Genomic DNA, 461373 nt, shown 5'->3' with positions numbered 1-461373 from the left:
CGCGCGGGCGCAGCGCCAGCCTGGCCAGATGATGGTGCACGGCGCCGGTCGCCAGCAGCGCCTGGATCGGCTGCTTGCCTTTTTCGAGTTCGGCATCGGACAGCACCAGGATCACCTTGCCATCCCGAGCCGCCTGCTCGGCCTGCTGGCAGAGCGCTACCAGCGCCTGGCGCAGCGAGGTGGTTTCCGGGTCGTAGTGCAACGGCAGCCGGATCGAGGTGAACGCCGGATCTTCCTGTGTCACCAGGGCGGTGAACTTGCGCGGCGACAGCACCGGCGTGGTCAGGATCAGGCGATGCGCGTGCTCGGGGGTGGCCTGGAAGACGTTGAGTTCCGCGCCCATGCAGGTTTCCAGCGACATCACGATCGCTTCACGCAACGGGTCGATCGGCGGGTTGGTGACCTGGGCGAATTTCTGACGGAAGAAATCGGTGAGCAGACGGTTCTGCCGCGACAGTACCGCCATCGGCGTGTCGTCGCCCATCGACCCGACCGCTTCCTGACCGCTCTCGGCCAGCGGCCTGAGCAGCTGATCGCGCTCTTCGAAGGTGACCGAGAACATCTTCTGATAGACGTTGAGCTCGTCGGTTTCCATCGGCTGGAAGCGGGCCAGCTCGGTCAGCGCCGACTCGAGATAGTGGGCATGCTCCTTGAGCCAGCGGCGATACGGGTAGGCGGACTTGAGCCGCTGATCGATATCGTCGGTGTGCAGCACTTCGCCGGTCTGGGTATCGACGGCGAGGATCTGCCCCGGCCCGACGCGGCCCTTGGCCACCACCGATTCGGGGGAGTAGTTCCACACCCCGATCTCGGAGGAGAGGGTGATGTAGCCGTTGTCGGTGATCACCCAGCGCGCCGGACGCAGACCGTTGCGGTCGAGCATGCAGACGGCATGGCGGCCGTCGGTCATGACGATACCGGCGGGGCCGTCCCACGCCTCCATGTGCATGGAGTTGTATTCGTAGAAGGCGCGCAGGTCGCCGTCCATGGTCTCCACGTTCTGCCACGCCGGCGGCACCATCATGCGCACCGCGTTGTAGAGATCCATGCCGCCGGTCAGCAGCACTTCGAGCATGTTGTCCATGCTCGACGAATCGGAACCGGTGGTATTGACGATCTCGTCGAGGCCTTCGATCTCCGGCAGCAGTTCGCTGACGAAGTTGGCCTTGCGCGCATTGGCCCAGCTGCGGTTGGCCTCGATGGTGTTGATCTCGCCGTTGTGCGCCATGAAGCGGAACGGCTGCGCCAGCGGCCAGCGCGGCGCCGTATTGGTCGAGAAACGCTGGTGGAAGACGCAGACGGCGGTTTCGAGACGTTCGTCGCCCAGATCCTGATAGAAGGTCGGCAGATCCACGGGCATCATCAGGCCCTTGTAGGACACCACCTTGGACGACAGCGAGCAGACGTAGAACTCTTCTTCCTGACGCAGCTTCTGCTCGGCCAGGCGACGAGCCATGAACAGCTCGACATTGAACGCGGCGTCGGACTGGGACGCATCCCCTTCGACGAACACCTGACGAATGCGCGGCAGGCACTCGAGCGCCATCGGCCCGCAGACGCTGGGGTCCGTGGGCACGTCGCGCCAACCTATGACGCTCAAGCCGCGCTCGGCCAGCTCGCCTTCCAGGATTTCCCGTGCGTGCTGCTCGCGAGCGTCGTCATCGGGGAAGAACACCATGCCGACCGCGAAACGCTCGCCCAGGGTCACGTCCAGTTGCTCCTGGGCCAGCGCTCGCATGAAGCTCATCGGCATCTTCAGCAGCAGGCCGCAACCGTCGCCGGTCTTGCCGTCCGCCGCGATACCACCTCGGTGGGTCATGCATGTCAGGGATTCGATCGCCGTCTTGAGCAGATCGTGACTGGCCTGCCCCTCCATATGAGCAATCAGGCCGAAACCGCAGTTGTCGCGGAATTCGCCGGGCTGGTGAAGACCTCTCATCATGGGCGTGCCTCACAAAGCTGTGTCAGAATACAGATCTTGCATTCGATCGAATAAAAAGAGATAATTTAAGGTTTTGTTATTTTTATGACCGAATTGATGGCTGAATATCCGGCCTATTTTCGTCTCGAAACACCGACAATATTGCTACTGGCGGTCGCCAAAAGGCCGGACAGAATAGCCAGTTACCCGTCACAGCGCAATTGAGCCGTCGGGCATTTCCCCCGCAAACGCATTTAAAATCGAATACTTAGCGGAATACTGGCCAAAATACGCTGTTAGCTCAAAGGCTTAGACATGAGGGTAAGACTAAAGTCTTAATCTTTTGAGCCGTGGCCCGATCAGGGTGGGATCGTGGCGCGAACCCCATACCGATACGGCATGGAGCATACCAATTATATCGTCAACGCCTCGAAAAAGCAGCAGCGATCATCCAGATTGTCGACATGCGGCATCGCCACCGCGCATGTGCCGGCAAGATAACGGAGCGACAAGGCAATGGGGCGGCAAAGTAATGGGGCGGCATCGATCACACGGATCCGGACGACAGCAGTACCAGACGATGGCTTTGAGGAGGCGACAGGAAACGGACGCCGCCAATCGGCGCCGACAGGGCAAGGTGATCGGCAAAGGAAGGGAAGTAAGTCAGCCAGGCTGGCCAGGGGATCGGGATCGAGGGCCGAATCACGGACGATCCGGCTCCCGAGAACGGATCCGATCAGGCTCGCGGAAAATTCGCCAGCAGCCGCTCGAGCCGATCGGCGTCCGTATCGTCTCGAACGCACGCCTTACCCAGCGCTTCGAGCAGAATCAGCCGCAGCCGGTCGTCGAGATTCTTCTTGTCGAGCCGCATGCGAGCAAGGAAATCCTTTGCCTGCATGTTGGCCGGCGCCGTAACCGGAAGATCCGCCGCCTTCAGAATCGCAGCGACACGTTCGACATCGGCCTCGCTCAGCCAGCCGCGCTCGAAGGAGAGCTGTGCGGCCATCATCATGCCGGCACCCACCGCTTCGCCGTGCAGCCAGTTGCCGTAGCCCTGATGCGCCTCGATGGCGTGGCCGAAGGTGTGCCCCAGGTTGAGCAGCGCGCGCACGCCCTGCTCGGTCTCGTCCTCGGCCACCACTTCCGCCTTGATCTCGCAACTGCGCCGGATGGCATGACGAATGGCGGCTTCCTCGAGCGCGCGCAGTGTAGGCAGGTTGTTCTCCAGCCATGCGAGGAAGGCGGCATCCCAGATCAAGCCGTACTTGATCACTTCCGCCAGTCCGGCGGAGAGCTCGCGTGCCGGCAGCGTCCGCAGGGTATCGGTATCGACGATCACCGCCCGGGGCTGCCAGAACGCACCGATCATGTTCTTGCCGCGCGGGTGATTGACACCGGTCTTGCCGCCCACGGAGGAGTCCACCTGGGCCAGCAGCGTGGTAGGAATCTGGACGAAAGCGACACCGCGCTGATAGCTGGCGGCGGCGTAGCCCGTCATGTCACCGATGACACCGCCGCCAAGCGCGATCAGGGTACAGCGGCGGTTGAATCCGGCCACCAGCAGGGCGTCCCAGATGCGCTCGACCGAGGCCAGCGACTTGGTCGCCTCGCCATCGGGCAGAATGACTTCCCGGACATCCAGATCGGCATCGGCGAGCGTCGCCTTGAGTGCCGCGAGATAGCGGGGCGCAATCACCTCGTTGGTCACGATCATGACCTGACGCCCGGCCAGATAGGGCAGCAGATGTTCCCGACTCGTCAGAATGCCCGCGCCAATGTGAATCGGGTAACTGCGGTCACCCAGCGAAACGTTCAGCGATTCCACGGGAAGCGACGAAGCGGAGGACATGGGCATTACCTTTGATGTGGAAGACGGATATAGGAAGACGAACGTAGATAAAGACGGCCCGCGGGAAAGGCCGACGAGGATGAGACGTCACCTCTGGTGCGAGAGAGATACCGATTCGCCGAGCGGCTCCGTCAGATGCGAAACCCGACGCAGGATGTCATTCACCACACTCCTGGGGCCTCGACGGTCCGTACGCACGACGATATCCGCCGTTGCGCGATAGAGCGGATCGCGAACCGCGAACAGATCCCGCAACACCTGCTCGGGGTTGGCTGTCTGCAGCAGCGGCCGATTGCGATCCCGGGAAGTGCGCCGGATCTGCTGTTCGACGGTGGTGGCGAGATAGACCACCGTCCCCCGCTCCCGCAGCAACTGCCGATTGACCTCGCGCATGATCGCGCCGCCACCGGTTGCCATGACGATGTCACTGCGCTGGGTGAGCTCGTCGATCATGGCCGTCTCGCGGTCCCGAAAGCCCTGCTCACCCTCGACATCGAAAATCCATGGGATATTCGCCCCGCAGCGAGCCTCGATCTGATGGTCGCTATCCAGGAATTCGCGCTGCAATTCGGCCGCCAGGAGGCGGCCGATTGTACTCTTGCCGGCCCCCATGGGGCCGATGAGAAAAAGATTGGGAAGCGACCGCATCAGCGAATGGCCAGTCCGTCCTCGATGATCTTGGGCGTGATGAATACCAGCAATTCTACCTTCTCGTTGCTGTTCTGGGTATAGCGGAACAGGTTGCCGATCACCGGCAGGTCGCCGAGGAACGGTGTCTTGAACAGCGTCCGCAGCTGTTCGGAGGTCAGGATCCCGCCCAGCACCACGGTTTCGCCGTTATTGACCAGCACCTGAGTCTGGATCTCGTTGGTATCGATGGCCGGCGCGTCGTCGTAGCGGGTGTCGGAGATATCGTCGTTGTTGATGCGCAGATCCATGATGATGCGGTCGTCCGGAGTGATCTGCGGTGTCACCTCGAGCGACAGCACGGCCTCCTTGAACTCGGTGGAGGTGGCGCCGCTGGACGAAGCTTCCTGATAAGGCACTTCCTGGCCCTGCTTGATGATCGCCGTACGCTGGTTGGCGGTGATCACCTTGGGCTGGGAAATGGTCTGGCTCTTGCCTTCGCTCTCCAGCGCCCGCAGCTCCAGATCGATCAGGATGTCGCCGGAAAGATAACCGAAGCTGAACGCGCTGGCGGGATTGGTGGCATTGCCCAGATCCACCGCCAGGCCGCCGCCATACGTATCGGGGTCGTCCGACGTGGTCGGCACGGTCGAGGGATCGCCATCGGCCGCCCCGCTCAGATCGAGATGTCGACCCGCCGGAGAAGAGAGCCCCCAGTTGACGCCGAGCTCGCGGGTCGCGCTGTCACGGGCGATCACGATTCGCGCCTCGATCTGCACCTGGCGCACCGGCACGTCGAGATGCTCAAGAGTTCGCCGAATGGCATCGAGCTGCGCTCGCGTATCCTGCAGGATCAGGGTGTTGGTGCGCGAATCGACGGTAACACGCCCGCGCTCCGACATCATGCCGACACCCTCGCCACCGCGCAGCAACGCCGCCAGATCCTCGGCCTTGGCGTAACGGATCTGCAGAAACTCCGTGGTCAGCGGAGCCAGCTGCTTCGTCTGTTCGCGGGTTTCCAGCGTCTGGCGCTGCAGATTGGCCAGCTCGCCGGTCGGCGCCACCATCATCACGTTGCCTTCCCGTCGCGCCGACAGGCCATGGTTGCGCAGCACCAGATCGAGCGCCTGATCCCAGGGGACATCGGTCAGATTGAGGGTCACGTTGCCCTGCACGCTATCGCTGGCGACCACGTTGAGTCCCGACTCCTCGGCGATGATCGACAGCACGTCACGCACCGGGATGTCCTGGAAATCGAGGGTAATGCGGTGACCGGTATAGCTGGGGCCGGCGTCCGTCTCGGGACGCTCGATGCTGCCCGCGGGCGCCAGTTCGATCGTGAAACGGCGCCCGTTCTGGGTCACCAGCGGCTCCACGGCATCGGATGCCACGATATCGAAGGTGACGCCGTCGGCGCTTCGACGCGGCACGATACGCTCGACGGCAGTGCCGAAATCGCTGACATCGAGCGTCTGATACTGCGCGTCGGGCAAGGTCACGCCGGGTAGCGAAACCGAGACCTGACGCCCCTGCCCGGAGACTTCCGCCGCCACTCCGGCGCGGTCGAGCGCCAGATCGAGCTGGCCGGCCCCGTCTTCGCCCCGGCGAAAATCGATCGAGGTCACCTCCGGCTGACGCGGCAGCGCCGCCGCGGACCGCTCGGGCGATGCGTCGGTCGCAGCCGACCCGGTGCCGTCACCGAAATGCACGATGACCTTGTCATCCAGACGCTCGAGTCGATAATCGATGGGCGAGGCCAGATCGAACACCAGGCGCGTACGCGCCCCCGCCCCCAGCACTCTGACGGAATCGACACCGGCACTGCCGATGGCAAAGCTCGATTGCGTCAGGCCGCTCCGGGCCTGCAGCAGATCCAGCGCCAGCCGTGGCGGTGCCTCCGTGCGATAGCCGCGAATCTCCGGGACGCCGCCGACGAAATCGAGCCCGACGTCCAGGCGGCCGGCTCCCTGATCGGTGAAGGTCATCGCCGTCAGCGTCGGTGTCGTCAGTGCCGGTGCCGCCCAGGCGGAAAACGCCAGTCCCCACAATGTCAGTGCTGCCAAGCCTGCGGCCAGGCGCCGTCGAGAAGTCATGTTGTCCCCTGCTACTGTTGCCGCCGGCTGGCACCGTCGGAGTCTTGTCCTGCCATTTCCAGGCGCTGGCGACGCTCGGTCCATTCTCCCCCGGGGCCGCGCACGGTCTCGACGAGTGTCAGCCCGCGGAGTTCCACGCTGATGATGCGGCCGTAGTCCCGGCCCAGATAGTCTCCCTCGAAGAGCCGATGGACCCTGCCGTCCGGCGCAGCGACCAGCGCCGAGGGCGTCTTGCCCACGATCATCGTGCCGACCAGGCTCAGGTTATCCAGCTCGAAGGCCTCGAGCGGCTGGCGCGGACGATCGGCATCCGGCAGCGGCGTGGCCTCGCTCGGGTCAGCGGCTGCCGCAGCCTGCTCGGCCACGAACGGGCTCCGTCGCTGCTGCTGGTCGTAACTGGCCGTGGTGTACCGGGGCATCTCCGGCAACGAGGCGATCTGCCCCTTCGGATTGTTTCGCAGGGTATTCAGTCGCGCCTGCAACCCCTCCAGGTCGGCGTCCTCGCACCCGCTCAGCACAATGCTTGCGAACAGCAGCCCGATGAGAACGAATCGATGCGATCTCACGACTTTCCGCCCCCCTTGCCTGGATCGACATCCTCTCGATAGCGGTACGTTTTCGCCAGCATCGTCAGCTGAAGGCGGTCACCCACCGGCTTCAGCGTGAAATCATGAAGCGTGACGATCCGAGGCATCGCGGCGACACGAGCCAGGAACGACGCGATCTGATGAAAGTCGCCGCGCACCTGAATGTCGAAAGGCTGCTCGATGTAGAACGCCTGCTCGACTGCCGGTCGCAGCTTGATGCTGTCGATATCGAGCTGCTGCTGCCGCGCCGCATCACTGATGGCGTCCAGCAAGGCGGGAACTTCCGCATCGCTGGGCAGCATTTCGAGAACGCTCTGCATGCGCCCCTGGAGCTCCTCCATCTGATGCTCCATCGCCGGCAGATTGACCGCCTGGTAAGAGAGCGTCTCGAAGCGCTGCAACGCTTGCTGCTGCTGCATGACCAGGCGCTCGTGCGTTTCCCGGGGGGTGGAGGCGAGCAACCACTGCGCGGCCCATATCGACCCCATCAGCACGCCCAGCGCAATCAGCCATTGAAGACTGACCGGCCAGCTACCCGCCTCCCTGATATCGAGTTCACGCCACTGCAGCTCACGCAGCTGGCGCCCTTGCTCTGTGAACGCCTCCCGCAAGGCATTCCATCGCGGACCATTCAGCGTCGGTCGCTTCATGGGCCAGCTCCAGCCTGGGTGTCGTCACCAAGATGCTCATCGACACTCAGGTGAAAGCGCTTGGCCGCTGCCGGCCCTTCTGCGGACTGCACGTCCGAGAGCAATGGCGTATCAAACGCAGGACTACTGTCGAGCGCTCGCATCTGGTCGGACACCTGACGATTCGAGGCTGCGACACCGCTCAACTCGAGCCGGCTACCCTTGCGAGCCAACTCGGTGTAGTAGACGCCATCGACCAGCGTGGCCGTGAGCTGATCGAGAACGTGGATGGTCAACGGGCGGCTCGACTGCAGCTCGCCGATCAGATCGATCTGTTTCAGCATGCGCTCCCGCAGTTGACGAAAATTGCGCATCTCCTGGATATCGCGAGTGAGCGAATCGGTTTCCCGCTGGATCAGCGCCAACCGGGCCTGTCCCGCCCGCACCATGGATTTTTCGTACTGGGAGATGCCCCAACCGACCAGCAGCCCGAGCAGCAGCACCAGCAGCAGCCCCTGCTTGAAGCGTCGGGTCTTCCGCAAGCGGCGCTGCTCCCGCCATGGCAGCAGGTTGATTTCGATCGTCATGGCAACGCCCGCATGGCGAGGCCACAGGCCGTGAGCATGGCCGGCGCATCCGCGGCCAACGCCGTGACATCCAGCCGCGGATGGATACGCATATGCGTGAAAGGGTTGGCGAGCGTGGCTTCCAGCCCGCTCTGGGCGCGCAATCGCTCCGCCAAGCCCGGCAATGCGCTCGACCCGCCGGCCAGGATCAGGCGTCGAATCTGCTGCTGGCCCGCGGAGGTGTAATAGAGCTGCAGCGAGCGTCCAATGTGCTGGATCAGGGTATCGATGAAAGGCAACAGGACTTGCTGGCGATAATCGTCGGGCAATCCGCCACGCTTCTTGGCGCGACCGGCTTCGTCGAAACTCATGCCGTAGCGCTTGCTGATGGCATCGGTGAGCTGCCGTCCGCCACACAGGCTGTCGCGGCTATAGACGATCCGGCCCTCCTTGAGCACATGAAACGCGCATAGATTCGCCCCGATATCGACCAGTGCCGTGCTATCCCCTTCTTTATCCTCGGAGCCCTGCAAAGCACGACAGACACGCTCGAGCGCGAAGCCTTCGACATCGACGGCCACCGTCTCGAGCCCCACGGCATCCAGAACCGACGACAGCGTATCGATATCCTGCAGACGACAGGCCACCAGCATGATTTCCTGCTGGTCGTCGTAACGCGAATGGCGACCCAGACGCTGGAAATCGAAGGCGACTTCATTGAGCGGGAACGGGATGTACTTGTCGGATTCCATCTGGATCCGTGCCTCGATGTCATCGTCGCTGAGCGACGAGGGCAACGACAGCACGCGGGTAATGGCTGCCGAGTTGGGCACCGCGACCACGGCGCGCCGAGACTGCAACCGGGCGTGATCGACCGCCCGGCCCAGCGTATCCACGACTTCGCTCTTGTCGCGAATGCGCCTTTCGACCACGGCCCCCTCGCGCAGCGGACGCACCGCGTAACTATCGATTCTCAAGCCGCCGACGCGATGTTCCAGCTCCAGCAGCTTGACGGTGGCTGACGTGATGTCCACTCCCACCAATCCTTTCGAGGATCTTTTCAAGCGCAACACTGTCTCACCTCGCCAGAACTGGAAAAGCCTAACCGGATTTAACGGCGGCGACACGGACAACTTGAACGTTTCGTTACACTTATTTCGCTTTACTTGCAGGAAGCGAAAGGGGCGAAACTGGCCCCGGCTCTACCGCATCCATATAATGCTCCGATGCTGAATCATCCGACGCCAGGGATAGCGAACACGCGGCCGGACCGCCACCAGTCAAGGATTACCCCTTTATATGAAGCTTTTTACCCGCCTACTGACGACTGTCTTCTGGCTCCTGCTGTCGCTCTGCGCAGGCATGGTGCTGGCAGTCATTGGCGCCGGGCTCTACTTCGCCCCTGGCCTGCCCGACGTGCATCAACTCCAGAATTACGAGCTCCAGACGCCGCTTCGCATCTATACGGAAGACGACAAGCTGATCGGTGAATACGGCGAGGAACGTCGCATGCCCGTCAGCTACGACGAGATTCCCGAACCGCTGATCAACGCCCTGCTGGCCGCCGAAGACGCCAACTTCTACAACCACCCCGGAGTCGATCCCAAGGGACTTCTGCGCGCCGCGATCGAGCTGGCTTCCTCCGGCGACATCCAGTCCGGCGGCAGCACCATCACCATGCAGGTCGCGCGCAACTACCTGCTGACTCTGGACCAGACTTTCACGCGCAAGATCCGTGAAATCCTGCTGGCGCTGCAGATGGAACAGATCCTGAGCAAGCCCGAAATCCTCGAGCTCTACGTCAACAAGATCTATCTGGGTCACCGCTCCTACGGTATCGCCGCCGCAGCAAACACCTACTACGGCAAGCCGCTGGCGGATCTGACCCTGCCGCAGTACGCCATGATCGCAGGGCTGCCCAAGGCGCCGTCGAGCTTCAATCCGCTGACCAATCCGGAACGCGCCCTGATCCGCCGCAACTGGATTCTCTACCGCATGCGCGAGCTCGGCTCCATCGACCAGGCGAGCTACGACCAGGCCGTCAAGGCGCCGATCACGGCCAGCAGCCATACGGCGCGCTCGGAAATCGATGCCCCCTACGTCGCGGAAATGGCCCGCGCCTACGCCGTCGAGCGTTTCGGCGACAAGGCCTATACCGACAACATTCGCATCACCACCACGCTCGATAGCCGTCTGCAGACCGAGGCCCGCGATGCGCTGGTGCAAGGCCTGATCGACTACGATACCCGCCACGGCTGGCGCGGCCCCGAAGAGAAGGACGTACCGCCGAGCCTGGTCGAAGCGCAGGACCGAACCGAACACCAGGGCCTGGAAGAAGAGCTCTCGGAATCCCCCGAGGTCATCGAAACCGCCCGCCAGGCGGCCCAGAGCAGTCAGGCCACGATCGAGGGTGTCGACGGTGACGTCAGCAACTGGCTCAAGGTGCTCGAGCGCACGCCGTCGTTCGGCCCGCTCCAGCCGGCCATCGTCACCGCTACCGACGGCAAGCAGATGCGCGTGCTCAATGCCGACGGCAAGGTGATCACGCTGGACTGGGACGGCCTCAAGTGGGCCAGGGTCTACCACAGCGCCAAGTGGCGCGGCGAGGTTCCCGCCAATGCCGCAGCGATCGCGAGCCGCGGCGATCTGGTACGCATCCTCAAGGAAGGCGATCACTGGCGCCTGTCGCAACGTCCTGGCGCCGAAGGGGCCGTCGTCGTCCTCGATCCGCAGACCGGTGCCATCGAGGCGCTTCAGGGCGGGTTCAGCTTCGCTGCCAGCAAGTTCAACCGCGCCATTCAGGCCCAGCGCCAGGTCGGCTCCAACTTCAAGCCGTTCGTCTATCTGGCTGCGCTGCAGGAAGGCGGCATGACCGCGGCGACCATCATCAATGACGCGCCAGTGGTCATGTCACAGTTCAGCGGCGACGATTGGCGCCCGGAAAACTCCGAGCGCCAGTTCCAGGGGCCGACACGTCTGCGCGTCGGGCTCTACACCTCGCGCAACCTGGTGACCATCCGTGTGCTGCAGTCGCTCGGACTCGACAACGCGCTGAACTTCCTCGAGCGCTTCGGTTTTGCACGGGACCGCCTGCCGCACGGCCTCTCCCTGGCTCTCGGCAGTGCCTCGCTGACACCGCTGGAGATCGCCAACGCCTACGCCGTGCTCGCCAACGGCGGCTTCCAGGTATCGCCCTGGTACATTCAGAAGGTCACCCAGGGCAGCCAGAATACCGTGGTCGAACAGGCCAATCCGCTGGTGGCATGCCGTGACTGTGCGCCCGGCGCGACCCAGACCGTCATCGATGGCGAACCGCGTCGCATCGCCCCCCGCGTGGTGGAGCCCGACGCGCTCTACATCCTGCACAGCATCTTGCGTGATGTCATCGAGCGCGGCACCGGACGCGCCGCCCTGACGCTCGATCGCAGCGACATCGTCGGCAAGACCGGCACCACCAACGATCAGCGTGACGCCTGGTTCTCCGGCTTCAACAGTTCGCTCGTGACCACGGTCTGGGTCGGCAAGGACGACAACACCACCACGGCGGAATACGGCGCTCAAGCCGCCCTGCCGATCTGGAAAGCCTTCATGGGCCCGGCACTGGAAGGCACGCCCGAGGTGATTCCGGAGGCCCCCGACGATATCGTTCAGGTTCGCATCGATCCGGATACCGGCAAACGCCTGCACGATGACCAGCCCGGCGGCATCAGCGAGATATTCCGCAAGGACAACTTGCCTGAGTATCAGCCGCGCGGTATCCGTCCGGAACTGGAAGACGAGAGCGGCTCGCAGGGCACCGGCACTTACGAAGCGATCTTCTGATACATGAAGTCGAGTCGGGGTCCTGGCCCCGACTCTTTCGTTCCACACTCGCTCTTCACCGCAACAGGACGTCGCAGCGACGCTGAGAGAAATGTCATGTCCCTGCCTAGTTGCCGTTGGTGGCTGTTGACCACCTGCCTGATGGCATCACCGTCATATGCAGAGCTTTTCTACGCACCGCCGGCGCCGGAAGAAAACGCCCCCAACTTCAGCGGCAGTGCGGAACTCGGTTATACGAAGTTGACCGGCAACACCAATACCCAGACGCTGCTCGCCAAGGCTCGCCTGACCTGGCTGACCGGGCGCAACACTCATACGTTCCGCGCCGAAACCCGCAGTGTCCAGGACAACGACGACACCACCTCCGAGCGGTATCTGGTCGGTGCCCGTGAACGCTACGAACTGGAGAACAACAACTACCTGTTCGGCTTTGCGCGCTGGGAGCGCGACCGGTTCAGCGGCTACGACTCGCAGCTCACCACCATCGCCGGCTACGGCCGTCAACTGCTGACCGGGCCAACGCATACGCTTTCCGCCGAAGTCGGCCCGGGCTATCGTAAAGACACCTACGCGGACGGCGGTAGCGACGATTTGTCCCTGGTCTACTCGGCGCTGGACTACACCTACAACTTCAGCGATGACATCTCCTTCGATCAGGAACTGTCCGCGGAAGCAACGCATATCAGCGTCACGACCCGTTCGCTATCGACGATCACCTCGCAGTTGAACTCCCATCTTGCGCTACGCGTCTCCTACGATGTCAGGAGCAACACGCACCCGCCGCCCGATGCCGAAGCGCGCACCGATACCACGACATCGGTATCGCTTCTCTACAGTTGGTAACGAGCCACGAGCCACGAGCCACGAGCCACGAGCCGCAGAATTGTAGCGAGACAGCGTGGAAGGCCTGCATTGGATACCACAAACGACGATGCCGCCCCTAGGGGCGGCATCGTCGTCTGGAGATGACCGGCTCGCGATCAGCCGTAGATCTCCTTGACGCTCTTCAGCGGGTAGTGCGCGGGATACGGCTTGCGGGCCACGCCGGATTCCACCGCGGCCTGGGCGACGGCCGCCGGAATCTTCTCGAGCAGGCGCGAATCCACCGGCGTCGGGATGATGTAGCCGCGACCGAACTCCAGCGAGTCGAGCTCGTAGGCATCCAGCACTTCCTGGGTCACCGGCTCTCGCGCCAGATCCTTCAGGGCATGAACGGCCGCGATCTTCATCTGCTCGTTGATGGCCGTGGCCCTGACGTCCAGCGCACCCCGGAAGATGAACGGGAATCCCAGCACATTATTGACCTGGTTGGGATAATCGGAGCGCCCCGTGCCCATGATCACATCGCTCCGGGTCGCCCGCGCCACGTCGGGGTAGATCTCCGGGTCCGGATTGGAACAGGCGAAGACCACCGGGTTCGCGGCCATTTTCTCGAGCTGCTCGGGCTTGAACAGGTTCGGCCCGGACAGACCGACGAAGACATCGGCGCCTTCGATCGCGTCGTCCAGCGTACGTAGCGGCGTTTCGGTCGCGAACTGCGCCTTGTACTGGTTGAGATCGTTGCGGCCGCTATGGATGACGCCGTTGCGATCCAGCATGAAGATGTTCTCGGCCTTGGCGCCACACTCGATCAGCAGCTTCATGCAGGCGATGGCGGCAGACCCGGCCCCGAGACAGACGATGCGCGCCTCGGCCAGCGTCTTGCCGGCGATATCCAGCGCGTTAAGCAACCCCGCCGCGGTCACGATCGCGGTACCGTGCTGATCGTCGTGAAACACCGGGATACTGCAACGCGCCTTGAGCGCCGCCTCGATCTCGAAACACTCCGGCGCCTTGATGTCTTCCAGGTTGATGCCGCCCCAGGTGTTGGCGATGTTGGCCACGGTATCGATGAAGGTCTGGGCAGAATCGGCCTCGACCTCGATATCCACCGAATTGATGCCGGCGAAGCGCTTGAACAGAACGCCCTTGCCTTCCATGACCGGCTTGCTCGCCAGCGGGCCCAGGTTGCCCAGCCCCAGAATGGCGCTACCGTCGGAAACGACGGCCACCAGATTCCCCTTGCCAGTATAGAGGTAGGCGTTTTCCGGATCCAACGCAATTTCCCGGCACGGTTCCGCCACGCCGGGGCTGTAGGCCAGTGCCAGATGCTTGGCGGAGTTGGTCGGCTTGGTCAGCTCGACCGACAACTTACCCGGAATCGGCTTCGCGTGGTAATCGAGCGCCGCCTGTCTCTTATCGTCACTCATGAGGATTTTTCCAAAGACAATGGTGGGAATTTTCGGCAGTGTCTTGCCTGAAGTCGGGTCAGACTATAGAAAAACATTACCTCACACAACTTTTGCCCATTTCCTATCTTTCGCGACTTTTAAGCGCTTGTTTGGATCACTTAGATGCATTTGGCGACACTTATACCTGATCCCCCAGCCATAAAACATTCCTTATCCATTTCCTTGGGGCAGTCGATGAATCTCGGGTACTCGCTATCTTTTGCAGCTTGAAAAGCCATCGAGCAGGCACAAAAAAGCCCGCCATCAAGGCGGGCTTCGACAACCAATCGGTTGTGGTGAGACGCGCTTTTAACCGCGACGCACTGCAGCACCGAAGCGCTTGTTGAAACGCTCGACGCGGCCACCGGTGGTCGCTTGCTTCTGCTTGCCGGTGTAGAACGGGTGACACTGCGAGCAGACGTCGACGTGGAAGTCTTCGCTGGCCGTGGTGCCGATCGAATGGGTCGCGCCACAGGAACAAGTCGCCGTGACTTTCTTGTATTCCGGATGAATAGACTGTTTCATCGTGAAGCCTCGCTTTGCGGTGTACCGCCACCTGATCTCTTGCCAGGCACCGTACACGGATAGGGAATCGCGGTTCACTCCCGCGCGACCGGCCCGCCTAGAATCCCGTAGCTAGCGTCATCAAGGATGACGAGACACCACGGATAAGAGACACACCCTACGTCGGAAGGCGGCGTATTTTAGCAGAACTCTTCATGGAGGCCAATTGGCAGATTCCCGTATCGCCCCCGAGAGCGCGCCACCGCCCCCTCGGATTCTTCGCGTTGCCGTGCCCACGCCGCTGAGGCGACTCTTCGACTATCGCCCCGCTGGTCAACCGCCCGCAGGCGGGTGGCGACCAGGGCTGCGCGTCAAGATCCCGTTCGGCCGGCGCTATCTGGTCGGGATCGTGATGGAATGCACAACGCACAGCGAACTGCCCGCCCACCAGCTCAAGCCGATCACCGAGCGCCTCGACGACGAGCCACTGCCGGCGGACTGGCTATGGCTTTGCCAGTTCACCGCCCGCTACTACCAGCATTCGCTGGGGGATACGCTGCATCACGCCCTGCCCGGCCCGCTGCGCCAGGGGCGGCCGCTCGAGGCCCGGATTCGCGAACGCTGGCAGTTGAACACCTCGGAAGCCCTCGCCCTCGACGCACTGGCTCGCGCGCCGCGCCAGCGCGAACTAATAAAGCTCCTGGCCCAGCATCGCCACGGCATGATCACCTCCGCGATAACCGCGCAAGGTTACACCCGTGCCCAACTGCAGGGGCTGCTCGACAAGGCGCTGATCGCCTGCATTCGGGAGCCGCTGACCGCCGGCGAAGGGTGGTCGGGAGCGCTGCTGGCCGAGCCCGCCCTGCCGCTCAATCGCGAGCAGTCGACAGCGCTGGCCGCGTTGCACGAAGGGCTGGACCGCTTCCACCCCTGCCTGCTCCATGGCGTTACCGGCAGCGGCAAGACCGAGGTCTACCTGCAACTGATCGAAGGCGTGCTCGGACAGGGCCGCCAAGCACTGGTACTGGTGCCGGAGATCGGCCTGACACCGCAGACGCTATCGCGCTTTCGCAAGCGCTTTCGCGCGCCGGTCGTGGCACTGCATTCCGGGCTGACCGACCTGGAGCGGCTGGATGCGTGGGAGGCCGCCCGCAGCGGACGCGCCCCGATCATCATCGGCACCCGCTCCGCCATCTTCACGCCGCTGGCGCGCCCCGGCGTGATCATCGTCGACGAAGAGCACGACGGCTCGTTCAAGCAGCAGGACGGCCTGCGCTACCACGCTCGCGACCTGGCGATGGCACGCGCGCAACGCGATGGGGTGCCGATTCTGCTGGGGAGCGCGACGCCATCGCTGGAAACACTGGCCCAGGCACGCAGCGGCCGCTACCGGCACCTGCGCCTGACCCAGCGCCCCAGCCGTCACGCTCCGGCCAAGCTGGAACTGGTCGATCTGCGCGGTCGCCTGCGCCAGGGCGGCCTGATTCCGCCAGTGATCGACGCCACCCGCCAGGCACTGAAGGCCGAGGGGCAGGTACTGGTATTCATCAACCGGCGAGGATTCTCGCCTTCTCTGGCGTGCCACCAGTGCGGCTGGATCGCCGAGTGCCGCCACTGCGACTCGCGCATGACCCTGCACCGCCAGCCGCCCAGGCTGGTCTGCCATCACTGCGAACACCAGACGCCGCAGCCGGACGCCTGCCCGAGCTGCGACAGTGCGGACCTGAGGCCGCTCGGCGCCGGAACCGAACGCACGGAGGAGACGCTGACCACGCTGTTTCCGGACGTCCCGGTCTATCGCATCGACCGGGACAGCACGCGGCGCAAGGAAGCCTTCGACCAGCTGCTGACCGAGATCCGCCGTGGCGAACCGAGCCTCCTGGTGGGCACCCAGATGCTGGCCAAGGGCCACCATCTTCCCCACGTGACACTGGTCGTCGTGGTCAATGCCGACGCCGGCCTCTACGCCAGCGATTTCCGCGCGCTCGAGCAGAGCGCCCAGCTACTGGTACAGGTGGCCGGACGCGCCGGGCGGGCGGACCGAGCCGGCCGCGTGCTGGTCCAGACACTGCATCCCGACGACCCGAACCTGCGCCTGCTGGCGGATAGCGGCTACGACGCGCTGGCCTATCAGATGCTGGAAGAGCGACGCCTGGCCGGGCTGCCGCCCTATCGCTATCTGGCCTTGGCGCGTTTCGAAGCCACCCGCGAGGAAGACGCCCGCGAGACCGCAGACACGGCCGGTGATGCCGTACGCGCCTGGCTTGCCGAACGTCGTCTGGCAGTCCACTGTCTCGGCCCCGTGCCGGCGCCCATGGAACGGCGCCAGAACCGGTATCACCTGCAACTGATGCTGTCGGCGGAAAAACGCAGCGCCCTGCACGAAGCCGGCGCCTGGCTGGTCGGCTGGCTTGAGAACGCCGCCTCGCGACGCGTCCGCTGGTCGCTGGATATCGACCCGATGACGTTGAGTTGAAGCCGCGAGCCGCGAGCCGCGAGCCGCGAGCCGCGAGCCGCGAGCCGCGAGCCGCGAGCCGCGAGCCGCGAGCCGCGAGCCGCGAGCCGCGAAATTCAGGATTCGATCACGCTGAAAGTTCGCAATCCCTTTTTCGAAGCTCGAAGCTCGAAGCTCGAAGCTCGAAGCTCGAAGCTCGAAGCTCGAAGCTCGAAGCTCGAAGCTCGAAGCTCGAAGCTCGAAGCTCGAAGCTCGAAGCTCGAAGCTCGAAGCTCGAAGCTCGGTGCTTAGGGTTTAAAGCCATGCCGCAATCACCGATAATGGCTGCCTTTTTCCCGCGTCGTGACGGCAGGTTCACGATGCCCAGATCCGCGGCACCCCGCGCCGGGTCGGGCCGAGAGCCCCAAGCCCAGGCCCCACGACTACGAAGTAACCCATGAAAGAGACGATTACAGAACTGCTCGAAGCCGCCATCGCCAAGCTGCAGCAGACAGGCGATCTACCGGCAGACGTGAGTCCGGCGATCAAGGTCGACCCGACCCGCGACAAGGCCCATGGCGACTACGCCAGCAACCTGGCGCTGGTGCTCGCCAAGCCGGCCGGCTGCAAGCCGCGCGAGCTCGCCGACAAGCTGGTCGCAGCCCTTCCCGACAACGACGCGATCCGCAAGACCGAGATCGCCGGGCCGGGCTTCATCAACTTTTTCGCCGCGACCGATGCCATCGCGGGCATCGTCAGCCAGATTCTGGATGCCGGAGACACCTTCGGGCGCAGCATGATCGGCGCCGGCGAAAAGGTGCAGGTCGAGTTCGTCTCCGCCAACCCGACCGGGCCGCTTCATGTCGGCCATGGCCGTGGCGCCGCCATCGGCGACTGCCTGTGCCGGGTGCTGGAAGCCACCGGCTTCGACGTGACCCGCGAGTTCTACTACAACGACGCCGGCGCCCAGATCAACAACCTGATGCGCTCCGTGCAGGCCCGCGCCCTCGGCCTCGGCCCCGACGACGAAGGCTGGCCCGAGGACGGCTATCGCGGCGATTACATCAAGGATGTCGCCCAGGCCTATCTGGCCGGCGAGACCGTGACCGCCGACGACCGCGAAGTCACCGCCAAGGCCGATCCGGAAGACGAAGATGCCATCCGCGCCTTTGCCGTGGCCTACCTGCGTCGCGAACAGGATCTCGACCTCAAGGCGTTCGGAGTCGAGTTCGACGTCTATTTCCTGGAATCGTCGCTATATGCCGAAGGCCGGGTCGAAGAGACGGTCGAAGCGCTGGTATCCGGCGGGCATACCTACGAGGCCGACGGCGCGCTCTGGCTTCGCACCACCGACTTTGGCGACGACAAGGATCGGGTGATGCGCAAGAGCGACGGCGACTACACTTACTTCGTGCCCGATGTCGCCTATCACTACAACAAGTGGCAGCGCGGCTTCACCACCGTGATCGACGAACAGGGCGCCGACCACCATTCGACCGTCACCCGCGTGCGCGCCGGCCTGCAAGCGCTGGAAGCCGGCATCCCGCAGGGCTGGCCGGACTACGTGCTGCACCAGATGGTGCTGGTGACCCGCTCCGGTGTCGAGGTCAAGCTCTCCAAGCGTGCCGGCAGCTACGTCACGCTGCGGGATCTGATCGACGAAGTCGGCCGCGATGCCACGCGCTACTTCCTCGCCGCACGACGCGCCGACTCCCAGTTGACGTTCGATATCGATCTCGCACGGTCGCAGACCAACGACAATCCGGTCTACTACATCCAGTACGCCCATGCCCGCGTCTGCAGCGTGCTGCGCAAGGCCGAAAGCGACGATCTCGCTTTCGACCACGCCATCGCGATGGCCAATCTGGAGCGTCTCGATGCCCCCCAGGAGAAGGCGCTGATGAATCGTCTGGCGCGTTATCCCGATGTCGTCGAGCGCGCCGCCCGCACCCGCGAGCCGCATCAGATCGCGCAGTATCTGACCGAGCTCGCCAGTGACTTCCACACCTGCTACAACGCCCAGAAAGTCATGGTAGACGATGCCGAGCTGCGTAACGCACGCCTGGCACTGGGTCTGGCGACACGCCAGGTCATCGGCAATGGATTGGCGCTACTCGGCGTCAGCGCCCCGGAGGAGATGTAAGACATGGCACGCCGCCCCGCTCAGAACAGCCGCCCGTCCCCCTCCCGTTCTTCGCCCAAAGGTGCAACGACGAAGGCTCGCCCGCGCCGATCCGGCAGCAGTCCAGGCGGTGGTCTCGGCGGCATTCCGGGGTGGCTGTGGGCGATTGCCGGCCTGATCGCCGGTTTCGCCCTGTCGCAGTATCTGGACCGCTCCTCGCCGGAGCCCGTCGCTGCCGTCGTGCCTCGCCCGACCTCCACTCAGACCAGCGGCGGTAGCGAGGGCCAGCAGAGTGGTGGCAACGCCGATGCCGGCGACAGCACTGCACAACAGCCGGCCACGCCGACGTTCGAGTTCTACACGCTGCTGCCGGAAACGGAAGTCATCGCGCCCAGCAGCGATAGCTCGTCGCCGGAGCCGACCGCCAAGGCGACGCAGGAAGCCGCTGCCGACGACGCCGCGAACCAGACCAAGCAGCCGACGCCCAGCGGTGGCCGCTATGTCCTGCAGGCCGCCTCGTTCCGGGATCTCGGCGATGCCGAGCGCCTGGCCAACCGGCTCAAGGACTTCGGCCTGCTGGCCAAGATCACCGATGTCCGCGCCAACGGCGATCAACTGTGGCACCGGGTTCAGGTCGGCCCCTACGAGGACAAGCGCGAACTCTCGCGTGCCCAGGACCTGATGGTGACCCAGGGCATCGAGCCGCTGCTGCTGCGCCTGCAGAACTGAGCCCCGCAGGCGAGACGTCTGCAACGTCGCGAGCACGAGACAGAACACGGCCGGCACTCTTCGCCGGCCGTTACGCCTTCGCGGTTTTCCCTCCTGTCTTTCTCCCCTGCGTCTCTCCCCCTATCATTCTTCCCGTCTTTTCCCTTCTTCTGCCCTTTGTGTTCTGCCCCTCTGTGCCTCGCCGCTTTCCCGCCGTTGCTCGCCGATGGCTTGATTTCCGAAGGTCCTGCCCGCACTTGATGATTCATGCTGCATCGCGTCGTACCCGTCATCCTTGATTCGGACGCGATGACACCGGTTTTTCGGCGCCGTCGGCCAGACTTGACGGCGCGCCATTGGGAGTTAATTGCATGACCACAATCGTATCCGTGCGCCGTGGCGATCAGGTTGCCCTGGCCGGCGATGGCCAGGTGTCGCTGGGCAATACGGTAATGAAAGGCAATGCCAGCAAGGTTCGCCGCCTCTATCGCGGCCAGGTTCTGGCCGGTTTCGCTGGCGGCACCGCCGACGCCTTCACCCTGTTCGAGCGCTTCGAGGCGCAACTCGAGAAATATCAGGGGCATCTGACCAAGGCCGCGGTCGAGCTGGCGAAGGAGTGGCGCACCGACCGCGCGCTGCGCCGCCTGGAAGCGATGCTGGCCGTCGCCGACAAGACTGCCTCGCTGATCATCACCGGCAACGGTGACGTGGTGGAACCCGAGCGCGGCATCATCGCCATCGGCTCCGGCGGCCACTTCGCCCAGGCCTCGGCGCGGGCACTGCTCGAGAACACCGATCTCGGCGCACGCGAGATCACCGAGAAGTCGATCAACATCGCCGCCGACATCTGCGTCTTCACCAATCACCAGATCACGCTCGAAGAGCTGTAACGAGGCCCCATTCCCATGTCTCAGACTCCTTCCCAGGAAACCGCCAGCATGCAGCCGGCGCTGACCCAGTCTTCGATGACGCCGCGTGAGATCGTCCATTCGCTCGACCAGTACATCATCGGCCAGCACGACGCCAAGCGTGCCGTCGCCATCGCGCTGCGCAACCGCTGGCGCCGGATGCGTCTCGACGAGAACATGCGCGGCGAGATCGTGCCCAAGAACATCCTGATGATCGGCCCGACCGGCGTCGGCAAGACCGAGATTGCGCGGCGTCTGGCCAAGCTGGCCGGCGCCCCTTTCCTCAAGGTCGAAGCGACCAAGTTCACCGAGGTCGGCTATGTCGGCCGCGATGTCGAATCGATCATCCGCGACCTGATGGAAATGGCGATCAAGATGGTCCGCGAGCAGGCCAAGACCGAAGTTCGCCATAAGGCGCAGGATGCCGCCGAGGATCGTATTCTCGACGCCCTGCTGCCGCGTCCGCGGGGCAGCGAGTACGATGCCGGTCGCGACGACTCCTCCACCCGTCAGGTTTTCCGCAAGAAGCTGCGTGAAGGCCAGCTCGACGACAAGGAGATCGACATCGAGGTGACGCCGGCCAGCCAGGGGGTCGACATCATGACGCCGCCCGGCATGGAGGAGATGACCAACCAGCTCCAGAGCCTGTTCGCCAACATGGGCAAGCAGAAGTCCGAAAACCGCCGCGTGACGGTCAAGGACGCCTGGAAGCTCTTGCAGGACGAGGAAGCCGCCAAGCTGGTCAACGAGGAAGAGATCAAGCAGCGCGCGCTGGAAGCGGTCGAACAGAACGGGATCGTGTTCCTCGACGAGATCGACAAGGTCGCCAAGCGCGGCGAATCCGGCAGCGGCGGCGATGTCTCCCGCGAGGGCGTCCAGCGTGACCTGCTGCCGCTGATCGAGGGCTCCACCGTCTCCACCAAGCACGGCATGGTGCGTACCGACCACATCCTGTTCATCGCCTCCGGCGCCTTCCACCTCGCCAAGCCGTCGGACCTGATTCCGGAACTGCAGGGCCGCCTGCCGATCCGGGTCGAGCTGACGGCGCTGACGCCGGACGATTTCAAGCGCATCCTGACCGAACCGTCGGCCGCGCTGACCAAGCAGTACCAGGCGCTGCTCGGCACCGAAGGGCTGGAGGTGCAGTTCACCGAAGACGGCATTTCCCGCATCGCCGAGATCGCCTGGCAGGTCAACGACGGCACCGAGAACATCGGTGCCCGCCGCCTGCACACGGTGATGGAGCGGCTGCTCGAGGAAGCCTCGTTCCAGGGCGGCGACTTCGCCAGCCCGCTGGTCATCGACGCCGATTATGTCAACGACAAGCTCGGCGAACTCGCCGTGGACGAAGACCTGTCGCGGTATATCCTCTGACGAGGAGCCGCGAGCCGCGAGCCGCGAGCCGCGAGCCGCGAAACGATGACCGCCGCTTGTCGCATCGACAAGCGGCTTCACTCGAAGCTACTCTCTATCGCGCCCCAACTCCGGCGCGGTCGAAGCTAGGAGTCTTCCAATGCCTGCCCCCGTTCCCAACCGCGTTCACTACCACAAGGGCGATCGCGAGCTCGAGCTTGGCTATCCCGATGGCGAAAGCTATCGCTTGCCGATCGAGTTGCTGCGCGTCTATTCGCCTTCGGCGGAAGTCCAGGGTCATCACCCCAGCGAAGCCGTGTTGCAGACGGGCAAGCGCAATGTCGGTCTGCTGGATATCTCCCAGGCCGGTCGCTACGCGTTGAAGCTGCATTTCGACGACGGACACGATACCGGGCTTTACACCTGGGAATATCTCTACGACATGGCGACTCATCGGCAAGCCTGGTGGGACGACTATCTCGCCCGCCTGCAGCGCGCCGGCGCTTCGCGCGAGGCCAGCGTGATCCAGATCCATCAGGTCTGATGCCAGACCCTTGAGCGTGACGGCGGCCAACGGGCCGCCGTCTTTTTTTGGTGCGTCATGATGCGCAAAGACAAGTTTGCGACCAGACGCTACAATGCGGACTCGGTCGATTCACATCGATTTACCCCGGCCGCGAGCGCGCCTTTCGCACCTGCTCGAGCCGCCTGGCAGCACACCGCCCAGACAGCGACATCACCGCCCCAATGGCGCACGATCGCCGCTCGCGTCATCTCGGAGGAAAGCACATGGACAAGCGCACGACCGACTTCGGCTACGAGAAAGTAGCGATCGACGAGAAAGCCGCCCGCGTGGCGGACGTCTTCCACTCGGTGGCCGCGCGTTACGATGTCATGAACGACCTGATGTCGTTCGGTATCCATCGTCTCTGGAAGCAGTTGACGCTCGAGCGCAGCGGCGTTCGCCAGGGCCACCGCGTTCTCGACATCGCTGGCGGCACCGGCGATCTGACCCGACAGTTCGCCAAGCGCGTAGGACCCAGTGGCCGCGTCATTCTCGCCGATATCAACGAATCCATGCTGCGCGTGGGACGCGACAAGCTGATTGATCATGGTGTCGGCGACAACGTCAAATACGTGCAGGCCAACGCCGAAAGCCTGCCGTTTCCGGACAACAGCTTTCACTGCATCACCATCGCCTTCGGCCTGCGCAACGTCACCGACAAGGACGCGGCGCTGCGTTCGATGACGCGGGTTCTCAAGCCCGGCGGTCGCCTGCTGGTGCTGGAGTTCTCCAAGCCGGTCAACGGCCTGCTGTCGAAGGCCTACGACCAGTACTCCTTCCGCCTGCTGCCGCAGATGGGCCGACTGGTCGCCAACGACGCCGACAGCTATCGCTATCTGGCGGAGTCGATCCGCATGCATCCCGATCAGGAAACGCTCAAGGGCATGATGCAGGCTGCCGGTCTGGAGCGCGTCGAATATACCAACATGACCGGCGGCATCGTCGCGCTCCACCGCGGCATCAAGCTCTGAGGGCTGGCGTCATGCTGGATACATTCGCCCTGGTCGCGCTGGAGCGCTCGCTGAACAAGCTGCTGCGACGTGACCCCGCATCGCCCGCGAGGCTGGCGGCACTGGCCGGTCATACCCTGCGACTGACTTTCGCCGAGGCCCGGCTCGGACTGCGCGTGGCCTTTCATGACGATGGCGTCACGCTGGGGCGCGTGCATGACTGGCACGACGCGGACGATCTCGAGATCACCGTCACCCGAGACGTCCTCACCCGCCTGATGGCGGGCGACTCGCCCGAACGGCTGCTGTTCAGCGGGCAATTGCCGGTTACCGGCCAGACAGGGCTGTTGGCTCCCATCCAGACCCTGTTCATGGATCTCGACATCGACTGGGAAGGCGCGTTGGCCAGCATCCTGGGCAATGGCACCGCGCACGGCGTGGCCAGCGGTATCCGTCATCTCGACCGTCAGGCCCGTTTTCTGGCCAACGAATGGCAACAGGACATGCATGAGTATCTGTTCGAGGAACGACGCTGGCTGGCGGGACGCGACCAGTTGGCCGTCGCCCGTGACCATCTGACCGAACTCCAGCAGGCCGTCGATCGCCTCGGGGCCAGAGTGGCTCGGCTGCAACGTCGCCGGGAGTCGCATTCATGAGTTTGCGGCTATTTCGCATCGCCTGGACCGTCTCCCGTTATCGCCTCGACAGCCTGGTTCCCCAGGAACGCCTGCCACCGGTCATTCGCTGGCTGTGGCGCTTCGCTCCCGTTCGCCTGATCCCGATCGGCGACCATTCGCGGGGCAAGCGACTGCGCCTGGCGCTGGAATCGCTGGGCCCGATCTTCGTCAAGTTCGGCCAGATGCTGTCGACGCGACGCGATCTGCTGCCGCCGGATATCGCCGATGAACTCAAACGGCTGCAGGATCAGGTTCCGCCCTTCCCCGGCGAAACCGCCCGCGCCATGGTCGAGCTCGAGCTGGGCCAGACGGTCGAGGAAGCGTTCGCGGCGTTCGAGACCGAGCCGATGGCCTCGGCGTCGATCGCCCAGGTGCACGCCGCCGAGCTGCACAGCGGCGAGCAGGTCGTGGTCAAGATCATTCGCCCCGGTATCGATCGCATCATGCGCGAAGATATCGGGCTGCTGTATACCTTCGCGCGCCTGATGCGCCGGATTCCCGAAGCGCGTCGCCTTCGGCCGGTGGAAGTGGTCCAGGACTACGAAGCGACGCTGTTCGACGAGCTCGATCTCAACAAGGAAGCCGCCAATACCTCGCAGCTCAAGCGCAACTTCCAGAGCTCGCCGCTACTTTACGTGCCTGCCATCCACTGGTCGCTGACTCACCGTCAGGTCATGGTCCAGGAACGCATCAACGGCATTCCGGTGGCGGATATCGATGCCCTGCGCGCCCAGGGCACCGATCTCAAGAAGCTGGCCGAGCGTGGCGTCGAGATCTTCTTCACCCAGGTCTTCCGCGACAATTTCTTCCATGCCGACATGCATCCCGGCAATATCTTCGTCTCGCGGGACAACCCCACCGAGCCTCGTTACATCGCCATCGACTGCGGTATCGTCGGCAGCCTGACCCGGGAAGACCAGGATTATCTGGCGCGGAACCTGCTCGCGTTCTTCCGCCAGGACTATTACGAAGTCGCGGTACTGCATATCGAATCCGGCTGGGTCGGCGAAGGCACGCGAGCCAACGAGTTCGCGTCGGCGATCCGCGCGGTGTGCGAGCCGATTCTGGAGAAGCCGCTCAAAGACATCTCCTTCGGTCAGGTGCTGCTGGGGCTGTTTCAGACCGCGCGGCGCTTCAACATGGAAGTCCAGCCACAGCTGGTACTGCTGCAGAAAACGCTGCTCAACATCGAAGGACTCGGTCGCCAGCTCTATCCCGATCTGGACCTATGGAGCACGGCCAAGCCCTATCTCGAGCGCTGGATGCGTGAGCGCGCCGGGCCCAAGGGCTTCTGGAAGACACTGCAGAAGCACGCGCCGGAACTGGCGCATCAGATTCCGGAACTGCCGGTGCTCGCGCACCAGGCTCTCTCCGACCGCGAGCAGCAGCGTCGGCTCAACCGTCAGCAGACGGAGGCGCTGACGAGCCTGGAAGCCCGCTTCCAGCGAGCCGCCCCCCGCGCCCGACGCCTGCGCCTGGGTGCCGTTCTGCTGGCGGTGGCGCTGGCCTGGCAGCCGATGCTGGCGTGGGCGGAACAGCAACCGTGGCCGGTGCTGGTCGCGGCCGGCCTGGGCGTAGTGCTGCTGGCGTGGCGCTGAGTGTATGATGATGCCCCGTACGTCGAAGTCATCGAGCTCGAAGCTGCTTTTTACAGCGCCCCGAAGCCGGCGCCCGAAGCTCGCGACTTGGTTTTTCTTATGGCTTAAAGCTTACGGCTTACAGCTTCCGACGCAGTCGGGGCGGCTCGAAGCCAATCTAGCCTCAGAAGCAGGAATGTCATCTCATGAGTGATACTCTCGAGCAACTGGCGGCGGTACTGGACGCCCGTCGCAGCGCGGACCCGGATAGCTCCTATGTCGCGCAACTGCATCATCGAGGCCTCAACAAGATCCTGGAAAAGGTCGGCGAGGAAGCGACGGAAACGCTGCTTGCTGCCAAGGATGTCAAGGCGGATGATGCAAAGAGCCGTCAGGATCTGGTCGGCGAAGTGGCCGACCTCTGGTTTCACAGTCTGGTCATGCTGTCGCACCTCGATATCGACCACCGTGAAGTACTGGCGGAACTGGCCCGGCGCTTCGGCGTTTCGGGGCTGGACGAAAAGGCATCGCGCCAGCGAGACTCATGAATCATCATCGCGCCAACGCGCATCGGTAAGGAGAAAGTTATGCTGGGCGGGATTAGCATCTGGCAGCTGTTGATCGTTCTCGGGATCATCATCCTGATCTTCGGCACCAAGAAACTGCGCAACGTCGGCAGCGACCTGGGCGGTGCCGTCAAGGGCTTCAAGAAGGCCGTCGGTGAAGACGAAGACGAGAAAAAAGGGAGCACGACGCAGCATAGCATCAACCACTCCCAGGACTCGGCGAACCACACCACCCAGGACAGCAACTTCGATAGCCGCGCCGACGAGACGCAGACGTCCAGCGACAAGGCCGAGCGCAAGTAACCGACATGTTCGATATCGGTTTCTTCGAACTTCTGCTGATCGGCATCGTGGGCTTGCTGGTACTGGGGCCGGAGCGCCTGCCCAAGGCGGCTCGTACCGCCGGCCTCTGGGTCGGCCGGATCAAGCGCAGCGTCTCGACCATGCAGCGGGAGATCACCTCTCAGCTCGAGGCCGAGGAGTTGCGCCAGAAACTGGCCGAGCAGCAGAAGAAACTGGACGAGGGCGTCAACCAGGCGCGCCGAGGCGTCGAGAAGCACTTCGAAAGCGACTCGAAAGGCGGCTCGTCCCCCTCGACATCGACGCCCTCGACATCGACGCCCTCTTCCGGGAATGACCGGCAATCGGCCGGGGCAACCTCCGACGCCGACCCGCAGCCGTCGTCGTCCCCCGAGTCGCCCCCCGCTGCCTCTTCTTCCTCCCCCGCGGACAAGGATTCGGCTTCCCGATGAGCGATGCCTCTTCTCCACCGCCAGATGAACAGCAGCCACAGGCGCCACTGATCGAGCACTTGATAGAGTTGCGCTCCAGACTGATGAAGGCCGTGATCGTCGTCGTGGTGATCTTCGTCGGGCTCTACGCGTTCTCCAACGAGATCTACCGCTTCGTCGCCGACCCGCTGGTGGCCCTGTTGCCGGTGGGATCGAAGATGATCGCCACCGAGGTCACCTCGCCGTTCCTGGCACCGTTCAAGCTGACCATGGTGGTCGCGATCTTCGCCGCGATCCCGTTCATTCTCTATCAGGCCTGGGCGTTCATCGCGCCGGGGCTCTACAAGCACGAAAAAGCGCTGGCATTCCCGCTGCTCGCCTCCAGCATCCTGCTGTTCTACTGCGGCGCCGCCTTCGCCTACTATGTCGTGTTCCCGCTGCTGTTCAGCTTCTTCGTGCATACCGGGCCGCAGGACGTCACGGTAATGACGGATATCAACGCCTATCTCAACTTCGTGCTGAAGATGTTCTTTGCCTTCGGCGTGGCGTTCGAAATCCCCATCGCCACCTTTCTGGTCATCTGGACCGGGATCACCGACGTGAAGAGCCTGAGCAAGAAGCGCCCTTATGTGATCCTGATCTGTTTCATCATCGGCATGCTGCTCACCCCGCCGGACATCATTTCGCAGAGCCTGCTGGCCGTGCCCATGTGGCTTCTTTTCGAGGTCGGCATCGTCTTCGGCCGTATCGTCCAGCGTCGCCGCGCGGAAGATCCGACCGGCGCGGACTGATCCGTTCGCGCGGCACTGCCGTGACAAGCCGCTGCGACAACCGCCCTCATCCTGTCGGCCCTCACGGTTGTTATACTGAGGCATCGAACCCACTGTCATCGTTCTGTCATTCGCCGTCGGTAGAGTAGCTACCGGCGCCGCGAACGTGCCGCAAGACATGTTCGCCGTCCACCGTGGAGAAATTCATGCGTTACAACCTTCCTCGTCAGTACCCGGCCACCCGCCTGCGTCGTCTACGCAAGAGCGATTTTTCCCGCCGCCTGGCCAGAGAATCGACACTGACGACTGACGACCTGATTCTTCCCGTCTTCGTGCTCGACGGCGAGAAGCGCCGCGAGCCGGTCGCGTCGATGCCGGGCGTCGAGCGTCTGTCCATCGACGAGCTGCTGCGCGAGACCGAAGAGCTGGTCGAACTCGGCATCCCGGCGATCGATCTCTTTCCCTTCACGCCGGCGGAAAAGAAGACTGTCGACGGCGCCGAAGCGTGGAATCCGGACGGCGTGATCCAGCGTGCGATTCGGGCGTTGCGCGAGCGCTTCCCGGATCTCGGCATCATCACCGATGTGGCGCTCGACCCCTACACGACCCACGGTCAGGACGGGGTGCCGGACGAGAACGGCTATCTGATGAACGATCGCACCATCGAAGCGCTGATCAAGCAGGCGCTGTCCCATGCCGAGGCCGGAGCGGACGTGATCTCGCCATCCGACATGATGGATGGCCGGATCGGGGAGATTCGTGCCACCTTCGAACGCGAGGGGCTGCACGAGACGCAGATCATGGCCTATTCGGCCAAGTACGCCTCGAAGTATTACGGCCCGTTCCGCGATGCCATCGGCTCCAGCGGCAACCTGGGCAAGGCCGACAAGTTCAGCTACCAGATGGATCCGGCCAACACCAACGAAGCGCTGCACGAGACGGCACTGGATATTCAGGAAGGCGCCGACATGGTCATGGTCAAGCCCGGCATGCCGTACCTGGACGTCATCCAGCGCGTGAAGGACTCCTTCGGTGTCCCGACCTTCGCCTATCAGGTCAGCGGCGAATACGCCATGCACATGGCTGCCTTCGAAAAGGGCTGGCTGGATGCCGACAGCGTGATCCTGGAGTCGCTGACCTGCTTCAAGCGCGCGGGCGCCGACGGCATCTTGACCTATTTCGCCAAACGCGCCGCACAATTGCTCAATTCCTGAGGGCCGCGGGCGTGTCTGCCCCGGTACCGGAGACTTTCGATGACAGACTCAGGCACACCAGACACGCCCAATACTATCGATACACCCGCCGCCTCAACCGATACGCCATTATCGGTTAGCGGGGAGGAGATCAATGCGACCCCCTTGCGCGTCAACCGCACGCGCAAGGGGATCCACGCCAAGGAGGCGCCCTCTTCCCAGGCGGATCTCGACGACCCCGCGCTCTATTTCAACCGCGAACTGTCACATCTGCAGTTCAACATCCGCGTGCTCGAGCAGTCTCTGGACACTTCGCATCCGTTGCTCGACCGCCTGATGTTCCTGCTGATCTTCTCCTCCAATCTCGATGAGTTCTTCGAGATTCGCGTGGCCGGGCTCAAGCATCAGCTTGCTTCGTTTCGCGAGGAGACCGGCGCCGACGGCATGGCGCCCGCTCGCGTCCTGAGCGAGGTCTCACGGATCGCTCACGAGCAGGTGGAGCGCCAGTACCGCATTCTCAACGATGTGCTGGTGCCGGCGCTGGAAGAGCAGAAGATCCGCTTCCGACGTCGTGCCCAGTGGACCCCCGAACAGGCGGCCTGGGTCGCCGACTATTTCGAGGAGGAGATCGCTCCGGTCATCAGCCCGATCGGGCTCGACCCTTCCCATCCGTTTCCGCGACTGGTCAACAAGAGCCTCAACTTCATCGTCGAGCTCGATGGCACCGATGCCTTCGGCCGCGAGGGCGGCATGGCGATCCTACCCGCGCCGCGCTCGCTGCCGCGCCTGATCCGGCTGCCGGATGCGCTCTGCGAGGAAGGCTTCACCGACTACGTCTTTCTGTCGTCGATGATCCACGCCCATGCCCACGAGGTCTTTCCCGGCATGGAAGTGGGCGGCTGCTACCAGTTCCGGCTGACGCGCAACGCCGATCTGTCGGTCGATCCCGAAGAAATCTCGGATCTGGCCTCCGCGCTGCGCGGGGAATTGCTGGCCAGACGCTACGGCAGCGGCGTCCGCCTGGAGGTGGCAGACAACTGCCCCGACAGCCTGATCAGCTTCCTGCTCAAGCAGTTCGAGCTGGGCGAAGAGGATCTCTATCGGGTCAACGGTCCGGTCAACCTGACCCGGATGATGGCGGTGCTCGGCGACGTCCAACGCCCCGACCTGCGCTATCGCCCCTTCACTCCCGGCCTGCCCAAGCCGTTACGCGGCGAGGCCAACCTGTTCTCCGCCATTCTGCAGGGCGATATCCTGCTGCATCATCCTTTCCAGTCGTTTACCCCGGTGGAGGATCTGCTGCGCCAGGCGGCACGGGATCCCGACGTGCTGGCCATCAAGCAGACCCTCTATCGCACCGGCGCCGACTCGTCGATCGTCGGCGCACTGGTGGAGGCCGCGCGCGGCGGCAAGGAAGTGACCGTCGTCATCGAGCTGAGGGCGCGCTTCGACGAGGCCGACAACCTGGCCCTGGCCTCCCGGCTGCAGGAAGCCGGTGCCATCGTCATCTACGGTGTCATGGCCTGCAAGACCCACGCCAAGATGATGCATATCGTGCGCCGCGAGAAAGGCACGCTCCGTCACTACGCTCATCTCGGCACCGGCAACTATCACGCCAAGACCGCCAAGCTATATACCGATTACAGCCTGATGACCGCCAACGAGGCGCTGTGCGAAGACGTGCACAAGGTGTTCCAGCAACTCTCCGGCATGGGCAAGCCGCGCAAGATCCAGACGCTGCTGCATGCGCCGTTCACGCTGCACAAGGCGTTGATCGAGATGATCGAACGCGAAGCCAGACTGGCGGAGAACGGCAAGAAGGCCAAGCTCGTCCTCAAATGCAACGCGATCACCGAGCCCAAGCTGATCCGCGCGCTCTATCGGGCTTCCCAGGCCGGCGTGACCTGCGAGCTGATCATTCGTGGCATGTGCTGTCTTCGCCCGGGCATACCGGGTATCTCCGACAACATCCGGGTACGCTCGATCATCGGTCGCTTCCTCGAGCACACCCGCGTCTATTACTTCCATAACGACGGCAAGCACGAGGTGTGGTGCTCCAGCGCCGACGCCATGGAGCGCAACATGTTCCATCGGGTGGAGACCTGCTTCCCGCTGCTGGACAAGAAAGTCGCTCAGCAGGTACGCAAGGATCTCGATACCTATCTGCTGGACAACTGCCAGAGCTGGGAGCTCGACACAGAGGGGCAGTACCATCTATGCGACTCGGGCGACGCCGAGCCGATCAGTGCGCAGGAGACACTGCTTTACGCCTACGCCAGCCAGGCGTGAGCGCGGCCACCGGATCATTGCGCTGATCGCGGCGATGATCGGTGACTGCCGAGTTGGCGAGTTGAATAGTGGGCGACCCGATGACAGAGGCCGGATGCTTTCGCATTCGGCCTTTTCCATGCTCGCGGCTCTCGATCGATCAGAGGCCGACCTGGCCGCCGTCTTCCTTCCAGATCGCTACCGTCGCCGCGCGGGGGCGAACCTGACCGTTCGTGGCTCGGGTGGCGTCCTGACTCAGGGCATCACCATCCGCCGGCCAGTTGCCCGGGTGCTGGATATTGATGAACAGCGCGGTGCGGTCCGGCGTAGCGAAGATACCGGTCACCTCGCAGCCATTCGGGCCGACGGCGAAGCGTTTGAGATGGCTCTGGTTGCCGGCATCGATGACCGAGCCGGCACCACTGGCGTCCTGGCCGAGCGCGCCCGGCACCACCGCCAGCAACTGGTCGTTGGTGTATTCGGCCACGGCATTGTCGCTATTGTCCGTCTGGAACCAGAGAATGCCCTGCCCTTCGCCACGCTCGTCGTACCATAGGCCGTCGGGGCTCGCGAACTGGTTGTCCTCGGTCAGGCCGGAGCGATTGTCGCCCGCGCCGGCATCGCTGCCGAACACGAAGATTTCCCATGCAAAGCGATTGTCCGGCTGCTCTCGCCAGCGAATGATGTGACCGTTCTCGTTGTTGGCGCGCGGGTTGGCGACATTGGCGGGCGCCGTGGCATAGCCCACGCCGCCGGCATCGATCGCCGTGCCGTCGTTGGTGAAACTGGCTTCGGTATCCGCCGCCGTGCGTTTCGAGTTGTTGGTCAAGGTGAAGTAGACCTCGCCGGAGACGGGATCCACGCTGGACCATTCCGGCCGATCCATCGGCGTCGCGCCCATCAGGTCGGCCGCATCGCAGGTGTGGATGATGATGCCGGCGGTATCGTCGGCCGCCAGGCCCAGCGCCGCGGCCAGCGTCTGGCCGGATGGCGTTTTTGCGTCCGGCGTCAGCGGCAGCCACTCGCCTCGTCCGTCTTCATCGAAGCGCGCCGCGTAGAGCGTGCCTTCGTCGAGATATTTGCTGCCGATGGCCAGACGATCCGCTTCGTTGCCCGGCCGAGGGGCATCGGCGGGATCCCACTTGGCGGCGCTGACGAACTTGTAGATATATTCGTTGCGCGAGTCGTGACCGGTGTAGAACGTCAGCGGCTCGCCGGCGCGGACCGGACCGGGCCAGCACCCCTCGTGGCGGAAACGCCCCAGCGCCGTGCGCTTGACGGCCATGGCCTGGGTATACGGATCGATCTCGACCACGTAGCCGAAGGTTCGCGCCTCGTTGCGATAGTCCTCGCTCGCCTCGCCCGCCCCAGGCGTGACGTCGAAGCGCGAGAATTCGTCGTCCTGTTCGCCATCGCCGGCCGCCGTTTCCCATCCGTAGCGCCCGCGATCGGTCGGCAATCCCAGGCGGGCATCGTCGCTGAAACGCTCGCCGGTATTGACGAAGACTTCCGGCCAGTTTTCCTCGCAAGTCAGGTAGGTTCCCCACGGCGTGTAGCCGTTGGCGCAGTTGTTGTTGGTGCCGCGCGTTCGAGTACCGTCGGTCGAGTAGCGCGTCCTGACGTAGTCGCTGCCTGCGACCGGCCCGGCCAGCATGACCGGCGTGGCGGTCGTGATTCGGCGGTTGTAGGGAGAGTCGACCACATGCGTCCAGCCACCGTCGTCCTGGCGGCGGATCTCGACGATAGTGACGCCGTGAGCGTTGATTTCGGTACGAACCTCGTCGGCCGGCCGCACGCCGTCCGGCCGGGTCGGGCCGCCCTGGGGCGCCCATAGGGCATCCTGGTCGATGTACTCGTTGTTGAGCGCGAGCAGAAAACGGCGCGAGCCGCTTTCCGAGTCCAGGGGGAAGGCATGCATGCCGTCATGATGCATGCCCACGCTGTTCGCCTGCTGCTCGGGCGTCATGGCGAGATCCTTCTGCCAGGCACCGGCCCGGGCATTGAGCGGCGTTCCCCACGGAATCAGCACCTGTGCCCGATATCCGGCTGGCACCACGACCGCATCGGTGTGCGAGCCCTTGATCGATTCGAAGGCCAGCGCCAGCGGCGTCTTGTCCTGGGCCCAGGCGCCGTTGCTGCCGCCGAGTCCGAACCCTCCCATCATGGAAAGCGCGGCCAGCCCCAGGCCACCCTGGAGAATCTGGCGACGCGAGAGGTGGCGCTCGATAACCTCACCGAAAGGCAGGTTCTGGCTGTTGTTGTGAATTCGATGATCTTCGACATCCCGGCTCATGTTTGTCTCCCTGGCTCGTCACGGATTGATCGTCGTGACGAGGCTAAGCCGGGAATATGACGAGATGATGTCCACCCCGGCGACCGCCGGGGGCACGGTTCAGGCCTGACCAAGCCGCTCCGCCGCACGCAGCAACAGCTGTTCGGTGGTCTCCCAGCCCAGGCAGGCGTCGGTGATCGACACGCCATAGCGCAGCGCCGCGGGATTGAGCGCCTGCTTGCCTTCGAACAGGTGGCTTTCGAGCATCACGCCGATCAGGCTGCGATCGCCGGCCATGCGTTGTTCCAGCACATCATAGAGGACTTCCGTCTGACGCCGGTGGTCCTTGTTCGAATTGGCGTGGCTGCAGTCGACCATGATCCGCGCCGCGAGCCCGGCCTGCGTCATCGCCCGGCGGCTGGCCGCCACGCTCTCGGCATCATGATTGGGCCCGTTGCGGCCACCGCGAAGCACCAGATGCGTGGCGGCATTGCCCGGCGTTTCGATCATCGCCGGGCCGCCGTCGGCGGTCACACCGAAGTGGCGATGCGAATGGGCCGCCGATTGCATGGCAGCGATAGCGACATCGACATTGCCCTGGGTTCCGTTCTTGAATCCGACCGCCGCCGCCAGCCCGCTGGCGAGTTCACGGTGAATCTGGGATTCGGTGGTCCGCGCGCCGATCGCCACCCAGCTCAGCAGATCATCGAAGTAGGCGCCGGCCATCGGCTGCAGCAGCTCCGTCGCGACCGGCAGGCCCAGTTCGGCGATATCGCGCATCAGCCGTCTCGCCATGGCCAGGCCCGCGGCCATGTCGTCGCTGCCGTCGAGGTGGGGATCGTAGGCCAGCCCTTTCCAGCCGACGGTGGTACGCGGTTTCTCGACGTAGACGCGCATCACCAGCAAAAGCCGGTCCTCCACCGCTTCATTGAGTGCCGCCAGACGCTCGGCATACTCCAGCGCCGCGGCAGGGTCGTGCACCGAACAGGGGCCGGTCACGACCAGCAGGCGATCGTCCTCACCTTCGAGGATGGCCCGTATGGCTTCGCGGCTCGCGGCGATCCGGGCCTCGAGCGCCGCGCTCACCGGCAACTGCCGACGCAGCTCCTGCGCCGTCGGCAATGGCAGCGCTCTGATGGAAGACGATGATTTCGGCGTCGATAGGGCCGGTTTCAATTCAAATGTGGCAGCGTCCATAACGATCTCATTCCAGGTGATGTTCAAGAATCGAGACCCGAAAACGCGAGAACCCCCGGGTGGGCCTGCCATCCGGGGGTTCTTGATGCGAAGAGGAGGCAGCCCGGTTCCGGGCGTGCCTCGCGGGTTCAGGTCACGTTGACCAACCGGCGGGCACGCCAGTCCTAAACCAATAGCCATAACCGAAGAACGCAAACGCCATCGCACCGCCAACGGCGTTGGCGGTGTCGATGAAGCGTGAATCGTTGCGTTCGGTCATGATCTTTCTCACAGACGTTCTTTCACAGACGTTCTTTCGCAGACGTTCGTTTGCAAACATCGTTCGTCACGAAGACGTGATGTCGCAAATTGTCTCTCTATCCTAACGCCCCGGCGCGTTTTGACAAGTCTTTTGAGACAAACGCTGGCCGCCGAGCTTTACTTGTTCTCGCCCGTTGACGAGACTGGGAAATCAGAAAAAGAAAGGATTCCAAGGACTTTCATGGCCTACCCACCTCATGACGTGCTGATCGACAATCTTCACGCCAGCGCCCGTGGCGATGGTCTCGCTTTCGAGAAGCTCTACCGCGCGACCAGTCCGCATCTATACGCCCAGCTATTGCGTATCGTTCGGCAGGAAGCGGCCGCGCAGGACTGCCTGCAACTGGTCTACCTGCGGGTATGGCAGGTGGCCGGACAGTACGATGCTTCCCGCGCCCGCCCGATGACCTGGCTTTCGACCCTCACGCGCAACATCGGCATCGACTGGCTCCGGCGTCAACGCCCCCAGGAAGCCGATAGCGAAGCGATCATCGATTCACTGCCCGGCGAATCCGATGTCGAGAGCGAGAGCGACATCAATCAGCAGGCGGAATCGCTGCAGCAGTGCCTGACCGAATTGACGGCGCAACAGCGCCAGGTGCTCGAGCTCGCATTTTTCGAAGGATTGACCCATCAAGATCTGGCATCGCATCTCACCACGCCGTTGGGAACCGTCAAGAGCTGGGTCCGCAGAGGCCTCGAGAGGTTGAAGGCATGCATGACACGTTTGACTTGAGCGACCCCGAAGCGCGCGAGCTGGCCGCCGGAGAGTACGTTATCGGTACGCTGGATAGAGCCCAGCGCGCCGAGTTCGAGGCATTGCTGGCGGTCAGCACGGATCTGCAGCGTAGCGTCGATGCCTGGCGAGAGCACCTGCAGATCTTCAACCAGCAGCTGGAACCGGTGACGCCGCCCGGCCACCTGTGGCCCGGCATTGTCGCGCGCCTGGGACTGAGAGTGGGCCTGCTGCAGCGTCTCGGCTTCTGGCGGGCGTTCAGCGGTTTCGCGACGGCGGCGGCGCTGGTTCTGGCAGTGATCGCGCTGACGCCACGGGAGCCGGCGATGATGCCCGGTGAATATGTCTTCGTGATCAACCACGCCAGCGGCCAGCCGGCCTGGATTATCAACGCCACCCTCGACGGCAAGATGATGGTTCAGGCGGTCAAACCCGGCCCGATGCCCGCAGGCAAGGGTGGCGAGCTGTGGATGATGGAGAACGGTACGCCGGTTTCGCTAGGCATGTTGCCGGTTCAGGGCCAGGCCACCATGCAGTTGCCCGCCAAGATGCTGGGCCTGATGAAGACCGCCGATTTCGCCGTCAGCATGGAGCCGAGCTCCGGCGCACCGGGAGGCAAACCATCCGGCCCCGTGATCGACGAAGGCAAACTGGTACAGATTCGCAACAGCACCGTCTCGCTATAGACGAATCGCGGCGCTTTCAGCCCAGGTGGCTGCCGCCGTCAACCGGCATTATCGTGCCGGTGACGAAGTCATTGTCGAGCAGGTAACGCAGGGTCTGGTAGATCACCCCTGGCCCCGGCACGCGCCGGTCGCGGCCGCCATCCACGTCGTCGCCCTCGGCGAGCATCACCAGACCGGGCGCGATGGCGTTGACCTGGATCGTGGGCGCGAACCGGGCGGCGAACGACCGGGTCAGGCTTTCCAGCCCGGCCTTGGTGGCGGCGTAGGCGGACTGCCCCGCCGCGCCCCGCTGTACTACGCTGTCGGTGATATGCACGATGTCGCGCTGCGGCTCCTGGCAGGCGTCCAGCAGGCTGCGGGCATGGAGATTGATCAGATACGGCGCCTGCATGTTGACCCGGAACAGACGCTCGAAGGTTTCACCGGCCGCCTCGGGGCCGGGGTCCGACAACCACTCCCCAGCGTTGTGAATGATGGCGCGCAGACTCGCGGTGTTATCCCGCAGCCGGGCGATGAAGTCGAGAATACCGGCTTCGGTGGCAAAGTCCGCCGCCAGCGTCACCGCGCCACGCTCCCGTAGCGCCGACAGCGACTCCCGCTCGCGGCGATAGGTGACGATCACCGGATGGCCGTCGTCGAGCAGCCGCTCGGCACAGTGCAGCCCAAGGCGTTGGGTGCCACCGGTGATCAGGATCGGGGATTGGCTCACGACTTCTTCTCCGGTGACGAGGCGATCTCGCCCGGTGTCAACGGCGCCTGCGCCGGGTCGCTCTCCGGCAGTGGCAGAAACGGCACCCGCGGGGCATAGCTGAAGACGTCCGAATGGACCTGCGATTCGACCAGCCCCAACGGGGCCAGCGTATCCACGCAGGCATAGACCATGCCGGGAGATCCGGCGAGGTAGATCTCGACGCCTTCCAACGTATCCAGCTGCGATGCCAGCACCTCATCGATACGCCCGGTATGCCAGCGCACGCCGGGCAGCGCCTCGAGCGCGGCCTCCGGGGTTTCGACCACAGCGTGAAAACGAACGTTCGCATACGCCTGGGCCCATTCCCGCGCCTGGGTTTCGGCATAGAGATCGCGGCGCTCGCGCACGGCCCACCAGATCGAGATGTCCCGTTCGGGATTCTCGGTCAGGGCGGCTTCGACGATGGCCTTGAGCTGGGCAAAGCCGGTACCGGCGGCGATCAGCAGCAGCGGCTCCGAACGGCCTGCAGGTAGCGTGCACTCGCCGCTGGGCAGCCGGACCGACAGCCGATTGCGATGGGTCAGCAGCTCCCGCAGGCGCGCCGAGTGGGTGCGTTCCGGCCAATGCTGAATGTGCAGCTCCAGACGGCCGTCGCCGGTTTCGGCGCAGGCGATCGAGAACGGCACCCAGGTCTCTTCATGCAATTCCAGTTCGAGATACTGCCCGGGCGCATGGGCAATCGCCTCGGCACGCCCTTCGAGCACGACCCGGAACACATCGGGCGTCAGATCCTCGACGGTTTCCACCTGGCAGGTCAACGTTCTGACCGTCATGTTCACCTCATCGTTTGCCGTCATGCCGCCCCGCCGTCCGAGGGTTTTCCGGTTCGCGCCTGTGGTGGCGCGATATCGATACCATAGCTTTCCCAGCGCTCGTCGACCCGTGATTTGATCGCCGGATCCATGACGATGGGTTCTCCCCACTCCCGTGTCGTCTCGCCGGGCCACTTGTTGGTCGCATCCAGCCCCATCTTCGAGCCCAGCCCCGCCGTCGGCGAGGCGAAGTCGAGATAGTCGATCGGCGTATTCTCCACCATCACCGTATCCCGGGCAGGGTCCATCCGGGTGGTGATCGCCCAGATCACGTCTTCCCAGTTGCGGGCATCGACATCGTCGTCCAGCACGATCACGAACTTGGTGTACATGAACTGGCGCAGGAAGCTCCAGACGCCCATCATGACCCGCTTGGCGTGACCGGGGTATTGCTTCTTCATGGTCACCACCGCCATGCGATAGGAGCATCCTTCCGGCGGCAGATAGAAGTCGACGATCTCGGGAAACTGCTTGCGCAGGATCGGCACGAACACTTCATTGAGCGCCAGCCCCAGCACCGCGGGCTCGTCCGGCGGGCGGCCGGTGTAGGTCGAATGGTAGATCGGATCACGCCGATGGGTGATCCGCTCGACGGTAAAGACGGGAAAGCTTTCGACTTCGTTGTAGTATCCGGTGTGATCGCCATAGGGCCCTTCGGGGGCCATGTCGTCCGGATGGATGAAACCTTCCAGCACGATCTCGCTGGAAGCCGGGACCTGCAGGTCGGCGTGGCCGCATTTGACCAGTTCGGTCCGCGAGCCGCGCAGCAGGCCGGCGAAGGCGTACTCGGAGAGCGTGTCCGGCACTGGTGTCACGGCGCCCAGGATGGTCGCCGGGTCGGCCCCCAGCGCCACCGCGACGGGAAAGGGTTCGCCGGGATGCGTCTGCTGCCATTCGCGAAAATCCAGCGCCCCGCCGCGGTGACTCAGCCAACGCATGATCAATCGATTCTTGCCAAGCTTCTGCTGACGATAGATCCCCAGGTTCTGGCGCGACTTGTGCGGCCCCTTGGTCACCACCAGCGCCCAGGTCACAAGCGGCGCCACGTCGCCCGGCCAGCAGTGCTGAATCGGCAGACGATCGAGATCGACCTCATCGCCTTCGAGAACGACCTGCTGGCACGGCGCCGAACGCAACGTCTTCGGTCCCATGCTCATGACCTGCTTGAAGATCGGCAGCTTCTCCCAGGCATCCTTGAGACCTTTGGGCGGGTCGGGCTCCTTCAGGAAAGCCAGCAGCTTGCCCACCTCACGCAGCGCTTCGACGCTTTCCTGCCCCATACCCATGGCCACGCGCTCCGGGGTACCGAACAGGTTTCCCAGCACCGGCATCTCGCTACCCTTGACGTTCTCGAACAGCAGCGCAGGCCCACCGGCTCGCAGCGTGCGATCACAGATCTCGGTGATCTCCAGGTAGGGATCCACCTCGACCGTGACACGCTTCAACTCACCGCGCGCCTCCAGCGCCGCGATGAAGTCCCGCAAATCGTGATATTTCATGGCGTTGCCCGCATCCCGCTATCCAAGAACGCAAAAAGGGCAGCATAACATGCTGCCCTATTGCATCTCTGCTCGATTTCCAAATCTCGATCCCATCAGACCCGAACATCGGATCGAGCGATGGCAGGACAAGGCGAACGACGACGAGCCAGCGGAGTGTACTGTCGTACATGAGCATGGCGAATCGGCGTTCAACGCCGTACTGCCGAGCGCAGACCGATGTTATCTACGCTTCATGGCTTCGAAGAATTCCAGGTTGGTCTTGGTATCCTTGAGGCGATCGATCAGGAACTCGGTAGCGGCTACGTCGTCCATCGGGTTGAGCAGCTTGCGTAGGATCCACATGCGCTGCATCTCGTCCTCGGAGGCGATCAGATCCTCGCGACGGGTGCCGGAACGGCGAATGTTGAGAGCGGGATAGACGCGGCGCTCGGCCAGCTTGCGGTCCAGGTGGGCTTCCATGTTGCCGGTACCCTTGAACTCCTCGAAGATCACTTCGTCCATCTTCGAGCCAGTATCGACCAGCGCCGTGGCGAGGATGGTCAGGCTGCCGCCCTCTTCGATGTTGCGCGCGGCGCCGAAGAAACGCTTGGGCTTCTCGAGGGCATGAGCGTCGACACCACCGGTCAGCACCTTGCCGGAAGACGGCACTACGGTGTTGTAGGCGCGCGCCAGGCGAGTGATGGAGTCGAGAAGAATGACCACGTCCTTCTTGTGCTCGACCAGACGCTTGGCCTTCTCGATGACCATCTCGGCCACCTGGACGTGACGGGCCGGCGGCTCGTCGAAGGTCGATGCCACGACTTCACCGCGCACCGTCCGTGACATCTCGGTCACCTCTTCCGGGCGCTCGTCGATCAGCAGCACGATCATGTGACATTCGGGATTGTTACGCGTAATCGAGGTGGCGATGTTCTGCAGCATCAAGGTCTTGCCGGCCTTGGGCGGCGACACGATCAGGCCACGCTGGCCCTTGCCGATCGGCGCGGTGAGATCGATGACCCGCGCGGTGATGTCCTCGGTGGAGCCGTTGCCGATCTCCATCACCATGCGCTCCTGCGGGAACAGCGGCGTCAGGTTCTCGAACAGGATCTTGTGCTTGGCGTTTTCCGGCTTGTCGAAGTTGATCTCGTTGACTTTCAACAGCGCGAAGTAGCGCTCGCCTTCCTTCGGCGGGCGGATCTTGCCGGCAATCGAGTCGCCCTTGCGCAGATTGAAACGGCGAATCTGGGACGGCGAAACGTAGATGTCGTCGGGGCCGGCCAAGTAGGAGGAGTCGGCGCTACGCAGGAAACCGAATCCGTCCTGCAGAATCTCCAGGACGCCATCGCCGTAAATGTCCTCGCCACTCTTCGCGTGTTTTTTCAGGATGGCGAAGATGATGTCCTGCTTGCGTGAGCGCGCCAGATTATCGATACCCATTTCGCGGGCGATATCCAGCAGTTCAGGAACGGATTTTTGCTTGAGTTCGGTTAGATTCATGAGTTCGGTCAGAGAAGGCTCGTGTCGCAGGCAATGACTTTTGCCGAGATAGAAAAGAAGGACAAGAGGCGGTCAGTTCAAACGCCGCGCGGCGCGTTCAGTCGTCCCAGGATGTCAGGCATTCGTATGGTCTGTTGGCCCAGCGTCGACGCATGTCGGGATGCCGACTGGCCGTGTGACGAAGGTGCCGGGAGAGCGGTTCGATTCGCCTGCCATTCTCGCGGAAAGCGTCATCCGAGAGAGTGGTCACTGTCCAAAGATCGGTACTGGGATTGACTGACGACTTGGGGGACCGCGACGCGGTCGAGAAGCATTCGGAACAGGCGAACGTCCAGATGGTAGACAAGCTATCTTCCGAAAGCAAGTATCGATATGGCGATCATCGGCCGCATTATCAAGTGCCCTCGACTAATGGCGCGCACACTCTTCACCGATCTGCAGCAGTTGCTGTTCCGACAACGCACCGACACGCGTCAATCTGGGTTCGCCGTCGACGAACAGGATCAGTGTCGGCGTTCCCTTGACACCGTAGCGCTCCGCCAGCGCCGGCTCGCGATCGACGTCCACGACCGCCACCGACAGCGCACGGATCGACTCCTGCGAAGCCGAAGCGAGCCGGGACAGCAGGGTTTCACACGGCTGGCACCAATCGGCAACGAAGACCGCCAGCCAGGGTGATTCCGCTTCTTCGCGCTGACGCTCGAACGTCTCGCTGTCCAGATGGCGCCGCTGTGGCTGCATGGGTTCGATTCTCGATGGGTAGTGCCAGTGCCGCCAGCATGCCTGCCGCCTCGGCGATTGACAAGGCCGCGCCCCCACCGCAATCTTGAGGCATCCTGCGCGCTGGACTCCTACCTACCCGAACATGATTCGATATCGGGACGCTCAGCGCTCGCCCGTCTACAGCCAGCTTTCGAGGACGCCACGCCATGAGCGGGAATTCGACCGCCGAAGACGCGACGCGCCGTCTGGCCGCTATCGATCTCGGTTCCAACAGCTTCCACCTGTTGGTCGCCAATTATCAGCACGGCCAACTCCAGGTCGTCGCCAAGATGGGCGAAAAAGTGCAGCTCGCCGCCGGCCTCGATGCCGACGAAAATTTTACCGAAGCCGCCATGGATCGTGCGCTCGGCTGCCTCGAGCGCTTTGCCCCTTTTCTCGAAGGCGTCTCGCCCGCCGACCTGCGTATCGTCGGCACCAACGCCCTTCGCGCAGCCCATAACGCCCACGCGCTGATCGATCGCGCCGAAGCGCTGATCGGACACACCATCGAGATCATCGGCGGCCGCGAAGAGGCGCGCCTGATCTATCTCGGCGCCGCTCATTCGCTGGCCGAAGTACACGGCAGGCGCCTGATCGTCGATATCGGTGGCGGCTCCACCGAGTTCATCATCGGTGAGGACTTCGAGCCGCAGGCGCTGGAGAGTCTCCATATGGGCTGCGTGGCCTATACCGGCGCCTTTTTCACCGACGGCGAGCTCAGCGAAAAGCGCTTCCGGCGCGCCGAGATGGCCGCGCTTTCCGAACTGGCCAACATCCAGCGCCATTACCGCCAATTGGGATGGCAGGATCCGATCGGCTCCAGTGGCACGATCAAGGCCGCGGCAGCGGTCATCGCTGCTCGAGGCGATGGCGACGCTACGCTGATCGAGCGCGAAGCCTTGATGAAACTGCGCAAGAAGCTGATCGGCTTCGGCCACCTCGACAAGGTCGCGATGGAAGGTCTCAAGGAGGATCGGGCGCGGGTCTTCCCGGCCGGTGTTGCCATCCTCTGTGCGGTCTTCGAAGCCTTCGACCTGGAACGCATGCGCTATTCCGACGGCGCACTGCGTGAAGGCGTGCTGTTCGACCTGATCGGACGCAATACTCCCGAGGATTCCCGCCGCCACAGCGTCGACCTGTTGATGCGGCGCTACAGCGTCGAGACGGCCCATGCCGAGAATGTGGCAGCGACCGCCATGGCCGCCTTCGATCAGGTCCGGGATGCCTGGGCACTTGGCGAAGAGCAGCGCCTGTTTCTCTACTGGGCAGCTCAGGTGCATGAAATCGGCCTGGCGATCTCCCACAGCCAGTTTCATCGCCACGGTGCCTATCTCATCGAGTACTCCGACCTGACCGGCTTTTCCCGCCCCGAGCAGCAGGCGCTGGCGTTTCTGGTACGCGCCCATCGGCGCAAATTCGCCCAGAAGGAGCTGGAGGCGCTGCCCAGCGCCGTGCAGGCGACCTACCAACGACTGGCCCGCCTGCTCCGGCTCGCCGTGATGCTCAACCACGCCCGGCCGGAACAGGCGATCATCGACTTCCGTCTCGCCTGCGACGGCGACACCCTGCATCTCACGCTGCCCGAAACCCGGCATCAGGCGTTGCTGCTCAACGATCTGGAACAGGAAGCGGCCTACCAGAAGGCTGCAGGACTGACGTTGAACTACGACGCCTGATGCCTGCGTCGTGATCGTCGGGAGACACGTTCACGTTTCTGCTTCGGGATCAGGCGATGCCGGCGATTGATGCCAGCCTTCGGCCGAAACGATGCCGAGCACGGCCACCAGCTCGTCTCCGCACCAGATCAACGGCAGACGGTCTCGCTGCCACGGCGGGATGCCCGATTCCTGCAGCAGGCGCTTGAGATCGCGGCTGCCACGCCCTGCCAATCGCAGGCTTTCGCCTCCGTGACGCAGCCCGACCCGCAGCGCTGGCGTGGCAGCCCCGTGCAGTCGATGGAGGCTCACGCGGTGCACGCCCCAGGGGGTGACGAGCGGCGACTGCCCGCTCCACGCCGTCTGCCAAGCGGGATCCACCGGCGACAGCGGCGCCATCAGATAGAGATGATGCCGCCACGCCCGAGCCTCGCCGCCCGGCCAACGAATGACCGGCAGGCGATCCGCCCCCGCCATCGTCAGTTGCCGTTCGAGCTCGACCAGGCGCGCAGCCGGCGGCGCGGGGATGCCCAGACATTCGAGCGCATGACGGATCAGCAGGCGACGGCGAGAAGTGCTTAGCGCGGCCAGCGTCGCCAACCGCAAGCGACCGGGCTCGCCCCCGGCCTGATCCAGATCGATCGCCGCCAGCTCTGCCAGCAGCTCGTCGGCTTCCTGCAGCCACTCGGCACTCTGTCCGAATGCCCCGGCCACGCCCGGCCAACGCTCGCGCAATGGCACCACCACACGATGGCGCAGGTAGTTTCGATCGAACGCCAGGTCAGTATTGGTCGGATCCTCGGACCACTCGAGCCCACGCCGCTGCGCTTCTGCCATCAAGGCCGACCGGGGGAGGCTCAACCAGGGCCGCTCGATCTGGATGCCTCGCCACTCGCGCCGGGAAGGCATACCGGCCACCCCCCGCACGCCGCTACCGCGCAGTGCGGCCAGCAGAAAGGTCTCGACCTGATCGTCCGCATGCTGCGCCAGCCACAAGCGGTCACCCGGAGAGAGATGCGTCGCGAAAGCCTGGTAACGGGCCTCCCGAGCGGCCGCCTCGATCCCCTGCCCCGCGGCGTCGACCCGGACCGAAGCCACGGTCAACGGCACGGCCAGCGAATCGCACAGTTCGCGGCAAGTCGTCTCGAAGCCGCCCGCCGCCGCCTGCAGACCATGATTGACGTGAATCGCGCGCAACTCGACCCCGGCCTTGCGCGCCAACGGCGCCGCCACGCTCAACAGCAGGGAAGAGTCGAGACCACCGGAAAGCGCCACCCAGACGACACGCCCCGACACGTGACGTGCCAGGGCGTTATCAATGAGAGCTTCTAGAGAATGCTGCAACGCAAGGCTCCTGAACGCTCGACCTTTCGACTCGACAAAATCCCATACCGCCGCGTGACCGTGCGAGCGATACTCAGACAAGGCGAGCGCGATCGAGGGCGCGCAGTGTAGTTCACTACATGAGCAGACCGAATGAGCGCTCAACGCCGTATGAGTGAGCGCAGCCGGTCATCTTCATGAAGGGGCGCCGTAGCTCATCAGGCGCTCATACCGCCGCTCCAACAGCGTCTCGGTATCCATCGCCCGCAGCCGATCGAGGCTATCCGTCAACGCTTCCTTGACCTGATTGGCAGTCTTGCGCGGATTGCGATGCGCGCCACCCAGCGGCTCTTCGATCAGCGAATCGACGAAGCCGAGCTCCTTCAGCCGCGAGGCGGTAATGCCCATGGCCTGAGCGGCTTCGGAGGCCTTCTCGGCACTCTTCCAGAGAATCGAGGCACACCCTTCCGGCGAAATCACCGAGTAGGTGGAGTATTGCAGCATCTGCAGTTCGTCGCAGACGCCGATGGCCAAGGCGCCGCCTGAACCGCCTTCGCCAATGACCGTGGCGACGATCGGCGTCTTCAGGCGCGACATGACGGCGAGGTTGTAGGCGATCGCTTCCGACTGGCCGCGCTCCTCGGCATCGATGCCGGGATAGGCGCCAGGGGTGTCGATGAACGTCAGTACCGGCATCTTGAAGCGCTCGGCCATCTCCATCAGACGACACGCCTTGCGATACCCTTCGGGGCGCGGCATGCCGAAGTTGCGGCGTACCTTCTCCTTGACGTCGCGCCCTTTCTGATGGCCGATGACCATTACCGGCTTGTCGTCGAGACGTGCCACGCCACCGACCAGAGCGGCATCGTCGGCGAAATTGCGATCGCCGTGCATCTCGTCGAAATCGGTGAAGATGCTGTCCAGGTAGTCGAGCGTGTAGGGACGCTGCGGATGGCGCGACAGCTGCGTCACCTGCCAGGCGGTCAGGTCACGAAAGATCTGCTCGGTGAGTTTACGGCTTTTCTCTTCGAGCTTACCGATCTCGTCACTCAGGCTGATGCGGCTATCGTTGCCGACCAGTCGCAGCTCTTCGATCTTGGCCTGGAGTTCGGCAATCGGTTGTTCAAAGTCTAGATAATTGGGATTCATAGAGCTTCTACTGTGTGATCCTGGCAAGCTTCGGTGTCTGAATACGAGCGAAACACGGGCGACTGGCGTGCCGCGAAACGGATTATTATCGCACCTCCACGAGTGTTAGCAAGGAGGCGCCCTGCTTCGGCGGGTCAGCCACCTCGATAGCGTAGCGCAACCTTTTCGTAACCCTCGACTTCGCGCAGGGCCATCATCAACTCGTCGCTGGGCGAGACTTTCCACGTCTCCGCAAGCTCGAAGCAGCCACTGGCCTTGGCGTTACGATAACGCACGCGGACCGGCAGGCCCGATTCGCTCAGCCATGGCGACAGGCTATCGTGCAGCGAACGCGAGAACTGGCCGTTGAGACGCCCGCCATCCACCGAAAGCTCCACCGCCTCGCCGAAGCGGGCACGAGCGTCGGCCATCAGGGTGACGTCCTTGCTGCGCAGACGCAAACCGCCGGAATAGTCGTCGCTGGAGACTTCGCCTTCGATGATCAGCACCTGGTCGGCGGTCAATTTCCCGCGGACCTGATCGAACAGCTCACCGAACAGCGAGGCCTCGATGCGCCCCGTGCGATCATCGAGAGTGACGAACGCCATGGTGTCGCCACGCTTCGACTTCATGGTCCGCATCGCCACGACCAGCCCGGCGACTCGCTGCGGTTCGCGAGAAGGCTTGAGGTCGACGATGCGCGTCGCCACGAAGCGCTTGAGCTCGTGCTCGTATTCGTCGATCGGATGGCCGGTCAGGTAGAGCCCGAGCGTGTCCTTCTCGCCGGCCAGGCGCTCCTTGTCGCTCCACTCGCGCGCGTGGCGGTAGTCGGCGTAGATATCCTCATGGTCGTCGGCGTCGGCAAAGGCCTCGCCGAACATGTCCATCATGCCCAGGTTCTGATTGGTCTGGTTCTGCGACGCGGCCTTGATCGCCGCGTCCAGCGACGCCGCCAGCACCGCGCGGGATGGCCCCAGCGTATCCAGCGCGCCGGAGCGAATCAGTGCTTCGAGGGTGCGCTTGTTCATGCGCTTGCCATCGATACGCCGGCAGAAATCGAACAGGTCCGAGAACTCGCCATCCGCTTCGCGCGCTTCGACGATGGCACCGATCGGCCCTTCGCCGACGCCACGGATCGCGCCCAGCCCGTAGACGACCTGGCCGCCTTCGTCGACGGTGAACTTGTAGGCTCCCACGTTGACGTTGGGCGGCGTTACCGTCAGCCCGATATGACGGCACTCCTCGATCAGCGGCACCACCTTGTCGAGGTTGTCCATCTCGGTCGAGAGTACCGCTGCCATGAAGGGCGCCGGATAGTGCGCCTTGAGCCAGGCGGTCTGGTACGACACCAGGCCGTAGGCGGCCGAGTGGGACTTGTTGAAGCCGTAGCCGGCGAATTTTTCCACCAGATCGAACAGGTTGCCGGCCAAGTCCTTGTCGATGCCGTTGGCCGCACACCCTTCCATGAAGCCGGCGCGCTGCTTGGCCATCTCCTCGGGCTTCTTCTTGCCCATGGCGCGCCGCAGCATGTCCGCTTGGCCCAGAGTGTAGCCGGCCAGCACCTGGGCGATCTGCATGACCTGTTCCTGATACAGGATGATGCCGTAGGTCGGCTCCAGTACCGGCTTGAGCAGTTCATGCTGGTAATCCGCGCTGGGATAGGCGAGCTCGGCACGACCATGCTTGCGGTTGATGAAGTCGTCGACCATGCCGGACTGCAAAGGCCCCGGGCGGAACAGTGCCACCAGCGCGATCATGTCCTCCAGCGAATCCGGCTGCAGGCGCTTGATCAGTTCCTTCATGCCGCGGGATTCGAGCTGGAAGACCGCCGTGGTCTCGGCCTTCTTGAGCATGTCGAAGGTCTTGGCGTCGTCCAGCGGAATGGTGCTGATGTCGAGCGGGCCGACCCCGTCGCGGGCGCGCACCACGTCCACCATCTCCAGCGCCCAGTCGATGATCGTCAGCGTGCGCAGACCGAGGAAGTCGAACTTGACCAACCCGGCATCCTCGACATCGTTCTTGTCGAACTGTACCACCAGGCCGGAGCCGTTCTCCTCGCACAAAAGCGGCGAGAAATCGGTCAGCTTGGTCGGCGCGATGACCACGCCCCCGGCGTGCTTGCCGGTGCCGCGCGTGATGCCCTCGAGCTTGAGCGCCATCTCCCAGATTTCGGCAGCCTCTTCGTCGTACTCGAGATACTCCTTGAGCTGCGGCTCCTGCTCGATCGCCTTGGCCAGCGTCATGCCGACCTCGAACGGAATCAGCTTCGAGAGTTTGTCGCCCATCGAATACGGCTTGCCCTGGGCACGTGCCACGTCGCGCACCACCGCCTTGGCGGCCATGGTGCCGAAGGTGACGATCTGCGACACCGCGTTGCGGCCGTATCGATCGGCCACGTAGTCGATGACCCGGTCGCGTTTCTCCATGCAGAAGTCGACGTCGAAGTCGGGCATGGAGACACGCTCCGGGTTCAGGAAGCGTTCGAACAGCAGGTCGTATTCCAGCGGATCGAGATCGGTGATCTTGAGCACGTAGGCCACCAGCGAACCGGCACCCGACCCCCGCCCGGGACCGACGGGAATGTCGTTGTCCTTGGCCCACTGGATGAAGTCCATCACGATCAGGAAGTAACCGGGGAACCCCATCTTGAGGATGATATCGAGCTCGAAGTCGAGCCGTTTGCGATATTCGGGCTCGTGCTCGGCCAGCGATCGCCCGGGATAGATCGGGGTATCGCCGCCGAACAGCTGGTTGAGACGATCGGTGAGACCATCGTGAGAGATCTTGCGGAAGAACTCGTCCTGGGTCATCCCTTCCGGGATCGGGTATTCCGGCAGGAAGATCTCGCCCAGACGCACGCTGGCGCTACAGCGCGCCGCGATCATCACGCTGTTCTCGAGCGCCTCGGGGATGTCGGCGAAGAGCTCGGCCATCTCTTCGGGCGTCTTCAGATACTGTTCTTCGCTGTAGCGTCGCTCGCGCCTAGGATCTTCCAGCGCCTTGCCTTCGCCGATCGAGACCCGGGTTTCGTGGGCCCAAAAATCCTCGCGCTCGAGGAAACGGACGTCGTTGGTCGCCACCACCGGTACGCCGCTTTCACTGGCCAGCCGCACGGAGTGGTGCACGCACTCTTCGTCGTACTGGCGGCCGGTACGCTGCAGCTCCAGATAGAAGCGGCCGGGGAAGTGCTGCTGCCACTCCGCCAGCAGCTGGCGTGCGGTGTCGACGTGCTCGGCGATCAGAAACCGGCCGATCTCCCCCTCCCGGGCGCCGGATAGCGCGATCAAGCCTTCGCTCTGTTCGAAGATCCAGGCCTTGTCGAGGATCGCCATGTTCTGGCGCTGCCCCTCGGTCCAGGCTCGCGAGATCAGCTCGGTCAGGTTGCGATAGCCGACCTCGTTCATCGCCAGCAGCGTCAAACGATAGGGATGGCTTTCGTCGTGCGCGTTATGCAGCCACAGGTCGGCGCCGATGATCGGCTTCAACCCGGCGCCCTGGGCCGCCTTGTAGATCTTGACCAGGCCGAACAGGTTGGTGTCGTCGGTCACGGCCACCGCCGGCATGCCGGCCTCGGCCGTTGCCTTGATCAGCGGCTTGAGCCGGACCAGGCCATCGACGAGGGAGTATTCGCTGTGGACACGAAGATGAACGAAGGGTGTTGTCATGACGAACTCGAGTCAGGCGGCGAATGAATTCCGGCTTGAGCAGAGCATCAGCATGCCCAAAGCCGCGACGGCTCACAATGGTCGATCGATCCGATTCTTGACTTGCCTTCAGATCAGAACCAGTTGCTCGCGCACGGGAGCGAAGGAGCGGCGATGTTCCTCGAGCGGCCCCCATCGAACCAGCGCCTCGAGATGCTCGGGCGTCGAATAGCCCTTGTGGCGGGCGAAACCGTACTGCGGATAACGCGCATCGAGCGCGACCATTTGTGCATCGCGGACCACCTTGGCCAGAATCGATGCCGCGCTGATCGCGGGATGGCGCAGGTCGCCCTTGACCACGGCCTGCCCCGGGCACGCATGTCCCGGCAGCCGGTTGCCATCCACCAGCAGATACTCGGCCGGTGTCGGCAGCGCATCGATGGCACGACGCATCGCCAGATGCGTCGCGTGGTAGATATTGAGCGAATCGATCTCCTGTGGCGTGGCTTCACCGACGGCGAAGGCCAGCGCGCACTCCCGGATCTGCCGATCGAAGGCTTCGCGCCGTGCCGCGCTAAGGCACTTGGAATCGGTCAGCCCGTCGATCGGGCAATCAGGATCCAGAATCACGGCGGCGGCGACCACCGAGCCGATCAGCGGCCCTCGCCCGACCTCGTCGACGCCGGCAATCAGATGCCCGTCGTACTCGATGACGATGTCCGGCCAGGCGGAAATCGGAGACTTCGATGACATGACTTCTCTCGTCAGACCTTTCCAGTTTCAGGGTCCAGCGACCCGTGCTCGACCAGCGAGGTGACGGCCGTGGCGGCTCGCTCGCTGGCACCGCGCTGGAGTTCGGCGTGAAGTGCCGCGAAGCGCTGTTCGAGCGTCGAGCGCGCCTGTTCATCCTCGAACCACGGCAGCAGAGTCTCGACCAGCCCGTCGGCCGTCACGGCGTCCTGGATCAGCTCCGGCACCAGCGTTTCCTGCGCGATCAGATTCGGCAACGAGATCCAACGCGTCTTGACCATCCGCCTGGCCAGCCAATAGGTCGCCGGTGCCATGCGATAGGCAACCACCATGGGACGATGACACAACATGGTTTCCAATGCTGCCGTACCGGAGGTCAGCAACACGGCATCGGACGCGGTCATCACTTCACGCGAACGCCCCTCGACGACGACCGTGCTGGCCGCCAGCTCCGGGAAGCGCTTGAGCAGGGAATCGAGCTCCTGCCGACGCTCCGGCGATGCCGCGGGGATCGCTACCTGCAGCGCGCCAAGGCGCTCGCGCAACGCGGATGCTGTCCGCAGGAAGATCTCTCCCTGGAAGCGAATTTCATTGCCGCGAGAGCCCGGCAGTACGGCCAGGGTCGGCACATCGAGCGCCAGCCCGAGAGCCTGCCGCGCCGATGCCCGGTCGTTGACCAGAGGCAATTCGTCAGCCAGCGGATGACCGACATAAGCGACCGGCACATGGTGATCAGCGTAGAAATCCGCCTCGAATGGCAGAAAGGTCAACATGCCATCGACCGCCTTGGCGATCTTCTTGACCCGCCCTTGGCGCCAGGCCCAGACCGACGGACTGACGTAGTGTGCCGTACGGATGCCCTGGTCGTGCAGTTGACGCTCGAGTCCGATATTGAAGTCCGGGGCGTCGATGCCGACCATGATATCCGGCCGCCACGCCAGGGCATCGCGCTTGAGGTGACGACGCACCTTGATCAGGCCCGGCAGATGCTTCAACACCTCGACCAGGCCCATGACCGACAAGGTTTCCAGCGGATAGAGCGACTCAAGCCCCTGCGCCTGCATCCGCGGACCGCCAATGCCTCTGAACGCGATCTGCGGATGGCGGCGCTTGAGCGCCTGCATCAGGCCGGCACCGAGAATATCCCCCGAAAGTTCGCCCGCGACGAGATAGACGCGCATGCGCCCGCCCTAACGGGTGATGCCACGTTGAGAGGCTCTCAGCGAATCGACGAAGCGGCGCGTCTCGTCGAGCGAGAAGCGGCTTTCGATTTCGCTGATGGCCTGCTCGAGCGTCAGCCCCTTGCGGTAGACCAGACGATAGCATTCGCCCAGCGTCCGCACCGCCTCCGCCGAGAAACCGCGACGTTTCAAGCCAATGGAGTTCAGGCCATGCGCCGCGGCGGGGTTACCGTTGACCATGACGAATGCGGGAATATCCTTGGTGATGATCGATCCGCCGCCTGCCATGGCATGCTCGCCCATGTGGGCAAACTGATGGATGGCCGAGAGCCCCCCCATGATGGCGAAGTCACCCAGCGTCACATGACCGGCCAGCGTGGCCTGGTTGGCGAGAATGCAATCGTTGCCGATCAGGCAGTCATGACCCACGTGGGAGTAAGCCATGAACAGGTTGCGGTTGCCGATGGTGGTCACGCCGCGATCCTGAATGGTGCCGCGGTGAATCGTCACGCTCTCGCGAACGACGTTATCGTCGCCCATCTCGAGCCGTGTCGCCTCACCGGCGTACTTCTTGTCCTGGCAATCTTCTCCGACCGACGCGAACTGGAAGATCCGGTTACGCTTGCCGATTCGAGTCGGCCCCTTGATCACCACGTGCGGTCCGATCACGCAGCCGGCGTCGATTTCGACGTCGGGTCCGATCACGCTGAAGGGACCGACTTCAACGTCATCGGCCAGTCGGGCGGAGGGATCGACGATGGCGGAGGGATGAATCAAGCGACTTTCCTCTCGGCACAGATGATTTCGGCTTCGCAGGCCAACTCGCCGTCGACCGTGGCTCGACAGGCAAACTTCCAGATGCCTCGCTTGCCCTTGATGACATTGGCTTCGAGCCGCAGCTGGTCTCCCGGCATGACCGGACGCTTGAAGCGTACGTTATCGCTACCGACGAGATAATACACATAGCCGTCGGCCGGCAGCTTGTTGACCGTCTTGAAACCGAGGATGCCGCAAGCCTGGGCCATGGCTTCGATGATCAACACACCGGGCATGATCGGATGATGGGGGAAATGGCCGTTGAAGAAAGGTTCGTTGATGCTGACGTTCTTGTACGCCACGATCGATTCGCCCAGCGTGATCTCCATCACGCGATCTACCAGTAAAAATGGATAACGATGCGGTAGATATTCGCGAATCTGGTTGATGTCCATGATCATCAATACAACCTCTGAAATAACGAAATGCCTGCCCCTACTCTTTGACCAAGGGCAGGCACAGGGCGGTAAGACAGCATTCACCCGTGTGGGCGGGCATTATACAGGCGCACCGGTCGACTGCCAGCTTCGGGGGTGCGATCGAAATGGCCCGGAAGGGCTGCCCGGAACCCTCAGGCGTCGCGGATATCACGCTCGAGACGGGTCAATCGCTTGGCGATTTGATCGAGCTGCTTGAAGCGTACCGCGTTCTTGCGCCACTGACTATTCGACATCGAACCGGTGCCGGAAGAGTAGACACCAGGCTCCAGAATCGAGTTCGTGACCAGACTCATGCCGGTCACCTGGACACCATCGGCCAGCGTCAGATGGCCGGAAAGCCCGACCCCGCCGCCCAGCAGACAGTGGCGGCCGACCTTGGTGGAACCGGCGATACCGACGCACCCTGCCAGCGCACTGTGATCGCCGATCTGCACGTTGTGGGCGATCTGGACCTGAGAGTCGATCTTGACCCCATTGCCGATCCGCGTGTCGCCCAGCGCACCGCGATCGATACTCGAGCAGCTGCCGACTTCGACATCGTCGCCCAGAATGACGCCACCCAGCTGGGCGATCTTTTCCCACTGCTTGCCGTCGTGGGCGAACCCGAACCCGTCAGCGCCGATGACACAACCGCTGTGCAGAATGGCGCGCTCACCGATGACCACACCGTGATAAAGCGTCACGTTGGCATGCAGCCGGGAACCGCGGCCGATCGCTGTATCGGCGCCAATGAAGCACCCTGCCCCGATGACGCAGTCATCGGCAAGGACGACGCCGGCTTCAATGACACAATGGGCGCCGATCTCGACGCCCTTGCCGAGGGTTGCCTCGGGCGATATCACCGCCGTCGCATGCACGCCTCGAGAGGCCTGATTGACCAGCGGATCGAACAGCCGCGACAGCTTGGCGTAGCCCAGATAGGGGTTGTCCAGCTCCAGTCGCGGACAGGGACAACTGTCGCCATGAGCCGGATTGACCAGTACGGCACCGGCGCGAGTCGTGGCCAGATACTTCAGATAAGCCCGATTGGCGAGAAATGCCAGATCCGACGGGCCGGCATCGGTCAGCGTCGACAGCCCGCTGACACGCAGGTTCGCGTCACCGACCACGCAAGCGTCGATCCGCTCGGCGAGTTCGCCAAGCGTGTAAGAGGTAGAAGCATCTCTCTTCATGAACGGGCGCCGGTTTGAACCATTAGTTGAGCGAATTGAAGATCTTCGTGACTTCGGAGGTAATATCGAGGCTGTCACCCGAATAGACCACGGCATCACGATCCACGACCACGTCCAGATCGCGCTCGTCGACGACCTGCTGAATCGCCTGGTCGAGCTTGGGCTTGGCGCTCTTCAGGTACTGCTGTTCGGCCTGCTGCTGCGCCTGGGAAATCTGGCCCCGCAGCTGCTGGAACTGGCCGCCCTTCTGGCGCAGCTGCTGGGTTACCGAGTTCCGCTCGGACTCGGACATCACGTCCCCATCCTTCTGCAGACGCTGCTGCAGCTGCTGCAGCTCCTGGCTCAACGACTGCGCCTGCTGCTGCTGAGCGCTGATACGGTTTTTCAGCTGATTCATCGATGCCTGGGCGGAATCGGAAGACATCAGCGCTTCACGCCAATCGAGCACGCCCACTTCCGTCGCCATCGCCGGTACGGAAACCATCGTCAGCAAACCGAGTCCGAGAACTCCTGCTATCTTGCGCATGCGGCATCTCCTTGAAACTAGACAGACCAACTGTCTGAAAATCGGTCTGGACTCACGACGGCGCCAGGACGCCGTGAGTCCAGGGCATGATATTAGAACGTCTGACCCAGCGAGAACTGGAACACCTGCGGATCGTCGCCGTCCTTCTCGTTCAGCGGTTTGGCCACGCTGAACGTCAGCGGCCCGACCGGCGTCAGCCAGGAAAGCCCCAGGCCGACGCTGTAGCGCAGGTCATCGAGATTGACCCCACTGTCGCAGCTCGACGTGTAACCGTCCGGGACGGCATAGCAGTCGGTCAGATAAGTATTACCGCCATCGAGGAAGATGCTGGTCTGCAGGGACCGGCGATCCTCGATCCACGGGAACGGATAGATCAACTCGGCAGAGCCTTCGACCAGGACGTTACCGCCCAGGGTATCGTCGTCGCCATCGCCACGCTCCGTCGTCTTCGGCCCCAGCGTGTTGCCGGTGTAGCCGCGCACCGAGCCCAGGCCGCCCGAATAGAAGTTCTCGTAGAACGGGTAAGGATCGTTGGAGCCGAGCGTATCGGCATAGCCCAGGTTGCTGCTGAACTTGAGCGACCAGTCGGGATTGAGTTCGAACAGCTTCTGGCCACGGTAGCGCAGCTTGTAATACTCCGCATCCGACCCCGGGATGGCGGCTTCCAGCGAGACCCGCTGATAGCTGCCTGCCGTCGGCATGATCCCGCGGTTCAGGTTGTTGCGGGTCCAGCTGGCCGTCAGCTTGTAGTTGAAGAAGTCTTCGCCCTGATCGTCGGTGTATTGGACGATCTCCGCCGGCGTGTCGTCGTAGGTATCGATCGACAGACTCTCGAGTCCGACACCGAAGTTGAGACGCGACAGATCGTTGATCGGGTAGCCGAAATTGATGTTGCCGCCGAAGGAGTCGGTCGAGTAGGTCGAGATGTCGGAATCTTCGTAATCCGTCTCGCGATAGAAGACGTTGTAACCGCGCGAGATACCGTCGAGCGTCCAGTACGGGTCGGTGAAACCGAAGTTGATGTTGGTGAACGTGTCGCTTCGCTGCGCGCCGATGTTGACCCGGTTACCCGTCCCCAGGAAGTTGCTCTGGGACAGCGCCGCGCCGTAGATGACCCCGGCCGTCTGAGAGAAGCCGACACTCGCGGAAATGGAACCGGAGGGCTGCTCCTGAACGTTGTAGGTCACGTCCAGCTGATCCGGCTCGCCGGCCACCGGCCGGGTATCCACATCGACCTGCTTGAAGAATCCGAGCCGCTCGAGACGCTGACGCGACTGCGAGATCTGATCGGTCGAGGCTGGCGCCCCTTCCATCTGGACCATTTCACGACGCAGCACTTCGTCCTGGGTCGTGGTGTTGCCTTCGAAGTTGATCCGGCGAACGTACGCACGACGGCCGGGATCGACACGGAAGGTGATGTCCACGGTGTCGCCGGCTTCGTCCACGGTCGGCACCGCCTGGATGTCGGCGAAGGCAAAGCCCTCGGCGCCGAGCTTCTGACGCAGCGCTTCCGAGGATTCGGTCAGTTTGCTCTGGGAGAAATATTCACCCGACTTGGCCGTCACCAGCGAGCGCGCCGTCGACTCGTCGATCTTCAGATCACCATCGAAGCTGATTTCGTCGAGCTTGTAGCGCTTGCCTTCATCGACATTGACGGTGACGAAGATCCGCGACTTGTCGGGGCTGATCGACACTTGGGTCGAGGTGATCGCGAAGTTGACGTAACCGCGATCGAGATACCAGGAACGCAGCGTCTCCAGATCGCCGGACAGCGCTTCACGGGAATATTCGTCATCGGAGAACCAGCCGAAGAACCAGCCCGGCTTGTCCTCGAGCTGGAACAGATCGCTCAGGGTATCGTCGTCGTAGGCCTCGTTGCCGACGACGTTGATCTGGCGAATCTTCGCCACTTCCCCTTCGTTGATATCGATGTTGACGCGGACTCGATTACGCTCGAGCTGTTCGACCGAGGTCTTGATGTTCGAGCTGTAACGCCCCTGAGACTGGTAGAGACGCTCGAGTTCACGTTGCATCTCTTCCAGCGTCGAACGCTGCAGCACCTGACCTTCGGCCAGACCGGCGTCGGTCAGTCCCTTGCGCAGATCATCGTCGGAAATCTGCGAGTTGCCTTCGATATTGATCTCGGCAATGGACGGCCGCTCGACCACGTTGACGATCAGCACGTCGTTATCGCGGGACAACCGAATGTCATCGAACAACCCGGTGTCGAACAGCTGCTGAGCAGCCTCGCCCAGTTGCTGCTCATCGACCGTCTGGTCGGCGCTGACGGGGAAAGCGTTGAAAACGGATGCGGCCGAGACGCGCTGCAGCCCCTCTACACGAATATCCGAAATCTCAAAAGGTGCCGCCAGCGCAACGGGAGAGCTGGCCAGCAGTAGTCCTGCCAATCCGATGGTCTTGAGTTTCATGCAATCAATCGCTTCTGTGGGGTCCGCCCGCGTATCGAACAGGCACCTTATACATTTCTCCCTATGACTGACAAGCTCACGGCTTGCCACTCATGGGGTCTTCCCGTGCGCCGGCATTCTCGGCGCTGACCGCTAACGGCATCCCGTCGCTAGCGTCGCATCAAATCCCTGTCATCACAGTCGCATCAGATCGAAGTAGAGCGCCATCATCATCAGGCACCCGACCAGCGCCACGCCGACGCGCAGGCCCATCGCCTGGGCGGTTTCCGACACTGGCTTGCCTCGAACCAGCTCGATCAGGTAATAGGCCAGATGCCCCCCATCGAGTACCGGAATCGGCAATAGGTTCAGAACCCCCAGGCTGATCGACAGATAAGCCAGGAAGCCGATGAATGTCTCGACCCCGCTGCGTGCCGAATCTCCGGCAATGCGAGCAATGGTGATCGGCCCCGACAGGTTCGAAGGCGATATCCAGCCGACGATCATCTTGCGGATCGAGTCCGCTGTCAGCCACGTCATCTCGCCCGTCTTGGTCACTGCCTGCCCGATCGCCTCGATCGGACCATAGCGAATCTCCCGGCGATAGGACTCAGGCCACTCCACCGCTTGTGATGCGGCACCAACGTAACCGATGTGCTCGCCATCTTCGGCCTGCCTCGACTCGGGTATCAGCGTGATGCTGCGCGTCACGCCGTCTCGCTCGACCTCCAGGGACAGATCGGTACCGGGATGGCTGCGAACGACATCGACGAACGCCACCCAATCGGCAACCGGTTCGCCGTCGACGCTGACGATCCGATCGCCCGCTTCCAGTCCGGCACGGCTCGCCGGGCCATCCTCGAGCACGCGCCCCAGCGTTGCCGGGACTTCAGGGCGCCACGGGGTAATGCCGAGTGACGACATCGGTTGCGGCGGATCCTGACGCACCAGCCACTGCTGCACCGGCACGGCGTGCGTTCGCGTCGCGCCACCCGAGGGATCGCGAGTCGTGAACTGAAGCGCGCCATCGGCGCCGATGGCCGCGATCAGCTGCAGATTGACCTCGTTCCACGACGGTGTCTCGTGGCCCTCGACACTGACGATCTCCTGGCCACTGCGCAAGCCGCCCTGGAACGCGAGCGAATCCGGCGCCACGTCGCCGATCACCGGCGCTACCGTGGTCGACCCATAAACGAACAGTGCCCAGTAGGCCACCAGCGCCAACAGGAAATTGGCAATCGGTCCCGCCGCCACGATCGCGATTCGGGCCCAGACGCTCTTGCGATTGAAAGCGCGATCGAGCTCTTCCGGCGCTACCGGCCCCTCGCGCTCGTCGAGCATCTTGACATAACCGCCCAACGGAATGGCAGCGATGGCATATTCCGTGCCCTGCCGATCGAAGCGCGACCACAGCGGCTTGCCGAAACCGACCGAGAAGCGGAGCACCTTGACGCCACAACGACGGGCCACCCAGAAATGCCCGAACTCGTGAAACGTGATCAGCAGACCGAGTACGACGATGACCGCCAGTACGTTCTGGATCGTATCCATCACGCCCGCCCCTCCTGGAAAGACCGTTGACGCAGCAAACGCTCGGCCAACTGCCGTGCTCGTGCATCCTCGCACAATACCACGTCGAGCGAATCCGCCGCGCGCACCTCGGTCGCCTCCAGGGTCGCCTGCACCAGACGGGCGATACCCAGAAAAGGGAGTCTTCCATCGAGGAACGCCTGCACCGCCACTTCATTGGCGGCATTGAGACTCGCGGGTGCCGTACCGCCTGCCGCCATGGCTTCCCGCGCCAGGCGCAGGCAGGGGAAGCGCGCTTCGTCCGGAGCCTCGAAATCGAGCCGGGACACCGCGAACAGATCGAGAGGCTCGACCCCGGCTTCGACTCGCGCCGGCCAGGCCAGACCATAGGCGATCGGCGTCCGCATGTCCGGATTCCCCATCTGCGCCAGCACCGAGCCGTCGACATAACCGACCATCGAATGAACGATGCTTTGCGGATGGACCACCACCTCGACCTGCTCGGGCGCCGCATCGAACAGCCAGCAGGCCTCGATCAATTCGAGCCCCTTGTTCATCAAGGTCGCGCTGTCCACCGAGATCTTGCGCCCCATCGACCAATTGGGATGAGCACAAGCCTGATCCGGCGTCACCGCTTCCAGCGCCTCCCGAGACCACTCCCGGAACGGCCCGCCCGAGGCGGTCAACAGTAGCCGCGACACGCCGTGACGGGACAACCCGCCACGATGCTGCATAGGAAGACACTGATAGATGGCATTATGTTCCGAATCGATGGGCAAAAGAGTCGCGCCATGACGCGACACGGCATCCATGAAAAGCCCGCCGGACATCACCAGCGCTTCCTTGTTGGCCAGCAGCACGCGCTTGCCGGCTTCCACGGCTGCCAGCGTCGGCAGCAATCCCGCCGCCCCGATGATCGCCGCCATCACCGTATCGGCCTCGGCGGCGCGCGCCACGTCCAATAGCGCTGCCTCTCCATGGCCGACATCGACATCACCACGCCCGGCTTCGCGCAACTGCGTTCGAAGCCATTCGGCATCGTTCTCCGTGCCGATCACCGCTCGGGCCGGGGCAAAACGCAAACAGATATCGAGCAGCGACTCGCGCGAACGATGCGCGGTCACCGCATAGAGTTCGTAAGCGTCGGGGTGTTGAGAGATCACGTCCAGCGTGCTGCGACCGATGGAACCGGTTGCACCCAGCAGGGTGACCTTGCGAGAAGATGAGGGCATCAGCGTGCTATCCCAGCCAGGGGAGGATCAAAGCGAAGAGCGGAACGGCAGCGGTCAGGCTATCGATGCGGTCGAGAATGCCACCGTGACCCGGTAGCAGACGACTGGAATCCTTCAGGCCACGAAAGCGCTTGAGCATGCTTTCGAGTAGATCCCCGATGACGGAAATGAACGCGACGACCAGCGCCACGGCCAGCAAGGCCAGCGTCTGACGACTGTCGAGCGAGAGCCACGCGGCGTAGATGAAGACTAGGATCGCCACGGCTACCCAGCCACCATAGACGCCTTCCCAGGACTTGCCCGGACTGACGTGCGGCGCCAGCTTGCGGCGGCCGAAGCGCCGACCGGAGAAATACGCACCGATGTCTGCCACCCAGACCAGCAGCAGTACGAACAGCAGCCACTCGCTACCGTCCTGCCGCAACTGGTAGAGCCCGACCCAACAAGGCAACAGCACCCAGGCTCCCATGCCCAGGCGCAGCGCCGGCGGCTGCCACTGTTCGGTCTTTTGGGGATAGCGCGAAACCCACCAGGCGTTGATCGACCAGCCAATGGCGCCGATCCATAGTGGCCAACGATCCAGCATCCAATCCGCCCACCAGGCAATCGATAGCAACAGCCCGAGACCGGCAGTGTAGAGCAGCCTCGACTTGACGTCATCGAATCCGGCGAGACGCGCCCACTCCCACGCGCCAAGCAGCACCACCAGGGCGGTAAACGTCGCAAAGCCGCCCCCCGACAACCCGAACAGGCCACCGAGTGCCAGAGGCGCCAATACCAGCGCCGTCAATATGCGCTGCTTAAGCACCCTGGGCCTCGATCTGCTGCTGGCTCATGCCGAAACGGCGCTGACGTTGCTGAAAAGTCTCGAGCGCTGCATCGAATGCCGCACCGTCGAAATCGGGCCACAGCTCCGGCGCAAACACGAACTCCGCGTAGGCAAGCTGCCATAACAGGAAATTAGAGATTCGTTGCTCCCCACTGGTGCGAATGCACAGATCGATCGGTGGTTCCTGACTCAGGCATATCTCGCGATCCAGCGCCGTCTCGTCGATGGCATCGGGACTCATCACACCCTCGGCAACCTTGCGCGCCAGGCGCTGTGCTGCGGAAGCGATGTCCCAACGGCCACCGTAATTGGCCGCCACCACGAGATGCATCCCCGTATTGTCGCGGGTCAGTGCTTCGGCACGACTCATCGACTTCTGCAAAGACGACGAGAAACGCTGACGATCGCCAATGATGCTGAGACGAATATCGTTTTCGTGGAGCTTTTTCACCTCGCGCTTGAGCACCAGCATGAAAAGTTCCATCAGCGCGCTGACCTCGGCCGAGGGCCGGCGCCAGTTTTCACTTGAAAAGGCGAAGAGCGTAAGGGTCTCGATACGTTGCTCTGCCGCACGCCGAATGACCGCACGCAGCGATTCGACGCCAGCACGATGTCCTTGCGCGCTGGAAAGCTCTCTGGCGCGCGCCCAGCGATTGTTGCCGTCCATGATGATCGCCACGTGGCGAGGCATCGGCGACATCGCTTGAACGTCACGCGACTGCATGTCTGTCATGATAGCTCGCAAGACAGGTGGACAGTGGCGCCCGGCCCCTGTCGAGACCGGACGCCCCGGTCCTCATACCTGCATCAGGTCGTGTTCCTTGGTTTCCAGGAGCCGATCGATTTCAGCGACGTGCTTGTCGGTCAGCTTCTGGATTTCCTCTTCACCGCGGCGTTCCTCGTCTTCGTTGATCTCCTTGTCCTTGAGCAACGTCTTGAGGTCGCCATTGGCGTCGCGGCGTATGCTGCGGATCGCAACGCGCGCGTTCTCGGCCTCGGCACGCGCCTGCTTGATATAGTTGCGGCGCGTCTCCTCGGTCAACGGCGGCATCGGAACCCGGATCACGTTGCCCGCCGTGGCAGGGTTCAGTCCCAGATCGGCCATCATGATCGCCTTCTCGACCTTCGGCACCATCGGCCGCTCCCAGGGCGTCACCGCCAGCGTGCGAGCGTCTTCGATCGTGATGTTGGCAACCTGGTTGATCGGCATGTTGCTGCCGTAATACTCCACCATCACCGCGTCGAGGATACTCGGGTGTGCCCGCCCCGTGCGGATCTTGTGAAAATTGTTCTGGAGCGCTTCCAGGCTCTTCTTCATGCGCGCGCTAGCGTCTTTCTTGATATCGTCGATCATGTCCTAAACCTCAATCAATCAGCGTGCCTTCTCGCCCACCGACTACCAGATTCAACAGCGCCCCAGGCTTGGTCATGTCGAAGACGCGAACCGGCATGTCATGGTCCCGTACCAGGCAGATGGCGGTCAAATCCATGACGCCAAGCTTCTGGTCCAGCACGTCATCGTAGCCCAAACGCTCGTACTTGACGGCTTCCGGATGCTTGACCGGGTCCTTGTCGTAGACGCCATCGACCTTGGTTGCCTTGACCACCACGTTGGCGTCGATCTCGATGCCTCGCAGGCAGGCGGCAGAGTCGGTCGTAAAGAAGGGGTTACCCGTACCGGCGGAGAAGATGACCACGTCACCGGACGTGAGATAGCGAATCGCGGTACGCCGATCATAGTGTTCGACGACACCGCTCATGGGGATTGCCGACATCACCCGCGAACGAATGTTGGAGCGCTCCAGCGCATCGCGCATCGCCAGTGCATTCATCACCGTGGCCAGCATGCCCATATGATCGCCGGTGACCCGCTCCATGCCCGCCGCATGCAACGCCGCACCCCGGAACAGGTTGCCGCCGCCGATCACGATCCCGATTTGAACACCGATGCCCACCAGTTGACCAATCTCCAGCGCCATGCGATCGAGCACCTTGGGATCGATGCCAAAGTCCTGCTCACCGGTCAGCGCCTCACCTGACAGCTTCAGCAATATGCGCTTGTACTTTGACTTATCGCCACGTTCAGGCTTATCGCCACGCTCGTTGGGCTTGTTGGGTCGATCGATGACTTCAGGCATGACGCTTTCTCCTGGTTTGACGAGTCGGGTTCGGCAGGTCATGACAGATGCATTTCTCATCTGCCGGATACGCGATGGCGTGCGCTTTCGCGCACGCCATCGATGAGGCTGGAACCAGGCGATGATACCTGATCCTCAACCCCAGGCATTACAGGAAACTCAGCTGCGACGAGCCTGTTCCATCACTTCCTTGGCGAAGTCGACTTCTTCTTTCTCGATGCCTTCACCGACCTCGAAGCGCGTGAACCCGACGACTTCGCCACCGGCAGCCTTGGCATATGCCGCGACGGTCTGATTCGGATCCTTGACGAACGGCTGCTCGGTCAGGCTGTTTTCCGCCAGATACTTCTTGAGACGGCCCTGGACCATCTTCTCGGCGATTTCCGCCGGCTTGCCTGCCATATCCGGCTGCGCCAGGATGATCGCCTTCTCGCTGTCCAGCTGCGCCTGCGGCATGTCTTCCGGACGCGCGACGACCGGGTTGATCGCGGCCACGTGCATGGAAATGTCCTTGGCCACTTCCGGGTTGCCACCGTTGAGAACGGTCAGCACGCCGATACGGTCACCATGGACGTAGGCACCGACGACGCCGCCTTCCGGTGCTTCAACGACGACCGCACGACGCACGGAGATGTTCTCGCCGATCTTCTGCACCAGCTGGTTGCGGGCGTCTTCCAGTTCACCTTCCATGATCGTGGCGATGTCTTCGGACTTGGTCTCGAAAACCTTGGCCAGAACCTTAGCGGCGAAACCCTTGAAGTTGTCGTCGCGAGAGACGAAGTCGGTTTCCGAATTGACTTCCAGCATCGCGGCGCAGCTGCCGTCTTCGGCGACCTGAGTCAGGATTGCGCCTTCAGCGGCGATACGGCCTGCCTTCTTGGCGGCCTTCAAGCCGGAGTTCTTGCGCAGATCTTCGATCGCACGCTCGATATCGCCGTCGGCTTCGGTCAGTGCTTTCTTGCACTCCATCATGCCGAGACCGGTACGCTCACGCAGTTCCTTGACCAGAGAAGCGCTGATAGCTGCCATGTTCTACCCCTGAGAATCGTGTTTCGTCTGACGAGCGGCGCCAAAGAGCACCGCTCCGGGTGTAAGTGTAAAAAGGGGGCTATAAGCCCCCTTTTATCTGCGCCGAGATCGGCAAACGACTGCCACTCTGCGGGAGCATGCTCAGCGCAGACTCGATGCCGCTTCCCTCTTGCTTACTGGGCGGCGTCGCTCGTCTCACTTGTCTCGCTCACCTCGACGAACTCGTCGGGGCGACCTTCCTTCGCTTTGCCGCAGGCATCGGCGATCGCCTGCACATAGATCTGGATGGCACGGATGGAGTCGTCGTTACCCGGGATGACGTAATCGACGCCGTCCGGATTGGAGTTGGTATCGACCACACCGATCACCGGAATGCCCAGCTTGTTGGCTTCGTTGATCGCGATGCGTTCATGGTCGACGTCGATCACGAACAGCGCATCGGGCAGACCGCCCATGTCCTTGATACCGCCGATGGAGCGCTCGAGCTTGTCCTGCTCGCGAGTCGCCATCAGGACTTCTTTCTTGGTCAGTTTCTCGAACGTGCCGTCTTCGCGCATGGTTTCGAGTTCGCGCAGACGCTTGATCGACTGACGAATGGTCTTGTAGTTGGTCAACATGCCGCCGAGCCAGCGATGGTTGACGAACGGCTGACCCACACGATTGGCTTCTTCCTTGATGATCTTGCTGGCGGAACGCTTGGTGCCGACGAACAGGATCTTGTTGTTGGAAGAGGCCATCTTCTCGACGACGCTCGTCGCTTCCAGCAGTGCCGGCAGCGTGTGCTCGAGGTTGATGATGTGGATCTTGTTACGGGCGCCGAAGATGTACTGACCCATCTTCGGGTTCCAGTAACGAGTCTGGTGACCGAAGTGTGCGCCTGCCTTGAGCAGGTCACGCATATTGACTTGTGCCATGATGACTCCTGAAGAATCGGGTTAGGCCTCCACACACCCCATGGATCCGACCGTTCGGCCAAGCCGTCGCGGCACCCGGGACCATGTGTCGGTGCGTGTGTGTTTTTGATGACGAGGCAATCATGGGAAAGCCCTCGTCGCTACGGGCTCGACTGCCGTGATGGCAACGACATGATGCATATCGCATGCCAGCTTGCCTGCCCCTAAAGACAGGGCAATTGCAGTCGAGCGCGCGGATTTATACCATAGAACGCACGCAAGATGAAGTCGCCGGTCGTCCAACCCTCTCGCCAAGGGTAGCCTCTCATCGACGCCCGAAACGACTCGTCACCCTATCGCCCCTATCGAGAGAGCGCATGAACATTCCACGCAAGACCCCCGAAGAAATCGAGAAAATGCGCGAAGCCGGACGCCAGGCCGCCGCCGTACTGGAAATGATCACGCCACATGTTCGGGCAGGCGTCAGCACCGGCGAACTCGACAAGCTCTGCGATGACTTCGTGGTCCAGGAACTCGGATCGATCTCCGCCTCGCTCAATTACCACGGCTTTCCCAAGTCTATCTGCACCTCGATCAACCACGTGGTCTGTCACGGCATTCCGGACTTCGACAAGAAGCTCAAGAATGGCGACATCATGAACATCGATGTGACCGTGAAGACACCGGACGGTTACCACGGCGACAGCAGCATGATGTTCGTGATCGGCGACACGATCCAGGGCGAACGCCTGTGTCGCATCACTCAGGAGAGCCTATATAAAGGTATCGCCGAGGTTCGACCGGGCGTCAAGCTATCCACCATCGCCCGCGTCATCCAGGCGCACGCCGAGAAAGCCGGCTACTCGGTGGTGCGCGACTTCTGCGGCCACGGCATCGGCGCCGGTTTCCACGAAGAACCGCAGGTGCTGCACTACGACGGCTATGCTCCGGAGGCCGACGTCGAACTCGCCGAAGGCATGTGCCTGACCATCGAGCCGATGCTCAACGCCGGCGGCTACCGCACCAAGGTATTGAAGGATGGCTGGACAGCCGTGACCAAGGACAAGAGCCTGTCTGCACAGTGGGAACACACCCTGCTGGTTACCGCCACTGGCGTGGAAGTCCTGACGGCACGTTCCGACGAAGACTTCAGCTTCCTGGCGTCCTGATCGTCCAGCCAACGCCTCGCCATCGGAGACGCACGTCGCATGCTGCTGCATCACTATCGCTTTCACCCCGACCCGACGCTATTCGATGCAACGGCCTTTCGCGAGGCGCTGGCGCGGGATCGTCAACCGATCCCGCTGTTCAAACAGGCCCTCAGGACGATCCGGGAGCGCCTCGACGAGCGCTTCCGCGCCGGTGCCGACGTACGCGACCTGGTCTACGGTCGCGCCTGGTGCCTGGACCGGTTGCTCGAAATTGCCTGGGAGCGATTCGAGTGGCCGGACGACAACGTCGCGCTCCTCGCCGTCGGCGGTTACGGCCGTGGCGAGTTGCACCCCTACTCCGACATCGACCTGCTGCTGCTGCTCGGCACCGACGATGACACGCCGTATCGCGAGTCGCTGACCAGCTTCATTACCTTCCTCTGGGACATCGGCCTCGAGATCGGCCAGAGCGTACGCTCGCTCAACGACTGCGAACGCGAAGCCCGAGGCGACATCACCGTCATCACCAACCTGCTGGAAACCCGGACGCTGGCGGGGCCGGAAAGTCTGCGCGAGGCGATGCGGGAACGACTGTCGACCCGGCACATGTGGTCATCGGCCACATTTTTCGAGGGCAAGTGGCAGGAGCAGATTACCCGCCACTTCAAGCACAACAACTCCGAGTATCATCTCGAGCCCAACCTCAAGAGCGCGCCAGGCGGGCTGCGCGACATCCAGATGATCGGCTGGGTGGCCAAGCGCCATTTCGGGCCGCTGCGCTACGAGGATGTCGTCGCCCAAGGCTTCATGAACGACGCCGAACTGCGGATTCTGAGCCAGGGCCAGGCCTTCCTGTGGCAGGTGCGCTATGCGCTGCACATGATCGCGGAGCGCGCCGAAGACCGCCTGCTGTTCGATCATCAGCGCGCCCTGGCCAAGCTGTTCGGATACACCGACACGCCGCAGCGTCTCGCGGTCGAGCAGTTCATGAAAGCCTACTATCGCCATGTCACCGCGCTGGCCGGGCTCAACGACATGTTGCTGCAGCATTTCGACGAGGTGATCCTCCACGCGGGCGAGTCGCTCGAGGTCAAGCCGATCAACGCACGCTTCGAGATTCGAGGCGGCTACATCCAGCTGCGCCATCCCAACGTCTTTCTCCACCGCCCCGGCGCGTTGCTGGAGCTGTTCCTGGTGATGGCGCAGCATCCGGAGATCGAAGGCGTGCGTGCCGACACCATCCGTCAGATCCGCGATCACCGCCATCTGATCGACGACGCCTTTCGCGACGACCTGCGCCATCAGAGCCTGTTCATGGAGCTGTTACGCAGCGGCGGCGATGTGCCGACCCAACTCACCCGCATGAACCGCTACGGGGTGCTGGGCAAGTACCTGCCCGAGTTCGGCGAAGCCGTCGGCCTGATGCAGCACGACCTGTTCCACATCTATACCGTCGACGCGCATACGCTGCGTCTCCTGAGCTTCCTCCAGCGCTTCCGCGAGGAACGGGATACCGATGAATACACCGTCGCGATCGACGTGATTCAGAAACTGCCCAAGCTCGAACTGCTGTGGATCGCCGGGCTCTACCACGATATCGGCAAGGGCCGCGGCGGCGATCACTCGGAGCTCGGCGCGATCGACGCCGCCGAATTCTGCCAGCGCCACGCGCTGTCGAACTGGGATACACGCCTGGTCGCATGGCTGGTGGAGCATCATCTGCTGATGTCGAAGACCGCCCAGAAGCGCGACATCTCCGACCCGGACGTGATCCACGCCTTCGCCCGCACGGTGCGCGACGAAACCCATCTCGACTATCTCTACGCACTGACCGTCGCAGACATCAGCGCCACCAACCCGACGCTATGGAACGGCTGGCGCGCCTCGCTGATGCGCCAGCTCTACACCGAGACCCGTCGCGTACTGCGCCGGGGGCTCGACAACACCGTCGATCGCCAGGGCTGGGCCAGCGAGACCCGCGAGGAAGCATCGGGCCTGCTGCGGGCCATCGGCGCCGACATCGCCCGTGTCACCGCGCTCTGGCAAACCTTCGGCGAGGACTATTTCCTCCAGTACACGCCCAGCGAAATCGTCTGGCAGACCCAGGGCATTCTCGCCCATCGTGACGATCATCTGCCGCTGATCCTGGTCAGCGCGCCCAGCGCGGACATGACCGAGGGCGGCACCAAGCTGTTCATCCACACCCGCTCGGCCGATGACCTGTTCGCCGCCACGGCCGCCGCCATCGAGCAACTGGGCCTGTCGATCCACGATGCGCGCATCGCCACGTCCAGCGACGACTGGACGCTCAATACCTTCATCCTGCTGGATGACGACGACGAAGCCATTCGCGATCCGGAGCGACTGGAAACGATCCGCCGCCATCTGGTCGAGGAGCTCGACGACCCGGACGACTATCCGCAGATCGTCAGCCGCCATACCCCGCGACAGCTGAAGCATTTCCGGGTACCGATCGAGGTCATCATCGAACAGGATCCCGCCAATGCCCGCACCTCGCTGGAACTGATCGCACCGGACCGCCCGGGGCTGCTGGCTCGTGTCGGACGCATCTTCATGGAGCAGAACATCGCCTTGTCGGCGGCCAAGATCGCCACCCTCGGCGAACGCGTCGAAGACGTCTTCTTCATCACCGACAAGCGCGGGCAGCCGCTGACCGACCCGGAAGCCCAGGCGCGCCTGCGCGAGCGCCTGTACGAAGTGCTAGACGTATGAAGTGCCAGGCGTATGAAGCCCCGAGGCATGGCTCACGGGGCAGCCACCAACACCCTCAGTCGACCGGTGCAGGATCGGCGTTGGCTTTCAGCCACGCCTGCATCTGTTCTATTTCTGCCTGCTGGGCCTCGATGATCTTTTGAGCCAGTGCCCGCATCTCCGGGTCATTGCCATACTCCAGCTCGACCTGGGCCATCGCGACCGCCCCCTTGTGATGCGCCAGCATGCCGGTGGCAAAGTCGACATCGGGGTCGCCGGTATTCGCCTGCTCCATGTCATGCTGCATGATCGTCGCCGCCTCGCGATAGGCATTGCCGGCCTCGCTGAGGTCGGCATGGATATCCGAGCCGGAGTGGACCTGGTGGTCCCCACTACCGCCACCGGACTGGGCAAAACCCCCAACGGCGAAAACCAGCGAGCCAGCCGCCACGATACCGGCCATCCAGCGCTTTGAAGTCATCATTCGTTATCTCTCCCCAGGAAAAATGCGACATTAGCACCGAGGTGTAACTCACAGGTCAAGCGCGACCTGACGGTTCCGATTATCTCACCGCCCGGGCCAAGCCAGCCAAGTTTTCCCGGCCTGTAACCTGCGGCAAACCGGCGCGGTTTGAGCCGCCGTGCACGGACGCCTATAATCGTCCGCTTCTTCAGAGACGCGCAACGGCCCGCTGCATGACCATCATCGTTTACGGCATCAAGACCTGCGATACCTGCCGCAAGGCCCGGCGCCTGCTCGAGGAACAGGGCATCGCCTATCGCTACCACGATCTGCGCGAGGACGGCCTCGATCCACGGCAACTGGATGCCTTCCTGAGCCTGGCCGACTGGAAAACGCTGCTCAACACCCGCAGCACGACCTGGCGCCAGCTCGATGCCTCGGACAAGCAGCCGCTGGATGCCGAGCGGGCGCGGGAGCTGATGCTCGCCAATCCGACATTGATCAAGCGACCGGTACTGCAAAGGACGAACTCCGAAAACGACGACACGCTGATCGTCGGTTTCGACCCTGCCCGCTACGCAGCGCTGGCTTCCTGAATGGCCCTGGCGCGCCTGATCCACGATCGTCTCGACGACACCTTTCGACAACCATCATGAGGAACCTGCGATGCTGAGCTTCGCGCTAGGAATCGGCACCCAGAACAGTCAGGGCGACTGGCTCGAAGTCTACTACCCGGCCCCGTTGCACCAACCCGACGCCAGGCTCGTCGCCGCTGCACGCCAGGCGCTGGGTGCTGACGAGGCCGAGGAAGTCGTCAGCTTCCTGCCGGAACACGCAGCCCCCCTGGCCAAGGCCCTGCGCGACGCCGGTGCCACCGACCAGGCCGATATCGCCGAGACCTTCGCCGACGCACAGCGTCCGCTGGTCGCCGTCTTTCTGAGCGAGGATCATGCGCCGACCAGCGTGCCGGAGGTCTATCTCAAGCTGCACTTGCTCTCCCATCGCCTGATCAAGCCTCACGGCACCCAGCTCGACGGCATGTTCGGCCTGCTCAAGAACATCGCCTGGACCAACGAAGGCGCCATCGACGTCGAAGAGCTGCCGGCACGTCGTCTCAAGGCCCGTCTCGCCGGACGCGCGCTCTCCGTGGACTGCGTCGACAAGTTCCCCAAGATGACCGATTACGTCGTGCCCAAGGGTATCCGGATCGGCGATACCGCCCGCGTGCGTCTCGGCGCCCACCTGGGCGAAGGCACCACGGTCATGCACGAAGGTTTCTGCAACTTCAATGCCGGCACCGAAGGTCCGGGCATGGTCGAAGGCCGGATCTCCGCCGGTGTCTTCGTCGGCAAGGGCTCGGACCTAGGCGCCGGCTGCTCGACCATGGGCACGCTCTCTGGCGGCGGCAACGTGGTGATCAAGATCGGCGAGAACTGCCTGATCGGCGCCAACGCCGGCCTTGGCATTCCCCTCGGCGACCGCTGCACTGTCGAAGCGGGCCTCTATGTCACCGCTGGCTCCAAGGTGACCGTGCTCGACGACAAGGGCGAGGCCGTCAAGACCGTCGCCGCCCGTGAACTCGCAGGCCAGGACGACCTCCTGTTCATTCGCCACTCGGTGACCGGGCGCCTGGAGTGCCGCACCAACAAGAGTGCCGTGGCGCTCAACGAATCCCTGCACGCTCACAACTGATCCGGACCGACCGGCCGCCTGCCCTGGAGAACTGCATGCCTAACGCGTCACAGACGACCGCGCCTTCCGACACGCTGGCCCTGGCCCTGGAGCTGCTCAGGCGACCGTCGGTGACGCCGGACGACCATGGTTGCCAGGCATTGATGATCGAGCGGCTGGAACGGATCGGCTTTCAGATCGAGCGCATGCCGATCGGCGGCATCGACAACTTCTGGGCTACCCGCGGCCAGCACGGGCCGATGCTCGCCTTTGCCGGCCATACCGATGTCGTACCCAGCGGCCCGGAGAGCGAATGGCAACATCCGCCCTTCGAGCCGTTGATCGACGAGGCGGGCTTTCTCTGCGGTCGGGGTGCCGCCGACATGAAGGGCAGCCTGGCGTCGATGGTGACGGCGGTCGAGCGCTTCGTCGCCGCGCATCCGGATCATCACGGCAGGATCGGCTTCCTTATCACCGCCGATGAAGAAGGGCCAGCGGTACACGGCACTCGCGCGGTCGTCGAACGGCTGCGCGAACGCAATGAGCCGCTGGATTACTGCATCGTCGGCGAGCCCTCCTCCACCAGCCATCTCGGCGACGTGATCAAAAACGGGCGCCGCGGCTCGCTGGGCGGCGTGCTTCGCGTGCGCGGCATCCAGGGTCACGTGGCCTATCCGCACCTGGCCCGCAATCCGATTCATCAGGCGCTGCCGGCCCTGTCCGAGCTGGTGAACGAGTCCTGGGATGCCGGTAACGACTTCTTCCCGGCGACCAGTTTCCAGATCTCCAACCTGCATGCCGGGACCGGCGCGACCAATGTCGTTCCCGGCGAGCTGGAAGTAACGTTCAACTTCCGCTATTCCAGCGAAGTGACGCATCTTCAACTACGCGAACGGGTCGAGCGGAAGCTCTCCGCTCACGGACTCGACTATCAGATCGACTGGACGCTCAACGGCGAACCATTCCTGACCGCGGCCGGCGAGCTGCTCGAGGCAACACAGCAGGCCTGCGAGAGTGTCACCGGACACCGGCCGACGCTTTCGACCTCGGGCGGCACGTCGGACGGCCGCTTCATTGCTACACTGGGCACACAGGTAATCGAGCTGGGTCCCGTCAATGCCACTATTCACCAGGTCAACGAACGCATCCGTGCCGACGACCTCGATACCCTGAGCCGCATCTACGAAGCGACACTCGAGCGGCTGTTCACCTGAGGAACCCATGGAGCGTTTTCCTGACATCGAAATCTATCTCGCCGTCGCTGACGTCGACGCCATCACCCGATGGCTCAGGGCCGCCCTGGGCGATGAGGAGATGACACTGGGCCGCGCCGGCAAGGGGATCTGGCGTGGCAAGGCGGCGGGCACCGAGCGCGAAATCGGCATCATGCTCGTCGAACGGGCCGCTGACGGCTACGCCAGTCTGTGGTTCGATTGCGATGCCACGCCCTGGCCCAGGGATACCGACTGTGCGCGTGACGCCGCTGGCGAGCTGGGCTGCGAGGCACGCTGCTCTCTCGGCGGCTGGCAACCTGGCGATGATCCCGATCGCTTCTGGCAGGTACTGCCGGACGGCAGCGAGAACATCATGGAGTGGCCGGACTCGGGCCGTTAATTGCGCCCTGGCCGCCGAAATGCGGCCCATCTGACAGGAAGTCGATCGAATGGCGGAATCCAAACCAGTCATCTATGCCGCCATGGGCGGCAACCTGCTCATCGCGGTGACCAAATTCGTGGCGGCCACCATCACCGGCAGCTCGGCGATGCTATCCGAAGGCATCCATTCGGTGGTGGATACCGGCAACCAGATTCTGCTGCTGCTGGGCATGAAACGCGCCAAACGGCCTCCGAGCCCCCAGTTCCCGTTCGGCCACGGCAAGGAAATCTACTTCTGGAGTTTCGTGGTCGCACTGCTGATCTTTGCGATCGGCTCCGGTGTCTCCCTGTACGAAGGGGTGATACATATCCTGCACCCCGAACCGATCGAGTCGCCGCTGGTCAACTATGTCGTGCTGGGCCTGGGCATTCTGTTCGAAGGTGCCTCCTGGGCCTTCGCGCTCAACGAGTTTCGCAAGACCAAGGGCAAATGGGGCTATGTGGAGGCCGTGCATCGCGGCAAGGATCCGTCGATGTTCGTGGTGATCTTCGAGGATTCGGCGGCGCTTCTGGGGCTGATGGTAGCCCTGGCCGGCGTGGCGCTGTCGCAGTGGACCGGCATTCTGCTGTTCGATGGCATCGCTTCGGTCATCATCGGTCTGCTGCTGGGCGGCACCGCGATCTGGCTGGCCAAGGAAACCAAGAGCCTGCTGATCGGCGAAAGCGCCAACCAGAATGTGGTCGAAAACATCCGGCAACTGGCGGGGAATGCCGATGGCATCGATGGCGTCAATGAAGTACTGACCATGCACATGGGGCCCAATTTCATTCTGGTCAATCTCAGCGTCCGCTTCGCTCGCGGCGCTACCGCAGAGCAGATCGAGCGAACCATCGCCAGGCTCGATCGGGAGATCAAGCAGGCCCACGACAGCGTCAAGCGCGTGTTCGTCGAGGCCGAGGCCCGTGCCGGGGTCGACGAGATACCGCCGGAATCCCACGCCGCCAGTTGAATCAGTGGCAAAAAAATACCCCTCGGAGGGCTTGCCTGCGAGGGGTATCGATCGTTCGGCTATCGGCTCAGGTGATGACGGTCACGTCATCCGCCTGCAGCCCACGATCGTTTTCGATCACGTGATAACGTACTTTCTGACCCTCGGCCAAGGTTCGATGCCCCTTGCCGCGAATCGCGCGAAAATGCACGAAGACATCTTCACCATCGGCTCGGGTAATGAAACCGTAGCCTTTATTGACATTGAACCATTTGACCTCGCCCAGCTCGCGATCGTCGTTTTCGACATCGGCAAGCATGGCTGCGGTGACCGTCTTCGGGGTCGCCGGCGCCAACAGCGCCATGGCCAGAGTGCCCAGCCACAGCACGATGAAGACGGCGATCACCGTGGCAGCGTACATGGCCGAGACGCCTTCCACGTTCAAGAACCAGGTCAGGTCGGTGGCCAATACGCTACTGATCAGCGTGATCAAGAGACCAATCAGTAATGGCGAGGGTATCGAGAGGAGTAGACTGATCAGCGTACAACGCAGAATTACCTTGCTATTCATGGATTCTCATATCTCTAGACGTCGGAACAAGGAAAACGCCCTACTCCTAGCTTCGGGCAGGTGCAGTTTTCTTACCTGATATCATTAACTTACTTTTATTAACCAACCTATTGTCACTAAAGGTGCCGTGAATGAAAGATGACACACAGCCTCGGAAGTCTAACACGGTAGAGCCGCCCTCGCGCACGTCCCTGGAAGCCCGGCTCGATGCCCTGGAGAGCCGTGTGGCGTTCCAGGACGATTGGCTGGAGACACTCGACAGGTTGGTCAGAGAGCAGGCAAGCGAGCTGGAAAAACTCACCCGTCTCAATCAGTTGATGCGTGAACGACTCAGCGAACAGCGCCAGGCAATCGACGACCTGGGCGGGGATACGCCACGGCCTGAAGACGAGCTGCCACCCCATTACTAAAGCCACGAGCCACGAGCCACGAGCCACGAGCCACGAGCCACGAGCCACGAGCCACGAGCCACGAGCCACGAAAATCAGGATGCAGCAGCTCCTAAACGCAAAAATGCCAGCGACGATATCGTCCGTCGCTGGCATGTTTCGTTCGAAGATTTTGACCTTTCTTTCAGCCTATCTCTCTCAGGCACGCACTGCCGCTCTTCAAACTCCGAGCGCAGCCCGGCTTACAAATCGTCCAGGAACCGCTCCGCATCGAGCGCCGCCATGCAGCCGCTGCCCGCGGAAGTGATGGCCTGACGATAGACGTGATCCATGACATCACCCGCCGCGAATACGCCGGGGACGCTCGTCGCCGTGGCGTTACCTTCCAGCCCGGACTGAACGCGGATGTATCCGTTGGCCATATCGAGCTGGCCTTCGAAGATACCGGTATTCGGCGTATGGCCAATGGCGATGAACACACCCATGGCATCGAGCTGCCTGGTTTCGCCGCTCAGCGTGGAACGCAACCGGACACCGGTAACGCCGCTGCCGTCGCCCAGCACCTCGTCAAGGGTGTGATTCCACTCGATTGCCATATTGCCGCTCTGGACCTTTTCGTGCAGACGATCCTGCAGGATCTTCTCGCCACGAAGGCTATCGCGCCGATGAACCAGCGTAACTTTCGAGGCGATATTGGAGAGATAGAGCGCTTCCTCCATCGCCGTATTGCCGCCGCCAACCACGACGACATGCTGGTTGCGGTAGAAGAAGCCATCGCAGGTAGCACAGGCGGAAACGCCCTGCCCCATGAACTGCTGCTCCGAAGGCAGCCCCAGATATCGGGCGCTGGCACCGGTGGCGATAATCAGCGCATCGCAGGTGTAGGTGCCGTTGTCCCCCTTGAGTGTGAACGGCTTCTCGCGCAGTTCGACCTCATTGATATGATCGAACAGCACTTCGGTCTGGAAACGCTCCGCATGCTTGCGCATGCGTTCCATCAGCTCGGGACCCTGGACACCTTCCTCGTCGCCCGGCCAGTTGTCGACGTCGGTGGTCGTGGTCAACTGCCCGCCGGCCTGCATGCCCGTGATCAGCAACGGCTTGAGATTCGCCCGCGCGGCGTAGACGGCGGCCGTGTAACCGGCTGGCCCGGAGCCCAGGATAATCAAACGTTCGTGGCGCGCGTCGCTCATGACTACCTCGATTCAATCAACGATTTGGTTGGCGTATATCGATACTCAACGTCCTGTGGCATGACTCCGCTATCGAGTCACGCCCGCAGCCGGGTCATGCCACAGGACACTGCAATCGGCGAAATGATACCAGAAACGACAAAGGCGGCCCGACGGGCCGCCTTCGATGATCACGCCGCTTACAGGTTGCCGGCGTGAGTGCCCAGGTACTTGGCCACGCCTTCGGCGGTGTCCTTCATACCTTCCTGGCCTTCTTCCCAGCCTGCCGGGCAGACTTCGCCGTGAGTCTGGTGATACTTGAGCGCCTTGACCATGCGCAGCATCTCGTCGACGTTACGGCCCAGCGGCAGGTTGTTGACGGTCTGGTGCTGGACGACACCATCTTCGTCAATCAGGAAAGAGGCGCGCAGTGCGACACCGGCTTCCGGGTGCTCGATGCCGTATGCCTGGCAGATCTCGTGCTTGACGTCGGCCACGACCGGGAAGCCGACTTCACCGATGCCGCCAGCGTCCGGAGACGTCTTGCGCCATGCGTGGTGCGTGTACTGCGAATCGATGGAAGCACCGATCACTTCGACGCCGAGTTCCTTGAACTTCGCCAGACGGTTGTCGTGGGCGATGATCTCGGACGGGCAGACGAAGGTGAAGTCCAGCGGCCAGAAGAACAGCACGCGCAGCTTGCCGTTGCTGTCGGACAGGCGGAAATCGTCCTTGATGGAACCGTCAGGCATCACGGCTGCCGTTTCGAAATCCGGGGCTTGGCGTCCTACGAGTACGCTCATGAGCTTCTCCTGAAGTGGGTTGTCGTGGGTTACGAATCTGGAACGACTAGACTAATGGCTAATCGCCCATACTCCAATTTAATTGCCGTAATAGATCGCATAGCAATTAACTATCAGGTCTTTACAGTATCTCTATCGAGGCCGCTCACACCACATCGTCGTCACTGGCCAGGGTGACGGTAGCCAACTCGCCTTCGTGCGTCGTTTCCACCACGACGTGAATCGGCTGGCAGCAGACGGCGCAATCTTCCCAGGTGTCGTAACCGCCCTCGCTCACATCCAGCAGTAGCGAAAAAGGCGCATCGCAATACGGGCAGTGAACCGGCCAGTCGATAACTCTCTCCTGCGACATGAGCAACCTCCCGAAACACAATGGGTAGCGTCTACAGGCTGCCAGGCAGGTAGCGCTGCAGAGTCTGTCGCCACGGACTACGCTGAAACTGGTGGCAACGACAGCCACTTTCAAGGCCGTACCGGACGATAGTCGCGAAGCCTCCGATTGAAAATGCGTGTTATCGTGCCCATGATTATTGTCGACAACCCGATTCGCCCGGCAAAGTCTGCGCAATGGCGCTTGCCGGGTCGCCGAATGACACCGTGCGATTTCGTTCGACATGGCGAAGCGGATTGGCAGTAACCGAGACAAGAGCGGTGTAAAGACACCCCATCGACAGGCGAGCGACGGTCAGAAAGCAGAAAGGCTGACGTATCGCCGTTAAGGAACCGGACAGGCTCGCTGGTGCCGAGTATCGGGCCCAGCCGCCGCCATGAGGAGGACCACCCTGATGTCTACAGACCCGAGTCATACGCTGGCGACGCTCGACGTCAAAGGCACGACCTTTCACTATTACAGCCTGCCCAAGGCGGCCGAGACGCTTGGCAACATCGACAAGCTGCCGATGACGCTCAAGGTGCTGCTGGAAAACCAGCTGCGCTATGCCGACGACCCCACCGTGGCGAAGGAAGACATCCAGGCATTGGCCGACTGGCTCAAGGAAGGCAAGTCGACTCGCGAGATCGGCTATCGCCCTGCGCGCGTACTGATGCAGGACTTCACCGGCGTGCCCGGGGTAGTCGATCTGGCCGCCATGCGTGACGCGGTCAAGAAGCTCGGTGCCAAGGCCGACCGCATCAACCCACTCTCGCCGGTCGACCTGGTCATCGACCACTCGGTGATGGTCGACCACTTCGGCGACGCCTCCGCATTCAAGGACAACGTCGCCATCGAGATGGAGCGCAACCGCGAGCGCTACGAATTCCTGCGCTGGGGCCAGAACGCCTTCGATAATTTCCGCGTCGTGCCGCCGGGTACCGGCATCTGCCACCAGGTCAACCTGGAATACCTCGGCAAGACGGTGTGGACCAAGGAAGTCGACGGCAAGACCTACGCTTTCCCGGACACGCTGGTCGGCACCGACTCCCACACCACCATGATCAACGGCCTGGGCATTCTCGGCTGGGGCGTCGGCGGTATCGAAGCCGAAGCGGCAATGCTCGGCCAACCCGTCTCGATGCTGATCCCGGAAGTGGTCGGCTTCAAGCTGACCGGCAAGCTCAACGAAGGCATCACCGCCACCGACCTGGTACTCACCGTCACCCAGATGCTGCGCAAGAAAGGCGTCGTGGGCAAATTCGTCGAATTCTACGGTGATGGCCTCGATGACCTGCCGCTGGCGGACCGCGCCACCATCGCCAACATGGCGCCCGAATACGGCGCGACCTGCGGCTTCTTCCCGGTCGACGACGAGACGCTCAACTACCTGCGCCTGACCGGCCGCGACGAAGACCAGATCGAACTGGTCAAGGCTTACACCCAGGCTCAGGGCCTGTGGCGCCAGCCGGGTGCCGAGCCGACTTTCACCGATGCGCTCCATCTCGACATGGGCGAGGTCGAAGCCTCTCTGGCCGGTCCCAAGCGCCCGCAGGATCGCGTCGCCCTCACCGACCTGAAAGCCACGTTCGAAAGCTTGATGAACGGCGACAATCCGGATGCTTCCAAGGAAGAGCAAGGCAAGTGGATGTCCGAAGGCGGCGATACCGCGGTGGGCGCCCCGCCTGCCGACGGCGAAGCCTACCGGACCGGCCACGACTATCGCACCGGCGACAGCCAGGAAGTCGAGTACGAGGGCGAGACGTTCTCTCTCAACCATGGCGCCGTGGTGATCGCCGCGATTACCTCCTGCACCAACACCTCCAACCCCAGCGTGATGATGGCGGCCGGCCTGCTGGCGCGCAAAGCCCATGAAAAGGGCCTGACCACCAAACCCTGGGTCAAGACTTCGCTCGCCCCCGGCTCCAAGGTGGTGACCGACTACCTGGCCGCCGGTGGCGTCCAGGATGATCTCGACGCGCTGGGCTTCAACCTGGTCGGCTACGGCTGCACGACCTGTATCGGCAACTCCGGCCCGCTGCCGGAACCCATCGAGAAAGCCGTCAACTCTGGCGATCTCACCGTTGCCTCGGTGCTCTCCGGCAACCGCAACTTTGAAGGCCGCGTCCATCCGCTGGTGAAGACCAACTGGCTGGCATCGCCGCCCCTGGTCGTCGCCTATGCCCTGGCCGGCAACGTGCGCAAGGATCTTTCGAAGGAGCCGCTGGGCAAGGATCAGCAGGGTAACGACGTCTACCTGAAGGATATCTGGCCCTCCCAGGCGGAAATCGCCGAGGCGGTCGAGAAGGTCAAGACCGAGATGTACCGCAAGGAGTATGCCGAGGTCTTCGACGGCGACGAGATCTGGCAGTCGATCGAGTTCCCCGAGAGCGAGGTCTATGCCTGGTCCAAGGACTCCACCTATATCCAGCATCCGCCGTTCTTCGAAGGCATGGACAAGGAGCCGAAGCCGGTCGAGGACATCACAAACGCCCGCGTTCTGGCCAAGCTTGGCGACTCCGTCACCACCGACCACATCTCGCCGGCCGGCTCGATCAAGCCGGACAGCCCCGCAGGCAAGTATTTGCAGGAGCACGGCGTGGCGGTTAAGGATTTCAACTCCTATGGCTCCCGTCGCGGCAACCACGAAGTGATGATGCGCGGCACCTTCGCCAACGTGCGGATCCGTAACGAGATGCTGGAAAATGTCGAAGGCGGCTACACCCGTCACGTGCCCAGCGGCGAGCAGATGTCGATCTACGATGCGGCGATGAAGTACGCCGAAGACGACACGCCGCTGGTGGTGATTGCGGGCAAGGAGTACGGCACCGGTTCCTCCCGCGACTGGGCAGCCAAGGGTACGCGTCTGCTCGGCGTTCGCGCCGTACTGACCGAGTCCTACGAGCGCATCCACCGCTCCAACCTGATCGGCATGGGCGTGCTGCCGTTGCAGTTCCCCGAAGGCGAGAGCCGCGAAACGCTGGGCCTGACCGGTGACGAGACCATCTCCATCGAAGGACTGGCGGACCTCACTCCCGGCGGCAACGTCAAGGTGACCATCGCCAGCGACAAGGGCGAGAAGAAGATCGACGCGCTCTGCCGCATCGATACCGCCAACGAGCTGGAGTACTACCGCCACGGCGGCATCCTCCACTACGTGCTGCGCAGCATGCTGTAAACCCGCCTCAAGCAGTCAAGCAAGTCGCGAACGAAGCCCCACCGACCGGTGGGGCTTTTCGTGTCGGGTCACAGGCAAGCCGCTTTGCCGCCATTGACGTTGCGGTACCTCGACCGAACGCCGGGGTCCGGTTCGGCGCCTTGCCAACGGCTCGCTTGCAATAAAAACACCCCGAAGGCTGAATTGGCATCCAGCTTTCGGGGTGCAGTTCATCGAGGCAGGCTCGATAAGTCTTTCAGTGACGCTGACCTAGAACTCGCTCCACTCCTCCTCGGTGGCAACAGTGCGCACGCTCGTCTTCGGTTTGCGCGATGGGGCCGGCAAAGAAGACTGCGGGACGTCTTTGGCCAGACTAGCCGTCGTGGCCGGAGCGGCAGCACCGTTGACGCGGAACGTGGCAATCAGCTCCGCCAAATGCTTGGCCTGGCTCTCGAGCGAGGCAGCCGCGGCGCTCGTCTGCTCGACGAGAGACGCGTTCTGCTGGGTTACCGAGTCCATTTGCGTCACTGCCACGTTGATCTGGTCGATACCGCTATTCTGCTCGCGCGTCGCCGTAGCGATTTCATTCATCAGTGTGGATACCTGGCGAATCGCATCCACGGTCTCGTTGATGGTCTGTCCGCTGCGCTCTGCCTGCTCGGCGCCGACTTCGATCTTGGAAGTGGTCTCCTCGATCATGGTGCGGATCTCTTTGGCGGAATCAGCGCTACGGCTGGCCAGCAACCGCACTTCGCTGGCGACCACCGCGAAGCCACGCCCCTGCTCGCCGGCGCGTGCCGCTTCGACGGAAGCATTCAGCGCCAGAATGTTGGTCTGGAACGCGATGGAATCGATGACACCGATGATTTCCTGGATCTTACGGGAACTCGCCGCGATTTCACGCATCAGGTCCGCCGTGCGCTGAACTTCCTTGCCACCTGTTTCGGCGGCCTGCGAAGCACCGGAAGAGAGGCGATCGGCCTCAATGGCCGAATCGGTATTCTGGCGCACGGTGGAAGCCATTTGCTCCATGCTCGAGGCCGTTTCCTGAAGTGCGGAAGCCTGCTCTTCGGTGCGCGTCGATAGATTCTGACTGCCGCTGGCAATCTCGCCGGCGCCGGTGAAGACACTATCGCTGCTGTTACGCAGGGACAGCACCAACTCGCTCAGCTTGACCTGCATGTTCTTCAGCGCGCCGAACAGCCTGCCGATCTCGTTGGTTCCGCGATTCTCGATCTCGGCTGTCAGGTCGCCGTTGGCTATACGGTCGAAGTGATCGACGGCTTCCTGCAGCGGGTTCACGACGGTTCGAATCATCGCGATACGCACGAGCAACGCGGCGACCAGCGCCAGCAGGAGCAGCGTGATGGATACGATTTCCACGATCAGGGTCGACTGGGCATCGTCGGCAATCAGCTCATCGCCCCGTTCCTCGACATAGCGGACGAACGCGCGGGACGCCTCATCGAAAGCGGCGAAATTATCGTCGAGACGTTGCTCTTCACGCCTGATCTCGTCCGGATCACTGTTGGCCAGCAGAGGTTGCAACGTCTGTGGAACCAACTCCGTATATGCGGCATTGATCGCATCGACATAGGGGTCGCGACGACTATCCTCACCCGTAGGAACCCGCTGGAACTCGGCATACCGCTGCATCGCTCTGTCCAATGCCTCTTGAGCACGCTGCTGCATAGCCAGAGCATTTTTATCTTCTGACTGCCGGCTGAGAGCGGCGGCTTTCTCCAGCATGATCCTTACGCCGAGCAGATTGACCTGTGTGCGGTTCAGTGTATTGGTCTGCTCAATATTGATTTCTGATAGCTCGTCTATCACGTCCGAACTGGTGCTGTTGGAGTAGAACCCTACCCCACTGATCGCTCCAATCATTGCCACCAGTACGACTAGAGCCAGCGTCAGGCTTCTTCTGACAGATAGGTTCTTCATTTTCGCCTCGTCTCACCATGCATGCACGCGAGCGCCAATCGCATGCTTGAGTTACTCCTATCGGCATCAGTACTAGAAAAATAAGCCCCACTTCAAAATAATTCAGCATGCCTCGGGTAGGCAGGCGCTGACTTCGCTCACGCTGCCTACCACCTGCACTGCGCTGCTCGTCGTGTCTGCCTGTCATAAAAACACCCCGAAGGTCGGACTGAGTGTCCGACTTTCGGGGTGCAATCGTCAGCGGCCCGACTTTTGATGGGCGTTACTATCAGATCGAGCGACGGCGATACTGACGGTAACGCGGATACCAGAAGTGGCCATGAATCGCGTCCCACAGGACTTCGTCGCTGGAAGAAAGCGCGACGCCATCCTTCTGGGCCTGCTTGCCGACGGCGAAGGCGATCGCCTGGCTGATCTCGCGGATATCGCCCAGCGCCGGCAACAGTGCACCTTCACCGGTCTTGACGATCGGCGCACTGTCGGCGAGCGCGTTGGAGGCCGCCATCAGCATGTTGTCGGTAACGCGTGTCGCATTGGCCGCAATCACGCCGAGGCCGATACCCGGAAAGATATAGGAGTTGTTGCACTGGGCGATGGGAATCGTGCGCCCATTGATCTCGACAGGCGGGAACGGGCTGCCCGTCGCCACCATCGCCTGGCCGTTGGTCCATTCCAGCACATCCTGCGGCACCGCTTCGACCTTGGAGGTCGGATTGGAGAGCGGCATGACCAGCGGATTCTCGCAGTTGGCGTTGAGGGTCTTGATCACCTCCTCGGTGAACAGCCCGCGCTGACCAGAGACGCCGATCAGGATCGTCGGCTTGACGTTGCAAATCACGTCGATCAACTGACGCGCATCGCCATCGAAGCTCAATTCGGCGGGATCGTGTGCCAGACGCTGCTGGAAGCTGTGAAGCCCTTCCATGTCGGTGGTCAGCAGGCCGTCCTTGTCGACCATGAAGATCCGCTTGCGCGCTTCGGCTTCCGAGAGCCCTTCGCGGGTCATCGCCACCACGATCTGCTCGGCGATCCCGCAACCGGCGGAGCCCGCGCCGGCAAAGGTGATCGTCTGCTCGCTGAGCCTGGCATTCTTGGCTTTGCACGAGGCCAGCAACGTCGCCACGCAGACCGAGGCCGTACCCTGGATATCGTCGTTGAAGCAGCACAGCTCGTCACGGTAACGCTCCAGCAACGGCATGGCATTGGTCAGGGCGAAGTCCTCGAACTGCAGCAGCACGTTCGGCCAGCGACGCTTGAGCGCTTCCATGAACAGCGTGATGAACTCCGCATACTCGTCCGGCGATACACGCTGGTGGCGCCACCCCATGTACATCGGGTCATCGAGCAGCTTCTGATTGTTGGTCCCCACATCCAGCGTGATCGGCAGCGTGTAGGCCGGGCTGATACCGCCACAGGCGGTGTAGAGCGACAGCTTGCCGATCGGAATGCCCATGCCGCCGATACCCTGGTCGCCCAGACCAAGGATGCGCTCGCCGTCGGTCACGACGATCACCCGCACCTTGTCCTTGGTCGCGCTACGCAGGATGTCGTCCATGCGGTGACGATCGGGATAGGAGATGAACAGGCCGCGATGGTTGCGATAGATGTTGGAAAACTCTTCGCACGCCTCCCCCACCGTCGGGGTGTAGATGATCGGCAGCATCTCTTCGAGATGCTCTTCCAGCAGGCGGAAGAACAGCGTCTCGTTGTCGTCCTGAATCGCTCGCAGGTAGATATGCTTGTCGAGGTTGTTCTGACACAGCGTGTACTGGTGGTAGGCGCGCTCGAGCTGCTCTTCGATGCTCTCGACGTTCTGCGGCAACAGCCCCACCAGATTGAACTCGATACGTTCTTCGTTGGTGAAAGCACTACCCTTGTTGAGCAGCGGCGTTTCCAGCAGCGAAGGTCCAGCGTAAGGAATGTAAAGCGGGCGCTTGGCGTGATCGGACATGAATCGACTCTCGCGGTAACCAACGAATGAAACGCGCCTGTCGGACGGGCGAGCTCACCGGTCGTTGGTGCAGGCCCGATGGCGCATTGTCGTTATCGCCCACACGGCTGCCACGCAACCGTATGAACGCCGAGCCAGCTCATGGCTGGCCAAGGATCGACCAGTATGCCATCTGCCGCCGCCGATGGCATGTCCGCCATGAGACCCCTGTCCAAAAGACTATCCGCCAATGAAAAAACCCCGCGCTGGCGGGGCTTTCGTCATGGCATTCATGAGTCGTCAACAGCTGGCCGCGACGGGTTTGGCCGGGCCGGGAAAGAACAGCGGACGCAGCTTGACGCCAAACATGTTGCCGGCGAAGGCTGCCACCAGCCACAACCAGCCATGCAGGCTGCCGGACGCAATGCCACTGAAGTAGGCGCCGATATTGCAACCGAACGCCAGCCGAGCACCGTAGCCGAGGAACAGGCCGCCGATCACCGCCGCCGCCACGGAACGCAGCGGAATACGGAAATTCGGGGCGAACCGGCCCGCCAGTGTCGCCGCCAGTCCGGCGCCCAGAATGATGCCGATATTCATTACCGTGGTGATGTCGCTGAAGACACTGCCACTCAATGCCTGGGCATTGCCCGGCTTCTGCCAGTATCCCCAGCCGGTGACGTCGCCGCCAACGGCCTGAAACACCTTGGCGCCCCACAGCGCGAACGCCGAGGTGATTCCCCAGGGCCGGCCGGCCAATGACAGCGTCAGGAAGTTGAGCAGTGCCAGGCCGATTGCCCCTGCCAGGATCGGCCACGGCCCGGTCAGCCAGCGGCCGGGCCCGGCGGAGACCGAAGGTGCCTGTTCCAGCTGGCCGTGACGCCGCTTTTCCATGGCAATGGTTAATGCCGCGATAGCCGCGAACAGCACCAGGCTGGCTGCGATACCGCCGCCCGTACCGAAGAGATCGATCATCGAGGTCGGCTGGAAGGCCGGCAGGCTCTGCCACCAGGCAAAATGCGCCGTACCGATCACCGAACCGACGATGAAGAAAAGCAGCGTGATGACCATGCGCGCGTTGCCGCCACCCACGGTGAACAGCGTGCCGGACGCACAGCCCCCGCCCAGTTGCATGCCGATTCCGAACAGAAAGGCACCGACGATCACGGACACGCCAATCGGCGAGACGAAGCCCTGCACCGGATGACCGAACAGCGTGCCGGCGCCCAGCGCCGGAAAGAACAGCACCACGGCCAGCGCCAGCATCACCATCTGTGCCCGCAGGCCGCGTCCGCGGCGTTCGGTGATGAACACGCGCCAGGCGGAAGTGAAACCGAACGAGGCGTGATAGAGCACGATCCCCAGCGCACCGCCGACCAGCATCAGCCAGCCCTGATTACCACCGAATGCCAGGCCAACGGCCAGTGAACCCACCGCGAGCAGTACCGCCGCGATCCAGGCCTTGGGCGATAGCCGTCCAATCCCCGGAGGCGCCGTACGTGTCAGCGTCGTCATAAGCGAAGCCCCTTTTTAGACTAAAATCGAATGGGCAATACTTTAGTCTTTTAGTCGGGAATACGAAAACGACAAAAAGTGCTTTTCTTAGATACTATGGCTATATAGAGAAATCCAAAAAAGCCGGCCCGAAGGCCGGCCTGCCGGTCGCGAGAGGTGCTTACTGGAAGCGGCCCAGCCCTACCGCGATGCGCAGCTTTTCCATCAGCGCATTGGCCTCGGCGCGGGCTCGCTCGGCCCCTTTTATCAACACCTGCTCGATGTGAGCGGGGTCGTTCATCAACGCCTCGTAACGCTCCCGCGGTTCGCGCAGGTGGGCATTCAAGTACTCGAAGACCTCGTTCTTGGCATCGCCCCAACCGATGCCTTCCGCATAGCGTCGACGCATGTCCAGGCTCTCTTCCTCCGTCGCGAAGGCAGAGTAGATCTGGAACAGTGTGCAGGTATCCGGGTCCTTGGGCTCGCCCGGCTCCAGCGAGTTGGTCTTGATCTTGCGCACCAGCTTGAGCAGCTTCTTCTCGCTGACGAACAGCGGAATGGTGTTGTCGTAACTCTTCGACATCTTGCGGCCGTCGAGACCACGCAGCACTTCGACCTTCTCGTCGACGATCGCCTCGGGCAGCGTGAAATAGTCGCCCTTGTAGATATGGTTGAAGCGCCCCGCCATGTCGCGGGCCATCTCGATATGCTGGATCTGGTCGCGCCCCACCGGCACCTTGTGGGCATTGAACATCAGGATATCGGCGGCCATCAGCACCGGATAGCCGAACAGCCCCATGGTGATACCGCGATCGGCATCGCTCTGGCCATCGGCCTCGTTGTCGGCCACCGCTGCCTTGTAGGCGTGCGCCCGGTTCATCAGTCCCTTGGCGCAGACGCAGGAGAGCAGCCAGGTCAGCTCGGGAATCTCGTGGATATCGGACTGCCGATAGAAGATCGCGTTGTCGGTATCCAGCCCCAGCGCGAGCCACGTGGCCGCGATCTCGAGCCGCGACTGCTGCACTCGCTGCGGATCCTGCGCCTTGATCAGCGCATGCAGGTCGGCAAGAAAGTAGTAGGACTGGACATCGGGATTCTGGCTCTCGGCGATGGCCGGCTTGATCGCGCCGACATAATTGCCCAGATGCGGCGTACCCGTGGTGGTGATACCGGTAAGAACGCGTCGCTTGCTCATGAACTCTTCGAATCGCTAGGGGAAAGTGACAGTGCGGGCAGTTTACCTTGCCACTCTCCCCATAGCGAACACGCTTATCCGGCGATGATAGCTCCTACCAACAAATAAACTACTAACGAGACTAGCGCGACAGCCAGAGCATAAGGGATTTGGGTACGCACGTGATCCATATGGTCGCAGGCCGATCCAGTAGAGGCTAGCACCGTAGTGTCAGACAGTGGCGAGCAGTGGTCGCCGAACACGCCGCCGCCCGCCACCGCCGCGATAGTGGCGTAGATCAGTGGCGTCAGCATATCGCCGGTGAAAACGAAGGCCACTGGCACCGAAATCGGCATCATGATCGCGAAGGTGCCCCACGAGGAACCTGTGGCGAAGGCGATCAGTGCCGCCAGCAGAAAGGTGATCGCCGGCAGCAGGGTCGGCGAGAGCCAATCGCGGCTGACTTCGACAATATAGTTAGCGGTGCCCATATCTTTGGAGAGCTGGTTGAGCGAATAAGCCAGCGCCAAGATCAGAATAGCCGGCATCACACCCTTCATGCCTGCCGTGGCGGTCTTCATGATGTCGTTGAGCGGGATGCCCTGCAACCGCATAATCGCCCCTAGCACCACCGCCGCGGCAAGGAATGCTTCCATCGTCTTGGCCGAACCCACCACCACGAAGGTGCTCACAGCGACACCGATCACAATCAGCACTGGCAATACGAAGTTCAGAAACAGGTTGGTCCTAACGCCCTCAAACGGAGCCAGATCGGTTAACTCCTCGCCCAGCAGCGGATCCGCACCATCTCGGAAGACCTTACCTTCTTCCTGCGCCCTGGCCTCGGCGCGCTTCATCGGCCCGAAAAGCGGCACCACCCCGACGATTACTAGCCCTACCACCAACACAGATAGCCAGGCATAGAGATTGAACGGCACTGCGTAGATGAAGGCCTGCATGGCATCTCCCGCGTCCTCGATCGGTCCCATGCCGATCAGCAGCCCTGAGATGAACACGGCCCAGCCAGTGATCGGCACCAGCACGCTAACCGGCGCCGAGGTGGAGTCGGCGATATAGGCTAGCTTCTCCCGCGAGACACGGTAGCGGTCAGTCAGCCCGCGGAGCGTAGAGCCAACAAACAGCGGGCTAAAGTAGTCGCTAAAGAACACAAACATGCCCATGAACCAGCCCACCAGTTGCACGCGCACACGTGATAACGCCTTGGCTTCGACCCAGGCGGTAAAGTTGCGGATCGCCCCGGTACGCTGGAAGAACGCGATTACCGTACCGATGAACAATTCCAGCAGCAGGATCCAAGAAAAGTCCGTAGTGCCCAACGATGTCTTGAGCAGGTTGGGAAAACCGAACAGCCCCCGCCCCATGATCGTCACGCCGACGACACAGGCTACAGCTAGCGAGAAGATCGTGTTACGCGTCGTGAAAGCCAGAACAATGGCGAGAAAAGCCGGCAAAAGCGACAGTATGCCGTAGTGCAGCTGAGGGTCCATGATGACTCCTTGATTGTTGTGTATTGTAGGTCTCGATGCGCATCGCTGGTGTTGTGGCTGAGCGCGGTTATCAAGTCTCGTCGCGCCCTTTGCGCTGCTCGATTGTGCGAATGGTGTCGAAGGCCAGCCTGCGAATGGGTTCGGGCGGCATCCAACTAGGCTTGCCAAAAAGACCAGGGACATCGACTGTCGGTTGTTTCAGCGCCAAGCGCGCCAGAGCATCGCCCAGCAAGGTGCCCTTGACGATGCCGCCGCCGTTGCACCCCGCCGATACGAACAGGTTTTCCGCCACTTCTCCCCACAACGGGGCGCCGTTGTAGGTCAGGCCAGTGGTTCCACCCCAGACTCGCTCGAATTCGACAGCCGCCAGCTCTGGATAACGTGCGACCAGGCTCGACTTGAGACCGGCGGCGACGGTTGCGTTGTCCCTTTCAGCCTCGTAGCTGTACTGGGCACGAATCATCAAGCGGCCGTCTGCCGTGGTACGTAACGTGCAACCCAGCCGGTGCGTTGGCAGCAGCCCCCAGGGTTCAGTTCCGATAGCAGCCGTCAAATCGGAATCAAGCCTTGCTGTCAGCGCGGCGTAAGTATAAATGGCGGTAAGCCGCGAGCGATCGGCGCCCAGTGCACGCGCGAAGGCATTATTGGCCAATACCACCTGCTGAGCCCGAACCGATCCTTTCGAAGTACTGACCCGCCATGCTTCCTTGTCTCGTTGCACTGCCAGCACCGGACTCCGTTCGTGACAATCAATAGCTTCCGGCAGCGAATCGACCAGTCCACCGATCAGTGCGGCTGGCTGAACGAGATAACAGTCGGGGGAATAAAGCCCTTCGGCGTAGTAGCGGGTGCCCAGTGCGGTGTCTAGCTGCTCGAGGTCCAATCGCCGATAGGACAGCCCAGCGGCATCCAAAAAGTCTTGATACCGTGCCAATGCACGACGACCTTCGTCTCCCCGGGCTGCCCGATAAGTACCGGTACGCTGGAGTTGGCAATCGATATCGTGCTCATCGACCTGCGCCTTGAGCCTAGCCATTGTCTGTCGGCTCAGCGCATTGAGCGTCGACATTCGCGCCAGTTGATCAGCGGACGCATCATTGGCCAGAGCGATCTCCAACATGAAGCCGGAATTACGGCCCGGGCTGCCTTCGCCGACCGTCTCGGCATCGAGTACCACAATGCGGCGATCCGGTGCCAAGGAATGATAGGTTTGCGCCACGGCAACGCCGGTATATCCCGCGCCTACGACCACAAGATCGGCGACCTGATCACCACAAAGAGCCGGTCGCGGCGTTACGGGGGGCAGCAATGCCTGCCAGCCGCAGGGACGAAGATGAGACGGCTGAGCCGCTTTCGACATGAGCATCACTGTGCCTGCAATAGACCGTGGGATTCCGACACCAGGCTTTCGGCCTGTTCCGCCATCATCGCCAGCACTTCTTGACGATGATCCTGGGTCATCCGTGATTTGAGCATCGAGCAACTGAACGCACCGAGACAGCGCCCGCTGTGATCGAGAATAGGGATCGCCAACCCCGTGAATTCAGGTAGGCTTGAACCCTCCACACCCCGGGCATACCCCTCCTGATGGAAGCGCGCAATTTCCTGTTCAACGGCATCGACACTGATCTCGTAGCGGTCTTGCAACGGATCATGGTTGGCCGCAAGGATCCATTCACGCTCCCGGGACTCGAGCGAAGCCAGAAGCGCAATCGATGCTTGCCCCACTCCCAGAAGCACGCGGCCGCCGATCGAGGCCACGAAACTGCCAACCGGATAGGCACCGTTCTGGACTTCGAGGCAGACCGCATGTCGACCGTCGTGCGCGAACAGGTAAAAGCTGTCCCCAAGGCGCTGCGCCATCGCGAGCAGTCTGGGACGAGCCAGATCACGCAGGCTGCCGCCATTACCCGCCTCAGCGCCGAGCACTAACAGCTCATAACCCAGCAGATAGCGATGTCGCAGCGGAGAGGGTCGCAGAAAACCCTCTTCGCGCAGCCCCTTGAGGAGGCGGTAGATGGTCGGCCGACTCAGTTCGGTCGCATCGAGATAATCATCAATACCCGCGCCACGGGTACCGCACGCCGCGGTTGTCCGCAGCAGCGCCATTACATGGCGTAGAGTGGAGGGAGTCTGGGAAGATTCACGCGAAGCTGATGGCACGTCGACGGCTCGAAGCTGGGATCTATCCCGAGCATACCGAGACACCTTGCCGAGTTCGTCTCACATGGCGAGATTCTTTCTAGATGCGTCGAATATAAAAGCATATGACCGAAGCATCAAAATAAAGCGGCGCCGACAACATCGGCGCCGACAATGAGTATCAGTCCTGCTGTTCGTATCGCTATGCTTGGGCTCAGGAAGAACTCGGTATGAGTTCAGGCCTGCAAGCAGAGTTCGGCACTAACCACCTCGAGCCCGAAAGCCTCGCCCACGGCGGCATAAGTCACCTGGCCGGCATGGACATTGAGTCCGCTTCGGAAATGGGCGTCGTCGGCGAGCGCCTGCTTCCAGCCCTTGTCGGCCAGTGCGATCACGAACGGCAGCGTCGCATTGGTCAGTGCCTGGGTCGACGTTCGTGCGACCGCACCGGGCATGTTGGCGACACAGTAGTGGACGATGCCATCGACCACATAGCTGGGCTCGGCATGGGTGGTCGGCTTGCTGGTCTCGAAGCAGCCGCCCTGGTCGATTGCCACGTCCACCAGCACGCTTCCCGGCTTCATGTCGGCGAGCATCGCACGGGTGATCAGCTTGGGCGCGGCGGCACCGGGCACCAGCACCGCACCGATGATCATGTCCGACTCGCGTACGGCCGCCTCCAGCGTCTCGGTGGTCGAATAGACGGTACGGATCTGGCCCTGATAACGGTGGTCGAGCACTTCCAGCCGAGGCAGAGACTTGTCGAGAATCGTCACCTCGGCGCCAAGCCCCAGCGCCATCCGCGCGGCGTTCTCGCCAACCACGCCGCCACCGATCACCGTTACCTTGGCCGGCGCTACACCCGGCACGCCCGGCAGCAGGATACCGGCACCGCCCTGGGCTTTCTCCAGGCTGTGCGCGCCCGCCTGTACGGCCATGCGGCCGGCCACGCGACTCATTGGCGCCAGCAGCGGCAAGCCGCCAAGGCCGTCGGTAATGGTCTCGTAGGCGATGCAGGTCGCGCCACTGTCGATCAGACCGCGAGTCAGCTTCTCCTCGGCCGCCAGATGAAGGTAGGTGAACAGCGTCTGCTCCGGGCGCAGCCGGGCGACCTCTTCCGCCTGGGGCTCCTTGACCTTGAGGACAAGATCGGCGGAAGCCCACAGCGCCTCGACATCGGCCAACACCTCGGCGCCGGCTTCCCGATAGGCCTCATCCGGATAGCCGCAGCCACTGCCCGCTTCCGCCTGTACCGAAACACGGTGGCCTCGCGCCACCAGTTCACGCGCGCCGCCCGGTGTCAGGGCGACGCGGTATTCATGGTTCTTGATTTCCTTGGGAACGCCGATGTGCATGGCCATCTCCTCGATCGCTGGTTGTCATTGAAGGGATCGAGCGAATTACAGCACAACAGCAATAAAGGCGGGATAGGGGCAGAAAAAAGACGAACAAGACCTGAATGACGAACTCTTTTTGAAAGAAAATCTGGAATTGCATCGATAGGCAGAAATATTTTCTACTCCCGCGCCACAGCCCCGCCGTAGACCTCGACGAATCGCGGCGGCATTCGCTTGGGCCGCCCGCTGGAGAGTTCGATGCAGGCGAAACGCGTCTGCGCCCGGAGCAACGTCCGCGCACTGGCGCCATGGCACAGCTGAAACCGCCGCGTCAGCGTCAAGCGGCCGTCGCAGGCGACGATCCACGTGGCAAGCTGGAGCGGGTCGCCCTCGAAGGCAGGTGCCAGATAATCCAGTTCGTGGCGATGAACGACCATGCCGCGATCGAGCGCTCGATAGTCGTCGAGACTCAGCCCGAGATGACGGGAGTGGGTCCAGCTGGCGCGCTCGATCCAGCGCAGGTATTCGGCGTTGTTGACGTGCCCGTAGTGATCGATGCTCGATGCCTCGACCTGGATGTCGATCACGAACGGGCCGGGCAGATCCCATGTCATATGGACCTCCGAACTGTCAGCGGATATTTCGACCATGCCTGGCGAGACGCTTTTGGCCAACCGGGGTGACCCTGAAACGTCTCGCTTCCCCAAATCAGCGTCTCGCTCTCTGAACGTCATACCGGATCGTCGGCCGGGCGAGCCCGGCCACACTGCCAGCAGCGATCGAAGACTCCTTCCAGCCGCTCACCGCAGCCGGGGCAATGCCACGGCGGCGCGACCACGGCCGGTCCGTCGAGCGCTTCCCTGACCAGTCGGCTCGCCTGCGCTTCGGCCTCGGCGGCCACCCAGACCTCCGCCTCGCACTGATCGGGCGGCAGCTCGCCCGCCCCGCCAGCCAGGGTCATGTTGCGCAACGTGGCGGAGATACCGGCGCTCTCGATCACGTTACGAACATGACTGACCAACAAGACATTGGGATGACGGAATACGCAAATCCGGTCGGCAGACATGTCAGCGGTATCGCTCCATTGCGATCATCAGTTGCGGAAGACCCGCACGCCGAGGGCTTTCAGATAAGCCGTCTCGGGAATCGACGGATGGATCGGGTGATCGCCCGCCTGGCCGCCCCGGTAGATGATCTGGCCGTGGCGATCCTGGTGACGCACCGCGCCACGCACGCACTCTACCAGGCGCTCCTCGTACAGATGCATGGAGCAGGACGCCGACATCAGCAGCCCGTCACGACCCAGCAGCCGCATCGCTTCACGATTGAGGCGTGCGTAGGCGCGTTCGCCATTGGCCAGATCCTTGCGCTTCTTGATGAAGGCCGGCGGATCGAGCACGATCACATCGAACTTCTCGCCCTCGGCGCGCAGCGCGGTCATGGCTTCGAACACGTCGCCGTGACCGACCGCCACCTGCTCGTGCAATCCGTTGAGCGCGGCGTTCTCGGCAACCCGGTCCAGCGCGACCTCGGAAGCGTCCACGCACAGTACCTCGCTGGCGCCATGCGCCGCGGCCTGCACGCCCCAGCCGCCGATATAGCTGAACAGATCCAGCACCCGCTTGCCGGCAACCAGGCCGTTGAGCCAGGCGCGATTGGCGCGGTGATCGTAGAACCAGCCAGTCTTCTGGCCATCCAGCACCGGGGCGACGAAGCGCACGCCATTCTCTTCCAGCAGCACCTCGTCGGGCAGTTCGCCGTGGACCACCGCGACTTCGGATTCGAGCTGCTCCAGCCGGCGCCCGCTGGAATCGTTCTTGAACACGATGGCGCGGGGCGACAGCACCTTGTCCAGCGCCGCGATCACCTCGTCGCGTACCGTTTCCATGCCGAGCGTATTGAGCTGAACCACGAGCACGTCATCGAAGCGGTCGACGATCAGCCCCGGCAGCAGATCGCCCTCGCCATGGATCAGCCGGTAGAATGGCTTGGCGAACAGGCGATCACGCAGCGCCAGCGCTTGGTTGAAGCGGTGCACCAGCAGCGAACGATCCAGCCGGACATCGGCATCGCGGGAGACGACGCGGGCGCAGATCAGCGAATGCGGATTGACGTAGGCGACACCCAGCGCCTTGCCATTGGCGGCCTCGATGGTCACCTGAGCGCCTGGCTCGAGCTCCTTGAGCGGCGTCGCCTGGATATCGATCTCGTTGGAATAGAGCCACAGATGGCCCGCCTTCAGACGTCGATCGGCGTTTTTCTTGAGGCGCAGGGTCTGGGTCACGGTTGACTCCATGTGCAGGGCTCCATCGGCAAGGGAAATCAGAAAAAGCGTATTGAAGAAACATTTCGAACGAGCGTCGCCGAACAGCAATCTCGGCGCATTCTAACCCGCATGCAGCCATCCATTGATCCGTCGGGGCAAATCGCACGCCGCCCCGGTCGGATCTCGAGCCCGATCGGGCAGAACATTCAGGTCTGGCAAAGGGTGCAGTAAACCGTGGCGCGCTGGCCGAGTACCATATGGCGCAGCTCCAGGCCGCAGTGACGGCAGGGCTCGCCGGCACGGCCGTAGACGTTGAGCCGCTGGGCAAAGTACCCCGGCTCGCCGGTGCCGCTGACGAAGTCCCGCAGCGTGGTGCCGCCCTGGGTAATCGCTGCCGCCAGCACCGTCTTGATCGCTTCGGCGAGGCGCTCGAAACGCTCGAGCGAGACACGACCCGCCGCGCGACGCGGATCGATGCCGGCCATGAACAGCGCCTCCGTGGCATAGATATTGCCCACCCCCACGACCACGGCATTGTCCATGATGAAGGTCTTCATCGCCGCACGGCGGCCGCGAGACAGCCGGTAGAGTCGCTGACCATCGAAACCCGGCGACAGCGGCTCCGGCCCCAGGCGGGAAAGCCGGGTATCCGTCGCGGCATTCTCCTTCAGCCAATCGACGAACCCGAAGCGCCGGGGATCGTGATAGCGCAGGATATGGCCACCCTCGAAGACGATGTCGACATGGTCGTGCTTCTTGGGCGTATCGCCGACGCGGGCAATGCGCAGACTGCCGGACATCCCCAGATGCCACAGCAAGGTACGCTCGCCCAGCGGCAGCAGCAGATACTTGGCGCGACGGGAGAGCTCACCGAACCTTGCGCCGATCAGCGTGGATTCCAGGTCGTCAGGCACCGGCACGCGCATACGGCGCTGACGCACGATGACCTCGACGATCTCTTGGCCTTCGACGTGAGGCGCGATACCGCGGCGGGTCGTTTCGACTTCGGGAAGCTCGGGCATACGTCGGACTCTCGCGATTCATCCATCACAAACGAGAAAACCCGGTCGAGGACCGGGTTTTCCGTACTGTCATTTCAGCGCTGGCATTTCAGCACTATCAGAAAGCTAGATCACTTGATCTTGGCTTCCTTGTACATGACGTGCTTGCGAACGACCGGATCGTACTTCTTGAATTCGAGCTTGTCCGGAGTGTTACGCTTGTTCTTTGCCGTGGTGTAGAAGTGGCCGGTACCGGCGCTGGACACCAACTTGATCTTGTCACGCATCTCTCGACTCCTTAAAGGCTAACGCCGCGCTTGCGAATGTCGCTGAGCACCGCTTCGATGCCCTTCTTGTCAATGATGCGCATACCCTTGGAGGACAGGCGCAGCTTGACGAAACGCTTCTCGGACTCGACCCAGAAACGATGCGTATGCAGGTTCGGGACGAAACGACGACGTGTCTTGCGCTGTGAGTGCGAGACGTTATTACCAGTCACCGGACGCTTACCGGTAACCTGACAAACTTGGGACATGGAAGCCTCCGACCACTGGCGGGTTGGGTTGTTCGGTTTATCTCGGACACGCAGTTCGGGAAGAACCCATCCATCTCGATTCCATCATGGAAATGGCGGGTATCATTCGCTCGACTGCCATGGTCCAACGCCTTGATTCACTGGATCAATGCGCCGACTCAAAGGTGCCCCGATTCAAAGGGCGTACTTTATACCAGACGCCTCCGTTCTTCGCAACAATCGACGACAACTGCCGCCGTGCCAGCGAAGCGTTGGCCGATCGTTTCCGACAGGCCATCGAAGGGCGTCACCCCAGAACATGGCGCGATATGTTACCCGAATCCGACACGCGTTCCCATTCGAATCTCGAAACACTGTCCATTTACCACAATCCATTCACTGCCCATTCCGCCAATCTGGCGCGCGTCGCCTGCTCATAACCAGCCGCGCTCGGCGAACGAGATTACCTCGCCGTCGCCGATCACGAAATGATCCAGCACCCGAATATCGAACAGCCCCAGCGCCTCGCGCAGGCGTTCGGTGATCCGACGATCGGCATCGCTCGGCTCGGCCACGCCGGAAGGATGGTTATGCGCAAAGATGACGGCGCCGGCATTGTGCGCCAGCGCGCGCCGGGCGACTTCACGCGGATAGACGGAGGCGCTGTCCAGCGTGCCTTCGGACAGGATCTCGAAGCGGATCACGCGATGCTGCGTGTCCAGAAACAGGGCCGCGAACGCCTCGTGATCGAGATGGCGCAATTGGGCACTCAGGAATCGACGCACTAGTGTCGGGGAAGTCAACGCCGCATCGCGCTCGAGCAGGCTGCCGAGATGACGACGCGACAGCTCCAGCGTCGCCTGAAGCTGCACGAAAGTCGCCTCGCCCAGGCCATGCTCGGCACAGAATCGCTGGCGATCCGCTTCCAGCAGCTGACGCAGCCCGCCGAAGCTGCTCAACAGGTCACGTGCCAGATCCACCGCCGAGCGCCCCTTGACCCCGACCCGCAGGAAGATTGCCAGCAGCTCGGCATCGGAAAGTGCTGCGGACCCTAGCGTTAGAAGTTTCTCCCGTGGCCGCTCCCCTTCCGGCCAGTCGCGTATTGCCATGCCCCTTCCCGTCCATTCGCCGTGAATTATCGAACCTCTGATCAGGTCATCGGCCGGTCCCGTCAAAACCTGACCGATTTTCATTGGCGATGACGTTCTACCTTTCATCGGCGATGACGCTCTACTCCCAAAGTCGAATCGTCAATTTCCGGCGACCCACTACCATACTAGTCAGACAAGAACGCCGGAGCTCTCGTGACCTCAACGACCCTGCAAACCCTATGGAACGAGTCGGATGCCGGCCATGTACGCCAACGCCTCTATCACGTGTTGCGTCACGCCATCATTCGTCTCGTGCTGGCGCCGGGCCAGGCGCTGTCGGAGAAGGAGATCGCCGATACCTTCAAGGTCAGCCGCCAGCCCGTTCGCGAGGCCTTCATCCGCCTCTCGGAAGCAGGGTTGGTCGAGGTGCGCCCCCAGCGCGGCACATTCGTGGTCAAGATCTCCCCTCAGGCGGTCTACAGTGCGCGCTTCGTGCGCGAGGCGATCGAAGTGGCAGTGGCCAAGTCCGCTGCGGAAGAAGGCCTGTCGTCACGCGGGCTGGATGACCTGTTCGAACTGGTCGAGCGCCAGCGCAGGACGATCATCGGTGGCGACTACGACCGCTTCTACGTGCTCGATGAGGAGTTCCACCAGACGCTGTCGCGGGAAGCCGGACACGAATCGGCCTGGCGATTCACCGAAGAGGTCAAGGCGCACTTCGACCGCGTGCGCTACATCAGCGTGCCCGACGGCACGCCACTGGACACTCTGGTCGAGCAGCACGCCCGGATCGTCGAAGCGATCAAGCATCGTGATCCGGATGCCGCCGAACGCGCGGTACAGGCCCACCTGCGCGAACTGCTCGTTTCACTGCCACGCCTGATCGAGCGTTTTCCCGATCTGTTCGACAACCATTGAAGCCGCCGTTTTCCCTAGCCGGAGATTCCATGAAAATCATCGACGCCCGTGTCATCGTCACCAGCCCCGGACGCAATTTCGTCACCCTCAAGCTGATTACCGAATCCGGCATCTACGGGATCGGCGACGCCACGCTCAACGGTCGTGAAATGGCCGTCGCCGCCTATCTCGAAGAGCACGTCGTGCCGGCATTGATCGGTCGCGACGCCAGCCGCATCGAGGACACCTGGCAGTATCTCTATCGCGGCGCCTACTGGCGTCGTGGCCCGGTGACCATGAGCGCGATCGGCGCCGTCGACATGGCGCTGTGGGACATCAAGGCCAAGGCCGCCAACATGCCGCTCTACCAGCTGTTGGGTGGCAAGAGCCGCGAGCGGGTGATGACCTACGCCCACTGCACCGGCAAGGACATCGACAGCTGCCTGGAAGAAGTCGCTCGCCACGTCGAACTGGGCTACAAGGCGGTGCGTGTTCAGGCCGGTGTCCCCGGCATCAAGACGATCTACGGCGTCGCCAAGCGTGAAGGCGAGCGCTACGAGCCGGCCGATGCCGAACTGCCCGCCGAGCACGTCTGGAGCACGGAGAAGTACCTCAACCATGTGCCGCAGCTGTTCGCCGCCGTGCGCGAGCGCTTCGGTCACGACCTGCACCTGCTGCACGACGTCCACCACCGGCTGACGCCGATCGAGGCCGCACGGCTGGGCAAGACGGTGGAGCCCTACCACCTGTTCTGGCTCGAGGACTGCGTCCCCGCCGAGAACCAGGAGAGTCTGCGCCTGATCCGCGAGCACACCACCACGCCGCTCGCCATCGGCGAAGTTTTCAACTCGATCCACGATTGCCGCGAGATGATCCAGAACCAGTGGATCGACTACATCCGCACACCGCTGACCCACGGCGGCGGCATTACCCATCTGCGCCGGATCGCCGATCTCGCTTCCCTTTACCACGTGCGCACCGGCTTCCATGGACCAACGGATCTGTCGCCGGTCTGTCTCGGCGCCGCGATCCACTTCGATACCTGGGTGCCCAACTTCGGCATTCAGGAACACATGCCCCACGACGAACTGACCGACAGCGTCTTCCCCCATGACTATCGCTTCGAGGATGGTCACTTCCTGGTCGGCGAGAACCCCGGGCACGGCGTCGACATCGACGAGGAGGCCGCCGCCCGCTATCCGTTCAAGCGCGCCAGCCTGCCGGTCAACCGGCTCGAGGACGGCACGCTGTGGCACTGGTGAGTATGCCAATGGCGAACATGACACTGGCGAACGAGCGATACCGGCAACCGTGAGAATTTCAGGAGAGTCATCGATGCAAGCCTTTGAAGTCAGCGCCCCACATGCGTTCGCCGTCGGCGACCAGCCCGCACCGAGCGCGGCACCGGGAGAAGTGATCGTCGACGTCGCGTTCGCCGGCATCTGCGGCTCGGACATGCACATCATCCACGGCGACAACGCCTTCGTGCGATTCCCCCGCATTACCGGGCACGAGTTCGCCGGCGTGATCCGCGCCGTGGGCGATGGCGTCGACGCGGCCCGCGTCGGCGAGCGGGTCTGTATCGATCCGGTCGTCAACTGCGGCCGGTGCTATCCCTGCCGGATTGGCCGCCCCAACGTCTGCAGCGCGATGCAGGTGATCGGCGTTCACAGAAATGGCGGCTTTGCTGAACAGGTCAACGTGCCGGCCGCCAATGCCCACTGCATTCCCGACGATCTCGACCTCGATGCCGCTGCCCTGGTCGAGCCCTATTCGATCGCCGCCAACGTGCTCGCGCGGATGGAGCCGCACCCGGGCGATCGTCTGCTGGTGATCGGCGCCGGCGTGATCGGGTTGACCGTACTGCAGATGGCGCGCGCCATCGGGCTCGAGGAGGTGATCGTCACCGATATCCTCGACGAACGCCTCGCCACGGCGCGCGAACTGGGAGCCAGCCACGTGATCAACGGCCGCAGCGAAGACCTCGAACAGGCCGTACTAGCCGCCACCCATGGTGAAGGCATCCCGTTGATCGCCGATGCCGCCTGCGTACCGGCCATGCTGCCGGCGATGCTGCGGATGGCCTGTCCAGCCGGGCGCATCGGCCTGCTGGGCTTCAGCCCGACGCCGAGCGATCTGATCCAGCTGGAAGTGATCAAGAAGGAGCTGACACTGGTCGGCTCCCGTCTGAACAACCGCAAATTCCCGGAGGTGATCGAACATATCGCCGCGGGTCGTCTCGATCCCAAGGCGCTGATCAGCCATCGCGTCGCACTGGCCGAGATGCCCGACGCCATCGATCTGCTCGAGAACCACCCGGAACAGGCGCGCAAGGTGCTGGTGAAAATCTCGCCCTGAACGCCCGATCGAGTCCGCCACTCATGCCGGGAGAGACCCGGAACAGCGCTGGCCCGGACAACAAAACCGACGCGTATCAACGCGACAGGAGACTCACGCCATGTTGACGACGACAACCTTCAAGAACTTGCTCGCTGGCGCTGCCCTCGGCGCCACGCTACTGGGTAGCCAGGCGGTCATGGCCGCGGACTACACGCTGAAATTCGGCCACCTGGCCAATGAACAGAATATCTGGAACAAGGCGGCGCTGAAGTTCAAGGAACTGGTCGAAACCAATTCCGAGGGCCGCATCGAGGTCCAGGTCTTCCCCAACGAGCAGCTCGGCAGCGAAATGGATGTAATCAACAGCATTCAGCTTGGCACCGCCGACATGACCATCACCGGCGAGAGCCTGCAGAACTGGGCACCCAAGGCGGCGATGATGGCCGTGCCCTACCTGTTCCGCGACTCAGACCACATGCGCAAGGCCGTGGAAGGCGACGTCGGCAAGCAGATCGAGGCGCAGATCACCGAACGCACCGGCCTGGTCCCGCTGGCCTGGTTCGAGCGCGGTCCGCGCGAGTTGACCTCCAACCGTCCGATCAAGACGCCGGACGACCTCGACGGCCTGCGGATTCGCGTCCCCAACGTGCCGCTGTTCGTCGATACCTGGGAAGCGCTAGGCGCCCGCCCGACGCCGATGGCCTTCAGCGAAGTCTTCACCTCGCTGCAACAGAACACCATCGAGGCCCAGGAGAACCCGCTGAGCCTGATCGAAAGCGCCAGCTTCAACGAAGTCCAGCAGTACGTGGACATGACCGATCACGTACGTAGCTGGATCTACGTCGTCATCGGCAAGCAGAAGCTCGAGTCGATGCCGGACGATCTGCAGACCGTGGTGCGGGATGCCGCCAGCGAGATGCAAGCCTACGAGGAAAAGCTGTTCGTCGAGGACCAGCAGCGTCTCGAACAGGCGCTCAAGGACAAGGGCATGGAGTTCGTCGAGGTGGATCAGGCCGCCTTCGCCAAGAAAGCCGAACCTGCCGTGCTTGATTCTTTGAATGACGAGCAGAAGTCGCTCTACGAAGCCATCCAGGATCTGTAATCCCCCGACGGATTACCGAGCCACGGCATTCGGGGGCGGCGCGACGATCGCCGCCCCCGTTTCTCATCTCGTTCGGAGACCGCCATGTCGGAACATGAAACGGACATTCATCAGGATATCCAGGAAAACCTCGAGATACTGACTCGCGTTCCGCGCCTGGGCGGCCCTATCGGCCGACTGGCCGGCGCGCTCGACCGCGTACTCCTGACGCTGGCCGTGATCGCGCTGGTGGGGCTGTCGCTGACGGTGCTGCTCCAGGTCGCCTCGCGCCTGTTCCTGCCTATCACGCTGTCGTGGACCGAGGAACTGACCCGCTACCTCTTCATCTACATGGTGGCGATGGGCGCCGGCGTGGTGCAGCACCGCCACCGCCACGTCAACGTGGAGCTGTTCCACGGCTGGCTCGGTTTTCGCGGTCGGGCCGCCTATCTTGCGCTGATCTCGGCGATCACGTTCGCCTTCACGCTCATGGTACTGCCCAACGCCTGGCAATTCGCCCAGATCGGCGCGTTCCAGACCTCGCCGACGCTGCGCATTCCCATGCTCTACATCTTTTTCTCTTCGGTGGTGCTGTTCGGCACGCTGCTGCTCTACAGCCTGATCGGCCTTGCCGAGGGCATCATCGCCATGGTTCGTGGCGAACGCGTCGACACCGCTCGCCAGGAGGCGCTCTGATGGAAATCGCCGTTCTCTTCACCACCTTTCTGATACTGCTGCTGATCGGTCTACCGATCGCCTTCTGTCTGGGCGTGTCGTCACTCGCCTATCTGATGCTCGGTGGCATCTCGTTGACCATCGTGCCGCAGCGCATGTTTTCCGGCATCGATTCCTTCGTGCTGCTGTGTATCCCCGGTTTCGTGATGGCCGGTAACCTGATGAACGTGGGCAATATCACCCAGCATATCGTGCGCTTCTCCAACGCGCTGGTCGGCCATATCCGCGGCGGCCTGGGCCTGGCCAACGTCGGCGGCTCGATGATCTTCAGCGGCATCTCCGGCACCGCGGTGGCGGACGCCGCCAGCATCGGCTCGGTGATGATTCCGGGCATGTCCAGGGCCGGCTACGACAAGCCGTTCGCCGCCGCCGTGACCGCCGCCTCTTCCACCATCGGCCCGATCATTCCGCCCAGCGTGCCGATGATCATCGTCGGTTCGCTCTCCGGCATCTCCGTCGGCCGCATGTTCCTCGCCGGTGCGCTGCCCGGTCTGTTGCTGGGCGTGGCGATGATGATCACCGCCTACTGGCTGGCGGTGCGCCGCGGCTATCCCAAGGAGAAGCGCGCCTCCTTCAAGGAGTTGCTCAAGGAAGGCCGCAGCGCGTTCTGGGCACTGCTGATGACCTTCATCATTCTCTACGGCATCATCGGCGGCCTGTTCACGCCGACGGAGGCCTCGATCGTCGCCAGCCTCTACGCGTTGCTGGTGGGCACCTTCGTCTACAAGGGCATCAACTGGCGCAATCTGGGCGGCATCCTGTCGGACACCGTGATCACCTCGGCCTCGCTGATGCTGCTCGTCGGCCTGGCCAACCTGTTCGGCTGGATCCTCACCAGCCAGCAGATTCCACAGATGCTCGCCGACGCCATTCTCGGCATCAGCAGCAATCCGATCGTGGTCATCCTGATCCTCAATCTGATCCTGCTGTTCGTCGGTGCGTTCATGGAGACCATCGCCGCGCTGATCATCCTGTTCCCGGCCCTGCTGGGCGTGGCGACGGGCGTCGGCATGGATCCGATCCACTTCGGCGTGATGGCGGTACTCAATCTGATGATCGGCCTGACCACGCCGCCAGTGGGCGTCTGCCTGTTCGTGGTGTCGAGCATCGGCAAGCTGCCCATGCTGCGCGTCGCCAGGGCCATCGTGCCCTTCCTGATCTGCAATCTGATCGTGCTGATGCTGGTCTCTTTCGTCCCGGCGCTGTCGCTGTGGTTGCCCAACCTGCTGATGGGGAAATAGCGTCATGGCCGAAACTCGAATCCAGATCGAGCGCCAGCCGGCCCGCCATGTGCCGAGCGGGATCGGCATCGTCCACCTGGGCCTGGGCGCCTTCCATCGCGCGCACCAGGCGGTCTATCTACAGCGCTGTCTCAACCGGGTGCAGGGAGATTGGGGCATCTGCAGCGCCAACATCCGCTCCAATCGGACGCTGGTCGACCAGTTGCGAGCGGGTGACCTGCGCTACCACGTCGCCGAATACAGCGACAGCGAGCACGTCACGCTGCGCGAGATCACAGTGATCGCCGAGGCGCTTTACGCCGGCCCGGATGGCCCGGACCGGGAAGCGTTACTGACGCGCATGAGGGATCCCGCTGTCCGCATCGTCACCCTCACCGTGACCGAGAAGGGCTATTTTCTGAGCCCGAGCAGCGGCGAACTGCTGACCGATGCCGCGCCGATCGCCCATGACATCGCAAATCCCGAATCGCCGGACACCGCCCCGGGCATGCTGGTGGAGGCCCTGGCTCGACGCCGAACGGCCGGGGTCGCACCCTTCACCGTGCTCTGTTGCGACAACATGCCCCACAACGGCCAGCGCACGCGTCGCGCCGTCATCTCGCTGGCCCGTCACCGCGAGGCCGCGCTGGCCGACTGGATCGACGCCAACGTCGCGTTCCCCTCGAGCATGGTCGACCGCATCGTCCCGGCGATGACCGACGCCGATCGCCAGCGTCTGTCGGCGCTGGGGGTCGACGACCCCGCTGCCGTGGTCTGCGAAACCTTCAGCCAGTGGGTGGTCGAGGAGGATTTCCCGCTAGGCCGGCCGGACTGGGAAGCCGATGGCGTCGAGATGGTCGCCGATGTCGCTCCGTTCGAAACCATGAAGCTGCGTCTGCTCAACGGCGCCCACTCGCTGCTCGCCTATCTGGGCGCGCTGGCCGGCATCGAGACGGTGGATGCCGCCGTCGCCCGCCCCGCCTTTCGTCAGCTACTGCAGCACTACTGGCAGCAGGAAGCGATCCCGACACTGTCACTGCCGGCGGGCGCCGATGCCAATGTCTACACCGACAGCCTGCTGGCCCGCTTCGGCAATGACAGCCTGCGTCATCGGCTCCAGCAGATCGCCATGGACGGCTCGCAGAAACTGCCCCAGCGCTGGCTGGCCAGTGGCGTCGAACGTCTGACGGCGGAACACTACAGCGACATGGCCGCCACCGCGCTGGGCGTGGCCGGCTGGATCCGCTATACCGCGGGCACCAACCTCGCCGGCCAGCCGCACCCGGTCGACGATCCAATGGCCGGAACCTTCGTCGAGCTGCACCGCCGCCACGGCGACGACCTGCCGGCGCTGACCGTGGCGTTCCTCGCACTCGATGCCGTCTTCCCCACTGCGCTGCGCGAGGACCCCATGTTCGTCAAGACCGTTACCACGGCACTAGAGCACCTGGAAGCGGGTGGCGTGGAGGCCGCCATCGCTGCCCTGGCTTCAGCCAATCCCGAACTCGGAAAATAGATCTATGGAATACACTTGGCGCTGGTTCGGTCCGGCCGATCCCATCACTCTCGGCGAGATTCGCCAGGCCGGCGCGACCGGCATCGTCACCGCGCTGCACGAGATTCCCAATGGCGAAGTCTGGCCGGTGGAAGCGATTGCCGAGCGCAAGCGGCTGATCGAAGCCGCCGGTCTCGTCTGGTCGGTCGTGGAAAGCGTGCCGGTACACGAGGCGATCAAGCAGGGACTGCCGGAAGCCGAGCGCTACATCGACAGCTACTGCCAGACGCTGGCCAATCTCGGCGAATGCGGTATCGACGTGGTCTGCTACAACTTCATGCCGGTCCTCGACTGGACCCGCACCGATCTTGCCTGGCCGCTGCCCAGCGGCGGTACCGCGCTACGCTTCGACCAGACGGCATTCGCCGCCTTCGATCTCTATCTGCTCGAACGCGACGGCGCGCAGGACGATTACAGCGATGCCGAGCGCGACGCGGCCAGCGCTTATCTGGAGACGCTCGATGCGTCGGCACGATCGCGACTGATCGACAACGTGATCGCCGGCCTTCCCGGCACCGAAGAGCACTACACCCTCGAGAATTTCCGCCAGGCGCTGGATGCCTATCGCGGTATCGATGGCGAACGGCTGCGCGCCAACCTGGCGAGGTTCCTGCGCGCTATCGTCCCCGCGGCAGAAGAAGCCGGCATCCGGCTCGCGATCCACCCGGACGATCCGCCCCGCGAAATGCTGGGACTGCCGCGTGTGGTGTCGACCGCCGAGGATGCCCGGTTCGTGATCGACAGCGCCCCCAGCCCCGCCAACGGCCTGACCTTCTGCACCGGCTCCTACGGCGTACGCGCCGACAACGACCTGGTCGCCATGGCCCGGCGGTTCGCGCCCCACATCCACTTCGTTCACCTGCGTGCGACTCGCCGGGAAGCCGATCCACTGAGCTTCCACGAAGCCGAGCATCTGGACGGCGACGTCGACATGGTCGGTGTCATCGGTGCTCTGGTCGAGGAGCAGCGCCGGCGCCGACACGAAGGCGGTCACCGCCTGCCGATGCGGCCGGATCATGGTCATCACCTGCTCGACGACCTGACGCGCGACAGCCGCCCGGGCTACCCGCTGATCGGCCGGCTCAAGGGGCTGGCCGAGCTGCGCGGGGTGGAGCTCGCCGTCCAGCGTCTGTTGCCGCTGAGTACCGTCCACACCGAGGAGTCGTGAGCTACGCAATCCCCGGCGCCGGTGGTAAGGTGGATGCCTGCTTTTTCAGGACGTCGACCATGGTTTCACCACTCGGGCCGGGACTGGCCGGAACCCGCATTCTGCTCGGCATCAGCGCCGGTATCGCCGCCTACAAGAGCGCACATCTCGCCCGTCTGTTGAAGAAGACGGGCGCGGAGGTGCGCGTGGTGATGACCGAAGGCGCCCAGGCCTTCATCACGCCGTTGACCCTGCAGGCGCTCACCGGTGAGCCGGTGCGGACCTCGCTGCTGGATCCGGAAGCGGAGGCCGGCATGGGCCACATCGAGCTGGCGAAATGGGCGGACATCATCCTGATCGCGCCGGCCACCGCCGACCTGATGGCGCGCCTGGCCCACGGTCACGCCGACGACCTGCTGACGACACTGTGCCTCGCCACCGAAGCCCGCTGCCTGATGGCGCCCGCCATGAACCAGGCGATGTGGCGCCACCCGGCGACGCTGGCCAATGCCGATCGACTTGGCGAGCTGGGCTGGACGCTGCTGGGTCCGGATGCCGGCGATCAGGCCTGCGGCGATGTCGGCCTGGGTCGCATGCTGGAGCCGGAAGCCATTCTCGCCCAGTTACTGAGCGAGCTCGAACCCACCCGCGACGAGTCGCCAGAGGTGATGCCTCTGCAGCGGGATCTGGCCGGCAGGCGGGTAGTGATCACCGCCGGCCCCACTCGCGAGGCACTGGATCCGGTGCGCTATCTCTCCAACCACAGCTCCGGCAAGATGGGCTACGCGCTGGCCGCGGTCTGCGCCGAGCGCGGCGCCAGCGTCAGCCTGGTCAGCGGCCCGGTGACGCTCACGACGCCTCCCGGCGTCGAGCGGATCGACGTGACCTCGGCCACGGAGATGCTGGCCGCCGTCGAGTCCCGGATGCCTTGCGACCTGTTCATCGGCTGTGCCGCCGTGGCCGACTATCGCGCTGCGTCCATCGGCGAACACAAGTTGAAGAAAGCCAACGACGACAGCGGCCTGACCCTCGAACTGGTGCGCAACCCGGATATCGTCGCCACGGTCGCCGGCCGCGAGGATCGCCCGTTCACGGTCGGTTTCGCCGCCGAGACGCAGACGCTGGAAGCCCACGCCGGCAGCAAGCTCGAACGCAAGCGGCTGGATCTGATTGTCGCCAACGATGTCTCCCGAGAGGGCATCGGTTTCGGCAGCGACGACAACGCCGTCACGCTGCTCTGGAAGGCGCATGACCAGACGCAGCGCCATTCGCTGCCGGTTCAGCCCAAGGCCGCGCTGGCAGGCGCGATCATCGACCATATCGTCTCCCGACTGCCCTAACGGGCGTCGGCATCCGGTTCGCGCTCGAGCAATGGTAAGCTAGGCCGCTCTCTGGCCTTTCATTTCATGCTCTTTCAGGAAGTCACTTTTCATGCCATCCAGCACTCCGTCCGCAGCACCCTCTTCGACAGCGACTGCCAGGCCGAAGCTTTCGGTCAAGGTTCTCGACGAGCGCGTGCACGACTATCCGCTGCCGCACTACGCCACCACCGGGAGTGCCGGCATGGACCTGCGCGCGCTGCTCGACGAAGCGCTCACCCTCGCCCCGGGCGACAGCGCGCTGGTGCGCACCGGCCTGGCCATCCACATCGGCAATCCGGGGCTGGCCGGCGTGGTGTTGCCTCGTTCCGGCCTCGGCCACAAGCACGGCATCGTGCTGGGCAACCTGATCGGGCTGATCGATTCCGATTATCAGGGCGAGTTGATGATCTCGGTGTGGAACCGTGGCCAGAACACCTTCGTGCTCGAACCCGGCGAACGACTGGCACAGTACGTGCTGGTGCCGGTGGTCCAGGCCGAGCTCGAGATCGTCGAGGATTTCATCGCCACCGAACGGGCAGGCGGCGGTTTTGGCCACTCTGGTCGAAAGTGAAGCGGCGAAACAACGCGCCGGCAATGATCACCGAACGCTCGCTGGTCTCGGTCAATCGAGCTCTCTGCAAGGAAATGTCGCGTGGCGCTAAGCGCAACCATCTATAAAGCGAAACTCAACGTCAGCGATCTCGATCGTCACTATTATGGCGATCACGCGTTGACCGTGGCCTGCCACCCTTCCGAGACGGCGACACGCCTGATGGTGCGGCTGCTGGCGTTCATCGCCAATGTGCACGCCACCAGCGGCGACAACGATCTCGCCATGACTCGCGGACTGAGTACTGACGACGAGCCGGATCTGTGGCTCAAGGCGCCGGACGGCCGCATCCTTTCGTGGATAGAATTGGGCGAACCGTCGCTGAAGCGCATCAAGCAGGGACTCTCCCGAGCCGAACGCGTGCTGATCTATCCCTACGCACCACGCAGCGCGACACAGTGGTGGAAAAAGCTGGAAAGCGACATCCGGGCACAGCCGCGGATCGAGGTCTGGAATCTGCCGGCAGAGCCGCTGGCGGCGCTGACCGCCCTCGTCGACCGCAACCTGAGCCTGGGCGCCACGCTGATGGAAGGCCAGTGGCTGATCACCGACGGTCAGGCGTCGGTGGAACTCGAATTCGAACGGTGGGCGTGACGCCGACCGGATGTGATCAATGACAAGGACTTGCCGATGAACGACCAATCCGGTGCCAACGTACCCGCCTCGATCTTTCGGGCCTACGATATTCGCGGCGTCGTCGACGACACGCTGACCGAGGAAACGGTGGAATGGATCGGCCGCGCAGTGGGCAGCGAAGCCGCCGCCCGCGGCCAGCAGTGCGTGATCGTCGCCCGTGACGGCCGCCATTCCGGCCCCCGCCTGCAGGCAGCGCTGATCCGCGGCCTGCGCGCGTCCGGTCGCGACGTGATCGATATCGGCCGCGTACCGACGCCGGTGCTCTACTTCGCCACCGCCACGCTCGATGAAAGCCGCAGCGGCGTGATGGTGACCGGCAGTCACAATCCGCCGGACTACAACGGTTTCAAGATCGTGCTGGACGGCGTCGCGATCTCCGGAGACGCGATTACCGGGCTGCTCGAGCGCATCCGCAGCGGCGACCTCAGCGAAGGCGAAGGTACGCTGACTCAGATCGATGTCGGCGAAGCCTATCTTCAGCGCATTCTGGGTGACGTGACCCTCGACCAGAGCCAGCGCGAGCGCGAGCGCCCGCTCAAGGTGGTGGTGGATTGCGGTAACGGCGTCGCCGGCGAACTGGGACCCAGGCTGATCGAGGCGCTAGGGGCGGAGACCATTCCTCTGTTTGCCGAGATCGACGGGGACTTCCCCAACCATCATCCCGATCCCGGCAAGCCGGAGAACCTGGTCGACCTGATCGCCAAGGTCAAGGAGACCGGCGCCGATATCGGGCTGGCCTTCGACGGCGACGGCGATCGCCTGGGCGTGGTCACGCCCTCGGGGGAGATGATCTACCCGGACCGGCTGCTGATGGCGTTCGCCACCGACCTGCTCGAGCGCGATCCTGGCGCCCGAATCATCTTCGACATCAAGTGCACCGGCAATCTGGCCCAGATCATCGAACGGGCCGGCGGCGAGCCCGAGATGTGGCGCACCGGTCACTCGCTGATCAAGGCGCGGATGAAGGAAACCGGGGCACAGCTGGGCGGCGAGATGAGTGGCCATATCTTCTTCGCCGAGCGCTGGTACGGCTTCGACGACGGGCTCTACTCGGCCGCCCGGCTGCTGGAGATTCTGTCGCGCCAGCCGGTCGACGCCGATCGCTATTTCAGCACGTTCCCGCAGGATGTCAGCACGCCGGAACTGAACGCGGCAGTCACCGACGAAGAGAAGTTCGCAATCGTCGAGCAGCTGGCCGAGAGCGGCGACTTCGGTCAGGATGGCATCAAGACGACACTGGACGGCATCCGGGTCGACTATCCCGATGGCTGGGGCCTGTGCCGCGCCTCCAACACCACGCCGATGCTGGTGCTGCGCTTCGAGGGCAAGGATCAGGCGGCATTGACACGCATCCAGCAACGGTTCGGTGCCGCGCTGCGTGCGGTGGCGCCGGAAGTGGAACTGCCGTTTTAACCCTGCGTCACGACACCCTCGTGTCGCTGGCGGCACGTGTCATCGATAACGCAGCAGACAAGACCGTCCCGTGCACGGGCCATCGCCTCGGCGGGAAAGCGCCATCAGCGGCGCGCAGATAGTGGAGACATGACGCCTCATGAACGAAAGCCCACGCGACCCACGCCAGGTGGTCGAGATCCTGTCCGAGGCGCTGCCTTACATTCAGCGCTATTCCGGCAAGACCGTCGTGGTCAAGTATGGCGGCAACGCCATGACCGAAGACAAGCTGATCGACTCCTTCGCTCGCGACATGGTGCTGATGAAGGAAGTCGGCATCAATCCGGTCGTGGTCCACGGCGGCGGCCCGCAGATCGGTCAGCTACTGGCACGGCTCGACATCGAGTCTCGCTTCGTCAACGGCATGCGCGTCACCGATGCGGAAACCATGGACGTGGTGGAGATGGTGCTGGGCGGGCTGGTCAACAAGAACATCGTGACCCAGATCAACCAGTGCGGCGGCAAGGCAATCGGCCTGACCGGCAAGGACAACGCGCAGATTCTGGCTCGTCAGCTCAAGGTGGAGCATCGCACGCCGGAGATGACGGCGTCCGAGATCATCGATATCGGTCACGTCGGCGAAGTGGAGCACATCTCCACCGACCTGATCGAGATGCTGGCCGAACGCGACTTCATCCCCGTCATCGCGCCGATCGGCGTCGATCGTGAAGGAAACAGCTACAACATCAATGCCGACCTGGTGGCAGGCAAGGTCGCCGAAGCGCTGAAGGCCGAGAAGCTGATGCTGTTGACCAACGTCGCCGGCCTGCAGGATGCCGAAGGCAAGGTGATGACCGGACTCTCCACCGAACAGGTCGATGCCCTGATCGCCGACGGCACGATCTACGGCGGCATGCTGCCGAAGATTCGCTGCGCGCTGGACGCCGTCAAGGGCGGTGTCGGCAGCGCCGTCATCGTCGATGGCCGCGTGGTGCACTCCACGCTGCTGGAGATCTTTACCGATGCCGGGGTCGGCACCCAGATCACCGACCATCGTGACTGATTCGCGCTACTCTGATTTCAATCACTGCGGGCCTGGAAGGCCCGCCCCGACCGCCGAACGGAAGACAGGCCGTCCGGGCCGCTCCAGGAGGGAGCTTCGACAACACGACCGATAAGAACCGTCATGACGCAGGCAACCCCACAGCTTTCCCGCCGTGAACAGATCCTTCAGGCACTCGCGTTGATGCTCGAGGAGGACAGCGGCAAACGCATCACCACCGCCGCGCTGGCCCGCCAGGTCGGCGTCAGCGAAGCGGCGCTCTATCGCCATTTTCCCAGCAAGGCGCGCATGTTCGAAGGGCTGATCGAATTCATCGAAGCCAGCCTGTTCGAACGCATCCGGCGCATCCTGGACGACGAGCCCTCGGCGCTCGCTCGCTGCGAGACGATCGTCCAGCTCGTGCTGGCCTTCGCCGAGAAGAACCCCGGCCTCAGCCGGCTGATGGACGGCGATGTGCTCACGGGCGAGACAGCGCGTCTGCGCACTCGCATGTCCCAGCTGTTCGAGCGTCTGGAGACCCAGTTCAAGCAGGTTCTGCGCGAGGCGGAGCTGCGCGAGGGCTTGCGTCCCCAGTTGCCGGTGCCGGCGGCGGCCAACCTGTTGTCGGCCTTCGTGGAGGGCCGGATCAGTCAGTACGTACGCAGCGACTTCCGCCACCGCCCCACGTCACACTGGAACGATCAGTGGCGCCTGCTGGGCGACGGATTGCTGACCGTATCGCCACAGGCCGCCTCGATCTGACCCCTGCGGCAAGGCATTTCGCCCCAACGCAAAAAGCCCGGCTGATGCCGGGCTTTTCGTATCGTCCTTTCGTATCGTCCTTTCGTATCGTTCATCGGTCATCGCCGACCGCCTCGCGCCATGAGCGAGTATCTTCAGCCAGCCATCACGCGGCGATCGCGTCACCCAGCTGCTGCTTGATCTTCTTCATCGCGTTCTTCTCGAGCTGGCGAATGCGCTCGGCCGACACGCCGTAGACATCGGCCAGCTCATGGAGCGTGGACTTGTGCTCGGAAAGCCAGCGACGCTGCAGAATGTCGCGAGAACGCTCGTCCAGTTCGCTCAGCGCCTCTCGCAGACGCCGCGTATAGTCGGCTTCCCAGTCATCCGCTTCGAGCTGCGCGGCAGGATCGAAGCTGTGATCCTCAAGATACTGCGCCGGCGCCTGATAGCCCTGCTCTTCCTCTTCACCGGGGCTGGCATCGTAGCCCGCGTCATAGGAAGACAGACGACCTTCCATCTCGCGCACGACCTTCGGCTTGACGTCGAGATCCTTGGCGATCGCATCGACCTCGTCGTTGCTCAACCACGCCAGCCGCTTCTTGGCACTGCGCAGGTTGAAGAACAGCTTACGCTGCGCCTTGGTCGTGGCGATCTTGACGATGCGCCAGTTGCGCAGCACATATTCGTGGATCTCGGCCTTGATCCAGTGAACTGCGAAAGAGACCAGACGAACGCCCTGGTACGGATCGAAACGCTTGACCGCCTTCATCAGCCCGACGTTGCCTTCCTGGATCAGGTCGGCCTGGGGCAATCCGTAACCGGAGTAGCTTCGCGCGATATGCACGACGAAACGCAGGTGGGACATGATCAGCCGGCGGGCCGATTCGAGGTCGTCCTTTTCGTAAAGACGCACGCCCAGGTCATGCTCTTCTTCCGCCGTCAGAACGGGGATGCCGTTGACGGCCTGAATGTAACCGTTGAGATCGTGACCCGGGGAAAGGTTCCCAATGGATTGAAGACTGGTGCTCATGTGCGTTGTCTCCATGCTAGGCGGCGTGTCGGAGCGAAGAGCCGGTATTGGCTCGATCCGCCTGGAACACGTCGCGACAGGTTGTTCTGCCTGTCTACGAGAGTGCCTGATGAGACCCTCAGTGTAGACAAAAGTTCAATAACCACGCCAACTTCAACGGGCCTGAAATCGGCCATTCGCTGGGCTGACCGATAATACGATGAATGGCGGCGAATGGCATCATGGCCGCATCTCGACACCGTTGACGACTTTTCGAAACCGCTGGTTAGCCTAGCGTGGCTTGATGTCCGATAGATGACGCCCCACGGCAAGCCATGCTCCCAACCAGCCCAACAGTGTACTAAAAAGCAGCAGAAAAACCGAATTCCTGCCACCCAGCGACGGCAGCGCGAAGTGGGCGCCGTAGCTTTCCGCCAGCGCCGCGACCGGCGACGCCAGCCAGTTCCCGCCAAGCATGAGAATCACCAGCGCCAGAACACCTCCGCCCAGCCCATACCAGGCGCCACTGTAGAGAAACGGGCGCCTCACGAAAGCATGCGTCGCACCGATCAGCGTCACGACCTCGATTTCCTGACGCCGACTCTCCACGGCCAGCCGTATCGTGTTGCCGACCACCAGCAGCACGCCCAGGCCAAACAGCAGCGCCAGCGCCAGCGCGACGCGCTGCCCCAAGTCCGCCAGCTGTTGCAGCCGGTCCAGCCAGGCCAGATCCAGCCGGACTTCATCGACTCCCTCGATCGTCTGCAGACGCTGGCTCAGCGACTGTACGGCAGCGGGCGCGGTATCGTCCGGCGTGACCACGACGCTAGCCGGCAGCGGATTGGCGTCGAGCTGGGAGAGCGCATCGTCGACGCCCAGTGTCTGCTGGAACGCCGCCAGCCCCTCGGCCGCCGTCACCAAGCGCGCGCCGGCCACGCCGGGCTGCCCGCCGACCTCGGCGGACAGATCCATCGCCTCGGACTCATCGATATCCGCCTGGAAGTAGACCGTCAGCGTGGCGCTTTCGTCGAGCTCGGCATCGAGCAGCCGGGCGCTGTCCAGCACCAGCCACAGACCGGCCGGCAGAATCAGTGCAATGGCGATCGCCAGCATGGTCAACAGCGTCGAGAACGGGCGCCTGATCAACCGTAACGCGCTGTCGCCCATCATCGCGCGGTGATGGCGCATCCAGGCGCGACCGCCGCCCCCAGCTCGGCGTTGCGGCTTCTGCGCTCCGCGCCGCCCTTCGACACGACGCTCGGCGGAGGGTCGACGCTCGCTCATGCCGCCTCCTCGTCGCCGATGAGCCTGCCATCCCGCAGCTTCAGCACCCGATGGCGCAGGCGAGCGATCAAGGCCAGATCGTGGCTCGCCACCAGGACCGTGGTGCCGATACGGTTGAAGTCTTCGAACAGCCGCATGATGTCGGCGGAGAGCTGGGGGTCGAGATTACCGGTCGGCTCGTCGGCCAGCAGCAGCGCCGGCTTGTTGACCACGGCTCGTGCAATGCCCACCCGTTGCTGCTCGCCGGTGGAAAGCTCGATCGGCAGGGCCCGCTCACGATGCAGAAGCCCGACCTTGTCGAGCGCGGCGCGCACGCGTCGCGCGGCATCGCCTGGCTCGACGCCCTGTATCGTCAACGGTAATGCCACGTTGGCGAAGATGTCCCGATCGAACAGCAGCTGGTGATCCTGGAAGACCACGCCGATCTGGCGCCGATAGTAGGGAACCTGACTGATATGCAGTTGATCGAGGTCGTGACCGGCGACCAGCACCCGGCCACGTGAAGGGCGTTCGAGACGCATGATCAAGCGCAGCAGCGAGCTCTTGCCGGCACCGGAGTGGCCGGTCAGGAACAGCATCTCGCCCCGCTCGACGCGAAAGTTGATATCGGCGAGTGCCTCGAAGCGTCCGCCGTAGCGCTTACCAACGTGCTCGAAGGCAATCATGAATCGGCATCGCCGTCCCGACCGAACAGCGCCTTGACGAAGGTCTGCGCATCGAACGGGCGCAAGTCCTCAAGCGACTCCCCGATCCCGATAAAGCGGATCGGTGTCCCCATCTTCTTGGCCAGAGCAAAGATGATGCCCCCCTTGGCGGTGCCATCGAGCTTGGTCAAGGTGATCCCGGTGATCGGAATGGCTTCATCGAAGGTGGTCGCCTGGGAGATCGCGTTCTGCCCCGTCCCCGCATCGAGCACCAGCATCACCTCATGCGGCGCGTTGGCGTCGAGCTTGGCCATGACACGCTGCACCTTCTTGAGCTCTTCCATCAGATGGCTCTTGTTGTGCAGCCGGCCAGCGGTGTCGGCGATCAGCACGTCGACCTTGCGCGCCCGGGCCGCAGCGACGGCATCGTAGATGACCGAGGCGCTGTCGGCACCAGTGTGCTGGGCGATCACCGGAACCCGGTTGCGATCGCCCCAGACCTTGAGCTGCTCGACCGCGGCGGCACGGAAGGTGTCGCCGGCTGCCAGCATCACGCTACGGCCTTCGTTCTGGAAACGCTGGGTGAGCTTGCCGATGGTCGTGGTCTTGCCGACTCCGTTGACGCCCACCATCAGGATCACGAACGGGCCCTCGCCCTTCGGCGGCAACTGCAACGGCTGGGAGACCGGTTCGAGCAGCGCTGCCAGCTCTTCCTGAAGCGCACGATAGAGCGCATCGGCGTCGGCCAGCTCCTTGCGCGAGACTCGCCCGGTCAGCCGCTCGATGATCTCGGTGGTCGCCTCGATCCCCACGTCGGCCAGCAGCAGTTGGGTCTCGAGGTCCTCCATCAGCTCGTCGTCGATCTGCTTCTTGCCCAGCAGCAGATCGGCGATGCCATCGGTCAGGTTGGCGCGAGTGCGCCCGAGCCCGGCACGAACGCGCGCCAGCCAGCCGCCCTTGGGCTTCTCTTTGGGGGCCGGTGCGGATACCGGTGATACGGCTGCAGGCGGCTCGGGTTCGGGTTCGGGTTCGGGCTCGGGCTCGGGCTCGGGCTCGGGCTCGGGCTCGGGCTCGGGCTCGGGCTCGGGCATCGAAGCGGGTTCCGGCGCCGGCGTCACGTCCCTCGCCAGATCGGTCGCGCGCGTTCCCTCGGCCTGGTCTTCCTGCAAGGCCGACTGCGGCGACTCCTGCGACAGCGGCTCGCTGAGCGCTTCCCTGGCGGCCGTTTCCTCGAGCGAAGAGGGCTCGTAATCCACGGTGGCCGGACGCTCGGGATCCTCGGCCTGGACGGAAGGCTCATCGGGCGTGACGGTGCCCGACACCGAGGCACGCTCCGGCTCCCGATCGGCAGGCGCGTCACCCCGGCCGGAGTTCGCCTCGGCAGGGGTCTCGTCACCCTGGTCAACCGCTGGCTTCGGCTCGTCCGAAGGCGTGTCGTCGCCCGGCTCTTCCTCGCCGCGCTCCGCTGCCGCCCTGGCCTCGGCTTCCTCGGCCTCACGCCGGCGGGCTTCCTCTTCCTGCTGCTGCTTTTTACGACTCTTGAATAGTCCGAACATGGATGGCTTCACTGATGAAAAAGCCGTGCTTGCGTCGCTGAATCAGCGCCGATCATCACGGCTTCGGAGAATATCGATAACGAGACATCATCCTATCACCGCGAGGGTTGCGGGGGTACAATTGCCCGCCATGAATCGACGTCGTTCCCGTCGGGCCGCCAACGGCGCTCGCAATCACGCTCACAGTCCTCGAGGCCACGCCAATGACGCCCGCGCTCCCCAGGGCGCTCGGCAGTCCGCGCACCGTGGCAGCGGCCAGTTGCGTCTGATCGGTGGCGATTTCCGCCGCCGCAAGTTGCCGATCCCCGAGAGTCCGGGCCTGCGCCCGACACCGGACCGGGTTCGCGAAACCCTGTTCAACTGGCTGGCCTTCGATATTGCCGGTCGGCGTGTGCTGGATCTCTATGCCGGCACCGGCGCGCTGGGGCTGGAAGCGCTGTCGCGCGGCGCAGCGCAGGCCTTGTTCGTCGAGTCGACCGCTCACGTGGCCGCCGCGCTGGAGGCGAACATCGCCATGCTGGGGGCAGCGGGCCAGGTGCATCGTACCGATGTGGAACGATTTCTGGCGGGCACGCCTGCCGCGTTCGATATCGTCTTTCTCGATCCGCCGTTTCGCCAAGGGCTCGCGCAGCGTACGTGCCAGGCGCTCGAATCGGGGGGCTGGCTGTCGCCCGGCGCCATGATCTACGTCGAGACGGAACACGAGCTTGACTGGCAGGCGCCGGGGCACTGGCAATTGCATCGCGACATCGTCGCCGGAGACAGCCATGGCCGGCTGTTCCGGCGCCAGCCAACGGCCAAATGACGTCGCCGCTTCGAGACGCTTGTCGTTGGCCCTGACGCCACGTACGCTGGCTCCCATCAGGTCACCAGTCGTTTTATGGTCATGGTATCGAGACCACCGCCACGAACTTTCAAGGCCCAAACTTTCGAGGCCGAACTTTCAAGGAGAGAGTGCAGATGAACGGAGAAATCTTCGCCAAGCTGGAACAGAAGATTCAGGATGCCGTCGACAGCATCGAAATGCTGAAAATGGAGAACGAAGAGCTCAAGGCAGAGAATGCCCGCTTCCAGCAGGAGCGCGAAGAGTGGGAACAGCGTCTCGGCGGCCTGCTGGACAAGCTGCAATCACTGGATAGTACTGGCGACAGCACCAACCAGAACGGCTGACGCGAATCGGCGGGGCGGACTCTCGCAGACTGCGCAGACTGCCCCGTCGAGCCACCTGTCCCGCCACACTGCCTGAGTTTCGCGCCTATCCAGCCTCCGATCCTGCCCTCGTTTCTTAAGCTGCCACAAGGTAACGCGCTACCGGCGAGACTTCACCCCAGCTCCCGCGACATCAACAGCGCATCCTCGCTGCCACCGTCATCGCGACGATAGTAGCCACGCCGCTGGCCGTCGACCGCGAATCCGGCACTCTCGTAGAGCCTTCGGGCCGCCACATTGGACGCGCGAAGTTCCAGCAGCAGGCGTTCGGCTCCCCGCTCGATGGCACACTGCGTGATCCACCCCAGCAGTTCACGCGCCAGCCCGTGGCGTCTGTCGCTCGGCCGGACACAGATCGACTGCAGCTCGGCATCGAAAGGCAGATAAGCCAGGACGGCAGCCGCTCGCAGCTCGACGCCTTCCACCGCCCAGATTCCCCAGACGTCGAAGTCATCGTCGAGCAGCGCCGCGCTCAGCAGCGCTTCCGACCAGGCGTCATCGTTGGCCTGACGCTCGAACGCCATCAAGGCCGGCAGGTTCTCGATCGCGAGCCGGGCCGGGGCCGTGCCGACCGGTGAACTCTTGGTTTTGCAAACGTTGATCGACATGGAAAGCGCTACTCGAGGAAAGCATTTGACGTCGACGCGTCGGTCATCGGCAGAAGCCGATCACTCCGGCGCGGCAAGCCCTTGCCGCCAGGCTTGCCCCATCGACTGCAACAGCGGCCAGCATTCACGCTTGGCCTTGGCGGAGGTCAGCAAATCGTCGGGGTGAGGCAGAGCGTGGCAGATCCAGCCGGCCTCGTCCGCCGGATCGCTCAACAGCGGCGACCAGATCTCGTCGCCGACGACGATGGCGCCATCGATGTGCATGCCGTGGCGCCGCGCCTGCCCGGCACAGAATACCTGAATGCCCTCGCGGGCCTCGTCGACCGGGTCACTGGCCGGCACGTTCATCAACGGCCAGGTCAGGCTCGATAACGGCGCGCCGTTGACGGGAATACCGACGCTTTTCAACATCTGCCCGAGTAGCGCCTGGCCAGCGGCGGAAAGCGGCCGTTCGCCGGGCAGCAGCAGCCACCAGCGCTCGCCGATGACGGACAACGACAGCGTGAAACGCAACGGTTCGGTCGGCACCGGGGCAGCGGACTGGGCGACGGATTGGAGAGCATCGTCCGTCCGGCCCTCTTCCGCCGGGCGGGAGACAGGCGCCTGGCGAGACGTGGGCTCGGGGTTCGACGCTGGCGCACGAGGCTCCGTCGCGCCTCCGCCAGAGGCGCCGTCGAGCAGAGCTCGGGCTCGCGACAGCGGCGCGACGGTCTGCTGTGCAGGCGCCGTTTCTGCCGCGGGCCGCTCACGCTCGACCTCGACCGGACGAGCCGGCGTTTCCAGCAGTGCGTGCAGCCGCTGCCCGGGCGCGGGCTTCTCCGGTGCGGGAGCGGTTTCCCACTCGACCTGCTCGGTCGGCCTGGCATTGACGAAGCGGTACCGCGAGGTCCAGGTGGTGATACCCATGGCCTCGAGGTACTGAAGGCGTTGAGGATCGCCGATCACCGCCCGCCACCACCACGACAGTTGGGCGAGTCAGGGCTCGCTTCGCCGCGCGCCGACCACTGCTGCGGCGTGTAGAGATGCAACGCCAGCGCGTGCACGGGCCCCGCGAGCTCGTCCGCCAGCAAGCTGTAGATCAGCTGATGTCGCTTGACGGGCATCAGCCCCGCGAACCGCTCGGAGACCAGCGTCACCTTGAAGTGGGTTTCCGAATCCGGTGGCACATGGTGCATGTGGCTCTCGTTCTCGACCACCATCTGGACCGGCTCGAGCGTCGCGAGTTTCTCTTCGATACGGGTCTGAACACTCATGACAGTTTCTCCTGTGCCAACCGAATCATTGTAACGTCTCCCCGGCCCATCGAGCGACGACCGGGGATGGGCGCTGTCGCCAGAGGCGAAACTCAGCGCCGTCGTCCCTTGGCGGCCATCGGCGTGCGATAGAGGCTCAGTGCCAGCGCAATCATGGCAGAGACACACCCTACCCACAGCGATAGCGTCAACGATCCGAACGAAAGACCGAGAATCAGCCCGACCAGCGCCGTTCCCAGCGACTGCCCGAAGGTGCGCACCGAGGCCAGCACGCCGGAGGCGTTGGCGCTCAACTCCACCGATACGCTGCCGATCATCTCGCGATTGTTCGGCGCCTGGAACAGCCCGTACCCCACGCCGCACAGCGCGGTTCGCCAGATCACGTCGAGGTAGCTCGAGCCGCCGTCCAGGCCGGTCAGTGCCAGCATGCCCAGCAGGAAAAGGCCCAGCCCGGTCGAACTGATCAGCGCCGGATTGCCCTTGTCCGCCAGACGTCCCGCCAATGGCCCGATGACCATGATTACCAGCGGCCAGGGCGTGAACAGTACCGCCGACATGATCGGCGACACGCCCATGACGGTCTGGTAGAGGAACGGCAGCCCCACGAAAGCCACGCCCTGGGCCAGAAACGCAAACATCGACACCACCGCGGCGAACGAGAAGCGCGGTTCGGTGAAGAGTGCCAACGGCACCAGCGGCCTGACGGCGTGACGTTGGCGGTAGATGAACCCCAGCAGACAGACCACGCTGAGCGCCAGCGTCGACAGCGCCAGCACGCCGCCATTGCCATGGCCGAACTGATCCAGAGCAAAGACGCTGCCACTGAGCATGACGATCGACATCAACGCGCCCCAGATATCGATTCGTCCGGGGATGGGCGCTTCCCGCGGCAGCGCGCGCACTCCCAGCGTCAGCGCCAGCAGCCCGATCGGCACGTTGATGGCGAACAGCCACGGCCAGCTCGCCACGTGCAGGATCAAGCCGCCCAGCGACGGCCCCGCGGCGATGCCGAACGCGACCGTCAGCGCGCTGAGCCCGATGGCCGAGCCGAGCAGACGCGTGGGAAAGATGATGCGATAGAGCGACGGCCCGATACTCAACATCGCGGCGGCACCGACCGCCTGCAGGCCTCGCATCGCGAGCAGGAACTCGAACGAACGCGCCAGCGCACAGCCCAGCGATGCCACGGTAAAGACCAGCAGGCCACCGATATAGAGCCGATGACGCCCTACCCGACGGCTCACCGCGGCAAAGGTCAGCAGCAAGGCGGCGGTCACCAGCTGATAGACGTTGGCGATCCAGATCGACTCGGAACCGCTGATCGACAGTTCCTGGGCCAGGGTGGGAAGGGCGATATTGACGATGCCATTGTCCAGCACCGCCAGCTGGGTACCGGTGATCATCGCCAGCAGCGCCAACTTGCGTTCGCGCCCGGGTAGACCGTCGTCCCCCGGGCGCTCCTCGAACAGGCGCTTCAGCATGTCTTCGGGTAGCGGCAAGCACCGCCGTCATGCAACATCCGACCCATCACTCCTCATCGGTCTCCATCAGCAGTTCGTCGTCGACTTCGGACGTTTCCAGCTCGGCCTCGTCGTCGAGGTCCACCGCCAGATAGCTGTGCTCGAGGGTGAGAAATGCCTGGAACAGCGACCAGTCGAGGTTTTCCGGCCACTGGCGCTCATCCTCTTCCCACGCCCGCAGTTCGGTTTCGAGAATGTCGTAATAACACTCCCCGACATAGGCATGCAACGCCTCCGGCGTATCCATCTCGGGGATAAGATAAACGGTATTTTCACCAGCGATGTCGTCGAGCGTCAGGTCGTCTTCACCGACGGTCGGCTCCAACGAGTTGACCCAGTCGACGAACGCCTGGGTCGGCTTGACGCTCAGCGCGGAACGATTGAGCAGCTTCATCGGTGTCACCTCTTTTTGGGAACCGCACGGGGTCGGCGGAATTCGAACCGCAGCCATTATGGGCGCTAGACACGCCCCTGACCAACAACTCTTGCCCGGCTACGCCGGGAGTTATAAGCCGTAAGCTTTAAGCTGTAAGAAAAACCCCAAGGTCCAAACCGATGGCTTTGATCGGCGAGACGATAGCATCCCGCTTTTCGTAGCTCGTAGCTCGTAGCTCGTAGCTCGTAGCTCGTAGCTCGTAGCTCGTAGCTCGTAGCTATAGATTTTGACCTTTCTTCCAGCTTACAGCTTCTGACTTACAGCTCTGGGCGAAGCCCAGCCTTACTCCGGGCGCATCGCCGGGAACAGCAGCACATCCCTGATCGATGGACTATCGGTCAGCAGCATCACCAGCCGGTCGATACCGATGCCTTCGCCGGCGGTCGGCGGCATGCCGTATTCCAGCGCGCGCACGTAATCGGCATCGTAGTACATCGCTTCCAGATCGCCGGCATCCTTCTCCGCCACCTGGGCGGCAAAACGCTCGGCCTGGTCCTCGGCGTCGTTGAGCTCGGAGAAGCCGTTGGCGATCTCGCGCCCCCCGACGAAGAATTCGAAGCGGTCGGTGACGTGAGGGTTGGTATCGTTGCGCCGCGCCAGCGGGCTGACTTCGGCCGGATATTCGGTGATGAAGGTCGGCTGATCGAGCCGATGCTCGGCGACGGCTTCGAAGATTTCGGTCTGCAGCTTGCCCAGGCCCCAGGTCGGCTTGACCGGGATATTCAGGCGCTCGCAGGTCGCCTTGGCCGCCTCGAACGTATCGATGTCGGCTTCGCCAATGGCATCGCCCTCGATCTCGGCGCCGTATTCGATGATCGACTGGCGCAGGGTCAGGCGACGGAACGGCTGGCCCAGGTCGTAGTCGGTGCCCTGATAGGTGACGGTCGTGGTGCCCAGCACCTGTTCGGCGGCGTCCCGGACCATCGCTTCGGTCAGGTCGAGCAGATCCCGGTAATCGGCATAGGCCCAGTAGAATTCGAGCATGGTGAATTCGGGGTTGTGCCGCGTCGACAGACCTTCGTTACGGAAGTTGCGGTTGATCTCGAACACCCGTTCGAACCCGCCCACCACCAGGCGCTTGAGGTAGAGCTCCGGAGCGATGCGCAGATACATGTCGATATCCAGCGCGTTATGGTGCGTGGTGAACGGCCGCGCGGTGGCGCCGCCGGGGATCGGCTGCAGCATCGGCGTCTCGACTTCCATGAAGCCGCGTTCGACCATGAACCGGCGGATCGCGGCAATGACGCCGGAACGCACCTCGAACACGCGTCGAGACTGCGGATTCATGATCAGATCGACGTAGCGCTGACGATAACGCGCCTCGAGGTCGGTCAGACCATGAAACTTGTCCGGCAGCGGACGCAGGCTCTTGGTCAAGAGCTTGGCCTCGACCAGCATGACGTAGAGATCGCCCTTGCCGGACTTGTGGACCGGGCCGCGGCCAGCGACGATGTCGCCGATGTCCCAGCTCTGGATGTCTTCCAGCAGCTCGGCGGGCAGCCCCTTCTTGTCGATGTAGAACTGGATCTGGCCGGAAACGTCCTGGATCACCACGAACGGGCCGCGCTTGCGCATGACGCGCCCGGCGACGGCCGCCTGGCGATCGAGCGACTCGAGTTCGGGCTTGTCCTTGTCGCCCAGCTCCGCCTGCAGATCCGCCGCCAGACTGTCACGCCGGAAGTCGTTGGGGAAGGCGCTGCCGCCCTGCTCCGCAGCCTGCTCGCGACGCGCTGCCAGCTTGGCACGGCGCTCCGCGATCAGCCGGTTTTCTTCATGCGCTTCATTGTACGCATCGGAAGGAGATTGCGGGTTGTCCTGGTTCGCCATGTCGTCGCCTGTCGAAAAATAAAGTAAAGCCGCGAGCCGCGAGCCGCGAGCCGCGAGCCGCGAGCCGCGAGCCGCGAGCCGCGAGCCGCGAGCCGCGACTACCAGAATGCGGTCGTAATGAGATTCGCAAGCCCTTTTCTCGTAGCTCGTAGCTCGTAGCTCGTAGCTCGTAGCTCGTAGCTCGTAGCTCGTAGCTCGTAGCTCGTAGCTCGTAGCTCGTAGCTCGTAGCTCGTAGCTCACGATTAAAGACCTTGCTTGAGACTCGCCTCGATAAACTGATCCAGATCGCCGTCGAGCACCTTGTCGCAGTTGCTGCTCTGCACGCCGGTTCGCAGATCCTTGATCCGCTGGTCATCGAGGACGTAGGAGCGAATCTGGCTGCCCCAGCCGATGTCGGCCTTGCTCTCTTCGGCCTGCTGCTTGGCAGCGTTGCGCTTCTGCATCTCGTGCTCCCACAGCTTCGCCTTCAACTGCTTCATGGCGAAGTCGCGGTTGGCGTGCTGGCTGCGCTGGCTCTGGCAGGCCACCACGATCCCCGTCGGCTCGTGGGTGATACGCACCGCCGAATCGGTGGTATTGACGTGCTGACCGCCGGCACCGCTGGAGCGGTAGGTGTCGGTTCGCAGATCGGCCGGATTGATCTCGACCTCGAAACTGTCGTCCACCTCGGGGGAAAGGAACACGGACGCGAACGAGGTGTGGCGACGCCCGCCGGAATCGAACGGGCTCTTGCGCACCAGACGGTGAACGCCGGTCTCGGTCCTGAGCCAGCCGAAGGCGTATTCGCCCTGCACGTGAATGGTGGCGGACTTGATCCCGGCCACTTCGCCCGCGGAGACTTCGGTCAGCTCGGCCTTGAAGCCATGATGCTCGGCCCAGCGCAGGTACATGCGCAGCAGCATGTTGGCCCAGTCCTGGGCTTCGGTGCCGCCGGAGCCGGCCTGGATGTCGAGATAGGCGTTGTTCTCGTCCATCTCGCCGGAGAACATGCGCCGGAATTCCAGCTTGTCGAGCTGGCCTTCGAGATACGCAAGCTCCTTGCGGACCTCGTCGATGGTCGCGTCGTCCTCTTCCATCACCGCCAGCTCGAGCAACTCGCGATTGTCGGTGAGGCCCGCATCGAGGGTATCGATGGTCTCGACCACGGCTTCCAGCGACGCCCGCTCCTTGCCCAGCTTCTGGGCATAGTCGGGATCGTTCCAGACGTCCGGGTTTTCCAGCTCGCGGGAGACTTCTTCTAGCCGGTCTTTCTTCTCGGCATAGTCAAAGATACCCCCTCAGGACGTCTGTCCGTTCGGACAGGTCCTTGATGAGGTTGTTGATCGGGTTGATCTCTTGCATGGGATTCCTGCCAACGTAGCCGCGGGCGCTCCCTCGGCTCGACGAATGCTGAACCGGAAAAACGAATCGAGAGAACGCCCCAAAAGGGCGCTCATTGTAGCCAACTGCCGGCATAGCGTCATCCCGCCAGACGCGGGCAAGCGCAAAGCGCTGTACGGCCGGGCTCGATGCGCTAAGGTTGGAAAATCATGAGCCATCTACCAATAACCATTCGGTCATCGATCACTCGGTCTTGACCCTCATTTCAGGGATAGCATTTCCATGTCACCGACTCGCCTTGCTGCCGCCATCGGTTTCGCTGCCACACTCACTGCCCTGCCGCTCCAGGCCGCGACGCTGCAGGTAGGCATTTCCGGCGATCCCGCCTCGCTCAGTCCGGCCAAGATCACCGGCGGCGTGTGGGAAGAGGACGTCCTGCGGGACATCTTCGAAGGCCCGATCGCCATCGATGCCGACGGCCAGATCATCCCCGGCGCTGCCGAAAGCTGGGAGATCTCCGACGACGGCAAGACCTACACCTTTCATCTGCGTGATGGTCTCGAATGGTCCGACGGCGAGCCGTTGACCGCCGACGACTTCGTCTACGCCTATCGCCATCAGGTCGATCCCAAGACTGCCTCCAACTACGCGCATCGGCTTTACCCGGTGGTCAACGCCCAGGCGATCAATGCCGGCGAAAAGCCGCTCGAGTCGCTGGGCGTCGAATCCCTGGACGACGGCAAGACGCTCAGGATCACGTTGAACGCGCCCACCGTCTATTTCCTCAAGACGCTGGTACTGCCGTTTGCCTATCCGATTCCGAAGCATGTCGTGGACGAATTCGGCGACGACTGGAGCGATCCGTCCCACATTGCGGTGAATGGCGCGTTCAAGCCGGTGAAGTGGGTCTCCAATACCGAACTGGAAACGGTCAAGAACCCGAACTTCCATGATGCCGACAACGTCAGCCTGGACGGCGTCGACTACTATCCGCTGGAGGACAAGAACGCCGGCATCCAGCGCTTCCGAGCCGGCGAGCTCGACATCCTGCGCGACTACCCGGCAGCACAGTACCCGCGCCTGTCGGAGAACCTGCCGGACGCCACCCACCTGTTTCCGTCGCTGGGCACCTACTACTACGTGTTCAACCTGCGTGACGGCTCGCCGGTAGCGGACAAGCGCGTGCGCGAAGCGCTGAGCCTGGCGATTCGTCGCGACGTGATCGCCAAGCAACTGCTGAAGGGTGGCGTCGAACCGGCCACCTCTCTCGTGCCCCCGGGCACCAGCGACTACGAGGCCCAGTCCCAGCCGGGGCTCGATGACGACATGGACAGCCGTCTGGCTCGTGCCAAGTCGCTGATGCAGGAAGCCGGCTACGGCCCGGACAAGCCGCTCGAGCTGACGCTGCGCTTCAACAGCGGCGACGAGCACCGCCAGATTGCCGTGGCGGTCGCCGCCATGTGGAAGCCGCTGGGGGTCGACATCGAACTCAGAAATACCGAAGCCAACGTGCACTACGCCGACCTGATGGAAGGCGATTTCCAGGTCGCCCGCGCCGCGTGGATCTCGAGCTACGACGACGCCCAGAATTTCCTGCAACTGTTGTCGGCGGAAACCAACAACTATGGCGGCTACCAGGACGAGGACTACAACGACCTGATCAGCCAGTCGGATGCCGAGCAGGACCCGGGCAAGCGCGCGCAGCTGATGCAGCAGGCCGAAGCCCTGGCGCTGGCCGACTATCCCCTGACACCGATCTATACCTACAGCTCGCGTAATCTGGTCAACCCTGCCGTCGATGGGTGGAACGACAACGCGCTGGATATGCACGCATCGCGCTGGGTGCAGCTTCCAGAGTCACGGGACGAACGCCCAGAGTGATTCGACTAACGTCTATCTGTGACTAGAATCACAACGAAGGCGGCGTCGTTGCCGCCTTCGCTCGGCCATATGCATGAAATGAAACGGACTATCGAGCATTTGAATTAGACGATGCATAAGCTTCACGCGAAGGTATCGCATCCGTTTCGCGGGCGTCCTCGCCAGTCGATAGTTCAGGAACGCATTCGGCCCGAGCCCCTGGCGAATGTGCCACAACAACAAGTCGGAGTTTCAACAGATGTCCAAACTGCATCTTCCCCGCGCACTGTTTCCGCTCAGCGCATTGGCGCTGGCCACCTCCCTGGCAGCCTCCCCGGCACTGGCAGAGACGCTCAATATCGGCGTTCAGGGCGAGCTCGCCTCGTTCGATACCTCGCAGGTTTCCGGTGGGGTATGGGAGTCCCAGGTGCTGATGGACGTCTACGAGGGTCTGGTCAAGCAATCACCGGACGGCGAGCTGCTGCCGGGCATGGCCACCGAGTGGGAAGTCTCCGACGACGGCAAGACCTATACCTTCCACATGCGGGAGGGAGCAAAGTGGTCCGACGGCGAGCCGGTCACCGCCGAAGATTTCGTGTTCGGCTGGCAGCATCTGCTGGCGCCGGAGAATGCCTCCAAGTACGCCTACATGCTCTATCCGATCGTCAATGCCGAGGCGATCAATACCGGCGACAAGAAAGCCGACACCCTCGGCGCCGAATCGCTGGACGGCGGCAAGACGCTCAAGGTCACGCTCAACCATCCGACGCCCTACTTCCTGCAGTTGCTGACCCACTACACCTCTTATCCGGTGCCCAAGCATCTGGTCGACGAGTACGGCAAGGATTGGGTCAAGCTCGACCATATCGCCTCCAACGGAGCGTTCAAGCCGGTGGACTGGGTCTCGCAGTCGCGCATCAGCGTCGAGAAGAACCCGGCCTACTACGATGCCGACGAGGTCTCGCTGGATGGCGTCAACTACTACACCGTCGAGGACCGCAACGCGGGTATTTCCCGTTTCCGCGCCGGCGAACTCGATGTGCTGTCCGACTATCCCTCCAGCCGCTATCAGTGGCTGAAGGACAATCTGCCCGATGCCACCCACATGAGCCCGATGCTCGGCTCCTACTACTACGTGCTCAACAATCGCGACGGCAACCCCACCGCCGACAAGCGCGTGCGTGAAGCGCTCAACCTGGCCATTCGTCGCAACGTGCTCTCCGAGCAGATCATGGCCGGCAGCTTCAAGGCTTCCACCGCCATGGTTCCGCCCGGCACCAGCCACTACGACGCCCAGCAGATGGACCTCGGCAGCGACGACATGAACGATCGCATGGCCCGCGCCAAGGCGCTGCTGAAGGAAGCCGGCTACGGTCCGGATCATCCGCTCGAACTGCGCCTGCGCTACAACACCAGCGACGAGCACAAGAAGATCGCCATCGCCGTGGCCGCGATGTGGAAGCCGCTGGGCATCAACGTGCAGATGATCAATTCCGAAGCGACCGTCCATTACCAGACCATCCAGCAAGGCGATTTCGATGTCGCCCGGGCCGGCTGGATCGCCGATTACAACGACGCCGAAAACTTCCTCACCCTGCTGCATACCGGCGTCGGCAACAACTACGGCGCCTACTCCAATCCCGAGTACGACAAGCTGATGGATCAGGCGGCGCAGACCCAGGATCTCGACGCCCGGGAAAACATTCTCGAGAAAGCCGAGAACGTGGCGCTGGACGACTATGCGTTCATTCCCATGCTGACCTACGTCACGCGCAACCTGGTGAATCCCAAGCTGGAAGGCTGGGCAGACAACGTCGAGGACGACCATCCGTCGCGCTGGGTCCACTTCACGGAGTAACGGCTTGAGTCGCTGCCAGGAGACGCCGAGGTGAGCTGTATAGGCGTTACCGTCGCCGGTTTATGGACTTCTCCCGAAGCGCCGCGGGCCATCGATGCCTCGGCGCTGGGCAACCCGGCTCTGCTGGAACACTGGCTGGCCGCGCTGGATGACGATACCCGGCTCGCGCTGTGCAAGGAGAAACGGCTCGCCACCCAGGTGCTGCTGGATACGCCAGTCGAGATACTCGAACGCCGTCGGGACAGCCAGGGCAACGACTGGTGTCGAGTGATAGTCCCGAGCCAGCCCTCGTCGCTCGATCCTCGCGGCTATCCCGGCTGGATTCCGGCCGCGCAGCTCGCCGAAGGGGATGGCTGCCTCGCCGTCACCGAAGCGGTAACAGTGGTCACGCCTGTCGCCTGGCTTCAGGAGCTGCCCCGGGGTCGATCGCTCAAGCTGAGCTTCCTGACTCGGCTGAGACTGGCTCATCCGGTCGCCAAAGACGCCAACCGCGTCTGGGTCGAGAGTGCGCTGGGGCGGGGCTGGCTGCCACGGAATTGTGTTCATCTGCCGGATGAACGCTTCCCGGCAACCGCCGCCACGCTGGAAAGGCTCGGCAGACGTTTCGATGGCCTGCGCTACCTGTGGGCCGGCAACTCGAGCTTCGGCTACGACTGCTCGGGGCTGGTGCACAGCCTGTTCGCCGCCATCGGCATCGCGCTGCCCCGCGACGCCTCCGATCAGATCGAGACGGGGCAGTCGGTCGAGAGTGGCGAGCGCCGACCCGGCGACCTGCTGTTCTTCGAAAAGCCCGATGACGAAGGCCGATTAGTGGTCGATCACGTCGCGCTCTATCTCGGCGACGACCGCATGCTGCACTCGCCGACCAACAACGCGCGTGTCGAATGCCGCCGACTCGGTGGCAGCCGCTATGCCGAACAGCTCTGCGCGGTGCGCCGCTACCTGTCCACGCCGGAAGCGTCCTGAGTCGAACCGCTGGCAAGATCAAGGCAGCAATGCAGAAAAGCGCCGCTATTGGCAACGAATGGAATACGATCGAGACGGGATTCCCGTTTCCGGCAACAAGCCCGACGAGAGTCCCGGCAACTAGGCCAGTAACAACAATCGTCTGATAACGGATGGACTCGATCATGCGTCAACCGCTCAAACATGGATCCCATCGGCGGCCCGGCAGATTCGGCCTCCCCCTGCTGCTGGGGCTGAGCCTGCTGGCCGGTACCGTTCAGGCCGCTACGCTGAGCATCGGTATTCAAGGCGAGCCCGCCTCGCTGGATACCGCCCGGATCGGCGGCAGCACCTGGGAGAACGACGTCCTGGGAGATCTGTTCGAAGGCCTGGTCACGCTGGACCCGGCCGGCGAGTACATCCCCGGCGCCGCCAGCGGCTGGGACCTCAGCGACGACGGCAAGGTCTATACCTTCAAGCTGCGCGACGATGCCAACTGGTCGGATGGCGAACCCGTGGTCGCCGAGGATTTCGTGCTCGCCTTCCAGCGCCTGTTCGATCCGGCCAATGGCGCCGTCTATGCCAGTCTGTTCTATCCGATTCGCGGCGCCGAGGCGCATACCAAGGGCGAGAAGGATGCCCCCGAACTCGGCGTCGAAGCCGTCGACGCCAAGACCTTGAAGATCACGCTCGACCAGCCGACGCCCTACTTCCCGACGCTGCTGGCCCATATCGCCGCGTCTCCGGTGCCGTCACATCTGATCGAGCAATTCGGCAACGACTGGACGCAGATGGGCCATATCGCGACCAACGGCGCCTTCACGCCGACCAGTTGGGTCTCCCACGATCATATCGCGGCGCGCAAGAACGTCGAGTTCCACGCCGCCGACGATGTCGCGCTGGATGGCGTCGACTACTACCCGGTCGAGGATCGCAGCGCCGGTCTGCAACGCTTCCGCGCCGGCGGTCTGGATATCGTCCGAGACTTCTCGCCGGATCGTTACCAGTGGCTGCAGGAGAATCTGCCCGACGCCGTTCATCTCGCGCCGCAGCTGGCCAACTACTACTTCGCGCTCAACCAGCGCGATGGCCACCCCACCGCCGACAAGCGGGTGCGGGAAGCGCTCAACCTGGCGATCCGCCGCGACGTCATCGCCGACAAGATCATGGGCGGCGTGGTCTCCCCGGCCAGCGGCTTCGTGCCGGAAGGGGTCAGTCATTTTGAGGCCCAGACCATGCCCGGCCTGGATCGGACGATGGAGGAGCGGGTTGCCGAGGCCAAGGGCCTGCTCGCGGACGCCGGCTACGGCCCCGATCATCCACTCGAGCTGACGCTGCGCTACTCCACCACCGAGGCCAACAAGCGCATCGCCGTGGCGCTGGCCGCGATGTGGAAGCCGCTCGGCGTCGAGACGCAACTGGTCAACGCCGAGGGCGCGGTTCACTACGCCGAGCTAGCCAACGGCAACTTCGATGTCGGGCGTGGCAGTTGGGTCGCGGACTTCGACGACGCCAGCAACTTCCTCGGCATCCTGCAGAGCGACTCGCCCAAGAATTACGGCGGCTATCGCAGTCAGGCGTTCGACGAGCTGATGGCCAAGGCCAGTCGCGAGACCGACATGGCCGCCCGCCAGCAACTGCTGCAGCAGGCCGAGCGACAGGCGCTTTCAGACTATGCGGTGGCACCGATCTACGTCGACGTCTCGCGCAACCTGGTCAACCCCAAGCTGGAAGGCTGGGAAGACAACGCCCTCAATCGGCATCTGTCGCGCTGGCTTTCGCTGCCGCAGGGAAACTGAGTCCCATCCCGAGCTGCGCCGGCAGAGGATGCACTCACGACAACAACAAAAGACACCGCTGGAGCGAGGGCGGAATCAGGCATGACGAAAACAACAGTCAGAAAACTGCTCGTTATTGCGGGCTGCGCGATTCTCACACTGACGCCGCCGATGGCAGTAGCCGATATCGAAGGGGGCAAGCAGATCCTGCGCCGCGCCAATGGGGCAGAACCCTCGTCACTGGATCCGCAGTTGATGACCGGGACCTGGGAGTCGGCCATCATCTCGGATCTGTTCGAGGGATTGCTCACACGAGACGCTGGTGGCAGCTCGATCCCGGGCGTTGCCGAGTCCTGGGACATCTCCGACGACGGACTGCACTACACCTTTCACCTGCGTGGCGATGCAAAATGGTCGGACGGAACGCCGCTGACCGCCGACGATTTCGTCTATGCCTGGCGTCGAATCCTGAGTCCGGAACTCGCCGCCCCCTATGCCTACATGCTGTATCCGATTCTCAACGCCCGCGCCTATAACCAGGGCGAACAGCCGGCCGACGCGCTGGGCGTCGAGGCCAGCGACGACCACACGCTGAGCGTAACGCTGGCCCGCCCCACGGGCTATTTCCTGGAGATGCTAAGCCACGCATCGACTTACCCGGTTCCACGCACCGCCATCGAGCAGTACGGCAGCGACTGGACCAAGCCCGGTCACATGATTTCAAACGGCGCCTTCGAGCTGACCGAATGGATCTCCCACGACCACATCGCAGCGGTGAAGAACCCCGACTTCCACGACGCCGCCAATGTCGCGCTCGACGAGGTCCGGTTTCTGCCCATCGACGACGGTCGAGCCGCCCTCAATCGCTTTCGCGCCGGCGAAGTCGACATGACCAGCAGTGTGCCGACCGATCGCATCGAGTGGGCACGCGAGAACCTGCCCGACGCGCTGCATGAAACACCGACGCTGGCGACGTTCTATTTCGCTTTCAATCAGCGGCCGGACAGCGTTCTTGATGATCTCCGTATCCGCGAGGCGCTCAACCTTGCCGTTCGGCGTGACATCATCACGACGAAAATTACCCGACTCAATCAGCCCCTCGCCTACAGCCTGGTGCCCACCGCAATCAGCAATTATGACGGCCCCGAGTTCGACTTTGCCCAGGAACCGACGGATGAGCGGCTTGCCGAAGCGAAAGCGCTCATGCAGGACGCCGGCTACAGCCCAGATCACCCCCTGCATCTGACGATCGACTACATCACCAACCAGGACACCAAGCGCATCCCGGTTGCCATGGCCGCGATGTGGAAACCGCTCGGGGTCGAGGTCACGCTCACCAACAGCGACGCCGCCGTCTATTACTCGAAATTGCGCCAGGGCGACTTCCAGATCGGCATGGCGCCGTGGAACGCCGACTACAACGACGCCAGCAACTTCCTGGATCTGTTCCGCACCGGCGTACCCAACAATCACTCCGGCTATAGCAACGCCGACTACGACGCCATGATGGAGCGCGCCTCGAACGAGCTGGATCTGGACAAGCGCGCGCAGCTCATGGCCGACGCGGAAGGCATTCTGCTGGACGACTACGCCATGTTGCCGCTCTATTTTTACATTCGGCCGGCACTGGTCTCGCCGTCGCTTTCCGGCTGGGAGGAGAGCCCGATGGACGATCATCTGAGCCGCTGGATGTACTTCAAAGATGCCGAATGACGATGCCGACTAGAGAGTTATTCATGACCGCAGCCAAGCCGAGAAGAGGCCGCAACACATGCTGATCTACACCCTCAAGCGCCTGCTGCAGGCTATCCCCACCCTGCTGATCGTGATCACGATTTCGTTCTTCCTGATGCGGGTGGCGCCGGGCGGCCCGTTCGACGGCGAACGCCAGCTGCCGCCGGAGATCGAGGCCAATCTGATGGCGGCCTATCATCTCGACGAGCCGTTGCCGATGCAGTACCTGCGCTACATGGGCAATCTGCTCCAGGGCGATTTCGGGCCGTCGTTCAAGTACAAGGACTTTTCGGTCACCGAGCTGATCATTCAGGGCTTCCCGGTAAGTCTGGAAATCGGGGGGCTGGCGATACTGCTGGCGCTGATCGTCGGACTGCCGCTGGGCATCGCGGCGGCGCTGAAGCGCAACTCGACGATCGACTATCTGGTCATGGGCACGGCGCTGACCGGTATCGCGGTTCCCAACTTCGTGATCGCGCCGATCTTCGCGCTGGTGTTCGGGGTGCTGCTGGGGTGGCTGCCGGCGGGCGGCTGGAACGGCGGCGCCCTGCCCAATCTGGTGCTCCCGGTCGTGGCACTGTCGATCCAGCAGATCGCCTATATCGCGCGGATGATGCGCGCCAGCATGATCGAGGTCCTGGGTAGCCACTTCATCCGCACCGCCCGCGCCAAGGGGCTCAACGAGGGCGAGGTGATCTGGCGCCATGCCATTCGCCCCGCCCTGCTGCCGGTGATGTCCTACCTCGGCCCGGCCATCGCCGGGATCATCACCGGTTCCGTGGTCATCGAGCAGATCTTCGGCATTCCCGGCATCGGCCGCTACTTCGTGCAGGGCGCGCTCAACCGCGACTACACCCTGGTGATGGGTACCGTGGTCTTCTACGGCGTTTTGATCGTGCTGATGAACCTGATCGTCGACCTGCTCTATTCGGCACTCGATCCCCAGATCCGCTATGACGACTGATTCACTACAACGACTCGACCGTGACGATGATCCGAGCATGACAATGACGATCATGACCAAGAACAGGGAGGCCGCTGATGACATCCGAATCCAAGCCCTATAGCGGCGAACAGCCGGATGGCGCCCCGCTACCCGCCGGCGGCCCCAATCCGCCCCGATCCCCAGACCCCAAAGCTGGCGCGGCACCGGTGGGTGAAAGCCTGGCTCGCGACGCCTGGCGTCGTCTCAGTCAGAACCGCGCTGCCATGGCCAGCCTGGGCCTGCTGATCGCGATCATCGTGGTCTGCATCGTCGGCCCGTGGCTGCTGCCGTGGGGGCTTGCCGAAGTCGACTGGAACGCCTTCGGCACCGGTCCGACGCTGGAAGGCGCGCACTATCTCGGCACCGATGCCAACGGCCGCGACCTGCTCACCCGCGTGCTTTATGGCGGGCGCGTGTCACTGTCGGTGGCGCTGGTCGCTTCTTTCGTCAGCCTGGTGATCGGCGTTCTCTACGGCGCCATCTCGGGGTATCTGGGCGGTCGCGTCGACAACTACATGATGCGCTTCGTCGACATCATGTATTCGCTGCCGTTCATGTTCCTGGTGATCCTGCTGATGGTGGTGTTCGGCCGCAACATCTTCCTGATCTACGCCGCCATCGGCGCGGTGGAGTGGCTCGATATGGCACGTATCGTGCGCGGCCAGACCCTGGCGCTGAAACGCCGCGAGTTCATCGAGGCGGCCCATGCGCTCGGCGTGCGCGACACCAAGATCGTCACCCGCCACCTGATACCCAACGCCATCGGACCGGTGATCATCTACGTCACCCTGACCGTACCCAAGGTGATCCTGCTCGAGAGCTTCCTGTCGTTTCTGGGACTCGGCGTGCAGGAGCCGCTGACCAGCTGGGGCGTGCTGATTTCAGAGGGCGTGGACATGATGGAAAGCGCGCCGTGGATGCTGCTGGTGCCGTCGTTCTTCCTCGCGGCGACGCTGTTCTGTCTCAACTTCCTGGGCGATGGGCTGAGAGACGCCCTCGACCCGCGCACACGCTAAGGAGCCGTTTCATGAGTTCTTTGCTCGAAATCGACAAGCTCAGCGTGACGTTCCGGTTGCCCACCGGCCCGGTGACCGCGGTCAAGGACGTGAGCTTCACCATTGCCGAGGGCGAGACGCTGGCCCTGGTCGGCGAATCCGGCTCCGGCAAGTCGGTGACCTCCACCGCCGCCATGCGCCTGCTGCCCGAGCTCGCCGAGACCACCGGTGCCATCCGCTTCAACGGCGAGGACCTGCTCGAAGTGACGCCCAAGCGCATGCGCCGTGTCCGCGGCAATGACATCTCGATGATCTTCCAGGAGCCGATGACCTCGCTCAATCCGCTGCACCGTATCGGTCGCCAGATCGGCGAGGTGCTGGTCAAGCACAAGCAACTGACGGGCAACGCCAATCGCCAGCGGGTGCTGGAGCTGCTGAACCAGGTCGGCATCCCCGAGCCGGAGCGGCGCATCGACAGCTATCCGTACGAACTTTCCGGCGGTCAGCGTCAGCGCGTGATGATTGCGATGGCGCTGGCCTGCGAACCCAAGCTGCTGATCGCCGACGAACCGACCACGGCGCTCGATGTCACGGTCCAGGCGCAGATCCTCGAGCTGCTCAAGTCGCTGCAGGCCGAGTACGGCATGGCGATCCTGTTCATCACCCATGACCTGAGCATCGTTCGCCATTTTGCCGATCACGTCGCGGTGATGCGCTATGGCGAAGTGGTCGAGAGCGGCCGCACGCTCGAGGTGTTCGACAACCCCCGCCACGACTACACCCGCATGCTGCTGGACGCCATTCCGCGCGGGCGCAAGGAGCCCGCCCCGGCAGACGCACCGGTGCTGATGAGCGGGCGCGATATCAAGGTGCGCTTCCCCCTCAAGAAGCGCCTGTTCGGCAAGAGCGAGTACTTCGAGGCCGTGCGTGGCATCGACCTGTCGATTCGCCGCGGCGAGACGCTGGGCATCGTCGGCGAGTCCGGTTCCGGCAAGTCGACCCTCGGCCGCGCCCTGCTGCGACTGCTGAAGTCCGAAGGCGACATCCGCTTCGAGGAGGCCGACATCTCCGGGCTCGACAAGTCCGGCATGCGTCCGCTGCGCTCGCGTCTACAGGTCGTGTTCCAGGATCCTTTCGGTTCGCTCTCCCCGCGCATGACGGTGGGCGACATCATCAGCGAAGGCCTCAAGGTGCATCATCCGGAAATGAACCGCCGCCAGCGCGAGGCGGAAGTCATCGCCGCGCTGGAAGAGGTCGCCCTCGACCCCGCCATGCGCAACCGCTACCCCCACGAGTTTTCCGGCGGCCAGCGCCAGCGTATCGCCATCGCCCGTGCGCTGATCCTCAAGCCGGAACTGCTGCTGCTCGACGAGCCAACCTCGGCGCTCGACCGCTCGGTCCAGGTTCGCGTCATCGACCTGCTGCGCGACCTCCAGAAGAAGCACGGCCTGACCTATCTCTTCATCAGCCACGATCTCTCGGTGGTGCGCGCGCTCTCCGACGATGTGATGGTGATGAAGGAAGGCCGCGTCATCGAACACGGCTCGGTGGAAGCGATTTTCTCCAATCCACGAGAACCCTATACCCAGGCGCTGCTGAAAGCGGCATTTCTGGAGAGCGAAGCCGCCTAACGCCTTTCTCTTCCAATAACAACAGAATTTGGCCGCGGATGCCCCAAGGACACCCGCCTGGGACATCTGCGGCCAAAAAGCGGGGATTACACCCCAAACCCCACTCCTGAAAGGGAGCCAAAGATGTTCTTGAGTACAAAGTCCATAACAACGGGACTCTTTTCCTTCACTGCACTAGTGGCATTGGCAGGTTGCCAGAACTACACCCCGGCAGGTGACGGTGCCGGCAGTTTCGAGCGTGGCAAGCTGGAGATGAGCGCACCACCCGAGCTGGTCGATAGATTCCACTCCCTGGACAGCGACGGCGACGGCGTCATCGATGTCAGCGAAGCGCGCTCGGATTCCGATCTGATGGGGGCGTTCGGCACTGCTGATATCGACAGCGATCGCCAACTCTCGCTGGGAGAGTTTCTGAACAGCCAGGCCGTCGATAACAACTGATCGCACAAGCGATCAATATCATCGAACCAGTGATCGCACTCTTTAAACGAGTGAACACTCTTTATAAAAACAGTTAGCAAGAGTCATCATGATGAATAAAACGTTTGTGGCGACCCTCGTCGCTACCGGGACCCTTTTGGCCAGCCAATCCGTTCTGGCCGTGACGCTATACGAAACGACTCAGGACAAGCTGACCTTCAGCGGGCGCATCGCGGCGGGGAGCAGCTTCGTCGACGACGTCCATGACGATCACGATCCGACCAACGCGGGTTCTCGCGTTCGCCTGATTCACGAACACAACTTCAAGGGCGGCTGGTCCTCTATTGCGCGCGCTGAATGGGGCTTCACGCCCTTTTTTGAAAACGGAAGCGACGAGCATTACAAGCGCCTGCTCTATGCCGGTGTCAGCCATGATGATTACGGCACCATTCTGATCGGCAAGCAGTATTCACTGTGGTACGACATGGTAGGCGTATGGACCGACTGGTTCTGGTATAACGGCGCCACCGCTCAGGGCAGTTTCAACGGCGTCAATGGTGATGGCGGCATCGAAGGTAACGGCCGGCCCGACAATGCCATCTCCTACAAGAACAGCTGGGGCGACTGGACGCTCGGCTTGCTCTATCAGACTTCACGCGACGACGTTCCCGCTTCGTCAGGTTACAGCGGCAATCTGACAGGTTTCGAACGCAACTATACGGCCCAGGGGGCCGCAGTCTACCAGCCCACCGATGAATGGTCCTTCGGCTTCACCTATACCCATAGTGACATCGATGGCAAACGCGCGGGCGGAGGCAAGCAATCGGAGAATGTCGACGCGGGACTGTTAGGCGCGCGCTGGACTCCCGGAAACTGGTATTTCGCGCTGACCGCGGGCGAATACCACAACCTGATTCGCGACGGTAACTTCAGCGGTGTCGAGAACGCCGACGGTATCGTCGACGAGGCACGCGGCTACGAAGGCGTTGCGCTCTACAACGTCAAGAATCAGGTACCCGGCACGGTACAGCTCTATACGGGCCTGAACCGTCTGGAAGACCGCGATTCGGATGCCCGCAACGCCTTCTATCTCGCTGGCGCGGCATGGCTTCTGTTCGACGACAACCTGATTCTCGCGGTCGAACAGAAGTTCGACGACTCGAGAAATGCCGACGACAGCGACTACGCCAACGACGAGACTGACCTGCTGGTGCGCTATAACTTCTAACCTTTGTCGCCAGGTGACTCCGGTCCCGACCGGAGCCACCGTTTCCAGAACGCCGTGCAAACGTTCGGAAGCTACGTCACCGGGATATTGTTCCTGACGATCGATTGCCGCTGCCATTGGTAGCGGCTTTTTTGCGAAAGTAGCCGTATTTTTGCAAAACAGAATGCATGAAGAGAGCCGGCCGCGGGCGCCTGACTCGACTCTCAAAAAGCAAAACCCCGGCCTGAGCCGGGGTCGTGTTAACGCTATGGTCGTGAAATCAGAAGCGATAGGTCGCCTGCAGCCCAAACAGGTTCAAGCTGTTGTCGTACTCGGCGTGGTAAGAGGTACCGTTGGCATCCTGAAGATCGACGTCCGCCCTATCCTCCCAGATGTAGCTGTAGGCCGCATCAATGGTCAAATCATCGATCGGTGTCCAGCCGGCACCGATCGAGACCAGCGTTCGATCGGCCGAAGGTACGCGTGGGCTACGATGCTCATCGTTGATTGGCGATTCGTCATAGCCGATGCCGGTACGCAGGATCCACTGGGGGTTGACGCGATAAGACAAGCCGGCCCGATATTGCCAGACATCGTCATACTTCTGTTCCTCGACGATATCGCCGGTTGGCGCGTCCGATCCGACATTCACGCTGATTTCATCGAAGCGGCTCCAGCGGATGTAGCTCGCGCCAGCCATCAATGTCCAGCGATCGTCGAGTTGGTGCGTCACGGAGAAGTCGATCGTTTCCGGCAACGTGATCGCCAGCCCCGCATCGCTAGTGGTGGTAGTCGGAGACAAGGGGTTGGCAGCATTGAAGACGTTCTCGTAATCGACGTCCCCATCAAGATCAAAGTCGACCTTGGAGTGATAGGTCAAGCCAAGCGTCGTCGATTCCACCGGCTTGTAGATCATGCCGATATTATAACCCCAAGCATCGTCGTCGCCTTCGACATTGACGGTGCCGTCACCGGTGCCGCCCATCGTAGCCGGCAAGGGATTGGGCGTCTTGCTTTCAAGCTCACCGTTGATGTGGTTCCAGGTCACACCGACCCCGATCGCGAATTGGTCACTGAAGCGATAGGAGAGCGTCGGCTGGACGGTGAATACCTCGACTTCACTGTAATTGCCGAAGTAGCGGCCCTGGAAATCGTCATCGTAGTCGGTAACCAGACCGAATGGCACGTAGGCGCCGAGGCCAAAGGTCCAGCGGTCGTTGATCGGCTGCACGTAGTAACCGAACGGGATCGCCTTGTGGGGAATCATGTCGCCATCGTTACTGCCTTGGGAGGGAACGGCGCCGATGACCGGCCCGCCAGCGCCGACGCCGGTGACCGCCGGCTGAGTTCCGCTGGTTTCATCGATATCGGCGCTGGCATCGATAAGGTCAGCACCAGCCGTGATCTGGGCACGATCGAGAAAGGACATTCCCGCCGGATTGCCATAGACGATGGAAGCATCCTGCACGTTGGAGGCACGCCCCGCCCAGGACGTGCCCTGGCCGCTGACGCTCTGTTCCTGAAGCTGGAAGGAGGCGGCAAAGACCTGCCCCGATGCTGCCATGCCCGCCAAAGCGATGGCCAATGACAGACGGTGATAACGAATCATCATGATTGATTCCCTCTGGACTCAGGAAGCCGCCGCGGCGTCTTGCCCGCCTGTTAATGCGGTCGGTAATTCCATTGTTATCTGAGCCATTCCCCAAGGTAAGAAGACTGGACTTTTCGATATCCGTTTTGACGGAATGGCGATTTAGCGTCAATGCGCAAACGGTCGTTTTAATCGCTTTTTGGAAATTTCTTTAGTCGTAAGACCAACCGCTAAAGCGCCGATTTACAGCATCGGGCTACGTGATGGCAGCGCTTGACCCTTGGGCTACACCTAGGTTTTAGACTGATGTTATCCATGGATCAGCGAGGACATCCGATGAAGGTAACCGAACTGGCCCGAACTGCCGGCGTCACGGCCGAGACGGTGCGCCACTACACGCGCCAGGCGCTGTTGAAGCCGCGCCGTGACCCCGACAACGGCTATCAGCTGTTCGATCAGCAGGATCTCGACCGGCTACGTTTCATCCAGCGAGCGAGAACGCTGGGCTTCAGCCTCAAGGAGATCGCCGACATTCTCGAGCAGGCCGATCAAGGCGACTCGCCCTGCCCGCTGGTGCGCGACCTGCTGGCCGCTCGCCTGCCGCAGATCCATGCCCGGATCCGCGAGCTCCAGGCGCTGGCGGATCGCATGGAGCGAGCGATGAGCGACTGGTCACGGCTGCCGGATGGCACGCCCGATGGCCACAGCATCTGCCGATTGATCGAGCAGACGCCCGATACCCACGATGAGTGCTGCGCTCCGGCAAGGAGGAACGCATGAACCGCTACCAATACCGCGTCGATGCCATGCATTGCCAGGGCTGCATCAAGCGCATGCGCGAGGCCATTCAGGCCGAGGACGCCAAGGCCGAAGTCAGCGGCGAACCGGCCGATCACCGACTTCAAGTCGACAGCATGCTGCCACGGGATCGGATAGCCCAGTTGCTGACCGAGGCCGGCTATCCCCCGGCCACCGAGCACGGGTCACACGTTTTCACCATCCCGGCGATGAGCTGCCAGGGCTGCGTCAAGCGCATGCGCGAGGCCGTTCAGGCCGAGGACGCCAAGGCCGAAGCCAGCGGCGAACCCGCCGATCACCGACTTCAAGTCGACAGCACGCTATCACGGGATCGGGTCGCTCAGCTGTTGACCGCGGCCGGCTATCCGCCCGCAGACGAGGCAGCTGCCGAGACCGAGGCGCGTGAGAGCGAGCCCGACCGGACCGACGATCCCCGGCCATCCGACGACGCCGCCCCATCCGATAGCCAGGCGGACGAGACGATGGAGGCCGGCCAGCTACAGCGACTATCGATCAGTGGCATGACCTGCGCCGGTTGCGTCAACGCGGTGCAGAAAGCGCTCTCGAAAACCCCCGGCGTCCAGCATGCCCAGGTCAACTTCGCCAGCGAGACGGCCCAGGTCAGCGGCCAGGCCAGCATCGCCGATCTGATCGCGGCGGTCGAGAACGTCGGCTATGGCGCCTCGCCGATCGAGGATCTACGCGAGGCATCCGCCAAGCGTCAGCAGAATGCCTCTCGGCAGGCCCGTCGCCATGCGATCGAATCGGCGGTCAGCCTGGCGCTGGGCGTACCGATGATGCTGGCGATGTTCTTCCATATGCCGCAGCTCGAGGGCGGCGAGCGCTGGATCTGGCTGCTCCTGGGGCTGGCCACGCTGGGCGTGCTGGCGACCGCGGGTCGTCGCTTCTTCGACGGCGCCTGGAAAGCGTTCCGTCATCATCAGGCCAACATGGATACCCTGATCGCCCTGGGCAGTGCCGCCGCCTGGCTCTATTCGATGGCCGTGGTGCTGTTCCCGACGGCGATTCCCGAGGGATCCCGACATCTCTATTTCGAAGCGTCGTTGATGATCATCGGTCTGATCGGCATCGGCCAGACGCTGGAGCTCAAGGCTCGGGGACGTACCAGCCAGGCGCTGTCCCGTCTGCTCGACCTGCAAAGCAAGACGGCTCGGGTGATTCGCGACGGACAAGAGCGCGATATCGAGATCGAGCAGGTTCGGGTGAACGATCGAATCCGGGTGCGCCCGGGCGAACGCCTGCCGGTCGATGGCGATGTCGAGGAGGGAGAGAGCTTCATCGACGAGTCGATGCTCACCGGGGAGCCGGAACCGGTACGCAAGGCGGCCGGAGATCGGGTCAGCGCCGGCACCGTCAACGGCAAGGGAACCCTCGTCTATCGCACGAGCCATGTCGGCGACGACACCCGGCTGGGACGCATCGTCGACCAGGTCTCCCGCGCCCAGGAGTCGCGGCCGCCGATCGGCGCACTGGCGGACAAGGTCTCGGCGATCTTCGTGCCCAGCGTGATGATCGTCGCCGTCGTCACCGCGCTGCTCTGGTTCAACTTTGGTCCCGCGCCGCAGCTCGTACACATGCTGGTGGCGGCGACCACCGTACTGATCATCGCCTGCCCCTGCGCCCTGGGCCTCGCGACACCGATCTCGACCATGATCGGCATCGGCAAGGCCGCCGAGTACGGCATCCTGATTCGCGACGGCGAAGCGCTACAGACCGCCAGTCGGTTGACCACGTTGGTGGTCGACAAGACCGGCACCCTGACCGAGGGCAAGCCGCGGGTCACCGACAGCCGCTACTGGCTGGAGCAAGCGCGCGTCGATGCCGTAGTGGCCGCCCTGGAGCGCGGCTCGGAGCATCCGCTGGCCGACGCCTTGCTGAAACACGTCGGGGATACGGCGGACGATGTGACGATCCGTGATTTCCAGGGCCTGACCGGCCGGGGCGTCAGCGCGGCTCTGGATGACGGCAGCCAAGTGCTTTTGGGCAACGCCGCACTGATGAAGGAGCACGGCATCGATGTGACCACTGCCGCCTCCGATGCCGAGCAGTGGCAGGCACAGGCGACCAGCGTGATCTACCTCGCCATCGGCGGCGAACTCGCAGCCCTGTTCGGTATTCGTGACGCGCTGAGGGCGGACAGCCGCGCGGCGATCTCGCGGCTGAAGGCCGAGGGTCTGACCGTGGTAATGCTGAGCGGCGACAATCGCGCCACCGCCGAAGCCATCGCCCGGGAAGCGGGCATCGACGAGGTTCGCGCCGAACTGATGCCCGGCGACAAGCAACAGGCCATTGCCGAGCTGCAGCAACGCGATGAACGTGTCGGCATGGTCGGTGACGGCATCAACGATGCACCGGCGCTGGCACAGGCCGAGGTCGGCTTCGCCATCGGCCAGGGCACCGATATCGCCATCGAAAGCGCCGGCATGACGCTGATGCGAAACTCGCTGCACGGCGTCGGCGACGCCATCGCCATCAGCCGTGCCACGCTCTCCAACATCAAGCAGAACCTGTGGGGCGCCTTCGGCTACAACGCGTTGGGCATCCCGATTGCCGCCGGTATACTCTACCCGTTCACCGGCATGCTGCTGTCGCCGATGATCGCGGCCCTGGCGATGTCGCTCTCCTCGGTCACGGTGGTCAGCAATGCCAACCGGCTACGGCTGTTCCGGCCCGATAGCGGCCAAGGTTCGACAATCCAGACCAACGCAAGCGCAAAGGAAGCGACGGCATGATACTTCTGCTCAACACCTTGGGCATCGCCGTGATTCTGTTCATCGTCTGGTGGTTCTGGTTGAGCGGCTGATGGCAGCCACCCCAGAGCGAAGCCAGCAAAGGGACGAAGCCAGCAAGGAGAAAGCGATGACTTCACCACAACCTGCCCCGCCGCTGGGCGGGGTCATCGAAAGCGTTCTCTACACGGCCGACATGAAGCAGGCCCGGGACTTCTTCACGCGCGTGCTCGGGCTCGAGCCCCATCTCGAGGACGAGCGCTTCACCGCCTATCCCACCGGCAACACCATGCTGCTGGTGTTCCAGCGGGGCCAGACCGGCGAGACGGTCCGCCTGCCGAATGGCATGGGGACCATCCCGCCACACGATGGCGACGGCCGCCAGCACCTGGCGCTGGCGATTCCGGCCGAAAGTCTCGACGACTGGGAAGCGCATCTCGCCGATCAGGGCATCGAGATCGAAGGCCGGACCCGCTGGCCGAAAGGGAGCGTGAGTCTCTATTTTCGTGACCCGGACGGCCACCTGCTCGAACTGGTCACGCCGGGGCTGTGGCCCAACTATTGAGCTGTGCCGGCCCAGCCCCAGCCCTTCAACTCTGGCTGATGCCGGCGTAGAGCCCCGGGCGGTGATTGATGGTGAGAATCGCCCCCAGCACTACGGTGCCGACGATCGAATAGAGCACATTGGTCACCGGCAGCACGAAGAACGCGAGCAGCATGATCAGGCTATCCAGCGCTATCTGCACCTTGCCCGCCGGCCAACCGTAACGGTCCTGCAGATAGACCGCGAGAATGTTGAACCCGCCGAGACTGCCACGGTGGCGTAACAGAAACAGCACGCCCAGGCCGATCAGACTGCCCCCCGCCAGCGCCGCGAACAGCGGATCGACCTCGCCGATCTCCAGCCAGCTCGGCAGCATCCAGGAGATCCACGACAAAAGCGCTACCGCACCGAAGGTCTTGAAGGTGAACTGATGACCGATCCGCCGCCAGGCCAGCCAGTAGAACGGCAGGTTGATGACGAAGAAGACGAGCCCGAAACTCCAGCCGGTCACGTAGGTCACCAGCAGCGCCAGGCCCGCCGTGCTGCCGATCAGAATCTCGGCATGGTGATAGAGCGCCAACCCCAGCGCCGCGCATGACGATCCCAGCAGAATGGCCAGCACGTCTTCATAGGAACGGTGACGGTACGTCGTTTCCATCGAGCAATCCTTGTTGTCTTGTCACTGTCGGGTAGGCAGTGGATCCATGAGTCGGCGCTTGTGGCGCCTGTCCGGACAAGCCCCGAAAACGGGGCCGGCCGGCGACCCGGCGATTATATCGTCAAGACGTCCGCTCGAGGCGACCCCGAACCCGCCCGATCCCGACGACTCGGGACGACAGGCCTCGTGGCGGCAGCCAATGAAGTACGCGAAAGGATGGGGAAATGAGGCGGAAAACGTCAGGCCGTCAGGCGCTCGGCGTGTTCGACCATCAGTTGCAGGGACTCGCGCCCTTTCCAGCGATTGCGGGAAAGCTTGAAGGCGCAGCGCACTTGGTCGCCCAGCGAGATCGGCGCGGCCTCGCCCGGATTGAGCGCGCGGAACCAGATCGCCCGGCTGACCACCGCGTCGCAGGAAAGCTCGAGCATCAGATGATTGCCCTCGGCACCGACCGGGCGCAGTTGCTCGACAAAGAATTCGGCTTCGAACAGCGGCGCGTCGAATTCGCGGCCATAGGGCGCCAGCGCGTCGAGCTCGTCCAGCGTCGCCAGGGTCAATTGCGATGCACTCAGACTGCCATCGGTCCATACGATCGGGAACAGCTCCCGCTCGCCGAGCTGTTCTCGCACGGCCTGCAGGAAAGCGTGGCGAAACGACTCCAGCTCGGCGAGCGGTACACCGACGCCGGCAGCGCCGCGATGCCCCCCGAAACGCGGCAGGCTCGACGGCGACAGCTCGTGGGCCCGCTGCAGCGCGTCGCGCAGATGCAGAGCCTCGATGGAGCGCCCGGAGCCGGTCAGCATGTCCGGCGCGGTAGCGGGCGTCAGCACCAGCGCCGGACGCCCGTAGGACTGGACCAGCCGGGAAGCGACGATGCCCTGCACGCCAGCGTGCCCCTCCGGCAGATGAATCACCAGCGCCGGCAGGTTGTCCGCCAGCTGCGGCTTGGCCAGCGCGCGGGCGCTTTCGACCATGTCGGCCTCGAGCGCCTTGCGGGCCTGGTTGTCATCATCCAGCACCTGGAGATGCTGGCGGGCGACGCCATCCTCGGCGGCCAGCATGTAGTGCAGCGCGGCGTAGGGGTCGTCCAGCCGCGAGCGGGCATTGATTCGCGGCCCCATCTGGAAGGCCAGCGTCTCGGCATTGAACGGCACGCTGTCGGCACCCAGGCGTTCCGCCATGACCCGCCAGCAGGCAGCCTCCATCCGATTGATCAGCCGCAGGCCGTAGGTCACGACCGCGCGATTGGCGGCACTCGCCCCCAGCGACACGCAGTCCGCCACCGTCCCCAGGGCCACGTAGGAGAGCCAGGGCGAAAGCTTGGGCGTGGACGACGACAGCACGCCCTGCTCGATCAGGACCGAGCGGGTCAGCGACATCATCAGCCACGCCACCATGCAGCCGGCGATGGTCTTGTCCGGATACCCGCAGTCCGAGCGCGTGGGATTGATCGTGGCGTAGGCGGAAGCCGGCGGCCCTTCGATCGGCAGCGCGTGGTGATCGGTGACGACGACGTCGATCCCCGCTTCGCGCAGGCGCGCGATCCGCGGTTCGTCGGAGGAGCCGCAGTCGGCAGTGATCACCAGGCTGGGGCGCGGCTTCAGCGCCAGCGTGCGCTCGACCAGCGGTAGGCTGATGCCGTAACCGTCGTTGATGCGGTGGCCGATCAGGCTGTGCAGCTTCGCGGACGGCACGCCGAACAGCTCGGTCATCGAGCGCAGCATCACCACATGCGAGGTGATGCCGTCGACATCGTAGTCGGTCAGGATGCCGATATGCTCGCCCTCGCTCACCGCTCGCGCGATGCGCTCGGCGCCACGGCGGGCATCGCACAGCTGCTCGGGATGGCTGAGATAGCGCAGCGCCGGTGCGGTCAGCGCCTCCAGCGGGCCGTCGTGCCCTGGCAGACGTCCGGCGAGAATCCGTGCCTGCAGCTCGCTCAGCCCGGCGGCCAGCCCGCGCCGATAGACATCCTCGTCGCGCAGACGCGGCTGGATGCGGCAGCGGGCGTAATCTGGCTTGGCAGCGGCGTCAAGCATTGGTCACGCTCAGCGACGGTTGTCGGCGACGAATGCCTGTACCGCTTTCAACTCGGCGGGCAGCACACTGTAACGCTCTTCGCGCTCGAGCAGGTCATCCATATGAGGCGGCAGCGGCACGCCGGAGAAGCCGGCCCGGACCACGGCTTCGGCAAACTTGGCCGGATGCGCCGTCGCCAGCGTGATCATCGGCGTCACCGCATCGGCGCGTGCCTGCTCCGCCGCCCGGTAACCGGTGGCGGTATGTGGGTCGAGCAGCTCCTTGGTGCGATGATGCGCGTCGCGAATGGTCTCGAGAATGGCGTCGTCGTCGACGCTGAAGCTGGAGAACTTCTCGCGCAGCCTGGCAAGCGGCGCCTCGGCCAGCACGGCCGGCTCCTGCTGGAAGCGCTCGAGCAGCTCGCGCACCGCATCGCCGTCGCGGTCGTAGGCGTCGAACAGCAACCGCTCGAAATTCGACGACACCACGATATCCATCGACGGGGCCAGCGTTGCCGCCAGGTCGCGCTTGGAGAAGTCGTTGTCGGCCAATGTGCGGTGCAGGATGTCGTTGGCGTTGGTGGCGATGATGAACTGCTTGACCGGCAGGCCCATCTTGTAGGCCATGTAGCCTGCGAAGAGGTTGCCGAAGTTGGCCGACGGCACGCAGAAGCTGACTTCGCGATGCGGCGCGCCCAGCGCCACGCCGGCAGCGACGTAGTAGACGATCTGGGCCATGATGCGCGCCCAGTTGATCGAGTTGACCGCCACCAGCCGTGCGCCATCGAGGAACGCCTGGTCGGCGAAGCTCGCCTTGACCATCGCCTGGGCATCGTCGAAGTTGCCCTCGATGGCGATGTTGAAAACGTTGTCCGCCAGCACCGTGGTCATCTGGCGCCGCTGCACCTCGGAGACCCGGTTGTGCGGATGGAGGATGAAGATATCCAGATGATCGCAGTGGCGGCAGCCTTCGATCGCCGCCGAGCCGGTGTCACCGGAGGTGGCGCCCATGATCACCGCCCGCTCGCCGCGCTTGGCCAGGAAATGATCGAGAATGCGCCCCAGCAGCTGCAGCGCGACATCCTTGAATGCCAGCGTCGGGCCGTGGAACAGCTCGAGCAGGAAGTGGTTGGCATCGAGCTGGTTGAGCGGGACGACGGCGTCGTGGCTGAAGGTCGCGTAGGCATCGCGCACCAGCCCACGGAAGGTTTCATCGTCGATCTCGCCGCCGACGAACGGCTTCATCACCCGGAAAGCGATATCGGCGTAGGAGAGCCCCGCCATCGAGGCGAGTTCCTCCTGCGACAGCTGCGGCACCGTCTCCGGCACGTAGAGGCCACCATCGACGGCCATGCCGGTCAGTACCACTTCCTCGAAATTCAGCGCCGGCGCCTGGCCGCGCGTACTGATGTAACGCATATTTCACTCCGTGAGTGACGAGCTTCGAGCTGCGGGCTTCGAGCACAACCCGCTCGGGCTCGCGGCTTACAGCTCGGAACTGAAGTTATTACTGCTCGTCCAGCGACTCGACACGAATCCGCGTGACCGGCCCGGCGATATCGGCCAGCGATTCCAGTTGGCGAATCGCATCGTTCATGTGCTGCTCGCGGGTGCGATGCGTCAGCAGGATGATCGGCACCAGCTCGCCTTCGGTGGCTTCCTTCTGGATGATCGCCTCGATCGAGATGGTCTGCTCGGACAGGATCGTCGCGACTCGCGCCAGCACGCCAGGGCGGTCCACCGCCAGCAGGCGCAGGTAGTAGGCCGTGACGATCTCTTCCATCGGCAGGATCGGCAGCGCGTTGGCTTCGTCGTTGATGCCGCTGAAAGCAAGATAGGGCACACGGTAGCGATGCGCGGTGGCAATGTTGCGCGCGACGTCCAGCAGGTCGGCGACCACTGCCGAGGCCGTGGGTTCGGCGCCGGCACCGGCACCATAGTAGAGCGTCGGGCCGACGGCGTCGCCCATCACGGCAATGGCATTCTTGACGCCATGCACGTTGGCCAGCAGCCGTTCCTTCGGAATCAGGGTCGGGTGGACGCGCAGCTCGACGCCGTTGTCGCCCCGCCGGGTAATGCCCAGATGCTTGATGGTGTAGCCCAGGTTATCGGCCTGCTCGACGTCTTCGGCAGTGATCCGGGCGATGCCCTCGGTGTAGGCACGATCGAACTGCAGCGGCACGCCGTAAGCGATGGAGGCCAGGATCGTCAGCTTGTGGGCGGCATCGATGCCCTCGACGTCGAAGGTTGGGTCGGCCTCGGCATAGCCCAGCGCCTGGGCTTCGGCGAGGACGTCCTCGAACGCCCGGCCCTCGTCGCGCATGTGGGTCAGGATGTAGTTGCCGGTGCCGTTGATGATGCCGGCCAGCCACTGGATGCGATTGGCGCCGAGGCCTTCGCGCAGCGACTTGATCACCGGGATGCCACCGGCCACGGCAGCCTCGAAGGCGACGATGACGCCCTTCTTGTGGGCTGCCTGGAAGATTTCGTTGCCGTGAACGGCGATCAGCGCCTTGTTGGCGGTCACGACGTGCTTGCCATGTTCGATCGCGGTCATGACCAGCTCGCGAGCGACGTCGTAGCCGCCGATCAGCTCGACCAGCACATCGATGTCGGGATTGCGCGCGACTTCGAAAATGTCGCGTGTCACCTTGACCCCGGAAGTGTCGCAGTCAGGATTGTCGCGCCGCGCACCCACCTGCTCGATGACGATGGGGCGACCCGCCCGACGAGCGATCTCGTCGGCGTTGCGCGTCAGAACGTCGAAGGTGCCACCGCCCACGGTGCCCAGCCCGCAGATACCCACTCTCACCGGATCCAAGATGTCGCTCTCCCCTGCTGATATTGACTCGCCGCATCGCCCTCCGGAGCGGAAGCCGCTGTCACGGCTTCCCATTCTTTGCTGTACGGATTCCCGGCACAAAGCGCCCTGAAGGGCGGTCACGGTAGAAAGCCCAGCCCCCCTTGTCAAGCGGACTCGCGGGTATCCTGCCGGGTATCAGCTATCACCGCTGGCATCGATGCCGAGCATGGCCGCCAACCGCTTCGCCGGCAGGTATCCCGGCACCATCTTGCCATCGGGGAAAATGATCGCGGGCGTGCCCTGGATTCCCGATTCGACGCCCAGTTGATACTGCGACGCGATGGGAGCCTGGCAACTTTTCGACGCTTCCACGCTGTCACCGCGGAATGCCGCGCTCATCGCTTCCGAGCGATTGTCGGCACACCACACCTCGGCGAGCTGTCGCGCCGCATCCGAATTGGGCCCCATCCGGGGGAAGGCCAGATAGTCGACCTGAATGCCCATGTCGTTGAGCTGGGACATCTCGGCGTGCAGCTTGTGGCAGTACGGGCAGGTGGGATCGGTGAACACGGTGAGCCTGGCCTTGACCTCGCCGGCCGGCTTGTAGATCACGCGCTGCTCCTCGGGCACGGCGTCGACCAGGGCCTTGCGTCGCTGGTTGGCCGCCTGTTCGGTCAGGTTGACCATGCCGTCCTCGGCATTCTGGTAAAGATCGCCGACGATCAGATACTGGCCTCCGGCATCCGAGTAGAGCGTGTTGCCGCCACGCAGGCGGACTTCATAGAGCCCGGGTACCGGAGAGTCGTCGATGGCTTCGATCGGCAGAGGCTGCCCCCCGTGCGCGTTGAGCTTGTCGGCAAGATCGGCCGGCGGCTCGGCCGATACAGCTGGTGCCAGAACGGCAGCCAGCAAGGCGACGGTGGACAACAGTAGACGACTTCTCATGTTCAACCTCTCGGGTGGTGTTGAGCGTGCAGCGCTTCCAGACGCGCCTGGGCCACGTGGGTGTAGATCTGCGTGGTCGACAGGTCGCTGTGACCCAGCAGCAACTGTACGACACGCAAATTGGCCCCATGATTCAATAAATGGGTCGCAAAGGCATGGCGAAGGGTATGCGGCGACAGCGGCTTGTCGATGGCCGCGAGCTGCGCATAGTGCTTGAGCCGGTGCCAGAAGGTCTGGCGAGTCATGAAGCCATCACGGCGCCCGGGAAACAGCGGCGGCTGGCGGATGTCGTTCATCAGCTCGTTGCGGCCCTGGCGCAGATAACGCTCGATCCAGGCGATGGCTTCTTCGCCCAGCGGCACGAGTCGTTCCTTGTCGCCCTTGCCGCGGATCAGCACCACGCCCTGGCGCAGATTGACCGCCGATACGGTCAACCCCACCAGCTCGGAGACGCGCAGACCGCAGGCGTAGAGCACTTCCAGCATGGCGCGATCGCGCAGGCCCAGCGCGGTCTCCACGTCCGGCGCCATCAACAGCCGATCCACGTCGTGCTCCTCGAGGGTCGAGGGCAACCCGGGCCGCACTCGCGGCGAGTGAACCTCCGCCAGCGGGTCGTGACTCATCAGCCCTTCGGCCAGCGCCCAGCGGTAGAAGCGTCGCAGGCAGGAGAGCTGCCGTGCGATGGAACGGGTGTGATAGCGCTCGCGACAGGACTCGACGAAATCGGCCAGGGTAGTCTCGCCGGGCGCCAGCAGCCGCTCGTCCTGTGCCTCGAGATAGACGATCCACGCCGTTAGATCGCGGCGGTAGGCGCTCAGCGTATGCTCGCTGACGCCCCGCTCCAGCCATAGCGCATCGAGAAAGGCATCGCGTCGGTCGTGATCGTTCATGCAGCTCCGAGACGAAAACGGCTGTGGAAAGAAAGAGTTCCATCATAACGCGGAAACCCCGCGAGCCGAACGACTCGCGGGGTTTCCGTTGCTCCTGCCGGGCACGCTCCCGAGGATGACCGAGAGCGTGTAAGTCAGCGGCTTGCGCCGACTCAGCCCAGCTTTTCCTTGATGCGGGCAGACTTGCCGCTGCGCTCGCGGAGGTAGTAGAGCTTGGCCTGACGCACGTCACCGCGACGCTTGACTTCGATACCGGCCACCAGCGGGCTGTAGGTCTGGAAAGTACGCTCGACGCCAACACCGTGAGAGATCTTGCGCACGGTGAAAGCGGAGTTCAGACCGCGGTTACGCTTGCCGATGACAACGCCTTCGAAAGCCTGGAGACGCTCGCGGCTGCCTTCCACGACCTTGACCTGGACGACGATGGTGTCACCGGGCGCGAACGCCGGGACTTCCTTGCTCATCTGCTCGTCTTCGAGCGCCTGGATCACTTTACTCTTGCTGCTCATGTCTTGCTCCTCGTTGAAGAAACGTCTTCGAAAGACGTTTCGTGATCCCGACGCCCGTCCGACAAGCGGTCGGGGCGGAATCGGACTCGTGGATGACGCATGTCGACAACTATTGCATTCGAACATCACGCTATTCGGAGGCCTGTTCGAAGGTCTGTCGCCTCATGCACCGCCGTCGCCGGAAGACGCGCTTCCCGCGACGTGTTCGTCGATGAATTCGTCGAGCAGCTTGCGCTGTTCACGATCCAACGTTCGGCTCTCCAGCAGATCCGGGCGCCTGAGCCAGGTGCGCCCGAGGGATTGCTTCAGTCGCCAGCGGCGGATCAACTCGTGATTGCCGCTGAGCAGGACATCCGGCACCCGATGGCCGTCGATCACTTCCGGCCGCGTATAGTGAGGGCAGTCCAGCAGGCCATCGGCAAACGAATCCTCGCTGGCCGAGGCACTGTGCCCCAGCACACCGGGCACTTCGCGCGCCAGCGCATCGATCATCACCATCGCCGGCAGCTCGCCACCGCTGAGAACGTAGTCGCCGATCGACCACTCCTCATCGATGTCGGCTTCGACCACGCGCTCGTCGATGCCTTCATAACGGCCCGCCACGACGATCAGGCCATCGCGCGAAGCCAGCTCGCGCGCCCCGGCCTGATCCAGCCTGCGCCCCTGAGGCGACAGGTAGATCACGCTGGGCCGATGACCGGCGGCTTCCGCCCCGGCGCGCGCATCCGACAATGCGCCGCGCAAGGTATCGACTTTCATCAGCATGCCGGGGCCGCCCCCATAGGGGCGATCGTCGACCGTGCGATGTCTGTCCGTGGCGTAATCCCGGGGGTTCCAGAAAGCCATTTCCAGCAGGCCACGCTCGACGGCGCGACCGGTAACCCCATGCCGGGTAATGGCCTCGAACATCTCCGGGAACAGGGAGACGACACCAATCCACACGGTACGCTTCTCCTACCCGCCGCCAACTATCGGCCGTTCGCCGCTTCCCGAAATCGCCGCGTCATGTCTGTCGACGTACAGCGCTTCAGAAAGCGGGGTCCCAGTCGACGATCATGAGTCGTCCAGCCAGATCGACCTGAACGATCACGTCGTCAGGCAGAAACGGCAACAATCGCTCGCGATCGTCGAGACTGCCCTCGGAGGGCTTGACCACCAGCACATCGTTGGCACCCGTCTCGAAGAGATGATCGATTCGCCCCAGCTTGACGCCATCGCGAGTCTCGACCTCGAGCCCTTCCAACTGATGCCAGTAATATTCGCCGCTATCCAGTTCGGGTAGCGCCGTTTTCTCGATCGACACCTCGGCGCCGGCCCATTGCTCTGCCAGCTCCCGCGTGTCGATACCTTCCAGTCGTACCACCAGGCTCTTGCCCTGCGGCCGCGCGTCGAGCAGACGTCGCGACTGGCGTTGCCCCTGCATCGACAATATCCAAACCGGATAGTCGAAGATGCCCTGGGCCGGGCTGGTGTACGAATAGACCTTGAGCCAACCCTTCACACCGTGCGGGCTGGTCAGACGCCCCAGCACCACGTGCTGCGTCTCGTCATTCTGCATGGGCTTGTCCTGCTCGGCTTTCGGCAAGGGTTCACCCGACAGCGTTTCGCGAGCCGCTTGCGGCATGATGATCGAACTCAGGCCTGAGCTTTGCGAGCTTCTTTGACCAGCTCGGCCACGCGATCGGAAACCTGCGCACCCTGGGACTGCCAGTGGGTGATGCGGTCCAGATCGACACGCAGGCGTTCTTCCTGGCCGCGAGCGACCGGGTTGAAGAAGCCGACGCGCTCGATGAAGCGGCCATCGCGGGAAACGCGAGAATCGCTAACGGTCAGGTGATAGAAGGGACGCTTCTTGGCGCCACCACGTGCCAGACGAATGGTTACCATTGCGTTGATAATCCTTCGGTTAAGTTAATCGTTACGCCACGGATTCGAGTCTTCTCGGACACTCGCCCGAGACGAAGACGCAGCATTCTACGGAAAACACCCTGTCTTGGGAACCTTTTGTTGCGATGCGCGGGCGAATCAGCGCCGGGGAAAGCCGCCGCCCATCCCTCCCATACCGCCCATGCCGCCGGGACCACCCGGGCCCCCGCCGCCCATCATGCCGGACATGCCGCGCATCATCTTCTGCATGCCGCCCTTCTGACCGGCCTTCTTCATCATCTTCTGCATCTGCTTGTGCTGCTTGAGCAGACGATTGAGATCCGGCACCTGCAGACCGGCACCGGCAGCAATGCGCCGCTTGCGAGAGCCGTTGATGATTTCGGGCTTGCGTCGCTCCTGGGGCGTCATCGAGTTGATCAGCGACTCGAGCTTGCCGAACTCCTGCTCTGCCCCCTTGTTCTGGGCCATTTCCGCCATCTGCCCCATGCCCGGCAGCTTGGACATGAGGCCGCCCATGCCGCCCATCTTCTTGAGCTGCTGGAGCTGGTCGCGGAAATCCTCGAGATCGAAGCCCTGGCCCTTCTTGACCTTCTTGGCCAGACGCTCGGCCTTGCCCTTGTCGACGTTGCGCTCCGCCTCCTCGATCAGCGACAGCACGTCGCCCATGCCGAGGATGCGCGACGCCACGCGATCGGGGTGGAACGGTTCGAGGGCATCGACCTTTTCGCCCATCCCCATGAACTTGATCGGCTTGCCGGTGATATGGCGTACCGACAGCGCCGCACCGCCGCGCGCGTCACCATCGGCCTTGGTCAGGATCACCCCGGTCAGCGGCAGCGCATCATGGAACGCCTTGGCGGTGTTGGCGGCGTCCTGGCCGGTCATGGCGTCGACGACAAACAGCGTCTCCTGCGGCTGAATCGCCTGGTTCAGCGCCTGGATCTCCGCCATCATCGCCTCGTCCACCGCCAAGCGGCCGGCGGTGTCGACGATCACCACGTCATGGAACTGGATCTTGGCGTGCTTGATCGCCGCTTCGGCGATCGCCACCGGCTGCTGGGCACTGGTCGACGGGAAGAAATCGACGTCGACCTCCCGGGCCAGGGTCTCGAGCTGATCGATGGCCGCCGGGCGGTAGACGTCGGCGGAAACCACCAGCACCTTCTTGTTCTCGCGCTCGCGCAGGAACTTCGCCAGCTTGGCCACGGAGGTGGTCTTGCCCGCGCCCTGCAGACCGGCCATGAGCACGACCGCGGGCGAGCCACGCAGCGTCAGCGCCTCGTTGGCCTGACCCATGATCGCCTCCAGCTCCTGCTGGACGATCTTGACGAACTGCTGCCCCGGGGAGAGGCTCCTGGAGACCTCCTGGCCCACGGCACGCTCGCGCACGCGATCGACGAAGTCCTTGACCGCGGGCAAGGCAACGTCGGCTTCGAGCAAGGCCCGGCGCACTTCACGCAGGGTATCCTTGATGTTGTCTTCGGTCAGACGCGCCTGGCCGGTAATCGACTTGAGCGTCTGCGACAGGCGATTGGAGAGACTTTCGAACATGAAACGCTCCGGGCAACGATGCCTGGCGCCACCGATGCTCGAACTCAAGCTCGCGGCGCCGCTAGAAGGAATGTGGCCAGCATTATACGCATGGATAGGGCTGGGCTCCATGCGGCCTGATTGACACAGCTCGGCTGCATGCGGCTATGGCTGGGCGAGTTGGCGGTGATTGGGTATAGTAACCGCGAAACGCGATTGCCTATCATCTAGCACATCCGCATCCCGTACTCTTTTCATCGTCATGGCGGTCGCCAGAAACCGCTCACGAGGCCAAAACACCGATGCCGGCGCTTCCTTTCGCCCTTGTCGCTATTGTCTGCTATCTCGCCGCCGGGCTGTGGCAAAGCCTGAGCCTCGCCCGACGCGTCGGCGAACGTCCAAACTGGGTTCGCGGCGCCGGGCTGATCGCACTGGCATGTCATACCCTCATCGTCGCGCTGGCGATCGTCGGCCCCCATGGACTGCATCTGGGCCTGACCCAGAGCGCAGCGCTGGTGGGCTGGCTGGTCGTGGCACTGCTGCTGATCGCCAGCCTGTTCAAGCCCGTGCTCAACGCAGGAGTCTGTGTCTTCCCGCTGGCTGCCGTCACCGTCGTCGGCGTCGTCGGCATGCCCAGCCGGATGATCGAGTCCGGGGTATCGCCGGGCCTCTACTTCCACATCCTGAGCTCGGTCGCCGCGTTCTCCTTCCTGGCCATTGCCGCCGTGCAGGCAGCGCTGCTGGGCTTCCAGCACCACGCGCTCAAACGCCGTCAGACCGGCGGTATCGTTCAGGTACTGCCACCGCTGACCCGCATGGAACAGCTGCTGTTCGAACTGATCTGGTGCGGCATGCTGCTGCTGACGCTCGCCATCATCAGCGGCTTCCTGTTCGTGGACAACCTGTTCGCCCAGCACCTGGCCCACAAGACCATCCTGTCGCTGCTGGCATGGCTGATCTTCGCTGGCCTGCTGGCCGGGCACCACTATCTGGGCTGGCGTGGCCAGAAGGCGGTGCGCTGGACGCTGACCGGTGTCGGCGTGCTGATACTGGCCTTCTTCGGCACCAAGTTCGTGCTGGAATACGTCTTCCACTACAACGCCTGAGACGTGCCCCGAGTCGACAGCCGTGCCGGGTGCGGCTGTCGGCGGCGTTGACAGGGTTCGGCTAACGCCCTACAACAACCTGACAACTCCTGAGGAATTCCCCGCCTTGAGCGATGACATACCCTTGGGCCTCATGCTGGGCCTGCTGTTCATTCTGGTTTGCCTGTCAGCCTTCTTCTCCAGTTCCGAAACCGGCATGATGTCGATCAACCGCTACCGGTTGAATCACCAGGCCAATGCCGGTTCCCGCTCGGCCAGGCGCGTCGTCGAGCTGCTCAAGCGCCCCGATCGCCTGCTGGGCGTGATACTGATCGGCAACAATCTGGTCAACAACCTCGCGGCCTCGATCGCCACTATCGTCGCCATCCATTTCTTCGGCGATGTGTCGGGGCCCGCCATCGCCACGCTGGCACTGACGATCGTGGTGCTGATTTTCGGCGAAGTGACCCCCAAGACCTATGCCGCCATCAAGCCCGACCGCATCGCCCTACCCGCCTCGCTGATCCTTGCGCCATTGCTGAGACTTTTCTATCCCGTGGTCTGGCTGGTCAACGTCATCTCCAACGGGCTTCTGCGCCTCATCGGCGTTCGCCACCTCGATGCCGGTGCCGACAGCCTCACCCGTGACGAGCTGCGCAGTGTAGTTCACGAGGCGGGGCCGATGATCCCCAGCCGTCACCAGGCGATGCTGCTGTCGATCCTCGATCTGGAAAACGTCACCGTCAACGACATCATGGTGCCGCGTCACGAGATCGTCGGCCTCGACCTCGACGACGACCTGGAAACGCTGCTGGCCCAGATTCGCCAGAGCCAGCACACCCGCCTGCCGATCTTCAAGGGCGACATCAACAACATCATCGGCATCCTGCACCTGCGCAACGCTTCGCGGTTTCTCTCCAAACCGGATCTCCAGAAAGCCGCGATCGTTCAGGAAGCCCGTGAACCCTACTTCATTCCGGAGTCGACCCCGCTACATACGCAGTTGCTCAATTTCCAGCAGCAGAAGCGTCGGATCGGGGTGGTGGTCGACGAGTATGGCGACGTGCAGGGGCTGGCGACGCTTGAGGACATTCTGGAAGAGATCGTGGGCGAGTTCACCACCGATGTCGCCGGCACCTATCGCGATATCCACCCGCAGGCCGACGGCAGCTACGTGATCGAAGGCACGGCCAACATCCGCGAAGTCAACAAGGCACTGGGCTGGCAGTTGCCGACGGATGGCCCCAAGACCTTGAACGGCCTGATCCTCGAGGAGCTGGAATCCTTTCCCGACGCGCAGGTCTGCCTGCAGATCGGCACGAGCCGCCTGGAGATCCTTGAGATCGGCGACAACCTGATCACCTCGGCACGCTGCTGGCAGCAAGACGTCCGGCGCCGCACTACCGAGTAGCCCCCCGAATAGCCCCGAATAGACCGGGGCTCACGGTGCGCCGACTTCCCACGTGGCGTTGGCGGCGATGCCCCGCCAGAGAGTGATTTCCTGCGCTAGATCGGGCCGCCCAGCCTCCTGGCCAGGCTCTGATCGGCAGCGCGCTTGAGCCCGCGAACGCGCCGCTCCAGGGTTCGGCGCGGCGAATAGCCCGCCGGTATCGGCTCGCCGAAGACCAGCAGGACCCGCGCCCGCAAACGGCGCGGCCACTTGGTCAGCGCCTTGCCATCCTTGTTGGAGGTCCAGGATCCCCACAGGCCCGACAGCGCCGCCGGTACCACCGGCACCGGGTCTCGCGCCAGCACCAGGTCCAGCCCTCGCCGGAAAGCCTGCACCTCGCCATCCGGCGTCAGCCGCCCTTCCGGGAAGATCATCACTACCTCGCCGTTGCGCAGTGCCCGGCTGACCTCTTCCAGCGCACGCCGCACGCCGCCCGGATCGCGCCGGTCGGAGTCCACCGGAATCGCCCCGGCAATCCGGAAGAACCAGTTGATCCAGGGATTCTCGTAGATCGGCCGATCCATCATGAAGCGCAGCGGACGAGGGCAGGCGCCGCCGAGTACCAGCGCATCCATGAAGCTGACATGGTTGCAGACCACCAGCGCCGGGCCAGTGGCCGGCACATGATGACGGCCGCGACAGCGAAGCCGATAGAGCACCTGGACCAGGGCGAAGATCAACAGCCGCAGCGCCGGTCTCGGGTTGCGCATCAGCAGCGCGACGCCGACCAGCAGAGCGGCCCAGCCGAGACAGGCGAACAGCACGAAGAGCGACAGCTTCATCACGCTGAGCACCAGGATCCCGAACACGGCGGAGAGGATCATGAACAGCGCGTTGAGGATATTGTTGGCGGCGATCATGCGCGCCCTTCGCTCTTCGCGACTGGCCAGCTGCATCAGGGTGTAGAGCGGTACGCTATAGAGACCGCCGCCCAGCCCCACCAGCGCCAGCAGCGTGCTCATCTGCCAGAACTCGGTCATTGCCAGCAGTTCACCCAGCGCCAGCTGTTCACCGGCCAAGCCCGATTGCGATGCCAGCTCGATGCCCGAGACCCCGATGACCAGCGCCCCGAGCGGCACCAGCCCCAGTTCCAGGCGGCCTGCCGACAACCGCGAGCAGAGCAGCGCGCCGAGCCCGACACCGACCGCGAAAGCCCCCAGCAGAAAGCTGACCGCCCCTTCGCTGCCGTGGACCACGTCACGCACCCAGGCGGGCAGTTGGGTGAGATAACAGGCCCCGAGAAACCAGAAGAAGCTGATACCGATCAGCGCGGGGCGCACGCGCTTTTCACTCAGGCCATCCCGCATCACCTGCCAGGTGCCCGAAAACGGACGCCACGGCACACGGCCAGCCACGCTCGGTGGCGCCTCGGGAATGCCCAGGCTGGCGACGACGCCGATCAGCGCGATGACGATCAGGCTGGCCGCGATCGCCCCCCGCTCCAGGGCGCCGTCCAGCGAAGCCAGCACGCCGGCCAGCAGCGTTCCCAGCAGGATCGACACGAAAGTGCCCAGATTGACCCAGGCATTGCCCTTGACCAGTTCGGTGGCGGCGAGATGTTGCGGCAGGATGGCGTACTTGACCGGCCCGAACAGCGCAGACTGCGTGCCCATCATGAACAGCAGCGCCAGCAGCAGGCCAAAGAGTTCGAACCAGACCGCCACCGCCGCCGCGATCATCGTCGCAAGCTCCAGCAGCTTGAGACGGCGCACCAGCCGCTGCTTGTCGAGGTGGTCGGCGAGCGTGCCGCCCCAGGCGGAGAACAGAAAGAAAGGCAGGATGAACAGCCCCGCTGCCAGATTGTTGAGCAACCCCGTATCCCAGCCGTAGCGAGGCACGGCGACGAAGGTCAACAGCAGCAGCAGAACGTTCTTGAACAGGTTGTCGTTGAACGCCCCCAGCGCCTGAGTCCAGAAGAACGGGGCAAAACGGCGTTGGGTCAGCAATCCCGAGATCACGTGGCGTCCGGCTGATAACGCAGGCCATTGAGGGTCATCGTCAGCAGCTGATCGAGCAGCTCGCCGACTTCCATCGGCTGCTCCTGCCAATAGCCGAGACGATCGTTCAGCCCCAATTGGACCAGACCGTGGACACTGCCCCAGAGGGTTCTTGCCATGCGGCGGGCACCGGCATCGTCGAGCGCCGGCTGATGCGCCTTGAGCGCGCTCTCGACACGAAGGAACAGCGCTTCGATGATATGGCTCTGGCGCTCGTCCAGCTCCCCCTCGTCCGCCAGCGGATATTCGAACAGCATCTGCCAACGGTAGGGTTCATGCTGGGCAAACTGCCAGTAGGCGGTCGCCAGCGCCTTGAGCTGCGGTTCCGGATCGGCATCCTCGAGCCAGGAGACCGCGGCCCCCATGCGATCGAGCGTCTCGATATTGACGTACTGCAGCAGGTTGCTGAAGCTGCCGTAGAGCTTGAGCAGCGTACTCGGTGCACAGCCCACATCGCGAGCCAGGGAGCGCAGCGACAGCGTATGCACGGGATTGTCTCGCAGCCAGGCATCACAGGCCGCCATGACCTGAGCATGGAGCGCCTCGGGAGCGTGCTGTCGCGGTCGAGCCATGAAATTCCTCGCTCGGAATAGTGTCGAATCGCTGCCGATGGTCCGGGGGCCGGAAAATATTGTTGTCGACTTAAAATCGAACAGCGTTTCTCAGCATATCGCCATACCGCGCAAACGCAAGCACCTGGGGCATTAACGTAACGATTTCGTGAGAGTTTTAAGCCGATCGATTGCACCGGTCGCATCCGTTTTCGATCAATAACATCTTGGCCCTGCCCTTCCGGTGGCATAGGCTGTGGCCCTGCCGTCAGAATGCCCACGAGGAGAGACCATGGCTGGTCGACTGCATGTCGACGACTGGACACGTCACCCGCGGAGCCCCGCCTTTCGTGGCATCGACCCGCCCGTGTTCAGCCCCAACCTGGCGCCTCGCCGCTGGCTGTCGATCCTGCGCCGGGAAGCAGACGACATCGTGCTGCGCGATGCCTTCTGGGGACTCACGCCCACCTGGCTGAAGGTCCTCGATCAGGCGCCTCACTGCGCCCGCGCCGAATCCCTCGACGAGCGACCGATGTTTCGCGAAGCGCTGACCGAGCGCCGTTGCCTGGTCCCCGTGACCGGCATCTATGTCTGGCAGGCCGGGCTACGCGGCAAGCAGCCCTTTCTGGTCACGCATACCGACCGCTCGCCGCTGATGCTGGCCGGCATCTGGAGCCGCTACGCTCCGGATATCGGCACCCCGCGCGACTCGTTCGCGCTGATCACCGTGCCTACCACGGAGGTCATCGCGCCCATGAGCGACCGCCTGCCCGCCGTCATCGCGCCCTCCCGGATCGAGGACTGGCTCTCTGTGGAAACCTCGCCGACAGCCGCTCGTGACCTCATCGGGCCGGCCGACAGGGAACTGTTGGGCGCTTTTCCGGTATCAAGACAGGTGAACGATCCCGCGCACCAGGAGTGGGCCTGTGGCTATCCGGTCGGACCCATGCGGGTGTGGACGGCCTGAAGCCAAGCCACGCTCCGTCTCGGCGTTCACGATCGAACCATTCACCGTCGAGCTCCGTTCATCCTCGAGCCGATTCATTACCAAGTCGATTCATTACCAAGTCGATTCATTACCGAGCCGATTCATCATCACCGAGAGAATCCGTATGCAGGAACCCCATTCACGAGCTTCATCGCATCGCGCTCATGCCGTTGGCAGCGCGATATCCCGGCGCTCCGGGCTCCGCGCCTGGTTCGCTGCCGGCTATCTGACCCTCGGTCTGGCACTGACATTCAGCTCGCTGCCCAGCGAAGCCATCGCCGCCGCCAAACCTGTCTCGCCGGATCCCGTCCAGCCGATCCAGGGCTCCCTGAACCAGAGCTCCCCGACCCAAAACCCTCTGACCCAGAGCCCTCTGATCCAAAGCCCTAATGACGACCGCCAGTATCGTGCCATCACGCTGGATAACGGCCTGCAGGTGCTACTGGTCAGCGACCCCGATGCCGACAAGGCCGCGGCGGCGATGGATGTCTCGGTAGGCAGCGACAACGACCCGTCGGACATGCCCGGCCTGGCGCACTTCCTCGAGCACATGCTGTTTCTGGGCACCGAGGGCTATCCCGATCCCGACGGCTACCAGCGCTTCATCAACCGCAACGGCGGATCTCACAACGCCTTCACCGCGGACCAGGACACCAACTACTTCTTCGACGTCGATCCCGAGGCCTTTCCCGAGGCGCTGGACCGTTTCTCGCAGTTCTTCGTCTCTCCGCAGTTCAATCCGGAGTACGTCGACCGCGAACGCCATGCGGTGAACTCCGAGTACCAGGCGCGGCGCGAAGATGACGCCCGCCGCATCAACGAAGCGCTGGGCAAGGCGCTCAATCCCGATCATCCGATCAACCACTTCTCCGTCGGCAGTCTGGATACGCTCAACAGCGACAAACGTCCGCTGCGCCAGGCGCTGCTCGACTTCTATCATCGCCATTACGGCGCCAACGTGATGCATCTGGCCGTGCTTGCGCCGGAGCCCCTGGACACCCTGGAGCAGCAGGTGCGCCAGCGCTTCGACGCCGTACCCGATCGCGACCTGAAAAAGCCGGTCGTCGAACAGCCGCTGGCAAGAGACGGCGACCTGCCGGCGTCGCTGCGCATCAAGACCAACGAAGCCCGGCGCCAGCTGGAGTTCCTGTTTCCCGTCGACGATCCGATCCTCGAATATGCCGACAAGCCCGACGACTACCTCGCCAACCTGCTCGGCCACGAAGGCGAAGGCAGCCTGCTGGCCGCCCTGCGTCAGGCCGGCTGGGCCGACGGCCTGTCTGCCGGCACGAGCCATGGCGATGGTCGGCATGCGCTGTTCGACATCTCGATCAGCCTGACCCCGGAGGGCGAAAACCACCTCGACGACATCCAGGCGAGCCTGTTCGAGCAGATCCGGCGGATCCGCGATCACGGCGTCAACGCCTGGCGTTACGAGGAACAGGCCAGACTGGCCGAGCAGAGCTTCCGCTTTCAGCAGCGCAGCGAACCGATCGACACCGTCAGCGGCATGGCGATGAGCCTCGCCCATTATCCGCTCAAGGATGTGCAGTACGCGCCCTACCGCATGGATCAGTTCGACGCGGCGGCGATCGATGACATCCTCGAACGGCTGACCCCCGACAACCTGCTGCGGGTCTACAGCGGCCCGGACGTCGCGGGGGAAAAGACGACCGAGTACTTCTCGACCCCCTACACCCTGACGCGCCGCGACGACTGGCCTCGCGGGACGCCCCTCGAAGGCCTGGCGCTTCCCGAGGCCAACCCCTACATCGCCGAAGACCTGAGCGTACAGCCGTTCGATAGCGCCGAACCGGCGCGCCTCGTCGACTCCCCCAGCGTCGAGATCTGGCATCAGGCCGACAGCGACTTTGGCGCCCCGCGCGTCGAATGGCGCTTCAGCCTGCAGAACCCCGATGCCACGCGGGATGCCCGCCATGCCGTACTGACACGGCTGCTGGCCGGCTGGTTGAACGATGGTCTCAACGAGCGCTTCTACCCCGCCTCGCTGGCCGGCCAGAACTTCACCGCCTACGCCCACGGTCGCGGCATCACGCTCGCCTTCTCCGGCTGGCGCGATCATCAGGATCGCCTGATGCAGACGGTCGTCGAGCAACTGCGGCAGGGCGAGATCACCGATGCCAGCATCGCCCGAGTCAAGCAGGGGCTGGAACGCAGCTGGGAAAACGCGCCACAGGACGCCCTCTACCAGCAGATGCAGCGCACCCTGGGCGAGGCTCTGATGCGGCCGCAGGTCAGCACTCCCAACATGCTGGCGGCGATCGGCGACATCGATGCCCAGGACGTGCGCGACTATCGCCGGCAATTCCTCGACAAGCTCTACGTGCAGGCTCTGGCGGTGGGCAATCTCGACGCCACCCTTGCCAGACGCGAGGGGCTGCTGGTCGCCAACGCCCTGTCGCCCAGGCTTCGCGCCAGCGACATTCCGCCGTTGCGCGTGCTCGACGTCCCGGCAGATGCGCCGGCCCTGCATCCGTCGACGACACGGGACGACGCCGCAGTCCTGCGCTATCTCCAGGGCCCCAATCGCGCGCTGCAGAGCCAGGCCAGCCTGGCCGTGATCGGGCAACTGATCGGCCCGCCGTTCTTTGCCAAACTGCGCACCGACGAACAGCTCGGCTATGTCGTCAGCGCCGGTTACGCGCCCTTCATGAATGCCCCGGGCCTGATGATGCTGGTGCAGTCGCCCAGCGTTTCCAGCGAGACCATCGGACAGCGCATGAACGCCTTCCTGAAGACGTTCGACCAGCGCATCGAGGCGTTGAGCGATGCCGATCTGGCGCCCTATCGCCAGGCCGTGCGCCAGCAACTGCTGCAGCGCGACCAGTCACTTTCGGCACGTGCCGACCGGCTGTGGCAGACGCTGGCCTATCCCCAGGCCGACTTCGATCGTCGGGAGCAACTGGCAGCCCAGGTCGACGAGCTGAGCGCAGCGGATGTCCGCAGCGCCTGGCAGACGCTGCGCCAGAGCCCGGCGCTCAATATCACCTCCGATGCCGGCGACCAGCCCAGCGATGTCGATGCTCTGACTCGCGACTACGCGACGCTGGCGCGATAACGGCAGCGGCGCACCCGAAGACATTACTCTCCAACGCAAGCCGCCCCGGACGCATCGTCCGGGGCGGCTGTCTGTTTTCTGGCTGTCTGTTTTCTGGCTGTCTGGTTCGGGAAGTCGGCTTTCGTCACCCGCTCGTCGCTCGTCGCTCAATAAGCGTCGAACGCCTGTTCCGGCATGATCGACTCGACGTACATCACCAGCTCTTCGAGCACCTGACGTTCGCGGTCTTCCAGCGGCGTCTGGTTGAGGCGTTCGATCTCGCGGGCAAAATCCTTGAGCGTCATTCCGCCACTGTTGGCGTCGTTCATACGCGCCCAGCGGAAGGCGTCCCACTGCGCCTTTTCCTCGCTGTCGAGCGTGTCGGGATAGCTGCGCGCACGCATCCGGAACAGCATCTCCTCGAGCCGCGGGTCCTGGAAGGCAAACCCCGTCGTGCCCAGCTCGTCGGGCGGTGTCGCGTGCACGCGTTCCATCGCCTGCCGGTCGTGCGGCGAAAAGAAGCCGCCAGAGTAGAGCATCAGGTCGGGATCCTGCGGCGGATCGGCCGGCGAGTCGGCAAAGGCCAGTGCTGCCTTGCTGGCGGACTCCGGATTCTGCACCAGCGCCTGCCAGTGTCGCTCGCACAAGGCACGGTCGAGCCCCAGACGCTTGGCGACGGCATCATTGGCCGTGGCGATCGGCAGCAGCACCGGGCTGCGATTGAGATGGACCACTTTCAGCGGAATCCGCGTTTCGCCCTCGGCCAGTTCGCTTTCGCTGACGAAGATGCGTGACCGGATCTCCTCGGGCGTCAGCGAGAACAGCGGCGCCGGGTCGACGGCCAGGTCGTAGACGATGATCCCGTTGGGGTTCGAAGGGTGCGCAGCCAGCGGCACGACCAGCGCGCTGCAGCCACGACTGGCGGGATAACGCCGCGAGATATGCAGCATCGGCTTGCGGGCATCGACATCGAGCAACTCGGCCACTCGACGCTTCTGACGCAACGACAGCAGGTAATCGAAGAACTTGGCATTCCGGGCGCGCAAAAGCCGAGCCATGCCGATCGTGGCGCGCACGTCCGCCAGCGCGTCGTGGGCTCCTTCATGCGGGATACCGTTGGCTGCCGTCAGGTGCTCGAGCTTGAAGCTCGGGGCGCCATCGTCGCGCTTCGGCCATTCGATGCCCTCGGGGCGCACGGCGTAGAAGGCGCGCACGGCATCGATCAGATCCCAGCGGGAATTGCCGTTCTGCCACTCTCGAGCGTAGGGGTCGAACAGGTTGCGGTAGAACAGATGGCGGCTGACTTCGTCATCGAAGCGCAGGCTGTTGTAGCCCAGCGAACAGGTGCCCGGCACGCTCATTTCCGCCTGGATGCGCGCGGCGAACTCTGCCTCCGGCACGCCACGACGCAGCGCGGCCTGGGGCGTGATGCCGGTAATCAGACAGGCATGGGGGTTGGGCAGGTCGTCGTCCGCCGGGCGGGCGTACAGGATCAGCGGCTCGCCGATTTCGTTGAAGTCGGCATCGGTACGAATCGCGGCGAACTGGGAAGCCCGGTGCCGACGCGGATCGGCACCGAAGGTTTCGTAGTCGTGCCAGAGAAATGTGGGCTCTGCCTGGGGCCGGGAATTCCTGCTGTTGCCCCTTCCACTCGTGGCCATTCCGCTCTCCGCCTGCGCAAAAGGCCAAGCCTAGCATAGCCGGCAGCACGACTCATGTGTCGCTGGCCGTGGCACTGACCGTTTCAGGTCTTGGCCGCTTCAGGTCTTGGCCGCTTATCAGGTCTTGGCCGCTTCGCTTTCGTTGGGCAGTGTCACGTTGAGTTCGAGCACCGAGCAGTCGTTGTCGCTGTCGAGGCTGATATTGATGGCATCCTGGTCGACCTTGACGTACCGCCGAATGACCTCGAGCAGCTCCTGCTCCAGCATCGGCATGTAGTCGGGCTGGCCCCGATGCCCGCGTTGATGGGCAACGATGATCTGCAACCGCTCCTTGGCAACAGATGCGGATTTCTTGCGTTCACCCTTGAGAAAATCGAGTAGCCTCACCGGCGGCCTCCTCCTCCGAACATGCGTGCGATCAGGCCGCGCTTCTGCACCGATTGAAAACGCAGCGGCACGTCTTCGCCCATCAGGCGCGACACGGTATCGACATACGCTTGTCCAGCGTCGCTCTTGTCGTCATGGATGACCGGCACCCCCTGGTTGGAGGCGCGTAACACGGCTTCCGATTCAGGAATCAGGCCGACCAGGTCGATCGCCAGTATTTCCCGAATGTCTTCCAGATTGAGCATGTCCCCGTCATCGACCCGGCTCGGGTTGTAGCGGGTTACCAGCAGGTGTTCCTTGATCGGGTCACGGTTCTGTTCGGCGCGACGCGACTTGGACGACAGCAATCCGAGAATACGGTCCGAGTCCCGCACCGAGGAGACCTCGGGATTGGTCACGACGATGGCCTCGTCGGCGAAGTAGAGGGCCAGTTGGGCGCCACGTTCGATACCGGCGGGAGAGTCGCAGATGATGTAATCGAACTCCTCGGAGAGATCCATCAGGACCTTTTCGACGCCTTCCAGCGTCAGCGCATCCTTGTCGCGCGTCTGGGATGCGGGAAGGATATGCAGGTTCTCCGAGCGCTTGTCGCGGATCAGAGCCTGCTTGAGTCCGGCCTCGCCCTGGATGACGTTGACCAGGTCATAGACGACCCGGCGTTCACACCCCATGATCAAGTCCAGATTCCGCAGCCCCACGTCGAAGTCGATGACGACGGTCTTGTTACCGCGAAGGGCCAACCCCGTGGCAATGGCTGCCGCACTGGTCGTCTTGCCGACGCCACCTTTACCGGACGTTACAACGATGATCTTGGCCAAGATGAACTTCCTGTTACCCGATAACTGTTGATCACTCTCGCGCCATTCAGGTCAGCGCCGAGATCCTTAACTGGTCTTCCTTGAGCTGCACTTGCACCGAACATCCCAGCATCTTGGGGTCGATATCCTCAAGACGCTTGTAGGTTCCTGCCACGGAAAGCAACTCGGCCTTCAGATCGTGACAGAAGATACCGGCTTCGCGATCGCCATGAATACCAGCCAGCGCCCGTCCGCGTAGTGGCCCATAGACATGCACACTGCCTGCGGCCAGCACCTCGGCACCGGGATTGACGGCGCCGATCACGACCAGATCGCCTTCCGAGGCGGAAACCTGCTGGCCCGAACGCACCGTACCGCGATAAATACGCCCCCCAGCCTGTATCGATACCTCCGGCGGCGGCACCGGCAGCTCCGCTTCGATCGGTGCCTCGACGGGCCGGGGCTCGACCCCACGCGGACGATTCTCCTGCGGCGGGAACCAGCCTAGCCCCAGCGCCCATGCCGACTGCTTGACCGGATCCGAACCGCCGCGTACGGCCACTGGCAGCAACTTGTGCGCACGACACACGGCACAGATACGCTCGAGGGCAAGGTGCGGCTCGTCGACCTGCTCGACACTCAGCACCACCGGCGTATGCTGAAAGAAGGCCGGTGCCTGACTCACCTTCCCGGCCAGTTGTGCGCGGATACGCTCAGGGTCGCCACTGGCCAACTCCATGACTGTCATCGGCAGCATGCCGCCTTTGAATGTAAAGGCAGTGTCTGCCCGATCCCTGTTGAGACTCATGACCGAACTCCGCAGCGGGGGAATGGGGTTAAGCTAGGCGAGGGCGGACATCGCTGCAACCGATCATAAGGCCCCTCAGACCTTTTGTCAGGTGTCGCCACGAACCGACGCAACCCGCGAATCGGGCTTTCATCACCGACGAATCGGGCTTTTACCGCTGGCCTTCAAATGGTTAGATAGACAGTTGCCGTCGGCGCCGCGAACTTGCGGGGTCGATCTCTGCCAGCCCCGTCGTTTTCAGGATGCCACACCGGCCATGCCAGGACTCTTTCAACGTCTGTTTTCCCCTCGCTGGCGGCACAAGGATCCCGCTGTCCGCGCCCAAGCCGCCTCTCAACTGAGCTCGGACGAGCTCGATACGCTTCGTCAGCTCGCCCAGGACGATTCCCCCCAGGTCCGCCAGGCGGCACTGGCGCGGGTACAGGATCTCGATCCGCTGCTCCAGTGGCATCGCCAGTCGCCGAGCGAAGAGTCGTTCCAGCGTCTCGTCGACCTTCTCGGCGGGCGCGTTTCGCCCAGCCCCGATCTCAATACGCGGCTGGCAAAGATCGAGCAGCTCGAGGATCTGGCACTGATCGACGCCCTGATCGGCCAGAGTGACAACCAGTCCCTGCGTCTGGCCGCGCTGGCTCGCATCGACGACGAAGCGCACCTGATCCACCACGCCAGCGAGAACAGCATCACTGCCGTGCGCCACGCCGCCGCGGAACGTGTCACCTCCCCCGACGGACTGGCGCAACTGGCCAAGCAGGCACGCCGGGACAAGCAGGTGGCCCGCCTGGCGCGTGAGCGACTGGCGCGCCTGCGTGCCGACGCCGAACAGCAGAGCCGCGAAGAAGCGGAGCGCGAGCAGCTGCTTGCAACCCTGGAAGCCCAGGCCAACCGCCCCTGGGAGCCGACCTTCGAGGCGCGCCTGAAGCACTGGGTCAAACAATGGGACGCGTTGACCAGCAACGCAGACCCAACCCAGCACGCCCGCTTCGATGCCGCGGTGACTCGCTGCCGCCAGCGCATCGCCGAACACGAGCATCAGCATCGCGAGCTCGAACGCATCCAGCGCGAAAAGTCCGAGGCGCAATCGACGCGCGAAGGCATCCTCGATGCCCTGAACCAGGCACTGAACATCGTCGCTGAAACCGAACGACTGACCCCGGAGGTCATGCAGGCGCTGCAAGGCAAGTGGCGGCTGCAGGAAGAGCGCTGGCAGGAGGTCTCGGATCGCTACGGGGTCAGCGAGTCCTTCCAGCAGCGGTACGCGGCGCTCGACCAGCAGGCCCAGACCATCTGGCAGGCCTGGGAGCGGCTGCAGGCCGAAGCCCCCGCCCTGCGCGAAGCGCTCGAGAAGGACGAGCCGCTGGCGCCGGTCCTCGAGCGCCTGGCATGGCCGCGCACGCTGCCGCCGACCGAGCTGGTGCTCGATGCCCAGCGCCAGGCAGCAGCCAGCAGGCGACAGCAAGACACGGCAGCCGCCGCCAAGACCGAAAACCATTGGTCGGACGCAGAGATCGGCGCACAGCTCGAGGCTCTGTCCGAGGAGCTCGACCAGGGCCGTTACCGCCCGGCCTCGCAGCTGCATCGCCGTCTGCGCCAGCACCTGGATTCCAGCGGGCAGTCGTTGTCGCCGGCCCAGGAGCAGGCCTACAAGCAGCAGACCGCCCGCCTGGCCGAATTGAAGGACTGGCGCGGTTTCGCCGCCGCGCCCAAGCGCGAAGCCCTGCTGGCGAACATCGAAGCGCTGGTCGAGGCCCGCGAGCAGCCGGATGCAGAGCGTCATCGTCGGCATCAGCAACTGATTCGCGACTGGCGCCAGCTTGGCGACGCTGCAGCGACCCGCGAGCTGGCCCAGCGCTTCCGCGCCGCCTCCGACGCCCTCCATGAACAGCTGGCCGAATGGGAGGCCGAGCTCGAATCGCGGGAGCAGGACAACCTCGCGGCCCGGCAGGCACTTTGCGAACAGCTCGAAGCGCTGCTGGCCCACCCTTCCGAGGATGCCGACCCGGATGGCCTGCGCCGGATTCGCGATGCCGCCCAGGAACAGTGGGATCGACACTGGCCGGTTCCGCGGCGGCAGGCCGCCTCGACCGGTCGGCATTACGCCCGCCTGCGTCGCCAGCTGCAGTCGCTGATCGACGAGCGCGCCGGTGATGTCGCGGACCACAAGCGCGAACTGGTCGAACAGGCCCGACAACTGGCGGAAGATACCGCGCCCGCCGCGCAGCGTGCCGAGCAGGCCAAGTCGCTGCAACAGCGCTGGCGCGAGCTGGGCCGAGCGCCGAAAGGCATCGAACAGACGCTGTGGCGCCAGTTCCGCAACCACTGCGACACCATTTTTGCGGCCCGCGACACCGTGCGTGGCGAACAGCAGGCACGACAGCAGCAGCGCTTCGATGACATGCAGGCACTGATCGACCGCCTGGACGCCTGGCAGCCCGCGTCCGCCGGAGAGCGCCATGTTCTCGAGTCGGCGCTGACAGAAGCGCAACGCCTGGTGCCCCTGCCCCGCAGCCGGCGCAGCGAGGGTATGGAAAAGCGCTGGCAAGGTATCGTTCACGCGCGGGAAGTCACGCTGGATCGGCTTGCGCTGGTGGAAGAAGCGAAGCAGTGGCCCGACTACCGAGCGTGGATGCGTCAGGCCGACGGCGAAGCGCTCGATATGGCCCGGCTCGACAGCGACGTACGACGAGCGCTCGAAGCCCGCGAGACTCAGCGCCAAGCGTCGTCACCGCAGCAGGCCGAAGAGCATCTGCAGCGCTGCCTGGTCCAATTGGCACTGCTGGCCGGCGACGCCATCCCCGAAGCGCTGGAACCGCTGCGCCTCGAGGTTCAGGTCGCGCGGCTCAACGACGGTCTGGGCCGGCCGCCCACGCCGCCCGAGGAGCTGCATCAGACGCTATTGCGGCTGTTGTCGGTTGCCCCGCTTACGACCGAGACCTGGGAGCGCTACGAGCCCGCTTTCGATAGCGTGATGACGCATTTGAGCCAGACAGGACATCATCACAGCGACGACAGTATTGACATCGTCTAATCCATACGTATAATACGCCTCAAGTTGATGCGGGGTGGAGCAGTCTGGTAGCTCGTCGGGCTCATAACCCGAAGGTCATCGGTTCAAATCCGGTCCCCGCTACCAAATTATTTGACCGGTGCCTTCCCCAGGCGCCGGTTTTTTTTGGTCCCTATTTTTTCCGTCAAACGCTATCCGCTTTTCTCTTTTCTTTATCCGTTTCTCTCACGACCCGTTTTGCGTTATCCATTACCCACGTGCGTGTAGGTACCGGTTCCGCCACATTATGCATATGGGTTATCCCGGATATCTGGGTCCTGTTTCGCTTTATCGCCAGATCCTCACGGAATCTCCTGCTCCACCTCTCTTTCCCCGTGGCTACCGGTCGGTTGCGCCATGCCGACCCGGCCGATGCCGGGCAGCTTGAGTGCGGGAGACTGCCAGTCGACTCCGACGGTCAGTCCCAGCACGTCGAGTTCGAATCCTTCGTCCCAGGCCAGCATGACGCCGAACAGACCGCCCAGCGACAGTTGATAGCCGGTCTGCGTCGGCGTCCTGGCGACGAACTCTCCTGGCAGGTAGTTCTTGCCGATCGCATTGGGCGGGAAGTCCACCGAGAGCTCCGGTACCTGTCGCACCACCCAGGCGATGAACGTATTGCTGTTGGGGCCGGGCCAGATACCGTAACGGTCGGGAAACGGATAGTCGGGCACGACGCGCTCGATCCCGCTGATCGCCCGCGCCGCCTTGTCGCCCCGGAGTTCGGCCAGCAGCGTCGGCGAATTGCCATACCATTGGCGATCCGGCGGCGCATAGCTGGTCTCCACCGTGGGCCGACGCCAGCTCACCACCTGATAGACGCGATAACGGCTGGCATCTTCGGCCTTGGTCGCGATCCAGGTGTGCACGCCGAACGCCCCGCGCCACTCGAAGGTGCGCGCCGCATAGACCTGAACGACTGCTTCGCGCACCTCCGCCGGATCCGGCGCCAATCCACTGGAAGAACGATCCGCATCCTGCCAGTTGGCGGACATCGGCACCTGCTGGGAAGCGAGCATGTAGGCAGGCCCCAGCAGCAGTACGATAATCAGCGTGACGGCGGCCAGCACGAACTTGAACGTGCGAGTCAGCATGCGGGACAGGTTCATCGGCAGAGAATTCCGGCGTTCTGGTCGGGAGACGGGTTGAATCGGCGTACGATGACCCACATAACACTCATCAATCTCGAATCGAACATCAAGGGTTTTCACATGGCTATCGTCGATCCCCGCACCGGACAACCGCTGACCGGCCCGGAAGAAAGCAGCCAGAATGGCGCCGGTAACAACGTTGGCCCGGAGGACGTCATCGTCGACGTCACGCTGGAGAACTTCCAGCAGGTCGTGCTCGAGGGCTCGATGCAGCATCCGGTACTGCTGCAGAGCTGGGCTTCCTGGTGCGAGCCGTGCAAGAACCTGAAGCCGGTGCTGGAGAAGCTGGCGCAGGAATACGCTGGCGCCTTCGTGCTGGCGCGGCTCGATATCGAAGCCTTTCCGCAGATCGCCTCGCAGCTAGGGGTGCGTTCGGTGCCGGACGTCAAGCTGATCTCCCAGGGCCAGCTCTACGACCAGTTCCAGGGCGCGTTGCCGGAAAAGCAGGTGCGCGAGTGGCTGGGCAAGTATCTCGAGGCACCGGCGAACGCCTCCCAGAGTCCGGAAGAGATGGCCGAGGCAGCGCTGGCCTCCGGCGATACCGAGACCGCCGAGGCGATCTATCAGGAACTGATCCAGCAGTACCCGGAGCACTACGACTACCAGATCGAGCTGGCCGGGGTGCGGGTCGCTGCCGGCCAGACCGCTGACGCCAAACAGATCCTCGACAACCTGCCGCCGGAACACCGCGATGCGGCCAAAGCACGCGGCGTGCGGGCACGCATCGAGTTTGGCGAGGAAGCCTTGAGCCAGGCCGATATCGACGCCCTGGGCGAGCGTGACGACAGCGAAGCGCAGTATCAGCGCGCCATGCGTCAGATCGCCGATGGCCAGTACGAGGCCGGACTCGAAGCGCTACTGGCCGTCATGAAGCGCGATCGCGCCTACGGCGAGGACGCGGCGCGCAAGACGCTGCTGCGGGTATTCGATGCGCTGGGCGCCGAACACCCGCTGACCGTCACCTACCGCCGTCGCCTGTTCGCCATGCTCTACTGATCGACGTCGATCCGCGTGATGCCGCTAACGCCCGGCCCGAGTGAAAGCTCGCGCCGGGCGTTTTCGTCAGGCCGGCTCGGCCAGCAACCGGTCCAGACGCAGCAACGCTTCCTCCAGCCAGCTTCGCGGCATGCCGAAGTTGAGCCTGACGAAACCGGGCCAGCCGAAGTCGGCACCATCGGAAAGCGCCACGCGTGCCTCTTCCAGCAAACGCTGCTGCGGCGACTCGGCCAGTGCGCTCCGGCGCAGATCCAGCCAGGCCAGATAGGTCGCTTCCGGTGTCGACAGGGTCACGTTCGGCCAGCGCGAGACATGCGCTTCCACCAGGGCCAGGTTGTCCCGTAGCTCGCCCAGCAACGCCTGGCGCCACGCCTCGCACTCGGCGTAGGCGGCTTGCGACGCGCTCAGGCCGAGCACGTTGACGCTGGGTAGCAGGCCGGCAGCGGCAGACTGGAATCGCTGGCGTAGATCGTCGTCGGCGATGATGGCGCAGGCGGAAGAGAGCCCCGCGATGTTGAACGTCTTGGAGGGCGCCCACAGCGTGATCAGACGATCCTCCAATTCCGGACACAGCTGACCCAGCGGCCGATGAGAGACCGAAGGATCGAGGATCAGATCGCAGTGCAGCTCGTCGGACACCACGATCAGATCGTGACGCACGGCAAGCTCCGCCAGCCCCTTGAGTTCCTCGGCATTCCACACGCGCCCGGTGGGGTTGTGGGGGTGGCACCACAGCAGTACGCGGGTATTGGGCTGGATCGCCGCCTCCAGCGCCTCGAGATCGAGCCGCCAGGGCTCGCCAGGCGCGGCGGGCTCGGCCAGCGCGAATGTCTGTGCTTCACGTCCGGTATTTCTGGCGACACTCAGAAACGGCGGATAGATCGGGGTGGCAGTGAGCACGCCCTGCCCCGGTTCGCTGAATGCCATCGCCGCCAGATTGAGCGCCGGCACCACGCCGGGCACCCATAGCTGCCACGCTTTCTCGATCTGCCAGTCGTAGTGGTCACGGCTCCAGTCGCAAAGGGTTTGCTTCAACGCCGCGGACACGTCACCGTAGCCGAAGACACCGTGCGCGACGCGTGACTCGAGTGCCGATATGACCGCCGGCGGCGAGCGAAAATCCATATCGGCAACCCACAGGGGCAGGACGTCTTCGTCGTATTGCAGCCACTTCTTGGTGGCGTGCTGGCGGCGATCGATACGCGTGGCAAAATCGAAGTTCACGATAGTGATCTCATCATCGAAATGGATGGACGAATATGTGCGAGCGGCCTGACGTGCCTGACAACGCTTCTCCCCGACCGTTCTACGCTCGGGTGCTGGCCGGCAATTCGAAGCTGGTCGGCCACTGGCTGATGCTGGGGCAGGCCGATCCCGACCGTCTGGCCCTGATTCTGGCCGATACGGCGCGCATCGCCAAATTGGGAGAGCCGGAGTCGACACCGGACGGCGCCACGCTGACCCACTGGAGCGGTGACGCCACGCCGCCGCGCTGGGCTGCCAGAACGGCACTGTTCCTGCTGGTGCAGATGCCGGCCCGGCCCCTGCCCCGCGACGACGACGAGGCCTGCGCCTGGGCTTACTGCTGGCTGCACAATCGGGACTTCGACGCCTTCGAGACGGCGCGCGACGCGCTGCCCGAACATCTGCGCGAACGCCTCGCCGCACCGCTGGCCGAAGCGTGGCACGACTATCGCGGGCTGCGCCTGGTCTGACCTGCCAGGCCCGGCGCGAGCCATGCCATGACTCGCTGGTGCCGTTCAGTATCAGCCCGAGTCAGGCCGCAGGGCACGCTGACATGAACAGACGGAGGTCAGAGGTTGTACTTGACGAGAAGACTCGCGGTGTTCTGGTCGGTATCGAAAGCCGTGCTGTTCTCGATCCCGTACTTGTCGCTCCAGTAGTCGTACTCCAGACCGACATAGAGCTTCTTCTGAGACCAGTGCATCGCCTTTCCAAGGTCGTACTTGATCTGCGGGTTGACGTGCAGGTTGGCGTGGTAGCTATCATCGTTGTCCACCACCCAGTCGATGTAACCATCGATCAGAAAATCCGATTCTCCCGCCGGGATCGTCACCGACCATACCGGCGTGATCTGCCAGGTATCACCATCACGATCCCCATCCGGGTCGCGGTGATAGACGTTGATCTGAGCATAGTCGAAACCGGGAATCGTCAGATCCACGCCCAGCCCCAGCAAGGTCGTTTCCACGTCTCCTTCGCCAAACTCGCGGGTCCCCGCCAGCAGCACATCACTGATGGGGCCCAGTCGGAAGGACTGGTCGAATATCTTGTTGAAAGAGAGACGTGGCGTGAATTCGCCGTAATAGGTATTGCTGCCGTTGGTGGCGGATTCTTCGCCGTTGTAGAAAATCTTGTCGACGAAGATGAACAGATCCCCTGCTGTCCAGCTACTGGCATGCTCGAAAGTTACCGTCTGCTGCGTCGACGGATCGACTTCGAAATTCTGCCCGTACAAGTAGGTCAGGCTATTGCCTTGCCACAGAATCGGACTATCGGCCGAAGCCTCACCGGCCACACCAAGGGCCGCCCCTGCAATCACGCCAATGGCGACAGCGCTCCGTCCCAAGCCTTTCATTCCACCTTGCTCCTTTCTCATGGATCGCTCTCTGGCGCTTGAACTCGAGGTCACGAAGACCCGGAAGCAGCAGAAGCAAAAGGTGTGCCAGCCTGTTGTTTTTGTATACAAAACAACAGGAGCGCAGCGAAACATAGGCGCCCTGGTTACTTGGGCGTTTTTCTAACGCACTGTTTCAATTCAGGTCTCTCTCCAAACCTGACCGATTGCACAAGTTTGAGGCGGGTTTCAGGAACGACGACGCCTGGCCTGACGCTTGGGAATGAAGCCGTCCGGCTTGGTTGCCAGCCACTCGACAAAGGCGCGAATATCGGGATGCGACAGCAGCGCTTCGCGGCTTGCATAATGGTCGGCCAGCTCGCGCTCGCCCAATGTCCGGTGAAGATGGGAATGGCACGGTCGGCAGACCCGGAGAATGGCCGTCTGCATCAGATCGCGGCCAAGGCGCTTGCGATAGCGCGGTTTGCGGTGCAACGTTCTGGGAGTGAGATGATGACGCGTCAACGGCGCGGCACGTCCGCACAGCGCGCAACGCTCGGTTACCTCGTAGTCCGCTATCTCGTCGTCAGTCACCATCGATAAGGAGTCTCCATCACGTGGTCAGCTTAGAAACGTCGCCGGGTTTTCCGCAACCTGCCTCGACCGGCACGGGAATCGCGCCATGACGCCCGCGATCCGCCTGCTGGAATCCCGGGGAATTGCCCATGAGGTCACCAGCTACGAACTGGGTAGTGAATCGGAGGCGGCTTCCCGCAATTCCTATGGCCTCGACGCCGCCCAGGCGCTGTCGCTGCCGCCTGCCAGTGTATTCAAGACACTGCTCGCCCAGCTCGACGACGGGCGTCTGGTGGTCGCCCTGGTGCCTGTCGATGCCACGCTGGATCTCAAGGCGCTGGCCAAGGCCGCCGGTGCGCGCAAGGCGCGCATGGCCGAAGCCCCGGTGGCCGAGCGCACCACCGGCTACCTGGTGGGCGGCATCAGCCCGCTGGGCCAGAAGAAACGTCTGCCGACCTTCATCGACGAGAGCGCCAGCGCCATGGAGACGATGCACGTCAGCGGTGGCCGGCGCGGGCTGGAACTGTCGCTGGCACCCGGCGACCTGATCGCCCTGACCGCAGCTCGTACTGCGGCGCTGGCCCGGCGCGGTTGATCCTTCGCATGTCGATAGACTTCGACCTGTGGATCGATCCCGACGATCTCGATCGCCATCGTGCCGTCGAGCGGGCGCTGGAGCACTACTTCATGGAGCGCCTGGCCGACTACCCGCATCTGCGTTTGCCGGGTCCCGATCCCTACGACTATGATGCGCCGTTCAATCGACTGCACGCCGTGCTGGTCGAGCGCGCCCGCGACTACCTGCTGCGCGACTATTTCTACTCGCCCACGCCGATGCAGCTGAGCCAGGCCTTCTATCGCGCCGTGGCTCGTTCCAACAAGGTCATACTGGATTCCTCCCATGGTGATTCACACCAATCAGATACCGACTGACGCCCAACTGGCGATCATCACCGAACAGCTGGGCCGCCCGCCCCGAGGTCTCGAAGCGGTTGCCGCCACCGACAGTCGTGGCCGCCCGCTGGTCCTGCGCATGGCGCCGATCGTCGACGATGCGCCCTTCCCGACGCTCTACTGGCTCTCCTGCGAGCGTCTCAAGGTGGTGCTGTCGCGCCTGGAGGCCAGTGGCGTGATCAAGGAGCTGGAAGCCCGGCTGCAGCAGGACCCGGAATGGATGGCCAGTTACCACCAGAGCCATGCCGATTACGTGCGCCAGCGCTGGGATTTCATGACCGACGCACAGCGCGAGGCGGTGGAGCAGCGCGGCTACACCCAACTGATGCGCGAGCGCGGCGTCGGCGGGATCACCAACTGGGATCAGGTGCGCTGCCTGCATACGCAGTATGCGCACCATCTCTGCGGCGACAACGCCATCGGCCGCTGGCTCGATGCAGAGCATGACGTCGCCGCCAGCATTCCGTGATGGCCGGGAATCCTTCGTCCTCTCTTCCATTATTCGTTTTCCAGGAGCGATAGCGTGCAAATCTGTGTTTATCTGGGCTCGCGTGAAGGTAACGATCCGCGTTTCGCCGCAGCGACGGACGCACTCGGCGCGGCGATCGCCAGACGCGGCTGGGGGCTGGTCTACGGCGGCGCCCGCAATGGCCTGATGGGCCGGCTGGCCAATGCCTGTCTCGCCGAAGGCGGTGAAGTGATCGGTGTGATGCCTGAACATCTCGTCCAGCGCGAAGTCTCGCACCATGGCCTGACCCGGCTGATCCGGGTCGACAACATGCACGAACGCAAGGCTGCCATGGCCGCGCATGCCGATGCCTTCATCGCCCTGCCCGGCGGTATCGGCACGCTGGAGGAGCTGTTCGAGATCTGGACCTGGCGCTACCTCGACCTGCACGGCAAGCCGATCGGCGTGCTCAATGTCGCTGATTTCTACTCGCCGCTGCTGACCTTCCTCGACACCACCGTCGAACACGGCTTTCTCGATGTCACCACCCGCCGCATGCTGTTCGCCGAAGCCAATATCGAAACCCTGCTGGACCGCCTGGCCGAAGATGCCAGACTGAGAAATCACGACGCTTGAACGACGCGGTTCGAGCACCGGTAACGTAACCCTCAAGGAGGATTGGGAATGCATGCCATCGCCATCGAAGACAACCGGATGATCTGGCGCGAACACGACGACCTCGGCTCTCTGGGCGCCAGCGACGTGCGGATCGATGTGGCCTGGGCGGGAATGAACCGCGCCGACCTGATGCAGCGCGGCGGCAACTATCCGCCGCCGCCGGGAGAATCCGAGATTCCGGGATTGGAAGTCAGTGGCACCATCAGCGAAGTCGGCAAGGGCGTGGAGCGCTTCCGCAAGGGCGATCGAGTCTGCGCCCTGCTGGCCGGCGGCGGCTATGCCGAGCAGGTCGTGGTCAACGAAGCGCAGGTTCTGCCCATCCCCCAGGGCCTGGGGCTACGTGAAGCCGCCGCGCTGCCGGAAGTCTTCGCGACCGCCTGGCTCAATCTCTACATGGAAGGGGCGGTTCAGACCGGCCAGCGCGTCCTGCTGCACGCTGCCGCCAGCGGCGTGGGCACGGCGGCGATCCAGCTCTGCCGCGTGTTCGGCAACCCCTGTTTCGTGACCGCCGGCAGCGCCGACAAGCTGGAAACCTGTTACCGGCTGGGCGCTGATGCCGGCTGGAACCGGCACGACGGCAGCTTCGTCGAGGCGGTCAAGAACTGGGGCGGTGCCGACATGATTCTCGATCCGGTGGGAGGCGACTACATCGCTCAGGACCTGGCCGTGCTGAACGCCGATGGCCGACTGGTTCTCATCGGTCTGATGGGCGGCGTGGAAGCGCAGATCAACCTGGGTCGCATGCTGGTCAAGCGTCAGCGCCTGATCGGTTCGACCCTGCGTTCCCGCTCGACGAAGGCCAAGGGTGCGATTCTCGACGCGCTGTATGCGCACGTCTGGCCCAAACTGACCAGCGGAGAGATCAAGCCGCTGATTGCCAGCACCTGGTCGATTCAGGAAGCCGAAACCGCCATGCAGCATCTTTCCGACAACGCCAATATCGGCAAGCTGCTGCTGAGCGTCAGCGGTGAAGGCTAGATCCGGAAGTCGAGCGGGGGGCTACTTGGCGTTTAGCGTCTCGGCATAGGTCAGCTGCAGCAGGCGGGCATCGTCGCCGGCGCGATGCCGGCGGATTTCATGCGCTTCGGCGAGTCGCGCCTTGGTGTCGGCCCAGCATTCGGTCTGCGCCTCGCTCAGCAGACGCCGCAGCGCCTCCAGTCGAAATCGCGGCAGCATCCCCGCCTGATCGAACAGCAGCGACAACCAGGTGTTGTCGTAGCCCCAGCTGTCGCTGTAGGCGATCCCCGCCGATGCCAATTCGTCGTTGAGCCAGCGGGCGATCTCGATGGGAGGATGCCCCTCGCGAATCAGACGAGCGCGGGATATCCCGTGCAGCAGTTCCGCCTTGGGATCCCAGTGCGTCCACTCCCGTACCGGCTGAATCAGGAATGCACAGCGGCTGCCATCGGCACGGGCCAGGCCGATCTCGATGGGATAACTGCCACGGCCAAAGCCGGATGCTTCGATGTCTAGCAGGGTGGGCAGCAACACGTTGCGGGCTCCCTCTCCATGATGCCGTCTCATCTTGCGACGCCGATGAGGCATCATCATGACAGCGTTGGGGCGTAACTTCACCCCGACACCGTGACGATGGCGGGGTACGCAGGATGCGCCGACGGTTGCGGGCTCTCAGTGCGTGGCGAGCGCGACGGGCGTCTCGCCGTTGGGACCATCTTCAGCCAGATTGCGCGCCCAGCGCTGCCATTCATCCGCGCGGGCGGGGTCGTGCGGCAAGCCGAGCTCGCCGCGACGATACGCATCGGCCAGGCGCTCCGCGGCCCGAACATGACCATTCTCGCCGGCGCGAGCGTACCAGGTCACCGCATGGTGAACGCTGGGCTGATACTGCGAGCAACCCAGCTCGTAGATGCGGCCGGCCTGGTACTGGGCGTGACGGTCGCCCTGCTGTGCCGCCTGCAGCACGTAGCGCGCGCCGGTCGACTTGTCCCTCGGGGATATCCCGCGGTGCATCAGCACTCGGCCGTAGAGCGAGCGAGCCGGCACATGGCCAGCATCGGCACAGCGCTTGAACCAGCGCAACATCAGGCGCTGCTTGCTCGGCGAGCGTGTCATCCAGCGCGTATGGCTAAGCTGCGTCGCCAGATGAAACTCGAAACGCGTAAAGAAAGAAAACGTCTGTGGCATAACTGACAGTGACCCTGGAAACTGGGACCCATTGACGGTCCGAACTACCGTGTCGATCTGGACGCTCTTGTTCTCTATTGCCGCAACACCTACTACATTGCCGCAACACCTACTACCGCAACGTCAGGCAACGCTCTATGGCGCGTCGGAATCGACCTTTCACAGGCGCACTCGGCCGGGGGGCCGGGCGGCGAAAGGCCGCAAGAATACGCCTGCCCGGCCAGCGACTCAACCCCCGGCTTCCAGGCCCGGTTTGCCGCCTCACGACGGCGCCAGTAACATACGATTTTCAGCCCGTTTTTCGTCCCCATGGTTTGTCTCGATCGGGCCATTTCAACCTGGAGTGCAACATGCAGCGACGCCCCTTAGGCAAGACCGACATGCAGGTTTCGCGCCTGTGTCTCGGCACGATGACGTTCGGCGAACAGAACACCGAAGCCGAAGCGCACGAACAGCTCGACCGCGCCATCGCCGCCGACATCAATTTCATCGACGCCGCCGAGATGTATCCGGTGCCGCCGAAGCCCGAGACGCAGGGCCGCACCGAAGCCTATATCGGCAGCTGGCTGCAAAAACGTGGCAAGCGCGACGACCTGATCATCGCCAGCAAGGCGGCGGGTGCCGGACGTGGCATGGAACACCTGCGGGGCGGGCCGCGGCATACCCGCGAGCAGATCCACCAGGCCCTGGACGCAAGCCTGAAGCGCCTGCAGACCGACTACCTCGACCTCTATCAGCTCCACTGGCCCGATCGTCACGTCAACTGCTTCGGTCAGCTGGGCTACCTGCCGGGCGACGACAGCGATGCCACGCCGCTGGAAGAGACTCTCGGCGCGCTGAAGGATGCCGTCGATGCCGGCAAGATCCGCGCCATCGGGCTTTCCAACGACACCCCCTGGGGCGTCATGCGCTGCCTGCATCTGGCCGATACCCAGGGCCTGCCGCGCGTCGCCAGCGTCCAGAACCCCTACAACCTGCTCAACCGCAGCTTCGAAGTGGGCCTTTCCGAAATCGCCCATCGCGAAGACGTCGGCCTGCTGGCCTACTCGCCGCTGGCGTTCGGCGTGCTCTCGGGGAAATATCTCGACGGCCAGAAGCCGCCCAAGGGCCGCCTGACCCTGTTCGAGCGCTTCTCCCGCTATACCTCCGAGCTGGCCGAGGAAGCGACCCGAGCCTACGTCGACATCGCCCGCGAGCACGGCCTGGACCCGGCCCAGATGGCACTGGCCTACGTGACCTCACGACCGTTCGTGACCAGCAACATCATCGGTGCGACCACCCTCGAACAGCTCGATGCCAACATCGCCAGCGACTCGCTCGAACTCTCCGACGACGTGCTCGACGCGATCGAAGCGGTGCACCGAAGAATCTCCAACCCCTGCCCCTGACGCCCGCCAGCGACGGCAGTCGATAACGCAACGTTTCCCATACGGATAAGCGCGCCATGCTCAGCATCATCTCTCCGGCCAAGACGCTGGACTTCGAAACGCCCTCGTCGACACGGGACGTCACCCAACCCGACTATCTCGATCAGAGTCGGGCACTGATCGAGATCCTGCGCGGCTACTCACCCCAGCAGCTGTCGGAACTGATGGGCATTAGCGACAAGCTGGCCGGACTCAACGCGGCGCGCTATGCCGAGTGGCAGACGCCGTTCTCGATGGACAACGCCAAGCCCGCGGCACAGGCCTTCCAGGGCGACGTCTACGTCGGTCTGGAAGCCGCCACCTTCAGCGACGCCGACAACGCCTTCGCGCAGGATCACCTGCGGATTCTGTCCGGCCTCTACGGCATGCTGCGACCGCTGGATCTGATCCAGCCCTATCGCCTGGAAATGGGCATCCGGCTGGAGAACGCCGCAGGCAAGGACCTGTACGCCTACTGGCAGGACCGGCTGACCCGGGATCTGGACGCGGCGGTCGCCGCCAGCGGCAGTTCGACTCTGGTCAACCTCGCCTCCAACGAGTACAGCAAGGCCATCGATTTCAAGCAGCTCGAGGCCGATGTCGTCTCCCCGGTGTTCAGAGACGAGAAGAACGGCCAGTTCAAGATCATCAGCTTCTATGCCAAGAAGGCCCGGGGGCTGATGGCGGCCTGGCTGATACGCGAACGGGTCGAGAAGCCTTCAGCTCTGACCGAATTCGACGTGGCCGGCTACCGATACTCGCCGGAAGAGTCGAAGTCGGACAAGCCGGTTTTCCGCCGTCGCGAGCAGGATCGTGACTAGACCAGGCGACTAGACTCGATAGACGCGACTAAAGAAGCAGCCCGGGCCTCCCGGCATTCAGCTTCCATTCATGACGATCTGCGATAATGCTCGCAGCAACGAGTGCGCCCGAACGGTGCCATGCAGGTCCGTCACTCGTCCAGGACAACGATTTCAGGAGAAAGCCATGCGACATCTGCTCGTCATGATTATGGTCGGCCTGCTCGGCTTCAGCGCCGCGGTCGACCACGCCGAGGCGCGCCGTCTCGGTGGCGGCAAGAGTTTCGGTTCCTACTCGCGCTCGGTCCAGCAACCGACGCCGACCACCACGCGCAGCAACGCCTCGGCGCCGCCACGTCAGCCTAGCGCCGGACTCTCCCGCTTCGCCGGTCCGCTGGCCGGGATGCTGGCCGGCGGCCTGCTGGCATCGCTGTTCTTCGGCGGCGCCTTCGACGGCTTCCGGATGCTCGACATGCTGCTGATCGCGCTGGTGGCGTTCATCGCCTTCCGGCTCATTGCGGGCCGTCGGCGGCATGCGACGGCCGGCCATCGCGATGGCGGCCAGCCCAACGGCACGACGCGGGAAGACAACAGTGCCCAGCCGACGCCGTTCATGGGCGGCAACGCCACGGGAACGCACACCGGCGGCATCGCCACCGAACCGGCCTGGTTCGATCGCGAGCGCTTCCTGACCGGTGCCAAGGAGCACTTCACTACGCTCCAGCGCGCCTGGGACAACAATGACCTCAGCCAGATTCAGGAGTACGTCACGCCTGAGCTCTACAACCTGCTGAAAGCGGAACGCATGGCGCAGCCGGCCAACAACCGCACCGAGATCGTGCGCCTGTTCGCCGAACTGGGCAGCGTGCAGGAGGTCAAGGACGAGGCCGAAGCGACGGTCCTGTTCCATGGCGTGCTCGACGAAAACGGCGAAGAGACCGAGTTCAACGAAACCTGGCACCTCAAGCGCTCCCTGCGTGACGGCGCGCCCTGGTACGTTCAGGGGATCGAACAGAACCCCACGGCCTGAGTTGGCACCCGGCGTCTCGGCACGACTGACGCCAAGGCACCGGGACCAGCGCTGACAAAAGCCGCTTGAAAGGAAAGGCCCGAGCCTGTCGTCGACAGGCTCGGGCCTTTTTCATGCCGCCACCGCTATCGCTGCGCGGCTCGGACCGCCATCAATCGTCGCGATCGATAGCGAAGGCCGACCAGGCCTGGCGCGTGGGCATCACTTCCAGGCGGTTGAAGTTGATGTGCGCCGGCAATGTCGAGATGTAGAACATCTGCTCGGCGATGTCCTCGGCGGTCAGCGCCGTGGTACCACGATAGAGATTGTCGGATGCCGTCTGATCGCCGCCGGTGCGCACCAGGGTGAACTCGGTTTCGGCAATACCCGGCGCCAGATCGGTCACCCGCACGCCGGTCCCCAGCAGGTCGCAGCGCAGGTTGTAGCTGAACTGCTTGACGAACGACTTGGAAGCCCCATAGACGTGGCTGCCCGGATAGGGCCACTGACCGGCGATGGAGCCCACGTTGATGATCGTGGCACCCTCACCGACTTCGATCAGCGTCGGCAGCAGCGCGTGGGTCACGTTGACCAGACCGGTCACGTTGGTGTCGATCATGGTGTGCCAGTCCTTGAGCGCGACTTCCTGTGCCGGCTGGGGCGCCAGCGCCAGGCCAGCGTTGTTGACCAGCGTGCGCACGCGTTTGAAACCCTCCGGCAGCGTATCGACGGCCTGCTGCACGGCCGCATCGTCGCGCACGTCGAGCACGATGGTGTGAACTGCCACCTTGTCAGCCAGTTCGGCCTTCAGCGCCTCCAGGCGCTCGCCACGGCGGCCGGACAGCACCAGCGACCAGCCGGCTTCGGCGAAACGATGGGCAGCCGCACGGCCGAACCCGGAAGTGGCCCCGGTGATGAAAACGACATCGCTCACAGTATTTCTCCTCGTCAGACTTCGATGGCCGAGCGACAGTCAGCGCTCGACGCTGTGTACCCGTTGGCGAAACGGGGCCTAACCATAGCCGGCTTCACGGGCCAGCACCCACACCGACAGCGCGATCAGCAGCGGCGCCACGGTGACTTTCATCGAACGTGGCTTCGAGCGTTCGAAAGCCCACTGTCCCAGCGCATTGCCGATCAGGGCAGGCACCAGCAGCCAGGCTCCGCGGAGCAGCGTCTCCCGTCCGAGTTCGCCCGCCAGCCCCAATCCGACCAGAGAGGCCATGCTGCTGGCCGCGAAGAACACGATCGCCGTGGCCCGCAGCGTCGTCGGCCCCAGTCGCCGGTGCAGCAGATAGAGCATCAGCGGCGGCCCGCCGGACGAGGCCAGCGTCATGCACAGCCCGGAAACGCCGCCGGCCATCACGCTCGGCCAGCCGCCTCCCTTCGCGTCGCGCCCGATCGGGTCCGGCTCGACCTCGTCACTCACGGAGCGCGGATCACGCCGCAGCAACAGCGCCACGGCGCCGGCCAACGCCAGCAGGGCCACCGCGATCCGCATCGGCGTGGCCGGCAGCGTCGCCATCACGCTCACGCCGACGACGGTCGCCACCACCATCCCACACAGTAGCCGCCGAAGGCGGGGCCAGTCGGCCAGCCGGCCGGCACGCCGCCAGAGGCCGATACTGGTGACCAGGTCAAGCAGCAGCGCCAGCGGCACCGCCTCCACCGGCGGCAGGAACAGCATCAGCCCCAACGCGAGCAACATGGCAAAGCCGAACCCGCAGTAGCCTCGGACCACGCCGGCAAAACAGGCCAGTCCCACGGCCGGCCACAGCATCGGCATCGACGACATCACGCTGGCCAGCCCTCCCCTTTTCAGATCTACTCGTATCGGCTCATCCGGCGCCTCCAACTCTGGCACCGACCGGTCGACATCGAGCGAGCACCATACCCAGCCGCCCGGCCGCCGGGTAGGGCCAGTTCGGCCTCCGTATCGGGACATCTCCCATCGCTGTCACGAGCGCCGCCGAATTCTGGCTCTACGCGATCCGCCCATCGCCCCCTAGTCTTGAATCGCGTCAGTGAACGCCATCGTTCGAACGACCGTCCGGATGCGCCAGCCATCATCTCGTCAGCGTCGATGTCGATGCCGACCAGCCACCGTGAGCGCTCGTCAGCAACGCCAAACAACAGGAACCCTGCCATGACCGACACCCTCATCAACGACGTTGTTTCCAACGCGTACGTCCACCAGCTCGACCGCCAGCATGTATTCCACTCCTGGTCGTCGCAGGGCAACCTGTCGCCGATGGTGATCGCCGGTGGCAAGGGATGCCGGCTTTGGGACTACGATGGCAAGGAGTACCTGGACTTCAGCAGTCAGCTGGTCAACACCAACATCGGCCACCAGCATCCCAAGGTGATCGCCGCCATCCAGGCACAGGCGGAGCAGCTGACCACCATCGCGCCAGCCCATGCCAACCTGGCACGCGGCGAGGCGGCCAAGCGGATCCTCGAACGGGCGCCCTCCGGCTTCGGCAAGGTGTTCTTCACCAACGCCGGCGCCGATGCCAACGAAAACGCCATGCGCATGGCGCGCAGCGTGACCGGCCGCGACAAGATCCTGTCGGCCTACCGCTCCTATCACGGCAATACCGGCTCGGCCATCGTCGCCACCGGCGATCCGCGACGCGTGCCCAACGAGTTCGCCCGCGGCCACGCCCACTTCTTCAACCCCTTTCTCTACCGCAGCGATTTCTGGGCCGGCAACGAGGAAGAGGAGTGCCAGCGTGCGCTGCAGCACCTGAAGCGCGTAATCGAATGCGAAGGGCCGAACGCCATCGCCGCGATTCTGCTGGAGTCGATTCCCGGTACCGCCGGCGTGCTGATTCCCCCCAAGGGCTACATGGAAGGTGTCCGCCGGCTGGCCGATCAGTACGGCATCCTGCTGATCTTCGACGAAGTCATGGCCGGCTTCGGCCGCACCGGGCGCTGGTTCGCCCTCGAGCATTTCGGCGCCAGGCCGGATCTGATCGTGTTCGCCAAGGGCGTCAACTCCGGCTACGTGCCGGCCGGGGGCGTGATCATCTCCGACGAGATCAGCCGCCATTTCGACGACCACATGTTCTTTGGCGGCCTGACCTATTCCGGCCATCCGCTGGCCATGGCCGCCATCGTCGCCACGCTGGATGCAATGGCCGAGGAAGGCGTGGTGGAAAACGCCGAGCGCATCGGCAACGGCCCGCTGGCTGCCGGCCTGCAGCAGCTGGCACGGGATCACGCCATCGTCGGCGAAACCCGCGGCCTCGGCGTCTTCCACGCGCTGGAACTGGTCAGCGATCGCCAGACCCGGGCGCCGCTGCCGGCGGACCGGATGGGCGCGATCAAGAACGCACTGATCGCCAAGGGCCTGCTGCCGTTCGTGGTCGAGAACCGCATTCACGTCGTGCCGCCGTGCATCGTCAGCGAAGCAGAAGTCGCCGAGGGTCTGGGCATCCTCGACCAGGTGCTGGGCGAGTTTTCGGCTGGCTGAGCAGCTTAGCAAGGCAGGATGAGCGACCGGCTCTGGCCGGTCGCTGTCGTCTGGACGAACACAAGGTGTTGGCGTACGGAATCTAGCCGAACGCGCGGGCCAGCCGGGCGATGCCCGGCGCGATGCGCTCGGCGTCGATGGCACCGAATCCCAGCCGCATGTAGTTGCGCGGCGGTGCCTGGTCGAAGAAGTGCTGGAAACCAGGCTCGATCAACACGCCATGCTGCGCGGCCTGCCAGGCCAGTCGCTGGGTATCCACCGATTTAGGCGCTTCCAGCCAGAACACGCTGGCATGATCTCCACCAACCCGGCGGCAGTCGGGTAGATCCCTGCCGATGGCGGCATCCATGATCTCCCAGCGATGGCGCATCTCGTCGGCAAAGAGTCGCAGATAGCGATCGTAGTGGCCCTGGGAGAGAAACTGCGCCAACTGCTGCTGCAGACCTGAGGGCGGGTGTCGGTACATCAGTCGGCGCAATGCCCGCAACTCATCGATCAGTTCGGCATCGGCCACCACGTAGCCCAGCCGCAGGCCCGGCGACAGCGGCTTCGACAGACTGCTCATGTAGATCACGCGGGAGCCGGCCCGGCTCGCCTTCAGTGCCGGCTGGGCATGGCGATCGAAATTGACCTCGGCATCGTAGTCGTCCTCCAGCACGATCTGATCGCGGCGCTGGATCTGCTCGATCAGCGCCTCACGCCGGCGGCGGCTCATGGTCACCCCGGTCGGCCCCTGGTGGCTGGGCGTCACGTAGAGGTAGTCGCTCTTCGCCGCCGCCGCGTCCAGGCACATGCCCTCGCCATCGATGGTCTGGTAGCTCAACTGGGCGCCCTGGCGCAGGAAGACGTTGGCCGCTTCCCGGTAACCGGGATTCTCCATCGCCACCCGTGTCCGCGCGTCGAACAACAGCTGGGCGATCAGAAACAGGGCATTCTGCGAGCCGAGGGTAATCAGGATCTCGTCGCTGCGGGCATGGATGCCGCGCTTGGGCAGCACCCGGGTGCGCAGCTGTTCGACCAGCATCGGATCGTCCTGGTCGTAGCGGTCGCTCAGCCAGTGGCGTTCGCGCCGTCCGCCCAGCAGCCGGCGGGATGTCTCGCGCCACTGCTCCAGAGGAAACAGCCGGGTATCCAGTTGACCGTAGACGAAGGGAAATTCGTAGTTCATCCAGTTGCTGGGGCGCAGGACACCCTGCAGATGGCTCGGCCGATGGGTGAATCGACTGCCCCAGGATGGTGCATCCACGACCTCGTCGCGCATGCCGCGGCTCGTTTCCAGTGCATCGGGCTCATGGTAGGCATCATGCAGGTAATAGCCGCTGCGCGGTCGGCTGACCAGATAGCCGTCTTCCACCAGCCCCTCGTACACCAGCGCCACCGTGTTGCGCGAGATACCGAGCTGCAGGGACAGCTTGCGACACGAAGGCAGCGCCTCCTCGGTCGGGATCGTCCCGGTGTGGATGGCGTCCAGCAGCGCCTCGCGCAGCTGTTCCTGCAAACCGCGCCGGGTATCGAAGTCGAGATGAAAATAGTGATCGAGCATGCCGAGTTCCCGCCTCATGGCTGAACTCTGTACGCTGCAAGATTTGCGCCAGTTCCTTTCTCGTCGATCAGCTACTTCATCAACTCGCTACGCTATGCTCTGCTCTGTGCCGGCGCGCAAGATGGCAGCGATGTCCGCGATTTTCGATACGTCTTACCCGGCCACTTCCAGACGCACCATGTGATAACTCAGCGCTGCGACCTTGCCCTCGAGTGCCGTGCCATCGACGGTGAGCCCTTGGCCGGGCGCGGGCCGAATATGCTCGGGCTGCTCGGCGCTATTGGCAGCCTTCATGTCGGGATAGTCGATGCTCTGATGGTCCACGATCCGGCAGGACGTGAAACCGCCCAGGTCGATAGCGAGCTCGAGCGAATCGCTGGGGTGGCGGTTGACGATGAACATCGTGATGGCCTCGTGCGCCTCGTCGTGCACGGCGGAAACGTCGAGATAGGGGACATCGCCGAGCTCATCCACCGGATAGGTCGGGCTTTCGATGGCCAGTCGCAGGGCCTTGCCACGGCCGAAGCGGGAAGCGAAATAGAGCGGATAAAAGATCGTCTGGCGCCAGGCGCCGCCATCTCTTTCGGTCATGATCGGGGCGATGACGTTGACCAGTTGAGCGATGCAGGCGATGCGCACGCGGTCGGAACGGCGGATGAAGGTGTTGAGCACGCAACCAACCAGCAACGCGTCCTCGACGTTGTAGGCGTCTTCGAGGATCGCCGGCGCGAAAGGCCAGTCGTTGCCCTGCAGGATGCGCTTGTCGCGCTCGGTGCTGTGATACCAGACATTCCATTCGTCGAAGCAGATGTGCACGTCCTTTTGGGAGCGCTTCTTAGCCTTAATGTAGTCGATCACGCCGGCGATCGAGCCGATGTAGCGGTCGAGCTTTTCGCTGAGCGCCAGGTAGCCGCCCAGGTCGTCGGCGTAGTTGGTGAAGTACATGTGCAGCGAGATGTAGTCGACTGTCTCGTAACAGTGGTCGAGCACTGTGGCTTCCCACTCGGGGTAGCTGGCCATGTCGGGGTTGGAGGAGCCGCAGGCGACCAGTTCGAGGCTGCTGTCGTAGGCTTTCAGGGCCTTGCCGGTCTCATTCGCGAGATGCCCGTATTCATCGGCGTTCTTGTGGCCGACCTGCCAGGGGCCATCCATCTCGTTACCCAGGCACCACAGCTTGACGTTCCACGGCGTCTCGCGGCCATTGCGAATCCGCAGGTCGCTCCAGGCGCTGCCTTCGGGGTGGTTGACGTATTCGAGGAAATTGCGGGCGGCGTCGATACCGCGTGAGCCGAGATTGACCGCCAGCATCATGTCGATGCCGGCCAGCTCGCACCAGTCGGCGAACTCGTGAATGCCTATCTGGTTGGACTCGCGACTATGCCAGGCCAGGTCGAGGCGTACCGGGCGCTCCTCGCGCGGGCCTATACCATCCTCCCAGTTGTAGGCGGAGACGAAGTTGCCGCCCGGATAGCGCACGATGGGCGGCGCGAGCTCCTTGACCATGCCCAGCACGTCGCGACGGAAACCGTTGTCATCCGCCTCGGGGTGGCCGGGCTCGTAGATGCCGCTATAGATGGCCCGGCCCATGTGCTCGAGGAAGGCGCCGTAGAGGCGGTCGTCGATCTCGCTGATGACGAAGTCGCGATGCAGGGTGACGCGGGTGTGCATGATGATCTCCTTGGCTTGAAGTCAGGAAAAGGCGGAGCCCGTGGCCGGGGACGTCTGGGCGTCAATATCGTCGACGTCGTTGTCGCGCTTGCGGATATCCAGATCACGGCGAATGGCATCCATGGTGCGGTCGTCGAGACCGAAGAGCCAGATGGCGACGGCCAGCACGGCGCTGATGGCGGCGGGTATCAATGTCAGCAGCAGGCTGATGGCGTTAAGGGCGTCGGCGCTTTGCTGCTCAACGCCGGCTTGGTATCCCCCCCAGGAGAGCAGGTAGCCGATCATCCCTCCGGAAAAAGCGAGGCCAAGCTTAAGAAAGAACAGATTGCCAGCAAAGGAAACCCCGGTATTGCGGGTGCCGGTTTTCCATTCACCGTAGTCTTCGGCATCCGCCATCAGTGCCCAGGAGATCGGCGTACCGATGCCATGCAAGAAATTGACGATCACGAACAACATCGTCGCCAGCAGAACCCAACTGCCAGGTACTAGATAGAGCATCACTGAGGCCAGAATCAGGGCGCAGGTGCTTGCCAGAAAAACGTTGCGCTTACTGATGCGGTTGCTGCACCAGCTTGAAATGGCGGTGCCCGCGATCTTTCCGACGACTCCGGACGTCACGAACACGGAAATGCCGGTAGCCCCCAAGCCCAATACGTAGGTGGCGAAGTAGATCGCCGCACCCTGACGCAGGAAGAACTGCAATGCCTGCAGGAAGGTGATGCCAAGGATGATCCGCCATTTCTCGTTCTTGGCTAACGCCTTGAGCGTTGTCATCAGATGTTCCTGCTGCTTGGAGGGCGGCTGGATGCGTTCTCTGACCGTGGAGAAGCAGAAGCCGAACATGGCGAGTGCGATCACGGACATGATCGCCATGGTGTACTGAAAGCCCTGGGCCTCGTCGCCACCGCCGAGCAGTTCGACCAGCGGCATCAGGCTACTGTTGAGAATCAGGTAGGCCACGCCAACCAGGATGAAGCGCCAGGACTGAAACGATACCCGCTCGCGGTGATCGTCGGTGATCACACCGCCCAGCGCGCAGTAGGGAATGTTCACCGCCGTGTAGAGGAGCGACATCGCGAAATAGGTGGCGAAGGCGTAGCCAATCTTGGCGGACTCCGACCATTCGGGGGTGGTGAACATCAGCACACAGGAGGCGGCCAGGGGCACGGGGATAAACAGTATGTAGGGGCGGAATCGGCCCCAGCGGCTGCGTGTCCGGTCGGCCAGTGCGCCCATGAGCGGGTCGGTGATGGCATCCACGAAGCGCATGGAAATGAAGATGGTACCCACGATGGCCGGCGAGATGCCGTAGACATCGGTATAGAAATAGGAGAGATACATGACCACGGCGGCAAAGGTCATGTTGTTGCCGGCATCTCCCATGCCGAAACCAATCTTCTCGATCACGCTGAGCTTGGCATTACGCATCGCGGGCCCCCGGAGGTTTATTTTTCCTTGAGCCTGCGAAGCGTAGGATCCGCATAGCTATTATCGCTAATATATGTATTTCTTGTTTTTGATATCAAAAGAGTTATGAAGAGTCGACAGCGCAGGCCACGACAAACACTTTTGCATGTAATACGACCAAAGGCGGGCGACGAAAGTGCGCCCTCGCTGACAGATTCGATGCTCAAGGCGCTCGACTGACTGGCAGGCGACGGCGGCGATCTGGCCAGCCAATGCCTGGCAACTGGCTCTATAGCAACCGCTTCGGGATTCTTTAGGGTGGGGTCACGGTACGCAATCACCACCGCCAACAACAACGAGAGGGTGTATTCCATGATGCGCTTCCCGACCCGTAAACCGAACGCCTTCCACCTGCCCAGCCTCGCCGCCAAGGCCATGGCCGGTACGCTGGTGGCGCTGTCGTTGTCGACCCTGTCGCTTGCGACGTTCGCCGCCGACCTGCCCGAGATCGAAAGCCGCGGCTACCTGAGCGTGGCCACCGAGGACAACTACGCGCCGTTCAACTTCATCGAGGACGGCAACGCCAAGGGCTTCAACACCGACATGCTCGAGGAGCTGCGCAACTACGCCGACTTCGAGATCCGCCAGGACATTCTGCCCTGGACCGGCCTGCTGGCGGCCGTCTCCACCGGCCAGTACGACATGGCGCTGACCGGCGCGTCGGTCTCCGATGAGCGCCTGCGGGTGTTCAACTACACCCCGCCCTACGCCTCCGCCCAGCACTTCGCCATCAAGCGCGCCGACGACGACAGCATCAGCGATGTCGACGATCTCAGTGGCAAGAGGATAGGCGTTCAGGCGGGCAGCGTGCTGCTGTCGCGGCTGCCGGAACTGAAGAAGATGCTCGAGGACGACGGCGGCGAACTGGGCGAGGTGGTGCAGTACGAATCCTACCCGGAAGCCTTCGCCGACCTGGCCAACGGGCGTCTCGACTTCGTCATCGATTCCGCCGTGCCGGTCAATACCCTGGTCGCCTCCAAGCCGGACGTCTTCGCCAAGGGCCCGGCGGTGTCCGGTGCCGGTTACGTCTCCTGGCCGATCCCCAAATCGAGCCCGGAACTGCTCGCCTACATGACGAAATTCCTCGAACACATGAAAGAGACCGGCCGCCTGGCCGAGCTGCAGGAGAAGTGGTTCGGCGAGAGCTTCCCCGATCTGCCCGACGAACCGTTGGAGAGCGTCGAGCAGTTCCACGAGCTGGCCGGCCTGAGCGACTGATACCGGCCCCCTGACGTCCCGAATCGGTAGCGGCGTCGCGACTCCCTCGCGACGCCTCCCCGCCCTCCTGCTTCTGGGGTCCGCCTATGAACGCCAGTGCCTGGCAAATGCTGCTGGAAGGCGCCTGGACGACCGTCTGGATCTCCGGCGTCTCGATCGTCCTGGGGGTGACGGCCGGCCTGATCCTGGCCCTGATCCGCATCGCCCGAATTCCTGTCGTCGACCAGATCCTGGTCCTCTACATCAGCCTCGCCCGCGCCACGCCGCTGGTCACCCTGGCGCTGTTCATCTTCCTCAGCGCCCCGACCTTCGGACTCAACCTCGACCGCAACGTTGCCGGCATTCTGGCGCTGACGCTCAACACCACGGCGTTCAACGCCGAGATCTGGCGCAGCGCCTTCCGCAACTTCTCCCGCGAACAGCGCGAAGCGGCCATGGCCGCCGGCATGACGCCGTGGGTCACCTTCCGGCGCATCATGCTGCCGCAGATGATGATCACGAGCCTCCCCGGCCTGATCAACGAGATGTCGTTTCTGATCAAGGGCAGCCCGGCGATCGCGGTGATCGGCATCGTCGACCTGACCCGCGTCACCAACCGCATCTCCGCGGTGACCTACGAACCCCTGCCACCGATCCTCGTCGCCTGCGCGCTCTACATGGCAGCGATCGGTTGTCTGGTCTGGCTGCAGCGGCTGGCCGAACGCCGCGCCAACCGGCTGGCCACGTGAGAAAAGGACGGTGAGGAAGCGTCATGAGTAACTGGGAAATTCTGTGGAGCGCCCGCGATCAGTTCTGGAGCGGATTCCTGAGCACGATGGAGATCTTCGGCCTGTCGGTCAGCGCCGCGTTCGTGATCGGCTGCGGGATGCTCTATCTGCTGGAGGGCAGCCGACCCCGCCTGACCGTGCCGCTGCGGGTGTTCATCGACGGCATGCGGATGCTGCCGTTTCTGATCCTGGCCTATCTGCTCTACTACGGCCTGCCGGCGTTCGATATTCGTCTCGATGCCTGGTGGTCCGGCGTCGGGGCACTGGCGGTCTACCACGGCTGCTACTTCGCCGAGATATTCCGCGGCGCGCGACTGACCTTTCCGCCCGGTCAGGTCGAAGCCGCCAAGGCCCACGGCTTCACCAAGGGCAAGATGTTCTTCCGCCTGATTCTGCCCCAGATCGTGATGCAGACCCGGCCGCTGCTGGGCAATCAGTTGATCTATGCACTCAAGGACACCGCCTTCCTGGTGATCATCACCGTGCGCGAGCTGACCGCCGCCGCCAACAGCCTGTCGGGCACCTATTTCATTCCCACCGAGGCCTTCATCGTGGTCATCGGCTTCTATTGGGCGGTCAGCGTGGTCATGGAAATCATCATCAAGCAATGTGGCCGCTTCAGCGCCAAACGGGGATTCGACCATGTTTGAGAAAAACACGTCCGAGAAAGCCGTGTCCGAGACGACCACCACCGATAAGACCGATTCCGAGAAAGCCGGGGCCGAGAAAGCCATGCCTGAAATCTCCGCCTCCCGGATGACCGCCCCCGAGCAGATCGCGGTGTCGATCCGCCATCTCTCGAAAAGCTTCGATGGCGTCGAGGTCCTGCGCGACGTGGATCTGGAGGTGCGCGAGGGCGACGTGGTGACGATCCTGGGCTCGTCCGGCTCCGGCAAGTCGACACTGCTGCGTTGCATCAACTGGCTGGAGCAGCCCGACCGCGGCAGCATCCATATCGGCGGCCAGCGCATCGGCGTCAACGATGCCGGTCGGCCGATGCCGGTGCGCGAGCTGGCCAGGGTACGCGCTCGCACCGGCATGGTGTTCCAGAGCTTCAACCTGTGGCCGCATCTCAACGTGCTGCACAACGTCACCGAAGCGCCGATCCACGTGCTCGGCAAATCGAAGGCCGAGGCCGAAGCCCACGCGCGGGAGCTGCTGGAGAAGGTGGGCATGTCGCCCAAGGCCGATGCCTACCCCAATACGCTCTCCGGCGGCCAGAAGCAGCGCGTGGCGATCGCCCGGGCGCTGGCCATGCAACCGCAGGTGATGCTGTTCGACGAGCCGACATCGGCGCTGGACCCGGAGCTCGTCGGCGAGGTGCTGTCGGTGATCAAGGATCTCTCCGCCGAGGGTTACACCATGGTCATCGTCACCCACGAGATGGCCTTCGCCCGCGCCGTCTCCGATCAGGTGGTGTTTCTGGAGAAGGGGTTGATCATCGAAAAGGCCGATCCGGAGACCTTCTTCACCAACCCCAGTACCGAGCGGGTACGCAAGTTCCTGGAACGGGAAGAGAGTTGAACCGGAGACCGGCAACCGAAGACGGTGAAAGCGACTCGACAGCCGATGGCGAAAGTGCCAACAATGCGACAACGCCATCATTTCGAGGGAGCTGTCATGTCGATAACGGTTACGGTCTTGGACGACTATCAGGGATGCTGTGCCTTTCTCGACGCCGTCCATGAACTCGACGGCAGCGACGTGCGCCTGGACATCGAACATCAGCATCTCGACGACGACGCCCTGCCCGCCCGATTGGCGGATAGCGATGCGATCATCCTGATCCGCGAGCGCACGTCCTTGACCCGCGAACTGCTGATGCAGTTGCCGCGGCTCAAGCTGGTGGTCCAGACCGGGCGCCTCTCCTCGGCCATCGATATCGACGCCTGCGAGGAGCTGGGTATCGCCGTGCGCGATGGCGGCGGCTCTCCGATCGCGCCGGCGGAACTCACCTGGCTGTTGATCATGGCGGGCTGCCGCCGTCTGGGCGGCTATCTCGCCCGACAGGCCGAGGGCGACTGGCAGCGCACCAACGAGCGCCTGGAAGCGGAGTCGCTGGGCCATGCCGTTCACGGGCGCACGCTGGGGATCTGGGGACTGGGTAAGATCGGCAGCCGGGTCGCCGGCTATGCCCAGGCATTCGGCATGGAGGTCGTCGCGCACGGAAGAGAGGGCAGCGCCGGTCGCGCCTTCGAGCTGGGCGTGGCGTTCGAGCCCGATCGTCACACCTTCCTCGCCCGCTGCGACGTGGTCAGCCTGCATCTCAAGCTCAACGGCGACACCCGCGGCATGATCACCCCGGCGGATCTGGCGGCGATGCGCGCCGATGCCCTGCTGGTCAACACCAGCCGTGCCGAGCTGATCCGCCCCGGCGCCCTGCTCGACGCCCTAGATGCCGGCCGCCCCGGCGCGGCGGCGCTGGACGTGTTCGAGAACGAGCCCGAGGGCGCCAGCGCTTACCAGGCCCACCCCCGCGTGCTGGCGACACCGCATATCGGCTTCGTCGAGAAAGACACCTACGAGCTCTACTTTTCCACCGCCTTCCGCCAGGTTCGGGAGTTTTTCGCCGCCTAGAACGCAAAACGACAACCCCGGCCGAAGCCGGCGTTGTCGTAGACGTAGACATAGACGTAAACGTTGCCAAACCTGGCGTTACGGCCCTGGCGCTACTGCCGCCCGAACAGGTGCTTGCGCGCCTCGTCGGTCATTTCCACGTTGTTCTGCGGGTTGATCTCCTCGGCCTTCTCGTAGGCGCGAATGACCGCTTCGCGCGCGCCGACCCGCTCGAACCAGCGCTGCAGGCTAGGATAATCCTCCAGATCCTGGCCCTGCTTCTCGTAGGGCTTGATCCACGGCCAGATCGCCATGTCGGCGATGGAGTAGTCGTCGCCGGCGACGAAGTCGTTGTCATCGAGCTGCTTGTCGAGCACGCGATAGAGCCGCGCCGTCTCGTTGATATAGCGCTCGATGGCGTAATCGATTTTCTTCGGCGCGTAGTTGCGGAAATGATGGTTCTGACCCGCCATCGGCCCCAGCCCGCCCATCTGCCAATAGAGCCACTGCAGTACGCGATAGCGCTGGCGCCCGCTCTTGGGCAGAAACTTGCCGCTCTTGTCGGCGAGATATTCGAGAATCGCACCGGACTCGAACAGCGACAGCGGCTGGCCGCCGTCGGCCGGGGCGCGATCGACGATCGCGGGGATGCGGTTGTTGGGGGCGATCTCGAGAAACTCGGGCGTGAACTGCTCGCCCTTGCCGATATTGACCGGATGAATCCGGTAGTCGAGCCCCGCTTCCTCGAGAAAAAGCGTGATCTTGTGACCGTTGGGGGTCGTCCAGTAGTAGAGATCGATCATCACAGGCTCCTGTCGTGACGACCGGCGGTAAGCCGGATGCTGTCAGGATAGGCCTTGCGCCGGGCGACGTCTCGCTCGACATCGCCCGGCACTCGACAAAAGCGGCGCTCAGTCGGCGAACGCCCCTTCGATATCGACGATCCGCGTCGCCTCGCGACCGACACCGCCATGCAGGTCCAGCATGCGCTGGAACCAGGCGTAGACCGGGTCGGCGTTGGAAATCAGATCGGCAGCGGAGGTGACCCGCGCCCACATGAATGCGCCCACGACCAGGTAATCGGAAGCTCCGGCCTCGTCGCCTTCCAGGAACGGCGACTCTTCCAGCCGCCCGCGCATCGGCTCCAGTGCCTTGTCGAGCATCGACAGCCCCTGGCTCGGCGAATGCATCTCCTCGAGGGTGCGGCCGAACGCCTTTTCGCGGGTCGTGCGGAAATACTCGCGGTCATCGGGATGCACGGCGTTGAACACGTCCATCAGGATGGTGCGCATGATGCCCGGCGCCAACGAACGCTCGGCGTAGAACTTGAAGAAGCGCGCCCGCGCCTCGGCCACGCCGTCCCCCAGCAGCGGCTTGTCCGGATAGACGCGATCGAGATAGCGGAAGATCTCGTAGCTATCGACCACCGTCTCGTCGCCGTCCACCAGCACTGGCACTTTCGATTGGTCGGAGAAGGCGAGCGCCTCCTTGTCGGTGAACTTCCACGGGACGAATTCGCAATCGAGCCCTTTATGCGCCAGCGCAAACTTGACCCGCCAGCAGTAGGGAGAGAATCGCAGACGCTCGTCGCGCCCGCACAGATCGAACATCTTGCGGCCCATGTCACACTCCTCGTCAGATTCGGTTGTCACTGCCCAGGTCCGAGCAGCATGTCCAAGGGAAGATAAGCCGTCAAACCCGATGAATGCGCGCCCCCTTCGTTTTCTCCTCCTTCCACACCACTATCGCCGCTCGCCTCCGGGCAGGCGGCGATGTCCATTAGTCGCAGCGCAACGCCGCCCGTCCGCCGATTTCATCCTGCCAACGACTGGATAAACCCTTTGCATTCAGCAACTTGAAATACAGTTTCGATCCTCTGCCTGCAATGGTAATACCAATTAACCACGATTGGCAGTGACACGTTCTATGGTTATCTTCCGATTCAATCGCCGCGGGCCGGGTATCGGAGGAGGCCGATATCCCGTTGGACAGGCGATAGACAGGCGCCATCGCCACCCAGCGACGGCCACCCTGGCGACAACCGACGCTGATAATAATGACTCAGGGGCTTTCGATATGGATCAAACGCTTCTTTCGTTGCTTGCCTTCCTGCCACTGGTGCTGGCGGGGGTTCTGCTGATCGGCTTCCGCATGGCGGCGCGCACGGCGATGCCGATCGTATTCGTCGTCGCGGTACTGATCGCACTGCTCGCCTGGGACATGACCGGCACCCGCGTGCTGGCTTCCACGCTGCAGGGGTTGATCATGACCGTCTCGCTGTTGTGGATCATCTTCGGCGCCATCCTGCTACTCAACACGCTGAAGCACTCGGGCGGCATCATGGCGATCCGCAACGGCTTCTCCGACATCAGCCCGGACCGCCGCGTCCAGGCGCTGATCGTCGCCTGGCTGTTCGGCTGCTTCATCGAGGGTGCCTCGGGCTTCGGCACCCCCGCCGCCGTGGCCGCCCCGCTGATGGTGGCGCTGGGCTTCCCGGCGCTGGCAGCCGTGGTGGTCGGGATGATGCTGCAGTCGACGCCGGTCTCGTTCGGCGCCGTGGGCACGCCGATCGTGGTCGGTGTCACCGGTGGCGTGAACCAGTCGGCGATCACCGAGCAGCTCACCGCCAACGGCTCGACCTGGGAAACCTATTTCCGCCTGATCACTTCCGAAGTCGTCATCACCCACGGCATCATCGGCGTGTTCATGCCGCTGATCCTGGTCATCGTGATGGTGCGCTTCTTCGGCGAGAACCGCTCCTGGAGCGAGGGGCTGTCGATCACGCCGTTCGCGCTGTTCGTCGGCGTCAGCTTCGTGGTGCCCTCGATGCTGGTCGGCGTCTTCCTGGGGCCGGAATTCCCGTCGCTGCTGGGCGGCCTGATCGGGCTGGCGATCGTGGTGCCGGCGGCGCGCAAGGGCTTCCTGCTGCCCAAGGACACCTGGGATTTTCCGGAACGTTCGAAATGGCCGGAAGAGTGGCTGGGCAAGATCGAAATCAAGGTCGACGACGTGGCCGGCCGCGCGCCGATGTCTACCCTGCGTGGCTGGATGCCCTACGTCATCGTCGCCATCCTGCTGGTAATCTCGCGCACCGTGCCTTCGGTCAAGGCGGCGCTGTCATCGATCAGCACCGGCTGGAGCAACATTCTCGGCGAGGCGGGTGTCTCCGGTAGCGTCGAATGGCTCTATCTACCCGGCGGCATCATCCTGATCGCGGTGATCTGCACGATCTTCCTGCATCGTATGCGCGCCCCGCAGGTGAAGGCTGCCTTCGTGGAGTCCTCCAAGACCATCTTCGGTGCCGGCTTCGTGCTGCTGTTCACAATCCCGATGGTGCGAATCCTGATCAACTCCGGCGTCAACGAGTCCGATCTGGTCTCGATGCCAGTCGCCATGGCGCAACTGGTCGCCGACGGCGTGGGCCAGATCTACCCGCTGTTCGCCCCGGCGGTCGGTGCGCTCGGCGCCTTCATCGCCGGCTCCAACACCGTCTCCAACCTGATGCTGTCGGCCTTCCAGTTCAACGTGGCCGAAGTGCTGGGCGTCTCCACCGCGATGATGGTTGCGCTGCAGGCCGTGGGCGCTGCCGCAGGCAACATGATCGCGATCCACAACGTGGTGGCGGCCTCGGCTACCGTCGGCCTGCTCGGCCGGGAAGGCACGACGCTGCGCAAGACGATCCTGCCGACGCTCTACTACTGCCTGTTCGCCGGCATCATCGGCCTGCTGGCGTTCTACGTCTTCGGCCTTGCCGACCCGCTCATGGGCGGATGACGAAACAGACGACAGAACGATCGCGACGCCCGGCCATGGCCGGGCGTCGCGTTAACGCACCGCTTTGGTCTGACCATTTTCCAACTCGTTGGGCTTTTGGCTAATAGCCGACGCCGACGACCTTCCACAGAATGACCCATCGGTAATCGTGGAAAGCGCTTCCACAAATCGATTCCTGAACCGTACCTGACCGGCCAGCGCCGAGGAGATGCCATGGAACTGCTTTACGACGAGCGCATCGACGGCGAGATCGCCGATGTCGACAAGTCGGCGCTGATGGCGGCGATCCTGGCGGTCGCCCCCCAGTTGACCCTGCTCGATCGCGAAGAGGACCTGCGCCCGTTCGAATGCGACGGGCTGTCGGCCTATCGCGTGCTGCCGATGCTGGTCGCCATGCCCGCGACGCTGGCCGAGGTCGAGGCGCTGATGCGGGTCTGCTACGAGCATGCCGTGCCCGTGGTGACGCGTGGCGCCGGTACCGGCCTCTCCGGCGGTGCGCTGCCGCTGGAAAAAGGCGTGCTGCTGGTGATGTCGCGCTTCAACAAGATCCTGAGCGTCGATGCCGACGCACGCATCGCCCGCGTCCAGCCCGGCGTCCGTAATCTGGCGATCAGCGAGGCGGCAGCCCCTTATGGTCTTTACTACGCGCCAGACCCCTCGTCGCAGATCGCCTGCTCGATCGGCGGCAACGTCGCCGAGAACGCCGGCGGCGTCCACTGCCTGAAATACGGCCTCACCGTCCACAACGTGCTGAGCGTAGATATCGTCACCATCGAAGGCGAGCGCATGACGCTGGGCGGCGAGTCGCTGGACACGCCGGGCTACGACCTGCTGGCGCTGTTCATGGGCTCGGAGGGCATGCTGGGCGTGATCACCGAAGTCACGGTGCGACTGCTGCCCAAGCCGGAAGTCGCCAAAGTGCTGATGGCCTGCTTCGACGACGTCGAGCTGGCCGGCAAGGCGGTGGGCGACATCATCGCTGCCGGCTGCATTCCCGGCGGCCTCGAGATGATGGACAACCTGGCGATTCGTGCCGCCGAAGACTTCATTCACGCCGGCTACCCCGTCGAGGCCCAGGCGATCCTGCTGTGCGAGCTCGATGGCGTCGAAGCCGACGTGCAGGCCGACTGCGAGCGGGTTCGCGATCTGCTGGAAGCGGCCGGCGCCACGCAGATACAGCTCGCCCGCGACGACGCCGAGCGCCAGCTTTTCTGGGCCGGGCGCAAGGCCGCCTTCCCTGCCGTGGGCCGAATGTCGCCGGACTACTACTGCATCGACGGCACCATCCCGCGGCGTGAACTGCCACGCGTGCTCAAGGGCATCAACGACCTTTCCGCGCATTATGGGCTGCGGGTGGCCAACGTCTTTCACGCCGGCGATGGCAACCTGCATCCGCTGATCCTGTTCGACGCCAATCAGCCGGGCGAACTCGAGGCCACGGAGGCGCTCGGCGGCAAGATCCTCGAGCTGTGCGTCGAAGCGGGCGGCAGCATCACCGGCGAGCACGGCGTCGGCCGCGAGAAGCTCAACCAGATGTGTACCCAGTTCGCCGCCGACGAGATCACCCTGTTCCACGCGGTGAAGTCCGCCTTCGACGAGCGCCGGCTACTCAACCCCGGCAAGAACATCCCGACGCTGGCGCGGTGCGCGGAGTTCGGCGCCATGCATGTCCACCACGGTGAGCTGCCGCACCCAGAGCTGCCCCGGTTCTAAGGAAATGCTGAATAAATCGGCGAGCAGGATGAAGCGCAAGGCGCACGGAGCGCAGGAACCGGAGCCTATGGGGTAGGGGTATAGGTGAGGATTCCGACCGGGCTGGCGCTCCAGCACCGCGCAACGTAGCGATTCGCCTGCGCAGACATTTATGCAGTGTTTCCCTAACGGTCAAGGGCAAGGAGACATTTATGACCCACCTGCAGGACCAGCAGCCGGCCTATACCGCGCCGGGCGAAGCCGGGCCCGATGCCCCCGTCGCACCGGCCACCGGCAGCGACGACAGCGAAGCGCTCTGCGAACAGGTCACACGGGCCCACGCCGAGCGGGCCACGCTGCGTATCGTCGGCGGCGACACCAAGGCGTTCTACGGCCGCCGTGTCGATACTACCCAATCGCTTTCCACCACCGGCCATCATGGTATCGTCCACTACGATCCGGTGGAGCTGGTCGCCACCGCGCGCGCCGGCACCCGGCTGCGCGATCTCGAACGGGCGCTCGCCGACAACGGCCAGCGCCTCGCCTTCGAACCGCCCTACTTCGGCGATGATGCCACCGTCGGCGGCATGGTTGCCGCCGGGCTTTCCGGCCCCCGGCGCCCGTGGGTGGGCGCGGTACGCGATTTCGTGCTTGGCGTGCGCGTCATCACTTCCGAGGGCAAGCTGCTGCGCTTCGGCGGCGAGGTGATGAAGAACGTCGCCGGCTACGACCTTTCCCGCTTGATGGTCGGCGCCCAGGGCACGCTCGGCGTGCTGACCGAGGTCTCGTTCAAGGTCCTCCCACTGCCTCAGGCAAGCGCCTGCCTGCGACTCGAACTGCCACTGCCCGACGCGCTCGACCGGCTGGCAGCGTGGGGGCGCGAGCCGCTGCCGATCACTGGCGCCGCCCACGATGGCAAGGCGCTGCACATACGCCTCGAAGGCGGCGAAGGCTCGGTGTCGGCCACGCGCCAACGCCTCGGCGGCGAATTGGACGAGCCCCTGTTCTGGTCGCAGCTGCGAGAGCTGCGCCTGCCCTTCTTCGACGGCGCTTTCGCCAACGCGGCCGACAGGACGCTATGGCGTCTGTCGTTGCCGGCGCTCGCCCGCACGCCGGCACTCGACGGCGACTGGCTCATCGACTGGGGCGGTGCCCAACGCTGGCTGCAAAGCCCGACGGGAAGCGGCGCGGAGGGGCACCACGACATCGCCATCCGCGAGGCAGCCATCGCGGCCGGCGGCCATGCCACGCGCATCACGCCGGTCGACGACGAGAATTCGCCTTTCACCCCGTTGCCGCCGGTGCTGGCCAAGTATCACCGCCAGCTCAAGCAGCGGCTCGACCCGCAGGGGATCTTCAATCCCGGCCGGCTCTACGCCGACTGGTAGGCCGTTTTACGCCAACTGGCGAGTCCGTTCCACGCCAGGATCGGGCCGTTCATGCGCCAACGTGGCAAGGAGTCATCATGCAGACCCATTTTTCCGAAGCCGCCCGCACCAAGCCGCATATTCTCGAGGCCGACCGCATTCTGCGCACCTGCGTGCATTGCGGCTTCTGCAACGCCACCTGCCCGACCTATCAGCTACTGGGCGACGAGCGCGATGGCCCTCGCGGGCGCATCTACCTGATGAAGGAATTGCTGGAGAGCGACGAGGGCGACGAGCAGATCACCCAGGAGACCCAGCTGCACCTCGACCGCTGCCTGAGCTGCCGCAGTTGCGAAACGACCTGCCCTTCCGGCGTCGAATATCACAAGCTGCTGGATATCGGCCGCGCCGAAGTCGACCGCCGGGTCGGACGCCGGCCCAGCGAGCGCGCCATGCGTCTGGGGCTGCGCACGGCTCTGGTCGAGCCCGGACGCTTCAAGGCGTTGCTGGCCCTGGGTCAGACTTTTCGTCCACTGGTGCCGCACGACCTGCGCGACAAGATCCCCGCACGCGTGCCGCATCGCCAGCACCGCCCGGACCCCGCCCGACACACCCGCCAGATGCTGATTCTGGAAGGCTGTGTCCAGCCCGGGCTGGCGCCCAATACCAACGATGCCGCCGCCCGGGTGCTCGACCGGCTGGGGATTGGTATCAGATCGGCTCGGGAAGCGGGCTGTTGCGGCGCCATCGATTTTCATCTCAATGCCCAGCAGGCCGGCCGCGAGCGCATGCGCGCCAATATCGATGCCTGGTGGCCCCTGATCGAAGGCGTGGACGAAAGCGGGGGCGAGAGCGGGAAAGCCGGGGTGGAAGCGATCGTCCAGACCGCCAGCGGCTGCGGCGCCTTCGTCAAGGAGTATGGCGAGATGCTGGCCGACGATCCCGAGTATGCCGTCAAGGCCAAGCGCGTCAGCGAGCTGGCCAAGGATCTGGTCGAGATTCTGCGGGAGGAAGACCTCGAAGCGCTGGGCGCGGCTCATTCATCAGCGCGCCTGGCATTTCACTGCCCTTGCACGCTGCAACATGCGCAGAAGCTGGGGGGCGCCGTCGAAAGCGTGCTCACGCGGCTGGGATTCTCGCTCGCGCCGGTTCAGGACGCGCACCTCTGCTGCGGCTCCGCCGGCACCTACTCGATCACCCAGCCGACGCTGGCCAAGCGCCTGCGTGACAACAAGATGGATGCACTGGAAGCCCAGTCGCCGGATACCATCGTTACCGCCAACATCGGCTGTCAGAGCCATCTCAACGGTGCCGGGCGTACGTCGGTACGCCACTGGATCGAGCTGGTGGACGAACTACTGGCAACCGCGGAAACCGACCCGAGCGCGATTCCCCCTCGGCAAGCTGGCGCGAGGAATTGAAGCGCCTCCCATCATGAACATGCATCATCTTCTTTTTCGACAGGAGCACGACCATGCAGACCAAAGCCTCACTCGAACTCAACGACGTCAACGCCATTCTGGATGCCGCGCAGACCGAAGCCGAAGCGCAGGGCTGGGCGGTCACCATCGCCGTCGCCGATGATGGCGGCCATCTGCTCGGCCTGCGTCGGATGAACGGTGCCGCACCGTTCAGTGCCGGCGTCGCCACCGAGAAGGCGCGCAACGCGGCGATCGGCCGCAAGGAGACCCAGGTCTTCGAGGAGATGATCAACAATGGCCGCACCGCCTTCGTGACCGCGCCAATGACCGCGCTGCTCTCCGGCGGTGTCCCGGTCATCCACGACGGTCACGTGATCGGCAGTGTCGGCGTCTCCGGCGTCAAACCGGACCAGGACGTGCAAGTCGCGAAAGCCGGCGTAAAAGCCATCGGTTAACGCTTCCTGGGCGGGCCGCCCTTCCCCCGGTTCGCGGGCTTGCCGCCACGACCCTTGCCCGGAGGCTTGGCGCCCGTCTTTCCCCTGGCGTCGGGCTTGCCGCCATTGGCCGCCCGCGCCTTGGATCGAGGTTTCCCGCCGGTACTGTTTTTCGGGCCGGTCTTCGGGCCGGAAGACGCCTTCCCGCCGGCTGCCTTCCTGCCGTTCGACGTCGACTTGCCCGCCGCCTTGCCCACCTTGGTCTTGGCGCCGGACCGGGTCGACGGCTGGCCTCTGCCGGCAGGCGTTCTTGCCTTGCCGGCGTTCGAGCGCGAGCGGGGCTTGGCGGCCGGCTTCTCCGGCGCGCCGTCGGACTGCGCCGTCAGAGCGACGAGGGTATCGATCTCTTTTGGCGTCAGGTCCCGCCAGTCACCCAGCGCCAAACCCTTGAGCGAGACGTTCATGATCCGGGTACGAATCAGTTGGGTGACGTCGTAGCCGAAGTATTCGCACATGCGTCGTATCTGGCGATTGAGCCCCTGCACCAGCGTGATGGTGAACACGAACGTCGATTCCCTGCGCACCTGGCAGCGCTTGGTCATCTGGCCAAGGATCGGCACGCCGTTCTGCATGCCTTCGACGAATTCGTCGGTGATCGGCTTGTCGACCGTCACCCGATACTCTTTTTCGTGGTGATTGTTGGCGCGCAGAATCTTGTTGACCAGATCGCCGTTGTTGGTCAGAAAGATCAGCCCCTGCGAATCCTTGTCGAGCCGGCCGATCGGGAAAATGCGCGCCCCGTGTTTCACGAACTCGACGATATTGTCCTTCTCGCTGGATTCGGTCGTGCTGACGATCCCCACCGGCTTGTTCAGCGCGATCAGGATCAGATCTTCCTCTTCCTGAGGCTCGATCTCCTGGCCGTTGACCTTGACCCGATCCCCCGCCACCACCTGATCCCCCGTGGTGGCCCGGCGGCCGTTGATCCACACGTTGCCCTGCTCCACGAAGCGATCGGCTTCGCGGCGAGAACACATCCCGCTTTCGCTGATGTACTTGTTGATGCGGGTAGATTTGCGTAACGACATAAAGGACCGTCTAGCCAAATAAGAATGGGCCGGCATCTCGCCAGCGCTGCCGAGCGGTACCGGCCCGTGGAACCGGAAACGACGCATCCGGATAGTTTGACGCCTCTTCCCCGGAGTGGAAACCGGTCATTCCCGAAAGGCGACGGGCAGGCGAGGAAAGTCGAGCCGATAGCCAACCGAATCTTGCCCTCCTGTCTTCCTTACCCTGCCACGCCCAACCCTGCGGCTTCATGCCGATAAAGTTCTACCAGAGAGAATATAGTAACCCCTGGCAATATCCTTTAGTCGCAATTCGGCGTCTGGCAATTGACCCCGACGCACAGACGGTTTTAATTTCCTTCATCGAAACAGGTTCTACAAAAGAGAATAACGGAGACGCCATGAAATCGTTGTCCTTGAAACCAGCCGCGCTCTGTGTCGCGCTCACGCTGGCGGCACTGCCTCTGGTGACGCAAGCGGCCGGCCCGAGCGGCAAGATCGACTGTATCGCCCCCGCCAACCCCGGCGGCGGCTGGGATTTCACCTGCCGCAGCGTGGGCCAGGTACTGAGTGAAATCGGTGCCATCGATGGCAGCGTCCAGACCACCAACATGCCGGGCGCCAGCGGTGGCGTCGCGTTCTCCCACGTCGTCACCAAGCGGGCCGGTCAGAATGACGTCATCGTCTCGGCGTCAACATCGACCACCACTCGCCTGGCCCAGCATCAGTTTCCGGGCCTGAACGCCGACATGGTCAACTGGGCGGGCACGGTCGGTGCCGACTACGGCGTGATCGCAGTGAGCAAGGACTCGCCCTATCAGAGCCTCGAGGAACTCCTCGACGCAATGGAGGAAAACCCCTCCAGCGTGAGTTTCGCCGGCGGCAGTGCCAGTGGCGGCTGGGATCATCTCAAGGTGCTGATGATGGCGCGGGCCGACGGCATCAAGGCGCTGAACAAGATCAAGTACCTGCCGTTCGACGGCGGTGGCGAGGCGATGACCCAGGTCGTCGGCGGCCATATCGACGCCTTCTCCGGCGACGCCTCCGAGACGCTGGGCTTCGTCGAATCCGGTGATCTCCGTATTCTCGCCGTTCTTGCCGACGGGCGACTGCCCGGCGCGCTCAGCGACTTCCCCACCGCCAAGGAGCAGGGCGTGGATGTCGAAGGCATCAACTGGCGCGGTTTCTACCTGCCGCCGAAGCTCTCCGAAGAGGACGTGGCCTGGTGGGAAGACGCGCTGCACCAGGTTTACGAAAGCCAGGAGTGGAAGGACGTCATGCAGCAGAACGGGCTGATCCCGTTCGATCGCAGCGGAGCAGAATTCAAGGCGTACGTGGAGCAGCAGATCGCCGATATCGAGGATATCTCCAAGGAAGTGGGCCTGATCCAGTAGGCTTGTTGGCCGCCAGGAAAGCCAACCGCGCCGGACGACTCGCTCAAGAGCCGCCCGGCGCGTTCGTTCCGTTTTGACGATCGTTCCGTTTTGGCGACTGGACTCGATGACTCCAGGCGGCGGTGTCAGGCAGTGCGCAGCGAACGCGGCCACTGCCGCTCGAGGCGCGGCGCGTACTGCGTCAGCAGAGGCACGTGACGATCCTTCGCCGCCTGGTTGAATCTCTCGCTGGGCCCGGACAGCGCCAGCGCCCCCATCAACTCGCCCTCGCCGTTGTAGATGCCGATGGCCGCCGCCGACAGGCCGGCCTGTCGCTCTCCGCTCGATACCGCTACCTGGCCTCGAGGCGTCTCGTAATTGAGCACCCGACCAGCCGCGCCGCGTCCCAGAGGCAGCCTGACGCCCTCCTCCAGGTGATGGCGCACTTCCAGCCGCCCGTTCTCGCGCAGACGGCAGATCCGGTGGTCACCGTCGCGCACATAGAAGGAGGCGGTCTCCTCGCTGGCATCGCGCAGCGACTCCAGGATCGGCCTTACCAGATTCTCGAGTTGCGGCCCCTCGCCCGCCAGCGGCGCCAGGCGCGACACCGCCGGCCCGATCCGATAGATACCCCGCTCGTCACGGGTGACATACCCGAAGTGTTCCAGCGAGGCCATCAGCCGCAGGATGGTGCTCTTGTAGAACCCTGTCGCATTGGCCAGTTCGGTCAACGAAAACTCGCGCCGCTCCTGGGAGAACGCTTCGAGTAGGGTCAGCGCTCGCTCGACGGCTTCGACACGCCGCTGGGCCATAGGACGCTCCTTGGTTTCTGGTGATCGTAGTTTGGATTACTGGATAGCCTGGATTACTGGACAGTCTGGATTACTGGACAGTCTGGATTACTGGCTAGTTTGGATTACTGGTGCAGCTTGGACTAATGGCGAATGTTGCGACAGGCAAAACGGTATTGCAACTCACCCCGGCGAACAATATTCTCTCTAAAAGAATCGGTTTCATTAGGAGGAATGATGTCGTCGCCATTGACCGGTTACCGGGTACTCGATCTGACCAATGTGCTGGCCGGGCCGTTCTGCTGCCACCAGCTTGCCCATCTCGGCGCCGAGGTGATCAAGGTCGAACGCCCCCAGGGAGGCGATCTCGCTCGCCAGCTCGGCGCGGACCCTGACCTGAACCGCGAGCTGATGGGCGTTTCCTTTCTCGCCCAGAATGCCGGCAAGCGCTCGGTGGCGCTGGATCTCAAGCAGCCGGACGACCGCGATGCCTTTCTCGAACTGGTCGCGACCGCCGATGTCGTGGTGGAGAACTTCCGCCCCGGCGTCATGGAGCGCCTCGGGCTCGGTTTCGAGACGTTGCGCCAGGCCAATCCCGAGCTGGTCTACTGCGCGATTTCCGGCTTCGGCCAGGACGGCCCGCTGGCGAAATATCCGGCCTACGACCAGATCATTCAGGGCATGGCGGGCGTGATGAGCATCACCGGCGCGCCGGAAAACGCGCCCTATCGGGTCGGCTATCCGCTGGCCGATACCGTCGGCGGCCTGACCGCAGCGATGGCGATCAACGCGGCTCTGGCCGAACGGCCGCGCAAGGCGCATTTCGTCGACATCTCGATGCTCGAATCCGTGCTCGCCACCATGGGCTGGGCGGTATCCAACCTGCTCGTCGCCGGCAAGCCGCCGCAGCCGCTGGGCAACGACAACGTCACCGCCAGCCCGTCCGGCACCTTCGCGACCGCAGATGGCCTGATCAACATCGCCGCCAACAAGCAGGAGCAGTTCGAGGCGATCTGCCACCTGCTCGAACATCCGGAATGGCTGGCCGACGCCCGCTTCGCCCAGCGCCAGTCGCGACTGGACAATCGCCGGGCACTGAGCGACTGCATCGAAGCGGTATTGAAGCGGGAAACGACCGAATACTGGTGGCCAAGGCTGGTCGAAGCCGGCATTCCGGCCGGCCCTGTCTACAGCGTCGCCGAAGCGCTGGCACACCCGCAGGTTCGCGATCGAGGGCTGATCGAACGTTTCGAGACCTCCCCGATCGGTCGGCCGCTGGAAGTGGTCAGCGGCGGCTATCGCTTCGACGGCCAGGCGCCCCGCGTCGCTTCCCCCCCACCGCGCCTGGGTCAGGACAACGCCACCTTGTTACCGGCGCACGCCGCCAACGACGAATAATGGAGAACCCCATGACCGACACTCACGCGCCCAACTACCAGGCCCAGCAATGGTGGAAGACCGACATCATCGACATGCGCCCCGGCGAGATCCGCTATCGCGGCTATCCCATCGAGGAGCTGATCGGCAACGTCGGGTTCGCCGACATGGTGTGGCTGATGACCCGTGGCGAACTGCCCACCCGGCCGCAATCCACCCTGCTGGAAGCGGCACTGATGAGCGCCGTCGACCACGGCCCCCAGGCACCGAGCATCGCCATCGCACGGATGGCGGTGACCTGCGGCAGCAGCCTCAACAACGCCATGGCCTCCGCCGTCAACGTGCTCGATGACGTTCACGGCGGCGCCGGCGAGCAGGCCGTCGAACTGTACCGTTCGATTCAGGAACGCCAGGCCGGCGGAGCGGATCTGGCAACCGCCGTTCAGGAAGGCATCGCCGAATGGCAGCGCAGCCGGACGAAGATCATTCCCGGCTTCGGCCATCGCTTCCACCCCGTCGATCCTCGCGGGCCGCGTCTGCTGCAACTGGTGGAAGAAGCCGCCGGACGCGGCGAGGTCGAAGGCGGCTTCGTCGCCATCGCCCGTGAGGTCGAGCGTCAGCTGATCGCCATGAAAGGCAAGCCGATCCCGCTCAACATCGATGGCGCCACCGCCGTGATCTACGCCGAACTGGGCTTCCCCGCCCCGCTGGCACGCGGCCTGTTCTGTCTCTCGCGCTCGGTCGGCATTCTCGCCCACGCCTGGGAGCAGCAGTGCCAGGGCGGCCGCAACAAGGGCCCGATGCCCAAGGGCTGGCTATGGCCCTACGGCGGCCCGGCCAAGCGTCCGGTACCGGAGCGGGCGTAGCCACACGTAGCCATATTACCCACTCCCCGCTCGGGAGCGCTCAGACCTCGTGAAACTCGCGTCCGGCCTTGGTCTCTGCAATGACTCCCGTGCGAATCACGAAGTCGCCGAAGGGCTCGCCGTCTTCGCGCTCGGCGGCGTAGCGCTGGATCAGCGGTGTCAGTGCCTCGAGGATGGTCGCCTCATTGATGTTCTCGCGGTAGAGCTTGTTCAGTCGTTGGCCGCTGAAGCCGCCGCCGAGGTAGAGGTTGTAGTGCCCCGGTGCCTTGCCGACGAAGCCGATCTCGGCGAGATACGGCCGCGCGCAGCCGTTGGGACAGCCGGTCATCCGCACGATGATGGCATCGTCGGCGAGCCCCGCTTCGCGCATCACGGCTTCCAGCTTGTCGATCAGCGAGGGCAGATAGCGCTCGCTTTCCGCCATCGCCAGCCCGCAGGTCGGGAATGCCACGCAGGCCATGGCGTTGCGGCGTAGCGGCGAGGTCTCCGCGACCAGCCGGTGGCGATCCAGCAGCGCGTCGATGGCTTCGCGGCGGGACTCGTCGACCTGGGTGATGATCACGTTCTGGTTGGTGGTGAGCACCAGATCGCCGTCGTGCTGCTCGGCGATCTCCCTCAGGCCGGTTCGCAGCTGCGGGCCATCCGGGAAGTCGGCGAGGCGCCCGTTCTGAACGAACAGGCCATAATGCCAGCGGCCGTCGTCTCCCTGCACCCAGCCCAGCCGATCGCCGTTGCTGTCGAAGTGGTACTCGCGCGCCGGCGCCAACGGCTCGCCCAGATGCTGTTCCACCTCGGCCTTGAACGCGTCGAGTCCCATCTCCTCGACGGTATATTTCAAGCGTGCCTGCTTGCGGTCGCGGCGATTGCCGTTGTCGCGCTGCACCAGCATGATCGCTTCCGCCACGGCGGGCACCGCTTCCGGCGTGCAGTAGCCGATGGGATCGGAAAGCCGCGGGAAGGTCGCCGGCTCGCCATGAGTCATGCCCATGCCGCCGCCGATGCAGACGGTAAAGCCGTGAAGCTCTCCGTCGACCACATCGGCGATGAAACCGACGTCATGGGCGAACAGATCGACATCGTTCTCCGGCGGAATCGCCAGCGCCACCTTGAACTTGCGCGGCAAATAATGGCGGGTATAGAGCGGCTCCTTGGGATCGAGCGGCGGCGAATCACTCTCTGCCGCCGCATCCGTGCGCTCCTCGGCGCCGCCCGCCACGCGCTCCTCGCCCAGAAAAATCTCGTGATAGGCCCGGGTGCGAGGTAAAAGGCGAGCGCTGATCTCGTGGCTCAGCTCGTAGACCCGGCGGTGTATTGCCGAGCGGTGCGGGTTGGCGGTACAGATCACGTTGCGATTGACGTCGCCACAGGCGGCGATGGTGTCCACCATGGCCTGATGGATCGTCTGCAGGTGCGGGCGCAGGTTCTCCTTGAGCACGCCGTGATACTGGAACGTCTGGCGGGTCGTGATCCGCAGCGTGCCGTTGGCGTAGCGTGAAGCGACGTCATCGAGAGTCCGCCACTGCTCGGGCGTGACCAACCCGCCGGGCAGGCGCAACCGCACCATGAAGCTGTAGAGCGGTTCGAGCTTCTGATGCCGGCGCTCGTCGCGCAGGTCGCGGTCGTCCTGCTGGTAGAAGCCGTGAAACTTGGTCAGCTGGGTATCGTCCTCGGCAACGGCGCCAGTGGCGCGATCCGCCAGCCCTTCCTCGAGCGTGCCCCGCAGGTAATCGCTTTCCACCTTGAGCCGCTCGTTGGGATGCAGCTCATCCCAGTGTACGTCACGCAGTTTGGCGATGATGTCCATGTCGGCCTCCTCTACTGGAGCTAGATGTCGTATCTATTTGAACGTCGTACCGCAATCGCCAGAAAACTGATCGAACGAAGGCCAGACTAGGCAAAAATCGGCACTCATGCGGAGTTAACGTGGTTGTCAATGAGCATCGAGGGCCGATTTTTAACGACGTATGGGCGAGTGCAGACAGTTTTCTAATAGATGTCGCGCTGATAACGCTTCTCCTGCTGCATCTGACGCAAATAATCATCGGCGCCGGCTTCGCCATGCCCGCCCTGCTCGCGGATGACATCGCGCAGTGCCTGATGCACGTCCGGCGCCATGAATTCGGCATCGCCGCAGACGTAGACATACGCGCCCGCTTCCAGCCAGGCGTAGAGCGTTTCCGCCTGCTCGCGCAGCCGGTCCTGAACGTAGACTTTCTCGGGCTGATCGCGGGAAAAGGCGACGTCGAGCCGCGTGAGCAGCCCATGCTGGCGCCATTTGAGCCACTCCGCCTGATACAGGAAATCGCTGCGGAAATGACGGTCGCCGAAGAACAGCCAGTTATCGCCGCTGGCGCCACGCTCCTCCCGCTCCTGCAGGAAGGCGCGAAACGGGGCGACGCCGGTGCCGGGGCCGATCATGATCAGCGGCGCGTCGTCATCGTCGGGCAGCTTGAACTGCTTGTTGCGGTCGATGTAGATCGGCACACGGTCGCCGGGCTCGATTTGGTCCGCCAGGTAATTCGTGGTCACGCCGTTGCGGGATCGCCCGTGGGTGGCGTAGCGCACCACGGCAACGGTGAGATGCACTTCGTCCGGAGCCGCGGCCTGGCTCGAGGCGATGGAGTAGAGGCGTGGCGGCAACTTGCGCAGCGCGGCCGAGAACTGGGCGGCATCGATGCCATCCACCGGGAACTGTTCGATCACGTCTATGATATGGCGCCCCTGCAGCCAGTCGCGCAACTCGTCGCGGGCCTCTTCACTCAGCAACCGGCGCAGTTCCGGCGCCTGCGACCATTCGGCCCACTGCTGCAGGAACGGCCGCGTGAGCGTGGTCACCTCGAAGTCCGTCAGCAGCGCGTCGCGCAGCACACGCCCTTCCTCCAGCGGCGATTCGGCATCGAGCTTGAGCATCTCGATCAGCTCGTCGACGTGGGCGGGATCGTTCTGCGGCACCACACCGACGGCATCGCCCGGCAGGTATTCGAGCCCGGAGTCTTCCAGCGACAGCTCGAGATGCAGCGTCTGCTTGTCCGAGCCGCGGCCGTTGAGCGGCTGGCTGGTCAGCACCTCGGCCATGAACGGATGCTTCTTGGAATAGCGCGGCTGGGCACTCTGCGACATGCCGGCGTCAGCGGCCTGGGCCGGGGGCGGCGTGGCGAGATCGCCGGCCAGCGACTCGAGCACCTGGTCGATCCAGGCCTCGGCCTTCTCTTCGTAGTCCACGTCGCAATCGGTCCGCTCGAGGATCGCCTCGCCCCCGAGTTCGGCAAGCCGGGCGTCAAACTCCTTCGCCGTGTGACAGAAGTGTTCATAACTGGCATCACCCAGCCCCAGCACGGCGAAACGCAGCCCCGCCAGTTTCGGCGCCTTGCGGCCCATCATCAGCTCGTGGAATTCGAGCGCCGGATCGGGCGGGTCGCCGTCGCCCTGGGTACTGACGACGACCAGCAGCCGCTCGACCGCCTTCAAGGTCTTCTTGCCGGCGTCCGCCATGCTCGCCAGCGTGACGTCGAATCCCTGGGCGCGGGCACGCTCGGCGGCCAGTTCGGCCACTCCTTCGGCATTGCCGGTCTGGCTGCCGTAGAGCACGGTCAGCGCTGCGGAAGGCGTTGGCGCCGTCTGCGCATTGCCGGCCTGGGGCGCCCCTGCGGACTGGGCGTTGAGGCCGGCCAGATATCCGCTCAACCACTGGCGCTGGGCGGCATCCAGATCCGCCAGCGCCTGCTGCACGCGTCTGGCCTGATCGGCATTCAGGGGGCTGTTGGTGTCGGTCAGCAAGTTCGGAGCCATCCACGACCTCTCGGCACTCGGTATCGATATATCGATGGTCAAAAAAGAAAAAGCACGCTCTGAAGAGCAATCGGTTCGGAAAACGCTGAATAAATCGGCGAGCAGGATGAAGCGCAAGGCGCACGGAGCAAAGGAACCGGAGCCTATGCGTTATAGGTGAGGATTCCACGCACCGCGCAACGCAGCGATTCGCCTGCGCAGACATTTATGCAATGTTTTCCCTAAAGCTTAGCCGGTTACCCGTAGAGTGTTAGGGCAGGGCCAACGAATCAAAAAGTCCGATCGGCAATGTCCTTATTCGATCGAGTACTCAGGGCTTTGCGTACCAAGTCCGAAATCGCATACTCGGGCTTTCCCCCGACAGCGGAGGCTGCCATGACCTATCGACTTTTCATCGCCAACAAGAACTACTCTTCCTGGTCGATGCGGCCCTGGGTGCTGCTGCGTGCGCTGGAAATTCCGTTCGAAGAGGTACTGACGCCGTTCGAGGGCGCCGGCCAGCAACAGGCGTTCACGCACTTTTCGCCCACCGCCAAGGTTCCCTGCCTGCATGATGGCGATCAGGTGGTGTGGGATTCGCTGGCGATTCTGGAATACGTCGCCGAGGACCATCCGGCTGTCTGGCCTGCCGATCGGGCCGCCCGCAGCTGGGCACGCTGCGCCAGCGCCGAAATGCATTCCGGGTTTGCCGCGCTGCGCGACGAGTGTTCGATGAACTGCTCGCTGATCATCGACCTGGACACCCCGAGCGAGTCGCTAGAGAAGGAGCTGATTCGGCTCGATGCCCTGTGGCAGGAAGGGCTGGAGACTTTCGGCGGCCCCTGGCTCGCGGGCGACGCTTTCACCGCTGTGGATGCCATGTTCGCTCCGGTCGCGGTACGCCTTCGCGGCTACGGCATCGAACTCGGCACGGCCGCCATGGCCTACGCCGAACGCCTGCTCGCGCATCCGGCAGTCGCGGAATGGATCGAACAGGGCATCGCCGAGCCGTGGATCGACGAACCCCACGAGATCGACTGCATTCGTGACCGGCGCGTGCTTGCCGATCGCCGTCAGCCAGCCTGAAGCCGCCGCTTCGCCCGCTGGATGCGCCACATGGTGAGCAGGTTGGTGCCCAGCGCGATGAGCTCGGCAATGATGCCGCCGACCGAGCCGATCAACAGGTTGTTGATCAACCAGGCAACGGCGGCGGCGGCCAGCAGAATCCGCATGGGGATGCCATGGAGCATGAACATGCCGATGGTGCCGAATACGCCCGCCGCCAGTGGCCACAGATCGGCAGCCTGGCCCGCCGTCGCCAGCGCAACGACGACGTTGACCGCCAGCACGCACAGCATGACGCTCCAGCGCTCCTTGAAGCGCCGCGCCAGCAGGATGCGGGCGATGACCAGCAGCGAGATCCCGGCCGCCGTCCACTGCCCGAAGAGCGCGAAGTGGGCGGCGAACGCGATATTGGCGAAGATCAGATAGACCAGCAGCCGGTCGTCCTGGCGGCTGGCGAAAGCGATCATGATGAAGCCGAGAGCGACGAGCCCGACCAGTTGGGCGGCGATCCAGGTCATGTTGTAGGCGTCCATGCAGCTCCCAATGTCTGAGCAGGATTGGCTTGTAAGCTCTCCAGCTTAGACGTTTCGGACCGCGACCGAAGCATCAGCATCAAAAGGGCAAGGCAACGTAAAGTCCGTGGCCGACATCTGACTACCTGCCAGATGATCGGATACGATCATCAACGCCGCACGCGCCAATGAAGGATATGTCTATTTCATCGCGGCGGTTGCACGGCCTGCCTGGGCACGGAAAGCTCTCCTACCGTCATGGGCGATTGATAGAGTCCTGGCACACCACTTCCACATTGATACCGTCCGGGTCCAATACGTACGCCGCGTAGTAGTGCTCGTGGTAGTGCGTTCGGACCCCGGGCGGGCCATTATCGGTTCCACCGGCCTTCAGCGCGGCTCGATGGAAAGCATCGACGATGGCGCGGCTCTGCGCTGCAAAGGCAATGTGCGTACCCGCTCCAGGCGCCTCGTTATCGTGGATCCAGAGGCTGGGGTAACCGTCCCTGCCGAAGCCGTGGCGTGTGCCTCCGGTGCGAGTGCGCTCGGGCCCGACGGTGATGACCCGGACGATATCCAGCGGCGCGAGGGCAAGTTCGTAGAAGCGACGCGAGACTTCGGCGTCGCGCACGGCGAATTCGATGTGGTCGAGGATGGTCATGGTTTTGCGCAGAGGCTCCAGTGGTATGGGTTACCGGCTCGCTGGCTGATCAGACCTGAGACGCGCCACCATCGGCGAACAGCTCGACGCCGTTGATATAGCTCGAGGCATCGCTCGCCAGGAATGCCGCAGCCTTGCCGATTTCGTGCGCCTCGCCTATCCGTCCTAGCGTGCTTTTTTCGCTGAACGCTTGAATGATCTGCTCCGCGTCATCGGCCAGCATGCTTCGCAGAGACTGCGTGTCGACAGGGCCAGGACTGAGGAGATTGATCCGAACGCCGGAACCCTTGATGTCCAGAATCCAGCTTCTGACCATGGCACGCAGAGCTGCCTTGGTGGCGCCGTAGACGCTCAAGCCCGGGCCGGGATTCATCGAGGCAGTCGAGCCGATGATGACGATGCTGGACCCTTGGGGCATCAGAGGCAGCGCGCCCTGGACGGTAAACGTCACCCCTTTCACGTTGATATCGAAAAGCCGATCGAAGCTTGCTTCGGTAATCGCACCCAGCGGCGTTATTTCCCCCGTCCCGGCATTGGCGATCAGGACATCGAGACGGCCATGAAGTGACTCGATACGGCTGAAGAGCGAGGCCAGATCGGAGCTGTTCGAAACATCGGCGGCAATCGCGACCGCGTTGTCGCCCAAGCTGGACAAGGCCTGGTCCAGTTGCTCCTGTCGGCGCCCGGTAATGACCACGCGAGCGCCCTGTTCAATGAACTCCCGCGCAATCGCGAGCCCCAAACCAGATGACCCACCGGTGACCAGCACGACCTTATCTTCGAATGACATGAGATTTACCTGAGCAAGGAAAGCGTTATGGGAAAGCCTATGTAGTGAACACTACATCCAACGTGCACGTCACGCACTATATTTATCGATTACTATATAAATATGGCAGCGCCTTTGTCTTCCGGGTATAGCGGCCGCTCACTCCCTCCCTCACCCAGCGAGGCCATCATGAATACGAAGACCCGACAACGCCGCCCGGCTTTCGATCGCGAAGCAGGAGTCGCCATTGCCCAGGCGCTGTTTCACGAGCGTGGCTATGACGCGGTCAGCCTTGCGGACCTGACCAATGCCATGGACATCAAACCGCCCAGTTTCTATGCCGCCTATGGCAGCAAGGCGGCGCTGTTCGAGCGAGCCATGCTGCGCTATGCGCAGGAAAACGCCCTGCCGCTGGACGAGTTGCTGGCCCCAGACCGCCCCCCTGCCGAAGCGCTTCCCGCGCTGCTGCTCGCCGCTGCCGAACAATACGGGCGAGACAGCCTGCTGCGTGGCTGCATGATTACGGAGGGAATGCGGGCAGATGACCCGGCCGCCCGTCAGATGGCCGAAAATCTTGCCAATGGCGGGCTCCAGGCGATTCGTGCCTACCTCGATCAGGTCCATCCGCAGCAAGCACAGGCGCTGGCCGACTATGTCGTGGTCACCTTGCGTGGGCTGTCGGCCTCGGCCTGCCACGGCATGCCCTACGAGCGCCTGACGGAAGTCGCCCGGACCGCCGGGCGATTCATCGCGCGTGAACTGGAAGCGGAGTCCGAGGAGTCCGCAGCGGCTTCGGTCTCTAGCAATCCGTGATCGTCGTCCCTTCGATCGTCTCGGCGAACCCGCCACCGAATAGCCGCGCCGGGGTTTCGAAACCGGGTCGACGCTCCCCTTCGAGTACCCGGCGCGCGGCCTCTACGGCCGCCAGCGGCGTGTAGGAATAACCGTTGACGGTTTCGATCATCGACCGGACAACCGTGCCGTCAGCCGCCGTTACCTCGGCCACCGCACGGGCGCGATGGGCATCGCGTTGTTCTTCGGTCGGGCCATCAGGCAGCAGCGATAAATCGCCTTCGGGGAACGCCTCTCCACTGACATGCACGAACATGGCAATATCGGGGATTCCGGTGGAATACCAACCGGTGACCAGATCTCCGAACGACAGCGGCGAGCACGGCACCGGCCCCTCACCGAAATCGAAGTGGCGTGGCTGCGCATCGGGGGTCGGAACGAGATGGCCGTCGAATCTTGCCATCAGGCCCGCGCCGATGATCTCGCCGACGCTCATGGCGGAGCCCCGCGACATGGTGCCGGGAACCTGAAGCGCCACGTTCAGCGACCGCGGCTTCTGCACACGCTGCGCGATGTGCACCGCCAGGCAATCGGTCGGCACCACATCCCAGCCGACACCAGGCAGCAGCATGACGCCGGCCTCGGCCGCTTTGGCGCCCAGCCGTTCCGCCAGCCGGTAGACGTTGATCTCGGCGGTGATGTCCAGGTAATCGACGCCGGCCTCGAGGCACGCCCGCATCAATGGCTCCGCCGTTTGCGCGAAAGGGCCTGCGAAGTTCAGCAGCACATCGATACCGGCCAGGGACTGCGCTGCATCGGCATCGGCCTCAAATACCCGAAAGGGAACCGCCAAAGCGTCAGCGAGAGAGGCCAGCGTTTGCCGATTGCGCCCAGCGATCTCGAAATCGAGCCCCAACGTTTTGGCATGCGCTGCCGCCATGCGGCCGGTATAGCCGGTTGCACCGTAGATCAGGAGTGTTTTCATCGGGCGTGCTGCCAGTTCTTATAGACGAATTCGAGACTGTAGCCATCAGGGTCCAGAACGTTGGCGGCATAGTAGTTAGGGTCGTAATGCAGCCGTGCCCCGGGTGCGCCGTTGTCGATAGAATCGTTCTCGATGGCCGCGGCGTAGGCCGCTTCGACCTCCGCCTTGCTGCTCGCCACGAAACCGACGTGAACGGCCTGCCCTTCGACCACGCCCTCGCGTAGCCAGAAGAACATCCGGCCATTGGCGCCAAAACCCTTGAGATCCGAGTGACCCGGCGGGCCGTCTTTGCCGTCGTAATCGAGCCGCGCCGTGATCCCCAGCGGGGCGAGCACGGCCTCGTAGAAACGAATCGAGCGTTCGATGTCGCTGACGGATAAAAAGAGATGATCAAGCATGCGGTGTCCTCCTGGACGCAGATACCAATACAGAAGCAGAGTTAGATGCAGTAGCCGCCAGCGACTTCGATGGTCTGTCCGTTGATCCAGTCGCTTTCATCGGACAGCAACATGGCGATGATGCGAGCGACGTCCTGCGGCTCGCCGACGCGGCCGAGCGCCGTCTGGGAGGCCAGCAAAGCCTCGAACTCGTCGTTCAGGCCGCCACCCAGCTCGGTGCGAATCGCTCCCGGCGAGACGGCATTGGCCCGTATGCGACGGTCGCCGAACTCCTTGGCCATGTAACGGGTGAGCACTTCCAGCCCGCCCTTGAAAGCGGCGTAAGGCGCCACGCCGGCCGTCGCCACGCGGGTGGTGGCACTGGTCAGATTGACGATGCTGGCGCCTTCCTCCATCAACGGGAGCAGAGCTTGGGTGAGAAAGAATGGGCCTTTGAGGTGAACGTTCAGCAGACCATCGAACTGAGACTCGGTGACAGACTCGAGCGGGTTGAACAAGCCGTAGCCGGCGTTGTTGACTACGCTCTGTCTGAAAAATAGACCCGTAAACAGCGCTCGATGCAGGCCAGCGTGACCATGGCACGGTAACTTTTTGCCAGCTTGTCGTAGCGAGTACAAAGTCGCCGCTTTTCCTTCATCCAGCCAAATAGACGCTCTATCACATTGCGACGCCGATAACGCGGGCGCTCGAACAGGCGGGGTAGTCCTGGCTTGGGGCGACGGTGCATCTGTCGGTGCCGGATCGTCGGTCGTATTCCGTACCGGTCGCAGTAGCGACGCAATCGATCACTATCGTAACCTCGGTCGGCCAGCAGATGGCGGCAGCGCTTGCGGGGACGTCCCGTATGACCTGGCAAGCGGATCTGCTCCATGACAGGAACGAGATAGCGTGAATCGGCATGCTGACCAGGCGATAGCAGGAAGCTCAGGGGAACGCCATTGGCATCGCAAACCAGGTGAATCTTGGTGGTCAGGCCGCCTCGGCTTCGTCCAAGCGCATGGCCTACCCGTTCTCCAGAGCCCCTTTTTTACTGCCACCAGCGGCAGAGCGAGTCGCTCGAATCGAGGTGGAGTCCACCATCCAGGTATCGAGATCCATGTAACCATCTTCCCGAAGCTTCAGGTGAAGGCGTGACAGGCTGCGTTCGAGTGTGCCGTCATCTCGCCACTGACGAAAGCGCTGGTAGACCGTTTTCCATGGGCCGAAGCGTTCGGGCAGATCCCGCCATTTGGCGCCGGAACAGAGGATCCAGAAGATGCCGTTGAGCATCTGCCGGTCATCGCGGCGTGGGCGTCCACGCCCAGCGGGCGTGCCAGGCGAAACGATATCTTCAATCAATGTCCAACCCCGATCGGAAATCTCGTAACGTCCTGCCATGACAATACCTCCAAGTCTGAGGGAGGAAAGGCTAGCAAGACATCATTTTTCAGACAAAGCGTAGACCGCTCAAGGTGTTGACGCCCCAGTTCGTCTGTAACGTCAGCTTCAGCGTTTCGCGAAATGCCTCGAAACCGCTGATGTCAGCGACATCCAGTTTCAGTGCGACGGCCTTGCCGCCGGCGGACTCGATACGCTGAACGACCGACTGCGCGGCGTCGGCGTTGCTGTTGTAGGTGAGGATGACGCCCATGCCTTTCTGGGCACAGTGCTCGGCAGCGCTGGCACCAATGCCACGGCTGCCTCCGGTGATGACGATAACGCCCATGGGCTGCTCCGGTGTCGATGGGATAGATATTCACCCTAACCATTACCCTCATCGCGGGCTCAGCCGTTCCTGCCCGAAACCTGCCCGTTTCTGCTTTTTGCTTGCGCGGGCGCGCCCCCGGGATCAGCATATCTCTTCATAACTGCCCAACCGCTTGCCATAACCGCCCAACCGCTCGCCATGAACGACCAGCCGCCTGCCATGAACGATCAACTGCTCGAGCTTCGCTCCCTGGCTGCCAAGGCCGAGAATCGCCGTACGGAGACGGGCATTCCGCGTGTGGCCATGGTCCAGGGCGAAATTCCGGAACACATGCTGGCCGCCGTCTACGAGCCGATGGTCAATCTGATCCTGCAGGGCAGCAAGACGATGACCGTCGGTGACCGCACGCTGCGCTATGACCCGGCCACCTATTTCGTGATGTCGATCGAGCTGCCGGCGGTGGGCACGGTGCATTCTGCGGCTTCGGGGGAGCCCTATCTCGCGTTGAGCCTGACGCTCGATCCCACCGTACTCTCGACGCTGCTGACCGACCTGCCTACGCCTGCTGGGCGTGACGAAAGCGAGAACGACGACAACGCAGGATTCTCGGTGGCTGCGGTCACGCCGAAGTTGATGGACGCGTGGCTACGCATGCTGCGATTGATGGACAGCCCGGAAGAGATCGCGGCCCTCGCCCCGGTGTACGAACGGGAGATTCTCTACCGCGTGCTGCAAGGGCCCCATGGCTGGATGCTGCGTGAAATCGCGGCGCCGGATACCGCCATGGCCCGCGTCAGTCTCGCGATTCAGTGGATCCGGCAGGACTTCGCCAGGCCGATCAGAGTGGAAACACTCGCCCGGAAGGCGGCGATGAGCGTGTCGGCGTTTCACCGCCACTTCAAGGCGGTGACCACGCTGAGCCCGTTGCAGTACCAGAAACGGGTTCGGCTGCTCCAGGCGCGCACACTCATGGTAGCCAGCGGCAGAAGCGTCACCAGCGCCGCCTTCGAGGTCGGCTATGAAAGCGCGACACAGTTCAGCCGAGATTACGCCCGAGTATTCGGGCTGCCTCCCGCCCGGGATAGCGCGAGGATTTTGGGGGAAACCAAGGGGTGCGGCCGATTCCCCAATCGCTGAAAGCCGCTTCGGCGCGCCGGCAACCGGCATTCGCCGCGGGTTTTACTGCCACCTGACGATTCGGGAAGCGCGGCACTCTCGTCTTTTCCATTGCCTGCTAAACTTCCCGTCTCGGGCTTCACCGTTTACCTCAAGGCGTTTGTCTCAAAGCGCTTTACTCAAGTTCAGTCAACCGCCCACAAGGAGAGACCATGTCTCAGAGCGATTCCCAGACGAACATCAGGACCGAATGGATCGAGATCACGGCCGAGGACGGCAAGACGTTCAAGGCCTATCAGGCGCTGCCGCACAAGGGCAAAGGCCCCGGTATCGTGCTGATCCAGGAGATCTTCGGCGTCAACGGACACATGCGTGGCGTCGCCGAGCAGTACGCCATGGATGGCTATAGCGTCATCGTTCCCGACATGTTCTGGCGCGATGAGCCGGGCGTCGAGCTCGGCTATGACGGCGACGACTGGAAAGAAGCCGTGGCCCATAAGCAGGCGCTGGACTACCCGACGGCGATCAGCGATCTGCGTGCCGCGACCAAGGCGTTGCGCGCGAGCCCCGCCTGCGACGGTCCGGTCGCCTCGATCGGCTACTGCATGGGCGGCGTGCTTTCCTATCTCTGCGGCCTGGATGCCGGCGTCGATGCAGCGATCTGTTACTACGCCGGTGGCGTCACCGAATATCTGCCGCGTGCTGGCGAACTCAAGGTGCCCGCCCAGTTCCACTTCGGCGCCGAGGATGACCACATTCCGCTCGAGCACGTCGAACAGACTCGCCAGGCCTTCGCCGGCAACAAGGATGTCGAAGTGCATCTCTACGGCGGTGCGGAACACGGCTTCAACTGCTGGGCGCGGGCGAGCTACAACCAGCACGCGTCGGCATTGGCGCATGGTCGCACGCTGAGGTTCCTGGCCAGCCACTCCGAGTGAGGAGCGAGTCGAGCTCGTGTCGGAACGGCTGAAACGTTTCGGCGCGAGTCTTGAACGGTCAGCGCCGATGAATCAGGGCTGATGAATTCAGGGCCGATGAAAATGCGGCAGGACGTGGGCGGCCAGCTCCTCGATGATGGCATCGGCTGGCCGCTCCTCGAGACGCAGATTCAGGGAAACGTGGTGAACGCCCATCTCTCTGAGCGCCTCGAGCACGTCGATGAGGGCATCACGGCCGGCGCGATAGCCCAGGTCGATCGGCGTCGCCGGGGCGCCCGGATCGGCGTCAAGATCAAGGCGCATCGCCTCGCCGAAGCCGCGGAACTCGCCGGGTACGCTCTGTTCGACGGCGGCCCGCCACATCCGGTAGCGATCACGCTGCTGCGCCGGCTCGCGGTGATAGGTCATCCAGCCGATCGCGTGACGGGCAATCCAGTTGACGCTCTGCCCTCCCGAACCGACCGCCAGCAGCGGCACGGGCTCCGGGGCTAGCGGCCGAAGCTGGAAATCCGGCGAATCCGTATCATGCCGATCCGGCACGACCTCCTGCGGCGTACCCAACGCCTTTGCCACCACCTGCCAGTGATCCGCGAACAGGCGCCGCCGTTCGGCGACATCCTCACCAAAAGCGGCAAATTCAGGCGGCCGGTCGCCGGACCCCAGCCCGAGAATGAAACGACCTTCCGAGAGCGTGGCGACCGATGCCGCCGCCTTGGCGATATGCAGCGGGTGGCGCAGGGTGAGCACGATGGCGCCGCTGATCAGCGCGATCTGCCGCGTTTCCACTGCCAGGGCGCCCAGCCAGCTCCAGGGATCCAGATGACCGACCGGATCAGGGTAATCTGGGCTGTTGAGCGGCACGTCCCGAACCCAAAGAGCACGAAATCCGGCGCTGTCGGCGAGTTTCGCCAGACGCCGCTGTTCGGTGACATCGACCACTTCCTGACCGCTCGGCATCAGCGGCAGCGTCAATCCGATCGACAGCCGATCCGGCGCCAACACGCGCCCAACGATCGCCTGTTCGGCTCCGCCAGCAGACATGACCCCCTCCTTGAACATTCGATCGATATATCGGAATGCGCTGTCCGGGCCGCGTCACGAATCATGACGCCCGGAAACAAGGCGCAAGGCAACGATGATAGCCCCGATCCGCGCTTGTCGTATTCCCGATCTGCGACTAGTGTCCAAAGGGCATGCAGGAAGGCATGCACTTGTTGTGAAAGTTCAGCATGAATCAAACAGGGACAGACGCCATGGGAATTATTGCGTGGATCATCTTCGGCCTGATCGCTGGCGCCATCGCCAAGATGGTCATGCCAGGCAAGGATCCGGGTGGCTTCATCGTCACCATCATCATCGGGGTTCTCGGGGCCGTCGTCGGCGGCTGGATCGGGACCGCGCTAGGGTTTGGTGACGTATCCGGCTTCAATATCGGCAGCTTCCTGATCGCGGTCCTCGGTGCGATCGTGCTGTTGATCATCTATCGCGTCGTGCGCAAGTAGCGCCATCACCGATCGCCCCGGCTCGGCGGCCCGTCCACCGAGCCGGTGGCTTGCTTCTCTTCCCTCTTCAGTCGATATACCCTTCGCCAGTACGCAAGAAATCCTCCCGCTTCTGATACTCCTTCAGGATCATTCGGCATGCCGAGCAACGCGCATTTCTATGAACCGAGTCGCGGTCATGAGCTACCGCACAATCCTTTCAAGGCGATCGTCGGGCCGCGACCGATCGGCTGGATCTCCTCGCGGGATCGCGAAGGCCGGCTGAATCTGGCGCCCTACAGTTTCTTCAACGCGTTCGCCGACACGCCGCCCATCATCGGCTTCTCCAGCGCGGGCTATAAGGACAGCGTGCGCAACATCGAGGCGACCGGCGAGTTCTGCTGGCAGCTGTCGACGCATGCCCTCGCCGAGGCGATGAACCAGAGTTCGGCGTCGGTAGCGGCCGAGGTCGACGAGTTCGAGCTGGCGGGCCTGACGCCGCAAGAATCCCGCGTCGTCGGCGTTCCCCACGTCAAGGAAGCGCAGGTCGTGTTCGAATGTCGGCTGACGCAGATCCTTCGGCTGCAATCGGCCGCGGGCGAGGAGATCGACAACTGGCTGGTGTTGGGCGAAGTCGTTGGCGTGCATATCGACTCGGCGCTGCTCGAGGACGGTATCTACCAGACCGCCGCTGCCCGGCCGATTCTGCGTGGCGGCGGCCCGGCCGACTACTTCGAAATCAGCCCGGACCAGAACTTCAAGATGTACCGCCCCGGCTGATCTCGGTTTTCACGCATATCGTTCAGGCGTGCTCGCGCACATCACTTGCGACGTGCTCGCTTGCAGCGATACATGGCGTCGTCCGATTGCTGCAGCACTGCCTGCACATCGGTTTCACCAAGCTCGGTGGTGATCGCCCCGACACTGGCGCCAGCGTATTCGAAGGTGGCACCTTCGAGCTCGAAGGTGCCACACGTCATCTGCATCAGGCACTGCCTGAACGAGTCACGCTGGGCCGCAAGATCGTCACCTGCAACAGCGGGACGTATTACCACGAACTCGTCTCCGCCGTAACGCCCCACGATATCACCGGCCTCGCAGCGCCCACGCAGCGACATCGCGATCTGAATCAGAAAGCGATCGCCGGCGTCGTGGCCGTATCGGTCATTGATTTCCTTGAAATCGTCTAGGTCGATGAAAGCCACGTGCAGCACGCCACCCTGCTGCTCGGCCTGCGCCAGCTGCGTTGACAGAGCCTGGTCGATGGCGCGCCGATTGGCGATACCCGTCAACGGATCGGTATAGGCTTGCTCGCTGAGACGCAGATTTTCGTCGAGCAGGATATCGAGCAAGGCTTCGCTTTCGAGATACTTGCCGATGAAGATGGCAAATATCGTCAAATAGTGGCGCGCCTCGTCGGTGACGTGTTGCGAGACGTTGCTCGCCGCGCACAAGGTGCCTAAAAGCTGACCGCCAAGACGTTTGACCGGCTCACTGAGATAGGTTTGTATGCCCTGCGCTTGGGCGGCTTGCGAGTCGCCCCAATGGCTCGCGACGTCTTGTATGTAGGTGCATCCCGAAGTCAGCGCGCGTCGGCACAAAGTGTCCTCCCACGCCACGCTGAGCCCCTCGGGAATGCATAGGTCTCCCGTATTACGGGCATAGAGCACGGCCTGCGTGCCTTGCGCTTCATCGACATGCGTGAAGTAGGCGGATTCGAGCCCCGTGATCTCGACCAGCAGCGTCAACAGCGGTCGGATCACTGCTTCCAGCCGTTCAGGATCGCTGGGGCCGTTGTAGAGCCGTGCCAGTAGCGGCTCGGGAATGGGGCGTTGGCGCATCATCGTGTGACTCCGGGTTCACGTTGAGGTGATGAGACGAGGGGCGTATGCCGGCCTTCCGGGCCTTTCGGGCCTCGCAAATGCCGCCAGCGGTAGTGGTCGCCCCGAACCAGTATCCTTGGGCGTGTATCGCGCCCCATTTTTCTCAGGAGCACCGCTTGCACGCGATTCCATCTCCAAGCTCAGATTCCATCGGCAATCGGCTTTTCATCGGCGCTCGACTCCAAGCGATCGCAACGTTACGTCTACAAAAGTAATCAAACCGTAAACCGTGAAGACGCGGAACACCACTCCCGGCAAGGCAACGACGAGCGGAGCGATCACCCCTTGCCACACGAACGGCGTCCCACGGCGTGTTAGACTTTGTCTCTATCTCCCTCCTATTTTTCTCATGGAGTCCGGCGCTCAATGTCTTTGGAAGAACTGCATCTCAACCTGCGCAACCTCACCCCCGAGGACTACCCGCAGCTCAAACGGCTGATGGATGCCGTCTATGACGACATCGGCGGTGCCTGGTCGAAGCTGACGATCGACAAGCTGATCGGCGAGTTCGCCGACGGCCAGATCATCGTCGAGGACGACGGCAAGATCGTTGGCGTGGCGCTGACGGTGCTGGTCGACTACGACCATTTCTCCAACCCCCACAAGTACGACGAGCTGATCGGCCATCGCGAGATCATCCTCAACGATGCCAACGGCGACGCGCTCTACGGGCTCGACGTGCTGATCGACCCGGCCTATCGCGGCTACCGTCTCGGCCGGCGCCTCTACGAAGCGCGCAAGGACCTGTGCCGCTCGATGAACCTGCGCGCGATCCTTGCTGGCGGGCGGATCCCGAACTACCACCAGCACGCCGACGAGATGCCCCCCGCGGAATACATCGATCGCGTGGCGCGCAAGGAATTCTACGACCCGATCCTCTCGTTCCAGCTGGCCAACGACTTCCTGGTCAAGCGCCTGCTGACCAAGTACCTGCCCGAAGACGAGAAATCGATGGGCTACGCCACGCTGCTCGAGTGGAACAACATCCTCTACGAGCCGGCCAGCCGGATCATCGAGACGCGCCGGACCCAGGTTCGCGTGGGCGCCGTGCAGTGGCAGATGCGGGAATTCGACTCGGTGGAAACCGTACTCCAGCAGGTGGAGTTCTATGTCGACGCCATCTCCGACTACCAGAGCGATTTCGCGGTCTTCCCGGAGCTGTTCAACACCCCGCTGATGGGGCTGACCGATCAGACCGACCAGGTCGCCGCGATCCAGTTCCTGGCCGGGTTCACCGAGCGCTTCAAGATCGAAATCTCGCGCATGGCGGTCTCCTACAACATCAACATCGTCGCCGGTTCGATGGTCGAGCTGGGCGAGGACGGCAAGCTCTACAACGTCTCCTACCTCTGCCACCGCGACGGCGAGATCGACCGCCAGGCCAAGCTGCACATCACCCCGCAGGAGCGGCGCGACTGGGTGGTCGAAGGCGGCGACGAACTGCAGGTGTTCGAGACCGATGCCGGCCGCGTCGGCATCCTGATCTGCTACGACGTGGAATTTCCCGAGCTGCCGCGCCTGCTGGCCGAGCAGGACATGGACATCCTGATCGTGCCGTTCTGGACCGACACCAAGAACAGCTACCTGCGCGTGCGCCACTGCGCCCAGGCCCGCGCCATCGAGAACGAATGCTACGTGGTCGTCTGCGGCAGCGTCGGCAACGTGCCCTCGATCGAGAATCTGGACATCCAGTACGCCCAGTCCTCGGTGTTCTCGCCGTCGGACTTCGCCTTCCCCCACGATGCCGTGCTGTCGGAGACCACGCCCAACACCGAAATGGTGATGTTCTCGGATCTCGATCTGACCAAACTCAAGCTGGTGCGTTCCGAAGGCGCAGTGACCAACCTCAAGGACCGCCGGCTCGACCTCTTCGATTTGCGCCTGCGGGACTGGTCGTGGAAGTCCGGGGGCCGGCAGGAAGAGAGCTGAGCGTGACATGAGTGCCTGGAGAGACGGGGAAAAGAGCGGGTGGCGGGGCTGGTGGAAAGCCCGGCGACAGGATTGGAAGGATAGTCGGCGCGAGGCCCGGCAACGCTCGCGCCCGCCGTTCGATCCCGAGGCGTGGCGGAAGATCCGTTACGGCTTGCCGCTGCTGGCCGATCTCGATGATGTCGATGCCGAACGCCTCGGCCCGCGCGCCTGGCAACTGCTGCAGCGCAAACGCTGGGTCGCCGGTGACGACGTCGAGCTCGATCAAGCCGCCATGCTGGCGATCGCCGCCCAAGCCGAGCTATTGACGCTCGGCTGGTCGGATCGCGATGCCAGCGCTGCCTTCGACAACGTCACCGAGATCATCCTGCTGCCGGACAGCTTTCACCGCCATGTCGAAGAGATGGACGACTTCGGCGTGATGCACGAATACGTCGACGAGCGCGCCGGAGAAACCTCCTGGCGCGGCCCGGTGGTGCTGGCAGTTCCCGATGTCGCCGAAAGCGGCGACTACACCGGCTTCAACGTCATCATTCACGAATTCGCCCACAAGCTCGACCTGGGCAACTCGCAGGATATCGACGGCTTCCCCCCGCTGGCCGCCGCGAGCAACGTCACCTCGAAAGAGTGGCACCGCGTCTTCACCGCCGTGTGGGACGACCTGCAAGCCCATATCGCCCGCGACGAACCCACCCCCATCGACGACTACGCCGCCACCCACCCCGGCGAATGCTTCGCCGTCTGCTGTGAACTCTTCTTCAGCGCCCCGGATCAGTTGGTTGAGGTATATCCTGAGCTTTATGACCTGCTGAAGCGCTACTTTCGACAGGAACCGCTGGTGCGGTTTGAGCGCCGTCAAGCGGCTGGGGGCGCTCCGTCTCAGGATTGATCCTCCACGTCTCTCGAGACCTCTCCGCCGCGTGCCAGGCTTCCGGCATTCAGCCACGCCGTCCTATCGTTGCCTGCAGCATTCGGCCACCCTGGACAGATAAATGCAACAAATAGTGTTGCCAAATGTAAGCATTGGGTTACATTGGTAGCAATAGTCAGAACTACTGAATGACATAACGCTGTGGAACCGAATCCAGCCACAGATTAATGAAAATCAATCAGGGCTACTCATGATCCAAATCGGAAGTTACAGAAAGTCATGCGTGCTCGTTTGCTTTGTCATTAAAGTATGCGGCAACTAGCTTTTAAAGCATGCAGAGCATTCTCTATTCATTTGGAATATAAACAAGCGCACTCCGACAGGGTATAAACCCAGCTTGCACTTCTCTTCCAACGTCAATCAACACGCGACTAAAAACCAGTGCTTAGCGACACTATGAATATTCAGCCAATTAACTTAATAACACACCATAAGCCTAGATTAGAGCTGTATAGTTTGATCTTAGATATTGATGGAGGGCAAAAACGCCATGCGCTTAAAAATCCTTAGCCCGCAGGGGATGAAGGCGTCGGAACTTCGAGCAATAGATACATTAAAGGAAGGTTTGAGGCCTGCTTGGTATGCTTATGCATCGTTCTTGGCTAAAGATAGGCAAGGATCGATGGAAATTGACTTGCTAATATTTACTCATTCGAGAATATTGCTCGTCGAGGTAAAGGAGTGGCAAGGAAAAGTATACTCGGATGGCATGAAATGGAAGCAGGTCGTAGGGAGTAGAGAAATAGTACACTCTGCTCCGGTACAAGTTAAGCGCGAGCATAGCATGCGCTTGGATAGCCTTTTTAGAAAAGAGCTCAAATCCCGATGGGGAAGCTATTACCCTATCGAAACCTGCGTTGTAATGGCAGGAGATGCAACTGTTGAGCAGATGCCGGACTGGGAAAAGGAATTTGTATTTACGTTGGATGAGTTTTTAAAGATAAGGTCTGAGAAAGGCTTTGAAGAGTTATTGCCAGCTCGCAACCATGAGCGCCTTTTAGCAAACAATGTTATTAAGCGTCCTAACACTCTGGAACAGATCAAAATATTTGAAGACTGGGTGACCGGCGGGGGGAGTGTTAGTACTCGCTACCGAGAGGCTGGTGGATATATCCTCACTGAAAGCAAAGCATCATTCCAGCATCCAAAGAAAATTTATGCTGAGTTCACTGGCGAGCATAGGGATGATGCAAAAGATAAGGCGTTGATGCGCTGCTGGGACTTTAACCAGCTGGGCAAACACGCAATGACACAAGAACAAAGAGCTAGCATTGGTCTCAGAGAAGAGCGAGTAGTTCGTTATGTTGGTCAGCAGAACCGCCAGCTTCGTAAAGATTATCTGTTAAATCCAAAACATAATGTTGCGCCAGATGAAGTCGATGAAGATCTGGTTGAGGTCTATGAGCATCCACCTCTTCTTGAAAGGCTAGACACATACATGAGCGCTTTGCCTCACACCATAGAGGCACGAAGCACTCTGCTAAGGGCAGTCTTAGCACCGTTCTCAGCGCTTCATGAAATGAAGTGGACCCCATCCGTTGGACCACCTGACAGACGATTTAAGCTCTGACCGGATCATCATCAGGCGTCAGGCCGCCTGGGTCAGTGGTTGATCGCAGTACACCTCATCGGGTGTCGCATCGTCCAGCCCTTGATGGGGCCGCTGACGGTTGTACCAAGTGAAGTACTTCCTCAGCTCCCGGCGTAGGTGGGCACCATCTTCGAAGGCCTTCAGATAGACGCACTCGTACTTCACGCTACGCCAGAGCCGTTCGACGAAGATGTTGTCCCGGTAGCAGCCTTTTCCATCCATGCTGATCCGGACGCCATGGGCCTTCAGTACCTCGGTGAACGCCTGGCTGGTGAATTGGCAGCCCTGATCGCTATTGAAGATGCTCGGCGGCCCATAGCGGTCCAGGGCCTCCTCCAGTGCGTCAATGCAGAAGTCCGTATCCAGGGTGTTCGATACCCGCCAGGCCAGCACACGGCGACTGTGCCAGTCCATGATGGCCACCAGGTACATGAACCCTCGCGCCATTGGGATATACGTCACATCAGTGGCCCAGACTTGGTTGGGACGATCGATGACGCGATCCCTGAGCAGGTAAGGATAGACCCGATGCCCCACGCCAGACTGGCTGGTGCGCGGCTTCGGGTACACCGCGTGCAGCCCCATCTGCCGCATCAGGCGACGGATCCGCTTGCGGTTCACCGTGTGCCCCAAGCGGTTGAGATGGGTCGTCATCCGCCGGGAGCCGTAGACCGGCGTCCGCAGATGCTCCTCGTCGATCAGCCTCATTAGCATCAGGTCCTCGGCGAGTAACTCACGGCGCTGGTAGTATAGCGATGAGCGACTGATACCGAGCAATTGGCACTGCCGGCGCAGGCTGGGAGTGTCGGAGGATGGCGGCTCGATCAGGGCCAAGCGCTGAGCCCGGCTCAACGATCGAGCCTGCGCGACAAAAAATCGCGTTCCACCGTCAGCTTGCCGATCTCGCGGTAAAGCGTGTCGATCTCCTCCTGGCTCTTCTGGGCGGCTTTACCATCCTTGCCTTCGAAGACGCCCGTGGCGTTGTCCAGGAGTTCACGCTTCCACTGGCTGACCATGGTGGGGTGGATCTCGAAGCGGGCGGCGATCTCCGACGTTGTCTGATCGCCCTTGAGGGCTGCGAGAGCCACCTTGGCCTTGAAGTCACTGCTGTACTGCTTGCGTTTCCTGCTCATGATCATCGTCTCCAATCGTCATGATCAGAGCTTAACGCCTGGTCCTGATTTCGGGGACCACCTCAGAAATAGGCGTAGCCCATCGTGATATTTCGCCTGAACGCTTGTGGTGGGACCGTCAATCTCAGGCAGTTATTGTGAGCGGTCTAGTAGCTAGCCAATTTCCTGATCAACAGGGTAAAAGCGTAGGCGATGTTAGGCAACTATTAGCATCCAGCGCAATCCCTGTTCCAGAAGAGCTGCTTGGTGAAGAAGAAATAGACGCTGCTAGAATAGACGTTTATCAAATAGGAGTGCTCGCCTACAGGATAGCTTTTAACCAGGCACTTCCTCTACAGCAAGAGACAGTAGAATGGGTGGATCCAGAAAAAGATCCATTTGAAGGAAAGCTTACGGAATGGATCCGTCAAGCTATAGAGATGCTGCCAGATGAGCGCCAGGCAAATGCAGGCCAGCAACTAGAAGAGCTTACGCAGATTTTATATGCAGATGCACAACAAGACGATGATAGTAGTAGCGTATATGGTGCATTAAACAAGAGCCTCAGCCAAGCAAACATAATGGTCGATTGGGGGGCAACTACGCCCATAGAACAAGACTTTATCAAGCAGAGAATGTCATATCAGTCAGTGCATGATGGAAGGCAGGTAACGGTGCGCATCTGGAGCGGGCTTCAGCCGCAAGAAGGGCAGGCAGGCCGCAATCGCCATCTGCTTCGCTTTATCGACAGGTGTCATACCCTGCGCTCTAACACTCTGCAGGTCCCACAGCTGTATGATTTCGGCTTTAGCATGATGGGGCTTTTCACTGTACAAGAATATATTGAAGACGGGCAGACGTTAGCAGCTTGGCTAGATCAGCAAGATGTCTCGCTACCGCCAAGGCTTCAGGTAGCAGAAAGTATATTAAGAGCAGTCAACCAACTGCATGATCTTGGCCTAGCTCATGGCGACTTAAAGCCAGAAAACATCCTTGTTAGACTTCAGGGGGAACAGAATCAAATAATTCTGCTTGATATGCTCGACCTTGATTCAAATGGCAGACTTCCTTTCAGCCCCGAATATTCCCCATCTAGTAACGTTAGTAGTAAAGCAAGAGACCGCTATGCTACCTATTTGATTATTGACGAGCTGTTTTCTCGCTGTGGCGGGCAAACTAAAAAAATTCGTGAAGAAATAAAGTTAGCATTAGGGGACAACCTTCAAGAGGTCCCTAAATCCTTGGAGCCGCTTCGATACACTTTAGAAAACGCTAGCCTGCCAGAAGAGCCAGAGACCCCTAAGATAAATTTCTCATGGGGCGATTTGATGTGTAGCGAAACAGGCGAAGACTTGGAGAGCGATCAAGGAAATTATTATCTTTCGGTTCGAAAAACTCCATCAGAATTCAGGATGTACATCACTGGGTCACGTAAGAAATTAGCTTTGTTCACTAACTATGCTGAAGATAAGCTACGCTCTGTCTGAAAAATAGACCCGTAAACAGCGCTCGATGCAGGCCAGCGTGACCATGGCACGGTAACTTTTTGCCAGCTTGTCGTAGCGAGTACAAAGTCGCCGCTTTTCCTTCATCCAGCCAAATAGACGCTCTATCACATTGCGACGCCGATAACGCGGGCGCTCGAACAGGCGGGGTAGTCCTGGCTTGGGGCGACGGTGCATCTGTCGGTGCCGGATCGTCGGTCGTATTCCGTACCGGTCGCAGTAGCGACGCAATCGATCACTATCGTAACCTCGGTCGGCCAGCAGATGGCGGCAGCGCTTGCGGGGACGTCCCGTATGACCTGGCAAGCGGATCTGCTCCATGACAGGAACGAGATAGCGTGAATCGGCATGCTGACCAGGCGATAGCAGGAAGCTCAGGGGAACGCCATTGGCATCGCAAACCAGGTGAATCTTGGTGGTCAGGCCGCCTCGGCTTCGTCCAAGCGCATGGCCTACCCGTTCTCCAGAGCCCCTTTTTTACTGCCACCAGCGGCAGAGCGAGTCGCTCGAATCGAGGTGGAGTCCACCATCCAGGTATCGAGATCCATGTAACCATCTTCCCGAAGCTTCAGGTGAAGGCGTGACAGGCTGCGTTCGAGTGTGCCGTCATCTCGCCACTGACGAAAGCGCTGGTAGACCGTTTTCCATGGGCCGAAGCGTTCGGGCAGATCCCGCCATTTGGCGCCGGAACAGAGGATCCAGAAGATGCCGTTGAGCATCTGCCGGTCATCGCGGCGTGGGCGTCCACGCCCAGCGGGCGTGCCAGGCGAAACGATATCTTCAATCAATGTCCAACCCCGATCGGAAATCTCGTAACGTCCTGCCATGACAATACCTCCAAGTCTGAGGGAGGAAAGGCTAGCAAGACATCATTTTTCAGACAAAGCGTAATTCTTACAAAGGCACGCCTATATGAAATACCTGCTTCGGTGTGGCTTCAAGAATCCCAAGACGCCACCAACCCAAAACAACATAAAAATCAAGTTATTATCCAGCCGATACGTCTTAAAAAAGGGCCTAGGCACGGCGAAGAAGAGCTTCTGAGTTTTCTCCAAAAGCAGTCAGTAGTAAAGGCCATGCTAAAGGCCGGGCAGGCTATGGGAAGTGAAAAAGAAAGCTTGATTAATGAACAGATTGAGTCGGCAGGAGAGGCACAGGTACCCCTAACAAAACTCTGGCAGGAGCTGGTTGATGCAGAGCGAGACTTGCATCCTACTGTTACGGTTATAGGAAAGCCTGAGCGAAATGGTAGGCATTGGCATATACCAATTCAAGAAGATGTAAGAAACTTTGAGCTTTCCGCAGAAGAACAAGTCCAAATTACTAATGATGACCCTGAAGAGCGCTGGTATTATGGCAACCTTGACTTAACTAATGTAGAGGATGGCATTTTAGTGGTAACTGAGGGGCGCTATATTGAGGGGCTACGTTCAAACACAAAGCTCCAACTTGTAGAAGCCCGCTCAGAAAGCAGTTGGCAAAGGCGACAAAAAGCCCTATACCGTGTCCTGAAGGGAGAGGCCTTAATCCCTGAGTTGGCCAAGCATTTTGATTCAACTACTGTTCCTATTGAAGATAAGCTTCCTCCTTTGAAAGCACCCAACGAACAAGAAATGCAGCGCTTTAATCTAGATGATAGCAAACAGCAGGCTATGCGCCATGTTTTGAACAAGCGCCTTAACGTGATCATGGGCCCCCCGGGAACAGGCAAGACTACACTGCTCGCTAATTTGCTAGAGCATCTACATCAATTGCCTGAGGTTAATAAAATCCTGCTTGTTTCTCAGTCACATGTGGCGGTTAACGAAGTGGCTATTCGTGCCCGAGAAGTCATTAGTAGACTGGCACGCAGCGAAGGGTTAGATCCTGAATCGGTCGAGCCATCTATGGTGCGCTTAGGAGATCGCTCACGGTTAGGTCCGGAGCTACTGGACATTCATGTTGAAGCATTGCAGTCTCAGTATAGGACAGCGTTTCATCGGGACTTTGATGCTCGATTGCTAGCTCTCTCCCCCCGCCTCGGATTGCCTAGAGATTTTCTACTAGATACTGCTTCACTATATCGACGTTTAGGTCGAGAGCTACACGAGTATAATCTAGCAAGAAAAATCTGTGCTGAACTAAAAGCAACTAGAGAAGCTGAAATCTCAAAGCCTCATCGGGGCAAAGAAAGAGAGTACGAGGTAGCCCAGCAACAACTCATGCGTCTACATGACGCACTAAGCAGGAAGCTACGGGAATATACAGATGAGTTTGAATCGCTACTGGAAAGCGAAGATCCACAGTTGTCTCTCCTGGAGATACTAGCTCAACGTCACCAAATCAATAACCCCTTACAGGTTTCGCGTTTATCAGAAGTAGTTAATATTGCGCACCACTGGTATCAACGCTTGTCTGCTGATGAGGATGGGTTCGCTGGCTTCGCAGCAAAAACACGTAAGCTAGTTATCGGGACGTTGGTAGGTATTGGTAAGTCATCTTACAATCTAGCTAAAAATGAATACGATATAGCGATTATTGATGAGGCGGGGCGAGCAACTGCATCTGAATTAGCTATGGCTATGCAATCAGCGAAGCGCGTTATTTTAGTTGGTGATCACAAGCAGTTGCCACCATTATACAATAAAAACCTGATAACCCAAGTTGCTTCTAAGCTCGGTTTAGACGAAAAGGAAGTCAGACGTACTGACTTTGAGCGTGCGTTCCTGAAGAGTCAAGGGCATATGCTGGACACTCAGTATCGAATGGCTAAGCCGATTGGTGACTTAGTTTCTCATGTATTCTATGAAGATGGACTGCATACTGGGCGCCCTCCTGCCCCCGATTGGATGAAGCAGTTGCCTTCACCTTGGGATAGGACTGTAACTTGGCTTAACACCAGCCATTCTCCACAGTTAGAACAAAATTTAGGTAAGTTTGGTGTAGCCAACTTGGCTGAAATTGACTTGGTCTGCAGCTTATTACAGCAGCTTACTGAAGATAGCGAGGCAATGGAGCATCTACGAGCTTGGTCTCATGATGATAGGCTACCTCCTATTGGTATAATTACGGGGTATCGGAAGCAAGTTGATGCCTTACGCCAGCGCTTAGATTCAGATAGTTGGGCAACACCAATACGTAGCCTTGTTCGGATCGATACTATTGATTCTTATCAAGGGTCAGAAAATAGGATTGTGCTGCTCAGTCTTGTTAGACATAATTTGGACAAGAAGACTGGATTCATGGATGATTTTCCTCGCATAAACGTAGCTTTGTCGCGTGCTAAAGAAAGGCTAATCGTAATCGGGGCTGGCAGTATGTGGCAGCGATACAAAATGGAGTCTCCGCTTAGCTTGGTGTATAACTACATTTCAGTTAAATCGGAGCTTAGCAATTCTGAGTACCAAGTGTTGTCGCCAGAAGAACTACTTCAGACTAAAGGTGATAAGGAGCTGATGTATGCCCCGTGAGACGCTTTCGCTAAAAAAGAAACAGACCTCAGTGAATAAGGCCTTGGAGGGAAGCCCTTCGCATAGTGAAAAGCCGAAACTTTCTCCTGGGGACGGGGTGGAACAAGGACATTTGTCTCACGAGGCCCCCGTCGCTTTTGACAAGCGGCATATACAGAGCATATCGCTATTAGTCCCTGCTCGGCGATTCTCAGTTGACTTCGATGTCACCTGCAAGGTAGCGCTGCCAGCGATACTAGAAAGCGCCTTAATGCTGATTGACCAGCTGATGCAAATCAGTCCTGGCGAGCTACAGAATTTTTTTGGCCTTAATGACAATGAGCGCGAGTCTCTATTACAAGACTTGCTAGATACAGAGTTAGTTGAGATTAGCGAGGTAGGCTTGGTTTGTCCTACCGAGCGCATGACTGCTTTACGCCGAGAAAACCAATCTATTTTATTGGAAGATGTAAACAATCATCGTGAGACTTTCGTAGTTGATACCCTTACAGGGCATATCCAGCCAAGAGCTGAAAGCAGCCCATTACGCGGACTGCCGGAGGTGCATCTAGCTAGCAGGGATAACGAGCCCTTAGACTATTCTTCCGTTTTCCAGCAGCAATTCTCAAGGTTTCAGCAATGTATAAACAATAGAGATTTGCAACGAATGAGCACTAAGCTATACAGAGTTAATAGATGCTCACATGATAGGGTGACTACTGTTCCTGTCTCTTTGGATATCTATGCCCAGCAGGATCCTTTGCATGGGCTACGCCTTGAGCCGAGGATTTTTGGTTTCAGCGAGAAGAATCATAGCCTTTTATCATCTAGCGGTTTAATAGGAAAGGCAACACAGTACATTGATGAGCTACCCAAAAGAAACATGGCGTTAAGTTTGGGTGAATATTGTGATTTAGTTGATGACACAGTTCTGTCTCGTTATAACCGTGATGATTGGTTTGATCTTGAGGCCCTACTAAAAGATCGAAGGAAAAGAAAAACTGGCTATGGCAGCGAAAGAACCAGGCTGATGCTGGGTCCTGTCTATTTTGAAAATAATAGTAACCTGTTGCACTGGCTAAGCCACCAGCCCAAGACCGCAAAGCTGAATAAGGCACTATGGGTGCCTGCAGATACTGAGCTCTGGGGGGCTAGCGTTAAGCTAGGGCCGTTTATTCAAATGGTCAATTCGTCTCTCTCTGATCATGAGAGTTTTCTGTCAGTGTTATCTCCCGCCCCAGATAAGGCTGACGTAAGCAACTTATTTAAAGCCTACCGGGGCCGCATTCAGAACTTGACTGGATTTTCAAAAGCCAAGCCCCTTAATAACATTGAGATATTAATCCTTCCCGGCGATCCAGGGTGGGCAATGTGCCAGTATCATGCGTACTTGAATCCTAAATGGGGCTTGGGAGGGCTGACTGTTCCTATTGGATATAGTACCTATGACCCTATCCGAGTCGAGCAACTTTGGAAGATTGTGCGCAATCGCTTCCCTTACGCCGACTCCCATCATAATATTTTGGGTCAGCGCGAAGACACTGAAGCAGTTGCTAAACTGATAGATACACAATGGGGAGAGTGGAACTTAGGCGGGGTAGATAAAATCATAACGTAGAGTAGCGCTATGGACTTGAACCTGTGGGCGCGTACTGTTGAACGCTCTGTCTCGGTCGGCATCGAAAACTCATTGCTTTAACTTCGGTCATATGTCTACCGCGGACGCTACTTCACAGCCAACGTACGCATAAACTCCTGCCGCCAAGCCTCGGCATGCTCTGCCGGGTCGGCGAGAAACCGCCCCAGCTCTACCGCGAGATCGAAGAAGCCTTTGCGCCGGCAGCCCTTCCCCACGCCGGCTGACGACCAGCGCGGCGTTGAAGGGGCGGTTCTGTCGGGCATCTTCGCGCATCAGGGTTTCCAGTGCCTGCGCCACGCGCGGGATGGTGCCCGGTGGCTGTAACCCCAACGCCTCGGGAAGTTGCTGGTAGGTCAGCGGCAGGGTTTCGCGAGGCGCTGTCTCGAGAAGATGGCGGGCTGAGTAGGCAGTGATTGAGTGGCGGTCATAATGCTCTCAGCTGTTGGGATCGAAGCGTTTCACTCAGGAATATTGATGCGTTCCCCAACCCGCCGGTTATGCAGGATTCACTCTCTAGTCGAACGGCGAGCCACAGGCTTGTCCGGCGAGCTGGCCCAACATGACTTGACCCGAATGCCGACACGGTAGTGTGATGAGCGCCACCGTCAGCCACGCTGACAATCTACATTCCGTCCGTACTCGCCAGCTTCATGGCTCCACGAAAGATAACGCCCATGCGAAAGATTCTGCTCGTCGACAACGGTTCCCTGCGCCCTCAGGCGACGCTCAATCTGCGTCGTCTTGCCGATGCCTTGAGCCAGGCCACAGGCGAGGCGGTCGAGGCCGCATCGCTCCTGCACTCCTTCAAGATTCCGCCCGAGGCGCTCGGCGGGCGCAAGGCCGTCACGGTGGGGCCACTGGCCGAGCGCTACGCAGCGGAGGGCGGCACGGAACTGATCATACTGCCCTTCTTCTTCGGCCCCAGTCAGGCATTGACCCGCTATCTGCCGGAGCGACTGGCCGAGGTACAGGCCAGCTATCCGCAGCTCTCGGTAAAGGTCGCCCCGCCGTTGGTCGACACGCTGCTGGCGCCGGACCTGCGCCTGGCGCAACTGCTGGCAGACAACGTGCGCGAGCGCATGACCAATCTGTCGCGGCCAAAGGTCGTGCTGGTCGATCACGGCAGCCCGATCCCGGAGGTCACGGCGGTGCGCAACTATCTCGCCGGGCAACTGAGCGCGCTGCTGGCCGATGAGGCCGAGTGTGTGACTTTTGCCTCCATGGAGCGCCGTGACGGCGACGCCTACCGCTTCAACGAGCCGCTGCTGGAGACGTTGCTGGCCTCGCCAGCCCTGGCCGACAGCGATGTGATCCTGTCCATGCTGTTTCTATCTCCGGGCCGTCACGCCGGAGAAGATGGCGACATTGCCGAGATCTGCACCCAGGCGATGTCTCGCGCCCCAGGCCTTAACGTCGTGACGACCCGGCTGGTGGGCGAGAACGACGCCATCCTGGAACTCCTCGCCACTCGCCTACGGCAAGCTCTGGCCGGTGGGCCGCTACTGACAGAACTGCCGACGATCGGCGCCAAGGAGGCATGACCCGCGCTTCGGCTTGGGTCGGCATTTGACCTCGAAGGCTAATTCATCGCCGCCAGCACCCGCTCGAACTCCTGCCGCCAGGCCTCGGCATGTTGCACCGGATCGGCGGGAAACCGCCCCAATTCTACCGCCAGATCGAAGAAGCCTTGCGCGGGCAGCCCTTCCCCGCGCCGGCTGACGACCAGCGCAGCGATGAAGGGTCGGTCGTGCTGGGCATCCTCGCACATCAGGTTCTCCAGTGCCTGAGCCACGCGCTGAATGGTGCGCGGTGGTTGCAGCGCCAACGCCTCGGCGAGTTGCTGGTAGGTCAGCGGCAGGGTTTCGCGAGGCACTGTCTCGAGGTAGTGGCGAACCTGCGCGGGCAATGAGGAGTTGTCTGCCATGCTGCCCTCAGGCGTCGGGATCGAAGAGCTTCACTTCGCGAATGTCGACTCGCTCCCAGACCCGGCCGGTCATGTAGGGCTCGGTTTCGAGCCAGGCGTCGAGATCGGCGCGGTCGTCGAAACAAAAATGCGTGTTGGAACCGATCATCTTGCCGTCATCGTTCAGGATCGCCCCGCCACTGAGAAACTTCCCCTGCCTGACGAGCTCACGAACCCCTGCCAGATGCGCTTCGCGATGGGCCAGCCGGCGCTCGAGCGCTTCATCGTCCGTGTAGTCATAGGCCACTACGGCGTACTGTTTCATGCGGTGCTCCTGTCGTTTCGTGGTTCATCGAAGACGACTCGCATCATGCGTCAGCCCGCCTGAAGAGACAATCCGCCTCCCGATCGCACGGTCAGCGCCCGGCAATGGGGTCGTTCCCCGCTTGGACCGGATATCGGAACGTGACTATCTTGAGAACTGAGGTCGAGCATCGAGGTGGAAAATCGGGCTTCGAATCGGCGCTCAGGAAGAAAATCCCAAGGAGGGAATATAATGACGACCGATAACGTGACTAGACCGAACGAGGATGTCGTCGACATCCTGACGACCGATCACCGAGAGATGACGGAGCTGCTGGCTAGGGCGACGCAGACTCAAGATGTCGAGCAACGCCGGGATCTGGTCGAAACGGCGATCGCGGAAGTGATGCGTCATGCCGTTGCCGAAGAGATGTACGTCTACCCGGTGATGGAAAAGGATCTGCCGGGCGGCAAGGAAGAGGTCGAGCATGACAAGCAGGAACATGACGAGATCGTGCAGGTGATGAAGAAGCTGGAAGAGGCCGATGCTGCCGATCCGGCGTTCATGGAGCTGGTGCAGGAACTGGACAAGCAGCTGCGTCACCACGCCGATGACGAGGAGTCCGACCAGTTTCCCAAACTGCGCGCTCACCTCTCCAGTGAACAACTCGTGGAAATGGGCGACAAGGTGCAAAAGGCCAAGCACCTGGCGCCGACTCGCCCTCACCCCAGCGCACCCCACTCTGAGCTGTTCCATAAAAGTGTCGGGCCAGGCGTCGGCATGATCGACCGGCTCCGTGACAAGCTCACGGGACGCCACACCGGCTAGACTCGCCGCCCGCAAATCGCGACCTTGCTACTGCCCCGGACCATGCCGATCCGGGGCTTTTTGTGGTCATATCTTGTCGTTACGGATGGTATTCGGCCCCTATTCGAAGCTCGGTGGGCGAGTCGTTCGCGTCGTTTCTTGCCGTGCCATGCCGTGCTGGATCGAGTCGATACCAGCGCGGGAACAAGGCCGTCGGCTGTACAATCCTTCTCGACACCGTTCAACGACATGAAGAGGCCAGATTCCATGATCGATCTTCGCAGCGATACCGTCACCCGGCCAAGCCAGGCGATGCGTCAGGTGATGTTCGATGCGCCAGTGGGCGATGACGTATGGGGCGACGATCCCAGCGTGGCCCATCTGGAAACCTATATCGCCGAGCGTACCGGCAAGGCGGCGGCGCTGTTCTTCCCTTCCGGCACGCAGAGCAACCTGGTGGCGCTGTTGAGCCATTGCCAGCGCGGCGACGAGTACATCGTCGGCCAGCAGGCGCACACCTATCGCATGGAAGGCGGCGGCGCGGCAGTACTCGGCGGGATCCAGCCGCAGCCGATCGAGAACGAGGCGGACGGCACGCTGCCGCTGGCGAAGATCGAGGCGGCGGTGAAGCCGATCGACCCGCACTTTGCCCGCACGCGCCTGCTGACGCTGGAAAATACTTTCCACGGCCAGGTGCTGGATGCCGATTATGTCGAAGCGGCCACTGCGCTGGCGCGGCGTCATGGCCTGGCGACCCATCTGGATGGCGCACGGATCGGCAACGCTGCGGCCGCTACCGGGGCCAGCCTGGAAGCGCTCTGCAGCCCGTTCGATACGATCTCGATCTGCTGCTCGAAGGGGCTGGGCGCACCGGCCGGTTCGGTGCTGGTGGGGCCGGCGGCGTTCATCGAGACGGCACGGCGCTGGCGCAAGGTGGTCGGCGGCGGCATGCGCCAGGTCGGCATGCTGGCAGCGGCCTGCGAATACGCGCTGGAGCATCATCTGGCACCGCTCGCCGAAGATCACGCCAAGGCCGAGCGGCTGGCTGCGGGGCTGGCCGGTATCGACGGCGTCACGGTGACGGCGCAGGCGACCAACATGGTGTTCGTCGAGTTCACTCGTTCGGCGTTCGATCCGGCTCGGCTGCACGCCTGGCTGAAGGAACGCGACATTCTGGTCGGTGCGCTCTACGCGCCGCGCTTCGTGACCCATCGCGATGTGTCGATGGACGACATCGATCGCGTCGTCGCCGCTTTCGACGAGTACTTCACCGCCTGACCGCCCGGCTCAGTCGAGCCGGGTGGATGAAGAATTGTTCGGCCGGGTCGGCGTCGAGGAAGCGCCCGGGTTCGGCGCCGCCTGGGGGCCGCCGTCGCCGGCGGGCGCATTCGGATCGCAGGTACGGCGGGCGGTGGAAATGGTCGAGCCGCCATCGTTGCCCCGGCAGATCGAACCACCGCCGCTGGGCAGCCGCTCGCGGGTTTCCCGTGGGTAGATCAGGTTGGGGCTGACATTGATGTCCATGTGCCTGGGCACGTAGTCGGCACGGCCATCGCGGTCGTTGTCCGGCAGTCTCACGCGGTGGCCGGTCTGGGGATCGACCACCGTGACGCCATCGGCAACGGCGGGCGCGCTGCCCAGCGCCGTGCCGGCAATCGCCAGCGCGAGACAAGTGACGGCCAGTGTGCGGCGACGGCTGACGGGCATGATAGAGATGCGCATGATCCACCTCCGGGTGGGTATCTCACCTACGGGAATGCTGCCTGCGCCCGGCGTCAGCCGGGCATGACGTTCCATGGACATATTCCATGGACATAGTGTAGCGCTCGCCGCGGGATACGTGATGCGTTCAGGGTGCGGATTCGCGGGTCCGGGAGAGCCACTCCCACAGCGCGGCGGCTGCCGGGCGCAACTGGCGGCGGCTGGGCCGGACCAGCCAGAACGCTTCGTCCGTCGCCATGTCGAGCTCGAACGGCGCGACCAGATCGCGGCTGGCTTCGAGCAGGCGGCGATGGGAAAGCGCGACGCCGCCGCCGTAGGAGGCCAGCGCCAGCGTCGTCACGTGGGTGTCGCAGATCATCGCCTGGCAGCGATGCTCGAGCCCGGCGACGCCCGCCTCGGCCAGCCAGCGCGGCCAGCCGGCAGCGAACCCCGCGGCATGCAGCAGCGTCCTGCCCGCCAGATCTTCCGGCGTATGCAGTTCCGCCGCCAGCGCGGCGGAGCAGACCGGCAACAGCCGCTCTTCCCCCAGGCATTCCGCGGTAACGTCGTTCCACTCGCCGTCTCCGTAGCGAATCTCCAGGTCGGCCCCTTCCGCCCCGAAGTCGTCCGCCCAGATCGCGCTGACCAGCCGCAGGGTGATCTCTGGGTGCATCTGCTGGAATCGCATCAATCTCGGCGCCAGCCAGGTCTGCTGCATTGCCGGCGTCGCCCGCAGCGTCACCGGCGCGCCGGGGCTGGGACCGAAGACTTCCGACGTACCTTCGGCCAGGCGGGTGAACGCGCCCTGAACGCTGGGCAACCAGGCCTGCCCTGCCGGCGTCAGCGCCAGGCTACGCGGATAGCGCACGAACAGCGACTGGCCGACGCGATCTTCCAGCAGCCGGATGCGCTGGCTGATCGCCGACTGGGTGACGCCGAGTTCTCGGCCGGCCTCGGTGAAGCTCAGCGTTCTCGCCGCCGCTTCGAACGCCTGCAGCCACAATACCGGGGGGAGTTCGGACATGGTCTTCGTCGAAGCTCTCTTCAGAATGAATCTCGTCAGAATGGATCTCGGATCTGGTGGTCCGTACGTCTAGCGGTGGTTCGTAAGTCTAATAGCCAAAGTCGGCCATTAGCTCAGCTTGGCCTTTGCGGTCAGATTAATCGTTTGTCATGTCTCGGCGCAATCCGCATCCTTGTGACACTCATCTACACACGCTGTTAACAAAGATGGCGCTGTCAGCCATCGAGGAAGTGCCTTTTGTCATCCGGAAACGCCTTTAACGAGACCCATACCCATCGCGGTAATCAACCCATCGACATGGCCGAACTGCGCCGCTACCGCCAGGACGCCGGCGCGCCGGCCGCCGAGCTCGAGAGCGCATTCGGGCAGGCGCGTCGAGTGACGCTGAGCTGGTCGGATGGTCGGTCCGGCCAGTTTCCGCTGATGTGGCTGCGCGATCACTGCGCCTGCGACCAGTGCCGCCACCCGATGACGCGCGAACGCCTCTACAAGCTGCTCGACGATCCGCTGTGGGAGCGCTTCGAGGCAGACGAGGCGCTGGCGTCGCTCGAGTTCGATGCGCGCTCCCTGACGCTGGTCTGGCAGGACGGCCACGTGTCGCGCTTCGATGCCGGCTGGCTCTATCAGCGCTGCCCCGGCGAGGAGCTGGCGACACTGCTGCCCACCCCGACGCCGTGGCCCGAAGGCTTCGCCCCCGAGCACGTCGAACATGCCGATTTCGTCGGCGGCAGCGAGGGCCGCAGCCGCTGGGTCAGCGCCCTGTTGCGCGATGGCCTGGTCATGCTCGACCGGGGGCCGTGCGAGCTGGAAGAAGTCTCACGCATTGCCGAGAGCATCGGCCCGATGCGCTCGACCAACTTCGGTGGCCGGTTCGACGTGCGTTCGGTCCCCAACCCGAACAACGCGGCCTACACGGCGATCGGGCTCGAGCTGCACACCGACCTGCCCAACTGGCGGCAGCCGCCGGACATCCAGTTGCTCTACTGCCTCGAGAACGATGCCGAGGGCGGCGAATCCAGCTTTGCCGACGGCTTTGCGGCCGCCGAGATCCTGCGCGCCGAGAAGCCGGACGCCTTCCGGGTGCTGTCGGAGACGCCCATCGACTTCCGCTTTCAGGACGACGGCCACGATATCGCCGTGCGCGAGCCGGTCATCGATCTCGATGCCGAAGGCCGCCCCCGCGAGATCCGCTTCAACAACTGGATTCGCGACACGCTGAGCCTGCCGCTGGATCGGATCGAGGCCTGGTACGACGCCTACCGCGCCTTCTGGCAGATTCTGCGCCGCCCGGAGGGGCGCGTGGAGCTGACGCTCGCCCCCGGCCAGATGGTCGCCTTCGACAACCGCCGCGTGCTGCACGGTCGCAACGCCTTCGACCCCAACACCGGCAAGCGCCATCTCCAGGGTACCTATCTCGATCTGGACATGTTGCAATCACATCTACGAGTGCTGTCGCGGTGAACCGACGCGCGGCACGACGTTGATACGAGCCGCCCGAGGTCGTGAACTTCATGACCGGGCGGCTTTTCTGCGTGTATCCCGGTGCATTTCTGCCAGGCTGTCCGCCTTCGCGGAACGGGATACGCCAATTGAGGGAACGACAGGAGACAACAAATGAAACGACCGATGACGATTTCCGCCCTGACGCTGACCACCGGTTTGATCGCAGCAACCGGCCTCGCCCTGATGGGCACGAGCACCGCCATGGCGGCGGACCAGCAGATCAACTTCGGCGTGCCGTCCTGGCCCGGCATCACGGTGAAGACCGAAATCGCCCGGCAGCTGCTGGCGCCGCTGGGTTATGAAGGCAAGACGCAGGACATCGGCCTGCAGGTGATCTATCAGGGGCTCGATACCGGCGACGTGGATGTCTTCCTGGGCGCCTGGCTGCCAGCGCAGAACCCGATGCTGGAGCCGCTGGAAGCCGACGGCAGCATTACCCGCCTGGCGACCAACGTGACCGGCGCGCAGATGACGCTGGCCGTGCCGGACTACGTCTACGATAGCGGCATCACCTCCTTCGCCGATCTCGATGCCCATCGCGACGAGTTCCGGGGCGAGATCTACGGCTTCGGCGCCGGTTCCGCCGCCAGCGAAATCCTCAACAAGGCGATCGATGAAGACGCCTGGGGGCTGGGCGACTGGACGCTGGTCGATACCAGCACGGTCGGCATGCTGAGCGCCGCCAAGAGCCACATCACCAACGAAGAGCCCATCGTCTGGGTCGGCTGGACGCCGCACTGGATGAACCTCGAACTCCCCATGCGCTATCTCAGCGATTCCAAGAACCTGTTCGGCGAAGGCAACGGCGCCAGCGACGTGCGCACGTTGATGGCGAGCGACTATGCCGATGCTCATCCGAATCTGGTGACCTTCTTCAATCAGTTCTCGTTCTCTGCCGAGGAGCAGAGCTGGATGATCAAGCAGTACGGACAGGAAGAGAAGCCGATGGAAGAGGTCGCCAAGGCGTGGATCGAGCAGCATCCCGAGCGCGTGGAAAAGATGCTGGAAGGCGTGAAGACCCAGGGCGGCGATCCCGCATGGCCTGAAGTCGAGAAGTCTTTCTCCTTCTGAAGTCGAGAAGACTGGCTCCTTCAGAATCCAAGCGCCGGCATCGAGACGCGAGACGGCGCTAGCAAAAAACCGTTACAAATTCATGCCGATTTTTTTGCCGTCTCTCGGAACTAACGGAACACCCGGCACTCTGAATAGGTGTTCCCTTGAATGATCCCTTACTTGCCCACCATCCCCTGGTGGGCATTTTTTTGTCCGCGATTGGCGCCCGCCCCGGCCGACCGCCTCATCCGGTAGCCGCCTTCAGGGCAGCGCAGGCACGCGGCCGGCCATTTCCGCGGTCATGAAGTCGACGAACTGCCGGATCCGTGTGCTCTCCCGGGCCCGTTCGCTGTAGAGCAGATGGAAGTCCGCGCGGATTCCCCGCCACTGGGGCAGCAGGGCCACCAGCTCGCCGCTCGCCAGATGCTCGTGAACATCCCACCAGGAGCGCAGCAGCACGCCGTGGCCGTCCAGTGCCATCCGCGTCATGGCTTCGGCGTCGTTGCTGGCAAGCCGGCCCTGAACCCGAATGGCGCGCTGGAGCCGCGTGCCATCGGTGGCCTCGAACCGCCACAGCGAATAGTCGGTATCGTTTTCCCGCACGATCAGGCAGCGATGACGGGCCAGGTCTTCCAGCCGTTCGAGCCGGGGCGCCTGCGCCAGATAACCGGGAGCGGCGCAGAGTATCCGACGATTGGCGAGCAGCCGCCGGGCGATCCAGCGCGAATCCGGCGGGTCGCCAACACGAATGTTGATATCGAAGCCCTGCTCGTCGAGTCCCACCGGAAAGCTGGTCAGTTCCAGCAGCAGTTCCAGTCGCGGGTGGCGCTCGGCAAAGCGCGAGATCAACGGCGCCACGTGTCGGCGGCCGAAGCCGAAGGTGGCGTTGATTCGCAGCCGCCCCGAGAGCATGGCGTCCTGGTCTCCCAGCGAGTTTTCCAGATCGCCCAGATCATCGAGGATCATCGCCCCGCGCCGCAGGTAGCGCTCCCCTTCCGCCGTCAACGCCAGACGCCGCGTCGTTCTCGCCGCCAGCGATACGCCCAGCCGCGCCTCCAGTTGCTGCAGCCGCTTGCTCACCGCCGACAAGGAAAGCCCGAGCTCCCGGGCGGCGCCCGTCAGGCTGCCGGCCTGGGCGATGCGCTGGAAAAAAGCGAGATCATCGATCGAAGCCACCGGATTCTCCACTTCAGAGCAAGAGTCGATTCGATTCTACCCGGATTATCCCGCACCGTTCAGCCACTACACTGGGTTCGTCTACGATGCCTTGACCGTGCCGTTCTCATGGCGATAGCGGTGTATCACACGGGCGTCATCTTTCGGGAAGCGCCGGGTGCGGCCTTCCAGCCAATCACCGACTTCATGAGGTAAATCCCCCATGGCCCAGAACAAGACTCACAGGATCGCCGTCATCCCCGGCGACGGCATCGGTACCGAAGTAGTGCCGGAAGGCCTGCGTGCGCTGGAGGCGGCTGCCAAACGCTTCGATATCGATCTCGAGTTCGAGCACTTCGAGTTCGGCAGCTGCGACTACTATCTGGAACACGGCAAGATGCTGCCGGACGACTGGTTCGAGACGCTTTCACGCTTCGATGCGATCTTCTACGGCGCGGTGGGCTGGCCGGACAAGGTGCCGGATCATGTCTCGCTGTGGGGCTCGCTTTTGCAGTTCCGGCGCCATTTCGACCAGTACATCAACCTGCGGCCCTGCCGCCTGATGCCGGGGATCAAGAGCCCGCTGGCCGACCGCGAACCCGGCGATATCGACTTCTATGTGGTGCGCGAGAACACCGAGGGCGAGTATTCGAGCATCGGCGGCAAGATCTTCGAAGGCACCGACCGCGAGACGGTGATGCAGGAGACGGTAATGACCCGCACCGGGGTCGACCGGGTGCTGAAATACGCCTTCGAACTGGCCCAGAGCCGGCCGCGCAAGAAGCTGACCTCGGCGACCAAATCCAACGGTATCTCGATCACCATGCCGTACTGGGACGAGCGCGTGAAAGCGATGGCGAAAGGCTATCCGGACGTCAGCGTCGATCAGTTCCATATCGATATCCTGACCGCCAACTTCGTGCTGCATCCGGACTGGTTCGACGTCGTCGTCGCTAGCAACCTCTTCGGCGACATTCTTTCCGATCTCGGCCCGGCCTGTACCGGCACCATCGGCGTCGCGCCATCGGCCAACATCAACCCGGAAGGCAAGTTCCCGAGCCTGTTCGAACCCGTCCACGGCAGCGCGCCGGATATCGCCGGCAAGGGCATCGCCAACCCCATCGGCCAGATCTGGTGCGGCGCGATGATGCTCGAACATCTCGGCTACAAGGAAGCCGGCGACGCGATGGTCAGCGCCATCGAGGCAGTGCTGGCAAACGACGACAAGTCCGCGCTGACGCCGGACCTGAAAGGCCAGGGTACGACCCGCAGCCTGGGCGAGAAGATCGCCGCGGCCATCGGTTGAAACGAAACGGCGACGGCGATCCATATCGCCGTCGCCGTTGCACAAGCATCATGCCGACCGGAGCTGTAGGCCCCAGATTCCGGCTCGGGTCGTGTTCAGGAGCCGGCGTACTCGGCCACGGCAGAACGGCTCTGGACGCCACGTTGGACCGGTTCGCCGAACTGTGCCGACAGCGACCCGACGATATCGCGATAGAACGATTGCAGTTCCGGCTTCAGCGCCCCTTCCGCCTGGTGCTGGTCGATGTAATAAGCCGCACGGACGCCGTTGAACTGCTGAATGTTGCCGACTCGCAGAAATGCCAGCCCGAATCGCCCCAGCAGCCTGGCCAGCCTCGGCTCCATCAGTGCCAGCGCATGGCGGCGCTCCATCAGACCGATCATCACGGTCGAGGCCAGATAGACGGAAACGCCCAGCAGCGAAGCCACCTTGTAGTCGTTGTCGGTGCGCGGGTAGATCGGCCCTTCGTTCTCGGCTACGGGATCCGGCATCGACTGCCGCTTTCGGTAACGCCCCAGAATGGCGGCGCGCGAGACCTCGCAGGTCAAATCCCGGGGAAGGAGATCCGGATTCAGTTCGGCATGGCAGAATTCACCGCGCGAGTTCGATTCGATCGGCAGTTCACGAAGCCCGTGACCGGAGCCGGGGTAGATGACGCGGATGCAGGCGACGGGTTCCTGCGTCGCACGGTGGCGGATGAAGCAGTGCAGCGCCGAGCGATCGAATTCGTCATATTCCAGCTGCCGCTCGGGCTCCCCCGGCATGACATGGCCGAACTCGGACGTATAGACCTGATAGCGCAAGCGATAGACGTACCGTTTATCGGCTTCCGAGGTTGCCAATACGAATTCGAACTGCTGATGAAACTGATCGTACAGACTCATCCCAATGTCCCGTGTTCAAGAGAGTACAGTCAGTCATCAAGGCTTTCGCTAAAAGGTCGGGGCTTACCCAACCAGTATCCCTGTATATAATCCACGCCGTACTCTTTCAAAATATTATAAACAGGTTCCCGATCGACGAACTCCGCGACGGTCTGTTTGCCGAATCCTTTCGCGATTTCGACGATGGCCTTGACGATCATTTGACTACGTTTATTTTCCGGCAGGTCCCGAATGAAGGAACCGTCGATCTTGATGTAATCGATCGGCAGCTGATCCAGATAGTAGAAGCTGCTGAAACCAACGCCGAAGTCGTCGAGGGCAATGGCGCATCCCAGGTCCCGGATGTTCTGCAAGATGCAGCGAGCCGTGGCGAAGTCGGTGACCGCAGCGGTTTCCGTGACTTCGATGACCAGCCGATGGGCGGAGACGCCGCTCATCTTCAGCGCATTTTCGAGGAAACCCGTCAACGCTTCGTCATGCAACGACTGGCCCGATACGTTGATGGCCAGCCGCCGATCGGAGTCGCCCCAGGACCCCATCATTTTCAAGCTTTCCGAGATGACCCAGCGATCGATACCGACGATCTGGCCGCTACGCTCTGCAACCGGTATGAACGATCCCGGCGAAACGACCTCGCCCGTATCGGAGGGGCGCATGCGCAGCAGGACCTCGTGGTGCTTTACCTTCAGACCGTCGACGCTTGCAATCGGCTGGCCCCAGAGTTCGAAGCCCTCATGCTCCAGTGCGTGGCGAATACGCTCTTCCCAGTAGACCCGTTCCTGCAGCACCTCTTTGTCCGCCTGCGCCGACAAAAGATGCCATCGCTGCGCCGGATCTTCCTTGGCCCGATACATGGCGAAATCGGCACTCGCCATCAATTCCTTGGGTGTGGCGCCATGATCCGGATACAAAGCGATACCTATACTCGCAACGGCCCTGTGCTTCTGTCCATCCACATCGAGACTGATTTTTTCCAGACTCTGGGTAATGATATTTGCCAATATGACGGCCTGCTCGGCGGAGGCATTTTCCATCAAAATGGCAAATTCATCGCCGCCTAACCGGGCAATCGTGCCGGCATGACTGAGTTGTCTCTGGAACATCTCGGAAACGAGCACCAATAGATCGTCTCCCGCCTGATGACCGCCCAGTTCATTGATTTCCTTGAAGCGATCCAGATCCATGTAGAGCATGGCACCATGCATGTCACGAACGACGGCATGCGCCAGTACGCCCTCGAAATAGCTTCGATTGTAGAGCGCTGTAAGAGGGTCTCGATTCGCCAGCCAGGAAATTCTCTGCGCCGCACTTTTCCGGTCGGTAATGTCCAGCCCTACGGATATCGTTGCGGGTTTGCCATCGGCCCAGGTATTCAGCGGCGTATGGTGCCAGGCAATCGTTCGACGCGTTCCTTTCAGGGTGACCAGGTCACTCTCCTGCTGCCCACTATGAAACTCTCTTGCGAAGGGCTGAAACGTCTTCGCAAAGGAGCCGCCTACCAGTCTGGATTCGGACGCATCGAGCATGTCCGCGGCGTAGCGATTCGCCATCAATATCTCGTCGCCGCCATGGACGACGACCAGAACCTGGGCGGTATTCATCAAGCCGCTGACGAGATCCCGTTCACGCTCCAGCTCCACGACCTGCTGCTCGAGCAACTCTCCGCGGGCAGTGACTTCGCCTTTCAGCCGCTCCAGCTGGTAGGAGAGCTCGACGGCAGTATCCGCGAGGACATCGATTTCATCCTTGGGCTTTCCTTCGGAATGACGCGATACCTGCGATCTCAGTTCCGCGAATTTTCCTCTCGCCAGCCCGGGGAGGGCCTGACTCAGCGTTCGTATTCGAAGCGTGGGTTTCCATAAAAGGAAGAGCAGGAAAGCCTCGGAACACAACCATCCCGCCAGGGCAACGAAGAACACCATTCCTGTGGTTTCCCGAATGCCCTCCAGCTGCGCGGTGACGTCCTCGACGGAGACGAAATAGCCTGAACGGTTGGCGCTGCCCGCTTCTCCGCTTTCGAGGGGAATGATGCTCGTCTCGTACTGGCGCCCGCCGTATTCGATATCTTCCGGGCTGGCGATCAGGGCCTCGATCGACACCCGGCGCGAGATCTCCTTGAGGACCGGCAGCACGATATCCTGATGCGTCAGCGCCAGGGAATAGGAGTCCCATTCGGGTATGACGCGCTCCGAATTACCGTGGGTTGCCCCGCTTTCCTGCCGAGTGAGCAGCGCGATATCGTCTCCCGAGCTCCTCTGGAAATAACTCATCACATCCACGAGCGATCGGGACACCATCAATACGCCGGCATTTTCCCCCTGGACGAGAATGGGCACCGCCGCAAACTGAAGGCAGGAGCCGGCACACAGCAGGAGATCCTGCGGCTGTTCCGACTCGACGACTTTCGACAGCCATGCCCGGGACGGCCGTTTATCGTTACCGTTGTTGTCTTCGCCATAGGAGGCTAGAAGCTCGCCGTCCAGGCCGAAGATGACCAGCTCGTCGATCCCGGCATCCAGCTGCAGCGTAGGCCACTGGTTTCGGAGAGATTCCGCAATCTCGGCCTGGTTCAGCGACAGCAGGGCGTCATTGAGCGATTCAGAAGAAGCCGCGACGGCGGCCAACTGCTTCAACTCGTTGGCAGCGCTCTGCAGGGACGTCTCGATCTGGTGGCGCTGTTCGCGCTGGTTGACCTGCTGATGGGTCTGAAACTGCTCCATCAGGCTCTTGTAGCTGATCCACGTGATGAGGACCGCCAGCCCCAGCAGTATCAGGCTGGTCAGCGCGAAAGCCCGCCATTTCAGACTGAGTCGATAGGGACGAGAATCAGGATGTGACATCAGAAACTGAACGAAGTCTGCAGCAACAGCATGTTCCAGTGCTGTTCGGTATTGTCGTCGTCATTGTCCTGCCTCGGCAGCCAGGCCGTACCATTGACATGATGAATTTCCGCTTGAATATTCCAGTTGGGAGTCACTCGCCAGTGCACGCCCGTCGTCACGTCCTTGGCAAATCGTGAATAGTCCTGTCCTTTACCGGACGCCTCGAAGCGCTCGCCATCCCGGTCGTTTCTGTCGCTGACGGCATAGTCGTATCTCAACAACCATTGCCAGCGGCTGGAGAGCCGGTACAAGTATTGAACATAGACACTTTCTCCATTCACTCTTCCATTGTAGGAAGAGACCGCAAAGTCCTTCAGTTCCTTCCGCTGATATTCGTACTCCGTCGTCAGGCTCCAGTTTTCCGCGTTGTACTGGAAAGACAGAATCATTGGCTGGAAAATGAACTCGCCTTTCGCCTGCCGCTCCTGTCTGGAACGATAATCCGCCCTGACCCGAGCCATGCTCAGTGCCACGTTGATCCGACCGCCGTCATGGGCATAGAGCACTTGTCCGATCGAAGAGAGCTTGCTGTCCAGAGACGGATTATCGGGAGACAGGGAAATCTCGGCATCGCTATTGACCTGAGGCATGCCGACACCGCCCTGAATATAGAGAGTGCCGTTGGAGAACCGTTCCTCGTTGTAAATGCTCAGCCCATCCGAAGCCAGCCCTAAAGATCGGCTTCTATCGAAGTAGATGGATTGGGGAAGCAGGATGCTGGGGCGTGTCGATGGCGCGTCACGCGTCTGGTTATAAAAGCCAAACGGATTCTTGAATCTTCCCAGCTGTATTCCGAATGCTCTTTCTTCATCGGCGATCAGCTGATAATCCACGACGCCGTAGTCCAGCTCAGGCTGCCAGGCGTCTCCGTAGTTGCCGGCTTTCCGGCTCAACACCTGACCGGCAACCAGGACATGGCTGAAGGGACGAAAGGAAGCATTGAGCCCCAGCTCGGTATATTCCAGGCTGCCGCCATCGTCACTGCTGGAACCGAAGAAATCGTTGTGATCGGTCACGATGAGCGCCTGGCTCATGAAGCCATGAACCTGGAAGGTATCCGCCGTTTCCATCGCATGGGCGCCAGCGGCCCCTATCGTGGTTATGGCAGCCTGAGCGGCGATCAAGACACGCTTCAATCTATTCAATATCGAGCACCCGAACCTGATCATTCAGGCTTGATTGTTGGATATAGCCGATGCTGCCAGGTGTGGAGCCGATAGCCTCGAGCATCTCGGTTTCATCGTCGACTTCATTGGGGGCCTGCCCGGTCCCGGAAAACACCGCACGGTCCCAGGCCAGACGAAGCTGGTGCGGATAGACACCCAGTACCTTCTTGGAAAAGTCTTCGTGGACCGGATTGTCGTCGGGTAATACATAGACATGGACGGCTTGTCCGTCTGGCAACGTTCTTTGCCGCATCGCGAATATGGCTCTGAGCGTCTCTAGCGGCAAAGCGGACTGATGCACGGTTCGATTGGCGATAACGAGAGTTGCGGGCTCATCTGCGAGACTGCAGAAAGAGACGAGAGTGAGCATGAGCAACAGACATCCGGTCAACCCCCTCCGCATGCGTCATGACTCCCTGACTCTGCTGCTGTCGTTGATGTTTTCAAGGATGACCTCCGATCCGAACCCGGTCCCATCTCGGAAATACCGAGCGGCAAAATCTCGGTGCAGCGCTCAGCGTGACTGATCGAAGAGCCTGGCATGTCGATAATCGCATCAAGAGCGATCCCTGAACTTTACAAATGGACTAATGTGCTTCGAAGTAAGCTGACTTACGATTTCAGTCTCATGGCGTTCCCTGCCACCGTCTTGTGACGGGCGAGCATTCCTTTATCTTCAATTCCTTTATCTTCATGTTCCCCTATTGCCCTATCGGGTAAATATTTTTGCAGCGTAGCATATTGCCATAACTTACCCGCCGATATTGTTAATCGATGATATTTACGGAAACCCGCCAAAAAGATAGGAAACCCAGGAAAATCTCAGATTTGCCTGTTAAATGGGCGAATAAAGGCCAGATAACGTAAAAACCGATCAATAGATAGAATTTGCCGCAGAGTAATGTTTTTAAACGTTATTGTGATTTTTAGTAATCAAAGACTATCTTTCTACATTGCCGGCTAACGAACTTCCCGCAGCCGGCTCTTGTCCATCTGGTGGATTTCCGTGATGCCGAGAAGTGCCATATCCCGCGCAATTTCCTCCCGCATCAGATGAATCGCGTGTTCGACGCCCGCTTCCCCGGCGTAGGCCGCCGCGTAGTTGAAAGGCCTGCCGAAGAAAACGAATCGCGCGCCCAGCGCGAGCGCTTTCAGCACATCGGTACCGCGCCGGAAGCCGCTGTCGATCATGACGGGATAGTCGCCGACAGCCTCGACGATGTCAGGCAGTGCCCGTAACGGGGCGATCGTGCCATCCAACTGCCTGCCGCCGTGATTGGAGACGATGATGCCATCGGCGCCGTGATCCTTGGCGCGCTTCGCATCTTCGGGGTGCAGGATGCCTTTGACGACCAGGTTGCCCGGCCAGCGTTCCCGTACCAGTGCGAGATAGTCCCAGTCGAGATGGGTGCGTCCCGAGAAGTCGCGATTGACGTTCCGCGAGATGACCGGAATGCCTCGGGTGGCGTGGTTGTTCTCGAAGTGGGGGATGCCGTGGTGGCGAAGCGTCTTGTAGAAGGTGCCATAGAGCCAGCGGGGCTTGAGCAGCCCATCCAGTGCCAGGCGGGCACTGGGGCGAATCGGCGACGAGAAGCCGCTGCGCCGGTTGTTGTCGGGGTTGGGCGGCACCGCGTAGTCGACGGTGATGACCAGGTTACGAAATCCCGCTCGCTCGATGCGCTCGAGCAGCGCCTCGATGCCGGGCCGGTCCCCCGGCAGATAGGCCTGGAACCAATCGCTGCCGTCGATCTTCGCCACTTCTTCCATCGGGATCAGCGACGACCCGCTCATGATCATCGGCACCTCGGCCCGCGACGCCGCGCGAGCCAGCGCCAGATCGCCGCGATAGGCCGACAGCGCGCTGATCCCCATCGGGGCGATGCCGAACGGTGCGGCATAACGCGTGCCCAGCAGTTCGGTCTCGAGCGAGACGCGGGAGACATTCCTTAGCGCCCGCGGCACGAAGCAGTAGTCATCGAAGGCCGCGCGGTTGGCGGCCAGGCTCTTGCCCTCTTCCGCCGCGTTGGCGACGTATCCGTAGATCGGCCGGGGAAGATGGCGCTTGCCGGCGCGTTCGAGATCCAGGAAGTTGCGAATACGGGACAGGCGGCGTTGTTGGCGCGTCACGAATGATCCTTACGCGTGGAAAAGGGAGAAGCGTTCTACGTCGGCGATGTCAGGCTTTATACGAAAAGTCGGCGAGCGATGCCGGCAAGCCGTCATCCCTTCAGCCCCGGCATCGCGAAGTCGACCCCTGCCAGCGTCGTCAGCAGCCTGTCGCGCTGGCCGTCGTCGAGCGAGACCAGTGGCGGCCGCAGGCGATCCCAGGCGGGATCGCCGCTGAAATGGGCGGTGGCGGCCTTGAGCGCCGGAATCATCGGCACGCTTTCGAAAATATCGCGAATCTCGTTCAACGCCTGCTGGCGTGCGTCGGCGTCATCCTCGCGCCAGCTGGCACCCAGCGCCGAGATCGCACGGGGATTGACGTTGGCCGTGGCGCTGATGCACCCGGCGCCGCCGGCCCGCAGCGTGGGCAGCAGGAAGCGTTCGCTGCCCGCGTAGACGCGAAACCCCTGCGCGCCGAAGGCGTCGATGACGGACTGGGTGTTGGCCCAGTCGCCGGAGCTGTCCTTGATTCCTGCCACGACCTCGGGATAGCGCTTCAACAGGCGCTCGATCAGTCCCAGTCCGATCGGCACCTGCGCCACCGGCGGAATATGGTAGAGATAGAGCCGCAGCCGCTCGTCGCCGACCCGCTCGATCACCTCGCTGTAGAACCGGAACAGTCCCTCCTCCGAGACGCCCTTGTAGTAGAACGGCGGCAGCATCAGCACGCCACCCACGCCCTGGTTAACGGCATGGCGTGTCAGGGTCACGCTATCGGGTATCGAACAGCAGCCGGTACCCGGCATCAGACGGCTCGTGTCGAGCCCCGCCGCGACCAGATGATCGAGCAGGTCGAGACGCTCCTGCACCGACAGCGAGTTGGCCTCGGAGTTGGTGCCGAAGATGGCCAGCCCGACATCGTTGACCATCAGCCAGCGGCAGTGCTCGACGAAGCGCGCGGCATCGGGAGCAAGGTCCTCGCCAAACGGCGTGATGACCGGAGAGAGTACGGTACCGCAGGGCGCATTCGACGACATGAACACAGACCTCTTGAAAGAGAATGGTGGATGGGATCGGTCATGACCCCGCGGCTATCGAACTTCAGGACCAGGGCTCGACGGCGTAGCGCGACAGCGCCTCCTCGTCGAAGTCGAATCCCAGTCCCGGCGTCTGGGGTAGATTCAGCCGTCCGTCGTTGAAGGTCAACTGCGTATCGATCAGCCTACGGAAGTTAAGCACTTGATCGTCGGCGAAAAATTCGACGAAAGGCGCATTCGGCGTCGAACCGACCAGATGCACGTGAAGATCGTGGAACCAGTGTGGGCAGATCTCCACGCCGTAGCTGGCCGCCGTGGCCGCGATACGACGGAATTCCGTCACCCCGCCGCAGACTGCCGCATCGGTCTGCAGGATCATCGCCGCTTCCTTGTCCAAGAGCTCCTTGAAGCGCCAGCGACCGGCTTCGATCTCGCCCGTCGCCACCGGGATCGGCGTGCGCTCGGCCAGGCGACGATGGTTGTCGATATCGTCGGGGCTGAACGGCTCCTCGATCCAGTAGGGGGAATAGGGCTCGGCCATGCGCGCGAACGCCAGGGCCGAAGGAAGATCGCGCCAGGCGTTGTTGGCGTCCATCATCAACAGCACGTCGGGGCCGATCGCCTCGCGAACCGCCGCCAGCCGTGCCTCTTCGCCGGCCAGATCTTCGCGCCCCACCTTCATCTTGACCGCCTTGAAGCCCTTCTCGACGTAGCCGGTCATCTCTTCCGCCAGCCTGGCCGGCGTCTTGCCGTCGAGGTAATAGCCGCCGCTGGCGTAGGCCGCCACGCTGTGCTCGTCGCTGGCGCCGAGAAACTTGTAAAGCGGCAGGTTGGCGGCGCGGGCGTTGCGGTCCCACAGCGCCACGTCGAGGATACTCAGCGCTCGCATCACCGAGCCGGTGCGGCCATGCAGCAGCCCTTCCTGGTACATCTCTTGCCACAGCCCCTCGACGCGATGCGCGTCCTGCCCCATCAGCACCGGCTTGAGCAGGTCGCGTACCGCCTGCGTCACCAGATGGCCGGCGTTGTTGCCGCCGTAGCAGAAGCCGATACCGCTGATACCGTCGTCGCCGGTCACCTTGACCAGCGCGTAGTCGCGCTTGAGCACCTGCCGGTTGGAAAAGCTGGTCGGATTATCCAGCGCGACGTTGACCGTTCGCGCCTGCACATCGGTAATTCTCGTCATCGTTCATCTCTCCAGAAAGGGGGCTAACCCGGGTGTGATCAATCCACGCGTCTTGAATACATGCGTCCTGAATCAACTCTGTTTCAGGCGGCGCTTGAGCGGCAGACGCAGCCAGCGGAAGAACGGGGTCGCCTGCAGGATCGAAAGCAGCGCCAGGATCAGCAGCACGGTGGCAATCGGGCTTTCCAGGAAAACGCCGAAGCTGTCGTTGCCGATCAGCATCGACTGCTGGAAGCTGGTCTCCATCACCGGCCCCAGGATCAGGCCGATCACCATCGGCGCCGGCGACACTCCTGCCTTGCTCATCCAGTAGCCAAACAACCCGAAGCCCAGCATCAGCCCGACATCGAACAGACTGTTATTGATCGCGAAGGCACCGATGATGCAGAGCGTCAGAATCGCGCAGGCGATGAAGCCGTCGGGGATCTTGGTCACCGAGACGCTCATCTTGGTGAACGCCAGCCCCACCACCAGCAGGGCGATGTTGGCGAGAATTACCGCCCAGATCAGGGTGTAGGTGACATCGCCGTAATCGGTGAGCAGATTGGGGCCGGGCAGGATGCCCTGCACCATCAGCGCCCCCAGCAGGATCGCAGTGGAAGAGCTCCCCGGAATCCCGAGGGCGATGGTAGGAATCAACGCACCGCCGACGACCGCATTGTTGGCGGCCTCCGGCGCGGCAACGCCGGCGATCTCTCCCTTGCCGAAGCGGCTCTTGTCCTTGGCGAAGCGCTTGGCCTCGTTGTAGGCGAACCAGCTGGCGGTATCGCCACCGGTGCCGGGGATCAGCCCCACGACGATGCCGATGCCACTGGAACGCAGGATATTGGGCATCAGCTGCTTGATGGTGCTCCAACGTGGCATCAAGCGGTCGGTGATACGGCTCGCCACCTTGTTGCCGCGATGGGAGTTCTCGATCAGCGTCAGCGCCTGGGGCACAGAGAACAGCCCGATCAGCGCCACCGTGAAATCGATCCCGGCGAACAGGTTGATCTGATCGAAGGTCATGCGTGGCGTGCCGGTGGTCAGATCCATCCCCACGGTGCTGAGCAGCAGCCCCAGCCCGCCGGAAAGCAGACCGCTGATCACCGATCCCTGCGCCAGCGAACCGATGATGGTGATGCCCAGCACGGCAATCGCGAACAGCTCGACCGGGCCGAACTCGAGCACCAGCGTGCCGAGCAGCGGTGCCGCCGTCAGCAGCGCGATGCCGCTCATCAGCCCGCCGAAGAACGAGGCGAACAGCGAGATCCCCAGCGCCTGGCCCGCCTTCCCCTGCTGCGAGAGCGGGAAGCCGTCGAGAACGGTCGCCGCCGCCGAGGGCGTGCCGGGAGTACGCAGCAGAATCGCGGCGATGGAGCCGCCGTAGGAAGCCCCCACGTAGAGCGAAGCCAGCATGCTCAGCCCGGTCGCCGGGTCGAAGCTGAACGTCAGCGGCAACAGCAGCGCCAGCGCCATCGTCGCCGACAGCCCCGGCATCGCCCCGACGAAGAGCCCCAGCAGCGTGCCGCCGAGAATGCAGGCAATGTTGTTGAAGCTGAGCACATTGGTCAGCCCGATCATTACCAAAGAGGAATCCATGCGCGTCTACTCTCCTGCGCTCGAACCGAGCGTCGTGGCCGCCAGTGCCGGCGAGGGCTTACAGTGCTGGCGAAGACTCAAAGAAAGCTCGGCAGCAGCGGGATCGGCAGACCCAGGAACTGCACGAACACCAGGCACACCATGGCGATCAGGATCGCACCGGCGATCAGCGCGAAGGTCCACTTCACGGTGCGCAGGATCGCCAGCGCCAGGGTCATGAACAGTGCCGTGGCCAGCACGTAGCCGAGCGTCGTCATCGACGCGACATACCCCACCGCCAGCAGGAAGATGGCGACGACCGCCCCCCAGCGCTTGGGCGCCGGTGATGCCTCGTCCGCTTCCCGGCCGGCTGGCTCGGCGGCGGTGCCGCCAGTGGCCGGCGCGCGACGCTGCAGCCGCAGTTCGCTGGCCACCATCGCCAGCGACAGCAGCCCGACGGCGACTGCGTAGATCATCGGCATCTGAGCGGCGGCGCGGGGGTAATCGCTGGCGTCGAAGAAGAAGACGCCGGCCACGACGATGCCAAACACTCCCAGCAGCAAACGACTGACGTTCATGGCGTCCTCCTCGTCGGGTATCGATCGGCCACTCAGCGGCCGACCTCGTCCTTGACCGATTCCCAGATGTCGCGGTAATCGCTCTCCATCTGGTCGATCATGGCGCGGTAGTCATCGCCAGTGACGACATCGAGGTTCATGGCGCGCTTTTCCGCCTGGGCCTGGAAGTCGGGCTCCTGCGCCAGCGTCTCGAATGCCTCGATCAATTGCTGACGGGCCTCATCCGGAATGCCCGCCGGCGCGCTGTAACCCCGCGAGGAACCCGCCACCACGTCGACCCCCTTTTCCTTCATGGTGGGCACGTCCGGCAGGCTGGGCAGCCGCTTCTCGGCGAACACCGCCAGCGCCCGAAGGTTGCCGGACTCGATCTGGCCGTAGACGTTGCCCACGTTGTTGAAGCTGGCATCGATCTTGCCGCCCATGGCCGCTGTCGCGGACGGGCCATCGCCCTGGAAAGGCACCTTCTTGAAGGAGAGACCCTTGGCCTGCTCGAGCAGGATGGTAGTGAAGAAATCGTCACCACCGACGCCGGAATTGCCGATGGTCACCGTACCCGGGCTCTGCTCGGCGGCTTCGAAGAGATCCTCGATGGTCTGGTAGGGGCTGTCGGCATTGACGACGACGATGCCCGGATCGGTCACTACGTTGGCGATCGGCGTCATCTCGTCGGTGTTGTAGGTGATGGCGTCGTTCATGATGTAGTTGGTCATCAGCATCGGCGTGTTGGTGATGCTGATGATGCTGCCATCGTTGGGCGACTGCTTGGCCAGCCGCGTCCAGGCGACGGCCCCGGTGGCGCCGGGCATGTATTCGTTGACGAAATCGACGCCGAGGATCTCGCTCAGGCGCGGCTGCACCAACTGAGCCAGGGCATCACTCCCGCCTCCCGGCTTGAATCCTTGCAGAACGGTGATTTCATCGCCTCCCACATAATCGGCGGCTTGCGCCAGGGGAGACAGACTGATGGCGACGGCGGTGGCCGTCAGCCAGTGGCGAAGGGCTTTGGCGTGCATGATCGATTCCTCTCTGACGGAGTCTGTTTGTCGTTGTCGTACCTAGCCTTGTCTTGCCTACTCTTGTCTTGCCTACTCTTGTCTTGCCTACTCTTGTCTTGCCAAAGAGAACGTATTAATTTATCGATCAGATTGTCAATAATATTACCGCCAATAGAGACTAAAGCAGTAACGGCGTACAAAATGGTCCTAAAGGCCGCGAAATCGCCATCATCCGGCGAACAGGCGTGGCAGAATCGATTCTGCAACCGGCGGACTGACCAGCGGCGGCGCTTGCTCCATGCCTGCCCTGCTGAAGACAATGGCCAACCGGGTGACGGGAACTACATCGTGACGGGAACACATTCATGCCAAAACGGGACAACGCCAAACCGAGCAGCGCCGACACGGACCGATACCTCGTCGACGAGCAAGCTGAGACGGTCGCCGAAACGGCCAGCGTGACCGATATCGTGTCGGCCATCGAAGAGGACATCGTGCTCAATCGCGTGCATCCGAAGGAGCGGCTGGTCGAGGAAGACCTGATGCAGCGCTTCGCCGGCAAGCGCCACGTGGTGCGCCAGGCGCTGTTTCAGCTCGAGAATGCCGGCCTGGTGGAGCGCATCAAGAATCGCGGCGCTTTCGTCAAATCCTATACGCCGGAAGAGGTGGAAGGGATCTACGTCATGCGCGAACTGCTGGAGGAGGCCGCCGCGGATCGCATCCCGATGCCGGCGCCGCCCGCGCTGATCGAGGCGCTGACCGCCATCCAGTCGCGACACAGCGCAGCCGTGGAGAGCGGCGATCTGCGTGCGGTGTTCCATCAGAACATCGCCTTTCACCGCACGCTGTTCGCCGCCTGCGGCAACGAGTATCTCTCCGACACCATCAACGAATTCGCCCAGAAGGCACATGCCATCCGTTTCATCGGCACCACCGACCGCCAGTCCATCCTGCTGGCCCGCGACGAACATCTCGCCATGATCGACGCGCTCGAACGGCAGGACCGCGCCGAACTACACCGCCTCTGCTACCAGCACCTGCAGCCGTCCAAGGAGCGCTACCTGCACCTCTACCGGCTCCGGGAAGGCGGCTGAGGCGGGTAGTCGGCCGCGATGACCGCAGGCAATAGGCACGACGGGGCCGCGAAGCGGCCCGGTGTCACTTCGGCACGCGCCGCTGAATGTTCGGCGGCCGCAGAAAGGTGAAATCGCAGCCCTGGTCCGCCTGGGTAATCTGCTCGAGAAACAGCTTGCGGTAGCCGCGCTCGGCGGTCAGCGCCACCGGCCGCCAGCCTTCCCGGCGCCGGGCGAGCTCTTCGTCGTCGACCAGCAGTTCCAGCCGGCGTTCGCTGACGCTCAGGCGAATCCGGTCGCCGTTCTCGACCAGCGCCAGCGGCCCGCCGAGGGCGGCTTCCGGCGTCACGTGCAGCACGATGGAGCCTGCCGCCGTGCCGCTCATGCGGCCGTCGGAGATTCGCAACATGTCGCGCACGCCCTGCCGGGCCAGCTTGCGCGGAATCGGCAGATACCCGGCTTCGGGCATCCCCGGTGCGCCCACCGGGCCAATTCGCTTGAGCACCAGAACATCCTCCGCCGTGACGTCCAGCTCCGGATCGTCGATGCGCGCCGCCATGTCCTCGGCATCCTCGAACACCACCGCACGCCCTTCGTGCTCCATCAGCCGGGCATCCGCGGCGGACTGCTTGATGATCGCGCCGTCGGGGGCCAGATTGCCGCGCACGAACGCGATCCCGCCGGCGTGATAGAGCGGCGAATCGAAGCGGTGCACGACCTGCTGCTCGAACGCCGGCACCGCGTCGATCTCCTCCCCCAGCGTGCGCCCGGTCACGGTCATGGCATCCAGGTGCAGCAGCGGCTTCAGCTCGCGCAGCACAGTCGGCAGCCCGCCGGCACGATGCAGGTCTTCCATGTAGTGCTGACCCGAAGGCTTGAGATCGACCAGCACCGGCGTCTCGCGGCTCATGCGATCGAAGGCGGCCAGATCGATGTCGATACCCATGCGCCCGGCGATGGCAGTCAGATGAATGATGCCGTTGGTCGAGCCGCCGATCGCCAGCAGCACCCGCAAGGCATTCTCGAATGCCTTCTCGGTCAGGATCTTGTCCGGGGTCACGCCTGCCCGCGCGTTGATCACGGCCTGACGCCCAGTCGCCTCGGCGACGCGCATGCGATCCGCGGTCACCGCCGGCGGCGAGGCGCTGCCCGGCAACGCGATACCCAGCGCTTCGCTGATGCACGCCATGGTGCTGGCCGTCCCCATCACCGAACAGGTACCGACGCTGCCCACCAGCTTGGCGTTGACCTCCTCGATTTCCTGGTCGTCGATCTCCTGGCCGCGATACATGCCCCAGTAGCGACGACAGTCGGTGCACGCCCCCACCCGGACGCCACGGTGACCGCTGGTCAGCATGGCGCCGGTCACCAGCTCGAGCATGGGCAGGTTGGCGGAGGCCGCGCCCATCAGCTGGGCAGGTACCGTCTTGTCGCATCCGCCGATGAGCACCACCGAATCCATCGGCTGGGCGCGGATCATCTCCTCCGTATCCATCGACATCAGGTTGCGCAGGTACATGCTCGTCGGAGTGGAGAAGCTCTCGGCGATCGAGATGGTGGGAAACTCGATCGGCAACCCGCCTTCCAGCATCACCCCGCGCTTGACCGCTTCGATCAGCTGCGGCGCGTTGCCGTGGCAAGGGTTGTAACCGCTGCCGGTGTTGACGATACCGACGATGGTGCGATTGAGCGCATCGTCGCTGTAGCCCGCGCCCTTGATGAACGCCTTGCGCAGGAACAGCGAGAAGCCGGCATCGCCGTAGTTCACCAGCCCCTGGTTGAGCCCCGTCTGCCGTTCGTCGTCCGGCCCTTCGTTTCGATTGTCGGGTTGATTGCCGTGCTGGTTGTCGTCATGAGAGCCGTTAGCCATGTCGTCCTCGTCGCCATAATTATTGATAATATTATTGACGCAAGTAACCACAGTTGACGAAGTAATGACATCCGACTTAAGCCGCAGGCTATCGTCGCGCGGCAACAAGCGGACGAGCCCGGCAGCAGGGGGAGGGATTTAGCAGATGCCGCTTTTATCGCCTAGTCTTTACCCAGGCTAATGCAACGTCCATTCGCCGACGCTAACAGGACCGTGACACAAGGATGAGAACCATGACGCTTTTCGAAGACCTGCGTGCAAGCCATGACAAGCAGCGCCGCCTGCTCGACCTGCTGGTCAAGACCCATGGCGACAGTGAAGGCCGCGATGAGCTTTACAAACGTCTGCGTGCCGAGCTGGAGAACCACGCCGCTGCGGAAGAGCGCGCGCTCTACATTCCGATGATGGAGCACGACATGACGCAGGAAAAGGCACGCCACAGCGTGGCCGAGCATCACGAGATCGACGAGCTGCTGGAGACGCTGGAAGCGACCGAGTACGACTCTCCCGGCTGGCTGGCCAGCGCCAAGAAGCTGCAGCACCTGGTCACGCACCATCTCGACGAGGAAGAACAGGAAGTCTTCCAGCTGGCGGGGCGCGCCCTGGGGGATTCGGAAAAGGCCTCCCTGGCCAAGACCTATCGCCAGGAAATGGAAAGCCGGGAAGCCAGCTGACGTCGCGGCAGGTCGGTCGGCCTGTCTCGAACCTGTCTTGACCAACCTGTCTCGACTACCCTATTTCGACCAATCTTCCTCGGCCAATCTTTCTCAATCAGCCTTTCTCGACCAACCTGTATCAACCAAACCAGCGCGACCGCCCCTCGGCCATCGGTGGGCGGTCATTCTCGATCAGGACGAAAGGATTCGACGATGTCTCACGACAAGGTCATTTTGATCACGGGCGCCTCGAGCGGTATCGGCGCAGCGACCGCCAGGCTGGCGGTCGAGGCGGGATATCGCGTTGCGCTGGCAGCGCGTAGCACGGACAAGCTCGAGACCCTGGTGGCTTCTCTCGGCGAGGAGCGCGCCCTGGCGCTGAGCTGCGACGTCACCTCCGTCGAGGATCAGCACCGAGCCGTCGAACAGACCCTTGCCCGTTTCGGGCGTCTCGACGGGCTGTTTGCCAATGCCGGCATGGGCGGCACGCCGGGCGGATTCAGCGGAGCCGATGCGGAGGTGTGGAAGTCGATGATACTGACTAACGTCTACGGCGTCGGCCTGTCGATCCAGGCAGCGCTGCCGGCCCTGCGCGAGAGCCACGGCCATGTGCTGCTGACGGGCTCGGCCGCCGGCCGCACCACCATCGCCGGCTCGATGTACAGCGCCACCAAGTGGGCGGTCACCGGCATCGGTCACAATCTCAGAGAAGAACTGCGCGGTTCGGGGATTCGCGTCACCCTGATCGAACCCGGCATGGTGGACACCCCGTTCTTCGACTCGCCGCCCGAGCAGGTGCTCGAGGACCAGGATATCGCCAACGCCGTGCTCTATGCGCTGAGCCAGCCGGAACGCGTCGACGTCAACGAGATCCTGATTCGACCGACGCCACCGCGTGACGAGACTTGAAAGCCGTGACGCTGTCACACCGACAGCAAATGCAACTTTTTCTCATCGGGAAACTCTCAGCAACAGCCGAAAAAGGAAGGACCTTCATGTTGTTGCCATCGAGACTCCCGCATTACCCGCGCCTGACCTGGCTGGCGCCGTTCACGTTGCTGGCCGGTTGCACGGGCGTGCCCGAAGGCACACAGCCGGTCAGCGACTTCCGGATCGATCACTACCTGGGCCAGTGGTACGAGATCGCTCGACTCGATCACGGCTTCGAGGAAGGGCTCGAATGCGTCACGGCGGAGTACAGCCGCCGTGACGATGGCGATATCCGGGTCATCAATCGTGGCTACGATCCGGCCGAACAGCGCTGGGAAAGCGCCGAGGGCCGGGCCAGTTTCGTCGGCGACCCCGATGTCGGCCATCTCAAGGTCAGTTTCTTCGGCCCGTTCTATGCCGGCTACAGCGTGCTGGCGCTGGACGACAGTTATCAACATGCCCTCGTCGCCGGTCCGGACCGAGACTACCTGTGGATACTTTCGCGGGACCCGGTCCTGGATGCCCCCACCTACACCGCCCTGGTATCCCGGGCGCGTGAGCTGGAGTTCCCGGTCGACGAGCTGATCCAGGTCTCGCAGGACCCGCAAGCCTGCCAGCGAACCGGAGATGTCGGCGAAGCGCCCGGCTGATCCGTTCCGAAGCCCTCACCTCGAGGCGCATCCGCCTTGAAGCTCATGCTTTGGTCGACGTTCGAAGGTCTCTTTCTCGCCCCATCCGGCTGAGGTCCTATAGTGGAAGTCACCCTTCCGACCTGGAGCCTGCCATGACCCTCGATCGTCGTCAGCTGTTGCGCAACTCGGCGCTGCTCGGTGCTTCCCTCGCCTTCTCCCCCGGCCTGCTGGCCCAGACGACCGGCGCACCGCCCGCCCGCTACCCGGACGAAGCGTGGCAGGTGCTGGACGATCGCTTCAAGCCCTACTACGTCTTCAACACACCGCTCGAACGCCACTGGTCGGACGGGCTGTGGCTGGAAGGCCCGGCCTGGAACGCGGTCGGGCGTTACGCCGTATTCAGCGATATCCCCCGCGCTCGGCAGATGCGCTGGGACGAAGTGACCGGCCAGGTCAGCGTGCTGCGCGAAGGCGTCGGCCACTCCAACGGCAACGCCTTCGACCATCAGGGTCGCCTCGTCGCCTGCGAGCATTCACCGGCGCGGGTCGTGCGTTACGAGTGGGATGGCACCACCACCGTGCTGGCCAGCCGTTTTCAGGGCAAACCGCTGAATGCCCCCAACGACCTGGTGATCCTGGACAACGATGGCGTGATCTTCACCGATCCCGGCTACGGCGCCCACGTCGATTATGAAGGCGAGAAGCGGCCGCTGGCGCTCAAGCCGGCGATCTATTACATCGACGACACCATGGACACGCCCAAACTGCTGACCGACGAGCTGGGCAAACCCAACGGCATCGCGCTGTCCGGCGACAAGCGCCGCCTCTACGTCAGCGACACCGCGCCCTCCCACTTCCCCGACCGACCGGCAACGGTGTCGCGCTGGGCGCTCTCCCAGGATGGCCAGTCGCTCAGCGGCCACGAAACCGTGGTGTCGAGCCAGGACACGGAAACCTACGATGGCATCACGCTGGACCAGGACGACAACCTGTGGGCGGCGACATCCGGCGGCAAAGGGCATGACGGCGTATCGATCTTCGCCCCGAACGGGGACCGGATCGGCCGGATCCTGCTGCCGGAGGTGTGCGCCAACCTCTGCTTCGTCGGCGAGCATCGCAACCGGCTGTTGATGACCGCCAGCCGTTCGATCTACACCCTCTACACCGGAACCCGAGGGCTGGTATAAGACCCGACCGGCGTCTGGCGTAGACCTGAGCGTAGCCTGGCGTAGAAGACCTGGGCGTAGCCTGGGCGCGGCCTGAGTGCGGTCTGGCGGCGCAGGACACGAATCCGGAACGGCACGCGGCGAGCGGGCCTTCCGGATTCCATTGCAGGAGCGTGGCAGCGCGACGACGAGAACGAGGGCTTTCCAGCCCAGACTATCAAGAACCGCGCTTTCATGATCGAGCCGCGTTTTTTCAGCGTATCGACGCGGCGGCTTGCCGGAGATCGCGAACGGGGTAAGCTGATCTCTCCGTGATAACAGCCGAAGCTGGCGAGAGAGCCTATCCTGCCCATGTCCGTGCCGATCTCGATACCCGCCCTGCCCGACACCCTTCGAATGCTTACGCCGTGGCGAGCGCGCCATGCTGGACTGTCGCGCCATGCTGGATAAGTGGCTCTCGGCGACACTGGACGAGGCATCGACGCCGGGCGATGGCGCCTCGGGTTCCACCGGCCGCAACGCAGCAGAACAAGGCCGCCTGCCCGGCGGGCGCTATCGAATCCTCGGCGAGGGCATCCTCGAGCTGACGCCGGATACCGCCGCGCCGGACGCCCGTAGCGTGGTGATTTCCGCCGGCATTCACGGCAACGAGACGGCGCCGATCGAGCTGGTCGGCGAGCTGCTCGCGGCACTCGAGGTCGGCCGCCTCGCGCTGGGCGCACCGCTGCTGGTCATTCTCGGCAACATTCCCTCGATCCGCGCCCGGACCCGTTTCGTCACCACCAATCTCAACCGCCTGTTCAGGCGCGATCTCGATCAGGCGGGCGACGAGCCCCAGCGGGCGCGCGAGCTGATGCACGCAGTCGATGATTTCTTTGCGAAACATCCCGATCAACCGCTGCATCTCGATCTGCATACCGCCATTCGCGACAGCCGTTACCCGCGCTTCGCCGTCGTGCCCTATACGGAGATGCAGCCCCAATCCCGTTGGCCGGGGCTGGCCGCGGCCGGCATGCAGGCCGTCCTGCTGCAGCATCAGCACAGCTGGACCTTTTCCCACTATTCGCGTCACTACCACGCGGCCGAAGCCTATACGCTGGAGCTCGGCAAGGTGCGTCCCTTCGGTGAAAACGATCTAGACGCCCTCGGCGGCATGCGGGCCTGGCTGGCCGCCCTCGCGGAAGGTCGCCCGTTTTCGGCGGACAGCCTCGATGGCCTGCGCTTCTTTCAGGTCGCCCACGAATTGATGCGTACGAGCGAGTCCTTCCGTCTCACCTTTGCCGAAGACGTCGCCAACTTCACCGAGTTCGCGATCGGCGAGACATTGGCCGAGGATGACGCGACCGGGGCCTTTACCGTGCAAGAGGCACCGCTGTCGGTGGTCTTCCCCAACGCCCAGGTAGAATTGAATGCGCGCGCGGCCTTGCTGGTCCGCCCCTGCGCGCCACCCGGTTCGTCGTAGTGCTTTTGCGTCCCTCGACTACGTCTCGGGGGTTCGACCACGACGCCCCGGGGCACGACTACAACGATCTTGGACTCAGTTCGCAGCGATTTTTGACTCAACCAACAACGACAACACTTACCAGGAGTTTTCCCAAATGAACAATGAGTTACCGCTCGCTTACCCGGTTTTTGCCGCGTCGCGCCCTCGCTCCGAGCAGGCGTTGTCTGGAACCTAACGGCGAAACTGCTAGAATCGCCGGATTTTTCGCCGGGGAGTCGGCGTCGCCCATGCCATCCGACGATGGCACGATCGACAGCATGACGGGCCATCTGACGCCGTGCCGCTTCCCGCCAGCCAACCCACTCGGTGGACAACATCATGGCCGCGACCCCCATCCCCCTGGAAGCGAAGGGCATCAAGAAGCGCTTCGGCGATCATGAGGTGCTCAAGGGGATCTCTCTCCAGGCACACAAGGGTGACGTCATCACCCTGATCGGTGCTTCCGGTTCCGGGAAAAGTACCTTTCTTCGCTGCATGAACCTGCTGGAGCAGCCCGACGAAGGCGAGCTGATCGTTCACAACGAAACGATCAATTTCCGCGAGACCAAACACGGCCGTGAGCCGGCGGACTGGAAACAGGTGGAGCGGATTCGTGCCAAGCTCTCGATGGTGTTCCAGAACTTCAATCTCTGGTCGCACATGACGCTGCTCGAGAACGTCATCGAAGCGCCGGTTCACGTGCTCGGCAAGCCCAGAAAGCAGGCGATCGACGAAGCCCGCGCCCTGCTCAACCGGGTCGGCCTGCTCGATCGTGCCGACTACTTTCCGACCCAGATGTCCGGCGGCCAGCAACAGCGCGGCGCCATCGCCCGCGCCCTGGCGATGGATCCGGAAGTGATGCTGTTCGACGAACCGACCTCGGCGCTCGATCCGGAACTGGTCGGCGACGTGCTTCAGGTCATGCGCGGCCTCGCCGACGAAGGCCGCACCATGATCCTGGTGACTCACGAGATCGCCTTTGCCCGGGACGTTTCCAGCCAGGTGATCTACCTGCACCAGGGCGTGGTCGAAGAGTCCGGCACGCCGGCCGACGTCCTCGACAACCCGCGCTCCGAGCGCCTGCGCCAGTTCCTGGCGCCCAAGCACTGAGGCGGACTCCATCATGATCGACCTGCAAGGCTACGGCCCGCGGCTGCTCGAGGGGGCCATGGTCACCATCGAACTGGCCGTGCTATCGCTGATACTGGCAGTCATCCTGGGATTGCTGACTGCCAGCGCCAAGCTGTCGCGCAATCGGCTGATCCACGGTATCGGTACGCTCTACACCACGCTGGTGCGCGGCGTGCCGGATCTGGTGCTGATGATGCTGCTGTTCTACGGCGGCCAGATCGGCATCAACATGCTCACCGACCAGCTCTATTACGCCTTCGACATCGATATCTTCATCAACATCAACGCCTTCGTCGCGGGCGTCATCACCATCGGGCTGATCTTCGGTGCCTATATGGGCGAAACCTTCCGCGGCGCCTTCCAGGCAGTGGAAGAGGGCCAGATGGAGGCCGCGCGCGCCTACGGCATGAGCCCCCTGCTCGCGTTCAGACGCGTTCGCTTCCCGCTGATGATGCGTCACGCCCTGCCGGGGATCGGCAACAACTGGATGGTGCTGCTCAAGACCACCGCGCTGGTCTCGATCATCGGCCTGACCGACATGGTCCGTGTCGCTGCCGAAGCGACCAAGGCAACCCATGAACCGTTTCTGTTCATGATTCCGGTGGCGATGATCTACCTGCTGATCGCGACGTTGTCCGAGTGGGGCTTCGCCAAATTGACCAAGCGCTACAACACCGGTTTTGGGGAGTCCAGCGAATGGAACAATTGAACGGCTGGTTCACCGACCTGTTGTCCAACAACGCGATCTTCACCGCCAATACGCTGAGCTTCTACTGGGACGGACTCGTCACCACGGTACAGCTGGTCTTCCTGTCGCTGCTGATCGGCGTGATCCTGGCGGTGCCGCTGGCCATCGGCCGCGGTTCGAAGCGACGCTGGATCAAGCTGCCGATCTACGCCTACACCTATGTCTTCCGGGGCACGCCGCTGCTGATCCAGCTCTACCTGGTCTACTATGGCGTGGTCTTCTTCGACGGCATCCAGGACAGTATCTTCTGGGTGGTATTCAAGGAGGCGTTCTTCCCGGCGCTGATCGCGTTCACGCTCAACACGGCGGCCTACACCACCGAGATCTTCCACGGCGCGATCAAGAACACCGCCAAGGGCGAGATCGAAGCCGCCCGCGCCTACGGCATGTCGCGCAAGTTGATGATGCGCCGCATCATTCTGCCCAGCGCCTTTCGCCGTGCCCTGCCGGCCTACGGCAACGAGGTGATCTTCATGCTGCATGCCAGCGCCGTGGCCAGCGTGGTGACGATCATGGATCTGACCGGCGCGGCCTATTATGTCTACGCGCGCTTCTACGCGCCGTTCGATGCCTTCATCTTCGTCGCGCTGATCTACCTCTGCCTGACCTTCAGTATCATGTTCTTGTTCCGAAGGCTGGAAAAACGCTTGCTGGCGCACCTGCGCCCGCGCGGCGCCTGACCGCAGACCGAGTCATCGCTCGACGTCATCCGCCACCCATCACGAGCCATCACACACAAGCCACCACATACACAAAAGAGAGCTTCTCATGAACAAGTGGATCACCAGTGCGCTTATCGCGGGCGCCCTCGTCTCGGGCCAGGCATTCAGTCAGGCCATGGCCCAGGAAAGCCAGGATGCCATTCGCCTGGGTATCGATGTGCCCTACGAACCCTTCGTCGTGCGTAATGCGGATGGCGATCTCGAAGGCTTCGAGATCGATCTCGGCAACGAGCTGTGCGCCCGCGCCAACCTCGAGTGCAGCTGGGTGGAACAGGGCTGGGACGGCATCATTCCGGGTCTGCTGGCGCGCAAGTACGACGCCATCCTGTCGTCGATGGCGATCACGCCGGAGCGTGAGCGCCAGGTGATGTTCTCGCTGCCCTACTACAACACGCCCAGCGTCTGGATTACCGCACGCGATCGCGATATCGATATCAGCGACAAGGACTCCCTGAAAGGGCTCTCCGTCGGCGTACAGCGCGGCACCATCCGTGACGTCTACGTCACCCAGGAATACGGCGACGTTCTCGATATCCACCGCTACGGCTCTTCCCAGGATGTGGTCAACGACCTCAAGTCCGGCCGGCTCGACCTGACCTTCGAAGACTTCCCGATCGCCAACGACGCCATCGATTTCCGCAAGGACGACAGCCCCTACAAGCAGCTCGGCGACAGCATCAAGACGCCCACCTCGATCTTCGGGGAAGGCGCGGCGATGGCGTTCCGCCAGCGTGACAAGGCGCTGGCCGCCAAGTTCGACAAGGCGATCTGCGAGGTTTACGCCGATGGCACCTTCGACGAGCTGATGGAAAAGTACTTCGACTACGATCTGTCGGTACGCCCGAGCGAGCAGGACTGCGCCGAATAAACCCGCCCTGTCCGGTCGCTGGTCGTAGTGCCAGCGACCGGGCTCATGATTCTCGAGTCGAGGAAGTGTCGTGGAACACCAGAAGCACCCTTTGATCAGCCCGGTGCCGGGCACCGAACGCTACATCGACAGCTTTCATTTCGGCCCGGCGGATGCCGAGCGGCATCTGTACGTACAGGGCGCGCTGCATGCCGACGAACTGCCGGGCATGCTGGTCGCCTGGACGCTCAAGCAGCGCCTCGCCGAGCTCGAGGCCCAGGGGCAGCTGGCCTGCCGCGTGACGCTCGTGCCCGTCGCCAACCCGGTGGGGCTGGACCAGCAACTGATGGATACGCCGCTGGGACGCTACGATTTCGAGAGTCTGACCAACTTCAACCGTCGCTACGTGAACGTCGCCGGCAACATTGCCGACGGACTGGAAACGGTGCTGACCGACGACATCGCCCACAATCGCCAGGTGATTCGCGATCGTTTCGAAGCCGCGCTGGAGTCGATCACACCGACCACCACGCTGGAGTCGATGCGGTTGACGCTGCAGCGCCTGGCCTGCCGCGCCGACTTCGTGCTCGACCTCCACTGCGATTTCGATGCCGTCGAACATCTCTACACCACGCCGGCGGCCTGGCCGGTGTTCGAGCCGCTGGCGCGCTACTTCGGCGCCAAGGCCAGCATGCTGGCCACCGATTCCGGTGGGCAGTCGTTCGACGAGTGCTTCACGCTGGTGTGGGAACAGCTGCAGCAGACGTTCGGCGCGCGCTTCCCGCTCGACTACGGCTGCCAATCGGTAACGCTGGAGCTGCGCGGCCAGTGTGACGTCGACCATGCTCTGGCCGGCCACGATGCCCAGGCGATCATAGACTGGCTGCGGCATCTAGGGCTCGTCGCGGGCGAGGCCCCGGCATTGCCCGAGCTGGCCTATCCGGCCACCGAACTGGCGGCGATGGACTTTCTGCATGCGCCGATCGGCGGCCTGCTGGTATTCCACGCCGAACCCGGCATCGAAGTGGAAGCCGGCCAGCTCATCGCCGAGATCATCGATCCGATCAGCGATCGCGTCGAGCCGGTCCATGCCACTCAGGCCGGCATGTTCTACGCCCGCAGCCAGCGCCGCATGGCCACGGCGGGCATGATCGTCGCCGATATCGCCGGCCACCACAGCCACCGGAGCGGCTACCTGCTGGCGCCGTGAACCAGGCGTTGATTGCGGCGATATTCAACCGTACAAGCATTGGTTATGCTGCGGTTGTCGCCCATCGAGTGTCAGGGAGCGTTCACCGTTCAAAAGGCGGTGAGCGGACCGGGACCGAGTCGCAACACACAAGAACTCACGCATCACAAGAGAGAAGCGATCCATGAAGAAACTGCTGACTACCAGCCTGCTCGGCGCCGCGCTGATCGCGGGTGTCGCCCAGGCCCAGGATACCGAACAGCTGCGCATCGGCGTCGACGTTCCCTACGAGCCGATGGAATACCGTACTCCGGAAGGCGAGCTGACCGGCTTCGACATCGAACTCGGCAACGCCCTGTGCGCGCAGATCAAGGCCGAGTGCGAATGGGTCGTTCAAGCCTGGGACGGCATCATCCCCGGCCTGCTGGCACGCAAGTACGACGCCATCATGTCGTCGATGACGATCAACGACGAGCGCCGCCAGACCGTGCTGTTCTCCGATCCGTACATCAAGCCGCCCTCTGCATGGTTCGCCGCCGCCGACAGCGGTATCGACACGATCTATCCCGAGTCGCTGAAAGGCAAGACCATCGGCGTCCAGCGCGGCACGCTGCAGGACAACTACGTGACCGACATGTACGGTGACGATGCCGATATCAGTCGCTATTCCACCGCTGACGATCTGGTGCTGGACATGGACGCCGGACGCGTCGACATTGCCTTCCTCGACTTCCCGGTCGGCAAGTCCACCCTGCTGGACAGCAAAGAGGGCAACTACGTCACCGTCGGCGACATGATCAGCGAGCCGGAGAAGTATTTCGGTGAAGGCTTCGGTATCGCCTTCCGCCCGCGCGACAAGGAGCTCGCCAACCGCTTTGACGACGCCCTCGCCACGCTGAAGCAGAACGGCACCTACGACGAGATCTACGACAAGTACTTCAAGGTCAAGTAATCGTCACCACCCGCCGGGCGTGATTCCGCACGCTCGAGGACGCGCGGTTTCTTTCGAGACTCGCCGCGTCAAGGCGCAAGGCCCCGATCCCCGGATCGGGGCCTTGCGTTTTCATGCCCGCCTTCATGCGCACCGATACGACTGGTTTGCCAGCACGGCCTCCCCGCTGCATCGGCAATAGCAATCCTTATCGATCGCTACGTAAGACAGCAATTGTTTACCGTTCTAATGTGGAGAGCGGTAGTGGCGATCCGTATTCTGCTAGGCATGTCGGGTCTGCCAGCAATGCTGGATTTGAGAGAGAAAGGAGCCCAAGCAGGCACCGTAAGAAATAACGACTTTGCCCACCGATAGAGGCTATCGCGTCAAGAAGCAGGGGAGACCCCATGGATCAATGGTTCAATCAAACGCCGGAAGAGATAGCACTGTGCCTGGGCCTGGCCTCTCTCGTACTGGTTTATCGGCGTCTCTCCCGCCCGGGCCTGTCAGCTTGGCTCGCCACCTCAATGCTTCCCACCGATGGCAGAGGGGCGGAAATTGCCGTTCAGGTGGCCGCCCATCCGGTTAGTGGAAAACTGCAGGTCTACCATCTGTCGCGCTGGTTCGAGGCGGTGCTGATCGATCCCGCCAACCCGCCGCTACGCGACGGCGAGACCGTCTACCTGATCCGCTGGGAGGCGCGCCAGGCCTGGGTCAGCCGGGTACGCAGCCATACCCCGGCCAAGCCTTCGAAGCGCACTCACAAGCGCTGGCAGTGGAGCTTCGATTAGCCGGGCCGGAGCGGCTCGAATGACTCGAAACCAACACCGGGTTCTACGCCGTCGAAGGTCTGGCAAAACGCGCCACCAGTCTCGCCATCCCCGGCCCCACCAGTACGACCGTGAACAGTCGCAGCGTCTGCAACGCTACCACCAGTCCGACATCGGCATGAGTATCGATGGCGATGATCGTCATCGAGTCGAGGCCACCGGGGCTGGTGCCGAGATAAGCGGTGATGAACTCGGTATGCATCAGCAGGGTCATCAGCCAGGCGGACAGGGCGCATAGCGCAATCAGCATCAGCGAGGCGAAGATCATCTTGCTCAACGCACGGGCAATGTTGTGGACCGTCTCGCGGTCGAAGCGCAGCCCCACGTAGGTACCGATGACACCGTAAGCCAGTTCGAGCAGCGGCTGCGGCAACACGATGGTGATTACCCCGGTCAGATGCAGCACGCTCCCCACCACCACCGGCCCCAGCAGCGCACCGGCGGGCATCCGTCGATCGAAGATCCACACGCCAATGGCAACCACCGCCAGCGTCGCGACGAGGTTGCCCAGATAGCCCAGGTCGACGGGAAGAGCCGCCGCATGGCCAGCGTTGCCGCTATCCGTCACACCCAGATAATGACTGACCAGCGCTCCCACCAGTACCACGCAGACCACGCGCACGTACTGCATCGCCGCCACGATTCGCGGATCGGCATCGCTCTCCTCGGCCATCGCGACCATGGCGGCGGCGGCGCCAGGCGTCGTGCCCCAGGCTGCCGTCGATCCCGGAAGCCCGCCGTAGCGAACCAGCCCGATCCCCACGATCAGGCTCAACAGCAGGGTAATCGCCGTGGCGATCAGCATGACCGGCCAGGCATCGAGAATCTTGAACAGCACCGACAGGGTCAGCGTCTGGGCGATCAGCACTCCGATGACGCCCTGACTGAGCTTGAAGCCGATGCGGGGCAGCCTCAGGCCACCGACCATGACGCCATAGGTGATCGAGACCGCCATCGGCCCGATGAAGCCGCCAGCCGGCATGTGGATCGCATTCAATGCGCGGTTGGCGATGACACAGCCGAGGACGAGCAGCAGCCAACGCATCCATGTCGGGGGAGACAAGCGCGGCGGAGAGGAATCAGCAGACAAGGTCAAGCTCCGGTAAAAGGCTAATGATATCAACTTTGGCTAATACCGGGCAGGGTTTGTCGACAATCTCACGTTCGGATTTCGCTTAACGCCACGATGCGACTCGCCATGCCGCCCGCTCGCGCGGAAGGCTGCTACAGTCAGAAAGGAAGCGCGATGCCAACCCCATGGAGACTGACATGATACGAAGCCTCGTGACCTCGTCCGGCACTGCCCTGCTGCTATCGCTCTGCGGCGAGACGCTGGCCCAGCAGCCGGTACAGAGCGGCCCGCCCAACGCACCGGATCAGACGCCGGCATTCGAACGCCAGACCCGCGCCCCCGCGCTCGAGGATGATGTCGCACTGACCACGACGCGCGTGGCCGAAGGGCTGGCCCACCCGTGGGGGCTGGCCTTTGTCGACAACGACCTGGCGCTGGTGACCGAGCGTCCCGGACGCCTGCGCGCCGTCGACCTGCAAAGCGGCACGCTGTCCGAGCCGATCGAGGGGCTGCCGGAGATCGATGCCCGCGGCCAGGGCGGGCTGTTCGACGTGAGCCTCGATCCCGACTTCGCCGACAACCGGCGAATCTACTTCAGCTACGCCGAGCCTCGAGGTGATGGCAAGAACGGCACCGCCGTCGCTCGCGGCGTTCTCGGCCAGGACCACCGCCGCCTGAAAGACGTCGAAGTCATCTTCCGCCAGACGCCGGCCTGGGACTCCACCAAACATTTCGGCTCCGTGCTGGTGTGGGACAACGAAGACAGGCTCTACGTGACCCTGGGAGAGCGCTCGCTGCCCGAACCCAGGCAACTGGCACAGGATCCGAACACCCATCTCGGCAAGGTGGTGAGAATTCACGCCGACGGTTCCATTCCCGACAGCAACCCCTTCGCCGATGGCCAGAACGCAAGTGTCGAAAAAGACGGGCTGGCCGAGAACTGGTCCTACGGTCATCGCAATGTGCAAGGCGCCGCGCTGTCTCCGGAAAGCGGCAAACTATGGACGATCGAGCACGGCCCGAAGGGTGGTGACGAGCTCAACGTCCCGGAACCCGGCAAGAACTACGGCTGGCCGATCATCACCTACGGCGAGGACTACAGCGGCGCGCCCATCGGCGAGGGCCTGACCGCCAAGGAAGGCATGGAGCAGCCGATCTACTACTGGGACCCGGTCATCGCCCCGGGCGACATGACCTTCTACCGGGGAGAACGTTTCCCCGGCTGGCAGGGCAATCTGATCATCGCCTCGCTCTCCCCGGGCGGCCTGGTTCGGCTCACGCTCGATGGGGAACGGGTAAGCGGCGAACAGCGTCTCGCACAATCTCTCGGCCGCGTGCGCGACGTGACGGAAGGGCCGGACGGCGCACTATGGGTACTGACGGATGCCAGCAACGGTGCGCTGATTCGAATCACGCCGGAGGACGAGTAATTCCGTTCATAACGGCAGGTAAACGATAGCGCCGCGAATGCCGCGTTCGTCGATCCATAGCTTGCCGAGCGTGATCGGCAGACGAAAACGGCGCTTCCCCGCCGCGCCGGGGTTGAACCACAGCTGGCGCCCGCTGGCGCTCTCTCGCCACTCGTTGCGCGGCTTGTGGGAATGGCCATGCAGCACGGCCTCACAGCTCATCCCGGGATCGATATCTGCGATATCGTGAACCAGTTGCAGAACCCGGCCATTGATCACCAGGCGCCGGTGCAACGGCAAGGACGCACATTCGCCCTCGGTATCGATATTGCCACGGACGGCATGAACGGGCGCGAGCTCGGCCAGACGCTCAAGAACGGCCGGATCACCCACGTCGCCCAAGTGAATCAGCGGGTAGCAACCGGCCAGCAGCGCCAGCGCTTCGTCTCTCAGCAGCCCGTGAGTATCCGAAATGACGCCGACGGGAGCATCGGTCTCGAACGTTGCCGAAGGAATCGCCTCTGCCATCGCTACCCTATTGCGAACCCGTCAGACACGTAGACGAAACAGCCGCGCCATGGCGTCGCAACGAAGCCATGGCGTATCCAACGGAATAGACTCAAGCGCCACCCGGGCTGGATTTGACGGTGGAGGTTTTTTCCATGCCCTCGTAACTCATGTTGCCATCGGCGTCGATCTTGCAAGTAAGATTGTACTTGGCGTTGCCCTCGCCAAGCAGATCGACGAGCAGTTCGAACTCCTCTCCCTGTTTGTAGTTCTTGGCGTTGGTCTCGTAGATGGACTTGCCATCTATCTCCTCGGATTGTTCATCCTTCTGCACGGCCAGATCGCGACACTCCTGCGCGAGCTTGGGAGCCCCTTTCTGCTGCACCGCCGTCTCACGAGCATCCTCCTGCTCGTTGGTCTGATCTCCCGACTGCTTGTCCAGATTGGGCTGATCACTAGTCTTGTCCTGTGCCATAGCCACGCCGCCGAACAGCATCGCGCCGAGCACCAACCCCAGGCCGGTATTCATCGTCCCTTTCATCGACATTGCACCTCTCCCTGTTGTGCCGTTTGCTTCCGAAGTATAGGAGAAGGCCAGGTCCTGCAAGGTTACGTTTTGCAATGAATGCTCAGCCCCACAGCCGACGAGTGGCGATGGCTGCCCCTTCGCTCAGCGCCTTCAGCTTGGCCCAGGCCACGTCCTGCGCGACGAACTCGTAGCTGGCGAAGGTGCCGAAGCCGCAGTCGGTGCCAGCGACGACACGCTCACGGTCACCGATGGCCTCCACCGACGCACAGATGCGGTTGGCGACGACCTCCGGGTGCTCGAGATAGTTGGTGGTAACGTCGATCACGCCCGGCATCAGCAGCATGTGATCCGGCAGCGGATGCGTCTTGAACGACACCGTCTCGTGCTCGTGGCGCGGGTTGCCCAGCGGAATGCTCAGCGCCCTGACCTTGGCCCGGTAGAGGATCGGCAGCAGCTCGGCCACGGGCACATCATCCTGGTGCGGCCCCTGCCAGTTGCCCCAGCAGACGTGCAGCCGCACCTTGTCGGCGGGAATGTTTTCCAGTGCCAGGTTGATCGCTTCGATGTGCAGCTCGACCCGTTCGAGGAACGTGCCCAGATCGTCATCGCCGAACATGATCACCCGCTCCATGGCCAGATCCGGCGCATCGAGCTGCAGCACGTGACCGGCCGCGACGATGGCCTCGTACTCCTGCTTCATCTCCCGCGCCACCGCCAGCACATAGTCGCGGTCGGTGGGATAGTCCGGGTTGTTCTCCGCCCGCAGCATGGTCGTGGTCACGACGCCGGGAGACGCCGCCGTCATGAAGGTCTCCAGCGGTTGAGGGCGATTGGCGAGCGCGGCATCGAACGAGGCGAGCTCCGCCTTGACCCCGGCCAGCGTCGGGTCGTACTGGACGGCGCGCTGGGCCAGCGGCGTGTTCCAGACCTTGGCGAGATCTTCGGAGACCCCGATCTGACGCGCCATGTGCTCGGCGTAGCCGGGGAAGCGCTGGATATCCAGCGTCGGCTTGCGCCGCCCTTCCCCGCCGAAGCCGGTCATGCGTTCGGTGACGTAGGTCGAGAAGCCGACCCGCGGCGCCTCGCCGTTGTTGATGCTGTCGAGCCCGGCGTCGAGCTGCGCGGCGATCACCCCGTCCAGGCAGCGGGCGACCTCGCTATCGAAAGCCGCGGTGTCCACCGGCTTCCCCTGCTCGCGCATGACCAGCAGCTTCGATAGTTCGAGCGTTCGCGGCAGGCTGCCGGTATGCGTGGTGATGATGCGATCGCGACTGGTCTTCATTTCCTTGGCGTTGTTGGCCGGCTCGAAGGCGGTGAGAGGGTCGGCAGGCGCAGCGCCGCCGAAAACATAGGCCGCCAAGGATACCCAAGCGGCGATGAGGATAGGCGCATGACGGCATGAAAGTTATGCAGCCACTTCATGAACTGAATTCATTGAAAGACGGAAAAAATCGGTACGCGAACGAAAACGCCCCGAGGTCGAAACCTCGAGGCGTTCGTACGGCTAGCGTCGATGCGAAACGGCATCGACCTTGGACGCCGGTTCAGTCGTCCAGCGCTTCGGGCAGGTCGGTGACCGCCCCCTTGGACGCCGAGCTGACCGTACGCGCGTACTTGGCCAGCGTGCCACGGGTGTAGCGCGGTGCCGGACGCTTCCAGGCCGCGCGGCGGCGCTCCATTTCGGCATCGTCGATATGCAGCGTCATCACGTCATTCTCGGCGTCGATGGTGATCTCGTCGCCGTCCTCGATCAGCCCGATCGGGCCGCCGACGAAGGCTTCCGGCGTGATATGGCCGACCACGAAGCCGTGGCTGCCGCCGGAGAAGCGACCGTCGGTGATCAACGCCACCTTGTCGCCGAGGCCGCGGCCCATGATCGCCGAGGTCGGCGTCAGCATCTCGCGCATGCCGGGACCGCCCTTCGGCCCTTCGTAACGAATGACCACGACATCGCCGGCGACCACGGTCAAATCGTTGATCCGCGCCTGCGCTTCCTCTTCGGAATTGAATACCCGAGCGCGGCCGGTGAAGCGGGTGCCTTCCTTGCCGGTGATCTTCGCCACCGCCCCTTCCGGCGCCAGATTGCCGTAGAGAATGCGCAGGTGGCTGGTCGCCTTGACCGGCTTGTCCAGCGGCTTGATGATCTGCTGATCGACCGGATACGGCTTCACGTCCGCCAGGTTCTCGGCCAGCGTCTTGCCGGTGACGGTGATGCAGTCGCCATGCAGCATGCCGGCATCGAGCAGGATCTTCATCAGCGGCTGGATACCGCCGATCGCCACCAGCTCGCTCATCATGTAGTGGCCGCTGGGGCGCACGTCCGCCAGTACCGGAACGCGCTTGCCGATCTCGGTGAAGTCATCGAGGGAGAGCTCGACACCGACGGTATTGGCGATCGCCAGCAGGTGCAGCACGGCATTGGTGGAACCGCCGAGGGCGATGACCACGGTGATGGCGTTCTCGAACGCCTTGCGGGTCATGATGTCGGACGGCTTCAGGTCCAGTTCGAGCAGCTTGAGCACGGCCTCGCCGGCGGCGCGGCAATCGTCGTGCTTGGTCTGCGAGACGGCTTCCTGGGCCGAGGAGTTGGGCAGGCTCATGCCCATCGCCTCGATCGCCGAAGCCATGGTATTGGCGGTGTACATGCCACCGCAGGAACCCGGCCCGGGGATCGCGGTCTCCTCGATCTGCTTGACCTCGATCAGCGACTTGTTGCCCTGGGAGTAGGCGCCCATCGCCTCGAACACCGAGACGATATCGGTGTGGCCGGCGCCGGGCTGGATAGTGCCGCCATAGACGAAGATGCCGGGGCGGTCGAGGCGCGCCAGGCCGATCATGCAGCCGGGCATGTTCTTGTCGCAGCCGCCGATGGCGACCACGCCGTCGAATCCTTCGCAGCCGGCTACCGCCTCGATGGAATCGGCGATGATCTCGCGCGAGGCCATCGAGTACTTCATGCCCTCGGTGCCGTTGGCGATGCCATCGGAAATGGTGATGGTGTTGAAGATCACGCCCTTGCCGCCAGCGGCATCGGCGCCGTCGCTGGCCGCTTCCGCCAGGACGTTGATATGGCTGTTGCACGGGGTGACGCGGCTCCAGGTCGAAGCGATACCGACCTGAGGCTTCTTGAAATCTTCATCGGTGAAACCGACGGCGCGCAGCATCGCACGGCTGGCCGCCTTGCCGGGACCATCGACCACGTTGGCGGAATGGCGACGGCGGTGGTCCGTATTGCCGGGAAAATTGTCGTCCGGGAAATCCTGGCTCATCAAGCACTCCTCATTTTCGTCTGTTCGCCGCGAGGGCAGTCTGGCTGCCACGTCGGGCAGAGGTTGAGCGACACAGGCCGGCTGGATGATGCAGCGAAAGGTGACGGTCGGCTTGTGTCGTGGTGTCACGGTCAGATGACAATGCACGGACGCGATGGCTCTTGTGAAGCGGCTCTCGTGAAGCGAATCGGCCGCGTCCGATACAGAAAGGGTGACCCATTGTAGCGGCCCGAAGCGCGCACGGACATCCGACCATGGCGGAAATCGCCCATCTCCTGCGCGCGATCGTCTATGCAATACTGGCGGGCGCCCTGTGCCACCGTTCCCCACTGCAACCCGAGCGAGCCCGTCATGTCGCGACGCTGCCGCCCAAGCGGGCCGATCTCGAGAATGACGCCGCCGCGTTCCAACGCGCGAACCGGCTGGCGCTGCGCAACACCAGCGTTTTCAACTATCTCGACGCCGCCTCGATCTCGCTGCCCTACTTTTCTTCGGGCGCGGAACTCCCTATCGGCCTGATGCTGTCTCGCCCCCAGGGCGGCGACGCGGCGCTGCTGCAGCACGCCTGCGTCGTGGAGGCGATGCTGGGAGAGTGAGTCGCCTCGGGGAGTCCCAGGGCTCCCCGCGACGGCATCAGCGCCTGACCGAACGGAGCCAGTCGCCGACGCTGCGGCCGATCCTGTCCATCAACCCCAGCGGCGGCATGGCCGGCATGTAGAAGCGAGGGACCGGAGAGCCCGACATTGCTGACGAAACGGGCTTCCGGCAAGCGCCTCGAGCAGCCACGACTTCCTCCTGTCGCTCGTCCTGCTTTTCGTCCGGGCGATATCCGACCAGCATCGTCGCCAGCGCGATCAGGCCAAAGACGATGAAGCAGAAGGCGTACCCCCGGCTGCCGATCAGATAGCCGGCCAGCGGCGAGCCGACGATCTGGCCCACGGCGATCATCAGAAACGGCAGGCCAAGACCGATGGCGGGTCGGTCCGCGTAGAGCCGGATTCCCCACACCAAGTAGACACCGGTGAGCATGATGTAGGCGCCACCGAAAAGTGCGGCCGAGAAGAGCACCGCCGGCAGGCTGGATGGGATCAGCGCAAGCAAACCCAGCGAGAGCGCAAGCGCGGCCAGCGTTGCACGATGAGTGACGTTGAGGCCGAGGCGCTTGACCAAATCCCCCGCCAAACTACCGATCAGCCCGGCGACACCGATCAGGATCCAGACGATATTGGTCATCGCCTGATCGAAGTGGCCCAGCATGACCACGGCTTCGCTCGAAAAGGTCCAGTAGGCGGCGCTGGCCAGGCCCGCACTGGTGGCCGCGACCACGAGCATCAGCGCGCGCGGGCGCCAGAGACCGCCGCGAGGCTCTTCTTGCCGTGAACCGGATTGGCGGCCGGTGCCAGCATTCGCTCGCGGCATGGTCATCAATAGCAGCAGCGCATTGAGCAGTGCGGCGACGACGAACGCAGCGTAGGCGAGTCGCCACTGCCCCGTGGCGATGAAGGCCACCGGCCCGGAAACGGCAACACCCAGGCTGGTGCCGGCATTGATGACGGTATTGGCACGCCCCTGCCGAGCGGGCGCGATCGACGCCGAGACGGCCTGGGCCATGGGCGGCGATGCCAGCCCGGTGCTCAGCCCCGCGAACAGGATGCCGCCGGCCAGCCAGAGCGCGCTGGTGCTGATGGCGACGATCGTCATGCCACCTGCGGCAACCAGAGCCGCGGCGATCGCCACCCGGCGCGCCCCGAGACGTTCCACCAGCAGCGCGCTTGCCACGATGGCGAGACAGTAGCCGACGTAGGCACCGCTACCGATGATCCCGGCAATGGCCGGACCGAGACCGACATCCTCGCGCATGCTGGGCAGAAACAGACCGTAGGCGAAGCGTGCCAGGCCATAGCTCACGCCGGTCAGCAGTGTGCCGGCGAGGACCAGGCGCATTTCCGAGCGATTCATGAGGCATTCTCCATTCGAGCATTCACCGTCGCGAGACTGGGAAGCCGGCTTGCCGGAGTCGAAGTCCGAACAGATGTAAAACGGTCGTTTTCATTACGGGCGTAAAAAATTCGCCGACCCTGGCGTCGGCCCGTTCGTCGAACGACATGACCAGCTAGCGGCGTCTAGGCGCCCGTGCGGTCTCGACCAATCGATGGGCGGCACGCCGCGCACCGTCGACGGCCGCGCCGCCGCGATAGGTCGCTGCATGGGTCGCGCCCTCGAAAAGCAGCAGAATCGCTTCGGCCAGCTCGTCGTCGCGCCGGCCGATCTCCGCCACCACGATCTCGTCGATTCGCTGCCGCAGTCGCTGCTTGTGTCGCGCCATCGCCTCGGCGATCTCCGGTACGCTACCGCCGGTTTCGCCCCAGGCTCGTAGGAACAGGCAGCCCCGCGCCCCCTCCTGGGCGAACCAGATTTCCAGCGCATCGAACAGCGCGTCGATATTGTCCGCGCCGACGAGCCGATGGAAGCGACGGTCCCGCTCGTTCAGGACGACGGCCATCAGGCCGTTCTTGCTGCCGACGTGCTTGTAGAGCGTGCGGCTGGAGATCCCGGCGGCCTGCGTCAGCCGGTCCATCCCGGTGGCGGTGAAGCCGTACCGGTCGAACAGCTGCTCGGCAGTCGAGATGAGTCGTGTGCGAATATCCATGACACCCAATGTAAAACGATCACTTTACACGCGCAAGCACCAATCGCTTCGACTTTGACGTGCCTCGCGCAGCCAACGGGTGGTGAACCTCGTCAGCACCGATACGCCGATCAACGATGGTAAAATGCCGGCCCATTCAGCGAAGGATCATTCCCCGTGTCGTCAGCCTCGATCTCTCGTCCCCCGCTACCGGCCTGGCTGTGGCTCGTCGCCTTCGGTCTGGCGGCGATCAATCTGCGTGCGCCGATCGTCGTCATCGGGCCGGTACTCGATCCGATCATGTCGACGCTCTCCATCGGCGCGGGAACGGCGAGCCTGTTCACCACCGGGATGATTCTCTGCTTCGGGTTGCTCTCGCCGTTGGCGCCGGGCTTCGCCGATCGCGTCGGCCTCGACCGCGCCATCGCCTGCGCGATCACGCTGATCGCCCTCGGCGGCGTGCTGCGTGGCGTCGAGAGTCTGACGGTCATGCTGCTGGGGACATTGTGCGCGGGGCTGGGCATCGCCTTCGGCAATGTGTTCATGCCGAGCCTGGTCAAGCGCGATCGCGGCGACCGCCTGGGCCGCACCATGGGGCTCTACACGGTGATGATGGGCGTCGGCGCCACGATCAGTGCCGGTAGCGCCATTCCGCTGATGAATCTCTCCGGAAGCTGGTCCACGCCGATCTGGCTATGGGCCGCCTTCGGCATCGGCTCCGCCATCGTGTGGTGGCGGGTGGCGCTCACGCTGGCGCCCGAAGAACCGGCCGCCACGCGCCGGCCGCCGATGTCGCGGCTGTTCAGAAGTCCGGTGGCGTGGACGTTGACGCTGTTCATGGGCGCCCAGTCGCTCAGCTTCTACACGCTGCAGACCTGGGTACCGGCGGTGGCGATCCAGGCCGGCGTTCCCGTGGCGACCGCCGGGATCATGCTGTCGCTGATCAACCTCACCAGCATTCCGGGCAGCTACATCGTTGCTCGCCTGGCATCGCGGCTGACCCATCACAGCCTGCTGGTGCTGGGGCTCTGCTCGCTGGTGGCGCTGGCGCTGTTCGGCCTGCTGCTTGCGCCCACGGCCTCGCCGCTGCTGTGGGCGCTGCTGCTGGGCGCCGGCCAGGGCGGCTGTTTCAGCTTCGCGCTGACCATGATCGTGCTGCGCACCCGTCAGCCCCAGCACGCCGCGATGCTGTCGGGCATGTCCCAGAGTATCGGCTACCTGATGGGCGCCAGCGGGCCGCTGCTGTTCGGCGCGCTGCACGGGCTGAGCGGCGACTGGCAGCTGTCGCTGATCTTCCTGATCGTGCTGCTGGCCGGCCAGAGCGTGGCCGGCGTGCTGATCGGCCGGCCGAAGATGGTCAAGCTGACGGACGACTGACGCACGGTTTCTCCCTTTCATTGCTCTCGGTAAAGCCGGGGCATGCCTTGGCTTTGCAATCCCCTGCCGCCTTCTATGCTGTAGAGAGTTATTTTCCAGAACAGACCCCGAAATAGACCCTAGAACAGACCTCGGAACAGGTCCCGAAACGGACTTCGCTCAGGCACGAGCGCGATGCGTCAAGGGCCGGCAAGGAGAGCGACATGGGTATCAGGCTGAAGCATCTCGAAGATCAGGTCGTCGTGATTACCGGCGCAACCTCCGGCATTGGGCTCTCCACGGCGCGCATGGCCGCCGATCGGGGGGCGCGCCTCGTGGTATCGGCACGTAACGAGAATACGCTGGTTCGACTGGTGGAGGAGCTTCGCCAACGTGGCGCGGAGGCGGTTCATGCCGTGGCTGACGTGGGCGATCCCGCTCAGGTACACGGCATCGCCGAGACCGCCTTCAACCATTTCGGAGGCTTCGATACCTGGATCAACAATGCGGGCGCGTCGCTTTACGGCTATATGCTCGATGTGCCGCTGGAAGACCACCGCAAGCTGTTCGAGACCAACTTCTGGGGCGTCGTTCACGGCTCGCTGGAGGCGGCGCGTTATCTCTCCACACGCACTGCGGGCCATGGCGGCGCGATCATCAATCTGGGTTCGCTGGTGTCCGATCGCGCGATTCCGATTCAGGGCATGTATTCCGCCTCCAAGCATGCCGTCAAGGGCTTCACCGATTCGCTGCGCGTGGAGCTGGAAGCCTTGGGCGCCCCGGTTTCGGTCACCCTGGTCAAACCCGGCAGCATCGCCACGCCCTATGCCGAACATGCCCACAACCTGCTCGAGCAGGAGCCCAGCCTGCCGCCGCCGCTTTACGAGCCGAGCGTCGTCGCCAAGGCGATCCTGCACTGCGCCGTTCATCCCCGACGCGACATTCGTGCCGGGGGCGGCAGCAAGGCGATCGCAATGCTCGACTACTTCGCGCCGCGCCTGACCGATCGCCTCATGGGCGGCATGATGATCGATCAGCAGAAGTCCGGGCGTGCGGAGCATCGCCAGTCATTTGCGCTACATGAACCCGGCACCGAGATGCGCGAGCGCGGGAACTACCCGCATCATGTTTCCAAGACCAGCCTCTACACCGAGGCCTCGATGCACCCTGTCATCACCACGACGGTCATCGCGGGGGCACTGCTCGGCCTCGCGGCGCTGAGCCGGCGTCGACGGTTCTGACCAGGAAGGCGTCTCGTTACGCGCGTTCTGTCGACTCGCGCTGAAACGGATAGACGTTGCCGATACCGAGCAGCCGAGTCAGCTCGTCGAGCGCCGTGAGTGTCTCGTCGGCGAGCCGGGGGTCGGCCAGGTCGTCCGGGGTCAGGTTGTCGCGATAGTGCCGCTCGACCCAGGCCACCAGATCGGCATGGAGCGCGTCGTTCAACAGCACCCGCCCGCTCAGCGCCTGACGCTCGGCCGCGGACAGCACGATCCGCAGACGCAGGCAGGCGGGGCCGCCGCCGTTGCGCATGCTCTGCTTGACGTCCTTGACCATTACCTCGCTGATCGGGTTGTAGCCCGCCAGCAGCAGGTCCTGAATCGTCCGCCAGACGGATTCGTTTTCCTGACACTCCCCCGGTACCACCAGCGTCATGCTGCCATCCGGATTCGACAGCAACTGCGAGTTGAACAGGTAGGTCGATACCGCGTCTTCGAGACTGATCGCTTCGCTGGGCACCCGCACCGGGATGAGTGGCGTCGTCATTCGTTCGCGCAGCGCGTCCAGCGTCTTCTCCTCGTCGAGAAACGCCATCTCGTGATAGAGCAGCACCGGCCCGTTGCCTACGGCGATCACGTCGTTGTGAAAGACACCGGCGTCGATGGCGTCGGGATGCTGCTGGGCGAAGACGGCCCGGGAATCCTCGAGGCCATGCTGGCGCGCGATCGCCTGGCTCGCTCCCAGCGTCTGACGGGCCGGATAGCGCTTGGGGGCGCGCTCGCCACCGAAGGCCTGACGGCCATAGACGAACAGATGCACACCGGCGTCGCCGTGGTCGCCACAAAGGCGCGTGTGATTGGCGGCACCCTCGTCGGAGAATGCCGGCGTCGCCGGCAGCACGGGATGATGGGCGAAATGGCGTTCGTCGCGAAAGATCGAGGCGAGTACGCGGCCCGTGGTCTCCGGCTCGAGATAGCGATGGAAGCTCGACTGCAGGTTGGCGGGCGTGAAGTGAACGCGGCCGTCGGGCGCATCGAGACTCGGCGTGATGGTGGCGGCGTTAGCGGTCCACATCGACGAGGCCGAACACACCGCCCGCAGGATCTGCGGCGCTTCCCTGGCGGCCCGCGCCAGCACCTGGGTGTTGTCCCCCTGGAAACCGAGCGCCCGCAAGGCGCCCAGGTCCGGGCGCTGCTGTGGTGGCAGCACGCCCTGGGCGTAGCCAGCGTCCATCAGCGACTTCATCTTGGCCAGGCCCTGCAGCGCGGCCTCGCGCGGGTTGGACGCGAGCCCGCCATGGCGCATCGAGGCCACGTTGCCGTGGGCCAGCCCGGCGTAGTTGTGGGTCGGGCCGACCAGGCCGTCGAAGTTGACCTCGCGCACGTCCTGCTCGGCCGTCATGTCCGCTTCGCTGCTCACAGTGTCACCCCCGGTGGCAGTTCCGTGGGCATCGTCAGCGTATCGGCCTCCATCGAGGCCACCGGGTAGGCACAGTAGTCCGCCGCGTAATAGGCGCTGGGGCGATGGTTGCCGCTGTCGCCGATGCCGCCGAACGGCGCGTCGCTGGAAGCGCCGGTGGTCTGGCGGTTCCAGTTGACGATACCGGCACGAATCCGCAGCAGGAAGTCGTCCCAGTCAGCCTGGTCGCCACCGATCAGGCCAGCGGAAAGGCCGTAGCGGGTGTCGTTGGCCAGCTCGATCGCCTCGTCCCAGCTCTGGTAACGATGGACCTTGAGCAGCGGGCCAAAGTGTTCTTCGTCGGGCACGTCGCAGCCGGTGACATCGACCAGCCCGGGCGAGAGCAGGCTGGTGCCGTCCTGCAGCGACTGCATGCGTACCAGCACGCGTCCGCCGCGGGCTTCGAGATCGCGCTGCGCCACGAGCAGGCCTTCCGCCGCCTGCGGGCTGACCAGCCCGGCATAGAACGGCGCCGGCTCGCTGAACGGCTCGGCCACCCGCAGTTCGGCCAGCACCTGCGCCAGCTTCTCGATCAGTCGATCACCGGCCTCCCCTTCCGGCACGATCAGGCGACGCGCACAGGTACAGCGCTGGCCGCCGGAGAGGAACGCCGACTGGACGATGGTCAGCACCGCCGCGTCGAGATCGCGCACGTCCTTCACCACCAGCGGGTTGTTGCCGCCCAGCTCCAGCGCCAGGATCTTGCCGACCTGGCCGCCGAACTGGCGGTGCAACAGCCCGCCGACCTTGGCGCTGCCGGTGAACAGCAGCCCGTCGATATCGGCGTTGCCCGCCAGCGCCTGCCCCACTTCCGCCGCGCCCTGGACCAGGTTGATCACGCCGGCAGGCAGGCCCGCCCGCTCCCAGCACTGCAGAGTCAGATCGGCGGTCATCGGCGTCTGTTCGCTGGGCTTGAACACCACGCAGTTGCCCGCCAGCAGCGCCGGCACGATGTGGCCGTTGGGCAGATGGCCCGGAAAGTTGTAGGGGCCGAAGACCGCCAGCACGCCATGCGGACGATGACGCAGCACGGCGCGTGTGCCACCGGCGTCCCGGGCGCGCTCGCCGGTCCGTTCGTGATAGGCCGTCAACGAGATCGCCACCTTGCCGATCATCGCGCCTACTTCGGTGCGCGCCTCCCAGATCGGCTTGCCGGTCTCGTGGGCAATGCTGCGGGCCAACGGCTCGCGGTGATTTTCCAGCTCATCGCGGAAACGCTCGACGATCACCTGACGTTCGGCAAAGGGACGGCGCGCCCAGCCAGGAAACGCACGCCGCGCGGCCGAGATCGCCTCGTCGACCTGCTCGGGCGACGCCGCCGCGGCCTGCCACAGCGAATCGCCCGAAACGGGATCGCGCTTGTCGAAACACGCCGCCGCGCCCTCGATCCAGCGGCCGTCGATCAGCAGTTGTTGTTTGGCGTGCATATGTCGCTCCTGATGATTGGTTGGTAAGCCGCGAGCCGCGAGCCGCGAAATTCAGGATTCGATCACGCTGAAAGCTCGCAATCCCTTTCTCGAAGCTCGAAGCTCGAAGCTCGAAGCTCGAAGCTCAGGTTTCCAGCACCCGCAACCGGTCACCGCTGGTCACGTCCAGGCGTTCGGCTTCGGCGGTGGTGAGCGTGATTACGTCATCCTCGCTGGGGCCGCGGCCGATCCAGCTGCAGCGGAAGTCGTTCATGCCGGTGGTCGCTGCCAGCCAGCCGGGGCGCTCGGATTGCGCCAACCGCTCTCCACTGACTTCCACCGTGACGCAGCGCGAATGCCGAATGGCGCGCACGTCATCGATATAGGCTTCCACCGTGGGGCCGCCGTCGAAGATGTCGATATAGCCTTCCCAGCGCAGCCCTTCCTTCTTGAGCATCTCCAGCGCGGGCCGGGTGTGCTCGTGGACCTGGCCGATGCAGTCCTGCGCCGCCTGCGGCAGAAACGGCACGTAGATCGGGTACTTTGGCATCAGCTCGCCGATGAAGCTCTTCTGCCCCAGCCCGGTGAGCTGGTCGGCCTGCTTGAATTCCATTGGAAAGAAGTGGCTGCCGAGGCTGTTCCAGAACGGGCTGACGCCGTCCAGGCTGAAGACGCCGCGCATTTCCGCCAGCACCTTGGCCGGGAAACACTCGCGGAACTCCGCCATGAACAGCCAGCGCGCCTTGGAGAGCAGCGTGCCGTTGCGGTCACGCCGGTAGGCCGGGCGCAGGAACAGCGAGGCGACTTCGGCGTCACCGGTGTGATCCGAACTCAGAAACAGCGTGTCGATGGTGCGATGCAGGTCGAGCTGGACCGAAGAGTGGGCCAGCTTGCCGACACGATAGTGGTAGAACGGTGTCTCCCGGCCGACTTCGGCCTCGATCGCGCAGCAGCCCGCCAGCTCGCCGGTCTGCTCGTCCTCGAGCACGAAGAAATAGAGCCGCTCCGGCTCGGGGACACGGCCTTCGAAAGCCGCTACCGCGTTGTCGATCTTGGCGGTCAGGAACTCGCGGCTGTTGGGCAGCGAGGTGAAACCGACGCCGGTTTCCTGGGCCAGGGCCTGCAGTTCGTCGATATCGTGGTGCCCAATGGGTCGCAGGCGCATTACAGTTCTCCCTCGTCCAGCGCGTCTTCGACATTGGGTAGCGCCAGCGGCGCGACCAGCACGGCACGCCCCTCCTCGACGCCCAGCAATGCCGCCTGCTCTTCCGACAGCAGCAGCTGGCCGGTCGGGGTGAGCGCGTAACGCGCGACGGTGCAGCGAAAATCCGCCAGCTGTTGATTGGCCACCATCGCCGGCTCGGCATCCGGCAGCGAGGCCGCCGGACGGATCCGCACCGGGTGCCAGCCGCAGTGGGTCAGCGTGTGCAGCCGCTGCCTTTCCACTCTGACCACCGGGCCGGCGTCGAAGATATCGACATGGCGCGAACGCACGAAGCCTTCGGCCAGCATCTCCTGTAGCGCCTGCTCGTGGGCCGGATGCTCACGCCCGATCGCCGCCCGGGCCTGCGGCGTCAGCAACGGCAGATAGAGCGGGAACTGCGGCATCACCTCGGCGATGAAGCTCTTCGAGCGCACACCCGCCAGCAGGTTGATCTCGTGGTAGCTCTGCTCGAAGAAGTGGCGGCCGACACTGTCCCAGAACGGCGAGCCGCCCGCTTCGTCGAGAAAGCCCGGGAAGGCGACGCCCAGCGTCTCCGCAAAGCGCTCGGGATACTGGGCGATGAACACCAGCCGGGCGCGGCGCAGCAACGTCGCCGCACTGGTGCCGCGGTAGCGCGAATCCAGCGACAGCGCGCACAGCAGCGAGACTTCCGACATCTCGTGGGAGAGCGACAGCGTCTGCACCTCATGGCGCAGGTTGAGCTGCTGCGAGGCGTGGATCAGGGTTTCCTGGCGGTAGGTGTAATAGGCATCCTGCGCGCCGGCCTGAGCCCGGATGCTCGCCGTGCCGATGATTTCCCCCAGGTTCCGATCCTCAAGCACGAAGGTGTAGAGCTCGTCGCCGGGGAAGTCGACATTGCGCGCAAGCGAACGGGAGGAGCGGGCGATCCGCTCCTCCAGCCGGTCGCGATGCGCGGGCAGGTTGGTCAGCTTGGGCGTGGAGCCGCCAGCCAGCCGCTCGATCGCGGCCAGATCGCCGGACTGCGCCGGACGAAACAGCAGGTGTCCGACGCTTCTCGTCGTCGAATCCGCTACGGCACCTGAGACGACATCGGCATGGTTCATGATTGACCGACGAGCTGCTCGATGGCCAGTTCCAGCCGCGCCATGCCTTCCTGGAGATCCGCCTCCGGGATCACCAGCGACGGCGCCATGCGCAGCACGTTGGGGCCGGCGACCAGAATCATCAGCCCCTGTTCGATGGCCAGCGGCAGGATGTCCCGCGCGCGGCCCTCGAAGTCGTCGCTCATCTCGGCGCCGATCAGCAGGCCCATGCCGCGGATCTCCTTGAACACGCCGTACTTGCTATTGATGACCTCGAGATGCTCGCGGAAGAGTTCGTGACGACGCTCGACGCCCGCCAGCACTTCCGGCGTATCGATGGTGGTCAGCGCGGCCAGACCCACGGCGCAGGCCAGCGCGTTACCGCCGTAGGTGGAACCGTGCGTTCCCACCGCCAGCGACGGCGCCACGCGATCGGTGGTCAGCATCGCGCCGATCGGGAAGCCGCCGCCCAGCGCCTTGGCGGAGGTCAGGATGTCCGGGGTCACGCCGTAATGCATGTAGGCGTAGAGCTTGCCGCTGCGACCGACCCCGGACTGCACTTCGTCGAGGACCAGCAGGGCCTGGTGCTGATCGCACAGCTCGCGCAGACCGCGCATGAACTCGGGCGTTGCCGGCGTCACGCCGCCTTCGCCCTGGATCGGCTCGACCACGATGGCGCAGGTATCGTCATCGATCAGCGCGCGAACGCTGTCGAGATTGTTGAACTCGGCGTGCACGATGCCGCCCGGGATGGGGCCGAACCCCTCGGAGTACTTGGGCTGACCGCCGACGCTGACGGTGAACAACGTACGGCCGTGGAACGCCTGCTTGAACGAGATGATCTTGTGCTTCTTCTCGCCGAAGTTGTCGAAAGCCCAGCGCCGCGCCAGCTTGAACGCTGCTTCGTTGGCCTCGCCGCCGGAAGAGCAGAAGTACGCCTTGTCGGCGAAGGTCCGCTCGACCATCTGCTTGGCCAGCGCCAGTGCCGGCTCGTTAGTATAGACGTTAGAGAGGTGCCACAGCTTGTTGGCCTGCTCCGTCAGCGCGCCGACCAGCGCCGGATGACAGTGCCCCAGCGCATTGACCGCGATACCGCCAGCGAAATCGATGTACTCCTTGCCCGCCTGATCCCACAGGCGGCTCCCCTCGCCGCGCACCGGAATCGCCTGCTGGGGCGAATAGTTGGGGGTCATGTAGCGGTCGAAATCGTCACGTGTCGGGCTCGCGGCCATGTCTTTCTCCCTGAGGGTTAGGGGTTATGTCAATCGAGTATAAGGAGGCGGCAGCCCCACGGCTTTCAGCGATGGGACGGCGAATTGCGAAAAGCGTCCTATGCCGAAGGTATCAGCACAGGTCCCCATCGCAAGGACTAGGTTCGAGCGGCTGCCAACGTCGAGTTTAGCCTTGCGACTTTCGTCGGCGCTACGTCTTGGCACGCATCGCGCAGTTGAGTTCGCCCGAACAAAAAGGCGCCAGCGACAATGTCGCTGGCGCCTTTTTTAGCTCGTGGCTCGTAGCTCGTGGCTCGTGGCTCGTGGCTCGTAGCTCGTAGCTCGTAGCTCGTGGCTCGTGGCTCGTGGCTCGTGGCTCGTGGCTCGTGGCTCGTGGCCGAAAGTTTACGCCTCGTAGCGCTTGAAGATCGCGCTGGCGTTGACGCCCCCGAAACCGAAGCCGTTGCAGATGGCATGTTCCATCGGCATCTGGCGCGATTCGCCGTGGACGATGTCCAGGCCCGCCGTCATCGGGTCGGGATCGGTATAATTGCGGGTCAGCGGTGCGGTCTGGTCACGCAGCGCCAGCAGCGTGAAGATCGCTTCGACGCCGCCCGCGGCACCCAGCAGATGGCCGGTGGTCGCCTTGGTCGCGCTGATGGCCGGCGAGCGATCGCCGAACAGGCGATGAATGGCGGCGAGCTCGCCTCGGTCGCCCACCGGGGTCGAGGTGGCATGAGCGTTGAGATGCTGGATCTCGGACGCCTCCAGCCCGGCCTGGCGCAGTGCGATCTGCATCGCGCGCGCCGCGCCGGAGCCGTCCTCGGGCCCTGCCGTCATGTGGTAGGCGTCGGAGGTCGTGCCGTAGCCGACCAGCTCGGCAATCGGCGTCGCACCCCGTGCCAGGGCGTGTTCGAGCGTCTCGATCACGATCAGGCCGGCACCTTCCCCCATCACGAACCCGTCGCGAGCCTGGTCGAACGGCCGCGACGCCTGCTCCGGCGTGTCGTTGAAATGGCTGGAGAGCGCCTTGGCGGCGGCGAAACCACCCAGGCTGACGCGATCGATACACGCCTCGCTGCCGCCGCAGAGCGCGACATCGGCTTCGCCGGCGTGAATCATGCGCGCGGCATCACCGATCGCCTGCAGGCCGGCGGCACAGGCTGTCACCGGTGCGCCGAGCGGGCCCTTGAAGCCATGACGGATCGAGACCTGGCCGCAGGCGAGGTTGGCCAGAAACGAAGGAATGGTGAACGGAGACAACCGCCGCGGCCCCCGGCTGTCTACCGTGCGCACCGCATCGGCAATGGCGGGAAAGCCGCCGATGCCCGAGCCGATCAGGGTCGCCGTGCGCTCCTTCTCGGCTTCCGTCTGCGGGAACCAGTTGGCCTGGGTCAGCGCTTCTTCCGCCGCCGCGACCGCCATCTGGATGAAGCGGTCCATCTTGCGCCGCTCTTTCGGATCCATGGTGGCATCCGGGTCGAAGCCGGCGCTGTCTTCCTCGATGGTCGGCACCGGCCCGCCGACGCCCACGGCCAGACCTTCGACGGTCTCCGCCGGCAGCCGGCGCAGGCCGGAGGCGCCCGACAGCAAACGCTGCCACACGGTTTCGATACCGCATCCCAACGGCGAGAGGATGCCCATACCTGTCACTACGATACGTCGCATGACGATGTCCTTTCAGTCATTGATCGAGTTACTCGCAGCATCGACAAGCTGGCCAGAGGCCTTCGCTGCCGCTGTCTGCGAGTGGGAAGAAGCACCACGGTCGAAGGCTTTCTGCATGCGCTCGATACGGGCATGAACCGCCGGGCTGGCGTCGGGGCCGGGGGCCAGACGCACATCGCCGGGCGACAATGGCCTGTCGTGGTGGCGGTCGTACAGGATCGGATCGACAGGGTCCAGGGTCTGTCGATCGACCAGATGGAAGCCGTCGGCTTCGATCGGCAGATGGTCTTCGCCCCAGCGGTAGAGCATCAGAATGACCGGTGCGAGGTCGTGGCCCTTTGCCGTCAGATGATACTCGTAACGCGGCGGATGCTGCTGATAGCAGCGCTTTTCGAACAGCGTGTTGGCGACCATGCGATCCAGACGCCGCGTCAGCATGCTGGAAGCGATGCCCAGGCCGCGCTGGAACTCGTCGAAGCGACGCGCGCCTTGCATGGCGTCGCGCAGGATCAGCAGCGTCCAGCTGTCGCCGACGCAGTCGAGTGCGCGGGCCACCGGGCAGAAAGAGGAAATATCGTGGGTCACTTTCATTATGGAAGCGACTCTACCGAATTTCTCGCCTCAAGGGAAATGGAGACGTCCGAAACCGGCAACGGTTGGGTTCACGTGCCGCCGGCATCCAGTGCCAATCGCATTCGCACTCGCGGCAGCCGCTCGCCCTGGCGTTCGCTCCACTCTTCGCCCTGGGCCACCCAACCGCGCCCGGCCAACGACGGCGCCAGCACCAGACTCGCTTCGATCATTGCCTCGCTGTGCCCCGCTTCTCTCAATGCCTCGATGGACAGCGACAGCAGACGCGATCCCACCCCCTGTCGTGCCACCGACGGCCAGACGTAGAGCGTTTCGATGCGCCCGGCCCGGAGATCGCGTTCGCAGAAGCCGATGCAATGCCCGTCGCACTCTGCCACCAGCGTGGAGTGGATCGCCTGCCGCGCCATCCACGCTTCCGCAGTGCGCGGCAGCGCCGATGCCCAGGCCTCGCGCTGGGCCAGGGTATAGTGATTGGCCGCGCCTTCCATGATCGCATGGTAAAAAACTTCGGCCTGATCCGAGGCATCCCGAGGCAATGCCTCACGGAAGCGGGTTCGTTCGAGCATATCGAGATCCTCCGAGCTGACCGACCATCAACGACACCGCCGGATCACGCCGCGTCGTTGACCAGAGACTCATAGCGCGGGAAGCGCAGCGCGATGTCGCTGGCGGTTTCCGCCAGCGAATCCGTATCCCCTTCGCTGAGCGTCACGGTGACGAAATCCGGCTGTGGCCCCATATCGAACCAGTGAGGCAGATTCGCGGGAATGGTGATGAGATTGCCGCGCTCGCAGCCAACGACATAGACACGATAAGCCAGATGCAGGTAGAAAATCGCCTGACCATGGAGAAACAGATGCCATTGCTGCCCCATGCCGCGCGATTCGCTGTAGAGCAGCTCCCGCCGCAACTGGCCATCGGGATAGACCGGGCTCATGCCGCGAAGTTCGATCCGCTGACACCCGCTGTGCAGACGCATCTCGTCGATGAGCGCGGCGTGCTCATCGAGCACCTCGTCGGCACTGGCGGTACTGCGAAGCGGCGGTAGCGAATGGGACTGGAAAAGAATCTGATGGGCGCCCAGTTCCAGCTTGATACGTTCGTCATCGCGCGTCGACAGCAACGGCTGGTCGCCATCGGCTTCGTGGTAAACATGCAAAAAACTCATCAAACACCTCTCCTTGGTATCATGCGAGCTTCCGGAATCCTGCCGCACCCGGGGCCGAGCGCTACTGCATTATGGCACCATTGCAAAAGTTCACCTCGAAAAGCGCGATTTCATGATTCCAGAGCCCTCATGCCATGCCCCAGTGTCCGACAGCGCTTTCACGCTGGAGACGATCGGTCATGTCGCCAGCGATTACCCCGACAAGTTCGGGATTCCGCGCCAGCCGGGGTTGGCGCCGTCGGCGCGGGCGATTCTCTATCTGGCGCCAGCGTTCGACGATCCGCTCGCCGTCGAAGGCCTGGAGGCGATGACCCATCTGTGGCTGACCTTCGTCTTCGATCGCAGCCCGGAGAACTGGACGCCCCGGGTGCGGCCGCCCCGCCTGGGAGGCAATCAGCGCATCGGCGTCTTCGCCAGCCGCAGCACCCACCGCCCCAACCGCCTTGGCCTGTCGCTGGTCGAGCTGGTCGATATCGAATGCACGCCGAAACCCGCGTTCGCCCAGACGCCGATTGCCGGGTCTCGGTTGGCCGAGTATCGAAGCCGGGTGAAACTGCACCTGCGGGGGCACGATCTCTGCGACGCCACGCCGATTCTCGACATCAAGCCTTATCTGCCCTGGGCCGAGTCCCGCCCCGATGCCGATGCCGGTTTCGCGCCTGCGCCGCCGCCCCGGCACCGCGTCACTTTCAGTGCCGCGGCGCAGGAAGCGCTGCAGCGCCATCCCGACGGTGAATCGCTGTCCCGACTGATCGAAGAGGTGCTGGCCCAGGACCCACGCCCCGCCTATCACGGCAGCGGCTCGAACCGGCAGGACGTCACCCGGCGCTACGGCGTCTTCCTGCGCGACGTCAACGTGCGCTTTCGAGTCATGGAAGGTGCCGTCGACACCGAAATTCGGGTGGAAGCAATCGAGCCGCGCTGATGAGCGGATCGAACGTGACCAGGGCTGGTCACTCGGCACCGATGCGGCTAGGCTGGCGAACTTCGATGAATGACTGGAGTGCCTTCGATGCAAAAGTCGCTGATTGCCCTTTGCCTGTCCGCCCTGACGGCATTCTCTCTTCCGGCGCTCGCCGATGCCGATCATCCGCATGTGCGCCTGCACACGAGCCAGGGCGACATCGAAGTCGAACTCGATGCCCAGGCGGCCCCCAAGACGGTGGATAACTTCCTGAGCTACGTCGATGAAGGCTTCTATGCCGGCACGGTCTTTCATCGCGTGATGCAGGACTTCATGATCCAGGGCGGCGGCATGACGGCGGATCTTGAGCCGAAGGAGACCCACGCACCGATCGCGCTGGAGAAAAGCGGTCTCGACAATACCCGCGGCACCATCGCCATGGCGCGAACCGCCAATCCGGATTCCGCGACCAGCCAGTTCTTCATCAATCTGGTCGACAATAGCGCGCTGAACTACCGCGATCTCTACAACCCCGGCTATACGGTGTTCGGCCACGTGGTTTCCGGCATGGACGTCGTCGACGAGATCGCCGGCGTTGCCACCGGCCGCCAGGGCCCTCACGCCAATGTGCCGAAGACGCCGATCACGATCGAGAGCGCGGAACGCATCGACTGAAGGCGCAGGCATACGCCGGAAACCTCATCGCCAGAAAGCGAGAAGCCCCGACGTTGTCATGTCGGGACCTCTCATGAAAATGTGCAAGGCGTACGGCGCGCAGGAACCGGAGCCTATGGGGTATGGGTGAGGATTCCGATTGGACCGGCGCACCGGGGCCGTACAACAAAGCAATTTGCCCGCGCAGGAATTGAGACAGCGTTGCTAGAAGGTCATGCCCAGACGCCGCCCCACCTCCTCATAGGCCTCGATCACGCCGCCCAGCCCTTGGCGGAAGCGATCCTTGTCCAGCTTCTCGCGGGTCTCGGCATCCCAGAGCCGGCAGCCGTCCGGCGAGAACTCGTCGCCCAGCACGATCTCGCCCTCGAAGACGCCGAACTCGAGCTTGTAGTCGACCAGCAGCATGCCACCATCGAGAAACAGCTGCTTGAGCACGTCGTTGACCTGGAAGGTCAGCGCTTTCATGGTCGCCAGCTGCTCGGGCGTCGCCCAGCCGAAGGTCTCGGCCAGCGACTCGTTGATCATCGGGTCGCCCTTCTCGTCGTTCTTCAGGAACAGCTCGAAGGTCGGCGGATTCAGGGCGATGCCTTCTTCGACGCCAAGGCGGCGCACCAGGCCACCGGCGGCCAGGTTGCGCACCACGCACTCCACCGGAATCATCTCCAGCTTCTTGACCACGCACTCGGTGTCCGAGAGCAACTGCTCGAAGTGCGTGGGAATGCCCGCCGCCTGGAGCTTCTCCATGATGAAGGCGTTGAACTTGTTGTTGACCATGCCCTTGCGCTCGAGGGCTTCCTTCTTCTTGCCGTCGAAGGCGCTGGTGTCATCGCGAAAGTGCAGGACAAGCCGCTGCGGGTCGTCGCTCAGGTAGACCGACTTGGCCTTGCCGGCATAGAGAAGATCGCGTTTTTGCATGGAGCTGTCTCCGCGTCGCGGCCCCTTGGGGCAGCAGGTTCATGAGGGTGATGAAGGTGAAACGTGGTGTGGCGACGAGACGGTTCCTGTCACCGTCAGGCCACCTGCTGCCAGTCGATACCGCTATCCTGGGCCGAGACCAGCAGACGCGACTCATCGCCGTCGAGCAGCGGCACCAGAGTTTCCAGTACCCGCTCGGGGTGATTATTTTGCGCCGACAGGTGCGAGCAGACAATCCGCTGTAGCCGATCGAGCCCCAGCCGGCGCAGCAGTTCCGCCGCCTGGCCGTTGGCGAGATGGCCCCAGCGACCGGCGACACGGCGCTTCAGGTGCGGCGGATAGGGGCCTTCGGCCAGCATGCGCGGATCGTGATTGCACTCGAGGAACAGCGCATCGCAGCCGCCGAAGACATCGGCCACGTGAGACGTCGGGTGGCCGAGATCGGTCAATACCCCGAGGCGGCGGCCGTGGGCACGAAAGCAGAACTGGATCGGTTCACGGGCATCATGGGGAACGGTGACCGGATCGATCTCCAGCCCGCCGATGGCGAAGCGTGCCTGCGGCACCAGCAGTTCGTGCCTGGGCACCTCGCCCAACCTGCCGGAGAACCAGCTGCCGGCGCTCAGATAGACCGGCAACTGGTGGCGGCGCGCCAGGGCGCCCACCCCGGTGATGTGATCGCTGTGTTCGTGGGTGACCAGCACCGCCGACAGCTGGCGCGGATGGACACCCAACCGCGCGAGGCGTTTCTCCGCCTCGCGCACGCCGAAACCGCAATCCACCAGCACCAGGGTCTCGCCATCGCTGACCAGCGTCGCGTTGCCCTTGCTGCCGCTGCCCAGCGAGGCGAAGTGAAGGCCCGGTGTGGAAGGCGACGCCATCAGCGCAGCGTGGACGCAATCGCGTCCAGCAGCTCCCGTGCCGCGGCCGGTGCCACCGGTTGACCATCGGCATCGTCGACCGTCACCACGGTGCTGTTGGCGTTCGAGTCGAGCTGCAAGCGGTAATGGTTGGGCTGCGGGTCGCTGCCGAACCAGTCGAACCAGCCACCGTCGTCGGCTTCCAGCGGCAGATAGTCGACGAAGAACTGGCCAGCGCTGCGGTTCTGATCCGTCACCGTCAGGCGATCGTCATCGAATCCGTTCTGCAACTGATAGTAGAGCTCGGACCAGGCACGCTCGCTGTCCAGTGCCAGGTCGAGCTTCCAGCCGCCGTCGCGGTTGCGCAGCTTCACGCGCTCGCTCTGGTCGAGCGGCTGTGCGGCCAGCGACACGCCGCTGTCGGCGGTATGGTTGCTGTCCAGATACGCCTTGACCGAGGTCAGACACTGGGCGCTGCTGCCGATATCGCAGCGGACTTCGCTGGTACCGCTGCGCAGCCCCTGACGCAGGCTCATGCTTCCCTGAGCGGTATCGATGCGGCCGCTGGCGGCATTGATGGCGGTCGGATTGACGCCATGATCGACGGCAAAGCCCTGCAGGCGCGGCCATACACTGGCCGGCGCGGCATCGACCAGCAGCCAACGCTCGCTGCCCGCCTGACGCATTTCGACATAAGGCTGCTCGTCGCTCTGCCCGGAGGCCAGCGGCTGCGGACGCGGCGCGTCGTCCATGGCCTCCGTCGACGAGAAATCGCTGTCGGCCTGGGGAACCGGCATCGAATCCTGATAACGAACCTGATTGCGCGAAGCCGGCAGATCCAGCGGTTGGGTCATCTTGGCGTTCTGGTACTCGTCGTTGCGGTCATAGTAATAACCGTCTTGGAACAGACCGCAGCCGGACAGGACCAGCGACGAGCACAACACCAGAGGCATCCATTTGAGGACGGGCTTCATGCATCCACCTTTGTTTGAAGCAATGGGCTGGTTAGCGATTCGATCCACGCCGGGTGGTATCACTTGCTGTCGATGCCGGCGAGCTGCAACGCTTCGCCGACGCTGCCGTGGTAGCGCTCGGACAGCCAGGTCAGCGGCAGCCGGATCCCGGTGTCGGCATAACCCATGCGGTTGAGCGCCCACTTGACAGGAATCGGGTTGGATTCGATCCCCAGCGCCGTATGCAAAGGCGCCAGACGCGCGTTGATCTGGTGCGCCTTTTCGCGCTGGCCGCTGGTCGCCGCGACACACAGGTCATGCATCGACTTCGGTGCCACGTTGGCGGTGACGGAGATATCGCCGTGGCCGCCCATCAGCATGAAGTCGCAAGCGGTGGGGTCGTCACCGGAGTAGAGCGCGAAATCGCTGCCCTTGAGCCGATCGATCAACTCCTCGGCACGTTCCAGATTGCCGGTGGCATCTTTCAAGCCGACGATCCGCTCGAGCTCCGCCAGGCGGAAAACCGTCTCGTTGTAGATGTCGGAGCAGGTGCGACCAGGCACGTTGTAGAGAATGATCGGCAGTTCGCTGGCTTCGGCGACCGCCTTGAAATGCTGATACAAGCCTTCCTGGGTCGGCTTGTTGTAGTAAGGCGCCACCGACAGACAGCAGTCGGCGCCCACTTCGCTGGCGTAGCGCGCCAGCTCGACCGCTTCGGCCGTGTTGTTGGCGCCCGTGCCCGCGATGACCGGGATCCGACCGTTGACCTCTTCGACCACTGTGCGGATGACATCGAAGTGCTCGGCGAACGACATCGTGGTCGGTTCGCCCGTGGTACCGGCGGCGACGATCGCGTCAGTGCCGTGATCGAGATGGAAATTCACCAGGCGACGCAGCGCCTCCCAGTCGATCTCGCCACCGGCTTTCATCGGCGTCGCCATGGCAACGATACTGCCTGTGATCATCTTGCAGCTCTCTCCCTGTGGCCGGGATGGACGCCGGCCGCGTTAACTCACCGCAAGTCGATTATCCGGCAAGCGAACAACCGGACCTGACGGATCCCGGAACCCCGGACGCATGCCGATGCGGGCATGGCGCCTACCAGGCACGATTTGCAAACCTCAGATGGTACTCAGGCAGCCTCGGCGTGTACAGCCGGCAAGCCGGCTCCCCGCCGAGATCGGCGCCTCGACACCCGACGTCGCCGCTGGCTGAAGACCGCTGCCCGCCTCGATGATCGTCACGCCCGAGCATTGACCGCCAGAATCGGCTATCGTTCGTTCGCAACGGAATCCTCAGGGATTTTGGCGAACCCTTCCCCTTTCATTTCGGAGCGGCTCATGACCCTCAGCGTTGGACAACCCGTCGAAGATTTCTCCGCCGAGGCCACCGGCGACACGACCTTTCGTCTCGGCGACTACCGTGGCAAGCAGGTGGTGATCTATTTCTATCCCAAGGACAGCACCCCGGGCTGCACCACCGAAGGCGGCGATTTCCGTGATCGGATCAGCGAGTTCGAGGCCGCCAACACGGTCGTCTTCGGCGTCTCGCGGGATGGCCTCAAGTCCCACGAGAACTTCAAGGCCAAGCAAGGCTTCCCATTCGAGCTGATCTCCGATCGCGACGAAGCGATTTGCCGGCAGTTCGACGTGATCAAGCTGAAGAAGATGTACGGCAAGGAGCATCTGGGTGTCGAGCGCAGCACGTTTCTGATCGACGCCGACGGCAACCTGGCCCGCGAGTGGCGCGGCGTCAAGGTGCCGGGGCACGTGGAAGAAGTGCTCGAAGCGGCGCGCGAACTCAACGCCTGACGGTCGGCGCGGACGCGCTTCAGGGCGCCTTCTCTATCTCGGCCTGGTCCGACTCGCCTCGCGGCCAGGCCTGCACCAGCGCCTTGATCAGGGTTGCCAGCGGAATCGCGAAGAACACGCCCCAGAAGCCCCACAACCCGCCGAAAAACAGCACTGCCAGAATGATCGAGACAGGGTGCAGGTTGACCGCTTCCGAAAACAGGACCGGCACCAGTACATTGCCATCGAGCGCCTGCAGAATGGCGTACGCCGCCAGCACATACAGGAACTGCTCGCTGGCGCCGAAATGAAAACCCGCCACCGCCGCGACCGGCAGCGTGGCAACCGCGGCGCCGATATAGGGCACCAGCACCGACAGCCCCACTATCAGCCCCAGCAAGGCGGCGTAGGGCAGCCCGAAGGCCCAGAACACGATGAAGGCCACGCTGCCGACGATGATGATCTCGATGGTCTTGCCGCGCACGTAGTTGGCGATCTGGTCATCCATTTCCTGCCAGATACGGGTCATCAGCGTGCGCTTGCCCGGCAGCATCGACAGCATGAAGGCGACCAGCCGTTCGCGATCCTTGAGCATGAAGAAGACCAGGATCGGCACCAGGACCAGGTAGATGATCACCGCCATCAGATTACCCAGCGACGCCAGCGAGAAGGTCAGCGCCCGCTGGCCGAGCTGCGACGCCTGGTGTCCGGCCGTGGCGATCCAGCCCTGGATCTGATCCGGCGTGACGATGGTCGGATATTTCGTCTGCATCTCGCCCAGCCAGCGTTGGCTGCTGGCAAACATGCTGGGGGCTTCCTGGACCAGCTCGACCAGCTGATTCCAGACCAGCGGCATGATGACCAGTGCCAGTGCCAGCAGCGCCCCCACGAACAGCAGAAAGACCAGCCCCACCGCCAGCAGACGCGGCAGCCCTCGACGCTCCAGCCAGGCCACCACGCCCTGCAACAGGAAGGCGACGACCAGCGCGGTGAAAAACGGTGCCAGCGCACCGCCGAGCCAGATCACGATGGCAAAGCCGCCGATCAGCAGTGCCAGCAGGACGATCGCTTCTTCATCGGAGAGATAACGCTCGAACCAGTGACGCAGAATGCCCTTCAAACTCATGCCGGTGCGTCTCCATCCGCCTTGCGCAGCCAGTAGCGATAGATTCCGTCCGCTTGCTCGCGCTCGACCAGCGTGTGTCGGCTGTGCTCGACGAAACTCTCGAAATCACGCCAGGAGCCCGCATCGGTCGCGATCACTTCGAGCAGTTGCCCGGCCTGCATGCCGGCGAGAGCCTGCTTGGCCTTGAGCAATGGAAGCGGGCAGCTCAGACCGGAGGCATCCAGTCGGCAATCGGGCGCTTGAGACATGACAGATCCCGGGTTGGTGAACGGTAAATTGAAAGATGAATCGAAAGTTCGTTAGCCTGCCACAGGGCCGGTGGCATCGCTCCCCGAGTTTGGAAAGCGCCTGGGCACGTCTGCGACAAACTGTAGTCGAAGGCATGATAACCCAGACCGTTACCCCCTACCGCGGCTTTCGCCTGCAGCGTATCTTTGGCTGCGCCGGGTCTTTTGCCTGTACCGTAGCTTTGCCTGAATGGGGATCGAGACCGTCAGCATGACAAACCACCGACCGACATCATTCAAACGGCAGCTGTTGGCCGTCTCGCTGCTATCCGCAACGCTGGCCGGCGCCGCCCCGCTAGCCCAGGCCCAGCAAGGCTATCAGCTTCCGGATCTCGGCAGTACCAGCGCCGCCGTCACTACCAGTGACGAATACCGCCTGGGTCGCGCCTGGCTGCGCCAGTTCCGTGCCCAGACCGATCCCTGGCAGGATCCGATCACCCAGACCTACGTCCGCTCGATGCTGGCCAAGCTGGTGCCGTACAGCGGCGTCGACGAACGGCTCGTGGTCACGCTGGTCGACAGCCGTCTGCTGAATGCGTTTGCCGTTCCCGGCGGCGTGGTCGGGGTCAACGCCGGCCTGTTCACCACGGCGCCCGATGAAGACGAGTTCGCCTCGGTTCTGGCCCACGAACTGGGCCACCTGTCCCAGCGCCACTATGCCCGGCGCATGGAGCGGGTCGAGGAGACGCAGTTGCCGACCATGGCGGCGATGCTGGCGGGCATGGTGCTGGCGGCCGGGGGTGGCGGCAGCGCCGGCATCGCCGCCATGATGGGGACGCAGGCCGCCTTCATCCAGGACCAGCTCGCCTACTCCCGGCGCTTCGAGCAGGAAGCCGATCGCGTCGGTCTCAACGCCATGGCCAAGGCCGGGTACGATCCGCAGGCCATGCCGGACATGTTCCGCACGCTGCAGAAGCTCGCCGCGCTACAAGGCGGCAACCCGCCGGAGTTTCTGCTGACGCACCCGGTCACCGAATCGCGCATCAGCGACACCCAGGCGCGCGCCGACCAGTTGTCCTCGCCTCCCCATCATGACGACCCCACGTACGCCATGGTTCGCGGCCGGGCACTGCTGATGATCAATCGGGACAACCCGACCCAGGCGATGACGGCGCTCGAGCAGGACAACCCGCCGCCGGCGGCGGTGAGCTACCTTCGGGCGCTGGTCGACGCCCAGCAGACGCACACCGACGCCGCGCTGAAAACACTGGACGAGCTGGCCCGGCAATACCCCGATCTTTCGATGATTCCCGCCACGGCGGCGCAGATCGCCTACGATGCCGGCCGCCGCCAGGAAGCCTTGACGCGGGCGCAACACATCCTGCGGCTCTCCCCCTCCTACTTTCCGGCGCAATGGGTACAGGCGGAAACGCTGTTGCAGACATCTCCCGCCCAGGCGTTCGACGTGCTGCGCGACATGAGCGAACAGTATCCGGAGGACCCTAACGTGTTCGGGCTACTGGCCGAAGCCGCCGGCCGCACCGGCCGTGATGCCTGGGGCCAGCTGGCACGCGCGGAGCAGCTACAGCTCGAAGGACGCATCGACACCGCCATCCGCCAGATAGACTCCGCCGAGAAAGTGGCCAGGCAGAGCGGCGACTACGCCATGGCCAGCCGCATCGAGCAGCGGCGCAAGGATTTCCTCGGCTACCGGGATACGATGCAAAACTTCTGACCTGCCCCGCCATCGGACCCCGGCGATGGCTTCCGGGCATCTCGCGCCGAGCTCGCGCCGAGAAAGAAACGGCCGGAGAGCAGGATTCAGCGATGCCGGTCGAGGTGCGCGACGATCGCGTCGAAGAATGCCATGGGATCGATCGCCAACTTGCCCAACGGCTTGGGGGCGGCGGCGTTCTGCGCGATCACGATCTCACGGGCCGGATTGACGTAAATGGCCTGCCCGTGGATACCCTTCGCCGCATAGGCCTGATCCTGGCGTGAAGGGTCCGTCCAGGCAGTCCACCACATGTAGCCATATTCCAGTGGTTCAGTGCCCGGTGATTCGCCGCCAGCGAGCATGGTCGGCCGCGTGGCCTCGGCAACCCAGCCTTCGGGCAACAGCGGTTCGCCATCGATCTTCCCGCCTTCGAGCATGAACTGGCCGAAACGCGCGTAATCTCTCAACGTGGCGCTGATTCCGCTGCCGCCGATCTCGATGCCGTCCGGCGACTCCAGCCACCAGGTAGCATCGTGCTCCATGCCGAAGGGCTGCCACAGCTTGTCCGACAGATAGTCGGCCAACGACCGGCCGATAGCACGGTGAACGAGCTCGGCGAGAATCTGCGTCTCGCCGGTGCTGTAGTTGTGGACCGTTCCCGGCATCGCGGCGCGAGGCAGCGACGCCATCACCCTCATCGCCCCGCCCGGCTGCTGGGCGACTTGCGCCTCGAGCAGCCGACGGCGATCGGAGGCCGGGTCGGTGTAGGTTTCGTTCCAGGCCACGCCGGAGGCCATCATCAGCAGCTCGCGCAGACTCACGCCATCGTAGGCACTTCCCGCCAGCGCCGGCACGTAGTCGACCACCCGAGCCGCCAGCCCCTCCCGGATCGACCCGTCCTGAATCGCCATGCCGGCCAGCGTCGAGCAGATGGACTTGGCTACCGACATCGACATCCAGCGCGTGTCACGATCGTTGCCGCGCTGATAGGTCTCGTGGACGATGCGGCCCCGGTGGAGGACCACCAGCCCGGTGACCTGATTCAAGGCGAGATAGTCATAGAGGTCGTAGGACTCCCCGTTCATCATGGCCAGCACCCCGTCGAGACTTTCCAGCGCCTGCGTCAGCGGGCGTGGCCGCTCGCCGGCCGTGACGATCCTCGAAGGAAACAGCCGGTCGATGTTGCGAAAGGTGCTGACCGCCAGGTCCGGAACCAACCGCCCGCTGTAGATCTGCTCGACACTGCCGATCGGCTCGTCGGCATGGCGATAGACGGCACCCGATCGGGACGAGTGTCGAGCGTCAGCGAGCGGCGCGGAGGCACGGGAAGACATGGGCTCTCTCCTGGAACGGGCATTAACCAGTACCACAGACACGACCAGGCGCGCATCAACTCAGCGTGAAGCGAAGGAATAAAAGCAGAATGGTGGGTCGTGTAGGATTCGAACCTACGACCAATTGGTTAAAAGCCAACTGCTCTACCAACTGAGCTAACGACCCGGAACGGATGATCGGCGAGGGAATGCCGAATCGATGCCGTGAAGGCGAGGAAGAGATCGATGGTGGGTCGTGTAGGATTCGAACCTACGACCAATTGGTTAAAAGCCAACTGCTCTACCAACTGAGCTAACGACCCATGCTTTTCTGATCAATGGCGCTCGTTTGCGCCAAAAACATCGACCCGTCGGAAAGTGGTGGGTCGTGTAGGATTCGAACCTACGACCAATTGGTTAAAAGCCAACTGCTCTACCAACTGAGCTAACGACCCCTTCCGACTGGGCGCACATGTTACTCATAAGCCTCGGAGCAGGCAAGCGTTTTTTCCCCGCTCCGAGGCAATCGACGCGCCGCCGGGATCAGGCGTCTTCGCGGCGCGGCCGACGCGGTTTCTTCATCGCGGTCACCGGGCGACGCTTGTTCTTGTCGCGGCTCCAGCGATTCTTCTCGTCCGGCGTCATCTCCGGCACCTTGCGCGGCTCGAGACCTGCCAGGGTCGAAAGCTCGTCGATCTCGTCCTGGGTCATCTCCGTCCACTCGCCGGCCTTGGCCCGCTTGTCGAGGAAGATGTTGCCGTAGCGCACGCGCTTCAGGCGGCTGACGGTCAGCCCCTGGGACTCCCACAGCCGGCGTACCTCGCGGTTGCGGCCTTCCAGGATCACCACGTGGAACCAGGTGTTGATGCCCTCGCCACCGAACTCCTGCACGTCGGTGAAACGGGCCGGGCCGTCCTCGAGCATTACGCCTTCGACCATGTTGACCACGTGCTCGCGCTTCACGTCACCCATCACGCGCACCGCGTATTCCCGTTCGATCTGGTGTGAAGGATGCATCAGCCGGTTGGCCAGCTCGCCGTCGGTAGTGAACAGCAACAGCCCGCTGGTATTGATGTCGAGACGCCCGATCGCGATCCAGCGCTCGCCCTTCAGTCGCGGCAGGCGTTCGAAGACGGTCCGCCGGCCTTCGGGATCCTTGCGGGTGCACAGCTCGCCTTCCGGCTTGTTGTACATGATCACCCGTCGCGGCACTTCCTCGACCGCTCGCAGGTTGATCGCCCGGTCATCGAGCGCCACACGGTCGCGTGCCCCGACCCGGTCGCCCAGCTTGGCGACCTGACCGTTGACCTTGATCCGGCCGGCGCTGATCGCCGTTTCCATCTCCCGTCGCGAGCCGTAACCGGCGCGCGCCAGCACTTTCTGCAGCTTTTCGGTGTTGGTATCCGTCATGTCTTTCATTGCCTCGTCGGCTGGAGAATTCGCCAGTGACCGTCGCGCCCACAGGCAAACCGATCGGAATTGGCGATTCTCAGGTGTCCGTGTCCGAATTCTCGTCCGCCGGGCCGGCGTTGTTCGCCGCCTCGGCCTGGCGTTTTCGGGCACGCTCGGCCAGTCGCGCTTCGAGCTCGGCAAAACTCAGCGACTCGCCGGGGGACGCCATCTCGGCGTGTTCGTCGTTGTCGGGCTCATCATTGTCACATTCACCCGACGCTGCCGATAAATCGGGTTCTTGCGTTTCCACCGCCGCTTTCGAGCCGCCTTCTTCAGGTGACGGCGTCTCGCCGCCGTCCTCATCAGCCGTTTCGACAGGGGGCACATCTTCGAACGGCTCGTGCATGCCGGTTTCGAACGTTTCGAACTGCTTGAGTTCATGCATCGGCGGCAACGAATCCAGGGTCTTCAGCCCCAGATCGTCGAGAAACGTCCGCGTGGTCGCGTAGACCGCCGGCCGTCCGGGCACGTCTCGATGTCCGACGACGCGAATCCAGCCGCGCTCCACCAGGGTGCGCATGATCGAACTGCTCACCGCCACGCCGCGCACCTCTTCGATATCGCCGCGGGTCACCGGCTGGCGGTAGGCGATCAGCGCCAGCGTCTCGAGCAGAGCCCGCGAGTAGCGCTGTGGCTTCTCGTCCCATAGTCGTGATACCCAGGGCGAATAGCGCTGCCGAATGCGCACCTGGTACCCCGACGCCGACTCGATCAGCTCCAGTGCGCCGCCACTTGCCAGCCGCTCGCCGAGCTTGTTGAGCGATTCGCGGATCGCCGCCCGCGACGGCGGCTGCCTCGAGTCGAACAGCCCTGCGTTAGCCTGGTCTGCCTCGAACACCGTCTCGAGCCGCTCCAGCGAGACCGGCTCGCCGGCGGCCAGCAGTATCGCTTCGAGAATTTCGTCCAGCGCTGGGGTCACGTAGGGGTCGGTCAGGCGGTTCATGCCTTCGCCTCGTCGTCGCTGCCGGTCTCGAAGACGCTCTCTGCCTCGCCGGGAGCGCCTTCGTTCTCGCCGGGGACGCCCACCTCCAGCGCCAGCCGGGCCCGCAGATGAATCGGCGAGAGCGGCGCATTCTGCACGATTTCGATCATCGACTCACGCGCTAATTCGAGAATCGCCATGAAGGTGACGATGACCCCGGCGCGCCCCTCGGAAAGCTCGAACAGCGATTCGAACGGCGTATAGCGATCCGCCTCGAGTCTGGCCATGATCGCGAGCATTCGCTCCCGCGTCGACAGCACTTCGCGGCTGATCCGGTGGGACTGGCGCAGGTCGGCGCGCTTGAGCATGCTGCCCAGCGCCCCGAGCAGATCGCTCAGCGAGACATCCGGATGCACGACGCGGGGCTCGAGCTCCGGCAATGCCGCCTGGGCCGGATGCCAGTCGCGCCCCATCCGCGGCAGTTCGTCCAGCGTCTCGGCGGAAAGCTTGAGCTGCTCGTACTCCTGCAGGCGACGAATCAGTTCGGCCTGCGGATCATCCTCTTCATCCTCGTCGTCTCCCCTGGGCGGTCTCGGCAGCAGCGTGCGCGACTTGATCTCGGCGAGCATCGCGGCCATCACCAGATATTCGCCGGCAAGATCGATTTCCATCGCCTGCATCAGATCGACGTACTCGACGTACTGGTGGGTAATGGCGGCAACGTCGATGGCCAGAATGTCGAGATTCTGCCGGCGGATCAGGTAGAGCAGCAGATCGAGCGGGCCTTCGAAGGTCTCGAGGAAGACTTTCAGCGCTTCCGGCGGGATGTAGAGATCCTGCGGCAGCTCGGTCAGGCCTTCGCCATTGACCCGCGCCACGAATTCGAGCGGCAGCTGCGCGGAGGGCGACGCCTCGGCGGCATCGGGTCGTTCGGATTCGATAACGCTCACGCCGCCTCCCTCCTTGTTGCGCCATGAATTGTCGCGCAATGAAAAGCCGCTGAATGAAAAGCCACGAAATGAAAAGCCGGTGCTGGGCGGAAAGGCATCCAGTCTATCAAGCGTTGGCGCGGCGGCCTATCGGAGAGGAGGCGGCCTCCCCGTTCCCGAATCTTCGCTAGGCGGGCTGGCGCGAAAATCGGCGATAGATGAATTCGTCGTCGCGCCGGGAATCGACGATCGCCAGCGTCTGGATCTCGTCGTGATAGGGCGAAAGCTCGCAGACCGGGTCCATCTGGGTCGCGTCACCGGTCAGCATCAGAGCCTGACAGCGGCAGCCGCCCCAGTCGATCTCGCGGCGGTCGCAGCTCTGGCAGGCGTCCGGCATCCAGGCGGTTCCGCGATAGGCGTTGAACGCGGGGCTTTCCTGCCAGATCTCGCCCAGGGCATGGTCGCGCACATTCCAGAACTCGAGACCGGGGATGGTCTCGGCGGCGTGGCACGGCAACACTTTCCCCAAAGGCGAGACATTGAGCGACTGACGCCCCCAGCCATTCATGCACGGCTTGGGCAGGCGCGCGTAGTAATCCGGCACCACGGCGTCGATCACCAGCTTGCCCTTCAGCCGCTCGCGGGCCGCCTCCACCAGTTCGAGGGCTTCCATCACCTGCTCCCGAGGCGGCATCAGCGCACCACGATTCTGAAGCGCCCAGCCGTAATACTGCGCGTGAGCGATCTCGAGGCGCCGCGCGCCCAGCGCCAGCGCCAGCTCGACCAGATCGGGAATCTGGTGAAGATTGGCACGATGGATCACGCTGTTGAGCGTCAGCGGCAGACCGACGTCGGTCACTTCCGCCGCAAAGGCGAGCTTCTTGTCGAAGGCCCCGGGAAGATTGGCGATATGGTCGTTGACCTTCGCGGTCGCCCCCTGCACCGAGAGCTGGACGTGATCGAGCCCGGCATCCGCCAGCGCCTCGAGCCGCGCGCGACTGATGTTGACGCCGGCGGTGATCAGGTTGGAGTAGAGGCCGTGCTCGGCGCAGCTCGCCACCAGCGTTTCCAGATCCTGGCGCAGCGCCGGCTCACCGCCGGAAAGATGCACTTGCAGTACGCCGAGCTCGGCCGCCTCGGCGAAGACCCGCTGCCAGGTCTCGGTATCGAGCTCCTCGCGCTTGCGGGTCAGCTCGACCGGGTTGGAGCAATAAGGGCACTGCAGCGGGCAGCGATGGGTCAGTTCCGCCAGCATGCCAATAGGCGGTGGCTGACCAGAGGGCTGACTAACGGGCCGCTGTCGCGCTTCCGATGGGGTATTCATGCCACTTCCAGAACGTTCTTGGTGATCAGACCGGCGAGCATCGCCCGCACGTCGGCGAGAATGCGATCCCGCGGCGCGGCGAACGCCTGCACCAGATCGTCGACGATGGCAGCGACGTCACGCTCGCCGTCGACGCGGGTGAGCACCTGCTGGGCAATCGGATCGAGCTGGAACACCCGCTCCGGCGCCAGCAGCACCCAGCCGCCACGAGCCTTGTCCTCGCGTAGCCGCACGCCGCGCGGGATCCTTACCACGTCGCGCTCGGCAAGCGCCGACACGCCGCCGGCATTGCTGTCGAGATGGGTATCGCTATCGGCACTCATCGGGCAAGCCTCCCGTGGTCATTCAGGCTGTCACTCAGGCTGCCACTCATGTAGCCACCCAGGCCGTCACCTTCGATCTCCTGCCCTTCGGTGCCACTGCCCCAGGCGCCCGGCGGCACCTGACCCGATGCATTCGATCCGGCGCCAACGTAGGCATGTTGAAGAGCATCGAGCATCGCCCACAGCACGCTGCACTTGAAGCGCAAGGCATCGATGACCGCCTGCTGCTGGTCGGCGCGATGCGCGTGGCGCTTGACGTAATCGAGTGCCATCTCGGCATCCCGCGGCGCCTGGGTCAGGCGCGGCTCGAAGTAGGCAAGCGTCTCGCGGGAGACGAAGTCGTAGTGTTCGAGCATGCCGCGCACCCGCTGGCCGATCACCATCGGCGAGAACAGCTCGGTCAGCGACGAGGCGATCGCCTCGAGCAGCGACCGGTCACGCACGAAGTGGGTATACGCCTCGACCGCGAAGCGCGTCGCCGGGAGGATGCCCCGCGTCGAGACGACCAGCTCCCGCGACAGGCCGAGGCCATCGGTCAGTTTGAGCCAGCGTTCGATGCCGCCCTCGCCCGCCGCTTCGCCGTCATGGTCGACCAGCCGCGAGCGCCAGGTGCGGCGCAGTTCGGGATCGTCGAGTCTCGCCATCAGCGAGGCGTCCTTGATCGGGATCATCGCCTGGTAGTAGTAGCGATTGAGCGCCCAGGCCTGGACCTGGCGCTTGTCGAGCTCGCCGTTCTGCAGCATCAGCTGGAACGGATGACGATGGTGATAACGCGTCTCGCCGACCTCGCGCAGTCGGGCTTCCAGCGCCTCGACGCTCAACGGTTCGGTCAGATCTGGATGATTCTCGAAGGTCAGGCTCAACAGCTCAACTCCATACCGTCGTAGGCGATCTCCCAGCCGGCGCGTTCGGCCGTCTGGCGCTCGGGGGAATCCGCGATCAACACCGGATTGGTGTTGTTGATGTGGACGAAGACGCGCTGGCCCAGCGAGAGATCGGCCAGCGCCGCGATACTGCCCTCGGCGCCGGACATCGACATGTGGCCCATGCGGTTGCCCGTCTTGTGGCCGACGCCGGCGCGCACCATCTCGTCGTCGCGCCACAGGGTGCCGTCGAACAGCAGCAGATCGGCACCGTCGAGGCGCGCGGCCAGCGTCGGCGTCATCGCGGCGCAGCCGGGGATATAGTAGGCGCGCCGGTTCCCGCTGATCAGTTCGACGCCGACCGTGCTTTCTCCTTCGACACCGATCTCGACCTGGTCACCTTCGAGATAGAGCGCGGTCTTGCCCGGCACCGCGAACAGCCGGGCCTGCAGCCCGTCGAGCAGTGCAAAGGGCTGATCCAGGGCGATGGATTCACGGCTGACATGTTCGGGGTTCAGCACATCGAAGATCGGGCTGCCACGCAGCACATCCTGGATCATCGGCGTCGCCAGCAGCCGGAACGGCGAGCTCTCGCGAAGATTGAGCAGCCCGCCGACATGATCGACGTCGGCATTGGTCAGCAGCACGCTGGCGATCGGCGTATGCCGAAGGCCCTGGCGCGGATGCAATGCCGGCGTCTGTTGAATCTGTTTGAGAATATCGGGCGCGCAGTTGATCAGCGCCCAGTTTTCGCCGTCAACGCTAACGGCGATCGAGGATTGGGTCCGTGGCGTGACGCGCGGATCGCCCTCCCAGACCAGGCGGCACACGTCGCAGCGGCAATTCCACTGAGGCGAACCGCCACCGGCGGCCGCCCCCAGTACGCGCAGCTGCAGAGCAGCGCCGCCGCGCGCGTCTTGCTGCGGGTTCAAAATTCAGCGGGCATATAGTCGTTGATTTCCATGCCGACACAGATTTCCTTCACTTCCGGGGTCGTCCAGCTCATGAGGAGCTCCTTGCTTAACGGTTTTGAGGGGCAGCGCCCTGATCGGCGCCTGCGGCGACACTCGAGCGAGCGCTGCTTCATTCTAGTCAAAAGGTCGCCATTGCCCCAACGAATTTATTAGCAGGTAAATCATTTTTCACACTTCGCCCCCTGCGGCATCCGCCTTGCGATAACGGCCAACGTAGTCGAACAGTTTCTCTTCGACCCGCCAATGTCGGCCGCTCTTGCGGCCGATGACGAAGTCCGGCGCGCGCAGACGCCCCGCTTCGGCAGCCGCCTCCTCGGCCGAACCGGGCCGCCAGCCACTGCCCGGCGCGCGCAGATGCTGGCGTAGAAAGACGCGGTCGAAAACGTGCCGTTGTGCCGGCGTCTCCAGCCCGAACCATTCGTTCAGCGTCTCGCCATCCTCGTCGTGGTAGGTCACCTTGAGCCGCGGCACGCCGCGCCCGTTGGTGGTCGCCTCGAGCTGCATGCCGCTGACCCGAAGCACCTTGGCATGACGCAGTTTGAGCGCATCGCGCAATTTGTCGTCCGGATCGACCAATCGCTCGCCGCAATGGCCGCAGGCACGCGCGGCGATATCGTTCTCCCCGCCGCACTGCTCGCAGACCTTGAAGCGGAAGCGGAACGTGCATTGATGTCGGCTTTCCAAGGCGCCCGAAGCCGCGCCCTTCCCTTCACCCGCGCCCGAAGCCGCGCCCTTCCCTTCACCCGCGCCAGAAGCCGCGCCCTTCCCTTCACCCGCGCCAGAAGCCGCGCCCACATCAGGCTCGCCCGCCGGGTTTGACCTTTCGTCTTTCGCGCGGGGTTGGGCGCGATGGAGAGCGGCGCGTGTAGATAGCACCAGCCCTTGGCAACGCCGGCCGTGATGTTCGATCACGAAGTCGCCGTCGCGCTTGCCCCAGAAGGTATTGGCGAAGCCGCACTCCGGGCATTCGACCTGCACCGGCTCGCTCTCGCCGTCCGGGCGCGCCTGGGCAATCTCCGGCGCATAGAGCTCCCACGGGTTGCCGGCATAGTCGAGGATCAGGCAGTCGGTCTTTCCCGGCGAGAGCCGCAATCCGCGGCCGACGATCTGCTGATAGAGCCCCACCGATTCGGTCGGACGCAGAATAGCGATCACATCCACATGCGGCGCATCGAAGCCGGTCGTCAGCACCGCCACGTTGACCAGATACTTGAGCTTTCGCGCCTTGAACGCCGCGATCAATCGCTCCCGCTCCGGCCCCGGCGTCGCCCCGGTCACCAATGCACTCTCCTCCGAGGGCAGCAGCCCCAGCACTTCCTCGGCGTGCGCGACGGTGGCGGCGAAGATCATCACGCCCTGGCGATCGCGGGCGCGCTCGATCACGTCATGGATGATCTGGGGCGTGGCGCGGTTGCCCTGGACCACACCGTTGAGATCCCGCTCGGCAAACTGGCCGTTGCGCTGTGGCACTAGCTGCGAAAAGTCATAGAACGCCAAGGCGCCATCGATGCGTCTGGGCTCGGCGAGATAGCCCTGACGCACCATCACCCGCAGCGGCTGCTCGAACACGCAGTCGCGGAAGAAGGCATCCTCCGGCCCTTTCACCATGCCGTGGTAGTGGCGGTGATAGAGAAACCCCTCGCCGAGACGATACGGCGTTGCCGTCAGCCCCAACACCTTGAGGTTGGGCCGCGCTTCGCGCAGCCGCGCGATCACCTTCTCGTAGGTGGAAGCGCTGCGCTGGCGATCATCCTCGGCCTTTCCGGCACCGCGAGCCAGCGCCTCTTTTGAAATCGATAGGCGATGGCATTCATCGATCACCAGCAACGTGAAGTCGCCGGTGGCGAAGTCCGCCAGCCCGTTGACCACCGACTGCACCGAGCCAAACACCACCTGGCGACCGCTTTCCTTGCGTCCCAGACCGGCGCTGAAGATGTCCGCCTCGCGTCCGTAGGCCAGGTACTTGGCGTGATTCTGCTCGACCAGTTCACGGACATGCGCCAGCACCAGCACCCGGCCTCGCGCGCGGCGTGCCAGCTCGGCAATGACCAGCGATTTGCCGCTGCCAGTAGGCAACACGACCACGGCCGGATCGTCGCTGCCCCGGAAGTGAGCGATGACGTTATCGACGGCTTGCGTCTGGTAAGGGCGGAGCTGGGGAAAGGCGTTGGCCGAAGGAAATTTGGGCATGGGCGGCATGTTAAACCTCGACGCCATGGCCGCCAATTGGCTTCTCGCCGATGGCGTCAGTTGTCTTACAATGGGTTCATTGTCATCGGCGCCTTGTCGCCGCAACTCGACTTCGGAGCGTCTTCATGCAGTCTGACACATCACACGAAGCCCCCACCCCGCTCGAACGCTATATCGAGCAGCTGCGCGCCATGGAGATCGACATCGAGGCCATGGACGCCCAGGCGGCGCGCATTCGTCAGGACAATCTCGAGTTCGTGCTGGTCGTCGCCACCGACGAACCGGCATTCTTCCAGCTGATGCTGCCCGGCGTGTGGCAGGCTGCTGCCGCCACCAATCGCACGTTGCTGCTGGAAACCGCCAACGACGTGATGAATACGCTGAAAGCCGCCAAGCTGGTGGTGCACAACGAGGCCGTTCACGTCAGCGTCGAACAGTTCGTCGAGGGGCCGGATCAGGGCGTCGCGCTGATTCCTGGATTGCTGGAACTCCTCAAGAGCGCCGTGGCCGAATTCCAGGAACGTCTCGGCATGGGCGAGGCGCCGCGCGTACACTGATGCCCAGGCCGGCGTGTCGGCGACGACGCGCTCGCCATTGCCCCGCTCAATTTCGATAAGGAGATCACCATGGCCGAATCCACTCACTTCGTGGTCATTGCCGAATTCCGCATCAAGCCGGGCCAGGTGCCGGCCTTCCTCGCACTGGCCCACAACGATGCCAGCGAGTCCCTGACCAACGAGGAAGGCTGCCTGGCATTCGACGTGCTGACGCCGGAAGGCAGCGAAGACATCGTCGTGCTTCACGAGGTCTATCGCGACCGGAACGCCTTCGAGCATCACATGCAGATGCCGCACTACCCGCCGTTCAAGGAAGGCACCGCTCCGCTGCTCGATGGCGAGCCTTCGGTACGTTTCTTCTACACGGCAGCGCGACCTGCTTGAACCGCCCACTCAAAAAGTCGCGATGCCCAGTCTCGATTGTCGAGGCCGTTCAAGCTCAAGTAGCGCGGACTCAGCCCCGCCTAGGTCTCCAGGGAAGAAACGTCTCTAGACCTTGCGCTCGCCGTGCTCGGGCTCGGGCTCGGGCTCGGCATCGCCTACCCGTATGGCATTACCACGGCCGGCATTGCGGTAAGTGTGGCGTCATCCGCGTAACTTGGCGGCTACACCTACCTTCACCCCCCCCTATTTCAGGCCTTTCTTCGCGTTGGCGGAAGGCCAAGAGAAACCGACGATGCCGTATAAGGCGCTGCGACATAGCGCCCAATGGCATCGAATCGTCACGCCAACCAGCGTCGCCTACTGGCACAGTACTTGCCGTCGCGCATTGCGCCACACTCGGCCTCTTCTTATCGCTCTGGAGCTTTCTGCATGGCAGTAGCCATGGTTCATGACGTTAGATCAATGTCTAATTGACACAATCATATATTTAAAAATGCATTCATTACATTTTAGAATATCAAAAGTCTTTTTTTTCGTTTGAGCCCACATCACTGAAAATACTAAAATTATTACCATCAGCAACAAACTACGACAAACATATAATATTATTTTAACTGCAGAAAAGCCAGCCATTAAATCAATCAGTCCGACGAAATAATCTGTCCGCCAACCTGAGGAAATCCGATGCTTGACTGGATCACATGGCGGTCTCAAGTTCCAAGCGCAACACTATTGAAGTGTGTCTGGTCCAGCGATTGATTTCTTGAGAACGTCCGCGTAAACCTCCAGCGGCGTCCGCCAATCCAGTGTCTGGCGTGGCCGTGTGTTCAGCGAGTCAGCGATCGCATCGAGTTCTTCCTGGCTGTATACCGAGAGATCGGTGCCCTTCGGCAGATACTGCCGCAACAGGCCGTTGGTATTCTCGTTGGAGCCGCGCTGCCACGGGCTGTGCGGGTCGGCAAAGTAGATCGCAGTGCCGGTCCGCTGGGTAATTTCGGCGTGCTTCACCATCTCCCTGCCCTGATCGTAGGTCATGGAGAGACGCAGGGATCGCGGTACCTCATTCAGCTTGTCGCTAAACCCGATGGCAGCGGCCGTGGCGGTAGTGCCGTCCAGCTTCGCCAGGAGCACCAACCGAGTGGTGCGCTCTACCAGCGTGCCGACAGCGGATCGGTTGTTGGCGCCCATGATCAGGTCGCCCTCCCAGTGGCCGGGCATCAGCCGGTCCTCGATCTCGGGCGGTCGCAGGTGGATGCTGACCAAATCAGGGATTTGGCCGCGCCGATCCTTGCCACGGCTGCGTGGCCGACGTTTGCCATTGCCCTGCCTCAGGCAAGCAATAAGTTCTTTCTTGAGGCTGCCGCGGGGCATCACATAGAGCGCGTTGTAGATGGCTTCGTGAGAGGCTTGGCGCTGAGTATCGTCAGGAAACATGCCCTTCAGTGTGCGGGCTATTTGCTGAGGAGACCAGTACTTGCGCAGCAGATAGGCCACCAGCTCGAATAGCTCCCCATCGGGATGTAGCTTGGGGCACCGACGAGTCCGATGACGTGCCAGCCGTGCCCGATAGCCCGCCAGGCTGGCATCGTAGCCTGCGGCAACACTGACCGTATGACGAGTGAGTTCTCGTGACACGGTACTTGGCGCACGGCCCAGGTGACTGGCGATGGCCCGGATCGAATGGGTGGCTCGCATCATCATGATGGCAGCTCGGTCTTCAGCAGTGAGGTGGCGATAAGTCATGGTAACACGGTACCTGATGGGTCACGTGTTGCACTTGGTCATTGAGACCGCCCATCCATAGATAAAGCCTGGGTGGCTATTATCATTATCTTAGTCACACTTGGCGTCTTTATACTGGACAGGATCACGATCTCCATTACCGCCATGATATCAGCATTAGCCTTCTATCTATTAGGCACCACTGACTACCAGAGCGTTTATTCGGGCTTCTCAAGCACGGTAGTCATGCTGGTGTTTGGAATGATGATCGTTGGTGATGCACTTTTCCAGACCGGGCTTGTACTGTTTCTTGGAAGAAAGATAACTAGAAGTCGATTTGCTAAAAACGAACTAACCTTGATGATTATACTAATGATCATGGCAGGCTTAGTATCTGCTTTCCTGAGCAACACAGCCACTATGGCCACACTGATCCCCCTTATTGCAGCCATAGCGGCGAAATCCAATGGTGTTATCAAAACCAAGAACCTGCTAATGCCAATTGCTATGGCTGCTTCAATTGGTGGCACATTGACGTTGGTTGGGTCGACGCCTCAGCCCTTGGTCAACGGGGTTTTATCTCAGTACGATTACCCACCCATTGGCCTGTTCGATTTTGCTATCCTAGCCGGCCCCTGCTTCCTGCTGATGATGGCTTACATGATAACCATTGGTTACAAAGTACAGCATAGTTCCTATAATTTTTCCGCCCCGGAGCTGACCGATAGCACAATGCCCGATGAAATCCAATTGACGCTTAAGACCTGGATCTCCGGCGCGACCATGCTGTTTTGCATCATTTCATTCGTCACGGGGCTATTTCCCATCGGTATCATCGCCATCATCGGTGCGGCGATCGTGCTCGTCACCCGATGTGTCGATTTCAAACCCTGCATGCAGCGGGTTGACTGGAACACGATTTTACTACTGGTTTTTGCTCAAGGAATCGCTGCGGGAATGAATAATTCTGGGGCGGGAAAAATGATAGCGGACATGACAGCAGGTGTTATCGGGAACGATTTTTGGATTTTGTTCTGTGCCTGCATTGTCGTTACCGTAGTATTGACGAATTTGATGTCCAATACCGCGACGGCCGCCATGATGGCGCCAATTTTCATTCAAATAGCCGACTCTCTCGGTTACAATCCTTACCCTTTCGCACTGGGCATCGCCGTTGCCTCAAACATTGCCATCGCCACGCCGATCGGCGCTGTCGCCATGAGCCAAGTCCTAGTGGGCGGCTATCGTTTCCGAGACTATCTCGTTAACGGACTCCCTCTCACCATCGCTATGACCTTGCTCATCTGCATCTGGGGGCCTCTCGTTCTTTCCTCCCATTGACCGCTTCATTGCAGCAGCCACCAATAAGTGCGCATGCAGGTATGCGTGGCTGCCACGTTCATCGAGACTAAAGACGTCGTCGCACTGTCTCTCACAAGGCTTCGATCCTCATGAGTTATCGGCATCTTCCAACGTTAATTGCCATGCGATGTTTCGAGGCCACCTCTCGGCATTCTAGCTTTACCCGAGCCGCAGCAGAGCTGAAAATCACCCAGAGCGCTGTCAGCAAGCAAGTCCTGCAACTGGAAGCGATTCTCGAAAAATCCTTGTTTCGCAGAGTTGGTCGAACGCTAAAGATGACCCCCGAAGGCGAAATCTATCTCTCCGAGGTAAAAAAAATTCTGGCGCATGTCGAACAGTCGACCTACGGAATTCAATCCTATTCTGGTTCCAATAAGATTCTGAATATTACGGCGCCACCGACTTTTGCTGCTAGGTGGCTAATGATGCGCCTCGAGGGGTTTACTGCTTGTTATCCTGACATCCATCTGGATATCAGTATGCGACTCGACCCGTTCAATCTAGACGACGAACATGTGGACGTTGCCTTTTTCTACGGACATGGGGCATGGCCAAGTGCAGAGTGCCGGTTCCTCTGTTCTGAAACCATGATCCCCATTTGTTCACCGAGACGTTATCGGCAGGACACACCCGCTAACGCTCGCTCCCTGACCTCGATCGGGTTACTTCAGGCAGCATTTAGACCTAACCTTTGGCAAGAGTGGTTTACGAGTCAAAACCTCAGCATCAGACAAAGCTATCTAGGTCCACGCCTTGGTACTTTCGACATGCTGATCAGCGCTGCCAAGGCGGGATGCGGTGTCGCGTTAGTACCCGAATTCATGGTGGCTGAAGAAGTGCTTTCTGGGGAGTTAAGTGTCGCTTGGGATCATCGCCTGCTGAGTCGCGACGCCTACTATATCGCCTACTCTGGCCACAAAAGCGAAGACTTCAAAATCAAAAGCTTTGTTGACTGGATACATGATAAAGCCTGAATCTAAATCAACACTTTTCGGAATAACCGACTGCATTTATTTCGCTTGTCCCTCTGTCGAGCCAGCGAGTAGTGTCTGCAGCGTAAGATTACATTCGACGTATCACATTTCCCTGACACGACGTGAATTTCAACTCTCGACATCGGCGTCTCTCGTCTTGATGTTAGCCGGCCGATGAAGGCAAATGCTCTAGCGTTCACTGCATGAAATTCGCTCCGAGAATAGAATGCCCCATGATTGCAAGGCTCGACCCGGCCAGCGCCGACCTGGCCCTCGACAAGAGCTACCGCCGCTTTCTCGATGATCTCGAGGCGGAAGGCTTCACCGGCGAGATTGCGCCGGACACCGCCAACCGAATGGTATTGGCGACAGACAACTCGATCTATCAGCGTCTGCCGCAGGCGGTGCTCTACCCGCGCGACGACGCCGACCTCGAGCGCATCGCCCGGCTGATCGGCACGACGCGCCATCGCGGCATCGTGCTGGCGCCTCGCGGCGGCGGCACCGGCACCAACGGCCAGTCGCTGACCGATGGCGTGGTGGTGGATGTCTCGCGCCACATGAACCGGATTCTCGAGATCGACGTCGACAATCGCCGCGTTCGGGTCCAGGTAGGCGTGGTCAAGGATCAGCTCAACGCCGCGCTCAAACCGCACGGCCTCTTTTTCGCGCCGGAGCTCTCGACCTCCAATCGCGCGACGATCGGCGGCATGATCTCCACCGACGCCAGCGGCCAGGGCAGCTGCGAGTACGGCAAGACGCGCAACCACGTATTGGCGCTGAATGCCCTGCTCATCGGTGGCGAGCGGCTATACAGCGAACCGCTCGCCGCCGAGGCGATGACGGCGACCTGCGAACGCGACGATGCCGTCGGCCGCGTCCACCGCGCGGCCCACGACATTGCCGAGACGGAGCGCGAGCGTATCGCGACCCGCTTTCCGCCGCTTAACCGCTGCCTGACCGGCTACGATCTCGCGCACCTTTACACCGACGACGGCCACTTCGATCTCAACAGCGTGCTGTGCGGCGCGGAAGGCTCTCTGGCACTGCTCAACGAGGCAACGCTCAACGTGCTGCCGCTGCCGAAACATTCAACGCTGGTGAACGTGCGCTACGCGGGCTTCATGGAGGCCCTTCGCGACGCCGAGACACTGATGTCGGTGAGCCGACCGACATCGATCGAGACGGTCGACGATACGGTGCTGATGCTGGCGATGGAGGACTTCGTCTGGGACAGCGTCGCCGAATTTTTCCCCGAGACGACAAACGATACGCCGACGCGCGGCATTAACCTGATCGAGTTCAACGACGACGATCCCGACCGCCTGACCGCCCGCGTCGCCGCCTTCACCGCCCACCTCGGGGCTGACGCAAGCGTCGAGCGAATCGGGTATACCCTGGCCGAGGGCCGAGCGCAGATCGCACGGGTCTACGCCATGCGCAAACGCGCTGTAGGCCTGCTCGGCAACGCCAAGGGCGAGAAGCGCCCGATCCCCTTTGTCGAGGATACAGCCGTACCACCGGCGGTGCTGGCCGACTATATCGCCGAGTTCCGCGCCTTGCTCGATGCCCGCGGGCTCGACTACGGCATGTTCGGTCACGTCGATGCCGGCGTGCTCCACGTGCGCCCGGCCATCGACATGAAAGACCCGGCTCAGGCGGCGCTGATTCGCGAGCTCTCTGACGAGGTAGCGGCGCTGACCCAGCGCTACGGCGGTCTGCTATGGGGCGAGCACGGCAAGGGCGTGCGCTCGGAATACTCGCCGCGCTTCTTCGGCGAGCTCTATCCGGCCCTGCAGCGTCTGAAAGCGGCGTTCGACCCGCATAACCAGTTGAATCCGGGCAAGATCGCGACGCCTCTTTTCACCCCGCCCGAAGAGGTGGGGCAAATTAAACTACCCGAAGACGCGAGCCACGTGGATGAGACCACCCCGAGCGCCCGGTCTGCGGAAATTGGGATCGTCGACGGTCACGATCCTGGGCTGCTGGCGGTCGATGGCGTACCGACCCGCGGCGAGCGAGACAGCCGGATCGATGAACGCGTCTGGCAGGCCAACGCCAGCGCGGTCTACTGCAACGGCAACGGTGCCTGCTACAACTATGACCCCAACGACGCGATGTGCCCCTCGTGGAAGGCGACACGCCAGCGCGTGCACTCACCCAAGGGGCGCGCGAGCCTGATGCGCGAGTGGCTCACGCGTCAGGGTGACTCGGGCGTCGATGTGCTGGCGGTCAGCCATACCCAGCAGCGTGGGGGGCTCGGCGCCTGGCTCAAGACGCAGCCGGGCAAGCTGCGTCGCGCGCTGGCGCGTCGGCGCGGCGAGACGGATTTCTCACACGAGGTCTACGACGCCATGGCCGGCTGCCTGGCCTGCAAATCGTGTGCGGGCCAGTGCCCGATCAAGGTTGACGTGCCCGATTTTCGCTCGCGCTTTCTGGAGAGCTATCACAGCCGCTACGCGCGGCCACTGCGCGACTATCTGATCGGCGGACTGGAGTTCGCGATTCCGCACCTGCAGCCGGTCGCCGGGCTCTACAACGCCCTGCTAGACCAGCGACTGGTCGATCGCTGCCTGTCGCAAGGGCTCGGCATCGTCGATTCTCCGCGCCTATCGCGCGCGAGCCTGAAGAAGGGGCTATCCGCCTGGGGCATCGCCGAGGCGACGCCAATCACCTTGGGGCGGCTGACTGACATCCAGAAGGCCCGCAGCGTGGTGCTGGTGCAGGATGCCTTCACCAGCCATTTCGAGGCCGAGCTGGTGCTGGATATCGTCGAGTTGCTGTCGCGGCTGGATATCCGCGTGTTCGTGGCGCCCTTCCACCCCAACGGTAAGCCGCTTCACGTGCAAGGTTTCCTGGGCCGCTTCCAGCGCGTCGCCGCACGCCAGGCCGACCGGCTCAAGACACTGTCGCGCTTCGGCATCCCACTGGTAGGCATCGACCCGGCGATGACGCTGACCTATCGCCAGGAGTACGTGAAGGCGCTCGGGCCGATGGCAGTACCCCCGGTGTCGCTATTGCAGGAGTGGCTGCTCGGCCTGGGTCCGGCGCTGTTACCTTCGGGATGGGATACCGACGCGGCGGCAGCGGCGGATCCCGGCTATAAGCTGCTTTCGCACTGCACCGAGAAGACCAACGCGCCTGCAAGCCCCAAGGGTTGGCAGCAGCTCTTCGCACGCGCCGGGCTCGCGCTCGAGCTGGTCGACACGGGCTGCTGCGGCATGTCTGGCACCTATGGCCACGAAGCGCGCAACCGCGACACGTCGGCGGCGATCTACGACCTCTCGTGGCGCTCACCGGTCGAGAACGAGGCCAACGCCGGGCGCCTGCTCGCCACCGGCTACTCGTGCCGCAGTCAGGTCAAGCGACTCTCCGATAGCCGCCTGCCGCATCCGCTGCAGGCGCTGCTCGCCTGCCTCAAGCAATACAATCCACCAGGAGTAAGACCATGAATGACTTCCTGCCCGAAGACGAGATACGAGATCGTTTCTCCAAAGCCATGTCAGCCATGTATCAAAAAGAGGTTCCCCAGTACGGTACGCTGATCGATCTCATCGAACAGGTCAACGCCGAGACATTGATCAATCAGCCGGATCTGGCAGAGAAGCTACGAGCCCAGAACGAGCTGGAGCGGCTCAGCGTTGAGCGCCACGGCGCCATACGTGTGGGAACGCCCGCCGAGCTATCGGGGTTGCGGCGACTTTTCGCGGTCATGGGCATGCACGCCGTCGGCTACTACGACCTGTCCGAAGCGGGTGTTCCCGTGCACTCCACCGCATTTCGTCCCGTGAACGACAATGCTCTCGCCCGTAACCCGTTTCGCGTATTTACGTCGTTGCTTCGTCTGGAGTTGATCGATAACGACGAGTTGCGCAAGAAAGCCGCCGAAGTCCTCGCACATCGACGGATCTTCAGCGCCGAGCTGATCGAGCTGATCGAAAGCTACGAATGCGCAGGCGGCCTATCGGAGACGGAAGCCGAGCGCTTCGTGAACGAAGCGCTGAAGACCTTCCGCTGGCACCAGGACGCGACGGTCGACTGGCAAACCTACAGCGCTCTACATGACGAACATCGCCTGATCGCTGATGTAGTCTGTTTCCGCGGTCCCCATATCAACCACCTTACACCCAGAACGCTGGATATCGATGAAGTACAGCGTCGCATGCCTGATGTCGGCATCGTGCCCAAATCGGTGATCGAGGGCCCGCCGAAACGTCGTTGCCCCCTTCTGCTGCGACAGACGAGCTTCAAGGCGCTGGAAGAGACCATCGTTTTTTCCGATCATCATGAAGGCTCTCACACCGCTCGCTTTGGCGAGATCGAGCAGCGTGGCATCGCACTGAAACCACAAGGAAGAGCACTCTACGACCAGCTGCTGACCGCGGCCCGACAGCAGACAAAGGGACTGGCGAACGACGAGCATCAGAGCATTATGGAAAAAGTGTTTTCTCGCTTCCCCGATGACGAACAGCAGCTGCGTATCCAGGGGCTAGCTTATTTCGATTATCGCCTGACACTACAGGCAGGGTCGCTCGAGGAGGTCGAGACAACGGACCTCGAGACCGCTATCGAGCAAGGCTGGGTGACGGCCACGCCCATCACCTACGAGGATTTCCTCCCCGTTAGTGCGGCCGGTATCTTTCAGTCGAACCTCGGTGGTGAGGAGACATCGGGCTATGCCGGAAACGCGAACCGTCAGGATTTTGAACAGGCGCTCGGGACCCGCGTCGTGGATGAACTTGCGCTCTACGCCAAGCGAGAAAAGGCTTCTCTCGACGCCCTTCCCTTCACTTGATCCGCCAGAAGCCGAATCATCTCGTCCTCGGGGTCGATAACCAAAGGGCCGGCAGGCTTGCGGTACGACGAAGGAAGCCGATACGCGACACGGCCGATCCCTCGGTACGTTTCTTCTACACCGCTACCCGTCCCGAGTAAGCCCATCGAAAAGAGGTGCCTGGCCGCCTCTGCTGGCCGCGAGCCTTGGCTCGCGGCTACACTCGGCGATCCATGAGCCTAACCGGACGCCGCCGCATGCCCCCGAACGCCCCGCAGGTCACTTTCGGCCCCGCGCCGCTATCCCTCGAATCGATCATTGCTCTGGCTGAACGCCGCGCCGAGTCGACACTCGAGGCCGATCCGCAGTGGCGCGCCAGGATCGACCGGGGCGCGGCGGTCGTCGACGGCTTGCTGGACCGCGAGGGGCAGATCTACGGCATCACCACCGGTTACGGCGATTCCTGCGTTACCGCCATTCCGCTCTCCCAGGTCGAAGCGCTGCCGCGCCAGCTCTATACCTTTCACGGCTGCGGGTTGGGCCGCTTTCTCGAACCCGAAGCGGCGCGGGCAGTGCTCGCGACGCGCCTGCAGTCGCTGTGTCAGGGCGTCTCCGGCGTGCGCTTCACGCTGCTTGAGCGTCTTCACGCCTGTCTACAGGAAGATCTGCTGCCCAAGATCCCCGAAGAGGGCTCGGTGGGAGCCAGCGGCGACCTCACGCCGCTTTCCTACGTGGCCGCCCTGCTGTGCGGCGAGCGCGAGGTGATCTGGCGGGGCGAAACGCGAACGGCAGCCGAGGCGCACGCCGAGCTGGGCTGGGAGCCGCTCACGCTGCGACCCAAGGAAGCGCTGGCACTGATGAACGGCACGGCAGTCATGACCGCGCTGGCGTGCCAGGCCTTTGGCCGCGCCGAATATCTGCTGAAGCTCGCTACTCGCATCACCGCGCTCAACGTGGCCGCTCTGCGCGGCAACCCCAACCATTTCGAGGCGAGACTGTTCGCGGCCAAACCGCACCCCGGCCAGTCTCGTATCGCCGCGTGGCTGAGAGCCGATCTGGAACTGGAAAATCTGCCACCACGACAGCGCTTGCAGGACCGCTACTCGCTGCGCTGCGCGCCGCATGTGCTGGGCGTGCTGGCGGATAGCCTCGGCTGGCTGCGCGGCTTCATCGAGACCGAGCTCAACAGCGCCAATGACAACCCGCTGATCGATCCGGACGTCGGAGACGTCATGCATGGCGGTCACTTCTACGGCGGCCATATCGCCTTCGCCATGGACAGTCTCAAGACGTTGACCTCCAACGTCGCCGACCTGCTCGACCGCCAGCTCGCACTGCTGGTCGACACCCGCTACAACCACGGCCTGCCGAGCAATCTTTCCGGCGCGCCGGCCGAACGCGCGATGATCAATCACGGCTTCAAGGCGGTCCAGATCGGCGCCTCCGCTTGGGCCGCCGAAGCGCTCAAGGGCACCATGCCCGCCAGCGTCTTCTCCCGCTCCACCGAGTGCCACAACCAGGACAAGGTGAGCATGGGCACTATCGCCGCCCGCGACGCCCTGCGAGTGCTCGAACTCACCGAACAGGTCGCCGCCGCCGCGCTGCTGGCGGCATTGCAGGGGGTACACCTGCGCAGCGATCCGCTGCCCGCGCCGCTCGCCGAGATGGTCGACAAGCTGCGTGAAGATTTCGCCCCGGTAGTCGAAGATCGCGCGCTGGATGGCGAGCTCAGGCGGTGTCTCGAGCGGATACGGGCGCGGCATTGGATGCTTTATCCGGAAACCTGAAAGGCGGTCACAACGGACTCAGCAAAGGACACGACTGCTTACGGTCTTACTATCCTTTTGCACGGTCTGAAGAGAGGGCTTAACGCTCGCCCTCTCTTCGCTCTCCCTCTCCTCGCGCCCGAAATCGCGAAACCCTGGCGGATTCGCCGGCTGCGCTTCGGGTCGGCGCACACGGACATCCTGTCCTGATGCGCCTCTTTCGACATCCATGTCGAAAGACCCGGCTAGCCGTCAATCCGCCAGCGCGCTTTCGAAGGCGCTGGCAGATATAACCATCCATAGCGATGTCCTCAGACAAAAAACCGGCTTGCCCCATCGTGTAGCACTCAGGGCAAGCCGGCTTCCATCGTCACGCCAAAACGCTGGCGTCAATCCCTTACATCAACCAACCCAGACGCGGGCATTGCGGAACATCCGCATCCACGCGCCGTCCTGCGTCCACTCCGGCGGGCGCCAGGAGTTGGTCACCGCGCGGGCGACACGCTCCGGGTGCGGCATCATGATCGTGACGCGACCATCCGGCGTGGTCAGGCCGGTAATGCCGGCCGGCGAGCCGTTGGGGTTGGCCGGATAACGAGTCGTGACCTGGCCTTCGTTGTCGATGTAGCGCATCGCGATCTGGCCGCTGGTCTGCATGCTGCGCAGGTGGCCGCCGTCCTCGAACAGCGCCTGACCTTCGCCATGGGCGACGGCGATCGGCAGGGTCGAGCCGGCCATGCCGGCGAGCAGGATCGACGGGCTCTCCTCGACCTGCACCATCGATACGCGGGCCTCGAACTGTTCGGAGTCATTGCGCACGAAGCGCGGCCAGCGCTCGGCGCCGGGGATCAGCTCCTTCAACTGCGAGAACATCTGGCAGCCGTTGCAGACGCCGAGGCCGAAGGTGTCTTCGCGTTCGAAGAAGGCGGCGAACTGATCGCGCGCGCGGCCGTTGAACAGTGCCGACTTGGCCCAGCCGCCGCCGGCGCCGAGCACGTCGCCGTAGGAGAAGCCGCCGCAGCCGACCAGGCCTTTCATGTCGTCGAGGGTGACACGCCCGGCGAGGATATCGCTCATGTGCACGTCGACCGCCTCGAAACCGGCATGATCGAAGGCCGCCGCCATTTCCATGTGACCGTTGACGCCCTGCTCGCGCAGGATCGCCACTCGTGGGCGCACGCCGGTCTGGATGAAAGGTGCGGCAATGTCGTCGTCGACGTCGAAGGTCGGACTGGCCGACAGCCCCGGATCGCGCAGGTTGAGCAGGCCGTCGAACTCGCTCTTGGCGGCCTCGGGGTTGTCGCGCAGCGCCTGCATCCGGTAGCTGGTCTCGGACCAGGTGCGCTGGGTCATGGCGCGGGTGGTTTCCAGCAGCGGCTCTTCGAACAGCGTCACGCGGACCTGATCGTCGTAACGCGGCCGGGCGATGACACCGCAAGTCTCGAGCCCGGCGGCGGCGAACTGCGCCAGCACGAATTCGGTATCCTGACGGTTGACCTGAATCACTGCGCCGAGCTCTTCGGCGAACAGCGCATCCATCGCGCCGACGGCATCGTCAGTGAGCCAGTCGAGCTTGATCTCGAGCCCGCCGCGGCCGGCGAAGGCCATCTCCAGCAGCGTCACGATCAGGCCGCCGTCGCTGCGATCGTGATAGGCGAGCAGCTTGCCGTCGGCATTGAGCCCCTGGATGACATTGAAGAACGCCACCAGATCCTCGGCCTCGTCGAGATCCGGGCAGACGTTGCCGACCTGACCATAGACCTGCGCCAACGCCGAGCCGCCGAGACGGTTCTGGCCGCGGCCAAGGTCGATCAGGATCAGATCGCTCTCGTCCTGGTCGAGACGCAGCTGCGGCGTGAGTGTGCGCAGCGCATCGTTGACCGGGGCGAAGCCGGTGATGTTCAGCGTCAGCGGTGCGGTGATGCTCTTCTCGTCACCCTCTTCTGTCTGCCAGGCAGTGCGCATGGACATCGAATCCTTGCCCACCGGCACGGCAATACCCAGTGCCGGGCAGAGTTCCATGCCCACGGCGTGAACGGCATCATACAGCGCCTGATTCTCGCCGACGTGGTCGGCCGCACTCATCCAGTTGGCGGAGAGCTTGATGTCGGAAAGCTGCGCGATCGGTGCCGCCGCCAGGTTGGTGATCGCCTCGGCCACCGCCAGCCGCGCGCTGGCCGCAGGATCGATCAGCGCCACCGGCGGGCGCTCGCCCATCGCCATCGCTTCGCCGGCGTGGGTGTCGTAGCTCGAGGTAGTCACCGCGCAGTCCGCCACCGGTACCTGCCAGGGGCCGACCATCTGGTCGCGGGCCACTTGGCCTGTAATCGAGCGGTCGCCGATGGTGATCAGGAAGCTCTTCGACGCCACCGTGGGCAGCCGCAGCACGCGATCCAGCGCTTCACGCAGGTCGAGGTTGTCGAGCCCCAGCCCCGGCAGGTTGAGCGTGTGCCGCTCGAAGCTGCGCTGCATCCTGGGCGGCTTGCCGAACAGCACGCTCATCGGCAGATCAACGGGATCGGCTTCGAAATGGCCATCGCGCACCGCCAGATGGTGCGCTTCGGTGGCTTCGCCGACCACGGCGTAGGGGCAGCGTTCGCGGACACACAGCGCATCGAAGGTGTCGAGCTGCTCGGGCGTGACCGCCAGCACGTAACGCTCCTGCGCCTCGTTGCACCAGATTTCCAGCGGGCTCATGCCCGGTTCGGCGTTGGGCACCGCACGCAGGTCGAACAGGCCGCCGCGGCCGCCGTCCTTGACCAGCTCCGGCAGAGCATTGGAGAGACCGCCGGCGCCGACATCGTGGATGAAGGCGATGGGGTTGGCGTCACCCAGCGCCCAGCAGCGATCGATCACTTCCTGGGCGCGACGCTCGATCTCGGGGTTGTCGCGCTGCACCGAGGCGAAGTCGAGATCTTCGCTGGAGGCACCGGACGCCATCGACGACGCCGCACCGCCGCCGAGACCGATCAGCATCGCCGGGCCGCCCATCACGATCAGCTTGGCGCCGACCGGAATGTCGCCCTTGAGCACGTGGCCGTCGCGGACGTTGCCGTAGCCGCCCGCCAGCATCACCGGCTTGTGGTAGCCGCGACGCTCGATGCCGCCGGCGCCCACCGCGTCGAGCTCGAAGGTGCGGAAGAAGCCGTTGAGGTTGGGCCGGCCGAACTCGTTGTTGAACGCCGCGCCACCGATCGGCCCTTCGAGCATGATGTCGAGCGCCGACTGGATCCGCTCCGGCTTGCCGTAGTCGAAAGCTTCCCACGGCTGCACGAATTCGGGAATCCGCAGGTTGGAGACGGTGAAGCCGGTGAGCCCCGCCTTAGGCTTGCCGCCGCGCCCCGTCGCGCCCTCGTCGCGAATCTCGCCGCCGGCGCCGGTGGCCGCGCCCGGATGCGGGGCGATCGCGGTCGGGTGGTTGTGGGTTTCCACCTTCATCAGGATATGGATCGGCTCTCGGGTCGCACCGTAGACCTGGCTGTCCGGCGCGGGGAAGAAGCGCCCGGCCGTCGGCCCTTCGATGATCGCCGCGTTGTCGCTGTAGGCCGAGAGCACCTTGTCGCTGGACTGCTCGAAGGTGTTCTTGATCATCTTGAACAGCGAGTGGGTCTGGGGTTCGCCGTCGATCACCCAGTCGGCATTGAAGATCTTGTGGCGGCAGTGCTCGGAGTTGGCCTGGGCGAACATCATCAGTTCGACGTCGGTCGGGTTGCGCCCGAGCTCGCCGAAGGCCTCGACCAGGTAGTCGATCTCGTCGTCGGCGAGTGCCAGCCCCAGTTCGGTGTTGGCGTTGGCCAGCGCCGGCCGACCGCCGCCCAGCACGTCCACCGTCGACAGCGGCGTCGGCTGGTGGTGCGAGAACAGCTTGGCCGCGTCGCTCGAGTCGAACAGCACAGTCTCGACCATGCGGTCATGCAGGTGCGCGACCATGGCCTCGTAGGCCTCGGCGCTCGGTGCGCTCTTCAATGTCACGCGGTAGGCGATGCCTCGCTCGATGCGCGCGACCTGATCCAGCCCGCAATTGTGGGCGATATCGGTGGCCTTGGAGGACCAGGGCGAGATCGTGCCGATCCGGGGAACGACCAGAAACAGATGGCCGTCGGCGGACGCACGCTGGTCGGCGTCGCTGCCACGGCTTTCGAAACCTTCGAGGCTTTGAACACCGTAGTCCAGCAGCCGGTCCAGCACTTGGCGAGCCTGATCATCGAGCTCGTCATGGTGATCGACGAAGTGGACGTAATGCGCGCTGAGAGACTCGACTTCGGGAACGACAGCGCGAAGATCGGCGAGCAGTTTGGCGTGACGGAATGCAGATAGCGCGGGAGCGCCTTGCAATTCGAGCATGGCGTGGAAAGCCTCCAGGACGGTCGAGGATCGCGTTTGTCTCATTTCGAGATACTGAGCTCGAGACGGGCAGCGATGCCGGGATCAGGGCGACATGATACTGGAAAGCGGCGGCGCTCGCTAAGTCAACACGCCGGTCTCGGTCGCAAGCCATGAATCCGGCGGGGAAGATACCGCCATGATCGACGCCTGATGCCCGCGTTTCGGGGTGCGTGGCAGGAAACCGAATGGATGACAGCGAGACGGTGGCCGGCTATGGTGTCCCGTCACGCTGTTACCGACCCCATTGCATGCCCAAGCTCCTGACACGTCTGCGACTCGCGCTGACAGTGCTGCTGACGCTGGCGACTCTTCTCTGCCCCGCTCAGTTCGCACTGCGCTACAGTGACGGGCTCGATCCGATTCGAAAGCGCGATTTCCTGCAGGTCGCGACTCGCAAGGGTCCCATTACCTTCTATAACGGGGGGCATGGGCCGACCGGATTCGAATACGAACTGATGCGACGTTTCGCACAGTCGCTGGGCGTCAGTCTGGCGGTCGACAGCGATACCCGTATCGACGACGTCCTCGACGACGTGCGCAGCGGCAAGGCGGACATGGGCGCCGCCGCATTGTCTCTGGATCTGAGCCGACCGGGCATTCGCTACAGCAAACCGATTTTGACGCTGCAGCCGCTGGTGGTCTATCGCCGTGGCCTGCCACCGGTGCGCACCCTGGACGACCTCGTGGGGCTGCGTATCGGGGTCATTGCCAACTCCGGCAACGCCGAGGCACTGCACACGCAGCAGCAGAACCTGCCGGGGCTCGGCTGGCGCGAAGCGGACGGGCTGACCATTGCCGATCTGATGGAGATGGTCGAGCGCGACGATCTCGATGCCGCTGTCGTCTATACCCACCAGTTCCAGCTCAACCGCCTGTTCTTCCCCAACGTCGAGCGTGGCTTTCCGTTGGGCAAGCCCCTGAGCCTGGCCTGGGCCTTTGCGGCAAACCAGCCGATCGATCTCCTCAATGCCGCCAACGACTTTCTCCAGGCGCAGCGGCGCAATGGCGGGCTGGACGAGCTCATCGGACGGTATTTCGGCCATGACGACTACCTCGAGTATGTCGGCGCCCGGCTTTTCATCCATCACATCGGCACTCGTCTGCCGCGTTTTCTGCCTTACTTCAAGGAGGCCGCGCGCGAGACCGGTTTCGACTGGCGTCTGCTGGCGGCGCTGGGTTTCCAGGAATCGCACTGGGAAGCCGATGCCGAGTCGCCGACCGGCGTTCGCGGCCTGATGATGTTGACGCGCCCCACCGCCGAGGAGATCGGCATCGATAATCGCCTCGACCCGCGCCAGAGCGTCGACGGTGGCGCGCGATACCTGCTTCAGGTCAAGCAGCGCCTCAGCGAGGACATCCCCGAGCCGGATCGCACCTGGATGGCGCTGGCCGCCTACAACGTCGGGCTCGGGCACCTGTTCGATGCCCAGGATATCGCCCGCCTGCGCGGGGGCGATCCCAACCGCTGGGCCGACGTTCGCGAAGCGCTGCCGTTGCTGCAGGACCGGGAATGGTACTCTCGGGTACACCACGGTTACGCTCGTGGCGGGGAACCGGTAATCTACGTGCGTAACGTGCGCCGCTATTACGAAATATTAAAGTACGTCAATCGCAGCCAGCAGCAGTTCAACCTGTTAGGGGAGCGCGCACTCGAGGGGGATACGCTACCTCTCGAGACCGTCGCTCCCCTGCTGTGACCGGTCGTTCTGCCAGACTGTCACCGAATTGTCGCCGAGTTGTCGCTGGGCTGTCGTCGGCAGCCGCGGTGGAGAACCCTAACGTCTATGTCGATGGTGTTGTCCCGTCTGTCGTTGTATCTGGCACTTCCGGCCTTGCTGCTGGGTCTCTGGCCAGACGGCGAGCCAGACCAGTACTGGATCCTTCTGCTGCTTGGCCTGCTGTGGCTGGGTCAGTTCGCTGCCCTTCGTCAGCGAATCGGGACCAGTCGCTGGCTGCTGATTCCCACCGGCATTCTGACCCTGGCGATCATCGCCAGCTTCCTCATCGCGGAACACTGGGTCAGCGTCGATCTCTGGCAACGCGGGCTCGATTTTCTGCCGGGCCATTGGGAGCTCTTCCACAGCCGCCCACCCATTCTCGCGCTGTGCATGATCTTCGGGCTGATTCTCAATGTGCTGCTGCTGTCGCGACTGGGCCTGGGTTCCCCCATCACGCTGCTGCTAGTGGCCATGTGCGGCGCCTGGCTCGGCTATCGCTGGCTGACTCCACCACCGGAACATGCCTCCAGCCTGAACGGTATCCCGTTGCCGATGCTGGTGGCGCTATGGCTGTTGTGGGCCGCTCAGGGGCTATCGCTCTTTCCGACGCTACGACGCTACTGGCGGCGAATTCTGCTACCGCTCCTGGTCGGTGGCTTGATCGCGCTGCTGGCCATGGTCAGCTGGCAGGAGCAGCGCCAGACGGATGACCTGCGCCTCTACGCCCTCGCCGCCAGCGAGGGCAACAGGATCGCGACTCTGCTGGCCACGGAAACCGACGATCACGTCAAGGCCATGCGACGCTTCGCCAGTTTCTGGAACATGCTGGGACACGTGCCCACGCGCTCGGAATGGGAACAGCAGGCCAAACGCTATCACGACGATTTCGGCTACTTCCGTAACATTGCCTTCATCGACCTCGATGGCACCGTCATCCGCGTCTATCCGCTGCGCGGCAATCAATCCAATCTCGACCTCAATCTCTACAAGTCGTACACGTTGGCCAGGAAAGCACTGGACCGATCGCTGATCTACGGCATCGAGGGGCAGACCGGCATCGTCGACTTCCTTCAGGGCGGGCGCGGCATCATCAATTATCTGCCGGTGCGCAACCTGGTCGATGGCACGCTGCTGGGCGCGGTCAGCATGTCGGTCAGCGTCGACACTCTGCTCAACTCGTTGCTCGCGCAAACCAGCAACAGGAATCAAGCCATCACGCTCAGCGGCAACGGCCAGCTCTATTTCCATTATGGCCCGCTCGGCGACCTGGCCGACTGGCGCTATCAACAGATGGTCGAGATGGGCACCGACCGGCTCATCCTCAGCGTGAGACCTTCCTTGTCCTGGTTACAGGCGATGCGGAGCAGGCTACCGGAAATCACCCTGATCTTCGGCATTCTGCTCGCCTATCTGTTGCATATGGTGCTCTACATCTATCGGCGTCTGGCGCACCAGCATCGTCTGGCCAATCAGGCCAACGCCTCGCTACGCGAAGAGATCAAGGAGCGAGAACGGCTTCAGCAGGAAATCGAATGGATCGCCAGTCACGACGAGTTGACCCAACTGCCCAATCGGCGCGAGTTGATGCATTGGATGGATGCCTGCGAGCATCCCTTGCCACTGGCGGTATTGATCTGCGATCTCGATCACTTCAAGAGCGTCAACGACCATTTCGGGCATCTGGAGGGGGATCGTTACCTCAAGACGATCGCCGAGCGCTGCCGCCTGCCGGTGGAGCGCGCGGGCGGAATGTTCGCCCGCTACGGCGGCGAGGAGTTCGTCGCCTGTCTGCCGAATTGCGACCGCCATATGGCCGGGAAGATCGCCGAATCGATACGCCGAACGGTCGCCCAGAGTGGCCTCGTGCTACCTAACGACGAGCCGGTGACGCTGAGCATCGGGGTCAGCGTCACCGACTCGCTCCCGTTGCAGCGCAACCGGATTTTCCAGACCGCCGACGATTCGCTGTACCGCGCAAAGCAGGAGGGCCGCAATCGCGTCGTGCTTGCCGAGCCGTCCGAATCGACGCTTTAAGCTCTGTCTGAAAACGCAGACATTTTTCAGACACAGCGTAGGGTCGGACAGAAGCTCCCCCTTCGCGCCGGCTCGGTCAGTTCGAAGAGGTCCCCGGTGACGCATCATGCTGGCGACGTTCCCGAAAGAACTGCTGGAGCAACCGCTTCGCCGGGGCGGCAAGCACGCCTCCGTCGATCTCGACGCGGTGATTGAACCAGGGCTGTGCGAAGAGATTGGCGCGGGATTCGACCATGCCGCCCTTGGGTTCGGCGGTGGCGTAGACGACCCGACGAATACGGGCATGGATGATCGCGCCCGTGCACATCAGGCAGGGCTCGAGTGTGACATAGAGCGAGCACTCGTCCAGCCGATAGTTGCCCAATGCCATCGCCGCCGCGCGCAATGCCTGCACTTCGGCATGAGCGGTCGGGTCCTTTCCCTCGACCGGGCAGTTGTAGCCGGCCCCGATCACCGTGCCCGCCGCATCGACCACCACGGCGCCAACCGGCACCTCGCCACTGTCGAACGCCCGTTGCGCCTGCTCCAGCGCACGGTGCATGTAGAATTCGTCGCTACGTATCATGACCGTCCCGTATTGCCCATCCGGCGTCGCGGCGAGTCGTCGGCGAGCAGGATATACTCGTGACGAATCTGGTTCGAAAAGCCTTCATCGACGCGCCATCAAGGATACCCGAATGACACAAGCGCTGAACGACCTTATCCAGCTTCTTGGCCTGGAAGCGCTGGAGGAGAACCTGTTCCGCGGCCAGAGCCAGGATCTGGGACTGCCGCAACTTTTCGGAGGTCAGGCCCTCGGACAATCCGCCGCCGCCGCTACCCGCACGGTCCCCGAAGACCGCTTTTTGCACTCGCTGCACGGCTATTTCCTGCGCCCCGGCGATGCCCAGTTGCCAGTCGTCTATTCCGTCGATCGCGTTCGCGATGGCGGCAGTTTCACCACGCGTCGGGTCACGGCGATTCAGAAAGGCAAGCCGATATTCTTCTGCAGCGCTTCCTTCCAGGGGCGTGAACACGGCCTGCACCACCAGCCTACCGCGCCCGACGTGCCGTCGCCGGAAGCGTTGCTGGCGGAGGGCAAGGCGGTCCATCAGCGCTTTCGCGGTCATCCCGTCGAGTTCATCACGGTGGAAGAATGCCACGACTGCCCGCCCTCGCGGATGATCTGGTTCCGCATGGGCGGCAGCACGATGCCGTCGGATCCTGCCCTGCACCGTTACCTGCTCGCCTACAGCTCTGACTTCAACCTGCTGCTGACCTCGCTGCTGGCGCATGATGTGGAATTCGGCGACCCGCGGCTGCGCATCGCCAGCCTGGACCACGCCTTGTGGATCCATCAGGACCCGAAGATCGACGAGTGGCTGCTGTACGTGATGGAGAGCCCGTGGGCGGGCGGCGCCCGCGGTTTCGCCCGCGGCAGCTTCTACGATCGCGATGGCCATTTGATCGCCTCCACCGCACAGGAAGGACTGGTCAGGGTTCAGTCCTGAGCCGCGAGCCGCGAGCCGCGAGCCGCGAGCCGCGAGCCGCGAGCCGCGAGCCGCGAGCCGCGAGCCGCGAGCCGCGAGCCGCGAGCCGCGAGCCGCGCAATCAGGATGTTGCTCCTGTAACGAAAACCGCCAGTGACATTATCACTGGCGGTTTTCTTAGCTCTTAGCTCTTAGCTCTTAGCTCTTAGCTCTTAGCTCTTAGCTCTTAGCTCTTAGCTCTTAGCTCTTAGCTCTTAGCTCTTAGCTCTTAGCTCTCTTTGATCGACGCCATATCGATCACGAAACGGTATTTCACGTCGCCCTTCTGCATCCGCTCCCAGGCTTCGTTGATCTGATCGATGTTGATCATCTCGACGTCGCAGGTAATGCCATTCTCGGCGCAGAAATCCAGCACTTCCTGGGTTTCCGGCATGCCGCCGATCAGCGAGCCGGCTAGCACGCGGCGACGGAATATCAGATTGGCACCGGAAATTGCCGGATCGAGCGGCTCGAGCAGCCCGACCAGAATGTGGGTGCCGTCCGGCTTCAGCGCGTTGAGATAGGGGTTGATGTCGTGCTGCACCGGCACCGTGTCGAGCATGAAGTCGAAGGTCTCGGTGACTGACTGCATCTCGTCTTCACTGGTGGAGATCACGACATGGTCGGCGCCCTGCTTCTTCGCTTCGGCCTTCTTGGACTCGGAGCGCGTGAACAGCGTCACCTCGGCACCCAGCGCCTTGGCGAGCTTGACCCCCATGTGACCGAGGCCGCCCATGCCGATGACGCCTACCTTGTCGCCCGGCTTGACACCGTAATGCTTCAGCGGCGAATAGGTGGTGATGCCGGCGCACAGGATCGGCGCGGCGGATTTAAGATCGATGCCGTCGGGCATGCGCACCACGAAGCGCTCGCTGACCACGACCTTGTCGGAATAGCCGCCCTGCGTCAGCGTGCCGTCGTGCTTGTCGGGGCTGCCGTAGGTCATCACGAAGCCTTCGGCGCAGTAGTTCTCGAGGCCGGCGTTGCACGCCTTGCACTCGCGGCACGAGTCGACCATGCAGCCGACGCCGACCAGATCGCCGACCTGGTACTGGCTGACTTCGTCACCCACGGCGGTAACGCGGCCCACGATCTCGTGGCCCGGCACGACCGGATAGGAGGACATGCCCCAGTCGTCTTGGGCGAAGTGGAGATCGCTGTGGCAGACGCCGCAGTAGAGGATCTCGATCGAGACATCGTCCGGACGCGGCGCACGCCGCTCGAAGTTCCAGGGCGCCAACGGCGTGGTGGCGGAATGCGCGGCATAACCCTTGGCAGGTGTGGCAGTAGCTTGTGCCATGTTTCTGACTCCCCATAACGATGGGTGAATGGACGGGATCGTGGGCACAGTGTGGTCTACAACGTCCTCGGCAGCCATGCCGTTTCCTGCGCAACATCTGCTCGATCCTCCGGATCTCGCAAGGCCATTACCCCTATCGAGCCGTGCTCATGCACAATACGCTGACCTTGTTCATCTTCCTCAGCGCGAGGTCGCCATGCTCGATCTTCTCCCTGCCTCCTCTCTTCAGGATCGTGCGTCCCGGGATCCCGCTTTCGGCTCCTTGAACGCCCGCGACGCCTGGGCGTCCCAGCTGGCCCGAACGCTGGCGCCGCTGGCCAGCACCGACGGCTTCTCCGACACAGCCATCGATGGCGTCAAACTGATCGCCTCGGAATGCAGTCACTCGCGCACGCCGCTGATCTACGAGCCGGGGCTGTTCATCATCGCGCAGGGAGACAAGGTCGGCTACCTGGGGGAACGGGTGATTCACTATGGCCCCGGCAACTATCTGGTACAGGCGATGCCGTTGCCGTTCGAATGCGAGACGATCGCCCGCCCGGATGCCCCGTTACTGGGCCTCTCCATCGGCGTGGATCCGCTGATGCTGAGCGAACTGGTGCATCATCTGCCCGCGCCGCCCCCTCTCGACCGCGGCTCTCCCGAGCCCATGGCGGCCGTGGCCCTCGATGCACCGATGGCGGAAGCGGTACAACGCCTGGCGTCGTGCCTGCAGGATGAACACACCAGCCGCGCGCTGGGCGCAGGCCGAGTACGGGAAGTGCTGTTCGCCGCGCTCAACGGCCCGCAGGGCCAGTCGCTTCGTCAACTGGTGCAGCAGCAGGGGCACTACGCCCGCATCGCCGAATCGCTGAACTACCTCCACCGCCACTTCGCCCTGCCGTTGACGGTGGAAGCGCTTGCCGAGCGCGCCAACATGAGCGCCTCGCACTTTCACCACCACTTCAAGCGCGTGACTCAGCTCTCGCCGGTGCAGTATCTCAAGCGCCTGCGACTGCTTCGGGCTCGAATGCTGCTCGGCCAGCAGCGCGTCAACGTCGCGCGCGCCGCCGCCGATGTCGGCTATCGCAGCACGTCGCAGTTTAGTCGTGAGTACAAGCGCTATTTCGGCGTCAGCCCATCCCAAGGCTGAACGGGTGGGAGCTCGGCCCGTGAGCTTGCTAGGCCAGAAGCCCCATCAAACCGCGAATCAGGTAATAAGCGCCCACCACGGTGACGATCCAGCGCGTCCAGTAGCGGAAGCCGGCATCCGTTAGCCGCGACAGGATCAGATTGCCAGTGCGCGTTCCCAGGAACGCAAAGGGAATCGCCAGTGCCACCCAGCCCCACTCGCCGCTGTCCATCGCCACCGCCGCCTGCCAGTAATAGAGAATCTTGAGGGTGTGGGCGATGACCTGAATGGTCGCCTTGGTCGCCACCACGGTGCGCCGGTCGAGCTGGGTGCGGATGAATCCGATGTCGATGGTCGGGCCGGAAACCCCGACGGCGATAGTCAGGCCGCCGGAAACGATGCCACACATGACCGCATGCCCGGGCCGTGAGACATCGAAGTGGAACCAGCGCTTGGGAATCCACACCATGACCGGCATCAGCCCCAGCACGATCAGCACCACCGTCTCGCTGGGCGAATAGCGCACCAGCATCAGCAAGGCCGCCGAGATCAGGACGCCACAGGCGATCATGCCGACGATGCGCCAGGCGATGAATCGGCGCGACAGCCAGGCCCGCGACGCGTTGGCGGTGAGCTGGATCACCCCGTGTACCGCGATCGCCGTTGCCGCCGGCAGCCAGGCAAGCAAGAAGCCTAGCAGGATCAATCCGCCAGCCATGCCGAACACGCCGGACAACACCGAGGTCGAGAACACTACGGCCAGAAAAAGCAACGCAACGGGTATCGCCATGCGGGGTCTACACTCCAATGACGGGCCACGACAGCCCATGAAAAATGCCACGAGATTCACGAGCGTGAGCCCGCCATCCTGAAAGCCATGATTGCCGCTCTATCAATCGGCAACCACTAACCAGCAACGACCAACCAGCAACGACCAACCAGCAACGACCAACCAGCAACGACCAACCAGCAACGACCAACCAGCAACAAGGAATGTTCCCAATGCGCCGTTCTAACTTGCACCCCATTCCTGTTTCTCTTGCCGCAGCCCTGCTCACGCTGGCCGATTCCGCCCACGCCTCCAGCGATGCGGCGTGGGCAGAACACGACCGCGCCGTCGTCGAGCAGTGCCAGAACGCCAGTCAGTTCCCGGATGCCGCGCCGGCCGGCGACCCCGTACCGTTCGATGACGAAGCCGGCATGACGGCACTGCTGATCCAGGGGCACTATTCACAGGATCATATGAACGGAGAGGCCGGCCGCGAGCTCTGCCTGTTCCTGCGCAGCAGCCAGGAAGTCTACATGGCAGACGCCGACAAGCTGGCGATCGGCTCCGATGCCCTGCCCAGCACACCGACCGATGCAATCAACGAGGGTGCCGAGACCCAGGAGGCTGAGCATGCGCCATCGGCCCCGACCGGTGACGATCCCTGATCACCCCGAGACAGGATTCGCCGGCGTCGCCAACACCCGTTGATAGAACGCCAGGTCGAGCCAGCGATCGAACTTGTAGGCCGCCTGGCGCACGGTCCCCGCGTGGACGAAGCCCAGCTGTTCGTGCAGCGCGATACTCGGCGTGTTGGACGCGTCGATACCGCCGATCAGGGTGTGGTACTGCTGCGCCTCGGCGCGTTCGATCAGCGTTGTCATCAATTGCCGGGCCACGCCGCGTTGACGAAAGTGGCGATCCACGTAGACGGAATGCTCGACGCTGTAGCGGTAGGCGGCATGAGGGCGAAACGGGCCATAGCTGGCAAAGCCCATCAGCCGCCCACTCTCGTCGTCGAGCATGCCGATCACCGGAAAATTGCCATCGCGCTTGGCCTGGAACCAGTTCTCGACGAACGCCGCGGTGCGTGGCTGGTATTCGTAGAGTGCCGTGGTGTTGAGAATGGCATCGTTGAAAATCGCCAGCACGGCTTCACCGTGCGGGCCGAACTCGCAGTCGATCAGGGTCAAGGTTCGGTTCTCATGATCAGGTCAGGTATCGTCAGCTCGGAAGTCGTCAGGCCGAGAGCCTGGCGCATAGTCCAGGCGCGCAGTCTAATACAGCGCGTTGGCCTTGAGCTCGGCCAGCGCTCGATCGTCAGCGTCCTGCAGCACCAGTGACTGGCCCACGAGCGCATAGTGCGCCGTCTCGGAGAGCGCCGCCAGCCACGCCTGTTCGAGTGTCGCCATGTCACCCGGGCATGCCATCCGGGTCGAAGCGAGCCGGGAGAAGGTCAGCGTGTCCCCTTCAAGCCGATAGCTGCCCATCAGCCGGTTGCAGCCGGTCGAACCGGAAACGCGCCCGTCTTCACCGAGAACCAGGTGCGCTTCACGCTGGTTGTCCGCCACGGTCACCGGCTTGCCGCCGAGCAGCATCAACTTCCAGTAGGTGCCGACCAGGTCCTCGCTGGCGGTTTGCGTGGTGACGTCAGGATTCGTGACACAGCCGGAAACGGCCATGACGGCAACGACAGCCACCGAGACGGCGATCAAGTGTTTAAGGCGTGATAGCACGATGAGGTCCTCTTCAAAAGAACGCACGGAAAGCGCGTTTCGATCATGCCGGGGCGACCGGAAACAGGCCGGTCGCCGCGTCGGGTTGCAGGCTAGTGGCGTTCGATCATCGCGGTCAGGTCGTCAGAGACCATCGGCAGCGTCTCCCGCCAGGAAAGATAAGGCGTCGACCCGGTGCCGTTGACCAGCACCGCGAAGCTGCCCCAGCGTCCGCTCTCGGTACGAAAATAGCCGGCAATGGCACGTACCGTCACCGGCTCGTTGAGCGTGCCCGTCTTGATCATCACGTGATCCTGAAACGTCTGGCTGCCGCGACGGATGAAGTGCATCGGCCCGTTGGTGGGGACCTGCATGCCGGCCACGAAGGTGGGGAACAGCGATGCGCGTCCATACATCGCGCCGAGCAGCGCGTTGACGCTCTGCGCCGAGACGCGATTTTCCGGCGTCAGACCGCTGCCGCTACGCAGGGTCACCGCGCTGTGCCCCGGCAGGCCAGCGGCGAAACGCTCCAGCTCGCGGCCGGCATCCGACAGGTTCTGCTGCGTGCCGGAGGTCAGGTCCAGCGCCAGCGTGTCGGCCATGAAATTGTTCGAATAATTGAGCGTGCGCAGCAGCAGCTCCTGCAGCGGCTTGCCCTCGACGGCGGCCAGCGGCTGCGCGGTGGACGGCGGCGCCTGGCGACTGACGGCGTAGCCGCCGCTGACCGTAATGCCGGACTGGCGCAGCAGCGACAGCAGCGTCTGGCCGGTCTGGTCGGCAGGATCGGAGCTGGCCTTGTAGACCGGGCGCGGATAGCTGCCGGCCGGTATCTGCCCGCTGACCCGCAGCGTATCGCCCTGGCTGTCGGTGATCCGCCTGGCGTAGAGCTTGGCCGAGCCGCCAGCGGCAACGGTGGCGACGTCGTTCTCGATGCGAATGGTCGGCGCCACCGTATCGCAGCTGGTGACCCGCGCCGGCTGCCCGACGATCCCCGGCATCACCGTGGCGCACCAGCTGCCGTAGTTGATCGCGGCAGAAGAGAGCAGCGCCGCGTAGGCATTGGTGCCTTCCGTCTGCGTCTCGCAGCGATCGGTGGTAATGCAGGTCACCGGGCCGAAGCGCCACTGGCTGACCACCAGTTGGCCATCGACGCTGGAGACGCCGAGCTCCCGCAATTTCTGTATCAAGCGCCAGAGTTCTTCGGAGGTCAGCGCCGGGTCTCCGCCGCCTTCCAGCACCAGATCGCCGTGCAGTACGCCGTTGCCATCGAGCGTGCCGGTGGAGACGAAACGCGTGGTGAAGCGATGCTGCGGCCCCCAGCGATCCAGCGAAGCGGCCGCGGTGTAAAGCTTGGTGACCGAAGCCGGTGACAATGACTGCGCCGGATTGATGGCGCCGAGAACCTCGCCGCTATCGAGCAGGCGCGCCTGGGCGCTGACCACGAAACCTTTATCCGCAAGTCGGGCGACATGCTCGAACCCGGCCGCCTGCGCGGCGATGGTGAAGACGGAAAGGGATAACACACCGAGAAACAGAGAACTTCGACCTAGCCATCGCCGCATAATGAGATGCTCGCTCCAAAGAAAAATGAGGGCCAATCTCATCCAGAGCGTACCAATTAACTCACTGAGAATGCGATGCCCCATGTCATGTTCCAGTGGCGAAAGACGCGATCGTGATAAAAGCGCCAGTGGCAGGAAAGACGCCAGAGTGACGAGAGCCTCAGTGCGACGATAGACGCGAGAACACCTGGATGATGGCGACGCCGGCAATGATCAGCCCCATGCCAAGATAAGCGGGCAGGTCCGGCTTTTCGCCGTAGAACACGATGCCGATCACCGTCACCAGCACGATGCCGAGCCCCGCCCAGATCGCGTAGGTAATACCGACCGGCAATGACTTGAGCACCAGCGACAGCGCATAGAACGAAAAGCCGTAGCCGACCACCACGATCACGCTCGGCAGCAGCCGTGAAAAGCCGGCGGAAGCTTTCAGCGAACTGGTCGCCACGACTTCGGCGACGATCGCCAGCGCTAGCAGCAGATAGCTCATCGGGCTTGATTCCTATTCGGTTGAGGGAGACTCGGTTGAGGGCGACTCGGTGAAAGTCGATTCGGTTGAGTCCGATTCAGCCGAGGCAGTTGCGTCGAACCCCGTCGTCGACAGATCGACTCGGTAGCGCCATAGCGTCTGGCCGCTCTCGACGTATTTTTGTTCGAACGGCGTCAGGAAAGTCTGTTCGAACGGCGTCATCAACGCTCCACCCGGTGCGTAGGAGTCGATCTCGCCTTCGAGACCACGGAGCGTCTTCACGCCCAGCGCGAACTCCTGAACGTAGATCGCCCAGTTGGAGCGCAACTCGAGCATGCCCCCAAGGGCGAGTATCGCCGGAAAGACCGGATGCCCCTGCCAGCGCTTCTTGAGCTGCGTGCTCTTGGGGTAAGGATTGGGATAGAGCAGGAAGTGCCGCGCCGGCCGCCACTCGGCTGCCACCGCCAGGCGCCAGAAATCGACCAGATCGGCGCGCACCAGCAGCGCGTTGTCCGGCAGGGCGCCATGATCGCGTGACAGCCGCTGCTCGCTGCGATCCACCCCCAGCACGGCGTGGTCGGGATGGCGCTCCGCCAGCCGGCGCGTGGAGAGGCCTACGCCGCAACCGGCATCGAGAATCAGCGGCCGATGTTGATCCGCCAGCCACTGTGCCGCCCCCTCGAAGGCGATCCGCGTGTGCTCGGCGGGCGGACGTTGCCAGGCGCTGTCCCGGGCACGCTGAACGCGGCGCACCAGATCCTGGTGCGGCCCCTGCTGACTGGAAGTGATGGCGCGCGAAGACGCTTGCATGGCAATTACCGTTGAAGGATGAGGCCCGTTAAAGGTTGTGTCCCGTTGAAAGGAGAGTACCGTTTAAGGCTGACGACAGAGCGCGCATTCTAGCAGCCACGACGTCGGCATTCCTGCCGCCGTGGCGCCGGCTCCCGCGACGCGTTCGTGGACGAGCCACCCACGCGGCATGACGGCGCGCGCGCGCAGGTGTATCATCCCAGCCCACATTCAGCCAATCCTGGCAATACGGCCTTCGATGGCATGCGCGATGACTGTCCCCCGCTCGTTCCGGGGCCATTTTTCACCGACTCAGGGCTCTCCTCCACCGGCTCGGGGCTACCCTTCGCCGATTCGAGGTCGACAGCGCAAGCCTTTGCCGGGGATGCCCTTTCATCGCAGTTTCGTCATCCCCATGTCATCGTTCACCGATTGCCCCCAATGTTCACGAGGGACGTGGCTTGTCACATTTACCGGTAATCGTCGGTATGGGCGGCGTCAACGCCGCGGGTAGAACGTCCGGGCACCAGGCCTACCGCCGCACGATTCTCGACGTTCTGCCAACGGCCGAACAGACTCGTACGCTTGTCGCACTGGCAACCCTGATGCAACTGGTCACCTCCCGGGAGGACGGCCAGTGGCAAAGCGCCGACGGCGAGATTCTGAGCGAACAGGCGGTCGTCAACCGCTATCGCGAGTACATTCTCAAGCACACGCTGATCCGTCGCATCGAGGATGACGCCTTCGGGGAGGCCGGCATTCCCGGCAACCGTGAAGTGCGGATGACGCTCGATAGCCCCTTGCGCTTCACCGCGTCGCGACGCCAGTTGCCGCAGCCGCTGCCCGCGGGCTGGCAAGTGCGCGAGCTCGACAAGCAGACGGTCGAGGTCAGCGTTCCCGCCGGGACGCTGGATGCGCTGCTGCCCGAACGGCGCCAGGCGCTGGTGCGCGCTGCCGGCCGCCTGCCGGAAGGCTTCGCGCCCGACAGCTTCTATCGCAGCGTGCATCATCCGCGCGGGCTGTCGATGGCGATCTTCGGTGTCAGCGACTGCCTCGGCCAGAGCGGGCTCGACTGGGAGTCGCTGCGCGACCGGGTGGACCCGGACGCCATCGCCGTCTATGCCGGCAACTCGATCGGCCAGCTGGACGACGCCGGCTGGGGCGGCATGCTCAAGAGCTTCGTCACCGGCAGCCGCACCACCTCCAAGCAGATGCCACTGGGCTACGGCCAGATGCCGGCGGACTTCCTCAACGCCTACGTGCTGGGGAGCGTCGGGGGAACCGGCGCGGTTCAAGGCGCCTGTGCCACGTTCCTCTACAACCTGCGCCTGGGTATCGACGATATCCGTCACGGCCGCCGCCGCATCGTCATGGTCGGCACCAGCGATGCGCCGGTGACGCCGGAAATCATCGAAGGATTCCGCGCCATGAGTGCGCTGGCCGATGACCAGAGCCTGATGGCGCTCGACGCCCTCGAGCTGCTGACCGACGAGGACTACCAGCGCGCCTGCCGTCCGTTCGCCCGCAACTGCGGCTTCACCATCGCCGAAGCCTCGCAGTTCGTGCTGCTGATGGACGACTCGCTGGTACTCGAGACCGGCGCCCAGATCCTGGGTTCCGTGCCCGAGGTGAACGTCAACGCGGATGGCTGGAAGCGCTCGATCTCGGCGCCCGGCATCGGCAACTATCTCACCCTGGGCAAATCCGTCTCGCTGGCTACCTCGATCCTCGGCGAACGGAGCGTGCGCCAGCGCAGCTATCTGCATGCCCACGGCACCAGCACGCCGAAGAACCGCACCACCGAGTCGCATATCTTCGATCAGGTGGCGCGTGCCAACGGCATCGAGAACTGGCCGGTCGCCGCGATCAAGGCGTTCATCGGCCACTCCCAGGGCAGCGCCGCCGGGGATCAGATCGCCAGTGCCTTGGGCACCTTCGCCCACGGCTGGGTGCCGGGCATCCCGACGCTCGACGCGGTCGCCGACGATGTCCACGCCGAGCGGCTGCGCTTCTTCCAGGCGCCGATCGAGCTCGAGACCGACTGCAGCTTCATCAACGCCAAGGGCTTCGGCGGCAACAACGCCACCGGCCTTTTGCTGTCGCCGCAGGTCACCGAACGCCTGCTGGCCCAGCGCCACGGCCAGCGCGCGCTCGACGACTGGCGGCATCGTCGCGAGCAGACCCTCGCCGCCGCCGCGCAGCACGAAGCCACCGCCGATGCCGGGCGATTCGATGTCATCTATCGCTTCGGCGAGGGCGTGCTGGAAGGGCCGGAGCTGGAAGTCGGTCGCGACTCGATCCGCATCCCCGGCTATGCCAACCCGGTGTCACTGAAGGTCGACAATCCTTTCGGTACACTGGATTGAGTTTGAACGTCTCGGGTCCGGGTACGGCAGCGCGTGCGAGCCTCGCACCGTCCGCCGGCCCCGTTCCCGGCCATCGCGGAGCCTTCTGAATGCAGAATACCGTCGTCTATCCCGGCACGTTCGATCCGATCACCAACGGTCATCGCGATCTGATCCATCGGGCTGCGCGGATCTTCGACAAGGTCGTGATCGCGGTCGCGGAGAGCCCGCGCAAGCAGCCGACGCTCTCGCTCGAGGAGCGCGAGGCGCTGGCGCGGGAAGTGGTCGCCGAATGGCCCAACGTCGAGGTGATCGGCTTCAATGGTCTGCTCACCGAACTGCTGGCACAGCAGCAGGCACGCATCATCCTGCGCGGGCTGCGGGCGGTATCGGATTTCGAATACGAAATGCAGCTGGCCAACATGAACCGCGCTCAGGCGCCGGACGTCGAGACACTGTTTCTGACGCCCGAGATCAAGAACTCCTATATTTCCTCGACCCTCGTGCGCGAGATCGCGCGCCTCGGCGGGGACGTTTCCCAACATGTATCGCCGTGCGTGGCCGAAGCCCTGCAGCGGCGATTCGCGGCAGACGGCGGTCACCCGTCGCGAGGACGTTGATATGGCCCTGATGATTACCGATGAATGCATCAACTGCGATGTCTGCGAGCCGGAATGCCCCAACGATGCGATCTCGCCCGGCGAGGAGATCTACGTCATCGATCCGAACCGCTGCACCGAGTGTGTCGGTCACTTCGACGAGCCCCAGTGCCAGCAGGTCTGTCCGGTGGACTGCATTCCGCTCGACCCCGAGCGTGAAGAGAGCAAGGACGAACTGATGGAGAAATACCGGATCATCACCGCGGCCTGACAGCCGCGCGCCTGCCACGACACCGAATCGCCGCCGCTTCCGGCGGCGCTTTCGTTTGTGTCACCCGGCTCGACGGCACCGTGCCGCTGAAGGCCAAGGCCCGAACACGACCAACGGAGACGAGACACCCAGTGGGCCGCACCGACACTTCCCCGAGCAAGCCGGATCACGACGCCAGACGTTATACCACCCGCCATATTTGGAAACTGGCGTGGCCGATCATCCTCTCCAACATCACCGTACCGCTGCTCGGCCTGGTGGATACGGCTGTGGTCGGCCATCTGCCGGATTCACGCTATCTCGCCGCGGTGACGCTGGGCGCGACGCTGTTCAGCTTTCTCTACTGGGGTTTCGGCTTTCTGCGCATGGGCACCACCGGCCTGACCTCTCAGGCCGTCGGGCGCGAGGACGACAGCGGCGTAAGGCTACTGCTGGCCCAGTCGCTGGTGATGGCGGTCGCGATCGGGCTGGCCTTGATCGTACTGTCGAAACCGCTGATCAATTTCGGCCTGTGGCTGCTCGACGGCAGCGAAGCGGCGATGTCGCTGGCCGCCAGCTACGCCCATATCCGGATCTTCTCGGCACCGGCGGTGCTGGCCAACTACGCCATCCTTGGCTGGTTCATCGGCCAGCAGAAGACTCGTATCACCCTGGCGATCCTGCTGCTCACCAACGGCGTCAACATCGTGCTCGACCTGCTGTTCGTGGTCGGCTTCGGGCTGGCCAGCGACGGCGTGGCCTGGGCCTCGTTGATTGCCGACTACAGCGCGCTGGCCTTCGGCCTGTGGCGGGTCGCCGTCCACTGCCGCCAGTTGGGCGGATCGCTGTCGCGTCACGCGCTATGGGTGTGGCAGCACTACTCGGCGTTGATCCGCGTCAATCAGCATCTGTTCGTGCGCACGCTGGGACTGCTGTTCGCCCAGGCGTTCTTCACCGCTCAGGGTGCCGATTTCGGCGACACCGTGCTCGCCGCCAACGCCGTGCTGCTGCAGTTCATCATGCTCACCTCCTTCGCGCTGGACGGTTTCGCCAACGCGGCCGAAGCGTTGACCGGGCGTTCCGTGGGCCGGCGGGACTGGGACGACTTCGGCGACGCCGTGCGGGCCGCCGGCAAGCTGTCGCTGCTGGTGGCGGGGGCATCGATGCTGCTGTTCGCGATTGCCGGCGATGGCCTGATATCGCTGCTGACCGATCTGCCGGCAGTGCGCGCCACGGCCGCCGACTATCTGCCCTGGATGATCGCCATGCCGGCACTGGCGGTGTGGAGCTACCTACTCGACGGCGTCTTCATCGGCGCCACCGAAAGCCGCGCCATGCGCGACACCATCTGGCTGGCGATCGCCTTCTACCTGCCGGTGTGGTGGCTGACACAAGGCTACGGCAACCACGGCCTGTGGTTCTCGTTTCTGTTGTTCACCCTGGTACGCTCGGCCTCGCTGGGTGCCTGCTATCTCCGCTACCGCCGGACTCGCTGGTCCTACGGCGCTGAAATCGCCCCGGAATCAAGACGCTAGACCAAGGTTGACTGATGACGGATCGAAGGATGCGTTAGGCTCGCGCTACCTTTTCTCCAACGAGTGACCCCATCATGTTGCAGCGTCTCTCACGCCCGGCGGTCAAGCTGGTCGAGCGCTACCTGCCCGACCCCTACATCTTCGTGTTGCTGCTGACGATCGTCGCGGCGCTGGCGGCGATGCTGTTCGAGCAGCGCTCGCCACTGGCGGTGATGCAGTACTGGGGCGACGGCTTCTGGGGGCTGCTGTCGTTCTCGATGCAGATGCTGCTGGTGCTGGTCACCGGCTTCATGCTCGCCAACTCACCGCCGATCAAGCGCCTGCTGGACAGGCTCGCCGCTACCGCCCGGACGCCTGCCAGCGCGATCATCCTGGTGACTCTGGTTTCTCTCGCCGCCAGTTGGATCAACTGGGGCTTCGGCCTGGTGATCGGCGCGCTGTTCGCCAAGGCGCTGGCGCGACAGATCCGGGTCGACTACCGCCTGCTGATCGCCAGCGCCTATTCCGGCTTCGTCGTCTGGCATGGCGGCCTGGCCGGCTCGATCCCGCTCACCATCGCCACGCCGGGACATTTCAGCGAGGACCAGATCGGGATCATTCCCACCTCGCAGACCATCTTCGCCGGCTACAACCTGATCATCGTCGTCGCGTTGTTCGTGATCATGCCGCTGATCAATCGCTGGATGATGCCGTCGGAGGACGAGAGCGTCTTCGTCAGCCGCGAGCAGCTCGCAGAGCCGGAAAGCCCCGACCGCAACGCCATCGAGCGCCCGGCGGACCGGCTGGAAAACAGCACCCTGCTGTCGATGCTGGTCGGCGTTCCGGGCCTGCTCTATCTGGTTCACTACTTCTTCTTCGCTGGCGGCGGGCTCAACCTCAACAGCGTCAACTTCCTGTTCCTGTCACTCGCCATCGTGCTCCACCGCACGCCGCGCAGCCTGCTCGCGAGTCTCAACGAGGCGATCAAGGGCGGCGCCGGCATCGTGATCCAGTTCCCGTTCTATGCCGGCATCATGGGGATCATGATGCAGTCCGGCCTGGCACAGTCGCTCTCCGAGCTGTTCGTTGCCATCGCCAATGCCGATACTCTGCCGTTCTGGTCTTTCATCAGCGCCGGCATCGTCAACCTGTTCGTCCCTTCCGGCGGCGGCCAGTGGGCGGTGCAGGCGCCGGTCATGCTGCCTGCCGCCGAAGCGCTGGGCGCCGATGTCTCGCGCGTGGCGATGGGCGTCGCCTGGGGCGATGCGTGGACCAATCTGCTGCAGCCGTTCTGGGCGCTGCCGGTGCTGGCCATCGCCGGGCTCAATGCCAAGGACATCATGGGATTCTGTCTGATCCAGCTGGTGGTCACGGGGGTGGTGATCGGCCTTGGGTTGACCCTGCTCTAGGTTCCGCCGAAAGCGGCCTGCATGAACCCGGTCGGCGGTTCGACTATCGAGCCGATTGATGGGCAGTCGCGGTGAAACGTGTTACATCTGGCGCACAATCATTCCTGTACTGGATTTGTCTGCACTGGATTCCGAGGATACCGTGACGCCCGATGACCTGCCTCGTCAGCACGAGCTGTCGATGACCGTACTCATGACCCCCGACATGGCCAACTTCAGTGGCAAGGTGCATGGCGGGGCGATTCTCAAGAAACTCGATGAAGTCGCCTACGCCTGTGCCAGCCGCTATGCCGGCAGCTACGTGGTGACGCTTTCCGTCGACCAGGTGCTGTTCAAGCAGCCGATCCACGTCGGCGAGCTGGTCACCTTCCTGGCGATGATCAATCATGTCGGCCGCTCGTCGATGGAAGTCGGCATCAAGGTGCTGGCGGAATCGATCCAGGAGCGGGTGATCCGACACACCAACAGCTGCTACCTGACCATGGTCGCCGTCGACAGCAGCGGCAAACCGGTCCCCGTGCCGGCGCTGGAATTGAAGACACCGCTGCAGAAGCTACGCTTCGAGAAGGCCGCGTTACGCAAGAAACTGCGCAAGCAGGAAGCGGAAGAAGAACGTAACGCCATGGCCGAACACCTCAAGGCGTACCCGAGCGGCCAGCTCGACGGCTAGACCGGCGCCGTCCCTGCCTGACGACGCCTGAATGGCGCTTCAATCGTGCCATCAATGCACCTCGACCACAGCCCCTGCGAACAAGGACGTTCGATGCCTGAGACCCGCTCCCGCCAACCCCGCGCCACACGGCGGCTCAGCCTCCTCAGCGAGCGGATGCTGATGATCTGGGATTTCGCCGTCGTCATCCTGGTGGCGATCAACTTGGCGTTGCTGCTGTTCGACAGCCTGTTCCTGATTCCGCCGCTCAATGCCGCCTTCGCTGCCGTGGCGCCGGGTCTGCACGACGCCTACGCGTCGACCATCCGGGCCAATTTCTTCGAGATCGACCTCTGTTTCGTCGCCATCTTCATGCTCGACGTGCTGCTGGGCTGGGCGATCGCCATCGCCCAACGGCGCTATGCCCGGTGGTTCTTCTATCCGTTCGTGCACTGGTATGACGTGCTCGGCTGCATTCCGCTGGCCGGCTTCCGGCTGCTGCGCGTGCTGCGTATCATCTCGCTGTTGATACGTCTGCAGCGCCTGGGCGTGATCGACATCACCCGCTGGCGCCTCTATCGCTTCTACCGTACCTACTACGGGGTGCTGATGGAGGAGATTTCCGATCGCGTCGCCATCAACCTGCTCGGTGACATACAGGACGAGATCCGCAACAGCGAACACCTGACCCAGCGTATTTCGACCGAGGTGATCCAGCCGCGCAAGGCTGCGCTGGTCGACGAGATCGCCGCACGCCTGGAGCGAACGATCGACAAGGGCTATGCGGAGAATCATCAGCAGGTTCACCGCTACGTCGCCGCGCTGGTGAGCAGAACGATGGCGGAGAACGACGAGCTGCGTCGCCTGCGCAGCCTACCCATGGGCGACGCCGTCGCCGAGGGTATCGAGCGCAGCCTGAGCGACATCGCCAGCCGCGTGGTCCACGAGGCCGTCGACGGCCTGCGTTCGCCCCACTTCCACTCGCTGATGACCGATCTGGTCGGCAGCGGCGTCGATGCCTGGCTCCAGGTCGACGACAGGACCGACAAGGTCACCCAGCAGGTACTGATCGACATGCTGGAACTGCTCAAAGAGCAGGTCGCCGTGAAGCGCTGGAAAAGCGAGCTCAGCGAGCCTCGGACACGGCACGACGCTCGTCCGAGTCGCGAGCCCGGCGCCTGACCTGGTCGGTCAGGCGTCAGACCGTCGGCGCCTTCGGCGTCACTCGATGATCCGCAGCACGGTATAGGGCGCCTCGCACGCTTCCCGTGCGTCACGCTCGTCGATCCGCCCCAGGGTCATGTCGCGGTCGTTGTCGTAAGCCACGAACAGCCGCTCGGTATCGAGCACCGCCAGCCCCTCCGCCTTGTGCTCGAACTCCAGCACCTCGCCATGGGCGTCCTCGACGATCGACGGGCTGACGCCGCGAGTCAGATCGGCCAGCGGCATCGACCACAGATAGCCACCGGTCTGCTCACCCGCCTCGTCCTCGATCTCGAAACTCGCCATCAGGTAGAGGCGATCGTTGTAGGGGTCGTACTCGAGACTCGAAAGCCCGCAGACATGACGAACGCCAGCGTACTCCGAGGGCTCGAAGCGATAGCGCTCGCAAAGCTTGTCGACGAACTCGAGGTTGCCGTCGGCCGTCATGCGGTAGTGAACGCCCACCAAGCGTGCCACGTACTCGAAATCGTCGTAGGCCTGACCCTGTTCGCGCACGCCGAACAGCAGCAGACCATCGCACTTTTCGCCAAGGTCGGTCAGCGCCGGGACCGCCGCCAGCCCTTCGATCTTGTAATACGGCAGGCCGATCGCTTCATCGAGCTTGCGCCGCAACTCCAGCGAGCCCCCGACGCCGTCGCGCGGATCCGGGTCCACGACCTGGACGCGATCCGGCTCGCCCACCGGCCAGACCAGCAGATGGTTGTAGGCATTGAGCGCGTGACTCTCGTCGTCGATGCGGTCGAAGCCGGTCGTCGCCAGGATATAGCGACCATCGACGGTCAGGGCGAAATCCTCGTACTTGACCGCGTGCCGGATGGCATCCGCGGTCAGGTACTGGATACTGTCCGGATCCGGCAAGCCATCGATCAACTCGAAAGCGAACGCCGCGGAACGCTCGTCGCCGGGGATCGGCTTGTCGCTGGCCAGAATCAGACGCTCGCCGTCGAAGACCACGGCCGAGACTTCGACGTTGACCAGCGAGCCGTTTTCGTACTTCAGCCCGCGAGGAAAGCAGTGCAGCGTGCCTTCGTTGAGGATCTCGGTGCGTAACATGGGGTCTCCTTTGAATGCTGCGGCAACGTCTTTCGAGAGGCTGTCCGATCTGCCGGAGCGCCACTGGCTGGCAGATTCCTGAAACGTCGAGGGCCGGTCTTTGGCCGGCCCTCGAAATATTCCTTTCTAGCGCTTAACCACAGGTGATATCCGTGATCATGCGCTGATCGTCGACCTTGATGTTGAGTCGTTCTGAACGATAATCCATCGTGTAAGCCTTGCCAGGTTCCATGACCCGGATCTCGGCGGCACGCGAGCGATCCGCGATATGCGCCTGCAGATCGTCCGTCAGGATCTGCCCTACCAGACTGCCGACGGTCTGGGCACCGCAGGCATCTTCGGGAACCGGCTTCACGTCCGGCGGCCGAGGCGCCTCGTCGGGCTTGGGCGCGGTGCTGCAACCCGCCAGTAGAAAACCGCTCACGATCAACGCCGCACCAGGAAACTTCATGTCCTACTCCTCATTGGATCCACTTCGGATGAATCCATCCTAGCAGCTAGCGCCAGGCTCGGCATCGGCTGGTCGGCCGGGCGCAGTATCGCTAGACTCAAACCTTGGCCTGACCAGGTTCATCATTTGGCCCTCGACAACAGCCGTCCCGGACGGACGCCCACAACAATCGAGTCTGCAAGCTCGACAACCGAGCTTTGGGCTCATCGATCGCAAAGGAACGCCGCCATGTCCCACTCGCTCCCCCGTCTACTCACTTCCGTTGCCGCCGTGGCGATGACCGTCAGCCTGGGCATGAGCCAGGCCATGGCGCAGGACGACCAGCAGCCGATTCGCGTCGCCTCCAAGATCGATACCGAAGGCTCGCTGCTCGGCAACATGATCGTCGACGTACTGGAAAACGCCGACCTGCCGGTGGAGAGCCGTCTGCAGCTCGGCCCGACCAACATCGTGCGCCAGGCGCTGGTGGCCGGCGATATCGATCTCTACCCCGAATACACCGGCAACGGCGCGTTCTTCACCGATACCACCGACGACCCGGCGTGGAAGGACGAGCAGGCAGGCTACGAGAAGATCAAGGCCGCCGACAGTGAAGCGCACCAGCTGGCGTGGCTGACTCCGGCACCCGCCAACAACACCTGGGCGATCGCCGTGCGCCAGGATCTGGCCGATGAAAACGATCTCTCCTCCATGGCCGACTTCGGCCAGTGGGTCAGCGACGGCGGCGAGATCAAGCTGGCCGCCTCGGCGGAATTCGTCGAAAGCGACGCGGCGCTGCCGAGCTTCCAGCGCGCCTATGACTTCACGCTCGGCGAAGACCAGCTGCTGGTGCTCTCCGGCGGCAATACTGCCGCGACGATCCGCGCCGCGGCCGAAGGCACCAGCGGCACCAATGCGGCGATGGTCTACGGCACGGATGGCGCCATTGCCGCCGCCGGGCTCAAGGTGATGGACGATCCCCAGGGCGTGCAGATGGTCTACGAACCGGCTCCTGTGGTGCGCCAGTCGGTACTCGAGTCCTATCCGCAGATCGAGGAGCTGCTGAAACCGGTGTTCGAATCGCTCGACCGTGAAACGCTGCAGACGCTGAACGGCGAGATCCAGGTCGACGGCCTGCCGGCGGATCAGGTCGCCCACGACTATCTCACCGAACAAGGCCTGCTGGACTGAACTCGATCATGGCGTCAGCCGCAAGCCAACGATGGGTCGGCAATCGGGTGCTGATGACGCTGCTCGTCGCCGCGGTCGCCAGCGTCGGGCTGCTGCCCTTCGCCAGTCTCTCGCCCAACCGGCTGGCCTCGGGGCAGTCGGTGATGCTCTGGCAGGCGCTGGCAAGCTGGCAGCTCGCGGCCCTTGCGCTGATCGGGATGGCCCTGCTGATCGCGGCGCTGGCGAAGCCGATGGGGCCACGCGCCTCCCAATGGCTCGCGCTGGCCGCCACGCTGCCGCTGCTGGCGCTCGATTTCTACGGCCTCGGGGATTACGCCCATCGCGCGCTGGTCGACGCCTCGCCGGCGGCTCGCGTTTCCCAGGGCGCGACCTTCTGGATCCTGCTTCTTGTCTCTGCCCTGATCGCCATCGATGCCCTGCAGCGACTGCGTCTCGGCCTGACCCGGCGAGCGCTGTACGGCGCGCTGGCTCTGGCCGTGATCGGCGTCTGTTTCTCCGGTGAACTGCTCGCGCCGCTGTCGATCATGCGCGAGTTCGGCAATCAGGAGGAAAACTTCGTCGACCAGCTCATTCGCCACCTGCTGCTGGTGGGCGGCGCCCTGCTGCCTGCCCTGCTGATCGGCCTGCCGCTGGGACTGCTGGCGAATCGTCGCGCCCGCCTGCGCAACGGCCTGTTCAGCGTGCTCAACGTCTTCCAGACACTACCCTCGATCGCCGTGTTCGGGCTGCTCATCGCGCCGCTCTCGGCGCTCGGCCGCGCCGTGCCGTGGTTGGGCGAGCTGGGTGTGAGCGGCATCGGCGTGGCGCCGGCGATCATCGCGCTGGTGCTCTATTCGCTGCTGCCGATCGTGCGCAACACCTACTCCGGCCTTGCCGGCGTCTCCAGCGGTGCACTGGAAGCGGCTCGCGGCATGGGCATGACGCCACGCCAGATACTGTGGCAGGTGGAGATTCCGCTGGCACTGCCGGTGATCCTCTCGGGGCTTCGTATCGTCACCGTTCAGGCGATCGGCCTGGTGGTGGTCGCCGCGCTGATCGGCGCCGGCGGCTTCGGCGCCTTCATCTTCCAGGGGCTGGGCCAGTACGCCATCGATCTGGTGCTGCTGGGGGCCATCCCGACCATCGTGCTGGCGGTGATCGCCGACTTCGTGCTGCAGATTCTGGTCAGTCTGAGTCGCCCATCCGGCACTCGCTGACGCCGTTTCAGGCACTGATCAGGAAAGATCCATGATTGAATTGCAAGGATTGACCAAGACCTACGCCGGCACGAACGTCGTCGATGACGTCTCGCTGACGTTGGAGACTGGCGAGTTCGGCGTGCTGATCGGGCCATCAGGCTGTGGCAAGTCGACCACGCTGAAGATGATCAATCGCCTGGTCCCCCTGAGCGGCGGCCGCATCATTCTCAATGGCGACGACGTCACCGATCTGCCGGCCGAACAGCTCAGACGGCGGATCGGCTACGCGATTCAGTCGACCGGGCTCTTCCCGCACTGGAGCGTGGCCCAGAACATCGCCACCGTGCCGCAGCTGCTGAAGTGGCCGAAGTCGCGTATCGACGACCGGGTCGACGAGCTGATGGCGATGTTCCATCTCGATCCCGCCGAATTCCGCCACAAGTATCCGCATCAGCTCTCCGGCGGGCAGGCGCAGCGTGTCGGCGTGGCCCGGGCGCTGGCCGCCGATCCGGAAGTGCTGCTGATGGACGAACCCTTCGGCGCGGTCGACCCGCTCACCCGCGAGGTGCTCCAGGCGGAACTCAAGCGCGTCCACCAGCAGACCGGCAAGACCATCGTCTTCGTCACCCACGACATGGACGAGGCGCTGCAGCTCGCGACCCGCATCGCGCTGCTCAACGGCGGCCGGCTGGTACAGTACGACCGCCCGATCGAGATGATGGTGAAGCCTGCGGACGACTTCGTGCGCGAATTCATCGGCCAGGCGGATCTCGGCCTCAAGCTGCTCTCGAGGCGCTGGGTGCATCAATACCAACGGCCACCGAGTCTCGAACACCACGCCACCCTTCCCGGTCTCGATCACTGCTGGCAGCTCGACGACGCCGGCCGGCCGGTTGCCCTCGAAGGCGCGCGGCTGGACGACGACCATGGCATCACGCCGGTCAAGGCCGAGTGGACCGCCACGCCCGAGATGAGCATGAAGGAGGCGCTTTCCCGCATGGTGTGGTATCGCGTGATGGTACTGCCGGTGGTCGACGACGCGGGCAAGCTGATCGGCGAGATCGGCATGCAGGGCATCATGGGGATTCAGGCGGAAGCGGGGAGTGAGGTTTCATGAACGGCGCGATCCACGGGGCACGGCGGCTACGCGCCGCCTCCGCCGGGAACGGGGTGCTGGGCGTACTGATCGTGTTGCTGATCGGCCTGACGCTGGGCATGGGCCAGCTGGAGCCGCTGTTCCGGGCGCTGTTCCCGGACCTCGGCAACCCGCTCTACGCCCGGGACAGCTTCCTCAACCTGATGCTCGCGCACATCGGGCTGGTGCTGATGTCGTCGCTGATTTCGGTGACGATCGGCGTCGCCGCGGGCCTGTTCGTGACCCGCCCGGTCGGGCGCGAGTTCGAGCCGATGGTGTCGTCGCTGGCCGCGATCGGCCAGACCTTCCCGCCCGCCGCGGTACTCGCCATTGCCGTGCCGCTGGCCGGCTTCGGCTTCGCTCCGACCATTATCGCGCTCTCGCTCTACGGCCTGCTGCCGGTGATCCAGAACACCATCGCCGGTCTCGGCACGGTGCCCCGGACCACGCTCGAGGCCGCCCGCGGCAACGGCATGAACCGCTGGCAGATTCTGCGCCGCGTGGAGCTGCCCCTGGCGATGCCGGTGATCATCGCCGGCATTCGCATTTCGGTGATCGTCAACATCGGCACCGCCACCATCGGCTCCACCGTCGGCGCCAAGAGCCTCGGTACGCCGCTGATCGCCGGGCTGGTCGGCAACAACCTGGCCTACGTCATCCAGGGCGCGCTGCTGGTCGGCCTGCTGGCGATCGTCACCGACCTGCTGTTCGAGCGGCTGGAGCGGCGTTATTCGTTTGGCGGCTGAACTTGGCCTCGGCGACTGAACTTAGCCAAAGCCCTTAGCCACAGCCCTTAGCCAAAGCCCTTAGCCAAAGCCCTTAGCCAAAGCCCTTAGCCAAAGTACTGGGCGCCGTTGATATCGACGATGGTGCCGGAGACGAACGCGGCGCCGTCGCTCGCCAGCCAGGCTGCCGCCGAGGCGACGTCCTCGGGCAGACCGGCGCGCCCGGCGGGGATCGTCTCGATGGTGGCGCGCTTGGATTCGTCGGTGGTGAAGGTCGCATGGAACGGCGTCGCCTCGATGAAGCCCGGCGCCAGCGCATTGACCGTGATGCCTCGGCCAGCCACTTCCTTGGCCAGCCCGCGGGTGAAGCCGAACAGCGCCGCCTTGGCGGTGGCGTAGGCCGTCGCACCGGGATGGCCGCCGTTGCGTCCGGCCAGCGACGACACCGTGACGATGCGCCCGCTGCCATCGCGGAACAGCGGCAGCAGATGGTGGGTGACCAGGAAAACCGAATCCATGTTGAGCGCCTGCACCTGGCGCCACAGCGAGAACGGCATCTCCTCGATGGTCGAGCGCTGAATCAACCCGCCGGCGTTGTTGATCAGGATATCGATACCGCCGACTTCCTCTTTCAGCCAGCTCGCGAAGCTCTCGACGGCCGCTTCGTCGGTAACGTCCAGCGGCTGGGCCAGCGCCGTTTCACCGCTGCTGGACGTCAGCGCCGCCAGCGCTTCTGAATCAGGCTCGTGAGAGCGATAGGTCACCACCACTCGTGCCCCGGCGGCCGCCAGTGCTTTGGCGATAGCATGACCGATACCCACGCCGCCGCCAGTCACCACCGCGACTCGTCCCTGCAGATGATTGTCTGGCATGTAACGCTCCCTCTTCTCCGGTGATCGTGTTTTCTGGCGATCGCGTTCTATGGTGATCGCGACAATCGTCGATACCGGCATTGAGTCAGCAAACGGGCAATAAAATCAACCGCAGCGCGGGGCTGGCCCCGCCAGCCGACCGGGTCAGGATCCAGCCGCCGCTTTCGAGTTCGGTCGCGGCGCGTCGGATCAGGGCGTGCTCGATACCCAGACGTCGCGACAGCAGTGCCGAGGAGACACCGCTTTCAGTCGACGCGTCGGATCGACGAAGCGCCACCAGCACCAGGGCTGCCAGCGGCTCGAGCTGGGGATGCTCGACCTGCAGCGTCTGCCACTGGCGCTGCAGGTCGACCAGGTCAGGAAGCTCAGGCAAGCCGCGTGCTCGCCTCGAGTCTGACGGCGACCGACTTGGAGGCCGGCGTGTGGCTGAAGTCGCCCTTGTGGTCGAGCGGGATCAGCGGATTGGTCTCGGGATAGTAGGCAGCGGCGCAGCCCTGGGGCGTGTCGTAGGCGATGATCTTGAAACCCTCGACGCGCCGCGTCACGCCATCGTCCGATTCACCGATCAGATCGACCCACTGCCCGGCCTCGAAGCCCAGACGCGCGATGTCGTCGCGGTTGAGGAAGAGCACCCGCCGGCCGCCCTCGATGCCGCGATAGCGGTCGTCGTAGCCGTAGACGGTGGTATTGTACTGATCGTGTGAACGCATCGTCTGCAGCGTCAGCCAACCCTCGCGCGAGGCGAGACGCTGGTGCATGACCGCCGTCGGCAGCGCGTCATCGGAAAACTCGGCCTTGCCGGTCGCCGTGCCGAATTCGAGCCGGGCCACCGGGTTGGCGAGCCAGAACCCGCGCGGCGCGCGCACGCGGGCATTGAAGTCGTCGAAACCGGGGATGACCGCAGCGATGTGCTCGCGGATGACGTCGTAATCCTCGCGCATCGCGGCCCAATCGACGCCCTCGTTACCGCGCTCTTCGTTTGCAAACAAGCGTTCGGCGATACCGGTGAGAATCGCGATCTCGGAGCGCAGCGACTTGTCTGCCGGTTTATTGATTCCGGCGGAGCCGTGCACCATGCTCATCGAGTCTTCCACCGTGATCAGCTGCGACTTGCCCGCACTGTTGGCGTCGATCTCGGTACGCCCGATGCAGGGCAGAATCAGCGCCTGCTCGCCGGTGATCAGATGGCTGCGGTTGAGCTTGGTGCTGATGAACGCGGTCAGCCGACAGTTGGCCATCGCCTTCTCGGTGACGACGCTGTCGGAAATCGCGCGGGTGAAGTTGCCTCCCAGACCAATGAATACCTTGCCCGGCTGATCGCGCATCGCCTTGACCGCGGCCACCGAGTCCACGCCGAATTCCTGCGGCATGGGTCGGGCATAACGAGCTTCAAGGGCGTCCAGCAGGGCCTTCGAGGGTTTCTCGAAGATTCCCATGGTGCGATCGCCCTGCACGTTGGAGTGACCGCGAACCGGTGACGGGCCGGCGCCCGGCTTGCCCATGTTGCCACGCAGCATCAGCAGGTTGACGATCTCGCGCACGGTCGCCACGGAGTGCTCGTGTTGGGTGATCCCCATTGCCCAGCAGGCGATGGTGGCGTTGGAGCGCGCGTAGAGCTCGGCAGCCTGTTCCATCTCGTCGCGCGTCATACCGGACTGGGCTTCCAGCGTCGCCCAGTCGGTGGATTCGACACGAGCGCGATAGGCCTCGAAATGAGCGGTATGGGCTGCCAGGAAGTCGTGATCGAGCACGTTCTCTCCGGCAGCATCGCGAGCGAACAGCGCCTTGGCCATACCACGCACTACCGCCATATCACCGCCGAGCTTGGGCCGGAAATAGTGGGAACTGATGCGGTGGCTGCCATTGTGCAGCATTTCGAAGGGCTTCTGCGGGTCGGCGAATTTCTCGAGTCCGCGCTCCTTCAACGTGTTGAAGGTGACGATAGTCGCGCCACGTTCCGCGGCTTCCCGCAGCACGCCCAGCATACGCGGGTGATTGGTGCCGGGGTTCTGGCCGAAGACGAAGATCGCCTCAGCCTTCTCGAAATCTTCCAGCAGCACGCTGCCCTTACCGGTACCCAGCGCCGCGTTCATCGCCGAGCCACTGGCCTCGTGGCACATGTTGGAGCAGTCCGGCAGGTTGTTGGTGCCGTAAAGGCGCGCCAGCAGCTGGAACACGTAGGCGGACTCGTTGCCCGCCTTGCCGGAGGTATAGAAGATGGCGTCGTCCGGCGTGGGCAGCGCCTTGAGCTCGGCGGCGATCATCTCGAGTGCGTCGTCCCAGGCGATCGGCTCGTAGTGGTCGGTGTCGGCGTTGTAGCGCATCGGCTCCACCAGCCGCCCCTGGTCCTCGAGCCGATAGTCGTCCCAGGTCTTCAGTTCGCTGACGCTGTGTCTGGCGAAGAACTCGCGAGTCACACGCTTGGCCGTCGCTTCCCAGGTCACCGCCTTGACGCCGTTTTCGCAGAATTCGAAAGAGGAGCCGTGCTCCGGATCGCCCCAGGCACACCCCGGACAGTCGAAGCCATCCGGCTGGTTGAGCTTGAACAGCGAACGCGCATTGAGGGCCGGCGAACGGCTATGCAACAGATGCTTGCCGACCGACTTCAGCGCGCCCCAGCCGCCCGCCGGGTTGTGATAGTCGAAGATCTTCGCATCCGGCGGGATGATATCGGCGCCGGACGCGTTCTGGCTGGATTCTTGGCGGGGCTGGGACATGTTTCTCCTCCCGGGAAACGATCGGACGACAATCACGAATGCTTGCAGGCTCGGGGCGTGAGCGCAATGACACTCGGTCGTCAATGGTAACAAGTTCGATCAGGAAAACGTCAGGAGCAGGCGTGTTCGGGGTTGGCCGAGCGCGTCTTCGGCTGGCGGCAATGCTTGCTGATCTCGTCTCGAACGATGCTGGCTTTCAACGCTGACCGGATCGACGCTGCCGGCCGACAGGCGATAGGGCGACCTCCAGCGGAGCGCTGACGACACTCGTGCCTCGGAAGCTGTCGAATGCCGAGAAGACGATGAGGGCAACGTCGTATCAGGGGGCCACAGCATAGCATGCAGCAAAATAGTTCGCATGCTCATCGATGTTCATCGACCCTCATCGGTTCCGCCGAACCGTGGCTCAGCCATCGCCACGACTCAACAGCTCGAGCCGTTTGCCACGATGGCAGTTGATCAGCGTCAGGTTGCAGCTGCGCGCGACTTCGACCGCGAGACGGGAGGGATAGGAGAGCGTCGCCAAGGCAGGGATCTTCGCCCTGACGCTTTTCTGAACCAGCTCCAGGCTACAGCGGCTGGAGGTCATCACCAGCGCCGGCAGGATGCCGGCGATCAGGCTGGCGCCGATCACCTTGTCCAGGGCGTTGTGCCGCCCGATATCGCGGCCGACCGTAGCGACCGTGCCCGCCTGGGAAAGCCCCAGGGCCAGGTGCATGCCGGGGGCGGATTCGGTGCGCAGGGATTCAAGGCCCGACGCGAGGGTATCGACTTCCGGCAGCGCCGCGTCGGGCAGACGGGTCAGGCCAAACAGCAACTGCGACTCCTCCTGCACGCCGCAGGCGCCGCAGCCGCTGGTCGACAGCGTTGCCCGCGCCTGGCTGCCGGCGCGTCTGGCGATCCGGTCGGCAACCCGCAGACGAACCCGGAAACCGTGGCGGCTGGTCTCGATCTCGATGGCGCCGACATCGGCATAGCGATCGATCACGCCCTCGCTGAACGCGAACCCGACCGCCAGCGCTTCGAGCTGGCCCGGCGTCGCCAGCACGGTGGCGTAGGCGGTGTCGTTGAACACGATGGAGACGGGAGACTCCTGCGGCCCGGGAAGCGTATCGAGGGAGCAGGCACTGGCGTCATCGAAGATCGCCACGGGATCGTTATCAGACAGAGATGACTGGGAAGACGATGTCATGCATGACTCCGTTCCATCGACGCGTCAGGGAGGAAGCACGGCTCCACTTTATCACGAGATCATGGGGTCACGGGTGCGTTGCGAGAGGCGGGGATGACGTGGACGAGGTCAGGCAAGATATTCATCAGACAAGATATTCCGGCAAGGCGGAATGGCAAAACGCCCGATCCTCGGGATCGGGCGTTTGTGAACTCAGCTGGCAGCGTCCTGTACGGCTTCGCCACCGGCTTCGACGTCCTTGCCAGCGCCATCGACGGTGTTGCATCCCGCCAGGATACCGGCGCTGAACAGTGCGAACAGAGAGAAAGCAATCAGGCGTTTCATGGTGTCGTCCTCCTTAACGTTTTAGACGGATGAATTCTTGGCTCATCCGGGCCGTTTTGTTATCGGCCTGTCATCAAGGTAGCAGAAAGTCATGGAAAACGCGCAATACGACTTGTCTAACTGTCGGATTTCGCTTCCAAACTGCCGGCCTATCACCGTTTCATGCACGGCAACGTGGGTCGCGCCGAGACGGCAACGGGCCTAGGGTCTGTTGACGTTTCATGCACGGCCGCGCCGGAGCCAGTTTTTGTGCGGGGCAAGGCGTGAGGAGCGTAGTTTGGTCATTCCAAATGAACGACGAATAACGCAGCACCGTGCAAAAACTGGCCCGGCCCTTCGGGTTGCGCGGCAAATGGCGCCATGCGGCGTTGCGGGATTGGAAAAGGGAACCACCCTTCTCTGCATCCCGCGCCTGGCCTGGCGCCATTTGGCGCAGCAACGCGGTTCGCGCTGAAACGTCAACAGACCCTAGCGGGAAGCGTTCTGGATCTTCTCGCCGCCGCGCTCGATATCCTGGCCCAGCCCATGCATCGTGTTGCAGGCACTCAGTGTCAATAACAGGCAGCCAATGGCCAGCCATCCCCATCCAGCTTTCATCGTCCTATCCTCGTTACAGGGCCGCCTTTCGGTAGCGCTTACCGCTATCACGGCGGCAACGCCGAAATCTTACCACCGTTCCCGCGGTCGCCGCGCGACTCGACGCCCTCATGGCAGCGACGTAAAGTGGCGCCTCGAACCCTCTCTTTCGACCTTGTTCTTCGTCGCCTTCCAACCGGAGCCGCCATGTCCCTCTTCACGCTCGACGCACGCCTGCAGCAGGATAGTGTCCATGTCATCGATCTGCGGTTGTGCCAGGTCCGTTTGAGCCGGGATGCGCGCTACCCCTGGATCATTCTGGTCCCGCAGCGCGACGATGTCGTCGAGATCTACGATCTGTCTCCGGACGATCAGGCGCGTCTGTGGCAGGAAGCCACTCGACTGGGCCAGGCGATGATGCGCCACTACGGCGGCGACAAGCTGAACGTCGCCACGCTGGGCAATCTGGTGCCGCAGCTCCATCTGCACGTGATCGTACGCTTTCAGGGCGATGCCGCCTGGCCGGGCCCGGTCTGGGGGCAGGGAGTGGCCGAGGCCTACGCCGACGACGCGCTCGAAGGGCGCCGCGACGAGATCGTTCGACTGGCAGGTGAAGCCGGTCTCTTGAGTTGACGACCTGGCGACCTGGCAAGCTGACGACTTGGCGAGCTGACGAACTGACCGCGAGCTTGGCGCGTCGGCTCGAGCCGATCCAGAATCAGCCGCGCCCCGATCCGAATGGCCCCGGGGCAGGTTCGGACTGCGCCGTGGGTGCGCCCAGCATGGGCGGCGCGGCGGCCGGGCCTCGCTGCCACTGCGCCAGCGTCAGCGATAGCCCCAGCACGAGTATCAGCGCTCCGCCCGCCAGGCCGATCCAGGCCTGCCACTGACCGCCGCCAGCCGCCGGCTCGAGATGACGCGTGACCCAATCCCGCGCCACGACGCTGAGCAGCGCCAGCACCGAGACGGTCAGCGCCGTTCCCGCCGACATAGCCAACACCGCCACCACACCCTTGCCGAACTGGTCCAGCAACGCGGCCGCGCCCAGCAGCAGGACGGCGCCGCTACAGGGCCGAATGCCGATCGAGAGCACCGTCAGCAGAGCCACGCGCCAGTCGCTCGCCTTGCGCGGGTCGACATGATGCTCGTGCCCGCAGCCGCAGTGCGCCCCGTGCGTATGGCGCTGCTCATGAATGCCCTCCTGCGCGTGCGAACTGGCGTGGCGCGAACGCCATAGGCGACGCAGCGAACGCACGCAGAGCCACAACCCCAGCAGCGAGACGACGGCGAAGCTGACGAGCTCGGCCTGCTCGATGCTGCCCATCGCCTGTCGGGTCAGCCAGCCCAGACCGAAGACCAGCACGCCGATGATGGCGATCGCCATGACGCCCTGCAGCAAGGCCGCCAGCGCGGAAAGCCCCAGCGCGCGACGCCAGGCGCCGCCCTGCGAGGCCAGGTAAGTGCTCAGCACCACCTTGCCATGGCCCGGCCCCGCCGCATGGAAGACGCCGTAGCCGAAACTCACGCCGAGCAACAAGCCCCAGGTCGCCGCGCTCGGCGTACGCTTGAGGGCGGTGACCGCCTCGACCAGGGCGTGGTAGAACTCGCCCTGCCAGTACACGATGCGTACCGCGGCCTGCTGCCACCAGCCCAGCGAATACCCCGCCACGCCGATGGCGACCAGCATTGCCAACGGAATCATCACTTTCAGCAACGCATTCAACCGGGGCACGTGATCTCTCCGGTCTCGGCAAAGAAGCGGCCGAGATTCGGCTCGCCGGTCTCGCTCTTGTCCAGCATCGCCGCTTCCATCACCTTCTGCGGGTCCGGCGTTGCCTTGACGACGACCGTGGCGCACCCCTCGGGGGCGTTTGCCAGCGTCAGGGCGCCAGGCAGCGGCCGGGAGCCATCCTCGTTGGCCTCGTGGACCATCTCGATGTAGTAGGTCGGATCGAAGATCCGATAGCGCAAGGTACGACCGGCCAGCGGTAGCGGCGTCGCCAGCGGCAGCACGAAATCGTAGATCAACCGCTCGTCGCGATAGTCGGTATTGGTGTCGCTGACGTCTCCCTGGGCCAAAGGGTCGTCGTCGAGAGTGATAGTGGTGAGGTTGTGCTGGGTGGCGAGGTTGTCGCGGATCTCGACGCCCAGCGCATCGAGACGCTCGGCCATGCTGGTGGCGTCGTCGTCGGTCGCCATCTCCTCCATCACCACCTGGCTGTAGAACGGATCCATGCGCCAGCGCTGACGCAGCGCGGTCAGGTTTCCTTCGTCATCGAAGATCCCTTCGACGCTCATGTCGACCCAGCCGTGCGGGTGAGCCAACGCCGCCGAAGGCTCTCCCAGACACAGGGCGATCCCCAGGCCCAGCCAACCATAGCGGCAGCGAGACGACGCTTTCTTCAAGGCAACAATCCCAACCGATTCTGAACGTCGATGAACAGCGGATCGAGCTCCAGCGCATCCAATGGCTGGCCGCCGCGTCGGCCACTCAGGGTGAGGAAGGTATCGCCGTTCTGGATGACTAGCCCCGGAGGACGCTCGCCCCCACTGGTGACCTGAGCGTGGACCTCGTACCCGGAGCGAGACGCCAGCACGGCATCGATCTGGCCCAGGTCGCCATCGGCGTGACGGATCACGAACCCGCGCTCGGCCAGCATCGCGAGCGTTGCCTTGAGGGTGGATTCCGCCGTCGCCTCGACGGCGATACTCCGCGGCTGCGGTTGGGGCGCGACGGCACAGCCGGTCAGCGAAAGCATCCCGATCAGCAGCCCCAGCCCGGCGACTCGCCAAGGGCGGGAACGGGATACCGTACGCCGCCGAAGCGCGGGCATCTTGCGTTGATTCATGGCGTTGCCTCCCCAGCGGTCCTGTTCAGGCGGGTGTCGATGTCCTGTCGCAACTGCTGACAGAACGACGGCTGGTTGTAGCTGCGTGCGTCGATCAGATAGCCGTTGTAATCGACCACGACCGAATCACGGTCGACCAGGGTCGTCTGCTCCGGCGTCACCACCGAGACGCGCTCTATCTGGACCGGGTCGGTGTTGTAGCCACCGCCGAAGTTCTGGAACACGCCCAGTGAATAGCCGTTCCGCCCACCCAGGCCGAAGCCGCCCCAGAAGCCGGTGCGCCCTAGCGGGCTTTCCACCGCGCCGAGGCCCGGTTGCAATGTCTTGCGCTCGGCGCTGACCAGGCCCAGCGTGGCATCGGTATCGAGAATGGCGTAGCCCTGGCTCTCGAGCGCCTCGCGCGTGGCCCGTAGCCGCTCCAGCGGATCGGCACTGCCGGCCGGCCAGCGGCAGGCGGCCGGTAGCGCATTGCCGCCGGCCGCCGAGGTGGGCGCCGGTGCCGACAGTGTCTGGCAACCGCTCAACAATCCGAGCCCGGTGAAGAGAACCATCCAGCGCCCAATCCGACATCGTCGATCGTTCATGACAGCCTCCTTGCGGGGGATTGCGAACAGCGTTCAGCATGCCAGTTTCCCCCCTGCCAATCCACGCCCATCGTGACGACTTCCGACGGGAGCGGGCGGCAACGTCGCACGAGCGCGCGAGTGGCGATCAGCAGGTCACGATAGCCCGTCGCCGTCGGCGTGGAACGACGCTATGCTGACCGCTGCCACGACGAGCCCGTTTCACTCTCGTTTACTCTCGACAGAGGATGCCATGAATATCGTCATTGCCCCTGACAGCTTCAAGGATGCGCTCTCCGCCCGCGACGCCGCCGCCGCCATTGCCGCCGGCCTGAAGCGGGAGCTACCCGATGCCATCTTGCATGAATGCCCGATGGGCGATGGCGGCGAAGGCACGCTGGATGCGCTGCTGGCGGCCACCGGTGCCGAGCGGCGCACGGCGAACGTGCAGGACGCGCTGGGGCGCGAGGCCACGGCGGCCTGGGGCTGGCACCAGGCCACCCTCACCGCGTTCGTCGAACTGGCCGAAGCCAGCGGCCTGCAGCAGCTCGAACGAGAGGAGCGCACCGCGCTTCACAGCACCACCTTCGGCGTCGGCCAACTGATCGAGGCGGCGCTGGATGCGGGGGCTCGTTCGCTGGTACTGACGCTGGGCGGCAGTGCCACCAACGATGCTGGCGCGGGCATGCTGGTGGCCCTCGGCGCTCGCCTGCTCGACAGCGAAGGGCGGCCCCTTCCGCCGGGTGGCGCCGCGCTGGCCGACCTGGCGACGCTCGATCTCGACGGGCTCGACCCTCGCCTGGCCTCGCTGGAGGTGCGGACCGCCGTCGACGTCGACAACCCCCTGCTCGGCCTGCGGGGTGCCAGTGCCATATTCGGCCCGCAGAAAGGCGCCACCAGCGCCGACGTCGAACGGCTCGACCGTGCGCTCTCCCACTTCGCCGATCATGCGGCGGAAGCCTTGGGGGAGGATTTCCGCGAACTGCCGGGTGCCGGTGCCGCCGGCGGCATGGGCTTCGCCGCGCGCGCCTTCCTCGGCGCCACGCTGCGCCCCGGCATCGAGCTGGTCATGGAGCAGGTGAAATTCGACGCGCTGCTCGCCGATGCCGACTGGGTGATCACTGGCGAAGGCCAGCTGGACGGCCAGAGCCTGTCAGGCAAGACGCCGATCGGCATCGCTCGCCGTGCCGAACGCTTCGGCGTTCCTACCGTCGCGCTGGTCGGGTGCCTGGGAGATCAGTGGCAGGCCGCCTTCGATCACGGCATCACGGCGGCGTTTGCTCTGGCGGACGGCCCGCTCACACTGGACGAGGCGCTGTCACGCTGCGGCGAACTGCTGAGCGACCGCGCGCGCACACTGGCCCGACTCTGGCAGGTCGACCCTCGCTAGAGGTGCGACATTTCGCTCGCCTCTGGCCCTTGCTTTCCCCTCGTGCTGCCCTGATATCTTCAAGAGAGCGCGGCACGTCGCGACATGATCGCGACATGATAGAACGTCACTATTCATCCCATACAGATGCTTGGATGGGCCTCGATGTGACGCCCGGTTAGACTGACTTTCAGCACCTTCAAGGAGAGATCTCATGTCCGATACCAATGCCATTGGCCTGCACGCTTCCAGCGCGTCCCAGCTTGCGGAAAAGCTCAACGCCCTGCTGGCCAACTACCAGGTGTTCTACATGAACGCCCGCGGTTATCACTGGAACATCAAGGGCGAGCATTTCTTCGAGCTTCACGCCAAATTCGAAGAGATCTACACCGACCTGTTGACCAAGGTCGACGAAGTGGCCGAGCGCATTCTCACACTGGGTTATCAGCCGCTGCACGCCTACAGCGACTACGCCAAGATTTCCCAGATTCAGGAAGACAAGCAGGTCTCCGACGGCAAGCAGTGCGTTCAGGGCCTAGTGAAAGGCTTTCAGGTTCTGATCGAGCTCCAGCGCGAGCTGCTCTCTCAGGCCAGCGATGCCGACGATGAAGGCACCGCCTCTATGGCCAGCGATTACATTCGCGAGCAGGAAAAGACCGTGTGGATGCTCAACGCCTATCTGGGCTGAGTATTCGCCGTAACCTGTTGGAAAAAAGGTGAAGCCTGCCGACAGGAAAGCCACCCTCGGGTGGCTTTCCTGTCTCTTCCCCCTGAAGCCTCTCGACATTTAAGTAAACTTTAGTACACCATTGTAACGCGGCATTAACCCACCAGCGCATGGGCCTTTATTGTCTGCCCGCAGGCTCGCGCGTGATCTTGCACGTCTTGGAGTCATCCAGCATGTCGGTCGATTTTGATTATCCCCCCGTCACCCTCGACACACAGAGCCAACAACTGGATGCGCTGTGGAAAGCCATTGACCGTTCCCAGGCCATCATCGAGTTCGATCTGCAGGGAAAGGTCGTCAGCGCCAACGCCAACTTCCTCGATCTGATGGGTTATACGCTCGACCAGATCGTCGGCCAACACCACCGCCTCTTCTGCGACCCCGCCGAGATATCCACGCCGGAGTACCGCACGTTCTGGCAGCAGCTCGCCCAGGGTGAGCTGATGGCAGGCGAATACCGCCGCCTGACCCAGAGTGGCAAGGAGGTCTGGCTCCAGGCCACCTACAATCCGGTTAACGATGCGGACGGCAAGCCGTACCGGGTCATCAAGATGGCGACGGACATCTCCGCGGAAAAGCATCTGGCGGCCGAGTACGAAGGCAAGGTCAACGCCATGGATCGCGCCCTGGCGGTGATCGAGTTCGATCTCAAGGGCAATATCCTGTCCGCCAATCGCAACTTTCTCGACACCATGGGCTACCAGGCCGACGACATCATCGGCCATCATCACCGCATGTTCTGCGAACCGGATTACGTCACCAGCCGGGAGTACCGCGACTTCTGGCAGTCCCTGGGACGCGGCGAGTTCTTCAGCGGGCGGTTCATGCGGTTCGGCAACCATGGCCGCCGCGTCTGGATCCAGGCGACCTACAATCCGATCTTCAATGCCGATGGCGCCCCCTACAAGGTGGTCAAGTTCGCCACCGACATTACCGATCAGGTCGAACTGGAAGAGCATATCCAGACATTGACCGAGGCGATGAGCGTTTCGCTGCAACAGCTCAACGCCTCGATTGCCTCGATCGCCGAGAACACGCAGCTGACGCGGGAACTGGCGCGCGCTACGCAGCAGGAAGCCGAACACGGCACCCGCTCGCTGGACGACTCCCGTACCGCGATGACCGCCATCCAGAAATCCTCGGAAGACATCAACGACATCGTCCAGGTCATCGGCGAAATCGCCTCGCAGACCAACCTGCTGGCCTTCAACGCAGCGATCGAAGCGGTTCGTGCCGGCGAACACGGCCTCGGGTTCTCCGTGGTGGCCGACGAAGTGCGCAAGCTGGCCGAGAAATCCGCCGATGCCACCCGCCAGATCAACCGCCTGCTGGGGGAATCTCTCAAGCGTATCGAGAGTGGCAATACCGTCTCCCAGCGCGCCGCCGACTCCTTCGGACGCATCGTCGACGGCGTCGGGCAGACCACCGCCTCGGTCGAGAAGATCGCCAGCTCGGCAGGCGAACAGCTGGAAACCGCCAAGCATGTCGACGAACTGATCCGCGACCTGGCCCAAGCCACCCAGCGCGGGGCGGGTAACGACAAGACATCATGACCCAACGCGTACTGGGAATACTGCGCCTCAACGACAGTGACATCGCGCTGGATGCCGCGCACCTGATCGAGGTGATACGTCTCGAGACGCCTCTTTCTCCCCGCCCGCTGGCGCCACGCTGGTCGCTGGGTACGTTGCTGTGGCGGGGCTCGCCGGTGCCGGCGATCGACCTGGGCAGGCTGCTCGAACTGGACCCGAGCACGGGCCCGCGGGAAGCCGGCGAGCTCATGGCGATCATCGAATATCGCGGCGGCCGCTTCGGGATGCGGATTTCGCACATCAGGGACCTGGTGAGCGTCGATCCCGAGCAGCTCCATACGCTAAAGAACGCGGCGGGCGATGCCGACGCCCTGACGCCACAGTTGCTCGAGCATCCCGACTTCGACAGCGCCATCTACGTGCTCGACCTCGAAGCGCTGTTCGCCCTCGAGGGCATGGTCTCGGTACACGTCGAAGCCGGCCGGCAGAGGCCGAATGCCGCCACCGTGAAGGAGAACACCCACAGCGACCGGCGCTGGCTCGTCGTCGATTGTGACGACACACGACTGGCGCTGGATGTGGGCGCGGTACGGGAAGTCACCACCTGCGGCCCCATCGACTCCCCCGTGATCGACCTGCCGGCCTATCTCGGCAATGTCGCCCTGCGTGGCGCCACCCTGCCGCTGTTCGATCCCCGGGCGCTGATCGGCCAGCCGGCCCGCCAGACACCGCCATCTCATCTCGCCGTTCTCGATAGCGATCACGGTCGTGTCGCCCTCGCCGTCGATCGCGTCGCAACGCTGACGGGCAGCGACCAGCCGGCGCCTCTACCGGTCTCCCCGAGTGCGGGCTACGCCTCCGCCGTCAGCGCACTGGTGCCCGCCGCGGACGAGGGCAAGGACGCCCTGGCGATCGATCACCACGAGCTGTTCGGCAACCTCAACGTCAACGCGCTGGCGCGTCTCCATACCCGGCTCGATACGGAGGCCAGGCAAGCGCGGGAACAGCGCGAGTGGCAGCGATTCGCCTTCGTCCATTTCCGCTGCGGCGGCGATTACGTCACGACGCTCGACCAGCTCGAAGCCGTCGACTCGGCACCGACGGACTATCAGAAGAGTTCGCATCCGGCCGGCCCTTTTCTCGGCGCCTGGCGTCGACAGGATCGCAGCGTCTCGCTGGTGGATCTGCGCGCGCTGCTGGGAATCGACTCCTCCCACCCCGCGAATCACGTCCTGGTCGTCAAGACGGGTGACGGTCTCGTCGGGTTTCTCGTCGACTACCTCCGCAGAATCGAGTACGTCGAAGCGCCCAGGGAGAGCTTTACCATTCGCTGGCGCGGCGATGCCGTCGACGGCGCGTCGCCCGAGCCCTCCCCCGTCAAGGCGGCCAAACGGCTGATCTCGGTCGGCGAAGGCGACAAGCGTCAGGTGATGGCGCTTTTGTGTCTGCAGACTCTGGCCAAGCGGCTCAGCGAGGCTGGCTCGACCGCCTGAGGCGAATGCTGAGACGAACGGAACGCCGCGGATGCGTTGCCGAATCCCATCGACATCCCGGTCAGCCTCTGGTGTCGTCCGATTCGCGGAAGTCGGGGGGATCGTCGCCATCGGGCTCAGCGCGCCGATCCTCATCGCTGACCTTGGACGTTCCGATGCTGCCGGGCGACCCGACGGCCCTGGATTCGGCAGGCTCGTCCTCCTCGGCATCGCGGGTCAGGTGCGAAGGCAGGTCGCGTTTCATGCGCACGCCCAGCCGGTTGAGCGCCAGCGCCTGGCCGACCAGGCTTCCCTGCCCGGTCGAAAGCCGACCCATCGCCTGATCGTAACTGCCCTGGGCCCGCCCCAGATGCCGACCCACGTCCTCCAGACTCGAGACGAAACCCTGGAACTTGTCGAGCAGCTTGCCGGCGCGCTCGGCGATGTGCCTGGCGTTCTCGTTCTGCCGCTCCAGATTCCACAGGCTCGATACCGTGCGCAGGCTGGCCAGCAGCGTGGTCGGCGTGACCACTACGATGTCGCGTGAAAAGGCGTCCTGGAACAGTGTCTCGTCATGCTGAAAGGCGACGGCGAAGGCCGGCTCCACCGGCATGAACAGGAACACGAAATCCGGCGAACGCAGCCCGGGAAGCCGGGGATAGTCGCGCCCGGACAGCGCATCGATATGGCTTCGCACCGCCTGCACATGGGCGCGCAGGGCCTGGGCGCGCTCGGCATCGTCCTCGGCGTTGACGTAGCGCACGTAGGCGTTGAGCGAGACCTTGGCGTCGACGATCAGGTGCTTGTCGTCCGGCAGGTAGATGACCGCATCCGGGCGCTGGCGCCCCTGATCGCCATCGAGGGAAACTTCACGGCGGTATTCGATATCCCGCCGCAGGCCGGAGCGCTCCAGCACCGACTCGAGCATCATCTCGCCCCAGTTGCCCTGCATCTTCTTGTCGCCCTTGAGCGCGCGGGTGAGATTGGCGGCCTCTTCGGTGATCTGGCGGTTGAGCGTGGCCAGCTGGTCGATCTGCACCTTGAGCGTGGTCCGCTCGCGCACTTCCTGGCCATGGATCTCCTCGAGACGCTGGCGGAAGCCGCTGACCTGCTCGCGAAACGGCTTCAGCAACGCTTCGAGACTGTCCCGGCTCTGGGCGCTATAGGCGCGCTGGCGCTCGTCGAAAATGCGCCCGGCGAGCGATTCGAACTCGTGCCCGAGGCGGGTCTTTGCCTGCTCCAGCAACTGGAGCTGTTCCGCATGCTGGTTCTGCTGCTGCTCGTGCCGGGTTTCCAGTCGCCCATACTGCTCTCGCAGCGTCGCCAGACGTTCGTTGAGCGCCTCGAGCTGATGTTCGCGAGCGGCCAACTGCTGCTGCAGCTGGGCCTGGCGCTCGCGCAGATCGTCCTGCTGCCCATCGCTCTGGGCCAGCTCCTGCTCCAGCCGCAGGCACTGGGTCTCGCTGGCCTGCAAGCGGGATCGAAGCATGTCCCGCTCGCGCGCGTAGCGCCGCCGCTGCCACACCAGGCCGACGCCGAGTCCTAACGTCACGAACAACGCCACGAACCCGAGCAGCAAGACAAGCCCACCGCCCGACAGCCACTCACCCGCTACACTCATCGCTCTGCCTTCCTCTGACCTCGGCGCCATCGCGGCGCCACCATCCGTGAGTCCTTGCCTCAGCGCAAGCGATGATATCGAAAGCGCCCGGTTTTCCTTGAACTCTGCCCAGACTATCCCAAACTTCTTGAGTCAGCCGAGACATGGACCGGGATGGCCCATGGGCTTGTCATCTATCGAAACATCAAGCCGATTTATCAAGACCAGGAGGTCACGATGGCTCAGCAACTCAATGGTAAACGTGTCGCAATCCTCGCCGCCGACGGGTTCGAGGAAGCTGAACTCTCTTCTCCGCGCGCCGCACTGCAAGGTCAGGGCGTCGAGACACATGTCATCACCCCGGACGGCAAGGGCATTCGCGCCTGGGCCGAAACGGACTGGGGCGAAACCTACGAAGCGGACAAGAGCCTGGCGGACGCCAACCCCGCCGACTACCATGCGCTGGTTCTGCCAGGCGGCGTGTTCAACCCGGATGAACTGCGCACGAACGAAAAAGCGCTTGGCTTCGTCAGGAGCTTCTTCGAAGCCGGCAAGCCGGTTGCCGCGATCTGTCACGCGCCGTGGATTCTGATCAACGCAGGTGTCGTCGACGGCCGCAAACTGACTTCCGTGCCGTCCATTGCGCAGGATCTCAAGAATGCCGGCGCCAACTGGGTCGACGAATCGGTTGTGGTCGACAGCGGCTTCGTCACCAGCCGCACCCCGAAGGATCTCGACGATTTCAACGGCAAGCTGATCGAAGAGCTGGCCGAAGGGCGTCACAGCGAGCAGCATGCCTGATCGCCTTTCGCGACGCCAAACGAGCGCCCGCCGATCGGTGGGCGCTTTTTTTATGTCATGCCGGCTGTCGTCAGGCCGACCGAAGCCCGACCAGACTTTGCAGGATAGCGCGCGAGTTCCCATACTCACCGTTAATCAAACCTAGGATCCTCCGTCATCGTGCCTCAATTTCGCGATACTTCCGCCGACACTGCCACCTCGGGCTCGCTGCCTCGGCTCTTCGTGACGAAACTGGTTCATTTCGCCAAGAAACTGGTTCGCCTCTTCATCCGGCCGATGCGCGGCGACAAGGGCCGAGGCGGGGTCGTCGTGCATCCGTATCGCGGTTACGGTTCTCACTCGGAAGCCTTCATCATGGGCCGCGTCTTTCGCCAACCCGGACGGCTAAGGAACTGGGAAAAAGGCGGCATCGCCCGCGATCTGGTCGATGTCGCGCGTCGTCTGGTGAGGCACGGCGTCCGCGACGCCCGCGTCGACATTCGGATTGGCGCGACCCAGGCCTCCGTCACCACCGACCGCGACGGCTATTTCCACGCCCATATCGACATTACCCACACGCTTCCTGCCGAGGCGATCTGGCACTCGGTCAAGCTGCAGGTGCTCTCCGAGGACGACGCCATCAGCACCGAGACCGAAATCTACATTCCGCCGGCGAGCACCGACCTGATCGTGATCAGCGATATCGACGACACGGTGATGTATACCGGCGTCGCCAACAAGCTGAAGATGCTGTATCGCCTGTTCATGGAGAAAGCGGATCGACGCACGGCCTTTCCCGGTGTCGCTGCGCTGTATCGGGCGCTCTACGGTGGCGCCGAGGGCAATCGCCACCGCCCTATGCTCTATGTGTCACGCGGTCCGTGGAGCATCTACGAAGTTCTCGAGATGTTCTTCAACATGAACCGCATTCCGGTAGGGCCGATCCTGTTCCTGCGCGAATGGGGCATGACGTTGAAGCGCCCCTGGCCGCGCAAGGCCGAGGACCACAAGTCCGACGTGATCCGCAACATGCTGTCGCTCTACGACACGTTGCCGTTCATTCTCATCGGCGACAGCGGCCAGCGGGACCCGGAGGTCTACACCGAGATCGTCAAGGAACACCCGGAACGCGTGCGCGCCATCTATATTCGCAAGGTGGACAACGACCCCGAGCGGGACGCGGCCATCGAAGCGCTGGCCAACGAGGTCCGCCATGCAGGCTGCGAGCTGATTCTCGCCCATGACAGCGTGAGCATGGCGGAGCATGCGCTCTCGAAGGGGTACATCTCGGAGGAAGGCTGCGAGGCGGTACGCAAGGATACGCACCAGTATTAGTCTCAGTCGGCGGCGTCTGCCGCCCGCCTTCCCTTGCCAGCCCGGGTTCAACCGCTCTTTTCAGCCGCCTCTGCCTTGCCACCGCGCCTTCTCTTCCACCGCGCTTTCTCTTCCACCGCGCCTCTTTTTTACAGCGCCTTCTCTTCCACCACGCCTTTCCCCGTCCCCCTTTGCCAGCGTATTTGCCAGCGGTTATCGCCGGGCGAAGGCATCGAATTCCCGGAGCCGGATTAGTGGCAGCGATTGATGCAGGTTAACGGCAGCCGAATCCCCCCTTTGCCATCGTCGGTGGAGGCTTCTAGTTGTAAGAGGAGTTTCACCCGCACACTAACGGCAGGTGCTCCGGTTGGCTGTCGATCAGGGATGTCGACATCCCGGAGTATCTGCCGTCGATTCAAATCAGGAGATACGGATGTCCAACAATCCTCACACGTCCTCCAACCGTGGCGGCCCCAACGATACGGACGTCAAGACCACCGAGCAGAGCAAGTCGGAGAATCTGGAAAAGTACCGTAGCGATGCCGAGGGGCATGACCTGCGCACCAATCACGGCACCCGGATCGCCGACAATCACAACTCGCTGAAGGCGGGCGAGCGTGGCCCGACCCTGATGGAAGATTTCGTCTTCCGCGAGAAGCTCAACCATTTCGACAACGAGCGCATTCCCGAGCGTATCGTCCACGCCCGCGGCGCGGCAGCGCACGGTTATTTCCAGCCCTACGCGGAAGCCGCCCGGTACTCCAAGGCCGGACTGTTTCAGGATCCCGACAAGAAAACGCCGGTATTCGTGCGCTTTTCCACCGTCCAGGGGGCCCGCGGCTCCAACGATACCGTTCGTGACGTGCGCGGCTTCGCCACCAAGTTCTACACCGACGAGGGCAACTGGGATCTGGTCGGCAACGACATGCCGGTCTTCTTCATCCAGGACGCGATCAAGTTCCCCGACTTCGTGCACGCGGTGAAGCCCGAACCACACAACGAGATCCCTCAGGGGCAGTCGGCCCACGACACCTTCTGGGATTTCGTCTCGCTGATGCCGGAAAGCTCACATATGGTGCTGTGGACCATGTCCGACCGCGCCTTCCCGCGCCATTACCGCAACATGGAAGGCTTCGGCGTGCACACCTTCCGGCTGGTCGACAAGCAGGGCAAGGCGCGCTTCGTCAAGTTCCACTGGAAGCCGCTGGCCGGCACCTGTTCGCTGATCTGGGACGAAGCGCAGAAGCTGTGGGGCCGGGATCCGGACTTCAATCGTCGCAACATGTGGGACGATATCGAGAACGGCGACTTTCTGGAATTCGAGTTCGGGATTCAGGTCGTGGAGGAAGAGGACGAGCACAAGTTCGACTTCGATATTCTCGATCCGACCAAGCTCATCCCCGAGGAGCAGGTGCCGGTCACCCCTATCGGCAAGATGGTGCTCAACCGCAATCCGGACAACTATTTCGCCGAGACCGAACAGGTGGCATTCAATCCGGCCCATATCGTGCCGGGGATCGACTTCACCAACGACCCGCTGCTGCAGGGCCGGCTGTTCTCCTATCTCGATACGCAGATGCTGCGCCTGGGCGGGCCCAACTTCCACGAGATTCCGATCAACCAGCCGGTATGCCCGTTCCACAATAACCAGCGCGACTCCATGCACCGCCAGACGATCAACAAGGGCCAGGCCTCCTACGAGCCCAATTCGATCGACGGCGGCTGGCCCAAAGAGACGCCGCCCGCGGCGGAAAACGGCGGGTTCGAGACGGTCAACGAGCGAATCGACGCCAACAAGATTCGCGCGCGTAGCGCATCGTTCGGCGATCACTACTCCCAGGCGACGCTGTTCTGGAATAGCCAGACCGACGTCGAGAAGGAACACATCATCGCCGCCTACACCTTCGAGCTCTCCAAGGTGCAGCGGCCGTGGATTCGCGAGCGGGTGATCAAGGAGATTCTGCCTAACATCGATCTGGAACTGGCACGCCGGGTCGGCGAGAACCATGGCATCGAGGCACCTTCCAGCAAGCCGGCGCCGGCCGATGAACTGGGCCGGAGTGCGCAGCAGGAATCCCCGGCGCTGAGCCTGATGACGCGTCTGCCGGGCAATATCAAATATCGCAAGGTAGCGATCCTGGTCGCCGACGGTGTCGACAGCGATCAGGTGGAGACGATCAAGAGCAAGCTCGAGGCCGAAGGCGCCGAAGGCATGGTGATCGCCCCCAGCATGGCGCCGGTGAAGGCCGCGAACGGCCAGTCGGTCACACCCGATGCCATGCTCAACGGCCAGCCCTCGGTGACCCTGGATTCGGTCATCGTCGCCGGCGGGGCGGAAAGCGTCCGGACGCTGTCGCAATCCGGACTGGGACGCTACTACGTCCAGGAAGCCTACAAGCACCTCAAGGCGATTGCCGCCATCGCGGAAGGCAAGGAGCTGTTGGCCGCGGCCAACGTGCCCACCCAGGAAGATGGCATCTTCCTCGGCGCCAGCGTGGACGACGTGTTCATCCCCTTCACTCAGGCCATGGGGCAGCACCGCGTCTGGTCGCGCGATGCCAGGGCCAACGACATGCCGGCTTAGTGGTCTTTATGGCCCAGTACGTCCCCAATACGTCATGGCCCAGTACGTCATGACCCAGCACGTCATGAGCTAGTACGTCTTGTCCGGCAGGGTCGTCTCAGGCGGCCTTGCCGGAAGCGATGTCGGCTACCAGCGCCTTGAGTACACGCCAGAACTCCTCGACGGACGCCAGTTCGGTGCGCTCGGTGGGCGAATGCGCCCCGCGAATCACCGGTCCGAAGGAGATCATCTCCAGTTGCGGATACTTGCCGCCGATGATGCCGCACTCCAGCCCGGCATGGATCACCTTGACCGCCGGGTCTTCGCCCAGTGCTTCCTGGTGCAGGCGACGGAAGCGGGTCAGCAGCGTGCTGTCCGCGCTCGGCGTCCAGCCCGGATAAGCGTTCTCGACCCGCGTCTGGGCGCCGATCAGCCCGAACAGTGCCGTGAACCGATCGGCCAGATTGCGCGTCGCGCTATCCCGCAGCGAGCGTACCAGCGCACACAGATGGAACCGCCCCTTCTCCAGCGACACCACACCAAGATTGTTGGAAGTCTCGACGACGCCCGGCACTTCGACGCTCATGCGTTCGACGCCATAGGGCGCGGCATGTAGCGCGGAAACCAGCAGTTGGGTCGCGGTATCGGTGAGCGCTTCCACCTCGTCGTCGCAGGAGACCGCCGCCGGCGACAGGGAGAGCGTCACGTTGTCGTCGACGCCCGCCAGCTCCTCGCGGTAGAGCGCCTGCAAGTTGGTGAGCGCTTCCTCCACCGCCGGCAGGTGATGCTCATCGACCACGATGGTGGCAAAGGCTTCGCGTGGCAGAGCGTTACGCAACGTGCCACCGTGATAGTCCACCAGGCGAATCTCGAACTCGCCCAGCCCGCGCAGCGCGCGCACCAGCAGCTGGTTGGCGTTGCCGAGCTCCTTGTGGATATCGGCCCCGGAGTGCCCGCCGACCAGGCCGGTGAGAGAGACCCGACGCATCACCTCCCCTTCGTCGCAGCCGCGCATCGGCAGATCGGCATCGACGACTACGTCGGCGCCGCCGGCACAGCCGATGTAGACCTCGCCACGATCCTCGGAGTCGAGATTGAGCAGATAGCGGCCTTCCAGCCAGTTCTCCTCCAGCGACAGCGCGCCCTGCAGCGAGGTCTCCTCCTCCAGGGTGAACAGCGCCTCGAGCGGGCCGTGATCGATATCGTCCGCTTCGAGAATCGCCAGCGCCGCCGCGACGCCGAGACCGTTGTCGGCGCCGAGCGTGGTGCCACGGGCGTGCAGCCAGCCGTTCTCGACGTAGGTATCGAGCGGGTCGTTGAGGAAATCGTGAGGATGGTCGCTGTTGGCCTGCGTGACCATGTCGAGATGACCCTGCAGGATCACGCCGGGCACCGCCTCGCAGCCCGGGCTCGCTGCCTTGCGGATGCGCAGGTTGCCGTAGCTGTCGCGATCATGGGCCAGCCCCTTGTCGTCGGCCCAGCGCTCGAGGATGTCGACCAGCTTCGCTTCATGGCCAGAGGGGCGCGGCGTATTGCAGAGCGTCCGGAAATGGCGCCACACGGGCTCGGGAGAGAGTTGCAGCAGATGATCGTTCATGGTCGATTCCAGCCTCGTCGTGCGGCGAGCAGGCCACCGCAACGGGTGTCGAAAGAGTGATGAATGAAATCCTGGCCGGCGGCAGACCGCGGCTCGTTTCGGGGTGCCAACACCTTACTCGCCTAGCTGCGGCTTGACCATATCCGGCACAAGGCCGGCGAGATCTCGGCGCTTGCCGTGCCAGGCCAGCAATGCCGCCGCCAGCCGACGTGCCGCCACCAGCCGTTCGCGCCGGCCCTGCTGCGACGAGAGCGCTTCATCCCGATACTGGAACAGCGCCGCCACCGCAGCGGCCACTCGGGGCGAGGCCGCGAGCCCGGCGTCATCCGGGCCGTCATCCGTCGCGGCAGCACTGTCGGCCGTCAGCATGTCCGGCAGGCTCGCCAGCGGTCGTTGCCGCCACCACACCAGCCAGGCCGGACGCAGCCACGGGCGGATCAACGCCAGCTCTCCGCCACCCGCAGCGAACCAGCCAAGCCGTTCGGCCAGATCGGCAGGCACGACCGGCGCCGCCCCCTCGTGCAGCCAGGCCGCCACGACGAGCGGTTCGATATCCCGCAGTTCGCTTGCCAGCAGATCCGGCAGGCAGCGGACGAAGTCATCGTTCATGCGAGCCAGAGCCGAACTGGCGCCCTCCGTCAATCCGCGCCCCATCATCTGCGCCGGCTCGCCGCTGGAAGCCTCCCGCGTGAGTCCCACGCGCAGCGAGACGAAGCCCTGCCGACGCCAGAAACGGATCAACGTCGGCTCCGCACCGAAGCTCACGCCCAGGCGATCCAGGCCATGCACTCGGGCCGTCGCCGCGACCTGCTCGACCAGGGCCGCGCCGACGCCTCGGCGCCGGGCCGCCGGGTGCACGGCAATCCGCATGATGCGCCACCAGCGGGCGAGCGCGGCCTCCTCGTAACCGCCATGGGTCGCCAGCGACTGCGCCAGCAGATGCCCCCGCGGGCGTCGTTGCCCCCGGTAGATGTCGCTGGCCAGCGTCGCGTCGAAGCCACCCTCCTGCTGGACCACGCAGATGCCCACCGCATGCTGCTTCCCCGCGTCATCGTCGACGAACGCGGCCAGCAGATGAACGTCGGGGCCATCCAGCAACTGGCGCAGATCGCTGGGCGAGGTGCGGTAGTGCGCCTGTACCAGTAACCCGAAAAGGGGGCCGAGCCGGGTGTCGTCCCGGGCGAGCGCCGCCCGGTCCAGCCAGGCGTAGGTGGCTGACGCCTCCGGTAGCGCGCTGGCGACGGCCTCGGCTTCGGCCACCTCGGCATCCAGACACAGCAGTTCCCGCGTCAGTGTCTCCAGCGGATCGCCGGCCCCCCAGCGGATCGGCGTCTGCAGCGTGAGCCGCTTCCACTCCGGTGTCAGTCGATCCAGCGCGTCGCGCAGGCGCACCTCGAAGCCGCGCCCGGTGCCTTCATAGCCATGCACGGTAGTGGCGAAGGCGATGCGCGGAAAGCGCTGCAGCCAGCCCGTCAGCCGAGCCGCAGGGATCGACGCCGCCTCGTCGACGAACAGCGTCGGCGGGGAGCGCGTGTCGATATCGGCCGAGGCCAGTTCGGGAATCACCTGTTCCGGCGCCAGCCACTCGACGCGGCAGACATGGCCGTCCAGGTCGACCTCGAAGCGGCCAGCATCGCGCCGGCCCTCGGGCAATAGCCGTTCGAGGCGTTCGAACACCGCCTCGACCGCGACGAGACTCGACGCCGTGATCCAGAGCCGCCGTTCGCCCTGCTCAAGCCGCCGCGCCGCGGCGATGCCCAGCGCCGCGCTCTTGCCGCGACCGCGATCGGCGACCAGCACCACCGGGCGCCGACGCCGCATTCGCGTCAACCGCGATACCGCGGCGGCCTGGTCGGTGGTCAGGCAGTCGCCATCCGCTGTGAACGCCTCGGGCTCGGAATCGTCGACGAGCGATACGGGCGAGTCGATGACGATCGATGATGGCGCGATGGGTAGCGAATCGCCCGCCGGCCATGTGGCCACGTCGAAACGACGCTGCAGTATCCCGGCGAGCCGCTGCAGATAACGCGCCGACAAGGTTTCCGCCTCGTGGGGCCAGTGCGCGAGACGCCGATAGTCCGCATCCGGGCGCCAATCCGTCCAGGCCGGCAGTTGCCAATGCGCCGGCGTCAACAGTACCAGCCAGCCCCCGGCCTGGACGGTGCCGCTGATGGCGCCGAAGGCGTCCGGATCGAACCCGGCTTGCGGAGACACCGCATCGAACACCACCAGATCGTGCTCGCTGCCCAGCCGGCTGCGCGCGCGGGACGCACTCAGCCGCACCGAGGCCTGCGGCCCTGTCGAAACATCGGACGGACTCGAGGAGTCGGGGCCGATCCACAGCGGCGAGCGCCAGCGTCCCGCCGCCATCAGGGAGAGCGCCTTGCGGCGCGCACGCGAAGCGTCGTCGGCGATCCACAGCACGCCACGCCAACGCCGCCGCCGGAGGCCATCGTCTTGATCGGCCAGCCAGGCAATGAGCGCAGAGTCCGCCTTCGGCGCGGCCAAGGGCATTAGCGAAACCTAGCCGAAGGCACCGCCGAGATCGGGTTTCATCGTCGGGCAGTAGCGCGCGACGACCACGGCCAGCAGGATGCCGCCCAGCGTCAACGCCACCGGCAACCAGCTGAACACGACGCCGGAAGAGACGTAGAGATAGAGGAAGAACACCGCCATCACGCCGCCGCCCATCAGACGACCGGCCTTGATGCCGGCCAGATAGACGCTCAGCAGCACACCAGCGAAAGGGATCAGCACACTGAACAGGTTGATCACGAACTCGCGGCCACTGGCCGCCACCCCGGGCAGGATCAGCCGCGCCACCAGCTCCCACGCCACGAGATAGACCAAGACCGGCGCGGCAAAGCTGCCGATCAGGCGCAGAACGGTGCGGACGGGCTCGTCGGCGCCGGGCTTGTGGGGCTGAGGGTTATTCATGGCGGCAACATCCTGAACGATCGAACGAAAACTGAGGCAGGTCAGCAGGAAAGCCAGATTACAGAAAGAAGCTTCGAGCTTCGAGCTTCGAGCTTCGAGCTTCGAGCTTCGAGCTTCGCCAGAATGATACGCCGACGATCCCAGCCCCCAGCCCCCAGCCCGCAGCCCGCAGCCCGCAGCCCGCAGCCCGCAGCCCGCAGCCCGCAGCCCGCAGCCCGCAGCCCGCAGCCCGCAGCCCGCAGCCCGCAGCCCGCAGCCCGCAGCCCGCAGCCCGCAGCCCGCAGCCCGCAGTCAATGCTCGATCTTCTTCAACAGAAACACCAGCGGCACGCAGAGCAGATAGATGCAGCCCAGCCACAGGAAGATGTCGTTGTAGGCCAGCACCTGGGCCTGGACGCCGAAGCGCTGGCCGAGCAGGGCCACGGCGCTGTGATAAGGGTCGGCGACGTGACCGACCAGCATCGCCTGATAGTTGTCGATCTGCTGCTGGACCGCGATTCGCCCTTCGTTGAGCGCCGGGATCAGCTGATTCCAGTGATAGTCCACCCGCCAGTCGCGAACGGTATCGAGCATCGCCAGGCCGACCGCGCCGCCGAGGTTGCGCATCACGCTGAAGAGCCCAGCGGCATTGCCCAGCTCCTGCGGTGGCAACGTGCCCAGGGCGATCCGTGACGCCGGAATGATGCACAGGATCATGCCCATGCCACGCACGATCTGCGGCCAGAAGAACTGCCAGAAGCCGGATTCGCTGGTCAGGTTGTTGTTCATCACCGTCCCGATGCCGATCAGCGTCAGACCGAAGAACAACAGCACGCGCAGGTCGACCGAATTGGTCAGCCGCCCCACGATCGGCGCGGTGAAGAACATCGCCACCCCGGTGACGAACATCACCTCGCCGATCTGCAGGCTCGAATAACCGCGTACGCCACCGAGGAACAGCGGCATCAGGTAGACTAGGCCGTACATCGCGATCCCGACCACGAACACCAGACCGGTACCGATGGAGAAGTTAAGGTTCTTGAACGCGTGAAGATCGACGATGGGGTGATCATAGCTGAACACTCGCCAAAAGAAGCCGACACACGAAGCCGCGCAGAGCAGCGTCATCCACACGATCAGCTCGCTTGCGAACCAGTCGTCGCCCGGCCCTTCCTCCAGCACGAATTCGAGGCTGCCGAGAAACAGCGCGATCAGGATCAGGCCACGGAAATCGAGCCGTTTGGCGACGCTCGCATCGCCCTCGTCGATATCGAGGAAACGCCACGCCGCGAGGGTCACGAAAATCCCCGGCACCACGTTGGCCAGGAACAGCCAGTGCCAGCTGAAGAGCTCGGTGACATAGCCGCCCACCGTCGGGCCGATCGAGGGCGCCATGGTCACCACCATGCCGATCACGCCCTGGACCGCGCCCATCGCCCGGCGCGGAAACAGCGTGAAGCTGATCGCCTGGGTGATCGGAATCATCGCGCCACCCATGAAGCCCTGGATAGCGCGCAGCACGATCAGTTGCTCGATGTTGTTGGCCAGCGCACAGCCGAGACTGGCCAACGTGAAGCCGGCGCAGGAGATGACGAAGGCGACCCGGGTGGAGAGCCAGCGCATCAGCACACCGGAGAGCGGGATCATGATGATCTCCGCGACCAGATAGGAGGTCTGGATCCAGGAGATCTCGTCGCTCGAGGCCGAAACCCCGGCCTGGATCTCGTTCAGCGAACTGGCAACGATCTGGATATCCAGGATTGCCATGAACATGCCGAACACCGCCGCGATGAACCCGAAGCGGTAGTGCCACGAGGGCATCTCCTGCGGGCCGGCCCCTGAGGGTGCTGCGACTTCACTCATGGCCGACACTCATGACCGATACGCACGGCGCGGATTCACGACTTGTCGTCGACGGCAAGATCCGAACCGTCGTCGAGATGCGGGCCGGGGTCGAAATAGATCGCCTGGCCGTCGACCTCGCGGGTATCCACGGAGGGAACCACCGAAAGGCCGGACTGCAGCCGCCACAGCTGCTCCTCGGGGCCGGTGACGCGAATCTTGACCGGCACGCGCTGGACGATCTTGTTGAAGTTGCCGGTGGCGTTGTCCTGCGGCAGCAGGCTGAACTGGGTGCCGGTGGCTGGCGCCACACTGTCGACCTTGCCGGTGAACTCGATGTCAGGATAGGCGTCCACTTCCAGCGCTACCGGCTGGCCGACTCGCATTCTTCCGATCTGGGTCTCCTTGTAATTGGCGACCACGTAGGCCGTCTGGACGGGCACCAGTTGCATCAGGGTGAGCGAGGGCTGGGCCAGATCACCGGGCTCGACGGTGAGATTGCCGATCACGCCGTCGCGTCTGGCGACGATACGGGTCTTCTCCAGCTGGCTTTGGGCGTAGTCGATATCGGCCTGGGCCGCCTCGCGATTGGCCTTGGCGCTGTCGATCGAGGCCTGGTCCGCCGACAGCCGACGCTTCGCCGACTCGACGCTGGCCTGGCGCGCCGCCAGCGTCGCCTGGGCAACCCGCAACGTCGCCTGATCGTCCTGCAGCTGCTGGCGCGAGGCGTAATTGTTCGCTGCCAGCGATTGTGAGCGCTCGAGATGCTGGCGCGCCTGGGCAACGTCCGACTGGGCCGAGGTCACCTGGGCCTGCGCTTCGTCGATACTGGCCTGGTCAAGATCGACCTGGCGCTCGGCCTGGGTCACGTTGGCAGTGCTGACGGCCAGCTGCGCCTGGGATTGCGCCAGCTGGCTACGGGTATCGCGGTCGTCGAGCTGGACCAGCAGATCGCCCTGCTTGACGCGCTGGTTGTCTTCCACCGCCACCTCGGTGACCCGCGCACTGATTTCGGCGCGCACGGCGACGCTATCGGTATGCACGTAGGCGTTGTCCGTCTCGACGAAATAGCGGCCGGTCTGCCACCAGTGCCACGCGAAAATCAGCGCCACGATCACCGCGATCAGTATCACTGCCGCCGAATAGAGTTTCTTCTTGATCTTCATGCCGAGCCTATTTTCATGCCGGAGACGCACACCCACTTAATGTGTAGTGTAGACTACACTATCTTTTTAAAAACGCCACCGGGCCACCGAAATCGGACCACGCCGGCACGAGGAAGCGCCATGTCATCGCCAGCCCCCAAAGACTCCCCACCGACGACCGAGCGCGGCCGCCAGCGTCGGGATGCCCTGCTCGACGCAGCGCAACGGCTGTTCCTCGAACATGGCTATGGTCAGGTCAGCGTCAACGATATCGTCGCCCAGGCTGGCGGTTCCCTCTCCACTCTCTATCGCCACTTCGGCAACAAGGAAGGGCTGTTTCAGGCAATGATCGAACGCCGTTCGCATCATATCTACGACACCCTGACCGCCGAAACCGTCGACGAACTGCCCATCGAGGCCGCGCTGCAACGCCTGGGGATCGACCTGCTGATCAAGGTGATGGACGAGGAAACCCTGGGGATCTATCGCGAGGTCGTGGCGGAAAGCCCTCGCCAGCCGCCACTGGCCCGGCTGTTCTTCGACGGCGGTCCGGGCCGCGTACGCCGTGCGCTGGCGGACTACTTCGAGCGCCGGATGCAAAGGCAGCTCATGCCGGCCTGCAATGCCGTCGAACTCGCCGGCATCTTTCTCGGCATGCTACTGGGCGAATGGCACCTCATCCGCGTGCTGCAACTGGAATCGCCGCCCTCACGGGCGGCGATGGAGAAGCGCGTCACGCGTTGCGTCGATCTGTTTCTGCGCGGCGCGATGGCGGCTCGAGCGGAATAGCCCGCCGCACCACGCGCTACCAGAACATCACCGGGACGCGATCAGATCAGCGATCTTGATCGGCATGTCTCGGATCCGCTTGCCGGTGGCGTGGTAGACGGCGTTCGAGATCGCCGCCGCCATGCCGGTGATCCCGATCTCGCCGATACCCCGGGCGCCGAACTCGTTGAAGTTGTAGTCGGGGTTGTCGAGCAGCTCGACCTCGATATCGGGAATGTCGGCATGCACCGGCACGATGTAGTCGGCGTAGTTGTTGTTGTAGATGTTGCCCGCTGAGTCGTACTCGGTCTCCTCGAACATGCCCATGCCCATCCCCATCACGATCGCCCCTTCGACCTGGTTCCTGGCAGTCAACGGGTTGATCGCCCGGCCGACGTCGATCGTGCTGACCACACGAGAGACCCGCAGGCGTGAAATGCCCGGGTCCCAGCGTACCTCGACGAAGTGGGCACCGAACGAGCGAAACGAGAACTTGTCCTGCTCTTCGCCCGGCGCCGCGCTGGCCTCGCCTTCCGCCATGCCGCGCTGCAGCTTGTCGAGCAGCTCGGCGAAGGAGAGCGTCTGGCTGCCGTCGTTGAGCGTGCCGTTCTCGAACGTGAGCGCATCGGCTTCCTTGCCCTCGAAAGGCGCGCCGTCGGCGATCGCGAGCTGCTTGAGCTGTTCGATCGCGTCGCGGGTCGCTCCGGCCACCGCCGGCAGCGTGGTGGCGGTCGCCATCGAACCGCCGGAGAGCGGCCCGGCCGGCAGGGTCGAATCGCCCAGCTTGACCTCGATGCGCTCGAGCGGCACGCCGGTCAGTTCGCTGGCGGTCTGGGCGACGATGGTATAGGTGCCGGTGCCGATATCCTGGGTGCCGCAGGCGACCTGCACCTTGCCGTCGGCGCGCAGTTCGACCCGGGCCTTGCAGTGGCTGCGCATCGCCTCCCAGGTGGCATCCGCCATGCCCCAGCCGATGATCTCGTGACCATCGCGCATCGAGCCGATCTGCGGATTGCGCTTCTCCCAGCCGAAGCGCTTGGAGGCGTCGTCCCAGCATTCGCGCAGATGGTTGCCGGACCACGGCAGATCGGCGGAAGGATCGCGCTCGGCGAAGTTCCTGCGACGCAGCTCCAGCGGGTCCATGCCGAGTTCGATCGCCATTTCGTCCATGGCGATCTCCAGCGCCACGCTGCCCGACACTTCGCCCGGCGCGCGCATCGAGGTCGGCGTGCCGTGATTGACCTGGACCCGGCGCTGCGACACCGAGACGTTGTCGCAGGCGTAGACCCGTGGCGTGCCGCTGCCGACCGACTCGGTATAGGCATCGACGAACGAGGTCTCGTTCTGGCTGTCGTGGCGGATCGACAATAGTTTGCCGTCGCGGTCGGCGGCCATGCGAATGCGCTGGCGCGAAGCCGGGCGGTTGCCGGCGCTGCAGAAGTTCTGCTGGCGCGACAGCACCGTCTTGACCGGCCGGCCGACCATCTTCGCGGCGACGGCGGTGATCACCGCATGCGGCCACATGAACAGCTTGCTGCCGAAGCCCGAGCCGATGTAATGCGCGATGACGGTGACCTTCTCCGGCGGAATCCCGAATATCTGCGCCATGGCGTTGCGCTGGAATACCACGCCCTGGGTGGATTCGTAGATGGTCAATCGATCGCCATCCCAGGTCGCGTTCGAGGCATGCAGCTCCATCGCCACGTGGGTTTCCATGGCGATGGTGTAGGTGTGATCGAACTTGACCGGCGCCGACTCGAAGGCGCCTTCCGGGTCGCCCCGCGACACCGATTCGTCGCCGGCCTCCTCGCCTTCGTCATCGGTCTGGAACAGCCCCGGCACCGCCGTTTCCTCCTCGTAGCGCGCGGTAACCAGCCGTGCGGCGGCACGCGCATGCTCGAAGGTGTCGGCGATCACCATGGCGATGTACTGGCCTTCGTAGTGAATGCCGTCGTCCTCGAACGGCAGACGCGCTTCGCCGACCTTGTTCTGCTCCGCCATGGTGTTCGGCGAGTGGAACAGGCGGCCTTCGGAGCCGCAGGCCGGGTTGTTGTCGGAATGCTGCAGCGCGGGGAAGTTGCCGCGATGGACGATCTCGATCACGCCCGGCGCCTGGCGCGCCGCATCGAGATCGAGCCCCACGAGCCGGCCGCGGGCAATGGTGCTCGGTACCGGATAGCCATAGACCTGACCGGGCAGGTTGTGATCGGCGGCGTAATCCGCCTTGCCGGTCAGCTTGAGTTCACCGTCGATGCGGGTCGTGCGGTGACCAATGATTGATTCCGTCATCGTTGCCTCTCCTTAGCGCTGTGCGGTCACCGTCGCGAGAGCGCGGACGATCGCCTGCTTCGCCAGTGGAATCTTGAACGCGTTGTCGCGATGCGCCACGGCGCCGGCCATGGCCGCCTCGGCCGCTTTCTCGAACGTCTGCTCCGTCGCGGGCTGGCCGCTGAGCGCCGCTTCCGCCTCATGAGAGCGCCACGGTTTGGTGCCGACGCCGCCCAGGGCGATGCGCGCTTCACGGATGGTATCGCCGTCCAGGGCCACCACGGCGGCACAGGAAGCCAGCGCGAACTCGTAGGACATCCGGTCGCGCAGCTTGAGATAGTGGCCCCTGGCGCCGTCGATCGGGGCGTCGAGGGTGACGTGGGTGATCAGCTCGCCGTCGTTGAGAGCATGCTCGCGCTCGGGGGTCTCGCCCGGCAGCAGGTGATAATCCTCGAAGGCAATGTCGCGCTGGCCTTGCGGTCCTTCGACGCTGATCGTCGCGCCCAGCGCAGTCATGGCCACGCACATGTCGGAGGGGTGGACGGCAATGCAGTGATCGCTCGTTCCCAGCACCGCATGGTTGCGGTTGATGCCTTCCAGCGCGCCACAGCCGGAGCCGGGTTCGCGCTTGTTGCACGGCCGCGCCGGGTTGCGGAAGTACGGGCAGCGGGTGCGCTGCATGACGTTGCCGGCCGTGGTGGCTACGTTGCGCAGTTGGGTGGAGGCGCCGGACAGCAGCGCCTCGGACAGCACCGGATAGTCGGCGAGGACACGCTCGTGGTAGGCCAGGTCGGTATTGGTCACCAGCGCGCCGATCTTGAGCCGGCCGTCGTCGAGCGATTCGATGTCGGTCAGCGGCAGCCGGTTGACGTCGACCAGACGCTGCGGGCGCATGATGTCGAGCTTCACCATGTCGATCAGGTTGGTGCCGCCGGCGATGAAATCGGCGCTGTGGTCGTTGCCATGCAGAGCGGTCGCCTCGGCGACATCCCCGGCGCGCTGATAGTCGAAGTTACGCATACAGGAAGTCCTCCTCAGGCCTTGGCGCGCGCGGACTGGACCGCACTCAGAATGTTCTTATAGGCGCCACAGCGACAGATGTTGCCGCTCATCGCCTCCTTGACCGAGGCATCATCGCTGCCGATGCGCTTGTCATTGAGCATCGATACGGTCGATATCATCTGCCCGGCCGTGCAGTAGCCGCACTGGTAGGCGTCGTGCTCGAGGAAGGCTTCCTGCACCGGATGGAGCTGGCCATCGCGAGCGAGTCCTTCGACGGTGGTGATCTCGCAGCCCTCGTGCATGACCGCGAGCGTCAGGCAGGAGTTGGCCGAGTGGCCGTCGATCAGCACGGTGCAGGCGCCGCACTGACCGTGATCGCAGCCCTTCTTGGTGCCGGTCAGGTCGAGGCGTTCGCGCAAGGCATCGAGCAGCACCACGTTGGGCTCGACCTCCAGGGTGACGGGTTCGCCGTTGAGCGTCAGGCTGACCGTCACGGTATTGCTGGATCGCGAAGCGTCGCGGGGTTGCAAAGCGTCATCGGGGGAATGCACGGAATCGTCCATCATGCCGGCTCCTCATCGGGGGTCGAAGACCGCAGCGCTTCAGCGCGTCACTGCGCTGCGCCACGGTTCGTTGTCTTGGGCAGTCACCTCGAGCGGAAGACCCGAGTCTGATCTGGGCCACGGGCCCGAGCCCTGCTGGAACGGCTCGAGCCAGGCCGGAACACCGCAGACGAACACCGACCGCGTTTCGGTCGGCAAACAGGCCTTTCGTCACGGGATACCAGGCGGCGTCATGCTGTCAGGACATCGACGCCGCCTTGCCAACACAGCATAGACACCACATCCCGATCCCGCTCGACGGCCGGCCAAGAAATTTCGTCGCCTCTTCCCCCAACACGTTCGACTTCCGCTAAGCTCGTCGGCTAACGATTTCTACCGGTTGCTCGGGTCGATGAATACTCTGTTCTTGGTTCTGATTCTGCTGTTGGTCGCTTCAGCGACCGGGGTGATTGCACGATTCGTCCCCTCTCTCCCCACACCTCTGGTGCAGATCTTTCTCGGTGCCCTGCTGGCGTGGCCAGCCTCGGGGTTGCATGTCGAACTGGAGCCGGAAATTTTCTTGCTGCTGTTCATTGCACCGCTGCTGTTCTCCGATGCCCGGCGCTTCCCCCAGCGTGAATTCATGATCCTGCGCGGGCCGATCCTGGCCCTGGCGCTGGGGCTCGTGCTGTTCACGGTGATCGGCGTCGGGTATTTCATTCATCTGCTTTTCCCGACGCTGCCGCTGGCAGTCTGTTTCGCACTGGCCGCGATTCTCTCCCCCACCGATGCCGTGGCGGTCTCGTCGATCTCGGGGCGCCTGCCGGTGCCGCCGAGACTGATGAGAATCCTCGAAGGCGAGTCGCTGATGAACGACGCCTCGGGTCTGGTCGCGTTCAAGTTCGCCGTCGCCGCCGCCCTGACCGGAACCTTCTCGCTGGCCGATGCCACCCTGAGCTTCCTGCTGATCTCGATTGGCGGCCTGATCGTGGGAGGTCTGCTGGCTTTGGGCTTCAACTTTCTGCGCACACGGTTGATCGAGCGCCACCTGGGCGACGCCACCACGGTACAGGTCATCCTGCTGGTGCTGTTGCTGCCCTTCGCCGCCTACCTGCTGGCGGAGCATCTGGGGATGTCCGGCATTCTCTCCGCCGTAGCCGCCGGCATGGTGATGAACCGCGCCGACATCAAGCGCGTTGGTCAACTGCATGCCCGCATGCAGACTCAGAGCGTATGGGAGATGCTCGAGTTCGTGCTCAACGCCCTGGTCTTCCTGCTGCTGGGTTTCCAACTGCCCGCGATCATCAGCGGCGCGCTGGACCATTCGCTGCATGACGTCGGCGACTACGAATTCCTGCGCCTGCTGGGCTACGTGGCCGCAATCTCGATCGCCCTTCTCATCTCGCGCTTCGTCTGGATCTGGCTCGCCAGTGCCACGGGACGTGGACTGTCGCGATTGATGGCCGCTCTCAAGCGGCAGCCACATCCATCCTCTGCGGGCGATACGGGGCGCGTTCCGTTCAAGCTGATGCTGGCGGCGACGCTTGCCGGGATCCGCGGCACGATCACGTTGGCAGCGGCGCTGTCTCTTCCGCATTTGATGAACGATGGCACCGACTTCCCGGCACGAGAGCTGCTGATCTTCCTGGCCACCGGCGTGATTCTGTTTACCTTGATTACGGGCAGCATCGGGTTGCCGCTGGTACTGCGCAATCTCAGGATCCCCAACGACACTCATGAATTCGAGGAAGAACGCAAGGCGCGCATCGCCGGTGCCGAAGCCGCGATCTATCGCATCGAACGCTATCACCACGACCGCACGGGCGAATTCGCCCGCAGCCATATCAACGACGAAACGATCCTCGCCTTCAACGAGGTCAGCTCGCAGTTGATGAACTACTATCGCGAACGACTGACGCTCCACTCGGCCGATACGGCAACACCACAGCTTTCCGCCTCACGCCAACTGGAGCGCGAGACTCGCCTGGAAGCGCTGCGTGCGGAACGGCGCCAGTACTACAAGATGCGCCAGCGTGACCGCATCAACGATAATGTCCTGCGAAAACTGGTCCGCGAGGTCGATCTGGCCGAAGCCGCCCTGACCAGTTATCAGAGCACGTCACACCATTGATCCACGAGCCAGCGTCAGCCGCTCACTGACTGAACAGATTTGGGAGAGAACTGCATGATCCGCTCCGTCGTTCCACGCACGGCAAAGCTACGACGCATCCTGGCAACCACACTGGCCTCCCTGGCCATCAGTGCCCCGGTCCTGGCGCAGGAACCGGCCGCCGAGGTGCCGGGGCTCATCGTCGCCAGGAGCGATGCCAGCGTTCACGACACGGCCTCGCGCTTCGCCGAGCAGGTCCGCACCAGCGGCATGACCGTGTTTGCCCGTGTCGACCATCGCCAGAGCGCGATGTCCCGCAGCATGGCGTTGCTGCCCAACGAAGTCATCATCTTCGGTGATCCCAAGACCGCCACGCCGCTGATGCAATGCGCGCCCACCGCCGGCATCGACCTGCCGATGAAGGCGCTGGTCTGGCAGGACGACGACGGCCAGACCTGGCTCGGCTACAACGACCCCGCATGGATCGCCGAACGTCATGGCGCCACCGACTGCCCCGCCATCGGACCGCTGCAGCAGGCGATGCAGAAGCTCGTCAAAGCGACGTTGCAGCAGTAGTAGCATCAAACCCGTAAAAGCGAGATCGAAAAAACCGCCGCCCTCCGGTTTGGCATTTCCGGAGGGCGGCGGCTTGCGTTTACCGCCAAGGGATTCACCTCAGGCAAATCGTGCCAGTCGATGTATCACGCGCTCTGCGTCTGTCTATCTGTTATGCGCTGCGCGCCTCTTTATTCACTACGCGCTTTGCGTACGGGGCACGTCGTCCATCAGCTTGTCGAGGGTGATCGGCAGTTCGCGGATGCGCTTGCCGGTGGCGTGATGGACCGCGTTGGCGATGGCGGCCGCGAGGCCGGTAACGCCGATCTCGCCGATTCCGCGGGCGCCGTACTCGTTGAACGCCAGATCCGGATAGTCGAGCAGGATCACGTCGATCTCCGGCTGGTCGGCATGCACCGGCACCACGTATTCGGCGTAGTCGTTGTTGACCGGCCGCGCGTTGCGCTCGTCATACTCGGTGGCCTCGAACAGGCCCATGCCGATGCCCATCACCACGGCGCCTTCGACCTGATTGCGCGCGGTGGTCTCGTTGATCACGCGGCCCACGTCGATGGCGCTGACCACCCGCGCCACGCGCAGGTGCGAGATACCCGGATCCCAGCGCACCTCGACGAAATGGGCGCCGAAGGAGCGGTAGGAGTACTTCGAGTCGGCGGCTTCGGTATGCGCCTCCCCGTCGGCGCTGCCGTAACGACCGGCCTCAAGTATCTCGGCGAAGCTCACCTGCTTGCCGTCGGCATTGCGCAGGCCGCCGTTGGCGACTTCCAGATCATCGCCGGACGCCCCGGCGAAGGCGCCGTTGCTGCCAGTGGCGTAGCGCTTCATCTCGTCGAGCGCATTGCGCGCCGCCCCGGCGATGGCCGGCAGCGTGGTCGCCGTCGCCCAGGAGCCGCCGGAGACCGGGCCATCCGGGTAGGAGGAGTCGCCGAGCTTGACGGTGATGCGATCGATCGGGATGCCGGTCACGTCGCTGACCGTCTGGGCCACGATGGTGTAAGTCCCGGTGCCGATGTCCTGCGTGGCACAGGAGGCGAACGCCGTGCCGTCGGCGCGAATCGAGACGCGCGCGTCGCAGGCCATCTTCAGCGCTTCCCAGTTGCACGCCGCCATGCCGTAGCCGACGATCTCGCGACCCTCGCGCATGCTGCCGATCTTCGGATTGCGATCGGCCCAGCCGAACCGTTCCGCCGCCCGTTTCGTCGCTTCGACGATATGATTGCTCGAGAAATCCAGATCCTTGCTCTCGTCGCGTTCGGCATAGTTGTCGAGACGGAACTGCACCGGATCGACCCCGGCAGCGTCGGCCATCTCGTCGATCGCGGATTCGAGCGCGAACAGCCCCGGCGCCGCACCTGGCGCACGCATCGAGGTCGGCGTACCGCGATTCACCTGGGTGGTCTCGTGGCTCACCGTCAGATTGGGGCAGCTGTAGAGGCTCTTGGTCACGCTGCCGCAGGTCTCGACATACTGATTGACGAACGACGTCGTATTGATCGACTCGTGACGCAGCGAGACCAGCTTGCCGTTTTCGTCCGTGGCCAGCCGCAGGCGCTGGCGCGTTTCCGGCCGGTGACCGGTGGTGGTGAACATCTGCTGGCGCGGCACGACGAGCTGCACCGGACGCCCCAGCTCGCGGGATGCCGCCGCAGTGGCGATGGCGTGCGGCCAGGTCCACAGCTTGCTGCCGAAGCCGGAGCCGATGTAGGGCGCATGCACGGTGATCCGCTCCGGCGGCATGGCGAAAATCTTGGAGAGCGCCCCTTTCGCCACGACCACGCCCTGAGAGGCGTCGAAGATCGTCAGATCGCCGTTGTCCCACCACGCCGTGGAAGCGTGCATCTCCATCGGGTTGTGGGTCTCCACCGGCGTCCGATAGGTCACGTCGATGGTGGTCGCCGCGCTATCGAAGGCCGATGCCGCATCGCCACGCTCATGATTGCCGCTGCCCGCCTGGGTGCCGTTGGCTTCGAGGCCCTGCTCGAGATTGGCCACGGCCTTGTCGGTCGCGTAGGTCACCTTGACCCGGCGCGCTGCCGCCCGCGCGTTCTCGAAGGTATCCGCGACCACCAGCGCCACGAATTGCCCTTCGTAGTAGACACGTTCGTCTTCGAACGGCAGCCGGGTCTCCTCGACCTTGTTGCCCTGGGCCAGGCTCGACGGCGTGTGATAGAGCGTCGGGAAGTGGCCGTGGTGGAAGATGCCGATGACCCCCGGCATGTTGCGGGCTTCGTCGACGCTCAGCTGTGAAACCTTGCCGCTGGCGACGGTGCTGAAGACGCCATAACCATAGGCCAGGTTCGGCGGAAGATTGTCGGCGGCGTAGTTGGCGCGGCCGGAGAGCTTGTCCGGACCGTCGATACGCGGCACGCCCGCGCCGATGATGCTTTGCTGTTTGTCGCTCATGTCGATTCTCCTCGCGGGCGGCTCAGGCGGTGGTCAGGTCGGTCAAGTCGACCAAGTTGCGCACGATGGCCTGCTGGCCGAGCGGGATCTTGTAGCCGTTGTGGGCGTAGGCGATGGCGCTCTCGAAAGCGAGCTTTGCGGCGTCGGCAAACACGGCTTCGCTCGCGGCCTTGCCCTTGAGCGCCGCTTCCACTTCCGGCGCGCGCCATGGCTTGGTGCCGACGCCGCCCATCGCGACACGGGCCTCGCGGATGGTGTTGCCATCCATCCGCACGATCACCGCGCTGGAGGCGAGCGCGAACTGGTAGGACTGACGGTCGCGCAGCTTGAGATAGCCCGACCGGCTGCCCTCGAGTGGCGCATCGAGAACGACGTGGGTAATCAGCTCGCCCGGTTCCAGCGCGTGCTCCCGTGCCGGCGTGTCGCCCGGCAGCAGGTGGAAGTCTGCGAAGTCGATCTCGCGCTTACCATCGGGCCCTTCGACCTCGACGGTTGCGCCGATCGCGATCATCGCCACGCACATGTCCGAGGGGTGCGTGGCGATACAGCTGTCGCTGGTGCCGAGCACCGCGTGAACCGTGCGGTTGACGCCGCCGATGGCGGCACAGCCACTGCCGGGTTCACGCTTGTTGCAGTCGGAAACGCCATCGCGGAAATAGGGGCAGCGCACCCGTTGCATGACGTTGCCGCCGGTCGTCGCCTTGTTGCGCAACTGGGTCGACGCGCCCGCCAGCAGCGCCTGGGAAAGCACGGCGTAGTTCTCGACCACTCGCTTGTCCCGCGCCAGTGCGGTGTTGGTCACCATCGCGCCGATGCGCAGCCGGCCGTCGTCGAGGCGCTCGATCTCGTCGAGGGCGACGCCATTGATATCGACCACCTTGTGCGGCTGCATGACATCGAGCTTGACCAGATCCAGCAGCGTGGTGCCCCCGGCCAGAAAGGCAGCATCGCGATCGCTGCCGTGGGCGGCGACCGCCTGCTGCGCGCTCTCGGCACGGGCGTATTCGAAATGTCTCATGCGTTGCCTCCCTTCACGGCGCCTCGAGCAGACTGAATGGCCGCGACGATGTTCTTGTAGGCGCCGCAGCGGCAAATATTGCCGCTCATCGCCTCGCGCACGTCGGCATCGTTGGTGCCGATGTCATCATCCTGCAGGATCGCCACGGCGCTCATCATCTGGCCAGCCGTGCAGTAGCCGCACTGATAGGCGTCGTGCTTGAGGAAGGCTTGCTGGATGGGGTGCTGCTGTCCGTTCTTCTCCAGCCCTTCGACGGTGGTGATTTCGTCGCCGTCATGAGTGACCGCCAGGCTGAGGCAGGAGTTGATCGCCGTGCCGTTGACCAGGATCGTGCAGGCACCGCACTGGCCATGGTCGCAGCCCTTCTTGGTCCCGGTGAGCCCGAGGCCGTGACGCAGCGCGTCGAGCAGGATCACGTTGGGGGTCACGTCGAGCTGCTGACGCTGGCCGTTGACGGTCAGCGTGATGCGCTGCTTGCCTTTCGCGGGCGGTGCGTCGGTCTGCGTGCCGGGCTCGTCCGGCGAGCCGGCGTAGCTCACCTGGGAAAGCGCCGGTGCCGCCGCCACTGCCAGACCGGAGATACCGGCGGTCTGCAGGAAACGCCGGCGACCGGGGGAGCTTGGCCGTACCGAGCTGCTTTCGGGATCGTAGATGTCTACGCCCGCACTCGAACGCTGGTTGTCGTCCATGGAATCATCCTCATCGGTTTCCGCCCGATCGTTTTCGTTATGGATATCGGTGTCATCAATATCGAGATCGCCTCACATGTCCCGCGCTTCTGAGCAGGCGAGGCGGCACAGGTGGCGAGAGTTCGCTAGCCGGAATGTCGGGCAATCCCTGCCGTGTCAGGCGGCAAAGAGCTCTTTGATTTACAAATATCCATTCAACTTAGGAGAGGACGCGAAGCCGCGCAAAGCGTTGCAGCGGATTCAGGAGTAATCCGCCGCGATAGAGGAGGATTGGGCATAAGCAACGATACTCCCGACGACTAGCCTTTTTACCTACACTGCCGTATGTTTGGCCGGATACGCTTCGTCACAGGGATATGAGACATGACAGCTTCACGCAATGGCATCTGGTTGCTGGCGCTCGCCGCGAGCAGCGTCGCCGTCAGCTCGGCAGCCCTCGCCGCCCAGCCCGAGTGGGAAGGCACCGTGGGCGCCGGGGCGATCTACAGCCCGGATTATCTGGGCAGCGACGACTACGAATGGAACGCTTGGCCGTCGCTGGATGCCACTTACGGCGATACGTTCTTCGTCAGCGTGACCGACGGCATCGGCTGGAACGTCATCAAGCAGGACAAGTGGCGTGTCGCGCCGTTCATCGGCTACACCTTCGGCCGCGACGATACCGGCGACATCGACGATCTCGAGCAAGTCGATGGCGGTGCCACAGCCGGACTGCGCGTCAGCTACCTCGATGACGCCTGGCGCTACAGCGCCGCCGCGGAAACGCCGTTCACCGGCGATGTCGACGGCTATCGCGTCAGGTTCAAAGCAACTCACATCACCAAGCTCAGCGAACGCATGGCCTTCACCATCGGTCCGCGCTTCGAATACACCAGCGCAGACTGGACCGAAGACATGTTCGGCGTCTCGCGTGGCGAAAGCGTGCGCTCGGGTATCGACGCCTATGACCCGGATGACGGCTATTTCGCCATCGGCGGCGACGCGTCGCTCAGCTATTACCTCACCCGGCAGTGGTCGGTTACCGGCTTGGTCGGCGTCTCGCGCCTGACCGGCGACGCCGAGGACAGCCCGATCGTCGACGATATCGGCGATGCGACGCAGTGGCGAGCCGGCGCTTTCGTCAATTATCATTTTTAAATCGTAGACATAAAAGCGCCCGCCTCGGTGTCAGCCAAGGCGGGTGCTGTCGTTTCTCGGAGGTCGTTTCTCGGAGAAAGAAGCAGGAAAGCCTAGCGCCGCTTCAGCTCGGCGCCGAATTCGAGCATCCGATTCAGCGGCACCAGGGCACGCTCGGCGATAGCCGGGTCGACGTGAATCTCCTGGCCGCAGCCGTTGGCGTCTTCCAGCACCGCCAGCGTGTTCTCCAGGCCGTTCATCGCCATCCACGGGCAGTTGGCGCAGCTTCTGCAGGTGGCGCCGTTGCCCGCCGTGGGCGCTGCCATGAACGTCTTGCCAGGCATCAACTGCTGCATCTTGTAGAAGATGCCGCGGTCGGTGGCGACGATGAAGCTGGGATTGTCGAGCTTCTGCGCCGCCGCGATCAACTGCGAGGTGGAGCCGACCACGTCAGCGATCTCCACCACAGAGGCCGGGGACTCCGGATGGACGAGCACCGCAGCTTCCGGATGCAGCGCCTTGAGATCGACAATCCCCTTGGCCTTGAACTCGTCATGGACGATGCATTCGCCCTCCCAGCAGAGCACATCGGCCCCGGTACGCTCGCGGACGTGATTGCCCAGATGGCGATCCGGCGCCCACAGGATCTTCTCGCCCTGCCGGTCCAGATGATCGATCAGCTCGACCGCGATCGATGAGGTCACGACCCAGTCGGCCCGCGCCTTCACCGCCGCCGAGGTATTGGCGTAGACCACCACGGTGCGATCCGGATGCTGGTCGCAGAAGTCGGAAAAGGCGTCCGCCGGGCAGCCGATATCCAGCGAGCAGGTCGCTTCCAGCGTCGGCATGAATACCCGCTTCTCGGGGCTCAGGATCTTGGCAGTCTCGCCCATGAAGCGCACCCCGGCGACGATCAGCGTCGTCGCCGGGTGATCCTTGCCGAAGCGCGCCATCTCCAGCGAGTCGGCCACACAGCCGCCGGTGGCTTCCGCCAGCGCCTGGATCTCGGGATCGGTGTAGTAGTGCGCGACCAATACCGCATTACGGGCCTTCAGCTGCGCCGCGATGCGTTCCCGATAGTGCGCCCTGGCGCTCTCGTCGAGCGTCGGCTGGGCATGCCCCGCCAGGTGCTCGCGAACCCGATCCCGTTCCAGCTCCGCCATCGCTTTGTCTCCGTCAGTCCTGCAGCCACTCGGTGTGGAAGATCCCTTCCCGATCGACGCGCTTGTAGGTGTGAGCGCCGAAGAAGTCGCGCTGGGCCTGGATCAGATTGGCCGGCAGTTTCTCGCTGCGATAGCTGTCGTAGTAGGCGATCGCCGAGGAGAACGTCGGCACCGGGATGCCATTCTGGACGGCATGAGCGATCACGTCCCGCAGCGCCGATTGATAGTTGCCGGCGATCTCGCCGAAGTACGGCGCCATCAGCAGGTTCTTGAGCTCGGGATTTTCCTTGTAGGCATCGGTGATCTTCTGCAGGAAGCGGGCGCGGATGATGCAGCCGGCGCGGAACAGCTTGGCCACTTCGCCGTAGTCGAGGTTCCAGTCGTAGTGCTCGGAAGCGGCGCGCATCTGGGCGAAGCCCTGGGCGTAGGAGGCGATCTTGCTGAAGAACAGCGCCTTGCGCACTTTCTCGATGAACTCGGCCTTGTCGCCTTCGAGCGGGGTCTCCTTGGGGCCGGTGAGCACCTTGGAGGCGGCGACACGCTCGTCTTTCAGCGCGGAAATGAAACGTGCAAACACCGACTCGGTGATCAGCGGCAGCGGCACGCCGAGATCCATGGCGCTCTTGCTGGTCCACTTGCCGGTGCCTTTCTGGCCCGCGGAGTCGAGGATGATGTCGACCACGTCCTGGTCGCTCTGGTCATCCTTCTTGGTGAAGATCCTGGCGGTGATATCGATCAGGTAGCTGTCGAGTTCGCCCTGGTTCCATTCGCTGAAGATCTCGGCCAGCTCGGCGTTCGACAGCCCCAGCGAGCCCTTGAGAATCGAATAGGCTTCGGCGATCAGCTGCATGTCGCCATATTCGATGCCGTTGTGAACCATCTTGACGTAGTGGCCGGCACCGTCCGGACCGACGTAGCTGACGCAGGGCTCGCCATCTTCGGCGCGCGCGGCGATCTTCTCGAGGATCGGCGCGACCATGTCGTAGGCTTCCTTCTGGCCGCCCGGCATGATCGACGGGCCTTTCAGCGCGCCTTCCTCGCCACCGGAGACACCAGTGCCGATGAAGTTGAAGCCCGCTTCGGAGAGCTCCTTGTTGCGGCGGATGGTGTCCTCGAACGGCGTGTTGCCGCCGTCGATCAGGATGTCGCCCTTGTCCAGATACGGCTTGAGCGACTCGATCGTCTTGTCGGTGGCATCGCCCGCCTTGACCATCAGCAGAATGCGACGCGGCGTTTCCAGCGAGGCGACGAACTCCTCGACGCTGTAGAACGGCACAAGCTTGCGGCCTGGGTTCTCCTGCATCACTTCGTCGGTCTTCTCCCGCGAGCGGTTGAAGATCGACACGGTGTAGTCGCGACTTTCGATGTTGAGGGCGAGATTGCGGCCCATGACGGCCATGCCGACGACACCGATTTGCTGTTTGGCCATTACCTTGTGCTCCTTGCGAAAAAGGCCGCCGCGCCATGCTGTGTCCAGTCTTCGAGAGAAACGAGCGCGCTCGGAACGCTTCGACACAGTCTGGCACGGCGATTCATGATGACAGTAGTGTAAAACAGAGAGGCAGATCCGCCGAATCGCCATTCCCTATTCGCTCCTCCTGCAGCGACAACGGCAAGAAACTGCAGGGGAAGCGATCCGCGTAGACATCGCAGGCTCGAGCTGAAAAGTCGGCGAGCGCAGCCAGTTTTCAGCCGAGCCTAGTGGGCTTCGTCCCAATTGACCCCGCTATTGGCCTCGACGATCAGCGGCACGTTGAGCCTGGCGGCGTTTTCCATCCGCTGGCGGATCGCGACGAGGAAGCCGTCGACCTGGCTCTCCTTGACCTCGAACACCAGTTCGTCGTGAACCTGCATCACCATCCAGGCATCGAACTCCGCCCCACCCTGGGCCGGGTTGAGCCAGTGGTGCACGTCGATCATCGCCAGCTTGATGATATCCGCCGCGGTGCCCTGCATCGGCGCGTTGATCGCGGTGCGCTCGGCGGCCTGACGGCGGGCGTGGTTCTGTGCCTTGATCTCCGGCAGGTAGAGCCGGCGGCCGAACACGGTCTCGACGAAGCCATCCTCGCCGGCCTGAGCGCGGATGTTGTCCATGAAGCGGGCAACGCCTGGATAACGATCGAAGTAGCGATCGATGTAGACCTTGGCCTGCTTGGCTTCGATGTGCAGCTGCCGGGAGAGCCCCCAGGCGCTCATGCCGTAGATCAACCCGAAGTTGATCGCCTTGGCGCTGCGGCGCTGGTCCGAGGTGACCTTGTCGAGCGCCACGCCGAAGACCTCCGCCGCGGTGGCGGCGTGAATGTCGCGGTCGTTGGCGAAGGCGTCGAGCAGGCCCTTGTCGTCAGAAAGGTGCGCCATGATCCGCAGCTCGATCTGCGAGTAGTCGGCGGCGACGATCCGATAGCCCTCGCGGGCGACGAACGCCTGGCGGATCTTGCGACCCTCTTCGGTCCGGATCGGGATGTTCTGCAGGTTGGGGTCGGATGATGAGAGCCGCCCGGTCGCGGTCACCGCCTGGTGGTAGCTGGTGTGCAGCCGTCCGGTGGCCGGGTTGACCAGGCGCGGCAGCTTGTCGGTGTAGGTCGATTTCAGTTTGGTCATGCCGCGATGCGCCATGATCAGCTTGGGCAGCGGATAGTCCAGCGCCAGCTCCTCGAGCACCGCCTCCGCCGTGCTCGGCGCGCCCTTGGGCGTCTTCTTGATCACCGGGATCTTCTGCTCCTCGAACAGAATCTCCGCCAGCTGCTTGGGCGAGCCGAGATTGAACTCCTTGCCGGCGAGCTCGAACGCCTCGGTCTCGAGCTCGCGGATGCGCCCTTCCAGCTCCTGGCTCTGGGCGTGCAGGCGCGTGGCGTCCAGCGCCACCCCTTGACGCTCGATATGGGAAAGCACCGGGATCAGCGGCCGCTCCAGGGTATCGAGCACCTCGGCCAGCCGTCCGGCTTCCTCCACCTTTGGCCGCAATACCTGGTGCAGACGCAGGGTGATATCGACATCTTCGCAGGCGTAGGGCACCGCTTCTTCGAGCGCGATCTGGTTGAAGGTGAGCTGCTTGACGCCCTTGCCGGCGATCTCCTCGAAGCTGATGGTCTTCTCGCCGAGATACTTGAGCGCCAGCGAATCCATGTCGTGACGCGTCGCCGTGGAATTCAGCACGTAGGATTCGAGCATGGTGTCGTTCAGCGCGCCGGCCACCCAGATCTGGTAGCGCGCCAGCACCGAGATATCGTACTTGAGGTTCTGGCCGATCTTGCCGATCGCCGGATTTTCCAGCAGCGGCTTGAGCGCCGCCAGCACGGCGGCCCGGTCGAGCTGCGCCGGCGCGTCGAGATAGTCGTGACCGACGGGGATGTAGGCCGCCTCGCCGGGTTCCAGCGACAGGCCGATACCGACGATATCGGCTTCCATGTAATTGAGGCTGGTCGTCTCGAGGTCGAAGCAGAACGCTTCGCTGGCTTTCAGCCGCTCGAGCCAGGCATCGAACTCCTCCTGCGTCAGCAGCGTCTGGTCGTGGCGCGCCGGCTTGGTCAGCGTCACCTCCTCGTCGATTTCGGACCGGCCGGCCTTGCCCGCGCCGACGTCATCCACGCCTTCGTCCTTGCCCTCGAGCAGCTCGGTCAGCCAGTTCTTGAACTCGAGCCGCTGATAGAGCGCCTTCAGCGCCTCGCGATCGGGCTCGGCCAGATGCAGGTCGTCGAGCCCCACCGGCAGCTCGCAGTCGGTCTTGATCGTCGCCAGTTCGTAAGAGAGATAGGCCTGTTCGCGGTTGGCCTCGAGCTTCTTGGGCATCGTCTTGGCGCCACGGAAGCTCAAGGTCGTCACGCGGTCGAGATCGGCGTAGATCGCGTCCAGGCCACCACCCATGCCCTGCAGCAGACCCAGCGCCGTCTTCTCGCCCACGCCGGGTACGCCGGGGATGTTGTCGACCTTGTCGCCCATCAGCGCCAGGTAATCGATGATCAGCGACGGCGGAATGCCGAACTTGGCCTCGACGCCGGCGACGTCCAGCGTCTCGCCCTTCATGGTGTTGACCAGGGTGATGTGCTGGTTGACCAGCTGGGCCATGTCCTTGTCGCCAGTGGAGATCACCGCGTCGCGGCCGGACTCGGTGGCCAGCCGCGCCAGCGTGCCGATCACGTCGTCCGCCTCGACGCCCTCGATGCACAAAAGCGGCAGGCCGAGCGCGCGCACGCAGTCGTGCAATGGCTCCACCTGCGGGCGCAGGTCGTCCGGCATCGGCGGGCGGTGCGCCTTGTACTCGGCGAAGATCTCGTCGCGGAAGGTCTTGCCCTTGGCGTCGAATACCACTGCCATGGGGCTGTCCGGATACTGCTTGATCAGGCTCTTGAGCATCGCGAGCACCCCGCGCACGGCGCCGGTCGGCTGACCATCGGAGGTGGAGAGCGGCGGCAGCGCGTGGAAGGCGCGATAGAGGTAGGACGATCCGTCGACGAGGACGATGGGGGCATCTGCCATGAGCTGCGTGATCCGTGGCTGGCTTTCGATGCCCACATGATACGCAAGCCACGGCTCGCCGTCAGGGCATCCACCCCCTGCGTCCCCCAGGGGGAAAGCGATACAATGAGAGAAGGCAATGAGGGAAAGCGATGAACCGGCCGGTTCGGATCCGATGGATCCGCCGGCCGACACGAGCGGAGGAATCTGCCATGAGATCATGGTCGCGAAAGACGAGATGGCCGCGAATGACGAAATGGTCGCGAACGACACTGCTGCTGACGGCGCTGCTGATCGGTGGGCTATCGCTGCCCGCGTTCGGCCAGTCCGCGGTGCAACCCAGGATCACTTCCCAGCAGGACGACCAGCGCACGATCGACGAGTACCGGGTCAACGGCAAGCTCTACGCGATTCGCATCGCCCCCAACGACGGCAAGGCCTATTTCCTCTATGACGACAATGGCGATGGCGACTTCAAGCGGATCGACGCGCCCAGCGTTCCCGTGCCGGACTGGGTTCAGAACGACTGACCCCGGTTTTCGAGCGCCGGCACGCCCGACGCCGCTGTCCTCCGGCGTCCAATAGCCGGTAGGAGAGCGCCCCGCGAGCCGCTACAATGCGCGCTGGCTTTTTTATCCTGCGGTTTTTCATCAGCGGTTTTTTATCACTAATGTCCGCCCCAGATTCCGAGATCCCATGGCCGTATTCACCCCGTTGAGCGACGAACAGGTCGCCGAGTTTCTCGACCGCTACTCCGTCGGCCGCCTGCAAGCGCTCAAGGGCGTGCCGCAGGGTACCGAGAACAGTACCTTCTTCGTCACCACGGAACAGGGCGAGTGGGTGTTGACGCTGTTCGAGCAGGGGGAGTTCGAGGATCTGCCGTTCTTCGTCGATCTGCTAGATTATCTGGCCGAGCGTCAGCTGCCGGTGCCGGGCCCGGTCCACGATCGCGACGGCGTCGCGCTGCAACGCCTGGCCGGCCGCCCCGCCCTGCTGTTTCCGCGCATGCCGGGCAGCCACCCCAGCGCCCCGAACCTGACCCAGTGCGCCGCGCTCGGCGATGCCCTGGGCCGGATGCACCAGGCCTCGCAGCACTTCACCGGCGAGCGGACCAACCCGCGCAATCTCGACTGGCTCCAGCGCCGCCATCGCGAAGTCCTGCCGTTTCTCTCGGCGGACGATCAAGCCCTGATGACCCGCGAGATCGCCGACTATGCCCAGGCGTTCGACGGCATCGAGCTGCCCACGGGCGCGATCCACGGCGATCTGTTCCGCGACAACACGCTGTACGATGGCGACCGGCTCGGCGGCATCATCGATTTCTACAACGGCTGCACCGGCGATCTGCTGTTCGATCTGGCGATCGTGATCAACGACTGGGCCAGCGACGACGCCGGCGATCTCGATCTTCCACGCTACGAGGCCATCCTCGGCGCCTATCTCGCGCATCGCCCGCTGACCGGGCAGGAACGCGAACTGTGGCCGACCATGCTGCGGCTGACGGCGCTGCGCTACTGGCTGTCGCGGCTGCTGGTGATCCATGTCGACCCGCCGGCGCACGACATCACGCCGCACGATCCGGCGCGCTTCCGCATCCTGCTGGGCCGACGCCTCGACGGCCGCGTGCCGGCGCTGCCCGACGCCGCCGGATGAGTCGCGATTTTCGTCACGAGGCCTGCACTGCCGGCCTCTTTCGACTAGCTTTTCCCTGACATCAGTGGTCGTGATCTTCTCGCGACGTCATAATGCGCGCCATTCGCGTTCCCGGCCCATCGTCATCATTCACGCCGGGATTCATCGCCGGTCGTTCATCACCGGTCGCACGGAGAACGTCATGCAGCACTCTTCCCCCGCCGCACAAGCCCGCCGCACCTACAATATCGACCAGTGGGGCAGCGGCTATTTCGATGTCGACGATCTGGGCCGCACCTTGGTCCGCCCGCTGGGCAGTGAAGTGCCCGGGCCGACGCTGGTGCTAGACACCCTGGTAGACCGCCTGCGCGACGCCGGGCTGCGCCTGCCGGTACTGGTTCGCTTCATCGATATCCTCCACGATCGCGTCGAACAGCTCTGCATGGCCTTCGACCGCGCGATGAAGGAGGAGGATTATCAGGCCAGCTACACCGCGGTCTACCCGATCAAGGTCAATCAGCAGCGCCGCGTGGTCGAGGAGATTCTCGCTACCCAGGAGCGCGGTCATGGCCGGGTCGGACTGGAAGCGGGCAGCAAGCCGGAGCTGATGGCGGTGCTGGCTCTTTCCGGCGACGACGGCTCGTCGCTGATCGTCTGCAACGGCTACAAGGATCGCGAGTACATCCGCCTGGCGCTGATGGGCGAGAAGCTCGGCCACAAGGTCTATCTGGTGGTCGAGAAATACTCCGAGCTGAGCCTGATCCTGGAAGAGGCCGAAAACCTCAAGGTGAAGCCGCGCATCGGCCTGCGCGCCCGACTCTCCTCGGTGGGCAAGGGCAAGTGGCAGGATACTGGCGGCGAGAAGTCCAAGTTCGGCCTCACCGCCAGCCAGCTGCTGGCCATCACCGAACGGCTGCGCGACGCCGATGCGCTGGACAGCCTGCAGTTGGTGCACTTCCACCTCGGCTCGCAGATCGCCAACATTCGCGATATCCAGCGCGGCCTGCGCGAGTGCGCCCGCTTCTACCACAGCCTGCGCGAGCTGGGCGCGCCGATCGACACGGTGGACGTCGGCGGCGGCCTGGGCGTGGACTACGAAGGAACCCGTTCGCGCAGCTTCTGCTCGATCAACTACTCGATGCAGGAATATGCCACCAACGTGGTGTGGGCCTTCCGCCAGATCTGCGAAACCCACAATCTGCCGCACCCGCAGTTGATCTCCGAATCCGGCCGCGCGCTGACCGCGCATCACGCCGTGCTGGTCACCAACGTGATCGGTGAAGAGCGGCTTGGCCACATCGAGCCGGAGCGTCGGGTCGAGGGCGACGCCCACGTGGCCGAGCTGTGGCGCGTCTACGACCGTCTCGAAGGCATGCGCGAGCCGCGGGATCTGGTCGAGGCGTATCACGACGTGGTCCAGGCGGTGGGCGAACTGCAGGATCGTTTCGTGCTCGGGCTGGCCGACATGCAGGCCCGCGCCGAGGGCGAATCAGTCTACTTCGCCGCCTGCCAGCGCCTGCACAAGCGCCTCGACAACCGCAATCGCGCGCACCGGGAAATTGCCGACGAGCTGGCGGAAAAGCTCGCCGACAAGCTGTTCGCCAACTTCTCGCTGTTCCAGTCGCTGCCGGACGTCTGGGGGATCGATCAGGTCTTCCCGGTGTTGCCGCTGACCGGGCTGGATCGCGAACCGACCCGCCGCGGCGTGATTCAGGACATCACCTGCGATTCCGATGGCCGGATCGATCTCTACGTCGACGGCCAGGGGCTCGAAAGCACGCTGCCGCTGCCGGAGTGGGACGACGATGACGACAAGCTGATCGGGCTGTTTCTGGTGGGTGCCTACCAGGAGATCCTCGGCGACCTGCACAACCTGTTCGGCGACACCGACTCGGTCGACGTCGCCCTCGACGAGAACGGCGAGTGGCGGCTTTCCCACGTCCAGCAGGGTGACGCCGTCGCCGACGTGCTCGGCTACGTCAACTTCGACGCCGTGGCGCTCAAGCAGAAGCTCACCGAACAGCTGATCGCCAGCCCGCTGAGCGTCGAAGAGCGCGAACTGTTCGTCAGCGAGCTGTCGGAAGGGCTCAGCGGTTATACCTATCTGGAGTGATGGCCGCGAGCCGCGAGAGCAATATGGTCTCCGGTAAGAGAAGAGCGCCAGCGGTGAATGCCGCTGGCGCTCTTCGTAGCCCGTAGCGGGTTTTATCGCGTGCGCGTGCCGACATCCAGCCCCAGCGAGAGCGAGAGGCCGAGTACCGCGTCGCGGGGTAGCTGGCCGACGCCGGAGGGCGTGCCGGTCAGGATCACGTCGCCCGGCTCGAGGGTGAAGGTGCGGGTCATCTCCTCGATCAGCGACGGTATGTCGAACAGCATGTCGCTGGTCTTGCCGCTCTGCTGACGCTTGCCGTCGATATCGAGATGGAACGTGATCGCGCTCCAGTCGACATCGCCTTCCACCGGCACGAAACGCGAGATCGGGCAGGCACCGTCGAACGCCTTGGCCCGCTCCCACGGGTGGCCCTTCTCCTTGAGCGCGGACTGCACGTCTCGCAGCGTCAGATCTAGCGCCAGGCCGACCCCGACCACGCCCTTCATCGCCTCTTTCGCACTGACATGACTCATGCGCTCGCCGATCAGCAGCGCCAGCTCGGTCTCGAAATGCACCTCGCCATGGGCGAACTGCTGCTCGATCGGCTCTTCCAGCTCGACGGCACTGGTCGCAGGCTTGATGAACAGGATCGGCGACTGCGGCACCGGGTTGTTGAGTTCCTTGGCGTGTTCGGCGTAGTTGCGCCCCACGCAGAGAATCTTGCCCAGCGGCAGGCCGGTCTCGAGACCGTCGGTGAATCGGGTGATGAAAGGCATGGCGAGCTCCAAAGCAAAAGCGATGACCGTTGAGAATCTCTAGAGAGATAGAGAGATCGACCTTCCAGGCGAAAATCGAGCCTCTAGACGCAAGAAGCCGCCGCTGGCGGCAACTCATCGAGTCTACCTCCAACGGCGGCTTATGGCACCACGCCGACTTTTCGGTCAATTCCGAGCGCCTGCGGGCGATCCGGTACCGGCCGGCGCGATCAGGGTCTCAGTGCGTGCCCTGCTGGGGCGTCCACACTTCGTCCGGCTGATGCGCCAGGAACGACGGACGCTGCTTCCGGGCGCCGAACGGCTGCACGCAGGCATTGTCGCGACGGTTGTAGACGAAGAACGCATTGCTGCGAGGGTCCGGCGACATGTTGGCGTTGGAGCCATGCAGCGTGTTGCAGTCGAACAGCAACAGCCCGCCCGCGGCGCCGGTGGGCGCTTCGATGCCGCGCGCATTGATCAGCTCGCGCAGCGCTTCGTTGCTCGGCACGCCAAGTTCCTGCTGCTTCAGCGACTGCTTGTGGTTGTCGTCCGGCGTCTCGCCCAGGCAGTGCACGAACACCTTGTGCGAGCCGGGGATCAGCATCAACGGGCCATTGAAGTGATGGTTGTCCGTCAACACGATCGAGGCGCTGACGGCGTGCATCTCGGGCATGCCGTCTTCGGCGTGCCAGGTCTCGAAGTCCGAGTGCCAGTTGAAGCCCTTGCCGTGGAAGCCGGGCTTGTAGTTGATGCGAGACTGATGCACGTAGACATCGCCGCCGACGATCTGACGGGCGCGGCCCATCAGGCGCTGATCCTGCGCCAATTCGTTGTAACGCGGGGACAGGTGATGAATCGCGAACAGCGAGCGGATCTCGTGGCTCTGCGGCTCGGTAATCGAGAAGTCCCGGTCACGGAAATCGTCGCGATCGAGCATCACGGCCAGTTCTGCCCGTAACGCCTCGAGTTCCGCCTGGCCCAGGAAGTTGGGCTCGAAGAGAAAACCATCGCGTTCGAAGCGATCCAGTTGCTCGCCGCTCAACGGGCCATCCAGATGGCGCCCTTTGACGACCTCCTCCTGACGCGGCTGCCAGAGCGCTTCCTGCGGCTGGCGTAGGCGTGTCGGATAGCGATCCTGCTTCGTCCACGTGGCATTCTGGGTTTTGGGGGATGCGGTCTGTACTGACATCCAATCACCTCCAAGTTTGTGATCAGGGTTCAGATCCAGTCCTAGGTGCGATGAAGCATCGAACAGTGCGTCGCACTAAACTTGATTAGGAAAGGGTCAAAGGATCCTCGGTTATCTTTCAAAGGGATACTCATCCTAGAAAAACGGACGGAAATTTCAAATCCTGCAACGGTGGAAGTCGCCGCCGCTTCTCCAGTGGCGCTCACGGTGACATCCGCCGACTGCGGCAACGATAACGTAAATCAATTAATGCTGAATCGCCTCTGACCCGCTTACACGACGACACAATGCCGGATACGGCTTTCATCATGGCGTCATACCACCACGCCACACTATGCCCCCAGAACGACGAGCCCAGACCACGCTCGCTTCTTCCCAATCTCTGGAGGTACGCCATGATTCGCGTCACGCTGGATCTCACCTGCTCGATCTGCGATCACGATCAGTTCTATCTCCCCGTGCGGGCCGAGGAGAGGCAGCAGATTCGCTGCGCGAACTGCACCGCCTTCAAGTGCTACTCGGCAGACCTGGAAAACGCGATGATCGCCCTGAGTCGTGACAGAACGCGTGACAAAAAGAAACAATCCGGCCAGGACCGGCCGGGGCAGGATCGCGCCAACGCCGCATGATCGTCGGCGATGGCAATGGCAATGGCGACGGCATGACGATCAGTCCATCGGCGTCGTGCCGGCCTTGTCGGACGTCTTGGCAGCGCGAGGATTCGGCAGTCGCCAGGCGGTGGGTTCCCAGTCATGGTAGGGCCGCATCGGCTTGACCACCGCATCCCGATAGAAAGAGACGAACGGCTCGGCAATCAAGGGCGGGTCGGCCTTGGGGACATCGCCAAAGTGGCAACGGAAGTTGGCACAATTCAGCGGTTCTTCTGCATGGGCACTGGCGCCCCCGCCGGCGCTCGAACCCGCGCTCCAACTCATCACGCAGATGACGGTCATGAAACAGCTGAGGGTTTTCATGGCATTCCCGTTCCTGATGGCCCGCTCGCCGGGCCGGAATCGCGACGAAAACCCTGAGTGTAAGGAGGCGCACGACCTGGCGCCGCCTGAAAGCTGTAGTACCCGAGGCGCGAGAAACATCAGATGTCAGTCGCGGCTTACCACCAGTGCAGCGGATAGCGGCGATGCCGCGCCAGATTGTTGATCAGCACCGCGATGAGCAGCATCAGCAGGCACCCGGTCGCTACCGGGAAAAACGCATAGGACCAGCCAAGCGAGTGCAGCTCCCCGGACCCGATCACCGCGATCAACGCCGTCGCGCCGCCCGGCGGATGGAGCGTGTGGGTCAACTGCATCAGCAGGATGGAGGTCGATACCGCTACCGCCGCCGCGACCCAGCTATCGCCGAGCAGCTTCCAGACCAGTACGCCGCACAGCGCCGAGAGCAGATTGCCGAACAGCACGTTGCGCGGCTGGGCGAGCGGGCTTTCCGGCGCGGCGTAGAGAAGTACCGAGGTCGCGCCGAAGGACCCTACCATCAGCAGCGAATGCGTCTGAAGCGACTGCGCACTCAGCCATCCCACACCGGCCATGCCCAGAAACGCGCCCAGCCATGACCAGACCGCGTCACGCCAGCAGGGAGTCTTGCGGCTCACTGGCGAGCCTTTCATCTTACCGAGATACGTCTTGACCATCTTGACCCAGGAAGCCGATAAAAAAGGAGCGCTATATTGCCATCGGGCAACGAGCCCGCCAAATAGCGCTTGGCTATGGTTTTAGAGTGCGCGGGCTAAGGGGGAATGGAGCCTCCTTTTTCAGCGAGGCGCACTGCTCCAGACCATGCTCGCCGGGGCGGAGAACCAGTAGCCGAGTAACCATGAAATCAAGCAGTATGCTTGGAGAGTGCCAGTAAGCGGACTCGAACCACCGACTTACACATTACGAATTCAGGAACCAGGTATCATCGCAACCAGGATGCAGCGCTCCGGGCCTGCCAGAGCCGGCATCACAAGGGATCTGACAAATCACTATAGGTTTGTTTTGGCACAGCGATTGTACCAAAAATGCACCAAGATCGGAGCGCTAAACGTCACTTTACTCGTCTGCCGAAATATAATTACTACGCGAATTGACATATTGTTACGCAAAACGTAGATTCAACTTAGCGTAAGCGTACCGCTTACTTGTGGCAGCTGCCGCTAATAGGATGCCAGGAAGCCCTTCGGGGCGCTCGAAAGAGCTGAAGTGGGGGAAGGGCGGGACCTTGGAATAAAAGCCTGCACAACCTCGTGACAAAGGTAGACGCGCCGGCACAGCTGATTGCTGTTTTGGCATCCTAACGGTAGCGAAAGCATGATCAGCTGTGTAGTGCCTGTGTGATGGTAGGTAGCGTCTACTATTCAATCCCCTTAGAGCTCGGTGATGCACCAATTCAAAGTCTCTAGTAATTCAATTGCATCTATGGGTAGCCTTGCATCAGGGCTAAACCTAAGTCGTGAGCAGCTCAATAAAGCTTTAACAATCCCTGCCGAGTCGAGATATGTCGAGGTCAAGGGAGCTATACCAAAGAGTGATGGTACTAAAAGAACTGTTTATAACCCTCATCCCTCTATAAGATTGGTCCAATCCAGAATCAACAAAAACATCCTTGCCAACGAAAATATTATTTCTTGGCCTGATTACATCTACGGATCAATTCCTAACTCTTACAAAGGGACAAACGAAGAAGTAAGAAAAGACTACATTGCCTGTGCCTCAAAACACTGCCTCTCCAAGTCGCTATTAAAAATAGATATCAAAGATTTTTTCGACAACATTCACCGGGATCATGTAATCAACATCTTCCAGGATATTCTACATTATCCCAAAGAAATAAGTGAAATCCTTACAGACCTTTGCACCTTTAACGACTGCTTGCCACAGGGCGGACTAACTTCTAGCTATCTAGCGTGCTTAACGCTCAACTTTTCAGAGTATTCCGTAGTTCAAAGATTAAAAAAGAAAGGCCTGACCTATACTAGATATGTAGATGATATAACTGTCTCATCCAAGGTCAGCAATTACGATTTCGGCTATGCGAAAAGAATAATTTACGACATGCTCGATCAAAAAGACCTTCCAACAAATGAAGAAAAGTGCTCTGTAACTTATGACTCTTCGACTCCTTTGATTGTGCATGGCCTAAGAGTATCGTTCCAGTCTCCGAGGCTACCTGTAGGGTCCCGGATGATCGGATCGCCTATAGAAGTTATCCTCTGCTAGCAGCGAGAGAGCTTCTTCAGCAATTCATCCGGGAGCAAGTTCATGGACATCAAGCTGCATAAACAAGCGACCACGACACCGAAGATCCGGGCCGAGATCCAGGCAGCGCCCTCCAGCATCACGGATAGCGAGCTGGCTCGCCAGTATGGCGTCGCCACCGCGACCATACGGCGCTGGCGCTACCGTGACGATGTCCATGATCGATCGCACACGCGTCACAACCTGCTGGCCACGCTCACGCCCGAGCAGGAGGAGGTGCTGATCGCAGCACGCGAATTCCTTCGCCTCGGCCTGGATGATCTCCTCGTCGTGGCGCGTGAGTTCCTAAACTCCCGGTTGTCTCGCTCCGGCCTGCATCGCATGCTCCAGCGGCGCGGCGTGCCGACACTGGCGGAACTGGCTCGGCAGGACATCGGAGATGACGAGAAGCCGAGGCACAAGCCCTTCAAGGACTACGAACCGGGGTATGTGCACATCGACATCAAGCACCTGCCTCGGATGCCCGACGAGCAGCAGAAACGCTACCTGTACGTCGCCATCGATCGCGCCACGCGTTGGGTGTATCTGGAGATCCGAAGCAGTCAGTCCGCGAAGGATGCTCGCGCGTTCATGAAGCAGGTGGAAGAGAAGGCGCCCTTCAAGATCCAGACGGTGCTGACTGACAACGGCAAATCCTTTACCGATCGCTTCACACGTGCAGGTGAGCGCAAGCCCAGCGGCCGGCATCCGTTTGACCAGGAGTGCCAGGCACATGACATCGAACACCGCCTGATCAAGCCGGGAAAGCCGCAAACGAACGGCATGGTGGAGCGCTTCAACGGCCGCATCAGCGACGTGCTGGCGACTCGGAGCTATGCCTCAGGCGAGGACCTGGAACAGACGCTGAAACGCTATACCTGGCTGTACAATCACCACATCCCGCAGAAGGCACTGCACCATCAATCACCTATTGCGATGATGAAAGAATGGCAGACTAAACGGCCTGACTTATTTACCAGGCGGGTGGTTAATCACACGGGACCCGACAGCTACCTGCAAAAGAAGTAAGCAAAATCCGCGCTGCCGTCAGATCAATAGAAAAGTTGGCAACGATAACGAATTACAGGACTACGCATACTTATAGAAAAGACTACAATCGCTGCATGGGAAGAGTTAACAAATTAGCACGAGTCGGACATAGTCAACATTATAAACTAGTGGATCGTCTCACGGCGATAAAGCCTTTAGCAAGAAGACAAGATGTAAGAAGAGTCCGCAGTACATTGCGGAAACTTGAGTGCTATCACGCCACACACAAGAACACCCGCTGGTACTATGACAGATACAACACTGCAAACGCGAAACTGAACATCATACAGCGAAACTTCCCTAACATAGCCGGTATTCTCAGGCTTAAATTAAAAGCTATTAAGCCAGAGTATCATCACAATGCGTACAAATAAAATTAAAACTATATTACAGGGCTGGCTTAATCCTAGTCAAGATTTTTATCTAATTAACGCTACGTGCTTAGGAGTTGCTTTATTCGGACTAATAGCAGGAACAGCAGTATTAATAATAACATTTTTGGCTGGCGAAACGTACAGCAAAGAAATTTGTTTATCTAATGAGTGTTTCGATAATTTTTATAGAAGCATAAGCTCCTCACTGATTATCTTTAAAACCACCGGAACAATCGCACTTGGCATATTTGCATTTGGAAGTTTTGGCGTAGCATGTAAAAATTACGTGAACAATAAGGTGACGACAAATAGTAACATCCATCTTTCGCATATGAATCTTTTCCTGAATTTTTCAGAAAAAGAAGCTTCAAAAAAGGACAACCTAAACTTAAACTCTATAAATTTTATGGAGTGGTACAACTTGGCATACAAGGATTCTCAAGAAGGAAGTCTGAAGACATCAGAAAGATATATGCAAAACCTTAAGAGGATCGAGGAATTAATCGAGCTGTCAAACGAAGAGTTCCATGGCCCCAGCATGACTGATTTTGACTATCGGCGACATCAAACCAGGATGATCGATTGTTTTAAGGAATTCGGCATCCAACTAAACAGGCTGCCAAGGTTGAAATTTTACGAAGTAGAATCTCAAACGCTTGAGCTAATTAATACAATCAATGTTTCCTTTTGTAAAATCACCCAATATGACCATTTGTTATCTTTACGAAGATACAGGTAAGAATCGGGCTACGATGGGCAACAAAATTCGTAGTATAAAAAAGCTCTGCCTCCTCATGTACTACGCAAATTCGCGTAAAAAATCGCACCCTCCAACCCCCAGCGCGCCCAGTGCTAGCGCGGCTTCCGCCCAACTGCAAACGTACGTAATTTCGACCTATTTAGCATGCGGGGCGGGGTGCTGATCGCGCGGCTCAGGTCGCAGCGAGCCAGGGGCGGGCCACAGCCAAACAACAAAACCGCCTCGACTGGGCGGCTTTGAATCGCTTCAAGTGACTGATAAATAAGATAAATATGCCTGGTGCCGGTAAGTGGACTCGAACCACCGACCTACGCATTACGAATTCACGTTCCCGCCTTTTTCTCGCCTTCCCCCACCTTCTATCGGATACGACAAACCACTACAAATCAAGGTATTACGAATTCCGCTTATTCCATCCAGTTCTTTCCAACCCCCTGCGCTTTACTCCCTCCCATATACCCGGCATATTCCCAAACTATACCCAGCCGGACACACGCACTCCCGCCGCCCTGCCGCCAGCCCTTGGAGGCCCAATGCCACGTATCACCTTCACCAAGAAGACACTCGACGCCTTGCCCCTGCCAGCCGAAGGAAAGCGGGCCACCTACACGGATGCCAAGACGCCCGGCCTGGAGCTGCGTGTGACGCCCAAGGGAACAAAGACCTTCACTTGCCAAAGGTGGGTACGTGCCGATTCACGCCCCGAGCGCGTGACGCTGGGGCGCTACCCGGCCATGACCATCGAGCAGGCCCGCCGCCAAGCGCTGGAAGTCAGTAGCGCGATTGCTGGCGGCCACAACCCGGCGGAAGTGCGCCGCCAGCTTCGGGGAGAATTGACCTTCGGCGGGCTGTTCGTCGAGTTCATGCGCCTGCACTCGAAGCCGAAGAAGAAGACGTGGCGGGAAGACCAGCGCAATTACGACCGCCACCTGGCACCGACACTCGGCAAGCGGAAGCTTTCCAGCCTGGCCCGTAAGGACTTCGCCCAACTGCATACCTCGGTCAGCCGGGGGGCACCGGCCCACGCCAACAAGGTGCTGGCGCTGTGTTCGGTCATGTTCAATTGGGCGATCAATGCCGGGTTATGGGATGGTGCCAACCCCGCCGCCGGGATCAAGAAGAACAAGGTCAAGCAGCGTGACCGCTTCCTTCAGCACCATGAGCTGCCACGCTTCTTTCAGGCGCTGGCCGCTGAACCATCGGACACGGTGCGGGACTTCTTCCTTGCCTGCCTGCTGACCGGGGCGCGGCGCTCCAATGTGCTGGCGATGCGATGGGATCAGCTCGACTTGGCGGAAGGCGTGTGGCGAATCCCCGACACGAAGAATGGGGAGCCCCAGCTTGTCACGCTTGCCAGCCAACTGGTCAGCGTGCTGACGGATCGCCAAGGCAAGGCATCCGGCCCCTGGGTCTTCCCCGGCGAGGGCAAGACCGGACACTACGCCGAACCCCGCAAGGGCTGGGAGCGGATTCTGGCAAGGGCTCAAGCACTCGGTATCGTCCGGGCGCTGGCGGACGCCGAAGGATGGAGCGAAGGCGATGTGGAACACGCCGTGGGCTTTTCACTCTCCCAGCCCCGGCAAGCAGTGAAGCACTATGCCGCCATGCTGGATCGGCACGGCCTGGAGCCCGCCAGCTTCGCCTTGACCGGTCTGCGCATCCACGACCTACGCCGGACCCTCGGGAGCTGGCAAGCGCGGCACGGGGCATCGCTCGCGATCATCGGCAAGTCACTCAACCATAAGAGCGTGCAGGCAACGGCGATCTATGCCCGGCTCGACATCGACCCTGTGCGCGATAGCGTGACCCGAGCGGTCGATAATCTGCTATCGGCTGGCGGCGTCATCGAGTCCGGCAAGGTGCTTCCCTTCGAGCGGAAGACCATCGGCTAACGGTGCGTTTTCCGGGGCCGTGCGTTTTCGTCGTGTCCATTGTGTTTTTGTGTCCTTAACGCTCATATCAATTTGATTTTAAACAATAAATTCCACAAGACACAAAATGAAAAGCAGCGGAACACGAAGCGCCCGAACACCTTTTGTGTCTCGCTTTCAGCCGATCCGCCAGCCCCTTTCCCGGCCCCGCGCCAACCCGCCTGAAGCCCGGTTCTCGGATACCGCCCGGCCCATTCAAGGCAGACACAAGCCCGCCGGGCCGGCACTGCCCGACGCCCCATCGGCCTGCATCGAAGCCCCGCGCACTGCCCCGCCTGCTTGGTGGCTCAATCAGGGCTGGGGGAAAGCCATGTATTGGGGTAGTGTTTACGAGTAACGATTACTCGGGGAACGCACCATGGGCATCATCCTTGATATTGACGAGCGTGGGCTGGCCCGGCTGGTGACGGCAGGCGATACGGTAGACACCATCGCGATCGGCCGCCCTGGCGGCTGGTGCGTCGAAATGGACATGAGCAACACCCGGTGCCGGCTTGTCTCCAAGCGTGGCAACGTGCGCCACTTCGCCCGGTTCGAGACGCTGGCGGCCTACCTCAAGCGCCTTGGCATCGTGCGCTTCAAGGTCGAGGCGGAAGGGTATCAGGCGGTTCCCGTCCGCCAGCGACCGGATGCCGCCAGCCGAATGCAACGCGCCCATGAGATCGCCCAGCGTGAAGAGTGAGCGTGATAGCCGTGACGCGGGGCTTGCCTTCCCCGGCGGCAGCGTTGAAGTGCAGATGGATGAAATCGAACATGTCCGCTATCTGCTTGAAGAGCGCAACCGGGACTTTGAAAGCCTCACCGATATTCCACGTCATGACTTGCTCAAACCCGAATGGCTAGGGAGAGAGCCTGGATTGACGCTTGGCAAGATAGCCGCGCTACGGCTTGAGATCGCTGGACGGCGCCCCGGAAGCGATACCCGCGAAGCACTGGAAGACGTGGCGGGCATAGCCATCAAGTCCATGGACGGCCCGCTAACCGAAGCCGATATATGGCGGCTGTGCTACCGGCTCGCCTACCTGGTGGGCGACGGCATCCACGTGGCACGGGACGCCCGCAAGGCCATCGAGGAAGACCGCACCCGTGTCGCTCGCCATGCTGGCAAAAACCGCCATAAGAACCTTGCGCCAATCCGACAGTACGCCCACGGCCTGCTTCCCGACATCTGCTATGCCGACGATGGCAAGGGTGAGCGACTTCTCCAAAAAATCACCGTCGACGCCCTCAAGGCAAAGCTGGAGCGACGTTTTCCTTCGGGGGACATCCCCAAGTGGGAAACGCTACAAGGCTGGCTCAAGGTGTGGTGCCACGAGCTTGGCTATGACGACTGGCGGCACATGCCCAAGACCCTTGATGGCTGGCCGGACCATCTACCTGGTGAAGCGGGAGGCGCCTCCAAATGACAGATACCCTGCCAGACCGCCCGCCCTTGCTCCTTGGAGGCATTCCGTTCGAGCCTTCCACCGATGATCTTGACGAGCTGCGCGACGAATTCACCGCGCTGCCTGGCTGGCCGCTGCTGGCCCCCCTGTTCGATGAAGTGCTTGAGCTGGCGGCCAGCTCCCGCCACGAGCTTGAACGGCTTGGCGTGCCCCCGCTGGGATACTTCGATGAGCTGCGCCCGCTGGTGTTCGGTATAGGCACCTTCCTGCAACACCGCGAGCGGCGGGCAAGGCTTGGTGGCGACGATTCGGGCATGGTGTATGGAATCGACATGACCCTTTCCGCTTGGGAGTGCAATCAAGTCAAGGCGCTCGACGCTGCTGGCAAACGGGCCGCATTGGCCCTGGCCGTGTGCGCCCGCAGCCTCAAGATGCTGGTGGAGTGGGATACCCACCACGAGGAGGCTGACAGCGACATCCTACGCATTGGCGAGCGTATCAACCTGATACGGGAAGCCTTGGGCTTACCCATGGAGACAGACAGCCCCGCCCACCGTGTCGCCCTATCCCTGTCGACCGCCCGACAATCTGACGCCGTACGCAAGGATCGCACCCGTATCGCTCGCCATGGTGGCAACCGCAAACATAAGAGCCTTGAGCCAATCCGACGGTACGCCCACGGCCAGCTCCCCGGCATTTGCTATGACGACTCGGATAAGCGACTTACCCAAGCTGCCGCCATCGAAGCCATCAAGGCAAAGCTGGAGCGACGTTTTCCTTCGGGGGACATCCCCAAGTGGGAAACGCTACAAGGCTGGCTCAAGGTGTGGTGCCACGAGCTTGGCTATACCGATTGGCGACACCTGCCCAAGTCCCTTGATGGCTGGCGCCCGGCCCTTCTCGCCAAAGCAAGGAAGCCCCCACGAAAAGGGGTGTCAGCTTAGCTACGCTCTCCCCCTCTTCGTTCGTAGCCATGAGTCTTGTCCCGTCCGTCAGCGCAAGGGGTGCTGACGATAAACAGGACAGATGCCATGCAGCACGAACACCAAACCAACAATGCCCAATACCCGACCAACCCGCCGCCCGCCAGCCTGCTCCCGTGCAATCGCGAGCCTTTCGCCCCCAGCGGCATGGACCCCAGCACACTGCTGACGACCGGGGAGGCCGCCGCTTATCTCGGTATGGCAAAGAAGACGCTGGAGACCTGGCGTAGCAATGGGCGCTATCCGCTCCGGTATTGCAAGGTGGGCAACCGGGTTCGCTACCGGCTGCGCGACCTGGACGAGTGGCTGGCCTCCCGGATGCAGGAACACACCGGCCAAGGTGAAGGGGGGCAGTCATGAACGGCGTCCTCGATCCCTACGCCCTCGGCTGCGTGCTTCACGGTCTCGGTAATTCTTGGTGCCAGCATCGGACCATCCGCGCCGTGAGCTGGCATCCGGGCCTGAAGATCGCGCAATTCAGCAACCCGGAAGGGCTGGTGCTGCCGCTGGTGCTCGATCCCGCCAAGGTGGAGGCATTTACCGCCTGCTTGCCCTACGCCACCAGCGAAGCGTTTGGCGAGCTGCACGGCCACGGGCGCTTCGCCCTACGCGGCGATTACGTCGAAGAGCTGGCGGCCATCGGTCAGTTAGAAGAGTTCGTGACCTACTACTTTGGCCCTGACCCCGCCGGCGTCCAATTCATGCAGCAAGCCGGGCCACGGCTGGATTGTGGGGAGACCCGCGAGCAGTGGGAGGAAACATGCCGCCGGCTCGATGCCATCCGCCCATGGCTGGCGGGAGAGCCGCTGAACCGCCAGCATGGGAGGGCAACCGCATGAAACACTGCCCGCGCTACCAGCCGCCCTACCCTGGCGGCAACCCGCTTCGTGGCCTCGGGGAGATGATGCACGATCCTTACGGCCTGGGCTTTCGCATCGTGGCACCCGACCAGCCTGGCCCCCACTACCCTTGCCGGCATTCAGCCATCTACGCCGTGAGCCTCTATCCCGGCTTGGGGCTGGCGCAATTCAGCAACCCGGAAGGGCTGGTGCTGCCGGTCGTGATTCCCCCCGCCAACCGTCCCGCCTTTGAAAAGATGATGGCGGGCGCCTACGCCCGCCAGCTCAGGCACCTGCGTGGGCATGGCCGCTTCGCACTCAGGCTCACCCGGATGGGTGCCGGGCGCTTCGCGTACTGCCCGCCCGATCGCAAGAAGGCCATGGAGGGCACGTTTTCCAGCTTCGTGACCTACTACCTGGCGCCCAGCCTCGAAGAGACACGCTTCTTGCAGGATGGGCCGTCGCCCAAGGAGAGTGGCAACGGCGAGCCACCGACCGGCCCCGAGTGCCCGGAATACTGGCGGGCACTGTACGAAGAGCGTGAAGCCTTGCGGGCCTGGCTGGCGGACGATCATCCCTCACCGGCCATGACCGATCGGGCTAGCGACCTATTCCCGTTCCCGGCGAATTCGCCAGCGCTTGCCGCCAACAGCTCCGGTCATGAGCCACGCGCCCCGATCGAAGACATGGAGGCATCCGCCCCGTGGAACCACTCCGCCTGACCCTGGCACGCGCCCAATAAAAACCCCAGTGCAGAAACACCGGGGTAAGGAGTCATTCAATGTACTCGAGCAAGCCTATGATGCCCGGCACGGCGTGGCAAGCCCCAGCGCTTGCCGCTGCCCGCGTGAACGGCTATCGTACCTATGCCGCTGCCAATTCAGCGGCCGGGCGTGGAAACCCGACTTATCCAAGGCGCACAAGCGCCCCCAATGACGACGGCGCTTTTTTAGCGCCCGTCAGTTATGGCGGCTGTGCGTGGGACGCTTTCGGGCGTGCCGGTTCCCTTGGATGCCGGTTTTCCACCCCGCGTACAGTCGCCACCCAATCCCGTGGAAAGGACGGTGGTGACTCCAATATCCAAGGAGCTTCACCCATGGCATCAGTCCGTCTATTCCCTGCCCGCTTCATCCGTTCCCGTGCCCGCGCTCACCGCGCCATGGCACGTGCCGCGCTGTTCAGCGATTCCAGCACCGCCGTGCGCCTGCACCGGTACAACGCCCACATGGCGAAGGCTCGCATGCTGGACGCTTTGCTGGCGGAATCCCGCCAGCCAGCGGATGCCGCCCCGGCCCATACCCGGACACTCTTCACCGTGCGGGAGGCTGCCCAATGAGCCACTTCGATACCCAGCCAGACGGCACCTTCCATTCGCTCACCAGCCCCGGCACTGGCCCGTTCCTGTTCGCCGCCAATGCCAAGGTGCCGCGTGTCGATGCCTTGCGGGAAGCCGCCGTGATGCTTAGCACGCTGCAACCGACACTCAAGAAGGCCATTGCCGAAGTGGAGTCGATCCGCAGCGACAACGCCTACCTGATGCACCACGCGCTGGAATCGGCCATCGCCATCATCGACACCGTTGCCAGCAACCTGGAACGCGGGGGATGGGATATGGACATCGGGGGAGAGCCATCATGATCCAGCACACAACGGCCATGGGCAGAGCGGGCCACCACCTCCGCGAGTCCGCCCACGCCATCGAAAGCATCTCGAAGCTGGTGCAGGAAGACGTGCTTCGCGTGGACACCGAAGACGGTACGCCCTTTCTCGCCGTCGGCAGTTACCACAACCTGATGTCGGCCATCATCGAGCTAAGCCGCCGCATCATTGAACTGTCGGACGATATGGAGCAACTGGGCAAGGAGCAAAGGGTGGGGGTAGGACTCGCCAGCGCCGGGCAGCCCCGTAACCCAGCCGGGAGCATGCCATGAGCCAGCGAACCCAAGCCGACCTGACCCAGCGCTTCGATACGTGCAAGCGTGCCGCCCTGGGCGAGATGGACCGGATATTGGCCCAATGGCTGCCCGGCGGCCAGACGCAAAAGCGTGAATACGTGGTGAAGAACCCGACGCGGGATGACAGCCATGCCGGTTCGTTTTCGGTAAACCTGGACCATGGTGGGTGGTATGACTTCGCCACCGGCGACAAGGGTGGCGACCTGGTGGCCCTGGTGGCCTACGTCGAGCATTGCGAGCAGTACGCCGCCTTGCAACGCATGGAGAGCTTCCTGGGTATCGAGCCTCCCGACCATGCTGGCGGCCACGCCGCCAGTCCCCCAGCCGCTAGACCGCCAGCCAAGCCCGCCAGCCAACCGGAACCGCCAGAGTGGGAGCCGGTAGTCCCGGTCCCGCAAGCGGCCTTGGCAAGCATTCCCAGTGCTCACCCGAAGCATGGCGAGCCGTGGAAGCGCTGGCGGTATCTCGATAGCGCCGGGCACCTACTGATGATCGTCGACCGCCACCACCTGCCACCGGCCCTCGGCCAGACGAAGCCCAGCAAGGTCTTTTCCCCGCTGACCTGGTGGCGGCGTACCGCCACCGGGGAAGGCAAATGGCAACGCAAGGGGCTGCCCGATCCGCGCCCGCTGCTGAACCTCGACCGGCTGGCGGCTAATCCCGGCGCCCCCGTGGTGGTCTGTGAAGGCGAGAAAAGCGCCGATGCTGCCGCCGATCTGATGCCCGAGTACGTCGCCACCTGCTGGCCCAACGGTGCCCAATCCGCCAGCAAGGCGGACTGGACGCCGCTGGCCGGGCGCAACGTGGTGCTATGGCCCGACAACGATCAGGCCGGTATCGAGTGCATGGAGGCACTGGCGACCCGCCTGCAATCGGTAGGCGTAGCATCGGTGCGCCTCATGCGGCTGGATCACTTCGACCGGCTGGCGGATTGGGACGGCGAGCAAGCGGCCTTCAAGGAAGGTGGGGAGTGGCAGGAACATGACGACGCTGCCGACCTGCTGGGCCGCGCCTGGTCCCCTCTGCACCTGACCGCCCTGGCAAGCCAAGGTGTGCTGTTCCGCGATCCGCCAGCGCCAGCCAAGGGCAAAGGCAAGACGAAGAGCAGTAACCAGAAGGGCAAACGCCGGGCCGCTGCGCAGCATACGCCGGGCTTCGAAGTCCGGGATCAAGGCGTCTACGCCATCCCGGAAGACGGCGAGCCCCGGCGCGTCTGCGACCGGCTCAACATCATCGCGCAAACCCGTGACGAGCGCGGCCACAACTGGGGGCTATTGGTCGAGTTCACCGACCCGGACGGCATCGCCAAGCGCTGGAACATCCCCGCCGAAGCCTTGATTAGCGAGGGTGCCAAGGATGCCATCTCGCCGCTCCTTTCCATGGGCTTGAAGCTCGACCCCAAGCGCCCGGCCCGGCTCGGCAAGAATGACCTTATCAGCTACCTGCAAGGCTTTGCCGGATCGGAACGGGCACGGCTGGTGGATCGGCTGGGCTGGCATGGTGAAGCCTACCTGCTGCCCTCCGGCTCGATTGGGCAGAGTGGTGAAGCGCTGGAGTTCGTCAACCACGGGGCAGAGCTACCCGCCATAGAGACCGCTGGCACGCTGGCGGATTGGCAACAGCATATTGGTGCCCTCTGCCCCGGCAATGACCGGCTGGTGTTGTGTGTCTGCGCGGCCCTGGCTGGCCCCTTGCTGCGTGTGCTGGGGCTGGAGTCGGGAGGCTTCCACCTCTATGGCGATAGCTCCGGGGGCAAGACCACACACCTTCAAGCGGCGGTATCCGTCTATGGAGCGCCCAAGCTGGTGAGAAGCTGGCGGTCCACCGACAACGCGCTGGAATCCATCGCCGCCGCCCACTCCGATGGCCTGCTGGCGCTGGATGAGATCGGCATGTGCAGCCCCCGTATCATTGGCGAAACGGTCTACATGCTCGGCAACGGGACCGGCAAGGCCCGCGCCAATGACCGTGGCAACGGCAAGCCGGTTCGTCACTGGCGGCTGCTGTTCCTATCGACCGGGGAGAAGACCCTTGAACAGCACATGGACGAAGCCAACCAGATGCACCGCACCGGCATGGATATGCGGATGCTGGGGGTGCCTGCCGACGCTGGTGCTGGCATGGGGCTATTCCAAGAGCTGCACGGTCTGGCCGGCCCCGATAAGCTATCGGACGCTCTCAAGGCCAGCGTGGCGAAGTATTACGGCACGCCACTGGTGGCATGGCTCGATAGCCTGACCCAACCGGATAACCTGGCCCATGTGGTGCGGACCTACGCGCCCACGCTGGCCCGCTTCGAGCAGGAGACGCTACCCGACAAGGCCAGCGGGCAAGCGCACCGTGCGGCCTCCCGCTTCGCCCTGGCGGCACTGGCCGGCGAGCTGGCGACGGATTGGGGGGTAACGGGATGGGAGCGCTACACGGCATGGGGAGCGGCCAAGACGTGCTTTGCCGCCTGGCTGGCGGAACGTGGCGGCGCTGGCGATCAGGAAGGAACCAAGGTGCTCGATGCCTTGTGCCACCTGGTCGAAACCCACGGTGATGCCCGCTTCACCCGGCTTGGCGTCAACTACCAGACGGACGCCCACGCGCCCCGAACGCCCAACCGGCTGGGCTGGAGGCGCACCGAAGATCCAAGTACGGCAAATGACTTCATCGCCGTGACCACCTACTTCATTCCGCCCGCGACGTGGGGGAAGGATGTATGGGGACGGCCCGGCATGCCCTCCGCCCGCCAAGCCAACAAAGTGCTGAAAGAGCATGGCGTCTTGCAGCTCGACCACGAAGGCAAGACATCCATCAAGGTTCCCGGCCTCAAGGTGGGTGGTGCCACACGCTTCTACACCTTCACGGACGTAGACCTTTATCGAGCCCGCCGCGCCGCCAATGACGAACAGGAACAGGTAGCCTAACCCACGCCACGCCCCCGCCAGCCATCGCGCTGGCGGCATCTCGATAGCCCCGGCTACCTGCTGAACCTCGACCGCCCCAGCCTGCCGCCAGCACCCGACCCAACAAAGCCCCGGCCATGCGGCCCGCTGACCTGGTGGCTCCTGCCGCTGCCCGCAGCCTACCCCGCACCGGGGATACCCATGCTTGCCGATACTCTGCCCATGAGCGAAAAGCCGCCCTCCGGCATTTCGTGTCGTGTCAGCCCATCGCGGCCATCGGTAGCGGCCAGACGATCATGCCGACTTCCAAGACACAAAAGGTGTCCGGCGCTTTCGTGTCCCGCTGTCTTTCATTTTGTGTACTGACAACATATCCCTTTATAAACAAAGGGATATACCCACTCAAGACACAAAGACACAATGGACACAACGATAACGACACGACCCGATATTGCCATGCCCCTTGCCCGAAAGGCGGGCACCCGATCAGCGGCAAAATACCGCCAGCCCCGACGCATCGGCACCGGGGGTGCAGCCGCCGTGAAGCTCTCGAAGGGTAATAGGTATATAGGTATCCAGCCGCCCCCGTGTAGGTAGGGGGAGTCAAAAGTCTGGAGCTTGCTTGCCTGTAGACCGCCTGCCCATCTTCGCGTGTAAAAACGGGAAAAATGGGAGGGGGTGTCTTGATTCAGGCCATGCCGGTTGGGTCCTTTCGGGGATATCAGCGGAATACGGGTACGCAGAACCCCATTTTCGCTGAAGCTGGAATCCGCCTTGGGCTTCCTTACTTGGTGGTCTGATACGGGGACCGAATCGCGCCAATCCTATACCCGGCATATTCCCAAGGAATTCAGGCACAAAAAAACCGCCCTATCTTGGCGGCCATAAATCTTCGTAACCTTATGATACTTCAATGGTTTTCGCCTGGTGCCGGTAAGTGGACTCGAACCACCGACCTACGCATTACGAATGCGTTGCTCTGCCAGCTGAGCTATACCGGCCAGGCGGCGCCTATCATAATCATCAAATTCGCGGCGGACAACTGGGAAACCACACGCCTGGCTGCGCCCAGCATCTGCCGGGTCAGCGCTCCCGGTTCTCCGAGGTAATCTCTTCCGACGCCGCCACGTCTGGCGACAATTCCGCTTCCGCCTGCTCCTGGCGATACAGCGACCAGACGACGATGAACAGCGCGGCGATCAGCGGACCGAGCACGAAGCCGTTGATGCCCATCAGTGTCATTCCGCCTACCGTCGAGATCAGCACCACGTAATCGGGCAGTTTGGTCTCCTTGCCGACCAGCGGCGGACGCAGGAAGTTATCGACGAGCCCGATCACCACCACGCCGACGAAGATCAGTATCGCCCCTTTGACGTAGGCTCCGGTGATCAGAAGGTAGGCCGCCACCGGCACCCAGACGATCGCGGAGCCGATCGCCGGCAGCAGCGACAGGAACGCCATCATCACGCCCCACAGCAGCGCGGCTTCGATCCCCAGCGCCCAGAAGGCGACGCCGCCGATCGCGCCCTGCACCATGGCGATGATCACATTGCCCTTGACGGTGGATCGCACCACGGCGGTGAACTTGTCGATGAGCTGGTAGGTGTATTCGTCGCTCAGCGGGATCGTGATGCGGATTTGCTGTCCCAGGGATCGGCCATCCCGGAACAGGAAGAACAGCAGGTAGAGCATGATCCCGGCGCTGACCAGAAACTGGAGCGTGTTCTGACCGATGCTCAGCATGTGGGTGGCGATCAGCTGGCTGCCCTGTTCCAGGGCGGATGCCAGACGATTGCTGATATCGGAAAGGCTGCCGAAGCCGGCGTCGCCCAGCCAGGTCTGCGCCGAAGCCGGCAGCGAACTCTGGAACTGCTGGATGTAGTCATTGAAGTCGATATCGCCGCTGCCTACGCGCTGGTAGACGCTGGCGCCCTCCCGCACCAGAGCCCCGAAGATCAGTGACATCGGGATGATGACGATGAACACGCAGGCCATCACGCTGACCAGCGCTGCCACGTTGCGGTGCCCTTTCAGCCGGGCCTCCAGCCGCCGATGCATGGGCTGGAACAGGATCGCCAGTATCACCGCCCAGAGCACGGCACCGTAGAACGGCAACAGCAACCAAACGAAGGCGATGGACACTAGCGTCAGCAATAAGATGAACGCCTTGTGCTGGCTCAGAGAACTCATGAAGATTCCGACTCGAAAGGAGATGTGCACTAAGCATAGCGGCCCTGACGCACGGACGTTCAGTAGATAATGTGACAATCGCCTCTTTCCCGGCACTCGCAGCGAGACGATCGAGCGAAAGCGGAGTTCCGCTCGGTGAACTCGAGCCAGCGGAAAGCGCCGCCCGAGACATAAAAAAGCGCCAAGCCTCACGGCTGAGCGCTGGTCCGACGCGTCGTCCCTGATGCTGAACCGAGCTTCCCGCTCTGCGCGTCCCTGTCGTGACGACGCCTTCCTGGCATCGCACCTGCAGTATGAGGCCGGTAGATGACAGAAAGTTAACAGCGGTCGACATCCTTGGCGAGAGGGCCTTCGGTCAGGGCTACAGACGGCATAATTGCAGCACGCAAATTAAAGTTACAAAACTTTTCAAAATAATGATTATCATTTTATACAATAAATTCAGCTACTTATCCGTTAATACTTAACCTGGGATAGGGTTGTCCAAATCTCCGATTCGTACAACACTTGTACAGCACTGGGGGCTATGCCAGCATGAATTCGTCAGCCGGCAAGGAGAGCCGGTCAGTACCGGGCAAGGATGCCCCAGCAGTATGCGGCAAGGATTGCCACAAATTTCTGGTGAGCCAGAAACCAACTTAAAGCCAAGGAGGGCTGATCGTGAAAGACGCCATTTCATGCACCCGCTGCGGTAACGCTCAATCGGTTCCCCTCGAGATTCATGAAGAGTGGGATGAGATCAGCTGTACGGAATGCGGAGAGTTTCTCGACACCGTAGGTCATTGGGCGGATTCCCAGTCGCCCAACTATTCAGTGCAGATTCTCAACCAGTGTCGCAGCCTGACGCTCAAGATGGCACGCGAGAGCCGCCCCCTCAACGATCATTACCTGAGGGCCACGGCATGATCAGAGTGACGCTGGACCTCAGCTGTTCGATTTGCGGCCATGAGCAGTTCTATCTGCCAATCAATAGTCAGGAAGGCACCAACGTGCGCTGCGCCAATTGCAGTGCATTCAAGTGCAAGACATTGGATCTGGAGAAGGCGCTGAGCGCGATACAGAGAACGCGGTCGATCGATCGCCCAGTCGCAGCCTGATCTGCATCACCGTTTCTCAAAACCGCCTGCATTCAGGCGGTTTTTTGTTTCTGGCGAACTATCATGAATCGAAACCGCATGAGCTTGAGGTGAGGGGGCGCCATGGTCGACATCACGCAGCTGAAGCACCATATCAACGAGGAAATCCGCCACTGTCAGCAGCGATTGGCGGATTTCGAGCAGCAACTGGATACCTGCAAGAAACAGCTACGCGCGCTGCAGAGCCGTATCGAGGGATGGGTAGCCGCGTTGGAGATCGACGGCGTCAAGATTCATTATGATGATACCGCGCATACGCTCGAGAAATTCGACGAGACGTTCCAGATAACGCTTCAGGAGCAGACCGTTTCGTTCGGCAGCTGCAAGCTGCATGTCGAGCCGGAAGAGCAGTACCTCCATGGCAACCGGATACTCCTGTTCGCCTCCTCGGACGAGGACGACATCAAGGAGATCATCGAATCCGAGGGCGAGTACTACTTCGCCGACCTGCAGTTCGGTCAGAAGCGCGATCTATCCAAGTATGAGCCGCTGACCGAAGAAACCTTCTACAAGCTGCTCTACGGCTGGCTCCGGGCATGAGTCCCGCGGCTGCCCCTCCCGCCTGGCTTCCAAAAACAGGCTTCCAAAAAAAGGCCCCGAACAGTGTCGGGGCCAAGTGTGTTTCGCAGGAATCGAAACCGGGCACAGTCTAGCCTGTTGCCTGCCCGATAAAGTGACGACAAAAGCGTGGTTTAGCCTTTAATTCGTTGTTGCTAAAGTCCTATCTCGGTATGGATAAAACCCCGACTCGTCGCTGCGATCACACCTCGTTTTTGCGCGTCCGGCGCCTTGACCGACTCGCACGGCGTCAGAACGCGCTCCACTCTTCGACGGCGTCTTCCCGATCACGTGCGCTGGAGGCCGACCGTTGCCGCGTAACCGGTCGTTTAGCGCCTCGATCGACCACGGCCGGCGATGATGCCGATGCCACCGGGGCGATCCGTACAGTGGTAGCAGCGGCGCCCTTGAAGAACGACACCTCCTTCAACAGGGCCGCGGCCTGGCTCTGCAACGAACGTCCCGCCGCGCTGGATTCTTCCACCAGGTTCGCGTTCTGCTGGGTCACGCTGTCCATCTGCGAAACCGCGGTATTGATCTGCTCGATACCCTGCGACTGCTCGCGACTGGCTACCGCGATCTCCCCGACCAAAACGGTCACACGCTTGACGCCCCCGACGATTTCCTCCAGCGCCTGACCCGCCCGGTTCACCAGTTCGCTGCCGGCATCCACCTGGCCGATACTCTCTTCCACCAGTTGCTTGATCTCCCTGGCGGCCTCGGCGCTGCGCCCGGCAAGGTTGCGCACTTCGCTGGCCACCACGGCGAAGCCACGGCCCTGCTCACCGGCGCGCGCCGCTTCCACCGCCGCATTCAGCGCCAGCAGATTGGTCTGGAAGGCGATCTCGTCGATCAAGCCGACGATACCGGCGATCTTGCGGCTCGACGTATTGATCCCTTCCATCGCCTTGATCGCCCGCCCGGCGACCTCGCCCCCGACATTGGCGCGGTGGCTGACATCATGCACGAGCCTATCGGCTTCGGCGGCGTTCTCCGCGTTCAGGCGCACGGTCGAGGTAATCTCGTCCATCGAGGCCGCCGTCTGCTCGAGGCTGGCCGCCTGCTCCTGGGTGCGACGGCTGAGATCGTCGGTGCCCTGGGCAATTTCGTCCGCCGCGCTGCTGACGGATTCGGCGTTGTCACGCACGCTCATGACGATCCTGGAGAACTGGCTCTCCATGGCCTGGAGCGAGCGCAGCATCACGCCGAATTCATCCTTGCTGGTGATCTCGATGTCGTTGTCGAGCCTGCCGCGAGCCATGGCATTGGCGAGTGCCTGCGCCTTGCCCAGCGGCGCCATGATGCCGCGGATCAGCCCCAGGGCCATCGCCACGCTCAGCACGAGCGACCCGAGCATGGTGCCGATGATGATATTGCGCCCCCATTCGTATTCGACAACCGCGCTCTCGAACGCCTCGGCCGCCTGCGCGCTGTTGCGGTCGATCAGCGTCTGGATGGCGTCCAGTGCCTCGGGGTACTGCTGGCGCAGCGTCGTCGTCGCGATGACGCGGGCTCGATCGAAGTCGTTGCCGATCATCGCCGCGTTGAGCTCGGCGATGGTGGCCCGCAAGCGGGTCAGCGCGGCGATGAAGGCGTCCGCCATCTCCCGCTCCTGCGGGCCACTGAGACGTTGCGGATAGTAGTCTTCCCAGGCGGCATCGATGACGGCATCGTTATCCGCGACCTCCTGCTGCGTCACGCGGGCGGACTCCGGGTTTCGGTCACGCTGCTCCGCGGTGATCTTGACCCGATTGCTGAGCAGGGCTCGATCGATTCGGCTGAGGTCCGTCAGGGTCATCACGTTCCCTTCATAGGTCCGTTCGAGAGCGGCATTGTTGTCGCTCAGACAGAGCAGCCCGACGACTCCGATAATGAACAGCATGACGACACAGGCGCCCAGGCTCGCGGCCAGGCGGAGTTTGACGCTTCGATTCAGTAGCAGCATGGTAAAAAGCCCCGATAGATGCCCTTGGCTCAAGCCTCAGGGCAAGTGAAACTGGTCTCGGCAGGCGAGGATTCTCCATGGAGAATTCGTTTCATGCCGCGAGACGCTCTATCGGCGCTGCACAAATAAACTTAATTTTATTTAGTGTTTTAAGGCAGGGTTCGCCACCGAGACTCCCACCGGTTAAGCCACATCAACCCATCTTTTTATTTTCCAAAAATCCATTTAAAAACAATAACTTAAAAATAAGAAAACTTTCTTTTTCATTGATTAACCACCCAATTCACCATGACCGTTATCGGCCCAGGATAAGTATGGAATTTCTGGTACTTTTATCCTACAAAACCGAGCGCCGTATAATTACCGGCCTTCGGCGATATCCCTGCCTTCGCCGAGTCGCGCTGGCTGAAGAGCTGAATGGCTGAATATCCGAATGGCTGGGTAATTGAATGGCTGGATGACTATCCGAATCGCCGGATGGGAGGCTGCGTCAGGTAGTGCCACCGCCTCGCTTCAGCGCTGGCGGCCTATCGCGTCGATCAACTCCGCCTTGCTCATGCCGCTTCGCCCGGCGATGTCGCGCTGCTGCGCCAGCTCGTAGAGCGCTTCACGGGTGAGCGAGGAGAGTTCGGCTTTCGTCGGTTTCTTGTTGCGGTTTCCGGATGGCTTCGCCTGCTCGCCTCGTGACTTGCGAGGCTTCTCGGTCCGGCCCTTCGTTTTCCGGGACCTGTCTTCGCTTGTCGACGAGTCCTCGTCCCGCGACTTACCCTTGCACCCGCTGCTCTCCTTGCGGCCACTCGTCTCCTTGCGCTCATTCGTCTGCTGGCGTGAGGGCTCGACCCGGCCGCGCTTGAGGCTGCGCTTGAGCACCTGCATCAGATCGATGACCTCGGCGCCCTCCTGCTCGTCGTCATCGTCCGCCGCCGCGCGGGAGGATTCGACCGGCACGATATCCTCGTGGCGACGGCGTTTCTGGCGGACCCGCTTCTTGAGCGCCTCGATATGCGGGTCGATCAGTTCATCGGGATCGAAGCGCTTCGCCTCGAGCTTGTCCATGGCGCGCTGCATCTGCCGCTGGCGTGTCGCATCCGGCTCGCCCGGCGCGTCCAGGCCGAGGCTCTGCGGCGTGCGCAATTCGTCATGAAAGCGCAGTGCTTCGGCCCGCAGGATGCCGTTCTCGGCCACAATCGCCACCAGCACCTCCCGCCCACGCATCACCAGCGTGGCGATGCCCGCCCGGTTGGCGTTTTCCATCGCCGCGGCCAGCAGCCGATAGGGCTTGAGCGCCCCACTGCCGTTGCCCGAACGAGAGTCCGGCACCAGGAAGTAGGCGCGCCGGAAGTAGAGCGGATCGAGTTCATCCAGCGAGACGAAGCGGCTCAGTTCGATCTCGCGCCGATGTTCGAGCGTGGCATCCTCGATCTCCTGGTCTTCGACGACCACATAACGGTCCTCGTCGACCTCGACGCCCCGCGCCAGCTCGCTCGACTTGAGCGGCTTGCGCCCGGTCTCGCTGAAGAAACGCCGGGACAGCGGCCTGCCTTTGTCATCGACCTCTTTCAGTATGACGTCCCGGGCATGCTGGGCGGGATAGAGACCGACCGGGAGATTGACCAGCCCGAAGGCGATGGTGCCGGACCAGAACGGCCGCGGCCCACGGAAGCCGCTGTCGTGGTGGTGCTGCTTGTCCGACTTCGATGTTTTCGGCTTCGATGTTTTCGACTTCGACGTTTCCGACTTAGGCACGCTTGCGCTCCCGGGCCAGACTGGCCTTGAGTGACGAGGCGATATCGTCGGTGGGCTCCTGCCGACGGCGGCGCTTGACCTTGACTCGCTTGCCGCTGCGCTTGGTCTCCACCAGCGCCTCCAGCCGCTGGCGGTATTCGTCCTGATAGGTTTCCGGCTCGAAATCGGCGGCATACATCTCGACCAGGTCGGTCGCCATCTTCACTTCGCTGTCGTTCAGCTTGCCGCCGCCGGGCGGATCCAGCGCATCGGCATCGACGACCTCGTCGAGATGACGCAAGGTGATCAACACCGGATGGCCGTCGTGGTCGCGCAGCGCGCCGACGTAGGCCTTGTGCCGCATCACCCAGTGAACCAGCCCTTCCCGGCCGCTATCGGCAAGTGCGGCGGCGAAGGCGTCGAACGTGTCTTCGTCGCCATCCGGCCCGAGAAAATAGGGGCGCTGGTACCACTGGTTGTCGATGATCCCCTCGGGGAGAAAGTGCATCACCTCGATCTCCCGCGAGGGCGCCGGCGCCAGCCCGTCCAGCTCCTCCTCGTCGAACAGGATGCGATCCTGCTTGTCGATGACCGCCTTGTGCCGGTCGTCCCGCGATACCATCCTGCCGCTCTGCGGCTCGATCATCGCCTGATGCACGGGGCGATGCCGACGCCGGTCGAGCAGCCGAAAATGGACGTTGCGGTCGCTGACCGCCGTATAGAGCTTCACCGGCACCCGCTCTCCGCCGAAACCGATGACACCTTTCCAGACCGCGCGAGCGCTCATCGTTCTGTTTCCTCACTCATTCCGACCATCCTCCCGTCAGACATTCAGACCTCCATCCCGGCATCGCGGCAGCGCTGCTTGGTCAGCCGTTGGCGGGCGTCATCGAACCCGGCCCAGGGGTCCTGCTCAAGGGAGGCCAGCCGGCGCGGCAGGTTGGTCAGCGTGTATCGATCGGCCTTGAGTTTCGGCCCGAGCTCATCCCAGCGGATCGGCGTGGCGACCGGTGCGCCGGGCCTGGCGCGGACGGAGTAGGAGGCCACCGCCGTGGCACCCCGGCCGTTGCGCAGGTAGTCGAGGAATACCTTGCCGCGGCGGGCCTGCTTGGACATGTTGAGCGTCAGCTGATCGGGATGGCGGTCGGCGCAGCGCTCGCAGACCGCCTCGGCGAACGCCTTGGCGGTATCCCAATCGGCGTGAGGCTTGAGCGGGACCACCAGATGCAGCCCCTTGCCGCCGGTGGTGCGCAGAAACGCGACGAGATCGAGCTCGGCCAGGGTCTGGCGCAGCTCGCCGGCGACATCGATGACCGCCTGCCACTTGCAGTCCGGCGCGGGATCGAGATCGAACACCAGCTGGTCGGGGCGTTCGAGGTCGTCGACGCGACTGTTCCAGAGGTGGAATTCGATGGTTCCCATCTGGACCAGCGCCACCAGATCGGCCGCGCTGCGGACGTAGAGATAGTCATGCTTGCCGGACTTCTCGGCGATGGCCACGCTCGGCAGGTCGTCCGGCATGGTCTCGCTGGGGTGCTTCTGGACGAAACACTCCTTGCCGACACCGCCGGGGCAGCGCAGCAGCGTCAATGGCCGCTGGGCGAGATCGGGCAGGATCCAGCCGGCCTGCTCGGCATAGAATTCGGCGAGCGCCCGCTTGGTGATCCCTTCCTCTTCGAACAGCACCCGATCCGGATGCGTCAGCCGAATGCCTTCGATCCTGACGTCACCGCTGCCGCTCGCCTTTGCGGAGCCGTCCGTCTTTGCGGCGCTGCCGCTCGTCTTTGCGGATGAACGATTGTCGTTGGCCTGTTTCGTCATGGTCGCCCCCGAGGCTTGCTGCTGGCTCAATCGAATGTCCCTGGGATCGCGGTCCTCGCGCACGCCACGAAAGCGCGGGTGGCGCAGGCGCCCGTCGTTGGTCCATTCGCTGAAGTTGACATCGATCACGCGCTTCGGCGTGACCCAGTGGCTGCTGGCCAGATCGGGAATGTCACGCTCGACGAAGGGCGAGGTCTTGCGCGGCGAGCGGGCCAGATCGCGCTGCCACTCGGCGAGCTGGGCGTGGGAAAACCCCGCCCCGACCCGGCCGCAGTAGCGCAGTTTGCCCGCGTCGTCATAGGCGCCGATCAGCAGCGAACCGAAGCCGCTGCGCGATCCCTGGGGATCGGTGTAGCCGCCGACCACGAACTCCGCCTGGCGCTCGGTCTTGGTCTTCAGCCAGTCCCGATTGCGGCGGCCGCGATAAGGGGCGTCGGCGCGCTTGGAGACGATCCCCTCCAGGCCCTGGCGGCTCGCCTGTTCGTAGAACGCCTCGCCCTGCCCTTCGATGTGATCGGTATAGCGCAGCATGCCGCCGTTGCCGATTCCCACGGCTTCGCAGACTTGCGCCAGCACTGCCTTGCGATCGCGCAGGGTCGCGTCGTCGAGTGTCACGCCCTCGAACCCGAGGCCGTCGAGATAGCGCAGATCGAAGATCTGATAGACCAGCCCGGCGGTCTTCTCTTCGCTCAGCGCGCCTTGCAGACGCCGGAAGTCGCTGACGCCATCGCGTCGCAGCGCCACGACCTCGCCATCGAGCAGGGCCTTGTCCAGCGGCAGGGCTTCGATCGCCTCGGCAATCTCGGGAAAGCGGTCCCGCCAGTCGTGGCCGTTGCGGGTCAGCAGGCGCACCTTGCCACCGTCGAGCCGCGCCAGGATGCGGTAGCCATCGAACTTGATCTCGTGGAGCCAGTCATCACCGGCCGGCGCCTCGTCGACCAGCGTGGCCAGCTGCGCCTTGGGCTGGGCCGGGAAGCTCGCCTGGCGCGCGCCCTCGACCTGACCGGGATCGATCTTGATGGCCCGGGCCTTGCGACCGCTGCTCGAGCGTTTGCTCCCGGTTTTTGATGATGAGGGCTTCGATGATGAGGATCGGGATGACGAGGATTTCGTTGAAGAGGATTTCGAAGCCGAGCTTGTTGATGACGAGGTTGCTGATGACGAGGATTCGGATTTTGCAGAGGCGGATTCGGACTTCCCTTCGGCGATCTCCGCCATGCGCCGATTCGAGGCGACGCTGACGTCATCCAGGCTGTCGGGCACGTGGGCATCGCCGTCGTCGTGGCGCTTGATCATCAGCCACTGCCTGCCGCTTCCCTGCTGGCCGTCGCCATTTCGACCGCGCATGCGCTTGAGCGTCCAGGCGCCCTTGAGCTTGTCGCCGTCGAGTTCGAAATCGATCTGGCCGTCGTCGTGCTTGCCATTGACGCGCCACTCGCCGCGATCCCAGATCATCACCGTGCCGGCGCCGTAACCCTCGGGGATCACGCCTTCGAAATCGCCGTAGTCGAGCGGATGATCCTCGACCTGCACCGCCAGATGTTTCTCTCCCGGCTCGAGGCTCGGCCCCTTGGGCAGCGCCCAGCTGCGCAGCACGCCATCCTCTTCCAGCCGCAGGTCGTAGTGCAGCCGGCTGGCGTCGTGCTTGTGGATCACGAAACTCGACCGCGACCGCTTCCTGCCGCGTTTGCCGCGAGGTTCCGGCGAGCGCGAGAAGTCTCGCTTGTTGCGATAGGTCTCGAGGTCAGCCATCCGTTGCTCCCTCACGATAGCCTGGCGAATGGAACGATAGCCTGGCGAATGGAAACGATAATCTGCCGATAGACTTCAGCGTAGTCGACGCCAATCGGCACGTCAGATCATTGATTCAGGTCATCCAGCGCTGATCCCTGGCCACCACGCGGCTCCTGATCGTTACGCTCTGTCTGAAAAATAGACCCGTAAACAGCGCTCGATGCAGGCCAGCGTGACCATGGCACGGTAACTTTTTGCCAGCTTGTCGTAGCGAGTACAAAGTCGCCGCTTTTCCTTCATCCAGCCAAATAGACGCTCTATCACATTGCGACGCCGATAACGCGGGCGCTCGAACAGGCGGGGTAGTCCTGGCTTGGGGCGACGGTGCATCTGTCGGTGCCGGATCGTCGGTCGTATTCCGTACCGGTCGCAGTAGCGACGCAATCGATCACTATCGTAACCTCGGTCGGCCAGCAGATGGCGGCAGCGCTTGCGGGGACGTCCCGTATGACCTGGCAAGCGGATCTGCTCCATGACAGGAACGAGATAGCGTGAATCGGCATGCTGACCAGGCGATAGCAGGAAGCTCAGGGGAACGCCATTGGCATCGCAAACCAGGTGAATCTTGGTGGTCAGGCCGCCTCGGCTTCGTCCAAGCGCATGGCCTACCCGTTCTCCAGAGCCCCTTTTTTACTGCCACCAGCGGCAGAGCGAGTCGCTCGAATCGAGGTGGAGTCCACCATCCAGGTATCGAGATCCATGTAACCATCTTCCCGAAGCTTCAGGTGAAGGCGTGACAGGCTGCGTTCGAGTGTGCCGTCATCTCGCCACTGACGAAAGCGCTGGTAGACCGTTTTCCATGGGCCGAAGCGTTCGGGCAGATCCCGCCATTTGGCGCCGGAACAGAGGATCCAGAAGATGCCGTTGAGCATCTGCCGGTCATCGCGGCGTGGGCGTCCACGCCCAGCGGGCGTGCCAGGCGAAACGATATCTTCAATCAATGTCCAACCCCGATCGGAAATCTCGTAACGTCCTGCCATGACAATACCTCCAAGTCTGAGGGAGGAAAGGCTAGCAAGACATCATTTTTCAGACAAAGCGTAATCCAGTTGGTCGTGCGACTAGTTAGTCGTTCATCTCGCGAATCCATTGACGCACCTTGTGTCGGCGCCAATGGGACGCGTAGCGGCGGGTATCATGGGAGGTCGGGGTCAGGTAACACCCGTTTTCGTCCTCGCTCAGTTCGAACGTTCTGAGCGCGCCGACCGGCGCGTCCTCACTGCCGTATACGGCGATGAAACGCAGCTCGATCGCTTGGAGGACGATCTCGTCGTCGGCGATGCCGTGGTAGGTCTGCACTTTCTGGATGATGCCTTCGAAGGTGCCGATATCGTTGAAACTGCCGGGCATCATCGGCCCCTGTCGTGTCGTCTCCGCCAGCTGGGACGACTTCGGTTTTTCGGCATCTTCCATATCGATCATGCTGATAGCGTAATTGCCCTTGTCCGTGTGCAGGATGGCGAAGATATGTTCGATGAAGATCGCTTCCGGACTCATGTTGCTGACGACACAACGGGCCTGCAGCGTCTTTCCGCCGCCGCGATTGATGATGATCTTGGGTTGCCGCTGCCTTCTGAAATTCAGATAGAGCAGTTGCGCGTAAAACAGCCATACCAGAAGCGTGAAAAAGCCAGTCACCGCATTGATAGCGGAACTATGGTTCGATAACCATTCCATGATTCATTGCTACCTTTGACGTGCCATATCGATGATTATCCGACTCAGAGTGGCGCTAACGGTTGCACTCATGAAAAGTAAAAGCATCGACAATTATCGCCAGTTAAAAGCCACGCCGTTATTAACCGAAGGTAATTATTGCTTTACAAAAAATGGAGGAAAAGACCTCGAGAGGAGAAAATGGAAACACGGCTTCGGATGAAATCCTGGCCTGATGACCGGCAGAGGATACAAATAAAAACCTAATAAACAGGCCTTTTTAACCTGGATCAGTAGCGCTGTTATTCATGGCAACTAGCTTCTGATAGGCATCGGCTATTTTTGATGGCAACCACTTCCTGAACCCATCGGATAGCTTCGCTACCTCGTTCCCGGAGAAAAACCATGTTCCATCATTCATCCAAACTTCAGTACCCGGTCAAGGTCGATCAGCCCGACCCCCAATTTGCCATGCTGCTGCAGCAGGCAATCGGCGGTGTCGAAGGTGAGATTCGGGTCGCCATGCAGTACTTCTTTCAAGCCATGGGGGCCCGCGGTGACGATCGCATTCGCGATCTGCTGATGTCCACGGCCACCGAAGAGCTGGCTCACATCGAAATGCTCGGCCATGCCGTCGCCCTGAACCTGGAAGGCGCGCCCGTCTCCTATCAGGAGGAATCGGCCAAGGATCCGATCATCAATGCAATCCTCGGCGGCGCCAATCCTCGCCACCTGCTTTCTTCCGGCCTTTCCGCCATGCCGGTCAATGCCAACGGCGTGCCGTTCGACATGAGCCATATCTATGCGACCGGCAACGTGGCGGCGGACATGATGGCCAACGTGGCCGCGGAATCCAGCGGTCGCGTGCTGGCCTCGCGGCTGTACAACTGGACCAGCGATAAAGGCATGAAGGATTTCCTGTCGTTCCTGATCGCTCGCGATACCTACCACCAGCAGCAGTGGCTCGCGGTAGTCGAGGAACTGGGCGGATTCGAGAAGCAGTTGCCGATTCCCAACTCGACGCCGGAGGCTCACGAGGCAATGGAACATTCGTACTACTACCTCAATACGCTGATGGACAAGGAAGCGCCGATGGGCCGCTGGAATCAGGGGCCGTCGCTGGATGGCAGGGCCGAGTACACGACGCGCCAGGCGCCCGAACCCGAAGGCCAGGCGCCGTCGCTGGGCAAGGCCAGGGAGAATTCCGGCGCTCAGAAAGAGCAGCTGTAACCCGGCGAGGCGAGCGTGACGCGTGTCGCTACCGACACGCCTCGCTGAGGCATGCTGCATTCGTCGACGTGTCGGTCCCTGAACGAGACTGGTCCCGAATTCATCGGGGCCAGTCGTCATTTGAAGGGGCGGCCCGGGTCGACCACCTTGATATCGGTGCGTCGTGGCTCGCTCGCGCCCTCCGTTCTCCACTATCGTCGGTGAGTCGCTATGGCCCGCTCGCCGCTATAGTCAGCAAGTCGCAATAGCCAGCCAGTCGCCATAGTCAGCAACAGGACAAGACCTCATGGCCGCGTCATCCGCCTATATCATCGCCCTCAATGCCGGTTCCTCCAGTATCAAGCTTTCGCTCTATCGCACCGACGATACGACCTCGCCCGAACTCATCGCCAAGGCCCAGGTCGAGGAGATCGGCGATTCGCCGCATCTGTTCGGAAAGCTGGCCGATGGCAGCGTTTTCCTCGACGAGACGCCAAATGATCACGAGCTGCCGGATCATGACAGCGCCTACGCGCGATTGCGCGAAGCGCTGGATGCACGATTCGGCAAGCTGGAACTGGCCGCGGTCGGCCATCGCATCGTCCATGGCGGCGACCTCTTTTCCATGCCGACGGCCATCGACGACGCCACCCGCGAAAGTATCGCGTCACTGGTCCCGATGGCGCCGCTGCATCAGCCGCATCATCTGGAAGGTATCGATGCCGTCAGCCGTTTCGCCCCCGAGACGTTGCAGGTCGCCTGCTTCGATACCAGCTTCCATCTCGGGATGCCCTGCGTCGCCCGGTTGACCGGCCTCCCCTATCGCTTCTTCGAGCAGGGCATCCGCCGCTTCGGCTTTCACGGGCTCTCCTACGAATACATCGCGGGCCGATTGCCCGATGTCGACCGACGTCTGGCCGAGGGCCGTACCATCGTCGCCCACCTGGGCAACGGTGCCAGTCTCTGCGCACTGCAGGCCGGCAGGAGCGTCGATACCACGATGAGCTTCACGGCGCTGGACGGGCTGCCGATGGGGACGCGCTCGGGCGCCCTCGATCCGGGGCTGGTGCTCTATCTCGAGCATGAACTCGGCTATTCGAGCGAGAAGCTGCAGACGCTGCTCTACCACGATGCCGGGCTGCTCGGGCTTTCCGGTATCGACAGCGACATGCAGACGCTGCTGGAGAGCGATTCACCCCGGGCACGGTTGGCGGTGGACTTCTTCGTCTATCGCGTCGCCCAGGAAATGGGACGCATGGCGGTGAGCCTGGGCGGTGTCGATGGGATCGTCTTTACCGCCGGCATCGGCGAACACGCGGCGCCGATTCGCCAGGCCGTCATCGAGCGGCTGGCCCCGCTGTGGTCGGTGGCGCTGGACGACACCGCAAACCGGGCCGCCGAGCCAGGGCGCATTTCGACGCCGGATAGCGCAGTCGCCGTTCACGTCATCCCCACCGACGAGGAGACGATGATCGCCCGGCACACCTGGCAGCTCTACCGGTCACGCACGCGGGGCGACGCCAGCGCGTCGGACCCGGACCCGGATCAGGATCAGGATCAGGGCCATCGCGCCTAGGAAATCTGCCCGAAACATCGAGCCGTCAGCCATTGGCATCCGATCTCTTTCGTTCACGCCACCATTATCCAGGAGTGCCTTCATGTCCCCTTCCATGAGCCAATCCACGACGACGCCCCGGCTTCCGGTCGACAAGGACGAGGAGTTGCTGAAGCGGATCGACCACTGGTGGCGGGCGGCCAACTATCTCGCCGTCGGCCAGATCTATCTCACCGGCAACCCGCTGCTCGAGACGCCGCTGACGCTCGATCACATCAAGCCGCGCCTGCTCGGCCACTGGGGCACGGTGCCGGGGCTCAATCTGATCTACGCCCATCTCAACGCACAGATCCAGCGCCGCGATCTCGACGTGATCTATCTGACGGGCCCCGGCCACGGCGGCCCGGCGCTGCTCGCCAACCTGTGGCTGGAGAACAGCTACAGCGAGCATTTCGGTCATGTGCCGCGCAACGCGGAAGGCATGCAGCGCCTGTTCCGCCAGTTCTCGACGCCCGGCGGCGTGCCCAGCCATGTCAGCGTGCCCACGCCGGGCTCGATCCACGAAGGGGGCGAGCTGGGCTACGTGCTGACCCACGCCTTCGGTGCCGTGTTCGACAACCCCGATCTCGTCGCGGCCGCAGTGGTGGGTGACGGCGAGGCGGAAACCGGCCCGCTGGAAGGCTCCTGGAAAGGCGTCAACTATCTCAATCCGACCCGGGACGGCGCGGTGCTGCCGATCCTGCACCTCAACGGCTACAAGATCGGCTCGGCGACGGTGCTGGCGCGCAAGAGCGACGAGGAGCTGGAGCACTACTTCCGCGGCCACGGCTACGCGCCGCTCTTCGTCGCGGGCGACGAGCCCGATGCCGTCCACCGGGACTTTGCGGCGGCACTGACCAGCGCCCTCGACGGGATCCACGAGATTCAGCAGCATGCGCGACAGGAAGGCATCGACCACCGGCCGGTCTGGCCGATGATCGTGCTGCGGACCCCAAAAGGCTGGACCGGGCCGAAGTCCGTCGACGACCTGCCGGTGGAAGGGACGTTTCGCGCCCACCAGGTGCCGATGAGCGGCCTGAAGGACCATCCCGAGCGACTGCAGCAGCTCGAAAGCTGGATGCAGTCCTATCAGCCGGCGGAGCTGTTCGACGAGCAGGGCGCGCCCCGGGAATCCATCACCGCCTTGTGCCCTGTCGGCGAACGGCGCATGGGCGCCAACCCGCACGCCAACGGCGGCAAGCTGCGCCAGCCGCTCGCGTACCGGCCGCTCGAGAGCTACGCCGTCGAGTTCGACGAGGCGCAGCGCGGCCGCGAGCTCCACGGTTCCACCGAGCGCCTTGGCCAGTTCATGCGCGATATCTACGTCGACAACCCGCACAACTTCCGGCTGTTCTGCCCCGACGAGATCAAGTCCAACCGGCTCGGCGCGGTGCTGGACGTCACCGATCGCTGTTTCATGGGGCCATTCGAGGAATACGACGAACAGCTCTCCATGGACGGTCGCATGCTCGAGGTGTTGAGCGAACACAACTGCAACGGTTGGCTGGAAGGCTACGTGCTGACCGGCCGCCACGGCCTGTTCGCCAGTTACGAGGCTTTCGTCTCGATCATCGATTCCATGGCGATCCAGCATGCCAAATGGCTGGAGCACGCCCGCAACGTCGACTGGCGCGCCTCGATCCCGTCGATGAACTATCTGCTGACCTCTACCTGCTGGCGCAACGACCATAACGGCTTCAGCCATCAGGGGCCGGGATTCATCGACACGCTGCTGAGCAAACAGCCGCAGGTGGTAAGGATCTATCTGCCGCCGGATGCCAACACGCTGCTGGCGACCGCCCAGCACTGCTTCGACAGCGTCGATCATCTCAACGCCATCGTGATCGACAAGCATCCCCAGCTGCAGTACCTGACGATGGACGAAGCCCGCGAGCACTGCCGCGAAGGTCTCGGCATCTGGGAGTGGGCCAGCAACAGCGGCGACGAAGCACCGGATATCGTGATGGCCTGCGCCGGCGACACCGCCACGCAGGAGACCCTGGCAGCGGCGGATATCCTGCGTACCTACCTGCCCGCGCTGAAAGTTCGCGTGGTCAACGTGGTCGATATCATGACGCTGCGGGTGGATCACCCGCACGGAATCAGCCAGGAACGTTTCGTCGAGCTGTTCACGGCGGACCGGCCGGTGGTCTTCGCCTTCCACGGCTTTCGCGGCGTGGTGCACCAGCTGATTCACAATCGCCCCGAGACCGAGCGTTTCCACGTTCGCGGCTATCAGGAGGAAGGCACCACCACGACGCCGTTCGACATGACGGTACTCAACCAGATGAGCCGCATGCATCTGGCGCTCGATGCCCTGCGCTATCTGCCGGACCAGTGGGAGGGCGCCGCCGGGCTCATCGAGGATCTGCAGGCGCTACTGCAGAAGCACCACGCCTATATCCGCGAGCATCTCGACGACATCCCGGAGATCACCCAGTGGGTCTGGTCGGCGGGCAACGTTCGACTGCCCGTGGACAAGGACGTTTGAGGAGGAAGCCTCGCGAAGGAAGCCTCGCGAAGGAAGCCTCGCGAAGGGAGTCTTGATAAGGGAGCCTTGATAAGAAAACCGCAGGGACGCCACGCAGGCGGCAGCTAGCGCGCCTATCGTGGCGTCGTCGATGTCCTGGGCGCGACCGTCGCCGTCTCACGATAGCGTGACCACACCCATTGGCGGGCCAGCAGATAGACCAGCAGCGCTTCCGGCAGCTCCCCGGCGTAGAACATCAGCTCCGCGCCCTGCTGGACCTGATCGAGCGGCATCGATGCGGGAAGATGGAACCGGTACATCCACTTGGACAGCATGGCGTGCGCCGCCATCGACACCACCAGCACACCGAAGCGCCACTCGAGGGAGGGGCGCTTCGGCGCCGGATCCGGCCCGGCAATGGCCCAGGTGAAGAGACACCCGGCAATGATGAAATGCCAGTGCAGCCACAGCGCGAATCCGGGCGAGTGGAGCATCGTGGCGTAGAGGTCGGTCAGGTAGAGCGCCATCATGCCGCCGACATTGAGCAGCGCCGCCGTGACGGGGTGGCTCAGCACGCGAACGGGTGCCAGCGACACGAAACCGACCCAGCGCCGGCCCCAGTGCGCGGGCACGTTCTTCAGCGCCAGGCTTATCGGCGCCGCCATCACCAGCCCCAGCGGCGCGATCATTCCCGCGACGAGATGCACCGCCATATGGCCGCGGAAATCCCGGTGCGCCCACTGCATCGATGGTGGCGACATCACCGCGATGATCGCCAGCGCGCCGCCCACGAAGATGACCAGCCGCCAGAGCGGCCAGCCCCGGCCACGCCGCTTCGACCGCCACCAGCCCCAGACATAGAGTGCGGCCAGCGCGCCGAAGACCAGCGTGAAGGCGTTCACCGCTGGCTCAGCGCCTCACCCCGCCGGGCCCGGCGCAGCAGCCAGTAACCGATGGCGAGCAGCAGCAGGCCGGCCAGGTTCCAGCCGAGGTCATACATCAGCAGATTGTCGACGTAGCGAACCTGGTGAAGCCCCAGTATCTTGTGGTCGACGATGCCGTCGAACAGCTGAAAGCCGCCCATCCCCAGCAGGAATCCCGCGCCGCGATAGCCGGCGGCGTGCCGGCCGGTCTCGTGCAGACGCAGCATCAGCACCGCACCGATGACCAGCACCACCAGCTCCAGCGTGTGCAGCAGCCCATCGGAGGCCAGCGCCAGCGCCGAGTTGTCGGTTTCGACGAAATGGTGCCAGGCCAGCACCTGGTGAAAGACGATCTCGTCGAGCGCCGCCATCATGCCAATGCCCAACAGGATCGCGGCCAGCAGCGTCGCGCCGACTCGTCGTTGAACAAGATCGTTCATGACGATCTCCTCTTGCCGATATGCATACCAGTAGACAAGAAACCCGCTTCATCGAATGAAAACTCAGCGACACCGAACGAAAAACCCCGACCGCTAGGGGCCGGGGTTAGATCGTAGCGGTTCCTTGCTAACTTGCCATGGCATCCTGCCATGCGTCCTTGTGAATATTGCTTCCTGCAATTTCCATCCTTGGCACCACGTCTTCCTGACGTTGCCCCTACACCGTACGCGCTAATTCCATCAGATAAGTTTATGTGAGTTAACTAATAGCATTTGGTGTGTTTATTTCTGTAACTCACATTCCTGCTGGCCAGTCCGCTGTCATGAAAATGACATGCACATATGCGTATATGGCAATGTCTTCCCATCGGCGGCAGGAATCGACTCGGCAACGAGCCGGCACCCAGCCCGAGCGCCGAGAAGCATTGAAAACGCATGAGGACGTGTTGATGGAAAAGCAGCGTGTGCTATTTCTCTGCAATGCCAATTCGGCAAGATCGCTGATGGGCGAAGCCCTGCTCCGGCACATGGCGGGAGATCGTTTCGAGGCCTTCAGCGCCGGTGTCGAGCCCAGCGAACCCCATCGTGCCGCGCTGAAGGCGCTGGAGTCGATCAACGTCAGTACCCGGGGGCTGGCGAGCAAGCCGCTGGAGACCTACGCCGGCCAGACGTTCGATACCGTCATCATTCTCTGCGAGAAAGCCCGGCAACACTGCCGCGACTGGGAAGGCCGCACCAGGGAGCTCATCTACTGGGACATCCAGGATCCCCGGCTCCACGACGATCCCAGGAACTACCAGCATACGCTGCAGGAGATCCAGACACGCCTGAAGCTCTGGCTCGGCGTCAAGTCCAGAGCCCATCCCTGAGGATCGATCGTGTCCGCACTCTCTCCCGTTCAGCTTTTCAAATGCCTCGGCGACGAAACGCGTCTCGCCCTGACGCTGCTCATCCACACCGAGGGCGAGCTCTGCGTCTGCGAAATGACCTATGCGCTGCAGGAGTCCCAGCCCAAGGTCTCGCGGCATCTCGCGCAGTTGCGATCGTGCGATCTGCTACAGGATCGGCGCCACGGGCAGTGGGTCCACTATCGTTTGATGCCGGGTCTGCCGAGCTGGGTACTCGCGACCCTCGACGAAGCGACCGCGGGCGCCTCCTCGCTGATGGACGAAGCCCGCGACCGGCTGGCGGCGATGGGAAACCGCCCCGCGCGCCAGACCGAACACTGTTAATGAAATACGGTTAATGAAATACGGTTAGTGGCATACGGCCAACCGAACACGCTCAACCGAACCTTGCCAAAGGAGTTGCCATGTCTCTTCGAATCGGGATCAACGGCCTCGGTAGAATCGGGCGCCTCGCCCTGCGCAGCCTGCGGGATCGCCACGCGGTGGAGACGCTGGAGATCGTGCGGATCAACGACCCGGCGGGAACGGCGGAAACCTTCGCCCACCTGCTCGAGTTCGACTCCGTGCATGGACACTGGTCCCCGGGCAGCGGCATTGCGGCCGGCGAGCGGTCGATCACGGTGGATGGCGTCGAGATCCCGTTCAGCAGCCATCGCGAACTCGCGGACAGCGACTGGTCGCAGTGCGACGTCGTGATCGAGGCATCCGGCGTCATGAAGAGCCCCGACAAGCTGCAGGCCTATCTCGACCAGGGCGTCGGGCGGGTCGTGGTCACGGCCCCGGTCAAGGCAGCGGGCGTGCTCAACGTGGTCATGGGCGTCAACGACCACCAATACGATCCCGGCCGGCATCGCATCGTCACCGCCGCGAGCTGCACCACCAACTGCATGGCGCCGGTGGTCAAGGTGATTCACGAGACGTTCGGCATTCGCCACGGCTCGATGACCACGATCCACGACATCACCAACACCCAGTCGATTCTCGACAGCCCGCACAAGGACCTGCGTCGCGCCCGGGCCAGCGGCATGAGCCTGATCCCCACCACGACCGGGTCCGCCAAGGCGATCACCGAGATCTTTCCCGAGCTGACGGGCAAGCTCAACGGCCATGCCGTTCGCGTGCCGCTGGCCAATGCCTCGCTCACCGACATGGTGTTCGAGGTGGAACGCGAGACCACGGCCGAAGCAGTGAACGACGCGCTGAAGGACGCCTCGATGGGCACACTGGCAGGCATTCTGGGCTTCGAGACCCGCCCTCTGGTCTCGGTGGATTACTGCGGCGATCCGCGCAGCGCCATCGTCGATGCGCTTTCGACCCTGGTGGTCGACGGCAGCCAGGTGAAGGTCTACGCCTGGTACGACAACGAGTGGGGCTACACCAACCGCACCGTCGAGCTGGCGCTCAAGGTCGGGCGAGCGTAGGCGAGGTCGATCATGCCATCTGTCGAGCGGCTGAGATCGCTACCCTTCGAAGTCCGCCAGTACCTGCTGGTGACCGGCAACTACTGGGCGTTCACGTTGACCGACGGCGCACTGCGCATGCTGGTGGTGCTGCATTTCCACCAGCTCGGCTACTCGCCGCTCGAAGTGGCAATGCTGTTTCTCTTCTACGAGGCCTTCGGCGTCGCGACCAATTTCGTCGGCGGCTGGCTCGGTGCCAGGCTCGGGCTCAACCGGACGATGAACGTGGGCCTCGGCCTGCAGATCGTCGCCCTGGGCATGCTGCTGGTGCCCTCGTCGATGTTGACCGTGGTGTGGGTGATGGCCGCCCAGGCGCTCTCCGGGATCGCCAAGGATCTCAACAAGATGAGCGCCAAGAGCGCGGTGAAGGTGCTGGTGCCCAGCAACAGCCAGTCGGCGCAAAGCGCCCTTTACCGCTGGATAGCGCTGCTGACCGGCTCGAAGAACGCCCTCAAGGGCATCGGCTTCTTCCTGGGCGGCCTGCTGCTGACGCTGATCGGTTTCCAGGGCGCCATCGCGCTGATGCTGGCGATGCTGGCCGGGGTGTTGCTGCTCTCGCTGTGGCGGCTGCGCGCCGACCTGGGCAGGACGAAATCCAAACCCAGGTTTCGCGAGGTCTTTTCCACCTCCCGGGCGGTGAACGTGCTTTCCGCGGCCAGGCTGTGCCTGTTCGCGTCCCGTGACGTCTGGTTCGTGGTGGCGCTGCCAGTGTATCTCTACGACCAGCACGGCTGGGGCTACTGGGCCGTCGGCGCCATGCTCGCCGGTTGGGTGGTCGGCTATGGCGGCGTGCAGACACAGGCGCCGAAGATCACCCGGCTCGTGCAAGGGGGCGCCAGGGGTATCACCGCCGGCTGGGCGCTCGCGCTGGCCTCGCTGCCTGCCCTGCTGGCATTGCTGCCGCTCGAGGCCGACATCTTCTGGCTGGTGGCCGGACTGCTGCTGTTCGGCGTGGTGTTCGCCATCAACTCCAGCTGGCACAGCTATCTGATCGTGCGCTTCGCACGCGCCGAAGGCGTGTCGATGGACGTGGGCTTCTACTACATGGCCAATGCCATGGGCCGACTGATCGGCACGGTGCTCTCCGGCTGGCTGTATCAGGCGTACGGACTCCAGGCCTGTCTCTGGGTTTCTGCCGGCCTGGTACTGGCGAGCGCCGTCATCGCCCTGGGCCTGCCCGCGGAGTCGGCCGAGTCGGACGACGCCGAGCCGATTCACTGAACGGCAACGCAAGGCGGGAATCATGACCGCTCCCGCAGGGGCGCGCTGTCGAGTCTGTCGGGATTTCGTCGACTCAGCCGGGCGCGTCGCGCTGCCGGGGCTCGCGGGTGAAATCGCCGATCAGCGTGTGCGGATCGGCCTCCTCGCGCTGCCTGCGAGCGGCCTCGGCCCACCAGCGCAGTTGGGTGGAGCCGCGCTGCAGGTAGGTCCGCCAGCGCTCGGCGCCCTCGTCGTCGCGATACCGCCCTTCGTCATCCAGCACTTCCGCCGCGTGCGGCACGTGGACCATCGCCGACACCGGCAGGCAGCCCAGCTCGGAAAGGAAGGTACGCATGCCCACGGCGGCACGGACGCCGCCCCACTGCCCCGCCGAGTAGGTCACGATCAGGCTCGGCTTGTAAGCGTAGCGCGAACTGCCGAAGTGGTTGAGCAGGTGCGCCAGCGCCGGGCTGAGGCTGTGATTGTATTCGGGACTCACCATCACGTAGGCGCCGGCCTCGCGGATCCTGTCGGCCAGCGCGGCCAGCGGCTCGGGCGCCCGGCCGGAAGCGTAGGCGAAGTGCGGCTTGAACACCTCGCCGAGGTCGTAATCCAGCGGATCGATCAGCTCGATCTCGTCGTCCGGATACGATTCCCGGAAGTGTGCAACCAGCGCCGTCGCCACCCGGCTTCCCAGGCGCGGCGGTTTCGGTGGCTGGCTCTGTCTCGTCGAGCCCAGAAATACCAGAATGTTCATGCAGTGCCTCTCGACCGATTGTCGGTTCTCGTACGGCTGCCGGCGCTCGTGGGCTGCCGGCGCTCGTGGGGTTGCCGAGCTCAGGCCGCCGGCAGGGCAGGCAGCCACAGCGCCAGCGCCACCAGGGTCGCCAGCAGCACAGGCGGAGTGATCAGCAGGCCGACCTTCATGTACTGCCCCCAGCCGATCCTGTAGCCCTTGCCGGCCAGCACGTGCAGCCACAACAGCGTCGCGAGGCTGCCGATGGGAGTGAACTTCGGCCCCAGGTCGTTGCCGATCACGTTGGCGTAGACCATCAGTTCCTGGGTGACCGCCGGCACCTGCGCCTGATCGATCGCCAGCGCTCCCACCAGCGTCGACGGCAGGTTGTTCATGATTGATGCGACGATGGCGGAGAGGAACCCGGTGCCAATGGTAGCGACGAAGTCGCCCTGCCCGGCCAGCCACTGCAGCGCCCGGGCGCCGTAATCGGTCAGGCCGGCGTTGCCCAGCCCGTAGACCACCAGGTACATACCGATCGAGAACAGCACGATCTGCCACGGCGCGCCCTTGAGCGCCGCAGTCACCGAGACGGCGGCCCCCTTGCCGCCCTGCCACCAGCGACCGGCGATCGCCATCAGCAGAATCGCCGCCGCGCCGGTCACGAAGGCGATGGGAATGCCCAGCGGCGCGGTGACGAAATAGGCGACGAGCAGCACCGCCAGCAGCGGAAAAGCGGCCCGGAAGATCAGCGGATCCTTGATCGCCGAGCGCGGCGCGTCTAGCTCCTCGACCGAATAGCGCTTGGGAATCCGCCGGCCGAAGGCGATCCAGAGCACGGCCAGCGTCGCCGCCAGCGACACCAGGTTGACCGGCACCATGACCGCAGCGTAGCGGTCGAAGCCGATATCGAAGTAGTTGGCGCTGACGATATTGACCAGGTTGGAGATCACCAGCGGCAGGCTGGTGGTGTCGGCGACGAAACCGGTGGCGATGATGAACGCCAGCGCCGCTGGCGGCGAGAAGTCCAGCCGCAGCAGGATTGCGATCACGATCGGCGTCAGCAGCAGCGCCGCGCCGTCGTTGGCGAAGAACGCCGCGATCACCGCGCCGAGCACCACGACCAGCGGAAACAGCAGATGCCCCCGGCCGTTGCCCCAGCGCGCCACGTGCAGCGCCGCCCAGGCGAAGAATCCGGCCTCGTCGAGGATCAGCGAGATGACGATCAGCGCGACGAAGGTGAACGTCGCGTCCCAGACGATATCCCATACCACGCCGACGTCGGACAGCTGCACCACGCCTGCGAGCAGCGCCACCAGCGCGCCGCCGAGCGCGCTCCAGCCGATGCCCAGCCCCTTGGGCTGCCAGATCACCAGGATCAGGGTGACGACGAAAATAGCCAGTGCCAGCATCGAATGACCTTGAGTTCAGTGAGTGCTTTGATTGACGCGGCGAGAGAGCTCTTCGGCACTCTCGACCCGCTCGGAATAGCGATCGGTGAGATAGGCCGAGCGGCCCCGCGTCAGCCAGGTGAACTTCACGAGCTCCTCGCAGACATCGACGATGCGCATGTAGAGCGGCGACGGCTTCATGCGGCCGGCGTCGTCGAACTCGTTGAACGCCTTGGGCACGGAGGACTGGTTGGGGATGGTGATCATCCGCATCCAGCGCCCCAGGATCCGCAGCTGGTTGACGGCGTTGAAGCTCTGGCTGCCGCCGGAGACTTCCATCACCGCCAGCGTCTTGCCCTGAGTGGGGCGAACGCCGCCCAGCGACAGCGGAATCCAGTCGATCTGCGCCTTCATGATGCCGGTCATGGCACCGTGGCGCTCCGGGCTGACCCACAGCATGCCGTCGGACCATTCGGCGAGTGCGCGCAGTTCCTGCACCTTGGGATGCTCCGCCTCGGCATCGTCCGGCAGCGGCAGGCCCGAAGGATTGAAGGTTCGCACCTCGCAGCCGTACCAGCGCAGCAGCCGGCCGGCCTCCTCGGAGGCCAGCCGCGAGAAGGAGCGCTCGCGCAGCGAACCGTAGAGCACCAGAATCTTTGGCGGATGACGCGGCGCATCGCTACCGACCAGCGCCTCGATATCGATCGGCTGCAGTTTCGCCGGATCGATATTGGGCAGGTCGTCGAAATCAACGGACTCGTCCACCTCGCCGCCACTCCTTTCTCTGCCGATCATTTGCCCGCTCCCTCGGCGTGCACGACGTCGCCGTCTTCCTTGGTGAACGTGGCGACCGGGTTGGCCAGCAGCCCCAGCACGCGCTCCGAAGGCCGGCACAGCCGGGCGCCCTTGTCGGTGACCACGATCGGGCGATTGATCAGGATCGGGTGCGCCATCATCGTGTCGATCAACCGGTCATCGCTCAGGGCCGGATCGCCAAGACCAAGCTCCTCGAACGGCGTTCCCTTGCGACGCAGCAGTTCTCGCGGCGTGATGCCCATCATCGAGATCAGTTCGACCAGCCGCTCGCGGGTGGGCGGCGTCTTCAGGTATTCGATCACGTCCGGCGTCTCGCCGGAGGCCTCGATCATCGCCAGCGTGTTGCGGGACGTGCCGCAGTCGGGGTTGTGGTAGATCAACGGCTTCATGACGATCTCATGTCTCCTTGCTTTCGGGATGGCATTGCCCCAGCGCCTCCATCAGCGGCTCGCAGACCTCCGGACGCCCGGCACAGCAGTCGCGCACCAGGAACTGGATCGTCTCCTTCATGTGCGAGAGATCGGCGCGATAGATGATCGAACGGCTCTGGCGTCGCGAGACGACCCAACCGGCCCGCGCCAGCACCGAGAGATGGGCCGACATCGTGTTGTGGGGCACCGAGAGCTGACGCGCGATCTCGCCAGCCGGAAGCCCCTCGGGCTCATGGCGGACGAGCAGCCGAAATGCCTCGAGGCGCGTCTGCTGGGACAAGGCGGCAAAACTGGCAATGACAGCGGTAGTTTCCATATGTCCAGAATATAGGACATGTCAGAATACGGCAAAGCCGCCGGAGGGATGCCGAACGGTAGTGGCTCCTTCGGGAGCCACTCGCTGCATCGGATTCAGCCGTTGCTGTCGTTCGACTTATCGTTCAACTGGCCGAAGTAGACGGGCCGGCAGATACAGAAGACCGGGGCGCCGGTCTCCTCGACGGCGGCGACGAAGCGTTCCGCCTTTTCCTCGTCCATTGCGTACATCAGCTCGACGGGCTGATCCGCCAGGTCGAAGAAATGGGCAGAGTGCAGCTTGCCGTCCTCCCCGGTTCCCTCGACATCGCTGCGCCTGGTCATCCGGTTGATATCCAGGCTCTTCGCCGTCTCGGTGACCCAGTCGTAGACCCGCTTCCCCTCGTGACGACGAGACTCGGGCACGATGAATATCACCTCGTAGCCGCTTTTCAGACGATTCATTGCTGCGATCCTCCCAGTACGTTCTGAATGACGCTGAAGGTCAGAAAGCCCAGCCCGGTCATGGCGAGCGACCCCAACACGTGAATGCCGATCCCCATCAACGCCATGCCGTAACGCTCCGCCTGGATATTGCCGAACATCTCGGCCGAGAAGGTGGAGAACGTGGTCAGCGCGCCCAGGAAGCCGGTGATCACGAACAGGCGGAGTTCCGGCGACAGGGAGGGAAGATGCGCGAAGAACGCGACGCCGATACCGATCAGCCACGCCCCCAGCAGGTTCGCCACCAGCGTCCCGGGCGGAATCGCCGGAAACAGGGCGTTGAGCCAGACACCCAACAGCCATCGCAGATTCGCACCGATCGCGGCGCCGGCCCCGATCGACAATACGGACAACCACATACCTAGCGTCCTCGATACATCAAGGTTTCATCAATGATCCGATCGAGGAGCCGCGCCAGCGAGGAAGGAAAGACAGACACCTGCCGACACGCCTCGACCGAAGCGCCCGCAGGCATCATTAACCGATAGACGGTGGTTCGAGCGAACGAGAAGGCCGCTCGGGAGGAATGCCATCTCCCACGGCAAGACCTTAGCACCGAACCCGGCGGCCGCGCTACTGAACCGCCCGGCGACGCTCTCCCGGCTCTTTCTATCTAGGCGCCGGGGCCGCACTCCATGCATTGATTCTCCATCGCCGGTTTCAGCAGCAGTCGAGCGCTCAGCTCGCGCAACGCGGTCTGAAGCCCTTCTTCCAGCGTCGGGTGATAAAACGGCATCCCCAGCATTTCCGGTACGGATAGCGCCTGCTGATGCGCCCAGGCGAGCAGATGCGCCAGATGTTCGCCCGCGGGCGCACAGAGCTCGGCGCCGAGAAAGCGGCCACTGCCGTATTCGCCGTAGAGACGCAGATAGCCCCGGTTGGCCGCCATGATGCGAGCCCGGCCCTGGTTCTCGTAGGAAAATTCGCTGACGCTCAGCCTGTCGCCGTACTGCTCCGCCAGCGCGGCATGCCCGGGTCCGACGCGGGCCATCTGCGGTTCGCAGAAGGCGATGCTCAGCGGGGAACGGCGCGGCGCGGCGTAGACGCCTTTCCCGCGGCCGGCGTTGTCGCCGGCGATATTGCCTTCGTCGGTCGCCTCGTGCAGGACCGGCGTATCGTTGTCCACATCGCCAGCCATGTAGATATGGCCGAACTCCCCGTTCCCGTTGCGACAGCGTAGCGTATGGCGATCGACTTCCGGCATGCCCCGCTCGTCCAGCGCCAGCCCGGCGCGAGGCAGCTCGAGCCTATCGACATTGGGCTGGCGCCCCGTCGCGATCAGCGCGTGATCGAAAGATTCGGTCCTGGATTCGCTGGAGCGGCGATCGGTAAAGCGCACCCTCACCTGGTCGCCGTGGCGCTCGACGATTTCCGCATCGCCGCGCGTATCGAGATAGAACTCCTCGTTGAACAAGCGCTCGCACTGGGCGATTACCTTGTCATCGGTCAGCACGCCCAGACTGCCGTGCTGGCCGAACAGCCGCACTCGCACGCCGAGTCTCGCTAGCGCCTGGGCCAGTTCCAGCCCGGTGGTCCCCGGGCCGAACACTGCCACCGATTCGGGCAGCGTCCGCCATTCGAACACGGTATCGCTGGTCACCAGCCGATCTCCCGCGGTCTCGAGCGGCTCGGGAATGGCCGGCCGCGATCCGGTGGCGATGACGATTCTTCCGGCCGTGAGCCGAATGTCGTCACCGATGAGCAGCGTATGCGCATCTTCGAAACGGGCCATGCCCTGGTAACGGCAAGAATCGGGAATGGATTCCATCGACTCCAGCACGTGACCCACGAACCGATCCCGCTCCTGGCGCACGCGCGTCATCACCGCTTCGCCATCCACGCGCACCTCGCCGTCGAGCCGAACGCCAAACGGCGCGGCATGACGAGCCTGATGCGCCGCGTTGGCTGCCGCAATCAGCAGCTTGCTGGGCATGCAACCGACTCGGGCGCAGGTCGTGCCGGGGATTCCGCCTTCGATCAGCGCCACGCTATCGGTGTGGTTGCTGGCTGCCTGCCAAGCTGCCAGCCCCGCGCTGCCGGCACCGATGACCGCGACCTCGAACCGATGCTCCTGCATGCTTCCTCCCTATGGGCGCGCCCAGATCGAATGGCAACCGTCCGCGAACGACATCTGCCGGTGAGCGTCAATTCGCCTGCGGCTCGAGCTCGACCTTGATCCAGCCTTCCTCGCGACGATCGAATGCCTCGTAGGCTTCGAGCACGTCGGAGATCGGCGTGGCCTGGCTGAGGATCTCCGCCGGGTCGATCAGCCCCGTCCGGGTCATGTCGACCAGCTTGGGGATGTACTTGCTGTGGTTGCAGTTGCCCATCTTCAGCGTCAGGTTGCGGTTCATCGCCATGCCGATCGGGAACTGGCGGAAATCCGGCGGGTAGACGCCGATGATCGACAGCGTGCCGGCCTTGGCCAGACTTCGAACCGCCCACTGCAGCGCCTGGCTTGGCGCATCGCCGGGGTGCCAGTTGTCGCCGTCGGGATTCGTTTCCGGGGCGTTGGTACGCGACTCCTGCTCCTCGGTCTCGATGTCGCTTTTGTCGCCGGCGTGGGCATCGTGGGCGTGCTCGGCATCGATCCCCACCGCATCGATGGCACGATCCGGACCGATCCCGCCGGTCAGGCGCTGCAGCGTCTCGACCGGATCCTCCCGATCGAAGTTGATGCACTCTGCACCCAGCTTGCGTGCCTTGTCGAGACGATCCGGCTTGGAGTCGATGGCGAAGACCCGGCCGGCACCGAGCAGCTTGGCGCTGACGATGGCGCACAGCCCCACCGGGCCGCAGCCGAATACCGCAACACTGTCGCCATCCTTGATCTCGGCGAGATCGGCGCCGAAGTAGGCGGTCGGCAGAATGTCCGATATCACGATCGCCTGTTCGTCGCTGACTTCGTCGGGCAGCTTGGTCAGCACGGTAGTGGCGAACGGAATGCGCGCCTTCTCGGCCTGCAGGCCATTGAAGGGTCCGGTCGGCGCCGGCCCGCCGAAGAACGAGGTGCCGGCCTGCTTGCCGTTGGGGTTGGCAACGTCGCATTGGGCGTAGTAACCGGCGCGGCAGTAGGAGCAGTTGCCGCAGCCGATGGTCGAGGAGACGACGACCCGGTCGCCGATATCGAGATTGCGCACGTCGTCGCCGAGCTGCTCGACGATACCGACGCCTTCGTGTCCGAGAATGGTGCCGGCCTGCATCGGCGTGAAGGAGCCGCGAACGAAGTGCAGGTCGGTGCCGCACAGTGCAGAGGTGGTCAGCCGGATGATGGCATCGGTCGGTTCCTGAAGTTGCGGCTCGGGAACGTCATCGACGCGAATATCACCGATAGCGTGAAAGACGACGGCTTTCATCATGCCTCCTGATATTTTCAGAGTCGGGTGTCGAAACAGTACGAGTCATACACGCAGGCATCCTGCATGAATGAACGAATGAGTGGGCTCGTACGCGACAAATCTCCTTGAGCGTAGATGGCGTCGAATAACTCGCCACGCGCCTTCGGAATAACGGATTAACGTGGGTCAAGTGCAGCAACGGGCGCTCATGAAACGACCCGATATCCGGGTGGATATCGGGTCGTTCACAGGGAGGTACTTTTCGCCTTGCTTCCTGCTGGTTACGCCATGGCTTCACACGCTTCGGCGCAGCGGTGACAAGCCTTGGCGCACTCCTGGCAATGCTCGGCATCATGCTTGGCGCACTCGTCGCCACACGCCTTGCAGATATCCGCACAGAGCCTGCAGATCTGGCTGGCATATTCGCTACCCTGCGCCATGAAGGAAGCCGCCAAACGGCAGATCTGCGCACACTGCCTGTCCAGACGGATACATTCCGCCATCATTTTCACGTCGTCTTCTTTCAGGCAGGCAACAGAGCAGGCATCGCAGTAAGCCGCACAGATATGACAACTCTCGATGCAGGATTGATATTTTCCGAAGTCCATCTCGTCTCCTTTAGCGCTTTTTACCAACGCCCATTTATTGGCAATAGGTATCGAAACTGTTTAACAGTTCATCCAAAGGTGTAGCGACTTCCAGGGCCTCGGACAAGTTCTCTCGATATATAACCGCCTTATTCTCATATCCTTCTGATTCTGCAACACAAAGGTTTGGATGAATGAGACTGGCCTGCCGAAAAGGGAATCAATAAAAACATTTCCGCCATTTAAATTGGATAAACCTGTAGTAACGATTTTGCTCGCACAATGCAGTACCAGGTCTATTGAAAGGCGCCGATGATGCCAGGATGAGTTCACCCCTCAGTGAGCGGGCGAGAACCGACGGGCCAGCCACCATCCAGCCACCATGGCGACCAGAAACAGCGCCAGCGGCCAGCTCAGCCCCGGCAGCGAGGCGACCGCCGGCCCCGGGCAGTAACCGGTCAGCCCCCAGCCGATGCCGAAAAGTGCCGCACCGCCCAGCAGCCGGCCGTCGAGATCGCGGCGCGTGGGTAGCTGAAAGCGCACGTCCAGCACCGGCGCCTGCCGCCGCCAGACCAATCGATAACCGATGAAAGTGGTGACGACGGCGCCACCCAGCACGAAGATCAGGGTCGGATCCCAGGCGCCGGCCACGTCGAGGAAGCCGATGACCCGTGCCGGATCGGTCATGCCGCTGACTGCCAGACCGAGCCCGAACAGCAGCCCGGCCAGATACCCTGCCAGCGCTTTCATACCGAGCCCCCCAGCATGTGCCGCGAGACGAACACCGTCAGCATGGCGACCAGCACGAAGACGAGCGTCGCGGCCATCGACCGGGGCGAAAGCCGCGCCAGCCCGCAGACCCCGTGCCCGCTGGTGCAACCGCTACCCAGACCGGTGCCCAGCCCGACCAGCAGCCCTCCCGCCAGCATCAGTAGTGGTCCGGCCACAGGCAGGCCGACCACACCGGTGCCGGCAGCCGTATTGCCCAGACCGCTTCCCGTCAGCATCAACACGGCCGGGCCCGAAACCAGCCCGAGCAGAAAGGCCAGACGCCAGGGCCTGTCCCCGCCGCGGTCGAAAATCAGCCCGGAGAGCATGCCGCTGATCCCGGCGATCCGCCCCAGCAGCCCCATGAGCAGGGTGGAGGAAAGGCCGATCAGGACGCCGCCCAGCGCGCCTTGCAACCCACTCATCGTTTCCATCTCGTGTCCTCTTGACGTTGTCTCCACCACGATTGTCTCAACCGGCTGTCGCGGAATGCCCGGGGACGGGCGATTCGATACAGGGATGGCTCAACGGCGCCGAGCCGCGGCCATGCAGCTCGCACCAGGCATCGAAGGTGCTCAGGAAAACGCGGCCATTGAGCGTCTCGAGCAGTTCGGTACGACTCAATCGATCCATCACCGGTCCTTTCACTTCGGCGAGATGCAGCCCGATATTCTTTTCCCGCAGGCGCCGATTGAGCGCCTCGAGACTCTCCAGCGCCGTCGCGTCGATGACGTTGATCGCCTGGCAGGCCAGCACCAAATCCCTTGGCGGCGGATCGCGATTGACCACCGCTGTGACCAGGTCTTCCAGATGGCGAACGTTGGCGAAATAGAGACTCTCGTCGACGCGCAGAATGGCGACACCAGCGTCGGTCTCCACGGCATGGCGGCGGACGTTGCGAAAATGCTCGGTGCCGGGAATGCGGCCGACTTCCGCGCTGTGCGGCCGACTGGTGCCATACAGATGCAGCGCCAGCGACATGGCGACGCCGACCAGGATGCCCACGTCCACGCCCAGCATCAGCGTCGCCAGCGCGGTCGCCGACATCGCGATGCCCTCGCCGCGAGCATAGCGCCAGACGCGCCTGAACGCCGCCAGATCGATCAGCGAGACGGTGGCGATGACGATGGTCGCCGCCAGCGTCGCCATCGGCAGTTCCCGCAGCCACGGCGACAGGAACAGCATGGCCAGCGCGATGCCCACGGCGGTGAAGGCGCTGGAGGCCGGGGTACGGGCGCCGGCATCGTAGTTGACTACAGAGCGGGAGAAGCCGCCGGTGATCGGCATGCCGCCGGTGAAAGCCGCCGCCAGATTGGCCCCGCCGAGCCCGATCAGTTCCTGGTCCGGATCGACGCGCTCGCCACGGCGCACCGCCAGCGCCTGGGCCACCGAGACCGATTCCACGTAGCCGACGATGCTGATCAGCACCGCCGAGCCGATCAGCGAACGCCACAGCTCCGGCTCCCAGTCGGGCAGGGTCAGCGGTGGCAGCCCGGCGGGAATCTCGCCGATGACGGCCACGTCGCGGCCCAACCATCCCGCCGCGCTGGCCACCAGCGCCGCCAGCACGATGGTGGCGATGGGCGCCAGCTTGACCAGCACGCCCGCCGCTCGGGCCGGCACACGGCAGCGTTCCAGCGCGGGCTTGCCCCACCGCCGTATCAGCCACAGCAGCAGGAGCGACCCCAGCCCGATGACCACTGTGGGCAGGCTGACATCGTCCAGCGCCGAAGGTAGCCGGGACAACAGCGCCGGCAGCGTCGAACCTGAGAGCTCGACACCGAGCAGCTGCTTGAGCTGACTCGCCGCGATCAGAACGCCCGAGGCGCTGACGAATCCCGTCATCACCGGGTGGCTCAGGAAGTTGGCCAGAAAACCCAGCCGACAGAGCCCCATGATCAGGAGAATGGCCCCGGAGAGCAGCGCCAGCACCAAGGCCGCGGCGATGTAATCCGGCGAGCCCGATTCGGCAACCTGCGACAGCGCCGATGCCGTCATCAACGACACCACCGCCATCGGACCAACCGAGAGCGTCGCGCTACTCCCCAGCAGGGTATAGACGACCAGCGGCACGAGGCTCGCATACAGCCCCACCACCGGCGGGAGCCCCGCCAGCATGGCGTAGGCCAGCGCCTGCGGAATCAGCATCAGCGCCACGATGGTGGCCGCCAGCAGATCCTCGCCCAGCAACTCGCCGTTGTAGCGCCGCCCCCAGTCGAGGATCGGAAGCCAGCGTGCCAGCCCGACTCTGTGCTGCTGATTCATGACTCGTCGGCCTCGTTAGCTGAACCGTGCCACGCCCCGGGGTTCATCTCACTCCCACGCCGCGCCTTCCAGCGCATTGAGAGGAATCTTCAGATAGCGCTTGCCGTTATTCTCCGGCTCGGGGAGACGTCCGCCGAGAATATTGACCTGCAACGCGTGCAGGATCAGCTTCGGCATCGGCAGCTCGCTATCGCGGCGGTTGCGCAGCTCGACGTACTCGGCCTCGCTGCTCTCGCCGAGCCGGTGCTTGTTGTGCTCACGCTGCTCGCGCACGGTGCTTTCCCACTGCGGTTCGCGGCCGTCGGGCATGTAGTCGTGACCGGTGAACAGGCGCGTCTCATCGGGCAGCGCGAGGATCGCCTGGATCGAATGCCATAGCTGATGAGCGTCACCGCCGGGAAAGTCGGCGCGGGCGGTGCCGAAATCGGGCTGGAACAGGGTGTCATGAACGAAGGCGGCATCGCCGATCACGTAGGTGATCGAGGCCAGCGTATGCCCCGGCGAGTGCATCACGCGACAGTCGATCTCGCCCAACTTGAAGGTGTCCCCGTCGTCGAACAGATGATCCCACTGGCTGCCGTCGTCCTTCAGGTCCGGCCAGTTGTAGATCTTCTTCCACAGCGCCTGCACCTGGGTCACCGGCCGGCCGATGGCGGTGGGCGCGCCGGTTTTTTCGTGCAGATAGCGCGCGGCGGAAAAGTGATCCGCGTGCGGGTGGGTATCCAGAATCCACTCGACCTCGAGCCCTTCGCGCTCGATATACGCCAGCAGCTCGTCGGCATGATGGGTCGCGGTGGCGCCGGACTTCTCATCAAAATCGAGCACAGGGTCGATGACCGCGCAGCGGCGCGTGGCGGGATCGCTGACGACGTACTGGATACTGAAGGTGCGAGGGTCGAAGAAGCCGGCGACATCGGGCCGGCCGCTTTCCCTATCACCGCGGGAGAGAGCGAAAGTGTTCATGGCGACTCCTTTGGGGAAGACATGCCCCTAGAGTAACGCCAAAAATGTTCTAACGTTAGATCTTTTTGAAATATAAAAGTCGACGCAAAATTCTCTCTATGCCATCTGGATATAACCGAGGCACCTGTTATCCGTGACCGCCAGATAGCATTGGCTGCCGAGCCACCAACGAAGAGCAGAAGCATGGTGGAATCGTGCAGGCGGGCGCGGAATGAAGGAGAGCGGCGGAACGGGAGAGCAACGAAA

The 461373-nt window shown here is 63.1% G+C and carries 416 protein-coding genes, 5 tRNA genes and 1 riboswitch (1 of these 422 cut by a window edge); of the genes, 190 read left to right on the top strand and 231 right to left on the bottom strand.

The features are described 5' to 3' along the window. The 8 genes from gltB to pilM form a co-directional block, all read right to left on the bottom strand. Window positions 1-1942: the 5' portion of a glutamate synthase large subunit gene (gene gltB / locus R5R73_RS04625; protein WP_322528932.1), read on the bottom strand. It extends 2510 nt beyond the left edge of the window; 1942 of the gene's 4452 nt are visible here — the first part of the coding sequence; the start codon lies at window positions 1940-1942; its stop codon lies off the left edge, out of view. Window positions 1943-2657: 715 nt separating this feature from the next. Further along, a complete protein-coding gene (aroB, locus tag R5R73_RS04620; RefSeq protein WP_322528931.1) occupies window positions 2658-3770 on the bottom strand; it encodes a 3-dehydroquinate synthase in 1113 nt (370 codons plus the stop codon). An 87-nt stretch (window positions 3771-3857) separates the two neighbouring features. Next, window positions 3858-4418 (bottom strand): shikimate kinase AroK, encoded by a 561-nt coding sequence (aroK, locus tag R5R73_RS04615; RefSeq protein ID WP_322528930.1) that lies wholly within the window; start codon window positions 4416-4418, stop codon window positions 3858-3860. Next, entirely contained in the window at window positions 4418-6490 is a 2073-nt protein-coding gene (gene pilQ, locus R5R73_RS04610) for a type IV pilus secretin PilQ (RefSeq protein ID WP_322528929.1), read from the bottom strand. Before pilQ ends, aroK begins: the two co-directional genes overlap by 1 nt. 11 nt (window positions 6491-6501) lie before the next feature. After that, window positions 6502-7056, bottom strand: coding sequence for a pilus assembly protein PilP (locus tag R5R73_RS04605; RefSeq protein WP_322528928.1), 555 nt, complete (start codon window positions 7054-7056; stop codon window positions 6502-6504). After that, window positions 7053-7727 (bottom strand): type 4a pilus biogenesis protein PilO, encoded by a 675-nt coding sequence (locus R5R73_RS04600; protein WP_322528927.1) that lies wholly within the window; start codon window positions 7725-7727, stop codon window positions 7053-7055. The genes R5R73_RS04605 and R5R73_RS04600 overlap by 4 nt, the downstream gene beginning before the upstream one ends. Then, the gene (locus tag R5R73_RS04595) at window positions 7724-8293 is read right to left on the bottom strand and encodes a PilN domain-containing protein (protein WP_322528926.1); all 570 of its coding nucleotides are present in this window, start codon (window positions 8291-8293) and stop codon (window positions 7724-7726) included. The genes R5R73_RS04600 and R5R73_RS04595 overlap by 4 nt, the downstream gene beginning before the upstream one ends. Further along, on the bottom strand, window positions 8290-9342 hold the full coding sequence (gene pilM / locus R5R73_RS04590) for a type IV pilus assembly protein PilM (RefSeq protein ID WP_416221216.1): 1053 nt from the start codon (window positions 9340-9342) through the stop codon (window positions 8290-8292). The genes R5R73_RS04595 and pilM overlap by 4 nt, the downstream gene beginning before the upstream one ends. A gap of 229 nt (window positions 9343-9571) precedes the next feature. Here pilM and R5R73_RS04585 point away from each other — a divergent pair, with 229 nt between their 5' ends. Together R5R73_RS04585 and R5R73_RS04580 are read left to right on the top strand one after the other, a co-directional pair. Further along, on the top strand, window positions 9572-12094 hold the full coding sequence (locus R5R73_RS04585) for a penicillin-binding protein 1A (protein ID WP_322528924.1): 2523 nt from the start codon (window positions 9572-9574) through the stop codon (window positions 12092-12094). Window positions 12095-12190: 96 nt separating this feature from the next. Beyond that, window positions 12191-12937, top strand: a complete 747-nt coding sequence (locus R5R73_RS04580) for a DUF481 domain-containing protein (protein ID WP_322528923.1) — start codon at window positions 12191-12193, stop codon at window positions 12935-12937. Between the two features lie 137 nt (window positions 12938-13074). Here the strand turns inward: R5R73_RS04580 and R5R73_RS04575 are convergent, their stop codons facing one another. Together R5R73_RS04575 and rpmE are read right to left on the bottom strand one after the other, a co-directional pair. Then, window positions 13075-14343: a malic enzyme-like NAD(P)-binding protein gene (locus R5R73_RS04575; protein WP_322528922.1), complete on the bottom strand. Its 1269-nt coding sequence runs from the start codon at window positions 14341-14343 to the stop codon at window positions 13075-13077. Window positions 14344-14673: 330 nt separating this feature from the next. Next, entirely contained in the window at window positions 14674-14889 is a 216-nt protein-coding gene (gene rpmE, locus R5R73_RS04570; RefSeq protein ID WP_087717672.1) for a 50S ribosomal protein L31, read from the bottom strand. Between the two features lie 205 nt (window positions 14890-15094). Here rpmE and R5R73_RS04565 point away from each other — a divergent pair, with 205 nt between their 5' ends. From R5R73_RS04565 to ppk1, 15 genes are all read left to right on the top strand, one after another. After that, window positions 15095-17344 (top strand): primosomal protein N', encoded by a 2250-nt coding sequence (locus R5R73_RS04565; protein WP_322528921.1) that lies wholly within the window; start codon window positions 15095-15097, stop codon window positions 17342-17344. Between the two features lie 415 nt (window positions 17345-17759). Then, the gene (argS, locus tag R5R73_RS04560) at window positions 17760-19445 is read left to right on the top strand and encodes an arginine--tRNA ligase (protein WP_322528920.1); all 1686 of its coding nucleotides are present in this window, start codon (window positions 17760-17762) and stop codon (window positions 19443-19445) included. 3 nt (window positions 19446-19448) lie between these two features. Beyond that, complete coding sequence (locus R5R73_RS04555; RefSeq protein WP_071231847.1) at window positions 19449-20153, top strand: SPOR domain-containing protein; 705 nt, start codon at window positions 19449-19451, stop codon at window positions 20151-20153. A gap of 350 nt (window positions 20154-20503) precedes the next feature. Next, window positions 20504-21022 (top strand): ATP-dependent protease subunit HslV, encoded by a 519-nt coding sequence (gene hslV / locus R5R73_RS04550; protein ID WP_322528919.1) that lies wholly within the window; start codon window positions 20504-20506, stop codon window positions 21020-21022. A gap of 15 nt (window positions 21023-21037) precedes the next feature. Continuing rightward, the gene (gene hslU, locus R5R73_RS04545) at window positions 21038-22414 is read left to right on the top strand and encodes an ATP-dependent protease ATPase subunit HslU (RefSeq protein ID WP_322528918.1); all 1377 of its coding nucleotides are present in this window, start codon (window positions 21038-21040) and stop codon (window positions 22412-22414) included. Between the two features lie 139 nt (window positions 22415-22553). Beyond that, window positions 22554-22937, top strand: a complete 384-nt coding sequence (locus tag R5R73_RS04540; RefSeq protein ID WP_071231844.1) for a gamma-butyrobetaine hydroxylase-like domain-containing protein — start codon at window positions 22554-22556, stop codon at window positions 22935-22937. 245 nt (window positions 22938-23182) lie between these two features. After that, complete coding sequence (gene ubiE, locus R5R73_RS04535) at window positions 23183-23929, top strand: bifunctional demethylmenaquinone methyltransferase/2-methoxy-6-polyprenyl-1,4-benzoquinol methylase UbiE (RefSeq protein ID WP_071231921.1); 747 nt, start codon at window positions 23183-23185, stop codon at window positions 23927-23929. Between the two features lie 11 nt (window positions 23930-23940). After that, window positions 23941-24564, top strand: a complete 624-nt coding sequence (locus R5R73_RS04530) for a ubiquinone biosynthesis accessory factor UbiJ (RefSeq protein ID WP_322528917.1) — start codon at window positions 23941-23943, stop codon at window positions 24562-24564. Continuing rightward, window positions 24561-26183 (top strand): ubiquinone biosynthesis regulatory protein kinase UbiB, encoded by a 1623-nt coding sequence (ubiB, locus tag R5R73_RS04525; protein ID WP_071231842.1) that lies wholly within the window; start codon window positions 24561-24563, stop codon window positions 26181-26183. Before R5R73_RS04530 ends, ubiB begins: the two co-directional genes overlap by 4 nt. Window positions 26184-26368: 185 nt before the next feature. Further along, window positions 26369-26710, top strand: coding sequence for a phosphoribosyl-ATP diphosphatase (locus R5R73_RS04520; protein ID WP_322528916.1), 342 nt, complete (start codon window positions 26369-26371; stop codon window positions 26708-26710). A 39-nt stretch (window positions 26711-26749) separates the two neighbouring features. Beyond that, window positions 26750-27031, top strand: a complete 282-nt coding sequence (tatA, locus tag R5R73_RS04515; RefSeq protein ID WP_071231840.1) for a Sec-independent protein translocase subunit TatA — start codon at window positions 26750-26752, stop codon at window positions 27029-27031. A 5-nt stretch (window positions 27032-27036) separates the two neighbouring features. Next, window positions 27037-27480: a Sec-independent protein translocase protein TatB gene (gene tatB / locus R5R73_RS04510; RefSeq protein WP_322528915.1), complete on the top strand. Its 444-nt coding sequence runs from the start codon at window positions 27037-27039 to the stop codon at window positions 27478-27480. Then, window positions 27477-28250: a twin-arginine translocase subunit TatC gene (tatC, locus tag R5R73_RS04505; protein WP_071231838.1), complete on the top strand. Its 774-nt coding sequence runs from the start codon at window positions 27477-27479 to the stop codon at window positions 28248-28250. Before tatB ends, tatC begins: the two co-directional genes overlap by 4 nt. Window positions 28251-28435: 185 nt before the next feature. Then, window positions 28436-29443: a porphobilinogen synthase gene (gene hemB, locus R5R73_RS04500; protein WP_071231837.1), complete on the top strand. Its 1008-nt coding sequence runs from the start codon at window positions 28436-28438 to the stop codon at window positions 29441-29443. Between the two features lie 39 nt (window positions 29444-29482). Further along, a complete protein-coding gene (gene ppk1, locus R5R73_RS04495) occupies window positions 29483-31711 on the top strand; it encodes a polyphosphate kinase 1 (RefSeq protein ID WP_322528914.1) in 2229 nt (742 codons plus the stop codon). Between the two features lie 139 nt (window positions 31712-31850). Here the strand turns inward: ppk1 and R5R73_RS04490 are convergent, their stop codons facing one another. The 3 genes from R5R73_RS04490 to R5R73_RS04480 all read right to left on the bottom strand — a co-directional run bounded on the left by R5R73_RS04490 (window position 31851) and on the right by R5R73_RS04480 (window position 35418). After that, on the bottom strand, window positions 31851-33983 hold the full coding sequence (locus tag R5R73_RS04490; protein ID WP_322528913.1) for a PhoX family phosphatase: 2133 nt from the start codon (window positions 33981-33983) through the stop codon (window positions 31851-31853). 99 nt (window positions 33984-34082) lie between these two features. Then, on the bottom strand, window positions 34083-35159 hold the full coding sequence (locus R5R73_RS04485; protein WP_322528912.1) for a 3-deoxy-7-phosphoheptulonate synthase: 1077 nt from the start codon (window positions 35157-35159) through the stop codon (window positions 34083-34085). Window positions 35160-35292: 133 nt separating this feature from the next. Further along, entirely contained in the window at window positions 35293-35418 is a 126-nt protein-coding gene (locus R5R73_RS04480; protein ID WP_322528911.1) for a hypothetical protein, read from the bottom strand. Window positions 35419-35640: 222 nt separating this feature from the next. Between R5R73_RS04480 and R5R73_RS04475 the strand changes: the two genes are divergently transcribed. Both R5R73_RS04475 and R5R73_RS04470 read left to right on the top strand, forming a co-directional pair. Beyond that, a complete protein-coding gene (locus tag R5R73_RS04475) occupies window positions 35641-36195 on the top strand; it encodes a sigma-70 family RNA polymerase sigma factor (RefSeq protein ID WP_276233241.1) in 555 nt (184 codons plus the stop codon). After that, a complete protein-coding gene (locus R5R73_RS04470) occupies window positions 36174-36881 on the top strand; it encodes an anti-sigma factor domain-containing protein (protein ID WP_322528910.1) in 708 nt (235 codons plus the stop codon). Before R5R73_RS04475 ends, R5R73_RS04470 begins: the two co-directional genes overlap by 22 nt. A gap of 16 nt (window positions 36882-36897) precedes the next feature. Here the strand turns inward: R5R73_RS04470 and folM are convergent, their stop codons facing one another. The 5 genes from folM to R5R73_RS04445 form a co-directional block, all read right to left on the bottom strand. Then, window positions 36898-37590 carry a dihydromonapterin reductase gene (gene folM, locus R5R73_RS04465; RefSeq protein ID WP_322528909.1) on the bottom strand — a complete coding sequence of 231 codons (693 nt, stop codon included), beginning with the start codon at window positions 37588-37590 and terminating at the stop codon, window positions 36898-36900. Continuing rightward, window positions 37587-38405 (bottom strand): FAD-binding oxidoreductase, encoded by an 819-nt coding sequence (locus R5R73_RS04460; protein WP_322528908.1) that lies wholly within the window; start codon window positions 38403-38405, stop codon window positions 37587-37589. Before R5R73_RS04460 ends, folM begins: the two co-directional genes overlap by 4 nt. A gap of 20 nt (window positions 38406-38425) precedes the next feature. After that, window positions 38426-39943 carry a 4-hydroxy-3-polyprenylbenzoate decarboxylase gene (ubiD, locus tag R5R73_RS04455; RefSeq protein WP_071231829.1) on the bottom strand — a complete coding sequence of 506 codons (1518 nt, stop codon included), beginning with the start codon at window positions 39941-39943 and terminating at the stop codon, window positions 38426-38428. Window positions 39944-40165: 222 nt separating this feature from the next. After that, window positions 40166-41425 carry a transcription termination factor Rho gene (rho, locus tag R5R73_RS04450; protein ID WP_071231828.1) on the bottom strand — a complete coding sequence of 420 codons (1260 nt, stop codon included), beginning with the start codon at window positions 41423-41425 and terminating at the stop codon, window positions 40166-40168. A gap of 408 nt (window positions 41426-41833) precedes the next feature. After that, the gene (locus R5R73_RS04445) at window positions 41834-42166 is read right to left on the bottom strand and encodes a thioredoxin family protein (protein ID WP_071231827.1); all 333 of its coding nucleotides are present in this window, start codon (window positions 42164-42166) and stop codon (window positions 41834-41836) included. 188 nt (window positions 42167-42354) lie between these two features. Between R5R73_RS04445 and R5R73_RS04440 the strand changes: the two genes are divergently transcribed. Beyond that, window positions 42355-43863 carry a Ppx/GppA phosphatase family protein gene (locus R5R73_RS04440; RefSeq protein WP_322528907.1) on the top strand — a complete coding sequence of 503 codons (1509 nt, stop codon included), beginning with the start codon at window positions 42355-42357 and terminating at the stop codon, window positions 43861-43863. Window positions 43864-43893: 30 nt separating this feature from the next. Here the strand turns inward: R5R73_RS04440 and tilS are convergent, their stop codons facing one another. From tilS to rpsB, 18 genes are all read right to left on the bottom strand, one after another. Then, window positions 43894-45186, bottom strand: a complete 1293-nt coding sequence (gene tilS, locus R5R73_RS04435; RefSeq protein ID WP_322528906.1) for a tRNA lysidine(34) synthetase TilS — start codon at window positions 45184-45186, stop codon at window positions 43894-43896. Window positions 45187-45360: 174 nt separating this feature from the next. Beyond that, window positions 45361-46314, bottom strand: coding sequence for an acetyl-CoA carboxylase carboxyl transferase subunit alpha (gene accA, locus R5R73_RS04430; protein WP_322528905.1), 954 nt, complete (start codon window positions 46312-46314; stop codon window positions 45361-45363). A gap of 134 nt (window positions 46315-46448) precedes the next feature. Beyond that, complete coding sequence (gene dnaE / locus R5R73_RS04425) at window positions 46449-49958, bottom strand: DNA polymerase III subunit alpha (RefSeq protein ID WP_322528904.1); 3510 nt, start codon at window positions 49956-49958, stop codon at window positions 46449-46451. 108 nt (window positions 49959-50066) lie between these two features. Continuing rightward, window positions 50067-50690 (bottom strand): ribonuclease HII, encoded by a 624-nt coding sequence (gene rnhB / locus R5R73_RS04420; protein WP_071231822.1) that lies wholly within the window; start codon window positions 50688-50690, stop codon window positions 50067-50069. Window positions 50691-50701: 11 nt separating this feature from the next. After that, a complete protein-coding gene (gene lpxB, locus R5R73_RS04415) occupies window positions 50702-51868 on the bottom strand; it encodes a lipid-A-disaccharide synthase (RefSeq protein ID WP_322528903.1) in 1167 nt (388 codons plus the stop codon). Between the two features lie 9 nt (window positions 51869-51877). Continuing rightward, window positions 51878-52645: an acyl-ACP--UDP-N-acetylglucosamine O-acyltransferase gene (gene lpxA / locus R5R73_RS04410; protein WP_276233232.1), complete on the bottom strand. Its 768-nt coding sequence runs from the start codon at window positions 52643-52645 to the stop codon at window positions 51878-51880. Continuing rightward, complete coding sequence (gene fabZ / locus R5R73_RS04405) at window positions 52642-53085, bottom strand: 3-hydroxyacyl-ACP dehydratase FabZ (RefSeq protein ID WP_071231920.1); 444 nt, start codon at window positions 53083-53085, stop codon at window positions 52642-52644. The genes lpxA and fabZ overlap by 4 nt, the downstream gene beginning before the upstream one ends. A gap of 170 nt (window positions 53086-53255) precedes the next feature. Continuing rightward, complete coding sequence (lpxD, locus tag R5R73_RS04400) at window positions 53256-54296, bottom strand: UDP-3-O-(3-hydroxymyristoyl)glucosamine N-acyltransferase (protein ID WP_071231819.1); 1041 nt, start codon at window positions 54294-54296, stop codon at window positions 53256-53258. Between the two features lie 22 nt (window positions 54297-54318). Further along, a complete protein-coding gene (locus tag R5R73_RS04395) occupies window positions 54319-54822 on the bottom strand; it encodes an OmpH family outer membrane protein (RefSeq protein ID WP_071231818.1) in 504 nt (167 codons plus the stop codon). A gap of 92 nt (window positions 54823-54914) precedes the next feature. Continuing rightward, on the bottom strand, window positions 54915-57251 hold the full coding sequence (gene bamA, locus R5R73_RS04390) for an outer membrane protein assembly factor BamA (RefSeq protein WP_322528902.1): 2337 nt from the start codon (window positions 57249-57251) through the stop codon (window positions 54915-54917). A 174-nt stretch (window positions 57252-57425) separates the two neighbouring features. Continuing rightward, entirely contained in the window at window positions 57426-58781 is a 1356-nt protein-coding gene (gene rseP, locus R5R73_RS04385; RefSeq protein WP_322529559.1) for a sigma E protease regulator RseP, read from the bottom strand. Beyond that, window positions 58781-59992 (bottom strand): 1-deoxy-D-xylulose-5-phosphate reductoisomerase, encoded by a 1212-nt coding sequence (ispC, locus tag R5R73_RS04380; RefSeq protein ID WP_071231816.1) that lies wholly within the window; start codon window positions 59990-59992, stop codon window positions 58781-58783. Before ispC ends, rseP begins: the two co-directional genes overlap by 1 nt. A gap of 7 nt (window positions 59993-59999) precedes the next feature. Further along, complete coding sequence (locus R5R73_RS04375; protein ID WP_322528901.1) at window positions 60000-60800, bottom strand: phosphatidate cytidylyltransferase; 801 nt, start codon at window positions 60798-60800, stop codon at window positions 60000-60002. Next, window positions 60793-61554 (bottom strand): polyprenyl diphosphate synthase, encoded by a 762-nt coding sequence (gene uppS / locus R5R73_RS04370; protein WP_322528900.1) that lies wholly within the window; start codon window positions 61552-61554, stop codon window positions 60793-60795. Before uppS ends, R5R73_RS04375 begins: the two co-directional genes overlap by 8 nt. 63 nt (window positions 61555-61617) lie before the next feature. Continuing rightward, window positions 61618-62175, bottom strand: a complete 558-nt coding sequence (gene frr / locus R5R73_RS04365; RefSeq protein ID WP_071231813.1) for a ribosome recycling factor — start codon at window positions 62173-62175, stop codon at window positions 61618-61620. A gap of 10 nt (window positions 62176-62185) precedes the next feature. Then, a complete protein-coding gene (gene pyrH / locus R5R73_RS04360; RefSeq protein ID WP_071231812.1) occupies window positions 62186-62959 on the bottom strand; it encodes a UMP kinase in 774 nt (257 codons plus the stop codon). A 159-nt stretch (window positions 62960-63118) separates the two neighbouring features. Further along, window positions 63119-63988 carry a translation elongation factor Ts gene (tsf, locus tag R5R73_RS04355; protein WP_071231811.1) on the bottom strand — a complete coding sequence of 290 codons (870 nt, stop codon included), beginning with the start codon at window positions 63986-63988 and terminating at the stop codon, window positions 63119-63121. Between the two features lie 173 nt (window positions 63989-64161). Continuing rightward, window positions 64162-64902, bottom strand: a complete 741-nt coding sequence (rpsB, locus tag R5R73_RS04350) for a 30S ribosomal protein S2 (protein WP_071231810.1) — start codon at window positions 64900-64902, stop codon at window positions 64162-64164. Between the two features lie 356 nt (window positions 64903-65258). Between rpsB and map the strand changes: the two genes are divergently transcribed. Beyond that, window positions 65259-66050, top strand: coding sequence for a type I methionyl aminopeptidase (gene map / locus R5R73_RS04345; RefSeq protein ID WP_071231809.1), 792 nt, complete (start codon window positions 65259-65261; stop codon window positions 66048-66050). A gap of 39 nt (window positions 66051-66089) precedes the next feature. After that, entirely contained in the window at window positions 66090-68765 is a 2676-nt protein-coding gene (locus R5R73_RS04340) for a [protein-PII] uridylyltransferase (RefSeq protein ID WP_322528899.1), read from the top strand. A gap of 55 nt (window positions 68766-68820) precedes the next feature. Here R5R73_RS04340 and R5R73_RS04335 read toward each other — a convergent pair whose 3' ends face one another. Then, the gene (locus R5R73_RS04335; protein ID WP_322528898.1) at window positions 68821-69228 is read right to left on the bottom strand and encodes a DUF305 domain-containing protein; all 408 of its coding nucleotides are present in this window, start codon (window positions 69226-69228) and stop codon (window positions 68821-68823) included. Between the two features lie 212 nt (window positions 69229-69440). Here R5R73_RS04335 and R5R73_RS04330 point away from each other — a divergent pair, with 212 nt between their 5' ends. From R5R73_RS04330 to R5R73_RS04310, 5 genes are all read left to right on the top strand, one after another. Continuing rightward, on the top strand, window positions 69441-69803 hold the full coding sequence (locus tag R5R73_RS04330; protein WP_322528897.1) for an ArsC family reductase: 363 nt from the start codon (window positions 69441-69443) through the stop codon (window positions 69801-69803). Between the two features lie 70 nt (window positions 69804-69873). Then, window positions 69874-70899: a 2,3,4,5-tetrahydropyridine-2,6-dicarboxylate N-succinyltransferase gene (dapD, locus tag R5R73_RS04325; RefSeq protein WP_322528896.1), complete on the top strand. Its 1026-nt coding sequence runs from the start codon at window positions 69874-69876 to the stop codon at window positions 70897-70899. A 35-nt stretch (window positions 70900-70934) separates the two neighbouring features. Beyond that, window positions 70935-72092, top strand: coding sequence for a succinyl-diaminopimelate desuccinylase (dapE, locus tag R5R73_RS04320; RefSeq protein ID WP_322528895.1), 1158 nt, complete (start codon window positions 70935-70937; stop codon window positions 72090-72092). A gap of 7 nt (window positions 72093-72099) precedes the next feature. Then, on the top strand, window positions 72100-72492 hold the full coding sequence (locus R5R73_RS04315; RefSeq protein ID WP_322528894.1) for a hypothetical protein: 393 nt from the start codon (window positions 72100-72102) through the stop codon (window positions 72490-72492). 49 nt (window positions 72493-72541) lie between these two features. Then, window positions 72542-73483 (top strand): cation diffusion facilitator family transporter, encoded by a 942-nt coding sequence (locus tag R5R73_RS04310; protein ID WP_322528893.1) that lies wholly within the window; start codon window positions 72542-72544, stop codon window positions 73481-73483. A gap of 67 nt (window positions 73484-73550) precedes the next feature. On the opposite strand, the gene R5R73_RS04305 is transcribed toward R5R73_RS04310, so the two are convergent. Then, the gene (locus tag R5R73_RS04305; protein WP_322528892.1) at window positions 73551-74033 is read right to left on the bottom strand and encodes a cold shock domain-containing protein; all 483 of its coding nucleotides are present in this window, start codon (window positions 74031-74033) and stop codon (window positions 73551-73553) included. A gap of 131 nt (window positions 74034-74164) precedes the next feature. On the opposite strand from R5R73_RS04305, the gene R5R73_RS04300 reads away from it, so the two are divergent. Then, window positions 74165-74443, top strand: a complete 279-nt coding sequence (locus R5R73_RS04300; protein ID WP_303853181.1) for a SlyX family protein — start codon at window positions 74165-74167, stop codon at window positions 74441-74443. Between the two features lie 221 nt (window positions 74444-74664). Here the strand turns inward: R5R73_RS04300 and trxB are convergent, their stop codons facing one another. The 3 genes from trxB to R5R73_RS04285 all read right to left on the bottom strand — a co-directional run bounded on the left by trxB (window position 74665) and on the right by R5R73_RS04285 (window position 76749). Then, on the bottom strand, window positions 74665-75615 hold the full coding sequence (trxB, locus tag R5R73_RS04295; RefSeq protein WP_322528891.1) for a thioredoxin-disulfide reductase: 951 nt from the start codon (window positions 75613-75615) through the stop codon (window positions 74665-74667). Between the two features lie 179 nt (window positions 75616-75794). Continuing rightward, complete coding sequence (locus R5R73_RS04290) at window positions 75795-76397, bottom strand: peroxiredoxin (RefSeq protein WP_087717624.1); 603 nt, start codon at window positions 76395-76397, stop codon at window positions 75795-75797. 145 nt (window positions 76398-76542) lie between these two features. After that, entirely contained in the window at window positions 76543-76749 is a 207-nt protein-coding gene (locus tag R5R73_RS04285) for a CPXCG motif-containing cysteine-rich protein (RefSeq protein ID WP_087717623.1), read from the bottom strand. A gap of 433 nt (window positions 76750-77182) precedes the next feature. On the opposite strand from R5R73_RS04285, the gene acnA reads away from it, so the two are divergent. After that, window positions 77183-79945 carry an aconitate hydratase AcnA gene (gene acnA / locus R5R73_RS04280; protein ID WP_322528890.1) on the top strand — a complete coding sequence of 921 codons (2763 nt, stop codon included), beginning with the start codon at window positions 77183-77185 and terminating at the stop codon, window positions 79943-79945. Between the two features lie 249 nt (window positions 79946-80194). On the opposite strand, the gene R5R73_RS04275 is transcribed toward acnA, so the two are convergent. The 15 genes from R5R73_RS04275 to radC form a co-directional block, all read right to left on the bottom strand. Then, window positions 80195-81868: a methyl-accepting chemotaxis protein gene (locus R5R73_RS04275; RefSeq protein ID WP_276233217.1), complete on the bottom strand. Its 1674-nt coding sequence runs from the start codon at window positions 81866-81868 to the stop codon at window positions 80195-80197. 268 nt (window positions 81869-82136) lie between these two features. Continuing rightward, the gene (locus tag R5R73_RS04270) at window positions 82137-83819 is read right to left on the bottom strand and encodes an NAD-dependent malic enzyme (RefSeq protein WP_322528889.1); all 1683 of its coding nucleotides are present in this window, start codon (window positions 83817-83819) and stop codon (window positions 82137-82139) included. A gap of 279 nt (window positions 83820-84098) precedes the next feature. Beyond that, window positions 84099-85313 (bottom strand): YeeE/YedE family protein, encoded by a 1215-nt coding sequence (locus R5R73_RS04265; protein ID WP_322528888.1) that lies wholly within the window; start codon window positions 85311-85313, stop codon window positions 84099-84101. Between the two features lie 160 nt (window positions 85314-85473). Further along, window positions 85474-86487, bottom strand: a complete 1014-nt coding sequence (locus R5R73_RS04260) for a tryptophan--tRNA ligase (RefSeq protein WP_071231793.1) — start codon at window positions 86485-86487, stop codon at window positions 85474-85476. Between the two features lie 74 nt (window positions 86488-86561). After that, window positions 86562-87974, bottom strand: coding sequence for a Na+/H+ antiporter NhaC family protein (locus R5R73_RS04255; RefSeq protein WP_322528887.1), 1413 nt, complete (start codon window positions 87972-87974; stop codon window positions 86562-86564). 70 nt (window positions 87975-88044) lie between these two features. Continuing rightward, window positions 88045-89334, bottom strand: coding sequence for an FAD-dependent oxidoreductase (locus R5R73_RS04250; protein WP_322528886.1), 1290 nt, complete (start codon window positions 89332-89334; stop codon window positions 88045-88047). Between the two features lie 5 nt (window positions 89335-89339). Then, entirely contained in the window at window positions 89340-90083 is a 744-nt protein-coding gene (locus R5R73_RS04245) for an IclR family transcriptional regulator (RefSeq protein WP_322528885.1), read from the bottom strand. A gap of 269 nt (window positions 90084-90352) precedes the next feature. Further along, window positions 90353-91471: an alanine dehydrogenase gene (gene ald, locus R5R73_RS04240; RefSeq protein WP_322528884.1), complete on the bottom strand. Its 1119-nt coding sequence runs from the start codon at window positions 91469-91471 to the stop codon at window positions 90353-90355. Window positions 91472-91632: 161 nt separating this feature from the next. Beyond that, entirely contained in the window at window positions 91633-92067 is a 435-nt protein-coding gene (locus R5R73_RS04235) for a thioesterase family protein (RefSeq protein WP_322528883.1), read from the bottom strand. A 116-nt stretch (window positions 92068-92183) separates the two neighbouring features. Further along, a complete protein-coding gene (locus R5R73_RS04230) occupies window positions 92184-92519 on the bottom strand; it encodes a DUF2007 domain-containing protein (RefSeq protein ID WP_322528882.1) in 336 nt (111 codons plus the stop codon). Between the two features lie 27 nt (window positions 92520-92546). Then, window positions 92547-93749, bottom strand: coding sequence for a class I SAM-dependent rRNA methyltransferase (locus R5R73_RS04225; protein WP_210766275.1), 1203 nt, complete (start codon window positions 93747-93749; stop codon window positions 92547-92549). Window positions 93750-93925: 176 nt separating this feature from the next. Beyond that, a complete protein-coding gene (mutM, locus tag R5R73_RS04220; RefSeq protein ID WP_322528881.1) occupies window positions 93926-94741 on the bottom strand; it encodes a bifunctional DNA-formamidopyrimidine glycosylase/DNA-(apurinic or apyrimidinic site) lyase in 816 nt (271 codons plus the stop codon). 110 nt (window positions 94742-94851) lie between these two features. Continuing rightward, on the bottom strand, window positions 94852-95007 hold the full coding sequence (gene rpmG / locus R5R73_RS04215) for a 50S ribosomal protein L33 (protein ID WP_031384643.1): 156 nt from the start codon (window positions 95005-95007) through the stop codon (window positions 94852-94854). Window positions 95008-95018: 11 nt separating this feature from the next. Continuing rightward, window positions 95019-95255 (bottom strand): 50S ribosomal protein L28, encoded by a 237-nt coding sequence (gene rpmB, locus R5R73_RS04210; protein ID WP_071231789.1) that lies wholly within the window; start codon window positions 95253-95255, stop codon window positions 95019-95021. A gap of 413 nt (window positions 95256-95668) precedes the next feature. Further along, complete coding sequence (radC, locus tag R5R73_RS04205) at window positions 95669-96343, bottom strand: RadC family protein (protein WP_071231788.1); 675 nt, start codon at window positions 96341-96343, stop codon at window positions 95669-95671. A gap of 195 nt (window positions 96344-96538) precedes the next feature. Between radC and R5R73_RS04200 the strand changes: the two genes are divergently transcribed. From R5R73_RS04200 to slmA, 14 genes are all read left to right on the top strand, one after another. After that, window positions 96539-97243 (top strand): GntR family transcriptional regulator, encoded by a 705-nt coding sequence (locus tag R5R73_RS04200; protein ID WP_276233142.1) that lies wholly within the window; start codon window positions 96539-96541, stop codon window positions 97241-97243. Between the two features lie 29 nt (window positions 97244-97272). Next, window positions 97273-98484 (top strand): D-mannonate dehydratase ManD, encoded by a 1212-nt coding sequence (gene manD, locus R5R73_RS04195; RefSeq protein ID WP_322528880.1) that lies wholly within the window; start codon window positions 97273-97275, stop codon window positions 98482-98484. 73 nt (window positions 98485-98557) lie between these two features. Next, a complete protein-coding gene (locus R5R73_RS04190) occupies window positions 98558-99580 on the top strand; it encodes a Zn-dependent oxidoreductase (protein ID WP_322528879.1) in 1023 nt (340 codons plus the stop codon). 100 nt (window positions 99581-99680) lie between these two features. After that, the gene (locus tag R5R73_RS04185) at window positions 99681-100664 is read left to right on the top strand and encodes a TRAP transporter substrate-binding protein (protein ID WP_276233145.1); all 984 of its coding nucleotides are present in this window, start codon (window positions 99681-99683) and stop codon (window positions 100662-100664) included. An 84-nt stretch (window positions 100665-100748) separates the two neighbouring features. Then, the gene (locus tag R5R73_RS04180) at window positions 100749-101339 is read left to right on the top strand and encodes a TRAP transporter small permease (protein ID WP_110631941.1); all 591 of its coding nucleotides are present in this window, start codon (window positions 100749-100751) and stop codon (window positions 101337-101339) included. Continuing rightward, window positions 101339-102619, top strand: coding sequence for a TRAP transporter large permease (locus tag R5R73_RS04175; RefSeq protein ID WP_110631944.1), 1281 nt, complete (start codon window positions 101339-101341; stop codon window positions 102617-102619). Before R5R73_RS04180 ends, R5R73_RS04175 begins: the two co-directional genes overlap by 1 nt. Before the next feature lie 4 nt (window positions 102620-102623). After that, window positions 102624-104114 carry a mannitol dehydrogenase family protein gene (locus R5R73_RS04170; RefSeq protein ID WP_322528878.1) on the top strand — a complete coding sequence of 497 codons (1491 nt, stop codon included), beginning with the start codon at window positions 102624-102626 and terminating at the stop codon, window positions 104112-104114. 4 nt (window positions 104115-104118) lie between these two features. Next, on the top strand, window positions 104119-105321 hold the full coding sequence (uxuA, locus tag R5R73_RS04165) for a mannonate dehydratase (protein ID WP_322528877.1): 1203 nt from the start codon (window positions 104119-104121) through the stop codon (window positions 105319-105321). A gap of 59 nt (window positions 105322-105380) precedes the next feature. After that, a complete protein-coding gene (coaBC, locus tag R5R73_RS04160; RefSeq protein ID WP_322528876.1) occupies window positions 105381-106640 on the top strand; it encodes a bifunctional phosphopantothenoylcysteine decarboxylase/phosphopantothenate--cysteine ligase CoaBC in 1260 nt (419 codons plus the stop codon). A gap of 91 nt (window positions 106641-106731) precedes the next feature. Further along, window positions 106732-107232 (top strand): dUTP diphosphatase, encoded by a 501-nt coding sequence (gene dut, locus R5R73_RS04155; protein WP_322528875.1) that lies wholly within the window; start codon window positions 106732-106734, stop codon window positions 107230-107232. An 81-nt stretch (window positions 107233-107313) separates the two neighbouring features. Continuing rightward, complete coding sequence (locus R5R73_RS04150; RefSeq protein WP_322528874.1) at window positions 107314-107865, top strand: YaeQ family protein; 552 nt, start codon at window positions 107314-107316, stop codon at window positions 107863-107865. Window positions 107866-107901: 36 nt separating this feature from the next. Continuing rightward, window positions 107902-109320, top strand: a complete 1419-nt coding sequence (locus R5R73_RS04145) for a phosphomannomutase/phosphoglucomutase (protein WP_322528873.1) — start codon at window positions 107902-107904, stop codon at window positions 109318-109320. A 139-nt stretch (window positions 109321-109459) separates the two neighbouring features. Continuing rightward, window positions 109460-110362: an acetylglutamate kinase gene (argB, locus tag R5R73_RS04140; protein ID WP_071231783.1), complete on the top strand. Its 903-nt coding sequence runs from the start codon at window positions 109460-109462 to the stop codon at window positions 110360-110362. A 123-nt stretch (window positions 110363-110485) separates the two neighbouring features. After that, window positions 110486-111103, top strand: coding sequence for a nucleoid occlusion factor SlmA (gene slmA, locus R5R73_RS04135; protein ID WP_071231782.1), 618 nt, complete (start codon window positions 110486-110488; stop codon window positions 111101-111103). 145 nt (window positions 111104-111248) lie between these two features. On the opposite strand, the gene rpoH is transcribed toward slmA, so the two are convergent. The 4 genes from rpoH to ftsY all read right to left on the bottom strand — a co-directional run bounded on the left by rpoH (window position 111249) and on the right by ftsY (window position 115578). Beyond that, window positions 111249-112115, bottom strand: a complete 867-nt coding sequence (gene rpoH / locus R5R73_RS04130; RefSeq protein WP_322528872.1) for an RNA polymerase sigma factor RpoH — start codon at window positions 112113-112115, stop codon at window positions 111249-111251. 270 nt (window positions 112116-112385) lie between these two features. Continuing rightward, a complete protein-coding gene (ftsX, locus tag R5R73_RS04125; RefSeq protein WP_322528871.1) occupies window positions 112386-113378 on the bottom strand; it encodes a permease-like cell division protein FtsX in 993 nt (330 codons plus the stop codon). Then, complete coding sequence (ftsE, locus tag R5R73_RS04120; RefSeq protein WP_071231779.1) at window positions 113375-114043, bottom strand: cell division ATP-binding protein FtsE; 669 nt, start codon at window positions 114041-114043, stop codon at window positions 113375-113377. Before ftsE ends, ftsX begins: the two co-directional genes overlap by 4 nt. Then, the gene (gene ftsY, locus R5R73_RS04115) at window positions 114040-115578 is read right to left on the bottom strand and encodes a signal recognition particle-docking protein FtsY (RefSeq protein WP_322528870.1); all 1539 of its coding nucleotides are present in this window, start codon (window positions 115576-115578) and stop codon (window positions 114040-114042) included. The genes ftsE and ftsY overlap by 4 nt, the downstream gene beginning before the upstream one ends. A gap of 130 nt (window positions 115579-115708) precedes the next feature. Between ftsY and rsmD the strand changes: the two genes are divergently transcribed. Both rsmD and R5R73_RS04105 read left to right on the top strand, forming a co-directional pair. Beyond that, complete coding sequence (gene rsmD, locus R5R73_RS04110) at window positions 115709-116383, top strand: 16S rRNA (guanine(966)-N(2))-methyltransferase RsmD (protein ID WP_322528869.1); 675 nt, start codon at window positions 115709-115711, stop codon at window positions 116381-116383. Between the two features lie 155 nt (window positions 116384-116538). After that, a complete protein-coding gene (locus R5R73_RS04105; protein WP_071231776.1) occupies window positions 116539-116748 on the top strand; it encodes a cell division protein ZapB in 210 nt (69 codons plus the stop codon). A gap of 152 nt (window positions 116749-116900) precedes the next feature. Here the strand turns inward: R5R73_RS04105 and R5R73_RS04100 are convergent, their stop codons facing one another. From R5R73_RS04100 to prfB, 7 genes are all read right to left on the bottom strand, one after another. Then, a complete protein-coding gene (locus R5R73_RS04100) occupies window positions 116901-117395 on the bottom strand; it encodes a GNAT family N-acetyltransferase (RefSeq protein ID WP_110631972.1) in 495 nt (164 codons plus the stop codon). A gap of 60 nt (window positions 117396-117455) precedes the next feature. Next, a complete protein-coding gene (locus tag R5R73_RS04095; protein WP_322528868.1) occupies window positions 117456-118301 on the bottom strand; it encodes a hypothetical protein in 846 nt (281 codons plus the stop codon). 35 nt (window positions 118302-118336) lie between these two features. Continuing rightward, window positions 118337-118648 (bottom strand): BolA family protein, encoded by a 312-nt coding sequence (locus R5R73_RS04090; protein ID WP_071231774.1) that lies wholly within the window; start codon window positions 118646-118648, stop codon window positions 118337-118339. Window positions 118649-118740: 92 nt separating this feature from the next. Then, entirely contained in the window at window positions 118741-120147 is a 1407-nt protein-coding gene (locus R5R73_RS04085) for an MFS transporter (protein WP_322528867.1), read from the bottom strand. Between the two features lie 28 nt (window positions 120148-120175). Then, the gene (locus R5R73_RS04080) at window positions 120176-120562 is read right to left on the bottom strand and encodes a hypothetical protein (RefSeq protein ID WP_322528866.1); all 387 of its coding nucleotides are present in this window, start codon (window positions 120560-120562) and stop codon (window positions 120176-120178) included. 324 nt (window positions 120563-120886) lie between these two features. Then, complete coding sequence (lysS, locus tag R5R73_RS04075) at window positions 120887-122431, bottom strand: lysine--tRNA ligase (protein ID WP_322528865.1); 1545 nt, start codon at window positions 122429-122431, stop codon at window positions 120887-120889. A gap of 243 nt (window positions 122432-122674) precedes the next feature. After that, a protein-coding gene (gene prfB, locus R5R73_RS04070) for a peptide chain release factor 2 (protein WP_139284292.1) occupies window positions 122675-123773 on the bottom strand; the annotation gives its coding sequence in 2 pieces (ribosomal slippage) (window positions 122675-123697 and window positions 123699-123773; 1098 coding nt in all). A gap of 261 nt (window positions 123774-124034) precedes the next feature. On the opposite strand from prfB, the gene R5R73_RS04065 reads away from it, so the two are divergent. From R5R73_RS04065 to R5R73_RS04020, 10 genes are all read left to right on the top strand, one after another. Next, complete coding sequence (locus R5R73_RS04065) at window positions 124035-125633, top strand: peptide ABC transporter substrate-binding protein (protein ID WP_322528864.1); 1599 nt, start codon at window positions 124035-124037, stop codon at window positions 125631-125633. Between the two features lie 238 nt (window positions 125634-125871). After that, window positions 125872-127470: a peptide ABC transporter substrate-binding protein gene (locus R5R73_RS04060; RefSeq protein WP_322528863.1), complete on the top strand. Its 1599-nt coding sequence runs from the start codon at window positions 125872-125874 to the stop codon at window positions 127468-127470. A gap of 30 nt (window positions 127471-127500) precedes the next feature. After that, window positions 127501-128436, top strand: a complete 936-nt coding sequence (locus R5R73_RS04055) for a C40 family peptidase (protein WP_322528862.1) — start codon at window positions 127501-127503, stop codon at window positions 128434-128436. 164 nt (window positions 128437-128600) lie between these two features. Continuing rightward, complete coding sequence (locus R5R73_RS04050) at window positions 128601-130214, top strand: peptide ABC transporter substrate-binding protein (protein ID WP_322528861.1); 1614 nt, start codon at window positions 128601-128603, stop codon at window positions 130212-130214. Between the two features lie 81 nt (window positions 130215-130295). Continuing rightward, entirely contained in the window at window positions 130296-131906 is a 1611-nt protein-coding gene (locus R5R73_RS04045; protein WP_322528860.1) for a peptide ABC transporter substrate-binding protein, read from the top strand. 58 nt (window positions 131907-131964) lie between these two features. Then, on the top strand, window positions 131965-132891 hold the full coding sequence (gene oppB, locus R5R73_RS04040) for an oligopeptide ABC transporter permease OppB (RefSeq protein WP_322528859.1): 927 nt from the start codon (window positions 131965-131967) through the stop codon (window positions 132889-132891). A gap of 77 nt (window positions 132892-132968) precedes the next feature. Continuing rightward, complete coding sequence (locus tag R5R73_RS04035) at window positions 132969-133928, top strand: ABC transporter permease (RefSeq protein ID WP_110631995.1); 960 nt, start codon at window positions 132969-132971, stop codon at window positions 133926-133928. Between the two features lie 11 nt (window positions 133929-133939). Continuing rightward, complete coding sequence (locus R5R73_RS04030) at window positions 133940-135538, top strand: ABC transporter ATP-binding protein (RefSeq protein WP_276233164.1); 1599 nt, start codon at window positions 133940-133942, stop codon at window positions 135536-135538. Between the two features lie 123 nt (window positions 135539-135661). After that, window positions 135662-135979 carry an EF-hand domain-containing protein gene (locus R5R73_RS04025; protein WP_322528858.1) on the top strand — a complete coding sequence of 106 codons (318 nt, stop codon included), beginning with the start codon at window positions 135662-135664 and terminating at the stop codon, window positions 135977-135979. Window positions 135980-136070: 91 nt separating this feature from the next. Then, window positions 136071-137186, top strand: a complete 1116-nt coding sequence (locus tag R5R73_RS04020) for a porin (protein ID WP_276233166.1) — start codon at window positions 136071-136073, stop codon at window positions 137184-137186. Between the two features lie 259 nt (window positions 137187-137445). Here the strand turns inward: R5R73_RS04020 and R5R73_RS04015 are convergent, their stop codons facing one another. Continuing rightward, window positions 137446-138777 carry an OmpP1/FadL family transporter gene (locus R5R73_RS04015; protein WP_322528857.1) on the bottom strand — a complete coding sequence of 444 codons (1332 nt, stop codon included), beginning with the start codon at window positions 138775-138777 and terminating at the stop codon, window positions 137446-137448. 315 nt (window positions 138778-139092) lie between these two features. Between R5R73_RS04015 and R5R73_RS04010 the strand changes: the two genes are divergently transcribed. The 3 genes from R5R73_RS04010 to R5R73_RS04000 all read left to right on the top strand — a co-directional run bounded on the left by R5R73_RS04010 (window position 139093) and on the right by R5R73_RS04000 (window position 142869). Then, window positions 139093-139536, top strand: coding sequence for a MerR family transcriptional regulator (locus tag R5R73_RS04010; RefSeq protein WP_110632019.1), 444 nt, complete (start codon window positions 139093-139095; stop codon window positions 139534-139536). 227 nt (window positions 139537-139763) lie between these two features. Beyond that, the gene (locus R5R73_RS04005) at window positions 139764-142307 is read left to right on the top strand and encodes a heavy metal translocating P-type ATPase (RefSeq protein ID WP_322529558.1); all 2544 of its coding nucleotides are present in this window, start codon (window positions 139764-139766) and stop codon (window positions 142305-142307) included. A gap of 127 nt (window positions 142308-142434) precedes the next feature. Then, window positions 142435-142869: a VOC family protein gene (locus tag R5R73_RS04000; RefSeq protein ID WP_071231761.1), complete on the top strand. Its 435-nt coding sequence runs from the start codon at window positions 142435-142437 to the stop codon at window positions 142867-142869. Window positions 142870-142894: 25 nt separating this feature from the next. Here R5R73_RS04000 and R5R73_RS03995 read toward each other — a convergent pair whose 3' ends face one another. The 11 genes from R5R73_RS03995 to ffh form a co-directional block, all read right to left on the bottom strand. Beyond that, on the bottom strand, window positions 142895-143506 hold the full coding sequence (locus tag R5R73_RS03995; RefSeq protein WP_322528856.1) for a YitT family protein: 612 nt from the start codon (window positions 143504-143506) through the stop codon (window positions 142895-142897). A gap of 239 nt (window positions 143507-143745) precedes the next feature. Further along, on the bottom strand, window positions 143746-145545 hold the full coding sequence (locus tag R5R73_RS03990) for a single-stranded-DNA-specific exonuclease RecJ (protein WP_322528855.1): 1800 nt from the start codon (window positions 145543-145545) through the stop codon (window positions 143746-143748). Between the two features lie 9 nt (window positions 145546-145554). Then, complete coding sequence (thrC, locus tag R5R73_RS03985; RefSeq protein WP_322528854.1) at window positions 145555-146943, bottom strand: threonine synthase; 1389 nt, start codon at window positions 146941-146943, stop codon at window positions 145555-145557. An 88-nt stretch (window positions 146944-147031) separates the two neighbouring features. Continuing rightward, the gene (locus tag R5R73_RS03980) at window positions 147032-148345 is read right to left on the bottom strand and encodes a homoserine dehydrogenase (RefSeq protein WP_071231757.1); all 1314 of its coding nucleotides are present in this window, start codon (window positions 148343-148345) and stop codon (window positions 147032-147034) included. A 177-nt stretch (window positions 148346-148522) separates the two neighbouring features. Further along, a complete protein-coding gene (locus R5R73_RS03975; RefSeq protein ID WP_322528853.1) occupies window positions 148523-149272 on the bottom strand; it encodes a DsbC family protein in 750 nt (249 codons plus the stop codon). A gap of 2 nt (window positions 149273-149274) precedes the next feature. Beyond that, window positions 149275-150162: a site-specific tyrosine recombinase XerD gene (gene xerD / locus R5R73_RS03970; protein WP_322528852.1), complete on the bottom strand. Its 888-nt coding sequence runs from the start codon at window positions 150160-150162 to the stop codon at window positions 149275-149277. A gap of 152 nt (window positions 150163-150314) precedes the next feature. Then, entirely contained in the window at window positions 150315-150671 is a 357-nt protein-coding gene (gene rplS, locus R5R73_RS03965; RefSeq protein ID WP_071231754.1) for a 50S ribosomal protein L19, read from the bottom strand. 162 nt (window positions 150672-150833) lie between these two features. Then, a complete protein-coding gene (gene trmD, locus R5R73_RS03960; RefSeq protein ID WP_071231753.1) occupies window positions 150834-151613 on the bottom strand; it encodes a tRNA (guanosine(37)-N1)-methyltransferase TrmD in 780 nt (259 codons plus the stop codon). A gap of 85 nt (window positions 151614-151698) precedes the next feature. Further along, window positions 151699-152229: a ribosome maturation factor RimM gene (rimM, locus tag R5R73_RS03955; RefSeq protein WP_071231908.1), complete on the bottom strand. Its 531-nt coding sequence runs from the start codon at window positions 152227-152229 to the stop codon at window positions 151699-151701. Between the two features lie 77 nt (window positions 152230-152306). Then, window positions 152307-152558 (bottom strand): 30S ribosomal protein S16, encoded by a 252-nt coding sequence (rpsP, locus tag R5R73_RS03950; RefSeq protein WP_071231752.1) that lies wholly within the window; start codon window positions 152556-152558, stop codon window positions 152307-152309. 138 nt (window positions 152559-152696) lie between these two features. After that, on the bottom strand, window positions 152697-154109 hold the full coding sequence (gene ffh, locus R5R73_RS03945) for a signal recognition particle protein (protein ID WP_322528851.1): 1413 nt from the start codon (window positions 154107-154109) through the stop codon (window positions 152697-152699). A gap of 281 nt (window positions 154110-154390) precedes the next feature. On the opposite strand from ffh, the gene R5R73_RS03940 reads away from it, so the two are divergent. Next, the gene (locus R5R73_RS03940; RefSeq protein ID WP_110632037.1) at window positions 154391-155194 is read left to right on the top strand and encodes a cytochrome C assembly family protein; all 804 of its coding nucleotides are present in this window, start codon (window positions 154391-154393) and stop codon (window positions 155192-155194) included. 106 nt (window positions 155195-155300) lie between these two features. Continuing rightward, the gene (locus tag R5R73_RS03935; RefSeq protein ID WP_322528850.1) at window positions 155301-156584 is read left to right on the top strand and encodes an HlyC/CorC family transporter; all 1284 of its coding nucleotides are present in this window, start codon (window positions 155301-155303) and stop codon (window positions 156582-156584) included. A gap of 95 nt (window positions 156585-156679) precedes the next feature. On the opposite strand, the gene R5R73_RS03930 is transcribed toward R5R73_RS03935, so the two are convergent. Both R5R73_RS03930 and R5R73_RS03925 read right to left on the bottom strand, forming a co-directional pair. After that, window positions 156680-158581, bottom strand: coding sequence for an MFS transporter (locus tag R5R73_RS03930; protein WP_322528849.1), 1902 nt, complete (start codon window positions 158579-158581; stop codon window positions 156680-156682). Further along, window positions 158578-159192, bottom strand: coding sequence for a TetR/AcrR family transcriptional regulator (locus tag R5R73_RS03925; protein WP_071231747.1), 615 nt, complete (start codon window positions 159190-159192; stop codon window positions 158578-158580). Before R5R73_RS03925 ends, R5R73_RS03930 begins: the two co-directional genes overlap by 4 nt. A gap of 271 nt (window positions 159193-159463) precedes the next feature. On the opposite strand from R5R73_RS03925, the gene R5R73_RS03920 reads away from it, so the two are divergent. Both R5R73_RS03920 and R5R73_RS03915 read left to right on the top strand, forming a co-directional pair. Next, window positions 159464-160138: an SOS response-associated peptidase gene (locus tag R5R73_RS03920; RefSeq protein WP_071231746.1), complete on the top strand. Its 675-nt coding sequence runs from the start codon at window positions 159464-159466 to the stop codon at window positions 160136-160138. Window positions 160139-160283: 145 nt separating this feature from the next. After that, window positions 160284-163238, top strand: coding sequence for an insulinase family protein (locus R5R73_RS03915; protein ID WP_322528848.1), 2955 nt, complete (start codon window positions 160284-160286; stop codon window positions 163236-163238). A 146-nt stretch (window positions 163239-163384) separates the two neighbouring features. Here the strand turns inward: R5R73_RS03915 and sbcB are convergent, their stop codons facing one another. The 4 genes from sbcB to minC form a co-directional block, all read right to left on the bottom strand. Next, window positions 163385-164878 carry an exodeoxyribonuclease I gene (gene sbcB / locus R5R73_RS03910; protein ID WP_322528847.1) on the bottom strand — a complete coding sequence of 498 codons (1494 nt, stop codon included), beginning with the start codon at window positions 164876-164878 and terminating at the stop codon, window positions 163385-163387. Window positions 164879-164995: 117 nt separating this feature from the next. After that, entirely contained in the window at window positions 164996-165265 is a 270-nt protein-coding gene (gene minE, locus R5R73_RS03905; protein ID WP_071231744.1) for a cell division topological specificity factor MinE, read from the bottom strand. Further along, a complete protein-coding gene (gene minD, locus R5R73_RS03900) occupies window positions 165262-166083 on the bottom strand; it encodes a septum site-determining protein MinD (RefSeq protein WP_071231743.1) in 822 nt (273 codons plus the stop codon). Before minD ends, minE begins: the two co-directional genes overlap by 4 nt. Window positions 166084-166129: 46 nt before the next feature. Beyond that, window positions 166130-166870, bottom strand: a complete 741-nt coding sequence (gene minC, locus R5R73_RS03895; RefSeq protein WP_071231742.1) for a septum site-determining protein MinC — start codon at window positions 166868-166870, stop codon at window positions 166130-166132. Window positions 166871-167126: 256 nt separating this feature from the next. On the opposite strand from minC, the gene R5R73_RS03890 reads away from it, so the two are divergent. Together R5R73_RS03890 and R5R73_RS03885 are read left to right on the top strand one after the other, a co-directional pair. After that, window positions 167127-169895 (top strand): DUF349 domain-containing protein, encoded by a 2769-nt coding sequence (locus R5R73_RS03890; protein ID WP_322528846.1) that lies wholly within the window; start codon window positions 167127-167129, stop codon window positions 169893-169895. A 28-nt stretch (window positions 169896-169923) separates the two neighbouring features. Further along, window positions 169924-170000, top strand: a tRNA-Met gene (locus tag R5R73_RS03885). Window positions 170001-170215: 215 nt separating this feature from the next. Here R5R73_RS03885 and R5R73_RS03880 read toward each other — a convergent pair. Further along, window positions 170216-171022, bottom strand: coding sequence for a DUF3750 domain-containing protein (locus R5R73_RS03880; protein ID WP_322528845.1), 807 nt, complete (start codon window positions 171020-171022; stop codon window positions 170216-170218). 102 nt (window positions 171023-171124) lie between these two features. On the opposite strand from R5R73_RS03880, the gene R5R73_RS03875 reads away from it, so the two are divergent. Then, window positions 171125-172060, top strand: a complete 936-nt coding sequence (locus tag R5R73_RS03875) for a tetratricopeptide repeat protein (protein WP_322528844.1) — start codon at window positions 171125-171127, stop codon at window positions 172058-172060. A gap of 66 nt (window positions 172061-172126) precedes the next feature. Here R5R73_RS03875 and R5R73_RS03870 read toward each other — a convergent pair whose 3' ends face one another. Next, the gene (locus R5R73_RS03870; RefSeq protein ID WP_322528843.1) at window positions 172127-173284 is read right to left on the bottom strand and encodes a PatB family C-S lyase; all 1158 of its coding nucleotides are present in this window, start codon (window positions 173282-173284) and stop codon (window positions 172127-172129) included. Between the two features lie 131 nt (window positions 173285-173415). On the opposite strand from R5R73_RS03870, the gene R5R73_RS03865 reads away from it, so the two are divergent. Beyond that, entirely contained in the window at window positions 173416-173775 is a 360-nt protein-coding gene (locus R5R73_RS03865; RefSeq protein ID WP_247643263.1) for a hypothetical protein, read from the top strand. Between the two features lie 98 nt (window positions 173776-173873). Here the strand turns inward: R5R73_RS03865 and R5R73_RS03860 are convergent, their stop codons facing one another. Beyond that, complete coding sequence (locus R5R73_RS03860) at window positions 173874-174659, bottom strand: outer membrane protein OmpK (RefSeq protein WP_110632062.1); 786 nt, start codon at window positions 174657-174659, stop codon at window positions 173874-173876. Between the two features lie 228 nt (window positions 174660-174887). Then, on the bottom strand, window positions 174888-175235 hold the full coding sequence (locus R5R73_RS03855; protein WP_322528842.1) for a hypothetical protein: 348 nt from the start codon (window positions 175233-175235) through the stop codon (window positions 174888-174890). An 85-nt stretch (window positions 175236-175320) separates the two neighbouring features. Between R5R73_RS03855 and ybaK the strand changes: the two genes are divergently transcribed. The 5 genes from ybaK to R5R73_RS03830 are packed head-to-tail and all read left to right on the top strand — an operon-like array spanning window position 175321 to window position 178272. After that, window positions 175321-175809, top strand: a complete 489-nt coding sequence (ybaK, locus tag R5R73_RS03850; protein ID WP_322528841.1) for a Cys-tRNA(Pro) deacylase — start codon at window positions 175321-175323, stop codon at window positions 175807-175809. Window positions 175810-175817: 8 nt separating this feature from the next. Continuing rightward, the gene (locus R5R73_RS03845) at window positions 175818-176147 is read left to right on the top strand and encodes a hypothetical protein (RefSeq protein ID WP_071231706.1); all 330 of its coding nucleotides are present in this window, start codon (window positions 175818-175820) and stop codon (window positions 176145-176147) included. Beyond that, on the top strand, window positions 176116-176637 hold the full coding sequence (locus R5R73_RS03840) for a DUF501 domain-containing protein (protein ID WP_322528840.1): 522 nt from the start codon (window positions 176116-176118) through the stop codon (window positions 176635-176637). The genes R5R73_RS03845 and R5R73_RS03840 overlap by 32 nt, the downstream gene beginning before the upstream one ends. 54 nt (window positions 176638-176691) lie before the next feature. After that, the gene (locus R5R73_RS03835) at window positions 176692-177252 is read left to right on the top strand and encodes a TIGR00730 family Rossman fold protein (protein ID WP_322528839.1); all 561 of its coding nucleotides are present in this window, start codon (window positions 176692-176694) and stop codon (window positions 177250-177252) included. 48 nt (window positions 177253-177300) lie between these two features. Next, the gene (locus tag R5R73_RS03830; RefSeq protein ID WP_322528838.1) at window positions 177301-178272 is read left to right on the top strand and encodes an NAD(P)H-quinone oxidoreductase; all 972 of its coding nucleotides are present in this window, start codon (window positions 177301-177303) and stop codon (window positions 178270-178272) included. A gap of 21 nt (window positions 178273-178293) precedes the next feature. Here the strand turns inward: R5R73_RS03830 and R5R73_RS03825 are convergent, their stop codons facing one another. After that, window positions 178294-178785: a hypothetical protein gene (locus R5R73_RS03825; protein WP_256960980.1), complete on the bottom strand. Its 492-nt coding sequence runs from the start codon at window positions 178783-178785 to the stop codon at window positions 178294-178296. A 138-nt stretch (window positions 178786-178923) separates the two neighbouring features. Then, entirely contained in the window at window positions 178924-179337 is a 414-nt protein-coding gene (locus R5R73_RS03820) for a tetratricopeptide repeat protein (protein ID WP_416221215.1), read from the bottom strand. Between the two features lie 452 nt (window positions 179338-179789). Here R5R73_RS03820 and R5R73_RS03815 point away from each other — a divergent pair, with 452 nt between their 5' ends. The 3 genes from R5R73_RS03815 (at window position 179790) to R5R73_RS03805 (ending at window position 182675) form a co-directional block, all read left to right on the top strand. Further along, a complete protein-coding gene (locus R5R73_RS03815; protein ID WP_322528837.1) occupies window positions 179790-180827 on the top strand; it encodes an NADP(H)-dependent aldo-keto reductase in 1038 nt (345 codons plus the stop codon). A 56-nt stretch (window positions 180828-180883) separates the two neighbouring features. Continuing rightward, the gene (yaaA, locus tag R5R73_RS03810) at window positions 180884-181666 is read left to right on the top strand and encodes a peroxide stress protein YaaA (RefSeq protein WP_322528836.1); all 783 of its coding nucleotides are present in this window, start codon (window positions 180884-180886) and stop codon (window positions 181664-181666) included. A gap of 166 nt (window positions 181667-181832) precedes the next feature. After that, on the top strand, window positions 181833-182675 hold the full coding sequence (locus tag R5R73_RS03805; protein ID WP_322528835.1) for a Tim44 domain-containing protein: 843 nt from the start codon (window positions 181833-181835) through the stop codon (window positions 182673-182675). Between the two features lie 151 nt (window positions 182676-182826). On the opposite strand, the gene R5R73_RS03800 is transcribed toward R5R73_RS03805, so the two are convergent. Together R5R73_RS03800 and R5R73_RS03795 are read right to left on the bottom strand one after the other, a co-directional pair. Further along, window positions 182827-183588 (bottom strand): SDR family NAD(P)-dependent oxidoreductase, encoded by a 762-nt coding sequence (locus tag R5R73_RS03800; RefSeq protein ID WP_322528834.1) that lies wholly within the window; start codon window positions 183586-183588, stop codon window positions 182827-182829. A gap of 78 nt (window positions 183589-183666) precedes the next feature. Then, the gene (locus R5R73_RS03795) at window positions 183667-184449 is read right to left on the bottom strand and encodes a sulfite exporter TauE/SafE family protein (RefSeq protein WP_322529557.1); all 783 of its coding nucleotides are present in this window, start codon (window positions 184447-184449) and stop codon (window positions 183667-183669) included. 351 nt (window positions 184450-184800) lie between these two features. Between R5R73_RS03795 and R5R73_RS03790 the strand changes: the two genes are divergently transcribed. After that, window positions 184801-186129 (top strand): aspartate aminotransferase family protein, encoded by a 1329-nt coding sequence (locus tag R5R73_RS03790; protein ID WP_322528833.1) that lies wholly within the window; start codon window positions 184801-184803, stop codon window positions 186127-186129. Window positions 186130-186211: 82 nt separating this feature from the next. Here the strand turns inward: R5R73_RS03790 and R5R73_RS03785 are convergent, their stop codons facing one another. From R5R73_RS03785 to R5R73_RS03770, 4 genes are all read right to left on the bottom strand, one after another. Further along, window positions 186212-187690 (bottom strand): PLP-dependent aminotransferase family protein, encoded by a 1479-nt coding sequence (locus tag R5R73_RS03785; protein WP_322528832.1) that lies wholly within the window; start codon window positions 187688-187690, stop codon window positions 186212-186214. Between the two features lie 135 nt (window positions 187691-187825). Then, window positions 187826-189340 (bottom strand): alpha-N-arabinofuranosidase, encoded by a 1515-nt coding sequence (locus R5R73_RS03780; RefSeq protein ID WP_322528831.1) that lies wholly within the window; start codon window positions 189338-189340, stop codon window positions 187826-187828. Window positions 189341-189361: 21 nt separating this feature from the next. Continuing rightward, window positions 189362-190768: an MFS transporter gene (locus R5R73_RS03775; RefSeq protein WP_322528830.1), complete on the bottom strand. Its 1407-nt coding sequence runs from the start codon at window positions 190766-190768 to the stop codon at window positions 189362-189364. Window positions 190769-190785: 17 nt separating this feature from the next. Further along, complete coding sequence (locus tag R5R73_RS03770; protein ID WP_322528829.1) at window positions 190786-191121, bottom strand: hypothetical protein; 336 nt, start codon at window positions 191119-191121, stop codon at window positions 190786-190788. Here R5R73_RS03770 and R5R73_RS03765 point away from each other — a divergent pair. The 5 genes from R5R73_RS03765 (at window position 191120) to R5R73_RS03745 (ending at window position 195369) form a co-directional block, all read left to right on the top strand. Further along, on the top strand, window positions 191120-192025 hold the full coding sequence (locus R5R73_RS03765) for a transporter substrate-binding domain-containing protein (RefSeq protein ID WP_322528828.1): 906 nt from the start codon (window positions 191120-191122) through the stop codon (window positions 192023-192025). The genes R5R73_RS03770 and R5R73_RS03765 overlap by 2 nt on opposite strands. A gap of 86 nt (window positions 192026-192111) precedes the next feature. Further along, on the top strand, window positions 192112-192753 hold the full coding sequence (locus R5R73_RS03760; protein WP_322528827.1) for an amino acid ABC transporter permease: 642 nt from the start codon (window positions 192112-192114) through the stop codon (window positions 192751-192753). 23 nt (window positions 192754-192776) lie between these two features. Then, on the top strand, window positions 192777-193442 hold the full coding sequence (locus R5R73_RS03755; protein WP_087717557.1) for an amino acid ABC transporter permease: 666 nt from the start codon (window positions 192777-192779) through the stop codon (window positions 193440-193442). A 106-nt stretch (window positions 193443-193548) separates the two neighbouring features. After that, a complete protein-coding gene (locus R5R73_RS03750; protein WP_087717810.1) occupies window positions 193549-194316 on the top strand; it encodes an amino acid ABC transporter ATP-binding protein in 768 nt (255 codons plus the stop codon). Between the two features lie 96 nt (window positions 194317-194412). Further along, window positions 194413-195369, top strand: coding sequence for a D-2-hydroxyacid dehydrogenase family protein (locus tag R5R73_RS03745; protein ID WP_322528826.1), 957 nt, complete (start codon window positions 194413-194415; stop codon window positions 195367-195369). Between the two features lie 92 nt (window positions 195370-195461). Here R5R73_RS03745 and R5R73_RS03740 read toward each other — a convergent pair whose 3' ends face one another. Beyond that, entirely contained in the window at window positions 195462-196151 is a 690-nt protein-coding gene (locus R5R73_RS03740; protein ID WP_322528825.1) for a glutathione binding-like protein, read from the bottom strand. A 108-nt stretch (window positions 196152-196259) separates the two neighbouring features. Then, complete coding sequence (locus R5R73_RS03735) at window positions 196260-196970, bottom strand: glutathione S-transferase N-terminal domain-containing protein (RefSeq protein ID WP_087717555.1); 711 nt, start codon at window positions 196968-196970, stop codon at window positions 196260-196262. A gap of 454 nt (window positions 196971-197424) precedes the next feature. Between R5R73_RS03735 and R5R73_RS03730 the strand changes: the two genes are divergently transcribed. From R5R73_RS03730 to R5R73_RS03710, 5 genes are all read left to right on the top strand, one after another. Next, window positions 197425-199122, top strand: a complete 1698-nt coding sequence (locus tag R5R73_RS03730; RefSeq protein WP_322528824.1) for an L-lactate permease — start codon at window positions 197425-197427, stop codon at window positions 199120-199122. A gap of 213 nt (window positions 199123-199335) precedes the next feature. Next, entirely contained in the window at window positions 199336-200835 is a 1500-nt protein-coding gene (gene glcD, locus R5R73_RS03725; protein WP_087717553.1) for a glycolate oxidase subunit GlcD, read from the top strand. A 191-nt stretch (window positions 200836-201026) separates the two neighbouring features. Then, window positions 201027-202202 (top strand): glycolate oxidase subunit GlcE, encoded by a 1176-nt coding sequence (gene glcE / locus R5R73_RS03720; RefSeq protein ID WP_322528823.1) that lies wholly within the window; start codon window positions 201027-201029, stop codon window positions 202200-202202. Between the two features lie 77 nt (window positions 202203-202279). Beyond that, complete coding sequence (gene glcF / locus R5R73_RS03715) at window positions 202280-203602, top strand: glycolate oxidase subunit GlcF (RefSeq protein WP_322528822.1); 1323 nt, start codon at window positions 202280-202282, stop codon at window positions 203600-203602. 53 nt (window positions 203603-203655) lie between these two features. Then, complete coding sequence (locus R5R73_RS03710) at window positions 203656-204057, top strand: GlcG/HbpS family heme-binding protein (protein ID WP_071231691.1); 402 nt, start codon at window positions 203656-203658, stop codon at window positions 204055-204057. Here R5R73_RS03710 and rluF read toward each other — a convergent pair. Then, on the bottom strand, window positions 204054-205124 hold the full coding sequence (rluF, locus tag R5R73_RS03705; protein WP_322528821.1) for a 23S rRNA pseudouridine(2604) synthase RluF: 1071 nt from the start codon (window positions 205122-205124) through the stop codon (window positions 204054-204056). The two genes, R5R73_RS03710 and rluF, sit on opposite strands and share 4 nt — an antisense overlap. 380 nt (window positions 205125-205504) lie before the next feature. Between rluF and R5R73_RS03700 the strand changes: the two genes are divergently transcribed. Beyond that, window positions 205505-206497 (top strand): tripartite tricarboxylate transporter substrate binding protein, encoded by a 993-nt coding sequence (locus R5R73_RS03700; protein ID WP_322528820.1) that lies wholly within the window; start codon window positions 205505-205507, stop codon window positions 206495-206497. A gap of 125 nt (window positions 206498-206622) precedes the next feature. Here R5R73_RS03700 and R5R73_RS03695 read toward each other — a convergent pair whose 3' ends face one another. After that, window positions 206623-207288 carry an IclR family transcriptional regulator gene (locus R5R73_RS03695; RefSeq protein ID WP_071231688.1) on the bottom strand — a complete coding sequence of 222 codons (666 nt, stop codon included), beginning with the start codon at window positions 207286-207288 and terminating at the stop codon, window positions 206623-206625. A 216-nt stretch (window positions 207289-207504) separates the two neighbouring features. Here R5R73_RS03695 and R5R73_RS03690 point away from each other — a divergent pair, with 216 nt between their 5' ends. Both R5R73_RS03690 and R5R73_RS03685 read left to right on the top strand, forming a co-directional pair. After that, on the top strand, window positions 207505-208665 hold the full coding sequence (locus R5R73_RS03690; protein ID WP_322528819.1) for a CoA transferase: 1161 nt from the start codon (window positions 207505-207507) through the stop codon (window positions 208663-208665). 11 nt (window positions 208666-208676) lie between these two features. Beyond that, complete coding sequence (locus tag R5R73_RS03685; protein WP_322528818.1) at window positions 208677-209510, top strand: citryl-CoA lyase; 834 nt, start codon at window positions 208677-208679, stop codon at window positions 209508-209510. A gap of 40 nt (window positions 209511-209550) precedes the next feature. On the opposite strand, the gene R5R73_RS03680 is transcribed toward R5R73_RS03685, so the two are convergent. After that, window positions 209551-211314 carry an NADPH-dependent assimilatory sulfite reductase hemoprotein subunit gene (locus R5R73_RS03680; protein ID WP_322528817.1) on the bottom strand — a complete coding sequence of 588 codons (1764 nt, stop codon included), beginning with the start codon at window positions 211312-211314 and terminating at the stop codon, window positions 209551-209553. Window positions 211315-211496: 182 nt separating this feature from the next. Further along, window positions 211497-213299 carry an assimilatory sulfite reductase (NADPH) flavoprotein subunit gene (locus R5R73_RS03675; RefSeq protein WP_087717543.1) on the bottom strand — a complete coding sequence of 601 codons (1803 nt, stop codon included), beginning with the start codon at window positions 213297-213299 and terminating at the stop codon, window positions 211497-211499. Between the two features lie 375 nt (window positions 213300-213674). On the opposite strand from R5R73_RS03675, the gene R5R73_RS03670 reads away from it, so the two are divergent. Beyond that, window positions 213675-214364, top strand: a complete 690-nt coding sequence (locus tag R5R73_RS03670; RefSeq protein WP_322528816.1) for a glutathione S-transferase family protein — start codon at window positions 213675-213677, stop codon at window positions 214362-214364. Here R5R73_RS03670 and R5R73_RS03665 read toward each other — a convergent pair. The 3 genes from R5R73_RS03665 to R5R73_RS03655 all read right to left on the bottom strand — a co-directional run bounded on the left by R5R73_RS03665 (window position 214352) and on the right by R5R73_RS03655 (window position 216306). Next, window positions 214352-214876, bottom strand: a complete 525-nt coding sequence (locus R5R73_RS03665) for a YgjV family protein (RefSeq protein ID WP_087720576.1) — start codon at window positions 214874-214876, stop codon at window positions 214352-214354. The two genes, R5R73_RS03670 and R5R73_RS03665, sit on opposite strands and share 13 nt — an antisense overlap. Window positions 214877-215111: 235 nt before the next feature. After that, window positions 215112-215516: a VOC family protein gene (locus R5R73_RS03660; RefSeq protein WP_322528815.1), complete on the bottom strand. Its 405-nt coding sequence runs from the start codon at window positions 215514-215516 to the stop codon at window positions 215112-215114. 49 nt (window positions 215517-215565) lie between these two features. Further along, window positions 215566-216306, bottom strand: coding sequence for a glucose 1-dehydrogenase (locus R5R73_RS03655; RefSeq protein WP_322528814.1), 741 nt, complete (start codon window positions 216304-216306; stop codon window positions 215566-215568). Window positions 216307-216474: 168 nt separating this feature from the next. Here R5R73_RS03655 and R5R73_RS03650 point away from each other — a divergent pair, with 168 nt between their 5' ends. Further along, the gene (locus R5R73_RS03650; protein ID WP_322528813.1) at window positions 216475-217098 is read left to right on the top strand and encodes a TetR/AcrR family transcriptional regulator; all 624 of its coding nucleotides are present in this window, start codon (window positions 216475-216477) and stop codon (window positions 217096-217098) included. Here R5R73_RS03650 and R5R73_RS03645 read toward each other — a convergent pair. The 5 genes from R5R73_RS03645 to R5R73_RS03625 form a co-directional block, all read right to left on the bottom strand. Next, window positions 217085-218062, bottom strand: a complete 978-nt coding sequence (locus R5R73_RS03645) for a saccharopine dehydrogenase family protein (protein WP_322528812.1) — start codon at window positions 218060-218062, stop codon at window positions 217085-217087. The two genes, R5R73_RS03650 and R5R73_RS03645, sit on opposite strands and share 14 nt — an antisense overlap. Then, entirely contained in the window at window positions 218059-218460 is a 402-nt protein-coding gene (locus R5R73_RS03640; RefSeq protein WP_322528811.1) for a VOC family protein, read from the bottom strand. Before R5R73_RS03640 ends, R5R73_RS03645 begins: the two co-directional genes overlap by 4 nt. A gap of 41 nt (window positions 218461-218501) precedes the next feature. Beyond that, complete coding sequence (locus tag R5R73_RS03635; RefSeq protein WP_322528810.1) at window positions 218502-218957, bottom strand: SDR family oxidoreductase; 456 nt, start codon at window positions 218955-218957, stop codon at window positions 218502-218504. A gap of 20 nt (window positions 218958-218977) precedes the next feature. Next, window positions 218978-219837, bottom strand: a protein-coding gene (locus R5R73_RS03630) for an IS5 family transposase (protein ID WP_322527572.1) whose coding sequence is annotated in 2 segments (ribosomal slippage) — window positions 218978-219468 and window positions 219468-219837 — 861 coding nt in all. Because the reading frame shifts where the segments join, the coding sequence is not laid out codon by codon here. Between the two features lie 49 nt (window positions 219838-219886). Continuing rightward, a complete protein-coding gene (locus tag R5R73_RS03625) occupies window positions 219887-220165 on the bottom strand; it encodes an SDR family NAD(P)-dependent oxidoreductase (protein ID WP_322528809.1) in 279 nt (92 codons plus the stop codon). Window positions 220166-220366: 201 nt separating this feature from the next. On the opposite strand from R5R73_RS03625, the gene R5R73_RS03620 reads away from it, so the two are divergent. Together R5R73_RS03620 and R5R73_RS03615 are read left to right on the top strand one after the other, a co-directional pair. Next, the gene (locus tag R5R73_RS03620; protein ID WP_322528808.1) at window positions 220367-221284 is read left to right on the top strand and encodes an AraC family transcriptional regulator; all 918 of its coding nucleotides are present in this window, start codon (window positions 220367-220369) and stop codon (window positions 221282-221284) included. A 191-nt stretch (window positions 221285-221475) separates the two neighbouring features. Continuing rightward, entirely contained in the window at window positions 221476-222201 is a 726-nt protein-coding gene (locus R5R73_RS03615; protein WP_322528807.1) for a dienelactone hydrolase family protein, read from the top strand. 87 nt (window positions 222202-222288) lie between these two features. Here the strand turns inward: R5R73_RS03615 and R5R73_RS03610 are convergent, their stop codons facing one another. Then, window positions 222289-223242: an LLM class oxidoreductase gene (locus R5R73_RS03610; RefSeq protein WP_322528806.1), complete on the bottom strand. Its 954-nt coding sequence runs from the start codon at window positions 223240-223242 to the stop codon at window positions 222289-222291. 212 nt (window positions 223243-223454) lie between these two features. Here R5R73_RS03610 and R5R73_RS03605 point away from each other — a divergent pair, with 212 nt between their 5' ends. Together R5R73_RS03605 and R5R73_RS03600 are read left to right on the top strand one after the other, a co-directional pair. Then, on the top strand, window positions 223455-223703 hold the full coding sequence (locus tag R5R73_RS03605; protein ID WP_087720584.1) for a GlsB/YeaQ/YmgE family stress response membrane protein: 249 nt from the start codon (window positions 223455-223457) through the stop codon (window positions 223701-223703). Window positions 223704-223841: 138 nt separating this feature from the next. Then, on the top strand, window positions 223842-224462 hold the full coding sequence (locus tag R5R73_RS03600) for a flavin reductase family protein (RefSeq protein ID WP_322528805.1): 621 nt from the start codon (window positions 223842-223844) through the stop codon (window positions 224460-224462). A 41-nt stretch (window positions 224463-224503) separates the two neighbouring features. Here the strand turns inward: R5R73_RS03600 and R5R73_RS03595 are convergent, their stop codons facing one another. Then, complete coding sequence (locus tag R5R73_RS03595; RefSeq protein WP_208625319.1) at window positions 224504-225526, bottom strand: sensor domain-containing diguanylate cyclase; 1023 nt, start codon at window positions 225524-225526, stop codon at window positions 224504-224506. A gap of 405 nt (window positions 225527-225931) precedes the next feature. Between R5R73_RS03595 and R5R73_RS03590 the strand changes: the two genes are divergently transcribed. The 3 genes from R5R73_RS03590 to R5R73_RS03580 all read left to right on the top strand — a co-directional run bounded on the left by R5R73_RS03590 (window position 225932) and on the right by R5R73_RS03580 (window position 229995). Continuing rightward, window positions 225932-227494, top strand: a complete 1563-nt coding sequence (locus R5R73_RS03590; RefSeq protein ID WP_322528804.1) for a bifunctional GNAT family N-acetyltransferase/carbon-nitrogen hydrolase family protein — start codon at window positions 225932-225934, stop codon at window positions 227492-227494. Between the two features lie 7 nt (window positions 227495-227501). Beyond that, window positions 227502-228383, top strand: a complete 882-nt coding sequence (locus R5R73_RS03585) for a M90 family metallopeptidase (RefSeq protein WP_322528803.1) — start codon at window positions 227502-227504, stop codon at window positions 228381-228383. Window positions 228384-228915: 532 nt separating this feature from the next. After that, the gene (locus R5R73_RS03580; protein ID WP_322528802.1) at window positions 228916-229995 is read left to right on the top strand and encodes a nuclease-related domain-containing protein; all 1080 of its coding nucleotides are present in this window, start codon (window positions 228916-228918) and stop codon (window positions 229993-229995) included. Window positions 229996-230013: 18 nt separating this feature from the next. Here the strand turns inward: R5R73_RS03580 and R5R73_RS03575 are convergent. Further along, window positions 230014-231149 (bottom strand): IS3 family transposase gene (locus R5R73_RS03575; RefSeq protein ID WP_416221201.1). Its coding sequence is split into 2 segments (ribosomal slippage): window positions 230014-230894 and window positions 230894-231149, totalling 1137 coding nucleotides; the frame shifts between segments, so codons are not numbered across the junction. A 137-nt stretch (window positions 231150-231286) separates the two neighbouring features. Here R5R73_RS03575 and R5R73_RS03570 point away from each other — a divergent pair. After that, window positions 231287-232615, top strand: a complete 1329-nt coding sequence (locus R5R73_RS03570; RefSeq protein WP_322528801.1) for a protein kinase domain-containing protein — start codon at window positions 231287-231289, stop codon at window positions 232613-232615. Here R5R73_RS03570 and R5R73_RS03565 read toward each other — a convergent pair. Continuing rightward, window positions 232601-233460, bottom strand: a protein-coding gene (locus R5R73_RS03565) for an IS5 family transposase (protein WP_322527572.1) whose coding sequence is annotated in 2 segments (ribosomal slippage) — window positions 232601-233091 and window positions 233091-233460 — 861 coding nt in all. Because the reading frame shifts where the segments join, the coding sequence is not laid out codon by codon here. The genes R5R73_RS03570 and R5R73_RS03565 overlap by 15 nt on opposite strands. 102 nt (window positions 233461-233562) lie before the next feature. Here R5R73_RS03565 and R5R73_RS03560 point away from each other — a divergent pair. From R5R73_RS03560 to R5R73_RS03545, 3 genes are all read left to right on the top strand, one after another. Next, on the top strand, window positions 233563-236082 hold the full coding sequence (locus R5R73_RS03560) for a DEAD/DEAH box helicase (protein WP_322528800.1): 2520 nt from the start codon (window positions 233563-233565) through the stop codon (window positions 236080-236082). Further along, the gene (locus tag R5R73_RS03555) at window positions 236072-237679 is read left to right on the top strand and encodes a hypothetical protein (protein ID WP_322528799.1); all 1608 of its coding nucleotides are present in this window, start codon (window positions 236072-236074) and stop codon (window positions 237677-237679) included. Before R5R73_RS03560 ends, R5R73_RS03555 begins: the two co-directional genes overlap by 11 nt. 695 nt (window positions 237680-238374) lie before the next feature. Next, window positions 238375-239241 (top strand): sirohydrochlorin chelatase, encoded by an 867-nt coding sequence (locus R5R73_RS03545; protein WP_322528798.1) that lies wholly within the window; start codon window positions 238375-238377, stop codon window positions 239239-239241. A 38-nt stretch (window positions 239242-239279) separates the two neighbouring features. Here the strand turns inward: R5R73_RS03545 and R5R73_RS03540 are convergent, their stop codons facing one another. Together R5R73_RS03540 and R5R73_RS03535 are read right to left on the bottom strand one after the other, a co-directional pair. After that, complete coding sequence (locus R5R73_RS03540; protein ID WP_322528797.1) at window positions 239280-239624, bottom strand: hypothetical protein; 345 nt, start codon at window positions 239622-239624, stop codon at window positions 239280-239282. Between the two features lie 7 nt (window positions 239625-239631). Next, window positions 239632-239928 carry a YciI family protein gene (locus R5R73_RS03535; RefSeq protein WP_110632201.1) on the bottom strand — a complete coding sequence of 99 codons (297 nt, stop codon included), beginning with the start codon at window positions 239926-239928 and terminating at the stop codon, window positions 239632-239634. Window positions 239929-240159: 231 nt separating this feature from the next. Between R5R73_RS03535 and R5R73_RS03530 the strand changes: the two genes are divergently transcribed. After that, window positions 240160-240735 carry a hemerythrin domain-containing protein gene (locus R5R73_RS03530; protein ID WP_071232000.1) on the top strand — a complete coding sequence of 192 codons (576 nt, stop codon included), beginning with the start codon at window positions 240160-240162 and terminating at the stop codon, window positions 240733-240735. Window positions 240736-240981: 246 nt separating this feature from the next. Further along, window positions 240982-241992, top strand: coding sequence for a low-specificity L-threonine aldolase (gene ltaE / locus R5R73_RS03525; protein ID WP_322528796.1), 1011 nt, complete (start codon window positions 240982-240984; stop codon window positions 241990-241992). A 9-nt stretch (window positions 241993-242001) separates the two neighbouring features. On the opposite strand, the gene R5R73_RS03520 is transcribed toward ltaE, so the two are convergent. Beyond that, window positions 242002-242436 carry a hypothetical protein gene (locus R5R73_RS03520; RefSeq protein ID WP_110632207.1) on the bottom strand — a complete coding sequence of 145 codons (435 nt, stop codon included), beginning with the start codon at window positions 242434-242436 and terminating at the stop codon, window positions 242002-242004. A gap of 127 nt (window positions 242437-242563) precedes the next feature. Next, window positions 242564-243439 (bottom strand): LysR substrate-binding domain-containing protein, encoded by an 876-nt coding sequence (locus R5R73_RS03515; protein WP_087720599.1) that lies wholly within the window; start codon window positions 243437-243439, stop codon window positions 242564-242566. 237 nt (window positions 243440-243676) lie between these two features. Here R5R73_RS03515 and R5R73_RS03510 point away from each other — a divergent pair, with 237 nt between their 5' ends. Together R5R73_RS03510 and R5R73_RS03505 are read left to right on the top strand one after the other, a co-directional pair. Then, window positions 243677-244900 carry a TauD/TfdA family dioxygenase gene (locus R5R73_RS03510; protein ID WP_244179820.1) on the top strand — a complete coding sequence of 408 codons (1224 nt, stop codon included), beginning with the start codon at window positions 243677-243679 and terminating at the stop codon, window positions 244898-244900. 153 nt (window positions 244901-245053) lie between these two features. After that, window positions 245054-246013 carry an ABC transporter substrate-binding protein gene (locus tag R5R73_RS03505; protein ID WP_322528795.1) on the top strand — a complete coding sequence of 320 codons (960 nt, stop codon included), beginning with the start codon at window positions 245054-245056 and terminating at the stop codon, window positions 246011-246013. Window positions 246014-246256: 243 nt separating this feature from the next. Here the strand turns inward: R5R73_RS03505 and R5R73_RS03500 are convergent, their stop codons facing one another. Continuing rightward, window positions 246257-247171, bottom strand: a complete 915-nt coding sequence (locus tag R5R73_RS03500; RefSeq protein WP_110632214.1) for a LysR family transcriptional regulator — start codon at window positions 247169-247171, stop codon at window positions 246257-246259. Between the two features lie 202 nt (window positions 247172-247373). On the opposite strand from R5R73_RS03500, the gene R5R73_RS03495 reads away from it, so the two are divergent. Then, window positions 247374-248456 (top strand): tartrate dehydrogenase, encoded by a 1083-nt coding sequence (locus tag R5R73_RS03495; RefSeq protein ID WP_110632217.1) that lies wholly within the window; start codon window positions 247374-247376, stop codon window positions 248454-248456. Window positions 248457-248551: 95 nt separating this feature from the next. Here R5R73_RS03495 and R5R73_RS03490 read toward each other — a convergent pair whose 3' ends face one another. The 10 genes from R5R73_RS03490 to R5R73_RS03445 form a co-directional block, all read right to left on the bottom strand. Continuing rightward, on the bottom strand, window positions 248552-249340 hold the full coding sequence (locus R5R73_RS03490; RefSeq protein ID WP_322528794.1) for a PEP-CTERM/exosortase system-associated acyltransferase: 789 nt from the start codon (window positions 249338-249340) through the stop codon (window positions 248552-248554). A gap of 29 nt (window positions 249341-249369) precedes the next feature. Further along, window positions 249370-252060, bottom strand: coding sequence for an EAL domain-containing protein (locus R5R73_RS03485; RefSeq protein WP_322528793.1), 2691 nt, complete (start codon window positions 252058-252060; stop codon window positions 249370-249372). 119 nt (window positions 252061-252179) lie between these two features. Beyond that, window positions 252180-253346, bottom strand: a complete 1167-nt coding sequence (locus R5R73_RS03480) for a hypothetical protein (protein WP_322528792.1) — start codon at window positions 253344-253346, stop codon at window positions 252180-252182. Between the two features lie 13 nt (window positions 253347-253359). Next, window positions 253360-253758 (bottom strand): hypothetical protein, encoded by a 399-nt coding sequence (locus tag R5R73_RS03475; protein ID WP_071232012.1) that lies wholly within the window; start codon window positions 253756-253758, stop codon window positions 253360-253362. A gap of 590 nt (window positions 253759-254348) precedes the next feature. Beyond that, window positions 254349-255515: an alpha-hydroxy acid oxidase gene (locus tag R5R73_RS03470; protein WP_322528791.1), complete on the bottom strand. Its 1167-nt coding sequence runs from the start codon at window positions 255513-255515 to the stop codon at window positions 254349-254351. A 92-nt stretch (window positions 255516-255607) separates the two neighbouring features. Then, entirely contained in the window at window positions 255608-256531 is a 924-nt protein-coding gene (locus tag R5R73_RS03465; protein WP_322528790.1) for a dihydrodipicolinate synthase family protein, read from the bottom strand. A 64-nt stretch (window positions 256532-256595) separates the two neighbouring features. Beyond that, window positions 256596-257717 (bottom strand): mandelate racemase/muconate lactonizing enzyme family protein, encoded by a 1122-nt coding sequence (locus tag R5R73_RS03460; RefSeq protein WP_110632235.1) that lies wholly within the window; start codon window positions 257715-257717, stop codon window positions 256596-256598. A 72-nt stretch (window positions 257718-257789) separates the two neighbouring features. After that, on the bottom strand, window positions 257790-259298 hold the full coding sequence (locus tag R5R73_RS03455) for a tripartite tricarboxylate transporter permease (RefSeq protein WP_087719038.1): 1509 nt from the start codon (window positions 259296-259298) through the stop codon (window positions 257790-257792). 77 nt (window positions 259299-259375) lie between these two features. Further along, entirely contained in the window at window positions 259376-259855 is a 480-nt protein-coding gene (locus tag R5R73_RS03450) for a tripartite tricarboxylate transporter TctB family protein (RefSeq protein ID WP_110632241.1), read from the bottom strand. Window positions 259856-259887: 32 nt separating this feature from the next. After that, window positions 259888-260868: a tripartite tricarboxylate transporter substrate binding protein gene (locus R5R73_RS03445; protein ID WP_322528789.1), complete on the bottom strand. Its 981-nt coding sequence runs from the start codon at window positions 260866-260868 to the stop codon at window positions 259888-259890. A 347-nt stretch (window positions 260869-261215) separates the two neighbouring features. Between R5R73_RS03445 and R5R73_RS03440 the strand changes: the two genes are divergently transcribed. Next, window positions 261216-261944 carry a GntR family transcriptional regulator gene (locus R5R73_RS03440; RefSeq protein WP_110632244.1) on the top strand — a complete coding sequence of 243 codons (729 nt, stop codon included), beginning with the start codon at window positions 261216-261218 and terminating at the stop codon, window positions 261942-261944. Window positions 261945-262008: 64 nt separating this feature from the next. Here the strand turns inward: R5R73_RS03440 and R5R73_RS03435 are convergent, their stop codons facing one another. Next, window positions 262009-263793 (bottom strand): IlvD/Edd family dehydratase, encoded by a 1785-nt coding sequence (locus tag R5R73_RS03435; protein WP_110632247.1) that lies wholly within the window; start codon window positions 263791-263793, stop codon window positions 262009-262011. 233 nt (window positions 263794-264026) lie between these two features. On the opposite strand from R5R73_RS03435, the gene R5R73_RS03430 reads away from it, so the two are divergent. From R5R73_RS03430 to R5R73_RS03375, 12 genes are all read left to right on the top strand, one after another. Next, the gene (locus tag R5R73_RS03430) at window positions 264027-264467 is read left to right on the top strand and encodes a hemerythrin domain-containing protein (RefSeq protein ID WP_110632250.1); all 441 of its coding nucleotides are present in this window, start codon (window positions 264027-264029) and stop codon (window positions 264465-264467) included. A 195-nt stretch (window positions 264468-264662) separates the two neighbouring features. Beyond that, on the top strand, window positions 264663-265358 hold the full coding sequence (locus R5R73_RS03425; protein WP_322528788.1) for an SDR family oxidoreductase: 696 nt from the start codon (window positions 264663-264665) through the stop codon (window positions 265356-265358). 86 nt (window positions 265359-265444) lie between these two features. Then, window positions 265445-266029, top strand: coding sequence for a lipocalin family protein (locus R5R73_RS03420; RefSeq protein ID WP_110632258.1), 585 nt, complete (start codon window positions 265445-265447; stop codon window positions 266027-266029). A gap of 134 nt (window positions 266030-266163) precedes the next feature. Continuing rightward, window positions 266164-267198: an SMP-30/gluconolactonase/LRE family protein gene (locus R5R73_RS03415; RefSeq protein WP_322528787.1), complete on the top strand. Its 1035-nt coding sequence runs from the start codon at window positions 266164-266166 to the stop codon at window positions 267196-267198. Window positions 267199-267616: 418 nt separating this feature from the next. Then, the gene (locus tag R5R73_RS03410; RefSeq protein WP_322529556.1) at window positions 267617-268639 is read left to right on the top strand and encodes a succinylglutamate desuccinylase; all 1023 of its coding nucleotides are present in this window, start codon (window positions 267617-267619) and stop codon (window positions 268637-268639) included. 360 nt (window positions 268640-268999) lie between these two features. Then, the gene (locus R5R73_RS03405) at window positions 269000-269770 is read left to right on the top strand and encodes an ABC transporter ATP-binding protein (RefSeq protein WP_322528786.1); all 771 of its coding nucleotides are present in this window, start codon (window positions 269000-269002) and stop codon (window positions 269768-269770) included. Between the two features lie 13 nt (window positions 269771-269783). After that, the gene (locus tag R5R73_RS03400) at window positions 269784-270500 is read left to right on the top strand and encodes an ABC transporter permease (protein WP_087719048.1); all 717 of its coding nucleotides are present in this window, start codon (window positions 269784-269786) and stop codon (window positions 270498-270500) included. Beyond that, window positions 270488-271219: an ABC transporter permease gene (locus tag R5R73_RS03395; RefSeq protein WP_322528785.1), complete on the top strand. Its 732-nt coding sequence runs from the start codon at window positions 270488-270490 to the stop codon at window positions 271217-271219. Before R5R73_RS03400 ends, R5R73_RS03395 begins: the two co-directional genes overlap by 13 nt. A gap of 88 nt (window positions 271220-271307) precedes the next feature. Further along, window positions 271308-272129 (top strand): transporter substrate-binding domain-containing protein, encoded by an 822-nt coding sequence (locus R5R73_RS03390; protein WP_110632269.1) that lies wholly within the window; start codon window positions 271308-271310, stop codon window positions 272127-272129. 70 nt (window positions 272130-272199) lie between these two features. Beyond that, the gene (locus tag R5R73_RS03385) at window positions 272200-273318 is read left to right on the top strand and encodes a succinylglutamate desuccinylase/aspartoacylase family protein (protein ID WP_322528784.1); all 1119 of its coding nucleotides are present in this window, start codon (window positions 272200-272202) and stop codon (window positions 273316-273318) included. Between the two features lie 163 nt (window positions 273319-273481). Next, window positions 273482-274249: an ABC transporter substrate-binding protein gene (locus R5R73_RS03380; protein WP_322528783.1), complete on the top strand. Its 768-nt coding sequence runs from the start codon at window positions 273482-273484 to the stop codon at window positions 274247-274249. Between the two features lie 386 nt (window positions 274250-274635). Continuing rightward, entirely contained in the window at window positions 274636-275019 is a 384-nt protein-coding gene (locus R5R73_RS03375; RefSeq protein ID WP_071232784.1) for a hypothetical protein, read from the top strand. A 43-nt stretch (window positions 275020-275062) separates the two neighbouring features. Here the strand turns inward: R5R73_RS03375 and R5R73_RS03370 are convergent, their stop codons facing one another. Next, a complete protein-coding gene (locus R5R73_RS03370) occupies window positions 275063-276148 on the bottom strand; it encodes an AbrB family transcriptional regulator (protein WP_244179823.1) in 1086 nt (361 codons plus the stop codon). A gap of 179 nt (window positions 276149-276327) precedes the next feature. On the opposite strand from R5R73_RS03370, the gene R5R73_RS03365 reads away from it, so the two are divergent. Continuing rightward, complete coding sequence (locus tag R5R73_RS03365) at window positions 276328-277560, top strand: PQQ-dependent sugar dehydrogenase (RefSeq protein WP_322528782.1); 1233 nt, start codon at window positions 276328-276330, stop codon at window positions 277558-277560. 6 nt (window positions 277561-277566) lie between these two features. Here the strand turns inward: R5R73_RS03365 and R5R73_RS03360 are convergent, their stop codons facing one another. From R5R73_RS03360 to ilvD, 4 genes are all read right to left on the bottom strand, one after another. Continuing rightward, window positions 277567-278067, bottom strand: coding sequence for a metallophosphoesterase family protein (locus R5R73_RS03360; protein ID WP_322528781.1), 501 nt, complete (start codon window positions 278065-278067; stop codon window positions 277567-277569). 91 nt (window positions 278068-278158) lie between these two features. Further along, window positions 278159-278593 (bottom strand): hypothetical protein, encoded by a 435-nt coding sequence (locus R5R73_RS03355; RefSeq protein ID WP_322528780.1) that lies wholly within the window; start codon window positions 278591-278593, stop codon window positions 278159-278161. Window positions 278594-278675: 82 nt separating this feature from the next. After that, entirely contained in the window at window positions 278676-279935 is a 1260-nt protein-coding gene (locus tag R5R73_RS03350; protein WP_322528779.1) for a hypothetical protein, read from the bottom strand. 184 nt (window positions 279936-280119) lie between these two features. Beyond that, the gene (gene ilvD, locus R5R73_RS03345; protein WP_071232778.1) at window positions 280120-281844 is read right to left on the bottom strand and encodes a dihydroxy-acid dehydratase; all 1725 of its coding nucleotides are present in this window, start codon (window positions 281842-281844) and stop codon (window positions 280120-280122) included. 254 nt (window positions 281845-282098) lie between these two features. Here ilvD and R5R73_RS03340 point away from each other — a divergent pair, with 254 nt between their 5' ends. Further along, complete coding sequence (locus tag R5R73_RS03340; RefSeq protein WP_322528778.1) at window positions 282099-282440, top strand: hypothetical protein; 342 nt, start codon at window positions 282099-282101, stop codon at window positions 282438-282440. A gap of 37 nt (window positions 282441-282477) precedes the next feature. On the opposite strand, the gene R5R73_RS03335 is transcribed toward R5R73_RS03340, so the two are convergent. Continuing rightward, window positions 282478-283803, bottom strand: coding sequence for an MFS transporter (locus R5R73_RS03335; protein ID WP_322528777.1), 1326 nt, complete (start codon window positions 283801-283803; stop codon window positions 282478-282480). A gap of 154 nt (window positions 283804-283957) precedes the next feature. Then, entirely contained in the window at window positions 283958-284494 is a 537-nt protein-coding gene (locus tag R5R73_RS03330) for a TetR/AcrR family transcriptional regulator (protein WP_110632296.1), read from the bottom strand. Between the two features lie 156 nt (window positions 284495-284650). Between R5R73_RS03330 and R5R73_RS03325 the strand changes: the two genes are divergently transcribed. Together R5R73_RS03325 and R5R73_RS03320 are read left to right on the top strand one after the other, a co-directional pair. After that, window positions 284651-285850, top strand: a complete 1200-nt coding sequence (locus R5R73_RS03325; protein ID WP_071232770.1) for an MFS transporter — start codon at window positions 284651-284653, stop codon at window positions 285848-285850. A gap of 203 nt (window positions 285851-286053) precedes the next feature. Further along, on the top strand, window positions 286054-287070 hold the full coding sequence (locus tag R5R73_RS03320) for an SDR family oxidoreductase (protein ID WP_322528776.1): 1017 nt from the start codon (window positions 286054-286056) through the stop codon (window positions 287068-287070). Window positions 287071-287086: 16 nt separating this feature from the next. Here the strand turns inward: R5R73_RS03320 and astB are convergent, their stop codons facing one another. The 9 genes from astB to R5R73_RS03275 all read right to left on the bottom strand — a co-directional run bounded on the left by astB (window position 287087) and on the right by R5R73_RS03275 (window position 296820). After that, window positions 287087-288451: an N-succinylarginine dihydrolase gene (gene astB / locus R5R73_RS03315; protein ID WP_322528775.1), complete on the bottom strand. Its 1365-nt coding sequence runs from the start codon at window positions 288449-288451 to the stop codon at window positions 287087-287089. 14 nt (window positions 288452-288465) lie between these two features. Beyond that, window positions 288466-289935, bottom strand: coding sequence for a succinylglutamate-semialdehyde dehydrogenase (astD, locus tag R5R73_RS03310; RefSeq protein ID WP_322528774.1), 1470 nt, complete (start codon window positions 289933-289935; stop codon window positions 288466-288468). A 124-nt stretch (window positions 289936-290059) separates the two neighbouring features. Then, window positions 290060-291079, bottom strand: coding sequence for an arginine N-succinyltransferase (astA, locus tag R5R73_RS03305; protein ID WP_322528773.1), 1020 nt, complete (start codon window positions 291077-291079; stop codon window positions 290060-290062). Further along, window positions 291079-292203 carry an arginine N-succinyltransferase gene (locus R5R73_RS03300; protein ID WP_322528772.1) on the bottom strand — a complete coding sequence of 375 codons (1125 nt, stop codon included), beginning with the start codon at window positions 292201-292203 and terminating at the stop codon, window positions 291079-291081. Before R5R73_RS03300 ends, astA begins: the two co-directional genes overlap by 1 nt. Continuing rightward, a complete protein-coding gene (locus R5R73_RS03295) occupies window positions 292200-293414 on the bottom strand; it encodes an aspartate aminotransferase family protein (protein ID WP_322528771.1) in 1215 nt (404 codons plus the stop codon). Before R5R73_RS03295 ends, R5R73_RS03300 begins: the two co-directional genes overlap by 4 nt. A 384-nt stretch (window positions 293415-293798) precedes the next feature. Then, a complete protein-coding gene (gene fabF / locus R5R73_RS03290) occupies window positions 293799-295061 on the bottom strand; it encodes a beta-ketoacyl-ACP synthase II (protein ID WP_322528770.1) in 1263 nt (420 codons plus the stop codon). Between the two features lie 12 nt (window positions 295062-295073). Next, on the bottom strand, window positions 295074-295652 hold the full coding sequence (locus R5R73_RS03285) for a winged helix-turn-helix transcriptional regulator (RefSeq protein WP_110632320.1): 579 nt from the start codon (window positions 295650-295652) through the stop codon (window positions 295074-295076). A 71-nt stretch (window positions 295653-295723) separates the two neighbouring features. Next, complete coding sequence (locus tag R5R73_RS03280; protein ID WP_276232744.1) at window positions 295724-296218, bottom strand: GNAT family N-acetyltransferase; 495 nt, start codon at window positions 296216-296218, stop codon at window positions 295724-295726. A gap of 44 nt (window positions 296219-296262) precedes the next feature. Beyond that, the gene (locus R5R73_RS03275; protein ID WP_071232762.1) at window positions 296263-296820 is read right to left on the bottom strand and encodes a hypothetical protein; all 558 of its coding nucleotides are present in this window, start codon (window positions 296818-296820) and stop codon (window positions 296263-296265) included. Between the two features lie 112 nt (window positions 296821-296932). On the opposite strand from R5R73_RS03275, the gene tsaA reads away from it, so the two are divergent. Both tsaA and R5R73_RS03265 read left to right on the top strand, forming a co-directional pair. Then, window positions 296933-297745: a tRNA (N6-threonylcarbamoyladenosine(37)-N6)-methyltransferase TrmO gene (gene tsaA / locus R5R73_RS03270; RefSeq protein ID WP_322528769.1), complete on the top strand. Its 813-nt coding sequence runs from the start codon at window positions 296933-296935 to the stop codon at window positions 297743-297745. Window positions 297746-297832: 87 nt separating this feature from the next. Next, a complete protein-coding gene (locus R5R73_RS03265; RefSeq protein ID WP_210766295.1) occupies window positions 297833-298399 on the top strand; it encodes a peptidylprolyl isomerase in 567 nt (188 codons plus the stop codon). Window positions 298400-298603: 204 nt separating this feature from the next. On the opposite strand, the gene purC is transcribed toward R5R73_RS03265, so the two are convergent. The 4 genes from purC to dapA form a co-directional block, all read right to left on the bottom strand. Continuing rightward, window positions 298604-299314: a phosphoribosylaminoimidazolesuccinocarboxamide synthase gene (gene purC, locus R5R73_RS03260; protein ID WP_071232759.1), complete on the bottom strand. Its 711-nt coding sequence runs from the start codon at window positions 299312-299314 to the stop codon at window positions 298604-298606. 95 nt (window positions 299315-299409) lie between these two features. Then, window positions 299410-300195 (bottom strand): MBL fold metallo-hydrolase, encoded by a 786-nt coding sequence (locus R5R73_RS03255; protein WP_071232758.1) that lies wholly within the window; start codon window positions 300193-300195, stop codon window positions 299410-299412. Continuing rightward, window positions 300195-301148 (bottom strand): outer membrane protein assembly factor BamC, encoded by a 954-nt coding sequence (bamC, locus tag R5R73_RS03250; RefSeq protein WP_276232746.1) that lies wholly within the window; start codon window positions 301146-301148, stop codon window positions 300195-300197. Before bamC ends, R5R73_RS03255 begins: the two co-directional genes overlap by 1 nt. A 59-nt stretch (window positions 301149-301207) precedes the next feature. After that, window positions 301208-302092 carry a 4-hydroxy-tetrahydrodipicolinate synthase gene (gene dapA / locus R5R73_RS03245; protein ID WP_071232756.1) on the bottom strand — a complete coding sequence of 295 codons (885 nt, stop codon included), beginning with the start codon at window positions 302090-302092 and terminating at the stop codon, window positions 301208-301210. A 375-nt stretch (window positions 302093-302467) separates the two neighbouring features. Here dapA and R5R73_RS03240 point away from each other — a divergent pair, with 375 nt between their 5' ends. Beyond that, window positions 302468-302938 carry a peroxiredoxin gene (locus R5R73_RS03240; RefSeq protein WP_322528768.1) on the top strand — a complete coding sequence of 157 codons (471 nt, stop codon included), beginning with the start codon at window positions 302468-302470 and terminating at the stop codon, window positions 302936-302938. Window positions 302939-302957: 19 nt separating this feature from the next. Here R5R73_RS03240 and R5R73_RS03235 read toward each other — a convergent pair whose 3' ends face one another. Both R5R73_RS03235 and R5R73_RS03230 read right to left on the bottom strand, forming a co-directional pair. Further along, the gene (locus R5R73_RS03235; RefSeq protein ID WP_071232754.1) at window positions 302958-304043 is read right to left on the bottom strand and encodes an AI-2E family transporter; all 1086 of its coding nucleotides are present in this window, start codon (window positions 304041-304043) and stop codon (window positions 302958-302960) included. Further along, window positions 304040-304291 (bottom strand): sulfurtransferase TusA family protein, encoded by a 252-nt coding sequence (locus R5R73_RS03230; RefSeq protein ID WP_071232753.1) that lies wholly within the window; start codon window positions 304289-304291, stop codon window positions 304040-304042. The genes R5R73_RS03235 and R5R73_RS03230 overlap by 4 nt, the downstream gene beginning before the upstream one ends. A gap of 250 nt (window positions 304292-304541) precedes the next feature. Between R5R73_RS03230 and R5R73_RS03225 the strand changes: the two genes are divergently transcribed. Continuing rightward, entirely contained in the window at window positions 304542-306005 is a 1464-nt protein-coding gene (locus R5R73_RS03225; RefSeq protein ID WP_322528767.1) for a M48 family metalloprotease, read from the top strand. Between the two features lie 86 nt (window positions 306006-306091). Here R5R73_RS03225 and R5R73_RS03220 read toward each other — a convergent pair whose 3' ends face one another. From R5R73_RS03220 to R5R73_RS03165, 13 genes are all read right to left on the bottom strand, one after another. Next, window positions 306092-307321: a serine hydrolase gene (locus R5R73_RS03220; RefSeq protein WP_322528766.1), complete on the bottom strand. Its 1230-nt coding sequence runs from the start codon at window positions 307319-307321 to the stop codon at window positions 306092-306094. 90 nt (window positions 307322-307411) lie between these two features. After that, window positions 307412-307487, bottom strand: a tRNA-Lys gene (locus R5R73_RS03215). A gap of 60 nt (window positions 307488-307547) precedes the next feature. After that, a tRNA-Lys gene (locus R5R73_RS03210) sits at window positions 307548-307623 on the bottom strand. Between the two features lie 56 nt (window positions 307624-307679). After that, window positions 307680-307755 (bottom strand) — tRNA-Lys (locus R5R73_RS03205). A gap of 88 nt (window positions 307756-307843) precedes the next feature. Continuing rightward, complete coding sequence (rluB, locus tag R5R73_RS03200) at window positions 307844-308710, bottom strand: 23S rRNA pseudouridine(2605) synthase RluB (protein ID WP_083387467.1); 867 nt, start codon at window positions 308708-308710, stop codon at window positions 307844-307846. 79 nt (window positions 308711-308789) lie between these two features. Continuing rightward, on the bottom strand, window positions 308790-309695 hold the full coding sequence (gene scpB, locus R5R73_RS03195; RefSeq protein WP_322528765.1) for an SMC-Scp complex subunit ScpB: 906 nt from the start codon (window positions 309693-309695) through the stop codon (window positions 308790-308792). After that, on the bottom strand, window positions 309692-310624 hold the full coding sequence (locus tag R5R73_RS03190; protein WP_416221214.1) for a segregation and condensation protein A: 933 nt from the start codon (window positions 310622-310624) through the stop codon (window positions 309692-309694). Before R5R73_RS03190 ends, scpB begins: the two co-directional genes overlap by 4 nt. A 166-nt stretch (window positions 310625-310790) precedes the next feature. Then, the gene (gene pqqE / locus R5R73_RS03185) at window positions 310791-311927 is read right to left on the bottom strand and encodes a pyrroloquinoline quinone biosynthesis protein PqqE (protein WP_322528764.1); all 1137 of its coding nucleotides are present in this window, start codon (window positions 311925-311927) and stop codon (window positions 310791-310793) included. Further along, on the bottom strand, window positions 311924-312250 hold the full coding sequence (gene pqqD, locus R5R73_RS03180) for a pyrroloquinoline quinone biosynthesis peptide chaperone PqqD (RefSeq protein ID WP_322528763.1): 327 nt from the start codon (window positions 312248-312250) through the stop codon (window positions 311924-311926). The genes pqqE and pqqD overlap by 4 nt, the downstream gene beginning before the upstream one ends. After that, window positions 312247-313113 (bottom strand): pyrroloquinoline-quinone synthase PqqC, encoded by an 867-nt coding sequence (gene pqqC / locus R5R73_RS03175; protein ID WP_322528762.1) that lies wholly within the window; start codon window positions 313111-313113, stop codon window positions 312247-312249. Before pqqC ends, pqqD begins: the two co-directional genes overlap by 4 nt. Then, window positions 313110-314045, bottom strand: coding sequence for a pyrroloquinoline quinone biosynthesis protein PqqB (gene pqqB, locus R5R73_RS03170; RefSeq protein ID WP_244179825.1), 936 nt, complete (start codon window positions 314043-314045; stop codon window positions 313110-313112). Before pqqB ends, pqqC begins: the two co-directional genes overlap by 4 nt. Continuing rightward, the gene (gene pqqA, locus R5R73_RS19265) at window positions 314042-314119 is read right to left on the bottom strand and encodes a pyrroloquinoline quinone precursor peptide PqqA (RefSeq protein ID WP_075569317.1); all 78 of its coding nucleotides are present in this window, start codon (window positions 314117-314119) and stop codon (window positions 314042-314044) included. Before pqqA ends, pqqB begins: the two co-directional genes overlap by 4 nt. A 136-nt stretch (window positions 314120-314255) precedes the next feature. Continuing rightward, window positions 314256-316277, bottom strand: a complete 2022-nt coding sequence (locus tag R5R73_RS03165; RefSeq protein WP_322528761.1) for a DEAD/DEAH box helicase — start codon at window positions 316275-316277, stop codon at window positions 314256-314258. A gap of 125 nt (window positions 316278-316402) precedes the next feature. On the opposite strand from R5R73_RS03165, the gene R5R73_RS03160 reads away from it, so the two are divergent. Then, window positions 316403-316834, top strand: coding sequence for a hypothetical protein (locus R5R73_RS03160; protein ID WP_071232745.1), 432 nt, complete (start codon window positions 316403-316405; stop codon window positions 316832-316834). Window positions 316835-316903: 69 nt separating this feature from the next. Then, window positions 316904-317218, top strand: coding sequence for a putative quinol monooxygenase (locus tag R5R73_RS03155; protein WP_322528760.1), 315 nt, complete (start codon window positions 316904-316906; stop codon window positions 317216-317218). 729 nt (window positions 317219-317947) lie between these two features. Here the strand turns inward: R5R73_RS03155 and R5R73_RS03150 are convergent. Further along, window positions 317948-318961: an IS30 family transposase gene (locus R5R73_RS03150; RefSeq protein ID WP_322528759.1), complete on the bottom strand. Its 1014-nt coding sequence runs from the start codon at window positions 318959-318961 to the stop codon at window positions 317948-317950. Between the two features lie 72 nt (window positions 318962-319033). On the opposite strand from R5R73_RS03150, the gene R5R73_RS03145 reads away from it, so the two are divergent. The 5 genes from R5R73_RS03145 (at window position 319034) to R5R73_RS03125 (ending at window position 327837) form a co-directional block, all read left to right on the top strand. After that, window positions 319034-320281 carry an SLC13 family permease gene (locus tag R5R73_RS03145; protein WP_322528758.1) on the top strand — a complete coding sequence of 416 codons (1248 nt, stop codon included), beginning with the start codon at window positions 319034-319036 and terminating at the stop codon, window positions 320279-320281. A 110-nt stretch (window positions 320282-320391) separates the two neighbouring features. Continuing rightward, window positions 320392-321276 carry a LysR substrate-binding domain-containing protein gene (locus R5R73_RS03140; protein ID WP_322528757.1) on the top strand — a complete coding sequence of 295 codons (885 nt, stop codon included), beginning with the start codon at window positions 320392-320394 and terminating at the stop codon, window positions 321274-321276. A gap of 233 nt (window positions 321277-321509) precedes the next feature. Further along, window positions 321510-324728 carry an FAD-binding and (Fe-S)-binding domain-containing protein gene (locus R5R73_RS03135; protein ID WP_322528756.1) on the top strand — a complete coding sequence of 1073 codons (3219 nt, stop codon included), beginning with the start codon at window positions 321510-321512 and terminating at the stop codon, window positions 324726-324728. Next, window positions 324725-326071 carry a VOC family protein gene (locus R5R73_RS03130; protein WP_322528755.1) on the top strand — a complete coding sequence of 449 codons (1347 nt, stop codon included), beginning with the start codon at window positions 324725-324727 and terminating at the stop codon, window positions 326069-326071. Before R5R73_RS03135 ends, R5R73_RS03130 begins: the two co-directional genes overlap by 4 nt. Window positions 326072-326307: 236 nt before the next feature. Then, window positions 326308-327837: an aromatic amino acid ammonia-lyase gene (locus R5R73_RS03125; protein ID WP_322528754.1), complete on the top strand. Its 1530-nt coding sequence runs from the start codon at window positions 326308-326310 to the stop codon at window positions 327835-327837. A gap of 381 nt (window positions 327838-328218) precedes the next feature. On the opposite strand, the gene purL is transcribed toward R5R73_RS03125, so the two are convergent. After that, a complete protein-coding gene (gene purL, locus R5R73_RS03120; RefSeq protein ID WP_322528753.1) occupies window positions 328219-332160 on the bottom strand; it encodes a phosphoribosylformylglycinamidine synthase in 3942 nt (1313 codons plus the stop codon). Between the two features lie 290 nt (window positions 332161-332450). Here purL and mltF point away from each other — a divergent pair, with 290 nt between their 5' ends. Together mltF and R5R73_RS03110 are read left to right on the top strand one after the other, a co-directional pair. Beyond that, complete coding sequence (gene mltF, locus R5R73_RS03115) at window positions 332451-333899, top strand: membrane-bound lytic murein transglycosylase MltF (RefSeq protein ID WP_110632451.1); 1449 nt, start codon at window positions 332451-332453, stop codon at window positions 333897-333899. 87 nt (window positions 333900-333986) lie between these two features. After that, a complete protein-coding gene (locus R5R73_RS03110; RefSeq protein ID WP_322528752.1) occupies window positions 333987-335954 on the top strand; it encodes a diguanylate cyclase in 1968 nt (655 codons plus the stop codon). 76 nt (window positions 335955-336030) lie between these two features. Here the strand turns inward: R5R73_RS03110 and tadA are convergent, their stop codons facing one another. Next, window positions 336031-336516, bottom strand: a complete 486-nt coding sequence (tadA, locus tag R5R73_RS03105; protein ID WP_322529555.1) for a tRNA adenosine(34) deaminase TadA — start codon at window positions 336514-336516, stop codon at window positions 336031-336033. Between the two features lie 115 nt (window positions 336517-336631). Here tadA and R5R73_RS03100 point away from each other — a divergent pair, with 115 nt between their 5' ends. Beyond that, window positions 336632-337444 (top strand): acyl-CoA thioesterase domain-containing protein, encoded by an 813-nt coding sequence (locus R5R73_RS03100; protein ID WP_322528751.1) that lies wholly within the window; start codon window positions 336632-336634, stop codon window positions 337442-337444. Between the two features lie 247 nt (window positions 337445-337691). On the opposite strand, the gene R5R73_RS03095 is transcribed toward R5R73_RS03100, so the two are convergent. Next, the gene (locus R5R73_RS03095; protein WP_276232768.1) at window positions 337692-338762 is read right to left on the bottom strand and encodes an NAD(P)-dependent alcohol dehydrogenase; all 1071 of its coding nucleotides are present in this window, start codon (window positions 338760-338762) and stop codon (window positions 337692-337694) included. Window positions 338763-338958: 196 nt separating this feature from the next. Between R5R73_RS03095 and R5R73_RS03090 the strand changes: the two genes are divergently transcribed. Further along, entirely contained in the window at window positions 338959-339894 is a 936-nt protein-coding gene (locus R5R73_RS03090) for an AraC family transcriptional regulator (RefSeq protein WP_322528750.1), read from the top strand. 28 nt (window positions 339895-339922) lie between these two features. Here the strand turns inward: R5R73_RS03090 and R5R73_RS03085 are convergent, their stop codons facing one another. Continuing rightward, complete coding sequence (locus R5R73_RS03085; protein ID WP_071232738.1) at window positions 339923-340663, bottom strand: TSUP family transporter; 741 nt, start codon at window positions 340661-340663, stop codon at window positions 339923-339925. A 212-nt stretch (window positions 340664-340875) separates the two neighbouring features. On the opposite strand from R5R73_RS03085, the gene R5R73_RS03080 reads away from it, so the two are divergent. Continuing rightward, window positions 340876-341307 carry a hypothetical protein gene (locus tag R5R73_RS03080; RefSeq protein ID WP_322528749.1) on the top strand — a complete coding sequence of 144 codons (432 nt, stop codon included), beginning with the start codon at window positions 340876-340878 and terminating at the stop codon, window positions 341305-341307. Here the strand turns inward: R5R73_RS03080 and R5R73_RS03075 are convergent, their stop codons facing one another. From R5R73_RS03075 to trmB, 5 genes are all read right to left on the bottom strand, one after another. Further along, window positions 341308-341832 (bottom strand): GNAT family N-acetyltransferase, encoded by a 525-nt coding sequence (locus R5R73_RS03075; protein WP_276232770.1) that lies wholly within the window; start codon window positions 341830-341832, stop codon window positions 341308-341310. A gap of 84 nt (window positions 341833-341916) precedes the next feature. Then, entirely contained in the window at window positions 341917-342375 is a 459-nt protein-coding gene (locus tag R5R73_RS03070; RefSeq protein WP_322528748.1) for an META domain-containing protein, read from the bottom strand. A 92-nt stretch (window positions 342376-342467) separates the two neighbouring features. Further along, window positions 342468-343877 (bottom strand): D-alanyl-D-alanine carboxypeptidase/D-alanyl-D-alanine-endopeptidase, encoded by a 1410-nt coding sequence (dacB, locus tag R5R73_RS03065; RefSeq protein ID WP_322528747.1) that lies wholly within the window; start codon window positions 343875-343877, stop codon window positions 342468-342470. A 199-nt stretch (window positions 343878-344076) separates the two neighbouring features. Beyond that, window positions 344077-344406 carry a DMT family transporter gene (locus R5R73_RS03060; RefSeq protein WP_071232734.1) on the bottom strand — a complete coding sequence of 110 codons (330 nt, stop codon included), beginning with the start codon at window positions 344404-344406 and terminating at the stop codon, window positions 344077-344079. A gap of 12 nt (window positions 344407-344418) precedes the next feature. Next, window positions 344419-345195: a tRNA (guanine(46)-N(7))-methyltransferase TrmB gene (trmB, locus tag R5R73_RS03055; protein ID WP_322528746.1), complete on the bottom strand. Its 777-nt coding sequence runs from the start codon at window positions 345193-345195 to the stop codon at window positions 344419-344421. A gap of 467 nt (window positions 345196-345662) precedes the next feature. Between trmB and R5R73_RS03050 the strand changes: the two genes are divergently transcribed. The 7 genes from R5R73_RS03050 (at window position 345663) to R5R73_RS03020 (ending at window position 353122) form a co-directional block, all read left to right on the top strand. Next, window positions 345663-347540 carry a beta-ketoacyl synthase gene (locus R5R73_RS03050; RefSeq protein ID WP_322529554.1) on the top strand — a complete coding sequence of 626 codons (1878 nt, stop codon included), beginning with the start codon at window positions 345663-345665 and terminating at the stop codon, window positions 347538-347540. 89 nt (window positions 347541-347629) lie between these two features. Then, complete coding sequence (coaD, locus tag R5R73_RS03045; RefSeq protein ID WP_322528745.1) at window positions 347630-348139, top strand: pantetheine-phosphate adenylyltransferase; 510 nt, start codon at window positions 347630-347632, stop codon at window positions 348137-348139. A 1-nt stretch (window position 348140) separates the two neighbouring features. Beyond that, window positions 348141-348389, top strand: a complete 249-nt coding sequence (locus tag R5R73_RS03040) for a YfhL family 4Fe-4S dicluster ferredoxin (RefSeq protein ID WP_322528744.1) — start codon at window positions 348141-348143, stop codon at window positions 348387-348389. 197 nt (window positions 348390-348586) lie between these two features. Next, on the top strand, window positions 348587-349903 hold the full coding sequence (locus tag R5R73_RS03035; RefSeq protein WP_322529553.1) for an MATE family efflux transporter: 1317 nt from the start codon (window positions 348587-348589) through the stop codon (window positions 349901-349903). 74 nt (window positions 349904-349977) lie between these two features. Then, window positions 349978-351291 (top strand): short-chain fatty acid transporter, encoded by a 1314-nt coding sequence (locus tag R5R73_RS03030; RefSeq protein ID WP_322528742.1) that lies wholly within the window; start codon window positions 349978-349980, stop codon window positions 351289-351291. Window positions 351292-351472: 181 nt separating this feature from the next. Continuing rightward, window positions 351473-351961, top strand: a complete 489-nt coding sequence (locus tag R5R73_RS03025) for an acyl-CoA thioesterase (RefSeq protein ID WP_110636613.1) — start codon at window positions 351473-351475, stop codon at window positions 351959-351961. A gap of 93 nt (window positions 351962-352054) precedes the next feature. Beyond that, entirely contained in the window at window positions 352055-353122 is a 1068-nt protein-coding gene (locus tag R5R73_RS03020; RefSeq protein WP_322528741.1) for an ion transporter, read from the top strand. Between the two features lie 39 nt (window positions 353123-353161). Here the strand turns inward: R5R73_RS03020 and R5R73_RS03015 are convergent, their stop codons facing one another. Both R5R73_RS03015 and R5R73_RS03010 read right to left on the bottom strand, forming a co-directional pair. Further along, window positions 353162-354217 carry a hypothetical protein gene (locus R5R73_RS03015; RefSeq protein WP_322528740.1) on the bottom strand — a complete coding sequence of 352 codons (1056 nt, stop codon included), beginning with the start codon at window positions 354215-354217 and terminating at the stop codon, window positions 353162-353164. Between the two features lie 133 nt (window positions 354218-354350). Continuing rightward, window positions 354351-354668, bottom strand: coding sequence for an I78 family peptidase inhibitor (locus tag R5R73_RS03010; RefSeq protein WP_071232726.1), 318 nt, complete (start codon window positions 354666-354668; stop codon window positions 354351-354353). A gap of 228 nt (window positions 354669-354896) precedes the next feature. Here R5R73_RS03010 and R5R73_RS03005 point away from each other — a divergent pair, with 228 nt between their 5' ends. From R5R73_RS03005 to R5R73_RS02990, 4 genes are read left to right on the top strand one after another with little or no spacing between them, the layout of a single operon-like run. Further along, window positions 354897-355838 carry an ABC transporter substrate-binding protein gene (locus R5R73_RS03005; protein WP_416221213.1) on the top strand — a complete coding sequence of 314 codons (942 nt, stop codon included), beginning with the start codon at window positions 354897-354899 and terminating at the stop codon, window positions 355836-355838. Between the two features lie 8 nt (window positions 355839-355846). After that, a complete protein-coding gene (locus R5R73_RS03000; RefSeq protein WP_322528739.1) occupies window positions 355847-357034 on the top strand; it encodes an ABC transporter permease in 1188 nt (395 codons plus the stop codon). Between the two features lie 31 nt (window positions 357035-357065). Beyond that, entirely contained in the window at window positions 357066-358133 is a 1068-nt protein-coding gene (locus R5R73_RS02995; RefSeq protein ID WP_322528738.1) for an ABC transporter ATP-binding protein, read from the top strand. Continuing rightward, complete coding sequence (locus tag R5R73_RS02990; RefSeq protein WP_110636559.1) at window positions 358130-358897, top strand: ABC transporter permease; 768 nt, start codon at window positions 358130-358132, stop codon at window positions 358895-358897. The genes R5R73_RS02995 and R5R73_RS02990 overlap by 4 nt, the downstream gene beginning before the upstream one ends. An 86-nt stretch (window positions 358898-358983) precedes the next feature. Here the strand turns inward: R5R73_RS02990 and R5R73_RS02985 are convergent, their stop codons facing one another. From R5R73_RS02985 to R5R73_RS02960, 6 genes are all read right to left on the bottom strand, one after another. Next, window positions 358984-359748, bottom strand: coding sequence for a 3-oxoacyl-ACP reductase FabG (locus R5R73_RS02985; protein WP_322528737.1), 765 nt, complete (start codon window positions 359746-359748; stop codon window positions 358984-358986). 85 nt (window positions 359749-359833) lie between these two features. Continuing rightward, the gene (locus tag R5R73_RS02980) at window positions 359834-360121 is read right to left on the bottom strand and encodes a hypothetical protein (RefSeq protein WP_322528736.1); all 288 of its coding nucleotides are present in this window, start codon (window positions 360119-360121) and stop codon (window positions 359834-359836) included. Continuing rightward, window positions 360114-362465, bottom strand: a complete 2352-nt coding sequence (locus R5R73_RS02975; RefSeq protein WP_322528735.1) for an FdhF/YdeP family oxidoreductase — start codon at window positions 362463-362465, stop codon at window positions 360114-360116. The genes R5R73_RS02980 and R5R73_RS02975 overlap by 8 nt, the downstream gene beginning before the upstream one ends. Window positions 362466-362871: 406 nt before the next feature. Next, window positions 362872-363657 (bottom strand): formate dehydrogenase accessory sulfurtransferase FdhD, encoded by a 786-nt coding sequence (locus tag R5R73_RS02970; protein WP_322528734.1) that lies wholly within the window; start codon window positions 363655-363657, stop codon window positions 362872-362874. Window positions 363658-363849: 192 nt separating this feature from the next. Beyond that, a complete protein-coding gene (locus R5R73_RS02965; protein ID WP_071232719.1) occupies window positions 363850-363981 on the bottom strand; it encodes an entericidin A/B family lipoprotein in 132 nt (43 codons plus the stop codon). Between the two features lie 468 nt (window positions 363982-364449). Then, a complete protein-coding gene (locus R5R73_RS02960) occupies window positions 364450-364578 on the bottom strand; it encodes an entericidin A/B family lipoprotein (RefSeq protein ID WP_083387449.1) in 129 nt (42 codons plus the stop codon). A gap of 186 nt (window positions 364579-364764) precedes the next feature. Here R5R73_RS02960 and R5R73_RS02955 point away from each other — a divergent pair, with 186 nt between their 5' ends. Further along, complete coding sequence (locus R5R73_RS02955) at window positions 364765-365190, top strand: HIT domain-containing protein (RefSeq protein WP_322528733.1); 426 nt, start codon at window positions 364765-364767, stop codon at window positions 365188-365190. 85 nt (window positions 365191-365275) lie between these two features. Here the strand turns inward: R5R73_RS02955 and R5R73_RS02950 are convergent, their stop codons facing one another. Genes R5R73_RS02950 through R5R73_RS02935 form a run of 4 tightly spaced genes read right to left on the bottom strand, consistent with a single transcriptional unit; the run spans window position 365276 to window position 367990 of the window. Further along, complete coding sequence (locus R5R73_RS02950; RefSeq protein WP_322528732.1) at window positions 365276-366289, bottom strand: nickel/cobalt transporter; 1014 nt, start codon at window positions 366287-366289, stop codon at window positions 365276-365278. Next, a complete protein-coding gene (locus tag R5R73_RS02945) occupies window positions 366277-366963 on the bottom strand; it encodes a DUF1007 family protein (protein ID WP_322528731.1) in 687 nt (228 codons plus the stop codon). Before R5R73_RS02945 ends, R5R73_RS02950 begins: the two co-directional genes overlap by 13 nt. After that, window positions 366960-367406 (bottom strand): hypothetical protein, encoded by a 447-nt coding sequence (locus tag R5R73_RS02940; protein WP_110636538.1) that lies wholly within the window; start codon window positions 367404-367406, stop codon window positions 366960-366962. The genes R5R73_RS02945 and R5R73_RS02940 overlap by 4 nt, the downstream gene beginning before the upstream one ends. Continuing rightward, a complete protein-coding gene (locus tag R5R73_RS02935; RefSeq protein ID WP_322528730.1) occupies window positions 367403-367990 on the bottom strand; it encodes a hypothetical protein in 588 nt (195 codons plus the stop codon). Before R5R73_RS02935 ends, R5R73_RS02940 begins: the two co-directional genes overlap by 4 nt. 232 nt (window positions 367991-368222) lie before the next feature. Between R5R73_RS02935 and R5R73_RS02930 the strand changes: the two genes are divergently transcribed. From R5R73_RS02930 to R5R73_RS02915, 4 genes are all read left to right on the top strand, one after another. Next, window positions 368223-369359 carry a glycerate kinase gene (locus R5R73_RS02930; protein ID WP_322528729.1) on the top strand — a complete coding sequence of 379 codons (1137 nt, stop codon included), beginning with the start codon at window positions 368223-368225 and terminating at the stop codon, window positions 369357-369359. Between the two features lie 193 nt (window positions 369360-369552). After that, window positions 369553-370026: a Dps family protein gene (locus R5R73_RS02925; RefSeq protein WP_071232713.1), complete on the top strand. Its 474-nt coding sequence runs from the start codon at window positions 369553-369555 to the stop codon at window positions 370024-370026. A gap of 212 nt (window positions 370027-370238) precedes the next feature. Further along, a complete protein-coding gene (locus tag R5R73_RS02920; protein ID WP_071232712.1) occupies window positions 370239-371618 on the top strand; it encodes a PAS domain-containing methyl-accepting chemotaxis protein in 1380 nt (459 codons plus the stop codon). Next, complete coding sequence (locus R5R73_RS02915) at window positions 371615-373090, top strand: chemotaxis protein CheW (protein ID WP_322528728.1); 1476 nt, start codon at window positions 371615-371617, stop codon at window positions 373088-373090. Before R5R73_RS02920 ends, R5R73_RS02915 begins: the two co-directional genes overlap by 4 nt. A 61-nt stretch (window positions 373091-373151) precedes the next feature. Here R5R73_RS02915 and rmuC read toward each other — a convergent pair whose 3' ends face one another. Continuing rightward, window positions 373152-374690, bottom strand: a complete 1539-nt coding sequence (gene rmuC / locus R5R73_RS02910) for a DNA recombination protein RmuC (RefSeq protein ID WP_322528727.1) — start codon at window positions 374688-374690, stop codon at window positions 373152-373154. A 216-nt stretch (window positions 374691-374906) separates the two neighbouring features. Here rmuC and R5R73_RS02905 point away from each other — a divergent pair, with 216 nt between their 5' ends. The 3 genes from R5R73_RS02905 (at window position 374907) to katE (ending at window position 379347) form a co-directional block, all read left to right on the top strand. Continuing rightward, window positions 374907-375470: a type 1 glutamine amidotransferase domain-containing protein gene (locus R5R73_RS02905; protein ID WP_087719143.1), complete on the top strand. Its 564-nt coding sequence runs from the start codon at window positions 374907-374909 to the stop codon at window positions 375468-375470. A gap of 159 nt (window positions 375471-375629) precedes the next feature. Next, window positions 375630-376784: an App1 family protein gene (locus R5R73_RS02900; RefSeq protein ID WP_322528726.1), complete on the top strand. Its 1155-nt coding sequence runs from the start codon at window positions 375630-375632 to the stop codon at window positions 376782-376784. 337 nt (window positions 376785-377121) lie between these two features. Continuing rightward, window positions 377122-379347: a catalase HPII gene (gene katE, locus R5R73_RS02895; RefSeq protein WP_322528725.1), complete on the top strand. Its 2226-nt coding sequence runs from the start codon at window positions 377122-377124 to the stop codon at window positions 379345-379347. Between the two features lie 97 nt (window positions 379348-379444). Here katE and R5R73_RS02890 read toward each other — a convergent pair whose 3' ends face one another. The 5 genes from R5R73_RS02890 to R5R73_RS02870 all read right to left on the bottom strand — a co-directional run bounded on the left by R5R73_RS02890 (window position 379445) and on the right by R5R73_RS02870 (window position 386847). Further along, a complete protein-coding gene (locus R5R73_RS02890) occupies window positions 379445-380923 on the bottom strand; it encodes an aminoacyl-histidine dipeptidase (RefSeq protein ID WP_071232708.1) in 1479 nt (492 codons plus the stop codon). A 114-nt stretch (window positions 380924-381037) separates the two neighbouring features. After that, window positions 381038-383437, bottom strand: coding sequence for a tRNA(Met) cytidine acetyltransferase TmcA (locus R5R73_RS02885; protein WP_322528724.1), 2400 nt, complete (start codon window positions 383435-383437; stop codon window positions 381038-381040). 9 nt (window positions 383438-383446) lie between these two features. Next, window positions 383447-383860, bottom strand: a complete 414-nt coding sequence (locus tag R5R73_RS02880; RefSeq protein ID WP_071232706.1) for a hypothetical protein — start codon at window positions 383858-383860, stop codon at window positions 383447-383449. A gap of 291 nt (window positions 383861-384151) precedes the next feature. After that, complete coding sequence (locus R5R73_RS02875) at window positions 384152-385702, bottom strand: DHA2 family efflux MFS transporter permease subunit (RefSeq protein ID WP_071232705.1); 1551 nt, start codon at window positions 385700-385702, stop codon at window positions 384152-384154. A 35-nt stretch (window positions 385703-385737) separates the two neighbouring features. Next, on the bottom strand, window positions 385738-386847 hold the full coding sequence (locus R5R73_RS02870) for an HlyD family secretion protein (protein ID WP_322528723.1): 1110 nt from the start codon (window positions 386845-386847) through the stop codon (window positions 385738-385740). Window positions 386848-386967: 120 nt separating this feature from the next. Between R5R73_RS02870 and R5R73_RS02865 the strand changes: the two genes are divergently transcribed. Continuing rightward, window positions 386968-387615 (top strand): TetR/AcrR family transcriptional regulator, encoded by a 648-nt coding sequence (locus R5R73_RS02865; protein WP_322528722.1) that lies wholly within the window; start codon window positions 386968-386970, stop codon window positions 387613-387615. Window positions 387616-387642: 27 nt separating this feature from the next. On the opposite strand, the gene R5R73_RS02860 is transcribed toward R5R73_RS02865, so the two are convergent. From R5R73_RS02860 to R5R73_RS02850, 3 genes are read right to left on the bottom strand one after another with little or no spacing between them, the layout of a single operon-like run. Continuing rightward, on the bottom strand, window positions 387643-389883 hold the full coding sequence (locus R5R73_RS02860; RefSeq protein ID WP_322528721.1) for a xanthine dehydrogenase family protein molybdopterin-binding subunit: 2241 nt from the start codon (window positions 389881-389883) through the stop codon (window positions 387643-387645). A gap of 12 nt (window positions 389884-389895) precedes the next feature. Then, window positions 389896-390882 carry a xanthine dehydrogenase family protein subunit M gene (locus tag R5R73_RS02855; protein ID WP_322528720.1) on the bottom strand — a complete coding sequence of 329 codons (987 nt, stop codon included), beginning with the start codon at window positions 390880-390882 and terminating at the stop codon, window positions 389896-389898. A gap of 14 nt (window positions 390883-390896) precedes the next feature. Further along, window positions 390897-391430: a (2Fe-2S)-binding protein gene (locus R5R73_RS02850; RefSeq protein ID WP_322528719.1), complete on the bottom strand. Its 534-nt coding sequence runs from the start codon at window positions 391428-391430 to the stop codon at window positions 390897-390899. A gap of 388 nt (window positions 391431-391818) precedes the next feature. Here R5R73_RS02850 and R5R73_RS02845 point away from each other — a divergent pair, with 388 nt between their 5' ends. Then, window positions 391819-393537 (top strand): Na+/H+ antiporter, encoded by a 1719-nt coding sequence (locus R5R73_RS02845; protein ID WP_110636497.1) that lies wholly within the window; start codon window positions 391819-391821, stop codon window positions 393535-393537. A 54-nt stretch (window positions 393538-393591) separates the two neighbouring features. Further along, complete coding sequence (locus tag R5R73_RS02840) at window positions 393592-394092, top strand: DUF302 domain-containing protein (RefSeq protein ID WP_110636494.1); 501 nt, start codon at window positions 393592-393594, stop codon at window positions 394090-394092. Window positions 394093-394269: 177 nt separating this feature from the next. Here R5R73_RS02840 and R5R73_RS02835 read toward each other — a convergent pair whose 3' ends face one another. Genes R5R73_RS02835 through R5R73_RS02825 form a run of 3 tightly spaced genes read right to left on the bottom strand, consistent with a single transcriptional unit; the run spans window position 394270 to window position 398202 of the window. Next, the gene (locus R5R73_RS02835) at window positions 394270-396495 is read right to left on the bottom strand and encodes a xanthine dehydrogenase family protein molybdopterin-binding subunit (protein WP_322528718.1); all 2226 of its coding nucleotides are present in this window, start codon (window positions 396493-396495) and stop codon (window positions 394270-394272) included. A 22-nt stretch (window positions 396496-396517) separates the two neighbouring features. Next, on the bottom strand, window positions 396518-397513 hold the full coding sequence (locus tag R5R73_RS02830; RefSeq protein WP_322528717.1) for a xanthine dehydrogenase family protein subunit M: 996 nt from the start codon (window positions 397511-397513) through the stop codon (window positions 396518-396520). Beyond that, the gene (locus R5R73_RS02825) at window positions 397510-398202 is read right to left on the bottom strand and encodes a (2Fe-2S)-binding protein (RefSeq protein ID WP_322528716.1); all 693 of its coding nucleotides are present in this window, start codon (window positions 398200-398202) and stop codon (window positions 397510-397512) included. The genes R5R73_RS02830 and R5R73_RS02825 overlap by 4 nt, the downstream gene beginning before the upstream one ends. 363 nt (window positions 398203-398565) lie before the next feature. On the opposite strand from R5R73_RS02825, the gene R5R73_RS02820 reads away from it, so the two are divergent. Next, complete coding sequence (locus tag R5R73_RS02820; RefSeq protein WP_322528715.1) at window positions 398566-399339, top strand: MipA/OmpV family protein; 774 nt, start codon at window positions 398566-398568, stop codon at window positions 399337-399339. A gap of 92 nt (window positions 399340-399431) precedes the next feature. Here the strand turns inward: R5R73_RS02820 and nadA are convergent, their stop codons facing one another. From nadA to polA, 3 genes are all read right to left on the bottom strand, one after another. Beyond that, window positions 399432-400481: a quinolinate synthase NadA gene (gene nadA / locus R5R73_RS02815; RefSeq protein WP_322528714.1), complete on the bottom strand. Its 1050-nt coding sequence runs from the start codon at window positions 400479-400481 to the stop codon at window positions 399432-399434. Window positions 400482-400494: 13 nt separating this feature from the next. Then, window positions 400495-401910, bottom strand: a complete 1416-nt coding sequence (gene gndA / locus R5R73_RS02810; RefSeq protein ID WP_322528713.1) for an NADP-dependent phosphogluconate dehydrogenase — start codon at window positions 401908-401910, stop codon at window positions 400495-400497. A 269-nt stretch (window positions 401911-402179) separates the two neighbouring features. After that, window positions 402180-404957: a DNA polymerase I gene (gene polA, locus R5R73_RS02805; RefSeq protein ID WP_322528712.1), complete on the bottom strand. Its 2778-nt coding sequence runs from the start codon at window positions 404955-404957 to the stop codon at window positions 402180-402182. A 227-nt stretch (window positions 404958-405184) separates the two neighbouring features. Here polA and R5R73_RS02800 point away from each other — a divergent pair, with 227 nt between their 5' ends. The 3 genes from R5R73_RS02800 (at window position 405185) to speA (ending at window position 408681) form a co-directional block, all read left to right on the top strand. Continuing rightward, window positions 405185-405466: a DUF2782 domain-containing protein gene (locus R5R73_RS02800; protein ID WP_322528711.1), complete on the top strand. Its 282-nt coding sequence runs from the start codon at window positions 405185-405187 to the stop codon at window positions 405464-405466. 166 nt (window positions 405467-405632) lie between these two features. Further along, window positions 405633-406589 (top strand): homoserine kinase, encoded by a 957-nt coding sequence (locus R5R73_RS02795; RefSeq protein WP_322528710.1) that lies wholly within the window; start codon window positions 405633-405635, stop codon window positions 406587-406589. Window positions 406590-406770: 181 nt separating this feature from the next. Further along, window positions 406771-408681, top strand: a complete 1911-nt coding sequence (speA, locus tag R5R73_RS02790) for a biosynthetic arginine decarboxylase (protein ID WP_071232678.1) — start codon at window positions 406771-406773, stop codon at window positions 408679-408681. A gap of 92 nt (window positions 408682-408773) precedes the next feature. On the opposite strand, the gene R5R73_RS02785 is transcribed toward speA, so the two are convergent. After that, window positions 408774-409436, bottom strand: coding sequence for a fumarylacetoacetate hydrolase family protein (locus tag R5R73_RS02785; RefSeq protein ID WP_322528709.1), 663 nt, complete (start codon window positions 409434-409436; stop codon window positions 408774-408776). A gap of 217 nt (window positions 409437-409653) precedes the next feature. Continuing rightward, window positions 409654-410604 carry an ectoine hydroxylase gene (gene thpD, locus R5R73_RS02780; protein ID WP_322528708.1) on the bottom strand — a complete coding sequence of 317 codons (951 nt, stop codon included), beginning with the start codon at window positions 410602-410604 and terminating at the stop codon, window positions 409654-409656. Window positions 410605-410999: 395 nt separating this feature from the next. Between thpD and R5R73_RS02775 the strand changes: the two genes are divergently transcribed. Beyond that, on the top strand, window positions 411000-411233 hold the full coding sequence (locus tag R5R73_RS02775) for a hypothetical protein (protein ID WP_322528707.1): 234 nt from the start codon (window positions 411000-411002) through the stop codon (window positions 411231-411233). Window positions 411234-411272: 39 nt separating this feature from the next. On the opposite strand, the gene R5R73_RS02770 is transcribed toward R5R73_RS02775, so the two are convergent. Together R5R73_RS02770 and R5R73_RS02765 are read right to left on the bottom strand one after the other, a co-directional pair. Continuing rightward, window positions 411273-411578, bottom strand: coding sequence for a hypothetical protein (locus R5R73_RS02770; protein WP_322528706.1), 306 nt, complete (start codon window positions 411576-411578; stop codon window positions 411273-411275). Between the two features lie 137 nt (window positions 411579-411715). Further along, entirely contained in the window at window positions 411716-412252 is a 537-nt protein-coding gene (locus tag R5R73_RS02765) for an HPP family protein (protein ID WP_322528705.1), read from the bottom strand. A 727-nt stretch (window positions 412253-412979) separates the two neighbouring features. Here R5R73_RS02765 and R5R73_RS02760 point away from each other — a divergent pair. The 14 genes from R5R73_RS02760 to R5R73_RS02695 all read left to right on the top strand — a co-directional run bounded on the left by R5R73_RS02760 (window position 412980) and on the right by R5R73_RS02695 (window position 426026). Continuing rightward, window positions 412980-413819, top strand: a complete 840-nt coding sequence (locus tag R5R73_RS02760) for a reverse transcriptase family protein (protein ID WP_322528704.1) — start codon at window positions 412980-412982, stop codon at window positions 413817-413819. Window positions 413820-413861: 42 nt separating this feature from the next. Then, window positions 413862-414866: an IS481 family transposase gene (locus R5R73_RS02755; RefSeq protein WP_322528703.1), complete on the top strand. Its 1005-nt coding sequence runs from the start codon at window positions 413862-413864 to the stop codon at window positions 414864-414866. A gap of 381 nt (window positions 414867-415247) precedes the next feature. Beyond that, complete coding sequence (locus tag R5R73_RS02750) at window positions 415248-416000, top strand: retron Ec48 family effector membrane protein (RefSeq protein ID WP_322528702.1); 753 nt, start codon at window positions 415248-415250, stop codon at window positions 415998-416000. 554 nt (window positions 416001-416554) lie between these two features. Continuing rightward, a complete protein-coding gene (locus R5R73_RS02745) occupies window positions 416555-417913 on the top strand; it encodes a tyrosine-type recombinase/integrase (protein ID WP_322528701.1) in 1359 nt (452 codons plus the stop codon). Between the two features lie 397 nt (window positions 417914-418310). After that, window positions 418311-418634, top strand: coding sequence for a hypothetical protein (locus R5R73_RS02740; protein ID WP_322528700.1), 324 nt, complete (start codon window positions 418311-418313; stop codon window positions 418632-418634). Beyond that, entirely contained in the window at window positions 418624-419358 is a 735-nt protein-coding gene (locus tag R5R73_RS02735; protein ID WP_322528699.1) for a hypothetical protein, read from the top strand. The genes R5R73_RS02740 and R5R73_RS02735 overlap by 11 nt, the downstream gene beginning before the upstream one ends. After that, window positions 419355-420281 (top strand): hypothetical protein, encoded by a 927-nt coding sequence (locus tag R5R73_RS02730; protein WP_322528698.1) that lies wholly within the window; start codon window positions 419355-419357, stop codon window positions 420279-420281. Before R5R73_RS02735 ends, R5R73_RS02730 begins: the two co-directional genes overlap by 4 nt. Window positions 420282-420368: 87 nt before the next feature. Beyond that, window positions 420369-420680, top strand: coding sequence for a helix-turn-helix domain-containing protein (locus R5R73_RS02725; protein WP_322528697.1), 312 nt, complete (start codon window positions 420369-420371; stop codon window positions 420678-420680). Then, the gene (locus R5R73_RS02720) at window positions 420677-421159 is read left to right on the top strand and encodes a hypothetical protein (protein WP_322528696.1); all 483 of its coding nucleotides are present in this window, start codon (window positions 420677-420679) and stop codon (window positions 421157-421159) included. The genes R5R73_RS02725 and R5R73_RS02720 overlap by 4 nt, the downstream gene beginning before the upstream one ends. After that, complete coding sequence (locus R5R73_RS02715; RefSeq protein WP_322528695.1) at window positions 421156-421881, top strand: hypothetical protein; 726 nt, start codon at window positions 421156-421158, stop codon at window positions 421879-421881. Before R5R73_RS02720 ends, R5R73_RS02715 begins: the two co-directional genes overlap by 4 nt. A 374-nt stretch (window positions 421882-422255) precedes the next feature. Beyond that, window positions 422256-422495, top strand: coding sequence for a hypothetical protein (locus R5R73_RS02710; RefSeq protein WP_322528694.1), 240 nt, complete (start codon window positions 422256-422258; stop codon window positions 422493-422495). Next, a complete protein-coding gene (locus R5R73_RS02705) occupies window positions 422492-422797 on the top strand; it encodes a hypothetical protein (RefSeq protein WP_322528693.1) in 306 nt (101 codons plus the stop codon). Before R5R73_RS02710 ends, R5R73_RS02705 begins: the two co-directional genes overlap by 4 nt. Then, window positions 422794-423090 carry a hypothetical protein gene (locus tag R5R73_RS02700; RefSeq protein ID WP_322528692.1) on the top strand — a complete coding sequence of 99 codons (297 nt, stop codon included), beginning with the start codon at window positions 422794-422796 and terminating at the stop codon, window positions 423088-423090. The genes R5R73_RS02705 and R5R73_RS02700 overlap by 4 nt, the downstream gene beginning before the upstream one ends. After that, window positions 423087-426026 (top strand): DUF927 domain-containing protein, encoded by a 2940-nt coding sequence (locus R5R73_RS02695; RefSeq protein ID WP_322528691.1) that lies wholly within the window; start codon window positions 423087-423089, stop codon window positions 426024-426026. The genes R5R73_RS02700 and R5R73_RS02695 overlap by 4 nt, the downstream gene beginning before the upstream one ends. A gap of 904 nt (window positions 426027-426930) precedes the next feature. Here the strand turns inward: R5R73_RS02695 and R5R73_RS02690 are convergent. Together R5R73_RS02690 and R5R73_RS02685 are read right to left on the bottom strand one after the other, a co-directional pair. Continuing rightward, window positions 426931-427006: transfer RNA gene (locus R5R73_RS02690), tRNA-Thr, on the bottom strand. An 82-nt stretch (window positions 427007-427088) separates the two neighbouring features. After that, entirely contained in the window at window positions 427089-428195 is a 1107-nt protein-coding gene (locus R5R73_RS02685; protein ID WP_322528690.1) for an AI-2E family transporter, read from the bottom strand. Between the two features lie 660 nt (window positions 428196-428855). Between R5R73_RS02685 and R5R73_RS02680 the strand changes: the two genes are divergently transcribed. Then, complete coding sequence (locus R5R73_RS02680; protein WP_071232671.1) at window positions 428856-429101, top strand: hypothetical protein; 246 nt, start codon at window positions 428856-428858, stop codon at window positions 429099-429101. A gap of 293 nt (window positions 429102-429394) precedes the next feature. Then, window positions 429395-429871 (top strand): hypothetical protein, encoded by a 477-nt coding sequence (locus R5R73_RS02675; RefSeq protein WP_322528689.1) that lies wholly within the window; start codon window positions 429395-429397, stop codon window positions 429869-429871. 268 nt (window positions 429872-430139) lie between these two features. Here R5R73_RS02675 and R5R73_RS02670 read toward each other — a convergent pair whose 3' ends face one another. Further along, window positions 430140-431834, bottom strand: a complete 1695-nt coding sequence (locus tag R5R73_RS02670) for a methyl-accepting chemotaxis protein (protein ID WP_322528688.1) — start codon at window positions 431832-431834, stop codon at window positions 430140-430142. A gap of 77 nt (window positions 431835-431911) precedes the next feature. On the opposite strand from R5R73_RS02670, the gene R5R73_RS02665 reads away from it, so the two are divergent. Then, window positions 431912-432259, top strand: coding sequence for a hypothetical protein (locus R5R73_RS02665; RefSeq protein ID WP_322528687.1), 348 nt, complete (start codon window positions 431912-431914; stop codon window positions 432257-432259). 88 nt (window positions 432260-432347) lie between these two features. On the opposite strand, the gene R5R73_RS02660 is transcribed toward R5R73_RS02665, so the two are convergent. The 5 genes from R5R73_RS02660 to R5R73_RS02640 all read right to left on the bottom strand — a co-directional run bounded on the left by R5R73_RS02660 (window position 432348) and on the right by R5R73_RS02640 (window position 438851). After that, window positions 432348-433580 (bottom strand): Ku protein, encoded by a 1233-nt coding sequence (locus tag R5R73_RS02660; protein ID WP_322528686.1) that lies wholly within the window; start codon window positions 433578-433580, stop codon window positions 432348-432350. Continuing rightward, window positions 433573-434346 carry a Ku protein gene (locus R5R73_RS02655; RefSeq protein ID WP_322528685.1) on the bottom strand — a complete coding sequence of 258 codons (774 nt, stop codon included), beginning with the start codon at window positions 434344-434346 and terminating at the stop codon, window positions 433573-433575. The genes R5R73_RS02660 and R5R73_RS02655 overlap by 8 nt, the downstream gene beginning before the upstream one ends. Window positions 434347-434390: 44 nt before the next feature. After that, window positions 434391-437132, bottom strand: coding sequence for a DNA ligase D (gene ligD / locus R5R73_RS02650; protein WP_322528684.1), 2742 nt, complete (start codon window positions 437130-437132; stop codon window positions 434391-434393). A gap of 162 nt (window positions 437133-437294) precedes the next feature. Next, window positions 437295-438154, bottom strand: a protein-coding gene (locus R5R73_RS02645) for an IS5 family transposase (RefSeq protein WP_322527572.1) whose coding sequence is annotated in 2 segments (ribosomal slippage) — window positions 437295-437785 and window positions 437785-438154 — 861 coding nt in all. Because the reading frame shifts where the segments join, the coding sequence is not laid out codon by codon here. An 85-nt stretch (window positions 438155-438239) separates the two neighbouring features. Continuing rightward, window positions 438240-438851, bottom strand: coding sequence for a hypothetical protein (locus R5R73_RS02640; RefSeq protein WP_071232665.1), 612 nt, complete (start codon window positions 438849-438851; stop codon window positions 438240-438242). Window positions 438852-439235: 384 nt separating this feature from the next. Between R5R73_RS02640 and R5R73_RS02635 the strand changes: the two genes are divergently transcribed. From R5R73_RS02635 to R5R73_RS02625, 3 genes are all read left to right on the top strand, one after another. Then, window positions 439236-440060, top strand: coding sequence for a manganese catalase family protein (locus tag R5R73_RS02635; RefSeq protein ID WP_071231951.1), 825 nt, complete (start codon window positions 439236-439238; stop codon window positions 440058-440060). A 286-nt stretch (window positions 440061-440346) separates the two neighbouring features. Continuing rightward, the gene (locus R5R73_RS02630) at window positions 440347-441615 is read left to right on the top strand and encodes an acetate/propionate family kinase (RefSeq protein WP_322528683.1); all 1269 of its coding nucleotides are present in this window, start codon (window positions 440347-440349) and stop codon (window positions 441613-441615) included. A gap of 82 nt (window positions 441616-441697) precedes the next feature. Further along, a complete protein-coding gene (locus R5R73_RS02625) occupies window positions 441698-444124 on the top strand; it encodes a phosphoketolase family protein (RefSeq protein WP_322528682.1) in 2427 nt (808 codons plus the stop codon). A gap of 113 nt (window positions 444125-444237) precedes the next feature. Here R5R73_RS02625 and R5R73_RS02620 read toward each other — a convergent pair whose 3' ends face one another. Both R5R73_RS02620 and R5R73_RS02615 read right to left on the bottom strand, forming a co-directional pair. Beyond that, window positions 444238-445005: a cytochrome c oxidase assembly protein gene (locus R5R73_RS02620; protein ID WP_322528681.1), complete on the bottom strand. Its 768-nt coding sequence runs from the start codon at window positions 445003-445005 to the stop codon at window positions 444238-444240. Beyond that, window positions 445002-445466 carry a DUF2243 domain-containing protein gene (locus R5R73_RS02615; protein ID WP_071231955.1) on the bottom strand — a complete coding sequence of 155 codons (465 nt, stop codon included), beginning with the start codon at window positions 445464-445466 and terminating at the stop codon, window positions 445002-445004. Before R5R73_RS02615 ends, R5R73_RS02620 begins: the two co-directional genes overlap by 4 nt. A gap of 449 nt (window positions 445467-445915) precedes the next feature. Between R5R73_RS02615 and R5R73_RS02610 the strand changes: the two genes are divergently transcribed. From R5R73_RS02610 to arsJ, 4 genes are all read left to right on the top strand, one after another. Beyond that, window positions 445916-446335: an arsenate reductase ArsC gene (locus R5R73_RS02610; RefSeq protein ID WP_322528680.1), complete on the top strand. Its 420-nt coding sequence runs from the start codon at window positions 445916-445918 to the stop codon at window positions 446333-446335. 9 nt (window positions 446336-446344) lie between these two features. Continuing rightward, window positions 446345-446698 carry a metalloregulator ArsR/SmtB family transcription factor gene (locus R5R73_RS02605; protein ID WP_110633765.1) on the top strand — a complete coding sequence of 118 codons (354 nt, stop codon included), beginning with the start codon at window positions 446345-446347 and terminating at the stop codon, window positions 446696-446698. An 80-nt stretch (window positions 446699-446778) separates the two neighbouring features. Beyond that, window positions 446779-447795: an ArsJ-associated glyceraldehyde-3-phosphate dehydrogenase gene (locus R5R73_RS02600; RefSeq protein ID WP_322528679.1), complete on the top strand. Its 1017-nt coding sequence runs from the start codon at window positions 446779-446781 to the stop codon at window positions 447793-447795. 12 nt (window positions 447796-447807) lie between these two features. Next, window positions 447808-449055 (top strand): organoarsenical effux MFS transporter ArsJ, encoded by a 1248-nt coding sequence (gene arsJ / locus R5R73_RS02595; RefSeq protein WP_322528678.1) that lies wholly within the window; start codon window positions 447808-447810, stop codon window positions 449053-449055. 73 nt (window positions 449056-449128) lie between these two features. On the opposite strand, the gene R5R73_RS02590 is transcribed toward arsJ, so the two are convergent. From R5R73_RS02590 to R5R73_RS02525, 14 genes are all read right to left on the bottom strand, one after another. Continuing rightward, entirely contained in the window at window positions 449129-449791 is a 663-nt protein-coding gene (locus R5R73_RS02590; RefSeq protein WP_322528677.1) for an NAD(P)H-dependent oxidoreductase, read from the bottom strand. A gap of 80 nt (window positions 449792-449871) precedes the next feature. Continuing rightward, entirely contained in the window at window positions 449872-451182 is a 1311-nt protein-coding gene (locus R5R73_RS02585; protein WP_110633754.1) for an arsenic transporter, read from the bottom strand. A gap of 15 nt (window positions 451183-451197) precedes the next feature. Next, window positions 451198-451956, bottom strand: coding sequence for an arsenical resistance protein ArsH (gene arsH, locus R5R73_RS02580; RefSeq protein ID WP_322528676.1), 759 nt, complete (start codon window positions 451954-451956; stop codon window positions 451198-451200). Further along, on the bottom strand, window positions 451953-452366 hold the full coding sequence (arsC, locus tag R5R73_RS02575) for an arsenate reductase (glutaredoxin) (protein ID WP_322528675.1): 414 nt from the start codon (window positions 452364-452366) through the stop codon (window positions 451953-451955). The genes arsH and arsC overlap by 4 nt, the downstream gene beginning before the upstream one ends. Before the next feature lie 7 nt (window positions 452367-452373). Next, complete coding sequence (locus R5R73_RS02570; protein ID WP_322528673.1) at window positions 452374-452724, bottom strand: helix-turn-helix transcriptional regulator; 351 nt, start codon at window positions 452722-452724, stop codon at window positions 452374-452376. Between the two features lie 95 nt (window positions 452725-452819). Beyond that, window positions 452820-453167 (bottom strand): DUF190 domain-containing protein, encoded by a 348-nt coding sequence (locus tag R5R73_RS02565; protein ID WP_110633742.1) that lies wholly within the window; start codon window positions 453165-453167, stop codon window positions 452820-452822. Further along, the gene (gene crcB, locus R5R73_RS02560; protein ID WP_110633739.1) at window positions 453164-453565 is read right to left on the bottom strand and encodes a fluoride efflux transporter CrcB; all 402 of its coding nucleotides are present in this window, start codon (window positions 453563-453565) and stop codon (window positions 453164-453166) included. Before crcB ends, R5R73_RS02565 begins: the two co-directional genes overlap by 4 nt. Window positions 453566-453667: 102 nt before the next feature. Then, window positions 453668-453752: riboswitch (Fluoride riboswitch) on the bottom strand. Window positions 453753-453819: 67 nt separating this feature from the next. Beyond that, entirely contained in the window at window positions 453820-455283 is a 1464-nt protein-coding gene (locus tag R5R73_RS02555) for a dihydrolipoyl dehydrogenase (protein ID WP_322528672.1), read from the bottom strand. Between the two features lie 67 nt (window positions 455284-455350). Further along, window positions 455351-456562, bottom strand: a complete 1212-nt coding sequence (locus R5R73_RS02550) for a zinc-dependent alcohol dehydrogenase (RefSeq protein ID WP_322528671.1) — start codon at window positions 456560-456562, stop codon at window positions 455351-455353. 263 nt (window positions 456563-456825) lie between these two features. Then, a complete protein-coding gene (locus tag R5R73_RS02545; protein WP_322528670.1) occupies window positions 456826-457152 on the bottom strand; it encodes a four-helix bundle copper-binding protein in 327 nt (108 codons plus the stop codon). 315 nt (window positions 457153-457467) lie between these two features. Continuing rightward, the gene (locus R5R73_RS02540; protein ID WP_322528669.1) at window positions 457468-457881 is read right to left on the bottom strand and encodes a DUF6691 family protein; all 414 of its coding nucleotides are present in this window, start codon (window positions 457879-457881) and stop codon (window positions 457468-457470) included. Beyond that, a complete protein-coding gene (locus tag R5R73_RS02535) occupies window positions 457878-458333 on the bottom strand; it encodes a YeeE/YedE family protein (RefSeq protein WP_322528668.1) in 456 nt (151 codons plus the stop codon). Before R5R73_RS02535 ends, R5R73_RS02540 begins: the two co-directional genes overlap by 4 nt. Before the next feature lie 37 nt (window positions 458334-458370). Beyond that, window positions 458371-460164 (bottom strand): SulP family inorganic anion transporter, encoded by a 1794-nt coding sequence (locus tag R5R73_RS02530; RefSeq protein WP_322528667.1) that lies wholly within the window; start codon window positions 460162-460164, stop codon window positions 458371-458373. A gap of 48 nt (window positions 460165-460212) precedes the next feature. Then, on the bottom strand, window positions 460213-461127 hold the full coding sequence (locus tag R5R73_RS02525; RefSeq protein ID WP_322528666.1) for an MBL fold metallo-hydrolase: 915 nt from the start codon (window positions 461125-461127) through the stop codon (window positions 460213-460215). Window positions 461128-461373 lie beyond the last annotated feature (246 nt).

The sequence above is a fragment of the Salinicola sp. LHM genome, from assembly GCF_034479735.1.
Classification (GTDB): Bacteria; Pseudomonadota; Gammaproteobacteria; order Pseudomonadales; family Halomonadaceae; genus Salinicola; species Salinicola salarius.
Note: the sequence above shows the minus strand (reverse complement) of the source record. Positions and strands in the feature narration are given on the sequence as shown.

Bases quoted from the DNA above. Each gene is read 5' to 3' on its own strand.
- R5R73_RS02985 (WP_322528737.1), bottom strand. From the start codon at position 359,748: ATGCCAGACAATCATCTGCAGGGACGAGTCGCGGTGGTGACTGGCGGC.
- purL (WP_322528753.1), bottom strand. From the start codon at position 332,160: ATGCTCGAATTGCAAGGCGCTCCCGCGCTATCTGCATTCCGTCACGCC.
- arsC (WP_322528675.1), bottom strand. From the start codon at position 452,366: ATGAAGCCGTTGATCTACCACAACCCCGACTGCGGCACGTCCCGCAAC.
- pyrH (WP_071231812.1), bottom strand. From the start codon at position 62,959: ATGCCTGAAGTCATCGATCGACCCAACAAGCCCAACGAGCGTGGCGAT.
- R5R73_RS04310 (WP_322528893.1), top strand. From the start codon at position 72,542: ATGGCGGAATCCAAACCAGTCATCTATGCCGCCATGGGCGGCAACCTG.
- R5R73_RS03390 (WP_110632269.1), top strand. From the start codon at position 271,308: ATGAACAAGTGGATCACCAGTGCGCTTATCGCGGGCGCCCTCGTCTCG.
- R5R73_RS02730 (WP_322528698.1), top strand. From the start codon at position 419,355: ATGACAGATACCCTGCCAGACCGCCCGCCCTTGCTCCTTGGAGGCATT.
- R5R73_RS03880 (WP_322528845.1), bottom strand. From the start codon at position 171,022: ATGAACCTGTCCCGCATGCTGACTCGCACGTTCAAGTTCGTGCTGGCC.
- astA (WP_322528773.1), bottom strand. From the start codon at position 291,079: ATGCGCCTGCGACCCATTGGGCACCACGATATCGACGAACTGCAGGCC.
- R5R73_RS03430 (WP_110632250.1), top strand. From the start codon at position 264,027: ATGACGCTTTTCGAAGACCTGCGTGCAAGCCATGACAAGCAGCGCCGC.
- R5R73_RS03330 (WP_110632296.1), bottom strand. From the start codon at position 284,494: ATGGATATTCGCACACGACTCATCTCGACTGCCGAGCAGCTGTTCGAC.
- R5R73_RS02525 (WP_322528666.1), bottom strand. From the start codon at position 461,127: ATGAACACTTTCGCTCTCTCCCGCGGTGATAGGGAAAGCGGCCGGCCC.
- R5R73_RS04275 (WP_276233217.1), bottom strand. From the start codon at position 81,868: ATGAAGAACCTATCTGTCAGAAGAAGCCTGACGCTGGCTCTAGTCGTA.
- R5R73_RS02955 (WP_322528733.1), top strand. From the start codon at position 364,765: ATGTCCCTCTTCACGCTCGACGCACGCCTGCAGCAGGATAGTGTCCAT.
- mltF (WP_110632451.1), top strand. From the start codon at position 332,451: ATGCCCAAGCTCCTGACACGTCTGCGACTCGCGCTGACAGTGCTGCTG.
- R5R73_RS03740 (WP_322528825.1), bottom strand. From the start codon at position 196,151: ATGATCGATCTCTACTACTGGACGACCCCCAACGGTCACAAGATCACG.
- R5R73_RS03220 (WP_322528766.1), bottom strand. From the start codon at position 307,321: ATGTCTTCCCGTGCCTCCGCGCCGCTCGCTGACGCTCGACACTCGTCC.
- glcF (WP_322528822.1), top strand. From the start codon at position 202,280: ATGCAGACCCATTTTTCCGAAGCCGCCCGCACCAAGCCGCATATTCTC.
- rsmD (WP_322528869.1), top strand. From the start codon at position 115,709: ATGAATCGACGTCGTTCCCGTCGGGCCGCCAACGGCGCTCGCAATCAC.
- R5R73_RS03750 (WP_087717810.1), top strand. From the start codon at position 193,549: ATGACCGCCCCCGAGCAGATCGCGGTGTCGATCCGCCATCTCTCGAAA.
- map (WP_071231809.1), top strand. From the start codon at position 65,259: ATGAACATTCCACGCAAGACCCCCGAAGAAATCGAGAAAATGCGCGAA.
- R5R73_RS02925 (WP_071232713.1), top strand. From the start codon at position 369,553: ATGTCCGATACCAATGCCATTGGCCTGCACGCTTCCAGCGCGTCCCAG.
- R5R73_RS03140 (WP_322528757.1), top strand. From the start codon at position 320,392: ATGAGTTATCGGCATCTTCCAACGTTAATTGCCATGCGATGTTTCGAG.
- R5R73_RS03780 (WP_322528831.1), bottom strand. From the start codon at position 189,340: ATGCACACCCGCGTCACCCTGCATCGCGACTTCGTCATCAGCGAGATC.
- R5R73_RS03745 (WP_322528826.1), top strand. From the start codon at position 194,413: ATGTCGATAACGGTTACGGTCTTGGACGACTATCAGGGATGCTGTGCC.
- R5R73_RS03520 (WP_110632207.1), bottom strand. From the start codon at position 242,436: ATGCGCATCTCTATCATGCCCGTCAGCCGTCGCCGCACACTGGCCGTC.
- aroB (WP_322528931.1), bottom strand. From the start codon at position 3,770: ATGTCCTCCGCTTCGTCGCTTCCCGTGGAATCGCTGAACGTTTCGCTG.
- astD (WP_322528774.1), bottom strand. From the start codon at position 289,935: ATGCACGCCAAACAACAACTGCTGATCGACGGCCGCTGGATCGAGGGC.
- R5R73_RS03730 (WP_322528824.1), top strand. From the start codon at position 197,425: ATGGATCAAACGCTTCTTTCGTTGCTTGCCTTCCTGCCACTGGTGCTG.
- ubiE (WP_071231921.1), top strand. From the start codon at position 23,183: ATGGACAAGCGCACGACCGACTTCGGCTACGAGAAAGTAGCGATCGAC.
- tsaA (WP_322528769.1), top strand. From the start codon at position 296,933: ATGATTCCAGAGCCCTCATGCCATGCCCCAGTGTCCGACAGCGCTTTC.
- R5R73_RS02930 (WP_322528729.1), top strand. From the start codon at position 368,223: ATGAATATCGTCATTGCCCCTGACAGCTTCAAGGATGCGCTCTCCGCC.
- R5R73_RS03300 (WP_322528772.1), bottom strand. From the start codon at position 292,203: ATGAACCATGCCGATGTCGTCTCAGGTGCCGTAGCGGATTCGACGACG.
- R5R73_RS03240 (WP_322528768.1), top strand. From the start codon at position 302,468: ATGACCCTCAGCGTTGGACAACCCGTCGAAGATTTCTCCGCCGAGGCC.
- R5R73_RS02875 (WP_071232705.1), bottom strand. From the start codon at position 385,702: ATGAGTGAAGTCGCAGCACCCTCAGGGGCCGGCCCGCAGGAGATGCCC.
- R5R73_RS04575 (WP_322528922.1), bottom strand. From the start codon at position 14,343: ATGAGTGACGATAAGAGACAGGCGGCGCTCGATTACCACGCGAAGCCG.
- ilvD (WP_071232778.1), bottom strand. From the start codon at position 281,844: ATGAGCCAGGATTTCCCGGACGACAATTTTCCCGGCAATACGGACCAC.
- R5R73_RS03840 (WP_322528840.1), top strand. From the start codon at position 176,116: ATGGTGATTCACACCAATCAGATACCGACTGACGCCCAACTGGCGATC.
- R5R73_RS04230 (WP_322528882.1), bottom strand. From the start codon at position 92,519: ATGTCTGCCGACCGGATTTGCGTATTCCGTCATCCCAATGTCTTGTTG.
- R5R73_RS03735 (WP_087717555.1), bottom strand. From the start codon at position 196,970: ATGGGCCGCAAGATGTTCGATCTGTGCGGGCGCGACGAGCGTCTGCGA.
- R5R73_RS02675 (WP_322528689.1), top strand. From the start codon at position 429,395: ATGGTCGACATCACGCAGCTGAAGCACCATATCAACGAGGAAATCCGC.
- yaaA (WP_322528836.1), top strand. From the start codon at position 180,884: ATGCTCAGCATCATCTCTCCGGCCAAGACGCTGGACTTCGAAACGCCC.
- R5R73_RS02760 (WP_322528704.1), top strand. From the start codon at position 412,980: ATGCACCAATTCAAAGTCTCTAGTAATTCAATTGCATCTATGGGTAGC.
- uppS (WP_322528900.1), bottom strand. From the start codon at position 61,554: ATGACAGACATGCAGTCGCGTGACGTTCAAGCGATGTCGCCGATGCCT.
- polA (WP_322528712.1), bottom strand. From the start codon at position 404,957: ATGGCAGATGCCCCCATCGTCCTCGTCGACGGATCGTCCTACCTCTAT.
- R5R73_RS03940 (WP_110632037.1), top strand. From the start codon at position 154,391: ATGCCGGCGCTTCCTTTCGCCCTTGTCGCTATTGTCTGCTATCTCGCC.
- R5R73_RS02825 (WP_322528716.1), bottom strand. From the start codon at position 398,202: ATGGACGACAACCAGCGTTCGAGTGCGGGCGTAGACATCTACGATCCC.
- ppk1 (WP_322528914.1), top strand. From the start codon at position 29,483: ATGACAGACTCAGGCACACCAGACACGCCCAATACTATCGATACACCC.
- R5R73_RS02865 (WP_322528722.1), top strand. From the start codon at position 386,968: ATGTCATCGCCAGCCCCCAAAGACTCCCCACCGACGACCGAGCGCGGC.
- R5R73_RS03235 (WP_071232754.1), bottom strand. From the start codon at position 304,043: ATGAGTTTGAAGGGCATTCTGCGTCACTGGTTCGAGCGTTATCTCTCC.
- R5R73_RS03815 (WP_322528837.1), top strand. From the start codon at position 179,790: ATGCAGCGACGCCCCTTAGGCAAGACCGACATGCAGGTTTCGCGCCTG.
- R5R73_RS03595 (WP_208625319.1), bottom strand. From the start codon at position 225,526: ATGATGCGCCAACGCCCCATTCCCGAGCCGCTACTGGCACGGCTCTAC.
- hemB (WP_071231837.1), top strand. From the start codon at position 28,436: ATGCGTTACAACCTTCCTCGTCAGTACCCGGCCACCCGCCTGCGTCGT.
- R5R73_RS03990 (WP_322528855.1), bottom strand. From the start codon at position 145,545: ATGCTTGACGCCGCTGCCAAGCCAGATTACGCCCGCTGCCGCATCCAG.
- R5R73_RS03100 (WP_322528751.1), top strand. From the start codon at position 336,632: ATGACACAAGCGCTGAACGACCTTATCCAGCTTCTTGGCCTGGAAGCG.
- rmuC (WP_322528727.1), bottom strand. From the start codon at position 374,690: ATGAGTGTAGCGGGTGAGTGGCTGTCGGGCGGTGGGCTTGTCTTGCTG.
- R5R73_RS03545 (WP_322528798.1), top strand. From the start codon at position 238,375: ATGCGAAAGATTCTGCTCGTCGACAACGGTTCCCTGCGCCCTCAGGCG.
- R5R73_RS02555 (WP_322528672.1), bottom strand. From the start codon at position 455,283: ATGCAGGAGCATCGGTTCGAGGTCGCGGTCATCGGTGCCGGCAGCGCG.
- trxB (WP_322528891.1), bottom strand. From the start codon at position 75,615: ATGAGCGACGCGCGCCACGAACGTTTGATTATCCTGGGCTCCGGGCCA.
- R5R73_RS02600 (WP_322528679.1), top strand. From the start codon at position 446,779: ATGTCTCTTCGAATCGGGATCAACGGCCTCGGTAGAATCGGGCGCCTC.
- ftsX (WP_322528871.1), bottom strand. From the start codon at position 113,378: ATGAGCGAGCGTCGACCCTCCGCCGAGCGTCGTGTCGAAGGGCGGCGC.
- R5R73_RS03700 (WP_322528820.1), top strand. From the start codon at position 205,505: ATGAAATCGTTGTCCTTGAAACCAGCCGCGCTCTGTGTCGCGCTCACG.
- R5R73_RS04340 (WP_322528899.1), top strand. From the start codon at position 66,090: ATGCTGCTGCATCACTATCGCTTTCACCCCGACCCGACGCTATTCGAT.
- R5R73_RS03450 (WP_110632241.1), bottom strand. From the start codon at position 259,855: ATGAACGTCAGTCGTTTGCTGCTGGGAGTGTTTGGCATCGTCGTGGCC.
- scpB (WP_322528765.1), bottom strand. From the start codon at position 309,695: ATGAACCGCCTGACCGACCCCTACGTGACCCCAGCGCTGGACGAAATT.
- R5R73_RS03860 (WP_110632062.1), bottom strand. From the start codon at position 174,659: ATGAAAGGCTTGGGACGGAGCGCTGTCGCCATTGGCGTGATTGCAGGG.
- R5R73_RS04190 (WP_322528879.1), top strand. From the start codon at position 98,558: ATGCAAGCCTTTGAAGTCAGCGCCCCACATGCGTTCGCCGTCGGCGAC.
- R5R73_RS02685 (WP_322528690.1), bottom strand. From the start codon at position 428,195: ATGAGTTCTCTGAGCCAGCACAAGGCGTTCATCTTATTGCTGACGCTA.
- R5R73_RS02990 (WP_110636559.1), top strand. From the start codon at position 358,130: ATGAACGGCGCGATCCACGGGGCACGGCGGCTACGCGCCGCCTCCGCC.
- R5R73_RS04600 (WP_322528927.1), bottom strand. From the start codon at position 7,727: ATGAAGCGACCGACGCTGAATGGTCCGCGATGGAATGCCTTGCGGGAG.
- R5R73_RS03125 (WP_322528754.1), top strand. From the start codon at position 326,308: ATGCCCCCGAACGCCCCGCAGGTCACTTTCGGCCCCGCGCCGCTATCC.
- R5R73_RS03455 (WP_087719038.1), bottom strand. From the start codon at position 259,298: ATGGATTCCTCTTTGGTAATGATCGGGCTGACCAATGTGCTCAGCTTC.
- rplS (WP_071231754.1), bottom strand. From the start codon at position 150,671: ATGAGCAGCAAGAGTAAAGTGATCCAGGCGCTCGAAGACGAGCAGATG.
- mutM (WP_322528881.1), bottom strand. From the start codon at position 94,741: ATGCCCGAGCTTCCCGAAGTCGAAACGACCCGCCGCGGTATCGCGCCT.
- R5R73_RS03770 (WP_322528829.1), bottom strand. From the start codon at position 191,121: ATGGAATACACCCTCTCGTTGTTGTTGGCGGTGGTGATTGCGTACCGT.
- R5R73_RS03615 (WP_322528807.1), top strand. From the start codon at position 221,476: ATGTCTCAGAGCGATTCCCAGACGAACATCAGGACCGAATGGATCGAG.
- R5R73_RS02920 (WP_071232712.1), top strand. From the start codon at position 370,239: ATGTCGGTCGATTTTGATTATCCCCCCGTCACCCTCGACACACAGAGC.
- R5R73_RS04580 (WP_322528923.1), top strand. From the start codon at position 12,191: ATGTCCCTGCCTAGTTGCCGTTGGTGGCTGTTGACCACCTGCCTGATG.
- R5R73_RS03665 (WP_087720576.1), bottom strand. From the start codon at position 214,876: ATGGACGCCTACAACATGACCTGGATCGCCGCCCAACTGGTCGGGCTC.
- R5R73_RS04180 (WP_110631941.1), top strand. From the start codon at position 100,749: ATGTCGGAACATGAAACGGACATTCATCAGGATATCCAGGAAAACCTC.
- argB (WP_071231783.1), top strand. From the start codon at position 109,460: ATGAACGAAAGCCCACGCGACCCACGCCAGGTGGTCGAGATCCTGTCC.
- R5R73_RS02615 (WP_071231955.1), bottom strand. From the start codon at position 445,466: ATGAACGATCTTGTTCAACGACGAGTCGGCGCGACGCTGCTGGCCGCG.
- R5R73_RS04045 (WP_322528860.1), top strand. From the start codon at position 130,296: ATGACGAAAACAACAGTCAGAAAACTGCTCGTTATTGCGGGCTGCGCG.
- R5R73_RS03640 (WP_322528811.1), bottom strand. From the start codon at position 218,460: ATGCTTGATCATCTCTTTTTATCCGTCAGCGACATCGAACGCTCGATT.
- R5R73_RS03060 (WP_071232734.1), bottom strand. From the start codon at position 344,406: ATGAGCTATCTGCTGCTAGCGCTGGCGATCGTCGCCGAAGTCGTGGCG.
- R5R73_RS03375 (WP_071232784.1), top strand. From the start codon at position 274,636: ATGGATCAATGGTTCAATCAAACGCCGGAAGAGATAGCACTGTGCCTG.
- R5R73_RS02535 (WP_322528668.1), bottom strand. From the start codon at position 458,333: ATGGAAACGATGAGTGGGTTGCAAGGCGCGCTGGGCGGCGTCCTGATC.
- R5R73_RS02550 (WP_322528671.1), bottom strand. From the start codon at position 456,562: ATGAAAGCCGTCGTCTTTCACGCTATCGGTGATATTCGCGTCGATGAC.
- R5R73_RS04060 (WP_322528863.1), top strand. From the start codon at position 125,872: ATGTCCAAACTGCATCTTCCCCGCGCACTGTTTCCGCTCAGCGCATTG.
- pqqD (WP_322528763.1), bottom strand. From the start codon at position 312,250: ATGAGTGCCGATAGCGATACCCATCTCGACAGCAATGCCGGCGGCGTG.
- rluF (WP_322528821.1), bottom strand. From the start codon at position 205,124: ATGTCGTTACGCAAATCTACCCGCATCAACAAGTACATCAGCGAAAGC.
- ispC (WP_071231816.1), bottom strand. From the start codon at position 59,992: ATGCCCTCATCTTCTCGCAAGGTCACCCTGCTGGGTGCAACCGGTTCC.
- R5R73_RS04460 (WP_322528908.1), bottom strand. From the start codon at position 38,405: ATGACGGTCAGAACGTTGACCTGCCAGGTGGAAACCGTCGAGGATCTG.
- tatA (WP_071231840.1), top strand. From the start codon at position 26,750: ATGCTGGGCGGGATTAGCATCTGGCAGCTGTTGATCGTTCTCGGGATC.
- R5R73_RS03360 (WP_322528781.1), bottom strand. From the start codon at position 278,067: ATGGCAGAGGCGATTCCTTCGGCAACGTTCGAGACCGATGCTCCCGTC.
- R5R73_RS04235 (WP_322528883.1), bottom strand. From the start codon at position 92,067: ATGACATGGGATCTGCCCGGCCCGTTCGTGATCGACATCCAGGTCGAG.
- R5R73_RS02725 (WP_322528697.1), top strand. From the start codon at position 420,369: ATGCAGCACGAACACCAAACCAACAATGCCCAATACCCGACCAACCCG.
- R5R73_RS03050 (WP_322529554.1), top strand. From the start codon at position 345,663: ATGGGCGGCGTCAACGCCGCGGGTAGAACGTCCGGGCACCAGGCCTAC.
- R5R73_RS03335 (WP_322528777.1), bottom strand. From the start codon at position 283,803: ATGAATCGCTCGGAAATGCGCCTGGTCCTCGCCGGCACACTGCTGACC.
- R5R73_RS02700 (WP_322528692.1), top strand. From the start codon at position 422,794: ATGATCCAGCACACAACGGCCATGGGCAGAGCGGGCCACCACCTCCGC.
- R5R73_RS03920 (WP_071231746.1), top strand. From the start codon at position 159,464: ATGGCTGGTCGACTGCATGTCGACGACTGGACACGTCACCCGCGGAGC.
- R5R73_RS03795 (WP_322529557.1), bottom strand. From the start codon at position 184,449: ATGTCGTCGATGCCGATGCTGTGGCCGGCCGTGGGACTGGCCTGTTTT.
- hslV (WP_322528919.1), top strand. From the start codon at position 20,504: ATGACCACAATCGTATCCGTGCGCCGTGGCGATCAGGTTGCCCTGGCC.
- bamA (WP_322528902.1), bottom strand. From the start codon at position 57,251: ATGAAACTCAAGACCATCGGATTGGCAGGACTACTGCTGGCCAGCTCT.
- dapA (WP_071232756.1), bottom strand. From the start codon at position 302,092: ATGATCACAGGCAGTATCGTTGCCATGGCGACGCCGATGAAAGCCGGT.
- dapE (WP_322528895.1), top strand. From the start codon at position 70,935: ATGCCTAACGCGTCACAGACGACCGCGCCTTCCGACACGCTGGCCCTG.
- R5R73_RS02905 (WP_087719143.1), top strand. From the start codon at position 374,907: ATGGCTCAGCAACTCAATGGTAAACGTGTCGCAATCCTCGCCGCCGAC.
- R5R73_RS02860 (WP_322528721.1), bottom strand. From the start codon at position 389,883: ATGACGGAATCAATCATTGGTCACCGCACGACCCGCATCGACGGTGAA.
- R5R73_RS04445 (WP_071231827.1), bottom strand. From the start codon at position 42,166: ATGCAGCCACAGCGGCGCCATCTGGACAGCGAGACGTTCGAGCGTCAG.
- R5R73_RS02840 (WP_110636494.1), top strand. From the start codon at position 393,592: ATGATCCGCTCCGTCGTTCCACGCACGGCAAAGCTACGACGCATCCTG.
- R5R73_RS03420 (WP_110632258.1), top strand. From the start codon at position 265,445: ATGTTGTTGCCATCGAGACTCCCGCATTACCCGCGCCTGACCTGGCTG.
- R5R73_RS04440 (WP_322528907.1), top strand. From the start codon at position 42,355: ATGAGCGGGAATTCGACCGCCGAAGACGCGACGCGCCGTCTGGCCGCT.
- R5R73_RS03025 (WP_110636613.1), top strand. From the start codon at position 351,473: ATGACCGTACTCATGACCCCCGACATGGCCAACTTCAGTGGCAAGGTG.
- R5R73_RS02540 (WP_322528669.1), bottom strand. From the start codon at position 457,881: ATGAAAGCGCTGGCAGGGTATCTGGCCGGGCTGCTGTTCGGGCTCGGT.
- R5R73_RS04470 (WP_322528910.1), top strand. From the start codon at position 36,174: ATGCATGACACGTTTGACTTGAGCGACCCCGAAGCGCGCGAGCTGGCC.
- R5R73_RS03855 (WP_322528842.1), bottom strand. From the start codon at position 175,235: ATGGTGACTGACGACGAGATAGCGGACTACGAGGTAACCGAGCGTTGC.
- hslU (WP_322528918.1), top strand. From the start codon at position 21,038: ATGTCTCAGACTCCTTCCCAGGAAACCGCCAGCATGCAGCCGGCGCTG.
- R5R73_RS03000 (WP_322528739.1), top strand. From the start codon at position 355,847: ATGGCGTCAGCCGCAAGCCAACGATGGGTCGGCAATCGGGTGCTGATG.
- coaBC (WP_322528876.1), top strand. From the start codon at position 105,381: ATGGTTTCACCACTCGGGCCGGGACTGGCCGGAACCCGCATTCTGCTC.
- ybaK (WP_322528841.1), top strand. From the start codon at position 175,321: ATGACGCCCGCGATCCGCCTGCTGGAATCCCGGGGAATTGCCCATGAG.
- R5R73_RS03695 (WP_071231688.1), bottom strand. From the start codon at position 207,288: ATGGCCCAGCGGCGTGTCGAAGCCGTCGAGCGAGCGCTGACCCTACTC.
- R5R73_RS02625 (WP_322528682.1), top strand. From the start codon at position 441,698: ATGTCCCCTTCCATGAGCCAATCCACGACGACGCCCCGGCTTCCGGTC.
- aroK (WP_322528930.1), bottom strand. From the start codon at position 4,418: ATGCGGTCGCTTCCCAATCTTTTTCTCATCGGCCCCATGGGGGCCGGC.
- R5R73_RS03830 (WP_322528838.1), top strand. From the start codon at position 177,301: ATGCATGCCATCGCCATCGAAGACAACCGGATGATCTGGCGCGAACAC.
- tatC (WP_071231838.1), top strand. From the start codon at position 27,477: ATGAGCGATGCCTCTTCTCCACCGCCAGATGAACAGCAGCCACAGGCG.
- R5R73_RS02855 (WP_322528720.1), bottom strand. From the start codon at position 390,882: ATGCGTAACTTCGACTATCAGCGCGCCGGGGATGTCGCCGAGGCGACC.
- minC (WP_071231742.1), bottom strand. From the start codon at position 166,870: ATGAGTCTCAACAGGGATCGGGCAGACACTGCCTTTACATTCAAAGGC.
- ald (WP_322528884.1), bottom strand. From the start codon at position 91,471: ATGCACATCGGCGTTCCCAAGGAAATCAAGAACCATGAATACCGCGTC.
- R5R73_RS02975 (WP_322528735.1), bottom strand. From the start codon at position 362,465: ATGTCCCAGCCCCGCCAAGAATCCAGCCAGAACGCGTCCGGCGCCGAT.
- R5R73_RS03540 (WP_322528797.1), bottom strand. From the start codon at position 239,624: ATGGCAGACAACTCCTCATTGCCCGCGCAGGTTCGCCACTACCTCGAG.
- R5R73_RS02545 (WP_322528670.1), bottom strand. From the start codon at position 457,152: ATGGACTTCGGAAAATATCAATCCTGCATCGAGAGTTGTCATATCTGT.
- R5R73_RS04095 (WP_322528868.1), bottom strand. From the start codon at position 118,301: ATGGGTATCACCACCTGGACCTCGCGGTACCGCTTCGTCAATGCCAGG.
- crcB (WP_110633739.1), bottom strand. From the start codon at position 453,565: ATGTGGTTGTCCGTATTGTCGATCGGGGCCGGCGCCGCGATCGGTGCG.
- R5R73_RS04305 (WP_322528892.1), bottom strand. From the start codon at position 74,033: ATGAATAGCAAGGTAATTCTGCGTTGTACGCTGATCAGTCTACTCCTC.
- R5R73_RS03875 (WP_322528844.1), top strand. From the start codon at position 171,125: ATGGCTATCGTCGATCCCCGCACCGGACAACCGCTGACCGGCCCGGAA.
- bamC (WP_276232746.1), bottom strand. From the start codon at position 301,148: ATGAAGCCCGTCCTCAAATGGATGCCTCTGGTGTTGTGCTCGTCGCTG.
- R5R73_RS04245 (WP_322528885.1), bottom strand. From the start codon at position 90,083: ATGGCGCTGCTGCGGACAACCGCGGCGTGCGGTACCCGTGGCGCGGGT.
- R5R73_RS03415 (WP_322528787.1), top strand. From the start codon at position 266,164: ATGACCCTCGATCGTCGTCAGCTGTTGCGCAACTCGGCGCTGCTCGGT.
- R5R73_RS03015 (WP_322528740.1), bottom strand. From the start codon at position 354,217: ATGTTACGCACCGAGATCCTCAACGAAGGCACGCTGCACTGCTTTCCT.
- R5R73_RS02630 (WP_322528683.1), top strand. From the start codon at position 440,347: ATGGCCGCGTCATCCGCCTATATCATCGCCCTCAATGCCGGTTCCTCC.
- manD (WP_322528880.1), top strand. From the start codon at position 97,273: ATGAAAATCATCGACGCCCGTGTCATCGTCACCAGCCCCGGACGCAAT.
- coaD (WP_322528745.1), top strand. From the start codon at position 347,630: ATGCAGAATACCGTCGTCTATCCCGGCACGTTCGATCCGATCACCAAC.
- R5R73_RS02800 (WP_322528711.1), top strand. From the start codon at position 405,185: ATGACGAAATGGTCGCGAACGACACTGCTGCTGACGGCGCTGCTGATC.
- uxuA (WP_322528877.1), top strand. From the start codon at position 104,119: ATGGAATACACTTGGCGCTGGTTCGGTCCGGCCGATCCCATCACTCTC.
- R5R73_RS02775 (WP_322528707.1), top strand. From the start codon at position 411,000: ATGATTCGCGTCACGCTGGATCTCACCTGCTCGATCTGCGATCACGAT.
- R5R73_RS04265 (WP_322528888.1), bottom strand. From the start codon at position 85,313: ATGACGACGCTGACACGTACGGCGCCTCCGGGGATTGGACGGCTATCG.
- R5R73_RS04485 (WP_322528912.1), bottom strand. From the start codon at position 35,159: ATGGACGCTGCCACATTTGAATTGAAACCGGCCCTATCGACGCCGAAA.
- R5R73_RS03110 (WP_322528752.1), top strand. From the start codon at position 333,987: ATGTCGATGGTGTTGTCCCGTCTGTCGTTGTATCTGGCACTTCCGGCC.
- R5R73_RS04005 (WP_322529558.1), top strand. From the start codon at position 139,764: ATGAGCTGCCAGGGCTGCGTCAAGCGCATGCGCGAGGCCGTTCAGGCC.
- R5R73_RS03865 (WP_247643263.1), top strand. From the start codon at position 173,416: ATGCTGGGGCAGGCCGATCCCGACCGTCTGGCCCTGATTCTGGCCGAT.
- R5R73_RS03680 (WP_322528817.1), bottom strand. From the start codon at position 211,314: ATGGACATCATCGCCAAACTGCGTGACGTACACTGGGATGAGCTGCAT.
- R5R73_RS03465 (WP_322528790.1), bottom strand. From the start codon at position 256,531: ATGTCGTCGAATGCGCCCTGCGGTACCGTACTCTCTCCGGTCATCACG.
- R5R73_RS03285 (WP_110632320.1), bottom strand. From the start codon at position 295,652: ATGAAAGTGACCCACGATATTTCCTCTTTCTGCCCGGTGGCCCGCGCA.
- R5R73_RS04260 (WP_071231793.1), bottom strand. From the start codon at position 86,487: ATGAGCAAGCGACGCGTTCTTACCGGTATCACCACCACGGGTACGCCG.
- speA (WP_071232678.1), top strand. From the start codon at position 406,771: ATGCAGCACTCTTCCCCCGCCGCACAAGCCCGCCGCACCTACAATATC.
- R5R73_RS04330 (WP_322528897.1), top strand. From the start codon at position 69,441: ATGACCATCATCGTTTACGGCATCAAGACCTGCGATACCTGCCGCAAG.
- ligD (WP_322528684.1), bottom strand. From the start codon at position 437,132: ATGGCTGACCTCGAGACCTATCGCAACAAGCGAGACTTCTCGCGCTCG.
- R5R73_RS03150 (WP_322528759.1), bottom strand. From the start codon at position 318,961: ATGACTTATCGCCACCTCACTGCTGAAGACCGAGCTGCCATCATGATG.
- R5R73_RS03650 (WP_322528813.1), top strand. From the start codon at position 216,475: ATGAATACGAAGACCCGACAACGCCGCCCGGCTTTCGATCGCGAAGCA.
- R5R73_RS02820 (WP_322528715.1), top strand. From the start codon at position 398,566: ATGACAGCTTCACGCAATGGCATCTGGTTGCTGGCGCTCGCCGCGAGC.
- sbcB (WP_322528847.1), bottom strand. From the start codon at position 164,878: ATGGCCACGAGTGGAAGGGGCAACAGCAGGAATTCCCGGCCCCAGGCA.
- R5R73_RS03275 (WP_071232762.1), bottom strand. From the start codon at position 296,820: ATGAGTTTTTTGCATGTTTACCACGAAGCCGATGGCGACCAGCCGTTG.
- R5R73_RS03340 (WP_322528778.1), top strand. From the start codon at position 282,099: ATGGCGGAAATCGCCCATCTCCTGCGCGCGATCGTCTATGCAATACTG.
- R5R73_RS03600 (WP_322528805.1), top strand. From the start codon at position 223,842: ATGCCGAGCAACGCGCATTTCTATGAACCGAGTCGCGGTCATGAGCTA.
- R5R73_RS02770 (WP_322528706.1), bottom strand. From the start codon at position 411,578: ATGAAAACCCTCAGCTGTTTCATGACCGTCATCTGCGTGATGAGTTGG.
- R5R73_RS04530 (WP_322528917.1), top strand. From the start codon at position 23,941: ATGCTGGATACATTCGCCCTGGTCGCGCTGGAGCGCTCGCTGAACAAG.
- R5R73_RS03690 (WP_322528819.1), top strand. From the start codon at position 207,505: ATGTCGTCGCCATTGACCGGTTACCGGGTACTCGATCTGACCAATGTG.
- R5R73_RS02870 (WP_322528723.1), bottom strand. From the start codon at position 386,847: ATGAAGATCAAGAAGAAACTCTATTCGGCGGCAGTGATACTGATCGCG.
- R5R73_RS03915 (WP_322528848.1), top strand. From the start codon at position 160,284: ATGCAGGAACCCCATTCACGAGCTTCATCGCATCGCGCTCATGCCGTT.
- radC (WP_071231788.1), bottom strand. From the start codon at position 96,343: ATGGCAATACGCGACTGGCCGGAAGGGGAGCGGCCACGGGAGAAACTT.
- R5R73_RS02795 (WP_322528710.1), top strand. From the start codon at position 405,633: ATGGCCGTATTCACCCCGTTGAGCGACGAACAGGTCGCCGAGTTTCTC.
- R5R73_RS04170 (WP_322528878.1), top strand. From the start codon at position 102,624: ATGGCCGAAACTCGAATCCAGATCGAGCGCCAGCCGGCCCGCCATGTG.
- R5R73_RS03395 (WP_322528785.1), top strand. From the start codon at position 270,488: ATGGAACAATTGAACGGCTGGTTCACCGACCTGTTGTCCAACAACGCG.
- R5R73_RS03625 (WP_322528809.1), bottom strand. From the start codon at position 220,165: ATGGGCGTTATCGTCATCACCGGAGGCAGCCGTGGCATTGGTGCCAGC.
- R5R73_RS03685 (WP_322528818.1), top strand. From the start codon at position 208,677: ATGACCGACACTCACGCGCCCAACTACCAGGCCCAGCAATGGTGGAAG.
- R5R73_RS03155 (WP_322528760.1), top strand. From the start codon at position 316,904: ATGGCCGAATCCACTCACTTCGTGGTCATTGCCGAATTCCGCATCAAG.
- R5R73_RS03365 (WP_322528782.1), top strand. From the start codon at position 276,328: ATGATACGAAGCCTCGTGACCTCGTCCGGCACTGCCCTGCTGCTATCG.
- accA (WP_322528905.1), bottom strand. From the start codon at position 46,314: ATGAATCCCAATTATCTAGACTTTGAACAACCGATTGCCGAACTCCAG.
- dapD (WP_322528896.1), top strand. From the start codon at position 69,874: ATGCTGAGCTTCGCGCTAGGAATCGGCACCCAGAACAGTCAGGGCGAC.
- R5R73_RS03355 (WP_322528780.1), bottom strand. From the start codon at position 278,593: ATGTCGATGAAAGGGACGATGAATACCGGCCTGGGGTTGGTGCTCGGC.
- R5R73_RS02565 (WP_110633742.1), bottom strand. From the start codon at position 453,167: ATGAATCGTCTGAAAAGCGGCTACGAGGTGATATTCATCGTGCCCGAG.
- R5R73_RS03620 (WP_322528808.1), top strand. From the start codon at position 220,367: ATGAACGATCAACTGCTCGAGCTTCGCTCCCTGGCTGCCAAGGCCGAG.
- R5R73_RS03580 (WP_322528802.1), top strand. From the start codon at position 228,916: ATGCGCTTAAAAATCCTTAGCCCGCAGGGGATGAAGGCGTCGGAACTT.
- R5R73_RS04270 (WP_322528889.1), bottom strand. From the start codon at position 83,819: ATGTCCGATCACGCCAAGCGCCCGCTTTACATTCCTTACGCTGGACCT.
- R5R73_RS04010 (WP_110632019.1), top strand. From the start codon at position 139,093: ATGAAGGTAACCGAACTGGCCCGAACTGCCGGCGTCACGGCCGAGACG.
- R5R73_RS03710 (WP_071231691.1), top strand. From the start codon at position 203,656: ATGCAGACCAAAGCCTCACTCGAACTCAACGACGTCAACGCCATTCTG.
- R5R73_RS02765 (WP_322528705.1), bottom strand. From the start codon at position 412,252: ATGGTCAAGACGTATCTCGGTAAGATGAAAGGCTCGCCAGTGAGCCGC.
- ubiD (WP_071231829.1), bottom strand. From the start codon at position 39,943: ATGAAATATCACGATTTGCGGGACTTCATCGCGGCGCTGGAGGCGCGC.
- R5R73_RS04015 (WP_322528857.1), bottom strand. From the start codon at position 138,777: ATGATGATTCGTTATCACCGTCTGTCATTGGCCATCGCTTTGGCGGGC.
- R5R73_RS02745 (WP_322528701.1), top strand. From the start codon at position 416,555: ATGCCACGTATCACCTTCACCAAGAAGACACTCGACGCCTTGCCCCTG.
- R5R73_RS04175 (WP_110631944.1), top strand. From the start codon at position 101,339: ATGGAAATCGCCGTTCTCTTCACCACCTTTCTGATACTGCTGCTGATC.
- R5R73_RS02705 (WP_322528693.1), top strand. From the start codon at position 422,492: ATGAGCCACTTCGATACCCAGCCAGACGGCACCTTCCATTCGCTCACC.
- R5R73_RS03320 (WP_322528776.1), top strand. From the start codon at position 286,054: ATGGGTATCAGGCTGAAGCATCTCGAAGATCAGGTCGTCGTGATTACC.
- R5R73_RS02670 (WP_322528688.1), bottom strand. From the start codon at position 431,834: ATGCTGCTACTGAATCGAAGCGTCAAACTCCGCCTGGCCGCGAGCCTG.
- R5R73_RS03020 (WP_322528741.1), top strand. From the start codon at position 352,055: ATGCCTGAGACCCGCTCCCGCCAACCCCGCGCCACACGGCGGCTCAGC.
- R5R73_RS03295 (WP_322528771.1), bottom strand. From the start codon at position 293,414: ATGGCCGCGAGCCCGACACGTGACGATTTCGACCGCTACATGACCCCC.
- R5R73_RS04255 (WP_322528887.1), bottom strand. From the start codon at position 87,974: ATGGACCCTCAGCTGCACTACGGCATACTGTCGCTTTTGCCGGCTTTT.
- R5R73_RS04540 (WP_071231844.1), top strand. From the start codon at position 22,554: ATGCCTGCCCCCGTTCCCAACCGCGTTCACTACCACAAGGGCGATCGC.
- R5R73_RS04490 (WP_322528913.1), bottom strand. From the start codon at position 33,983: ATGAGCCGGGATGTCGAAGATCATCGAATTCACAACAACAGCCAGAAC.
- R5R73_RS02710 (WP_322528694.1), top strand. From the start codon at position 422,256: ATGGCATCAGTCCGTCTATTCCCTGCCCGCTTCATCCGTTCCCGTGCC.
- R5R73_RS02610 (WP_322528680.1), top strand. From the start codon at position 445,916: ATGGAAAAGCAGCGTGTGCTATTTCTCTGCAATGCCAATTCGGCAAGA.
- R5R73_RS03445 (WP_322528789.1), bottom strand. From the start codon at position 260,868: ATGCACGCCAAAGCCCTTCGCCACTGGCTGACGGCCACCGCCGTCGCC.
- R5R73_RS04250 (WP_322528886.1), bottom strand. From the start codon at position 89,334: ATGTCGAAAGCGGCTCAGCCGTCTCATCTTCGTCCCTGCGGCTGGCAG.
- R5R73_RS02845 (WP_110636497.1), top strand. From the start codon at position 391,819: ATGAATACTCTGTTCTTGGTTCTGATTCTGCTGTTGGTCGCTTCAGCG.
- R5R73_RS04300 (WP_303853181.1), top strand. From the start codon at position 74,165: ATGAAAGATGACACACAGCCTCGGAAGTCTAACACGGTAGAGCCGCCC.
- R5R73_RS03555 (WP_322528799.1), top strand. From the start codon at position 236,072: ATGCCCCGTGAGACGCTTTCGCTAAAAAAGAAACAGACCTCAGTGAAT.
- R5R73_RS04030 (WP_276233164.1), top strand. From the start codon at position 133,940: ATGAGTTCTTTGCTCGAAATCGACAAGCTCAGCGTGACGTTCCGGTTG.
- dnaE (WP_322528904.1), bottom strand. From the start codon at position 49,958: ATGACAACACCCTTCGTTCATCTTCGTGTCCACAGCGAATACTCCCTC.
- R5R73_RS04050 (WP_322528861.1), top strand. From the start codon at position 128,601: ATGCGTCAACCGCTCAAACATGGATCCCATCGGCGGCCCGGCAGATTC.
- R5R73_RS03160 (WP_071232745.1), top strand. From the start codon at position 316,403: ATGCAGTCTGACACATCACACGAAGCCCCCACCCCGCTCGAACGCTAT.
- R5R73_RS03975 (WP_322528853.1), bottom strand. From the start codon at position 149,272: ATGAGAAGTCGTCTACTGTTGTCCACCGTCGCCTTGCTGGCTGCCGTT.
- R5R73_RS02850 (WP_322528719.1), bottom strand. From the start codon at position 391,430: ATGATGGACGATTCCGTGCATTCCCCCGATGACGCTTTGCAACCCCGC.
- purC (WP_071232759.1), bottom strand. From the start codon at position 299,314: ATGCAAAAACGCGATCTTCTCTATGCCGGCAAGGCCAAGTCGGTCTAC.
- lysS (WP_322528865.1), bottom strand. From the start codon at position 122,431: ATGGCGAACCAGGACAACCCGCAATCTCCTTCCGATGCGTACAATGAA.
- R5R73_RS04035 (WP_110631995.1), top strand. From the start codon at position 132,969: ATGACATCCGAATCCAAGCCCTATAGCGGCGAACAGCCGGATGGCGCC.
- R5R73_RS03005 (WP_416221213.1), top strand. From the start codon at position 354,897: ATGTCCCACTCGCTCCCCCGTCTACTCACTTCCGTTGCCGCCGTGGCG.
- tatB (WP_322528915.1), top strand. From the start codon at position 27,037: ATGTTCGATATCGGTTTCTTCGAACTTCTGCTGATCGGCATCGTGGGC.
- R5R73_RS04585 (WP_322528924.1), top strand. From the start codon at position 9,572: ATGAAGCTTTTTACCCGCCTACTGACGACTGTCTTCTGGCTCCTGCTG.
- R5R73_RS02880 (WP_071232706.1), bottom strand. From the start codon at position 383,860: ATGAATAACCCTCAGCCCCACAAGCCCGGCGCCGACGAGCCCGTCCGC.
- R5R73_RS02915 (WP_322528728.1), top strand. From the start codon at position 371,615: ATGACCCAACGCGTACTGGGAATACTGCGCCTCAACGACAGTGACATC.
- R5R73_RS03165 (WP_322528761.1), bottom strand. From the start codon at position 316,277: ATGCCCAAATTTCCTTCGGCCAACGCCTTTCCCCAGCTCCGCCCTTAC.
- R5R73_RS02940 (WP_110636538.1), bottom strand. From the start codon at position 367,406: ATGAATCAACGCAAGATGCCCGCGCTTCGGCGGCGTACGGTATCCCGT.
- R5R73_RS03460 (WP_110632235.1), bottom strand. From the start codon at position 257,717: ATGACGAGAATTACCGATGTGCAGGCGCGAACGGTCAACGTCGCGCTG.
- R5R73_RS03095 (WP_276232768.1), bottom strand. From the start codon at position 338,762: ATGGCACAAGCTACTGCCACACCTGCCAAGGGTTATGCCGCGCATTCC.
- R5R73_RS03845 (WP_071231706.1), top strand. From the start codon at position 175,818: ATGTCGATAGACTTCGACCTGTGGATCGATCCCGACGATCTCGATCGC.
- rpsB (WP_071231810.1), bottom strand. From the start codon at position 64,902: ATGGCACAAGTCAATATGCGTGACCTGCTCAAGGCAGGCGCACACTTC.
- R5R73_RS02960 (WP_083387449.1), bottom strand. From the start codon at position 364,578: ATGAAAGCTGGATGGGGATGGCTGGCCATTGGCTGCCTGTTATTGACA.
- pqqE (WP_322528764.1), bottom strand. From the start codon at position 311,927: ATGAATACCCCATCGGAAGCGCGACAGCGGCCCGTTAGTCAGCCCTCT.
- R5R73_RS04290 (WP_087717624.1), bottom strand. From the start codon at position 76,397: ATGAGCGTACTCGTAGGACGCCAAGCCCCGGATTTCGAAACGGCAGCC.
- R5R73_RS04480 (WP_322528911.1), bottom strand. From the start codon at position 35,418: ATGACCGAACGCAACGATTCACGCTTCATCGACACCGCCAACGCCGTT.
- thpD (WP_322528708.1), bottom strand. From the start codon at position 410,604: ATGTCAGTACAGACCGCATCCCCCAAAACCCAGAATGCCACGTGGACG.
- R5R73_RS03790 (WP_322528833.1), top strand. From the start codon at position 184,801: ATGACCGACACCCTCATCAACGACGTTGTTTCCAACGCGTACGTCCAC.
- R5R73_RS04100 (WP_110631972.1), bottom strand. From the start codon at position 117,395: ATGTCGATCAACGTTTGCAAAACCAAGAGTTCACCGGTCGGCACGGCC.
- tsf (WP_071231811.1), bottom strand. From the start codon at position 63,988: ATGGCAGCTATCAGCGCTTCTCTGGTCAAGGAACTGCGTGAGCGTACC.
- rpmB (WP_071231789.1), bottom strand. From the start codon at position 95,255: ATGTCCCAAGTTTGTCAGGTTACCGGTAAGCGTCCGGTGACTGGTAAT.
- R5R73_RS04000 (WP_071231761.1), top strand. From the start codon at position 142,435: ATGACTTCACCACAACCTGCCCCGCCGCTGGGCGGGGTCATCGAAAGC.
- R5R73_RS04020 (WP_276233166.1), top strand. From the start codon at position 136,071: ATGAATAAAACGTTTGTGGCGACCCTCGTCGCTACCGGGACCCTTTTG.
- rpmG (WP_031384643.1), bottom strand. From the start codon at position 95,007: ATGCGTGACAAGATCAAGTTGGTGTCCAGCGCCGGTACCGGCCACTTC.
- R5R73_RS04315 (WP_322528894.1), top strand. From the start codon at position 72,100: ATGGAGCGTTTTCCTGACATCGAAATCTATCTCGCCGTCGCTGACGTC.
- ltaE (WP_322528796.1), top strand. From the start codon at position 240,982: ATGATCGATCTTCGCAGCGATACCGTCACCCGGCCAAGCCAGGCGATG.
- R5R73_RS03925 (WP_071231747.1), bottom strand. From the start codon at position 159,192: ATGGCTCGACCGCGACAGCACGCTCCCGAGGCGCTCCATGCTCAGGTC.
- R5R73_RS03785 (WP_322528832.1), bottom strand. From the start codon at position 187,690: ATGAGGCGGGAACTCGGCATGCTCGATCACTATTTTCATCTCGACTTC.
- R5R73_RS03610 (WP_322528806.1), bottom strand. From the start codon at position 223,242: ATGTCTGCTGGCGGAGCCGAACAGGCGATCGTTGGGCGCGTGTTGGCG.
- R5R73_RS03755 (WP_087717557.1), top strand. From the start codon at position 192,777: ATGAGTAACTGGGAAATTCTGTGGAGCGCCCGCGATCAGTTCTGGAGC.
- trmB (WP_322528746.1), bottom strand. From the start codon at position 345,195: ATGCAAGCGTCTTCGCGCGCCATCACTTCCAGTCAGCAGGGGCCGCAC.
- R5R73_RS04595 (WP_322528926.1), bottom strand. From the start codon at position 8,293: ATGACGATCGAAATCAACCTGCTGCCATGGCGGGAGCAGCGCCGCTTG.
- lpxB (WP_322528903.1), bottom strand. From the start codon at position 51,868: ATGCGCGTCTATCTCGTCGCGGGCGAACTTTCGGGGGATATTCTCGGT.
- rpoH (WP_322528872.1), bottom strand. From the start codon at position 112,115: ATGAGCACCAGTCTTCAATCCATTGGGAACCTTTCCCCGGGTCACGAT.
- R5R73_RS02570 (WP_322528673.1), bottom strand. From the start codon at position 452,724: ATGGAAACTACCGCTGTCATTGCCAGTTTTGCCGCCTTGTCCCAGCAG.
- R5R73_RS03255 (WP_071232758.1), bottom strand. From the start codon at position 300,195: ATGGCGTCGCCTTCCACACCGGGCCTTCACTTCGCCTCGCTGGGCAGC.
- R5R73_RS03675 (WP_087717543.1), bottom strand. From the start codon at position 213,299: ATGGCTCCGAACTTGCTGACCGACACCAACAGCCCCCTGAATGCCGAT.
- R5R73_RS03380 (WP_322528783.1), top strand. From the start codon at position 273,482: ATGAAGAAACTGCTGACTACCAGCCTGCTCGGCGCCGCGCTGATCGCG.
- R5R73_RS04145 (WP_322528873.1), top strand. From the start codon at position 107,902: ATGAACGACCAATCCGGTGCCAACGTACCCGCCTCGATCTTTCGGGCC.
- R5R73_RS03490 (WP_322528794.1), bottom strand. From the start codon at position 249,340: ATGAGTCTGTACGATCAGTTTCATCAGCAGTTCGAATTCGTATTGGCA.
- R5R73_RS03505 (WP_322528795.1), top strand. From the start codon at position 245,054: ATGAAACGACCGATGACGATTTCCGCCCTGACGCTGACCACCGGTTTG.
- gndA (WP_322528713.1), bottom strand. From the start codon at position 401,910: ATGGCCAAACAGCAAATCGGTGTCGTCGGCATGGCCGTCATGGGCCGC.
- R5R73_RS02585 (WP_110633754.1), bottom strand. From the start codon at position 451,182: ATGCTGGCACTGGCTATTTTCGTCGTCACCCTGATCCTGGTGATCTGG.
- R5R73_RS03475 (WP_071232012.1), bottom strand. From the start codon at position 253,758: ATGCTCACTCTCGTCTCTTTCTGCAGTCTCGCAGATGAGCCCGCAACT.
- R5R73_RS02785 (WP_322528709.1), bottom strand. From the start codon at position 409,436: ATGCCTTTCATCACCCGATTCACCGACGGTCTCGAGACCGGCCTGCCG.
- R5R73_RS03080 (WP_322528749.1), top strand. From the start codon at position 340,876: ATGCGCCGTTCTAACTTGCACCCCATTCCTGTTTCTCTTGCCGCAGCC.
- R5R73_RS04025 (WP_322528858.1), top strand. From the start codon at position 135,662: ATGTTCTTGAGTACAAAGTCCATAACAACGGGACTCTTTTCCTTCACT.
- R5R73_RS04285 (WP_087717623.1), bottom strand. From the start codon at position 76,749: ATGTCGCAGGAGAGAGTTATCGACTGGCCGGTTCACTGCCCGTATTGC.
- R5R73_RS04475 (WP_276233241.1), top strand. From the start codon at position 35,641: ATGGCCTACCCACCTCATGACGTGCTGATCGACAATCTTCACGCCAGC.
- arsJ (WP_322528678.1), top strand. From the start codon at position 447,808: ATGCCATCTGTCGAGCGGCTGAGATCGCTACCCTTCGAAGTCCGCCAG.
- argS (WP_322528920.1), top strand. From the start codon at position 17,760: ATGAAAGAGACGATTACAGAACTGCTCGAAGCCGCCATCGCCAAGCTG.
- R5R73_RS04555 (WP_071231847.1), top strand. From the start codon at position 19,449: ATGGCACGCCGCCCCGCTCAGAACAGCCGCCCGTCCCCCTCCCGTTCT.
- R5R73_RS02835 (WP_322528718.1), bottom strand. From the start codon at position 396,495: ATGAGCGACAAACAGCAAAGCATCATCGGCGCGGGCGTGCCGCGTATC.
- R5R73_RS03485 (WP_322528793.1), bottom strand. From the start codon at position 252,060: ATGGAGCAGTTTCAGACCCATCAGCAGGTCAACCAGCGCGAACAGCGC.
- slmA (WP_071231782.1), top strand. From the start codon at position 110,486: ATGACGCAGGCAACCCCACAGCTTTCCCGCCGTGAACAGATCCTTCAG.
- rho (WP_071231828.1), bottom strand. From the start codon at position 41,425: ATGAATCTAACCGAACTCAAGCAAAAATCCGTTCCTGAACTGCTGGAT.
- R5R73_RS04395 (WP_071231818.1), bottom strand. From the start codon at position 54,822: ATGCGCAAGATAGCAGGAGTTCTCGGACTCGGTTTGCTGACGATGGTT.
- R5R73_RS04090 (WP_071231774.1), bottom strand. From the start codon at position 118,648: ATGAGTGTTCAGACCCGTATCGAAGAGAAACTCGCGACGCTCGAGCCG.
- astB (WP_322528775.1), bottom strand. From the start codon at position 288,451: ATGACGGCCGAGCAGGACGTGCGCGAGGTCAACTTCGACGGCCTGGTC.
- R5R73_RS03655 (WP_322528814.1), bottom strand. From the start codon at position 216,306: ATGTCATTCGAAGATAAGGTCGTGCTGGTCACCGGTGGGTCATCTGGT.
- R5R73_RS03645 (WP_322528812.1), bottom strand. From the start codon at position 218,062: ATGAAAACACTCCTGATCTACGGTGCAACCGGCTATACCGGCCGCATG.
- R5R73_RS03585 (WP_322528803.1), top strand. From the start codon at position 227,502: ATGAGTGCCTGGAGAGACGGGGAAAAGAGCGGGTGGCGGGGCTGGTGG.
- R5R73_RS03280 (WP_276232744.1), bottom strand. From the start codon at position 296,218: ATGCTCGAACGAACCCGCTTCCGTGAGGCATTGCCTCGGGATGCCTCG.
- R5R73_RS02995 (WP_322528738.1), top strand. From the start codon at position 357,066: ATGATTGAATTGCAAGGATTGACCAAGACCTACGCCGGCACGAACGTC.
- R5R73_RS02885 (WP_322528724.1), bottom strand. From the start codon at position 383,437: ATGCCCTTGGCCGCGCCGAAGGCGGACTCTGCGCTCATTGCCTGGCTG.
- lpxD (WP_071231819.1), bottom strand. From the start codon at position 54,296: ATGAAGAGAGATGCTTCTACCTCTTACACGCTTGGCGAACTCGCCGAG.
- R5R73_RS02655 (WP_322528685.1), bottom strand. From the start codon at position 434,346: ATGAGCGCTCGCGCGGTCTGGAAAGGTGTCATCGGTTTCGGCGGAGAG.
- R5R73_RS03265 (WP_210766295.1), top strand. From the start codon at position 297,833: ATGCAAAAGTCGCTGATTGCCCTTTGCCTGTCCGCCCTGACGGCATTC.
- glcD (WP_087717553.1), top strand. From the start codon at position 199,336: ATGGAACTGCTTTACGACGAGCGCATCGACGGCGAGATCGCCGATGTC.
- R5R73_RS03085 (WP_071232738.1), bottom strand. From the start codon at position 340,663: ATGGCGATACCCGTTGCGTTGCTTTTTCTGGCCGTAGTGTTCTCGACC.
- R5R73_RS02530 (WP_322528667.1), bottom strand. From the start codon at position 460,164: ATGAATCAGCAGCACAGAGTCGGGCTGGCACGCTGGCTTCCGATCCTC.
- R5R73_RS03130 (WP_322528755.1), top strand. From the start codon at position 324,725: ATGAATGACTTCCTGCCCGAAGACGAGATACGAGATCGTTTCTCCAAA.
- xerD (WP_322528852.1), bottom strand. From the start codon at position 150,162: ATGAACGATCACGACCGACGCGATGCCTTTCTCGATGCGCTATGGCTG.
- R5R73_RS02755 (WP_322528703.1), top strand. From the start codon at position 413,862: ATGGACATCAAGCTGCATAAACAAGCGACCACGACACCGAAGATCCGG.
- R5R73_RS03760 (WP_322528827.1), top strand. From the start codon at position 192,112: ATGAACGCCAGTGCCTGGCAAATGCTGCTGGAAGGCGCCTGGACGACC.
- R5R73_RS03425 (WP_322528788.1), top strand. From the start codon at position 264,663: ATGTCTCACGACAAGGTCATTTTGATCACGGGCGCCTCGAGCGGTATC.
- R5R73_RS02890 (WP_071232708.1), bottom strand. From the start codon at position 380,923: ATGAACGATCATCTGCTGCAACTCTCTCCCGAGCCCGTGTGGCGCCAT.
- R5R73_RS03010 (WP_071232726.1), bottom strand. From the start codon at position 354,668: ATGAAGTTTCCTGGTGCGGCGTTGATCGTGAGCGGTTTTCTACTGGCG.
- R5R73_RS04520 (WP_322528916.1), top strand. From the start codon at position 26,369: ATGAGTGATACTCTCGAGCAACTGGCGGCGGTACTGGACGCCCGTCGC.
- oppB (WP_322528859.1), top strand. From the start codon at position 131,965: ATGCTGATCTACACCCTCAAGCGCCTGCTGCAGGCTATCCCCACCCTG.
- R5R73_RS04335 (WP_322528898.1), bottom strand. From the start codon at position 69,228: ATGATGACTTCAAAGCGCTGGATGGCCGGTATCGTGGCGGCTGGCTCG.
- R5R73_RS03890 (WP_322528846.1), top strand. From the start codon at position 167,127: ATGCCAGGACTCTTTCAACGTCTGTTTTCCCCTCGCTGGCGGCACAAG.
- R5R73_RS03090 (WP_322528750.1), top strand. From the start codon at position 338,959: ATGCTCGATCTTCTCCCTGCCTCCTCTCTTCAGGATCGTGCGTCCCGG.
- R5R73_RS03765 (WP_322528828.1), top strand. From the start codon at position 191,120: ATGATGCGCTTCCCGACCCGTAAACCGAACGCCTTCCACCTGCCCAGC.
- frr (WP_071231813.1), bottom strand. From the start codon at position 62,175: ATGATCGACGATATCAAGAAAGACGCTAGCGCGCGCATGAAGAAGAGC.
- R5R73_RS02665 (WP_322528687.1), top strand. From the start codon at position 431,912: ATGGAGAATTCGTTTCATGCCGCGAGACGCTCTATCGGCGCTGCACAA.
- ftsY (WP_322528870.1), bottom strand. From the start codon at position 115,578: ATGTTCGGACTATTCAAGAGTCGTAAAAAGCAGCAGCAGGAAGAGGAA.
- rpsP (WP_071231752.1), bottom strand. From the start codon at position 152,558: ATGGTAACCATTCGTCTGGCACGTGGTGGCGCCAAGAAGCGTCCCTTC.
- R5R73_RS02830 (WP_322528717.1), bottom strand. From the start codon at position 397,513: ATGAGACATTTCGAATACGCCCGTGCCGAGAGCGCGCAGCAGGCGGTC.
- R5R73_RS03405 (WP_322528786.1), top strand. From the start codon at position 269,000: ATGGCCGCGACCCCCATCCCCCTGGAAGCGAAGGGCATCAAGAAGCGC.
- R5R73_RS03135 (WP_322528756.1), top strand. From the start codon at position 321,510: ATGATTGCAAGGCTCGACCCGGCCAGCGCCGACCTGGCCCTCGACAAG.
- R5R73_RS03530 (WP_071232000.1), top strand. From the start codon at position 240,160: ATGACGACCGATAACGTGACTAGACCGAACGAGGATGTCGTCGACATC.
- ubiB (WP_071231842.1), top strand. From the start codon at position 24,561: ATGAGTTTGCGGCTATTTCGCATCGCCTGGACCGTCTCCCGTTATCGC.
- pilQ (WP_322528929.1), bottom strand. From the start codon at position 6,490: ATGACTTCTCGACGGCGCCTGGCCGCAGGCTTGGCAGCACTGACATTG.
- rpmE (WP_087717672.1), bottom strand. From the start codon at position 14,889: ATGAAACAGTCTATTCATCCGGAATACAAGAAAGTCACGGCGACTTGT.
- R5R73_RS03605 (WP_087720584.1), top strand. From the start codon at position 223,455: ATGGGAATTATTGCGTGGATCATCTTCGGCCTGATCGCTGGCGCCATC.
- R5R73_RS03495 (WP_110632217.1), top strand. From the start codon at position 247,374: ATGGCCCAGAACAAGACTCACAGGATCGCCGTCATCCCCGGCGACGGC.
- R5R73_RS02715 (WP_322528695.1), top strand. From the start codon at position 421,156: ATGAAACACTGCCCGCGCTACCAGCCGCCCTACCCTGGCGGCAACCCG.
- R5R73_RS02935 (WP_322528730.1), bottom strand. From the start codon at position 367,990: ATGAACGATCGACGATGTCGGATTGGGCGCTGGATGGTTCTCTTCACC.
- R5R73_RS03535 (WP_110632201.1), bottom strand. From the start codon at position 239,928: ATGAAACAGTACGCCGTAGTGGCCTATGACTACACGGACGATGAAGCG.
- R5R73_RS03660 (WP_322528815.1), bottom strand. From the start codon at position 215,516: ATGACCATCCTCGACCACATCGAATTCGCCGTGCGCGACGCCGAAGTC.
- R5R73_RS04185 (WP_276233145.1), top strand. From the start codon at position 99,681: ATGTTGACGACGACAACCTTCAAGAACTTGCTCGCTGGCGCTGCCCTC.
- R5R73_RS04105 (WP_071231776.1), top strand. From the start codon at position 116,539: ATGAACGGAGAAATCTTCGCCAAGCTGGAACAGAAGATTCAGGATGCC.
- pqqA (WP_075569317.1), bottom strand. From the start codon at position 314,119: ATGAGCTGGACGACCCCGGAAGTGAAGGAAATCTGTGTCGGCATGGAA.
- R5R73_RS03440 (WP_110632244.1), top strand. From the start codon at position 261,216: ATGCCAAAACGGGACAACGCCAAACCGAGCAGCGCCGACACGGACCGA.
- acnA (WP_322528890.1), top strand. From the start codon at position 77,183: ATGTCTACAGACCCGAGTCATACGCTGGCGACGCTCGACGTCAAAGGC.
- dut (WP_322528875.1), top strand. From the start codon at position 106,732: ATGCCATCCAGCACTCCGTCCGCAGCACCCTCTTCGACAGCGACTGCC.
- R5R73_RS04225 (WP_210766275.1), bottom strand. From the start codon at position 93,749: ATGGAGTCAACCGTGACCCAGACCCTGCGCCTCAAGAAAAACGCCGAT.
- R5R73_RS02640 (WP_071232665.1), bottom strand. From the start codon at position 438,851: ATGGAATGGTTATCGAACCATAGTTCCGCTATCAATGCGGTGACTGGC.
- R5R73_RS02965 (WP_071232719.1), bottom strand. From the start codon at position 363,981: ATGAAACGCCTGATTGCTTTCTCTCTGTTCGCACTGTTCAGCGCCGGT.
- R5R73_RS03775 (WP_322528830.1), bottom strand. From the start codon at position 190,768: ATGCGTAATGCCAAGCTCAGCGTGATCGAGAAGATTGGTTTCGGCATG.
- R5R73_RS03820 (WP_416221215.1), bottom strand. From the start codon at position 179,337: ATGTTGCGCTGGTTCAAGCGCTGTGCCGATGCTGGCCATGTGCCGGCT.
- R5R73_RS03230 (WP_071232753.1), bottom strand. From the start codon at position 304,291: ATGTCTCAAGCGCCCGATTGCCGACTGGATGCCTCCGGTCTGAGCTGC.
- R5R73_RS03590 (WP_322528804.1), top strand. From the start codon at position 225,932: ATGTCTTTGGAAGAACTGCATCTCAACCTGCGCAACCTCACCCCCGAG.
- rnhB (WP_071231822.1), bottom strand. From the start codon at position 50,690: ATGTCATCGAAGTCTCCGATTTCCGCCTGGCCGGACATCGTCATCGAG.
- R5R73_RS03410 (WP_322529556.1), top strand. From the start codon at position 267,617: ATGCTGGATAAGTGGCTCTCGGCGACACTGGACGAGGCATCGACGCCG.
- R5R73_RS02750 (WP_322528702.1), top strand. From the start codon at position 415,248: ATGCGTACAAATAAAATTAAAACTATATTACAGGGCTGGCTTAATCCT.
- R5R73_RS03030 (WP_322528742.1), top strand. From the start codon at position 349,978: ATGTTGCAGCGTCTCTCACGCCCGGCGGTCAAGCTGGTCGAGCGCTAC.
- R5R73_RS04065 (WP_322528864.1), top strand. From the start codon at position 124,035: ATGTCACCGACTCGCCTTGCTGCCGCCATCGGTTTCGCTGCCACACTC.
- R5R73_RS02635 (WP_071231951.1), top strand. From the start codon at position 439,236: ATGTTCCATCATTCATCCAAACTTCAGTACCCGGTCAAGGTCGATCAG.
- R5R73_RS02695 (WP_322528691.1), top strand. From the start codon at position 423,087: ATGAGCCAGCGAACCCAAGCCGACCTGACCCAGCGCTTCGATACGTGC.
- R5R73_RS02970 (WP_322528734.1), bottom strand. From the start codon at position 363,657: ATGACATCGTCTTCCCAGTCATCTCTGTCTGATAACGATCCCGTGGCG.
- ffh (WP_322528851.1), bottom strand. From the start codon at position 154,109: ATGTTCGAAAGTCTCTCCAATCGCCTGTCGCAGACGCTCAAGTCGATT.
- glcE (WP_322528823.1), top strand. From the start codon at position 201,027: ATGACCCACCTGCAGGACCAGCAGCCGGCCTATACCGCGCCGGGCGAA.
- R5R73_RS03805 (WP_322528835.1), top strand. From the start codon at position 181,833: ATGCGACATCTGCTCGTCATGATTATGGTCGGCCTGCTCGGCTTCAGC.
- ftsE (WP_071231779.1), bottom strand. From the start codon at position 114,043: ATGATTGCCTTCGAGCACGTTGGTAAGCGCTACGGCGGACGCTTCGAG.
- R5R73_RS03670 (WP_322528816.1), top strand. From the start codon at position 213,675: ATGACCTATCGACTTTTCATCGCCAACAAGAACTACTCTTCCTGGTCG.
- R5R73_RS03515 (WP_087720599.1), bottom strand. From the start codon at position 243,439: ATGTCCGAACTCCCCCCGGTATTGTGGCTGCAGGCGTTCGAAGCGGCG.
- arsH (WP_322528676.1), bottom strand. From the start codon at position 451,956: ATGATCGGCAGAGAAAGGAGTGGCGGCGAGGTGGACGAGTCCGTTGAT.
- nadA (WP_322528714.1), bottom strand. From the start codon at position 400,481: ATGGCGGAGCTGGAACGGGATCGGGTTCGCGAGCACCTGGCGGGGCAT.
- fabF (WP_322528770.1), bottom strand. From the start codon at position 295,061: ATGCGACGTATCGTAGTGACAGGTATGGGCATCCTCTCGCCGTTGGGA.
- R5R73_RS03435 (WP_110632247.1), bottom strand. From the start codon at position 263,793: ATGGCTAACGGCTCTCATGACGACAACCAGCACGGCAATCAACCCGAC.
- R5R73_RS03225 (WP_322528767.1), top strand. From the start codon at position 304,542: ATGACAAACCACCGACCGACATCATTCAAACGGCAGCTGTTGGCCGTC.
- R5R73_RS02740 (WP_322528700.1), top strand. From the start codon at position 418,311: ATGGGCATCATCCTTGATATTGACGAGCGTGGGCTGGCCCGGCTGGTG.
- thrC (WP_322528854.1), bottom strand. From the start codon at position 146,943: ATGCGTTACATCAGTACGCGCGGCCAGGCGCCGGCGCTGAATTTCGAG.
- rimM (WP_071231908.1), bottom strand. From the start codon at position 152,229: ATGCAGAATGACGAGACGCAGCACGTGGTGCTGGGGCGTCTGACCAGC.
- rseP (WP_322529559.1), bottom strand. From the start codon at position 58,781: ATGGATACGATCCAGAACGTACTGGCGGTCATCGTCGTACTCGGTCTG.
- fabZ (WP_071231920.1), bottom strand. From the start codon at position 53,085: ATGATCATGGACATCAACCAGATTCGCGAATATCTACCGCATCGTTAT.
- R5R73_RS02590 (WP_322528677.1), bottom strand. From the start codon at position 449,791: ATGAACATTCTGGTATTTCTGGGCTCGACGAGACAGAGCCAGCCACCG.
- R5R73_RS02720 (WP_322528696.1), top strand. From the start codon at position 420,677: ATGAACGGCGTCCTCGATCCCTACGCCCTCGGCTGCGTGCTTCACGGT.
- R5R73_RS03400 (WP_087719048.1), top strand. From the start codon at position 269,784: ATGATCGACCTGCAAGGCTACGGCCCGCGGCTGCTCGAGGGGGCCATG.
- R5R73_RS04080 (WP_322528866.1), bottom strand. From the start codon at position 120,562: ATGAAGCTGCTCAATCGTTCCGCGCTGAGCGTCAAGCCGACCCAGGCG.
- R5R73_RS03995 (WP_322528856.1), bottom strand. From the start codon at position 143,506: ATGGAAACGACGTACCGTCACCGTTCCTATGAAGACGTGCTGGCCATT.
- R5R73_RS03040 (WP_322528744.1), top strand. From the start codon at position 348,141: ATGGCCCTGATGATTACCGATGAATGCATCAACTGCGATGTCTGCGAG.
- rluB (WP_083387467.1), bottom strand. From the start codon at position 308,710: ATGACGGATACCAACACCGAAAAGCTGCAGAAAGTGCTGGCGCGCGCC.